General features: G+C 69.3%; 364 protein-coding genes, 3 tRNA genes and 3 pseudogenes (1 of these 370 running past the window's edge). 189 read left to right on the forward strand and 181 right to left on the reverse strand.

Annotated features, from left to right (window positions below):
- The 4 genes from OV208_RS28545 to OV208_RS28560 all read right to left on the reverse strand — a co-directional run.
- Positions 1-6,324, reverse strand: partial view of a non-ribosomal peptide synthetase/type I polyketide synthase gene (locus tag OV208_RS28545; RefSeq protein ID WP_267577073.1) — the 5' portion only. 1,782 nt of this gene lie to the left of the window's left edge; 6,324 of the gene's 8,106 nt are visible here — the first part of the coding sequence; it begins with the start codon at positions 6,322-6,324; its stop codon lies off the left edge, out of view.
- 84 nt (positions 6,325-6,408) lie between these two features.
- On the reverse strand, positions 6,409-7,620 hold the full coding sequence (locus OV208_RS28550) for a GAF domain-containing sensor histidine kinase (RefSeq protein WP_267577074.1): 1,212 nt from the start codon (positions 7,618-7,620) through the stop codon (positions 6,409-6,411).
- Between the two features lie 249 nt (positions 7,621-7,869).
- On the reverse strand, positions 7,870-8,196 hold the full coding sequence (gene trxA / locus OV208_RS28555) for a thioredoxin (RefSeq protein WP_120544894.1): 327 nt from the start codon (positions 8,194-8,196) through the stop codon (positions 7,870-7,872).
- A gap of 126 nt (positions 8,197-8,322) precedes the next feature.
- Positions 8,323-9,234: a LysR family transcriptional regulator gene (locus OV208_RS28560; protein WP_120544895.1), complete on the reverse strand. Its 912-nt coding sequence runs from the start codon at positions 9,232-9,234 to the stop codon at positions 8,323-8,325.
- Positions 9,235-9,431: 197 nt separating this feature from the next.
- On the opposite strand from OV208_RS28560, the gene OV208_RS28565 reads away from it, so the two are divergent.
- From OV208_RS28565 to OV208_RS28575, 3 genes are read left to right on the forward strand one after another with little or no spacing between them, the layout of a single operon-like run.
- Positions 9,432-11,417 carry a LodA/GoxA family CTQ-dependent oxidase gene (locus OV208_RS28565; RefSeq protein ID WP_267577075.1) on the forward strand — a complete coding sequence of 662 codons (1,986 nt, stop codon included), beginning with the start codon at positions 9,432-9,434 and terminating at the stop codon, positions 11,415-11,417.
- Positions 11,414-12,544, forward strand: coding sequence for a tryptophan 7-halogenase (locus OV208_RS28570; protein WP_267577076.1), 1,131 nt, complete (start codon positions 11,414-11,416; stop codon positions 12,542-12,544). The genes OV208_RS28565 and OV208_RS28570 overlap by 4 nt, the downstream gene beginning before the upstream one ends.
- 36 nt (positions 12,545-12,580) lie before the next feature.
- Complete coding sequence (locus OV208_RS28575) at positions 12,581-15,754, forward strand: hypothetical protein (protein ID WP_267577077.1); 3,174 nt, start codon at positions 12,581-12,583, stop codon at positions 15,752-15,754.
- A 170-nt stretch (positions 15,755-15,924) separates the two neighbouring features.
- On the opposite strand, the gene OV208_RS28580 is transcribed toward OV208_RS28575, so the two are convergent.
- On the reverse strand, positions 15,925-16,935 hold the full coding sequence (locus OV208_RS28580; RefSeq protein WP_267577078.1) for a hypothetical protein: 1,011 nt from the start codon (positions 16,933-16,935) through the stop codon (positions 15,925-15,927).
- 226 nt (positions 16,936-17,161) lie between these two features.
- Positions 17,162-17,758 carry a hypothetical protein gene (locus OV208_RS28585; RefSeq protein ID WP_267577079.1) on the reverse strand — a complete coding sequence of 199 codons (597 nt, stop codon included), beginning with the start codon at positions 17,756-17,758 and terminating at the stop codon, positions 17,162-17,164.
- A 294-nt stretch (positions 17,759-18,052) separates the two neighbouring features.
- Here OV208_RS28585 and OV208_RS28590 point away from each other — a divergent pair, with 294 nt between their 5' ends.
- Positions 18,053-19,150, forward strand: a complete 1,098-nt coding sequence (locus tag OV208_RS28590; RefSeq protein WP_267577080.1) for a hypothetical protein — start codon at positions 18,053-18,055, stop codon at positions 19,148-19,150.
- A 201-nt stretch (positions 19,151-19,351) separates the two neighbouring features.
- On the forward strand, positions 19,352-20,662 hold the full coding sequence (cglB, locus tag OV208_RS28595; RefSeq protein ID WP_267577081.1) for an adventurous gliding motility lipoprotein CglB: 1,311 nt from the start codon (positions 19,352-19,354) through the stop codon (positions 20,660-20,662).
- A gap of 206 nt (positions 20,663-20,868) precedes the next feature.
- Here cglB and OV208_RS28600 read toward each other — a convergent pair whose 3' ends face one another.
- Both OV208_RS28600 and OV208_RS28605 read right to left on the reverse strand, forming a co-directional pair.
- Positions 20,869-21,354 (reverse strand): VOC family protein, encoded by a 486-nt coding sequence (locus OV208_RS28600; RefSeq protein ID WP_267577082.1) that lies wholly within the window; start codon positions 21,352-21,354, stop codon positions 20,869-20,871.
- 105 nt (positions 21,355-21,459) lie between these two features.
- Positions 21,460-22,239 (reverse strand): helix-turn-helix domain-containing protein, encoded by a 780-nt coding sequence (locus OV208_RS28605; protein WP_267577083.1) that lies wholly within the window; start codon positions 22,237-22,239, stop codon positions 21,460-21,462.
- A 131-nt stretch (positions 22,240-22,370) separates the two neighbouring features.
- Between OV208_RS28605 and OV208_RS28610 the strand changes: the two genes are divergently transcribed.
- The 3 genes from OV208_RS28610 (at position 22,371) to OV208_RS28620 (ending at position 26,608) form a co-directional block, all read left to right on the forward strand.
- Positions 22,371-23,153 carry an SDR family oxidoreductase gene (locus tag OV208_RS28610; RefSeq protein ID WP_267577084.1) on the forward strand — a complete coding sequence of 261 codons (783 nt, stop codon included), beginning with the start codon at positions 22,371-22,373 and terminating at the stop codon, positions 23,151-23,153.
- A 135-nt stretch (positions 23,154-23,288) separates the two neighbouring features.
- Complete coding sequence (locus tag OV208_RS28615; protein WP_267577085.1) at positions 23,289-24,392, forward strand: PE-PPE domain-containing protein; 1,104 nt, start codon at positions 23,289-23,291, stop codon at positions 24,390-24,392.
- Positions 24,393-24,613: 221 nt separating this feature from the next.
- The gene (locus OV208_RS28620; RefSeq protein WP_267577086.1) at positions 24,614-26,608 is read left to right on the forward strand and encodes a S8 family serine peptidase; all 1,995 of its coding nucleotides are present in this window, start codon (positions 24,614-24,616) and stop codon (positions 26,606-26,608) included.
- A gap of 207 nt (positions 26,609-26,815) precedes the next feature.
- Here the strand turns inward: OV208_RS28620 and OV208_RS28625 are convergent, their stop codons facing one another.
- From OV208_RS28625 to OV208_RS28635, 3 genes are read right to left on the reverse strand one after another with little or no spacing between them, the layout of a single operon-like run.
- On the reverse strand, positions 26,816-27,202 hold the full coding sequence (locus OV208_RS28625; RefSeq protein ID WP_267577087.1) for a DoxX family protein: 387 nt from the start codon (positions 27,200-27,202) through the stop codon (positions 26,816-26,818).
- A gap of 17 nt (positions 27,203-27,219) precedes the next feature.
- Positions 27,220-27,690, reverse strand: coding sequence for an SRPBCC family protein (locus tag OV208_RS28630; protein ID WP_267577088.1), 471 nt, complete (start codon positions 27,688-27,690; stop codon positions 27,220-27,222).
- Complete coding sequence (locus OV208_RS28635) at positions 27,687-28,010, reverse strand: ArsR/SmtB family transcription factor (RefSeq protein WP_267577089.1); 324 nt, start codon at positions 28,008-28,010, stop codon at positions 27,687-27,689. The genes OV208_RS28630 and OV208_RS28635 overlap by 4 nt, the downstream gene beginning before the upstream one ends.
- A 199-nt stretch (positions 28,011-28,209) precedes the next feature.
- On the opposite strand from OV208_RS28635, the gene OV208_RS28640 reads away from it, so the two are divergent.
- Positions 28,210-29,292 (forward strand): SMI1/KNR4 family protein, encoded by a 1,083-nt coding sequence (locus OV208_RS28640; protein ID WP_267577090.1) that lies wholly within the window; start codon positions 28,210-28,212, stop codon positions 29,290-29,292.
- 27 nt (positions 29,293-29,319) lie between these two features.
- Here the strand turns inward: OV208_RS28640 and OV208_RS28645 are convergent, their stop codons facing one another.
- Entirely contained in the window at positions 29,320-29,553 is a 234-nt protein-coding gene (locus OV208_RS28645; protein WP_120540081.1) for a hypothetical protein, read from the reverse strand.
- A gap of 200 nt (positions 29,554-29,753) precedes the next feature.
- Here OV208_RS28645 and OV208_RS28650 point away from each other — a divergent pair, with 200 nt between their 5' ends.
- From OV208_RS28650 to OV208_RS28660, 3 genes are all read left to right on the forward strand, one after another.
- Complete coding sequence (locus OV208_RS28650; protein WP_267577091.1) at positions 29,754-30,878, forward strand: sterol desaturase family protein; 1,125 nt, start codon at positions 29,754-29,756, stop codon at positions 30,876-30,878.
- Positions 30,879-31,173: 295 nt separating this feature from the next.
- The gene (locus tag OV208_RS28655; protein WP_267577092.1) at positions 31,174-32,640 is read left to right on the forward strand and encodes a hypothetical protein; all 1,467 of its coding nucleotides are present in this window, start codon (positions 31,174-31,176) and stop codon (positions 32,638-32,640) included.
- Between the two features lie 106 nt (positions 32,641-32,746).
- Positions 32,747-34,033 (forward strand): amidohydrolase family protein, encoded by a 1,287-nt coding sequence (locus tag OV208_RS28660; protein WP_267577093.1) that lies wholly within the window; start codon positions 32,747-32,749, stop codon positions 34,031-34,033.
- A gap of 42 nt (positions 34,034-34,075) precedes the next feature.
- Here OV208_RS28660 and OV208_RS28665 read toward each other — a convergent pair whose 3' ends face one another.
- The 8 genes and pseudogenes from OV208_RS28665 to OV208_RS28695 form a co-directional block, all read right to left on the reverse strand.
- The gene (locus tag OV208_RS28665) at positions 34,076-34,717 is read right to left on the reverse strand and encodes a hypothetical protein (RefSeq protein WP_267577094.1); all 642 of its coding nucleotides are present in this window, start codon (positions 34,715-34,717) and stop codon (positions 34,076-34,078) included.
- Positions 34,714-35,592: a ribonuclease HII gene (locus tag OV208_RS28670; protein ID WP_267577095.1), complete on the reverse strand. Its 879-nt coding sequence runs from the start codon at positions 35,590-35,592 to the stop codon at positions 34,714-34,716. The genes OV208_RS28665 and OV208_RS28670 overlap by 4 nt, the downstream gene beginning before the upstream one ends.
- 290 nt (positions 35,593-35,882) lie before the next feature.
- On the reverse strand, positions 35,883-36,272 hold the full coding sequence (locus OV208_RS28675; protein WP_267577096.1) for a carboxypeptidase-like regulatory domain-containing protein: 390 nt from the start codon (positions 36,270-36,272) through the stop codon (positions 35,883-35,885).
- Between the two features lie 67 nt (positions 36,273-36,339).
- Entirely contained in the window at positions 36,340-37,665 is a 1,326-nt protein-coding gene (locus tag OV208_RS28680) for a tetratricopeptide repeat protein (RefSeq protein WP_267577097.1), read from the reverse strand.
- A 21-nt stretch (positions 37,666-37,686) separates the two neighbouring features.
- Positions 37,687-37,776, reverse strand: a pseudogene (locus OV208_RS41415) (B-box zinc finger protein); the annotation flags it as partial.
- Between the two features lie 17 nt (positions 37,777-37,793).
- The gene (locus OV208_RS28685; RefSeq protein WP_267577098.1) at positions 37,794-39,566 is read right to left on the reverse strand and encodes a M61 family metallopeptidase; all 1,773 of its coding nucleotides are present in this window, start codon (positions 39,564-39,566) and stop codon (positions 37,794-37,796) included.
- Positions 39,567-39,604: 38 nt separating this feature from the next.
- Positions 39,605-40,969, reverse strand: coding sequence for an RsmB/NOP family class I SAM-dependent RNA methyltransferase (locus tag OV208_RS28690; protein ID WP_267577099.1), 1,365 nt, complete (start codon positions 40,967-40,969; stop codon positions 39,605-39,607).
- 402 nt (positions 40,970-41,371) lie between these two features.
- Complete coding sequence (locus OV208_RS28695; protein WP_267577100.1) at positions 41,372-43,036, reverse strand: metallophosphoesterase; 1,665 nt, start codon at positions 43,034-43,036, stop codon at positions 41,372-41,374.
- A gap of 217 nt (positions 43,037-43,253) precedes the next feature.
- Between OV208_RS28695 and OV208_RS28700 the strand changes: the two genes are divergently transcribed.
- From OV208_RS28700 to OV208_RS28740, 9 genes are all read left to right on the forward strand, one after another.
- Positions 43,254-43,451, forward strand: coding sequence for a hypothetical protein (locus OV208_RS28700; protein WP_267577101.1), 198 nt, complete (start codon positions 43,254-43,256; stop codon positions 43,449-43,451).
- A gap of 113 nt (positions 43,452-43,564) precedes the next feature.
- Positions 43,565-43,915: a hypothetical protein gene (locus OV208_RS28705; protein ID WP_267577102.1), complete on the forward strand. Its 351-nt coding sequence runs from the start codon at positions 43,565-43,567 to the stop codon at positions 43,913-43,915.
- 510 nt (positions 43,916-44,425) lie between these two features.
- Positions 44,426-44,716 (forward strand): hypothetical protein, encoded by a 291-nt coding sequence (locus OV208_RS28710; protein ID WP_267577103.1) that lies wholly within the window; start codon positions 44,426-44,428, stop codon positions 44,714-44,716.
- 27 nt (positions 44,717-44,743) lie between these two features.
- On the forward strand, positions 44,744-45,244 hold the full coding sequence (locus OV208_RS28715; RefSeq protein WP_267577104.1) for a SitI3 family protein: 501 nt from the start codon (positions 44,744-44,746) through the stop codon (positions 45,242-45,244).
- Between the two features lie 12 nt (positions 45,245-45,256).
- Positions 45,257-45,823 (forward strand): hypothetical protein, encoded by a 567-nt coding sequence (locus tag OV208_RS28720; RefSeq protein WP_267577105.1) that lies wholly within the window; start codon positions 45,257-45,259, stop codon positions 45,821-45,823.
- A 2-nt stretch (positions 45,824-45,825) separates the two neighbouring features.
- A complete protein-coding gene (locus tag OV208_RS28725; RefSeq protein ID WP_267577107.1) occupies positions 45,826-46,137 on the forward strand; it encodes a DUF6959 family protein in 312 nt (103 codons plus the stop codon).
- Between the two features lie 66 nt (positions 46,138-46,203).
- A complete protein-coding gene (locus tag OV208_RS28730) occupies positions 46,204-46,611 on the forward strand; it encodes a hypothetical protein (RefSeq protein WP_267577109.1) in 408 nt (135 codons plus the stop codon).
- Positions 46,604-47,116: a hypothetical protein gene (locus OV208_RS28735; RefSeq protein WP_267577110.1), complete on the forward strand. Its 513-nt coding sequence runs from the start codon at positions 46,604-46,606 to the stop codon at positions 47,114-47,116. Before OV208_RS28730 ends, OV208_RS28735 begins: the two co-directional genes overlap by 8 nt.
- 139 nt (positions 47,117-47,255) lie before the next feature.
- A complete protein-coding gene (locus OV208_RS28740; protein WP_267577112.1) occupies positions 47,256-47,792 on the forward strand; it encodes a hypothetical protein in 537 nt (178 codons plus the stop codon).
- 121 nt (positions 47,793-47,913) lie between these two features.
- Here OV208_RS28740 and OV208_RS28745 read toward each other — a convergent pair whose 3' ends face one another.
- From OV208_RS28745 to OV208_RS28770, 6 genes are all read right to left on the reverse strand, one after another.
- Entirely contained in the window at positions 47,914-48,723 is an 810-nt protein-coding gene (locus OV208_RS28745; protein WP_267577114.1) for a hypothetical protein, read from the reverse strand.
- A complete protein-coding gene (locus OV208_RS28750; protein WP_267577116.1) occupies positions 48,720-49,430 on the reverse strand; it encodes a DUF4956 domain-containing protein in 711 nt (236 codons plus the stop codon). The genes OV208_RS28745 and OV208_RS28750 overlap by 4 nt, the downstream gene beginning before the upstream one ends.
- 5 nt (positions 49,431-49,435) lie before the next feature.
- Positions 49,436-51,148 carry a dTMP kinase gene (tmk, locus tag OV208_RS28755; RefSeq protein ID WP_267577118.1) on the reverse strand — a complete coding sequence of 571 codons (1,713 nt, stop codon included), beginning with the start codon at positions 51,146-51,148 and terminating at the stop codon, positions 49,436-49,438.
- Positions 51,149-51,154: 6 nt separating this feature from the next.
- Positions 51,155-51,874 (reverse strand): VTC domain-containing protein, encoded by a 720-nt coding sequence (locus OV208_RS28760; protein ID WP_267577119.1) that lies wholly within the window; start codon positions 51,872-51,874, stop codon positions 51,155-51,157.
- Positions 51,875-51,886: 12 nt separating this feature from the next.
- Positions 51,887-53,113 carry a hypothetical protein gene (locus OV208_RS28765; RefSeq protein WP_324291422.1) on the reverse strand — a complete coding sequence of 409 codons (1,227 nt, stop codon included), beginning with the start codon at positions 53,111-53,113 and terminating at the stop codon, positions 51,887-51,889.
- Between the two features lie 263 nt (positions 53,114-53,376).
- Positions 53,377-54,015 (reverse strand): hypothetical protein, encoded by a 639-nt coding sequence (locus OV208_RS28770; protein ID WP_267577121.1) that lies wholly within the window; start codon positions 54,013-54,015, stop codon positions 53,377-53,379.
- A gap of 72 nt (positions 54,016-54,087) precedes the next feature.
- Between OV208_RS28770 and OV208_RS28775 the strand changes: the two genes are divergently transcribed.
- The gene (locus tag OV208_RS28775) at positions 54,088-56,340 is read left to right on the forward strand and encodes a serine/threonine protein kinase (RefSeq protein ID WP_267577123.1); all 2,253 of its coding nucleotides are present in this window, start codon (positions 54,088-54,090) and stop codon (positions 56,338-56,340) included.
- Positions 56,341-56,344: 4 nt separating this feature from the next.
- On the opposite strand, the gene OV208_RS28780 is transcribed toward OV208_RS28775, so the two are convergent.
- A complete protein-coding gene (locus OV208_RS28780) occupies positions 56,345-56,677 on the reverse strand; it encodes a rhodanese-like domain-containing protein (protein ID WP_267577125.1) in 333 nt (110 codons plus the stop codon).
- Between the two features lie 100 nt (positions 56,678-56,777).
- On the opposite strand from OV208_RS28780, the gene OV208_RS28785 reads away from it, so the two are divergent.
- Positions 56,778-57,161: a HesB/IscA family protein gene (locus OV208_RS28785; RefSeq protein WP_267577126.1), complete on the forward strand. Its 384-nt coding sequence runs from the start codon at positions 56,778-56,780 to the stop codon at positions 57,159-57,161.
- Positions 57,162-57,278: 117 nt separating this feature from the next.
- Here the strand turns inward: OV208_RS28785 and OV208_RS28790 are convergent, their stop codons facing one another.
- From OV208_RS28790 to OV208_RS28800, 3 genes are read right to left on the reverse strand one after another with little or no spacing between them, the layout of a single operon-like run.
- Entirely contained in the window at positions 57,279-57,797 is a 519-nt protein-coding gene (locus tag OV208_RS28790; protein ID WP_120545723.1) for an acyl-CoA thioesterase, read from the reverse strand.
- A gap of 31 nt (positions 57,798-57,828) precedes the next feature.
- Complete coding sequence (locus OV208_RS28795) at positions 57,829-58,584, reverse strand: deoxynucleoside kinase (RefSeq protein WP_267577127.1); 756 nt, start codon at positions 58,582-58,584, stop codon at positions 57,829-57,831.
- A gap of 12 nt (positions 58,585-58,596) precedes the next feature.
- Positions 58,597-59,415 (reverse strand): glycerophosphodiester phosphodiesterase, encoded by an 819-nt coding sequence (locus tag OV208_RS28800; protein WP_267577128.1) that lies wholly within the window; start codon positions 59,413-59,415, stop codon positions 58,597-58,599.
- Positions 59,416-59,575: 160 nt separating this feature from the next.
- On the opposite strand from OV208_RS28800, the gene OV208_RS28805 reads away from it, so the two are divergent.
- The 3 genes from OV208_RS28805 to OV208_RS28815 all read left to right on the forward strand — a co-directional run bounded on the left by OV208_RS28805 (position 59,576) and on the right by OV208_RS28815 (position 64,740).
- Positions 59,576-60,628 carry a hypothetical protein gene (locus OV208_RS28805; RefSeq protein WP_267577129.1) on the forward strand — a complete coding sequence of 351 codons (1,053 nt, stop codon included), beginning with the start codon at positions 59,576-59,578 and terminating at the stop codon, positions 60,626-60,628.
- 243 nt (positions 60,629-60,871) lie between these two features.
- Positions 60,872-63,775, forward strand: a complete 2,904-nt coding sequence (locus OV208_RS28810; RefSeq protein ID WP_267577130.1) for a serine/threonine-protein kinase — start codon at positions 60,872-60,874, stop codon at positions 63,773-63,775.
- Positions 63,776-63,933: 158 nt separating this feature from the next.
- Entirely contained in the window at positions 63,934-64,740 is an 807-nt protein-coding gene (locus OV208_RS28815) for a hypothetical protein (RefSeq protein ID WP_267577131.1), read from the forward strand.
- Between the two features lie 33 nt (positions 64,741-64,773).
- On the opposite strand, the gene OV208_RS28820 is transcribed toward OV208_RS28815, so the two are convergent.
- Together OV208_RS28820 and OV208_RS28825 are read right to left on the reverse strand one after the other, a co-directional pair.
- On the reverse strand, positions 64,774-65,967 hold the full coding sequence (locus OV208_RS28820; protein WP_267577132.1) for a hypothetical protein: 1,194 nt from the start codon (positions 65,965-65,967) through the stop codon (positions 64,774-64,776).
- Between the two features lie 22 nt (positions 65,968-65,989).
- Positions 65,990-67,552, reverse strand: a complete 1,563-nt coding sequence (locus OV208_RS28825) for a hypothetical protein (protein ID WP_267577133.1) — start codon at positions 67,550-67,552, stop codon at positions 65,990-65,992.
- A gap of 177 nt (positions 67,553-67,729) precedes the next feature.
- Here OV208_RS28825 and OV208_RS28830 point away from each other — a divergent pair, with 177 nt between their 5' ends.
- Entirely contained in the window at positions 67,730-68,107 is a 378-nt protein-coding gene (locus tag OV208_RS28830) for a metallothionein (protein WP_267577134.1), read from the forward strand.
- Between the two features lie 47 nt (positions 68,108-68,154).
- On the opposite strand, the gene OV208_RS28835 is transcribed toward OV208_RS28830, so the two are convergent.
- Entirely contained in the window at positions 68,155-68,766 is a 612-nt protein-coding gene (locus tag OV208_RS28835; protein ID WP_267577135.1) for a hypothetical protein, read from the reverse strand.
- Between the two features lie 85 nt (positions 68,767-68,851).
- Entirely contained in the window at positions 68,852-69,784 is a 933-nt protein-coding gene (nadA, locus tag OV208_RS28840) for a quinolinate synthase NadA (protein WP_120542070.1), read from the reverse strand.
- 368 nt (positions 69,785-70,152) lie between these two features.
- Between nadA and OV208_RS28845 the strand changes: the two genes are divergently transcribed.
- The 4 genes from OV208_RS28845 to OV208_RS28860 all read left to right on the forward strand — a co-directional run bounded on the left by OV208_RS28845 (position 70,153) and on the right by OV208_RS28860 (position 77,812).
- A complete protein-coding gene (locus OV208_RS28845; protein ID WP_267577136.1) occupies positions 70,153-72,612 on the forward strand; it encodes a PilZ domain-containing protein in 2,460 nt (819 codons plus the stop codon).
- Positions 72,612-73,397 (forward strand): methyltransferase domain-containing protein, encoded by a 786-nt coding sequence (locus OV208_RS28850; RefSeq protein ID WP_267577137.1) that lies wholly within the window; start codon positions 72,612-72,614, stop codon positions 73,395-73,397. The genes OV208_RS28845 and OV208_RS28850 overlap by 1 nt, the downstream gene beginning before the upstream one ends.
- A complete protein-coding gene (locus tag OV208_RS28855; protein WP_267577138.1) occupies positions 73,394-76,321 on the forward strand; it encodes an ATP-binding protein in 2,928 nt (975 codons plus the stop codon). Before OV208_RS28850 ends, OV208_RS28855 begins: the two co-directional genes overlap by 4 nt.
- Positions 76,322-76,423: 102 nt before the next feature.
- A complete protein-coding gene (locus OV208_RS28860; RefSeq protein WP_267577139.1) occupies positions 76,424-77,812 on the forward strand; it encodes a peptide MFS transporter in 1,389 nt (462 codons plus the stop codon).
- Between the two features lie 92 nt (positions 77,813-77,904).
- Here the strand turns inward: OV208_RS28860 and OV208_RS28865 are convergent, their stop codons facing one another.
- Complete coding sequence (locus tag OV208_RS28865; RefSeq protein ID WP_267577140.1) at positions 77,905-79,164, reverse strand: TolB family protein; 1,260 nt, start codon at positions 79,162-79,164, stop codon at positions 77,905-77,907.
- Between the two features lie 87 nt (positions 79,165-79,251).
- On the opposite strand from OV208_RS28865, the gene OV208_RS28870 reads away from it, so the two are divergent.
- Complete coding sequence (locus OV208_RS28870; protein WP_267577141.1) at positions 79,252-79,626, forward strand: hypothetical protein; 375 nt, start codon at positions 79,252-79,254, stop codon at positions 79,624-79,626.
- A gap of 3 nt (positions 79,627-79,629) precedes the next feature.
- On the opposite strand, the gene OV208_RS28875 is transcribed toward OV208_RS28870, so the two are convergent.
- Positions 79,630-81,075 (reverse strand): POT family MFS transporter, encoded by a 1,446-nt coding sequence (locus OV208_RS28875; RefSeq protein WP_267577142.1) that lies wholly within the window; start codon positions 81,073-81,075, stop codon positions 79,630-79,632.
- A 171-nt stretch (positions 81,076-81,246) separates the two neighbouring features.
- Positions 81,247-81,624, reverse strand: coding sequence for an alpha/beta hydrolase family protein (locus tag OV208_RS28880; RefSeq protein ID WP_267577143.1), 378 nt, complete (start codon positions 81,622-81,624; stop codon positions 81,247-81,249).
- A 3-nt stretch (positions 81,625-81,627) separates the two neighbouring features.
- On the opposite strand from OV208_RS28880, the gene OV208_RS28885 reads away from it, so the two are divergent.
- Complete coding sequence (locus OV208_RS28885) at positions 81,628-81,759, forward strand: hypothetical protein (protein WP_267577144.1); 132 nt, start codon at positions 81,628-81,630, stop codon at positions 81,757-81,759.
- Between the two features lie 99 nt (positions 81,760-81,858).
- Here the strand turns inward: OV208_RS28885 and OV208_RS28890 are convergent, their stop codons facing one another.
- The 3 genes from OV208_RS28890 to OV208_RS28900 form a co-directional block, all read right to left on the reverse strand.
- Entirely contained in the window at positions 81,859-82,644 is a 786-nt protein-coding gene (locus tag OV208_RS28890; protein WP_267577145.1) for a hypothetical protein, read from the reverse strand.
- A 662-nt stretch (positions 82,645-83,306) separates the two neighbouring features.
- A complete protein-coding gene (locus OV208_RS28895) occupies positions 83,307-86,321 on the reverse strand; it encodes a serine/threonine-protein kinase (RefSeq protein WP_267577146.1) in 3,015 nt (1,004 codons plus the stop codon).
- Positions 86,318-87,793, reverse strand: coding sequence for a PLP-dependent aminotransferase family protein (locus tag OV208_RS28900; protein ID WP_267577147.1), 1,476 nt, complete (start codon positions 87,791-87,793; stop codon positions 86,318-86,320). The genes OV208_RS28895 and OV208_RS28900 overlap by 4 nt, the downstream gene beginning before the upstream one ends.
- Positions 87,794-88,208: 415 nt before the next feature.
- Here OV208_RS28900 and OV208_RS28905 point away from each other — a divergent pair, with 415 nt between their 5' ends.
- Positions 88,209-89,999 (forward strand): fibronectin type III domain-containing protein, encoded by a 1,791-nt coding sequence (locus tag OV208_RS28905; RefSeq protein ID WP_267577148.1) that lies wholly within the window; start codon positions 88,209-88,211, stop codon positions 89,997-89,999.
- 28 nt (positions 90,000-90,027) lie between these two features.
- Here the strand turns inward: OV208_RS28905 and OV208_RS28910 are convergent, their stop codons facing one another.
- On the reverse strand, positions 90,028-90,432 hold the full coding sequence (locus OV208_RS28910; RefSeq protein WP_267577149.1) for a hypothetical protein: 405 nt from the start codon (positions 90,430-90,432) through the stop codon (positions 90,028-90,030).
- A gap of 222 nt (positions 90,433-90,654) precedes the next feature.
- Between OV208_RS28910 and OV208_RS28915 the strand changes: the two are divergent.
- A pseudogene (locus OV208_RS28915) lies at positions 90,655-91,113 on the forward strand (transposase); the annotation flags it as partial.
- A 44-nt stretch (positions 91,114-91,157) separates the two neighbouring features.
- Here the strand turns inward: OV208_RS28915 and uvrA are convergent.
- Positions 91,158-94,031: an excinuclease ABC subunit UvrA gene (gene uvrA / locus OV208_RS28920; RefSeq protein ID WP_267577150.1), complete on the reverse strand. Its 2,874-nt coding sequence runs from the start codon at positions 94,029-94,031 to the stop codon at positions 91,158-91,160.
- A 419-nt stretch (positions 94,032-94,450) separates the two neighbouring features.
- Here uvrA and OV208_RS28925 point away from each other — a divergent pair, with 419 nt between their 5' ends.
- Both OV208_RS28925 and OV208_RS28930 read left to right on the forward strand, forming a co-directional pair.
- Positions 94,451-97,399, forward strand: a complete 2,949-nt coding sequence (locus OV208_RS28925; protein WP_267577151.1) for a choice-of-anchor D domain-containing protein — start codon at positions 94,451-94,453, stop codon at positions 97,397-97,399.
- A gap of 98 nt (positions 97,400-97,497) precedes the next feature.
- The gene (locus OV208_RS28930) at positions 97,498-98,430 is read left to right on the forward strand and encodes a metallophosphoesterase family protein (RefSeq protein ID WP_267577152.1); all 933 of its coding nucleotides are present in this window, start codon (positions 97,498-97,500) and stop codon (positions 98,428-98,430) included.
- 157 nt (positions 98,431-98,587) lie between these two features.
- Here OV208_RS28930 and OV208_RS28935 read toward each other — a convergent pair whose 3' ends face one another.
- From OV208_RS28935 to OV208_RS28955, 5 genes are all read right to left on the reverse strand, one after another.
- A complete protein-coding gene (locus OV208_RS28935; RefSeq protein ID WP_267577153.1) occupies positions 98,588-99,343 on the reverse strand; it encodes a DUF5953 family protein in 756 nt (251 codons plus the stop codon).
- Positions 99,340-100,014, reverse strand: a complete 675-nt coding sequence (locus tag OV208_RS28940) for a DUF6310 domain-containing protein (protein ID WP_267577154.1) — start codon at positions 100,012-100,014, stop codon at positions 99,340-99,342. Before OV208_RS28940 ends, OV208_RS28935 begins: the two co-directional genes overlap by 4 nt.
- A gap of 92 nt (positions 100,015-100,106) precedes the next feature.
- Positions 100,107-100,871 (reverse strand): hypothetical protein, encoded by a 765-nt coding sequence (locus tag OV208_RS28945; RefSeq protein ID WP_267577155.1) that lies wholly within the window; start codon positions 100,869-100,871, stop codon positions 100,107-100,109.
- Positions 100,872-101,218: 347 nt separating this feature from the next.
- Positions 101,219-101,554: a hypothetical protein gene (locus tag OV208_RS28950; protein ID WP_267577156.1), complete on the reverse strand. Its 336-nt coding sequence runs from the start codon at positions 101,552-101,554 to the stop codon at positions 101,219-101,221.
- 197 nt (positions 101,555-101,751) lie between these two features.
- Positions 101,752-102,654: a phosphatase PAP2 family protein gene (locus OV208_RS28955; RefSeq protein WP_267577157.1), complete on the reverse strand. Its 903-nt coding sequence runs from the start codon at positions 102,652-102,654 to the stop codon at positions 101,752-101,754.
- Between the two features lie 286 nt (positions 102,655-102,940).
- On the opposite strand from OV208_RS28955, the gene OV208_RS28960 reads away from it, so the two are divergent.
- From OV208_RS28960 to OV208_RS28970, 3 genes are all read left to right on the forward strand, one after another.
- Entirely contained in the window at positions 102,941-103,843 is a 903-nt protein-coding gene (locus OV208_RS28960; RefSeq protein WP_267577158.1) for a DUF2381 family protein, read from the forward strand.
- Positions 103,844-103,854: 11 nt separating this feature from the next.
- Positions 103,855-105,684, forward strand: coding sequence for a serine/threonine protein kinase (locus tag OV208_RS28965; protein ID WP_267577159.1), 1,830 nt, complete (start codon positions 103,855-103,857; stop codon positions 105,682-105,684).
- 176 nt (positions 105,685-105,860) lie between these two features.
- Positions 105,861-107,120, forward strand: a complete 1,260-nt coding sequence (locus OV208_RS28970; protein ID WP_267577160.1) for a serine/threonine protein kinase — start codon at positions 105,861-105,863, stop codon at positions 107,118-107,120.
- Here OV208_RS28970 and istB read toward each other — a convergent pair.
- Together istB and istA are read right to left on the reverse strand one after the other, a co-directional pair.
- A complete protein-coding gene (gene istB, locus OV208_RS28975) occupies positions 107,047-107,814 on the reverse strand; it encodes an IS21-like element helper ATPase IstB (RefSeq protein WP_267577161.1) in 768 nt (255 codons plus the stop codon). The two genes, OV208_RS28970 and istB, sit on opposite strands and share 74 nt — an antisense overlap.
- Complete coding sequence (gene istA, locus OV208_RS28980; protein ID WP_267577162.1) at positions 107,801-109,390, reverse strand: IS21 family transposase; 1,590 nt, start codon at positions 109,388-109,390, stop codon at positions 107,801-107,803. Before istA ends, istB begins: the two co-directional genes overlap by 14 nt.
- A gap of 465 nt (positions 109,391-109,855) precedes the next feature.
- Between istA and OV208_RS28985 the strand changes: the two genes are divergently transcribed.
- From OV208_RS28985 to OV208_RS29020, 8 genes are all read left to right on the forward strand, one after another.
- Entirely contained in the window at positions 109,856-111,178 is a 1,323-nt protein-coding gene (locus OV208_RS28985) for a hypothetical protein (protein WP_267577163.1), read from the forward strand.
- A complete protein-coding gene (locus OV208_RS28990) occupies positions 111,168-112,700 on the forward strand; it encodes a DUF2380 domain-containing protein (protein WP_267577164.1) in 1,533 nt (510 codons plus the stop codon). Before OV208_RS28985 ends, OV208_RS28990 begins: the two co-directional genes overlap by 11 nt.
- A 26-nt stretch (positions 112,701-112,726) precedes the next feature.
- Entirely contained in the window at positions 112,727-113,167 is a 441-nt protein-coding gene (locus OV208_RS28995; protein ID WP_420715056.1) for an NUDIX hydrolase, read from the forward strand.
- Positions 113,168-113,610: 443 nt separating this feature from the next.
- Complete coding sequence (locus OV208_RS29000) at positions 113,611-116,856, forward strand: PD-(D/E)XK nuclease family protein (RefSeq protein WP_267577165.1); 3,246 nt, start codon at positions 113,611-113,613, stop codon at positions 116,854-116,856.
- Positions 116,853-120,614: a UvrD-helicase domain-containing protein gene (locus tag OV208_RS29005; protein WP_267577166.1), complete on the forward strand. Its 3,762-nt coding sequence runs from the start codon at positions 116,853-116,855 to the stop codon at positions 120,612-120,614. The genes OV208_RS29000 and OV208_RS29005 overlap by 4 nt, the downstream gene beginning before the upstream one ends.
- A gap of 12 nt (positions 120,615-120,626) precedes the next feature.
- The gene (locus tag OV208_RS29010) at positions 120,627-121,937 is read left to right on the forward strand and encodes an adenylosuccinate synthase (RefSeq protein ID WP_267577167.1); all 1,311 of its coding nucleotides are present in this window, start codon (positions 120,627-120,629) and stop codon (positions 121,935-121,937) included.
- 503 nt (positions 121,938-122,440) lie between these two features.
- Positions 122,441-123,505, forward strand: a complete 1,065-nt coding sequence (locus OV208_RS29015) for a tetratricopeptide repeat protein (RefSeq protein ID WP_267577168.1) — start codon at positions 122,441-122,443, stop codon at positions 123,503-123,505.
- Between the two features lie 142 nt (positions 123,506-123,647).
- A complete protein-coding gene (locus tag OV208_RS29020; protein WP_267577430.1) occupies positions 123,648-124,010 on the forward strand; it encodes a PH domain-containing protein in 363 nt (120 codons plus the stop codon).
- A gap of 18 nt (positions 124,011-124,028) precedes the next feature.
- Here OV208_RS29020 and OV208_RS29025 read toward each other — a convergent pair whose 3' ends face one another.
- Together OV208_RS29025 and OV208_RS29030 are read right to left on the reverse strand one after the other, a co-directional pair.
- Positions 124,029-124,862 carry an FHA domain-containing protein gene (locus OV208_RS29025; RefSeq protein ID WP_267577169.1) on the reverse strand — a complete coding sequence of 278 codons (834 nt, stop codon included), beginning with the start codon at positions 124,860-124,862 and terminating at the stop codon, positions 124,029-124,031.
- A 127-nt stretch (positions 124,863-124,989) separates the two neighbouring features.
- Positions 124,990-125,625, reverse strand: coding sequence for a hypothetical protein (locus tag OV208_RS29030; protein WP_267577170.1), 636 nt, complete (start codon positions 125,623-125,625; stop codon positions 124,990-124,992).
- A gap of 187 nt (positions 125,626-125,812) precedes the next feature.
- Between OV208_RS29030 and OV208_RS29035 the strand changes: the two genes are divergently transcribed.
- Positions 125,813-127,015, forward strand: coding sequence for a carbohydrate-binding family 9-like protein (locus tag OV208_RS29035; RefSeq protein ID WP_267577171.1), 1,203 nt, complete (start codon positions 125,813-125,815; stop codon positions 127,013-127,015).
- 24 nt (positions 127,016-127,039) lie between these two features.
- Here the strand turns inward: OV208_RS29035 and OV208_RS29040 are convergent, their stop codons facing one another.
- Complete coding sequence (locus OV208_RS29040; RefSeq protein ID WP_267577172.1) at positions 127,040-127,300, reverse strand: hypothetical protein; 261 nt, start codon at positions 127,298-127,300, stop codon at positions 127,040-127,042.
- A complete protein-coding gene (locus tag OV208_RS29045; protein ID WP_267577431.1) occupies positions 127,287-129,758 on the reverse strand; it encodes a DNA internalization-related competence protein ComEC/Rec2 in 2,472 nt (823 codons plus the stop codon). Before OV208_RS29045 ends, OV208_RS29040 begins: the two co-directional genes overlap by 14 nt.
- Positions 129,759-129,949: 191 nt before the next feature.
- On the opposite strand from OV208_RS29045, the gene OV208_RS29050 reads away from it, so the two are divergent.
- Positions 129,950-130,444 (forward strand): CarD family transcriptional regulator, encoded by a 495-nt coding sequence (locus tag OV208_RS29050; RefSeq protein ID WP_120533482.1) that lies wholly within the window; start codon positions 129,950-129,952, stop codon positions 130,442-130,444.
- 118 nt (positions 130,445-130,562) lie between these two features.
- On the opposite strand, the gene OV208_RS29055 is transcribed toward OV208_RS29050, so the two are convergent.
- Complete coding sequence (locus OV208_RS29055; protein ID WP_267577173.1) at positions 130,563-132,179, reverse strand: FHA domain-containing protein; 1,617 nt, start codon at positions 132,177-132,179, stop codon at positions 130,563-130,565.
- A 173-nt stretch (positions 132,180-132,352) separates the two neighbouring features.
- Between OV208_RS29055 and cysS the strand changes: the two genes are divergently transcribed.
- From cysS to OV208_RS29090, 7 genes are all read left to right on the forward strand, one after another.
- The gene (cysS, locus tag OV208_RS29060; protein WP_267577174.1) at positions 132,353-133,822 is read left to right on the forward strand and encodes a cysteine--tRNA ligase; all 1,470 of its coding nucleotides are present in this window, start codon (positions 132,353-132,355) and stop codon (positions 133,820-133,822) included.
- Between the two features lie 45 nt (positions 133,823-133,867).
- A complete protein-coding gene (locus OV208_RS29065) occupies positions 133,868-135,556 on the forward strand; it encodes a M28 family metallopeptidase (RefSeq protein WP_267577175.1) in 1,689 nt (562 codons plus the stop codon).
- A gap of 89 nt (positions 135,557-135,645) precedes the next feature.
- Positions 135,646-137,814, forward strand: coding sequence for an excinuclease ABC subunit UvrB (uvrB, locus tag OV208_RS29070; protein ID WP_267577176.1), 2,169 nt, complete (start codon positions 135,646-135,648; stop codon positions 137,812-137,814).
- Between the two features lie 12 nt (positions 137,815-137,826).
- Entirely contained in the window at positions 137,827-139,782 is a 1,956-nt protein-coding gene (gene uvrC / locus OV208_RS29075) for an excinuclease ABC subunit UvrC (RefSeq protein ID WP_267577177.1), read from the forward strand.
- A gap of 137 nt (positions 139,783-139,919) precedes the next feature.
- On the forward strand, positions 139,920-140,438 hold the full coding sequence (locus OV208_RS29080) for a DUF507 family protein (RefSeq protein ID WP_120542533.1): 519 nt from the start codon (positions 139,920-139,922) through the stop codon (positions 140,436-140,438).
- A gap of 91 nt (positions 140,439-140,529) precedes the next feature.
- Complete coding sequence (locus tag OV208_RS29085; protein ID WP_267577178.1) at positions 140,530-141,915, forward strand: hypothetical protein; 1,386 nt, start codon at positions 140,530-140,532, stop codon at positions 141,913-141,915.
- A 179-nt stretch (positions 141,916-142,094) separates the two neighbouring features.
- Complete coding sequence (locus OV208_RS29090) at positions 142,095-142,445, forward strand: hypothetical protein (RefSeq protein WP_267577179.1); 351 nt, start codon at positions 142,095-142,097, stop codon at positions 142,443-142,445.
- Between the two features lie 14 nt (positions 142,446-142,459).
- Here OV208_RS29090 and OV208_RS29095 read toward each other — a convergent pair whose 3' ends face one another.
- The 6 genes from OV208_RS29095 to OV208_RS29120 form a co-directional block, all read right to left on the reverse strand.
- Positions 142,460-143,791 carry a di-heme oxidoredictase family protein gene (locus OV208_RS29095; RefSeq protein WP_267577180.1) on the reverse strand — a complete coding sequence of 444 codons (1,332 nt, stop codon included), beginning with the start codon at positions 143,789-143,791 and terminating at the stop codon, positions 142,460-142,462.
- Positions 143,792-143,811: 20 nt separating this feature from the next.
- The gene (locus OV208_RS29100) at positions 143,812-144,894 is read right to left on the reverse strand and encodes an imelysin family protein (RefSeq protein ID WP_267577181.1); all 1,083 of its coding nucleotides are present in this window, start codon (positions 144,892-144,894) and stop codon (positions 143,812-143,814) included.
- Between the two features lie 58 nt (positions 144,895-144,952).
- Entirely contained in the window at positions 144,953-146,353 is a 1,401-nt protein-coding gene (locus tag OV208_RS29105; RefSeq protein WP_267577182.1) for a hypothetical protein, read from the reverse strand.
- 119 nt (positions 146,354-146,472) lie between these two features.
- Complete coding sequence (locus OV208_RS29110) at positions 146,473-147,441, reverse strand: DUF3108 domain-containing protein (RefSeq protein ID WP_267577183.1); 969 nt, start codon at positions 147,439-147,441, stop codon at positions 146,473-146,475.
- Between the two features lie 24 nt (positions 147,442-147,465).
- Entirely contained in the window at positions 147,466-149,154 is a 1,689-nt protein-coding gene (locus OV208_RS29115; protein ID WP_267577184.1) for a DUF4091 domain-containing protein, read from the reverse strand.
- Positions 149,155-149,196: 42 nt separating this feature from the next.
- Positions 149,197-149,994, reverse strand: coding sequence for a DUF3108 domain-containing protein (locus OV208_RS29120; RefSeq protein ID WP_267577185.1), 798 nt, complete (start codon positions 149,992-149,994; stop codon positions 149,197-149,199).
- A 328-nt stretch (positions 149,995-150,322) separates the two neighbouring features.
- Between OV208_RS29120 and OV208_RS29125 the strand changes: the two genes are divergently transcribed.
- Positions 150,323-150,544 (forward strand): hypothetical protein, encoded by a 222-nt coding sequence (locus OV208_RS29125; RefSeq protein WP_267577186.1) that lies wholly within the window; start codon positions 150,323-150,325, stop codon positions 150,542-150,544.
- 21 nt (positions 150,545-150,565) lie between these two features.
- Here the strand turns inward: OV208_RS29125 and OV208_RS29130 are convergent, their stop codons facing one another.
- Together OV208_RS29130 and OV208_RS29135 are read right to left on the reverse strand one after the other, a co-directional pair.
- On the reverse strand, positions 150,566-151,237 hold the full coding sequence (locus OV208_RS29130; protein ID WP_267577187.1) for a YggS family pyridoxal phosphate-dependent enzyme: 672 nt from the start codon (positions 151,235-151,237) through the stop codon (positions 150,566-150,568).
- Positions 151,234-151,830: a Maf family protein gene (locus tag OV208_RS29135; RefSeq protein WP_267577188.1), complete on the reverse strand. Its 597-nt coding sequence runs from the start codon at positions 151,828-151,830 to the stop codon at positions 151,234-151,236. The genes OV208_RS29130 and OV208_RS29135 overlap by 4 nt, the downstream gene beginning before the upstream one ends.
- 61 nt (positions 151,831-151,891) lie before the next feature.
- Here OV208_RS29135 and OV208_RS29140 point away from each other — a divergent pair, with 61 nt between their 5' ends.
- Positions 151,892-152,986, forward strand: a complete 1,095-nt coding sequence (locus OV208_RS29140; protein WP_267577189.1) for a GGDEF domain-containing protein — start codon at positions 151,892-151,894, stop codon at positions 152,984-152,986.
- 24 nt (positions 152,987-153,010) lie between these two features.
- Here the strand turns inward: OV208_RS29140 and OV208_RS29145 are convergent, their stop codons facing one another.
- Positions 153,011-154,588, reverse strand: coding sequence for a peptidylprolyl isomerase (locus OV208_RS29145; RefSeq protein ID WP_267577190.1), 1,578 nt, complete (start codon positions 154,586-154,588; stop codon positions 153,011-153,013).
- 227 nt (positions 154,589-154,815) lie between these two features.
- Between OV208_RS29145 and mreC the strand changes: the two genes are divergently transcribed.
- The 5 genes from mreC to OV208_RS29170 are packed head-to-tail and all read left to right on the forward strand — an operon-like array spanning position 154,816 to position 160,025.
- Positions 154,816-155,679 carry a rod shape-determining protein MreC gene (gene mreC, locus OV208_RS29150; RefSeq protein WP_324291423.1) on the forward strand — a complete coding sequence of 288 codons (864 nt, stop codon included), beginning with the start codon at positions 154,816-154,818 and terminating at the stop codon, positions 155,677-155,679.
- Positions 155,676-156,176, forward strand: coding sequence for a hypothetical protein (locus OV208_RS29155; protein WP_267577192.1), 501 nt, complete (start codon positions 155,676-155,678; stop codon positions 156,174-156,176). The genes mreC and OV208_RS29155 overlap by 4 nt, the downstream gene beginning before the upstream one ends.
- Complete coding sequence (gene mrdA / locus OV208_RS29160) at positions 156,173-158,233, forward strand: penicillin-binding protein 2 (RefSeq protein ID WP_267577193.1); 2,061 nt, start codon at positions 156,173-156,175, stop codon at positions 158,231-158,233. Before OV208_RS29155 ends, mrdA begins: the two co-directional genes overlap by 4 nt.
- Positions 158,234-158,240: 7 nt before the next feature.
- Positions 158,241-159,368, forward strand: coding sequence for a rod shape-determining protein RodA (gene rodA / locus OV208_RS29165; protein WP_267577432.1), 1,128 nt, complete (start codon positions 158,241-158,243; stop codon positions 159,366-159,368).
- A 39-nt stretch (positions 159,369-159,407) separates the two neighbouring features.
- Positions 159,408-160,025, forward strand: coding sequence for a PilZ domain-containing protein (locus OV208_RS29170; protein WP_244237934.1), 618 nt, complete (start codon positions 159,408-159,410; stop codon positions 160,023-160,025).
- A gap of 12 nt (positions 160,026-160,037) precedes the next feature.
- Here the strand turns inward: OV208_RS29170 and OV208_RS29175 are convergent, their stop codons facing one another.
- Positions 160,038-160,379, reverse strand: a complete 342-nt coding sequence (locus OV208_RS29175; RefSeq protein WP_267577194.1) for a hypothetical protein — start codon at positions 160,377-160,379, stop codon at positions 160,038-160,040.
- Positions 160,380-160,818: 439 nt separating this feature from the next.
- Positions 160,819-161,148 (reverse strand): thioredoxin, encoded by a 330-nt coding sequence (trxA, locus tag OV208_RS29180; RefSeq protein WP_267577195.1) that lies wholly within the window; start codon positions 161,146-161,148, stop codon positions 160,819-160,821.
- A gap of 176 nt (positions 161,149-161,324) precedes the next feature.
- Here trxA (OV208_RS29180) and OV208_RS29185 point away from each other — a divergent pair, with 176 nt between their 5' ends.
- From OV208_RS29185 to OV208_RS29215, 7 genes are all read left to right on the forward strand, one after another.
- A complete protein-coding gene (locus tag OV208_RS29185; RefSeq protein WP_120539026.1) occupies positions 161,325-161,690 on the forward strand; it encodes a hypothetical protein in 366 nt (121 codons plus the stop codon).
- A gap of 45 nt (positions 161,691-161,735) precedes the next feature.
- Complete coding sequence (locus OV208_RS29190) at positions 161,736-162,548, forward strand: cytochrome C assembly family protein (protein WP_267577196.1); 813 nt, start codon at positions 161,736-161,738, stop codon at positions 162,546-162,548.
- A 2-nt stretch (positions 162,549-162,550) separates the two neighbouring features.
- Positions 162,551-163,870 (forward strand): glutamyl-tRNA reductase, encoded by a 1,320-nt coding sequence (gene hemA, locus OV208_RS29195; RefSeq protein WP_267577197.1) that lies wholly within the window; start codon positions 162,551-162,553, stop codon positions 163,868-163,870.
- On the forward strand, positions 163,867-164,808 hold the full coding sequence (gene hemC, locus OV208_RS29200) for a hydroxymethylbilane synthase (RefSeq protein ID WP_267577198.1): 942 nt from the start codon (positions 163,867-163,869) through the stop codon (positions 164,806-164,808). The genes hemA and hemC overlap by 4 nt, the downstream gene beginning before the upstream one ends.
- Positions 164,809-164,819: 11 nt before the next feature.
- Positions 164,820-165,581 carry a uroporphyrinogen-III synthase gene (locus OV208_RS29205; protein ID WP_267577199.1) on the forward strand — a complete coding sequence of 254 codons (762 nt, stop codon included), beginning with the start codon at positions 164,820-164,822 and terminating at the stop codon, positions 165,579-165,581.
- A 71-nt stretch (positions 165,582-165,652) separates the two neighbouring features.
- Positions 165,653-167,416, forward strand: a complete 1,764-nt coding sequence (locus OV208_RS29210; RefSeq protein ID WP_267577200.1) for an adhesin — start codon at positions 165,653-165,655, stop codon at positions 167,414-167,416.
- 77 nt (positions 167,417-167,493) lie between these two features.
- A complete protein-coding gene (locus tag OV208_RS29215) occupies positions 167,494-169,257 on the forward strand; it encodes a GspE/PulE family protein (protein WP_267577433.1) in 1,764 nt (587 codons plus the stop codon).
- 79 nt (positions 169,258-169,336) lie between these two features.
- Here the strand turns inward: OV208_RS29215 and OV208_RS29220 are convergent, their stop codons facing one another.
- The 3 genes from OV208_RS29220 to OV208_RS29230 form a co-directional block, all read right to left on the reverse strand.
- The gene (locus OV208_RS29220) at positions 169,337-170,866 is read right to left on the reverse strand and encodes a hypothetical protein (protein ID WP_267577201.1); all 1,530 of its coding nucleotides are present in this window, start codon (positions 170,864-170,866) and stop codon (positions 169,337-169,339) included.
- 89 nt (positions 170,867-170,955) lie between these two features.
- Positions 170,956-172,938, reverse strand: coding sequence for a hypothetical protein (locus OV208_RS29225; RefSeq protein WP_267577202.1), 1,983 nt, complete (start codon positions 172,936-172,938; stop codon positions 170,956-170,958).
- The gene (locus OV208_RS29230; RefSeq protein WP_267577203.1) at positions 172,938-175,214 is read right to left on the reverse strand and encodes a bifunctional metallophosphatase/5'-nucleotidase; all 2,277 of its coding nucleotides are present in this window, start codon (positions 175,212-175,214) and stop codon (positions 172,938-172,940) included. The genes OV208_RS29225 and OV208_RS29230 overlap by 1 nt, the downstream gene beginning before the upstream one ends.
- 231 nt (positions 175,215-175,445) lie before the next feature.
- Between OV208_RS29230 and OV208_RS29235 the strand changes: the two genes are divergently transcribed.
- The 7 genes from OV208_RS29235 to OV208_RS29265 all read left to right on the forward strand — a co-directional run bounded on the left by OV208_RS29235 (position 175,446) and on the right by OV208_RS29265 (position 184,154).
- A complete protein-coding gene (locus tag OV208_RS29235; protein ID WP_120539016.1) occupies positions 175,446-176,126 on the forward strand; it encodes an NUDIX hydrolase in 681 nt (226 codons plus the stop codon).
- 107 nt (positions 176,127-176,233) lie between these two features.
- Positions 176,234-177,703, forward strand: a complete 1,470-nt coding sequence (locus OV208_RS29240) for an MFS transporter (protein WP_267577204.1) — start codon at positions 176,234-176,236, stop codon at positions 177,701-177,703.
- Between the two features lie 99 nt (positions 177,704-177,802).
- Positions 177,803-179,374 (forward strand): hypothetical protein, encoded by a 1,572-nt coding sequence (locus tag OV208_RS29245; protein WP_267577205.1) that lies wholly within the window; start codon positions 177,803-177,805, stop codon positions 179,372-179,374.
- Positions 179,375-179,419: 45 nt separating this feature from the next.
- Positions 179,420-180,187: a hypothetical protein gene (locus OV208_RS29250; protein WP_267577206.1), complete on the forward strand. Its 768-nt coding sequence runs from the start codon at positions 179,420-179,422 to the stop codon at positions 180,185-180,187.
- Between the two features lie 128 nt (positions 180,188-180,315).
- Positions 180,316-181,443, forward strand: a complete 1,128-nt coding sequence (gene pdhA / locus OV208_RS29255; protein ID WP_267577207.1) for a pyruvate dehydrogenase (acetyl-transferring) E1 component subunit alpha — start codon at positions 180,316-180,318, stop codon at positions 181,441-181,443.
- 50 nt (positions 181,444-181,493) lie between these two features.
- Positions 181,494-182,480: a pyruvate dehydrogenase complex E1 component subunit beta gene (locus OV208_RS29260; RefSeq protein WP_120531808.1), complete on the forward strand. Its 987-nt coding sequence runs from the start codon at positions 181,494-181,496 to the stop codon at positions 182,478-182,480.
- A 3-nt stretch (positions 182,481-182,483) separates the two neighbouring features.
- A complete protein-coding gene (locus tag OV208_RS29265) occupies positions 182,484-184,154 on the forward strand; it encodes a pyruvate dehydrogenase complex dihydrolipoamide acetyltransferase (protein ID WP_267577208.1) in 1,671 nt (556 codons plus the stop codon).
- 65 nt (positions 184,155-184,219) lie between these two features.
- On the opposite strand, the gene OV208_RS29270 is transcribed toward OV208_RS29265, so the two are convergent.
- Positions 184,220-184,426, reverse strand: a complete 207-nt coding sequence (locus tag OV208_RS29270) for a hypothetical protein (protein ID WP_267577209.1) — start codon at positions 184,424-184,426, stop codon at positions 184,220-184,222.
- Positions 184,427-184,622: 196 nt separating this feature from the next.
- On the opposite strand from OV208_RS29270, the gene OV208_RS29275 reads away from it, so the two are divergent.
- Complete coding sequence (locus OV208_RS29275; RefSeq protein WP_267577210.1) at positions 184,623-184,883, forward strand: DUF2795 domain-containing protein; 261 nt, start codon at positions 184,623-184,625, stop codon at positions 184,881-184,883.
- 148 nt (positions 184,884-185,031) lie between these two features.
- Complete coding sequence (locus OV208_RS29280) at positions 185,032-186,189, forward strand: sensor histidine kinase (protein WP_267577211.1); 1,158 nt, start codon at positions 185,032-185,034, stop codon at positions 186,187-186,189.
- Here the strand turns inward: OV208_RS29280 and OV208_RS29285 are convergent.
- On the reverse strand, positions 186,161-186,739 hold the full coding sequence (locus OV208_RS29285; RefSeq protein WP_267577212.1) for a hypothetical protein: 579 nt from the start codon (positions 186,737-186,739) through the stop codon (positions 186,161-186,163). The two genes, OV208_RS29280 and OV208_RS29285, sit on opposite strands and share 29 nt — an antisense overlap.
- A gap of 72 nt (positions 186,740-186,811) precedes the next feature.
- Here OV208_RS29285 and OV208_RS29290 point away from each other — a divergent pair, with 72 nt between their 5' ends.
- Positions 186,812-187,780, forward strand: a complete 969-nt coding sequence (locus OV208_RS29290) for a response regulator (protein ID WP_267577213.1) — start codon at positions 186,812-186,814, stop codon at positions 187,778-187,780.
- Positions 187,781-187,941: 161 nt separating this feature from the next.
- Here the strand turns inward: OV208_RS29290 and OV208_RS29295 are convergent.
- The 4 genes from OV208_RS29295 to gltX all read right to left on the reverse strand — a co-directional run bounded on the left by OV208_RS29295 (position 187,942) and on the right by gltX (position 190,118).
- Positions 187,942-188,013 (reverse strand) — tRNA-Glu (locus OV208_RS29295).
- A gap of 76 nt (positions 188,014-188,089) precedes the next feature.
- Positions 188,090-188,160: transfer RNA gene (locus tag OV208_RS29300), tRNA-Gln, on the reverse strand.
- 61 nt (positions 188,161-188,221) lie between these two features.
- A complete protein-coding gene (locus OV208_RS29305) occupies positions 188,222-188,629 on the reverse strand; it encodes a hypothetical protein (protein ID WP_120531815.1) in 408 nt (135 codons plus the stop codon).
- A gap of 46 nt (positions 188,630-188,675) precedes the next feature.
- On the reverse strand, positions 188,676-190,118 hold the full coding sequence (gltX, locus tag OV208_RS29310) for a glutamate--tRNA ligase (RefSeq protein ID WP_267577214.1): 1,443 nt from the start codon (positions 190,116-190,118) through the stop codon (positions 188,676-188,678).
- 89 nt (positions 190,119-190,207) lie between these two features.
- Between gltX and OV208_RS29315 the strand changes: the two genes are divergently transcribed.
- From OV208_RS29315 to OV208_RS29330, 4 genes are read left to right on the forward strand one after another with little or no spacing between them, the layout of a single operon-like run.
- Entirely contained in the window at positions 190,208-190,795 is a 588-nt protein-coding gene (locus OV208_RS29315) for a hypothetical protein (RefSeq protein WP_120539007.1), read from the forward strand.
- On the forward strand, positions 190,795-191,685 hold the full coding sequence (locus tag OV208_RS29320) for a myxosortase-dependent metalloprotease, MXAN_2677/MXAN_2678 family (RefSeq protein ID WP_267577215.1): 891 nt from the start codon (positions 190,795-190,797) through the stop codon (positions 191,683-191,685). Before OV208_RS29315 ends, OV208_RS29320 begins: the two co-directional genes overlap by 1 nt.
- Complete coding sequence (locus tag OV208_RS29325) at positions 191,682-192,659, forward strand: myxosortase-dependent metalloprotease, MXAN_2677/MXAN_2678 family (RefSeq protein ID WP_267577216.1); 978 nt, start codon at positions 191,682-191,684, stop codon at positions 192,657-192,659. Before OV208_RS29320 ends, OV208_RS29325 begins: the two co-directional genes overlap by 4 nt.
- A gap of 9 nt (positions 192,660-192,668) precedes the next feature.
- On the forward strand, positions 192,669-193,388 hold the full coding sequence (locus OV208_RS29330; RefSeq protein ID WP_267577217.1) for an HAD family hydrolase: 720 nt from the start codon (positions 192,669-192,671) through the stop codon (positions 193,386-193,388).
- Positions 193,389-193,421: 33 nt separating this feature from the next.
- Here the strand turns inward: OV208_RS29330 and OV208_RS29335 are convergent, their stop codons facing one another.
- Positions 193,422-195,476: a protein kinase domain-containing protein gene (locus tag OV208_RS29335; protein WP_267577218.1), complete on the reverse strand. Its 2,055-nt coding sequence runs from the start codon at positions 195,474-195,476 to the stop codon at positions 193,422-193,424.
- A gap of 245 nt (positions 195,477-195,721) precedes the next feature.
- On the opposite strand from OV208_RS29335, the gene OV208_RS29340 reads away from it, so the two are divergent.
- The 6 genes from OV208_RS29340 to OV208_RS29365 are packed head-to-tail and all read left to right on the forward strand — an operon-like array spanning position 195,722 to position 202,947.
- Positions 195,722-196,285: a chemotaxis protein CheW gene (locus tag OV208_RS29340; protein WP_267577219.1), complete on the forward strand. Its 564-nt coding sequence runs from the start codon at positions 195,722-195,724 to the stop codon at positions 196,283-196,285.
- The gene (locus OV208_RS29345) at positions 196,282-197,751 is read left to right on the forward strand and encodes a CheR family methyltransferase (protein ID WP_267577220.1); all 1,470 of its coding nucleotides are present in this window, start codon (positions 196,282-196,284) and stop codon (positions 197,749-197,751) included. Before OV208_RS29340 ends, OV208_RS29345 begins: the two co-directional genes overlap by 4 nt.
- 32 nt (positions 197,752-197,783) lie before the next feature.
- Complete coding sequence (locus tag OV208_RS29350; RefSeq protein WP_420715057.1) at positions 197,784-199,391, forward strand: methyl-accepting chemotaxis protein; 1,608 nt, start codon at positions 197,784-197,786, stop codon at positions 199,389-199,391.
- Entirely contained in the window at positions 199,388-199,801 is a 414-nt protein-coding gene (locus tag OV208_RS29355; RefSeq protein ID WP_120531825.1) for a response regulator, read from the forward strand. The genes OV208_RS29350 and OV208_RS29355 overlap by 4 nt, the downstream gene beginning before the upstream one ends.
- Positions 199,802-199,805: 4 nt before the next feature.
- Positions 199,806-200,387, forward strand: a complete 582-nt coding sequence (locus OV208_RS29360; RefSeq protein WP_267577221.1) for a chemotaxis protein CheW — start codon at positions 199,806-199,808, stop codon at positions 200,385-200,387.
- Between the two features lie 16 nt (positions 200,388-200,403).
- Positions 200,404-202,947 (forward strand): hybrid sensor histidine kinase/response regulator, encoded by a 2,544-nt coding sequence (locus tag OV208_RS29365; protein WP_267577222.1) that lies wholly within the window; start codon positions 200,404-200,406, stop codon positions 202,945-202,947.
- 109 nt (positions 202,948-203,056) lie between these two features.
- Here OV208_RS29365 and OV208_RS29370 read toward each other — a convergent pair whose 3' ends face one another.
- The 3 genes from OV208_RS29370 to OV208_RS29380 all read right to left on the reverse strand — a co-directional run bounded on the left by OV208_RS29370 (position 203,057) and on the right by OV208_RS29380 (position 205,023).
- A complete protein-coding gene (locus OV208_RS29370; RefSeq protein WP_199741768.1) occupies positions 203,057-203,266 on the reverse strand; it encodes a hypothetical protein in 210 nt (69 codons plus the stop codon).
- On the reverse strand, positions 203,263-203,901 hold the full coding sequence (locus OV208_RS29375) for a hypothetical protein (RefSeq protein ID WP_267577223.1): 639 nt from the start codon (positions 203,899-203,901) through the stop codon (positions 203,263-203,265). The genes OV208_RS29370 and OV208_RS29375 overlap by 4 nt, the downstream gene beginning before the upstream one ends.
- A 126-nt stretch (positions 203,902-204,027) precedes the next feature.
- Positions 204,028-205,023: a histidine kinase dimerization/phospho-acceptor domain-containing protein gene (locus tag OV208_RS29380; protein ID WP_267577224.1), complete on the reverse strand. Its 996-nt coding sequence runs from the start codon at positions 205,021-205,023 to the stop codon at positions 204,028-204,030.
- 244 nt (positions 205,024-205,267) lie between these two features.
- Here OV208_RS29380 and OV208_RS29385 point away from each other — a divergent pair, with 244 nt between their 5' ends.
- From OV208_RS29385 to OV208_RS29395, 3 genes are all read left to right on the forward strand, one after another.
- Entirely contained in the window at positions 205,268-207,343 is a 2,076-nt protein-coding gene (locus tag OV208_RS29385; RefSeq protein ID WP_267577225.1) for an alginate lyase family protein, read from the forward strand.
- 72 nt (positions 207,344-207,415) lie between these two features.
- A complete protein-coding gene (locus OV208_RS29390) occupies positions 207,416-208,735 on the forward strand; it encodes a nucleotide sugar dehydrogenase (RefSeq protein ID WP_324291427.1) in 1,320 nt (439 codons plus the stop codon).
- A gap of 203 nt (positions 208,736-208,938) precedes the next feature.
- On the forward strand, positions 208,939-210,630 hold the full coding sequence (locus OV208_RS29395; RefSeq protein WP_267577436.1) for a TldD/PmbA family protein: 1,692 nt from the start codon (positions 208,939-208,941) through the stop codon (positions 210,628-210,630).
- Here OV208_RS29395 and OV208_RS29400 read toward each other — a convergent pair.
- Genes OV208_RS29400 through OV208_RS29410 form a run of 3 tightly spaced genes read right to left on the reverse strand, consistent with a single transcriptional unit; the run spans position 210,627 to position 215,677 of the window.
- On the reverse strand, positions 210,627-213,722 hold the full coding sequence (locus tag OV208_RS29400) for an alpha amylase C-terminal domain-containing protein (RefSeq protein ID WP_267577226.1): 3,096 nt from the start codon (positions 213,720-213,722) through the stop codon (positions 210,627-210,629). The genes OV208_RS29395 and OV208_RS29400 overlap by 4 nt on opposite strands.
- Before the next feature lie 40 nt (positions 213,723-213,762).
- Positions 213,763-214,695 (reverse strand): hypothetical protein, encoded by a 933-nt coding sequence (locus tag OV208_RS29405; protein WP_267577227.1) that lies wholly within the window; start codon positions 214,693-214,695, stop codon positions 213,763-213,765.
- Positions 214,696-214,714: 19 nt separating this feature from the next.
- Positions 214,715-215,677, reverse strand: coding sequence for a metalloenzyme (locus OV208_RS29410; protein ID WP_267577228.1), 963 nt, complete (start codon positions 215,675-215,677; stop codon positions 214,715-214,717).
- Between the two features lie 32 nt (positions 215,678-215,709).
- Between OV208_RS29410 and OV208_RS29415 the strand changes: the two genes are divergently transcribed.
- Complete coding sequence (locus OV208_RS29415) at positions 215,710-216,795, forward strand: DUF4388 domain-containing protein (RefSeq protein ID WP_267577229.1); 1,086 nt, start codon at positions 215,710-215,712, stop codon at positions 216,793-216,795.
- Positions 216,796-216,805: 10 nt separating this feature from the next.
- Here the strand turns inward: OV208_RS29415 and OV208_RS29420 are convergent, their stop codons facing one another.
- The 10 genes from OV208_RS29420 to ribD all read right to left on the reverse strand — a co-directional run bounded on the left by OV208_RS29420 (position 216,806) and on the right by ribD (position 229,987).
- Positions 216,806-218,962, reverse strand: coding sequence for an ABC transporter ATP-binding protein (locus tag OV208_RS29420; protein WP_267577230.1), 2,157 nt, complete (start codon positions 218,960-218,962; stop codon positions 216,806-216,808).
- Positions 218,959-221,793: an ATP-binding cassette domain-containing protein gene (locus OV208_RS29425; RefSeq protein ID WP_267577231.1), complete on the reverse strand. Its 2,835-nt coding sequence runs from the start codon at positions 221,791-221,793 to the stop codon at positions 218,959-218,961. Before OV208_RS29425 ends, OV208_RS29420 begins: the two co-directional genes overlap by 4 nt.
- Positions 221,790-222,941, reverse strand: coding sequence for an HlyD family secretion protein (locus tag OV208_RS29430; RefSeq protein WP_267577232.1), 1,152 nt, complete (start codon positions 222,939-222,941; stop codon positions 221,790-221,792). The genes OV208_RS29425 and OV208_RS29430 overlap by 4 nt, the downstream gene beginning before the upstream one ends.
- A 12-nt stretch (positions 222,942-222,953) precedes the next feature.
- Positions 222,954-224,696, reverse strand: coding sequence for a WD40 repeat domain-containing protein (locus OV208_RS29435; protein ID WP_267577233.1), 1,743 nt, complete (start codon positions 224,694-224,696; stop codon positions 222,954-222,956).
- Complete coding sequence (locus tag OV208_RS29440) at positions 224,693-226,624, reverse strand: hypothetical protein (RefSeq protein WP_267577234.1); 1,932 nt, start codon at positions 226,622-226,624, stop codon at positions 224,693-224,695. The genes OV208_RS29435 and OV208_RS29440 overlap by 4 nt, the downstream gene beginning before the upstream one ends.
- 44 nt (positions 226,625-226,668) lie before the next feature.
- On the reverse strand, positions 226,669-227,445 hold the full coding sequence (locus OV208_RS29445) for a formylglycine-generating enzyme family protein (protein WP_267577235.1): 777 nt from the start codon (positions 227,443-227,445) through the stop codon (positions 226,669-226,671).
- A gap of 77 nt (positions 227,446-227,522) precedes the next feature.
- On the reverse strand, positions 227,523-227,696 hold the full coding sequence (locus OV208_RS29450; RefSeq protein ID WP_158620451.1) for a hypothetical protein: 174 nt from the start codon (positions 227,694-227,696) through the stop codon (positions 227,523-227,525).
- A gap of 161 nt (positions 227,697-227,857) precedes the next feature.
- Complete coding sequence (locus OV208_RS29455) at positions 227,858-228,487, reverse strand: NADPH-dependent FMN reductase (protein ID WP_267577236.1); 630 nt, start codon at positions 228,485-228,487, stop codon at positions 227,858-227,860.
- A 7-nt stretch (positions 228,488-228,494) separates the two neighbouring features.
- A complete protein-coding gene (ribA, locus tag OV208_RS29460) occupies positions 228,495-229,118 on the reverse strand; it encodes a GTP cyclohydrolase II (protein WP_267577237.1) in 624 nt (207 codons plus the stop codon).
- Positions 229,115-229,987, reverse strand: a complete 873-nt coding sequence (ribD, locus tag OV208_RS29465) for a bifunctional diaminohydroxyphosphoribosylaminopyrimidine deaminase/5-amino-6-(5-phosphoribosylamino)uracil reductase RibD (protein ID WP_324291424.1) — start codon at positions 229,985-229,987, stop codon at positions 229,115-229,117. The genes ribA and ribD overlap by 4 nt, the downstream gene beginning before the upstream one ends.
- Before the next feature lie 236 nt (positions 229,988-230,223).
- Between ribD and OV208_RS29470 the strand changes: the two genes are divergently transcribed.
- A complete protein-coding gene (locus OV208_RS29470) occupies positions 230,224-231,219 on the forward strand; it encodes a multiheme c-type cytochrome (protein ID WP_267577239.1) in 996 nt (331 codons plus the stop codon).
- The gene (locus OV208_RS29475) at positions 231,216-232,745 is read left to right on the forward strand and encodes an NADase-type glycan-binding domain-containing protein (protein ID WP_267577240.1); all 1,530 of its coding nucleotides are present in this window, start codon (positions 231,216-231,218) and stop codon (positions 232,743-232,745) included. The genes OV208_RS29470 and OV208_RS29475 overlap by 4 nt, the downstream gene beginning before the upstream one ends.
- A gap of 46 nt (positions 232,746-232,791) precedes the next feature.
- Here the strand turns inward: OV208_RS29475 and OV208_RS29480 are convergent, their stop codons facing one another.
- From OV208_RS29480 to OV208_RS29510, 7 genes are all read right to left on the reverse strand, one after another.
- Positions 232,792-233,205: an SET domain-containing protein gene (locus OV208_RS29480; RefSeq protein ID WP_267577241.1), complete on the reverse strand. Its 414-nt coding sequence runs from the start codon at positions 233,203-233,205 to the stop codon at positions 232,792-232,794.
- A 72-nt stretch (positions 233,206-233,277) separates the two neighbouring features.
- Entirely contained in the window at positions 233,278-234,423 is a 1,146-nt protein-coding gene (locus tag OV208_RS29485; protein ID WP_267577242.1) for a GTP-binding protein, read from the reverse strand.
- Positions 234,420-235,583 (reverse strand): anhydro-N-acetylmuramic acid kinase, encoded by a 1,164-nt coding sequence (locus OV208_RS29490; RefSeq protein ID WP_267577243.1) that lies wholly within the window; start codon positions 235,581-235,583, stop codon positions 234,420-234,422. The genes OV208_RS29485 and OV208_RS29490 overlap by 4 nt, the downstream gene beginning before the upstream one ends.
- 65 nt (positions 235,584-235,648) lie before the next feature.
- Positions 235,649-236,611, reverse strand: a complete 963-nt coding sequence (gene murQ / locus OV208_RS29495) for an N-acetylmuramic acid 6-phosphate etherase (RefSeq protein WP_267577244.1) — start codon at positions 236,609-236,611, stop codon at positions 235,649-235,651.
- 16 nt (positions 236,612-236,627) lie between these two features.
- Positions 236,628-236,819, reverse strand: a complete 192-nt coding sequence (rpmB, locus tag OV208_RS29500; RefSeq protein WP_120540363.1) for a 50S ribosomal protein L28 — start codon at positions 236,817-236,819, stop codon at positions 236,628-236,630.
- Positions 236,820-236,924: 105 nt separating this feature from the next.
- The gene (locus tag OV208_RS29505) at positions 236,925-238,448 is read right to left on the reverse strand and encodes an NAD(P)-binding protein (protein ID WP_267577245.1); all 1,524 of its coding nucleotides are present in this window, start codon (positions 238,446-238,448) and stop codon (positions 236,925-236,927) included.
- 84 nt (positions 238,449-238,532) lie between these two features.
- Complete coding sequence (locus OV208_RS29510; protein WP_267577246.1) at positions 238,533-239,222, reverse strand: HAD family hydrolase; 690 nt, start codon at positions 239,220-239,222, stop codon at positions 238,533-238,535.
- 85 nt (positions 239,223-239,307) lie between these two features.
- On the opposite strand from OV208_RS29510, the gene OV208_RS29515 reads away from it, so the two are divergent.
- On the forward strand, positions 239,308-240,381 hold the full coding sequence (locus tag OV208_RS29515) for an enoyl-CoA hydratase/isomerase family protein (protein WP_267577247.1): 1,074 nt from the start codon (positions 239,308-239,310) through the stop codon (positions 240,379-240,381).
- A 16-nt stretch (positions 240,382-240,397) separates the two neighbouring features.
- Here OV208_RS29515 and OV208_RS29520 read toward each other — a convergent pair whose 3' ends face one another.
- The 3 genes from OV208_RS29520 to purM form a co-directional block, all read right to left on the reverse strand.
- A complete protein-coding gene (locus OV208_RS29520) occupies positions 240,398-240,835 on the reverse strand; it encodes a DUF523 domain-containing protein (RefSeq protein WP_267577248.1) in 438 nt (145 codons plus the stop codon).
- An 86-nt stretch (positions 240,836-240,921) separates the two neighbouring features.
- Positions 240,922-241,587 (reverse strand): phosphoribosylglycinamide formyltransferase, encoded by a 666-nt coding sequence (gene purN, locus OV208_RS29525; protein ID WP_267577249.1) that lies wholly within the window; start codon positions 241,585-241,587, stop codon positions 240,922-240,924.
- A complete protein-coding gene (purM, locus tag OV208_RS29530; protein WP_267577250.1) occupies positions 241,584-242,621 on the reverse strand; it encodes a phosphoribosylformylglycinamidine cyclo-ligase in 1,038 nt (345 codons plus the stop codon). The genes purN and purM overlap by 4 nt, the downstream gene beginning before the upstream one ends.
- 177 nt (positions 242,622-242,798) lie before the next feature.
- Here purM and OV208_RS29535 point away from each other — a divergent pair, with 177 nt between their 5' ends.
- The 10 genes from OV208_RS29535 (at position 242,799) to OV208_RS29580 (ending at position 254,114) form a co-directional block, all read left to right on the forward strand.
- On the forward strand, positions 242,799-243,449 hold the full coding sequence (locus tag OV208_RS29535) for a Crp/Fnr family transcriptional regulator (protein ID WP_120532054.1): 651 nt from the start codon (positions 242,799-242,801) through the stop codon (positions 243,447-243,449).
- A gap of 1 nt (position 243,450) precedes the next feature.
- Entirely contained in the window at positions 243,451-244,206 is a 756-nt protein-coding gene (locus OV208_RS29540; protein WP_120540357.1) for an MBL fold metallo-hydrolase, read from the forward strand.
- A gap of 69 nt (positions 244,207-244,275) precedes the next feature.
- The gene (gene accD / locus OV208_RS29545) at positions 244,276-245,127 is read left to right on the forward strand and encodes an acetyl-CoA carboxylase, carboxyltransferase subunit beta (protein ID WP_267577251.1); all 852 of its coding nucleotides are present in this window, start codon (positions 244,276-244,278) and stop codon (positions 245,125-245,127) included.
- A 19-nt stretch (positions 245,128-245,146) separates the two neighbouring features.
- Positions 245,147-246,430, forward strand: coding sequence for a bifunctional folylpolyglutamate synthase/dihydrofolate synthase (locus tag OV208_RS29550; protein ID WP_267577252.1), 1,284 nt, complete (start codon positions 245,147-245,149; stop codon positions 246,428-246,430).
- 39 nt (positions 246,431-246,469) lie between these two features.
- A complete protein-coding gene (locus tag OV208_RS29555) occupies positions 246,470-247,741 on the forward strand; it encodes an alpha/beta hydrolase (protein ID WP_120540355.1) in 1,272 nt (423 codons plus the stop codon).
- A gap of 92 nt (positions 247,742-247,833) precedes the next feature.
- Complete coding sequence (locus OV208_RS29560; RefSeq protein ID WP_267577253.1) at positions 247,834-249,306, forward strand: AMIN domain-containing protein; 1,473 nt, start codon at positions 247,834-247,836, stop codon at positions 249,304-249,306.
- A 51-nt stretch (positions 249,307-249,357) separates the two neighbouring features.
- Entirely contained in the window at positions 249,358-252,039 is a 2,682-nt protein-coding gene (locus OV208_RS29565; protein ID WP_267577254.1) for an LPS-assembly protein LptD, read from the forward strand.
- 65 nt (positions 252,040-252,104) lie between these two features.
- On the forward strand, positions 252,105-252,455 hold the full coding sequence (locus tag OV208_RS29570; RefSeq protein ID WP_014398120.1) for a helix-turn-helix domain-containing protein: 351 nt from the start codon (positions 252,105-252,107) through the stop codon (positions 252,453-252,455).
- A 148-nt stretch (positions 252,456-252,603) separates the two neighbouring features.
- Complete coding sequence (locus OV208_RS29575; protein ID WP_267577255.1) at positions 252,604-253,383, forward strand: TetR/AcrR family transcriptional regulator; 780 nt, start codon at positions 252,604-252,606, stop codon at positions 253,381-253,383.
- Positions 253,332-254,114 (forward strand): enoyl-CoA hydratase/isomerase family protein, encoded by a 783-nt coding sequence (locus OV208_RS29580; RefSeq protein WP_267577256.1) that lies wholly within the window; start codon positions 253,332-253,334, stop codon positions 254,112-254,114. Before OV208_RS29575 ends, OV208_RS29580 begins: the two co-directional genes overlap by 52 nt.
- 19 nt (positions 254,115-254,133) lie before the next feature.
- Here OV208_RS29580 and OV208_RS29585 read toward each other — a convergent pair whose 3' ends face one another.
- The gene (locus tag OV208_RS29585; RefSeq protein WP_267577257.1) at positions 254,134-255,219 is read right to left on the reverse strand and encodes a M23 family metallopeptidase; all 1,086 of its coding nucleotides are present in this window, start codon (positions 255,217-255,219) and stop codon (positions 254,134-254,136) included.
- A 314-nt stretch (positions 255,220-255,533) separates the two neighbouring features.
- Here OV208_RS29585 and OV208_RS29590 point away from each other — a divergent pair, with 314 nt between their 5' ends.
- From OV208_RS29590 to OV208_RS29625, 8 genes are all read left to right on the forward strand, one after another.
- Positions 255,534-256,046 carry a hypothetical protein gene (locus OV208_RS29590; protein ID WP_267577258.1) on the forward strand — a complete coding sequence of 171 codons (513 nt, stop codon included), beginning with the start codon at positions 255,534-255,536 and terminating at the stop codon, positions 256,044-256,046.
- A 25-nt stretch (positions 256,047-256,071) separates the two neighbouring features.
- Positions 256,072-256,836: an endonuclease/exonuclease/phosphatase family protein gene (locus OV208_RS29595; RefSeq protein WP_267577259.1), complete on the forward strand. Its 765-nt coding sequence runs from the start codon at positions 256,072-256,074 to the stop codon at positions 256,834-256,836.
- Positions 256,837-257,012: 176 nt separating this feature from the next.
- Positions 257,013-257,486, forward strand: coding sequence for a phage holin family protein (locus tag OV208_RS29600; RefSeq protein ID WP_267577260.1), 474 nt, complete (start codon positions 257,013-257,015; stop codon positions 257,484-257,486).
- Positions 257,476-257,685 carry a DUF3618 domain-containing protein gene (locus OV208_RS29605; RefSeq protein WP_267577261.1) on the forward strand — a complete coding sequence of 70 codons (210 nt, stop codon included), beginning with the start codon at positions 257,476-257,478 and terminating at the stop codon, positions 257,683-257,685. Before OV208_RS29600 ends, OV208_RS29605 begins: the two co-directional genes overlap by 11 nt.
- Before the next feature lie 75 nt (positions 257,686-257,760).
- Positions 257,761-257,958, forward strand: coding sequence for a hypothetical protein (locus tag OV208_RS29610; protein WP_120532066.1), 198 nt, complete (start codon positions 257,761-257,763; stop codon positions 257,956-257,958).
- Positions 257,959-257,995: 37 nt separating this feature from the next.
- Positions 257,996-258,379 (forward strand): hypothetical protein, encoded by a 384-nt coding sequence (locus OV208_RS29615; protein WP_267577262.1) that lies wholly within the window; start codon positions 257,996-257,998, stop codon positions 258,377-258,379.
- A gap of 63 nt (positions 258,380-258,442) precedes the next feature.
- Positions 258,443-258,751, forward strand: a complete 309-nt coding sequence (locus OV208_RS29620; protein ID WP_120540345.1) for a YtxH domain-containing protein — start codon at positions 258,443-258,445, stop codon at positions 258,749-258,751.
- 246 nt (positions 258,752-258,997) lie between these two features.
- Positions 258,998-259,909, forward strand: a complete 912-nt coding sequence (locus OV208_RS29625; RefSeq protein WP_267577437.1) for a hypothetical protein — start codon at positions 258,998-259,000, stop codon at positions 259,907-259,909.
- Between the two features lie 7 nt (positions 259,910-259,916).
- Here OV208_RS29625 and OV208_RS29630 read toward each other — a convergent pair whose 3' ends face one another.
- Positions 259,917-260,783, reverse strand: coding sequence for a hypothetical protein (locus OV208_RS29630; RefSeq protein WP_267577263.1), 867 nt, complete (start codon positions 260,781-260,783; stop codon positions 259,917-259,919).
- A 107-nt stretch (positions 260,784-260,890) separates the two neighbouring features.
- Here OV208_RS29630 and OV208_RS29635 point away from each other — a divergent pair, with 107 nt between their 5' ends.
- Positions 260,891-263,497, forward strand: a complete 2,607-nt coding sequence (locus tag OV208_RS29635) for an adenylate/guanylate cyclase domain-containing protein (RefSeq protein ID WP_267577264.1) — start codon at positions 260,891-260,893, stop codon at positions 263,495-263,497.
- Positions 263,498-263,584: 87 nt separating this feature from the next.
- On the opposite strand, the gene OV208_RS29640 is transcribed toward OV208_RS29635, so the two are convergent.
- From OV208_RS29640 to OV208_RS29675, 8 genes are all read right to left on the reverse strand, one after another.
- Positions 263,585-264,553: an alpha/beta hydrolase family protein gene (locus OV208_RS29640; RefSeq protein WP_267577265.1), complete on the reverse strand. Its 969-nt coding sequence runs from the start codon at positions 264,551-264,553 to the stop codon at positions 263,585-263,587.
- Between the two features lie 137 nt (positions 264,554-264,690).
- Positions 264,691-265,053, reverse strand: a complete 363-nt coding sequence (locus OV208_RS29645; RefSeq protein WP_267577266.1) for a (2Fe-2S) ferredoxin domain-containing protein — start codon at positions 265,051-265,053, stop codon at positions 264,691-264,693.
- A gap of 174 nt (positions 265,054-265,227) precedes the next feature.
- On the reverse strand, positions 265,228-265,998 hold the full coding sequence (locus OV208_RS29650) for a NuoI/complex I 23 kDa subunit family protein (protein ID WP_267577267.1): 771 nt from the start codon (positions 265,996-265,998) through the stop codon (positions 265,228-265,230).
- Between the two features lie 48 nt (positions 265,999-266,046).
- Positions 266,047-267,486, reverse strand: coding sequence for a complex I subunit 1/NuoH family protein (locus OV208_RS29655; RefSeq protein ID WP_267577268.1), 1,440 nt, complete (start codon positions 267,484-267,486; stop codon positions 266,047-266,049).
- Positions 267,487-267,488: 2 nt separating this feature from the next.
- On the reverse strand, positions 267,489-269,381 hold the full coding sequence (locus OV208_RS29660) for a 2Fe-2S iron-sulfur cluster-binding protein (protein ID WP_267577269.1): 1,893 nt from the start codon (positions 269,379-269,381) through the stop codon (positions 267,489-267,491).
- Positions 269,378-270,637: an NADH dehydrogenase (quinone) subunit D gene (gene nuoD / locus OV208_RS29665; RefSeq protein ID WP_267577270.1), complete on the reverse strand. Its 1,260-nt coding sequence runs from the start codon at positions 270,635-270,637 to the stop codon at positions 269,378-269,380. The genes OV208_RS29660 and nuoD overlap by 4 nt, the downstream gene beginning before the upstream one ends.
- A gap of 11 nt (positions 270,638-270,648) precedes the next feature.
- Positions 270,649-271,167, reverse strand: a complete 519-nt coding sequence (locus OV208_RS29670) for an NADH-quinone oxidoreductase subunit C (RefSeq protein WP_120540366.1) — start codon at positions 271,165-271,167, stop codon at positions 270,649-270,651.
- A 169-nt stretch (positions 271,168-271,336) separates the two neighbouring features.
- On the reverse strand, positions 271,337-272,611 hold the full coding sequence (locus tag OV208_RS29675; protein WP_267577271.1) for an adenylate/guanylate cyclase domain-containing protein: 1,275 nt from the start codon (positions 272,609-272,611) through the stop codon (positions 271,337-271,339).
- Positions 272,612-272,763: 152 nt separating this feature from the next.
- Between OV208_RS29675 and OV208_RS29680 the strand changes: the two genes are divergently transcribed.
- A complete protein-coding gene (locus OV208_RS29680; RefSeq protein WP_267577272.1) occupies positions 272,764-274,980 on the forward strand; it encodes a sulfatase-like hydrolase/transferase in 2,217 nt (738 codons plus the stop codon).
- Complete coding sequence (locus tag OV208_RS29685) at positions 274,970-275,338, forward strand: PaaI family thioesterase (RefSeq protein ID WP_267577273.1); 369 nt, start codon at positions 274,970-274,972, stop codon at positions 275,336-275,338. The genes OV208_RS29680 and OV208_RS29685 overlap by 11 nt, the downstream gene beginning before the upstream one ends.
- A gap of 83 nt (positions 275,339-275,421) precedes the next feature.
- Here OV208_RS29685 and OV208_RS29690 read toward each other — a convergent pair whose 3' ends face one another.
- Positions 275,422-275,985, reverse strand: coding sequence for an NADH-quinone oxidoreductase subunit B (locus OV208_RS29690; protein WP_267577274.1), 564 nt, complete (start codon positions 275,983-275,985; stop codon positions 275,422-275,424).
- A 6-nt stretch (positions 275,986-275,991) separates the two neighbouring features.
- Positions 275,992-276,360 carry an NADH-quinone oxidoreductase subunit A gene (locus tag OV208_RS29695; RefSeq protein ID WP_267577275.1) on the reverse strand — a complete coding sequence of 123 codons (369 nt, stop codon included), beginning with the start codon at positions 276,358-276,360 and terminating at the stop codon, positions 275,992-275,994.
- A 242-nt stretch (positions 276,361-276,602) separates the two neighbouring features.
- Here OV208_RS29695 and OV208_RS29700 point away from each other — a divergent pair, with 242 nt between their 5' ends.
- Positions 276,603-278,147, forward strand: coding sequence for a methyl-accepting chemotaxis protein (locus OV208_RS29700; RefSeq protein WP_267577276.1), 1,545 nt, complete (start codon positions 276,603-276,605; stop codon positions 278,145-278,147).
- A gap of 14 nt (positions 278,148-278,161) precedes the next feature.
- Here OV208_RS29700 and OV208_RS29705 read toward each other — a convergent pair whose 3' ends face one another.
- A complete protein-coding gene (locus OV208_RS29705; protein ID WP_267577277.1) occupies positions 278,162-278,989 on the reverse strand; it encodes a PHP domain-containing protein in 828 nt (275 codons plus the stop codon).
- A gap of 198 nt (positions 278,990-279,187) precedes the next feature.
- On the opposite strand from OV208_RS29705, the gene OV208_RS29710 reads away from it, so the two are divergent.
- The 3 genes from OV208_RS29710 to OV208_RS29720 all read left to right on the forward strand — a co-directional run bounded on the left by OV208_RS29710 (position 279,188) and on the right by OV208_RS29720 (position 281,555).
- The gene (locus OV208_RS29710) at positions 279,188-280,411 is read left to right on the forward strand and encodes a deoxyhypusine synthase family protein (protein WP_267577278.1); all 1,224 of its coding nucleotides are present in this window, start codon (positions 279,188-279,190) and stop codon (positions 280,409-280,411) included.
- A 45-nt stretch (positions 280,412-280,456) separates the two neighbouring features.
- Positions 280,457-280,894 (forward strand): OsmC family protein, encoded by a 438-nt coding sequence (locus OV208_RS29715; RefSeq protein WP_267577279.1) that lies wholly within the window; start codon positions 280,457-280,459, stop codon positions 280,892-280,894.
- 133 nt (positions 280,895-281,027) lie between these two features.
- Positions 281,028-281,555, forward strand: a complete 528-nt coding sequence (locus OV208_RS29720) for a hypothetical protein (protein WP_267577280.1) — start codon at positions 281,028-281,030, stop codon at positions 281,553-281,555.
- A gap of 12 nt (positions 281,556-281,567) precedes the next feature.
- On the opposite strand, the gene speA is transcribed toward OV208_RS29720, so the two are convergent.
- Positions 281,568-283,577 carry a biosynthetic arginine decarboxylase gene (speA, locus tag OV208_RS29725; RefSeq protein ID WP_267577281.1) on the reverse strand — a complete coding sequence of 670 codons (2,010 nt, stop codon included), beginning with the start codon at positions 283,575-283,577 and terminating at the stop codon, positions 281,568-281,570.
- A gap of 235 nt (positions 283,578-283,812) precedes the next feature.
- On the opposite strand from speA, the gene clpX reads away from it, so the two are divergent.
- The gene (clpX, locus tag OV208_RS29730) at positions 283,813-284,886 is read left to right on the forward strand and encodes an ATP-dependent Clp protease ATP-binding subunit ClpX (protein ID WP_267577282.1); all 1,074 of its coding nucleotides are present in this window, start codon (positions 283,813-283,815) and stop codon (positions 284,884-284,886) included.
- Here clpX and OV208_RS29735 read toward each other — a convergent pair.
- The 3 genes from OV208_RS29735 to dnaK all read right to left on the reverse strand — a co-directional run bounded on the left by OV208_RS29735 (position 284,876) and on the right by dnaK (position 289,657).
- Complete coding sequence (locus OV208_RS29735; protein WP_120542083.1) at positions 284,876-285,637, reverse strand: CvpA family protein; 762 nt, start codon at positions 285,635-285,637, stop codon at positions 284,876-284,878. The genes clpX and OV208_RS29735 overlap by 11 nt on opposite strands.
- Positions 285,638-285,664: 27 nt before the next feature.
- The gene (locus OV208_RS29740; protein ID WP_267577283.1) at positions 285,665-287,065 is read right to left on the reverse strand and encodes a J domain-containing protein; all 1,401 of its coding nucleotides are present in this window, start codon (positions 287,063-287,065) and stop codon (positions 285,665-285,667) included.
- A gap of 984 nt (positions 287,066-288,049) precedes the next feature.
- Positions 288,050-289,657 carry a molecular chaperone DnaK gene (gene dnaK / locus OV208_RS29745; protein ID WP_267577284.1) on the reverse strand — a complete coding sequence of 536 codons (1,608 nt, stop codon included), beginning with the start codon at positions 289,655-289,657 and terminating at the stop codon, positions 288,050-288,052.
- 215 nt (positions 289,658-289,872) lie between these two features.
- Here dnaK and OV208_RS29750 point away from each other — a divergent pair, with 215 nt between their 5' ends.
- Entirely contained in the window at positions 289,873-290,706 is an 834-nt protein-coding gene (locus OV208_RS29750) for a class II glutamine amidotransferase (RefSeq protein WP_267577285.1), read from the forward strand.
- Positions 290,707-290,732: 26 nt separating this feature from the next.
- Here the strand turns inward: OV208_RS29750 and mrtX are convergent, their stop codons facing one another.
- The 3 genes from mrtX to polX are packed head-to-tail and all read right to left on the reverse strand — an operon-like array spanning position 290,733 to position 293,852.
- A complete protein-coding gene (mrtX, locus tag OV208_RS29755; RefSeq protein WP_267577286.1) occupies positions 290,733-291,458 on the reverse strand; it encodes a myxosortase MrtX in 726 nt (241 codons plus the stop codon).
- Positions 291,455-292,072 (reverse strand): serine protease, encoded by a 618-nt coding sequence (locus OV208_RS29760; RefSeq protein ID WP_267577288.1) that lies wholly within the window; start codon positions 292,070-292,072, stop codon positions 291,455-291,457. The genes mrtX and OV208_RS29760 overlap by 4 nt, the downstream gene beginning before the upstream one ends.
- Before the next feature lie 19 nt (positions 292,073-292,091).
- Positions 292,092-293,852, reverse strand: coding sequence for a DNA polymerase/3'-5' exonuclease PolX (gene polX, locus OV208_RS29765; RefSeq protein WP_267577290.1), 1,761 nt, complete (start codon positions 293,850-293,852; stop codon positions 292,092-292,094).
- An 80-nt stretch (positions 293,853-293,932) separates the two neighbouring features.
- Here polX and OV208_RS29770 point away from each other — a divergent pair, with 80 nt between their 5' ends.
- Complete coding sequence (locus OV208_RS29770) at positions 293,933-294,247, forward strand: Rieske (2Fe-2S) protein (protein WP_120542488.1); 315 nt, start codon at positions 293,933-293,935, stop codon at positions 294,245-294,247.
- Between the two features lie 30 nt (positions 294,248-294,277).
- Here the strand turns inward: OV208_RS29770 and OV208_RS29775 are convergent, their stop codons facing one another.
- On the reverse strand, positions 294,278-294,460 hold the full coding sequence (locus OV208_RS29775; RefSeq protein WP_267577294.1) for a hypothetical protein: 183 nt from the start codon (positions 294,458-294,460) through the stop codon (positions 294,278-294,280).
- A 60-nt stretch (positions 294,461-294,520) separates the two neighbouring features.
- Here OV208_RS29775 and OV208_RS29780 point away from each other — a divergent pair, with 60 nt between their 5' ends.
- The 6 genes from OV208_RS29780 to eutB all read left to right on the forward strand — a co-directional run bounded on the left by OV208_RS29780 (position 294,521) and on the right by eutB (position 303,018).
- On the forward strand, positions 294,521-294,988 hold the full coding sequence (locus OV208_RS29780) for a MogA/MoaB family molybdenum cofactor biosynthesis protein (RefSeq protein WP_267577438.1): 468 nt from the start codon (positions 294,521-294,523) through the stop codon (positions 294,986-294,988).
- Positions 294,989-295,047: 59 nt separating this feature from the next.
- Entirely contained in the window at positions 295,048-295,977 is a 930-nt protein-coding gene (locus tag OV208_RS29785) for a TIGR02757 family protein (protein ID WP_267577296.1), read from the forward strand.
- Positions 295,978-296,115: 138 nt separating this feature from the next.
- Positions 296,116-297,999 carry an ATP-binding protein gene (locus tag OV208_RS29790; protein ID WP_267577439.1) on the forward strand — a complete coding sequence of 628 codons (1,884 nt, stop codon included), beginning with the start codon at positions 296,116-296,118 and terminating at the stop codon, positions 297,997-297,999.
- Positions 297,996-299,150 (forward strand): hypothetical protein, encoded by a 1,155-nt coding sequence (locus tag OV208_RS29795; protein ID WP_267577297.1) that lies wholly within the window; start codon positions 297,996-297,998, stop codon positions 299,148-299,150. The genes OV208_RS29790 and OV208_RS29795 overlap by 4 nt, the downstream gene beginning before the upstream one ends.
- Before the next feature lie 74 nt (positions 299,151-299,224).
- A complete protein-coding gene (locus tag OV208_RS29800; RefSeq protein WP_267577299.1) occupies positions 299,225-300,616 on the forward strand; it encodes a hypothetical protein in 1,392 nt (463 codons plus the stop codon).
- 146 nt (positions 300,617-300,762) lie between these two features.
- Positions 300,763-303,018, forward strand: coding sequence for an ethanolamine ammonia-lyase subunit EutB (eutB, locus tag OV208_RS29805; protein ID WP_267577301.1), 2,256 nt, complete (start codon positions 300,763-300,765; stop codon positions 303,016-303,018).
- 10 nt (positions 303,019-303,028) lie between these two features.
- On the opposite strand, the gene OV208_RS29810 is transcribed toward eutB, so the two are convergent.
- The 4 genes from OV208_RS29810 to OV208_RS29825 all read right to left on the reverse strand — a co-directional run bounded on the left by OV208_RS29810 (position 303,029) and on the right by OV208_RS29825 (position 308,132).
- Positions 303,029-304,516 (reverse strand): phytoene desaturase family protein, encoded by a 1,488-nt coding sequence (locus tag OV208_RS29810; protein ID WP_267577302.1) that lies wholly within the window; start codon positions 304,514-304,516, stop codon positions 303,029-303,031.
- Between the two features lie 186 nt (positions 304,517-304,702).
- A complete protein-coding gene (locus OV208_RS29815; protein ID WP_267577303.1) occupies positions 304,703-305,467 on the reverse strand; it encodes an energy transducer TonB in 765 nt (254 codons plus the stop codon).
- 116 nt (positions 305,468-305,583) lie between these two features.
- The gene (locus OV208_RS29820; RefSeq protein ID WP_267577304.1) at positions 305,584-306,306 is read right to left on the reverse strand and encodes a response regulator transcription factor; all 723 of its coding nucleotides are present in this window, start codon (positions 306,304-306,306) and stop codon (positions 305,584-305,586) included.
- A complete protein-coding gene (locus OV208_RS29825) occupies positions 306,303-308,132 on the reverse strand; it encodes a sensor histidine kinase (protein WP_267577305.1) in 1,830 nt (609 codons plus the stop codon). Before OV208_RS29825 ends, OV208_RS29820 begins: the two co-directional genes overlap by 4 nt.
- A 117-nt stretch (positions 308,133-308,249) precedes the next feature.
- On the opposite strand from OV208_RS29825, the gene OV208_RS29830 reads away from it, so the two are divergent.
- Positions 308,250-309,782 carry a YXWGXW repeat-containing protein gene (locus tag OV208_RS29830; RefSeq protein ID WP_267577306.1) on the forward strand — a complete coding sequence of 511 codons (1,533 nt, stop codon included), beginning with the start codon at positions 308,250-308,252 and terminating at the stop codon, positions 309,780-309,782.
- A 19-nt stretch (positions 309,783-309,801) separates the two neighbouring features.
- Here the strand turns inward: OV208_RS29830 and OV208_RS29835 are convergent, their stop codons facing one another.
- A complete protein-coding gene (locus OV208_RS29835) occupies positions 309,802-310,830 on the reverse strand; it encodes a lipoate--protein ligase (RefSeq protein ID WP_267577307.1) in 1,029 nt (342 codons plus the stop codon).
- 141 nt (positions 310,831-310,971) lie between these two features.
- On the opposite strand from OV208_RS29835, the gene OV208_RS29840 reads away from it, so the two are divergent.
- Positions 310,972-311,745 (forward strand): pyridoxal-phosphate dependent enzyme, encoded by a 774-nt coding sequence (locus OV208_RS29840; RefSeq protein ID WP_267577308.1) that lies wholly within the window; start codon positions 310,972-310,974, stop codon positions 311,743-311,745.
- A gap of 8 nt (positions 311,746-311,753) precedes the next feature.
- On the opposite strand, the gene OV208_RS29845 is transcribed toward OV208_RS29840, so the two are convergent.
- Positions 311,754-312,539 carry a hypothetical protein gene (locus tag OV208_RS29845; protein WP_267577309.1) on the reverse strand — a complete coding sequence of 262 codons (786 nt, stop codon included), beginning with the start codon at positions 312,537-312,539 and terminating at the stop codon, positions 311,754-311,756.
- A 279-nt stretch (positions 312,540-312,818) separates the two neighbouring features.
- On the opposite strand from OV208_RS29845, the gene OV208_RS29850 reads away from it, so the two are divergent.
- Entirely contained in the window at positions 312,819-313,748 is a 930-nt protein-coding gene (locus OV208_RS29850) for an esterase/lipase family protein (protein ID WP_267577310.1), read from the forward strand.
- Positions 313,749-313,765: 17 nt separating this feature from the next.
- Positions 313,766-314,809 (forward strand): lipase secretion chaperone, encoded by a 1,044-nt coding sequence (locus OV208_RS29855; RefSeq protein WP_267577311.1) that lies wholly within the window; start codon positions 313,766-313,768, stop codon positions 314,807-314,809.
- A gap of 10 nt (positions 314,810-314,819) precedes the next feature.
- Here OV208_RS29855 and nadE read toward each other — a convergent pair whose 3' ends face one another.
- The 8 genes from nadE to OV208_RS29895 all read right to left on the reverse strand — a co-directional run bounded on the left by nadE (position 314,820) and on the right by OV208_RS29895 (position 323,393).
- Positions 314,820-315,815, reverse strand: coding sequence for an NAD(+) synthase (gene nadE / locus OV208_RS29860; protein WP_267577312.1), 996 nt, complete (start codon positions 315,813-315,815; stop codon positions 314,820-314,822).
- Positions 315,816-315,817: 2 nt separating this feature from the next.
- Positions 315,818-317,413 carry a class I adenylate-forming enzyme family protein gene (locus OV208_RS29865; RefSeq protein WP_267577313.1) on the reverse strand — a complete coding sequence of 532 codons (1,596 nt, stop codon included), beginning with the start codon at positions 317,411-317,413 and terminating at the stop codon, positions 315,818-315,820.
- Positions 317,410-319,380: an asparagine synthase (glutamine-hydrolyzing) gene (gene asnB, locus OV208_RS29870; protein WP_267577314.1), complete on the reverse strand. Its 1,971-nt coding sequence runs from the start codon at positions 319,378-319,380 to the stop codon at positions 317,410-317,412. Before asnB ends, OV208_RS29865 begins: the two co-directional genes overlap by 4 nt.
- A 7-nt stretch (positions 319,381-319,387) precedes the next feature.
- Entirely contained in the window at positions 319,388-319,636 is a 249-nt protein-coding gene (locus tag OV208_RS29875) for an acyl carrier protein (RefSeq protein WP_120539591.1), read from the reverse strand.
- A gap of 106 nt (positions 319,637-319,742) precedes the next feature.
- Entirely contained in the window at positions 319,743-320,339 is a 597-nt protein-coding gene (locus OV208_RS29880) for an acyltransferase (protein WP_267577315.1), read from the reverse strand.
- Positions 320,336-320,878, reverse strand: a complete 543-nt coding sequence (locus OV208_RS29885; RefSeq protein WP_267577316.1) for an acyltransferase — start codon at positions 320,876-320,878, stop codon at positions 320,336-320,338. The genes OV208_RS29880 and OV208_RS29885 overlap by 4 nt, the downstream gene beginning before the upstream one ends.
- Before the next feature lie 3 nt (positions 320,879-320,881).
- Positions 320,882-321,694, reverse strand: coding sequence for a hypothetical protein (locus tag OV208_RS29890; RefSeq protein WP_267577317.1), 813 nt, complete (start codon positions 321,692-321,694; stop codon positions 320,882-320,884).
- A gap of 208 nt (positions 321,695-321,902) precedes the next feature.
- The gene (locus tag OV208_RS29895; RefSeq protein ID WP_267577318.1) at positions 321,903-323,393 is read right to left on the reverse strand and encodes a mechanosensitive ion channel family protein; all 1,491 of its coding nucleotides are present in this window, start codon (positions 323,391-323,393) and stop codon (positions 321,903-321,905) included.
- Positions 323,394-323,474: 81 nt separating this feature from the next.
- Here OV208_RS29895 and holB point away from each other — a divergent pair, with 81 nt between their 5' ends.
- From holB to OV208_RS29920, 5 genes are all read left to right on the forward strand, one after another.
- A complete protein-coding gene (holB, locus tag OV208_RS29900; protein WP_267577319.1) occupies positions 323,475-324,509 on the forward strand; it encodes a DNA polymerase III subunit delta' in 1,035 nt (344 codons plus the stop codon).
- Positions 324,510-324,517: 8 nt separating this feature from the next.
- Positions 324,518-325,822, forward strand: coding sequence for a DNA polymerase III subunit delta (gene holA, locus OV208_RS29905; RefSeq protein ID WP_420715059.1), 1,305 nt, complete (start codon positions 324,518-324,520; stop codon positions 325,820-325,822).
- 70 nt (positions 325,823-325,892) lie between these two features.
- A complete protein-coding gene (locus tag OV208_RS29910) occupies positions 325,893-326,342 on the forward strand; it encodes a hypothetical protein (RefSeq protein ID WP_267577321.1) in 450 nt (149 codons plus the stop codon).
- A 372-nt stretch (positions 326,343-326,714) separates the two neighbouring features.
- Positions 326,715-328,613 carry a M4 family metallopeptidase gene (locus OV208_RS29915; protein ID WP_267577322.1) on the forward strand — a complete coding sequence of 633 codons (1,899 nt, stop codon included), beginning with the start codon at positions 326,715-326,717 and terminating at the stop codon, positions 328,611-328,613.
- A gap of 326 nt (positions 328,614-328,939) precedes the next feature.
- Positions 328,940-329,836 carry a patatin-like phospholipase family protein gene (locus OV208_RS29920; protein ID WP_267577323.1) on the forward strand — a complete coding sequence of 299 codons (897 nt, stop codon included), beginning with the start codon at positions 328,940-328,942 and terminating at the stop codon, positions 329,834-329,836.
- A 25-nt stretch (positions 329,837-329,861) separates the two neighbouring features.
- On the opposite strand, the gene OV208_RS29925 is transcribed toward OV208_RS29920, so the two are convergent.
- On the reverse strand, positions 329,862-330,656 hold the full coding sequence (locus tag OV208_RS29925; protein WP_267577324.1) for an NRDE family protein: 795 nt from the start codon (positions 330,654-330,656) through the stop codon (positions 329,862-329,864).
- A gap of 110 nt (positions 330,657-330,766) precedes the next feature.
- Here OV208_RS29925 and metG point away from each other — a divergent pair, with 110 nt between their 5' ends.
- From metG to OV208_RS29940, 3 genes are all read left to right on the forward strand, one after another.
- Entirely contained in the window at positions 330,767-332,920 is a 2,154-nt protein-coding gene (gene metG / locus OV208_RS29930; protein WP_267577325.1) for a methionine--tRNA ligase, read from the forward strand.
- Positions 332,921-333,152: 232 nt separating this feature from the next.
- Positions 333,153-334,127, forward strand: coding sequence for a HEAT repeat domain-containing protein (locus OV208_RS29935; protein ID WP_267577326.1), 975 nt, complete (start codon positions 333,153-333,155; stop codon positions 334,125-334,127).
- Positions 334,124-334,900 (forward strand): TatD family hydrolase, encoded by a 777-nt coding sequence (locus OV208_RS29940; protein WP_267577327.1) that lies wholly within the window; start codon positions 334,124-334,126, stop codon positions 334,898-334,900. The genes OV208_RS29935 and OV208_RS29940 overlap by 4 nt, the downstream gene beginning before the upstream one ends.
- On the opposite strand, the gene OV208_RS29945 is transcribed toward OV208_RS29940, so the two are convergent.
- The 5 genes from OV208_RS29945 to OV208_RS29965 form a co-directional block, all read right to left on the reverse strand.
- On the reverse strand, positions 334,887-336,848 hold the full coding sequence (locus tag OV208_RS29945; RefSeq protein WP_267577328.1) for an HD domain-containing phosphohydrolase: 1,962 nt from the start codon (positions 336,846-336,848) through the stop codon (positions 334,887-334,889). The two genes, OV208_RS29940 and OV208_RS29945, sit on opposite strands and share 14 nt — an antisense overlap.
- A gap of 5 nt (positions 336,849-336,853) precedes the next feature.
- Positions 336,854-338,365, reverse strand: coding sequence for a 3'-5' exoribonuclease YhaM family protein (locus OV208_RS29950; protein ID WP_267577329.1), 1,512 nt, complete (start codon positions 338,363-338,365; stop codon positions 336,854-336,856).
- Positions 338,366-338,440: 75 nt separating this feature from the next.
- Positions 338,441-339,580, reverse strand: coding sequence for a class I SAM-dependent rRNA methyltransferase (locus OV208_RS29955; protein ID WP_267577440.1), 1,140 nt, complete (start codon positions 339,578-339,580; stop codon positions 338,441-338,443).
- A gap of 127 nt (positions 339,581-339,707) precedes the next feature.
- Positions 339,708-340,079, reverse strand: coding sequence for a hypothetical protein (locus OV208_RS29960; RefSeq protein WP_267577330.1), 372 nt, complete (start codon positions 340,077-340,079; stop codon positions 339,708-339,710).
- 45 nt (positions 340,080-340,124) lie between these two features.
- Positions 340,125-341,720: an NAD(P)/FAD-dependent oxidoreductase gene (locus OV208_RS29965; protein WP_267577331.1), complete on the reverse strand. Its 1,596-nt coding sequence runs from the start codon at positions 341,718-341,720 to the stop codon at positions 340,125-340,127.
- Positions 341,721-342,052: 332 nt separating this feature from the next.
- Here OV208_RS29965 and OV208_RS29970 point away from each other — a divergent pair, with 332 nt between their 5' ends.
- On the forward strand, positions 342,053-342,256 hold the full coding sequence (locus tag OV208_RS29970; protein WP_267577332.1) for a hypothetical protein: 204 nt from the start codon (positions 342,053-342,055) through the stop codon (positions 342,254-342,256).
- A gap of 196 nt (positions 342,257-342,452) precedes the next feature.
- Here OV208_RS29970 and OV208_RS29975 read toward each other — a convergent pair whose 3' ends face one another.
- On the reverse strand, positions 342,453-343,097 hold the full coding sequence (locus tag OV208_RS29975; protein ID WP_267577333.1) for a diacylglycerol kinase family protein: 645 nt from the start codon (positions 343,095-343,097) through the stop codon (positions 342,453-342,455).
- Between the two features lie 80 nt (positions 343,098-343,177).
- On the opposite strand from OV208_RS29975, the gene OV208_RS29980 reads away from it, so the two are divergent.
- From OV208_RS29980 to OV208_RS30005, 6 genes are all read left to right on the forward strand, one after another.
- A complete protein-coding gene (locus tag OV208_RS29980; RefSeq protein WP_267577334.1) occupies positions 343,178-346,057 on the forward strand; it encodes an N-acetylmuramoyl-L-alanine amidase in 2,880 nt (959 codons plus the stop codon).
- Positions 346,058-346,157: 100 nt separating this feature from the next.
- Entirely contained in the window at positions 346,158-347,168 is a 1,011-nt protein-coding gene (gene gap, locus OV208_RS29985; protein ID WP_120539571.1) for a type I glyceraldehyde-3-phosphate dehydrogenase, read from the forward strand.
- Between the two features lie 67 nt (positions 347,169-347,235).
- Positions 347,236-348,429, forward strand: coding sequence for a phosphoglycerate kinase (locus OV208_RS29990; protein WP_267577335.1), 1,194 nt, complete (start codon positions 347,236-347,238; stop codon positions 348,427-348,429).
- Between the two features lie 49 nt (positions 348,430-348,478).
- Positions 348,479-349,249, forward strand: coding sequence for a triose-phosphate isomerase (gene tpiA / locus OV208_RS29995; RefSeq protein ID WP_120539569.1), 771 nt, complete (start codon positions 348,479-348,481; stop codon positions 349,247-349,249).
- Positions 349,250-349,333: 84 nt separating this feature from the next.
- Positions 349,334-349,762, forward strand: a complete 429-nt coding sequence (secG, locus tag OV208_RS30000; protein ID WP_267577336.1) for a preprotein translocase subunit SecG — start codon at positions 349,334-349,336, stop codon at positions 349,760-349,762.
- An 84-nt stretch (positions 349,763-349,846) separates the two neighbouring features.
- Positions 349,847-349,928, forward strand: a tRNA-Leu gene (locus OV208_RS30005).
- Positions 349,929-349,975: 47 nt separating this feature from the next.
- On the opposite strand, the gene OV208_RS30010 is transcribed toward OV208_RS30005, so the two are convergent.
- From OV208_RS30010 to OV208_RS30035, 6 genes are all read right to left on the reverse strand, one after another.
- The gene (locus OV208_RS30010) at positions 349,976-351,190 is read right to left on the reverse strand and encodes a tyrosine-type recombinase/integrase (RefSeq protein ID WP_267577337.1); all 1,215 of its coding nucleotides are present in this window, start codon (positions 351,188-351,190) and stop codon (positions 349,976-349,978) included.
- Complete coding sequence (locus OV208_RS30015; RefSeq protein WP_267577338.1) at positions 351,187-351,414, reverse strand: helix-turn-helix domain-containing protein; 228 nt, start codon at positions 351,412-351,414, stop codon at positions 351,187-351,189. The genes OV208_RS30010 and OV208_RS30015 overlap by 4 nt, the downstream gene beginning before the upstream one ends.
- 2 nt (positions 351,415-351,416) lie before the next feature.
- Positions 351,417-351,944: a hypothetical protein gene (locus OV208_RS30020; RefSeq protein ID WP_267577339.1), complete on the reverse strand. Its 528-nt coding sequence runs from the start codon at positions 351,942-351,944 to the stop codon at positions 351,417-351,419.
- The gene (locus tag OV208_RS30025) at positions 351,941-353,227 is read right to left on the reverse strand and encodes a site-specific DNA-methyltransferase (protein WP_324291426.1); all 1,287 of its coding nucleotides are present in this window, start codon (positions 353,225-353,227) and stop codon (positions 351,941-351,943) included. The genes OV208_RS30020 and OV208_RS30025 overlap by 4 nt, the downstream gene beginning before the upstream one ends.
- A gap of 33 nt (positions 353,228-353,260) precedes the next feature.
- Entirely contained in the window at positions 353,261-355,276 is a 2,016-nt protein-coding gene (locus tag OV208_RS30030; RefSeq protein ID WP_267577340.1) for a DNA polymerase, read from the reverse strand.
- A gap of 83 nt (positions 355,277-355,359) precedes the next feature.
- Entirely contained in the window at positions 355,360-355,890 is a 531-nt protein-coding gene (locus tag OV208_RS30035; RefSeq protein ID WP_267577341.1) for a hypothetical protein, read from the reverse strand.
- A 135-nt stretch (positions 355,891-356,025) separates the two neighbouring features.
- Between OV208_RS30035 and OV208_RS41420 the strand changes: the two are divergent.
- Both OV208_RS41420 and OV208_RS30040 read left to right on the forward strand, forming a co-directional pair.
- Positions 356,026-356,091: pseudogene (locus OV208_RS41420) on the forward strand (SEC-C metal-binding domain-containing protein); the annotation flags it as partial.
- A 231-nt stretch (positions 356,092-356,322) separates the two neighbouring features.
- Entirely contained in the window at positions 356,323-357,141 is an 819-nt protein-coding gene (locus OV208_RS30040; protein WP_267577342.1) for a hypothetical protein, read from the forward strand.
- Positions 357,142-357,168: 27 nt separating this feature from the next.
- Here OV208_RS30040 and OV208_RS30045 read toward each other — a convergent pair whose 3' ends face one another.
- Together OV208_RS30045 and OV208_RS30050 are read right to left on the reverse strand one after the other, a co-directional pair.
- Entirely contained in the window at positions 357,169-358,950 is a 1,782-nt protein-coding gene (locus OV208_RS30045; RefSeq protein WP_267577343.1) for a DEAD/DEAH box helicase family protein, read from the reverse strand.
- Between the two features lie 69 nt (positions 358,951-359,019).
- Positions 359,020-360,363 carry a RecB family exonuclease gene (locus tag OV208_RS30050; RefSeq protein WP_267577344.1) on the reverse strand — a complete coding sequence of 448 codons (1,344 nt, stop codon included), beginning with the start codon at positions 360,361-360,363 and terminating at the stop codon, positions 359,020-359,022.
- 125 nt (positions 360,364-360,488) lie between these two features.
- On the opposite strand from OV208_RS30050, the gene OV208_RS30055 reads away from it, so the two are divergent.
- The gene (locus OV208_RS30055; protein ID WP_267577345.1) at positions 360,489-361,358 is read left to right on the forward strand and encodes a DUF4238 domain-containing protein; all 870 of its coding nucleotides are present in this window, start codon (positions 360,489-360,491) and stop codon (positions 361,356-361,358) included.
- Between the two features lie 108 nt (positions 361,359-361,466).
- The gene (locus OV208_RS30060) at positions 361,467-362,237 is read left to right on the forward strand and encodes a hypothetical protein (protein ID WP_267577346.1); all 771 of its coding nucleotides are present in this window, start codon (positions 361,467-361,469) and stop codon (positions 362,235-362,237) included.
- On the opposite strand, the gene OV208_RS30065 is transcribed toward OV208_RS30060, so the two are convergent.
- On the reverse strand, positions 362,197-364,512 hold the full coding sequence (locus OV208_RS30065; RefSeq protein ID WP_267577347.1) for a virulence-associated E family protein: 2,316 nt from the start codon (positions 364,510-364,512) through the stop codon (positions 362,197-362,199). The two genes, OV208_RS30060 and OV208_RS30065, sit on opposite strands and share 41 nt — an antisense overlap.
- Before the next feature lie 661 nt (positions 364,513-365,173).
- On the opposite strand from OV208_RS30065, the gene OV208_RS30070 reads away from it, so the two are divergent.
- From OV208_RS30070 to OV208_RS30090, 5 genes are all read left to right on the forward strand, one after another.
- Complete coding sequence (locus OV208_RS30070; protein WP_267577348.1) at positions 365,174-365,923, forward strand: sigma-70 family RNA polymerase sigma factor; 750 nt, start codon at positions 365,174-365,176, stop codon at positions 365,921-365,923.
- Entirely contained in the window at positions 365,923-366,231 is a 309-nt protein-coding gene (locus OV208_RS30075) for a hypothetical protein (protein WP_267577349.1), read from the forward strand. Before OV208_RS30070 ends, OV208_RS30075 begins: the two co-directional genes overlap by 1 nt.
- 372 nt (positions 366,232-366,603) lie before the next feature.
- On the forward strand, positions 366,604-366,855 hold the full coding sequence (locus OV208_RS30080; RefSeq protein ID WP_267577350.1) for a hypothetical protein: 252 nt from the start codon (positions 366,604-366,606) through the stop codon (positions 366,853-366,855).
- Positions 366,845-368,284 (forward strand): terminase large subunit domain-containing protein, encoded by a 1,440-nt coding sequence (locus OV208_RS30085; protein ID WP_267577351.1) that lies wholly within the window; start codon positions 366,845-366,847, stop codon positions 368,282-368,284. The genes OV208_RS30080 and OV208_RS30085 overlap by 11 nt, the downstream gene beginning before the upstream one ends.
- Before the next feature lie 8 nt (positions 368,285-368,292).
- A complete protein-coding gene (locus tag OV208_RS30090; RefSeq protein ID WP_267577352.1) occupies positions 368,293-369,588 on the forward strand; it encodes a phage portal protein in 1,296 nt (431 codons plus the stop codon).
- Positions 369,589-369,602: 14 nt separating this feature from the next.
- Here the strand turns inward: OV208_RS30090 and OV208_RS30095 are convergent, their stop codons facing one another.
- Positions 369,603-371,123, reverse strand: a complete 1,521-nt coding sequence (locus OV208_RS30095; protein WP_267577353.1) for a hypothetical protein — start codon at positions 371,121-371,123, stop codon at positions 369,603-369,605.
- Positions 371,124-371,324: 201 nt separating this feature from the next.
- Here OV208_RS30095 and OV208_RS30100 point away from each other — a divergent pair, with 201 nt between their 5' ends.
- The 6 genes from OV208_RS30100 (at position 371,325) to OV208_RS41425 (ending at position 375,133) form a co-directional block, all read left to right on the forward strand.
- The gene (locus tag OV208_RS30100; protein WP_267577354.1) at positions 371,325-372,008 is read left to right on the forward strand and encodes an HK97 family phage prohead protease; all 684 of its coding nucleotides are present in this window, start codon (positions 371,325-371,327) and stop codon (positions 372,006-372,008) included.
- Positions 372,005-373,228, forward strand: a complete 1,224-nt coding sequence (locus tag OV208_RS30105; protein ID WP_267577355.1) for a phage major capsid protein — start codon at positions 372,005-372,007, stop codon at positions 373,226-373,228. The genes OV208_RS30100 and OV208_RS30105 overlap by 4 nt, the downstream gene beginning before the upstream one ends.
- Positions 373,229-373,259: 31 nt before the next feature.
- A complete protein-coding gene (locus tag OV208_RS30110) occupies positions 373,260-373,694 on the forward strand; it encodes a hypothetical protein (protein WP_267577356.1) in 435 nt (144 codons plus the stop codon).
- A gap of 4 nt (positions 373,695-373,698) precedes the next feature.
- On the forward strand, positions 373,699-374,364 hold the full coding sequence (locus tag OV208_RS30115) for a hypothetical protein (protein ID WP_267577357.1): 666 nt from the start codon (positions 373,699-373,701) through the stop codon (positions 374,362-374,364).
- Positions 374,364-374,687: a hypothetical protein gene (locus OV208_RS30120; RefSeq protein ID WP_267577359.1), complete on the forward strand. Its 324-nt coding sequence runs from the start codon at positions 374,364-374,366 to the stop codon at positions 374,685-374,687. The genes OV208_RS30115 and OV208_RS30120 overlap by 1 nt, the downstream gene beginning before the upstream one ends.
- Before the next feature lie 98 nt (positions 374,688-374,785).
- Positions 374,786-375,133 (forward strand): minor capsid protein, encoded by a 348-nt coding sequence (locus tag OV208_RS41425; protein WP_420715060.1) that lies wholly within the window; start codon positions 374,786-374,788, stop codon positions 375,131-375,133.
- Here OV208_RS41425 and OV208_RS30125 read toward each other — a convergent pair.
- A complete protein-coding gene (locus tag OV208_RS30125; protein ID WP_267577361.1) occupies positions 375,124-375,873 on the reverse strand; it encodes a hypothetical protein in 750 nt (249 codons plus the stop codon). The genes OV208_RS41425 and OV208_RS30125 overlap by 10 nt on opposite strands.
- Before the next feature lie 161 nt (positions 375,874-376,034).
- On the opposite strand from OV208_RS30125, the gene OV208_RS30130 reads away from it, so the two are divergent.
- The 10 genes from OV208_RS30130 to OV208_RS30175 all read left to right on the forward strand — a co-directional run bounded on the left by OV208_RS30130 (position 376,035) and on the right by OV208_RS30175 (position 386,128).
- A complete protein-coding gene (locus OV208_RS30130; protein WP_267577363.1) occupies positions 376,035-376,436 on the forward strand; it encodes a hypothetical protein in 402 nt (133 codons plus the stop codon).
- A gap of 14 nt (positions 376,437-376,450) precedes the next feature.
- Positions 376,451-376,876, forward strand: a complete 426-nt coding sequence (locus OV208_RS30135) for a phage tail tube protein (protein ID WP_267577365.1) — start codon at positions 376,451-376,453, stop codon at positions 376,874-376,876.
- 33 nt (positions 376,877-376,909) lie between these two features.
- Positions 376,910-377,293 (forward strand): phage tail protein, encoded by a 384-nt coding sequence (locus tag OV208_RS30140; RefSeq protein WP_267577367.1) that lies wholly within the window; start codon positions 376,910-376,912, stop codon positions 377,291-377,293.
- A gap of 203 nt (positions 377,294-377,496) precedes the next feature.
- Complete coding sequence (locus OV208_RS30145; protein WP_267577369.1) at positions 377,497-380,175, forward strand: hypothetical protein; 2,679 nt, start codon at positions 377,497-377,499, stop codon at positions 380,173-380,175.
- Between the two features lie 11 nt (positions 380,176-380,186).
- Positions 380,187-380,999: a hypothetical protein gene (locus OV208_RS30150; protein WP_267577371.1), complete on the forward strand. Its 813-nt coding sequence runs from the start codon at positions 380,187-380,189 to the stop codon at positions 380,997-380,999.
- Between the two features lie 3 nt (positions 381,000-381,002).
- A complete protein-coding gene (locus OV208_RS30155) occupies positions 381,003-383,402 on the forward strand; it encodes a fibronectin type III domain-containing protein (protein WP_267577373.1) in 2,400 nt (799 codons plus the stop codon).
- Between the two features lie 42 nt (positions 383,403-383,444).
- Positions 383,445-384,011: a M15 family metallopeptidase gene (locus OV208_RS30160; RefSeq protein WP_267577375.1), complete on the forward strand. Its 567-nt coding sequence runs from the start codon at positions 383,445-383,447 to the stop codon at positions 384,009-384,011.
- 46 nt (positions 384,012-384,057) lie between these two features.
- Entirely contained in the window at positions 384,058-384,561 is a 504-nt protein-coding gene (locus OV208_RS30165) for a hypothetical protein (protein ID WP_267577377.1), read from the forward strand.
- On the forward strand, positions 384,558-384,857 hold the full coding sequence (locus OV208_RS30170; protein WP_267577378.1) for a hypothetical protein: 300 nt from the start codon (positions 384,558-384,560) through the stop codon (positions 384,855-384,857). Before OV208_RS30165 ends, OV208_RS30170 begins: the two co-directional genes overlap by 4 nt.
- A 98-nt stretch (positions 384,858-384,955) precedes the next feature.
- Positions 384,956-386,128, forward strand: a complete 1,173-nt coding sequence (locus OV208_RS30175; protein ID WP_267577379.1) for a serine/threonine protein kinase — start codon at positions 384,956-384,958, stop codon at positions 386,126-386,128.
- Positions 386,129-386,132: 4 nt separating this feature from the next.
- Here OV208_RS30175 and OV208_RS30180 read toward each other — a convergent pair whose 3' ends face one another.
- Together OV208_RS30180 and OV208_RS30185 are read right to left on the reverse strand one after the other, a co-directional pair.
- Positions 386,133-386,486, reverse strand: coding sequence for a helix-turn-helix domain-containing protein (locus tag OV208_RS30180; RefSeq protein WP_267577380.1), 354 nt, complete (start codon positions 386,484-386,486; stop codon positions 386,133-386,135).
- A 43-nt stretch (positions 386,487-386,529) separates the two neighbouring features.
- Positions 386,530-386,904, reverse strand: a complete 375-nt coding sequence (locus OV208_RS30185) for a helix-turn-helix domain-containing protein (protein WP_267577381.1) — start codon at positions 386,902-386,904, stop codon at positions 386,530-386,532.
- A 174-nt stretch (positions 386,905-387,078) separates the two neighbouring features.
- Here OV208_RS30185 and OV208_RS30190 point away from each other — a divergent pair, with 174 nt between their 5' ends.
- Positions 387,079-388,932, forward strand: a complete 1,854-nt coding sequence (locus OV208_RS30190) for a serine/threonine-protein kinase (protein WP_267577382.1) — start codon at positions 387,079-387,081, stop codon at positions 388,930-388,932.
- A 26-nt stretch (positions 388,933-388,958) separates the two neighbouring features.
- The gene (locus OV208_RS30195; protein WP_267577383.1) at positions 388,959-389,867 is read left to right on the forward strand and encodes a DUF2381 family protein; all 909 of its coding nucleotides are present in this window, start codon (positions 388,959-388,961) and stop codon (positions 389,865-389,867) included.
- 443 nt (positions 389,868-390,310) lie between these two features.
- On the opposite strand, the gene dpdD is transcribed toward OV208_RS30195, so the two are convergent.
- From dpdD to OV208_RS30245, 10 genes are all read right to left on the reverse strand, one after another.
- Complete coding sequence (gene dpdD, locus OV208_RS30200) at positions 390,311-392,668, reverse strand: protein DpdD (protein ID WP_267577384.1); 2,358 nt, start codon at positions 392,666-392,668, stop codon at positions 390,311-390,313.
- A complete protein-coding gene (locus OV208_RS30205; RefSeq protein WP_267577385.1) occupies positions 392,665-393,192 on the reverse strand; it encodes a hypothetical protein in 528 nt (175 codons plus the stop codon). Before OV208_RS30205 ends, dpdD begins: the two co-directional genes overlap by 4 nt.
- Positions 393,189-397,772, reverse strand: a complete 4,584-nt coding sequence (gene dpdJ, locus OV208_RS30210) for a protein DpdJ (protein ID WP_267577386.1) — start codon at positions 397,770-397,772, stop codon at positions 393,189-393,191. Before dpdJ ends, OV208_RS30205 begins: the two co-directional genes overlap by 4 nt.
- Before the next feature lie 3 nt (positions 397,773-397,775).
- Positions 397,776-398,474, reverse strand: coding sequence for a hypothetical protein (locus OV208_RS30215; protein WP_267577387.1), 699 nt, complete (start codon positions 398,472-398,474; stop codon positions 397,776-397,778).
- Positions 398,471-401,674, reverse strand: coding sequence for a protein DpdH (dpdH, locus tag OV208_RS30220; RefSeq protein ID WP_267577388.1), 3,204 nt, complete (start codon positions 401,672-401,674; stop codon positions 398,471-398,473). Before dpdH ends, OV208_RS30215 begins: the two co-directional genes overlap by 4 nt.
- Positions 401,674-402,615, reverse strand: coding sequence for a protein DpdG (gene dpdG / locus OV208_RS30225; RefSeq protein ID WP_267577389.1), 942 nt, complete (start codon positions 402,613-402,615; stop codon positions 401,674-401,676). Before dpdG ends, dpdH begins: the two co-directional genes overlap by 1 nt.
- Positions 402,597-405,215, reverse strand: coding sequence for a protein DpdF (gene dpdF / locus OV208_RS30230; RefSeq protein WP_267577390.1), 2,619 nt, complete (start codon positions 405,213-405,215; stop codon positions 402,597-402,599). The genes dpdG and dpdF overlap by 19 nt, the downstream gene beginning before the upstream one ends.
- A gap of 1 nt (position 405,216) precedes the next feature.
- Positions 405,217-408,606 carry a protein DpdE gene (gene dpdE / locus OV208_RS30235; RefSeq protein ID WP_267577391.1) on the reverse strand — a complete coding sequence of 1,130 codons (3,390 nt, stop codon included), beginning with the start codon at positions 408,604-408,606 and terminating at the stop codon, positions 405,217-405,219.
- A gap of 425 nt (positions 408,607-409,031) precedes the next feature.
- Entirely contained in the window at positions 409,032-413,411 is a 4,380-nt protein-coding gene (locus tag OV208_RS30240) for a WD40 repeat domain-containing protein (protein ID WP_267577392.1), read from the reverse strand.
- Positions 413,408-415,327: an SIR2 family protein gene (locus OV208_RS30245; RefSeq protein WP_267577393.1), complete on the reverse strand. Its 1,920-nt coding sequence runs from the start codon at positions 415,325-415,327 to the stop codon at positions 413,408-413,410. Before OV208_RS30245 ends, OV208_RS30240 begins: the two co-directional genes overlap by 4 nt.
- Before the next feature lie 126 nt (positions 415,328-415,453).
- Between OV208_RS30245 and OV208_RS30250 the strand changes: the two genes are divergently transcribed.
- Entirely contained in the window at positions 415,454-416,563 is a 1,110-nt protein-coding gene (locus OV208_RS30250; protein WP_267577394.1) for a mannosyltransferase family protein, read from the forward strand.
- Positions 416,564-416,572: 9 nt separating this feature from the next.
- Here OV208_RS30250 and OV208_RS30255 read toward each other — a convergent pair whose 3' ends face one another.
- Both OV208_RS30255 and OV208_RS30260 read right to left on the reverse strand, forming a co-directional pair.
- Complete coding sequence (locus OV208_RS30255) at positions 416,573-416,923, reverse strand: cytochrome c oxidase assembly factor Coa1 family protein (RefSeq protein ID WP_267577395.1); 351 nt, start codon at positions 416,921-416,923, stop codon at positions 416,573-416,575.
- Positions 416,924-417,000: 77 nt separating this feature from the next.
- Positions 417,001-417,414, reverse strand: a complete 414-nt coding sequence (locus OV208_RS30260; protein ID WP_267577396.1) for a cytochrome c oxidase assembly factor Coa1 family protein — start codon at positions 417,412-417,414, stop codon at positions 417,001-417,003.
- Positions 417,415-417,682: 268 nt separating this feature from the next.
- Between OV208_RS30260 and OV208_RS30265 the strand changes: the two genes are divergently transcribed.
- The 3 genes from OV208_RS30265 to OV208_RS30275 all read left to right on the forward strand — a co-directional run bounded on the left by OV208_RS30265 (position 417,683) and on the right by OV208_RS30275 (position 419,276).
- Positions 417,683-418,225, forward strand: a complete 543-nt coding sequence (locus OV208_RS30265) for a DUF2378 family protein (protein WP_267577397.1) — start codon at positions 417,683-417,685, stop codon at positions 418,223-418,225.
- 104 nt (positions 418,226-418,329) lie between these two features.
- Complete coding sequence (locus OV208_RS30270; RefSeq protein WP_267577398.1) at positions 418,330-418,617, forward strand: hypothetical protein; 288 nt, start codon at positions 418,330-418,332, stop codon at positions 418,615-418,617.
- A complete protein-coding gene (locus OV208_RS30275; RefSeq protein WP_267577399.1) occupies positions 418,581-419,276 on the forward strand; it encodes a hypothetical protein in 696 nt (231 codons plus the stop codon). The genes OV208_RS30270 and OV208_RS30275 overlap by 37 nt, the downstream gene beginning before the upstream one ends.
- 55 nt (positions 419,277-419,331) lie before the next feature.
- Here OV208_RS30275 and OV208_RS30280 read toward each other — a convergent pair whose 3' ends face one another.
- The 3 genes from OV208_RS30280 to OV208_RS30290 all read right to left on the reverse strand — a co-directional run bounded on the left by OV208_RS30280 (position 419,332) and on the right by OV208_RS30290 (position 422,794).
- Positions 419,332-420,087: a hypothetical protein gene (locus OV208_RS30280; protein WP_267577400.1), complete on the reverse strand. Its 756-nt coding sequence runs from the start codon at positions 420,085-420,087 to the stop codon at positions 419,332-419,334.
- Between the two features lie 35 nt (positions 420,088-420,122).
- Positions 420,123-421,934 carry a hypothetical protein gene (locus tag OV208_RS30285; RefSeq protein ID WP_267577401.1) on the reverse strand — a complete coding sequence of 604 codons (1,812 nt, stop codon included), beginning with the start codon at positions 421,932-421,934 and terminating at the stop codon, positions 420,123-420,125.
- A gap of 206 nt (positions 421,935-422,140) precedes the next feature.
- Positions 422,141-422,794, reverse strand: coding sequence for a TetR/AcrR family transcriptional regulator (locus tag OV208_RS30290; RefSeq protein ID WP_267577402.1), 654 nt, complete (start codon positions 422,792-422,794; stop codon positions 422,141-422,143).
- Between the two features lie 59 nt (positions 422,795-422,853).
- Between OV208_RS30290 and OV208_RS30295 the strand changes: the two genes are divergently transcribed.
- The 5 genes from OV208_RS30295 to OV208_RS30315 all read left to right on the forward strand — a co-directional run bounded on the left by OV208_RS30295 (position 422,854) and on the right by OV208_RS30315 (position 430,132).
- The gene (locus OV208_RS30295) at positions 422,854-424,548 is read left to right on the forward strand and encodes an acyclic terpene utilization AtuA family protein (RefSeq protein ID WP_267577403.1); all 1,695 of its coding nucleotides are present in this window, start codon (positions 422,854-422,856) and stop codon (positions 424,546-424,548) included.
- A gap of 32 nt (positions 424,549-424,580) precedes the next feature.
- Entirely contained in the window at positions 424,581-425,459 is an 879-nt protein-coding gene (locus OV208_RS30300) for an SDR family oxidoreductase (RefSeq protein WP_267577404.1), read from the forward strand.
- A 1-nt stretch (position 425,460) separates the two neighbouring features.
- Positions 425,461-427,077 (forward strand): acyl-CoA carboxylase subunit beta, encoded by a 1,617-nt coding sequence (locus tag OV208_RS30305; RefSeq protein WP_267577405.1) that lies wholly within the window; start codon positions 425,461-425,463, stop codon positions 427,075-427,077.
- A gap of 10 nt (positions 427,078-427,087) precedes the next feature.
- Complete coding sequence (locus OV208_RS30310) at positions 427,088-429,103, forward strand: acetyl/propionyl/methylcrotonyl-CoA carboxylase subunit alpha (RefSeq protein WP_267577406.1); 2,016 nt, start codon at positions 427,088-427,090, stop codon at positions 429,101-429,103.
- Between the two features lie 186 nt (positions 429,104-429,289).
- The gene (locus tag OV208_RS30315; RefSeq protein WP_267577407.1) at positions 429,290-430,132 is read left to right on the forward strand and encodes a carboxypeptidase regulatory-like domain-containing protein; all 843 of its coding nucleotides are present in this window, start codon (positions 429,290-429,292) and stop codon (positions 430,130-430,132) included.
- A gap of 163 nt (positions 430,133-430,295) precedes the next feature.
- On the opposite strand, the gene OV208_RS30320 is transcribed toward OV208_RS30315, so the two are convergent.
- From OV208_RS30320 to OV208_RS30330, 3 genes are all read right to left on the reverse strand, one after another.
- Positions 430,296-431,006, reverse strand: a complete 711-nt coding sequence (locus tag OV208_RS30320; protein ID WP_267577408.1) for an iron-containing redox enzyme family protein — start codon at positions 431,004-431,006, stop codon at positions 430,296-430,298.
- 79 nt (positions 431,007-431,085) lie between these two features.
- Complete coding sequence (locus OV208_RS30325; protein WP_267577409.1) at positions 431,086-431,898, reverse strand: GNAT family N-acyltransferase; 813 nt, start codon at positions 431,896-431,898, stop codon at positions 431,086-431,088.
- A gap of 246 nt (positions 431,899-432,144) precedes the next feature.
- Positions 432,145-433,302: a hypothetical protein gene (locus OV208_RS30330; RefSeq protein ID WP_267577410.1), complete on the reverse strand. Its 1,158-nt coding sequence runs from the start codon at positions 433,300-433,302 to the stop codon at positions 432,145-432,147.
- Positions 433,303-433,499: 197 nt separating this feature from the next.
- On the opposite strand from OV208_RS30330, the gene OV208_RS30335 reads away from it, so the two are divergent.
- The gene (locus OV208_RS30335; protein ID WP_267577411.1) at positions 433,500-435,974 is read left to right on the forward strand and encodes a GH25 family lysozyme; all 2,475 of its coding nucleotides are present in this window, start codon (positions 433,500-433,502) and stop codon (positions 435,972-435,974) included.
- A 70-nt stretch (positions 435,975-436,044) separates the two neighbouring features.
- Here the strand turns inward: OV208_RS30335 and OV208_RS30340 are convergent, their stop codons facing one another.
- Positions 436,045-436,740, reverse strand: a complete 696-nt coding sequence (locus OV208_RS30340; RefSeq protein WP_267577412.1) for a pirin family protein — start codon at positions 436,738-436,740, stop codon at positions 436,045-436,047.
- A 108-nt stretch (positions 436,741-436,848) separates the two neighbouring features.
- On the reverse strand, positions 436,849-437,757 hold the full coding sequence (locus OV208_RS30345; protein WP_267577413.1) for a LysR family transcriptional regulator: 909 nt from the start codon (positions 437,755-437,757) through the stop codon (positions 436,849-436,851).
- Positions 437,758-437,889: 132 nt separating this feature from the next.
- Here OV208_RS30345 and OV208_RS30350 point away from each other — a divergent pair, with 132 nt between their 5' ends.
- On the forward strand, positions 437,890-438,441 hold the full coding sequence (locus tag OV208_RS30350) for a YceI family protein (RefSeq protein WP_267577414.1): 552 nt from the start codon (positions 437,890-437,892) through the stop codon (positions 438,439-438,441).
- 18 nt (positions 438,442-438,459) lie between these two features.
- On the opposite strand, the gene OV208_RS30355 is transcribed toward OV208_RS30350, so the two are convergent.
- The 5 genes from OV208_RS30355 to OV208_RS30375 form a co-directional block, all read right to left on the reverse strand.
- Entirely contained in the window at positions 438,460-439,383 is a 924-nt protein-coding gene (locus tag OV208_RS30355) for a DUF4382 domain-containing protein (RefSeq protein WP_267577415.1), read from the reverse strand.
- A gap of 73 nt (positions 439,384-439,456) precedes the next feature.
- A complete protein-coding gene (locus OV208_RS30360; protein WP_267577416.1) occupies positions 439,457-440,377 on the reverse strand; it encodes a carboxypeptidase regulatory-like domain-containing protein in 921 nt (306 codons plus the stop codon).
- Complete coding sequence (locus tag OV208_RS30365; RefSeq protein WP_267577417.1) at positions 440,377-442,023, reverse strand: caspase family protein; 1,647 nt, start codon at positions 442,021-442,023, stop codon at positions 440,377-440,379. Before OV208_RS30365 ends, OV208_RS30360 begins: the two co-directional genes overlap by 1 nt.
- The gene (locus OV208_RS30370; RefSeq protein ID WP_267577418.1) at positions 442,020-442,823 is read right to left on the reverse strand and encodes a hypothetical protein; all 804 of its coding nucleotides are present in this window, start codon (positions 442,821-442,823) and stop codon (positions 442,020-442,022) included. Before OV208_RS30370 ends, OV208_RS30365 begins: the two co-directional genes overlap by 4 nt.
- 3 nt (positions 442,824-442,826) lie before the next feature.
- Positions 442,827-443,049: ECF-type sigma factor (locus OV208_RS30375; protein WP_267577419.1), on the reverse strand; the 223-nt coding region annotated here is incomplete at its 5' end.

Genomic DNA, 443,049 nt, shown 5'->3' on the forward strand with positions numbered 1-443,049 from the left:
CCGTGGAAGGCCGCCGGTGTCCCAGTCCCGCAGCTGGGTGTTCACCCGGAAGGGGCTGTGTTCGAAGTCGATCTCCGGGTTGGGCTGTTCGAAGTTCAGGCTGGGGGGCAGCTTCCGGTGCTCCAGCGCGAGGACCGTCTTGATGAAGCCCGCCACGCCCGCCGCCGCGTCCGTGTGACCGATGTTTGTCTTCACCGAACCAATCCAGCAGAACTGTCGTCGGCGGGTGTCGAACGCCTTCGTCAACGCGGCGAGCTCGATGGGATCTCCCAGCCGCGTGCCGGTGCCGTGGGCCTCGATGGCGGTGATGCTCTCGGACGCCACCCCGGCGACGCGCAACGCGGTCTGGATGACGCTGGCCTGCCCCTCCACGCTCGGCGCGGTGAAGCCAATCTTCCCAGCAGCGTCGTTGTTGATGGCGGAACCCCGGAGGACGGCGCGGATGGTGTCCCCGTCCGCCAGGGCATCCGCGAGCCGCTTGAGCACCACCAGCCCTGCGCCATTGCTGCCCACGGTGCCCTGCGCCTTCGCGTCGAACGCGCGGCAGCGGCCATCCGGAGACAGGGGCCCGCCCTCGCTGTAGTGGCCGAACCGGGGCGGCGCATGCACCGACGCGCCGCCGGCCAGCGCGATGTCACAGTCCCCCGCGAGCAGTGCCTGGCCGGCCAGATGGATGGCGACCAGGGACGTGGAGCAGGCCGTCTGCACAGTGACGGCGGGACCGCGCAGCCCCAGCTTGTAGGCCACCCGGCTGGTGAGGAAGTCCATGCCCGTCGCCAGCCGCAATTGCCAATCACTGGCACCCGCGAGCAGCTCCCGCCGGGCTCGGAGCGCGGACAGGTAGGACGTCTCACTGCCTCCGGCGTACAGCCCGATGGCGCCGGGGTAGCGCGCCGGATCATACCCGGCGTCTTCCAATGCCTCTCGCGCGCACTCCAGGAACACCCGTTGCTGTGGATCCAGCATCAGGGCTTCCTGAGGCGAGCAGCCAAAGGCCGCCGCGTCGAACCTGTCGGCGTCCGCCACCAGCCCGAATGCAGGCACCTCTTCGCCCACGGCGGCCTCCCCGGGCGGCTGCTCGCGGGGGTGTCCATCCGGGCCGAAGAAGGTGATGGATTCGACGCCGCCAGCCAGGTTGGCCCAGAACGCCTCCGCGTTGGCCGCACCGGGGAACCGGCACGCCAGCCCCACCACCGCGATGTGCGCGGAGCGGTCCTCCCACGGCTCCCCGGAGGCACCCGTTCCTGCTCCTCCGGCGTGCTGTCCGGCTCCAGCGGTCTCCGCACGGCCTGTCATGCGCGCGAGTCCGCTCTGTCGCTGTTCCTGGCGCTGCTCACGCGCGGCGGCCGCTGCTCCGCCATCGCCCTGTCCCTGGAGGTGCCCGGCGAGCGCGCGAACAGTGGGGAACTCGAACAGCTTCACCATGGGCACGTCATGGCCCAGGCGGCTCTTCAACAGGTGCTGCACCTGTCCCAGCAGCAGGGAGTGCCCGCCCAGGTCGAAGAAGTTGTCCTCCGCGCCCACCCGCTCCAACCGCAAGGTCTCGCACCAGAGGCCGGCGAGCTGACGCTCCAGCTCATTCGCGAGGGGTACCTGGGACGCTTGCGTCACGGTGGGCGCGGGCAGGGCCCGTTCATCCACCTTGCCGCCGTGGGTGAGCGGCAGCGCTTCCAGCGCCACATAGGCGGAGGGAATCATGTAGGCCGGCAGCTCGCGGGCCAGGTGTTCGCGCAGCCGCGCGGGCGAAGGCACGGCGTGCCCGGCGCGAGGCACGAGGTAGCCAACCAGCCTCGGCTCCGCGCCTGGAGCGCTCCAGGCGCGGACGTGGGCTTCAGCGATTTCTGGACACGTGCGCAGCCGCGCGGAGATCTCCGCTGGCTCCACGCGGAAGCCGCGAAGCTTGAGCTGCGCGTCCATGCGGCCCAGGAACTCAAGCTCACCGTCGGGTCGGATGCGGACGTGGTCTCCCGTGCGGTACAGGCGCGCACCCGGGCGCGATGAGAAGGGGTCGGGGATGAAGCTCGAAGCGGTGAGGTCCGGGCGGTTCAGATAGCCCCGCGCCACCCCGGCGCCGCCAAGGTACAGCGCTCCCCCCGCACCCAGGGGAGCGGGTTGCAGCTCCGCATCCAACACATACGCCGTGGTCCCCGCGATGGGGCGACCGATGGCGGGCAGGGACGCATCCGTGCCCGAGGAAAGCACTTCGCTGGAGGTGGCCGTCACGGTGGTCTCCGTGGGGCCGTACTGGTTGAACAGGCGCCAGGGCATCCCGGGCCTGGGACGCGAGAGGAGCCGGTCTCCGCCCGCGAGCACCGTGCGCAGCTCGCACGCGTCAGGCCAGTCCAGGGCCAGCAGCCGCTCGGCGAGCGCGGTGGGCAGGTCCGTGAAGGTGATGCGTTCGGACAGGAGCCACGCCTGGAGTCGCTCCGGGGACAGGCGCACGTCCTGTCCGGGGACATGCAGCGTCGCGCCCGCCGTCAGCGCCGGCCAGATCTCCGCGGCGGAGGGGTCGAACGCGGGGGAGTAGAGCAGCGTGGCGCGGCTGTTCGCATCCAGGCCGAAGGCGCGCCGGTGCCATCCGACGAGGTGGGCCAGCGAGCCGTGCTCCACCATCACCCCCTTGGGCGTGCCCGTGGAGCCGGAGGTGTACATGACGTAGGCCCGTTGTCCGGGCCACGCATCGGCGGAGGGCTGGCCGCGCGGTGTGCCGGGGGCGTGAAAGTCCCCGACGCACACCCGCTCCAGCGTGGCGGGGAGCCGTTCGCGGAGCGCGCCGGTGGTCACCACCTGGCGGACGCCACCATGGGCGAGGAGGAGCGCGAGCCGCTCGGCGGGGTGCTCCGGATCCAGCGGCAGGTAGGCCGCTCCGGCGAGCAGTACGCCCAACTCGGCCGTCACCAGCTCGGCGCCCCGGGGCGCGCAGACGCCAATGAGCGACGACGCATCCGTGCCCTGTCGGCGCAGGTGTTCGGCCAGCAGCGTCGCGCGGCGGATCAGCTCCGCGTAGGTGAGCGCGCCCGCCTCATCGCGCACCGCCACCGCGGCGGGTGTCCTCCGGGCCTGCTCCAGGACCTGGCGCTGCACCGGGGGCTCGGACGTGGACACCTCTGGGCCGTTGCGCTCCCGCAGGAGGGCATGGCGTTCCGCGTCGGTGAGCATCGGCAGGCGCGACACCGTGGTGTCGGGGCTTCGCACCGCGACCTCGAGCAGCCGCAGGAAGTGGGCGGACATCCGCTCCATCGTCGCGCGGTCGAAGAGGTCGCGGTTGTATTCCCAGATGAGCGAGATGCGGGCATCCCCGCGTGAGGCGTCCCCCAGGTGCCGTCCGGCATGGGGAATGGCGACGACATCCAGGTCCACCTTCGATGAGCCATTGCCCCGCTCGAAGATGGTGCAGGAGGCGCTGCCCAACCTGGGACTGGGCACGGCCGAGTCGTGGAAGCTGAACATGGCCTGGACGAGCGGGTTGCGACTGGGGTCGCGCTTCACGCCCAGGGCTTCGACGAGCTTGAGGAAGGGATACGTCTGGTGCTCCGCCGCCGCCGAGGTGACGTCCTTCACCTGGTGGACCAGCTGTCGAAACGACGGCGCGCCGGAGACATCACATCGCAGGACCACGGCATTGACGAACATGCCAATGAGGTTCTCGATGTTGCGGATGCCAGCCCTGGCGGCGAACGCCGAGCCGATGCACAGGTCCTGCTCCCCGGTGTAGCGGTGAAGCAGCGTGGCGAACGCGGCGAAGAGGGCATGGAAGAGGGTGACGCCCTCGCGTTGGCAGAAGGTGCGCAAGGCGCCCGGCAGGGCCGGTGGCAGCTCCAACCGGAGGAGGTCGCCGTTGGAGCCCTGCACGGGCGGTCGCGGGCGGTCGGTGCGCAGCGGCAGCACCTCCGGGGCTCCCGCCAATCGCTCGCGCCAGTAGGCGAGCTGGGCCTTCATGCCCGGGGCTTCGAGCGCCGCACGCTGCCAGACCGCGAAGTCGCGGTACTGCACCGCCGGCTCCGGCAACGGCGAGTCTTCGCCCCGCAGGTAGGCGTTGTAGAGCGCGTCCAGCTCCCGCATCAGCACGGAGAAGGACACCCCGTCGTGGACGACGTGATGCTCGACGAGCACGAGCTCGTGTTCGTCCGGAGCCAGGCGGAGGGCGCTCCAGCGGGCCAGCGGCAGCGCGAAGAGGGAGAGGGGCCGGCGCAGCTCCTCCCGGATGGCCTCCTCCCGCCGACGCTCCCGGACGCCCTCGGGCAGTGCGCTCAGGTCGAGCAGGGGAAGTCGCACCGGCGTCACCGGCTGGACGCGCTGCCACGGCCGTCCGTCGACCTCTTCATAGGTCGTGCGCAGCAGCTCGTGGCGCCGGGTGAGCTCCGTCAGGGCGCGTTCGAGCACCGCCAGGTCCAGCCCGCCCATCACGCGAAGGGTGGTCTGCGCCTGATAGGAGATGCTGTCGGGCGACAGCTTCTGGAGGAACCAGACCTGCTCCTGTTGCACGGAGAGCGGCGCGCGCGAGGGGTCGGCGGCGCGAACCACGGGCGGCAGCATGGCCTTCGCGGGAGCGGCCCTGCGCGACTCCAGCAGCTCCGCGAGCAGGGCGATGCGGGGGTGGGCGAAGAGCTGCGCAAGTGAAACGCTGACGCCCAGTGTGTCTTCAATCCGGGAGGTGATGCGCGTGGCGAGCAGGGAGTGGCCGCCCAGCTCGAAGAAGTCGTCCTGGAGACCGACCTGCTCCTGCTTCAGCTCCTCCTGCCACACCCGCGCGAGCCCCTGCTCCAGCTCCGTGCGGGGCGCGACATACTCACGGATCCGGGGAGTGTGGAGGGCTGGAACGGGGAGCGCCTGGACGTCCACCTTGCCGTTGGGGCCGAGTGGGAGCGAGTCCACCACCACGAACGTCCGGGGCATCATGGCCTCGGGAAGCCAGGCCCGCAGGTGCTCGCGCAGTTGCTCCGTTCCGGGGACGGCCCGCGCGTCGCGAGGCGTGAACCACGCCACGAAGAAGACGTCTGCGTCAGGCGTCAGGGCTCCGGTGCTTCGCGCCATGACGTGCGCGGCCCCCACGTGCGGATGGGTCTGGAGCGCGGCGGTGATCTCCGCGGGTTCGATGCGGATGCCACGCACCTTCACCTGCGAGTCGACGCGGCCCAGGAACTCCAGCGAGCCATCCGGCGCCCTGCGACCGAGGTCCCCCGTGCGGTACAGGCGCTCGCCGCCGGTGGGGGAGAAGGGATGGGGGATGAAGCGCTCGGCGGTGAGCCCCGGCGCCTCCACGTACCCGCGAGCCAGGCCTGTCCCTCCGATGAAGATCTCCCCTGTCTCTGCCTCGCCCACGGGCCGCAGCGCCGGGTCGAGCAGGTGGATCTCCGCGCCGTCGATGGGACGACCAATGGACGGCAGATGCTCCTCGCGCGACACCCCGGCGGGCGGGACGACATCCGACGTGCAGTAGATGGTGCACTCGGCGGGGCCATAGCCATTCACGAGCTGGAAGGGCATCCCCGGCCTGGGACGCACGTGCAGCCGGTCGCCTCCGGTGAGCAGCAGGCGCAGGGCACAGGTCTCCGGCCAGGGGAGCGCGAGCACGCGTTCGGCGAGCGGGGTGGGCAGAAAGGCGAAGGTGATGTCCCGGGCCAGCAGCCACTGCTGCAACTTCCGGGGTGACAGACGGGTCTCCTCGTCCTCCGGGAGCTCCAGCCGCGCGCCCGAGGCCAGCGAGGGCAGGATGGACATGATCAGCGCGTCGAAGCCCAGCGAGGCCACCACGCCCACGTTATCCGCCGGTGACAGCGCGAACGTGGCGCGGTGGTGGGCGGTGAACGCGGACAGGGCGCGGTGGCTGATCATCACCCCCTTGGGCAGCCCCGTGGAGCCCGAGGTGTGGATGACATAGGCGAGCTGGTCCGGCAGGACGCGGACCTCCGGGTTCACGCCCGGAAACGACGCGAGCTCCTGGTCCGGAAGCAAGAGGACCTGGAGGCCCGTCGCCGCGAGCCGCTCCGCGGCCGGTCCCTCGCCAATGACAGCCATCGCCCCCGCGGACGTCGCCATGTGACGCAGGCGCTCGGGCGGAGAGGACGGGTCCAGCGGCAGCCAGGCCGCTCCCGTCTTGAGCACCGCCAGGAGGGACACGACGAGTCGCGTGCTTCGCGGAAGGCAGATGCCGATGATGCAGTCCGGTCCAGCGCCCCGGGCGCGCAGCGCATGGGCCAGGCGGTTCGCTTGCTGGTCGAGCGCGGCGTAGGTGAGGGACTCGCCCCCCTGGCCTATCGCGACCTGGGAGGGATGTTCGACCGTGTGTTGCTCGACGAGCAGGTGGACGAGGGGGGGCAGCAAGAATCTTCCAGCCGGCGCCATCCCGAAGGCTTTAGCAGCAGCCCTCAGGAAGCCCAAGCCCCCCGGCCCGCCCCTCGCCGCGGCTTACTCGCGCGTGGACGCCGAGACAGCGGACGCCGGTTTGATACGTTCCAGGCTGGAAATGCCCGACAGCGTCTCCGCGAGGGCCCTGGCGTCGAGCGGCAGGGTTATCGTGAAACAGGTCCCCTCCTGGGCCGAGCTCGTCACGGACGCTCGCCCACCATGCGCCTCGGCGAAACCTCTCACCAGGGGCAGCCCGAGTCCCCAGCCTTTTTCCGCGCTCTCCGTCGCGGACCTCGAGCGGTGGAACGGTTCGAAGATGTTTCGCAGATCCTCCCCGAGGATGGGGTCGCCCTGATTCCTCACCTGGAGCGTCACCTGCGAGCCGCTCCGGCCCAGCGCGACTTCAATCGGGGTGCCCGGTGCGCCGTACTTCGCCGCGTTGGAGGCCAGGTTCTCGACGATGCGACGCAGTCCGATGGGATCCGCCATCAACTGGAACGTGCCTTCTGCCTTCAGGACGAAGCGGTCTGTATAGACCGACGTGAGCTCCTCCAGCGTCTGGACGGTGATGGCGTGGAGGTCGCATTCGCTGAGCTTCAGGACCACCTGCTTTCCGGCCTGGATCTGGCTCGCGTCCAGCAGGTTTTGGATCATCCGTTCCGCGCGGTCCAGGCTCTGGCTCACCCGAGCCACCGACGTCTGGATGCTCGGCATGTCCGGATGGCGTCTGCCGAGCAGTTGCAGGCTCAACTTCGACGCCGTCAGGGGCGTGCGCAGATCATGCGTCAGCGCCGCGACGAACGTGTCCCGGAGGTTCTGTTCGGCCTTCAGTTTCGTGATCTGATTCCGGAGGTTGATCTCCGTCATGATGGAGGCCGTCAGCTCCCGCATCACCTTGAGCTCTTGCGCCGTCCATTCGCGCACCTTGGGCTCGATGCAGCAGAAGGTCCCCAGCACGTGCCCGTCCGGGTTGATCAACGGCAGCACGATGATGGCGACGATGCCCCACGGCCCGGTCGAGGGATGGAACCTGAGGAAGGGATCGGCCAGGGCGTTCGAGGAGATGATGGATTCACCCTCGAGCGTGTAGCGACACAGCGAAGCATCAATCGGGAGCTCCCGCGTTTCGCTGAAGGGCGAAGGCAGGCCGAAGTCCGCCTTGAAGAACTGCTTGTCGGCATCCACCAGGGAGATGATCGTCAACGGGACGTGGAGGAGCTCGGCCGCCAGGTGTGCAAGGCGGTCAAAGGCTTCCTCCCGAGGCGTATCCATCAGGCCGGTGTCCCGGATCGCCTGCAGGCGATTGGGATCCGTGAGGCGGCGATTACACCGTTGCGTCCGCCCGAGTGATGCGTCATCCAGTGCGCCCAGGAACTTCATGGGAGCGTTTTTAACCCGGTTCCCGGGGAGTGGGTACCTGGATGCCGAGGGCCCGCTCGTCCGGTCGCTGACCCTTCTTCACGAGGTGTTCAGGGCGGAACGCACGGCCCGTGTCGATGATGGAACGCTTGCCCGGCGCCCTCAGAGGACCTGTCGCACGGCCTCGTCGAGCTTCGCCTTCGCGACCGCGCCGACGATCTGCTTCACGACCTTGCCGTCCTTGAAGAACAGCAGCGTGGGCATGGCCCGGATGCCGTACTGCTCCGGCGTCACCGGGTGGTCGTCGACGTTGAGCTTGGCCATCTTCATCCGGCCCTTGTACTCAGTCGCCAGCGCTTCGATGACCGGCGCGAGGACCCGGCACGGCGGACACCACGTGGCCGTGAAGTCCACCAGCACCGGCTCGGACGACTCCAGCACCTCGCGCTTGAACTCCGCGTCTCCCAGCTCGATGACGTTCGCAGCCATGTTCCATCCTCCGGTGAAGGGCGCGCTCACGCAGGCCGCGCCTCGGATCCACGGCCAGGATGTAATCGCGGGGCAGGGCAGGGGACGAGTGCCCCGGTCGCAACGCATTGTTCCGCCAGGAGCCCTCTAGCCTTCCTCCCACGGCAGCGCCGCGCCGCGCTCGGACAGCAGGTCCAGGAAGGCGCGCACCTTGAACGGGAGCTGCCGGCTGCTCGGGTAGACGGCGAAGATGGGCAGGCCCGGGGGCGTGTCCGCCGCGAGCACGGGGACCAGCAGTCCCGCGCGCACGTCGTCCGCCACGAGCGAGGCCGGCAGTCGCACGATGCCCAACCCCGCGCGCGCCGCCGCCTGGCCCGCGCGCACGCTGGGCACGCGCAGGCGGCCCGTCACCGGCACCGTGCGCGCGCTCCGGCCCTCACCGAAGAACCACACCTCGTCGGTGCCGGGCTCGGCCAGGAGGACGCATTCGTGCGCGCCCAGCGCTTCGGGCGACAGCGGCGTGCCGTGGCGGCTCAGATAGGCGGGGCTCGCATAGCAGCCCGTGCGCACCCGCCCGAGCCTGCGCGCCACCAGCGACGAGTCCGGCAGCGGCCCGGTGCGCAGCGCCAGGTCGTACTCCTCCGCGACGAGGTCCACATGCGTCTGCGCGAGCGACACCTCCACGCGCAGCCGGGGCTGGCGCAGCAGCAGTTCGGCGATGACGGGCGTGAGCAGCTCGCCGAGCAGCGACAGCGTCGCGATGCGCAGGGTCCCCTGGGGCGTCCCACGCGATTCGCTCAGCGCCGCGTTCACCTCGCGGGCCTCGGAGACGAGCCGCGCGCAGTGCGCGTGGTACTCCCGGCCCGCCTCGGTGAGCCGCAGCCGCCGCGTGTTGCGCTCCAGCAGCCGGATGCCCAGGCGCTCCTCCATGGCGGCCAGCCGACGGCTCACCGTCGACTTGCGCAGGCCCAGGCGCTCCGCCGCGGCCGTGATGCCGCCCGTCGTCACCACCTCCGTGAAGAGGAGCATGTCATCCAGCAAGGGGGGACTCGAGGCCACGGGGCAAGCCTATGCCTTGGAAGGGGTGGGTGCGAGTCCAGGACCCCAAGGACTGACACGTCAGCCCCCGGCCTGACACGTCAGGGTGGAAGGACCGCGCCCCCTAAACCCGTGCACTTCCTCAAGTCCAGTCTTCTCCTGGAAGGCCCATCAATTGCAGAACTCCCCGCCAACACCGGAGGAGTGCTGCAATGGGCATGAACTACAAGATCCACCCGGCGGTCGGGGTGGCCCGCGTCGGGGACAGCGAGGACTACTACCTGGGGCCCGAGACGGCCAAGGGGCTGCCGCAGGAGCGGACCGGTGGGGATGTGACCCGCTTCCGCGACGTGCACGGTGGCATCCGCCGGCAGGCGGCCCGGTTCCAGATCCACACGTTCGACCCCGACCACCCCAACGCGCCGGGAAAGCGCGTCCAACCCGGGGCCGACGGCGTGCTGGACATTGAATGGACCGTCCACGTCGCGAACAAGAAGGCGGCCTGGTTCGAGTTCCAGCAGCAGCAGGGCGCGGACGGCGTGTACAACCTTGTCGATACCGCTGACGCGAAGGCGCACCCGCTGCGCAACCCCCGCACGACGGACGCCGCCGGGCGCAAGGCGCTCATCATCGACCCGGGGCCTCGCACCGTGGCGTGCCGGGGCAACAAGAAACTCCCCTTGCGCGCGGAGTTCTCCAAGGACGATCCCCAGGCCCAGGGCTATCCCTGCACCTTCCCCGCGGCGTCGAACCTCCTCCCCGAAAACAATGACATCACCACCCTGGGCAGCGTCATCGCGGATGACCAGGGCTACCTCTACACGGTGGGAGGCCATGGCTTCTCCGGCACGACGGGGGTGTGGAACCTGTCCAACGGGTTGATTGACAACCTCCTGGAGGACGACACGACGCTCACCGACGCGCAGGGCACGCGCCTCGGACAGCTCCGGCCGGTCGCGGACCAGTGCTACCCGACCCAGGAGGCGCTCCGGGCCGCCATGGTGGCGGAGCTGGCGACGCACGGCTCCAACAGTCCGGCGGACATCCAGGAGACCGCCGACTACATGCAGGCCAAGGCCTACATGCAGCCGCGTCTGGACACCTACGCCAACAACAACTTCTGGTGGGACGACACGTCGGATGGCCCCGTCACCGCGACGGTCATCCTGGAGGGGGGCACGCGCGTGGAGGTGGCGTTTCCGGCGTGGATGATGGTGGCCCCGCCGGCCTACGCGCCCCAGCTCCTCAACATGGTCACGCTGTACGACACGCTGCGCGACACCTTCGTCACCCAGGGCAATCTGGAACCTGACGTCTGCAAGGGCGGCACCTTCAACGACAGCTACAGGCCGAACTTCCAGGCGGACATCCTGCCCATCCTCCAGCGTCCGTCCGACTACCGCTGGGTCGCGCGCATCAACGACCAGGGCATCGACGCGCACGCGGGGCTTCCCCGGCCTGAGGCCAGCACCCACAACTTCATGAAGTACGTGCGCGACCCGAAGCAGTTCAATGACTACCCGCTGCGCATGCCCCAGATGGCGGGCGACAATCCCCTCACGCCGGACGTCCCGCGCAACTTCCTCACCCTCACGCGGACGCAGTACTTCTTCCTCACCCAGTTCAGCAATGGCCTCTTCGACAACACGCCCAGCACGGCCATGCCCACCCCGGGCCAACTGCTGGACCGGGGCGTGCTGGAGAACTGCGTGGGCGGGCCCTTCTGCCCGGGCATCGAGATGACCTGGATTGCCCGCGACCCGAACTTCTTCATGGAGCCGTTCCGCTTCAAGCGCCGCACGCCAGGCGCCAGCGGCCTGCGATGGGACACCAACCCCCATGATGGACAGGGATTGGAGCCGGGAGACGCCACCAAGTACATGGCCCTGCCCTGGCAGGCGGACTTCAACGAGTGCTCCAACCAGGTCGTGCAGAACACGTCCCTGTGGTGGTGGCCCTCGCAGCGGCCCTACGAGGTGAACTACCAGGACCGCGACGGGGAGTGGCAGCAGGGCTACTGGACGCGCCCGTCCGACATCAACTTCGACAAGGACGAAGAGATGGTCTTCAAGTGGAAGGGCCTGGGCTTCATCCTGGCCCGGAAGGACGCGCAGCCCGCGGACCAGGGCAGCTCCACGCCGGATGATCCGGCCCCGCTCTACATCGAGGTGGAGCGCCGCTTGCCGGACGGTGGCATGTCGTGAGCGACGCGCACTGTGACGTCGCGGTCCTCGGGGGAGGGCCGGCGGGCGCGGGCGTGGCGCTCGCCCTGCGGGCCCAGACGCAGTGGTCCGTCACGCTGGTGGAGCGCGCTTCCCCTGACGCGCCCCGCGTCGGTGAGACGCTGCCTCCAGATGCACGGCGGCCCCTGGCGAAGCTGGGGGTGTGGGGCGGCTTCCTTCGCGACGGACACCTGGCCTCGCGCGGCACGGCGTCCGCGTGGGGCTCCGCCACGGTGGGCTATCACGACACGCTGATGTCGCCCGGAGGGCCGGCCTGGCACCTGGACCGCGCCCGCTTCGACGCGAGCCTGCGCGCCCAGGTCGCGGAGCGCGGCGGCACCGTGCGGGTCGGCACCGCGCTGAAGGGGTGCGAGGCCCTGGGTGCGGAGGGCTTCCGGCTGCACCTGTCGCATCCGTCGGAAGGCCTCTCCACGCTCCGCGCGCGCTTCGTGGTGGATGCGACGGGCTGGAAGGCGGACTTCGCCACGTCGCAGGGGGCGCGGCGACAGGTGGTGGACCGCTGCTTCGCCCTGTATGGCGACTTCCGCCTGCGGGAGGGCGCGGCGTTCAGCACGCAGGCGCTGGTGGAGGCCCGCCCGGAGGGCTGGTGGTACTCCGCGCTGCTTCCCGGAGGCCGCGTCGTCGTCGCGCTGATGGGGGATGGGGAGTCGCTGCGCGGTGTGCGGCCGAGCACCCCGGAGGCCTGGCTGTCATTGCTGGAGCGCACCACCGCCACCCGTGAGCGGCTGGACGTGTGTGACTTCAACGGGGAGCCGCTGCGAGCGGTGCCCGCCACCGTGGGGCTCCTGGACCGTCTCCATGCCGGACACTGGCTGGCGGTGGGGGACGCGGCGTGTACCTTTGATTCGCTGTCCTCCCAGGGCATCTCCAAGGCGCTCGACTCCGCCCTGCTGGCGGCCGAAGCGCTGGATCAGCACCTGCGGGGCCGCGCGGAGGCCCTGGGCGCCTACGCGGCCCGGGTGCGCCAGGGCTTCGCGGAGCACCTGCGGACGCGGGACCACTATTACCGTGAGGAGCGGCGGTGGCCCGACGCCCCCTTCTGGCGCAACCGGCGCGAGGCATTGGCCTCCGACGCCCTGGCCGCGTGACGGCCGCCTCTTGCTCACCCCAACCGGGATCAATCCATGAAGACAAGTCGTCAGCGATATCTCCTGCTCGCGCTGGGAGGCGCGAGCGCCTTGAGCGTGGCGGTGGCCGTGGTCGGACAGCGGGGAGGGGATTCCACCAAGCCCCCCCCTGTCCGCGAGGACGCGAATGCAGTCAACGTCGTCTCGGTCCCCACCCCGGGCACCGTGTCGACGCCCTATCCCGTCTTTCCCCACGGCAACAAGCTGACCCAGCCGCTGGACGAGGGGGACATCCGGGCCCAGCAGTTCCTCGACTTCTATGCGAAGCAGGGCGGCGTCACCTTCCCCTCGCTGACGAAAGGGGACCTCTCCGCGCTGCCCGCCCGGACCCTGGACATCGCGCACAATGGCTTGAACCTGGGCAGCCAGCGCTTCAACTCCTCGCTGGTGTGTCAGTCCTGCCATGACGCGGACTGGCTGGCCAGCGACGACCTCAAGCTGCCCCCCGACGCCCTGCCCACCTACCAGCCCCTGGCCACGATGGCCTATTGGCGGATGAAGGACGTGGACCAGTTCTGGGATGACAACACGGCGCCGTCCTTCCTGGATCCCACCGCGCCCCTGCCGCTTGTGGCCAACTGGTCTCCGTTCGGAGACTGGAGCGCGTCCGTGAAGGCGCTGGCGGGCCGCGACCCCATCTTCCTCGCGCAGGTGGAGACCACGCGGAAGCTGTCGCCCTACCAGCCCGCCAAGGTGGACACGCTCTGTCTGCGTTGCCATTCCCCGCTGGCCCAGCGCCAGGCGGATGGCGAGGGCCGGGACTTCACGCACGACCTGCTCTACGCGACGCCGGCCAACTCCTCGCAGGATCCGGAGCAGGCGGTGCTGGGCGCGCTGGGGCGCGACGGCGTGTCGTGCAGCGCGTGTCACTCCGTGGCGCCCGCGAGCGGGCAGCCCTGGAACGGCACGGACTACACGGCCTTCTACGGCACCACGAGCGGCACCCTCTTCGGCGACAACGTGTCGGACCGCCTCAAGACGCGGTCGGAGACCGTGCAGCCGCCCGCGTTCCCCTTCACCTCGTCCATGAACCTGCGCCCGGGCACCATCGTGGGTCCGGACACGCACCTGAACAAGCAGCCCATGGCCGCCGCGGGGCTCAGCCTGGAGACGGCCGCCACGGTGGGCGGACACAGCTACCTGCGCGACTCCATGGTGTGCGGCTCGTGCCACGTCGTCATCCTGCCCCGGGTGCCCACGAACTACCGGCCCTCGATGCCCATCGCGGAGGCGGAGGCCCAGGGCGTCTACCAGCGCCCCGTGAGCTGCGCGCAGAACCAGACGACCTTCAGCAGCACCGGCGACTTCCTGACCGACCCCTGCGTGGAATTGGCATACGAGCAGACGACCTACTTCGAGTGGCTCAACAGCGGCTACGCCCAGTCCACGGCCACCTGCATGACGTGCCACATGCAGATCACCAAGCCCGCGCTGCCGTTCGACGGCAACGTGAAGGTGGCGCAGCAGAACGAGGCCCTGGCGGCCTTCTACCGCGACAACCAGACCCTGCCGCCCCGGCAGTACAACCGGCACACGCTCTTGGGCATCAACCTGTTCGTCCATGAGATGTTCCAGCAGTTCCCGGACGTGCTGGGCCTGGACTTCTATGCGCAGCCGGACTCGCGCGTGCCGCCGTACCTCCAGAGCCCGGAGATCCTCGCGCGCACGCCCAACCTCGTCACCAACCCGGGCGCGGAGGACGGTCCCAAGGCGGACCTGACGGCCGACGGCTGGGCGCCGGAGACCGAGGCGACGGTCACGGTGGTGGCCTCCCAGCAGGGGCAGTCCCAGCAAACCATCCTGCCCAGCCATGGCGCGCAGTTCTTCCAGTTGAGCGGCGGCGCGTCGTTGACGGTGGACGTGTCCGCGTACCAGGCCCTCATCGACAAGGCGGCGGGCGCGGCGACCGTGCAGTGGGGCGCCACGGTGTACTGCGATGGCGTCGTGCCCTGCGGCACCCTCACGTTGCAGCAGAAGACAGGGCAGGGGGCCTGGACGAACTCGGCTGGCACCCTCAACGTGCCGGCGAGCCAGCAGCGCTGGATTCCCGTGCAGGCGGCGGAGCCCACCCGCATTCCCGCTGGAACGAGCGCGCTGCGGCTGGCCTTCCAGCCCGGCCGTGCGCTGCGCGTGGACGACGTGTTCCTCGCCCTGAAGTTCCCGGACGGCTCGGTGGCGCCGCTCACGGACGGCAAGCGCGACTACACCTTCGCGAAGAACCTCCTCAACGCCGAGCAGTCCATCCTGGACCTGGCGGTGAACACCGCGCAGGGCGTCTTCGACCCGACACAGCCCGCGGTGCTGCTCTCCGTGGACTCGTTCACCGAAGACAACGGCCTGTTGAAGGTGCCTGTCACCGTCACCAGCAATGTGGGCCACAAGTTCCCCAGTGGCGCGGGCTTCCGCCGGGCCTTCCTCCAGTTCGAGGTGTCGGACGCGGACGGCAAGGTGCTGTGGGCGTCGGGCCAGCCCAACGCGCTGGGCGTCATCTGCTCGGGCGTCTGCAAGCCGGATGACAGCGCGCTGCTCGCGAGCGAATTCACCACCGATGTGTCCAAGCTCCAGCCGAATTACCAGCTCATCACCCGGCAGGACCAGGCGCAGATCTACGAGCTGCGCGCGGTGGATGACCTGAACCGGCTGTCCAGCCTGGAGCTCCAGCAGTTCAAGGCGGTGAAGGACAACCGCCTGCTGCCGGAGGGGTGGACTTCAGCGGAGCAGCGCAAGTCGGACGAGATGCTGCTCGGGCTGAACCTCCAGCAGATGGCGCGCCTCACGGAGCCGTTCAGCGCTGTCCTGGGCGACAATGACATGAGCGTGTCCGGTGACCCGGACTTCAAAACGTCGCCAGCGAAAGGCACGGACCACATCACCTTCCAGGTGCCGCTGGCCCAGGTGAGTGGGTGGAAGAGCATCCGCGTAAGGATGAACTACCAGACCATTCCGCCGGCCTACCTGAACGCGCGCTTCCGGGACTCGCTGCTGGACGCAAAGGGCCAGCCCTCGCAACCGGGGCCCGCGGTGAAGAGGCTCATGTACATGACCAGTCACCTGAACACGCAGACGTCGCTGACGTACACGTCCCAGGGGCAGGGCGCTTCGCGGGTGGACCTGATGAACAACTGGTCCATGGTGCTGAGCGAAGCAAGCGTGACGAAGAACCAGCCCTGACGAAGAGGGCGGGACCGTGGCGGCCATCGGGGGCGGGCTTCACGCCTGCCCCGGGTGGCCGCTTCGTCGTGTCCCGCCGGTGCGCGGGCATGAGAAAAGCGGCCATCGGTGACGGTTGGACCACCCGTCCCGATGACCGCTGGGGTCTGCTTCGTGCGCGAGGCGCGGCTTCAGCGAATGATGGTGGTGTGAGAGCCGAGCGTGATGCCCCGCTGACCGCTCAGCTTCTGCGCGAGCTCGGGCGGCGCGCCCAACTGGTGGGGCGCGAGCATCCGGCTGAAGTTCTTGCTGCCGGGCGCCACGTAGGCCTGGAACGACAGTTGGATCTTGAAGCCCAGGAGGGGCTTGGTGCCGTTGGCCCAGTAGGAATAGGTGATGTTCGTCTCGAAGTTGGGGGGGATGTTGCTGATGACGAAGGTGCCCCAGCTCCGGTTCCCATCCGGGCCGGGCACCGTGTCCGGCACGACGGTCGGCTGCACGACGATGGGCGGATTGGGACCCGCGTCACCCGACGAGAAGGCGACGCTGCCTCCGGCGGGCACATTGGTGCACGTCAGCAAGAAGATGAACTGTCCGCCATCCGGCTTCCCTGGGAATTGAATGGTGTGGTTGAAGTTGGGGCTGTTGGAGTCGACGACGCTGACGTTGCGCCAGCCGAAGCCGGGATTCTCGATGATGAAGTCGGTCAGGTCCGAGTAGGTGCCCACCTGGGGGATGGGGTTCTCATGCTTGTCGGTGACGACCCGTGAGATGAGGCAGTAGTGGTCCCCGCTGATGTCATTCGGCTCCCAGAAGAACGGGCTCTCCGTCACGGCGATGTCCCCCGCGGAGTCTGCCTTCAGGAGCGACCCCGGCTGGTTGTCGCTGGTGAGGATCTGGTTGTCCTGCCACTGGTCCGGGAAGAGCAACAGGCTGGCCTTCGAGTAGTACAGAGAGGCCACCCCCTGCTGCGGTCCCGAGGAGAGGTTCTTGGTGCGCAGGTAGATGTAGTTGGGGCCGTTGCCCACCAGATTCTGCCCCACGTCCTGCCCGTAGTTCGACGTGAAGAGCGTCTTCGGGTCCCCCTGGGGGGAGATGCCGTAGGGGATGATGTCCGGCGACTCGTAGTTGCGGGGGGAGGGAATCTCCCCGGCGTCCGACGTGGTCGTGCGGAAGAACAGGTCGTCATACGTGGTGGTCATGGGCGTGCCTCGTCGAAGGGAGTGAAATCCGCGAGCGGGGAAGGTCCCCGGCGGATGCGCGGACCCCATTGCACCCATCACGCCAATGACTCTCACCTCCGAACCGCGCGGAATTCCAGCCGCGGCCCTCGCTCCACCGCCCCGCTGACGCATCAGGCGCAATCCATGACGCGTCAGCGGGAGGCCCCATGACGCGCTTCTCAGCGGCGCGTGTGCGACGAGGGCTTCAGTACGCGGCGAAGGTGGGCGCGTTGGTGGTGGTGAAGAAGTCGGCGAAGGTGGCGACGTAGTTGCTGCCGCTGCCCGTCTCACCCGCCAGCGGCCCCGTCTTGGTGCCCCCGGCGGTCAGGGTGGTGCCATCGCCGGAGATGGCCAGGTTGCAGGTCTCCACGTTGCCCGCGCCGTACATCACCACCAAATCCGACGTGCGGGTGACGGTCATCCCAGACGGTTCGATGTGCTGGACCCGGCACTGGATGTTGCCGCTCACGCTCGGGCTGGCCCGGTACGCGTAGCCCACCGCCACGCCCAGGTCGTTGGCGGCCAGGGAGATCTTGGGGACGTTGTACGAAACCCCCAGCAGGACGGTGCGCGCCGTACACGTCGCGGACGAATACCGCGACAGATAGACGTTCCACTGCGGCGGGCTGTAGAACGAAAGCGAGAGATAGGAGATGCCGTACTGGCAGCCCTGGGACGTGCCGTTGAGCAGCGTCTGGGATTGCTCCGCCAGGGTGTCCGTGCCCTCCGCCTCCGGGGCCCCGCCACAGGCGGACAGGCAGAGGACGGCGGACAGGAGGGCAGCGCGCGGGATGCAGTGCATGGAGTGACTCCGGGTGTGGGGACGGTGCCGAACTCTAGGGGAGAGTCCGATACAAGACCAATCCACCTCGGACGCTGGGTGCGGGCCGCCCCAGCCGGGTCGCTGAGCAGTCGTCGTTCTTCAGGGGGATGCCGCGCGCCGGGCTGGCCCGGCGCGCGGCATGAGACCTCGTGGGCTTCGCGAGGGTGCGTCGCTCAGAAGCAGGTGCAGGCGGCCTTGACGCACTTGCCCAGCCGGAAGCCCTTGCTCTGGTCTCCCTGGGCGTATGCTGGATGCCTTCATGGAGGCAGGACCTTGATCAGCTCCCTCATCCGGCAGGTCGTCACCACGGTCCAGACGGCGATCACGAAGGCCCCGGCGGCCCCGCCTCCGACGCCGGCGGCTCCGCCTGCGCCCTATTTCAAGGACGCCCTGGACAAGGCCCGGCCGCACCCCGTGAACCTCAGCGGCTACGGGAGCGCGCCTGCGTCCACGGAGACTTTGCGCGTCACGCCGGAGCTGACCCAGGCGGCCAGCGGCGAGACCCACGGTCCGCCGATGCTGCATCTGGGCGATGGGTGGACGCCGCAGGGGCAGGGCTACGACGCCGGGCGGGGCGAAGTGCTCACGACCTATTACAACGACGACCACGACGTGCTGCTCTCCGTGCAGGACAAGGACTCGGGCGGCGAGACGCTCCAGGTCGAACTCGGAGGTTCCAGTTCCACGGGCCCCGCGCCCACGCACGGTGGCGGGGTCTCGACGGACGGCGAGTTCGTCTACGTTTCCGACACGGATCACATCTTCGTCTACACGCGGGAGGAGCTCGAGCGGGCGGCGAAGGCCGGGACCCAGGCCAGCGCCTTCCAGGTGATGGATGTCCCGGAGCGCGACGGCGTGAAGGATCCGGCCACCGGGCTCGACCTCGTGTCCGCTGGCAGCTACATGACCGTGAAGGACGGCTACGCGTACATCGGCGGCTACAGCCCGGACGGCGATGGCAAGGCGGGCGCCGTCTGGCGTTACAAGCTCGACGAGAAGACCGGTGCCCTCATCGAGGACTCGCGCGAAGGGCCCATCCGGGCACCGGACCGCGCCCAGGGCATGACGGTGGTCGACGACGCCCTGTTGTTCACCACGGGCGACCACAAGCTCGTCTACCAGCCCATCGAATCCACCGAGGACTCCTTCGAGGCGGACATCGATGCCCGGGTGGACATCAGCAACGGGCTGATCGACCCCTACGCCCAGGGCGTGAACGTCATCGATGGCGAGCTCTGGGTGACGTACGAGAGCGGCTCGGAAAAGTACCGCGACAAGGTCAAGGAGCCCCGGGAGCACATCCAGCGCATCCCGCTGGAGGACCTGGACCTCGCGGCGGCATGCCTCACGCCGGAGCGACTCGAAGACTGAGCGCCGGAGCGATGGCCGTGACGGAGCCCGTCGCGGCCATCGCTCCTTGTCCAAGAGTCTCGCTTGTTGTTGGAACTTCGCGACTTCACCTGACTGGGACCTGCCAGATGCAAGTCGTTGTAGCCACGGTGGGTGCTCACGCGTTACGGTGAGCGCCTTCGTGGTCTGCGATTCCCCGCTGGAAGGAACTCCCCAAAGCCTATGCGCGCCAAGTCAACCCCCCTGAGCGCACTGCTGGCCGGCATCGTCGGTGGTGCCATGCTGGCTGGCTGTCAAACGTATGACTTCGAACCGGTGGATCCGCTCGCGATCGCCCAGACGACGATAGAAACAGTGATCGCGGCGCGCGGAAGCAAGCCGGACGTCATGCTGCTGGTGGACACCTCCGGTTCGATGACGAAGCCGGTGGAGCCAGAGAAGATCGTGAACGGCGTGAAGGTCTGTCACGGCCAGGATGCGCGGGGGCAGGACTACATCTGCGACGAGGACCTTCCCTGCGATACGTCCGTGTGTCCCACGCGCTGGTCGGAACTCCAGGCCGCCATGGCGCCGTTCCTGGCGGAGAGCGGCAAGCTGGTCCGCTTCGGCCTGACGACGTATCCCGCGCCCATCACGTCGGCCACGCCCACCGTGGCCCAGCTCTGCGCCGCGGCCTCCGCGGGCGAGAGCGTTCGCGTCCAGATCCCGACCACGTTGGACGCGGACGCCGACCTGCTGGCCCACGCGAACAACCTCAACACCATCCTGCAGGCGATTCCCAACGGCGGCGCGAATCGTCCCCGCGGTGGTACGCCGACGAGCGGGAGTCTGGCGTTCACGGGCTCGTTGCTGACGACAGACCCCAAGGAGCGCCCCCAGATCATCATCCTGCTGACCGACGGTCTGCCGAACTGCAACGCGGACAACGAATACAACGGCGGCAAGAATCCCCAGGAGTGCGCTTGCACGGTGGTCCCGACAACCCATTGCCTCGTGGAAGACAGCGCGTACTATCAGCGGGGCTGCCTCGACAAGAACGCCTCGGTCGCGGCGGTGCAGTCCTTGAAGGCTCGTGAGATCTCCACCATCGTCATCGGCTTCGGCGCGGAGACGTCGGCGGGCGCCGGTCCCCAGGTGCTCAACGAGATGGCCCGTGCGGGCGGCTTCGCGCGCGAGTGCCGCGCGGACCTCGACTGCGGCGCGGGTGACACGTGCGACGTGAGCGCCAAGCGCTGCGGTCGCGCCTTCTACCAGGCGGGAAACCAGGTGGAACTGGCGGCCGCGCTGAAGGCGATCAGCGAGAAGATCAAGCGCGAAGAGCCCTGCTACATCCCGCTCGATCCGAGCCAGATGCCGTCCGACCCTTCGCTCATCGTCGTCTACATCAACGGTGAGCGCACGCTCGGGGGGCCGGACTCCTGGTCGGTGGTCGACACGGGCGTGCGGTTCACCGGCAGCACCTGCGCGCGCCTCGAAGCGTCGCGTCCGGAAGCGCCGGTCAGCGTCGAAGTGCGCGCCATCCGCGAACTCTAGCGCGCGGCGGGCGGAGGCGGCTCTGCCCGGGCCCTGGCGGGGGGATGGGCCCTCTCACCGGGCCCATCAGGGTTCGACGTACTCCCGGGGCCGGTCGTTGAGCCGCACGGCCTCCGTCTGCCCATGCAGCAAGGCAGCCTGGTGCTTGCGGCTTTGCCCCGGCGGCTCGTCGCAGGGCGGCCCGCTCTTCCCTGCGGAAGTGGCGGCTACCGCGCCTCCGCCGCCTGCTTCAGCGCGGCGATGTCCAGCTTCACCATCTTCATCATCGCGCGCATGACGCGGTCCCGCTTCGCCTCGTCCGGGTCCTGGAGGAACTCCGGCATCACCGTGGGGACGATCTGCCAGGACAGCCCGAAGCGGTCCTTGAGCCAGCCACACTGCACCGGCTTGCCGCCGTTCGCGATGAGCTTGTCCCACAGGTCATCCACCTCCGCCTGCGTCTCACAGCTCACGCTCAGCGAAATGGCCTCCGTGTAGGGGAACTGCGGCCCGCCATTGAGCGCGAGGAAGCGCTGTCCCGCGAGCTCGAACTCAATGGTCAGCACCGAGCCCTTGGGGCCGGGCCCCGCCTCCGTGTGACGGGCGACCCGCAGGACCTTCGAGTCCTTGAAGATGGACGTGTAGAAACCCACGACCTCCTCCGCGTTGTTGTTGCACCACAGACAGGTGACGATCTTCTGGGGAACGGACATGGGAAGTCCTCCTTGGGACTACGGTGGACGCTGCGCCGGCAGGAGGCCGTAGCACGAAGCCAGACCGCCCTCCGCCCCTCCCTCCGTACGAGCCCCTGCTTGCGTTCAGGAGTCGGCAGCGGCCTGCGCGGCGCCGGTGCCTGGCCAAACGCCCGGACGCTTCAGGAAGGCGCCCGGTGTGAGCCCGACGAACTCCCGGAAGTCGGAGATGAGGTGCGCCTGGTCGTAATAGCCCGCGTCCGCGGCAATGCCTCCCCAGTCCTTCGAGGTCGCCGCCATTCGCACGGCACGCTGCAGGCGAACGGTCCGCGCGAAATCCTTCGGCCCGATGCCGATGTTCTCCGCGAAGGCGCGGCGAAGATGCCGCGACGTGACACCCAACTGCTTCGCCACGCTCTCCACCCGAACCTCGTCGCCTTCGAGCAAGCGAACCGCGCGTCGAGCGAGCCGTGCCGATGTCGGTTCGAAGGTCGCGTGGGCCCGCAGGGCGAGCGCGTGGGAGAGCCGCTCCAGCACCTCCGGCAGTCTTCGCGCCGCGAGGAGCTCGAGGCAGAGGTCGCCGCCCGGACGGCCCCAGAGGTCTTCCAGCGGGACGATCCGGTCCGTCAGCGCGTTCGCCGCCACGCCCAGGAGCGGCGCCGACCAGCCCGGCTTGAACTGAACGATGACCGCCCGCGCGACGCCGGGTGCGTTCTTGAACAGCGCCCGCGTCCGCGGACCCGCGACGCACACATCCCCCTTCCGGCCCTCCTCGAGCACTCGAAAGACAAGCGTCGTTCTTCCGTCGGGCAGCCGTTCGTGACGTGCGTGTCCGGCGGCCGGCACGACCGCGCGAACGTCTTCGACGAAGCGGGAGAGTGAGAACGTCAAGGCGGCGGAGTCCATCGTGCGCGGCACCCTCGCACTCTCACGCGTCCACCGTGGCCGTTCAAGCCGGCACGCAAGGCACGATGAAATGTCCGGTCCTTCCAATCGGAGGGCCGCGGCGGGAGGTACGAAAGGGGTGGAGGTAACGCATGGGCAAACGAGACTTTTCAGACCAGGTCGTGGTTGTCACCGGCGCGAGCGGGGGTGTCGGAGCTGCCACCGCCGAGGAACTCGCGCGACGTGGAGCATCGGTCGTGCTGGCCGCGCGCCGCGCCGGCCCTCTGGGCGAAGTGGCCAGACGCTGTGGGGACCAGGCCCACTGCGTCGTCGCCGACGTGACGAAGCGCGACGACGTGCAGCGCCTCTTCAACGAGGCCGTCGCGAAGTTCGGTCGCGTCGACATCTGGATCAACAACGTGGGGCGAGGCATCGGCCGCCCCCTGCTCGAAATCACCGACGACGACGTCGACGCGATGATCCGCGACAACCTGAAGTCGGTGCTCTACGGCATGCAGGTCGTGACGCCGCACCTCCAGGCCCGCGGAACGGGCGCGATCGTGAACGTGTCGTCGCTGCTCGGCCGCACCCCGCTGCCTCCGCGCGCTGCCTACGCCGCGGCGAAAGCCGCGATGATGTCGCTCTCGGAGGCCTTCCGCATCGAGCTTGCGGGCTCGCACCCTGAGATCCGCGTGGTCGTCGTCTACCCCGGCCGGATCGCGACCGACTTCGGTCATAACGCGCTGGGGCAGCGCATGGGGGACAGCGGGAAGCTGCCCACGGAGGTCCTCGCCGCCATCGGTGGCGCGACGCAGACGGCGGAGGAGGTCGCGCAGGTGCTGTGCGACGCAGCCCTGAACCGCCGTGGGGACGTCTATACGCAGCCGAACGCGTTCGCGAAGGTGCGGGAGTACCTGGAGAGGCAGCCGGGGTGAGGCAGCGGTGTACATCCACGCCAACGTCAATGGTGCCCCACGCCCGGGTCCGCGTCCTTATCCGACCTGACGGGGCAACTCTTTCTCTCAGGCTCCGATAACTCCCTGGAACCCGAGAATCCTGAGGACCTGACCATGGGCATCGACGGAGTAGGAAAAGGCAGCATCCGCCCGGCGACGCCGCGTCCCCTGGACTCCCAGGCCGCGCCCGCCGCCGCGAAGAACCAGGTGGCCCGCCCCCTGGCGCGCGCGGACGTCTTCGAGGCGAAGAGCGCCAGGTCCACGGGTTCCACGCCGGGCAACGCGAACCTGCCCCCCGTCCAGTCCAACACGGGCACGGTGCGGGCTGGCACGGTGGTGCTGACCGACGCGGCGAAGGAGGCGCGCGGGGCGCTGAAGATCGACGAATCCGCCGACCCGACGACCTACGACGGCATGTACCTGGGTTCGGACGGCTACGCGTACCCGCCGGACAAGTTCTCCGTGTCGGAGGTGCCGCCGTTCCGGCCGGATTCGCCCATCGCGAGCCCCACGCCGACGACGTACCACGTCAACGGCATCCAGACCCCGCAGGGCAGCGCCACGAGCGAGGCCCAGAAGATGGCGAACGAGACGGGCACCAACGTGGTGCCCATCTACAACGCCTCGCAGAGCCTTGCCGAGGACGTCGCGCAGACGGGCATGGACCGGCTGGGGTTTGGGAACAACCCGGCGGCGCAGACGCTGGCGGACGCCATCTACAACGACCTGAAGGCGGGCAAGAAGGTCAACGTCACCGGCTACAGCCAGGGTGGCGCCATCGTGTCCAGCGCGCTGCGCGATGTGGACAACCGCCTCAAGGAAGACATGGGCGGCTTCTGGGGCAACCTGCCCATCCTCGGAGATGGCAACCGGGAGAAGCGCGAGGATCTGCTCGGCAACGTGAATGCCACCATGTTCGCGGGCGCGGGCAAGACGTTCCCGGACGGGCCGAACTACACGTTCTACGTCAACAACCAGGACCCCGTGCCGACATGGCTGGGCTCGCACGAGTTCAACCCCGTCACGGACATCGTCACCGGCATCGTGTCCGGCCTGTTCCCGGGCGTGGGCCTCATCAATGGCGGCCCGTCCATGCAGGCCCCCGAGGGCTCGACCATCCACACCTTCGACTCCCCCGGGGCGAGCGGAGAGGTGTTCGGCACCGACGGCAAGCACGGCATCGACACGTATCTGGGGAACATCCAGGACGCGGTCTGACGCGCAGTGGGAGCGGGAGGGCCGTCAGCGCAAGCAGGGTGGACGGCTGTTCACCCGGGCCGCGCCAGACTGAACCTCGCCCGTGACGCGGACGTCGGTCCTCTGTCGTGCGGGAGCCTGCTTTCAGGGGGGGCCGCATTGACGGCTTTTTCAAGAAAAGCTAATTCCACGGGCTGTGCGAGGGCTTCCGATTCGGGGCCCGCACGTTCCCGTGAGGCCGAATGAAACTGAAACTGACCCAGGCGGTGAGTGTCATCTCCCTGCTGGCCGCGGCATGCGGCCCGATGCCCGAGGCACAGGAGTCCGACAGCGAGCAGTTCGGTCACACGGCGCAGATGATCCGCCGGGAGCGGGCCATCCCCGGCGAGTACATCGTCGTCCTGCGCGACTCCACGCAGGAGGTCCGGCAGCAGGGGGCGGCGAACATCGCCCGGGAGATGGTGTCCCTCACCGGTGGCAGGGTGCTGCGGACCTATGAGCACACCCTCCACGGCTTCCTGGCGAACATGAGCGAGGCCGAGGCCCAGCGCCTCCTGTCCGACCCTCGCGTGGCGTATGTGCAGGAGAACGGCCTGCTCCACGTGTCGGCGACGCAGACCAGCGCGACCTGGGGCATTGACCGCATCGACCAGCGTGACCTGCCGCGCAACAGCTCCTACACCTACAACGTCGACGGCACCGGCGTGCATGCGTACGTCATCGACACCGGTATCCGGCTGACCCACACCGAGTTCACCGGTCGCACCGGCAACGGCTACGACTTCATCGACAACGACAGCGACCCCACGGACTGCCATGGCCATGGAACGCACGTGGCGGGTTCGGTGGGCGGCACGACCTGGGGCGTGGCGAAGAAGGTCACCCTCCACGGTGTGCGGGTGCTCGACTGCACGGGCTATGGAAACGACGCGCAGGTCATCGGCGGTATCGACTGGGTGGCGGCCAACCACATCAAGCCCGCGGTCGCGAACATGAGCCTGGGCGATGTGGGCATTCCGGCCATCGATGACGCGACGGAGCGGTTGATCGCCGCGGGCGTCACGACGGTGGTCGCCGCCGGCAACGACAGCGCCAACGCCTGCAACTACTCGCCGGCCCGTGCGCCCAACGCCATCACCGTGGGCTCCACCACCAGCACCGATGCCCGCTCGTCGTTCTCCAATTTCGGGACGTGCGTGGACATCTTCGCGCCGGGCTCGAGCATCACCTCGGCCTCGAACTCCGGCAACTCGTCGAGCACCTCGATGAGCGGCACGTCCATGGCCTCGCCGCACGTGGCCGGCGCCGCGGCGCTCTACCTGAGCGCGAACCCCTCCGCGACGCCCGCGCAGGTGCGTGACGCGCTGGTGAACAACTCCACGCCCAACAAGGTCACCAGCCCGGGGACGGGTTCGCCCAACCGGCTGCTGTACACGCTCTTCATCACCGGTGGCGGGAGCAGTGACACCACTCCGCCCACGACGTCCATCACCTCGCCCGCGGGCGGCGCCACGCTGAGCGGCAGCGCGAGCCTGAGCGCCAACGCCTCCGACAACGTGGGCGTGTCGCGCGTGGAGTTCTACGCGGGCACCGCGCTGCTGGGCACGGCGACGGCAGCGCCGTACAGCATCGCGTGGAACACGACGGCGGTGGCCAACGGCGCCTATGCGCTGACCACGAAGGCGTATGACGCGGCGAACAACGTCGGCACGTCCACCACGGTGTCGGTGACGGTGAACAACGGCACGGGCAGCTGCTCCATCTCCGAGCAGCTCCTGCTCAACGCGGGCTTCGAGAGCGGCAACACGGGCTGGACCACGTCGTCGGGCGTCATCGACGGCACCACGTCCGGCAGCGCGCCGCGCACGGGCACGTTCAAGGCCTATCTGAACGGCTACGGCACCACGCGCACCGAGTTCGCCTACCAGGACATCACCATCCCCTCCACGGCGTGCAGCGCCACGTTCAGCTTCTGGGCGCGCATCACCTCGGCGGAGACGACGACCACGACGGCCTACGACAAGCTGGCCGTCCAGGTCCGCAACAGCGCGGGCACGGTGCTGGCGACGCTGGCCACCTACAGCAACCTGGACAAGGGCACGGCCTACGTGCAGCGGACGTTCGACCTGGCCGCGTACAAGGGCCAGACCGTCCGCATCTACTTCAACGGCACGGAGGACTCGTCGCTGCAGACGAGCTTCTTCCTGGATGACACCGCGCTGAACATCGTCCGGTAGTCCTCCGGCCGGCGCGGACGGTTCCGCGCCGGCACCGGGGACGTCAGGCTGGAGTTCAAGGTTCAGAGGCCCAGCAACCCATCCGGTTGCTGGGCTTTTTCTTTGTCGTGCACGAAGCGGTTTGCCTGAACAGCGTCGCGGCCATTCGGAGGCGGAGGGAATCGAACCTGCCGCCTGGCCCTCCCCGCACAAGGGCCCGAAGACGCGTCACACGGAGACTGACACCACCGGATGGAGGATGTAGCGACCATACGCCACGAAGGCGACCAGCCCCCCCATCACGAGCGCCCAGATCATCGGGTTCTCGGGCGTCAGCTTCGTCGAATGAGTCGCGTACAGCGCGGCGAGCGCGAACGTCTCGAACGTGAGCACTGCGGCCGCGTGCGCGGTGAGACCGGGCATCCACTTCAACGCCGCCGGCACGATCAGCAGCACGCCACCGGCCATCTCGAGGAAGCCGAGTGCTCGCCATCCCACGAGGGGGACCTCGCTGAACTGGCTCGCGAGCTGCTGAAACGAGAACGCCTTGTACGACCCGCCCGCGAGGAACAGCAGCGCGAGGACGGCCTGAAAAATCCAGAAGAGAATGTTCATGGGTGGTGGCTCGGTTGTCAGGCCTTGAGGGCCGGGTTGTCGTTATCGGGAGAAGGCAGAGCGGCGCCGCGCGAGGACTCCTTGAGCGCCTTGGCGAGCTTTCCGTGCATCATCTTCCAGCCGTATTCGGCGCCGTGGAACGCCGAGTCCTCCTTGAAGCCGGAGTGCTCGAAGAGCACGCGCGTCCCATCACCATCGGCTTCGAGGCGGTAGCTGACGCGCGTATCCAGCCAGCCCTCGCCGACGACCCACGTGAACTCGAGATCGGATGGAGGAAGGCACCGGAGCACCTCGCAGTGCACGACGAGGCCATCGAATTTGGCCCGAGGGTCCGGAGGCACGCGGAACGTGAAGCGATGCCCGACGCGCGGCTCGAAGTCGTTCGGGTACATCCAGTCGGCGAGCGCCTCGCGGGTCGCGAGCGCGCGCCACACGGCGGCGGGAGACTGCGTGAACTTCAGCTCCCGTCGGATTGTCTTCGTCATCATCGCTCGTCGCCCTTCTCAAGGTGCCGCCGCAGGCGGGTGAAGTTGTCGTCCCAGAACCGCTCGTAGTGCGCGAGCCAGTCGCGCACCGGCTCCAGTTGCTCCGGCACGAGGCGGTAGCGCCGTTCCCTGCCGTGCCGTTGCTCGGTGACGAGGCCCGCCCCGAGCAGCACGCGCAGGTGCTGAGACACCGCCGGGCGGCTCATCTCGAAGTTCTCGGCGATCTCATTCACCGGGCGGTCGCCGTCGACCAGCAGGTCGAGCATGCGGCGCCGCGCCGGGTGGCTGATCGCTCCGAACACCCCTGGCTCCGTGTTCATCATCGCCCGCTGATAATGCGTAAGAAGATGCTTACCTGTCAAGCGGCTGGATGAAAGCGGAGTGGCGTAGGGCCTGCTGCGCCGCAGCGCGCTGCTCGCCGCCTGAGCCTCCGTTTCACATAAAATGGGGGAGTTCCTCCGGACCCGAGCAAGCTCACCATGCTCCTGGAAATAGGGGATGCGGCAGGTATGGTTCGGCACGATGACGACCGACCTGCGCCCCAAGAGTGTGCCTCCCGAAGCCACCTTCGATGCCGACGCCAACCTCTGGCGGGACGGAGGCCCCAACGACTCGCGCGAACGCCTGTGGATCCATCCGTCGGGCCTCCTGCTGCTCGACGCCACGCGCAAGGACGGCAAGCTCGATGGAGAGATCAAGTGGTCGCTCGGCATTCACCAGATGTCCGAGCACGCGCCGCGCGTGGCCCTGCAGGAGGCGCTCGGCCTGCCGAAGGGGCCGAACACCACGATGATCGCGACGTTCGCGGACGGCGCACTGGTCCAGGTGTGCTTCCGTCCCGGTTTCGACTTCCCGGACACGCTGCGGGTCGAGCTGCGTGACGGCGTGATTGACGGTGCCGTCGAGTGGGTCGTCGGGCCGGTCCAAGGGGCACTGTTCGAGCACGCCGGCACCACGCTCCTGCCCAAGGTCTTCAAGATCCCGAAGCCATGGCCCCATCGCGTGACGGCGGTCTTCGCCAAGGGCAAGCTGAAGAGCACGACGTACTTCAGCAAGGACGGCACGACCCTCGACGTGAGCAAGACCGCGCTCACCGCGTGGGGGGAGGACGCCGAGGCGAGCACCCTGGCCGGCTACATCGAACGCGGCGACTTCGCGGCCGACGCGGCGCGCTTCTTCCCGAAGGCGCCCCGCGTGTCGAAGCCCGGCAGCGAGAAGGTCCGTGCCGTTCCCGCGGGTCGCGCGCTGGACGACGTGGTGCTGGGCGGTGGTGTTCCGTCGATGACCCTCGCCTTCGACTTCGACAGCTACGGCTTCGACTGCAAGAAGGAGGAGCTTTACGGTGCAGCCGACGACAAGTACGTCGGCATCGCGAGCGACGGCTCCGGCGAGATGTTCCTTCTCGACGTCACGACGGGAGCCGTCGTCCGCTACGCGCACGAGGAAGGCACTGTCGCGCCGGCCTTCACCTCGCTCGATCACCTCGCTTTCGCGCTTCTCCGAGTCGAAGCGGCCGCGAAGAAGATGATCCCGAAGGCGAAGCTGTCGGCGCTGTTCAAGAGGCTGGGCCTCACGATGGCCGACGCGCTCCTGAAGGAATACTGAGAGCGCGGTCCTGGATCCTCCGATGCTCTAATAGCCGGCGCCGCCGCAATGATTGTTCATGCCGTCCTCGGTGCCGTACGGGATGCCGTCCTCGCAGACCTTGTGGCTGGGCGCGTAGACGTCCTGCCAGATCATGCCTCCGGGGGAGGGGACCAGGGTGAACGCGGAGCCGCCGAAGTTTGACGTCCAGAAGCCCATCACGTCGGGGCTGCCCTGCACGGTATCGAGCAGCTCGGAGATGTTCTTGCGCGTGTAACGCATGGAGTTGGTTCCTGGCGATGGGGGGAGGCCGCGAAGGTCGAGATCCTAAGGACGCGGCGGGGATGGGAGCAAGCCGGGCCACGGGCCTCGGGAAGGCTCACCCCGCCGCGCGGGGCGCGTCCTTGAAGAAGCACGGGTCCTGGACCTCCACGGAAGTGGCGTAGGCTTGCGCCTGGCTTCTTCCCTCCTGGACGGTTTCCTTGGACATCCTTCTCGCGCCCGCCCGGCGCATCGACCTGGGCAAGCGCGCCGGCGTCACCGGCGGACTGCTCGGCGTGCTGTGCGTGGTCGCCGAGTTCTGCTTCCTCTTTCCCCACGTGCTCGTCTCCAACGACGGCCGCGCCTTCTACGCGGAGCACCTGGAGGTCTTCCGGGGCATCCTCCAGGTCTCCATCATCCTCACCTTCCTGCTGGGCACCTTCAGCGTGATGACGCTGCGCTCCAAGGCGCACGGCGGCATCGCCATGGCGCTCGCGCTGGTGGCGCTGCTCCTGGGGGGCGGCGAGGCGGAGCCCCTCACGCACAATCCCCGGGCGATGAGCGCCGGCCTGGACTTCTTCGCGTTGGACCTGCTGGTGCTGGGGCTGGTGTTCATCCCCATGGAGCGGCTGTGGTCGCTGAACGAGCAGAAGATCTTCCGCACCGGCTGGCAGACGGACCTGAAGCACTTCTTCGTCAGCCACGTGGGCGTGCAGCTCATCTCCTTCGGGGTGCTCATCCCCGTGCAGGTGTTCCTGTCCTGGGCCGTGAAGATGGACTTCCAGGCGCACGTCGCCGCGCAGCCCGTGTGGCTCCAGTTCTTTGAAATCCTGCTGGTCGTGGACCTGGTGAGCTACTGGGTGCACCGCGCCTTCCACACCTTCGGGTGGATGTGGAAGTTCCACGCCATCCACCACTCCACGCTGCAGATGGACTGGCTGGCCAGCTCTCGCAGCCACCTGGTGGATGTGCTGGTCAACCGCTTCGCGGGCTTCGTGCCGGTGTTCCTGCTGGGCTTCCACCCGTCCGCCATCTACGGCTACCTGGTCTTCGTGTCGTTCCACGCGGTGTACATCCACGCCAACGTCAATCACCGCTGGCCGTACCTGCGCTGGGTGTTCGCGACGCCGGAGTTCCACCACTGGCACCACACGTCGGATGACGAGGGCATCGACAAGAACTTCGCCGTCTTCCTGTCGTTCATCGATGTCCTCTTCGGCACCGCCTACCTGCCGAAGCACTGGCCTTCGCGCTACGGAACCACGAAGTTCCAGCCGCCTGAGACGTACCTGGGGCAGCTCGCGTACCCCTTCCAGCGGCACGACGAGAAGACGCCCTACGGCTAGTTCGAGGACGGCCGGACCGAGCCCGGACGCGGCGGTGTGGAACTGCTGGTGGAACACCGGCGTGCGCTGCGTTTCCGGGTTGGAGCCCTGGTGGATGAAATCCGGGTGACGGCTCGCGACCTTCGCGAAGAACGCGGGCTCAACGAAGACATTCGGGAAGTTCGCCAGCGCGCCGCGGACGAAATCCTGCTCCGTGGAGGGGCCCCCATCCGGAGCGACGCTTGGCACGGGTGTCGGGTAGCCAGGCGGGTCCGTTCCGGGCGTAGAATCACTTCCCACTGGAGGTGGATGACAGATGCGCTACACGGCGTCGGGGCTGTTCACGGTCTACCTGTTCCTGACCACCACCGCCTACGCGGCTCCGAAGGCCGCGCTTGGGGTCTATGCGACGCGGTCAGCGCCGCCGGTGAAGAAGCTGAGCGGCACGGGAGCCGAACCGCCCTGGAATTGGCTGGAGCCGAGCCAGTGGGAAGCCGACACGGGATCCCAGCAAGCGGAAGAACTGCTGGGCTGGCTGCTGTCGGGGGAGCGCGCCCAGCGAGCCGAGGCGGGAATCCGGCTCCTTTCCCGTGGGGCGGCGTTGCTGCCGAAGCTGGAGGCCCTGGCCCTGCGCACCCGGGAACCAGAGGCACGGGAGGCACTCCTGGGGTTCCTCCGGGCGCTCACGGCGCAGGACGTTGCTCCCCAGCAGCTGGACCGTTACCCGGCGCTGAGCGCGCTGGCCGCGAAGGACCTGGCCCGGGGCCGGGAACTTGCGTCCAAATGGGAGAAGGCCCCCGCCCGCAACGAACTCATCGAGGAGGTTCCCTACTCCTGGTGCGGGACGCCGCCGCTTCCGCCCACGCGACTGCTCATCGAAGGCTCGCGGCTCCAGGAACTGCGCAATGCGCTGGAAACCCTGAGCGGGTTGGGCCGGCCGGGGCTCGAACAGCTCATGGCGTCGCCCTCCGCTCTCGTCCGCCTCCAGGGGCTCGTGCTCGCGGAGGCGCTGAAGCTTCGTCCCGACCCGGCGACGCTCACGCGGTTGCGGAGCGATGCGGCGGAGGTCGAAATGGATGCAAGACACGCGGTGTCCGAGGACTCGGACGAGGGGGCCAAGCTGCATCGTTCGAAGGTTGTCCTGTCGGAACGTGCGGCCCTGCTGTCAGCGGCAACGGACGAGCGCAGGCGCGAGTCCGAAGCAGGCGATCCGATCGTGTTCCGCATCGAGGAGGATTTGACCTGGTGGCTTGTGGTTGGCAGCCGGTCCACCTCCGATGGCCCCGTCAAGGACGCGGCCTGGTCGTCCAATGATCTCATCAACGGCCTCAGGCAGCATGGGGGCTTCCAGGCCGCCGATGAGCAGGAGTACTGGAACCGCGTCCGCCCCCTCTGGCGCGTGTGGTGGAGCGAGATCGCCTCCTCGAAGGAAGGCTATTCCCGGAGCGACTGGCTGACGCTCGAGAGCAGCCGGCAGGGAATCCAGATCCGTTCCGAACGTGACGGCGAGCAGGGAACGGTGATCCATTTCGAGGGACCCGCTGGGATGCAGGCGGAGGTTCTTTCCGATGGCTCGATCGGCAAGCCACCCACGGTGGTCCAGCGGGGCGTGCTGCCGCTGACCGTGACTTCGAAGGAGCCGTTGAGCAGCGTGGGAATCCGGCTGAGAGCGGGGAAGAAGGAGGACTGGTTGGACTCCGGAGTGCATCTGGCCGCGGCCCGGAGTCGGATGACGGTCTGGCTCCAACCCGAGCTGCTTCAGAGAGACTTGAAGACGCGCTGACAGCCCTCGTGGCACTCGTCAGCTCGTAGCAGCCCGATTCAACAGGCTCTTGGAGTCCTCACGAGGCTCCGCGCTTGAACGCATGATTCGAATCCGAGAGGTGGGGATGATGCAGCGGGTCGTACTTCTTTTCTGGCTGGCCACCGCTGGCTGCGCTTCGAGCCAGCGGCCGGCTGACGCCGAACGCTGGCTCCTGACGGCCGCGCGGCTCTATGTGGCGCCGGATGAGCCTCCGATGGACAACGCCTGGGTGCTCGTGAGCGGCGGAAGGATTGAAGCCATCGGCGCTGGGTCGGTCGCTCCGCCGGCCGGGATCCGGCGGATGGCCGCCTGCAGTGGAGGGGTGATCACGGCCGGGTTCCAGAACAGCCACGTTCACTTCACGGATCCCGTGTTCGCCGGTGCCGCCTCCCGCCCGCCCGACGCGCTCCAGCAACCCCTGAGTCGGATGACCACGCGCTTCGGTTTCACGACGGTCGTTGATACCGGATCCGACCCCGCGAACACCGAGGCCCTTCGCCAGCGCATCGCGCGCGGCGAGCTGCGGGGGCCGGCGATCCTCACCGTCGGAGCCCCGCTGTATCCGGAGAACGGCATTCCCATCTACCTGCGCGACCTGCCGCCCGCGCTGCTGCGACAGCTATCGCAACCCGCGACGGTGGATGAGGCCCGCGCCATCGTGCGCGGGAACTTCGAACACGGCGCGCAGGGGACCAAGCTGTTCGTCGCCACGCCCCAGGGGCAGGGTGAGATCCGGCGCATGTCCTCGGACATCGCTCGCGCCGCGGTGGATGAGACCCGCCGGCTGGGTGGCCTGTCCATGATGCACCCCACCGATCCCGACGGGGTGAGCGCCGCCGTACAGGCCGGCGTGGACATCCTCGTGCACACGACGATTGATCCGCCGAAGTCCACGTGGAGCACCGAGCTCATCCGCCAGATGGTCTCCCGCAACGTCTCCGTGGTCCCGACGCTGCAGCTCTGGGGGTACGAACTCGCCAAGGCAGACGTGCCCCCCCACATCCGCGATGCCATCGTGGCGGATGCCGAACGGCAGCTCGCGGCGTTCTCGAGCGCCGGTGGCCAGGTGTTGTTCGGCACCGACGTCGGGTACATGGCGGACCTGGATCCGACGCAGGAATACGTCCTCATGGCCCACGCGGGGCTGACGCCGATGCAGATCCTCGCGTCGCTGACCACCGCACCCGCGGCGCGCTGGCACGCCGACGAGCGCCGTGGCCGCGTCAAGCCGGGGCTCGACGCCGACTTCGTGGTCCTCGGCGGCGATCCCTCCACGGACGTTCGGCGGTTCACCGACGTCCAGTGCACGATCCGAGCTGGCAGGGAGCTCTTTGCCCGCCCGGCGGAGAGCGACAACCCGTCGGGCCGCTGAAAAAACCGCGCCCCTGCTGCGTCCTTCCCGCCGTGACGCCCTTCAGCGCACGGCGGCGCGCTGAAGGTGGATCATCGCCTCATCCAGCAGCGCGGCCACGCCCCGTTTCACCACGTGCACCACCTTGTGGTGATGCGCGGGCGGCCCGTGCGTGTAATGGCCCGACACCTTGTGGTGCAGCTCCGTGGCGCCCCACACCAGCACCAGGTCCGCCCACTCCAGGTCACTCCGAGCCCGGTCCGACGTGCGCCGCTCCGTGCCGTCCACCATGCGCAGGTCGATGTGGCCGCCCAGCTTCGACTCCAACTCCTCGCGCACCGCGGGCGAGCCGCCCACCACCACCACGCGGTTCACGTTGCGGGCGTTGCACACCTCCAGGAACGCCACCTCCGCGCGCCGGTTGGCCGAACCGCCGCACCGCGCGCAGTGACTCCGGGGCTCCACACGCAGGGGCTCCCGGCCGCTCGCAGTCGCCACCTGGAGGCAGGCGGGATCCGCGCACACCTGGAAGAAGCGCTCGGCCAGGACCTCGGCCGCTCGCATCAGCTTGGGCTCGCTCATGCGCGCCTTGCCCGGCCGCGTGAGCCCCACCTCCTCCAGCACGCCCCTGGCTCGCACCCGAGCGTCCATCAGCGTGACGCCCCGCTCCGCCAGCCAGCCGTCGATGTCCCGGTCCGCGCTCATCGCTTCGCCACCTGATCAGGAGTAGCAGCGAACAGGTCCGCCTGCATCGGGACGGGCCCGGATGGCTGCTCCAGGCCGAGCGCCTCGCGCACCGGTCCGAAGCTCCTTCGGTGGATGGGCAGCACCCCCTTGGCCTGGATCGCCGCCACGTGCTGCGCGGTGGGGTAGCCCTTGTGGGCCGCCAGCCCGTAGCCCGGGTAGCGCGCATCCAGTTCGGCCATGTGCCGGTCGCGCGTCGTCTTCGCCAGCACCGACGCCGCCGCGATGCTCAACGACAGCGAGTCGCCCTTGATGATGCCCCGCTGCGGAGAGGGGCACTGGGGAATCGTGCGCGCGTCCACCAGCACGTAGTCCGGCGTCACCCCCAACCCCTCCACCGCGCGCCGCATGGCCAGCAGGCCCGCATGGTAGATGTTGAGCTGATCAATCTCCTCCACCTCCGCCTGGCCCACCGCCCACGCCACCACGTCGCGCTTGAGGGCCTCCGCCAGCGCCTCGCGCTTGTCCGGGTCGAGAATCTTCTTCGAATCGTCCAGCCCCCGGAGCCGGTAGCCCCGGGGAAGGATGGCCGCGGCGGCGACGACGGGGCCCGCGAGCGGCGCCATGCCCGCCTCATCCACCCCGGCCACCTTCAGCAGGCCCTGCTCCCACAGCTCTGTCTCGAACTTCAGCAGATGCCGCAGCCGCTGGCCTTCCGCCCGGTTCTTCTCCTGGCGGGAGCGCAGCTTGCGCGCGAGCCCCTGCGCGCCCTGTCGGGGATCGGCTTCCAGCGCTTCCAGCAGGCCCTGGGGGATGGACTGAGCCTGGGTGATGAACCGCCCCGTCAGCTCGGTGACCGAGCACTGGAGCAGCACTTCCACACTGTCTGCGGGCATGGGGGACCTTCAGGGGGTGCCACGGAAATGCCTACCCGGCGGGTAGCGCGGTTGCACGGCCTACTGGAGCGGGGGAACACCAGTGCCGCGACAACACGTCCAGGCCGCCGCCTTCAGGCACACCGAGCGGGCGGCCTGGAGAAAGGGGAGCCTGTCCGACGCGAGAGCGCGCATGCGGGTTTGACGCATGGCGTAAGCCGTACCGCACGCGGGCAGGTCAACACAACCGCCGGACGGCCCGGGGCGGTGGATTTCCGCGCGTCCCGGGCCCCTCTGGCGGGTCTTCGACGTCAGTCCTGCAATTCGAGCGTCAGCTCGGCGGGAACGGGCGTGCAGTGGCACGCGTCGCACGTCCACTCCACGCGTTCAGCGGGCGTCACGTGCGAGCCCGCGGTGGCCATCACCCGGATGGGGCTGGGCGCGAGGTTTTCGTTGATGGCCGTGGTGAGGCCCCGGTCATCCGTCACGCCGGTGATGCTGAGATTGCTCTCCAGGTTGGTGGCCGTCACGGTGGCGCCCTGGATGCGCGCGCCGTCCGACGACACCACGTGTACGCGCAGCGACAGTGGCTCCGCGCACGGGTCCTCCTGGCGATTGGCGCTCGGGGCTTCATCACACCCCGTCACCAGCACGCTCGCGAGGAGCCCCAACCACCCATACGTCCGAAACCGCTTCCCCATCCCCACGCCCCCAACCCGTCCCATGCAGGCAATCTGGTACCGGAGGGCGGGTGACGCAACGCGAAGACTACGCAGCGGGCGGCACCCTCGCGTGGGCAAAACGGGCGGCATCCGTTTCCGGATAGCGGTGCAGGATGTACCGGTAGAGTTCCTCCGCGCGCACCGTGTTTCCCATCTTCTCCCCCTGCACGCGCGCCAGCAGCACCAGCGCGCGGGGCGCGGTGGGCTCCTCGGGCGCCGCGTCCGCCGCCGCTTCCAACGCCGCGACCGACAGTGGGAAATCTCCTTCCACCGCCGCGGCCTGTCCAACGAACAGATGGTGCGTGGGCGAAAGCTTCAGACGGGGCAGAACACGCAGGGCCGCGTACAGCGCGAGCGCCTGCGCCACGTCGCGCGCGTCCACCGCCTTCGTGAACGCGGCCAGCCGTAAGGTCACCTCGGCGGCGGACAGGAGCTCCGGCTGGGGCTCGGGTTCGGGGGCTCCGGGCGTGGAGGAGCGCAGCGGCGGGGGCGCGCGCTCTGGCGCGGTGGTGCCCAGCACGGGCTCCAGGAAGTCGCGCGAGGGCAGGTAGCCCAGGGCATCGCCGTACACGAACAGCACCAGTCCCAGCACGTTCGCGGCGGCGAAGGGCGCGAGCAGCGTCATCGCCTCCGCGATCCACCGGGGGAGGAAGAAGATGTGGAACTCCAGCACCTCGTCCGCCTGGAGGTGCATCCCCGCGTGGACGACGGCCAGCAGCGCGAACACGCCCATCACCTGGAGCGCGGCGCGCCCCAGGGCCCGGATGCACGCGAGCGCGCGTCCGGGGTGGAGCGCGCCGAGAATCGACTGTCCCATGGAGGCCAGCAGCCACGCCCACGGCAGCCACAGGAAGCCCAGCAGCAGGAGCCCCCAGGTGAGCGGATCTTCCAGCGCGGCCGGAGACAGCACGGTCGCCAGGGGGGCGCCGACGACGAGGAGAAAGAGGTTCGAGTCGGACGGCGGCGCCAGGGACAGGGCGCGCACGAGCGCGGGCAGGAACACGCCCACGGTGACGCACAGGCCGCGCAGGCCCGGCATCAGGTTGTCCCGGATGACGTCGGTGAAGTCAGGGGCCTCCGGATCCGGATCGCCCCGGGCCGCGCCCTTCACGAGCGCGAAGAAGGTGGCCCAGAAAATGCCCAGCGCGAGCGTCAGGGGCAGCACCTGGAACAGGCGGATGCCCACCCCGAGCGTGCGCAGGACGGCCAGCATCAGGCTGACGGCCGCCAGCGTCTGGAGGCCCGGACCGCGGACGGGGAAGCCCAGGGCGTCCTTCAGGCGCTGCCGGAAGTCGACGTCCGAACGGTGGCGCAGGAGCACGTTCGCCGTGCCACCGCAGTGGCCGCAGGCGAAGTACTCCACCGTGCCCATGCGCCGGGTCTCCACGCAGGAGGGGCACAGGGGCGACTCGCATTGCTCGCATCTCCAGCCAGCGACGGCGGCCGGATGGGACGGGCACGTAGGGGAGGCGGGGGCGGCCATGGTGCCGCGGAAGCCTACTACGCCGGGCCGGGTGTCTCGTCCCAGGGCGCGCCGAGCCAGGCCTGGAACGCGGCCTTCTGCGCGTCGGTGGGGCGCTCCACGCGCTGGAGCCACACGGCATCCGCGGGCTTCTGGCCCAGCACCACGGGCACCTCCAGCAGCCGGTCGCGGCGGAACAGCGTCACCGTCACCGTGTCGCCCGGGCGCTTGTCCTCGCAGCGGGCGATGAGCCCCGCGCCGTCCACGCGCCAGCTGTCCAGCGCCACCACGTCGTCCTCCGGGTAGAGGCCCGCCTCCAGCGCGGGCGTGCCCTCCGGCACGGTGGACAGCGTCGCGGCACCGCGCAGGGTGACGCCCAGCCAGCCCTTGGGCTTGGGCTCCTGCTTGAGGCGCGGCGGCGTGCCGCCCTTGTCATTGGGGGCCTCCCGCACGCGGAAGGACACCTCCAGCCCCACGTGCGCGAAGACGCCGTAGTCCAGGTCCTCGGTGGAGCGCACCGCCCGGTCGAAGAAGGGCGTCAGGTCCACGCCCGCCACCGTGCTGGCCGCCTTCTCGATGCCGTCCTCGGGCACGCCGTCGCCGTCGCCGTGGTGTCGCCACAGCCACCGCATGACGTCATCCAGGCTCTTCGCGTCCCGCGTGGCGCGGCGCACCTCCAGGTCCAGGAGCGAGCAGACGACCTCGCCCTTCAGGTAGTAGGAGACGGCGCTGTTGGGGGAGTGCTCGTCGGGGCGGTAGTGCTTCACCCAACTGACGAGCGACGCCTCGGTGAGCGTCTGCACGCGGCGGCCCGGCGTGGAGTGCAGCAGGCTGAATGTCTCTCCCAGGCGGGCCAGGTAGCGCGCCGCGGACATCAATCCGGCGCGGCGCACGAAGAGGTTGTCGTAGTAGGCGGTGCCGCCCTCGAAGGCCCACAGGAGCGTGGTGTAGTTCTCCTGCGAGTAGTCGAACGGCACCAGCGCGCGCGGCTTCACGCGCTTGATGTTCCACAGGTGGAAGTACTCGTGCGCCACCAGCGTGAGGAAGTCCTCCCAGCCCCTGAAGGAGGAGAGGCCGGTGCGCGGGAAGAGCAGCGCGGTGGAGGCCTGGTGCTCCAGCCCGCCCCGGCCCTTGTCGGTGAGGTAGACGAGGAACAGGTAGCGCTTCAGCGGAAGGCCGTCGTACATGCGCGCCTGCGCTTCGCAGATGCGCTGCATGTCCGAGCACAGCCGGTCCGCGTCCGGCACGCTGTCGCCCCAGACCACCACTTCATGCGGCACGCCCGCGGCGGTGAAGGTGAGCGGGGTGTGCGGGCCCACTTCGAACGGGCTGTCCACCAGCGTGTCGTAGTCGGGCGCGTGGAACGTGCTGCCTTCGGAGTCCAGCGCGCAGAACGTGCGCCAGCCCGGGGGCGCGTCCACGGTGACGTGGTGGGGCCGCTCGCGCGTGGCCTCCGTGTAGAGGAACACGGTGGCGCCGTTGAAGTAGCCGTGGCTGCCATCCAGATGGCTGGTGCGCACGGAGAGCTCGTTCGCGTAGACGCGGTAGCGCAGGGTGACGGCGTGCCCCCGCGCCTCCACGCGCCAGGTGCGCTTGTCCACCCGGCGCACCGGCAGCGGCTGGCCGCCTTCGTCCACGGCGCTGACGTCCTGCACCTGGCGCGCGTATTCGCGCACCAGGTAGCTGCCCGGCGTCCACACCGGCATCACCGCGTCGAGCGTGTCGGGCCCGGCGGGGAAGGTGGCCTCCACCTCGAACAGGTGCGCATGCGGACGGGGCATGGCGACGCGGTAGTGGACGGCTGACGACATGGCCGGGATGCCTTTCTCGCGGGGGACCGCGGGCGGGGTTACTTCGCGCGGACGAGCACGGCGCCGAAGAAGCCGTCGGTGCCATGGATGTGCGGAGCCAGCCGCATGAAGGGGCCGGGGCCCACCTTCTTGCCCAGCTCCGCGCCCAGGATTTCGGCCACGGGGCGGACGGTGAACTCGGGGTGGCGCGACAGGAAGTCCTCCACCACGTTCTCGTTCTCCTCGCGCAGCACGCTGCAGGTGCCGTAGATGAGCCGGCCGCCGGGCTTCACCAGCGTGGAGAAGCGCTCCAGGAGCGCCTTCTGCCGGGCCACGTGCATCTCCAGGGACTCCGGGGTGAGGCGGTAGCGGGCGTCCGGCTTGCGGCGGAAGGTGCCGGTGCCGCTGCACGGCGCGTCCACGAGCACGCGGTCCGCCTGGCCCTTGAGGGGCGCGAGCGCGGCCTCTGCTTCCGGACCTTCGGGCGGGATGATCTGCGTGCGCACGTTGTGCACGCCGGCGCGGCGCGCGCGCTTGCGCAAGTCCTCCATGCGGCCTTCGTCCACGTCGAGCGCGTGCAGGTCGCCGCGGTTCTTCATCTGCGCGGCCAACTGGAGCGTCTTGCCACCGGCGCCCGCGCACGCGTCCACGACGCGGGTGGGCGGCGCGTCCACGAGCATGCCGAGCAACTGGCTGCCCTCGTCCTGGATTTCGAGCCAGCCGTCCTTGAAGTTCTGGAGCGAGAAGATGTTGAGCCGCGTCTCCAGCGTGATGCCCAGGGGGGACAGGGGCGTGGGCTTCGTGGACTCCACGTCCTCGGCGGCCAGGCGCGCCTGGAGCACATCGCGGTCGCCCTTGAGGGCGTTGACGCGGGCGTTGAGCGGGGCGCGCTCGTTCATCGCCTCGGCGGCGCGGCTGGCGTCCTTGCCGAAGACGGCGCGGAACTTCTCCGCGAGGAAGTCCGGCAGCGACGCGGCGATGGGGAAGCGCTTCGCGTCGGGCAGGGCGTCGAGTTCGGCGGCGGCGTCCGGGAGGCGGTCGAGCACGGTGAGGTCCGTGCCGGACAGGCCGCTGGTGCGCGAGACGTAGTTGGGGTCCTCGCCGTGGAGGATGCGGGACGCGGCCAGCCGCATGACGTCCTGGCGGGTGCCGTCCAGGGTCTCGAAGTTGTGCTGGGAGTGCTCCAGCAGGAAGTCCACGGTGCGCTGGCGGCGCAGCAGCGCGTAGACGCGCTCGGCCACGGCGCGGCGTTCGGTGGAGTAGAGGAGCGTCTTCCTGCGCAGGACGAACTCCAGCGCGCGGTCGGACAGCCGGCCCTCGCGGCGCACGCCGCCGTAGGCTTCGAGGCAGGCCTGGAGGACCAGGTCCTCGCGCAGGGGGCGGTTCGGGTTGGGACGGGCGCGCTCGTGCTGGGCGCGGCTCATCTTGGGTTTGTCGGGGCGTCCGCTGGCTTCCTTGCGCTTCGGCGCGCCGGTGCGGGGCGGGTGGAGCCCGCCGCCACCCTTTGGCTTCGAGGCGGCGCCGCGGGAGGGTCCCGGGCCGTCCGGGCGGGACGAGCGGGGGCCGCCGGACTTCGGGGCGGCACTGCGGGAGGGTCCCGGGCCGCCGGGGCGGGACGAGCGGGGCCCGCCGGACTTCGAGGCGGCACCGCGGGAAGGTCCAGGCTTGCGAGTCGTGGCCATGTGGCATGGGCCTTCGCATCCCCCGGGCCGGCTTGACAAGCAGGGAACGCAAAAGACGCCCCCGGTAGGCCCCGGGGGGCCGGCCGGCGGGCGTCCGAGCGCCAGTCAGGAAGGGGTTTTCCGGGGACTGGAGCGGCCCCCGGGTCAGCGGCTGCGGCGTCGGCGGCGGACGAGGCCCGCGACGAGGAGGGCTGCGGCGGGAATCAGGGCGGCCGGCCCGGCGGAGCAGCCTCCGCCGCCTCCTTCCGAGTCGTCCCCGGGCGTGATGCCCGGCGTCGCAGGCGTGGAGGGCAGTCCCGGGCGCGGGTTGCTGGTGCCGGGGTCGGTGCCCGGGTCGCTCCCCGTGCCGGGGTCTTCCCCGGTGCCCGGGTCGGTGGTTCCGCTGGCCGTCACGGTGACGACGGTGGTGGCGCTCACAGGCGTGGCGCCCTGGGCCGTGGTGGTCACGGTGTAGGTGCCCGGCTGGGTATAGACGTGCTCCACCTGGAGGCCCTGGGCGGTGGCGCCGTCGCCGAAGTCCCACGCGACGGTGGCGCCTGTCTGGGAGGCCGTGGCGACGAACGCGGCCGTGTGGGGGGCGGGGCCGCTGGCGTTGCCGACGGTGACGTTGAGCGTGCCCTGCGGGGGCGCGGGAGGGGCGGGCAGCTCCTTGGTGAGGGAGAAGGAGTCGAGCACGCCGCCGTCCGTCTTCACGAGCTTCGCGGTGAGGGTGCCCTCCACGACGTCGACGTCGAGGAAGCCATGGGCCGCGTCATCGCGCAGGACGCTCCAGGACGGGCGGGAGGTGGCGAAGGCGCGCAGCGTGGCACCGCCGCCGCCCACGACGAGGTAGGGGACGCCGCGCTCGCTCTTGCCGGCCTCGGCGTCACCGAGCATGGGCTTGCTGCGTTCGTAGTCGTGGTCGTGCCCGGTGAGGACCAGGTCCACGCCGTACTTCTCGAACAGGGGGCCGAACTGGCGGCGCATGGTGAGCTGCGAGCCGTGCTCGCCGCTGGACCAGGACGGGTGGTGGAAGAAGACGACCTTCCACGGCTGGGTGGTGGCCGCGAGGTCCTTCTCCACGAACGCCTTCTGCGCGGCGAGCGAGCACTTCGAAGCGGACGCGAGCCCGATGGCGCAGTTGGAGTCGATGGAGACGAAGTGCACGTGGCCCCAGTCGAACGAGTAGTAGCGCTCGGAGCCTTCCGCGTTGTTCGTGGGCAGGTAGAGGTTGTCCAGGTAGGGCTGGGCCTCGTTGGTCACGTACTCGTGATTGCCCGGGGTGGCGAACATGGGCACCTGCGCGAGCAGGGCGGCCATGGGGGTGAAGAGGTTCGTCTGGAATTCGGTCTCGGTGCCTGACGCGTAGGCGTTGTCGCCCAGGGCGACGAAGAGCTCTGGCTTGTGGGTGAGCATGGCGGCGGCGACCTTCTTCTGGTCGCTGCCTCCCGTGCCGAAGTCGCCCACGGCGGCGAAGTGCACGCGCCGGGTGCCGGTGACGGGGGCGGTGCCGAACGTCTTGGCGGGGGTCGTCTCACCGCACGCGTCCACCGAATACGTATAGGTGGTGGCGGGGGTAAGGCCGGTGAGGACCACGGCATGGACGCGGGCCGAGTCCGTCGAGCGCGCCAACGTGCTGGTGTTGCCGACGCCATAGCGGACCTGGGCCGAGGAGCAGTTCGAGGCCAGCCGGAACGCCACGGTGGCGGTGTCGGGACCCACGCGCTGCAGGTAGGGATCACGCGGCAGGGCGAGCGCGGTGCCCGAGGCGAAGCCCATCACGAGCAGGGCAGCCAGGGGGGCGAGCGACAGAGACTTCGTCCGGTCCATGCATCCTCCGGCCCGAGACATTCGGGACGCCGGCCCAACCGTTCATCGTCAAACGTTCATCCGAAAAACGTCCCTGAAAGGGGAGACAGGCGAACGGGCGATGCGTGGGGCCGGAGGCTGTGTGAACAGGCATTCGAGGTGATGCGTGACGTGTGGCCAGGGGGCACAGCGGGCAGGCGGGCTTGCGGAGCCCGGATGCTGCATTACCCCTGAGTCCATGACCGGAATCGCAACTGAGACCCGCGAGTACACCCTGCCCGAAGGGTGCCCCGTGTGCGAGGCGGACCTGCCGGTGCGCGTGACGGCCCGAGGCCCGAATGCAGTTTGTACGCACTGCGGCTGGATGGGCCGCCCGCTCATCACGGTGACGCACCAGGGCCTGCGCGTGTCGTACGACGACGGCGCACGGGCCTGAGCGCGCAGGACGGGCGTCCTCGGGGAGGGGCGTCGGTCATTGTCGGGTCCGGTGTGTCAGGATTGCTGGAGGCCCGACGACGGGGCCTGGCCGCATATGGCCGGAGGCAACCCGTGGACCCTGAGACTTCGATCGCGATCTCCATCGCGGACACGGACAACCCCGAGGGGGCGGCGCGGGTGCTGTATCAGGTCGCCCTGGTTCCGGAGCCCGCTGGGCATCCGGATGAGCTCCGGATCCTCCAGTACCTGAGGTCAGGGAGCATCGTGGCGGTGGCACCGGGCATCTGCCGGGATGTCCTGGACCCGCGGCGTCCGTTCCTCGACAGGCCAGTGCTGCTGACCGATGGGGTCCATTCGTGGCTGGGCGAGCTCGCCCACTACGTGGCGCGCTACCACGTCAGGCTGCCCGAGGAATGGGTCGAACACATGCGGCGTCACCACTGGACGGCGCCTGCGTCGTGAGCATCGATGGGCTGGTGGCACATCGTGACTTTCGCCTCTGTGCTCGGGGCGGTGCACCCCGCGGACTGGGTTCAAGTCGAGGAGCCTCATGGGAACGAAGGATGAAGCGGAGCGGATCCAGCGTCAGTTGGCGTCGCCTGGACACGCGTGGAGGGTGCTCGCGCACGACGAGGCAGGCGCGGTGGAACTCCAGAATCAGGGCGTGTTCGATGAACTGGTCGTGGATCACTGGTTCCATATGGAGCAGATGGATGACCGGATCTGGTGGATGAAGGTGGGGACATGCGTGTCCTGGTCAGCCTGTCTCCGGAGGCTGGAGTCGTCGTGGATGTCGAACGGGGCTTCTACGCTCCGGTCAAGGGCACCACGGAACCCGGGAGCAGTTGATTGGGGCGAGCCGGGCACGCAACCTGCGGGAGTGGCTTGCAGCCTCGCGGGATAAGGTCTTCGGCGAAATCTCCATCGGATAGGCCAGGCATGCCTGGAGCGGATGTCATGGAGAGATGCATCATGATGGAGCCAACGGAGGTCTCGCGGCTGACGTCCATGCGCGCCATCTCCCTGGAGTGCTCGGGCGCGGAGGTCCTCCTCATCATCGTACTGGAAGAGGATGGCCCCTACGCGAGGGAGGCGGTTGATGACCTGGGGTTCGAGTTCGAGGCTATGCAGTTACCGGGGACGCAGCCGCGGTTGAAGGTGGATGCGTATCCGGGCCCATTGAAGGAGGCGGCCCTGGAGGGGCGAAGGGTCGATCTCGGGATGGAACCATCAACGCTAGATGCCGAAGTATCGGGACGCTGAGAACCCGTGCCCGGGTCTTCCTGAACCGTGAACCTGCTCCACGCCATGAGCGGCTGGAACGAAGAGGGCTGGACGATGAGGTATTCCCTGTATGTTGAAACGGATTTGAGCTTGCGCAGGGTCTTGGAGATGGTGCTACGGGGGGCCGGGATGGAGGGGGCGGCGGTTATCGAGCGCGACAGGGGATGCGGCGTCGAGATTCCCGAGTTCGACATATGGGTGTCTTCAGCCTCGGATCATGAGCAGAATCAGGGCCGTGAATCATGCGGTATCGAGCCTACGGTGACAGTCGATTTCTGGGTTGGAAATCGATTGGATGGTGTGACGTCATTCTTGAGGATGCTGGGGGGCGCGTTGGCCCTAGTCGATGATTTCGGATGTGACTGTGTGCTGATCGTCAATGACACGGTGAGCTTCTGCGTCGTCGGAGGCGGTGTGGTCCTGAATTCGGAGGCCGGCATCATGGATGAAGGTCGCCTCGCTGGAATCCGGCGCGCATATACCGTGAAGAAGTTCGAGGTTCTGTAGCCCGGTATCGGAATGGAATTCTTCGTCGGGATTGATCAGGTCCAACCGGAGGAGGCGTGCACTCCGGTGAAGCAGTTTGGTCAGCCCTGGCCCGACCATGTTGCCCAGAAGTATGTGTTGCGGCTGCGGTTGGACGAAGTTCTTGAGGTGCTGAGCACGCCGTACGAAGGCCTGATCCGGGAACTCCGGGAGGACGAGATCCATGAGCCCCTGGAAGAGATGGAGGGCGACCCGCGTCGATTCCGAGAGTTGGGCTACCCCTCCATCCAGAAGCTTTGGCGCGCCAATCCCGCAGTCTTGTCGGAGGTGATCAAGGTCTATTTGCACGGCGAGCTGTTTGACGCGGTCCTCACGGCCCGGCCCGAACTGGGAGGAAGGCCTTTCTACGTCGTCAATTCGGTCGACCGAGTCTGGGTCGAACCGAAGCGGCTCTGCTTGATGGGGGATGTCTATCGCAGGGGGCAGGGCTGCGGGTACTGCGCCTGGGCGTTCAATGCGCAGGCCGTTGCTGGAAACGATGCGGAAGCTGGAAGCGAGAAACCATCAACCGATGTACTGGGTGTGAATCCAGGAGGATGACAATGGAGTCCAATGAGGTGGTGCTGCTTTCCAGGCAAGGCAATACAGCCGTCGTGCATCTTCCCGGTCGGCAATATCCGGGAGTGGTCATCCAGGGGGACTCGTTGAGCATTCTCCACGCCCTGGTCCGCGAGGCGCGCGAACTCTGCCCCGCTGCTCCCACGAAGGACGGCGCTGATGACACGGCCAGCCTGCTGGATGACGTGGAAGAACGCCTGCGGGACTATCTGACGATGTACGAGGCGGTCCTCAAGGAGCGTCACATTCCGCTCCCCTATGCGGAGGCGATTTCAGGGGAGGGTGACGGCGAGTAGGTCAGGTTCGGGAGCGGTTTGCGTCCAGGCACTTTTCCCGAGGCTGAGGCCATGACTGCTGTGCGGGTGGGCGAGTCCGTGTGCGGAGATTGCGGTCGCCCCGTCGAGCTGATCGCCGGGCAGTCGGCCTTTGATGGGCTCCGATGGTGGGCCTCGTACACGTGCGCCCACTGCGGCCGCATGATCGAGATGGACGGCTGGGGCATTCCGGAAGCGTCCTTCCGCGAAGCCTTCCTGCGGGCGGATGGAACCTGGGGCTTGAAGGTCCACGCGTCCGGCTCCCAGGCGGTGCTGGCCCTGAAGCTCTTGCGCGCGGAGATGGGGCTCTCTCTCGTGGAATCAGGAAGGCTCCGGGACAGGATGACCGGGGTCGTGACCGAGGGGACCCTGGCCGAGATTCAGCACCTGCAGCAGTTGCTGGGAAGAAGTGGCGTCGAGACTTCAAGGATCCGGTTGGATGCCGAGCATGGCTGACCTGCCGAGAGCACCCATGCTGGACCTCTGGCTGACGCTGTCCCTGGAGCGGGTGACGGGGGCGCAGACCCTGTGGATGGAGGGGATGCCTTTCACAGAGTGCGCCTTCGTGCGCATCGCGATCGACGGGGAAGCACTTCATGACCGCCCGCGGTTCAGCGACGCATGGGTCGTATTCGAGGAGCTGGAGAAGAGTGCTGTGGCCTCCGGGCGCTATCTGATCTTCACGTGCTCCTGTGGAATCGCGGAGGACGGTGGGTGGGAAGGGGTAGAGGTCGAAGTGGGCACCTCGACCATCACCTGGCGCCTGGAGGCGGAAGGTGAACCGTTCCATTTCGTCTTCGAGCGGGGACTCTACGTGTCGGAGATCGAGGCGCTCCGGAAGTGTCTGGCGCAGGAAGCGCTTCCCCTCCAACCCCAGGCCGTCATCTTTCCGGAGCACTTCCAGCGGGACATCCAAACGAACGGACGCGAAGAAGGTCTGCCTGACGATGCGGGAGAGTGAATCCGTCTCCGGAACCGGTGTTGCGTGAATGGTGTTGGATGAGCCCGCTGCGGATTTCCCCGGTGGTCGCTGATGGGTCGTTCTTGACCAAGGGTGGAACGTGATGCTTCTTGAGTGGCTCCGGCAATGGATGCGAGGGATGGCGAAGCGAGATGAAATGGCTCCCATTGCTCGGATGCGGAGGGCCCTGCTCCTTCTCCCCCCGGATGCCTTCAGCCTCGAGGGCATGTTCCATACCCGAGCCGACGTGGAGAAATGGCTGGAGATGAACGAGTTCGAGATCCTGCTCTCGGTTCTCGGTGGGATAGGCGACCAGTACGAGTCTGACCGAGAGCGGCTCCCAGCTTCGTTCTGGAGCGAGTTGCAGCTTGCAGCCGAGGAGGTGGGGCTCACCGAGGTTCTACGTGCTGAACGAACACACCTTGCCCCAGAAACTGTCGACTCCAGTTGTGTTCGGCAGGCAGGCTTTCTTGCTGCCGTCGAAGCTGGGAGGTTCACCGCCATGAAGGAGGCAGGCCAGCCACCGGTCGAGATTGGTGTTGAAGCGATTCGTGCAGGCGCTTCTGATGTGGACGCGGTTCGCCTTCTCCGAGGCCTCTTTGGCTTCGAACTCGAGCGGGCGGTGTCAATTCATCGCGAAGCACAAGGGCTTGTTGGGCAAGAAGGCGGGGCCTGAACGGGCTGCTCTTGAGCGATGTTTCTGGGGCCCTCTTGGATTTGGATCAGGCTGTCGAACTTGAGGCAATGCCCAGGCCGACGCGCTCGTTGCTCCAGCCCAGGCCCAATCCCCGTCAGCCCTACGGCTTCTTCACATCGAACGAAACCAGCTCCTCTGTCCGTTCCCCCTCCTCGCGGACCTTGCCCACGCCGGGAACGAGCCAGTACATCCGCTGCTTCTCCTCCTTCACCTCGCCGTTCTTGTTCAGCTTGTCGCGCTGGACCTTGATGGCATTGGTGAACGTGCCCGCGGGCGTCGTCACCGTCACGTCCTTCTCGAGCACCTTCCAGACGTAGGTCGGATCCTTCCCCTCTGTCCCGCCCGCGTCATACGTGATCAGCTCGCGCACCGCGTCCTGGTGCTCCCAGGGTACGGATGCCGGCGTCGCCGCCAGGGACTTCATCATCGCCGGGGACCAGGTCGTAGCCCTCGTGCGCAGGCCATCCGTGATGTCCTCCTCGCGCAGGCGCACCACCAGCCCGTTCGTCAGCTCCAACTGCCACGAGTTCTCCTCGTACACCGTGCCCGTCGTCGCCGTGCGGTCCTGCCGGCTGTGCACCTTGATGGCCGTCATCTGCGTGTCCGGCACCGTCTCAGGCCCAAGCACCGTCACCGTCTTGTTGAACACCCCGCTCACGGGGTCGTTGATGCGGTAGGTCCACGTCGAGCCCTGCGTCAGCGGCCACAGCTTCGTGTACTCGTCCGGCTTGTTCTCCCCGCCGGTCTGCCCGTTGTCCGGCTGCACCGCGTCTCCCGGCAGGTCCACCGTGCCATCCGGATTCGTCGTGGGCGCGCCCGGATCATTCCCCGTGGGCAGGCTTCCGCCGCCACCACACGCCGCCAGGGAGCCACACGCCGCGAACACCACCGCCCATTTCCTGAACTTCATGTCATCTCCTCCCGCGCGCCCTTGGCGCTCACCGACGTCCACCGCAACCCCCGCAGGGCTGCCCCTTCCGTCTTGCCCAACGCCGCCGCCAGTGTCCCGGGCTCCGGCTCTTCCACTTCCAATTCCAACCGCCTCGCGGAGAAGTCCAACGCGCAGCTCTTCACCATCACGTTGCGCTCCCCCAACGCCTTGCGCAGCGTCGCCTCCGCGCGCACCAAGTCGTCCGACTGCGCCGACAACACCAGCCGCTGCTTCGCGCCCGTCGCCGGCACCTCCTTCTTCTCGAACAAATCCAACACCAGCAGCAGCACCATCACGAACCCCGTGCCCACGCTCGCCAGCACCAGGTTGCCGTGACCGCACGCCATGCCCAGGCCAATCACCAGGAACAGGATGGCCGCGTCGCGCGGGTCCTTCAGCCCCGAGCGGAACCGCACGAACCCGCCCAGCCCCACCAGGCCGAACGCCTTCGCCACGCTGTCCCCAATCACCGCGGTGATCACCGCCGCCGCCGCGCAGAGCAGGATCTGCGCCTGCACCATGTCTGACTTCGGCAGCGGCTTGCCCATCACCAACCGCCAGGGCCGCGACGACAGCAGCGCTCCAATGAGCGCCGCCGCCAACAACCGGGGCAGCATCGACGCCATCGACAACGACTGAAGCTCCCGCTCCACGTCCTGGAACACTGTCGCGAACGGACCTTCCATGGGCGTCATGCTTCCTGCCGTCCCAGTTCCGTCGCGGACGTCTCCACCGTGGGCCGCACCGTGCGTCCCGCCTGCTCCAGGGTCCGCGCCTGCGCCACCACCGCATAGGCGTTGCGCAACACCGGCAGCTTCCCGGCCTGCTCCGAAAGCACCCGCTCCAGCAGCGCCCGCGTCTCCGCCACCAGCGGCAGCCCCCGCATCGAGGACACCACCGTCGCCGGCCACCGCCGCGCCGCCGACGCCCGCAGCTTCCACGCCCGCGGGCTATCCATCCCGTCCACGGAGTCCAGCGCCTCCTTGGTGTGCGGCGCCCCGCGCTCGCGCATCTCCCAGGCCCGGGGAGTATCCACCCCGGTGAGCGAGCGCAGCACCAGCTTCAACGCGCCCTTCTCCAACTGCTCGCGCAGCCCCACCGCCAGCGGCGTCTCCAGCCCCGTGGTGCTCTTGAGCACCGCCAGCCGGTCGTGCTTGAGCAGCACCTCGCGCAGCGCATCCGCGCGCTCCGTGGCGAGCCCTCCCAGGCTGCGCGCCACCTCGGCGTACAGCTTGCGCTGCATGCCCGCCTCGCGCACCACCCAGGACTCCTCGCCATCCACCCCGGCGAGCCCCAGCAGCACCGCGCCCAGGTGGCCGTCCTTCATGCCCCGCTCGCGCAGCGCCCACGCCTGCGGCGAGTCCTGGCGCTTGAGGCCCTCCAGCACCTCTCCCGGCGCCCGCGCGTACAGCCGCTGCCGCAGCGCGTGCGAGCGCGGGGAGGTGACGAGCCCCAAACCCTCCGCCACGTCCACGGGAACGCTCGCCATCAGCACGTCGCGCAGCGTCCACGCCGTGTCGTCGTCCAGGCCCGTCAGGCTGCGGGCCACCAGCCCCGGCAGCCGCTCCGCGTACGTCAGCCGACGCTGGTGCGCGGGCAGGCCCGGGATGCCATTGAGCAGCCACACCGCGAGCTGTGGCTCGCGCGCCTCCAGGCCGTCCAGCGCGTGGAAGAAGCGCTGCTCCACGTCGTCCACTGACGCCACGCCCGGGAGCGGCGGGGCAGGGGCGGGCACCAGCCGCTGCACCGGCTGCTCACGGCCCTCCAGCCGCGCGACGACGGCCTCCACCAGCCGCTGCTCCAGCACGCGCAGGGGCTGGTCGTTGTTCTCCAGGATGATCCACCGCGCCGGATCCTTGCGGGCCTGCTCCAGGAACGCCTCGCGCACGCGCACCGCCAGCCCCGCGCCCACCAGGCCCTTGCGGCTGTCCGTGTCGTTGGCGCGCCCGCTCTGCACCTTGCCCAGCCGCTTGCGCAGCCGCGCCAGCTCCGGATCCACGTCCACCAGGATGACCAGGTCCGGCCACAGGCCCTGCGACGCCAGCTCACAGGCGGGCAGGAGCGCGTTCTCCTTCAGACCCCGGCCCCCCGCCGTCAGCGCGAGCTGTGAATACAGGTAGCGGTCGGTGACGCACACCTCGCCCCGCTTGAGCGAGGGCGCGATGACCTCCTCCAACTGCTGCGCATCTCGCGCCAGGTTCAGGAAGAACTCGGCGCGCGGCCCCATCTCCAACAGCTTGGAGTCCCGCGTCAGTTCGCGGATGCGCCGGGCCGTGGGCGACTGCAATTCGCCGCCTTCTCGCGCATGCGTCACTTTGTAACCCAGCCGCTTGAGCCGCGCGGTGAGCAGGTTGGACAGCGTCGTCTTGCCGCTGCCGTCAATGCCTTCGAAGTCGATGAACACGGTGCCCTATCCCCCTACAACCCCAACCCCGGCCGAAGCGAAGGCATGAACCCTCGCCATACCTTCCGCGAACTTGCTGTAGGCCGACGCGCCCCCCGGATTGAGGGCCGCCAGCCACCCGGGCAGTGCCGCCCCGAGGTGCTTCACCTCCACCACCACCCGCGAGTCCTCCCACATCGGCATTCCCAGTCGTTCCACCGTCAGCGCGGTGGGCGACAACGCCAGCTCCGGCGACACCTGATGGAAGCCGATGTCCCGGTCCACCGTCACCCGCCACGCCTGGGACACCTGATACACGTGCCGCCGGTACGTCACCGCCAGCACCGGCATCAGGCTGCCTCCCGCGATGAGCGGCAACAGGCTCACCCCGCCGCGAAGCGCCCGGCCCAGCTCCGCGCGCGGAACCCAGACACGGCGCTTCTGCGTGAGGCCTCCGCGCTCGCGCTTCACCTCCAGCACCACGCGCTCACGGCCCGCCGTGCCCACGTCCGGCGAGTACTCCTTCGTCCTCACCTTGATGCAGTTGTCCGGCGTGTGGATGGCGCGCTCCGTCAGCGGATACCCCGGCTTGTCGAAGTACACCGACACGATGCGCGTGGGCGGCGGCAGCCCCCCGCCCAACTCCTGCGACAGCCGCGCGCACACCGCCCCGGCCTCGCTGCCTTCCAACACCACCTTGAATTCACGGCGCAACTTGGTGACTTCGCCTTCAGCGAACGAGATCATGGTCGTGTCTCCTCACCGGAAGCGGGTGGCGAGCTGCAATGACAGCTCAAGTGCGGGCTCCAGATCCCCCGGCCGGAGCGCACGCTCAGCCTGGACCTGGGCCTTGAAGGAATCCGCCAGCAACACGTTGAAGCCCCCCGTCAGCGCATGTCCGCGCGCCTGGATACCGCCCTGCAATTGCAAGGCCTCCGCCCCCACCATGGGCTGCACGGCCCAGCCGTCGTGCCCCACCGGCACCGTCCAGTACGCCAGCACCGACTGCGACATGAAGGGCCCCAGCGGCAACTGGCCGCGCGCCACCTCACCCGTCAATGACAGACCCCACAGCGTCACTTCCGCGTCCGCCGCCGTCGCGTACTGCTGCGTCCCGTCAATCACTTGCGTGAGGTACGTGCTCGCGCCCACGGTGAGGAACTTGAAGGGCCGCACGCTCAGGCGCGCCGCGCCGTCCTCGCTCAGCCGCTCCCCACCCGGGCCCTCGCCGCCCTCGAAGAGGCCCGCGGACAGCTTCAGGCCCCAGGCCTCCTTGAGCCGCACCTCGCCCATCAATCCCAGACGCCGGCCACCCAGTTGGTTGGTGTCCGTGAGGTAGTCCTCCACCAGGCCGCGCCCCTGCAGGGGCAGGCTCCACGCCGACTCCAGCGAGCGCTGGAGGAAGGGCGACTTGAAGCGGCCCGCGTACAGGCGCAGCTGCTTGGCGTCGTTCGCCAGCCGCACGAAGGCGTCCTTGAGGATGGTCTTGGAGGCGAGATCCGCGCTGACCTCCGCCTCCAGGTTGGACAGCGACGCGGCCACGCCCACGCGCGCCGACTCGATGCCCAGCTCCCGCTGGTACTTCGCGCGCTCGTCGGCGGTGCCCTGCGCGAACACGCGACCGAACACCCGGATGCGCTGCTGCGGCTTGCCCTTGTCGTCCGCCTTGTCCGCTTCGTCCGGCGCCTCGCCCAGCGTGTCCGCGCCCTTGTTCTTCTTCTTCGGGCCCGGCACCGCCGCGTCGGGCACCGGCGCGCTCGGATCATCCACCTGCTCCGGCGAACCCCTCACCGGCCCCTGTCCAGGGCCGGGCATCGCCTGCGCCACCGCGCCGTCCAGCGCGTCGTCCGACGGCGAAGCCGTGGAAGCCACCGCGCCGTCTTCCTGGTCGACCTCGAGCGGTTGCTCCGCTTCGTCCGTCGCCGCGTCCTCCACCGGTTCGGCTCCCGCCACCGCCGGGAGGCCCAGGAGGACCGCGACGAGCAAGCCCCGCCGCCACCCCTTCTCCTCCAACCCCCGCCCGCCCATGCCTGCTGCCTCCCCGCCCGGAAAACCCGACGCCGTACGTCCCTGCCTGCTCTCCCGTGCAACCCCGGTGCCCAGGGCAATGACGTGCACTGACGGACACTGGGAAGGGGCTGGCGGCCCGGATGCCATGTGACAGGGGCGTGACGAGACCCAGGATGGGAAGGATTTTTCCCTCTCCGGGTCGCACGGGCCCGTAACGCGGGGCTGTAAGAAGGGCGGTGTTACCGATCAGCGCGCTGATCCACCGGAGGGGTGGGAGGCGGCTCCACCTCCGGGACGGACGCAGGCGGCACGGTGGGGCCTTGTTCGGGCGCTTCGCCCGGGGACTCCGCGGGCACCTCGCGCTGCGTCAAGGCGCGCAACACGCCCACGAGCACCAGCATCCCGACGAGCCCCAGGAGGGTGCGCCACACGAGGAGCGGAACTCCAGGCTCGCTCACGGTGAACTTCGCGTGGAGCGCCTTGGGCCTGGACGTGAGGAAGCGGACGTCCAGGTCCCAGGCGCCGGGTTCCGGGGGAACGAACTCCGTGCTCCACCCCACCGCGTCCCGCTTCAGGGCGCGCGTCACCTGACCGGGCACGCCGTCCTGGGAGAACGCGACGGTGACGCCTCCCTCGAAGGGGGGACCCTGGATGTTGCCCACCGACAGCGTCAGGCGCAGGGGCTCGCCGGGGCGGGGTTCGGCGGGGGTGATGACGCCCTGGAGCGTGTCCTCGGCGTCCTGCCAGGACAGCGCGAGCACTTCGTTGCGGCGCTCGACCTTGATCTGATCCGCCGCGGGGGCCGCGACGGCATGCAGGGTCAGCAGGCAGGTCGCGACGACCCACCCCAGGAAGGTGGACCTGCGGCTTTGCCTCATTGGCCGCAGTCCCTTAAGATGCTCTGCCCTGTCACCTTCCACCAAGCCCGCTCCCCCCGGGGAGTCCCCGGGATGAACCCTCAAGCCTTCGGGAAATACCAGCTCCTCAAGAAGCTCGCTACGGGCGGCATGGCCGAGGTCTGGCTTGCGCGTCAGTCCGGAATCGAGGGCTTCCAGAAGGACGTTGTCGTCAAGCGCATCCTCCCGCACCTGGCGGAGGACCGCGAGTTCGTGGAGATGTTCCGGAATGAGGCGCTGATCGCGGCGCGCTTCAACCACCCGAACATCGCGCAGGTGTACGAGTTCGGCGAGGCCAACGGGACCTATTACATCGCCATGGAGTTCATCCACGGCGAGGACCTGGGCCGGGTCATGCGCAAGGCCAGCGGCATGAACCAGTGGATCGCCCGGCCGCTGGCGGTGCGCATCGTCGCCTCCGCGTGCGAAGGCCTCTACTACGCGCACACCCGCTCAGACGACCGGGGCCAGCCGCTCAACGTCGTGCACCGCGACATCTCTCCGCAAAACATCCTGATCAGCTTCGATGGTTCGGTGAAGCTGGTGGACTTCGGCATCGCGAAGGCCGCGGATCAGGCGTCGATGACGAAGTCCGGCGCCATCAAGGGCAAGTTCGCGTACATGGCGCCCGAGCAGGCCAGCGGCAAGCACCTGGACGCCCGCGCGGACATCTTCGCCATTGGCCTGGTGCTGTACGAGATGCTCACCGGGCACCGGCCGCTCAAGAAGGACTCGGAGCTGGCCACGCTGCAGGCGGCCATGGAGTGCGCCATCCCCGCCCCGTCCGAGGTGGCCGACGTGCCCCGGGACATGGACCACGTGGTGATGCGCGCCCTGGCGAAGAGCGCGGATGACCGCTACGACACCGCGCGCGAATTGCAGTCCGCCCTGGAGGAGCTGCTCGTCAATGAGCGCTGGGTGGTGGGCTCGGTGCAGATCTCCGAGCTGATGAAGACGCTCTTCTCGGACCGGCTGGCGGAGGAGCTGAAGCAGGGCCAGTTCGTGCCGGTGGGCGAGGACTCCAGCACGTCGCCGCCCCGGCCGCCCGCGGAGATGAGCTGGGAGGCCCCGCCGGGTGAGTCGTCCTCGCAGCGCGAGCGCGCGCGCGGCAACACCCGCGCCGGTCCCGCGCCCCGCCGCGCGACGGGCATGGCGCCCGCGGTGGTCCCGGAGGATCCGAACGAGTACGACGCGCCGTCGCTCACGGGCGTGGAGTCGCAGCCGCGCCGCCGCTCCAGCGTGTCGGAGCCGGCGGCCCGCCGCGGCAACACGTCCTCCAGCAACCCGGGCGTCACGCAGGTGGCGCGCACCAACTCGCGCTCGGACCTGAGAAGCCAGCCGATGGAGGACGTGCCTACGCCTCCGCCGCCCCGGCGCACGATGTCGCGCGTGGTGCCGGTGTCGGAGCCTCCTCCCTCGCGCTCGCGCTCCGGCGTACAGCAGCGCATGGACGTGGAGGAGGACGACGAGCGCACCCGCCTGCCTCCGCCGGAGGATGATCCGGACACGGTGCCGGCGCCCGTGGTGCGCCGTCGCACGAACACCAGCCAGCAGTCCGCCGTGGAGCCGCCGCGCCGCCGCACCTCCAGCCGGGTGGATGCCCCGCGCCAGCGCCCCGCTCCGGTGGACGACGAGGACCCCGCTCCGCGGCGTCCTTCCCGCAACAGCGCCCTCGCGGTGCGGGATGAGCGGGATGAGCGGGATGTGCCGGCGCGGCCCCGGGGCCAGGGCGTGCGCACGGTGGCCACGGTGGGCTTCATCGTGGGCCTGCTCGCGGTGCTGGTCCTCTTCCGGGAGCCCATCCTCGCGGCGGCGACCTCCAAGGCCGCGGACGCCCAGGGCGTGTGGCTCACGGTGAACACCAACCAGCCGGTGAAGGTGTCGGTGCGGCACACGGAGCGCTGTGGCAGCCAGGAGCCGGTGACGCTGCTGGGCACCGCGCCGCTCACGCGCGCGCAGGGCGCCCACCTGCAGGACACGCTCATCCTGGAGAACGAGGCCCAGGGCATCTTCCTGGAGGACTCGGAGGAGCTCGCGTTCGGTCAGCCCGGCGAGCTGAAGACCTTCGAGCGCACCTTCAAGGAAGGCACGCTGCGGCTAAAGATCACGCCCAAGTCGATGACCGGCCTGACCGTCTACCGGAACAACCAGTCGCTGGGCAGCGCCACCGCCACGCTGAAGCTGATGGAAGGCAAGCAGCGGCTGGAGCTGCGCGGCACCAAGCTGAAGGAGCCTGTCTCCTTCGAAGCCATCATCAAGCCCGGTGAGACGACGGACCAGGTGCTGGACCTGGACTCCGCGCTCTAGCCCCTCAGTAGCGGGGCAGGGACGGATCCACGGTGCGCGAGTACAGGTCGATGCCGCCGTGGAGCGACACAGCATCCAGCCCCAGGTCGCGCAGGTAGGCGGCGCCGTCCAGGCTGCGCACACCGTGGTGGCAGTAGACGACGACGGGGCGACCCCGGAGGGCCTCCAGGGCCTCGGTGTGCTCCTCCAGCTCCGGTAGGGGCATCAGCACCGAGTCCGGCAGGGCCACCCATTCGTGCTCGTGGACGAAGCGCACATCCACCAGGACGGGGCGGGATTCGGGGGGGCCGGCCAGGCGCCGGGCCAGCTCGGCCGGGGAGATTTCAGGGATGGGCATGGGGGTTATCTTGTGTTCTCACCGGAAGGGGCCCGTGGGGTCCCATGGCTTTTCAGGCGCCAGGGCGTTATGAGGCGCCGTTCACGAGGAGTTTAAGCACATGGACACTTCCACCGCCGTCGCCGGCTCCACGCCGGTCTCCCAGCCCGCCGCCAATGTGCCCGTCCAGTTGACGGCCGCCGCCCTCGCCCAGGTGAAGACGGTCATCCAGGCCCAGGGCTTCCAGGAATACTTCTTCTCCATCCGCGTGGTGCCGTCCGGCTGCAGCGGCCTGGGCTACGACCTGAACCTCGTGAAGGAGTCCAAGGCCGGCGACCAGATCTGGGAGCAGGACGGCGTGAAGATCGCCACCGACGCGCTGAGCGCCCAGTACCTGTCGGGCACGCACATCGACTACGTCACCAGCATCACCGGCGCGGGCTTCAAGTTCGAGAACCCGAACGCCAAGTCGTCCTGCGGCTGCGGCACGTCGTTCACGACCTGAGTCGCACTGACAGGTGAAGCAGGGCAGGGCCGGGTTGGGACGCCAGACAGGCGTGCCCCCGGCCCTTTGCTCGTCTTGGGAGCCCATGGAGCTTGTGGGGCTTGGACGCCCCGAGGCTCAGGCGCCGGCCACCGGCTTCATGACCTTCATCCAGGACTGCTCCTCCTTGCCACGGCCCCGGCGCTGGGCCCGGCGGGCCTCGGCTTCCGCGAAGGCGTCGCGCTCCGCGTCCGTCTCCAGGAGCAGCGGGGGCACCGGCACGCCCTTGCCGTCCTTGTCCTGGGTGACGAAGGTGAGCAGCGCGCTGGTGGTGAGGTGGCGCTCGCCCGTCAGCGGGTTCTCCGCGTGCACGGTGACGCCCACCTCCAGCGACGTGCGGAACGTGGCGAGCACGCGCGAGTGGAGCAGGGCAATCCAGCCCACGCGGATGGGGGCGTGGAAGTGCAGGTCGTCCATGGACGCCGTCACCACGACCTGACGGCAGTGGCGCTGGGCGGCCACGGCGCCGCAGATGTCGATCCACTGCATCACCTTCCCGCCGAACGCGGCGTTCAGGTTGTTGGCGTCCGGGGGGAGGATGAGCTGCGTCATCACCACTTCGGAGTCGCGCGGGCTCTTCGGGGTCAGGTCGTGCATGGCCCCGAAGCGTGTAACGGATGGCGCGGCGTCAGGCCAGGAATGCGGAGACGCGGTCGAGGAACTCCTCGCGGCCCGGGCCCCGGCGGATGTCCTGCTTGGACACGTCCACCACCAGGCAGTCCACGCCGTACTTCTCCTGGAGCACCTGCGGGAAGCCCGCGTAGTAGCCGTTGAGGCCCTTCAGGAACTGCTTGCCGATGCCCTTCTCCTCCGCCCGGCCGCGCGTGCGGATGCGCTGCAGGAGGATCTCTTCCGAGGGCACGTCGAAGCAGATGACCTTGTCGGGCCGGACGATGTGGCGCGACAGCCGCTGGAAGTACTCGTAGTACAGGTCCAGCTCCGCGTTCGTCATGTGCCCCAGGCCGTGCAGGTACTTGGCGAAGATTTCCGGGTCCTCGTACAGGGTGCGGTCCTGCACGCAGCTCTTCCTCACGGAGTGGATGAGCTCGTGGTGCTCCACGCGCCGGATGAGGAACTCCAGTTGCAGCGTGAACGACCACCGCGACATGTCGCCGTAGTAGTCGCGCAGGAAGCGGTTGTCGATGACGGGCTCGTCGAACAACTCGAAGCCGAAGCCCTGGCTGATCATCTTCGCGGCCGTCGTCTTGCCCGCGCCGATGTTGCCCGCGAGCGCCACGAAGCGCCGGGCGCGCGGCACCTTCAGCTTGAGTTTGTTGCGGCCAGCGGGCTTGGGCTCTGGCTCGGAGACGGCCGGGGGCGGCGCCTTGGGGGAGGGCGGCTCGGCGCGGGTCGCCGGACGCACGCGTGCGGTGGGGCGGGGCATGGAGCTAAGGGCTTAGCCCGGCTTTCCGGAGGCGTCCATTCGCTGGCGGAGCAGATCCGGCCGGTCCGTCATGATGCCGCCGATGCCCTCCTGGAGCAGCCGGTCCATCTCCGCCGGATCATCCACGGTCCACACGTTGATCCACTTGCCGCGCTCCGCCGCGGCCCTCAGCAGCGCGTCATCCACCAGCCGCACCTCACCGAAGTACAACGGCATGTCGAGCACCGAATAGCGCGCGTCCTCCGGCGGCGCCTCACCCGCCTTGAGCGTCAGGATGAACGCGGCCAGCGCATCACGCGGATAGAAGTGGCACGCGTCGGGCAGCACCCGCACCAGCCGCTCCGCGATGGCGTCCTGCTCGCTGCCCAGGCAGACGCGGCCCAGCGCCGCTTCCTCGGTCAGCAGGCGGGCGAGCACGTCCTCGGCGCCGGCCACGTCCGGCTTGAGCTCCACGTTGAGGCGCAATGCCGGGAACGCGCGCAGGACCTCGCGCAGCGTGGGCAGGCGCACGCCCCGGCCCCGGAAGGGGAAGGTGTGCCCGTTGTCCGGACTGAACCGGAACCCCGCGTCCAGCCGGCGCAGTTCCTCCAGGGTGCGCGCCGCGAGCGGGCCCTCCGCGTCGGTGCAGCGCTCCAGCGTGTCGTCGTGCGCCACGATGACTTCGCCGTCGCGCGTCAGGTGCACGTCGAGCTCCAGCATGTCGGTGCGGTGCTGCTCCACCGCGAGGCGGAAGGCCTCCAGGGTGTTCTCTGGCGCCACCAGCGCTCCGCCGCGGTGCGCGATGTGCAACGTGGGCTTCAGACCCTGCAAAAACGTGTCACGCGGCAGCATTGCTCCACCTATTCCTGAATTCACAACGATGTCACGGGCAGGGTGCCGGTCCGTTCCTTGCCGGCCCTGGTGAGCGGCCGGTATAAGGACCTGAATCCTCAGCCCGACAGGCGTCGGACTTCAAGAAGCGCGGCGCCCTCACCCCCCCGGAGAGATACGAATGGAACTGCGCAAGAAACTGGGCGCCGCGGCGCTCCTGGCTGCGACTGCGATGGCCACGGCGGCCGGCTGTGGTGGCCGCGACAACGATCCCGATCCCGTTCCCGACGCTGGCTGTACGGGTGTCTGCAGCACGGACGCTGGAACGACGGATGCTGGACCGACGGACGCGGGCACGACGGACGCGGGCACGGCGGGGCAGATCGCCGCGGCGCGCAAGCTGCCGTTCAGCACCAAGGTGACGCTGCGCAACGTGGTCGTCACGGATGTGCACTACGAGAAGCTGAGCGAGCTGGGCAACAACTCCTGGCGTTCGTACTTCTGGGTGACGGACCCGGCCGCGCCGTCGCAGGGCATCTTCATCCACAAGTTCTACACCGACACGCCGGACACGTACCGGCCCCAGCCGGGTGACACCCTGGACGTCGAGGGGTACTTCGGGACGGAGCCCAACTACGAGCCGTTCTCCGGTCGCCGTCACCACCTGGCCAACCAGCGCACGCCCGCCGTGGCGCTCGCCCTGACGGTCAAGACGACCGACGCCGGCGTGGGCGCGCGGCCCCCGGCCAACGAGGTGACGGCCGAGCAGCTCGAGGCGTCGCTCGGTGCGGCCCAGTCCACCGCGGCCTTCCTGGGCACGCGCGTGCACCTGGCCGGACCGCTGACGCTCACCAACCCCAAGCCGGAGGCCCTCAAGCGTCTGGACAGCTCCGGCGCGGAGCCCCTCTATTACGGCTTCGAGGTCGGCAACGGCATCCTCGTCTACCAGGACAAGACCCGTGACCGGAACCTGAGCGACGGTGGCGTGGAAGTGCGCTGCGACTTCCAGAAGGCGGCCCTGGATGGCGGGGCGGTGACGTTCCCCAACGGCATCAGCGGCGTCTGGGACACCTACACCTTCGCGCCCTGCAAGGACGGTGGCACGGACATCACCGGCTGCGGCGACAACACCCCCGACAGCGGCGTGCCGGGCTCGACGAAGCCCTACACGTACACGATCATCCCGCAGGACTGCGCGGACCTGCCGGGCGAAGTGGCCCCGGCGGCCCCGTAGTCTTCCCTCGGGACGCTGTCGCCGGTCCGCCGGCACCTCTTCCGCCTCCCTCGGCTCCTGGCCGTGGGGGGCGGTCGTGTTTCAAGGGGGGCGGGCAGGGAGGGCCTGAAAGTTCGCGTGGGGACGCGGGGTTGCCTAGAGTCGGACCCCGGGCGGGTCGGCCGGCTCCCCCCGGGCCTGGAATGCAGGTAGGCTCCGGTAGCAGTTCTTGGTCCCACCCGCAGACGCACACCCTCCACGTCCTTGAGCTCGCCCCAGACGGCCACCCCGTTCGGAAAGTACCTGCTCATCAAGCGCCTCGCGCTGGGCGGGATGGCGGAGCTGTTCCTCGCGCACAAGCCTCCGTCGCAGGAGCTGGTGGTCATCAAGCGGATCCTCCCGTACCTGTCGGAGGAGCCGGAGTTCGTCCAGATGTTCCTGGACGAGGCGCGCATCGCCGCCCAGCTGCACCACCCCAACGTCGTGCAGGTGCACGAGCTGGGGAAGGAGGGCGACAACATCTTCATCTGCATGGAGTACGTGGAGGGCGTCGACCTGCGCCGCGTGCTCGTGGAGGAGGCCAAGTTCGGCTCCTGCCTGCCCTACGGGGTCGCGGCGAGGATCTGCGCGTACATCGCGTCGGGCCTGGATCATGCGCACTTCAGCCGGGGCGTGGATGGCCGGCCGCTGGAGCTGATCCACCGGGACGTCAGTCCCCAGAACGTGATGATCAGCTACGACGGGCGCGTGAAGCTCGTCGACTTTGGCATCGCCAAGGCCGGCGCGTTCATGGAGCGCAGCAAGCCGGGCGTCATCAAGGGGAAGTTCCTCTACCTGTCGCCCGAGCAGATCATGCAGGAGCGGCTGGATCACCGGGCGGACATCTACGCGCTCGGGGTGATGCTGTACGAAATCACCACCGGCAAGCAGCCCTTCTCCCGGCAGACCACGGAGGGCATCCTCTACGCCATCCGCCACGAGGAGGCGACGCCGCCGCACCTGGTGCGCCCGGACTATCCGGAGGAGCTGTCGCGCATCGTGATGCGGTGCCTGGTGAAGGACCGCACCCAGCGCTACCAGCGGGCCTCGGCGGTGAGGGCGGACCTGGACGCGTTCCTCGCCTCCGGCGTGCTCAAGCAGAGCCTGGACATCCCGCACTACATCGCGCGCCTGCTCGGGGAAGCCGACGAGCGCACCGTGCTGCACATTCCGCCGGCGAAGCGCGCGGGCCGGCACGAGGCCACCGTTCCGCTGCCGTCCCTGCGGCAGCCTCCGCCCCCGCCGGTTCCGGATCTGCCGGAGGACACGTCGGCCCGGACGCTCCCGCTGGCGTCGGAGGTGGAGGACACCGCCGCGCGCACGCTGCCGTTGCCGTCCGAGGTGGAGGACACCGCCGCGCGCACGCTGCCCCTGCCGCCCGAGGTGGAGGACACCGCCGCGCGCACGCTGCCCCTGGGGGGCTCGGCATCGGGGATGGGCCGGGCGCCGCCCCGGACGGGCCCTGGCGCGGTGACGCCCGCGGGGCTCGTGGCACGGCCGCCCGCGCGGAGGCCCACGCGGGAAGGCGCGGTGCTGCGCGCCTACGATGAGAAGGACGGCGAGCCCGAGACGCAGATGGCGCGGCCTCGTGAGCTTCCCACTCGCGACTACGACGACGAGGAGGACGAGGACTTCGACGAGTCCACCGCCGTCGGGACGATGCCCGGTGCGTACCCGCCCCGCCGGCACCTGGAGCCGGTGCTGGAGCCGGAGACGCTGCAGGACGAGGAGGACGAAGACGCGGACTCCACCGTGCCGCTGCGCGCGCGCCGCCCCCGGGGCGTCGTGCCCGCGCCGGTGCGCAGGGGTGGGGCCGCCGCGGAACCGCCGCCGCGTTCATCGCCTCCGGTGGAGCGTGGGGAGGCTGATCGCGCTCGCCGGATGTCCTCGCCGGGCGTGGCCATGCCGCGCGGTCCGGTGGATGGCGACCCGTTCTCTCCCACTCCGCGTCGGACGCCTCCGCACGCTTCGGACGAGCGCGCGTCACCGCCTCCGCCTCTGGGCTCGCGCCGGCCGGGCGGTGGTCCTGGCGATGACGGTCGCTCCGAACCGCTGGCTTCGGGCCCCCGACGCATGGGCGTTCCCGCAGGGGACGATGGTCGCTCCGAACCGCTGGCCTCGGGACCTCGGCGCATGGGCGTTCCTGGTGGGGATGACGGGCGCGCGGATTCCTCCCGCCGGCCGTCGGTCGAGGAGGGACGCGGGGGCCCGGGGGCCCGACGTCCGGGGACGCTGTCCAGCGACGCGAACCGCTCCGCCCCGCCCGTGAATCCGGGGGCGCGCAACGTCCGCGCTCCGCCGCGTCCGTCCCCGCAGGACGACGAGCGCTTCAGCACCGACCCGGGCATGTCCGGAGCAAGCAAGACGGATCCAACGCCGGGCCGGTCGTCGGATCCGGATGACGACGAATCCACCATGGGCTTCCAGTCGCAGCGCCGGCCGTCCCGGAAGGGCTTCCGTGCCGCTGCCGTCGAGGCCGAGGACGAAGACGACGCGCGGGAGTTCGACGAGGACGACGGGCCGGACACCTTCGATGCGTCCGAGTCCCCCCGCGGCTCGCGCACCCCCGTGATGCTGGCGGTGGCCGCGGTGCTGGTCGCGCTGCTGGGCCTGGGCGTCGCCTGGATGATGGGCGCCTTCGAGCCGGAGCTTCCGCCCCGAGCCACGCCGATGCAGGCGCCCGCCACGGGGGCGCCGTCGCGTCCCGGGCCCACTGGCACGGCCCCCGTGATGCCCCCCGAGGGTGTTCCCGACACGCCGGTGCCGAAGCCCTCCGAACCCGTCGTCGCGGACTCCACCGCGACGCCGGATGAGGAGCCCTCGAACGCGCTCGCCGTGGCGGCCCCTCCGGACACCGGGACGGAAGCAAAACCCCCGGCCCCCGTCCCACCGCCTCCGGCCCCCGCGACGGTGCAGGTCCGGTTCGATGCGCCCGCCCGCACCGTGCTTGGCCGGCCGGGGGGCGACAAGCTGCCCATCAACCAGGTGCTCGCCGTGGTCCCCGGCCCCCTTCGCGTTCAGTACACGTGTCCGGGAAAACGGATACTTCCACGCATCGAGACCTACAACATCCGACCCGGAACCGTGGAACTCCAGACGCTGCGGGTCCCATGCCGGAGGCGACGCTAATCGGGACGGCCACTTGCCCGTATGCGGCATGCGCACCCTGCGGCGGACACGTAGGACCGGGTAAGCTTGAGTGCCCTTAAGTCGTTGGAATTCCTTGGTTTTCCACCAAGCGGGCGCGTTTACACATGTCAGAGGGGTCCGTAGACTCCGCCCCCTCTATGGCTCGCGCGAAGAAGCAGAAGAACATCATCCGACAGAGGACCTACCCCGCGGGGAGGGTGGCCCGTCAGCTCCCGGTCGCCCCTGAGCCCAACCGCCTCGTGAAGGTGTGGCGGCGCGTGTTGGAGCGGCGCCTGCGCACGCGGTTGAGGGGGAAGGTGGCGGTGGAGATCCACGACAACACGCACACGATGCTGACGTTCCAACGTCAGCGCGCGTTGTGGCGGCTGCGGCTGCACCACATGTTCCTGGCCGCGCCGGACGAGGTGCTCCAGGCGCTCGCCAGCTTCGTGCGCACGGGGGACGCGGAGGCGAGCACGCTCCTGGACAAGTACATCGAGCGCAATCGCGTCTTCATCCGCCGGCTGTCCCCGGCGCAGATGCGCAAGCGGCTGCGGCTGTCGCCCGTGGGGAGCTACCACGACCTGGCGCGCATCTACGAGCGGCTCAACGAGCGCTATTTCCAGAGCCGCATCGACGCGGCCATCACCTTCGGGCCAGCGCCCCGGGTGAAGGGCCCGCGCAAGAGCATCAAGATGGGCTCGTATTCGGCGGACTCGAAGGTCATCCGCATCCACCCGGCGTTGGACCAGCCGCTGGTACCCCGCTACTTCGTGGAGTGGATCGTCTTCCACGAGATGCTGCACCACGTGTACCGCGCCCGCCGGGGCGAGGACGGCCGGCGCTGCATCCACCCGCCGGAGTTGATGGAGCACGAGAAGCGCTTCCACGACTACCAGCGGGCGGTCGCCTGGGAGCGGGAGAACCTGGACCTGCTGCTGTGCGCCCGCACGGATCCGGCCTGACGACGGGCCTCCTCCCCAGGCGCCGCGTGGGCGTCAGGGGAGGATGAGGCCCCCCGGGCCGCGCCGCTCGGGCGTGGCCGGGGCAGGGGGCTCGCCGGACGCCGGGGCCCCCGTTGCCGCCGCTGCCTGGGCCTGCGCGCCCGCGGCGGCCAGGACGACGACCTTGGCGAAGAGCGTCTCCGCGAAACGGGAGAAGGGCTCCTCGACCCCGTGGAAGAGCCGCCGGGCCTCGCCCCGGGCCATGGCCGCCTGCAGGGGCCGGGCGGTGTTCTCGAAGAAGGCCGCCATCCGCCACAGTCGGCGCGCGTAGCGCTGGCGCACCTCCGGGGTGAACCAGGCCCGCGCCGCGTCCAGGACCTTCTGCCGCACCTGCTCCTGGCGCTGTGACGCGCTCAACGCCAGCGGGCTTTCGGCCAGCGCCCCCACCTGCTCCATCAGCCGCTGGACATGCGCGTCGGGGGGCATCCACTCGGCGATCTCCGGCGTCGCGTGGAGCTGGTCGCCCTCCAGGGCATGGCGCGCGTCGTCGGGCTCCGGGGCGGGCAGGGGCGCGGGCTCGTGGATGGGCTGGACGCCATGGTGGCGCAGCGCCGCCTCCAGGTCCGGCGGGAAGGGCGTGCGGGTGCTCAGGTTGAGGGCCGCGGCCTCCGCGAGCAGCGTGGCGCCCTCCTCGCGGGAGACCTCGGAGCCGAAGCGGTTCTGCTGCGCGTGCTTGAGCATGCGGCGCACCTCTCCCCGGCTCACCTCCGTGCGGGTCAGCTCCAGGACGCCCTGCTCATCCGACGCGATGACCTGGAGCAGCTCCACGCCGCCCCTCACCACGCGCGGGAGCAGCAGGCCGTACTGCCCCGTCGACGAGACGACCGTCACCAGCGTCGGCAGCGTCTCCGGGGCCGCCGCGGGCGCCGTCTCCCGGGGGACCTCGGGCGGGGTGACGCCGCGCGAGCGCAGCCGGTACAGCGCCTTCTTCGCGGCCTTGGCCAGGGGCTTCACGGTGGAGGCGGACAGGGCCTCCGGCAGCGCCACGTGTCCCGCCAGCACGGCGGCCTCCAGCACCGCCCCCGCGAGGGGCTCCGGCAGCGCCTCCACGTCCATTGGGGATGCGGAGGCCACGTCTCCCGCGAGACGCCGGGCCTGCTCGACGGCGGTGTCGGCGAAGGCGGGCAGGGCGGTGCCGGCGCGCAGCGCGTCCAGCAGGGGGCGGGGCTCGGTGGGGGCAGGGCTCATGGGCGCGTTCTTACCGCACGCGCTACCGCCGCCGCACCAGCCAGCTCCGTCCGGCCTGTCCCACGATGACCAGTTCCGACTGGAGCCGCCCCCCAAAGACGCGCGACGGGTGTGCCCCGCGCACGAGGTAGTGGTCGTACCAACTGCCCTGCGCCGCGTAGTCCAGCTCCTGCGGACGCCACTCGGAGGGAAAGGTGGGCGGCACCGCGTCCCGGTAGCGCAGTGGCGAGTGCGGCGTGGTGGCGAAGGTGAAGTTGGGCACCCCTCCACGCTCGCGCGCCAGCACCGCCGCGCCATGCAGGAACACGGGGAAGCGCACCACGTGGGAGCCCGCGTCGAACACCAGCCCCATCACCTTCGGCCGGTTTCCGGTGACGTCCGCGAGCGCGTCCCATTCGCGCGCCTCCTCGGCGAAGTCTCGGAAGCCGCGCCCCATCACGAAGGCCACGAGCAGCGCGCTCGCCGCCGCCGCGAGGCACAGGGGCCGCCGCCACTCCACGCGCGTGGCCGGCATGCTCGCCACCAGCAGCGCCGCGGCCAGGTGCGCGTACCGCGTGTTGAGGTAGTAGACGTACCCCCGGATGTCGAAGGGCAGCAGGAAGAACAGCGCCAGCGCCAGCACCCCCAGCCCCAACAGCCGCCAGCGCGCCACTGGCCCCTCGCGGCGGGTCCCCGGCCGCAAAAGTCCCAGCCCCCAGCCCACCAGCGCGACGACGCCCACGGCGTACAGCGGCCAGCGGTCCGAACCGTCGTGGAACGTGTTGGCGAGGACCTGGAAGAACTCCGCGCGGTTCTGCGCGAAGCCCTTCCACGCCAGGTTCTGCGGAGAGAACGTGGGCCCCCACGCCTTCCAGGGCGCCCCGGGCTGGATGTCCGGCGGGTTGCCGAACCGCAGCACCACCCACGAGAGGAACAGCGTCACGCCGGGCACCACGCCCGCGAGCGCCGCCGCACGCGGCCGCAGCCGGGCCAGGAAGCCTCGCGCCGCCGCGTCCTCGGGCACCGGCGTGGTGAAGAGCAGCCACGGCAGCCCGAACGCCAGGAACCCGAACGCCTGCACGTGGAAGAGCAGCACCGCCACCAGGCACGCGCCAAGCCCCACGGCCCAGCGGACGCGGTGGGGCGCGTCCGTCAGCGCCCGCACGAACAGGCCGCAGCACAGCAGCGTCAGCGGCAGCGCCGCCAGGTAGTTGATGAAGCCCCAGCCGAAGCTGTCCCCGTACGCCAGGGGCAGCGTGAGCAGCGCGGGCCAGGAGGGACGGCCCAGGCTGCGCAGCAGGAAGGCCAGCCCCAGCGGCAGCCCCACCACGTACGCGGTGAGGAAGACGCGGTTGGCGACCTCCAGCGGCAACAGCCAGTTGAGCGCGCTGACCAGGTAGTAGTACCCGAGGTACGGCGTCAGTTCGTGCCGCGCGGCGAACAGCGCCGGGTACAGCGTCGTCGGGTCCTCCAGCCGGTGCAGCACGGAGATGAGGTACAGGTGCTGCGGCAGGTCCACCATGGGCAGGACGCGCGACACCCAGAGGGGCAGCGCGCCCAGCACGAGCGCGGCGGCGAAGGCGATGCGGGCTTGTCGGTTCGTCACGGGCAGGAGGGCGCGGACTGTACGCGCGCGCCCCCGCGCCGGGCGAGCGCACCGTGGGCTCCCATGCGCTCTGTCGATGGGTAGGCAAAGGTATGTGCGCATGTCTTGGCAGGGGGAATGCCCTGCGCTATAGGCCGGACTCCAGGGGCCAGCCGTGCCCCTCCCGAGGAGAGCGACATGGCACGCAGCGCGACGTGGATGACCGCCGGATTGGTGTTGGGCGGCCTGTGGCTGGTGCCGGCGCCCGCCCGTGCCTGCGAGGCCCACGCGAAGGCGAAGCCGGCCTCCAAGGCCCAGACGCCCGCGCCTCCCCAGTCCTCCGAGGCGAAGCCGGAGGCGGCCCCGCGACCTCTAGAGGAGTTGGACAGGATGCTGACCGCGAAGTGCTCCTGCGGCAGCAAGGCGGACTGCACCTGCAAGCGCGGCAAGTGCGAGTGCTCCAAGTGCTCGGGCCGCCACGCCCCCGGTCAGGTGATGGACGCGCTGCGCGGCCGTCCCGCGACGCAGGAGTTGCAGGAGGCGCGCTACGACGCCTCCGCCGGCGTCTTCATCTGAGGGGTTGAACTTCCGCGGGCGCCGCCGTCCGGCACGCCCGCGGCGCGTCAGACGGCCGGGGTGGAAGCGCGCGTGCGCGGCGCGGGAGCCCCGCCCTCGGACACAAGCACGGGCCAGCCTCGCGCCATCGCCTCGCGGAAGAACGTGGCCAGTTCGTGCCGGCTGCTGTTCACCGCGCCCTGGAACGGGTCGATGAGGGCTTCCTCGCCCAGGCTCTGCTGGGAGCTCAGCTCCACCGGGGTGCCGCAGCGCTCGCAGCGGATGGACACCTGACGCACCAGCGCCACGGGCACCGCGTAGCGGGCGCTGCACTGCCCGCACTTCCACACCAGGGCGCGCTCGCCGGCTTCGCGTCGCGCCATGTCCTCCAGTTCGTCCGCCAGGCGCAGGAGCGCCGGCAGGTCCTGGGGCGGCTTGGCGAAGACGGCGCTGGGGCCAAAGCCCTTGCCGGGCGAACCGAGGGCTGGAGGCTGGTCTCCCTGGAGCAGGGCACGCATGCGGTCGCGGGCGCGCAGGTCGCGGAACTCAGCGCCGGCGAGGGCGCGCTCCACGGCCTCGTGGACCGGAGGCAGCTCCGGCTCCAGGCGCTCGTCGTCCGGCAGGGTGTTGGGGAAGTCCACGAGCCGGTGGGCGGGGATTGCAAGAAATCGGAAGGCCACGCTTCTTCCATGGCACTTGGGCCCGCCGTCCGCAAGGCACGAGTTTCCAAACCTGGAACGCGGACGACAGTCCCTCTTCAAGACTTCAAGCAGACCACTCCAGCATCCGCTTGAGGGGCGCCAGCGCCGCGCCCTGGAGGTCCGCGGGCAGCACCAGCTCCGGCGTGCGGTCCCTCATGCACCGGTAGAGCTTCTCCAGCGTGTTGAGCCGCATGTACGGGCACTCGTTGCACGCACACCCGTTGTCCGGCGGCGCCGGGATGTACGTCTTGTGCGGCGCGCTCTTCTTCATCTGGTGGAGGATGCCGGCCTCCGTCACCACGATGAACTTCGACTTCGGACTCTTCACCACGTAATCCAGGATGGCCTTCGTGGATCCGATGAAGTCCGCGTGACGCAGCACCTGCTGCTCGCACTCCGGATGGGCCACCACCTCCGCGTCCGGATGCTCGACCTTCAAGCCCACGAGCTTCTTCTCGCTGAAGATCTCATGGACGATGCAGCTGCCCGGCCAGAGCACCATGTCGCGCCCCGTCTCCTTCATCACGTGGCGGCCCAGGTGCTGGTCCGGCGCGAAGAGGATGGGGCGGTCCTTCGGAATCTGGTTGACGATGCGCACCGCGTTGGACGACGTGCAGATGACGTCGCTCATCGCCTTCACCGCGGCGGAGCTGTTCACGTACGACACCACGAAGGCGCCCGGATGCTTCTCCTTGAACGCCTTGAAGGCCGCGGGCGGACACCGGTCCGACAATGAACAGCCGGCCTTCAGGTCCGGCAGGAGCACCTGTCGGGTGGGATTCAAAATCTTCGCGGTCTCCGCCATGAAGTGCACGCCGCAGAAGACGATGACGTCGGCGTCCGTCTTCTCCGCCGCCTGCGCGAGCGCCAGGCTGTCGCCGACGAAGTCGGCCACGTCCTGCACTTCGCTCTCCTGGTAGTAGTGCGCCAGGATGACCGCGTTCATGGAGCGCTTCAGCGCCCGGATCTCGGCCTCGTAGTCCACCGTCACGCCCATCGTGGTTCACCTCGCCAGGGCTTCTGTAACCGCCTGCAGCCTCCGCGGCCAGCACGCTCCACGCCGCCCCGTGCGCGCTTCCTACCCAGCAGGGGGTCTGTGGTGACTTCGCACTTTAACCTATTCCGAAAAGTCTCTTACCCTCGCGTACATCACCTAATCCATAGGAGCAGGTAAAGTACGCAGCGGTTTGCTGGCGGCTCACCGGGAAGGCGTCACAGCGCGGGCTCGCTGGCAGCGGACATCCACCAGGCTCGGACACTCAAGACATGCGACTGGCGGGAACGGGGCTCAATCCAGGCCTCGCGTCTACAGAAATGGCGCCTTGCGCGGGCGCCGGTGTGGCCCTTGCGCGTCGGGAAAAATCCATGAGCGTGCCCACTCACGAAGTCCTCGTCGTCCACCCCAACGAAGCCCGTCGCAGCGCGCTGGTGGCGGCCCTGGGGGCTCACCGGGTGGCGGCGGTGGGCTCGCAGGTGGAGGCCACCCGGAGCATGGAAGCGTCGGTGCCCACGCTGATCATCGCCCCCGCGGACAACGCGCGGCGCTTCCTGCGCCACGTGGACCGGGCCGCTCCGGAGGCCGTCTGCGTGTTCGTCTGCTCCCGGTCGGATCAACTGGGGCTGGAGGAACTGGTGGAGACCGCCGCGGAAGGGCACGTCTTCAGCACCGTGGACGACGCGCTGTCGGAAGGGGAGCTGGGCCTGCGCCTGCGCGACATCCTCCAACTGCGTGCCTCCACGCGCGTGGCGCTGGACGCGGGCATGCGGGTGGACTTCCTGCTGCGCGACCAGCCCTTCGTCGCGGAGTGCCAGGACCTGGGCAACTTCGGCGCGGCCCTGCGCATTCCCATGGATGCGTCGATGGCGGCCTTCCTCCCGGGCACGGTCCTGGACGGGCTGTCCATGGTGCGCGACGGCCGGCCCGTGCTCCACGTGGGCCGCGCCTACGTGCGCCACGCCACGCCCGTGCACCAGGACGGGCGGTCGTTCCTGCGCGTGGGCATCTCCTGGCGGCCCATGCCGGACGAGTCCGGCGCGGCGCCGCCCCGCACGCTGCGCGACCCGGTGACGGTGCTGGCCGCGCTGCGCAAGGCGCTCCGGCGCGAGCTACCCCTATGGCTACATCCGCCGGACAGCCAGGCGGCGCACTTCCGGATGGAGTCCGCCACGGTGGATCCGGTGGACGAGCGCGGCATCCTTCGCGGCGTGGTGGCCCCGGGATTGCCGGCCAGCGTGGGCGAGGTGGTCCACCTCTGCTTCGAGATGGGCGGCCAGCACTATTCGGGCGTCACCAGCATGCTCCACGTCGCGCAGGACAGCGTGTCGCTGGGCCTGCCCCGCTCGCTGTCGGTGGAGAACCGGCGCGGGCAGCAGCGCTTCCGGCCCGCGGTGGACCACCGCTTCCTCGTGCGCTTCACCTCGCCCTTCGGCGGCCAGCGCATCACCCGCGCGGTGCTGGACCTGGGCGGCCACGGGTTCGCCTTCCCCATCGACGCGTCGTGCGAGGTGCTGCCCGCGGGCTCCCACCTGGACGCGGCGCTGCTCTTGCCGGACGGTTCGGAGGTGGCGTGCCGGGTGGAGGTGCGCTCGGTGGATGTCGTCCCGTTCGAGGCCCGGCATGATCAGCGCCTGCGCCCCTACCGCTGCGGGGTGCGCATCCTGGACATGCCGGCCACGGTGCGCGACGCCGTGGTGGACGCGTTCGTGTCCGCCCGTTCGCCCCAGGTGAAGGACGGGACGGTGTTCCGCTTCCCGGACCTCTGGCGGATGATGCAGGACGCCCGCTACACCTTCCACCCGGACCACCCCTTCGGGGAGGAGCCCCGCGTCCTGCCCGCCCTGGAAGATCTGCATGAACGCCTGGGCCGCGCGCGCGACCTGGGGCGCTCGCTCGTCTACACCGACGGGCACCGGCCCCTGGGCCACGTGAACGGGCTGCGGATGCACTCCGGCACGTGGCTGGTGCAGCACCTGGCCGTGCTGCCCGGCTTCCGGCGCAGCGAGCAGGTCTCCAGCGAGCTGACGTCGCTCGCGGTGGAGGTCGGCGAGGCGATGGAGGACGTGGAGTTCATCCGCTACATGTGGCGCACCGACAACCGCTGGCCCCACCGGCTGGGGACGTGGCTGGCCCGTGTGCTGGAGGGCCAGGGGCTGTGCCACCTGCGCCAGTTCCACTACCTGCGCGCGGACCGGGACGCCCCCTCCATCGTCGCGCCGGGAGCGCTGCCCGCCGTGCGTGAGGCGGGCCCCGAGGACCGCAAGTGGCTGGAGATGTACCTGCGGGCCCAGGGCGACATGGTGCGTCTTCTGAGCGAGGACCTGCTGGCGGACCTGGGGGCCGAACAGGAGCTGGGCGAGCGCTTCCGCGCGGTGGGGCTGCACCGGGAGCGGCGGATGTTCGTGGTGGACGGGCCGACGCGGCCGCTCGCGATGGCGCTCCAGGAGGAGGCGACCCCGGGCCTGAGCCTCATCGAGGTCTCCAACAGCTTCAACCTGGTGGTGCCGGACCGGGCGCACCCGGACGCGCGCCAGGCGGTGGCGGCGCTCGCGGCGCGGTGCCGCCAGCACGCGTGTGAGCGCGGCCGGCCCTCGGCGCTGGGCCTGGTGGACGCGGCGGACGTGCCGGTGCTGCTGGAGGCAGGCTTCGTGGACCAGGGCCGCTTCTCCGAATGGACCTTCCACCGCTCCATGGTGCGCCGCTGGTGCGAGGCCTGGCGCTCGCTCTTCGAGCGGCAGGCCCCCACCCGTCGGGCGGCCCGCGAGGCCCGGGCGGAGGCGCGCGCCGCCATGTCCCCGGCCCAGGACCAGGACCAGGAGGCGCGGTGATGTACCTGATGGAATCCGCGGGAGAAGCGCGGCGCCTGCTGGAGCAGGAGCAGTCCCAGGACACGCGCGGCGTGCTGCGCCTCACCGGCCTCAAGGACGGGGACCGGGCGCTGGACGCGGGGTGCGGCCCGGGGGGCATCACGGAGCTGATGGCGGAGCGGGTGGGGGAGCGCGGCCACGTCACCGGCGTGGACGTGCACGAGGGCCGCATCGCCGAGGCCCAGGCGCGCAACCGGCACCGCCCCCAGTTGACCTTCCTCCAGGCGGATGTACGCGCGACCGGCCTGCCGGCGGACACCTTCGACTACGTGTGGAGCCAGTACGTCTTCGAGTACCTTCCGGACCGGCAGGTGGCGCTCGCGGAGCTCATCCGCGTGACGCGGCCGGGGGGACGGGTGGTGGTGTCCGACATTGATGGCCTGGGCTTCCAGAACTGGCCTTTCCCGGAACACCTGCGTCAGGGCACCCAGCGCATCGTGGAGGCGCTGGAGGCGCGCGGCTTCGACCTGTACGTGGGCCGCAAGATGTTCTCCGACTTCCGCCGCGCGGGCCTCGCCGACGTGCGCGTGCACATGGTGCCCTTCTACATGGCCCCGGGCGCGGCGGAGGCCCGGCTTCTGCGAGACTGGGAGACGCGCTTCGAAGCGCTGGCGCCCGTGGCTGTCCCCGCCTTCGGGGGCCCCGCGGCCTACCGGGCGCACTGTGAGGAGTTCCTCACGATGCTGGCGGACCCGGAGGGACTCAAATATGCGGTCACGCTGGTGACCGAAGGAACCAAGACGTGAGTGGTCGGCTGCCGGCGGTGAAGGTGCAGGATGTGTCGCCGGACAACGCCCCGGAGGTGAGCGTCCGCGCCACGTCCACGCTGTTGCTCTACTTCGAGCACCGCTACGGCGCCGAACGCCTGTCGAAGCTGTGGCGTGACAACGGGTTCAGCCTGGGGCTGGACTACATGCGCACGCCGACGAACTACGTCTCGCTGCGCTTCCTGGAGCGCGTGGCGGTGGCGCTGCGCGAAGCCTCCGGCGATTCGAAGTTCATGCGCGAGGCGGGCCTGTTCACCGCATCCCCGCAGGCGCTGGGCTTCGTCTTCTACATGCTGCGCGCGTTCGGCTCTCCGCGCGCCTGCTACAAGCAGACCATCGACTTCTCCCCCAGCTACAACCGGGTGGGCGCGTTCACGGTGGACCTGCTGGAGCACAAGCGGCTCAAGCTGTCGTACCGCAGCAGCATCCCGGAGCAGAACCGCAACATCTGCGAGCTGCGCATGGGCCAGTTCGCGTCCTTTCCCACCATCTGGGGTCTGACGCCCGCGGACGTGAAGGAGACGGAGTGCCAGGTGCTGGGTGGCGAGGCGTGCCGCTACCACCTGACGTGGACGGATCCGCCCACGATGTGGGGCCACTACCTGGGCCTGCTGCTGGGCATGGTGACGGGCCTGCTGGCCACGCACCTGGGCTGGGGCGACGCGCTCTTCTCCGTCACGTCGCTGGGCGTGGGCGGCTTCGCGCTGGGCGGCTGGTTGGACCGGCGGCGGGAGCTGCAGCGCAAGGACGAGCTGCTCTCCGCCCAGGCGCAGGCGAACCTGGGCTCGCTGCGCGAATTGCAGCAGCGCTACGACGAAGTGTTTGGCAGCAACGTGGCGCTGGAGGACCGCGTCGCGGCGCGCACGCGCGAATTGTCGGAGGCCAACGAGAAGCTGGAGGCGGCGCTGATCAAACAGCGCGAGCAGGACCGGCTGAAGACGGAGTTCTTCGACAACGTGAGCCATGAGCTGAGAACGCCGCTCACGCTCATCCTGCTGTCGCTGGACGCGCTCCAGAAGGAACCGGAGTCGCTGCCCACGGTGGTGCGCCAGCACCTGACGACGCTGGACCGCAGCACGCAGCGGCTCCTGCGGCTCATCGACAACCTGCTCAACCTGGCGCAGCTGGAGGCGGGCAAGGTGCGCCTGCGCTACCAGTCGCTGGAGCTGCACACCTTCCTCACGTCGCAGCTTCTGCCCTTCCGCACCGTGGCGGAGAAGCAGGGCCTGATGCTCACGCTGGAGGGCGGGCCGCTGACGCCGGTGTCCGTGGACGTGGAGCGCATCGAAGGCGTGTTCCACAACCTGGTCTCCAACGCGCTCAAGTTCACCCCGGCGGGCGGCAGCATCGCCGTGCGCCTGCGCGAGGACGCCACGGACGTGCACGTGGAGGTGGTGGACACCGGGCAGGGCATGGCGCCCGCGGACCTGGCCGTCATCTTCGACCGCTTCGCCCAGGCGGACACGTCCGGCACGCGGCGCTTCGGGGGCAGCGGCATCGGCCTGGCGCTGGTGAAGGAGACGCTGGAGTTGCACTCGGGCGGCATCGAGGTGTCGAGCACGCCGGGCCAGGGCTCCAGCTTCCGTGTGCGCCTGCCCAAGTCCAACACCGTCGTGCGCGAGGACGTGCGCGAGCGCCGGGTGCTGGAGCCCTCCAACCGCCGTGAGCGGCGCAGCTCCGGGCGCTTCGCCACCGTGCTGGCCGCGACCGTCTCCGGGGCCCAGCGTCCCACGGAGCCGCAGGACCATTCACGCGCGGACGCGAAGGCGCCCCGCATCCTGGTCGTGGAGGACGACGCGGAGATCCGCGCCTTCATCGCGGACATCCTCGCGCCCAGCTACCGGGTGCTGGAGGCAGCCAACGGCGAGGAGGGCGTGCGCCGGGCGATGGAGGACCGTCCGGACCTGGTGGTGTCCGACGTGATGATGCCGGTGCTCTCCGGCCTCAATCTGTTGGTGCAGCTTCGCGCCCATGCGCAGACGGTGGACCTGCCCGTCATCCTGCTCACCGCGCGCCAGGAGGTGTCCGCCAAGGTGGAGGCCCTGGGCGCGGGCGCCAACGACTACCTGGGCAAGCCCTTCAGCCCGCGCGAATTGCTGGCGCGCGTGGAGACGCAGCTGCGGCTGCGCGAGGCGGCGGTGCGCGCGGCGGAGAACGAGCGGCTGGCGGCCATTGGCCTGCTCACGTCCGGCTTCGCGCACGAGGTGCGCAACCCGCTCAACGGGCTGATGAACGCGCTGATGCCGCTCAAGGACGTGCTCCTGGGCAGGGACACGAGCGGCGACCCGGACCTGGGCCCCGCCATGCTGGAGGTGATGGAGGAGTGCGGCCAGCGGATCCGCCACCTGGCCGAATCGCTCCTGTCCTTCGTGCGCACGGCTGACAAGCCCGTGGCGGTGCGGTTGGATCAGGCGCTCGACTCCACGCTCAGCGTGCTGGGCTGGCGCATCCCGCCGGGCGTCGTGGTGGAGCGCGCGTACCACGCCACGGACCCCATCTGGGGCGACCCTGGCACGCTCAACCAGGTGTGGCTCAACCTGCTCGACAACGCCCTGCGCGCGGTGGGCGACACCGGCCGCGTGCGGGTGGCGACGACCCAGGAGAACGACGACGCGGTGGTCACCATCGTCGACAGCGGCGTGGGCATCCGCCCGGAGGACCTGGAGCGCCTCTTCCAGCCCTTCTTCTCCACGCGCGCGGCGGGCGAGGGCACCGGCCTGGGGCTGGCGCTGAGCCGCCGCATCGTGTTGCAGCACGGCGGACGCATCCACATCACGAGCCAGGTGGGGCAGGGCACGCGGGTGGAAGTGCGGCTGCCCATGCGCCCGCTGATGTCGGAGCCCCTCGCGTCCACCCCGACTGGCGGTACGGGTCGGGGGCGGTGGACGCGGCGGCTCGGCTGACCGGAGGGGTTGTTCCCTGAAAGCGTGACTCCCGCGTGACTCTGGTAGAGTCGCGCGTCTTTTCTTTCATCCCCTACCAAGTCAGTACGAGGAACTCACGGCATGCAAAGCACCGTCGCCGCGGGCGAGGCCCGCAAGGGGCATCCCCCGGGCCTCTACCTGTTGTTCGCCACCGAGATGTGGGAGCGCATGTCGTATTACGGCATGCGCGGCCTGTTGGTGCTCTTCCTCACCGACAAGGTGCGGGGTGGCTTCGGCTGGTCCACGGCGGATGCGCTGAGCCTCTACGGCACGTACACGGGCCTCGTGTACCTGACGCCCATCGTGGGCGGCTACATCGCGGACCGCTACATCGGACAGCGCAAGGCGGTGTTGCTGGGCGGTGTGCTGATGATCATCGGGCACCTGTTGCTGGCGCTTCCAGGCGCGGGCATCTTCTACACGGGCCTGGGCTTCCTCATCGTGGGCAACGGCTTCTTCAAGCCGAACATCTCCACCATGGTGGGCGGGCTGTACCCGGCGGGCGACGGCCGGCGCGACGGTGCCTTCACCATCTTCTACATGGGCATCAACCTGGGCGCGGTGCTGGGCAACTTCATCTGCGGCACGCTGGGTGAGCGCGTGGGCTGGCACTGGGGCTTCGGCTCGGCCGGCGTGGGCATGACCCTGGGCGTCATCATCTTCCTGGCCCTCCAGAACCGGATGCTGGGCCAGGTGGGCCTCGCGCCCGCGCCGCGTCCTGCCGCGTCGGTGACGGCGTCGGCGGAGGGCCAGAAGTCCGGCTTCTCCCGCGAGGAGTGGGACCGCATCATCGTCATCTTCATCATCGCGCTGTTCGTGGTGGCCTTCTGGACGGGCTTCGAACAGGCCGGCGGCCTGATGAACCTCTACACGGACCAGAAGGTGGACCGCTCCATGTTCGGCTGGGTGGTGCCCACGACGTGGTTCCAGAACTTCAACTCCGTCTTCATCGTCGCGCTGGCGCCCGTGTTCGCGATGCTGTGGAGCGGGCTGGCGGCGCGCGGCAAGGACCTGAGCATCCCGGTGAAGATGAGCCTGGGCCTCATCTTCCTGTCGGTGGGCTTCGCCTTCATGCTGGGCGCCTCCAAGGAGAGCGCGGCGGACGGTAAGGCGGCGGCGTGGTGGGTCATCATGGCGTACCTCTTCCACACCATGGGCGAGCTGTGCCTGTCCCCGGTGGGCCTGTCCATGGTCAGCAAGGTGGCGCCCATGCGCGTCGTCTCCGCGATGATGGGCGTGTGGTTCCTGGCCAACGCCGCTGCGAACAAGCTGTCCGGCGTGCTGGGCGGCTACTCGGAGAAGATGGGTGAGTTCAGCGTGTTCCTCACCATCGTCGTCGGCGCGGGCCTGGCGGGTGTCATCCTGTTGTTCCTCGCCCCCTCGCTGAAGCGGATGATGCACGGCACGGATGAAGTGACGCCCGTGCCGGCCAGCCCGCAGCAGGGCGGCGCGGCGCAAGCGGCCACCTGATGTGATGCCTTCCGGGCCCCTGGCCTGGATTGCTTGAAGACCGACGCCGGGGCGCTGTCACAGCGCTCCGGCGTTCTTCGTGGCTTCGAGTGCTACCGCACCCAGCCCACGAAGCCCTGAAGCTCTGGACCCATCTTCGATGTCGGCACGTCGATCCGGATGCTGGAAGCGGAGAGCGCGGTCAGGGTGGGGCTGTTCTCCAACTGGGCGCGTTCCATCACCAGGAGCGAATCGAAGGTGTCCGGCCAGCACACCTCGCTTGCCTGGGTGCGCAGCAGGACCGTCGCGGCGAGTACGTGTGCGTCGTCGGGTGAGAACGCGAGGACCATGAGTCCACCCAGTCCCGTTCTCGGCTCGATGCCCGGCCGCGACGCGTCGAAGTTCGCCTGGAAGAGCGCGGGTGCAGGCACACGGTCGAAGGCGCAGGAGCGAGGCTGTCCGGAGTAGGTCGTGAGATAGGCCACGGGTTGGTGCTGCATCCAGGCCACGTGGCGCACGAGTCGGGTGTCGACTTCGGAAGGGGCATCCACCTTCCTTCCATCCAGCAACGCGGTGGGAACCCCGGCTTCCGGCGGCGATGGCAGCAGGAGCGTATGCACCCCGTCGGAGGAAACCGCACCGCGCGCGTGCGTGTCTCGGATGCCTCTTCCTGGCTCGAATTCGAAGAAGCGGCCTTCCTTCCCGTCCTCGGCGGTTGCCTCACAGGAGAACAGCGAGAAGGAGAAGGTTCCCTGTGCGCTCCACCCTCGGGGGGTGAGCATCCCGCGCGCTGGACTCTCGAAGAGCCGCTCCACCTTGCCCGAACCCACCTCCACCGTGTGGATCTCCGCGAGCGGGCAGGGCCGCGGCTCCGGACCGGTTCGCTTGAAGGACTCCAGGGAGAATGCGATCCGGGCGCCGTCCGGAGACCAGAGGATGGGGCCCGCGCGGAACGGACCCGGAGCCAGCGCGTGCTCGCGAAGGTCCAGCAGCATGCGTCGACCCGAGCCATCCGAATTGACGATCCACAGGAGGGCCCATCGGCCCGGGGATTCGTGCTCCTGCGCTTCCGGGCGTTCGACATAGGCCACCTGGCGCCCATCGGGAGAGATGGCGACGCCGCTCCATCCCAGCCCGTTTCCGTAGGGGCGGGTGGCCACCACCCGCCCGGTCCGTGTCAGCGCGTACTCGCTGTCCCCAGCAGGGGTGCGGACCCACAGGTCCTGCTCGCGGACCTGAAGCAGCCAGGGCCCCCCGCCCATGCGCCTGGCGGGTGAGGCCTCCTGTCCGGGGAGGGCATCATGGGTTCGCCCGTCGGTGAGCAGGGATTGGCTTCGACATCCTCCGGCGAGGAGCAGGAAGAACGCGGCCATTCTCGACCCCCTTCGCATCTTCGATTCCAGTCTCACCGACGGCCTCGCTGACTTGGGGGAACAGGAGCCCCGGTGGAGGATGCCGGGATGCACGTCTTCGAGGGGAAGCAGGCCGTGGAGGAGCTGGGGTGGTTGCTGGACTCGACGGTGACGGGCCTCGCCCTTCACGCGGACGCATACGGTGGCTTGGTCCTGGAGGCCACGTGCATCCCGCGCGCGGACAAGCCCGTGCGGGAGCTGCGCATGCGCTTCACGGAGGTGACGCGGTTCGACTTCGTCTGGACGTCGGAGCAGGCGTTCTTCTTCGTCCCCGGCTACAAGGCGCTCCTGCTGGAGTCGGGCTCCGTCTATGTGTCGCTCGACCCCTACGATGACCGGGCCCGGGTGCCTGACACCCGGGATGGTTGTGTCATCGAGGCGCGCAGCGTCCGGACGGAGTCGGTCCTGAAGTCCGACCCCTGAGCGCTACGCCGGCTTCGCCTCCACTCCGGGCGTGCGGCCATCCAGCGGGGCCGTCGCGTCGGTCTGGAAGTAGTCGTGCACGACGAAGCGGCGCGCCACCAGCGCCATGCCCACCGCGGCCACCAGCGCCATGCCCGCGTAGAAGAAGAACTGCCCCGCGCCGGTGAAGACGTTGAGCGCCGCGGCGATGGCCACCGCCACGTTGGCCAGCGTGTTCGTCACCAGCCACACGCTCTGCACGGTGCCCTTCATCTCCCGGGGCGCCTGCGTGTACGCGAACTCCAGGCCCGTGGTGGACACGAGAATCTCTCCCACCGTCAGCACGATGTACGGCAACAACTGCCACGCGATGTTCAGCGTGGCCCCGCCATTCATCACCACCTGGAAGAAGCCGGCGATGACGAACGACACCGCGCCGAACACCAGCCCCATGGGCATGCGCCGAAGCGGCGTCAGCTCCCAACCCATGCGCTGGAAGGCCGGGTAGACGATGGCGGTGAGGAACGGAATCAGCATCATCACCAGCAGCGGGTTGATGAACTGCATCTGGCTGGGCTGGAACACCATGCTGCCCACGTGCGGATCCATCGCGCGCGCCTGCACCACCCAGGTGGACGCCTTCTGGTCGAACAACATCCAGAAGAAGGGGATGAAGGGCAGCATCAGTCCGGCCACCCGGAACACCGCCTTCACACCCTCCACCGCCTCCTTCGGGTGGTCCGCCTTCGCGCGATCCAACCAGTGGCTGCCCTTGGGGCCGGCCGACTTGAACGCGCTGAACACCACCTTGAGGAACGAGTGCGGGTTGGGGCCCGTGGGCGGCACCAGGATGTAGTGCTTGCGGCCGGCCCAGAAGATGACCGTCGCCACGAACATCAGGATGCCCGGAACGCCGAACGCCACCGCCGGCCCGAACTTCGTCATCAGCAGCGGCACGAACAGCGACGCGAAGAACGAACCGAAGTTGATGGTCCAGTAGAAGATGGCGAAGACCTTCTTCACCAGGTGGCTGTTGCTCTGCGTGAACTGGTCACCCACCATCGCGGACACGCACGGCTTGATGCCGCCGCTGCCCACCGCGATGAGCGTCAGGCCCGTGTAGAAGCCCGTGGCGTTGTCCTCGAAGAGCGCCAGACACGCGTGCCCCGCGCAGTACACGAGGCTCAGCGCGAAGATGGTCTGGAACTTCCCGAAGAAGCGATCCGCCAGGTACCCACCGATGAGCGGGAAGAAATACACCCCCGCCATGAACAGGTGGAACAGGCCCTTCGCCTGCGCCTCGCGCGCCCCCGTCTCCGGCACGTGCGTGCGCAGCAGGTAGTCGATGAAGAACACCGTCAGGATGTTCCGCATCCCGTAGAAGCTGAAGCGCTCGCAGGCCTCGTTCCCGATGATGTACGGAATCTGCGGCGGGAAGCGGTTGGACGGCGCGGTCGTGGTTTCGGCCATGAAGCTGCGGGCTCCCGGGAGACGGGGGAAGTGGGGCAAGCGAAGGGCGAACCCTACCCAAGCCTTCAGCGGGACTCCACCGTCAGCCCCCTGGCCTCACGACAGGGCACGCGAGCCCATGTCCCCACGCCAGACAGCATGTGACAGTGGGCGCGGATCCCCGCGCGTGTTTCACCTGGCGGGCTTCGCCACGTGGCGGCCCAGCCAGTCCTCCATCTCCCACAGCGCGTGCAGGATGGCGTCGCGGCTTTGGAGGACGTGGTTCTCGCCCGGCAGGCCCACGAGCTTCGCGGGCACCTGCCTTCGCTCCAGGGCCCGGTACAGCGCTTCGCTCTGGAAGAAAGGCGTCGCCGGGTTCGTGTCCCGCTGGCCGTGGATGAGCAGCAGCGGCGCGCGGATGCGATCCGCCACGAGGAAGGCGGAGGCGTCCTGGTACACGCCGGGGGCTTCCCACAGCGTGCGCCGTTCGCCCTGGAACCCGAAGGGCGTGAGCGTGCGGTTGGGAGTGGCCCGGTTCCGTGGACACCCGAGATGTGATGGAAGGAGCACGGGATGTCCGCGACTGATGAGAAGCAGAGGCAGCCCCGGAGGCCGCGCCGGGAGTTCACGGCGGAGTTCAAGGCCGGGGCGATGGTTCCGTTCTTCCGGAACGATTACGCGGAGGTACGCAAGGCCTGGGCGTGACGAACGCGCCTGCCTTCAATGTGAAGCCCGGGCCCCGCTTCGCGGTGGAGCGGGGTCCTTCCCGTCACGAAGGACCCCACCGGACCTTCCCGCACCCGCTCAGGGGACCATGACCATGACCCACTCGTTGCCGGGGCCGGTGCCCCACGAGGTGACGCCCTGGGCGGTGTCGGGGCGGTGCAGGTAGTCGCCTTTCCACGACTTGAGCTTGAGCTTGCCGTTGGCGAACTCGGGCGACCACGTGTTGCCGACACCGGTGCCCCACGAGGTGACGGCCGGCTGGCCATCGGGGCGGTGCAGGTAGTCGCCCTTCCACGACTTGAGCTGCACCTTGCTGCCCGTGCACTCGACGGTCCACGTGTTGCCGGGGCCGGTGTTCCACGAGGTGACGGCCGGCTGGCCGTCGGGGCGGTGCAGGTAGTCACCCTTCCACGACTTGAGCTGGACCTTCTTGCCGCACGCGGCGAACTCCACGGTCCACTCGTTGCCGGGGCCGGTGCCCCACGAGGTGACGCCCTGGGCGGAGTCCGGGCGGTGCAGGTAGTCCCCCTTCCACGACTTCAGCTTGATCTTCTCTCCCGAGTACTCGACGGTCCACGCGTTGCCGACACCGGTGCCCCACGAGGTGACGGCCGGCTGGCCGTCGGGACGGTGCAGGAAGTCGCCCTTCCACGACTTGAGCTGCACCTTGCCGTCTGTACCGCACTCGACCTTCCACGTGTTGCCGGGGCCGGTGTTCCACGAGGTGACGGCCGGCTGGCCATCGGGGCGGTGCAGGTAGTCGCCTTTCCACGACTTGAGCTGGATGTCCGCGCCGCAATAGGGAAACGCCTGCGGGGCGGGCGTGGTGGCAAGAAGGGCTGAAGCAATGGTCGTGAGAATCATGTGCATCTCCTCACATCAAGGGTTCGTCTGACTGAGCAGCAAGGGGCGGGCCACACCCGTCGAGCCGGAGTTGAGGGGAAGGAGGCGGAGTGGATTCGAGGCCTTGGCGCCGCGGAGGGGGAGTCAGGTTCCTCCGGTGCCGGCTCCAGCGCGTCAGCCGGCGAGCCCGCTGACGCGTCATCCGGATCCGTTGACGCGTCATCCGGATCCGTTGACGCGTGTGCCTACCCAAGATTCGGTCGCTGCGTCATGCGTGCGTCAAGGCCACATTCGGCATTGCGTCAGTGCGAGTGAGCGAGGCGCGCGTGGTCGTCGACTTTCGGTGTAGGCGAGGCAGGGAGAAGCACCAAGGCCCCAGCACAGCTTGGACGTTCCAGCGTCCGCCCTCCCCCCCCACTCCAAGGCCCGCAGATTCGGGGCCATGCCGGAAGCAGCGCCGGGCCGAACTGGGTGCCCCGACATCCCCGACATCATCAACTCGACAGTCCACCCGCTAGACCTGCCGCATCCGTCATGACGCGTGTCTTGATGCTCCGTGAGGTAGGGACGAAATTTTGGGTAGGCACAGCGGGTAGGGCGCGTCGCGAGCGGGAAGGGCAGGGCCCCTGGCATCGGGGCCCCTGCCTGGCGGCCGGGCGCGCGGGGCCACCCCCCGAGACGCGCTAATGCAACCTGGCCTGCAGCGACTTGACCCACGCCAGACGGCCGTTCCGCGTCCGGGCCTGCTCGAGTGCGGCGCGTGCGCCCGCGAGGTCCCCCGACGCGGCGAGCACGTGGCCGCGGAGGGCGAGGAGGCGCGGGTCCTCCGGCGTGAAGGTCAGGGACTTGTCGATGGCGGCGCGCGCCCGGGCGAGGTCGGCCGCCAGCGGCGAGGGCCGCGCGAGCACGACCTCCGTCTCCAGGCGCCAGCCGTCGGGGCTGCTCGCATCCTCGGCCTTCATGAGCTGCGCGTACCGGTCCGCGGCGGTGAGGGCCGGCAGGGGGTCGAGCCCGCGGCCCGCCAGCCACGCCGCGCGGTGCAGCTCGACCTCCGCCATCCGGCCCCGCATCGCCGGGTAGACCCCGGCCTTCACCACCTTCTCGAGCAGCGGCCCGGCCCGGGCGAACTCGGGCCCGGGGTCCCGTCCCGCCAGCACCGCGGCCTGGACCTCGAGCACCTCGAGCTCGGCGAGCTGGGCGGCGGCGATGATGTCGGTGTCGACGCGCGTCCGCAGCGTCGCGGCCCAGGGAGCCACCGCGGCCAGCGCGTCGCCGGGCCCCCGTCCCTCGAGGAGCACGGACTCGGCCCAGAGGACCGCAATCTGCACGCCGAAGCCGGCGAGCGCCGACTGGCCCTCGGCCCTCGAGAAGGCCTCGCCGATGATGTGGGCCGCCTCCGCATAGCGCGCGTCGGTCGCCTCGCCGGCGGACCAGCGCCGGGTGGCGTCCTGGCGTATGGCCTGGGCGAGCATGATGCGCGATACGATGGGGCGGTCTCCAATCTCCGCCACCCGGCGCGCCGCGACGAGCGCCGCCTCGATGTCCCCGGTCGAGTCGCCGCCGCGGATGCCGGTGGTCTCGGCGCGGTCCGCGTACATCTGCGAGAGCAGCGAGGGCGGGACGCTCGACTCGGCAGAGAGCTCGCCCGCGCGCGTCGCCGCCGCGATGCCCTTCTCCCAGGCCCAGCCCACCTCGTAATGGGCATCGCGCAGCTCGCGCGCGTAATTGAGGCAGGCCCAGGCGAGCCGCTCCCATGCGGAGCGGTTCGAAGGCGCGGCCCGCGTCGCGGCGTCGGCGGAGGTGACCGCGGCGAGGAGGCTCGGGCCCGGGTCGGTGCCGAGCATGCGCGCGAGCCGCCCCTTCTCCGCGAAAATCTCGGAGCGCACGACCAGCAGGTCCGGGTCCTTCCGGTCCAGGGCGAGCCCCTCGGCGAGGACCGCGAGCGCCGGATCGAAGCGGTCGGCGCGGACCGGCTCGCGCTGCTGGCGGACCATGCCCTCGTGCATGAGCGCCTGGGCGAGCAGGAGGCGGGGGCGGGGGGCGCTGCGTCCTATCTCCGCCGCGCGCCGGAGCGCCGGGAGGGCCTCGGCGAGGGGCGTGAGCGTCCCGTCATGGTCTCGCGTCTCGTAGACCTCAAGGGAGCGGCGCAGCCAGGCCTCGCCCTCGAGTGTGCTCGCCTCAAGCGGGTCGGCCCCGGCCTCGCGCGCCCCCCGGGCGAGCGCGGCGGCGTCGGCATGGCGCTCCTCCACGAGCGCGATGCGGGCCTCGAGGAGGTCGCGGTCGGCGCCGGTCGCGGCGGGGACGAGCCGCAGGCGCGCCACGGCGGGCTCGCGGAAGCGCGCCCGGAGCGCGGCGATTCGGCCCTCCTTCCGCTTCGGGTCGTCGATGCGCGGGAGCTGAGCGCGCTCGCGCGCGTAGCGCTCGCCGTCCAGCAGGCCGAGCGCGAGCGCCGCCTCGGGGTGATGGAACCCGAGCGTCCACGCCCGCTCGAGCGCCTCGCGGGCCGGGTCGGCGTCATGGAGGAGCTGGAGGCCGCGGCCGATGGCGAAGGCCCGCGCGGCCGCTCCGGCGCTGCCGTCCGCGCGCCGCAGCGCGTCCACGGAGGAGCGGATGGCCGCGTACACCGGCGAGAGGTCGTGCGCGGGCGACAGGTGCGCGATGCGCATCGCGTTCTCCATGCGCTGCGCCTCGGCGCCCAGCCGCGCGGCCTCGAGCGCGTCCAGGCCCGCCCGCCGCTCGGCGAACGCGGCCCACGCCACGCCGAGCACCACCGCCGCCGCCGCCACGGCGGCGGCGCGCGCCGCCACCGGGTTGCGCCGCGCCCACTTCGTGGCGCGGTAGGCGAGCGTCGGCGGCCGCGCCAGCACCGGCTCGCTGCGCTGGAAGCGGCCGAGGTCCTCGGCGAACGCGAGCGCCGAGGGGTAGCGCGCGGCCGGTTCCCTCTGCATCGCCCACGCGGCCACGAGCGCCAGCTCGCGGGGGACCGCGGCGCCGAGGGCCGGCGGCTCATCGGCGAGGATGCGGCGGAGCAGGATCGCCGGCTCGGAGCGCCCCGACGCCTCGGCGAGCCCGTGGAACGGCGGGTGCCCGGCGAGCACCGCGTAGAGGGTGGCGCCGAGCGCATAGACGTCGGCGCGGAAGTCCACCGGGCCCGCGCTGGCGAGCTGCTCGGGCGCCATGTACTCGAGCGTGCCCGCCGGAAAGCCGGAGTGGGTGAGCCCGCCCTCTTCGCCGCGGGCGAGGCCGAAGTCACCGAGCCTCGCCAGCGGCACGCCCGGCCCTTGCTCCACCAGCACGTTGTCGGGCTTCACGTCGCGGTGCACGAGCCCCTGGCGATGGGCGGCGTCGAGCCCGAGGGCCGCCTGGCGCACCAGCTCGACCCGGGTGGCGAGCGTGAGGCCCGCGGCGAGGTCCGCGAGCGTCTTGCCCTCGACGAGCTGGAGCACGAGGCACGCGCGGCCCTCCAGCGAGCCGACCGCGTGCACACGGACCACGTTCTCATGCTCCACTCGCGCCTGCAGCCGCGCCTCGAGGACGAGCCGCTCGGTCTCGCGCGGGTCGTCGCCGCGCAGGAACTTCACCGCCACCGCGCGCTCGAGCGTGGAGTCGAAGGCGCGGTGGACCTGGCCCATCCCGCCCTCCCCGAGCAGTCCCTTGAGCACGACGCGCCCGTCCAGCGGCTGCAGCTCCACCGTCATTGCCCCTCCGGGAGGGCCTCGGCCATCCGCCGCGCGACCTCGACCAGCTCCGCGTCGCCGTAGTTGGAGAACCCGATGCGCAGCCCCGGGACGGCGCCGCCGTCGAAGGCGAACTGCCGGCCGGCCTGGAAGGCGACCCCGCGCTCGAGGCCGCGCCGCGCCCAGGCGTCCACGTCCAGCCCCTCTCGCGTGCGGGCCCACAGGGCGAGGCCGCCCGTGGGCGGGTCGAAGGTGAGCGCGGCGCCGAGGTGCTCCGAGAGCGCGTTCGCGAGCACGTCGCGACGGTGGCGGTAGATGGGGTGCATGCGGTTGAGGTGGCGCTCGATCTCGCCGTCCTCGAGTAGCTCCGCCATCGCCCGCTCGAGCGCGGGGTCACCGTGGCGGTCGAGCGCGTCGCGGGCGGAGCGCAGCTGCGCCACGAGCGGCGCGGGCGCGTGGACGAAGCCGAGGCGGAGCCCGGGGCTGAAGATTTTCGAGAGGGAGCCCACCAGCACCACCACGCCCGCGCGGTCCTCCGCGGCGAGCGGCGGGGGCAGCGCTCCTTCGAACTGGAACTCGGCGTCGTGCTCGGACTCCAGCACGGCGAACCGGTGGCGCGCCGCGAGGGCGAGCAGCCGCGCCCGGCGCTCCGGCGAGAGCGCGACCACCGAGGGGTACTGGCGCACCGGGGTGGTGAGCACCGCGCGCAGCCGCTCCGTCGAGAGGAGCCGCTCGAGGGTGTCCACGTCGAGCCCCTGCGCGTCCACCGGCACCGGCAGGCAGCGCGCGCCGGCGCGGGCGCAGGCCTCCCACGCGTCCCGCGCGCCGAGCGCCTCGACCGCCACCGCGTCGCCCGGCCCGAGCAGGGCGTGGGCAACGAGGGCCAGCGGCAGCTGCCCGCCGCGGGTGACCACCAGGCGCTCCGGCGCGGCGGCGACGCCGCGGGCCGCGCGCAGCGTGCGCGCGAGCGCCTCGCGCAGGGTGGGGTGGCCCTGCGGGTCGTCCACCGCGAGCGTGCCGCGCGGATTCACGGTGAGCGCGCGGCGGTAGGCCCGCGCGAGCGCGGCGCCAGGCAGGAGGCGCGGGTCGGGGTTGCCGGTGGCGACGCGGAGCAGATTGCGGGCGGCGTCGGGCACCGCGGGGTCTGGGGGCCGGCGGAGGTCGAAGCCCATGCCGGCGCCCGTGAGCTCCGCCGCGGGCCCGGGCGGAGTCTCGGAGGTGCCCGGAAGGCGCCGCGGCGGCGTGGGTGCGACGGTGCTCCCCTCGCCCGGCGCCGCCACCAGCCATCCCTCGTCGGAGAGCTCGCGGTACGCGGCCATCACCGTGTTGCGGGACACGCCCAGTCCCTGCGCGAGCGTGCGGTAGCCCGGGAGCGCGTCGCCGGGCCGGAACCGGCCGCGGTGAATCTCGGACATGAGCGCATGCGCAATCTGCAGGTAGACCGGGCGGTTGGAGCGCGGGTCGAGGGTGATGGTGGGGATGCCGGGGGCCACGGCTGCTCCGGTTGCTGGCGGCGTGGCCACACGATACGTCGCGGGCGGCCGCTTCGCTCGCGGTGGAGTGAAGGTGAGCCAGCCTCCTACCCCCGCTCAGGGGTGGCCCAGCCGACTTGTCGCGAGTGCACCTCCCCCGTGCCGCGGGCCAGGGGAATAGTCGGCCTCGGTGTTCCTCTCAACCGGAGTCTCCATGCCTCGCGCCTCGCCCCGCACCTGCCGTGCACTCCTCCTGGTCTCGCTCGTGGCGCTTGCCGCGTGCGGTGGCGGGCCCACCGACGGGGCCGGCGATGGAGAAGCAGACGGCGGCCAGGGAGTCGCCGGGGACGGAGGAGACGGTGGTGGAGCAGGCGGCGGCGACGGGGGTGGACGAGACGGCGGCGGAGGAGACGGCGGCGGAGGAGACGGCGGCGGCGTGGCAGTGCCATCCGCGCCCACGAACCTCGTCGCGCGGGCCACGAGCTCCCAGGGCGTGGAGCTCACCTGGATGCCGCCGTCCGGAGCCTTCACCGGCTTCGAGGTCGAGCGCTCCGTTGCGAGCGGCGGGCCCTTCGCGCTCATCGCGAGCCCGCCTGCCTCGGCCCTGGGCTACGGCGATATGGGCCTCGCCACCGGGAGCACCTACTTCTACCGGGTGCGCGCGGTGAATGGCGCCAGCGCGTCGGCGTTCACCTCCGTCGTGGGTGTGAGCACGGCCGCGGCGGTGCCGCCCAACGCGCCGACCGGCCTCACCGGCGTGCAGGAGGTGGTGGCGTCCGCCAGCGTGGCGCGGCTCTCCTGGACCGACGCCGCGACCGACGAGACCGCCTACGAGGTGCAGCACTCCAGCGAGTTCATCCCCTGGGGCTCGACAGTCACGCTCCCCGCGGGCTCGACCGGCTGGGTACATGAGAGCCCGGTCTTCGCCACCAACAACTACCGCGTGCGGGCCGTGGGTGTCGCGGGCGCCTCCGCCTGGGTGCAGGTCTCCGTCTACAACGGCCCCATCGTCATCGGCACGTTCTGCCCGGCCACGGAGGGCACGTCGGCTTCCGCGCTGTCGCAGACCTCGCTCCGGCTCGGCTGGACCTGGAACATCTGCGGCGGCGTCGCAATCGAGCGCGCGCCGTCCGCCACCGGCCCCTGGGCCGAGGTGGCCCGCTTGGGCAACTTCGTCTTCGGCGGGCCGCCCAACGGTACGTGGGATGACACGGGCCTCGTGCCGGGCACCCCCTACCACTACCGGTTCCGCACGCTCCCCCTCTTCGCCCCCACGCCCTCTGGGCCGCCGTGGTCGCCCTCGGGCTACACGGCGCCAGTCTCGGCGACGACGGTGCCGCCTGTCGTCATCGCCACGCCCACCGGGCTCACCGCGACGGTCATCTCCGCCACGAGCGTGAGCCTCGCCTGGACCGACGTGGCCCAGGACGAGACGGGGTACTCCGTGGAGTACGCCACCGGGGCGGCGGGGCCCTTCACCGAGGCCTTCCGCCTCGGCGCCAACATGACCATGACGAGCGTGAGCGGCCTCACGCCCGCGACGGCCTATTGGATGCGCGTGCGCGCGGTGAAGGGGACGACGAGCTCCGCGCCCTCCAACGGAGTCTCGTTCACCACCGCGACCCGCGCCGTGCTGCGCACCACCGGTGACGCCACCGTGATGGAGAGCACCGCGCTGCTCGCCAACCAGAACGTGACCCTGCCCTCCGGACCGAATGATGTGGGCTGCTTCTTCACCTGGACCCTCGGCCCGGGCGGGCAGGCCCTCTTCCACAACTGTGGTGGCTCGGCGCTCCGGTTCGACACGGCGGCGCTCTCGGGGAGGAGCGTGCTCGTGGCGGCGCTCGTGATGTACCCCTGTACCCTCGCCCCACACCCCGTGTCCGACGCGCGCTACCTGGTCCGGGCGCTTGCCGGGCCCTGGAGCCCGTCCACGGTGACCTTCAACACGCTGCCGCAGGTCTACACGGCAGGCTCGTGGTGGCTGCCGGCGCCGACGGCCGGCGGCGCGCAGGCCTGGGACGTGACGACGGTCGTGAAGAACTGGGCGAGCGGGACCTGGCCCTCGAACGGCCTCTACGTGGGGCAGTCCCCCATCACGGACCGCGTGCCGAGCTGGGGCGGGCAGACCTGGGACAACCAGAACCAGGTCACGAGCTACTGCAGCCTCGAGCAGACGGGCGGCTCCATCGACTACGTCCCGGCCCTGCACGTGGACTACCGGTAGGGGGATGGCCCCCGGCGCCGACTCTTGCTCACGGCGTGGAGTAGTCGACCGTGCCCGTCAGTCCCTCCACGTGCCCGCCGAGGGGCTCGAAATACAGCGTGAACGAGCGGCGCTCGCGGTGGAGGCGCGTCCGCATCTCGAGCGATGCCGGCGACGCCGGAGTCACGACGAGCTGCTTGTCGCCGTCGAGGTCGCGGTAACCGACCCGCAGCGTCCCCTTGGTGACTTGCATGGCGAACTTCACCTGGGCGACGTGGTTCTTCGACGCGGTGTCGAACTCGATCGACGATGCGCGTCCGATTCGCTCACCGCTGAGCGTGCACTCCCACGGCTCGTGCGTGGCCATCATCACGCTCTGACAGGACGACCGCGCGATGTCGTTCGGAGCGCAGGCGGTCAACAGCGTCAATCCCAGCCAGGCGTGACGAGTCATGCGACGGGATTAGCTCCGCGGTGGTGTCGACACCAGTGTTCTTTACAGCCGCCGCCGCCGCGCCCGGCCGAGGGCCGGAAGCCAGCGCTCCTTCCCAGGCTGGAACTCCCCACCGAAGGACACGCAGCTGACACACTCAATCGCCTGTGCCGGCAGCTCGACCGTCTCATGGCCTGGGTGGCGAAACAGTCGAAGTCGTGCGTCGCGGCTCCGCTGACTCGCTACCTCAACAGCACCCTGGCCGAAGACGTGCTGGAGAGCGGCGGCGACGTCGTCTGCCGGCCGTGGCGAGGAGCCAGCGCGAAGCCCGGACTCTTCGGCAAGCGCGACTTCAAAGTGAACATCCGCGACGGCACCCTCACGTGCCCTGCTGGCGAGGTGGAGCCCTTCGAACCCGGCGCCGTCGTGCACTTCGACCCGGAAGCCTGCGGGCCGCGCAAGCTGCGCTCCAGTTGTACCCAGGCCGCGTCCGGCAGGGGTCGCAGCGTCACGATGGGTGACGACGAGCGGCTCCAGAAGCGTCTTCGCTCACGTCTCCAGTCGCGCGCGGGCCGCGCAGGACTCCGCGAGCGTGTCGGCGTCGAGCATTGCCTGGCACATCTCGCCAACCGCCAGGGCCCGAAGGCCCGTTATCGCGGCACGCGCCGCAACCTCTTTGACCTCAGGCGACTCGCGGTCGTCGGAGGCCCCGTCCCCTCCTTGCTTTCCAGTCTCCGGAAGGGCGCCTACGCCGCGTCCACGCGCTTGCCCACCCGGGCCCTGCGCGCCTTGCCCAGCACGTGCTTCAGGTAGCGGCCCGTGTGACTGGCCTCCACCCGGGCGACCTCCTCCGGCGTGCCCACGGCGAGAATCTGTCCGCCGCCCGCGCCGCCCTCCGGCCCCAGGTCGATGAGCCAGTCCGCGCTCTTGATGACATCCAGGTTGTGCTCGATGACCAGCACGGAGTTGCCCGCCTCCACCAGCCGGTTGAGCACGGACAAGAGCTTGCGGATGTCCTCGAAGTGCAGGCCCGTGGTGGGCTCGTCCAGGATGTAGAGCGTGCGGCCTGTCGCCACGCGCGCCAGCTCTCGCGCCAGCTTGATGCGCTGCGCCTCGCCGCCGGACAGGGTGGGGGAGGGCTGGCCCAGCCGCAGGTAGCCCAGGCCCACGTCAGTGAGCGTCTGGAGCACGCGCAGGATGTCCTTGTGCGCGCCGAAGTGCTCCACACCCTCGCGCACGCTCATGTCCAGCGTCTCCGCGATGTTCTTGCCCTTGTAGCGCACGCGCAGCGTCGCTTCGTTGAAGCGCTTGCCGTTGCACACCTCGCACGGCACGTACACGTCCGCCAGGAAGTGCATCTCCACCAGCTTCACGCCGTCGCCCTCGCACGCTTCGCAGCGACCGCCCTTGATGTTGAAGCTGAAGCGGCCCGGGCCGTAGCCGAACGTGCGCGCCTCCGGCGTCATCGCGAACACCTCGCGGATGGCGTCGAACACCTTGGTGTACGTGGCCGGGTTGCTGCGCGGCGTGCGGCCAATGGGCCGCTGGTCGATGTCGATGACCTTGTCCAGGTGCTCCAGGCCCTTGATGGACTTGTGCTTGCCCATCCGCTCGCGGCTCTCGTAGAGGGCCCGCGCCAGCGCCGGATACAGGATTTCGTTGATCAGCGTGGACTTGCCCGCGCCGGACACGCCCGTCACCGCGGTGAAGATGCCCAGCGGGATGTCCGCGTCCACGTTCTTCAGGTTGTTCTCCGTCGCCCCCACGATGGAGATCTGATGCTTGGGATTGGGCGGCCGGCGTGACTCCGGAATCTCAATCTCCTTGCGCCCGGACAGGTACGCGCCGGTGAGGCTGTTCTCGTCCGCCATCACCTGCTTGGGCGTGCCCTGGGACACCACCTGTCCGCCCAGCTCGCCCGCGCCCGGCCCGAAGTCCACCAGGTAGTCGGACTCCTCCATCGTCTCCTCGTCGTGCTCCACGACGATGACCGAGTTGCCCAGGTCGCGCAGCCGCTTGAGCGTGGCCAGCAGCTTGCCGTTGTCGCGCTGGTGCAGGCCGATGGAGGGCTCGTCCAGGATGTAGATGACGCCCGTCAGCTCACTGCCCATCTGCGACGCCAGCCGGATGCGCTGGCTCTCACCGCCGGACAGCGTGGACGCGGTGCGGTCCAACGTCAGGTAGCCCAGGCCCACGTCCACCAGGAACGACAGGCGGCTGCGGATCTCCTTGAGCAGCTCCTGGGCGATCTTCTCCTCCTGGCTGGAGAGATCCAACTTCGTCAGGAACGTGCGCGTGTCGGTGATGGTCAGCTGACTCAGGTTCACCAGCGTGCGCTCGTGCACCTTTACCGCGCGGCTCTCCGGGCGCAGGCGCTCGCCCTTGCAGGACGGGCAGGGCTTGTCGCTGAAGTACTTCTGGAGCTCCGCCTTGCGCGCCTCCGACGTGGTCGTCTTGAAGTTGCGCATCGTGCGCGCGAGCAGGCCTTCCCACTCCATCTGGTACTGGCCGTTGTCGCCCCACTCCACGGTGAAGGACTTGCCCTTGACGCCGTTCATCAGGGTGTCCTTCTCCCGCTTCGTCAGCTTCGCGTACGGCACGTCCAGGTCGATCTTGAACGCCGCCGCCAGGCTCTCCACGAAGTCCGCCGTCCAACCCTCGCCGCGGTTCATGCCGCTGGCCCACGGCTCGATGGCGCCGTCGCGGATGCTGCGCGTCTGGTCCGGCACCAGCAGGTCCGCGTCCATCTCCGGCCGCGTGCCCAGGCCGTTGCAGTCCGTGCACATGCCCAGCGGGTTGTTGAAGGAGAACGACGCGGGCGTCAGGTCTCCGAAGGACAGGCCGCACGCGGGGCACGCGTTCAGTTCGCTCATCACGCGGTCGGACGCGGCCGTGCCCTTCTCATCCGTGATGATGAGCGTGCCCTTGCCCTCGCGCAGCGCCGTCTCCACGGAGTCGGTGAGGCGCGTGCGCAGGTCCGGCTTCAACACCAGCCGGTCGATGACGAGCGAGATGTCGTGCTTGGACTTCTTGTCCAGCTCGATGCGCTCCTCCAACTCCCGCAGCTTCCCGTCCACGCGCGCGCGGGAGAAGCCGCGCTTCTGCGCCTCCGTGAGCAAATCTTTGTGCTCGCCCTTGCGGTTGGTGACGATGGGCGCCAGCACCTGGAGCTTGGTGCCCGTGGGCAGCTTCATGATCTCATCGACAATCTGCTGCGCGCTCTGCTTGCCCACCTTGCGCCCGCACTGGGGGCAGTGCTGCACGCCGATGGAGGCGTAGAGCACGCGCAGGTAGTCGTGCACCTCCGTGACGGTGCCCACCGTGGAGCGCGGGTTGTTGCTGGCCGCCTTCTGCTCGATGGAGATGGTGGGCGACAGGCCGCGCAGCGTGTCGTAGCGGGGCTTCTCCATCTGCCCCAGGAACTGCCGCGCATAGGAGGACAGGCTCTCCACGTAGCGGCGCTGGCCCTCCGCGTAGAGCGTGTCGAACGCGAGCGAGCTCTTGCCGGAACCCGACACGCCGGTGAACACCACGAGCTTCTTCTTCGGGATGTCCAGGGAGACGGTCTTGAGGTTGTGCTCCCTGGCACCACGGATGGAGATGACGTCGGGCTCGGACATGGGGCGCGCTTTATCACTGAAAGGGTGTTCCGGTGAACGCAAAGCCGCCCTACCGGAGGGATTCTGTCTGAACGCCCCGCGCCGCCTCCCGCATCCCCCGGGCCGGCCGGGCGCCCCACAGCCGTCTCCCAGCCATCACCCGCCCCACGAAAAGGCGGACAGCCCCTCGGGGCGAGAGGTCGGTGAGGCACCAACCGTTTTGGAAGCTTTTGCTATCGCTTCCACGAAACGTCGAATTCCAAGTTTTGCTGCTTTGGATGCCTGCCCTTGTCGTGGCGCTGGTTTGCCCTGTCAGCGGTGCGACGGGGGCTCGTGCGGAAGGCAGGCACCCGCATTGCATCTTTCTACGCCAACCGGATCCACGTGCAGGGCAGTTCGGGGGGACACCGGTGCCAGGTGTGGGAAGGACGGGACTCTGTATGGGTGGATCTCGATGGGCGACGGTGGTGGTGGCCTTGGCGACGGTGGTGTGGACGGCCTGTGAGCGGCCGGCGTCACACCAGGCACGCACGGGGTTCGCCGCGAGACCGGAGCTGCTGGAGTTCGGTGCGTCCGCGCTGGGTCGCACCAAGACGATGAAGCTGCGGCTGGCGAACCAGGGCCGCGCGTCCTACCGGGTGGAGGGGGCCCGCTCCACGCTGCCCAACGTCAGCGTTCCGTCCTTCGCCCCCTTCACGCTGTCGGCCGGCGCGGAGCAGGAGATCGAAGTGCGCTTCACGCCCGACGTGGAGGGCGAAATCCAGGGACAACTGGAGGTGCTCACCGACGCGTCGGGGGAGGCGGTGGCGCAGGTGCCCGTCACCGGGCGCGGCGTGAAGGCGCTGGTGGAGGTGACGGAGACGGCGCTCGACTTCGGCAACGTGAACCTGGGGCTGGTGGAGATGCGTGAGGTGACGGTGCGCAATCCCTCCGACGTGGAGAGCCCGCTGGTGCTGTCGGTGGAGGGCACGGACGCGGATCAATTCTCCGCCGGGGCGGGGCTGCCGTCGGTGCTCGCGCCGCATGAGACGCGCAAGGTGCCGGTGGCCTTCAGCCCGGTGCGGCTGGGCACCTCCGAGGCGGCCCTGCACGTCACGGTGTGCGAAGGCTGCGAGCCCGCGGTGGTGACGCTCACCGGCACGGGCGTCGCGAGCATGCTGGAGGTGACGCCGCTGCGCGTGGACTTCGGCCGGGTGGCCGTGGGCGCCACCGCCGAGGCGCGCATCACCGTGCGCAACCAGGGCACGGAAGCGCTCAGCTACAAGGGCGCGGCGCTCCTGGAGAACCCTTCAGGCGTGTTCAAGGTGGTGAGCGCGCCGGTGCTGTCCAACGACATCCTGCCGCCGGGCGCGGTGGTGGAGCTGCGCGTGGCCTTCACGCCCGTGGCCTCCGGCAAGGTGAAGGACGGCCGCGTGGAGGTGGCCGTGCGCAAGACGGACACCACGTCGCCGGGGCCCAAGGTGTCGCTCACGGGCGAGGGGGGCACGTCGTGCGTGGAGGTGACGCCCGCGCGGCTGGACTTCGGCGCGGTGGCCTTCGGCATGACGGCCTCGCGCGATGTCACCGTGCACAACCACTGCCGCGACGAGGCGGCCGTCACCGGGCTTGTACTCACGACGAAGACGGGCGGCTACTTCACCCTGGCGCAGCCGCCAGCGAGCCTGCCCGTGGCGCCCGGGGCCCGCGTGAAGGTGGGGCTGACCTTCAGCCCCCGCGTGGGCGTCACCGGCGTGAGCGACGGGGTCCTCAACGTCACCACGTCGCATGACGGCTCCCTCGCCACGGACGGAGTTTCGCTCTCCGGCGAGGGCAGGGAGTTCCCGCCCTGTGTCTATTCGCTTCCGCGGACGCTGGACTTCGGAAAGGTGCCGGTGGGCTCGCGCGTGGCGCTGGGCGTGACGTTGCGCAACACCGGCACGCAGGCCTGCTACCTGTCGGCCCTACAGCTCGCGTCGGGTTCGGACGGGGCCTTCCAGGCGGAGCCGGTGGGCAACGGCGTGCTCGCGCCCGGCAAGAAGGCGACGCTCATCGTGCGCTTCCAGCCGGACACCGAAGGGCCCTTCCAGGGGCTCGCGGAAGGCTGGGTGAGCCATCCGACGCTGGGCCATCCGATGGTGTCCCTGTCCGGTCAGGGCGTGCGGGGGTGCTTCTCCGTGCAGCCCACCACGGTGGACTTCGGCGTGAGCCGGCTGTCGTGCGGTGCCCGCACGCGCGAATTCATGGCCTACAACGACTGTCCGGCGGCGGTGAAGGTGGCCGGCATGAAGCTGGAGCAGCCGGGCCAGGAGTTCGCGATGTCGGGGGCGCTGCCGGGCACGCTCCAGCCGGGGGCCCGGGTGAAGCTCACCGCGAAGTACACGCCCGTGGAAGCGGGCGACGACGCGGCGACGGTGCGCTTCACGCTGGCGGATGGCTCCGTCTACAACGCGGGCCTGCTGGGACAGGCCATGTCGAAGACGGAGCAGACCGACCGCTTCTTCCAGGAGGCGGAGGCGAAGGTGGACGTGCTCTTCATCGTCGACAACTCGGGCTCCATGATGGAGGAGCAGCAGAGCCTGGGGGAGAACTTCTCCGCCTTCCTCTCCGCCGCCACCGCCGCGCAGGTGGACTACCGCATCGGCGTGACGACCACCGGCCTGGACCCGTCTCCAGGCGGCTGGTCGGAGTGCCCCGGCGGCGCGCTCGGCGGTGAGAACGGACGCCTGTTCCCGGTGGACGGCTCCAGCCCGCGCATCATCACGCCCCAGACGCCCCACGCGGCCAGCGTCTTCGCCTTCAACACGAAGGTGGGCGTGTGCCACTGGAACGAGCAGGGCCTGGACGCGGCGTGGCGCGCGCTGTCGGATCCGCTGCTCTACAACCTGGACGATCCGCGCACGCCGCAGCCGGCGGACGGCAACGGGGGCTTCCTGCGCCAGGACGCGAAGCTGGCCATCATCGCGCTGTCGGACGAGGAGGACTTCAGCTCGCAGCCGGTGGCCTTCTACGAGACGTACTTCCTGGCCCTCAAGGGCAACGACCCCGCGAAGGTGAGCTTCAACGCGGTGGTGGGCCCGGCGGACCTCACCACCTGCCCCACCTCCAGCAGCTCCGGCAGCCGCTACATGGAACTGGCCCTGAAGCTGGGGGGCGTGGTGGACAGCATCTGCACGCCCAACTGGGCCACGTCGCTGGAGAAGCTGTCGGAGAGCGCCTTCGGTCCCAACCGCAACTTCCCCCTGTCGGAGAAGCCCGCGGACACCGGGGCCATCACCGTCCGGGTGGAGGGCACCCCGGTGGTGGGCGGGTGGACGTATGACGGCCGCACCAACGCGGTCATCTTCGACCGCCAGCGCGCCCCTCCGCCGGGTGCCCTGGTGGAGATCACCTATCCGCTGGGCTGCCCGTAGGCTGCCCGTAGGCTCGGTGGACGGCCATTCGTCCTTCACCGGGCAGACGTGGGGGCGGGTGACTCGACAGCGCGGGACGGGAGGCTTTGAGTTGGGTCATGCCGCAGGACTCCCTCCTCGTCGCCGCGCTGGGTGACATCCATGGACGCTTCCACCGGGTGGAGGCATGGCTGGACGCGCTGGAAGAGGCGCGGGGCCGCCGCGTGGACCTGGTGCTGGCGGTGGGGGACGTGGAGGCCTTCCGCCGCGCGGACGACCACAAGCGCAAGGCCGCCAAGCGGGCCATGCCCGCGGAGTTCGCCGAGTACGCGGACGGCCTCCGTCGCGTGAAGCGGCCGCTGTACTTCATTGGCGGCAACAACGAGGACTTCGAAGCGCTGCACGACCTGCCCGACGGCGGCGAGCTGGCCCCGGACGTCCACTACCTGGGCCGCGCCGGCCTGCGGGAGGTGCGCGGCCTGCGCGTGGCGTACCTGTCCGGCATCCACGCGCCCCGCTTCATCGACCAGCCGCTGAAGCGGCCCACGACGCTGGATACGGCGAAGCAGGCGGGCTACTTCCGCGCCGCGGAGGTGGAGCAGGTGGCCGCGCTCCAGGACGTGGACCTGCTGCTCGTGCACGAGTGGCCCCGGGGCATCGTGCAGAAGGCCCGCGAGGAGCGGCTGGCCCCTGAACGGCCGCTGCCCTCGCCGTGGATTGGCAACCCGGTGACACGCAAGCTGGTGGACGTGGTGCATCCGCGCTGGGTGCTCTGCGGCCATTCGCACAAGCCCTTCGCCGTGTCGCTGGAGGCGCAGGGGCGCACGCAGTCGCGCGTGGCGTGCCTGGATCAGGCGGCCAAGCCGGACACCGCCGTCTTCTGGCTGGAGTTCGAGGGCCGCGAGGCCCAGCGCGCCGGCTGGGGCGTCAGCGGCGCCGTCGCGTGGCAGGTGGGGCAGCGCTGGGGGCTGCACACGCTGCCGCCGCTGGTGGACGCCGACAATGGCGACGGGCCGGGCAGCGCGTCGCCGAACGACAACGCTACAGCTTGACGACGTCCACGCCCCGGCGCGGCAGCTCCTACAACGGGCTGCGGCCCGTGCGCTTCTTCAGAGGTCGCGGGATGCCAGGGGCGTCCGAGGAGGGCGGCTTCGAGGAGTTGCTCCTCTTTCCTACAGCCGAAGCGGCGCGCCGGACCCCTGAATCGGGTCAAAGCGCTGCACGTCCACCGATCTCCGGGAACCGCTCATACACCCGCAGGAGCGCGTCCAGGTGGGCGGGGTTGTCCAGGTCGAGCGGCGCATCGGTGAGTTGCACGACCCACCCGCCCGTCGCCGTGCGCCGCGCCCGTGAAAGCAGCTCGGCGTCACGGGTCGGGTCCGGGAACCCGATGGCCCGCGCGGCTGCGGCAGACCAATAGTTGAGCCACCCAAGGTAATAGGGAATCTCGGGCGCGCGGATGTGCTCGAAGAGTTTCAGGGCGGGCAGCCCCCGGCGTGGAGATGGCGGCCCTTTCAGCGTGGGGGCAGTCTGATACGCGATGTCCACTGCGGCGTCGTATGGCGTCGCTCGTCCCCATAGCGCACGCGCTCCTTCCGCCACGCCCTCCAGCATCTCGGCCGCTGACGCGATCACCGGCTCGTCCAGGGGCAGTTTCGCGTGCACCTCGAACTGGGCCTGACCGCCTGCGCTGAAGGGCCCCGGGTTCTCCGCTCCCCAGACCGTCACGGGGTAGCTCTCGTCCCCGTTACACACCATCGGGAAGCCTCCGTCCTCAATCTTTTCCATGAGCCACGCGTCACGCTGCGGCAATGCATCGGGGCGCCCGCTTTTAGAGAGCCGCCATTCCAGCCGCAAACCGGGAAGCGCCTTCTCCATCCCATGGACGCTATCGATTGCGCGGCGGTCTTTGCCCTCAAGCGCAGGCGCGTAGACGATGAAGGTGAGCCTTTTTCGGGCAGTCATCGCCTGCACCCCGTGACGACGACATTCAGGGACTGATTCTCTTGCAACAGCGCGTCTCTGTGCGCCTCGGTACTCACCCCAATGACAAATTCATATCCGCATGCCATCGCAGTTTTTCTCTCCTTGCGTAGCTGCTCGACTTCCCTCTTGATCTCCCACAACTTGCGTACACCGACTTGCAGTGCATCGAAGCGTACACCGCCCACGAGCACGTCCATTCCAGGGTAACGGTTGGGAGGGAACTCGTCGGCGCACTCATCGGGGGAGGCGTGGCGTAGCTCATATGCCTCCAGCTCTTCCTTGATGGCGACGGCGACCACCACCACGCCAAGGACGATCACGGCCCCCACAACGAGCTCAGGAGCCACCAGAACACAGAGCCCGACTCCCATGGCACCAGCGCCAGCGGAGGCGACCGCGCATCTTCCCGCGGTGTCGTGGAACTCGATCTGGTCATGGTCGAGGGCCTGATAACACCTCTCCACCAGGACGGGCCAAGGCTGGGAAGCCTCGCGGACAACGCACTGCCCGCCGTCCGTCCAGGGCAGCGCCGCCGCTCGCTGGAGGTTGGCCATTCTCTGGCTCCGAGCTCCCCGCGCGCTGGGCGTCGGTGTCGACGTAGCGCAGGCGGAGAGAAAAAGCAGGAGTCCGATGCAAGCGCGGGAACGCATGACCACAGCCTTTCCACCGAGGCAAGGAGCAACGGGTCTGAGATGGCTCATGACTGGCGCCGGACCTGTACGGATGGCTCGGGGGCTCGCGTTCACGCGAACGTAACCGTGCTCCTGCGCCAGGTACAAGGATGGGAGCTGGCCTCCACCACGGGCACCGGGCGGTCTTTCGCCCAGCACCTCACGTCACCCAGCACTTCCTGCTTGAGAGCTGCCGTACAGGCAACGATGACGGCGGCGGCGTTGTAGCGCCCAAGGCGCTGGAGAAATCCGTCCCGCTCGTTCATGTCGTAGTACAGCGTCCGCCAGGTGATGTCCCTCAATCGCTGGGCCGGACTGTTCTCGTTGAGGGACTGGCCATGTAACTCGTAGAGCGAGGCTTGGAACTGGACCGGATTGCATATCAACAGCTCATAGCGATCCGGTGGCAACTCGAGTCGCTCGTACTTGTTGAGCAGCGGAAGTATGCAAGCTTCAATCCCCTCGCCGGTGGTTCCCTGCGCAGGCGCAATGGGCGTGAAGGTTTGCGTGTACTCGTACCTGTGCGGCGATTCAAGGAGCAGCACGATTCGCTTGTGCGGTGAAGTGTGCTCGTCTGCCCGCACATCTTGCCATTCATCATTTTTGATGGGATTTGCGCAGCCTTGGCAAGGAGACAAGGGCACCGCAGGCGTGCTGCTGGTCAGGTCGAGTACATATCGCACCACGTCAGGCACACGTTTGCTCTCAAGGTAGAGCCCGGACAAGACATGACGATCGCCGACGAACTTGTAACTGAGCTGAGAAGGCTGCTTGCTCGATTGAAGAAGATGTCTCTGCTTTCTAGCATTGGCCGCTACCTGCAGGTCGAGTTTCATGTTCTCGAGCCTTCTTTGTGAGAATGACTTTCGCCGGCGTCCATCAGTCGCTTTCATTCCTTGCTTCTCAAATGCCAGCTCCAGAGCCAGGTGGTTTCTAAGCAGCACTCCACAGCCAGTTTTTAGGAGTCACCCATGATGAAGAACCTCAGCCTTGATGCGTATATGAGTACTGACGTGAGATTCTGTTGAGGGTGAGGGTTGGAGCCAGGGGGTCGAGGGACCGAGGAGGGTCGCTAATGGGTGCTCCGGGGCTGTGACCCAAGCCGATGAGGAAGCCGTGTAGGCCCCTTTGGGCATATGTCGGCCCAGGCCGCGCTCCCTGCTTGGGTACGGCAGTACCTCGGTCATTCGTCAATATCCCTGATGGTGAGAATGCGAACGCACAGTCTTCTGAACTCTTCAGGAGCCATTTCCCCGAACCATGCATGGATGAGCTTGGACTGCTTTGCCGCATTTGACAGACCCTTCTTGGGGTCGTCTCGGTTCTCCATGTTCTGAACCCTATTCTTGAAGCTGGGCACCTCAAGGGGGGCCCTGGGTTTCTTCGGCCTGCTGTTGAGCCTGTCGACCAGTTCCTCATGGGAGCTTACAGGCAGACCCTCAAAGCCGTTGCGCGAGACGTGCAGAGCGAGGATGTCTTCGTCCCAAAGACCTGTGTATTCGTGCTTCGTGTCTCTCATAGACGCATCTTCCTGATCCGCTTGAACCGGCGGCTGGCTTCCCCGGTCTTGTCGGTGGTGAGCGCTTCGGCGGGCTACAGGAGCATGGGAGCTTGTTGGAGTCATCGGATGATCCACTCCAGGTTGGATCCAGCTTTGAGGCCCGGTACCAGAGCTCGTGGGTCGGATGTCGTTTATCGGCTGACCCGGACACGCTCCTAGAAGGCCCCGGACACGCCCACCATCTGCCGGCCAATCGAGGGGTTGAGCGACAGGGAGGAGGCCCGGCGGGAGGAGGGCGCGGCGTCGTCGGTGCGGCCGTGGAGGAGCAGGGGCACCGCCACGCCGAACGCGGAGCCAATCACGGCGCCGGTGAGCACGTCGGACAGGTAGTGCTTGTCCGCGCCCATGCGCAGAAGGCCCACGGACGCGGCCAGCGGCAGGCCCACGGCCCAGATGAGGCCCTGGTGCTTGTAGCCGCGCAGCGCGGCGACGGTGCCGGCGGACACGGCCAGGGAGAAGGCCAGGTTGGTGTGCCCGCTGTAGAAGGACAGGTTGTTGTCGGAGGGGTGGGCGGTGAGGCCCTTGTCGGCGTCGGACAGCACGTGGACGAAGGGGCGTTCGCGGCCCACGGTGAACTTCACCGCCTGGTTGACGACGGACGCGATGACGGCCGTTTCAACCATGATGGTGGCGTCCTGGGCGAAGTACTCGCCGGACGCGCCGGTGGAGTGGCCCGCGACGTACTGGGCGCCGAGCAGTCCCAGGGGCAGGCCCGCGAACCCGATGATGTTGCTCCAGGTGTCCGCGCGCTTGCGGGACGCTTCGGTGTTGCCCGCGATGCCCCGGCCCCAGCGGTCCAGGCGGTTGAGCGTGTCGGTGCCATCCGGCGCGCGGTCGCACCAGCGGCACTGGGCCGGGGCGAGGTTGTCCTTGAACACGGTCTCGCTGGAGAGCCACAGCGCGCCCGCGCCGCCGGTGATGATGCCGTCCCGGGTCCAGTTGAAGCGCAGGGCGTGGGGCGCGTCGGAGGCCGTGTCCTGGGCGGAGGCTTGCGACAGCGGCGCCAGCGTCAGGAGGAACAGGCAGAGGGTGGCGAGGGTCCGGAGGGAGGCGGGCATATGGGGCGGAGGAGCATAGAGGCGCTCCACCCCTTTCCGGCAATCCCCGGTGTCGTCGGGTTCAGCGGGCGTTGGGCTTGTCCACTCACGGCGAAGGCGTGATCCTGAGCGCATCGCCCGTTGCGGCTCCGCCCGCGCGCGCCCGTCGGGTTTTGGGCCCGCTGGGAAATGAATCGTTGCCGAAACCCCGACTTGCCGAAACGACCGTGTTCGTAGGAGGCGCGAAGACCTGCGACCCCACGTCACCTGTTACCGTCGGCGCCGTCTTCTCGGAGGTTGCCCGCTGGTGCTCCTGGTTTCCCGGCCGTTGTTTCTGCTGTCCCTTCTCCTGCTGGGCACGAACGCAACGGCTCAGGAACACCCACGCGGGCGCGAACTGGTGCAGCGGCGCGTGGCGCTCTCCCAGTCCGCAACCGGCAAGCTGGTGGAACTGCACGTCGCTTCGGGCTCCGTCACCGTGCTGGACTTCGACTCCCCCGTGGACCGCGCGGGCGTGAAGCTGGGTGACGCCAGAGACCGCCTGGAGCTGTTCGTGGTCAATGACCGGCTGGTCATGCTCAGGCCCGCGGCCGATGTGGCAGCGGGTGAGCGCGTCCTGCTGACCGTGCCCTTCGCGGATGGCATGTCCCCAGCGCGGGCCGTGTTCGCGCTCGTCACGAATGCCACGCAGGTGGATGCTCAGGTCCAGGTGTCCCGGTTGCCACGCACGGCCGAGGCGGTGCAGGCCGAACTGGACGAGGTGCGCGCCGCATGCGCGGGCAAGGACGCCGAGTTGGAATCGCTGCGGGCGCGAAGCGCGGCCACGGGGCCCTCGGGCATGATCCTGACCGGGACGATGGACTCTGAAGGTGTCAAGGCGAAGGAGCCCGGATTCCACCCACCGAAGCCCACTGACGGATTGAAGGTAAAGCAGGTCATCGCCTTCCGGGGGACAGGGTGGGTCGCGCTCTCGCTTGAAATCACGAATGAAGGGACGGCGCCCTGGACGCCCACGGAGGCCCGGCTATCCCCAGGCCGTTCCCGTGCCGTCACGGTGACGATGAAGGAACCGCGCATCGCTCCCGGCGGGAAGGCGCGTGTCGTGGTGGAGGTCCGTGGCGAGGATTGGCTCGAAGGCAGCGACCATCGGGTGGAACTGCGCGACAGCAGGGGGGCCCGGCGCCTTCTCATCCCCTCCGTGGTGTTCTAGAAGCGCGGGCCATGGTGCTTTTCATTCCCACCAGTTTGAAGCCTGGGCAGATGGTGGATGGCTGGCGCGTGGTGAAGCCCCTGGGCTCGGGCTCCTTCGGCGCCGTCTACCTCGTGGAGAAGGACGGCCAGAAATTCGCGCTGAAGATGGCCATGCGCCGCGCCAGCAGCGGGGATGCGGAGCAGTCCGATGCGCGCCTGCTGCGAGAAATGGTCTGCCTCGTTCAGGTGAGCGGCCATCCCAACATCGTGCGCACGCACGCCCACGGCCGATGGAACGACGCGACGCGGGGCTGGCTCTACGTCGTCGAGGACTACGTGGAGGGCTACACGCTGGGCGAGTGGCTGGAGAAGATGCACCCCACGGCGCATGAGGTGACGGCCCTCTTCATCAAGCTGGCCTCCGCCCTCGCCCACGTGCATTCGCGAGGCGTCTTCCACCGGGATTTGAAGCTGAGCAACATCCTCGTGCGAGCCTCCGACGGGGAGCCCTTCCTGCTGGACTTCGGGGTGGGCAGCTACGCGCAGGCGCCGGAATTGACGGAGGGCCCCCTGCCGCCCGGCACCCGGCGCTACCGCTCCCCGGAGGCCACGAAGTTCCTGCGCGAGCATGGCGAGGAGTCCGAGGCGCGCTACGCATTCAAGGCCACGGATGACGTCTACGCACTGGGCATCTGCCTCTATGACCTGCTGACGATTGCGCGTCCCTGGAGCGAGGCTCCCGCCATGTTCCTGGGGGGACGGCTGGAGTTGCCCGCGCCGCACTCGCTGAATCCTCGGGTGCCAGCGGCGCTGGGCGCGGCCGTCCTCCATTTCGTTGCTCGGGACCCGGAGAAGCGTGCCCCCACGGCGGAGGTGATGCGGCGCGAGTTGGCGGCACTGCTGCCCGAGGTGGGAGTCGCTTGGAGGGAGCCCTTCCACGTTCCCAAGCCTCCCGTCCAACTCGCCCCCGAAGTGCCGTCCCCCGCGCCATCGCAGGACGTGCCCGCCCCTACTGCCCGGCGTGGACTCGTGACCGCAAGAGGGGCTTTCGTGGTGGCGCTCGCCGTGCTCTTGGGCGGCCTCGTGCTCTGGCGCTTCACGACGCCCTCGGAGTCTCCTCCGGCCGCACAGCGCGCACCGGTAACGCCCTCCTCCGCACGGCAGGTGCCCCAAGAGTCGAAGCAGCCTGTTCCCCGTCCAGCGCCCATCACGATGCCCCCTGAAGTAGCCTCTCCCGTGTCCGCACCCGAGCCGAAGGAAAGTCCTCCCGTGAAGCGCGCTCCCTCGCCCCTCTCGCCGCCCGCCACCTCCACCCGGAAGCCAACGCCCCTGGCCGTCTCCCAGGGGTGGCCCCCGGCGGAGTGGGGGGGCTTCCTCAAGACGTGCGCGGGCCTGACCGCCGCAGCCGCCCTCCAGATGGGGTGCCCGGCAGCCCAGGTGCGTCCCGAGTCCGCGGAATGCCCCGAGGCCGCGCGCAAGGCGATGTTCAATAAGAAGAAGGACGGTGGGCTGGGGTTGCGAAAGGAGGCCTATGTCGCCTTCTACGTGGACGCGCGTCAGAAGGGCGAAGGTGATCTAGGGGTCTACCGCGAGGGGCCCGTGACGGGTGAGGTGCATAACGGCGCCCGGCCCGAGCTCCCCGAGGGCACGCTGCTTTACGGCTACCTGTGGACGGGGAACAAGGACGTGCTGCTGGGCCGCTACACCGAGGCCCGTCTTCCGAATGGCCAGCGAGTGCCGGTCTGCATTGAGATGGGAAATGATTATCAACTCGGATGGCTCACCAGCGACGAGTCCAAGCCGGGGGAGATTGTGGCCCGCCGTAATCAGTCCGGCCTCGCGGTCGAACGTTGGCGTTGAGGCCCCTGCCCAAAGTAACGCCTGTTTACGATTCAGCCTCTGTCCATCTCACTCGGAGTGAGGGGGGACTGCGGGGAACGTTGAACCCGTCGCGTCGTTCCCCCTGAGCGATGCGAGCCCTACCTTGCACATTCCTTCGCGCGAATTCCTCTCGCGCGGGTGCAAGGGGTATCCGCATGGTCCATCCGTCCAACCCACCGCTCTCCAGCGGCGTCGTGCTCTTCACGCAGGGGGACACCTCCTACGAATTCTTCCGGGACCTGGGCGCGGGGCGCCTGGGGGAGCGCGTCCTGCTCGCCTTCGTCCGGACGCCTCAAGGGCTGGGTGACTGCGTGGTGCTCAAGTGCATTCCCCTGCCGCAAGGAGAAGCGCTGTCCGAAGGTTTCCAGCTCACGCGGACGCGCTTGGAGGAAGAGGTGCGGCTCGCGCGCTACCTCCAGCACCCGCGCATCGCGCGCGTCCATGGGCTGGTTGAGATGACGCATGGGCTGTGCGTGGTGATGGAGAATCTGGAGGGCCTGTCCCTCAACACGCTGCTATCGGTGGCCCAGGCGCGCGGGCGCTACTTCTCCGAATCCTTCGTCCTCTACGTGGGCGCGGAGGTCGCGGCGGCGCTGGACTCCGCGCACACGCGCACGGATGAAGCGGGCCTGCCGCTGGGTATCGTCAACCGCGACGTCAACCCGGGCCGCATCCGCCTGGGGCCGCGCGGTGAAGTGCGCATGACGGACTTCGGCGTGGCCCTCTCCCGGTTGACGGGCCGCGTGGCGACGTCCTTCCCCCGGCCCCAAGGTGAAGTCCTCTATGCCGCGCCCGAGGCGCTGATGGGCGATACGGTGGATGCGCGAGCGGACCTCTTCTCCCTGGGACTGACGCTGCTGGAGTTCGCCACGGGGCGGCACCTCTACGACCCGGGCCATCTGCTCGCGGACGGGGTGGAGGCGCGGCTGTCACGGGAGGAACGGGAGAAGGTGCTCGCGGCGTCGGTGGCCTCGCTGGGGCTGACGCTGCCGCCCTTCGCGGAGGACATCATCCGGTGCGCCATGTCCTACCGCTCCGGGGACGTGGAGCGCGCGGCGCAAGGGCTGTCCGTGCCCCTGCGCGACATCCTCCACACGCTGCTGCGGCCCGAACCCTCGGAGCGCTTCGCCACGGCGTCGGAGCTGGAGGGCCTCTTGCGCGCGCGGCTGGCTCGGTTGCCGCCCTATTCGGGAGAAGACGCGGTGAGGGTGTCAACGGCCGGGGTCATGGACCGCAGGAGGGTCGGCCAAGCGGATCGGGGTGACGAGTTCGTCATGCAGCCGCAGCTCGAGTTCGCGGCGTTGGCGAGGTGGGGTCGGCCAAGCGGATCGCATCCGGAGACTACCGAGGCTCCTGGGAGGAGGGCTTCCTGCGCCGCGTTGGGGGCGGATTGCGGAAGCTGTCGCCTTCGATGACGAGGAGGTGGGAGTGGTGGAGGAGCCGGTCCATGGCGGCGCTGGCCATCAGCGGGTCGCCGAAGAGGGGCGGCCACTCCTCGATGGCGCGGTTGGAGGTGATGACGGTGCTCTTACGCTCGTACCGCTGGCGGACCACCTCGTAGAGGTCCGCGGGTTCATCCTGGGTGAGGGCACGCAAGCCGAGGTCATCGATGATGAGCAGCTCGGGCGAGGTGAAGCGCAGGAGGCGCTTCTCGTAGCTGCCGTCGCCCCGGGCGGCGCGCAGCTGCTGGAGAAGCTCGTGGGCACCCAGGTAGAGGGCGCTGTAGCCGGCGCGGCAGGCACGGTGGCCGAGGGCCTGGGCCAGGTGGGACTTGCCGACGCCGGTGGGGCCGACGATGAGGACGTTGTCGTGGCGCTCCAGGAAGCCGCACGTGCCCAGCTCCAGCACCTTGGCCTTGGGGACGCTGGGGTTGAAGTGGAAGTCGAAGTCCTCCAGCGTCCTTGCGTGCTCGAAGCAGGCGCGGCGCACGCGTTGGGAGAGCTGCTTGGAGTCGCGTCGCTCCGCCTCGTCGCCCAAGAGCCGGTAGAGGAATTCGGAGTGGGAGAGGTTGTCGTCCACCGCCTGCTGGGTGCGCAGCTGAAGCGACTGGAGGACACCGGACAGGCGCAGCTTCTTGAGCATGGGGACGAGCGCGTCAGTGGCACTCAATTTCGGACTCCTGGGGCACGACGGAGGGGTGCAGCAGCTCGGCCACGCTGCGTGCGAAGCGCGGCTGAGGAAGCGAGGGTGACGCCGGGGCCGCGAGCGCCAGGGGCAGCGGCTGCAAGTCCAGTCCCTGGCGCAGCAGATTCTTGATGGCCCGGTAGGTGTACGCGCCGTAGTAGTGGGCCCTGCGGGCGGCGGCCTGGGCGCGCTCGGGCGGGAAGCTCTCCAGGTGGGTGACGATGGCCTGCACCGCACGTAGCTGCGACAGCACGTCGTCGGAGTCGAAGACGGCGCGCACGTAGGTGAGGACGTCCTCGCCCAGCCTCGCGGCCCGCCCTTCCCAGTAGCCGCGGCTGCGGTGGCGCAGGTCCGCGCGGTGCTGGGGCAGGTGCGCCTCGTGGGTGCTGTAGAGGCCACTGCCGCGCCGGGCGTGCGTGGCCACGCGCACGTCGTCCGCGTAGGCCTCCAGACTGGCGTCGGTGACGCGCAGCCAGACTTCGCTGCCGACGAGGCGCCAGGGCACCGAGTAGAAGCGCCGCTCGAAGAGGGCGTGGCTGTCCTGGTGGACGCGCGTGGCCTTCCAGAGGACGGGCGTGAAACGCTTCGCGGGCAGGGGCCGCAGGGCAGGCAGCTCCTCCTCGCGGAAGACATCCACCGGGCGCCGGCCCGTCGTCCCGTGCCGGCGCACGTTGGCCACCTCCGCCAGCCAGCGCTTCAAGTCCGCGCGCACGGCGTCGACGTCCTGCCCCTCGCGGCCCTTGAAGAAGTTGGACTGGACGTACTTGACGCCCGCTTCCACCTTGCCCTTCTTCTGGGGCGCGTACGGCGGCGTCGGGTCCACCTTGAAGCCATAGTGCCGGGCCACTTCGCGGTAACTGCGATTGAGGGCGGACGGCTCGTCCGGGGTGAAGGCCGCGCGCAGCACAGCGGCCTTCAAGTTGTCCGGCACCACCGTCTCCACCACGCCGCCCAGCTGCTCGAAGGCCTCCACGTGCAGCCGCAGCCATGTCGGTAGCGACTGCTCGAAGACGACGTCCGCCACCAGGTAGCGGCTGTGCGCCAGCACCAGGACGAAGACCCAGGCCTTCCTCGGCACCCTCTGCTTCGGGCACAGCAGCTTTCCCACGTAGCCAAAGTCCACCTGCGCCACCTCACCCGCCGCGGTGACGACGGGGATGGCGACGTCCTGCGCCCTCACGCCCCGCGCCTTGCGCAGCTGCCGCACCATCCGCTTCACCGCCGAGTCGCTGGCGCTGAAGCCTTCCACCTCCAGCCGCAGCCTGTCGTGGATGGCGCGTGCGCCCAGTCCCTGGGCAAGCCATGACTCCACGCGCGGCTGCCATTCCACCAGCGACGACGTCTGCTGCGCGGGCACCCTCGGCGGCCGGTGCTCCAGCACCCGCAGCTTGAGCGTCTCCAACTCGGGCACCTCCTCCGGGCGCCCCTCCAGCATCCCCGCCCTCGTGAGCGCCGCGCGGTACGCCCGCTCCGTATTCGGGCCCATCCTCAAAAGCCGGGCCACTTCGCGCGCACCCGTCCCCATCCGGTGCAGCCGCACCAGCTCTCTCAACCTGTCCATGTCGACTCTCCGGTAACTCATCCGCGCGCGCCCCTCCGCACACCGCTCCGGCGGTGCTCGGTGGGGCGCGAGGATGCATGGGATGACTGCCCAGGTAGGCACTCAGCCTACCCACTGGCTACGTTTCTTCTAATCGCCTCCGCCGTGGGCGGACCGCCTCCGCCTCTTCTCCGGCGGGCGATCCGCTTGGCCGACCCTGGGCCGATCCGCTTGGCCGACCCTGGGCCGATCCGCTTGGCCGACCCGGCTGCGATCCATTACCCCGGCCCGTTACAGACGACAGTGCCAGGCCCTGGAGCGCGCCCGGCTGGTGGGAGTCGCCCGCCCACGGGCTGAAGCCCTGACTCTCGCCTCCCTCCATGCCCTCGGTGGCATGTGTCTTTCAGGTCCAGTCCGCCTGTCGGACTCGGCGGGTATGACGGGGTTCCGCACGCCACGCCGGAGTGCAGTCAGGAGGCGCGAGCAATGGGCAACCGCTGGTGGGCGGTGCTGTGGCTGGGGCTCCTTTCCCTGCGAGGAGCGGCCACGGCTTCGCCAGACTCCGATGCTTCGGCCCCCAAGGCACCGATCCGTCCCTGGGCTTCACTGGCGCGGCTGGAGGTGGCGACGCTCGCGTTCCTTCCGCGCTCAAGTGGCGGTGAGGCCGAGGGCTTCGTCCAACTGGAACCCACGCTCGTCCTGGATGGTGGTCCCGAGTTCGGCCTCAACCTGGGCGCTCCGGTTCGGTTGCGAGCGTGGGGTGGCACGGGCCTTGTGCGGAGAGAGGACTGGGACAGCCTCTCGGACTGGGGGCAGGTGGTGCGTGGCCTCAAGCTGGGCTCGAACGACGCGCCCGTGGGCGTCTGGTTCGGCGCGCTAGAGTCCTACAGCCTGCTGTCCGCGCATCTCGTGCGGCGCTACTCCAACCGAAGCAATCCCGACTATCACCCAGCGGGAGGCTTCCTCACCGCCACCCTGGGACCCCTCTACACGCAAGCGTTCGTCTCGGACGTGCTGGGCGCGCGCCTCATGGGGGCGGAAGCCGCGCTGGACCTGGAGCACGTCCTCTTCGGCCAGCCTCGCGAGCCGGGCCGCTACACGCTGGCCTTCTCCGCCGTGCATGACTGGGGCAAGGCTGGAGGTCGAGCCTCTTCGGTGACGCTGGCGCACCTGGACGGAACCGCCGTGGCGGTGGTGCGGCCGGGCTTCGAGGTTCACTTGCTTGCCGGCTGGGGCGGACGGCCCGGTGAGGGCGGCGCGTGGGGTGCGGTGGTGGGAGCGGGCGCGGATGCATTGACGCCCACGCTGGACCTGCGGCTGCGCTTGGAGGTGCGTAGGCAGCAGGGTGGCTTCCGACAGGGCTACTTCGGCCCGGACTACGAGTTGGCGCGCTTCAAAGCGGCGGGGCCGGAGGGAGTGCCACTGGCGGAGGCTCTCTTCCCGGACGGGACTTCCGCCTATGGCGAGGCGGAGGTGGGCTGGGACGCGGTCCGCTACGGTGGCCTCTCCAAGCACCTGAAACTGTCACTGGGCGCGGAAGCCTTCTCGTGGGGCCGCTTCGACGTGGATGGGCGTGTGTCGATGCAGCTCTTCGCGCGCAACCTCGACGTGGCGTTGAAGGGACTTGGGGTGGGCATGGGCCAGCCCGGAGCGCGCTACCTGGGCGCGGTGGAAGCGCGCTGGCGAATCGCGGCGGGGAAGCTCTATGCGATGGCCACGGGCGGCACGCTGTTGTTCCCGGAAGGTGACGGGACGCTGCGTCCAGGTGCTTTCGCCTCGGTGGGCCTGGGGGTGGACGATGCGCGCTGACGCCCTGGTGTTGGCCCTGGTGCTGATGGCCACGGGATGCGCCTCCGTGTCGCAGGTGCCTGCGCGTGGCCGAAGCTTGAGCTACGCGCCGCGTGAGGACTCCGCGCCCGCGTGGGTGAAGGCTCCGAACGATGAGCCCCCGCGTGCCTGGGACTCCCTCCCACGCGTCCTCTCCGGGTCCGAGCAACGGCTCCTGCGCCGCCAGCAGCCGCGTGACGACGTGACAGCCGTGGGAGACGTCGGCAGGGAGGCAGCCGCTGGGGGCGGGGCCCGGAGCGCAGCACTGACACGGCAGGCAGTCCTCGACGCGACGAAAGAGGTGAAGGGCTCCCTGCGCAGCGTCGAGGCCGCGTTCACCAAGCTGGCGGCACGTCCTCCAGACCTTTGGGGCTGGAGCCTCACCGGCGTCTTCACGCGCTACCTCGATCAAGGCTCGAAGCAGGTGACGTGGCTTCAGGGCGCGCTCGGGAGCGCCACCGCGTTGACGGAAGTGGCCTCGGAAGTTGGCGACACGGACATGGAGCTGGGCCTGCTGCGCAGGACGGGGCCGAAGCTCCAGGCAGCTCAGTTTGGAACCCTTCTGCTGGCCACCTGGGTGGACTTCCTGCACCTCGCGGACGCCGTGCTTCGCAACTGCCCCATGTGCAGCGCCGAGAAGCTCTTCGTGGACCTTCATCGCGTGCAGGGGTTGATGGAGCCCACGCTGATGGACCTCGCCTCACTGGACCCGGAGCGGGTGGAGGCGGCGACGACCGCGATGCCCGAGCTGATGGGGAAGCTGACGCATGAATTCGACACGCTCCAGCGGGAAACCCGCGAGACCCTGAAGCTTGGCGGGCAGGTCATCTCGGCGATGCAGGCGGTGGAGATGGTCACGATGATTTCCACGATGAAGATGGCCCTGCCACGCGTGCCGCCCTCGGCCCCTGTGATGCTTGGCGTGGGCCTCGTGATGAGTTCGGGCAGAGTCATGGTGGGCTCGCGGCTGGTGGTCTCCGCCGAGTGGGTGGAGATGATGCGAAGGCTCGTGCAGGCGGGCGTCATCTCCGTACCTGCCGTCGGCGCGGCCGTCCTCATTCAGGGCGGGCAGGTCACGATGGCCCAGGCGCACCAGGACTTGCCCAAGGGCGTGCGCGAAGCGCTGGGCGATAGCCCGGAGGTGCGCAGCATGCAGGTGACGGGCAGAGCGGGGGCAGGCATGTCGGACGCTCCGAAACACCATGTGCTGCCGCAGGAGCACCGCGAGTGGTTCGAGCAGCGCGGCTTCAAGGGCGACATGGACATCGACCAGTTCTGCGTCCGGTTGGAGCAGGCCCACCACGAGGCGATCCACGGCGGGGGAAACTGGAAGCTGGGTCGCACATGGCCCGGTGAATGGAACCAGTTTCTTATGCGCGAGTTGCTCAAAGCCGAGACACGAGCCGGCCGCATGTTGACGCGGGATGCCATCCTGAAGCTCGTCGCAAAGCACATGAAGGACTATAAGATCCCAATGAACTTCGCCTCCTGGAGGGGCCCCTGACCGCCCGGCATCCGTGGGAGGGCGACGTGAGAGCCCGCCTGTATGAGCGGGTCCGCGAGCGTGGTTACGACACGCTCACCGCCTTTGCTGAGGCGCGCCCTGCCGTCCCGTTGCATAGACTGGCCGACGAGCTTGGTGAAGACGATGTCGCTGCGGTGCAGGTGTTCAGCGGGTTGCTCGCTGAGGCAGAGCAGAGTAGGCGGGTCACACGTCTTGTGCGCGATGTGCTCGTGCGCGAGCTGTCCGACGACTTCCCCGACGGCTGGCCGGCCGTGATGGACGACGAAGCCCGTATGGACGTTGCCATCGCGCTCGGTCGATGGAGTGGTTACACGCCGGAAACCCATCAGGAGCGCGTTGACCGGGCCGGCGATGTGCTCCTCTCCAATCCGCCGTCCCCTGGCTGGCGTCCGCTCGGGCCTGACGATGAGTTGGTCCGCATGCTCCTACCTGACGAAGAGGCCTGACCACCACCCGTCGCTGGTGAGTTAGCGACGAAGCCGCCATGTGCCCCCAGTGTGCCCCTCCGACGCGGATTGAGGGGGCACACCAGGGAACGGAAGGGGACGCAGAGGGATGAGGAGGACAGGGGGAACGGCGCTTCCTGCCTGGGTTTCCCATCGCTTCATCCCCTCGTATCCTTCCGGAGGCGCCGCCACGATTTCACGCCCCAGTTCGAGCAGCGTGGCGCTCTCCGACGGGTCGGGCCGCTTGTCGCGCAGGGTGACGAACTCCTCCGCCGCGTGGGGTGGTGAACCGCCACTGCGCCGGGTCGGATGGCGTTCCCGCGACGTCGGACTTCCCGGGTTCCGGAGGACAGCAGGCGGGCGGACAACGGGCCAGGGTGTGGGAATGGGACGAAAGGAGCATGAAAAGGGCGCCCCTGGCCGTTCTAGAGTCCTCGCCCCGCATGTCCCGCCCTGGCCGCACACTCCACGTCTTTCCCGATGCCGCGCGCCGTCAGGCGGCCTTGCGGGCGGAGCGGCGTGTGCGGGGCATCTCCCTGGGCTCCCGCCTGCTCACGTGGGACGACTTCGTCCACGCGCTGGGTGGGGCGGGGGAGCTCAACCGGCGCCCCTGTCCGGCGACGGCGGCCCGCGCGGTGGTGGCCGGGCTGGCCAGCGCGCTGGGCACCACGCCGTTCGGGGACTACGTGCGCGAGCCCGCGTTCGCCCGGGCCGCGGCGGACGTGCTGTTGGACTTGAAGGCGGGCCGCCTCTCCGCGCGTGAATTGCAGGACGCCGCGGAGGTGCTGCCCCCGGAGCGCCGCGCGCGCGTGCGCGTCCTGGCCCGGCTGTACCACCTGTACGAGCAGCGGATGGCGGAGCTGGGGCTCGCGGACCGCGAGGACGTGCTCCGGGGCGCGCGTGAAGCGCTGGACCGGGGCGCCTGGCCCTCGGGCTGGGACGGCGTGACGGGGCTGGTGCTCCACGGTGTCTACGACGTGCGGCCGTCGAAGCTGGAGCTGTTGTTGGGGCTCGCGGCGGCGTGCGAGTCGCGGCGGGTGTCGCTGCGCGTGGAGACGCCGGTGGGAGGCTCGCCGGTGGCGGACGCGGCGCTGGCGGCGCTGTTCCGGGCCTTCGAGAACCGGGGCGAGTCGATGCCCCACGTGGACCTCTTCAAGGCGGACGTGACGTTCGAGGGCCGGCCCTTCACGGACCTGGGCCGGCACCTGTTCTCCCCCCGCGCCGCGCGCGACGTGTTGAAGGACGCGGTGGACGGGCTGACGGTGTGGAACGCGACGTCCGCGCGCGAGGAGGCCCGCATCGTGGCCCGCGACGTGCGGAGGCTCATCGCGGCGGGCAGCGCGCCGTCCGACATCGCCATCACGTACCGCGACCTGGGCCCGGAGGCGGGCTGGTTGGCGGAGGCGCTGGGAGAGCTGGGCGTGCCCGTGCGCCTGCCCTGGGGCGAACCGCTGGCGCTCGCGGGGCCGGTGCGCCTGGCGCTGGAGCTGCCGGTGCTGATTGAAGACGGCTTCCCGGCGGAGCGCGTGGCGGAGATCATCGCCAGCCGCTACGTGCCGTCGTTGTCGCGCGGAGGGCCGGATGCGCCCGCGGCGCTCCTGGCGTTGGCGGCCGCGCGGGATGACCGGCTGGGCGCGACGCGAGGCAGGGGCGCCTACGACGTGCGGCTGGAGGACCTCGCGCGCCGGATGCAGGCCCAGGGCGGCCGGCACAAGGAGGACGCGGTCCGGGTGATGGCTGTGCGTGCGCTGCGCGACCGCGTGATGCGGCTCATCAACGAGTGCCGCCACATCCCGAAGGAGGGCACGGCCGCGGAGCTGGTCGCCGCGTGGTGGAAGGTCGTGGAGCGGCTGGGCCTGCTGGACTCCGCGGGCAAGCTGGAGCCGCGCGAAGAAGGCAGCCTGGGCGCGCGCATCGAGGACGCGAGGGCCCGGGACGACGCGGCGCTGGCGGCGTTCCAGCAGCGCATGGAGGCGCTGCTGCGCTCCCTGCACGCGGTGGGCGGCGGTCCGGAGATCACCCGGCGGATGCTGGGGCGGTGGCTGGCGGATGCGCTGCGGGACGTGCACCTGCCCGCGCGCGGACCGACCACGGGCGCGGTGGAGGTGCTGGATTTGAGCGAGGTGCCGGGCCGCACCTTCCGCCACCTCTTCGTCGCGGGTCTCACCGAAGGACGGCTGCCCGGGCGCGACCCGCCGTCGCCGCTGTTGGGGGACGCGGAGCGCGTGGCGCTCAACCAGCACCTGGGCCGGGACGTGTTCCGGCTGACGGGCGGCGAGTTCGATGACCGCGCGCCCTGGAGGCTCACGGAGGACCGGCTGCTGTTCGCCAGCGCGCTCGCGGCGGCGGAGTCGTCGCTGAGCCTGTCGTTCGCGGTGAAGGCGTCGGGCGGACAGGAGCAGGTGCCCTCGGCGTTCCTGGAGGAGGTGCGCCGGCTCACCTCGCATCACTGGCGCACGCGCACGCTGCCGCCGGTGCTGCCGCTGGACGAAGTGCTCACGCGCACGGAGCTGCGGCGCACCGTGGCGCTGGAGGCGCTGGCGGGACAGTCCTATCCCAGCCTCCGCGTCACCGAACCGGATCCCGCGGGCAGGATCCTCAAGGACCGCTTCGGCACGGAGGACTGGTTTCGGGGCGCGCGCGAGCTGGCCCACATGGAGGCCGCGCGCCTGCGCTTCTTCGGCAGCGACGACGAGGCCACGGGCGAGTTCACCGGCGGCGTACAGGGGCCGGAGCTGGAGCAGAAGCTCCGGGAGACGTTCCACTTCGGCCTGGAGCGTCCCTTGTCCGCGAGCGCGCTGGCGCGCTTTGGCAACTGCGGCTTCCAGGGCTTCGTCGCGTACGGGTTGAAGGTGGCGGAGCCGGTGATCCCCGGCGAGGAGTTCGACGCCCGGGGACGCGGCACCTTCTGGCACCGCGTGATGGAGGAGGTGTTCAAGGCGCTCCGGGACGAGAAGCTCCTGGGACAGGCGCCGGAGGACATCCCCAAGGAGGTGCTGGAGAAGGCCGTGAAGAAGGCCAGCAAGCACTTCGAGGAGCTGCACCACGTGGGGCACCGCGAGCTGTGGAAGCTCGCGGGAGAGAAGGCCCATGCGATGGTCCGGCGCATCCTCACGGATCAGGTCCGGGGGCTGCCGTTTGATCCGCTGAAGCCGGAGGGCTTCGAGTTGAAGTTCGGTCCCGCGGCGAAGGATCCGCGCTGGAGCGACGTGAAGCTGCTGGTGGCGAATGACGCCATCATCTTCGAGGGGCAGATCGACCGGTTGGACACGGCCGGCGTGGAAGTGGGCGTCATCGACTACAAGACGGGCCGCCTGGACAAGCGCACGCTGAAGGAGAACCTGCTGCGCTCGGACTTCCAGCTCCCGCTGTACCTCTACGCGGCGCGCGAGAGCGGCCACGTGGGGGCGCGCAACGCGGCGTGGTTCTCGCTGCGCACGGGGGCGAGCATCCATCTGGCGGACGTGATGCCGCCCGCGGAGCTGGAGGACCTGCTGTCCACCGACCCGGAGGTGCGCCAGCGCGTGGCGGAGGCGCAGGGGCTCAACCTGCCCAACGCGGTGGAGACGCTGGTGACGCGCCTTCGCAACGGAGACTTCCCGGCGCGGCCCAATGACTGCGGAAGGTGCGGCTACCGCGCGGTGTGCCGCATCACCGAACGGCGCGTGATGGACGAGGGAGGCGGATGAGCGACACCGCGCCCCACATGCTCGCGCTGGAGAAGAACCTGGCCCTGATGGCCGGCGCCGGCGCGGGCAAGACGTACAGCCTGGTGACGATGACGCTGCACCTGTTCGCGGGAGCGCGCGAGGCGGTCCCCACGCTGCGGGTCGCGGGAGCGCGCGAGGCGGTCCCCGCGCTGCGGCCGTCGCGGCTGGGCATGCTCACGTTCACGGACAAGGCCGCCGCGGAGATGCGCAAGCGGGTCCGCGAGCGGCTGGACGCGCTGGCCCAGGGCGATGTGCCGTTGGACGCGGAGAAGGACCTGCGTGCATCGCTCGCGAGGCTGGAGCGGCCGTTCCCCACGCAGGACGAGTGGCGCAAGGTGCGCGAGGAGCTGGGCGCCGCGACGGTGGGCACCTTCCACTCGCTCTGCGGACAGATCCTGCGTCGAGCGCCGCCCGCGGTGGGCATCGATCCCGCCTTCGAGGTGCTGGACGAGTTGGAGTCGTCGGGCCTGCTGGAGGACGTCACCGAACGCGTGGTGCTGGATGCGCTGGAGGGCGGCGACGCGAAGGTGCGCGAGCTGTGCGCGGAGCTGGGCTTCTCCGGTTCGGGCTTCTCCGACGGACTCGTGGCCGCGCTGATGGACGTCTACCGCAAGATGCGCGAGGAGGGCTTGAAGGCGGCGACGGCCCGTGTAGGCGATGGTGTGGCGGACAAGGCGCAGCTCGAAGGCCTCATCCAGGACTGCCGTCGGCTGTGCAACGAGGCCCGGGCGCAGGACGCTAAAGGCGAGTGGAATTCCCTCCTGTCCAAGTGTGAGCGAGCGCTGGAGGGGATGACGCCAGACACATTCCTCCAGCCGGAGCGCTTCCCTCAGTTGCACTCCGTGCTGCTGCCGGAGGCGCGCAAGCTGGCGAACCTGCGCAAGGGCGCGGGCGCGTGCATGAAGGAGCTGCTCTGGAAGGTGAAGGGTAAGAGCGACGATTCGGTGCGGCGGCTGGAAGATGCCTATGCCGCGTGGCGCACGGCCCCCTTCGAAGAGACCTTCCGCGACCTGCTGGGCCAATTGGAGACGCGGCACGACGCGGAGCTGACTCGGCGCAACGTGTTCGACTTCACGTCGCTGCTGGTGAAGGCGCGCGACCTGCTGCGCGACCACCCGGAGTTCCGCCAGCAGATCCAGGAGCGGCTGGGCGCGCTGCTGGTGGACGAGTTCCAGGACACCAACCGGTTGCAGTTGGAGCTGGTGCTGCTGTTGTCGGAGCGGCGGGAAGGTGGTCCGCGAGAGCTTGCGCCGGGCGCGGACCTCGTGACCGCGCTGCCGCTAGAGCCCGCGTTCCTGTGCGCGGTGGGTGACCGCAAGCAATCCATCTACGAGTTCCGAGGCGCGGACGTGTCCGTGTTCACGGTGCTGGCGGACAAGATTGAAGCGGAGGGCGGGACGCGCGGCTTCCTCCAGCACAACTACCGCTCGCTGCCCGGCGTCCTGTCCTTCTTCAACCGCGCGTTCGCTGGACTGCTCGTGGCGAAAGAGGCGACGCCCCGTCCGTTCGAGGTCGTCTACGACGCAGCGACGGACGACCTGTCCCCCACGCGCCCGGAGCTGGCGGACGGTCCGGTGGTGGAGCGTTTGACGCTGCCGGAGGCTGACACCGCTCCGGAGCTGCGCGAGTACGAAGCGGACTCGGTGGCGCGGAGGCTGCGGGTGATGCTCGCGCCCGGAGCGCCCGCGACGGTGATGGCGGAGGACCGCAAGGGCTTGCGTCCCGCGCGAGGTGGCGACGTGGCCATCCTCTTCCGGACCTTCACGCACCTGGAGGAGTACCGCACCGCGCTGATCCACCACGGCGTGCCGCACCGGGTGCTGCGCGGACGCGGCTTCTACGGAGCGCAGGAGGTGCGCGACCTCGCCTCGTTGCTGGCGCTCCTGTCGGACGCGGACGACGCGCTGGCCTTCGCCGCGGTGCTGCGCTCGCCGCTGGTGGGCCTGTCGGATGCGTCGCTGTTCCGGCTCGCGGGGGACCTGCCGCTGTCGCTCGGTTCGCCGCGATTGGTGGACGCGGACGTGCGCGCCGCGATGTCCGCGCGCGAACAGGCACGGCTCTCGCGCTTCCTGGACCTCATCCCCGTGCTGCGAAGGGAGCGCGACCGCCTGGGCGTGCACGTCCTGCTGCACGCGGCGCTGGAGGCGACCGGCTACCGCGAGGCGCTGGCGGGTTCACCGTACGCGGAGCAGGCGAGCGCCAACGTGGAGAAGCTCCTGTCCCTGGCGGCGCGACGGGACGAGCGGGGAACGGGCGGCTGCGTGGCCTTCGCGCGCGAGCTGCGCCAACTGGCGGACTCCGACCCCAACGAGGCGCAGGCGGATCTGCTGGACGAAGGCGACCCGCGCGCCGTGCAGCTCTTGACCATCCACCGCGCCAAGGGCCTGGAGTGGCCCGTGGTGGTGGTGCCTGGAATGGGAGGCCGCAGGCGCACCACGTCCGCGCGCGCGTACTTCGAGCGCTCGTTCGGGCTGGCGCTGCGGCCCTGGATGCCGGACTCGCTGGACACCTTCACCTCCGAGCGCTTCGAAGCGGTGCGCGCCGAACTGAAGGCCCGCGAGGACGCCGAATACCTGCGCCTGCTCTACGTGGCCCTCACCCGCGCCAAGGACCTGCTGGTGCTGTCGGGCGGAGAGGAGAAGCGCGCGGGCACGGATTCGTGGTGGCACCGCGTGGACCGCCGGCTGGAAGCGGATCCATCGCTGCGCGCGCTCGCGAACGACGTGGATGTGGAGCAGTTGCCGCCGCCCGCGGATCCGGAGCCGCCCACCGCGGAACAGGAGGCCGAGGCCGAGGCCCGTGTCGAGTCCGCCCTGGCCCGCGTGTCCGAGTCCGCATCCGACGACTTCGAGACGGGGTCCTCGGGAGCCTCCGACGCTGGGCCCGACGAAGGGGACGCGGCGTTCGACGAAGCCCCGGCCATCGCCTCCGTGCGCGCGGTGCAGGACTTCCTCTCGTGCCCGCGCCGCCATCACTACCTCCACCGGCTGGGGCTCGCGGTGGGCTCGGAGCCGTGGGAGGCGCCCGCCCGGTCGGCCCCGCTGCTGGTGGATCCGGAGGGATGGTTGCCGGTGGAGCGTCCGGATCAGTTGGTGACGCGGCTCCTGCGGCAGGTGGACCTGTCCCTGGCGGGGCCGGACGCGGAGGCCTCCGAGCGCCGTGCGCACCTGGAACAACTGCTGCGCAGCGTGGGCCGTGATCCAGGCGAAGAGGGCCTGGGAGACGTGCTGGCCACGGCGGAGCGCTTCCTGGGCACGCCCTTCGCGAAGCGGCTCGCGGCCACGCCCGCGTCCAGCGTGCACCGGGGGCTCGACTTCGTGCTGGACCTGGAAGATGGCGCCGACGGCGCCGCGCTGGAGGGGATGATGGATCTGCTCTGGGAATCGCCGGAAGGGGAGGCCGTGGCGGTGCTCCTGCGCCCGGGCGCCCGGCATCCCCTGGGGCCGGCCGCGTGCGCGCACGAACTGGCGGCCCTGTCCCTGGCGGCTTCGCGGATGGTGCGTGACGGGGTGCCGGTGCGGGTGGGGGTGGCCTTCCTGGGTGAGGCGTCCCCGGAGCCGGAGTTCCTGCCGAAGGGGACCGGGGAGGCGGGGGCGGTGCGCCTGCTCGCCCGAGGTGTCCGGGCACTTGTCCAGTCCGAATCCATGGGGACCGGGGTGGGGTGGGACAAGGCGGCCTGCCAGGCCCTTCATTGCGGCTTCGCGGAACACTGTCACCCGGCCCCTCCCGCGTGCTAAGCGGCGGGCACCATGCCGAACGTCGTCGTCATCGGAGCGCAGTGGGGAGATGAAGGGAAGGGCAAGGTCGTCGACCTGCTCACCGAGCATGCCCAGGTGGTCGTCCGTTTCCAGGGCGGCAACAACGCGGGGCATACGCTGGTGGTGGGAGGCCAGAAGACCGTCCTGCACCTGATTCCCTCGGGCATCCTTCACCCGGGCAAGACGTGTGTCATTGGCAACGGGGTGGTGGTGGATCCCGCCGTCCTCGTCGGAGAGATTGACGCGCTCAAGGTGCGCGGCTTCCTCAAGGATGACGCGCAGCTGCTCATCTCCGACAACGCCCACGTCATCTTCCCGTGGCACAAGCTGCTGGACAGCTTCCGGGAGAAGGCCCGTGGCGGCAGCGCCATTGGCACCACCGGTCGCGGCATCGGTCCGGCCTACGAGGACAAGGTGGCGCGCCGGGGCATCCGCGTGCGCGACCTGCTCTTCCCGGAGCGTCTGCGCCGCCGCATCGACGAGCGCCTGCCCTCCGCGCTGGACGAACTCAAGGACCTCTGCGCCCAGGCGGGCGTGGACGTGCCCCGCATGGAGACGCCGCAGATCCTCGCGGAGTTCACCGCGTTGGGCGACCGGCTGCGTCCCTACGTGCACGACGTGTCGCTCTTCCTCTCCGAGCAGGTTCGCCGGGGCGCCCGCATCCTCTTCGAGGGCGCGCAGGGCACGCTCCTGGACGTGGACCACGGCACCTATCCGTTCGTGACCAGCTCCAACTGCGTGGCGGGCAACGCCGCGGTGGGCTCGGGCCTGGGTCCCACGGCCATCGACAAGGTGATGGGCATCAGCAAGGCCTACACCACGCGCGTGGGCGGCGGTCCGTTCCCCACGGAGCTGAGTGACGAGCTGGGCGAGCGGCTGCGCAAGGTGGGCGACGAGTTCGGCGCGACCACGGGCCGTCCCCGCCGCTGCGGCTGGCTGGACGGCGTGGTGCTGCGCTACGCGGTGCGGGTCAACGGCCTGTGGGGCATCGCGCTCACCAAGCTGGATGTGTTGAGCGGCATCAAGACGCTCAGCATCTGCAACGCGTACGACCTGGACGGCGCGCGCGTCACGGAGCTGCCCGGCGACTACGAGGACCTGGCGCGCGTGAAGCCCATCTACGAGTCGCTGCCCGGCTGGGACGAGAAGCTCGCCGGCGTGCGCACCTTCGATGAGCTGCCGGAAGCCGCCAAGCGCTACGTGCGTCGCGTCGAAGAGGTCAGCGGCGTGCCCGTGGTGTGCGTCTCCGTCGGCGCGGACCGCGGCGAGACGGTGCTGCTGCAGAACCCCTTCCGCAGCTAGGAAGGGAAGAGACGCCCGGCGGCGCCGGGGAGGGCCTTGAAGGGCCATCCCCGGAAGTGCAGGCCGGGCGTGTCCGAATCTCCCCATTGCCGTCTTCATGGACGCCGTGCGCACCGCGCGTGGCCCGTGGATGGAAGGGGAATCCCCGGGACGTGGCGGATCGAAAACCGGCTGGATGATCTGGACCGGCTCGACCTGGGCTACGGTGAGGTCACCCCCTGCATGAGGTAGGACCGGGGGCTCATCGCGCCTCATCAATCGCAAGGTCGGCTGACGGACGGTGGGGAGCACGGACCCGTGAGGGACGTGGCTCGCAGGCAGTAGAAATCCTTGCCCGCCGGGGGCGAGGACGGGAGAGGGACATGGTTCGCACGCGCAGGTTCCAACTCGGTGTGTCGGCGGTGGTCTTGCTCGGCACGGCGTCGACGTCAGCCTGGGGGCAGGGGACGACCCCGGCGAAGGGAAGCGTCACCCGCGCGGCGTCACCGGAAGCAGGTGCCCCCGTGACGTCACCGACCGCCGGGACGAAGACGCCCGCCGCCGAGGCGAAGCCAGGGGTTCCCCGGGCCCAGGCCGCAGGTGCCACGACATCCCCTGCCGCCGGTCCCACCCAGGCACAGGCCCTATCGGGCGAGGCCTCGATGGCCCCCGTCGCGCCCCCGCAGGCCGCCCCGTCAGGCGAGGCCGCGATGGCCCCCTTCACGCCTGCGCAGGCCTCGTCAGGCGGATCCACCCCGGTCCCCGCCGCCCGTGCCCAGGGCGCTTCCGTCGAAGCGAAGGAGCCCGCCGCCCGTCCTGCGGCGGTCGCGCCCTCCCGCCCCGTGGAGCCCGCGCTCGCGGAGCCGCAGCCGCAGCGCACCTCGCAGGCCGTGCTGGCCGCCACGCGGATCCGGGATGGGGACGCCCTGATGCGCGAGCGTCGCTACCGCGAGGCGGCCTTCGCCTTCCTCGACGCGGAGCACGCGGCGCCGGAACACGTGGAGGCGCGCTTCAAGCTGGGCAACGCGCTGGCGGTGCTCGGCTACTACGGGCGCGCCATCGACGAATGGGAGCAGGCCTCGCGCCTCACCCAGGACGCCGCGATCCGTCAGAGCGCGCAGGACAACATCACCCGGGCGCGCGCGAAGCAGGCGGAGTCCGGCACGTCCCCGCAGGCCATGGGGCAGCCCCCCGGTTCGGGCCCGGTAGCGGACACGACGCGCGCCCAGGCCCGCCGCGCCTACGAGCAGGGCGTCCAGCACATCAGCCAGCGCGCCTACGCGGCCGCGCTCCAGACGCTGACCCAGGCCGTGCAGCAGGAGCCCCTGCTCACGGTGGCCTACACCGCGCGGGGCAGCGCCAACATCGGCCTGCGCCGGTACGCGGAGGCCGCGGCGGACTACCAGTTCGCGCTGAAGCTGGAGCCGGACTCGGCCTCCCCGCTGTACGGCCTCGCGGAGGCCTACCGGGCCCTGGGGCGCAACCTGGAGGCCCGGGACCTCTACGCGCGCTACGCGAAGTCCAGCGCGGCGGACGTGCGCCCGGAACTCCAGGCGGAGTCCCGGCAGAAGGCCGAGCGCCTGCGCTGATTGCTCGCATGGAGAGCAGCCGGGCATCATTCCAGGGGTTGGCCCCGCCACTATTTTAGGAGTCATGGACGGACTCGAACGGACGGTGGAGGGGAAGCAGTCGCAGCAGGTCTTTCGCCCCCGGCGGGTGCTCGCCGCGACGATGGCGGCGGCGGGCCTGCTGTGGCTCGGGGTGCTCGTCTACCTGTTCAACTTCGACGGGGTGCCGTTGAAGACGTTTTTGTCCGCGGGCTTCTTCGTCGTCTTCTTCGCGGTGTCCGTCACCTACTACGGACGCACCCGCATCGAAGTGGACTCCCGGGGCATCACCTGCCGGGGCATGGTGCGCACCCGGCGCTTCTCCTTCGCGGACATCCGCAAGCTGGACGTGCTCCCTGGCCCGGTGACGGTCTACGCCATCCGGGGCAGCAAGGGCTTCGTCCACTTCACCAGCTTCTTCCGCCACCACCGCTACCTAGCCACGCTCCTGGTGGAGCGCGCGGGCCTCTCGCCGCTGCCCGGCTGAAGCGCGCGAAGCCCGCCTTCACCCTGAAGCCGCCAGCACGTAGGTGAGGAGCAACCCGACCAGCGCCAGCACCGCGCCCACGGCGATGATCCACCCCTCCGAACGCGTGCGCCGCTGCCCGCGCTCGGGAGGCTGAAGCGGCCCGTTCGCCACGTCACCGTCCGGGGTAGGGAGCACGGGCCCGCCGCCGTCCGGAGCCTCGTCGAAAGCCGCCTGGAAGCGCAGCAGGGACCGCCCCAGCTCCACGACGTCGCCATCCGCCAGCGCCCCGGGCGCCTCCAGACGAACGCCGTTGAGGAACACGCCGTTGGGCGTGCCCAGGTCCTCCAGCAGGAAGCCCGGACCTTCGCGGCGGATCCGCGCGTGCAGACGGGACACGGCCCGGTCCCTTAGCCGCAGGGCCACCCCATCCCCCCGGCCGATGTCGGTGTTCGCCTCCGCGAGCGCATGACAGCGGCCCACGTCCAGGCCGGTCAGGCAGGTGACGGTGGCGGCGCGCGATGGACGCGACTCGGAGTCCGTCAGCAGTCCCTTGAGCACCGCGACGGTGCCCACGCCGCGCTCGGGGGCGCTCGGCTCGGCGAGCACTCGCAGGCACATGCCGTCGGGAAGGCCCAGCACCTCCCCGGGCAGCACCAGGCGTGACACGCCGGGCAGCACGCGCACCGAATTCACGGTGAAGCTGCGCACCGCCTCCACCATCAGCCGTTGGGATTCGATGCGCAGGGTCAACAACCCTGGTGGCAGGCCCTCCAGGTGGACGTGGTCCTCGGGGCCACCTCCCAGCAGGTGCTGTCCCTCGGTCAGTTCGAACGGGGTGGGGCTGCCCAGGTGCTCGAATTCGAAGCGCATGCGAATACCCGGCAGCAAGCGTCACGCCTGCCACCGGGCGCTGGATTTTCGCGCGGTTGCCGCGCTCACCCATCCGCCCCGGGCCCTCCGTGTCCGGAGGTCGGGACGGCGGGAGGCCGCGGAGTGTCTAGAAGGTGGCACCCAGGTTGAGCGTGCCGATGTACCGGCCGCCCTTGCTGAAGGTCTCGTCACCGCCCAGGTCCACGTCGGACGCCGGCAGCGACGCGGCGAACCCCTGGTCGAACAGGAAGTTGTAGTTCACGCGCGCGTCCGCGGTGAAGCTGCCCAACTGCAGGCGCAGGCCACCGCCCACCGGCACGTTGCCCACCGTGTCGTCCTGGAAGCCCGGCGCGAAGGCGCGCACGTTGTAGCGGCTGACGCCCACGCCGCCCATGACGTACGGCTGGAGCCGCGTGGCCGTGAGGCCAATCGTCACCGCGCCCTGCACGCCGTTGCGCACGATGTCCGGCCCGTTCGCGTTCGTCGCCAACACGCCGCCGCTGTTGAACTCGCTGATGCTGCCCGTGTAGCCCAGCTCCACGCCCACCACGTTCGTCGGCTTGAGGCCGATCGTCACGCCGTACGCGAGGCCCGGATCAATCTGCGTCCGCAGCGCGTCGGTGTAGCCCTCGACGCCGCCGCCCACCATGAATGAAAGGCCTCGTGTGTTCGTGGACCTGCGCAGCTCCGTCGAAGCCGCCTGCGCGGAACCCGCCGCCAACACCGAGATCACCACCGCACCCGCTATCAGTCCCTTGTTCATCTGGTTACCCCTCCCTGTGATGGACTGAAACATGGGGTGCACTTCCGGGCACGCCAACAGGGACGGGGGGGCCCGACAGCTCGGCCGCCCTCCCTTGCGGACGGGTTGCCCACGACTGGGAACGCACCGTCCCACCCACGGAAGAACGCTTCCCGGAAGACGGGGAAGGGTAGAGTCCGGGCCTTCGATGCGCGTCCATCCCTGCGTCCTGCTCCCGCTGTTGTCTTCCCTCATGCTCGTCGGCGCCTGCCGCGACGAACAGGCGGGCCCCGCCCACCGCACGCCCCGCCTGCCCGCGCCCACGACGATCCGGACGTTGGACGCGGCCCCCGCGGAGCTCACCGTGCGCAGCGGAGCCACCTTCGCGGGCGGCGCCATCGTCTACCTGGGAACGCGCGTGACGCCGGAGAAGGCCCAGCCCGGGCAGCCGGTGAAGCTCGCGCACTACTTCCAGGCGGTCCGCGCGCCCCCGCAGGGCTTCCACTTCTTCGTGCATGTGGTGGAGCCGGAGAGCGGCCAGATGATCAGCAACGCCGACCACGAGTTCCAGGACGGCGCCGCGCCGCTGGAGACGTGGCCGGTGGGCAAGGTGCTGGAGGACGTGCACACCGTCGCCATGCCGGGCAGCCCCGGCCGCGTGGTGCTGGGCTTCTGGCGCGACGACGAGCGCCTGGCGGTGGATGATCCGCGCGTGCAACTGGGCGCCAACCGCGTGCGCGGTCCGCTCCTGGGCGGCGAGCCCCCCGCGCTGCCGGAGTACACCGTCACGCGCGTGAAGAAGGCGCCCGTGCTCGACGGTGTGCTCGATGACGAGGCCTGGAAGGGCGCGAAGCCGGTGACGCTCGTGGGCAGCTTCGACGGACGGCCCCTCCGGCTGCGCACCCAGGCGCGCCTCGTCTACGACGACGCGTACCTGTATGTGGCCTTCGACGTGGAGGACCCGGACGTCTGGGGCACGATGCGCAACCGCGACGACCCCATCTACGAGCAGGAGGTCGTGGAAATCTTCCTCGACGCCAACGCGGACGGGCGCACGTACAACGAGCTGCAGGTGTCACCGCACAACGTCCTCTTCGACGCGTACTTCCCCGCGCGGCGCCAGGGCATGGACCTGTCGTGGGACTCGGGGATGAAGACGGCGGTCAAGGTGCGCGGGACGCTGGACGACGCGTCGGACCGCGACGAGGGCTGGAGCGTGGAGATGGCCATCCCGTTCAAGAATCTCGCGCAGGTGCCCCACATCCCGCCCGAGCCCGGGGAGCGCTGGCGCTTCAACCTCTACCGCCTGGAGCACCACGACCGCAGACAGGTGGAAGGCCAGGCCTTCTCACCGCTCTTCATCGGGGACTTCCACGCCCTGCCGCGCTTCGCGTGGCTCGTCTTCCAGTAGCAGGGCAACGGCGGAGCCCACGCGTCACGCGTGGGGCGAGATGTCCCAGGGCGCATCCGCGACGGAGCGCTCCGCCGGATCTCCAAGGAAGCGCACGAAGCCTCGTGACTCCAGCGTGTCGACGAGCTCCTCGGCCTCCAGCTCGGAGAACTGATTCGCCCGCATGTGGAGCAGCATGTCGCGCATGAGGGACTTGCCGCGCAGGTAGCCCACGGGTTCGCCCGGGCCGAGCTTGGACTTCAGTTCGACGGTCAACTGCTGCAGATCGAGATCATCTGAAATCATCGGCGCTACGGTGGGTCTGCTCCGCACTCGCCGCAACGGGCAGGGGGGCACCTTCGCTTCGCGGCAGGAAGGAGACCAGGCGGACGTCCTGGCCGTCGCTCTCCAGGGTGACGGCGCCATCCGTGTCGGTGCGCCAGCACTCGGTGCCCAGGGCGCGGTAGCGGGCCTCCACCTCCGGATGGGGAAAGCCGTACCGGTTGCGCCGCCCCACGCAGAACACCGCGTGACGCGGCCGCGTGCGGGCCAGCAGCGGCGCGGTGGAGGAGGTGCGCGAGCCATGATGCGGCACCTTCAACACCGTCACCGTCCCCACGGCCTCCTCGAGCGCGGCCTCGCCGTCCTCCTCGACGTCGCCCGCCAGCAGCACGGTGACGTCGCCATGGCGCACGCGCAGCACCACGCTCCGGTCGTTCGCGCCCTCCATCAACTCCCGGTCCACCGGAGGCCCCAGCACCTCCAGCGTCGCCTCGCCCAGGGTGAAGGAGGGATGCCCCACCTGCACCTCTTCCACCACCGCGCCTCGCGCGGCCGCCACGACGCGCCGGGAGAGGGGACCGTCGGTCGTGCCCGCGGACAGCCACAGCCGTTCGGCGGGCACCTGTGCCAGCGTCGACACCAGCCCGAGCGCATGGTCCGGATGCGGATGCGACAGCACCGCGAGGTCCAGACGTGACACGCCTTCGGCTTTGAGGAAGGGCAGCACGAAGCGCTCCCCGGTGTCCGCGCCCTCCGGGACGCCGCCACCGTCCACCAGCGCATGGTGGCCCCGCGAGCGCAGCACCACCGCGTCCCCCTGGCCCACCGACAGGAACGTGATGCGCAGCGCGGGCTCCGGGGCAAGCCCGGGAAGCAGCACGGCGCCCAGGAGGGCCAGCGGCGTGAGCACGCCCACGTAGCGCCAGCGTCCCGAACCGAGCGCCCAGCACGAAAGCCCCACCGCGTAGGCGAGGGCCAGGAGCGACCCCAGGCCGGGCACCTCCACCGCCGCGAAGGGCACCGACGCAAAGCCTCGCGTCAGCGCCAGCAGCAGCTCCGACGCCCACGCGCCCGCCCACAGCACCGGGGTCGCCAGCACCGGGGCCACGACGAAGAGCGCCGCGCCTCCGGCCGCGAGCCCGGTGAGCACGCCACACAGGGGCAGGGCGATGATGTTGGACACGAGCCCCGCCAGGCTCACGCGCCCGAACGCCGCCGCCACCACGGGCAGCCCCACCAGGGTCGCCGCGGCGCTCGCGCACAGAGTCTGCGCCACCGTCTCCTTCGCCTGCGCGGCCCAGCGCTTCAGCCTACGGGGCTCGGAAGGGTCGGGTCGGTCCACCGGCAGGGCCTCGCGCAGCGCGGGCGACAGCAACACCAGTCCCAGCACGGCGAGGAACGACAGCCGGAGCGACAGGTCCACCACGCTGGAAGGCGTCCACGCCACCAGCACGAGCGCCGCGAGCGACAGTCCGTTGAGCCCGTCCGCGCGCCGCCACAGGCCCAGCCCCAGCAACACCGCCGTGGCCATCACCGCCGAGCGCACCGCCGGGGCCTGGTTCCCCGTGAACAGCACATAGGCCCAGACGAAGGGCACCGCCGCCGGGGCCGCCACCCGCCGCGCCTCCAGCCCGCGCCACCGCCCGCCCAACCGCACCAGGCCCCGTCTCAGGAGTGCCAGCGTCATCAGGGCCAGCGCCGCCACATGCAGCCCGCTGACGCTGAGCACATGCGCGAGCCCCGCCCGCGAGAACGCATCCTCCCAGGCGTCATCCAGCTCCGCGCGCTGCCCGGCCGCCAGCGTGAGGAACAGCGCCGTCGCGTCGGGGGACGGCGCCACCCGCCGCACCGCCAGCGCCAGCCGCCCGCGCAGATCCTCCAGCGTCAGTCGCCATGCCGGGGCAGGGGAGAGCACCAGCAGCCGCCCCGGGTTGAAGCCCCCCGTGAAGGCCACGCCCTGCCGCCGCCGCGCCGACGCGAAGTCCCGCTCGCCCGGATTGGATGGAGGCGCATCCGGGAGGAGCCGCGCCTCCACCCGCACCCGTTGTCCGGGCTGAAGGTCCAGGCCCTCACCCCGGCCAGAGAGGCTCGCGCGGAAGCGGGCGGCGACCTCCGGACCCGTGGGCGGGCCTGCCCGGGCCACCGCGAGCCGCAGCCGGGTGGCGCCATCGAAGCGCTCCACGCGCTCCAATTCACCCTCCAGCAGCGCGGGGCCACCCTCCACGAGCGCCGGGGGGACCTCCACCCGGGCTTCAAAACCGGAAAGCCCCGCGCCCGTGAAGGCGAGTGCGACCAGCACCGCGAGATGGGCTCCCGGCAACGGACCGAGCGCCGTTCCCACCAGTCCCAGACAAAGCGCGCAGAGGAGAAATACCCCGGCGGCGCTCCCTGTTCCGGTTGCCCAGAGGGCGCCGAGCGTGAGGCTCAGCGCTGGAAAAAACAAAGGACGTGTGCCCAGGTCGCGCCACGCATAACGAACCAACACCCACCCCCACCTACCACCGTGTTCGTCCTGCGGCGCTCGTACTCTGAGCCCTTCCGCACACAAAACCGGACACGGTAGTGCGGCCCGCTTCGGCGGGTCAAGGCGATTTCGTTGCCCGTGGATGTGGTTTGTGGTAGTAGTGGCCGGCTTGAAGGCCGGGGTCGAAGCTTTCTCCAAGGAGGCAGTTAGTGCAGACCAGCTTCAAGACTGGTGACAAGGCGGTTTATCCGGGCCAGGGCGTCGGCGAGGTGATGGGCATCGAGCACACCGAGGTCGCCGGGCAGCGCCAGTCGTTCTACGTGCTGCGCATCCTGGAGAACGGGATGCGGATCATGATCCCCATCAACAAGGTCGGTTCCGTCGGCCTTCGGGAGATCATCAGCGAGGAGGACGTCAAGCAGGTCTACTCCATCCTTCGCGAGAAGGACATCTCGGTGGATTCGACGACGTGGAACCGTCGCTACCGCGAGTACATGGAGAAGATCAAGACGGGCTCCGTCTTCGAAATCGCGGAGGTGCTGCGCGACCTGTACCTGCTCAAGGGTGACAAGGACCTGTCGTTCGGCGAGCGCAAGATGCTCGACACGGCACGCTCCCTGCTCATCAAGGAGCTGTCGCTGGCCAAGGACTGCACCGAGGAAGAGGTCGAGTCCGACCTGAAGAAGATCTTCAACCTCGCCTGATGTCTTCGAAGTGCGGCGGGCCACGTGGCCGCCGCGCTCGCATCCCGCGCCCCGGGTTCCCTCGTTGGGACTCGGGGCGTCGTGTTTCTGGAGTGCGCCCCGGGCGGAGCGCCGCGCTTCACTGCGCTGACGGGGTGCCCCGCGCCTCGAGCGCCGCCAGTTGGGCGCGGGCCTCGGCGTTGCTGTCGTCGTGCTTGAGGGCCGAGGTGAAGGCCGCGCGCGCGTCGGACCAGCGGCTGGCCCGGACGGCATCCTTGCCGGAGTTCAGGTAGAGGCCGGCGAGCTGGCGGCGGAGCGCGGCCCCGTGGGTGCTCCATCCGTGGGCGATTTCCTGGTCCAGCCGCACGGCGGCGCTGAGCGCGTCAATCGCCCGGGGACCCTCGTTCCGGTCCAGCGCGCTCTGGGCGGTGTCCCGGGCGGCCTGGAAGCGGGTGATGTGCTGCACCAGGGGTGCGAGGTTCGCGCGCCGCGCCAGGGTCAGGGCCCCCGAGACGTCGCCGGACTCGTAGCGGGTGATGATGGCCTCGCGCGCACTCTCGTCCGGGGAGCCTGTCGTCGCGGCGGCCACCGGGTTCTTCCGGGCCGTCGAGGTCGCCTTCCGTGAAGCCTGGGCGTCATCGCGAGCCACGCCCGTTGCGCCGGAGTCCGGCTCCGCGCCCTTCGCTGACGTCGTGCTCGCCTGCTGGCCCCGGGCGATGTCGGTCGCGCCAGGCGTCTCCCCGGCCTTCGCGGGGGCGTGCAGACCCCGGGCGATGTCGGTCGCGCTGGGAGCCTCGCCGGCCTTCGCGGACGCCGTCCCCGCACGCTGTGCCTCCGTGCCGTCCGTAGAACCGGGGAGCGGGGACGCCATGCCAGTAGCAGGCTCTCCAGAAGCAGCGGCAGGCACCACGGATCCGGAAGGGTCCGCGCCTTGTGCCTCCACTCCCGTGTCCGCACTCACGGCCTTCGCCGGACTCTTCGCGGCATGCGTGCCCACGCCCTTCGCGGACGTCCCTTCCGTCGCGGTCCGTGCGGGCGACGCGTCCGTCATGCTCATGGCCACCAGGCTGATCAACGCCGCCACCGCGGAGCCCACGACGGCCGCCGCCAGGGCCACGACGACGACGCCCACCGGCCGCTTCCCACCGCGCGGAAGGAGGGGATCCAACGCGGTCTTGATCTCCATCGGAGGGGCGCCCGAACCGCGCAGGCGCAGCATCGCGTTGCCCAGGCTCAGCTCGTCTCCGGGGCGGATCTCCACCTCGCCCTTGATGCGCGAGCGGTTGACGAACGTGCCGTTCTGGCTGCCCAGGTCACGCACCGCGAACGTATTGCCGCGACGGGTGAGCTGCGCATGGCGCCGGCTGATGGACGCGTGCTGGAGCCGCAGGTCGGACGTGGAGGAACGCCCCAGCGTGATGGAGCCCTGGTGCAGCGGCACCAACTGTCCCGCACCCGGCCCCCGCTCCACGTACAGGAACGCGGGCGCCAGCCCCGGCTCTGAGTACTCCTTCTGCCAGTCGTAGCGGGGCGACAGCTCCCGGTCGGACTTCGACCGCTCGCCCGGCCCCCGCCGCTTCACCTTCCGGGACCCCGCCGGATACTGGGGCACCCGTTGCGGGCGCGGATCATCCGCCTGGAGGGGCGCCACCTCGTCGTCGTCGAACGGCAGCTCCTCCGCCGGGTCGTCCTTGGTCGCCTGCTGCCCCGGCGGGCGGGGAGGGCGTGGGGGACGCTTGGGATTCGGCGGAGCCATGCGGGACATTCTCCCAGGTTGCGGGGCCGCGAACAGGGCCCCTGCCGGCGTTTCCGTGGCTGTCCAACGCTTCCGGCGTCAAAGGCTGGCCTGTGTGGGACGGGGGATCCTAGAGTGTGTACCGCGTCGCGCAAGTGCCGCGCCCGCCCCGCTCCCCAGGAGGACCCTCCACCGTGGCCCCCCCATCCATCCGGCTCTTCAACACGATGTCCATGCAGAAGGAGCCGCTGGAGCCGCTCGTGCCCGGCGAGGTGAAGGTCTACGTCTGTGGGCCTACGGTCTACAGCTACATCCATATCGGGAACGCGCGCACCTTCACGTCCTTTGACGTGGTGGTCCGCTACCTGCGCTACCGGGGCTTCAAGGTGACGTACGTGCGCAACTACACGGACGTCGACGACAAGATCATCAAGGCCGCGCATGAGACGGGGGAGTCCCCCGTGGAGCTCGCGTCGCGCTTCGTGGAGATCTTCCGCGAGGACACCCGCGCCCTGCACCTGCGAGAGCCGGACGTGTCCCCGCGCGTGAGCGAGACGATTCCGGAGATCGTCGCCCTCATCCAGACGCTGGTGGACAAGGGCTTCGCCTACGAGGCGAAGGGCGACGTGTACTTCGCGGTCAGCAAGGACGAGGACTACGCGAAGCTGTCCAAGCGCCACCTGGACGAGCTGTGCCAGGGCGAGCGCGTGCACCCCGGGGAGCTCAAGCGCGAACCCCTGGACTTCGCCCTGTGGAAGGCGGCGAAGCCCGGTGAGCCGTCGTGGGACAGCCCGTGGGGCAAGGGCCGTCCGGGCTGGCACATCGAGTGCTCCGCGATGAGCGAGAAGTTCCTGGGCCGCTCGTTCGACATCCACGGCGGGGCGTTGGACCTCATCTTCCCCCACCACGAGAACGAGATCGCCCAGAGCGAGTCCTCCACCGGCCAGCAGATGGCGAAGTACTGGATGCACTGCGGCTTCCTGGACCTGGAAGGCGCGAAGATGTCCAAGTCGCTGGGCAACGTGGTGCGCCTGCGCGACGCGCTCGCCAAGGTGGACGCGGAAGCGCTGCGCTTCTTCTTCGTCTCCACGCACTACCGCCACCCGCTGAGCTTCGGGGAGAAGGCGCTCCAGGACGCGGAGATGCGCATGGAGTACTTCTACGAAACGCTGCGCAAGGTGGACGAGCGCGTGGCGGGCAAGGACTTCGGCAAGGGCCCGCTGCACGGCGACCCCGCGCGTTTCCTCACGGAGTTCGAGTCCTCCATGGACGACGACTTCAACACCGCCGGAGCGCTGGGTGCGCTGTCGGGTCAGTTCGGGTTGATGAACGAGCTCACCGACAAGCCGCCCGTGAAGGACAAGGCGCTGGTGGGCCGCACCCTCCAGGCCCTGCGCGAGCAGGTGCGTGAAGCCTCCCGCGTGCTGGGCCTCTTCGAGGACGACCCGGCGGACTGGCTCCTGCGCCGTCGTGACCGCGCGGTACGCGAGCGGGGTATCGACGTGGCGGAGGTGGAGCGGTTGCTCGCCGAGCGGACCGCCGCGCGTGCCGCGAAGGACTTCGCCGCGGCCGACCGCGTGCGCACCAGCCTCAAGGAACTCGGCGTGGACATCATGGACACGCCTGGCGGCACCACGTGGAAGGTGGCGGCGCCCGCCTCCTGAAAACCCGCTGGGGGCGCCCTGGCCAGCCATGCTAGGCCAGGGCGCATGAGGCTCCTCCCGGCGCACCTCCTCGTCCTGTTCGTCGCCCTGTCTTCAACGTCCGCCGTCGCGGCGGGCGCTGCCTCCCCCACGTCCCAGGAGAAGGTGGCCCAGCAGGCCATCACCCAGGACGTGCTGCGCGCGCACGTGCGCTTCCTGGCGAGCGACCTGCTGGAGGGACGAGGCCCCGGCACGCGTGGCGACGCGCTGGCGCGGGAGTACATCGCCGCGCAGTTCGAGGAACTGGGCCTGAAGCCGGGCGCTCCGGACGGAAGCTACCTGCAGCGCTTCGACCTGATGGGAATCAACAGCCATCCGGGTGCGATGACGTTCCAGGCGAAGTCAGGCCGGCTGGAGCTCAAGACCCGCGAGGACTTCATCGCCGTGTCCGGCGTGCAGGCCCCGGAGGCGAAGCTGGACGCGTCCGAGCTCGTGTTCGTGGGCTACGGCATCGTCGCGCCGGAGTACCAGTGGGACGACTTCAAGGGCATGGACCTGAAGGGCAAGACGCTGGTCATCCTCAACAACGACCCGGAGGATGATCCGCGCCTGTTCGCGGGCAAGACGCGCCTCTGGTACGGCCGCTGGGACTACAAATACGAGCAGGCGGCGAAGACGGGCGCGGCGGGCGCCATCATCATCCACACCACGCCCAGCGCGGGCTACCCCTGGCAGGTGGTGCGCACGTCGTGGACGGGTGAGCAGTTCGAACTGCCCGCCGGTGACGCGCCCCGCCTTCAGGTGAAGGCGTGGACCACCGAGGACGCCACGAAGCAGGTGATGAAGCTCGCGGGGCACGACCTGGACGCGCTGCGCGCCGCCGCGCAGTCGCGGGACTTCCGCCCGGTGCCGCTGGGCGTGACGCTGTCCTTGCGCATCACCAGCGAGGTGCACCGCCGGCCCACGGCCAACGTCCTGGGCCTGTTGCCGGGCAGCGACCCCGTGCTGTCGAAGGAGGTGGTGCTCTACACCGCGCACCATGATCACCTGGGCAAGAAGGACGACGGCAAGCCCGGCGACGACGTCATCTACAACGGCGCGGTGGACAACGCGTCTGGCGTGGCCGCGATGCTCGCCGTGGCCCGGGCCTTCTCCGTGCTACCCACGGCCCCGCGCCGCTCCATCCTCTTCGCCGCCGTGGCCGCGGAGGAGTACGGCCTGCTGGGCTCCGCGTACCTGGCCGAACACCCGCCGGTGCCCACGGGCCGCATCGCCGCGAACGTCAACGTGGACGGCGCCAACATCCTGGGGCGCACGCGCGACATCACCGTCATCGGCCTGGGCAAGTCCAGCCTGGATGGCTTCGTCACCGCGATGGCGAAGACGCAGGGGCGCACGGTAAAGGCGGATCAGCTCTCCGACCGCGGCTTCTTCTACCGGTCGGATCAATTCAACTTCGCGCGCATGGGCATCCCGGCGGCCTACTTCGGCAGCGGCATGGACTTCATCGGCAAGCCGGAAGGCTGGGGCCGCGCACAGCGGGGGGAGTGGGAGCTGAAGCACTACCACCAGCCCTCCGACGAGCTGCGGCCGGAGTGGGACCTCTCCGGCGCCGTGGAGGACACCCGGCTCTTCTTCCTGGTGGGCTCCCAGGTGGCGCGCGCGAAGGAGATGCCGAAGTGGAACAAGGGGGACGAATTCGAGGCCGCCCGCCTGAAGTCCCTGGAGGCACTGAAGGGGGCGCCCAGGAAGTAGGGCAGCGGCCGCCGCACTGACCGTCTTTTGGCGGACGGGCATGCACGAAGGTTCAGTATGGGAGCAGCCGGGATGTTAGATCGCTGCCCATGCCGGAGTTCCAACTCGTCAGTGACCATTCGCCCCAGGGCGACCAGCCCAGGGCCATCGGTGAGTTGACCGAGGGCCTGCTGCGCGGCGACCGCTACCAGACCCTGCTGGGCGTCACCGGTTCGGGCAAGACGTTCACGATGGCGAACCTCATCGCCAACGTGCAGCGGCCCTCGCTGGTCATCGCGCACAACAAGACGCTGGCCGCGCAGCTCTACGGTGAGTTCAAGGGCCTGTTCCCGAACAACGCCGTCGAATACTTCGTCTCCTACTACGACTACTACCAGCCCGAGGCCTACGTTCCGTCGACGGACACCTTCATCGAGAAGGACTCGTCCATCAACGAGAACATCGAACGGATGCGCCACTCCGCGACGCACAGCCTGCGCACGCGCGACGACGTCATCATCGTGGCCAGCGTGTCCTGCATCTACGGCCTGGGCGCCGCGCGCAGCTACGTGGACCTGGCCATCCGCGCGCAGGTGGGCGAGGACATGGGCCGCGACGGCTTCATGCGCAAGCTCGTGGAGGCCCAGTACGAGCGCAACGACCTGGACTTCCACCGCGGCACCTTCCGCGCCCGGGGCGACACCGTGGAGGTGTTCCCCATCTACGAGGAGGAGCGCGCCGTGCGCGTCAGCTTCTTCGGCGACGAGGTGGAGCGCATCACCGAATTCGACCCGCTGCGCGGCGTGACGCTGGGGCAGTTGGAGAAGATCGTCATCTTCCCCGCCAGCCACTACGTCGCGGGCCCGGATGCGCGCCAGAGCGCCATGCGCACCATCCGCGAGGAGCTGGCCAGCCAACTGCAAATCTTCAAGGCGGAAGGCAAGCTGCTGGAGGCGCAGCGGCTGGAGCAGCGCACCATGTTCGACCTGGAGATGATTGAACAGGTCGGTTACTGCAACGGCATCGAGAACTATTCGCGCCACTTCACCGGGAGAGCGCCGGGCGAGTCGGCCCCGTGCCTCATCGACTACTTCCCGCGCAACATGCTGGTGCTCATCGACGAGAGCCACCAGACGGTGTCCCAGATTGGGGCCATGTACCGAGGCGACCGCGCGCGCAAGGAGACGCTGGTCAACTTCGGCTTCCGCATGCCCAGCGCGCTGGACAACCGGCCGCTGAAGTTCGTGGAGTTCGAGGAGATGGTGCAGCAGGCCGTCTTCGTCTCCGCGACGCCCGCTGAGTACGAGCTCCAGAAGTCCAAGGGCGTGGTGGTGGAGCAGATCATCCGCCCCACCGGCCTCATCGACCCTGAGGTGGAGACGCGCCCCGCCGGCAACCAGGTGGACGACCTGCTGGAAGAGGTCCGCGTGCGCGTGTCGCGCAAGGAGCGCGTGCTGGTGACGACGCTCACCAAGCGCATGGCGGAGGACCTCACCGAGTACTACAACGACGTGGGCGTGAAGGTGCGCTACCTGCACTCGGACATCGACGCCATCCAGCGCATGGCCATCATCCGCGACCTGCGCCGGGGTGAGTTCGACGTGCTCGTGGGCATCAACCTGCTGCGTGAGGGCCTGGACATCCCGGAGGTGTCGCTCGTCGCCATCCTCGACGCGGACAAGGAAGGCTTCCTGCGCAGCCACGTGTCGCTCATCCAGACCATCGGCCGCGCGGCGCGCAACCTGAACGGGCGCGTCATCATGTACGCGGACCAGATGACCGACTCCATGAAGCGGGCCATCGAGGAGACGTCCCGCCGTCGCACCATCCAGACCGCCTACAACACCGAACACGGCATCACGCCGCGTTCGGTGAAGAGCAACATCCAGAACTTCTCCGAGAACATCCCGGACTACGACGCGCAGGCCGGCGCGCTGCCCATGGCGGCGGAAGGCGAGAACGACCTGCTGGAGGCCAAGGAGATCAAACGCCTCATCGCGGAGTTCAACCAGGAGATGCTCAAGGCCGCGGACGACATGCAGTTCGAGAAGGCCGCCGAGTTCCGCGACCGCGTCCAGCTGCTCAAGGACATGGACCTGGGCCTGAAGCCCCCGTCGCGGTCGCTCCTGCGCGCGCCGCCCAAGGCGGTGGACGCGCCGGGCACCACCCCGAAGAAGGGGGGGCGTGGCCGTGGGCGTCCGTCGGGCGGGGGTTCGTCCGGCGGGACTTCAGGCGGTTCCCCGGGCAAGCCGTCCGGCCGCTCGCGGGCGAAGAACTAGGAGCCATTCCGCATGGACATCCGGCTGCAGGAGAAGCTGGACGCGCTGCCCACCGAGCCCGGCGTGTACCTGATGAAGGACAAGCGCGGGCAGATCATCTACGTCGGCAAGGCCATCAACCTTCGCAGCCGGGTGCGCAGCTACTTCAACCGCTCCGGTGACACCCGCGTCTTCGTGTCCATGCTGGACACGATGCTGGGCGACCTGGAGACGGTGCTCGTCCACAACGAGAAGGAAGCCCTCCTCCTCGAAAACGAGCTCATCAAGAAGCACAAGCCGCGCTTCAACGTCCTGCTCAAGGACGACAAGCAGTTCATCTCCCTGCGCCTGGACCGCCACCAGCCGTTCCCCCGGCTGGAGGTGGTGCGCAAGTACGAGAAGGACGGCGCGCGTTACTTCGGCCCGTACTCCAGCGCGGGCGCCATCCGCGAAACGCTGCGCCTCATCAACCGCTTCTTCCAGTTGCGCACCTGCACGGACCACGTGCTGGCCAACCGCAAGCGGCCGTGCCTGCTCCATCAAATCGGGCGGTGCCCGGCCCCGTGCGTCTTCCCGGTGTCCCAGGAGGACTACCGCAAGAGCGTGGACGAGGTGGCCATGTTCCTGGAGGGCAAGGCGGGGGAGCTCACCGAAGGGCTGCGCATGCGCATGAAACGCGCTGCGTCCGAACTGAAGTTCGAGGAGGCCGCGCGGGTGCGCGACCAGCTGCTCGCCATTGAACGCAGCCTGGAGCGCCAGAAGGTGGCGACCAGCGACTTCAAGGACCAGGACGTGTTCGCCTTCTACCGCGAGGGCGACCGCATCCTGTTCTACGTGCTGCACGTGCGGCAGGGCCGGCTCAACGGCGGCCAGGCCTTTCCCTTCGGCAGCCAGGAGTTCCCGGACGACGAGCTGCTCGCCTCGTTCGTGAACCTCTACTACGACCAGGGCGGCTTCGTGCCGGAGGAGGTGCTGCTGCCCCTGGAGCCCGGCGACGGCACCGACGGCCTGGAGGCCCTGCTCACCGAGCGCCGGGGCGACCGCGTGCGCGTGTTCGTCCCCAAGCGCGGGGAGAAGCATGAACTGGTGAACATGGCGGTGAAGAACGCGGAGCAGGCGTTCGTGGAGCGCAAGCGGACGAAGGACGAGACGGACACGGTGCTCTCGCGGCTCCAGTCCAAGCTGGGCCTGCGCAACTTCCCGCGCCGGATGGAGTGCTACGACATCTCCCACTTCCAGAGCTCCTCCATCGTCGCCTCGCAGGTGGCGGTGACGGACGGGGAGACGGACAAGTCGCGCTACCGCAAATACAAGATCAAGACGGTGGACAAGCAGGACGACTTCGCCAGCATGTACGAGGTCATCACCCGCCGGCTCAAGCGGGGCCTGGAGGATGGGGACCTGCCGGACCTGCTCGTCATCGACGGTGGCAAGGGGCAGCTGGCCAGCGCGCACGCGGCCATGAAGGACCTGGGCGTGCAGGGCGTGGACGTGGTGGGCCTGGCCAAGAGCCGCGATCAGGAAGTCTTCGACCGCGACGCGGAGAGCGCGAAGAGCCCCGAGCGCGTCTTCGTCCTGGGCCGCAAGGACCCCATCGTCCTGCCCCAGAACTCAGCGGAAATGTTCATGCTCACGCGCATGCGTGACGAAGCCCACCGCTTCGCCATCACCTTTCAGGGCAAGTCCATGCGAAAGAGCGCCATGCGTTCGGCGCTGGAGGACATCCCCGGCGTGGGCGAAGGCCGGCGGAAGATGTTGCTGCGCCACTTCGGTTCTCTCAAGCGGGTGGGGGACGCCAGCATCGAGGAGCTGGCCGAGGTCGTGGGCCCGGCGATGGCCGAACGCGTCCACGCAGGGCTGCATGGCGACCCGGAGGACGACTCCGAGGACCCCGTGCGCGAAGCCAGCCTGGACGACGCGAGCGAACCCGGGGCCGAAAAAGCAGCGCACGAAAAAGCGGATGGAGGGTCGCCACCGGGTACGGCATGATTAAGTTCCGGTTCGGACGCCGGGGGGGCTGGCCGCTGGAACCCGCGACGTTCCTAGGGTTTTTCATTGCGACCATGCTCGGCGCTGTTTTATAGCGGTTGAAGATCCGAGCACGTTTGAAGAGGACGAGGACCGACATGAGGCTGTATCCGAAGGTGATCCCGATCATCTCGCGCGAGGCCATTCAGCAGCTCATGCAGGACGGGGACATCGAGGTGGAGCCGATGCGCGTGGCTGACGCCGAGATGGACCTCTCCGCCATCATGCGCGAGTACCTCGCCAACGAAGAGCGTGTGAACCAGGCGACGCGAGAGGCCCTGGAGCGTCGGGGATATGACTACTCCAAGTTCAACCAGGTGAAGCGCGAGATGGCGGATGTGCGCGGCTTCAAGATGGGGGACGAGGGCATCGAGTACGTCATCAACCAGATGATCGAATTCCTGCTCATCAGCCGGAACGTGGAGGAGGTCTTCTCCGCCGATAACATCCTGCGTCAGAAGATGTTCCAGGGAATGAAGAAGCACCTGGACGTGGACGACGAGATCGACCGGGAAGCTCGCTCGCGGCTGAAGCACCTGCAGGAAGGCACGAGCGCCTTCGACATCGAGTACAACAAGACCGTCGAGCAGATCCGCCGCGCCCGCGGTCTCATTTAGTTCCGGGGCGTGCCACGGCCCGCTCCGCTGCCTACCTTCAACTTCAAGGGAGGCAGCGTCGATGGCGGGTTCAATCCTCACGAGCATTCTGATGTCCGGTGTCCTGGCGGCGGCGCCAGGGGGCGACGGGTTCACGTTCGAGGGCCGGCAGGCCAGCGCGAGGGCCGACCAGCCGGGCGGGTACTTCATCCAGGGGCCGCTTCCTTTCAGTGACCTGGCCGAGCGCGGCACGGGGCAGGCGTCCCTTTCCGTGGAGGATCGCGTGGGCATGGCCAACGCGACCTTCGGGGACAAGGCGCAGCTCAGCGCGAACCTGCGCATCGGGGGGGCGGACTACCGCGTGGAGCTGACGCAGACGGGGTTTCCGCCCGCCCAGGCGATGGCGCGGGCCCTTGAAGGGCCGCTTCCCCGGCCTCCTCCGCACCTCATCGAAGGCGGCGTGCTGATGGGAACTCCGCTCTATGGCGACAGCGGCCTCGGGTGGCGCGCGACGACGCGGGCGCACGCGGCGATGGCCGTCTGGGGCATTGGCAGCGTGTGGCGCAACGGGACGCTGCTGACGGATTCAGCGCTGGTGCATGCGGCGGCGCTGGACGCGGGCACGTTCGCGGACGACGACACCAAGCGCATCCTGCGCGAGGCGCGTCCGGGTGACGCGGAGCTGGTGGTGGTGGTGTGGAACCTGCCGGCGCAGCAGGAGCCGCGCGGGTTCCTCCAGTTCGTCTTCGACGAGGTCGCCATCAACGTGGATGGCGTGCCGGTGCCGTCCGTGGCGGTGGTGCCGAGCGAAGGGGAACTGCCGGCCTACCTGGCGGGTCTCACGCCGGTGCTGCCCACGGCGTTCCCGGCGGCAGTGGCTCCGATGTCTCCTCCGAACTTCGCTCCGGCCACGCAGGGCACGGGTGGCAGTGGCACGGCGGGGAGGACGTCGGGCACGGGGCCGGTGGGCTCCACCGTGACGACGAGCGTGGCGACGGTGCTGTCGCTGCCGTCGGATTCGTCCCCCACCTACAGCGGTTCGTTCGCGCCGTCCGCGCCGACGAATCCGCCCGCGTTCGTGTCGGGGGGGGCGCCGGGCTCCATGGACACGGTGGGGCAGGGGACGTTCGCCACGCCGCCCACCGTGGGAGGTGGGTCGGTGGGGGGCTTCACCACGCCGCAGGTGTCCGCGCCGGACTTCAACAACTTCGTGGGCACCAGCCAGGTGAGCCCGGGCATCCTCGCCACGGTGCCGCCGCTGTCGCAGTCCTCCAGCACGCCGCTGTCGCCCCTCCTGGGAACGCCCGCGCCGCTGAACACCGGCACTCCCTCGCCGCTCCTGAGTACGCCCACGCCGCTGAACGCCGGCACTCCCACGCCGCTCCTGAGTACGCCCGCGCCGCTGAATTCGTCGCCGAGCATCGCACTGCCTTCCACGTCCGCGCCGGCCAACGCCGCGCCCGCGACAGGCGCTCCGGCGGCCCCGGCCGGGCGCTGACGCGGCTTCGAGCACGCGAGGGCCGGGGCCTCGAAGCCTCCGGCCCTCCTGGTGTCTCGCGGGTGCGCTCCGGGAGCAGCAGGCTGTCGCCGCCCCCTTGCGCTGGCGTGGGCGTTTCGCACCAGAGGGCAGGGGGTGGGAAAATTGACCGGACGCTACGCGCCTGTAGCGTCCTGGACATGCCCTCTCCCGTCGCAGCCCTCGCCACCACCGCGATGTTGCGCCGCACCGACCCCGTCAGCGGGGCGGTGGAGCGTCTGGCCCAGGCGCTGCCCGCGCGCGCGGACGCCACCGTCCTCCTGGACTTCGTGGAGGACGACCTTCGCGAGGGATTGGATGCGCTGGGCGATGTGCAGGCCCACTTCCACGACCTGCTCCAGGCCCTCCAGCGCGACACGCTCACGCCGGGCGCCCTGCTGAACGCGGGCGAGGACCTCCACGTGCTCCAGCGCCTGGAGGACCTGCACGAAGCGGTAACGCACCTGCGCCGCCGGATGTCCCAGGCCGCCGGGATGATTCGCCGCGGGTAGCCGTCGGAGGGCCCCTAAAGCGACTGGAGGAAGCGCACCAGCGCGGCCCGGTCGCTCGCGGACAGGGCGCGGAAGCCCTCGCGGGCCCGCTCCGCTTCGCCGCCGTGCCACAGCACGGCCTCTTCCAGCGTGCGTGCGCGCCCGTCGTGCAGCCAGCCCGAGTACGGAAGAATCGTGTGCGTCAGGCCCAGGCCCCACAGGGGCGCGGTGCGCCACTCGGCTCCGGTCGCATCTCCATCCGGCCGCCCATCCGCGAGCCCCGGCCCCAGGTCATGCAGCAGCAGGTCCGAATAGGGGTGGATGCGCTGGTGGGCCAGCTCCGCCACCGGATGCTCGCCCGTCTCCAGCGTGTCGCGGTGACAGGTGACGCAGCCCAGGTCCCGGAACTTCGCCTCGCCACGCTTCACCGTCGCGTCGGCCAACGCCGTGCGCGCCGGCACCCCCAGGGACTGCGCGTAGAAGACCGCCGCGTCCAGCGTGTCCTGGGGCAGTTCGAAGGTGCCGTCCGCGTCCGGGAAGAGGGGATTCGAAACCCCCATGTCGTTGAAGTACGCCTCCGCTGACTGCTGGTGCAGGTTGGGGCTGTTCGCCTTCCAGCCGAAGCGTCCCGGCGCGAGCGCACGCGCCTGCACGTCCCACACGGTGTTCAGCCGGCCGGACACCCCATCGCCGTTCGCGTCGGCGGGGTCCTCGAGCGCCCGCAGCGTATCCAGCGCCACCGCTTCCAGCAGCCCCAGGCCCACCACCGGCGGCGGCAGGCGCAGCGACATCCGCATGTTCGCGGGAGGTGACGACCCGTCCGGCAGCACGATGGCCACGCGCGGCGAGCGCAGGCCGTACGCCGTGCCGTCCGCGTACGTCCCCGCGCTCTCCACCCACGACAGCGTCACGCTGGCTTCGGGCGCTGCGCCGTACACGGCCTGGTCTTGAATCTGGAAGCCCAGCCCCGGCACCGGCACCGCGCCGTGGGGATGCTCCGGCGTGCCGTCCGGAAGGCTCACGCGCACCAGCAACTGCGTGCGCTGCGGGCCCCCGCCCATCACCGGCATGCCCCGGCCGTTGCGCAGGTGGCAGCCGTTGCACGAGGTGTTGTTGTACGCGGGCCCCAGCCCCGGGTTCACTGGGGCGGGGCCGGACACGAAGACGGCCGCGAAGGCCGCGTCGCCCTCGCGGTGCAGCGCTTCGTGTTCCGCGGTGAGGTTGGGGGCGGCATACGCGAACGCCCGCGACGTGCGGTCGTCGATGGTGGTGGCGCCCCCCGCGCGCGGGGCCTCTGGAGCCTCGGGTTCGCTGTCGCCGCAGCCTGCAAACCACAGCAGCGCCCCAAGTCCCAGTGCCCGTCGCATCGCATTCCCCCGGTCCGACATCAGGGCAGGATGACAGCCTTCACGTCCACCTGGAAGGTGTCGTGCAGCTTGCGGATGGCCTCCTGCGCCCCTTCGATTTCATCCGCGGAAGCCGGGTCCTTGATGGACTTCGGGAACGGCTCCGGCACCTTGCCCAGCGCCGTGATGGCCGCCGCGAGCTCCGCCTTCACGCGCATGTCCAGCGCCGAGTCGCGCGCCTTCACGACGTCCGACATGGACAGGCCCTTGGCGGCGACGCCCGGCATGTGGCCCAGGTAGACGTTCTCCACGCTGTGCATGTTGTTGGTGAAGTCCGACAGCGAGTTGAGCGCGAACTGGCTCTCCACCAGGTTCTCGTCCTTCGCGTCGTACGGGTCGGCGATCTTCCCGTTGGCCACCTCGTCCAGGATGACCAGGATGCCGCCCAGCATCTCCTGCGCGCCGTCCTCCACCGTGGGGTACACGGTGTTGCCCGCCTCACCGGCCTTGGCCAGCGTGTCGCGGTACGGGGCCTTGCCGTCCACGCCCGTCGTCCACGAGGCCGCCAGGTTGCCGGACACCGCCTTCAGCTCCGCGGTGAGCGCGAGCAGGTACTCGAACTGCCGCGCGTTGAAGTCCTCCGGCTTCTTCGTCACGCCCTCGCCGAAGAGCAGGTACTCCGTGGTGTGGTAGCCCTTCTGCGTCTCCTGCAGGTTGCTCACGTACGTCTGGGACAGCGTGTCGGAGTTGCCGAGCACCGCGTCCAGGTCCGTGCGGTTCACCGGCCAGCTGTCCAGCGCGGGATCCCACCCGTAGCTGTCCACCGGTCCGAAGAGGAACGCCTCGCTTTGCTCCCACGGCACGCGCGCGGCGAACCACGCGTCCTGCGCCGCCTTCAACGTCGCCGCGCCAGGCGTGTTCTTCAGCGCCCGCGCCGCCGCGTCCAATTCCACCATGCGCGTGGCGAGCTGGTTGTAGGTGGGCACCACCACCGCGTCCGCGAAGTTGATGACGAGCTGCTGATCCAACGACTCCAGGTCGCCGCCGTCGTCGTCATCGCCGCAGGCGCCCAGCACGAGCGCACCGCCAACCAGCAGGGAGAATTTCAGGGAACGCAAGGACATGGAGGACCCTTTCAGGGACGTGCTTTGCAACCGCGTTTCAATCAACTGGGGAAGGCCGTCAGTAGACGAAGCCCGTCGACATCCGGAGTGAGTTCTCCGGACGGAACGCGGACGAGCCCATTCGGCGCTGTCCGAAGTCGAGCTTGATGACGGCGAGGCCCGCGAGCGTGTAGCTGGTGCCCACGGTGTAGACGGTGCGCTCGAAGCGCGGGTTGTCGAACAGCTCCGCGCGAGGCCTGAACTGCGAATCCATGTAGTCCACGCGGACGTACGGCTCCAACCGGTGGTTGCCGTCCAGGCCCAGCGCGGGGGCGATGTTGTAGCCCAGCTCCCCCCACGCAGTGAGCGCGTTGTCGGACACCGGCGTGCGCAGCACATTGAGCAGGTTGGACAGACGCGCGTTGCGCGCGGACACCGCCGCGGCGTTGCCCAGGTGGCCGTACATCACCATCGCGTGCGCCCGCCAGCCGCCCCGGTTCACCGACAGGTGCGCGTCCGCGACGAACAGCGGCGCGCTCACGTAGCCGCACGGCGCCACCACGTTCGGGTTCGCGTCGTCGCACTGCTTCACCAGGTCCGGCTTGGGCCGGTTGCGCGTGGTGCCGCCGTAGTAGGCGGACACGCCGAAGATGAAGCCGGCAAAGCGCTTCACGTCCGCGCGCAGCACCGCCGCCAGGTCCGACGCGCGCACCAGTTCGAAGCGCTGCTGCAGGCCCGTGGCCACCCACGTGTTGGAGTTGAAGCCGGTGGAGTCCAGGCCGTTCACCACCTGCCCGGTGAGCCGCAGGCCCCAGGGGATGTCCAGCCGCAGCTGCATCCCCATGTCGTTCCACGTGTTGGGGATGATGCGCGTCTCCGCCTCGGAGCGGATGGTGCCCAGGTAGTCCGTGGGCCGGTAGTCCGCGAAGAGCGTGCCCACCGCGACGTAGAAGCGGCCCACCGAAATCTCCAGGTTCCGGCCCAGCTTCTTCGTCAGGTACAGCTCCTCCACCAGCGCTTCGCCCGCCTTCTCCACGTCGGTGTCGAACTCGCCGAACTCCTCGTACTCCAGCTCCAGCGCCGCGCCCGCGCCGCCGTGTTCGAACTCCACCTCGAACTCGGCCTCGATGCCGTACTCCGGCAGCCCCGCCTCCAGCTCCAGCACCAGGCGCGTTGTGTCGAAGACGAGCCGCGAGTCCTTCTGCGACCCGTTCGCCCGGTTCTGGTTCTCCCCGTAGTTGAAGTACGCGAACTGGAGGTCCGCGTAGGCGTTCACGTCCAGGTCCAGCTTCGGCTTGCTGCCCACCGTGATGACTTCGTTCTTCTCCGGCTCCCCGATGCGCGACTCGTCCATGAAGCGCCCCCGGCGCGACCGGCCTTCGTCATGGGCCCGGAAGGACTGCGCACGGGCCGCCAGCGGCAGCAGGAACAGGGGAGCGAACAGCAACGACAGCAGCGGGTTCAGGAGATGGGGGCGCATCGGAAGGCGCGCACCCTACGCCCCGGTTTTTGATTTTGCAAACCATTCTCATTTTGTGGAGCAATCAAAGCCCGCGCTCCCGGGGGAGGCGGGCCTTGGAGGCGGGGTTCAACCCCGCGTCACCACTTGAGATCTTCCTTGCCCTGGGCCGCCATGGGCTTCTCACCGGGGCGGGTGACACCTGAGAGGGTGAGGCGCACGGCGCCCAGGTCGATGGCGCCCACGGCGGCCAGGGGCAAGCGGCGCTCGTCGTCGGTGATCCACACGTGCACGTCGCGCGTCTGGGACGGCCGGTCCAGGCGCACGGCGGTGCCGGACAGGTGCCAGGCCTCGAACTCGCCCAGGGGCAGCGACACGTGTTCGCGCTCCACCACGGTGGCCGTCAGGCGCCACATGCGGCGGATGCCGTACACGTCGAAGCACACCGGCAGGTCCTTCTTCAGTGGCAACTGACGGATGAGGTAGATGGCGCCCGCGACGTCCAGGCCGTCCTTGTCCCAGGTGTAGTTGAACTGGCCCTTGGGCCGGTCCGCGATCTGGTAGTCCACCTTGACGCTGCGGTCCTGCGCGCCAAAGGCCACGTTCACCTTGCGGCGCTGCTCGTTCTCCACCGCGTCCTCGGTGTAGCGCGAAGGGCGCAGCGTGCGCGGGTGCAGGTAGCTGGTCGCGCTGCCGCGCACCCGGCGCACCTTGGAGAACAGGGTGTTCGTCTGGGCTTCCACCAGCACCGGCAGCGAACCGTTGGCCTGCCGCTGCACGCGCATGGTGAGCTTGCCCGCCTTGGCGCCCATGGCGTCCAGGTCGAACTCGAGCAGCTCCCCGGGCTTGAACGCGAGCGGCGTCTTCAGCGCGGGCAGGCCCTGGTCGCACGGCTTCACCGCGACGACGGGCTCGTTGGCGGGTGCGGCCGCGGTCGCGTCACCGGTGTTCACGCCGGGCTCGGCGGCCGGTGCGCCGTCGGTCACCGGCGCGTCCCCTTTCTGCTGGTGCGGGAGGACGGGCATCTTGAAGGGCGGGGCCTCTTGGGCCCAGGCGGTGGCGGCACTGAAGGCGAGACAGGCCGCGACGAGGGTGCGCATGGAGATCATTCTGCTTCCTCCCAGGGGGAGTGACTACGGGGTGCCCCCGGAAGTCCGACGTCCGGAGCGCTTCGCTTGTTCAGACGCCCACTGCTTCACCAGCCGCGCCGTCACTTCCCGACGCACCGCTTCCCATTCTCCCGGGTCCCGGGAGATTTCATACCCCGACTTCGCCAGTCGCTTCGCCGCCGTCCTGGCGAAGGCGCCGTCGCCCAGCTCCGTGAGCAGGCGCAGGTATTCATAGTCCTCCAGGCCGTCACGGATGTGTTTCAGCCGCAGCGACACCACCGGCTGGTGCTCGCTTCCCCCAATCTTCGAGGGCGTGCCCGGGTAGAAGAGGGTGCCGTCTCCGTTGCCGCCGAACTCGAAGAGGTCCGTCCAGACATCCTTCTTCGTGTTGTAGGCGAAGACGGTGTCGAAATAGAGCTCGCCGTCCACGCCGCTGGAATAGGCCAGCACGCCCATGGCGCGGTTGAGCGGGGCGGGGTGGTCCACCATGTACGAGGCCCAGTCGCTGTAGGCGCGGTCCAGCTTCGCGTCCGGGGGCGTGCCGCCGGTGCAGCCGTGTGAGTTGCAGCTCTGGTACCACCACACCTTCGCGCGGGACGGCAGCCGGCTGCGCACGGACGCGGTGTTCGCCACCGTGCGGCACGTCTGCGGGCCTTCGCGCGGATAGAAGCAGTTGAGCGTGGGCGTGAGGATGTCCGCCGAGCCCTGCAGCGCCGCGTCCAGCGGGGTGGTGACGAGCACGGGGATGCCGCCGCCCGCGTCGCGCACACGCTTGGACTGCGCCTTCACCAGCGGCACGTCCTCCGGCTTCGGTTCGTCCTTGGCGTAGAAGAAGAGCTGGGCGGGCCAGCCCTTGTCCTCGAAGTGCTTCTGGAAGGCGCGGTAGTACGCCGTCTTCTCCGCGTCCGTGGAGGCCTTCTTGCTGTCGCGCACGTCGCTCGTGGTGAAGCGCGCGCCGGAGGGCAGCAGGCTGCCGTCCAGGAAGGGCGCCATCTCCGCGTCGTACGCGGTCCAGTCCACCACCGCGCGGCCGTCCTGGAACTTCACGCCCGGCGGATCCATGCCCATGCCGTGCGCGCTCACCCGGTGCTCCAGGAGCGCCTTTCCATACGCGCGCAAGAGCGATTTCGCCTCCGGTGAGTCGGCCGCGATGCCGTGCCCCTTCGCGATGCTGTACAGCGAGATGCCGAAGCTGTTGGGCAGCGAGGACGTGGCCGGCAGTTCGAACGGCTGCACCTCCACGGTGAAGGGGACCTCCGGCAGTTCCTTGCCGTCCGCGGACGCGCTCAGGCTGCCGGCATAGGTGCCCGGGGCCTGCTTCCGGGGCACGCACACCTCCGCGTAGATGACGGTGGGGTGTCTGGGATTGGCGGGCGCCGACAGCGGCACGAGCGCGTCGGGCCACGGCCCGGCCTGGCCCTGGCCGTTGGACGGCGTCTTCACGTCCAGGTACGCCTCGCGCCACGCGTCCACGGTGAGCGGCGCGCCCGGACCCTTGAGGGCCAGGGGCTTCATCGTCACGCGCGTCACGCCCTTGGGGAGCACCACCTGCGTGGCCTCGCACTCACCGCGCGCCGCGCTCAGGCGGGCCTGGACCGCGCCCTTCGGCGTCGCGTCCGCCCGCACCTTCACGAGCGGCGACACCACCTGAGGCCCCACCGGAGCCGCTGAGAGCACCGCCGACACTGCCCACGCCCAACCCACCACGCCCATGCCCCTGCCTTCCGTTGGGGACGACCTTCCCGTCGTCCTTGGTCAGTCGTCCGCGCGGGCCACCGCCACCACGCGGCCCGGCTTGTAATCGGTCATCTCCACCACGATGGAGCCCAGCGCGAACTCCGCCTCCATGCGCAACGGCACGTGGCGGACGTCCGTGGTGAAGTACGCGGTGAGGTCGCGCTTGGACTCCATGTTGCCGCCGAATTCGGTGTGCACGCGCACACGGAATGCGTCGCGCGGGCCCATCAGGGTGGCCAGCGTCTCGCGGCCCTCCACCGTGGCGCTCATCGTGAACACCTTGCTGCCGGTGAACACCGGATACGTGTACGTGCGGCCCACCGTGAGGTCCTGGCCGCGCAGCGCGAACGCCGCGCCCGTCATGTCCAGCGTTCCGTCCGGCAGCTCGTGGTTCGTCTCGCGCGGCGGGTCGCTCTCCTTCTGCTTCACGACCTTCGCGCCCTTGCTGTCCTCGGTGAGCTGGATGCGCTGCCGGCGGCGCTTGCGGTTCTCTTCCGAGTGCAGGTCGCTGCCGGTGATCCGCTGCGCCGCGGCGTTCCAGTACGACACGTAGCGGCTCTTGACGGGGTAGATGCCGACGAGGTCGTCGGACTTCGCCAGCGCCACGATGGGCCACACGCTCTGGCCCCACTGCGTCATGGGCGCGCCCACCGTCACTGTCGCGGTGCCCGCCGTCATCCCCAGGTACTTCACCCGGTACTGGGCCTGCTCACCCGGGCCGAACGCCGCCGGGGCGGGCTCCTGGGCGTGCGCGAGCGCGGACCCCATGAGTCCGACCATCGCCGCCGTGAACCCCCACCTGGACAGACTGCGCATCGGGTGTGCTCCCTTGCTTGCAAGTTAGGTGGCCGGTCCGCCCAAGCCAACCGCGCAACGCAACCGACCCCACCACCGGACATTTCCGGGACGGCCTGCGTGCGCGGACATTCAAAGTCGGATGGCCGCCCCCCGGACGCTCCGGCGAAGGCCGGCTGCTGGACGGCAGGGGGGCCCACAGGGGTACCCGCACACGCCCGGCGCTGACAAATGGCGGACAGTCCTTCACGCCTGCCTGGATGCCCAGCGGTAGGCTTCCCGGTGCGTCGCGCCGCCCGGTGCTGGTAGCCTTCCGGGCCGCCTCGCCCCCACCTGAGGAGCCTCGCCCATGTCCAGCAATGGCCAGTTCGACGACGACGACTTCGCCAAGGAGGCAGGGGCCGCCAGCAGCGGCCGTTCCTTCGACGAGTTCGAATGCCCCGACTGCAGCGCCCACAACGTCGGCATCGACACGTTCTTCGACAAGGAAGAGGTCCGCTGCATGTACTGCGGCAGCGAGTTCGAGGCCCGCGTCAGCTCCGAAGGCAAGCTCAAGCTCAAGTCGGCGTGAGCTTCCGGCGGGCGCGCTCTCTTAAGCGCGCTCGCCGAAGATGGCGGTGCCCACGCGCACGACGGTGGCGCCTTCGAGGATGGCCTGCTCGAAGTCGTGCGTGGTGCCCATGGACAGTGACGTCAGCGCATGGGCGTGGGCCAGCTCGCGCAGCCGGGCGAAGCCCTCGCGCATCCGCGCCACGTCGTCCGTGGGAGGCGGCAGCGCCATCAGGCCCACCGGCTGGAGGTTCGGCAACTCACGCACGCGGGTGAGGAAGTCCCCCAGCGCCTCCGGGGAGAGCCCGTGCTTGGTGTCCTCCTGGCCCAGGTTGAGCTCCACGTAGCAGGGCAGGGGAGGGGCCCCTTCGCGCCGCTTCGACAGTTCGGCCGCGACCTCCCACCGCTCCAGCGCGTGGAAGGCGTGCGCGACGCGGGCCACGTACTTCACCTTGTTCGTCTGCAGCGCGCCAATGGCGTGCCAGCGCAGGCCGTCCAGGTCCTGGAGCTCCGTCGCCTTGTCGCGCAGCTCCTGGGCGTAGTTCTCCCCGAAGTCGCGCTGCCCGGCGGCGTACGCCTCGCGGATGAGCGCCGCGGGCTTGAGCTTGGACACCGCCACCAGCGTCACCGACGACTCTGGTCGCCCCGCGCTGGCGCAGGCCTTCGCCACGCGCTCTTTCACCCGCGCCAGGTTGTCCGCCACGGAGGTGCTCATGCGGGGCCCACCTTCTTCCACGGCAGGGGAAGGCCCGCCTCCTGGAGCAGGGCGAGCGTTTCGCCCAGCGGCAGGCCGATGACGTTGGTGGGACTGCCCTCGATGGAGGCCACCAGGAAGCCGCCCTTGCCCTGGATGGCGTACGCCCCCGCCTTGTCCAGGGGTTCTCCGGTGTCCGCGTACCAGGCGATTTCTTCCTGGGAGAGAGCACGGAAGGTCACCTGGGTGCGGACCACCTGGGACGCGCGGGCGCGGCCCGCGACCGCGATGCCGGTGAAGACCTCGTGCGTCCGGCCGGACAAACGCCCCAGCATGTCGCGCGCCTCGGCCGCGTCCCGGGGTTTTCCCAACAGCTCAGAACCCAGGGCCACGGTGGTGTCCGCGGCCAGCACCCACGCGTCCGGATGCCGGGCAGCCACCGTCCGCGACTTCTCCTCCGCGAGCCGTTGCACATAGTTTCGCGCAATTTCTCCGGCGGTCGGCGTTTCATCGATATCCGCTGCTGTCACGGTGAAGCGCAGACCCAGCTGGGCCAATAAATCCTTGCGCCGGGGCGAAGCGGAGGCGAGAACGAGCAAAGTGGTTGGATCCATGGGCGGGTCGTGTATCGCGACCCGCGGGCCTTAGCAGACCTGCGCTCCGGAGGGCATCCCGATGAACCCCGCGGATCTCCTGTCGGCCATGAAGCGGACAGTGGAACAACTGGCCGCCTACAACGAAATGGCCAAGGCGCTGACCTCCACGTTGGAGTTGCGCGAAGTGCTCACGCTGGTGATGCAGAAGGTCAGCGCGCTGCTGCGGCCGCGCAATTGGTCTCTCATCCTTCAAGACGAGCGCAGCGGAAAGCTCTACTTCGAGATCGCCGTGGGCGAGGGTGCCGAGGCGCTCAAGGGCCTGCAGCTCAACCCGGGGGAAGGCATCGCCGGGGCGGTGTTCGCCTCCGCCACGCCCAGGCTCGTGCACGACGTGGGTGGGGACCCCAGCTTCGCGCCCCGCTTCGATGAGGCCTCCGCCTTCCACACCCGCTCCCTGCTCGCCGTGCCCCTGCTGGCGCGCGAACGGGTGCTGGGCGTGATTGAGCTGGTCAACGGCCCCACCGAACCGGGCTTCACGCCCGAGGACCTCACCACCCTCACGGCCATCGCGGACTACGCGGCCATCGCCATCGAGAACGCGCGCAACTTCCGCCGCGTACAGGAGCTCACCATCACCGACGAGCACACCGGCTGCTTCAACGCGCGGCATTTGCGCGCGCAACTGGAGCAGGAGGTGAAGCGCTCGGCGCGCTTCCGCCACCCGCTGTCGCTCGTGTTCCTGGACCTGGACCACTTCAAGTCCATCAACGACCGGCATGGGCACCTGGTGGGCAGCGCCACGCTCAAGGAGGTGGGCGACCTGCTCATCAGCCTGGGCCGTCACAACCTGGACGCCGTCTTCCGCTACGGCGGAGACGAGTTCGCGGTGATGTTGATTGAGACGGACACCGACGGAGCGCAGGTCATCGCCCAGCGCATCTGCGAGGCCTTCCGAGGCCAGCGCTTCCTGCGCGAGCAGGGGCTGGACGTGGCGCTGACCGCGAGCGTCGGGGTGGCGTCCTTCCCGGATCACGCCACGTCCTCCACCGACCTCATCCGCGCGGCGGACTTCGCCATGTACGCGGCCAAGGGCAAGGGTCGTGACGCCGTCGCGGTCGCTGAACGTGTGACGGGCGAAGAGGTCCCCCGCCTGGAGGTCCCCTTCGCCCGCTGAAACATCCCGCGCTGTCCGGCGGGACTACCCCGCGGCGCCCAGCACCGAGTCGATGGCTTCGGTGTTCATGGTGACGTTGCCGCTCTTGCGCAGCGACTTGAGGAAGGACTCCGTCAGCTCAATCTGCTTGGCCTGACGGGCCTGGGTGCGCAGCTCTTCCTTGCGCTTGTCGAAGCCCGCGGTGTCCGGCTTCTCCCGCTCCACCACCTGCGCGACGACGTTCGCCTCGCCCACGGTGAAGACCTCGTCCAGGGCCTTGGGCGCGGAGGCCTCGAAGGTGGCCTTCACGAGCCCGGGCGCCGGGCCCAGGTGCGGCACGGAATCCCCCGCCGCCGTGAAGCTGTCCGTCTCCACCGCCTCCGGCTTCGTCTCCGTCTCGAAGCGCAGGATGGCCGGCTGCTGGCCCGCCGCGACCGGGAACTGCTCCTTGAGCGACTTGCCGGCCTTCACCGCGGCCAGGGCCTTGTCGGCCTCCGCCTTCGCGAGGCCCTTGGCCTGGTCCTGCTTGTAGAGGGTGGTGGCGATCTCCGCCTTCACGTCCTCCAGCTTCTTGTTCTGCGCGTCCTTCTTCTCCTCCACCTTCACCAGGTGCACGCCCAGCGGCGACTCCACCGGCTGCGTCACCTCACCGGCCTTGAGCGCGAACGCCGCGGTGGCCAGGGTGGGGTCCCACGTGTTGCGCTCCACCCAGCCCAGCTCGCCGCCCTTCGCCCTGGTGGCGTCGTCGTCGCTGCTGGTGCGCGCCAGGGTGGCGAAGTCCTTGCCCGCGTCCAGCTCCTTGCGCAGGCCTTCCGCCTTCGTCTTCGCCTGGGCCTTCTGTTCGGCCGTCGCGTCCGGGGCCACCTTCACCAGGATCTGCCGGGCCCGGATGCGCTCCGGCACGTTGTAGACGAAGCTGTTGGCCGCGTAGTAGTCGGCGATCTCCTTCTCATGCGCCTTCTGGAACTCCGCCAACTGCGCGGGCGTGGGCGCGGCGACCTTGTCCACGAACATGGTGGGCAGGAAGCGGGCGAACACCAGCTTCGCCTGGTTGCCGTCCTTCTCGTAGCGCGCGCGGACCTCGTCGTCCGACACCACCGCGCCCGTGCGCACCACGTCGAGCATCTTCTGCGCGGCCATCTGCCGGCGCAGCTCCTGCTCGTACTCCTGCGGCGTGCGGCGGTAGAAGTCGCGCAACACCTGCTGGTAGCGCGTGAAGTCGAACGCGCCCTCCTTGGAGTGGAAGTCCGTGTTCTGGTGGATGAGCTTGCGCATCTCCTCGTCCGAGGGGTTGATGCCGTGGCTCTCCGCCGCCTGGGCGAGGAGCTCCGCGTTCACCAGGCGGTCGAGCACCTGCTTGTCCATGCCGAACTGGCGGGCCATGGACTCTGGGATGGGGCTGCCCTGCGAGCGCAGGAAGTTCATCTGCCGCGACCAGGCCATGCTGAAGTCGCGCAGGGGGATCTCCTTGCCGTTCACCACCGCGGCGGCGCTGGCGGTCGTCGGCGCGTCGCCGCTCGTGCTGAACCCGTTGCTGCCGGGCCCGAACTGGAGCGTGAACACCACGGCGATGCCGAAGATGAACAGGAGGGAGAAGACCTTCCGGGGATTCAAACCGTCCATTGTCGTCACTTCACGGTCGGAAGCGCCCGCGATTCACCCTTGCGGAAGGTCTCGCGGCGCCGTGTTGTTGGTAGCCCGGCCGGTGGGGGAAGCACCTGCGTATCCCCCTCATCCGGGCCTTGACTGCCTAGGACAACAGACCGGAAAATGCAAGCGATTCAGAGAGTTTAGCCCACCCCTTCACCCCTCTTCGCCGTCCCCCGCCCACCCCGGGAAAGCCCCCGTCCGTGCTGTCTCTTCTCAAGCGGTACCGCCGCTTTCTTCTCGTGGCAGCCCTCCTCCTGTACCCGCTCGGCGCCTTCCTGCTGGGCGGGCGGCGGGGAAGGGATCCGAATTTCATCGACCGGGGCGTCATCGCCCTGACGGCCCCCGTGCAGCAGGGGCTCACCGTCGGCATCGAGGGCGTGGTCGCCACCGTGCGCAACTACCTGGACCTGCGCGGCGTGCGTCAGGATAATGACGCGCTGCGGCTGGAGAACCTCCAGCTGAGGGCCACGGTGCAGGTGCTGGGGGAGACGCGGTCGGAGAACGGGCGGCTGCGCAAGCTCTTGTCCTATTCGGAGGCGGCGCCGGGGCCGGAGATTCCGGCCCGGGTGGTGGGCGTCAACCCGGTGGCGAAGCTGTTGTCGGTGCGGATCAGCAGCGGGGAGAAGGATGGGGTGTTCCGGGGCATGTCGGTGGTGACGCCGGACGGCATCGTCGGGCAGGTCATCCGGTCCACGGGCGGTTACGCGGACGTGGCGCTGGTGACGGACCCGCAAAGCCGGGTGGCGGTGCGGGTGCAGCGCTCGCGGGCGCGCGGCACGGCGGCGGGCGCGGGCAACGGCCCCCTGAACCTGGAGAACATGCTGCGCACGGAGGACGTGGAGAACGGCGACCTCATCATCACCGCCGGCACGGACGGCATCTATCCGCCGGGGCTGGTGGTGGGGCGGGTGACGCAGCTGGAGAAGAAGGAGCACGGCATGTTCCAGGGCGCGGACATCCAGCCGGCGGTGGACACCAGCCGCTTGGAGGAAGTGCTCGTGGTAGGCAGTCCCTACAGTGAGATGGGCCCCCCCGGGGCCTCGGCGGAGGGCGCGCAGAAATGAAGTTCCTGGTGACAGTGGCGCTCGCGCTGGCGTTGCTCACATTGGAGTCGGTGTTCGTCCAGCAGGTGGGGCTGGTGCTGGGCCGCGTGGACGTCACGGTGGTGCTGGTGGCCTTCCTCGCGCTGCGCGCCACGCTCACGGAAGGCGCGTGCTCTGCCTTCGCGGTGGGCTACCTCCTGGACCTGATGAGCGGCCAGCCCACCGGTCTGTTCACGTTCCTGGCGGTGTTCACCTTCCTGGTGGGCCGGCTGGTGGCGTCGTTCGTGGATGTGCGGGGCCCGGTGGCCTTCGCGCTGTTCGCCATGGGCGCGGACCTGGGCCATTCCCTGCTGTCCACGTTCTTCACCTGGCTCACGGTAAAGGAGGGCTCCACGGCGCCACTGCTCGCGGGGATGCCGGTGCAGCTTGCGCTCACGGGACTGGCGGCGCTCTTGCTGTTCCCGCTCTTCAAGCGCTTCGAAGTGGCCCAGGAGCGGCCGGCGGGGTTGCTCCGTTGACGCCTCCGACGATTGGCAACACCACCCCGGGCCGCGACCTGAAGCGCCGCTTCCTGTGGCTGGGCCTGGCGATGTCGCTGGGCATCGTGGCGCTGGCCATCCAGCTCTACCGCCTGCAGCTCATCCGGCATGAGGAGTACGCCGCCAAGAGCGTGGCGAACTTCGTGAAGGAGGTCCGCCTGCGCGCCGACCGCGGCGTCATCAAGGACGCGCGCGGCACCATCCTGGTGGACAGCCGCCCCTCCTTTGACGCCTTCGTGACGCCCGCCTTCTGCACGGACTGCTTCGAGCAGGTGATTCCGCGCCTGGGCCAGCTGCTCGAGTGGGACCCCGAGCAGCGCAAGAAGATTGAAGACCTGGTGCGCTCAAGCCGCCGCAACGCGCCCTTCATGCCGGTGCCGGTGCGGGTGGACCTGACGCGCGACGAGTACGACCGGCTCAACGCCCGGCGCGACATCCTGGACGGCGTGGAAGTGGTGCCCGTGCCGCACCGCAACTACCGCGCGGATACGGTGCTGTCGCACGTGCTGGGCTACATGAACGAAATCACCCAGGAGGAGCTGGATCGCCTCAACGGGGACGGCGCGAAGTACGCGCTGGGGGACTACATCGGGCGGCGCGGCCTGGAGCGCTACTTCGAATCCAAGCTGCGCGGCCAGGACGGCGTGCGCAAGGAAGTGGTGAACGCGCGCGGCCAGACGATTCGGGAACTCAACGAGAAGCTGGGGGAGAACTCGGTGATTCCGCCCACGGCCGGCGGCAACCTGGTGCTCTCCCTGGACATGCGCCTGCAGGAAGCGGCGGAGCGCTCCTTCCCGGGCGTGACGGGCGCGGTGGTGGCCATCGACGTGAACACCGGCTTCATCAAGGCGCTGGTGTCCCGCCCCGGCTTCGACCCCAACCTCCTGACGGGCCGCGTGACGCCGTCGCAGATGGCCACGCTGGCAAGGGACCCGCTCCACCCGATGATCAACCGCGTGGCGGCCGAGCACTACAGCCCAGGCTCCACGTTCAAGGTCGTCACCCAGCTGGCCGCCTTCAAGTCTGGCGTGTTCCGTCCGGAGACGGTGGTGCAGTGCTCCGGCGGCTACCGGCTGGGCGCGCGCGTCTGGCGCTGCCACAAGGACAGCGGCCACGGGCCCCTGGACGGCAAGGGCGCGATGAAGGCGTCGTGCGATTCGTGGTTCTACAAGGTCGCGGACACCATCGGCCTGGACCCCATCGCGGAGATGGGCAAGTCGCTGGGCCTGGGCCGGCCCACCGGCATCGGCGTCGTGGCGGAGGTGCCCGGCATCATGCCGTCCAGCGCGTACCACGACAAAGCGTCCCCTGGCGGCTACACCAAGGGTATGGCGCTCAACAGCGCCATCGGCCAGGGCGACGACAACGTGACGCCGCTGCAACTGGCGCTGGTGTACGCGGCGCTCGCCAACGGCGGGAAGCTCTACAAGCCGCAGATGGTGCAGCGGCTGGAGAACCTGGACGGCCAGGTGATGGAGGAGTTCAAGCCGGAGGTGGTCAGCCGCGTGGACATGAACCCCGCGCACCTGAAGGCCATCGTGGAGGGGCTCGTCGCGGTGGCGCAGGAGCCCGGTGGCACCGCGTACCGCGCGAAGCTCAAGTCGGGCCTGCCGCTGGAGATGTCCATCGCGGCCAAGACGGGCACCGCGCAGGTGACGCGCATCGGCACCATCCGTCTGAAGACGCACCAGATGAGCTACTTCGAGCGCGACCACGCGTGGTTCGCGGGCTTCGCTCCGGCGGACAAGCCGGAGCTGGCCGTGGTGGTGCTCAACGAGCACGGTGGCCACGGCGGCGTGGACGCGGCGCCCACGGCGATGGCCGTGATGAAGAAGTACTTCGACTTGAAGGCGGAGGACGCCACGTCCCCGTTGCCCCGCGCAAACCAGCCCTACACGCCGTCGCTGCCCCCGGCGCCCCGCCTGGACACCGAGACACTCACGCGCGCCGTGGTGCCGCCGCCCCGGGTGAACCTGCCGGGTGAGCCCATGCAGCCGCCCTCGGAAACCGGAGACGACAGTGCAACTGCGGATTGAGCGCCGGATGATGCCCCACGTGCCGTGGGGGCTCGTCATCTGCGTCCTGGGCGTGTGCCTGTTGGGCATCTGGAACCTGGCGTCCGCGTCGCGGCCTCCCATGGCGCCCGTGTGGACGAGCCAGGCGCTCTACCTGGCCGTGGGCCTGGGCGCGGTGCTGATGGTGTGTCTGGTGGACTACCGCTGGATCCAGCGGATGGCCTTTCCCATCTACGTGGCCAACATCCTGGCGCTGCTGGCGCTGCGCGTCGTGGGACACACCGCCAAGGGCGCGGAGAGCTGGTTCGTCATCGGCCCGTTCCGCCTGCAGCCCGCGGAGTTCATGAAGATTGGCGTCGTGCTGATGCTCGCCAAGGTCTACCACGACGACTTCCAGCCCAACCAACCGTCCTACGGCCTGGTGCGTCTGTGGAAGCCGGTGCTGGTGGTGATGGTGCCCTTCGTGCTGGTGCTGGTGCAGCCGGACCTGGGCACCGCGCTGATGATCTTCCTGTCCTCCGGCACCGTCATCCTCTTCGGCAAGGTGCGCTGGTACCTGGCCGGCACGCTGGTGCTGGGCGTGCTGGTGGGCGGCCTCATCATCTGGAACGACTACGTGCGCGAGATGCCCGAACCGCGCTCCACCGTCGTGCGCCACCACCTGAAGAAGCACCAGAGCCAGCGCATCTCCGGGTGGTTGGATCCGGAGGCGGACCTGCGCGGCTCCGGCTATCACGCCGCGCAATCAAAAATCGCCGTGGGCAGCGGCGGGCTCACCGGCAAGGGCTGGCGCGAGGGAACCCAGACAGGTCTGCGTTTCCTGCCGGAACAGCACACGGACTTCATCTTTTCCGTGTGGGCCGAGGAGCACGGTTTCTTCTCATGCTTGCTGCTCTTGCTGCTCTACGGCGGCATCTTCATCCTCGGGCTGGGGGTGGGCTTCAGCGCGAGAGATCGTTTTGGAGCGTTCGTTGCCGTAGGGGTGGTGGCCACACTTTTCTGGCAGGTGTTCGAAAACATCGGCATGGTCATTGGCCTGTTGCCAGTGACGGGTATCACGCTGCCCCTCATGAGCTACGGTGGCTCCTCGATGCTGTCGGTCATGTTGTGCATCGGGCTGCTGGTGAACATCAGCATGCGCCGTCACATGTTCTGACGACGGCCGGAGGCTTCGATGATGCAGAGGAAGGGTGCCGTGAAGTCCAGCCCCGGTGTCCGGGGCCTGGAGGGCGCGGAGGCGCCGCGCGCGTTCGTCCCGCCGGTGGGCGTGGGGGCCTCGCGTGTCGTGCCCACGCCGGGCGTGGTCCCGCGCATCGAAATGAATCAGGGCGAGCCGGAGCACCGGCACTTCCCGCGCGCGAACCTGGCCACCCACTTCGACCTCTGGGTGGATGATGAAGCCGGGGGCCGGCGCTTCTCCGCCAACCTCGTCTCCATCAACGTGAGCGTCAGTGGCGCCTTCCTGGCGAGCACGTTCTTCCTGCCCATGGGCACCGTGGTGCGCGCGCGCTTCGCCCTGGAAGAGGGGGCCGCGCCCGTTGAGACCCGCGCGGAAATCGTCCGGGAGGAGCGGGGTCCGGAGGAAGAGGGCAAGAGTGGCTTCGCCCTGCGCTTCCTGGACTTCTCCGGTCAGACGGAGGTGGCGCTGGCCCGGCTCTTCCTGGGCGCACGCCTGCGAGCCTTCACGGAGGACTATCTCAAATCCGCACGCGCCCGCTCCCTGCCCAATGAGCTGGAGCGGGTCATCGACGTGATGGCGGCCTGGGAGCTGCTCAAGGCCACCACGCCCGGAGACCCCTGGCGCGGTGAGTAGGTCTCCCGACGCTCAGGCGGGCTTGCCGGTGGCGATCTGCCGCCGACGCTCGGCCTGGTAGTGCGCGGAACACAGGCCCTTGGAGCGCTGTTCGCGGGTGCAACCACCCACCGTGCAGCGGCGGTCCATGGGCACCGGCCCACCCGCGACCGTCTTCGGCGGACGGCCCCGGCGGCGGCCGGCCATCACCGCGCCGTTGCCCGGCGACGGCGCCACGCTGCCCATCTGCGGCATCCCCGTGTTCAGCGCGCGCAGCATGCCGCGGCCGATGGCGTCACCCAACGCCTCCGCCCACGACGTCAGGGCAGGGGTCAGCGGCGCTTGCGAGGTCAATTCTTTGCGAAGGCGTGCCATGAAGAACTCCTGTTGAAACTCGCCAATCAAGACAGGCGTGTACTTTTGTCTTCTGTCTGGTGTGGCGAACTCTGTCAACAAGACACGTTGGGGTCTTGTTTGACTCGTAATGCAATTTCAATGTCTGTTGAACAAAACATGACGGGAGGATCGTCCCGCCGTGCTGCCTGGGCATTTGTCTCAACACCAGAGAAACGGCACCCGCGAGGGGCGGTTGGCACCCGGTACGTGAAAGCCCTTACCGTCGCGGTGAGTTGTCTTTCTACAGACATATCGAACGCGCACCGTGTCACAGCCGGGTGTCTTCTGCCGTGTCAGGGTGGGAGGGCCGGACGCGAAACGTCCCCTCGCACCGCGCGCGAACCCGGGTGGATGGACCCGGTGCGACACCAGCGGGAGGGGACGTGGGGGCGGACGGGAGGGCCCGTTCGCCGTCTGGCTAGATGAGGCTCTTCTTGACCGCGTCCTCGATGCGCGACTTGGGAACCGCGCCGACGATCTGCTCCACGACCTTGCCGCCCTTGAAGAGCAGCAGGGTGGGGATGGAGCGGATGTTGTACTTCTGCGGCGTGTCCTGGTTCTCGTCGATGTTCATCTTCGTGAACTGCACCTGACCCTTGTACTGGGTGGACAGCGCCTCCACGGAAGGCGCGATGGCGCGGCAGGGCGCGCACCAGGTGGCCCAGAAGTCCACGAGCACGGGCTCCTGTGAGTCCAGCACCAACTTCTGGAAGTCCGAATCCTTGATGTCCTTCACTTCGCCAGCCATGTCGTCTCCTCGGGGCGGTCCACACCTGCCGACGCGCGCCCTGTTAGTACGCGTCCGGGGGCCCCGCAAGCAGCGGGATCCAGCCCGTGCCCCCCGCTCAACGGATGCGGAGGGCGCCAGGGGGTTGCACCCATTTCGCGGCCCCCTGGGGGGAACGCTGGTGTAGACTGGGCGGCGTGACGAAGCTCTTCCTGTCCCAGGCACAACTCGAGGAGTGGGCGCTGGCGGACAAAGCAGACCTGCGCGAGGGACGCCTGGTGGTGGCCGCCGAGGGAGGAACCGACTGGCCCCTCACCCCCGCCGTCCACGTCGTCCAGCTGGTGTCGGGGGAGGACACCCACCAGCTGGTGTCCAAGGTGAAGACGGAGGAGCAGCTTGGCCGCCTGGGCGCCGAACAGATGGCCGACTCCATCCTGGTGGGGGACTCCGCCTACGAGGTCGTTCCGGGCTATGTCGCGGAGGTGAGCGCACCTTCTCCGGAGCGCAAGCCGAACTCGGAGACCGATCTGCTGGCGGCCTTCATTCTCAATAAAATGGGTTGAGGACGGGCTGAATGCCCCCTCGGCCGGAGTTATGAGCCTGCCGCCATGAGCCACACGCTCGTCTCACTCGCCTGCCATGCCTACGGGCTGGCCGCGCTCGTCTACCTTGCCTACCTGGTGCGCCAGTCGCAGGTGCTCGCCGTGTCCGGGCGGGTGCTCGTGGGGACCGGGCTCCTGATGCATTGCGTTGCCCTCATCGAGCTGCTGGGGGTCCAGGGGTGGCGGCTGGTGGGGCCCGCGCAGGGCCTGTCCACGTTCGCCTTCCTCCTGCTGGCGCTGTTCCTGGCGTTGGATGTGCGCTACCGCAAACCCGTCATCGGCGCGTTCCTCACGCCGCTGGCGGTGGCGGTGCTGCTCATCGGCATGTTGTTGCATGGGGGACCGGCGCCGCTGCCGGCCGCGGTGCGTCAGCCGTTGTTGCCGGTGCATGTCACCATCGCGCTCCTGGGGATGACGGCCTTCGGCGTGGCCGCCGGGGTGGGGGTCATGTACCTGCTGATGGAGCGGCAGGTGAAGACCAAGCACTTCGGGTTGCTCTTCGCGCGGCTGCCTTCGCTGGAGTTCCTGGACACGCTCAACCGGCGGCTGGTGGTGTGGGGCTTCATCGCGCTGTCGCTGACGCTGGCGACCGGGGCGCTGTTCGTCTCCACGGTGCCGGGGCTGGCGTGGAACTTCGACGCCAAGCAGGTCGCGACGTTCGTGGCCTGGGGCGTCTTCGCCGCGCTCGTCAATGCTCGCATCTTCGCCGGCTGGCGCGGTCGCCGCGTGGCCCTCTTGACCATGGCCGGCTTCTGCCTGGTGCTGGTCTCCTTCCTGTCGTCCTACGACCTGTCCGCCGCTGGCCCGGGGATGCCGTAGCCATGGAATTCATCTGTATCGGCGTCTCCCACCGCACCGCCCCACTGGGCATCCGGGAGCGCCTGGCATTGCCCGAAGCCCGGCAGACAGAAGTGTTGCAGCGGCTGGCGCAGGCGCCTGTCGAAGCGCTCTGGGTGTCCACGTGCAACCGCGTGGAGGTGTATCTGGCCGCGCCCAGCGCGGAGCAGGCCCGGGAGCGCGCGCGTGAGGCGTTGCAGTCCTTGGGGGGCGAGGAGGCGCTGGAGCACCTCTACGAACACCAGGGCGAGGCGGCGCTCGTGCACCTGTTCCGCGTGGCCTCCAGCCTGGACTCCATGGTGCTGGGCGAAGCGCAGATATTGGGGCAGGTGAAGGACGCCTTCGAGCGCGGTCAGGGCGCGGGCGCGGTGCGCGGGGAGCTGACGCGCGCGTGCGCGGCGGCGTTCGGCTGCGCCAAGCGCGTGCGCACGGAGACGGCGGTGGGGCGCGCGGCCACGTCCATGGCGTCCGCGGCGGTGCAACTGGCGAGCAAGGTGTTCGACGGGCTCAAGGACAAGACGGTGCTGGTGGTGGGCGCCGGTGAGATGGGCGAGCTGGCGGCGCGGCACCTGATGAACGCGGGCGCCGGGAAGCTCGTGGTGACCAACCGCACGCTGGCGCGCGCCGAAGCGCTGGTGGCGGAGGTGGGCGGCGTCGCCCGGCCCTTCGAGGAACTCTTCACGCTGCTCTTGTCCGCGGACGTGGTGGTGACGAGCACCGCGTCACCGGTGCCGCTGTTCACCCGCGAGAACGTGGGGGCGCTGGGCAAGGCGCGCCGGGGCCGGCCGCTGTTCATGGTGGACCTGGCGGTGCCGCGCGACATCGACCCGGCGGTGGGCACGCTGGACTGGGTGCACGCGTACGACGTGGACGACATCCAGAAGTTCGTCGCGGACAACGCCGCCCAGCGCGCGGAGGAAGCGCACAAGGCGGGCGGACTGGTGGCGCAGGAGGTGGCGCGCTTCGCCCGGGAGCGCGCGCTGCGCGAGGGCATGCCGGTGCTGGCGCGGCTGCGTCAGCGCGCGGAGGGCATCGCGCGGGCGGAGGTGGAGCGCACGCTGTTGGCATTGGGCGATGGGCTCACCGACAAGCAACGCAAGAGCATCGAAGCCATGGGGCGCGCCATCGTGAACAAGCTGTTGCATGAGCCCACCGCGCGGCTTCGCGCCGTGGGGCCGCAGGGTGAAGGCAACCGTCTGGCGGGCGCCGCCGCGGAGCTGTTTGGCCTGACGGAGGCAGAGGCCGCCGCCATCGCGCCGGAGCCGGAGCCCGAATCTGTGGTGGCCACCGGGAGCCGGCGATGAAGGCCGTACGCATCGCGACGCGGCAGAGCCCGCTGGCGCTCTGGCAGGCGCGCCACGTGGCGTCGCTGCTCACCGCGGGCAACCCGGGCCTGGAGGTGTCGCTGGTGGAGATGACCACCGAGGGCGACCGCTTCCTGTCCGCGCCGCTGTCCGCCGTGGGCGGCAAGGGGCTGTTCGTGAAGGAGATCGAGCAGGCCCTGCTCGATGGCCGCGCGGACGTGGCGGTGCACAGCCTCAAGGACATGACGTCGGTGTTCCCAGACGGTCTGATATTGGCGGCGGTGCCGGCGCGCGAGGATCCGCGCGACGCGTTCTGCAGCCCGGATGGACACACGCTGGAATTGCTGCCGCCGGGCGCGAAGGTGGGCACGTCGTCCCTGCGCCGCAGCTGCATCCTGCGCTCGCGCCGTCCGGACCTGGAAATTGTGTCCCTGCGCGGCAACGTGCAGACGCGGCTGCAGAAGACGCGCGAGCTGGGGCTCGCGGGCGCGATGCTCGCCGCGGCGGGCTTGAAGCGCCTGGGGTTGGATCACCACATCACGCAGGTGGTGTCCGTGGCGGACAGCCTGCCGGCGGTGGGGCAGGGCGTGCTGGCCATCCAGTGCCGCGAGGCGGACGCGGACGTGCGCGCGCTGCTCGCGCCCCTGGAGGACCTCATCACGCGCGGCGCGGTGCGGGCCGAGCGCGCCTTCCTGGCGAAGCTGGAGGGCGGCTGCACCGTGCCCCTGGCGGGCCACGCGACGGTGGTGGACGGGCAGGTCCACCTGCGCGGGCTGGTGGGCCGTCCGGATGGCACCCGGGTGGTGCGGGGCGAGGTGAAGGGCCCCGTGCCGGAGGCGGAGCGGCTGGGCGAGGCGCTGGCGGACGAGCTGCTGTCGCAGGGAGCGGGTGACATCCTGCGCGATTTCGGCCGACGCGACGGCGCGTACCCCGCCTAGAGTGCCGGCCCGTGGACCGGCGACTGGAAGGCATCCGAGTTTTGGTGACGCGCCCGCGTGAGCGGGCCGAGGAGCTGTGCTTCCTGCTGGAGGACGAAGGCGCGGAGGTCTTCAGCCTTCCGCTCCTGGAATTGCGCCCCCCGGAGGACCCCCGACCGCTCGCGTCCGCGGCCGAGCACGTGCAGCGCTACCACTGGGTGGTGTTCGCCAGTCCCTCCGCCGTGGAGTCCTTCCTGGAAGCCCTGCGGCTCGCCGGCACGTTGGACCGGCTGTCGCGCGTGAAGCTGGCCGCGGTGGGGCCGCGCACCGCGAGGACGGTGGAAGCCTTTGGCCTGACGGTGTCCGCCGAGCCCACGGAGGGCACGGGCGTGGCGCTGTTCACCGCGCTGAGAGATCTGCTCGGCCCCGACGACGACGTGCTCCTGCCGTCCGCGGAGGAGGGCCGGCGCGAGCTGGAGGACGGCCTGCGAGACCTGGGCGTGCGCGTCACGCGCGTGACGGCCTACCGCTCCACGCCCGCGCCCCTGCCGCCAGAGGCCCTGTCCCACCTGGCCGAGGCGCCGCCGCAGGTGGTGCTCTTCGCCTCGCCGCGCACCGCGGAGGCCTTCCTGGAGGGCGCGGGCCGTGAGCCGCTGGCGTCCGCGAAGGTGGTGGCCATTGGCCCCACCACGGCGACCGCGCTGGGGCAGTTGGGCATCGACGTGGCCACGGTCGCGGAGCGCCCCACGCCCGAGGCGCTCGTGGATGCCACCGTCCGCGCCGTTCACGGTTAGACTGCCCGCCCGGTGACGCTCCGGGTGCCAGTCAGGTGCCCGCGCGTGCGTGACGCGAAGAGGTGCGGGTGATGATGCGTGGCTTGCAGCGGAGTGTCTTCCTGCTCGGACTGCTGGCGCTGGCCGCGACGGCGAGCGCGCAGAACGATCCGATCCCGTCGGACTTCCAGTACCTGGACCACTGGGTCCTCAACAACAGCCAGGACCCGTTCAAGTTCTACGTGGACTCCCGCGTCAGCCGGCCCGGGGGCAACGACCTGGCGCTGGTGAGGGACGTCGTGAAGGCCTCCTTCCAGGCCTGGCAGGACGTGGACTGCGCCTGGCCCGCCTTCACCTATGCGGAGGGCTCCATCCCGGACGTGCGCGACCGCTACGACACGTTCAACGTCGCGGCCATCTGGGTGACGGACCGCTCGGACAGCGCGTACGGCGACGTGCTCAACGGGGAGTTGAGCACCTCCGCCGCCGTCCCCCTGGTGCACAACGGCTACGTCTACCAGTGCGACATCTTCCTCAACGCCGTGGACTTCAAGTTCACCACGGCCGCCACCACGCCCGCGGACTTCCTGGACCTGCGCACGGTGGTGATGCGTGAGATTGGCCACTGCCTCGGATTGGCGGACACCTACAACTCCAGCTTCGAGTCCGTCATGGGCGCCCGGCTTCTTCCCGGGCAGCAGCGGCGCAACATCACCGCCTATGACCGGGGTGCGCTCTGCCTGCGCTATCCGCAGACGGGCGCGGTGGGTTCTCCCTGCGCGTCGAACAATTGCTCGCAGGGCTTCACCTGCGCCGCGACCCAGTCCACCACCAGCGGCGCCACGCTGAACATCTGCACCAAGGCCTGTCAGGATGGCGTGCCGGGCGCGTGCCCCGCGCCCTATGAGTGCCGGGCCTCCAACGTTGTTCCGGGCTCCTCCTTCGCGTGTCTTCCCGCGGTGGCTGGCGCGACGACGCGCGTGGGCGCGGCCTGCACGGCGGACTCGCAGTGCGGCGCCGTGGTGTCGCGCTGCCTCACCACCGCGCAGCAGACGGACGGCTTCCCCGGCTGGCGCGACGGTTACTGCTCCCAGGCCTGCTCGGCGAACACGGACTGCCCCCGGGGCGCCACCTGCGCCACGGTGGGCTCGCTCGGCAAGCGCTGTCTGGATGACTGCCGTCCGGGGACCGCGGACTGTCGCACCGGGTATTCGTGCGCGCCGCTGCCGGAGGGCAACGCCTGCATCGCTGACTGCACCACCAATAGCGACTGTGGCTCCAACTCCGCGTGCCGCACGTGTGATCACGCGTGCATCAAGGAGAAGCAGGGCTCCCGGAACGTGGGCGATCCCTGCACCCAGGACACCGAGTGCGGCACCAACCAACAGTGCCTGAAGCTCAACGGCAACCCGCAGGGTGTCTGCGCGCAGCCGTGCTCGGTGGATGCCTGCACGTGCAGTCCGGGAAGCACCTGCCGTCCGGCGGGGACGGCGGGCGAACGCTTCTGCTACCGCGACTGCGAACAGGGCACCTGCGCTTCTCCGCTGCAGTGCACCCCGTTCGAGCAGGGGGCTGGCTGCATCGCCAGCTGCCGCTTCGACCAGGACTGTCCCAATGGCCTCTACTGCGGCACCAGCGGCCAGTGCTACGACCCGTTCGCCAAGACGGACGGCGGCACCTGCACCCTGTGCAGTGACGGAGGGACTCCGCCTCCGCCGCCCACGGACGGCGGCACGGGCCCGTCCACCAACGGCCCGGACGGCTGTGGCTGCCAGGGCGCGCCCACCTCCGCCGCGGCATTCCTCGCGGGGCTCGGGGTGTTGCTGCTGGCCACCCGCAAAAGGAGGAACGGTTGACCCAGGCATCCCCCCCCGGTGGCAGCGTTCCGTCCCGGAGCAGCACGGACTTCACCATCGCCTTCGTGCTGGAGGCGATGGTGGCCCAGCGGCTGCTCACCCCCCAGCAGGCACAGGAGGTGCTGGTGCGTGAGCCCGCGGCACGGGCCCGCGTGCTCAAGACGCAGGGTGGGGCGGGCAAGGACGCGGCCCGCTACGACGTGTCGCCCGTGGAGATCATCGCGGCCTTCCAGATCCCCGCGCCGGGTGGGCGGGGCGTGCTGGACGAGGACCGCGTCACGGAGGCCGCCGCGCGCGCGGCCGGCCTGGAATACCGCAAGCTGGATCCGCTGAAGATGGACATGGCGCTGGCCACGCGCACCGTGTCCCGGCCCTACGCGCAGAAGCATGTGCTGCTGCCCCTGGAGCGCACGGAGCAGGGGCGGCTGCGCGTGGCGGTGGCCAACCCCTTCGACCGCGAGCTGTTTGAAAGCTTCCACCGGCTCACCGGCGAACCGGTGGAGCCGGTGCTGTCGGCGAAGGCGGACATCCTCAAGTCCATCGCGGACATCTACGGCTTCAAGAAGACGCTGGCGCGCGCGGCGGACGACTTCGGCGGCGCGCAGGCGCAGCAGCAGATGGGCAACTTCGAGCAACTGGTGTCGCTCAGCGGCACCCAGGAGCTGGAAGCGTCCGACAAGCCCGTGGTGCAGGCGGTGGACTACCTCTTGCGCTACGCGTTCGACAACCGCGCGTCGGACATCCACATCGAACCCAAGCGCAACACCAGCGTGGTGCGGCTGCGCATCGACGGTGTGCTGCACCCCGTCTACACGCTGCCCGCGCAGGTGCACCCGCCCATCGTATCGCGCGTGAAGATGCTCTCGCGCATCGACATCTCGGAGAAGCGCCGTCCCCAGGACGGCCGCATCAAGACGGAGCGCGACGGCCGCGAGGTGGAGTTGCGCGTCTCCACGCTGCCCACCGCCTTCGGCGAGAAGGTGGTCATCCGCATCTTCGACCCGGAGACGCTGGTGCAGGACATCGCCCAGTTGGGCTTCGAACCGGACGAGAAGGGCCACTTCGAGTCGTGGATTGATCAACCCCATGGCCTCATCCTGGTGACGGGCCCCACGGGCAGCGGCAAGACGACGACGCTCTACTCCGCGCTCAAGGCGGTGGCGGGCCCGGACGTCAACGTCACCACGATTGAAGACCCCATCGAAATGGTGTGGGACGCCTTCAACCAGGTGCAGGTGCAGCCCAAGGTGGGCCTGGATTTCGCGGGGGCGCTGCGCCACATCCTGCGCCAGGACCCCGACGTCATCATGGTGGGCGAAATCCGCGACGCGGAGACGGCGGAGAACGCGCTCCAGGCCGCGCTCACCGGCCACCTGGTGCTCTCCACGCTGCACACCAACGACGCGCTGGGCGCGGTGGCGCGCATGAAGGATTTGGGCGTGCCGGCCTTCCTCCTGGCGCAGAGCCTGTTGGGAGTCATGGCCCAGCGCCTGCTCCGCCGAGTCTGCGTGTACTGCGCGGAGGACGCGGTGCTCACGTCGGATGAGCTCCAGGCCCTCCAGGCCCCCTTGCCGCTGCTGCCGGGCGGGGTGCGGCTGATGAAGGGCGTGGGGTGCGTGCGCTGCCGGGGCACCGGCTATTCAGGCCGCACCGGCGTCTTCGAAATCGTCTCCACCACGCACGAGGTGCGCGAGCTCATCGCGAACGAAGCCCCGTACGACCAGCTGGTGAAGGCCGCCCGGAAGAACGGCATGCGCACCCTGCGCGAGGCCGCGGTGCGCAAGCTGGCGCAGGGCCTCACCGCCTTCGACGAGGTGGTGCGGATGACGTCCGCCATCTGAAGCGCCGCGCGCTGGAAACACGAAGGGCCCGCCGTGATGCACGGCGGGCCCCGGTGACTGACACAACGCCGAGCAGGGTCTAGAAGCGCGCCTGCAGCAGCGTGTTGAAGCCCAGCGCGTGCGGCTTCTCGAAGTTCGGCTGCGCGATGCCGGTGACGTCGTCCTCGAACGTCGTCCGGTTGGTGTCGTAGGTGTAATAGACCTCACCCACGGCGGCCACGGACTCCGACAGGTCCCACCGGAAGGTGGCCTTCGCGGAGAGGATGGGCTCCGCCTCGCAGACGCCGCTGCCGCAGGTGCTGGGCAGGATGCTCAGCTGGTTGGCGTCGCGCACCACGACGGTGCGCGTGCCGCTGATGCCCAGCGGCGGGTTGCTGCCGCCAATGAGCGGCTGCGGGCTGCGGAAGGACGCCGGCTGCTGCACGCCCAGGATGAAGCCCGGGGTCAGGTGCAGGTTGGGCAGGTGGTAGTCCGCGCCCACCGCGACGAACATCTCCGGCTTGAGCTCCGTGCCCGTGGGGAAGTCCTGGAACGGGGGGAAGCCCGGCACGTCGAACTGGATGAAGGACAGGCTGCGGTAGAGCGCCAGCACGTTGAAGCGCCACAGGTTGAACTTCGCGCGGCCCTGGAGCGCGAGCGCCGTGGCGCCCTGGGGCTTGGTGGCGCCGAACGTGTCGGGGTCCTGCAGCGTCTGCGTCAGGTAGCTGCCCTCCAGCGACACGGAGTAGGACAGGCCACCCGGGTACTGCTCCGGCGCGAAGAAGCGCTGGTAGATTTCCGGGTCGTTCTTGTAGAGCCGGAAGTCGATGCTCGTCCCGACGGGCACACCCACGTGGTAGACGATCTGCCCGGACACGCCCGCGGCGTTGACGTTCGCCTCGATGCCCTGGTTGGCCAGGCCCGGGACGATGCCCTTCTGGAAGAAGCCGCCGCCCGCTTCAACGCGCAGCGTCTCCAGGATGTCCCAGCCGGCGCCGCCCATCACGCCGTAGAGCGTCTCCTGCTCCAGCACGAGGTCGTTGAGGACCAGCGCCGTCTTGCCGCCCAGGTACGCGTACCAGCGGTCGCGGGTGAGCTGGAGCTTGGCGCCCGGCACGCCCGCAGCGGCGGCGCGGTTGGTGAAGATGGGGCTGCCGCCCCAGGAGATGCGGTACGCGTAGCCCAGACGGAAGCGGTCCGCGGACACCGGGAAGCCGGTGAGCGACAGGCCTTCCTTCTCACCCCAGCCGGGCGGCTGGTAGTTCAGGCGCACGTAGCTGGAGTTGTCGAGGATGTCGACACCGCCCGACGGCCGCTCCAGCACCAGCAGCGTGAGGGCCGCCTCGGTGGTGAGGCCCTCGAAGAACGCCGGCATGCGCTTGTAGAGCACGATGTTCGACAGCGACTCGAACCCGGAGAACTTGGTGTTGAAGTTGTCGTAGAACTGCGTGTTCTGGTTACCCGCGCCAAAGCGCGCGTTCGGGCTGTTGGGCGTGGTTTCACCCGCGCCCGCGAGCACGTTGTCGTCCGCGAAGACGAACGACAAACGGGTGTCCACGAAGTCTCCGGCCCATGCGGGCGCGGAAAGAGCTGTCAGGCCCATCAGGGCCAGCGTCTGCAACGTTTTCAATGTCCCTCCAGGAAGCGGTCCGGGGGAGACCGCTCCTCCCTGCGCCCCGGCATCCACCGGGGCGCGATGCGACTTTTAAAAGTGAAAGACTACGGGCACGGCTTGATGGGCTTCGGGCACTCCAGGCCGGGCCCGGGGTAGCAGCACAGGTCGTCCTGGTCACGCGGCAAAACGTTCCACCGGGGCCGCGCGGGACCCACGTGCTTCAGGTGGCCCACGACGTCGAAGGTGGCCGCCCGCATCTGCTTGCACTGGAGGGCCTTCGCCGCGTCGGCGTCGGTCTCGCTGCAGTCCGGGTTCAGGTCCGGCACCGCGTCCTTGAGCTGCAGGCTGATGCGCGAGCGCGAATCCGGCGCGTACTGGCAGGTGGCGTTGGCGGTGGCCGTGGCGTCCCGCACCAGCGCGAGCGCCACCTCGTTGCCCTTGAGGGTGTACTCCAGGGGCGTGTTGGCGGCGACGAGCGTGTCGCCCGCGGCCGCCGTCACGCCGTCCGCGCCGAAGCGCACGCGCACAGGCTGGTCGCAGACGAGGTTGAGCCGCGCGCCCGCGCTCAAGAGCTTGTTGGAGTTGACGGAGGTGGTGCCCACCGTGAGCCGCGTGATGCGGCTGGGCACGGACGCGTCCAGGTTGGCGGAGGCAGGGCCCGTGGCGTTCATCTCCACCACGAACTGACCGAAGTTCGTGTACGTCGTGCGCTCCGCGCAGATGGTGCCGGCGAATTCGCCGATGCCCAGCGTGCAGTCGATGACGCACTTGCGCTCCGGGAGGTCCGGGTCATCCGGCGGCTCCTCGAAGCAGTTGCTCCACGTACGCGACGCGCCGCTGCCGACGGGGCAGAACATGGGCATGTCGTTGTTGCCGTTGGCGTCGCAGTTCTTGAACACGCGGGGGAACTTCACCCGGCGCAGCTTCACGAGCGACGACTCCAGGCTCTCCATCTTGAAGTTGCGGTAGCTGTAGCCGCACAGCAGGTCGTCCAGGTAGGGCGAACCGCTGAAGCCGCACAGCCGGCCGTTGACCTCCACCGGGGGCACCTGGTCCAGGTACTTGTTCCACTCGCTCTGGGGCAGCAGCCGCACGTTCTCCCGCAGGGTCCATGCCGGGAAGCTGATCTGCGTGGTGCTGGTGAACTCCGCCACCGTGCCGGACAGCGTCCAGATGAGGTCGCCGGCGTCCAGGCCTTCCGGGAACTGGTAGTTGTAGACGTAGAGGCTGTTGAAGCGGCCCGGGTTGAAGCCGTCCGGCTCCGGCGTCTGGATGTTCGCGCCGGTGACGCTCTTCTCCAGCACGCGGCAGGCCGTCATGTCCGTGACGTAGAAGCCGCTGGAGTCCGTGCCCGTGATGAGCAGCTTCATCTGCTGGCCGTTGTTCGGATCCGACGGGTCGCAGTTCTGCACCAGCGGTTCGCCGGCCTCCGGGTTGCGCCCGATGCGCAGGAACTGCTTGAGGAAGGCGCTCGTCTCCGTGCCGCCTTCCGGCGTCTGGAGGCTGGCGATGCTGGGCTCCTCGAACCGGATGGCGTTGGACAGGCCCGTGGAGAACGTGCGCGTCGCGGGCTCCGGGGGCACCTGGTTCAGGTCGCCCACGACGCCGCCGTCCGAGTAGTCCAGGTCGAAGGGCTCGTCCTGCACCCAGACGTGCGTCTCGCCGTACAGGTGGGCCACGCGCACGTTGCCGGTGCCCTTGCCGTCGGTCAGCTGCGTCCATCGCTTGCTGTAGTCACCGGTGATGTCCCCCGGGACGACGCGGAAGGAGACCGGCCCGTTGAAGGACGTGAGCTCCCCGCCGTTGCCGTCCAGCGCGGTGATGGTCAGGCCGATGTCGATGTCGCCCCGGGGCAGGCTGTAGAGGCACTCCGGGGTGCCGCGCACCGCGACCGGCACCGCCGCCTGGTCGTTGCCGTACCGGGCCGCGCAGGAGTTCACCACCGGCAGCAGCGCGGCGGACGAATCCCCGGTGGTCACCGTCGTCACCTCCACGCGGAAGGAGGTGAGTCCGGTCGTCCCCTCGTTTTCCTTCGTGTAGCAGCCGGCCGTCAGGGCCAGCGAGGTCAAGAGCAGGAGTCGCTTCATTACTTCACCCTCCGCCCGATGCGGCCATCCTCGATGGCGTTCGCGATGGGCATGGCAGTGGGCTTCTCACAGAACGAGCGCAACTGGCTCGTCACGGTGCCGCAGGTGGGATTGGTACCGGTGAGCAGGTCGCGGCAGGTGCAGCGGCCGGTGTAGGGGCCCTGGGGCACCGCGCACTGGGCCTGGATGGCCTCCGGCGTCAGGTCCGCCACGCCGCAGCGCTGCGCCGCATCCGCCGGCAGCTTGATGAGGTCCAGGCAGGAGCAGCTGCCAATCTTCTTGTTGAGCGCGTCCTCGAAGGTCTGGGACACGCGGCAGGAGTTCAGCGTCTTCTCATCCACCGTCCACGTGCCATTGACGAGCGAGCCGCAGCGCGTGCCGTTGCTGGACGTCGCGTTGCCCGCGAGCAGATCCCTGCAGGAGCAGAAGCCCTGCATGTAGCCGATGAGCGAGTCGCGCAGGCTGATGCCCGTCTCGATGCGCGTGGTGTTGCGCTTGAGCACCGTGAAGCCGGAGCCGCCCTTGGCGATGTAGTCGTTCACCGCGATCTTGTACGTGCCGGTGGTGTCCAGGGGCTTGCCGTTGATCTGGATGTCGGTGCCCGTGTGCGCCCAGCAGCGCGAGCCGCTGGTGTCCTCCAGGCACTGCCAGGGCGCGTGGCCCTCGCGGCCCGTCTGGGGGCAGTCCGTCTTGTAGGTGGCGGGCGTGCAGGGGATGCGCAGGTCGTTGAGCTGCACCTGGGCGCAGTCCATGGTGAAGCGGGCGCCGGAGACCTGCGCCTGGCTCACGCACCCACGCTCGGCGGAGCGGTCGGCGACGAAGTCGAACATCTCCTGCATCTCCACGCCGGACAGGTACATGATGTTGATGGTGTTCTCGAACGGGAACACGTTGAACATCGCCTCCTGCGTCACCACGCCCGCGTAGAGGTTGTCGCGGATGCCCAGGGAGTTGGTCAGCGCCATCTCGGCCTCCACGCGGTTTCTCTTGCGCATGGAGTCCGCGGCGATGTTGCCCAGCGGCGAGTCACCGCCGTTGGAGTTGTTGCGGCGCTGCACGTCGAGCGGCGCGTAGGAGAAGATGGACGTCAGCTGGAGCTTGAAGTCCATGCCGAGCACGTAGGGGATCAGCATGTCGGAGACGGCCGGATCCTCCTGCTTGCGGCACTCCTCGATGGCCTCTCGCACGCCCGGGCGCTGGATGAACTCACCCGGATCCCAGAACTCGTTCTCGTCGAAGCGTAGCTTGCGCATGGCCTCGTTGCACCAGAGCCCGTCCACCGGGAACGCGCGGTAGTCCTGGCTGATGACCTCGCCGCCCTCGTCAGCGCCCTGCTGCGAGGGCATCTTGACGACCAGCTCCAGGCGGCCCACGTACTTGGCGAACGCGCCCGAGTGCGCCAGCACGACCTTGCGGCCGCTGGGGTCGGTGACGAGCTGCGGGGGGTTGAGCACCACGTGCAGGTGGCCGCCCAGGATGACGTCCATGCCGTTGACGCCCGCGATGTGCACGCGCACCACCGACTTGTCGTCGCCCTCCGGACCGAACCACTCCAGCACCTTCCACGCGTCCTTCGCGCGGTTCACGAAGGGCTTCGCGCGGCCGTACTCGTAGAAGGCCTCGTAGCCCTGGATGAGGTCCTGGTCCTCGGTGAGGCCCAGGTGGCTGACGATGACGATGAGGTCCGTCACCGGGCGCAAGAGCTCCACGTAGGAGCGCGCGGCCTCGTTCTGCTCCAGCGGGGTGACCTGCAGGCTGTTGCCACCCTCCACGATGGAGTTGAGCGAGGAGATGTTGGCCATGCCGATGACGCCCACCCGCAGACCCTTCACGGTCTTGATGGAGTAGGGGGCGGTGACGTTGGCGGTGCCGTTGCTGCCGACGGCCTTCGGGTCGTCCCACATATAGTTGGCGGCCAGCAGCGGGAAGTTGGCGAAGTTGCGCGCCTTCTGCGTGAAGTTGAGCGCGCCGGCGTCGAACTCGTGGTTGCCCACCACGGCGCCGTCCAGGCGGACCTCGGAGAGGAAGCGGAACTCCGCCTCGCCCGTGTTCACGTTGAAGATGGGGGCGCCCTGGAAGCAGTCGCCGGAGTCCAGGTGCAGCACGCGGTCGCCGCGCTTGCGCTCGCGCTTGAGGATGGACGCCATGCGCGTCGCACCGCCAAAGGGACCGGCTTCCGGGATGAGCTCCAGGTCCTGGTCCGTCTTCAGGGGTGTGAAGTCGTACGGCACCAGCCGCGAGTGGATGTCAGAGGTATGAAGGAGGGTAAGACGCACCTCTTGACCTTCGAGGTGGTAATCCTGGCCTTCCAGCACAGGCATGCACGAGGCGAGGGCCAGGGCGCAGGCACAGAAGAGGCCGAGCAGTGCGCGACACATTCGTGGCGGATCCGTGATTCAAGAGAGTGACGACTTGAGGACGGCGCAACCTACGGGATCAAGGGTGCACGGGCAAGCAACGCCACCGTGGCACCTCCACCTACCAGGGCAGCAGGAGAGCAGGCAGACATGCGTCCCAGCAGTTCCAATGTGACTGACATCGAGATCATCGAGGATTTCTCCGCCACAGCGCGTTGTGACGAAGGTTTCCTCCGAGTGCGGCGTCTGCGGTGCCGCAACCGGCGCGCGGACGGTTCGTCCTCGTCGGTGTACCGGGTGGATGTGGTGGACCGTCCCCGGTTGGACGCGGTGTCGGTGCTCGTCTACCGCCGCGCGTCAGACGGAAGCGTGGAAGTCCTGACGCGCATGAACCTGCGACCGGCGGCGTACTTCCGACGCGAGCAGACGTCGTCCATGACGGTGCCGGACCCGGTGAGCTACCTGCGCGTGGAGGAGATCGTCGCGGGGCTGCTGGAGCCCTCCGACAAGGGCGAGGAGGGGCTTCGCCGCCGCGCGGCGGAAGAGGTGAAGGAGGAGGCGGGCTACGCGGTGCGGCCAGAGGACATCCAGCTGCTCGGCGGCGCGTTCTTCCTCGCGCCGGGCATCCTGTCGGAGAAGGTCTTCCCGGCGGCGGTGGATGTGACGGGCGTCGCGCAGGGCGAGGTCGAAGGCGATGGCTCTCCTCTAGAGGAGGGCATCCACCTGCAATGGCGGCCGGTGACGGCGGTGCTGGACGCGTGCCGACGCGGCGACATCGCGGACGCGAAGACAGAGGTCTCCCTCACGAGGCTGCTCGCCCGGCTGGGCTGATGCGCCGGGGCAGGTGACGCGCCGGATGCGGCTTGCTGCTTTCCGGGGTGCGGACGGACGGGGTAGGGTGCTCCCCGTCCATTCCCCCTGCAGGCGAGGTTCGTCGCATGTCGTCGTTGCCCCCGTGGCTGACCCAGCTGTTGCCCATCGTCATCCTGCTCGGGGCCATTGGCCTGGTGCTCTCGCGGCTACCCCGTGTCGAGCTGGGGCACACCGACGCGTTCCGTCGCCGCCGCTTCTTCAACTGGTTCCCGCTGGGGCTCACGTACGCGTTCCTCTACATGGGGCGCTACAACCTCAACGTGGCGACCAGCGCCATGGGACAGCAGACGTCCAACGCGGACTTCGCGACCATCTTCTTCTGGGGGACGCTCACCTACGGCGTGGCCTTCCTGATCAACGGCCCGCTGACGGACAAGCTGGGGGGACGCTTCACCATCCTCCTGTCCGCGGCTGGCTCCGCGGCGGCGAACGTGGCCATGGGCGGCGTCGTCTACGCGGTGCTGAAGAACGGCTGGGCGCCGCCGGGCGGCGTCGTCGCGTGGCTTGCGTTCCTCTACAGCGTCAACATGTACTTCCAGAGCTTCGGCGCGGTCTCCATCGTCAAGGTGAACGCGTCCTGGTTCCACGTGCGCGAGCGCGGTCAGTTGGGCGGCGTGTTCGGCATCCTCATCTCGCTGGGCCTGTACTTCGCGTTCGACTGGTGCCGCTTCATCGCGGACGCGGCGCCGGTGTGGTGGGTGTTCTTCGTGCCCGCCGGGATGCTCGTGGCCTTCCTGGTGCTGGACTCGTTCGTCATCCGCGACACGCCCTCCCAGACGGGCCACCCGGACTTCGACACGCAGGATGCGTCCAGCGGTGACACGGGCCCCGCGCCTTCCGTGCCGCAGCTCTTCAAGAAGCTTTTGAGCAACCGCGTCATCCTCATCATCCTGGGCGTGGAGTTCTGCAGCGGCTTCCTGCGCAACGCGGTGATGCAGTGGTACCCCAAGTACGCCAAGGCGGTGGGCGAGGGCGGCGCGTTCGTGGCCTCCAATTGGGGCATGCTGTCGTGCGTCGCCGGCATCCTGGGCGGCATGTTCGCGGGCGTCATCAGCGACCGCATCTTCGACTCGCGCCGCGGGCCCGTCTCCACGGTGCTCTACGCGGGCCTGCTCCTGGGCGCGGTGGGCGCGGTGTTCCTGATTGGCACGCCGGGCGCGGGCTGGGCCGTGGTCTTCATGTCCCTGTGCGTCATCGGCGTGCACGGCATGCTGTCCGGCACGGCGACCATGGACTTCGGCGGCAAGAAGAACGCGGGCGTCGTGGTGGGCATCATCGACGGCGCGGTGTACGCGGGCACGGCCATCCACGCGCTCGTCTACGGGCGCATCCTGCCCACGGGCGACGCGATGAAGGACCCGGCCAACTGGAGCCCCTGGCCCCTGGCCATGCTGCCCCTGGCGGTGGTGGGCCTGGTGCTGGCCTCGCGGGTGTGGAACGCGAAGCCCCAGCCGAAGGCCGCGCCGCTGCCCGTGGGCGACGTCGTCCCGGGGGCCGTGCCGGGCGGATCCTCTCGTACGGGCACCAACGGTTGAGGCACCCAGGGCCTCCGGGGTGTGCCGCCCCGGACGCTCCGTCACCCCATCGGAGGGGGTGGCTCCCGTGTGACAGGCCTGTGACGTAAAGTGCCGCTTGTGTCCCAGGCCCCCGAAGCGCTCCACAGCCGGTTCGACGTCCACGACCGGAAGCAGTTCGAGATCAAGCTCGAGTACCAGCCCACGGGCGCGGACGAGACGCGCTACCTCGTGGAGGCCTATCTCTTCCTTCCGTCGAGTCTGAACATCGACTCGGAGACGTACCCGCGCGCGGACTTCTACGCGGACATCCACAACTACGTGCGCTTCAAGACGCCGGTGATGGGCCTGTCGGAGATCCTTTCTTCGGAAGGCTCGCCGCTCTTGAAGCTGGAGGCGTGGCTGCGCACGGGGCTGGCGCCGGAGGCGGACGTCGTCTACCAGGCGAAGCTCTTGTCGTGCGTCCTGCGGGGCGCGCTGCGCCGGTTCGCCACCACGGTGGAGACGCGCTGCGAGGCCAAGACGGGCGATGCGGCGAGAGCGGACCTGGAGCTGGTGGTGCGCTCCGCGGGCGAGTGCGTGCCGAAGGTGCTGGAGCGCTTCCGCGCGTGGCTGCGTGCGACGGGCGAATCGAAGATGCAGGAGAAGACGCGCGCGTCGCTCCGGCTGGTGGACGAGTACGTCAGCCTGCTGGTGGAGCAGTTCTTCCGCCGCGCGGTGGCGGACATGGACGCGCTGCCGCGCACCGGGCCGTGGCTGCCCCTGCGAAAGGGGCTGATGGAGGCGGTGCTGCGCGAGGAGTCCTACCGCAAGGAGCACCGGCTGCGCAGCGTCCTCAGTCCCACCGGGGACAACGAGGAGTACATGCAGCGGCTGGGCTTCCTGAAGAAGTTCTGCATGAACGTGCTCTTCCTGTCCTCGCGTCGGCGCCAGCGTCGGCAGGGCTGGGAGGAGGTGCTGTTCGCCATCGCGGCGGGCGTGGCCATGGCCTTCGCCACGTCGGTGGCGCTCTGGGCGCAGGTGCGCTTCACGCAGGTGAGCCTCAACTTCTTCCTGGTGGCCGTGGTCGGCTACATGATGAAGGACCGCATCAAGGAAGGCCTGCGGCGCATGTTCAGCCGCTTCGCCGCCACGCACCTGTATGACAGGACCACGGACCTGGTGGACCCCGTCACGGCGCGCGCCATCGGCATCTGCGAGGAGCGGGTGGACTACGGCGCGGCGGTGAAGGTGCCCGCCGGGGTGTCCGCCCTGCGGCTGCACGACGACTTCCTCACCGTGTCCCAGGGGGAGCTGTCCGAAGCGGTCATCCGCTACCAGAAGCGCATCGTGCTGGACGCGCGCCTGCTGCCCCGCTCCGAGCGCGGCCTCACCGGCGTCACCGACATCCTGCGCCTCAACGTGGGCCGGTTCCTGCGCGACATGGACGAGCCGGAGTTCGCGCTGGAATACGTGGACCTGGAGGACTTCTCCGTGGGCCACATCCGGGGCGCCAAGCGCTACCCGGTGGACCTGGTGTTCCGCTTCACGGTGCTGGAGGCGGGCACCCGCAAGGAATCCGCGCAGCTGGTCCGGCTGGTGTTGGATCGCAACGGCATCCAGCGCATGCAGAACTTCCCGCAGCCCGTGGTGGCCCCGGAGGCCGCAGGGACCGTGCCCCTCCAGCCAGCCGCCCTGCGCGCCGGCGCGTGATTTGAGCAACAGCCCCGCGCCGGGGACATGTATCTTCCGGCGTCCATGGCTTTTGAAGACCTCAAGCAACGCGTGCGGCCGGACTGGCGCGACACGCTCACGGGCATCCTGGCGAGGGCCCGCTCGCTCGGCCCCCAGGCCGTGCTCGCGTTCGACCTGGACTCCACGCTCTTCGACAACCGGCCCCGTCAGGCGCGCATCCTTCGCGAGTACGGCGACGCGCGGGCCCTGGGCCTCTTGTCCGCGTGCGAGCCCCACCACTGGGAGACAGGCTGGGACATGCGCGCCGCCATGCGGGCGTGCGGCCTGGGCGACCCGGATGTGGAGACGCTCTTCGCGGACGCACGCGCCTTCTGGCAGGACCGCTTCTTCACCAGCGCCTACTGCGTGTCCGACGAGGCCATCGAAGGGGCCGGGGCCTTCATGCAGGCCGTCGCCGCCACGGGCGCCCAGGTCGTCTACCTGACGGGCCGCCACGAGGCCATGCGCGAGGGCACCATCGCGTGCCTGGCGCGCTGTGGAATGGTGACGCCCCCCGGCGAGGGTGGGCGCGTGCACCTGGTGATGAAGCCCACGCTCAAGGAGGATGACGACGCCTTCAAGCGCGAGGCGCACGCGCGCCTGGGCCGCATGGGCACCGTGGTGGCCGCGTTCGACAACGAGCCCACCCACGCCAATGACTACCGTCGGCGCTTCCCGGAGGCGACGGTCATCCACCTGGCCACGGATCATTCCGGCCGGGCTGTGGAATTGCTGGAGGGCATCGTGTCGGTGCCACATTTTGCCCTGGAGGACGTGACGCACCGCGCCTGAAAGCAGGCGTGGCGGAGGGTGGTTCTGAAAGGCTTTGGAAGTCCCTTTGCCGCGCGCTAAGAGGCGCACGGCGTTGCCGCCCTTCCCCCTCGGGTCCACAGGGGCGGCCCAGACGGAGGCATGCCGCGGTGGCCAGCGCGTACTCGAAGGACCTGTTGTTGACGATGTACCGGAAGATGTACCTCCTCCGTCGCTTCGAAGAGCGCGTGGGCCAGCAGTACACGCTGGGGAAGATCGCCGGTTTCTGTCACCTCTACATCGGGCAGGAAGCCGTGGCGGTCGGCTGCAACGAGGCCATCCGTCCGGATGACTACATGCTGTCCGCCTACCGCGACCACGGGCAGCCGCTCGCCCGCGGCAGCGACGCCGGGATGATCATGGCGGAGCTGTTCGGCCGGGGCTCTGGCTACAGCAAGGGCAAGGGCGGCTCGATGCACATCTTCGACATCGAGCACCACTTCTACGGGGGCTACGGCATCGTCGGCGGGCAGATTCCGCTCGCGGCCGGCATGGCCTTCGCGGCGCGCTACCGCAACGAGGACCGCGTCACGGTGTGCTACTTCGGCGACGCGGCCGCGAACCAGGGCGCGTTCCACGAAACCCTCAACATGGCGCAGAAGTGGAAGCTGCCGGTCATCTACATCTGCGAGAACAACCGCTACGGCATGGGCACGGCCATCGCGCGCACGTCGGCGGTGCCGGAGATCCACAAGCGCGCCTCCGCGTACGGCATGCGGGGCGAGGCCGTGGACGGCATGGACGCCCTCAAGATGTACGAGGCGGTGAAGGACGCGGCGGAGTACTGCCGCGCGGGCAAGGGCCCGGTGCTGATGGAGGCGAACACGTACCGCTTCCGTGGCCACTCGATGGCGGACCCGGCCAGCTACCGCTCCAAGCAGGAGGTGGAGGACGAGCGCCGCAACGACCCCATCCCCAAGCTGCGCGAGTACGCGCTCAAGCAGGGCTTCGGGCTGACGGACGCGGACTTCGAATCCATCGAAGAGGAGGAGAAGCGCACGGTGGACGCGGCGGTGAAGTTCGCCGACGAGTCGCCCGAGCCCAGCGTGGAAGAGCTGTGGCGCGACACCATCGTGGATCCGGGGGAAGAGGACGTGCGCCCGCGCGAGCGCGTGCTGGGCGTGAAGGTCACCAACTGGCCGAAGTACCCGACGGGCCAGGAGCTGAAGGTGACGTGGGACCTGGAGCCTCGCGCAGAGGCCGAGGCGGCTGACAAGAAGGCGGGCCTGAGCCGCTAGCGCTCGGGTCCATCCCCCCAGGCACAACCCTTTCGAGTTCGGAGCCGACGATGCCCGAGTTGATGTATCGCGAAGCGTTGAACCAGGCGCTCGCCGAGGAGATGGAGCGCGACGCCAATGTGTTCCTCATTGGCGAGGAAGTGGGTCGCTACAACGGCGCCTTCAAGGTGTCCCAGGGCCTGCTGGACAAGTTTGGCAGCGCGCGCATCATCGACGCGCCCATCAGCGAGCTGGGCTTCACCGGCCTGAGCGTGGGCGCCGCCGCCGTGGGCCTGCGCCCGGTGGTGGAGATGATGACCTGGAACTTCGCCATCCTGGCGATGGACCAGATCGTCAACAACGCGGCCAAGCTGCGCCACATGAGCGGCGGCCAGTTGCGCTGCCCCATCGTGTTCCGCGGCCCGGGCGGCGCGGGTGGCCGTCTGTCCAGCCAGCACAGCCAGTCGCTGGAGGCCAACTACGCGCACTTCCCCGGCCTGAAGGTCATCGCGCCGGCGACGCCCGCGGATGCCAAGGGCATGCTCAAGAGCGCCATCCGGGACGAGAACCCGGTCATCATGTTCGAGGGCGAGCGGCTCTACGCGCTCAAGGGCGAGGTGCCGGAGGGTGAGCACATCGTCCCGCTGGGTGTCGCGGACGTGAAGCGTGAGGGCACCGACGTCACGCTCATCACCTGGAGCCGGATGTACTACTTCTGCATGGAGGCCGCCGAGGCCCTGGAGAAGGAAGGCATCAGCGTGGAGGTGCTGGACCTGCGCACCCTGCGTCCGCTGGACGAGGAGGCCATCCTCAAGAGCGTGCGCAAGACCAACCGCGCGGTCATCTGCGAGGAGGGCTGGGCGCTGGCCGGCATTGGCGCGTCCGTGGTGGACCTCATCCAGTCCCAGGCGTTCGACGAGCTGGACGCGCCGGTCGTGCGCGTCACCGGGCTCGATGTGAACATGTCGTATGCGGCGAATCTGGAGAACGCGACCCAGCCGGACGCGCCCAAGATCATCGCCGCCATCAAGAAGGTCCTGTACCGCGAGGGAGCCTGAGCGATGGCGACGCCCATCCAGATGCCCAGCCTGTCCCCGACGATGAAGGAGGGGAAGATCATCAAGTGGCTGAAGAAGGTCGGCGACAAGATCGCCTCCGGAGACGCCATCGCCGAGGTGGAGACGGACAAGTCCAACCTCGAGGTGGAGGCGTACGACGACGGCTTCCTGTTGGAGATCTCCGTGCCCGAGGGCGAGGTCGCGACGGTGGGGGCTCCCATCGGCTACCTCGGCGCCAAGGGCGAGAAGGTCTCCGGCGGAGCCGCTGCTCCCGCCGCCGCGCCCCAGAAGACCGAAGCCCCGAAGGCAGCGGCCCCGTCCACGCCCAAGGCGGAAGCTCCCGCCGCGAAGCCTCCGGCGCAGCCCGCTGCCGCCGCGGGTTCCGGTGAGGGCATCGCCATCCTGATGCCGTCGCTCTCCCCCACGATGAAGGAGGGGAAGATCGTCAAGTGGCTGAAGAAGGCCGGCGACAAGGTCTCCTCCGGGGACGCCATCGCCGAGGTGGAGACGGACAAGTCCAACCTCGAGGTGGAGGCGTACGACGACGGCACGCTCGCGCGCATCGTCGTGAACGAGGGCGACATGGCCGCCGTCGGTGCGCCCATCGCGTTCCTCACGCCCAAGGGTGCCAAGGCCGGGGCCTCTGCTCCGGCGGCCGCTCCTTCCGCGCCCAAGGCTCCGGCCCCCCAGCAGGCTCCCGCCACCGCGGCTCCGTCCGCGCCCGCCGGGGCCCAGGTCGTTCCCATCCGCCGTGAGGCCGCTCCGGCCGCGAGCGGTGGTGGTCGGCTTCGCGCCAGCCCCCTGGCGAAGCGCATCGCGCAGGAGCGCGGTCTGGACCTGGCGCAGGTGCGTGGCACGGGGCCGCTCGGGCGCGTGGTGAAGCGCGACGTCGAGCAGGCGCTGGGCCAGGGTCTTGCGAAGGCTCCCGCCCAGGCGGCGGCACCCCAGGCCAAGAAGGCCGGTTCGCAGCCCGAGGTCCGCGCCTTCGGCACGCGTCCGGAGCCGCAGGCCGTGCCCATGTCCTCCATGCGCAAGGTGATTGGCCAGCGCATGGCGGAGGTGAAGCCCGGCGTGCCTCACTTCTATCTCACCGTCGAGGTGGAGATGGAGGCCGCGGTGAAGATCCGCGAGGAGGCCAAGGCGCTGGACGTGAAGGTGTCCGTCAACGACATCATCGTGAAGGCGGCGGCCATCGCGCTGCGCCGCTCCCCGAAGATGAACGTGTCGCTCCAGGGCGACCAGGTGCTGCACTTCGGCACCGTGGACGTGGGCATCGCGGTGGCCATCGAGGACGGTCTCATCACGCCCGTCATCCGCGACGCGGACCTGAAGGGCCTGCAGACCATCTCCGCCGAGTCCCGCGACATGGCGGAGCGCGCCCGCAAGCGCGCCCTGAAGCCCGCCGAGTACACGGGCGGTTCGCTCACGGTGAGCAACCTGGGCATGTACGGCATCGACCAGTTCATCGCCGTCATCAACCCGCCCCAGTCCGCCATCCTCGCGGTGGGCGCGGTGGCGGAGAAGGCCGTGGCGCGCGACGGACAGGTCGTGGTCCGCAAGGTGATGACGGTGACGCTGTCGGGTGACCATCGCGTCATCGACGGGGCCACCGGCGCGGAATACCTGCGCGAACTGAAGGGCCTCCTGGAGCACCCCACGCGGTTGCTGTTCTAGCGGTCGAGCAGCCCTGCCGCCCTTCGCCCCCGTGCTGCACGCACGGGGGCGGGGGAGGGCGCTGGCTACTCCCGCGTCTTCGCGTCCGATTCGGCGTCGTCTTCCAGCTTGCGCTGCTCGTCGGTGATGCTGGACTGCTCCGCGCGCTTCGTGTCGGTGTCCAGCTCCTCTTCGTGGTTCTTGGAGCGGCCCTGGATGCCGGGCCACGGCTCCGGCCGGGTCGCCTGGACGTGCTTCACGGGCTTCGCGTCAGAATGCTTCTTGTCCGCCATGGTGCGTTCCTTCCCCCCGGGAGCCGGGGTGTGAATGGTGCCTGCCGTGGCGGTACGGTGGGATGCCCGCGCTGAAGGAGCTACCCGGGGGCATGTGGGTGGAAAGGGCTCGCTCGCCTGACTCCCTTCGGATGGCGAAAAAAGATCAGCAACCGAGCCGGTTCGCTGCTTAACTTCTCATCCAATGAACGACGACATGACTCGCGAGCGCCTGGGGCTTGGACTGCGGGAGGTGGAGCCTTCGCCGGTTCCATCGGTTCCGACGGTGTCCCTGGCGCATTCACTGCAGCAGGCGCTTCACGGCGCTGTGTTCCCGCTCACTGCCGAACAGTTGACGTGGGTGGCGCGCGAGAACGATGCGCCGCCGCATGTGGTGTCGCTGCTGGGGTCGCTGCCTCGGGGACGTTTCCCCTCGGTGGAGACCGTGGCCCACGCCCTCGAGCACACCGCCGCCTGAGTCGGGCGGTGTCCCCCGGATTGACGCTCGACGCCCGTTTCCGGCCCTGGGTAGAAGGTACCCACAGGCGCGCGGTCGGATGGGCGCGTTATCTTCGGCGCGACCAGCCTGCCTTCCGGATGAGGAAGCCACGGTCTGGAGGAGCTCCATGAACGCCTCGGACCTGCCCGCCGTGCTGTACGTGGACGACGACGCCCTCAACCTGAGGGTGTTCGACGCCAACTTCGGGCAGAAGTTTCGCATCTTCCGGTGCTCGTCCCCCAACGAGGCCCTGGCCCTGCTGGAGCAGCGGCGCGGGGAGATTGGCGTGGTGCTGTCGGACCAGCGCATGCCGGGGATGACGGGCGTGGAGTTGCTGGAGCGCGCCCGCACCATCGCGCCGGACGCCAAGCGCATGCTCGTCACGGCGTACGCGGACATGCAGGCCGTCATCGACGCGGTGAACCGCGGTCAGGTGACGCGCTACTTCGTCAAGCCGTGGGACCGGGCGGAGCTGCTGGCGGCGCTGGAGGACGCGCTCAAGATTGCCCGGCTGGAGCTGCGCATCCGCGAGGTGGAAGGCCGGATGATGAAGTCCGAGCGTCTGGCCACGCTGGGGCAGGTGACCGCGGGCATCGCGCACGAGCTCATGGGCCCGGTGGGCTACCTCACGCAGAACGTGTCCTCGCTCCAGCGCGACATGGAGCCGGTGGTGCAGTACGTGTCTCGCCACCTGGCGACGGATCCAGACGAGGAGGTGTCCTCCACCATCGAGGACCTCCCGTCGCTCATCAAGGACCTGTCCGATGGCGCGGGCCACCTGCGCGAGGTGGCGCTGGGCCTGCGGACGCAGGCGCGCGGCGAGGACCTGGAGACCACCGCGGACGTGGCCGAAGTGGTGTCCTTCGCGGTGAAGCTGGCGCGCGCGGAGGTGCGGGACAGGGCGCGGCTGACGAGCAGCGGCGACCCCGTGCGCATCGTCTTCGGGCCGGTGAAGCTGTGCCAGGTGGTGCTCAACCTCATCGTCAACGCGGCGCAGGCCATGGAGGGCACGGGCCGCACGGGCCGCATCGACGTGCGGTGGGCGGCGACTGATTCCGACGTGGTGCTGTCGGTGGTGGACAACGGGTGCGGTATCCCCGTCGCGTTGCAGGAGCGCGTGTTCCAGCCGCTCTTCACCACCAAGCCGGTGGGCATTGGCACGGGCCTGGGCCTGTCCATCTGCCGCGAGCTGGTGACGCAGTTCGGAGGTCAGCTCCGGCTGACGTCCACGCCGGGTGAGGGCACTGAAATCGAGCTCACCTTCCAGCGAGCCCCGCCCCCTTGAGCCCGAAGGCGTTGTGCAGGAGGCGCCACACCCGGTGAAGGGTTTCACCTTCCTGGGGTCGCACGTCCCGCACCAAGAGTGCGCGTCGTGGCGCTTCCAGGGGGCCGTACTCCACCACCAGTGAATAGCGGCCGCCCGGAGGCTGGACGATGTGCACCGCCCTCACCTCGTCGAAGGGCAGCGTCTCCGTCTTCGCGGCCCCGGGCGCCCACGCGAGCGTCTCCAGCCGCAGCGACTCCGTCTTGAAGTGCAGCACGAAGCGGCGGCGCTTGAGCCGCGCCTCCAGCACGAGCGCCGTGAGGACCAGCGCCCCCGCGAGGGCCAGCGCCAGCGATGCGGTGCCGGGAATGCGGGCCGTGTCCAGCACGAGCAGCCCCGTACCCACGACGGTGCTCACCCCGGCCAGCCCCAGGCACACCGAGGGCAGGACCCGCAGCGTCCAGGGTGGTGGCAGGGACTCTCCCACCAGTCGACCCCCGTCGTAGAACAGCCGCACGTCGCCCAGCAGTGGCGGCACCCGGTTCTCCCGGAGCGCGTCTTCGAAGCTCACTCCGCGAGCATAGACACACCGGCCTCTTCCCACCCTCGAAGTTGGACGTGAGCTGTGCGATCCTCCCAATTCATGGATCTCCCGTTCGAGACCGGTGAAGGTGAAGGGGAAGGGCGGGGGACGCTCGCCTCGAAGGTGCTGCTGGTGGATGACGAGCCGGTGGTGCTCGACATCTGCGTGCGCCTTCTGGGGCGCGAGGCGGACCTCGTCGTGTTCCCGGTAGGCAGTGCGGAAGAGGCGCTCACCTTGCTGAGGGACCAGCGCATCGACGTGCTGGTGACGGACAAGAACCTGCCCGGCATGGGCGGGGTGGAGCTCATCTCGGAGGCTCGCCGGATGCAGCCCGCGCTGGAGGCGGTGATGATCACCGCCTACGCCAGCTCCGAGTCCGTCATCGCCGCGTTCGCCGCCGGGGCCAGCGACTACATCCTCAAGCCCTTCGACGACCTGCGCGTGCTGCGCGCCAAGGTGCGCGCCGCGCTGGAGCGCCGCACCGAACGCGTGCGCACGCGCAACGGCGCGCGGGAGGTCGCCCGGCAGGCCGCGGTGCTGCTCGACGCGGGCCGCGACGCGCCGGAGCCCGCGCATGTGGCGCTGGAGACGGAGCTGCGCAACTACGAGGAGACGGTGCGCCTGGTCCAGCAAGGCAGCGTCGCGGTGGTGGGCAGCAGCGAGGCCGTGAGGGTGCTGCAGGAGGCGCGCTTCGAGGTGGTGGAGCTGCCGCCGTATTCGCCCCAACTGGAGGCCGCGGACGTCGTGGTGGTGGAGACCGGGGATCCGCAGTGGCGCACGCTGGCGGAACGCCTCCAGGGAGGCGCCTCCGACGTGGTGCTCCTGGCCGGCGCGGACGCCGACCTGAGCGACCTCCTGGAGGCCATCACCCTGCGCATGGACCTGGTGGGCTACGGACAGGCCAACGCCACCCGCGTCCTTCCGGAGAAGGTGCGCATGTTGCTGATGCGCCGGGGAATCCAGCGCGCCCAGGAGCGGCTCACCGCGGCGCTGGACGCCTTCCGCCAGAGCATCGCCGTCACGTCCTGAAGCCGGCGCGGCGCCCCCCTCCATCCTTCCGGAAGAGGGGGCGCCAGCAGGGACCCGGCTGGGACTCGAACCCGCTTCCGCCCAGGGCCCGGGCCTGTCCTCGGAGCATGGCCCGCAAAGCGAAACGCCCACCTTCTTTTCAGAAGGTGGGCGTCTCTGTGTGACCCTGCCGGGATTCGAACCCGAGTTTGAGCCGTGAGAGGGCTCCGTCCTAACCGCTAGACGACAGGGCCGGCTTTCCTACAACCGCGCCTTTGATGCCGACGCTTCCTACGTTTTCTGGTTGCTGACGTCAACCAGGAACTTCAGCTGGGGAACTAGGATTCGAACCTAGATAAGCAGAGTCAGAGTCTGCTGTCCTACCGTTAGACGATTCCCCAAAGACCTGCGGGACCTGCTGCTGCGGGCGCTTCTACTACCCAACTCTCTGCTCGACTTCAACTACTTCGTTTTCCTGACCGGCTTCGCATCTTTCTTCGCCGGCTTCGCCGCCCCCTGCAGCGGGACGACGTAGATGCGAACCTCTTCGTTCGCCTCGTAGATGTTCAACCCTTCGAAGTTCTTCCCCGACGGGTTGGTGATGTGCACGGCCTTCACGCCCGGCTGGTTGACGATCGATCGCCTCGGGTAGCTCGAGGACGGATAGACGGTCTTGTAGTAGTCGAGCGTCGCCTCGAAATCGCGCGATGCCCGGTACCGGTTCTCGCCCACCTTCTGGGCACCATCCGGGAGTTGGGCGCCGTTCACGACTTCGGCGCCCGACGCCGCCGCCCAGAGGGCCAGCAGCACCGCCCCGAGCGGGCGCGCCTTATAGAAATGGGGTCGCAGGCTGTCAAGCGGTCGCGTCATCGCCGGCCAAGATAGGGCCCGGCGACGCCCGCGTCCACCGTCAATCTCACCCGCCGCGCGCGAGCGCCGCGTCGATGCGCCGCAGGGCTTCCTCGCGGCCCACGAGCAGCAGCGTCTCGCCGATGCCGGGGCTCGTGGTGTTGCCGGTGATGGCGACGCGCAGGGGCTGGGCCACCTTGCCCATGCCCACGCTGGCCGCCTCGCTCACCGTCTTCACCACGCCGTCCAGCGGCTCCACTGTCCAGGCGGGCAAGGCCTCCAGCTTCTCCCGGGCCTGGCGCAGGAGGCCCAGCGAGTCGCCGCTCAGGTGCTTGGCCGCGGCCTTCTCATCCAGCGTGACGCCGGTGCGGAAGTAGATGGACGCGGTGTTCGCCATCTCGTCCAGCGTCTGCGTGCGCTCGCGCAGCGCGACCACCAGCGGCTCCAGGCGCGCATCGCCCCGGGCCTGGATGCCGCGGGCCTCCAGGAAGGGGATCAGCCGCTCCGCGACGAGCGCGGGAGGCAGCAGCTTGAACCACTGCTGGTTGAACCACTTGAGCTTGACTGGATCCCAGACGCCGGAGGTGCGGCCCACGCCGTCGAAGTCGAACCACTCCACCATCTGCTCGCGGGTCATCACCTCGTCGTCGCCGTGGCTCCAGCCCAGGCGGATGACGAAGTTGAGCAGGGCCTCCGGCAGGATGCCGGTGCGCGCGTGGAGCATCACGTCCGCTTCCGGGTGCTTGCGCTTGGAGAGCTTCTCGCGGTCCGGCCCCAGGATGAGCGGCAGGTGCGCGAAGTCCGGCGGTGTCCAGCCCAGCGCCTTGTAGAGCATCAACTGGGGGAAGGTGGAGTTGACGTGCTCCTGGCCGCGCGACACCAGGGTGATGTCCATCAGGTGGTCGTCGATGACGCAGCCGTAGTTGTAGAGCGGGATGCCGTCCGCGCGCACCATGACCCAGTCATCCAGGTCCGAGTACTTCTTGGTGATGACGCCCAGCACCTTGTCGTCGAACGACACCTCGCCCTCACCCGACGGCATGCGGAAGCGGATGACCGCGTCCTCCTGCTTCTTGCCGGCCGGGGGCCCCTTCAGGTCGTGGCAGGTGCCCTCGTAGCGGTAGTCGCGCTTCTCCTTCGCCGCCAGCTCGCGGCGCGCGGTGAGCTCCTCGCGGGTGCAGTAGCAGCGAAAAGCCTTGCCCTCGGAGAGGAGCTGGTCGGCGTGGGCGCGGTAGGTGTCCAGCCGCTGGGTCTGGAAGTAGGGGCCACAGGCACCTTCCTTGCCAGGGCCTTCATCCCAGTCCAGGCCCAGCCAGTTCAGTCCATCCAGGATGGCCTTCACGGACTCCGGGGTGGAGCGCTCCTGGTCCGTGTCCTCCATGCGCAGGATGAAGGTGCCGCCGTAACGCCGCGCGTAGAGGTAGTTGAAGAGCGCGGTGCGGGCACCGCCGATGTGGAGGTATCCAGTAGGAGACGGAGCGAAGCGGACGCGGGGTTTGGACGGGGCCATAGGACAGGCGCGCGATAGCAGGAGGGATGCATGAGGGTCAACGCAAGCCGCCCTCTTGGAGTTAGGCTTCGAAGCCAAGGAGACTTCACATGTCGATTCGACACGCAGTTCGCACGCTGGTGCTGGCCGCCCTGCTCGGGGGGCTTCCGGCGGGGGCCACGACGATGCTGCGCGCGGACCTTCCCCAGATGGCGCAGGCGTCCGACGCGGTGGTGCAGGGGGTTGTCCGGCGCGTGCAGAGCCGCTGGAGCGGCGACAACCGGCGCATCGTCACCGACGTGGAGATTGAAGTCACCGAGTCGCTCAAGGGCACGTCCGGCGGCACGGTGCTCGTCACCCAGCCGGGAGGCCGGGTGGGCGACATCGGACAGGTGGTGAGCGGCCTGGCGACGTTCTCCGAAGGGGAGGAGGTCGTCGTCTTCTTGGAGAAGAAGGGCGCATCCGCGTTCCAACTGGCGGGCATGGCGCAGGGCAAGTACCAGGTGCAGCGCTCGGATTCCAAGACGGGCGCGATGGCGGTGCCGGCGCCCACCGGGGACGCGGTGCTCATCGATCCCCAGACGCGCCAGGAGACCGAGTCGAACGCGAAGCCGGTGACGCTCGCGCAGCTCAAGTCGACCATTCGCGCGGCGCTCCAGGCGCAGCAGGTCGCGCCCGCGAAGAAGGGAACGAAGTGATGGGCGCGCTCGCGTCGTGGGTAGTGTTGGCGGTGGCGCTGGGACAGAGCTCCGCGCCGTACGTGCGCAGCCGGGTGTCCCCCGGGGATGACGCCACGCAGTGCCTGTACTGGACGCAGGCGCGCGTCGTCTGGCAGCAGAGCACCGTGGGCAACCAGAAGGTGACGGACCACACGGAGTTCCAGGCCATCAGCGACTCGTTCCAGAGCTGGCAGGACATCTTCGCCAACTGCGGCAACCTGACGCTGGCGGAGGGGCCGCGCGTGGACAGCCGGACCGTGGGCTACGCGCGCACCGGCGACAACATCAACCTCATCCTCTTCCGCACCCGGAGCTGTCGGGAGGTCGTGGACTCCAGCGATGCGTGCTTCGCGGCGGACACCTGCGCGAACACGTACGACTGCTGGGACGACAGCGCCGGCACCATCGCCATCACGCTCACGACCTACGATGAGCGCACCGGCATCGTGTACGACTCCGACATCTCCTTCAACGCCGCGACCTTCAACTTCACCACCGGCAATGGCGGGCCGTGCGGCATCGTGGCCACCCCGAACTGCGTGGACACGGACGTGCAGAACACGGCCACGCACGAGGTGGGCCACTTCGTGGGGCTGGACCACACGCTGGCGACGGGCTCCACGATGAACCCGAGCGCTCCGCCGGGTGAGGTGTCCAAGCGCAACATCGACAGCGGTTCACGCTCCTTCGTGTGCGCCGCGTACCCCAAGGGCAGCGCGAGCCAGCCCTGCATCCCGTTGCCGCCGGGCTCCAACGGTGACGGTGACGACGACGATGGTTGCTCCGCGGCATCGGGAGGCCTGGCGGCGCTGCCGCTGCTGGCCGCCGCTTCGCTGCTCGCGCGCCGCCGCCGCCGGGGTGCTCGGTGAGTCGCCGCCTCCTGCTCCTGGTGGGGCTGCTGGGCGCGGGGGCGGCCGAAGCGCAGCAGGACTACAAGCGCACGCTCGTGCCGGGCCGGCCGCTGTGCCTCGTGTGGCCGGGGCGTGACTACGTCTACCACCTGGATGTGAAAGGCAGCACGCGCACGCCCGACGCCACGGAGTTCACCGCCATCGAGGCCGCGTTCGACGCGTGGCGGGCGCTGTCCTCGACGTGCAGCGACTTCCGCTTCATCCGGGGCGAGGACTGGCGGCAGGAGGTGGACGTCGGCTACGACCAGGAACACCCCTTCGACAACTACAACGTCATCACCTTCCGCGAGCGCAACTGCCAGGACGTCGCCCCCGCGGACGACGTGTGCTGGCAGGAAGAGACGTGCGGCAACGTGTACCAGTGCTGGTCGCACGGGGGCGCCACCATCGGGCTCACCACGTCGTCGTTCAGCTTCAAGGACGGGCGCGTGGTGGACTCGGACATCGAGCTCAACGCGGCGGAGTTGGAATGGGGGGGGCCGGCCTTCCTCTTCACCACCGTCAACGGTCCGCCGTGTGGCGGGGGCGAGCCCGCCACCACCTGCGTCGCCACGGACGTGCAGAACACGATGACGCACGAGATTGGCCACGTCGTCGGCCTGGACCACGTCTTCTCCGTGGGCTCCACCATGGAGGCCACAGCCTCGAAGGGCGAGACGTCCAAGCGCGTCATCGACGCGGGCTCCGCCGCCGGCTTCTGTTCAACCTATCCGCGCGGCCTGCCCCCCACCCAGTGCCGCACCCCGGAGGATCCGGGCCTCAAGCTGGTGGCGGAGGGGAAGGGCTCCGGCTGCGGCGCTACGACCGCAGGGCCGGCCGTGGTCGCCTTGCTGCTCTGGAGCGCGGGGCTCCTGCGGCGACGCGGGAGCGGGCGGGCTGGGGGCCTGGCTTCCGGCTCGCTCGAGGCTGTGCCGCAACGGCGGCGCGGTTAGACTGTGGGGGTGGCCGTCGCCTTCTTCGACCTGGATCGCACCCTGCTCGCCGCCAACTCCGCGTCGCTGTGGGTGCGTCGCGAGCTGGCGCTGGGCCACATCTCCCGGTGGCAGGCCTTTCGCGCCAGCGTGCTGCTCGCGCGCTACCACCTGGGCTTCGTGGCCATGGAGGATGTGCTCCTGCGCGCCACCTCCCTGCTCACCGGTTCGGATGCGCGCGAACTGGAGCTGCGCTCCGGGGACTTCTACGGAGAGCTGGTGCGGGGCCGGTACCGGCCGGGCGGTCTGCTCGCGCTGGAGGCCCACCGGCAGGCGGGCGACCAGTTGGTGCTCCTGACGGCCTCCTCCAGCTACCTGTCCGACCTGGTGGGGCGCGAGCTGCGACTGGACGGCGTGCTGTGCAACCGCTTCGAGGTGGACGGGGCGGGGCGCCACACCGGGCGCCCGCTGGGTCCCATCTGCTACGGCGAGGGCAAGCGCTACTACGCGGAGGCCACCGCGAAGGAGGCGGGCGTGCCGCTGTCCGCGTGCTCCTTCTACACGGACTCGTACACGGACCTGCCGGTGCTGGAGGTGGTGGGGCGTCCGGTGGTGGTGAACCCCGACCATCGCCTGCGACGCGAGGCCCGGCGGCGGGGCTGGCCGGTGGTGGATTGGGGCGTGCCTCCTGGAGGCGCCGCCCCGTCCGTCCCACCCTCACCGCCGCTGCTGCCCTCCACCGGTCCCTGAGGCCAGGGACGCGGCGGGAGGCCGGCCGCGGCTTCAGCGCTTCGGGGCGACGAGGCGCATGGTGAACGTGTAGTCCACGTTCACCGGACGGCCCTGGTACTGGATGGGCTTGTAGGTGCGCGACACGAGCGAATCGAGCACCGCGCGCTCCATGTGCTCCACCATCTTGAAGACGCGGCAGTTCTCCACGCGGCCCTTGGTGGTGATGGTGCAGCGCACCGCCACGAGCCCCTCCGACTTGGTGGCGAGGGCTTCGCGCGAGTAGGCCAGGGAGCGGCCCTCCTCCAGCATCACCGGACGCTCCATGGAGTCGTTGAAGGGGACGACGGCGTCGGCCCGGACGGGCGCCAGCGCTCCGGTCGTCAGCGAGGGCACCGCGAGGCTGCCCGCCGCGCTCACCTGCACCGTCGCGGCCGACGCGCCGAGCGCGCCCGCGGACTTGTCGCTCACCGTGGCGGGCACGGCGCCGCCGACGGCGGGATTCGCCTGCATCATCACCGGAGCGGCCAGTCCACCCGGCGTCACCGGCGCCACGTTCTCGAAGTCCTCGGGGGTGGAGGCGTTGGCCAGGTCCACGCGGCTGGGGCGTTCGGAGCCGCCCCGGCGCTTCGTCATCTTCTGCGACAGCACGACCTCACCAGAGCCGCCGGTGATGACCGTCTCCGTCTGGTAGCCCTCCAGCGCGAACGTCAGCTCCGCGGTGATGCTGCCCTCGGCGCCCAGCGGCAGCTCCAGGTTGAGGGGCGTCGTGCCCTGCTCCTTGCCCCGGTAGTAGACGCGCGCGCCGGACGGCTGGCTCATCAGCTTGAAGCGCACCTTGCCCGTCCCGGGGGCCACCAGGGTCTCCGGCACCGGCGCCGGCTGCGTGGGCGTGGTCACCTGCGTCACCGGCTGCGCGGGCGCGTCCTTCTCTCCACCGCGCAGGAAGAACAGGGTCGCGCCGACGAGGCCCGCCACCACCACGCCACCGACGAGGCCGCCCATCAGGAGCGTGCGCTGGCGGGCGCGCTGCACGTCACGCGGCACCTCCACGCTGATGTCCACCGCGAGCCCGTCGTTGCCGTCGTGGTTGCCCACGTTGGCGAAGATGGGGGACGCGTAGGGGCCCGTCGTCGGCGGAGAGGGGTAGGGGCCCGTGGTGCTCGCGCCGCCCATCCGGCGGAACACGCCGCTGTTGCCGCCCGCGGACATGTGCGCTTCGCGCAGGCCCTCCAGCAGCTCGTCCATCGTCTGGAAGCGCCGGGAGGGTTCCTTTTCCAGACAGCGGCGAACCACCATCTCGATTTCGGGCGGCACCGCGAGGTCCGGGCGTACAGCCTGGAACGTGGGAGGCGGCTCCTTGTAGTGGGCGAAGATGAGCTCGATGTGGTCGCGCGCGATGAACGGCGGGCGGCCCATCAGCATCTGGAACAGCATGATGCCCAGCGAGTACACGTCGCTGCGCGCGTCCGCCACGTTGCGCGCCTGCTCGGGCGCCATGTACATCGGCGAGCCCAGGAACGTGCCGTTCTGGGTGATCTCCGGACCGACCGGCCCCTCCTGCGGCGCCACCGACTTCACGAGCCCGAAGTCCAGGACCTTCACGAGCTCCTGATCCGACTCGCTGAGGATCATGATGTTCGCGGGCTTCAGGTCGCGGTGGATGATGCCCAGGCTGTGCGCCTCGCGCAGAGAGCGGCACACCTGCTGCGCGACGGACACCGCGCGCATCCACGGCAGCGGGCCCACCTGCCCGAGCACCTGTGCGAGCGTGCGACCCTCCAGGTACTCCATCGCGATGTAGTAGATGCCGTCGTCCGTCTGCCCGTAATCGATGACGGTGACGGTGTTCGGGTGCCGCAGCTTGGACGTCAGCGACGCTTCCCGCAGGAAGCGCTTCTGGAATCCGGGGTCGCGACTGCTGGGAAAGTTGGGGTTGAGTACCTTGAGCGCGACCATGCGCTCCAGGGGGGCCTGCAGGGCGCGGTACACCTTGCCCATGCCGCCCACGCCCAGGGACTCCAGAATGCTGAAGCGGCCGTTCAACGTCCGGCCGATGAGCGGATCCGTTCCCGGGGCTTCTGGGCTCGGGGAATCGCTCTTGATCATTCGTGTCCCCTGGATGCTTGCAGCATGGTTTCTCCGTCAATCACGACAGGTCCTCATCCAAGCACAGTTCTCCGGTCGGGCGCACCCCAAGGGGGTCCAGAATCCACCACGTCGGGGCAAGCCAGACCCGGCGCTTCGGGGTATGCCGGCATGGGTCAACTTCTGGTTTGCCCGCATTGCGTTGGACGGGCTTCCCGGATTACGGTTTTTCTTCCTGCCCTCCTCGTGGTGGGCGGAGTTCCCTGATGGCCGAAACCCCCAAAACTTCAGTCCCACCCCAGGGCCGCCGCGTCTCCGTGCAGCAGCGGCTGACGGCGTTGGAAGCGGAGCAGGTGCAGCTGCGGCAGGAGCTTGCCTCCCTGCAGGGCGAGCTGCGCCTGCCCGGTCTGTACCTGACCGTGGAGGCAGCCAACACGTCCGCGCTCGTGCCCGCCCGGCAGGTGCGCGAGGTGGTTCGTCTGGTGGCTCTGGATCCGCTCCCCGGCGCGCCCGCGCACATCGCGGGGACGTTCGTGTACCGCGGCAGTCCGGCGGTGGTGGTGGACCTGGCGCGCATGCTGGGCGTGAAGCGCACGCCGGATCTGGATTCGCATCTGGTGGTGGTGGAGGCGGGCCGCACGGTGGCGCTGCTGGTGGACCGCGTGCGCGACCTGGTGGAGACGCCGGTGCTGCTGGACGGCACGCCGGGTGGCGAGGAGGCCCTGCCGTGGGACGGCACCGGGCTGATGGCGGGGCTGTGCCGGACGCCCGAGGGGCTGCGGCCGCTCTTGCGCACGAGCGCCGTGCTGGCCGGGATGGAGGCGCTGTGAGCGAAGGGCTCCTCGACGACGCAACGCTCGCGAAGGTCGAGGAGGTGCTCCAGGGCGCCTGCGGCCTGACGCTCGCGAGCAGCCTGCGTCGTTCGTTGGAGCCCGCGCTGGCGCGTGCGGCCCTGGCGCGCGGTTTTTCGGAAGCGGCCTTCCTGCGCCAGCTGCTCCTGCGCGAGCCGCTGGCGGTGGAGGCGTTCATCGAGCACGCCGTCATCGGCGAGACGTACTTCTTCCGCCACCCCGAGCACCTGCGGGCGCTGGCGGCGCGGGCCCGCCTGCATCCGGGCACCTTCAGTGTGTGGAGCGCGGGCTGCGCGAGCGGCGAGGAGCCCTACAGCATCGCCATGGCGTTGATGGCCGCGGGGCTGGGGGAGGGCGGGCGCTTCCGCGTGCTGGCGACGGACGTGTCCGGCCGGGCGCTGCTGCGCGCGAAGGCCGCCGTGTACAGCCCGTGGTCGCTGCGCCGCCTCGAGCCGGAGCTGGAGCGGCGCTTCCTCACCTCGCATCCCGGATTGCCGGGTCAGGACCCGCAGCACGGGGTCGTGCCGGAGGTGATCCGCGCGGTGGACTTCCGCCGCCACAACCTGGCCACGGACGCGGTGCCGTCCATGGGCTTCCAGGCCATCTTCTGCCGCAACGTCCTCATCTACTTCACGCCGGAGATGGTGCAGGTGGTGCTGGCGCGGCTGGTGTCCGCGCTCGCGCCGGGCGGGCTGCTCTTCGTGTCGCCCGCGGAAGTGCCGCTGACCAACGGCCTGGGGCTGGAGACGCTGGACGCGGACGGCACCCCCGTCCTGCGCGTGCCCCTGGAGTCGTGGCCCGCGCTGGAGGCCGCGACCGCGCACACGCGCCGGGACACGCCGACGTCCTTCGCCGCCGTCTCGGCGCGCCGGGACACGCCGCCGCCGGCCAACGTGCTGCGGATGGAATCCCGCCGCGTCTCCCCGCCGCCCGTGTCCGCGTTCGTGTCGCGACCGGCCCCGACCCCGGAGCCCGTCGCCAGGCAGACCCCGCTGCCCCTGGCGCCCGCTCCGGCGACGCCCGCGCGCGCGGGAGCGCAGAACGGCCTGCTGACGCGGGCGCTGGCGGCGGCGCAGGCGGGCAACTACGAGGAAGCCGAAGCCCTGGCGCGCGAGGCCGCGCGGACGATGTCGCCGGAGGCGTACCTGCTGCTGGCGATGGTGGCCGAGGCGCGGGGCGACCTGCTCGCGGCGGTGGAGGCGGTGCGCAAGGCGCTGTATCTGGAGCCGCAACTGGCGCTGGGCCATGCCACGCTGGTGTCGCTTTACAGCCGCCTGGATCAGCGCGAGGACGCGGAGCGCGCGCGGCAGAACGCGCTGCGCGCGCTGGATGGATTGGATGACGAGCACCCGCTGCGAGGGGTGGAGACGACGATGACCGCGGGGGGGCTCCGACAGGCGCTTGCCCCAAGGCCTTCGCAGGTGGGTTGGCAGGGCGCGCGCTGACGGCGTCCGTCCCGACGTGAGGTGGAGACAACGTGGAAGTGCAAGGGATGAAGGTGGCGCTGCCCGAAGGGTTGGAATCGGCGCGGCTCAGCCTGCGGACGAAGCTCATCATCGGCACGGGCTTGTTCGGCATCGTGCTGGTCGGCATCCTGACCTTCGCGTTCTGGATGCAGATGAGTGACGGCCTGCTGGACGAGCTCACCCGGCGCGCGCGCGCGGTAGGCATCGGCATGGCCGCCAACGTGTCCGCGTCCGTCGCTGGCCAGGACGCGGCGGCGCTGCAACAGGGCACCGACCTGGCGCTCAAGAACATGCCGGACATCGCGTACATCGTGGTGCGCGACGCCTCCGGCAAGGTGCTGGCGCGCTCGTCGGGCGAAAGCTTCGCGAGCGCCACGGCGGTGGATGCGGCGGACGGCGACGCGGTGGTGGACCGCCTCCTGACCGTGGGCAAGCTGCCCGTGGTGGAGACGACGGCCCCCATCCTGGCGAACAGGGCGGGTGCCACGGGCGTGCGCGTGGGCACCGTGCAACTGGCGCTGGACCGCGAAGCGCTGGTGGAGTCGCTGGCCGCGAGCACCTGGCGCACGGCGGGCATCGGCCTGCTGGTGCTGGTGGTGGGCCTGCTGGCCGTGGCCGGCATGGCGGGCCTGTTCATCGTGCCGCTGGAGCGGCTGGCCCGCGCGGCGGTGGGCATCGCGGCGGGGGACCTGCGCCAGCAGATCGACACCGCCGGGACGGACGAGATTGGCGAACTGGCGCGCAGCTTCGCCACCATGGCGGACGCGCTGGCGCACCTGCTGCACGACCTGCGGGGCGCGGCGACGGATCTGGAGTACGAGGCGGCGAACGTGCTGGCCACGTCCACGCAGCAGTCCGCGATGGCGCACCAGCAGGCCTCCGCCATCAGCGAGACCAGCACCACCGTGGCGGAGATCGCCCAGACGTCCAAGCAGGCCACGTCCTACGCGGACGCGGTCATCGCGCAGACGCAGAAGTCGGAGACGCTCAGCGCGGAGGGCCAGAAGGTCGTCACGGAGAGCGTGACGGGCATGGAGAAGCTGGGAGAGCAGGTGAAGGCCATCGCGCTGGCCATCACCGACCTGAACGAGCGCACGCTGCAGATCAGCGACATCATCGGTCAGGTGAAGGACGTGGCGGAGCAGTCCAACCTGCTGGCCCTCAACGCCTCCATCGAGGCGGCGAAGGCCGGGGAACACGGCCGCGGCTTCGCGGTGGTGGCCACGGAGATGCGCACGCTGGCGGAGCAGTCCCGCATGGCGGCGGAGCAGGTGCGCGTGCTGCTGGGCGAGGTGCAGAAGGGCACCCGTCTGGCGGTGACAACGACGGACGAAGGCAGCAGGCGGGCGCAGGCGGCCATGGAGCTGGCGCGCAGCGCGGGCAACACCATCCTGGGACTTTCGGAGGTCATCCGGGAGTCTTCAGGGGCCGCGCGGCAGATCGCCGGCAACACGCGGCAGCAGACCATCGGGGTGGAACAGATCGCCACCGCGATGGGCGAACTGACGTCCGCCATGAGTGATTCGGTGGAGGGCACCCGGCGCATCGAGCAGGTGGCCGGCAACCTCTCCACCTTGTCGAAGCGCTTCTCGGATCTAGTGGGCAGGTACCAGCTATGAACAGCAACGTGACGGGCGGGGCCAAGAAGGCGGCGAAGGTGCTCATCGTGGAGGACACGAAGACCATCACCAACCTCCTCCAGGTGTACCTGATGGGGTGGGGGTTGGACTTCGTGGACGCGCCCAACGGCGCGGTGGGGCTCAAGCGGGCGCGCGAGCAGAAACCGGACCTCATCATCTCCGACGTGCAGATGCCGGAGATGGACGGCTTCGCGCTGTGCGCGGCCATCCGCAGCGACCCGAAGCTGAGCGAGACGCCCTTCCTGCTGCTCACGTCCCTGAAGGACGACGCGAGCCGGCAGAAGGGCAAGCTCGTGGGCGCGAGCGCGTTCCTCAACAAGCCGGTTTCGGTGGATGACCTGCGCTCGAAGGTGCGGGACTTCCTCAAGCTGCCGGCCACCAAGTACTAAAGCGATGCCAGCCGACGACACCAAGTTCCAGCCCATCGACTTCGAGGAGCTGAAGGCTTCGCTCGACGCGGCGCAGATGCTGCTCGAGGGCGGCCAGGTGGTGAGCGCCCACCGGCGGCGCGAGGTGCTCCATCAGCGCGCGGTGGCGCTGGCCAGCTCGCGTCACGAGGAGCGCCAGGAAGTCGTCACGGTGCTCGCCTTCCAGGTGGGTGGCGAGCGCTACGCGGTGCGCATCGAGCTGGTGGACCACGTGCTGGAGGCGCGCGGCATGTGCGCGCTGCCCGGCGCGCCCCGACACGTGCTGGGCGCGCTGCTGAGCCGCTCGCGCATCGTGCCGGTGCTGGACCTGCGGCAGTTGCTGGGGCTGGAGGGCGGCGGCATGTCCGACCTCGGCAAGGTGGTGGTGGTGGAGCTGGAGGACGAGGCGTTCGGACTGGCGGCGGAAGTGGTGGATGGACGCAAGGAGCTGCTTCGCGCGGAGCTGTCCCAGCCGCCGGCGGGCCCCTTCCTGTTCCTGACGCCGGACCGGCTCACGGTGCTGGACCTGACACAGCTGGGCAACCCGGCGGCCGCCCGGCGCGGCTAGAGGGGACTGGGGTTTCATGGATCCGCAGTTGTTGCGCAGCATCTGGCCGGTGTTCGCCGCGGAGACGCGCGAGCAGATTCAAGCCATCGGGTCGAAGGTGCTGGGACTGGAGCAGCCGGCCGCCTCGCGCGATCCGGACCTGCTTCCGTCGCTCAAGCGCGTGGTGCACAGCCTCAAGGGCTCCGCGGCGAGCCTGGGGCTGGACGACATCGAACGCCTCGTCCACGCCATCGAGGACGGGCTGTCGCACGTCAACATGGAGGAGCCCATCTCCCGCACCGCGGTGGAGGCGATGCTGCGGGGGCTGTCCGGCATCGAGAACGCCCTCAACCGCGGCGACGCGGGAGAGGCGCCCGTGGTGGACGGCGTCTCCGCGCTGCTCACGGCGCTGGGCCATGGCGGGGAGGTGTCGTCCTCGTCGGATGACGCCACCGACTCCGGCGCGCTGGGCGGGGAGGGCTTGAAGATCCTTTCGGCGCTGGAGGCCGCGCTGGGCCGGCTGGTGTCCCCCAAGGTGGAGGACCGGGCGGGCGCGGTGCGCGCGGCGGTGGAGCGGGCGCATGCCCTGCGCCAGAGCGCGGAGGCCGCGCAGGCGGAGCAGGTGGCCGCGCTGGCGGAGGCCGCGGCGCTGGGCTTCACGCGCATGGAGGAGGGCGGGGACGCGGCGGGTCAGGCGGCCGCGGAGGTCGCGGGCGCGCTGGTGGACCTGCGCGCGATGCTGGGCATGTCGGAGGACTCCTCCGAGTCCCTGACGTCCACGCCCGCGCCCGTGGCCCCGACGCCGGTGGTGGCGAAGCCCGCGGCCCGCGCGACGACGGCGGCCGAAGGCCGGGCCGGAGCGGTGGACCGCGCGGTGCGCGTGTCGGTGAAGACGCTGGACTCGCTGGCGCTCCAGGTGGAGCACCTGGTCGCGGGACGGGCGCAGGCGGGCCGGCGCACGGAGAGCTTCCGCGCGCTGACGGATCAGGCGCATGAGGTGCTGCTGCACCTGGAGCGCTCCGCGTCGCAGCTCGCCCTGTCGGGGGGTGGCACCGCGCTGGAGCAGTTGCGCGCGGGCGTGAGCCTGATGCGCACCATGCAGAAGCGGCTCTTGGAGCAGGCGAAGGAGGCGCACCGCGACGGCGAGCAGCACGCGCTGGTGGCGCAGGTGGTGCGCGACGACCTGCGAGACCTGCGCATGGTGCCGGCCTCGCAGGTGCTGGAGCCGCTGCGGCGCACCGTGCGGGAGACGGCGTCGCGGCTGGGCAAGGAAGTGGTGCTGGAGCTGGGCGGCACCGACGTACGCCTGGACCGGCGCATCGTGGACGCGCTGAAGGATCCGCTCGTGCACCTGGTGCGCAACGCCATCGACCACGGGCTGGAGATGCCGGAGGGGCGGCGCGCGGCGGGCAAGCCGGATTCCGGCCGGCTGACGGTGCGCGTGGAGGCGCGAGGCACGCGCATCGGCGTCATCGTCGAGGACGACGGCGCGGGCCTGGATCCGGTGCGCGTGCGCGCGACGGCGGTGCGCCGGGGCCTGATGACCCAGGACGCGGCGGACAAGCTGACGGACCCGCAGGCCGCGCGGCTCATCTTCCAGCCGGGCTTCTCCACGCGGGAGGAAGTGACTTCCACGTCGGGCCGTGGCGTGGGCCTGGACGTGGTGCTGGCCACCGCGCAGCGGCTGCAGGGCTCCGCGGACGTGGAGTACACGCCGGGCAAGGGCACGCGCTTCATCGTGGACCTGCCGCTCACGCTGGCCGCGGCGCTGGGCCTGCTGGTGCGCACCGGCAACACCATCACCGCCATTCCCTCCGACACCGTGAAGCGGGTGCTGCGGCTGGACAAGGACGACATCGGCACGGTGGCGGGGCGCGTGGTGGCGCGGCTGGATGGCGAACAGCTCACGTTCCTGACGCTGTCGGAGGCCATCGGGCTGCCGCGCCTGGAGCTCGCGCTGGAGTCCGGACGGCGGCAGACGGCGGTGCTGCTGGCGCTGGGCGAGGAGCGCGTGCTGTACGCCATCGACGAGGTGGTGGGGCAGCAGGAGCTGGTCGTCCGTGCGCTGGGCAAGCACCTGCAGGGCGTCCCGCATCTGGCGGGCGCGGCGGTGCTGGATGACGGCCGCGTGGTGCCGGTGCTCAACGCGCTGGAGCTCTTGCGCGCGGCGAAGCCGGAGATGCGCTCGCCGGTGGGCGAGACGAAGATGCCGCGCATCCTGGTGTGCGACGACTCGCTCACGACGCGCTTCGCGATGAAGTCGCTGCTGGAGATCGCCGGCTACCCGGTGGTGACGGCGGCGGATGGCGAGGAGGCGTGGTCCGTGCTGGACCGCGTCCACTGCCAGCTCGTCGTCAGCGACTGGCAGATGCCCCGGCTGGATGGCGTGGGGCTGGCGCGGCGGATGAAGAGGCACCCCATGTTCCGCCGCACGCCCATCATCCTGGTGACGTCGCTGGACAGCCAGGAGGACCGGATGGAGGGCCTGGAGGCCGGCGCGGACGGCTACCTCGTCAAGCGCGAGGTGGAGCGCGGCAAGCTCCTGGAACTCGTGCGGCAGTTGCTGCCGTCGTCGGGCTGACGCGCGGCGGGCGGATGGAACGACAACGCCCCGTCCCCGCGCGAGCGTCGGGACAGGGCGTCGGGTGCGGCCCGGGACCTTCCGTCAGGGAAGGCCCGGGGAAGACACGTCACTTCTTCGGACGGCTCCACGCCTTGGGCCAGTCGTCGAACTGCGCGACCTCCTGCTCTCCGACGAGCAGCGTGTACATGGACTCCTCGGGGAAGTCGCCGATGCGGATGCGCAGCTCCTGCCCGTCCGCCTTGGTGCGCAGCGGGTGCAGCACGTCCGTCGTCTTCACCCATTCCAGCTTCTGATTCAGGAGTTGCTCAGCGTTCATAGCTTGGCCTGCTGATTGGCGAAGTGGTTGTTCACGGTCTGGTTGGTGCGCTTCGAGCTGTCGACAAGGCTCTGGTAGACGGCGTCCCCAGTCAACCCCTTCGCCTTGGCACCCTTGACCAGCTGGTCGAACGAGGGACCGTCCAGCCGGCCGTACGTGAAGAAGTCGCGCGCCTTCAGCATCATGACTTCGAGCGGGTTGCTCATGAAGCTGCGCGCTTCCAGGCGGGCCTCGTGGCGGGTGTTCACCGCCGCCTTCGCGCGCTCTTCCAGGGACGCGCCCTGAGCCTTCAGCTTCGCGTCCGTCTCCGGGATGCTGGCGACCTTCTGGTTGTACCAGTTGCGGATTTCAGTGTTGGTCGTGGGCTTCTTCGCCGAGGCCGCGTCCGGGCCGTTCACCTTCGCGGCGCCGTCCGGGTTGCGCGGACGGGTGCGCGACGGGCTGCCCGTCACGTCCGTGGGCTGCGGCCGCGTGGGCGCGGGCGTCGAGTTCGAACGGGTGGGCCGCGTCGGGGTAGACGACGTCGGCGTGTTCGTCTTCGGCTTCGAATCCACCGAATTGCTGCGACGCGGAGGGGACGACAGCGCCGAGTCGGACTTCGTGGAGCGGACGCTCGAGTTCCGGGAGAGCTTCATGGGGGGTCGACCTTCGAGGGTAGGAAGGAAAACAGCTTTCCCTTTTATCGCAAGCACAGGTAGGCGAGTTGCGACCTGCGCCTACCTTTCGCGCGAATCCCTGACGTTTCCCGCAATCCCGCCCGTTTAGCGGTGGGCCGGCACCGCGAAGGCGTCATCCCTTGGACAGAGCAGGGTGATTTCGAGCCGGGGCTCCCGGTGGATGGCCAGCGTGCCCCCCAGACGCCCCGCCAGGTGCCGGAGCACGGCCTCGGTGCGCGGGGGCAGGGCGGCGCCAGGGCAGGCCTGGACGCGCAGCAGCCACTGCGTGGCGTCCAGGGACGGGCCCAGGTGGACATCCACGGCCACCGCGTTCGCGGTGCTCCTCGCCACCGTGCGGGCGAGCAGCTCCCAGTCCGCGCGGGTGCCTCGCACGGCCACGGCCGAGGCTTCGGGCAGCGTCAGCGTGGGCGCTCCCCGGCGGCGTCCGGGCGTGGGCGCGAAGGCGCGCTCCAGCACGGGGCGCAGGTCGTCCAGGCCCGGGGCCAGGGGCGACAGGCGCCGGTCGATGAGCTCCTTCTGGTCCGTGCCCGACTTCGCGAGCCGCTCCAGGTAGCGCTGCATCTGCGCGTTGAGCGGGCCCGCGGCGCCCTTGAGCATCATGTCCACGTAGCCTCGGATGACCATCAGGGGCGTGCGCAGGTCATGGGCCGCGCGCGAGCGACGCTTCTCCAGCGCCAGCACGGTGCGCTCCAGGCGCAGCTTCGCTTCCAGGAGCCGCGACTGCCGCTCGCCCTGCGCCGCTTCCCGCGCATGCGCCTTCAGCAGGGCAGGGGCGAACGCACCGAAGCGCGCCACCACGTGCCGCTGCGATGTCGTCAGCGGCGCCGGCCAGACCTGGAGGACGGGGCTTCGCGCTGCCTTGTCGGTGTTTCCGTCGCGATGGGCGGGCACTCGCCCCACCTTCATCACGCACGCACGTCCTTCATAGAGGGCCGCGCCGGTCGCACCGGTCAGCCGCAATGTCGCCTTCAGCAGAGCCTCCAGGCCCGCGCGCGTTCCTTCGCGCAGCGCCTGCTCGGCCACCGCCGTCAGCGTCGTTTCCACCCTGGCATCGAGGTCGTCCTCGATGCGCCGCCCCATCCAAGCCCCAGCCCGCACGTGCCAAGGAATGGGCATGCCCCGGTGGAGGCGCAACGGCTCCCGCGCTGGGCAAATCCTTCACCGGCGATCAGGAATTCTTTACCCACCGTGATCGGCGGCGGGTGGACATTTTTACCGTCGCGGGGGCAGGACACCCTGGCCAAACCCTTGCTTTCGCTGGGAAAAGGTTTTGGCCGAGCACTTGCTATCGCTCCTCCTCGTCAAGCGGTTCGGGAAGGGGCGGATGGGAACTCTCGAGTACTACGCGGCGATCGCTCGGATGGCGCCAGGAGCACTGGCGAAGAGCGCGGTCCGCCGTGTCCAGGGTGTCGCGCGGCAGGCCCTCTACCGCCGCCGTGAGCAGGTCGACGAGGCCCAGCTCCTGGAGTCCTTCGGTGCCACGTCGGCCGGAGAACTGGTGTCGCTGGCGCTCGACCACCGCTCCTCGCGGACCTGGTGCGAGGTGTCCCAGCGCGCGTCCGTTCGCGCCGCCATCGAGAAGCTTCCGGGCGCGAAGCAGCGCACGCAGGCCCGCGCGGCGCAGGCGCTCGCCCAGGCGTGGAATGTCTTTGGCACGCCGGTGTCCTTCGGCGAGGGCCGTCCGGTGGACTGGTCGTTGGATCCGCTCAGTGGCAAGCGTTACCCCGTCGAGCCCGTGGAGAGCCTGCGGCTGCTCGTGAAGGGCATGGATCCGAAGTACCCGTGGGTGATGGGCCGGCTGGACAGCCTGGTGGCGCTGGCGCAGGGCGCCTGGGTGACGAACTCGCCGGTGGGACGCTCGCGGCTGGCGACGGCGTTCGTCGCGCAGACGCTGGACTTCCTCCAGGCGAACCCCGTGGGCATGGGCGTCCACTGGACGTGCCCCATGGAGATCGCCCTGCGCGCGGCCAACCTCGCGCAGGCGCTGGTGATGTTCGCGGACGCGCCGGAAGTGCGCCGTCCGGAGTTCCTGGTGCCCGTGCTGGGCGCGCTCACCGAGCACTCCGCGTGGGTGGAGGCCCACCTGGAGGACCACGGCGCGGTGCCCAACAACCACCTCGTCTCCAATTACGTGGGGCTGGCCGTGGTGGGCCTGCTCTTCCCGGAGCTGCCGGGCGCGCCCAGGCAGGTGGCGCTCGCCGCCAACGGGCTGCGCACGCAGATGGATGCGCAGGTGCATCCGGAAGGCACTTCCTTCGAGGGCTCCATTCCCTACCACCGCCTGTCGGTGGAGCTGTTCACGCTGGCCTGGGTCATCGCGCGGGGCGCGGGCGTGTCCCTGGGGCCCGCGTACGAGTCGCGTCTGCGATTGATGTATGTCGCATCCCGCGCCTGGTCCTCCGAAGAGGGATTGGCGCCGCAGATGGGCGACAATGATTCAGGCCGCGTGTTTCCCTTCCAGGACCGGGATGATCGCGAGCAGGGCTATCTGTCCGGGCTGGGCGCGGCGCTCTTCAACGATTCGGGCCTCCGTGACGGTATGTTTCCGGACGAGGCGGCGTGGCTGTTGGGCACCGCGGGCCTGGAGCGTTTCGCTGCGCTGTCCGTGGCGCCGGAGGCTGTTTCGGTGAGCTTTCCGGAAGGTGGATTTCACACCTTGCGCGGCCCGGGAGTCGTGCTCACTGTGTCGGCCGGTAAGCAAGGGCAACGGGGTGTCGGGGGACACAGTCACAACGACAAACTCTCCTTCGAGCTTCATGTTCATGGCCGCCCCGTCATCGTCGACCCGGGAACCGGTTCGTACACGCGGGATCCGGTGCTGCGCAATGCGATGCGGAGCACCGCGGCGCACAACACGCTCCAGGTGGATGGGGCGGAGCAGGCCCCATTGGATCCGGCGCGACTGTTCGCGCTGCCGGAGGATGCCAGGGCTCGCGTCCTGGCCTTCCAGCCCGGCGCGCGGCACGACCGGCTGGTGGTGCGACACGACGGCTACCGGCACCTGGCGTCGCCGGTAGGCATTGAGAGGACTTTCTTCCTGGACCGGCACGTGCGCGCGCTGGCCGTGGAAGACCGGCTCGTCGGTACGGGCCGTCATGAGGTGGTGGGACGTTTGCATCTGCCCGATGGGCAGGCGCGGTGGTGCGAGCCCGACGCGGCGGTGCTGGCGCGGGCCCAGCGCGTGCAAGAAGGACCTGGGTCCTTTGAAGCGCGGGCTGTCGAGATTGGACCGGCGGAGGCGCCCGTGGGTTGGGTGCTGCTGGGGCGGGGGTTGGAGACCTCGCTCGTGCCGTCGAAGTATTCGCCCGGGTATGGGCGGGTGGTGTCGGCGGTGTCGGTGGAGTTCCGGAGGCAGATGACGCCTCCGGCGAGGCTGGGGTGGGTGTTCGTCTTCAGGTGAACGGTGTGGGTTGGGACAGGCGAGCCGGCGAGGCCACCTGTCAATTTGCTGGGAGCAACGACAATGCGCGTGATGGTTGGCAACCCCTTGCTGGAGCGGATCAGCAATCGGGAAGCGAAGGTGGGCGTGGTGGGTCTCGGTTACGTCGGTCTTCCCCTGGGCATGGCGTTCGCGGACGCCGGCTTCATGGTGACCGGCCTGGACGTGGATCAGCGCAAGATTGACAAGATTACGAAGGGGGAGAGCTACATCAAGCACATCCCCAGCGAGCCGCTGGCGAAGCTCACCCAGGCGGGCAAACTCACGGCGAGCAATGAGTTCGCGAAGTCGCGCGAGCTGGACTGCGTCATCATCTGCGTGCCCACGCCGCTGACCGCGTCGCGTGAGCCGGACATGAGCTTCATCATCGCCACGGGCGAGGCGCTGGCGCCGTACGTGCGTCCCGGCCAGCTCTTCATCCTGGAGTCCACCACCTACCCGGGCACCACCGAGGAGATCCTCAAGCCCCTGCTGGAGAAGGGCGGCCTCAAGGCGGGCGTGGACTTCTTCCTGGCCTTCAGCCCCGAGCGCGAGGACCCGGGCAACAAGGGCTTCAACACCAAGACGATTCCGAAGGTCGTCGGTGGCTACTCGCCCGCGTGCCTTGAAGTCGCGGTCGCCCTGTACGGCAGCGCGCTGAAGGAAGTCGTCCCGGTGTCCTCCACGCGCGTGGCGGAGCTCTCCAAGCTGCTGGAGAACATCTACCGCTGCGTGAACATCGCGATGGTCAACGAGATGAAGATGCTCTGCGACCGCATGAACGTGGATGTCTGGGAAGTCATCCAGGCCGCCAGCACGAAGCCCTTCGGCTTCCAGCCGTTCTACCCGGGCCCCGGCCTGGGCGGGCACTGCATCCCCATTGACCCGTTCTACCTGACGTGGAAGGCGCGCGAGTTCGAGTTCCACACCAAGTTCATCGAGCTGGCCGGCGAAGTGAACTGGCAGATGCCGTACTACGTGGTCCAGCGCACGATGGAGGCGCTCAACGCGGGCAAGAAGGTCCTCAACGGCGCGAAGGTCCTCTGCCTGGGCGCGGCGTACAAGAAGGACATCGACGACTTCCGTGAGTCCCCGTCGCTGCGCGTGATGACGCTCCTGAAGGAGAAGGGCGCGGACATCAGCTACCACGACCCGTTCGTGAAGGAGCTGCACAAGGGCCACGGCTTCAACATGGAGATGACGTCCGTCCCGCTCGACGCTGAGACGCTGGGCCAGTACGACGCGGTCATCATCCTGACCGACCACTCGCACATCGATTACAACGAGCTGGTCCAGCGCTCGAACATCGTCATCGACACGCGCAACGCGACGAAGGCCGTCACGGAGGGCCGCGAGAAGATCGTCAAGGCGTAAGGCTTCCCGAAGGCTTCAAGGTACAGACAGGCGACATGCGCCTGGAGGCCGCAAGGCTTCCAGGCGAGAGGGTCCTCGCTTCACGCGCCGCCGGGAGGGGCTGCGCGTGAGGGGAGGACCCTTGCCCGTTTCTGGCTACAGTGCGCGCCGTGCCCAACGCCTTCCATCCCCTGTTCCCGCTGTTGCTGGCCGCGTCGCTGCTGATGGGCGCGGCGCCCGCGCCAGACCCCCGCTCCCAGCTCCTGGAGGCGATGTCCGCGGAGCTGACGCGCAACCAGCAGCAGCTCAAGGTGAACGGCCATGAGGCGCCGTACTTCATCAGCTACCTGGTGAAGGACTACGAGTCGCGGCTGCTCGTCGCGCGCTACGGGGCGGTGTTCCAGGACGACGACTACCGCGAGCGCAAGCTGGGCGTGGACGTGCGCGTGGGCAGCTACGACTTCGACAGCTCCGTCGCGGACTCGCTCGACTTCGGCTTCAGCACCAGCAAGGGCGCAAGCTTCAGCGCGCGCAAGGAGGGGCCGCTGGATGACTCCCCGCTCGCGCTGCGCACGGCGCTGTGGCTCGTCACGGATGAGAAGTACAAGGCCGCGCTCTTCCAGTTCCTGAAGAAGAAGGGCGAGGACGTCTACGCGGTGGAGGACCCCAAGCGCGCGGCGTCCTTCTCCCGCGAGACGCCCTCCACCTACGTGCAGCCGCCGGTGGCCTTTCCCTTCGACAGGGAGAAGTGGCGCAAGCTGGCCCGGGAGGTCTCCGCGCGCTTCAACGCGCACCCGGAGCTGTTCGATTCGGAGGTGCGCATCACCGCGGACAAGGCGACGCGGCTGTTCGTCTCCTCCGAAGGCACGAAGCTCATCACCGAGGAGACGCTGTACGCGCTGCACGTCTCCGCGGTGACGCGCGCGCCGGACGGGCAGTTGCTGGATGACTCGCGCAGCTTCTACCTGCCCACCGAAGCCGGGATGCCGGACGTGGCGAAGGTGCACGTGGCGGCGCAGAAGGTCATCGATGAACTGCTCGCGCTGCGGCAGGCGCCGGCCATCACCCCGTACGCGGGGCCCGCCATCCTGGCGCCGGAGGCCGCGGGCGTGCTCTTCCACGAGACGCTGGGCCACCGGCTGGAAGCGGACCGGCAGGACGGCGACAGCGATGGCAAGACGTTCAAGGGCCAGGAGGGCAAGCAGATCCTCCCGTCCTTCCTGTCGCTGCGGGATGATCCGTCCAGGCGCGAGGTGAACGGCGAGCCGCTCAACGGCTACTACCTCTATGACGAAGAGGGCGTGAAGGGGCAGCCGGTGTCGCTGGTGGAGAAGGGCGTGCTCAAGGGCTACCTGATGAGCCGCCACCCCGTGGAGGGCTTCGCGAAGTCCAACGGCCACGGGCGCGGCCAGGGCACGCTCCAGCCGGTGGCGCGCATGGGCAACCTCCTGGTGGACAGCGCGAAGCAGGTGAGCGACGCGGAGCTGAAGAAGATGCTCGTCGCGGAGGCGAAGCGGCAGGGCAAGCCGTACGGGCTCATCATCCGCGACATCACCGGGGGCAACACCAACACGTCCAGCTACGGCTACCAGGCCTTCAAGGGCGTGCCGCGCATGGTGTACCGCGTGGACGTGAAGACGGGCGAGGAGACGCTGGTGCGCGGCGTTGAGATTGTCGGCACGCCGCTGTCGTCGGTGAACCGCATCCTCGCCACGGGCCAGCGGCTGGGCGTGTTCAACGGCTTCTGCGGCGCGGAGAGCGGCAACGTGCCGGTGTCCACCGTGGCGCCCGCGGTGCTGCTCCAGGAGCTGGAGCTTCAGCGGGCGATGGAGGGCAAGGACCGGCCGCCCCTGCTTCCCAGCCCGGCGGCCCCGAAGCAGGCGGCGGCCGGACCGGAAGCGAAGGGGACGAACTAACCGACCCGCTTCATCACCACGTAGCCGGCGGCGGGGATGTTCACCTTGGTGTTCCCGCCGTTCAGCGTGGCGCCGAAGTTGCCGAAGTTGCCGCCGCCGTACGCGGAGGCGTCGCTGTTGAGCACTTCCTTCCACTGCCCGGGAGGCAGCGGCAGGGTGTAGCCGTCCAGGTTCTTCTTGTTCAGGCTGCCCACCACGAGGAACTCCTCGTTGCCCGACTTGCGCGTGAAGGCCATCACGCTGTCGTCGTTGTGGGTGTAGACGCGCTTCACTTCCGCCGCCGCGCTGAAGGCCGGGCTGCTGTTTCGCAGGCCGATGGCGTCCTTGTAGAAGCTGAAGCTCTGCCGGCGGGTGACGTCCAGCATCGCGTCCTTGCGCTCGGAGGCGGGCAGGCTGGAGATCTCCTTGAACAGCTTCTTGTCGTCCGCGGAGAAGGCCTTGTACGCGGTGTCCTTCGTCTGCGCGTCCGGGGAGAGCGTGAAGAGGCGCTCGTAGGTGGCCTTCGTCGCGTCGTTGAACGTGACCTTGCCGAAGTCCACGTCCTTGCCCACGTCCTGCCAGCTCCAGTCGCTGTCCCACGTGGAGGGGTTGCCCCAGCGGAAGTCGTTCTGCGCGCCGAACTCGTCACCCTGGAAGAACATCGGGATGCCGGGACCAGCCATGCCCATGCCGCCGGTGAAGCGGGCCGCGCCGCGCGTCCACTGGTCCGGGAAGTCGGTGGCCTTCTCGCCCTCCGCGGTGTTCATGGTGCGCTGGGCGTTACCCACTTCGTCGTGGTTGGAGATGATGGACAACGCCTTCTGCCAGCTGTCCAACCCGCGCGGCGCCGTCATGAGGTTGACGAACGCGTCCATGTCCGTCTTCAGCCCGCGCGCGGCCGCCTGCACCAGGCCCGGCTTGCTGTTGTCGTTGACGAGCCGGTGCTGGAACTCCGTGTACCACTGGGCGTCGAAGCCGCCGCCGGTGCCGTCCGCCTTCGCCGGGCGCGAGATGTCCGGCTCGTAGTCGAACTGCTCCGCCACGGTCCACACGTTGGGGTTCACGAAGTGCACCTGGCGGTTGATCTCCCGGAGCATGTCCCAGCCGTCCTTGCCGCCCACGCCCTTGATGGGCTCCGTGAAGTCGAATCTCAGGCCGTCGAACTTCAGCTCCTGCACCTGCTGCACGGCGTGGTCGATGAAGAGCTGCTTCACCTCCGGCGTGTTGTAGGCGGGCACCGCGCCCCAGGGCGTGTCGCGCTGTTCGAACTTGCCCGGATCCTTGGACCAGTTGAAGTACGGGTTGCTGGGGCCGCCCACGTTCCACAGGCCGTTGTGGTCGCCGAAGACGTGGTTGTAGACGACGTCCGACACCACGTTGAGGCCCTTGCCGTGGGCCGCGTCGATGAAGCGCTTGAGGGCCTCATCCCCCTCCACCCACTGGCCCGTGTCGTCCTCGAAGCCCAGCGAGCTCTCCGCCGCGAGGCTGTTGACGCCCAGGTAGCCCCAGTTGCGGCTGCCTTCCACCTCGTTCGTGGGCAACAGCTCCAGCGTGGTGACGCCCAGCTCCTTGAAGTAATCCAGCTTCTTGAGCAGGTCCTCCATGGTGGAGCGGTTGGAGTTGCCCGCCTGGCCCAGGAAGCTGCCCGCGTGCAGCTGGTACACCGTCCACTTGGACGGGTCCTTCTCACGGGGAACGTTGTCGTTCTTGAACACGAACGCCGTGGGGTCCGTGAAGACGGAGCCGCGGAAGTCCACGCCGCTGCCCACGGTGATGAGGTCGCTCCAGGGGTCGTTCTCCGACGAGGAGATGCGCTCCGTCTGGGACAGCTTCCCGTCGTTGTTCACGTCGTCGCGCAGGTGCAGCTTTCCCTGCGCGTCCTTGTCGAACACCTGGAGCTCGTAGCGCAGGCCCTCGAGCTTCGACGGATCATTGACGAGCGTCGTCCACGCGCCGCCCTGGTTCGTCATCTTGATGCGGCCGTCGTCCGTGACGTTGCGCGACCAGAAGTCGCTGTTCGCCGCGCCGCCCCGGAACTTGTCGATGAGCGTCTCGTCGAACTTGCCCAGGCGCTCCTGGAGCTGCGCCTTGTTGAGCGGGTTGCCGTCGCCGTCCTTGAGGACCAGGTACGCGCTGTCCGCGTCCTCGGCGTCGTCCACGTCGAAGCGCATCAGGGGCGTGGCGCCGGGGAAGTAGCGGTCCACCTCCTTGCCGCGCATGGGGTCCAGGAAGAGGCGGTCCAGGCCGCGCTGCTCGCCCATCATCCGGCGCGCGTACGGGTCCGGCCGGTCGCTGGTCGCGCCCGTGGAGTCCACGACCTCGTAGACGTAGGACTTGCCCTCCAGGTTGCTCCAGGCGCCCTTCGCCTGGGCGGTCCAGTTGCCGCCCTCGTCGCGCGTCAGCGGGATGCGCTGCTGCTGACCCTGCTTGTCGGTGACCTTCACCTGGACGGCGCGTGCATCCGGCGCCCAGAACTTGAAGGACACGTCCTGGCCGGAGCGCTGCGCGCCCATCTGGTGGTACGTCGTGGGCGAATAGGACGCGGTGGGCTTGGAGAGATCCAACTTGAGGTTGCCCTCGCCCATCACCGCCCACTGGTCCTTGCCGGACGGGCCGTCCACGCTGACGCCCCACTCCCAGTTGCGGGCCAGGCCGTCGTCCGCCACCTTCACGGTGGCCTCGTACTTGCCATTGCCCAGGGACTTCATGGGGATGCCGCCCCCGCTCCACTGGGCGCTGAAGCGGCCGTCCGTGTCCCAGCTGCCCTTGAGCTGCGGGTTGGTGAGCTGGTTGTGCGGGCCCGCGTCGTACGTGAACGTGATGGTGCGGGTGACGGGCTTCTCCACCGTGGCACCCGGACGCACCGGGGCGGTGGGAGCAGCGCCCAGCAGGGCCTCCGTGTTGCCCGAACGGGCCAGGGTTCCGGAGCCGGCGACGGGGGCCTTCGCGCCCGCGGCGGGGGTGGATTCAAAGGCGGAGGTGTTCCGGCGGGCGGCGGCGGCCTTGGCGGCGGCGGCCTTCTGCTGGGCGAGCACCTTTTCGGCGTCGACCGTGGGAGACGCCTTGGCGGGGGCCGGGGCGCTGGTCGTGCGGTTGATCTTGGAGTCACTCACGGGGGGGAATCCTCCGACGGCCCACGCATAGCGGGCGTCTTCATCTTTTCGCGCTTGTGCCCTCCAGAGTTGTGTCTGGCGGGCCCGAAGGTGGGGGCAGTGGTTTGGAGATCAATGGAATCCAGGGAAGCCTCCGGTTTTCGCCTCGAAACCGACCCATTTCGGGCTCGGGTGGGTTGATGCGACCCCCCTTGAAGCCGCGCAGGTACACGTAACGGCGGAAGTCGCGCAGGAAGGCGTCCACGGGGATGCCGACGGCCTCCTGGAAGGCGGGGGAGAAGTCCTGGCCCTGGCGCATGGCCTGAAGGGTGCCCCGGACGCGCTCCTCGCCGTAGCGGCTGATGAGGAAGTCGAAGGCGTGGTGGGCGGCACCGTAGACGGTGGCGTTCTCGGACTCGTAGAGCGACTCGGCGCGGGCGAGCGGGTCGGCCTGGGGGTGGTCGTGGAGGAAGCGGGACAGGTCCTCCAGGCTGGGGACGCGGTAGCCCTGGGCAGCGGTGTAGGAGGCCATGCCTTCGCTGAACCACAGGGGGATGCCCTTCTTCGTCCAGGTCATGCGGGTGGCGGACGCCTGGTACATCAGGCTGTGGGTGAGCTCGTGCAGGAGCAGCTCGTCCACCTGCTTCTGGGAGGCCCCGGCGCGCGTCCAGGTGCGGGGGCTCTGGAGCTCCACCTGTTCGAAGCGGGCCCAGGCGCGCAAGAAGTCGTGGTCGGGGCGGCTGGCGGCGCGCTCCAGGGCGGCGTGGTTGGGGTGGATGACCAGGGTGACGGGCTCGTGGAAGGTGCCCCAGCGGGCGAGCCGGGGGGCGGCGTTCTCCACGGCCCGGCGAACCATCTCCGAGGCCTGGGCTTCCCTGGGGGCGTGGGCGAAGCGGAACTGACCGCCGGGCAGGTCCAGCGTGGCGTCGGCGTCCACGGGGGCCTTCCGGGTCGAGGAAGCGCACGCCGACAGCAGGGCGAGCGCCACGAGCATGACGCTCCATCGTCCTGCGCTACCACCCACCCGCATCCCGAGCCTCTCCGTTGGCCCCAAGCCAGCGCATCACGGCGCGACCCACGTCCGCGACGGTGGTGAAGGACGCTACCTCCGGGGCGGAGGGCCCGAAGTAGAGCATGGGCACCGGGTGCACGGTGTGTCCGCGAACCGACAGGTCCTCCACGTTGCCGTGGTCACTGCACACCAGCACGCGCGCGTCGGCGGGGCGGGTGGCGGCGATGGCGCGGGTGAACGCATCGAACGTGTCCAGCGCGGCCCGCGCGGCGGTGAAGTCCTGGGCGTGGCCGGCCTCGTCGGCGAGGTAGTGCTCGAAGAAGGTGAAGTCCGCGCCTTCGGCGATGCGCCAGAAGAGGGCGGCGGCTTCCTCGGGCGTGCGCAGGGGGATGGACAGCCCGTGGGCGCGGGCCTGCGCGCCGGTGATGTCGTGGGTGAGGCCGTCGTCCGCGCGGGCGTCGTCCAGGGTGCGCAGGGGCTCACCGCCCGCGGCGAAGGCGAGCTTGGCCGCCGAGGCGCGCACCTTGCGCGCGGTGCGCGGGGGCAGGATGAACTCCGGCGGGGAGGTGGAGGGGCGCCGGGGGATGCCGAGCGCGTCCAGGTAGGGCGCGGGGTAGGCGTTGGCGAAGGTGGCGGTGCGGCCCTGTGCCTTGAGGCGGCGCACGATGGAGCGCTCCGCCATCAGGTCGCGCAGGGCGGCGTTGGGGTAGCCCAGCACGTGGCCGCCCACGAGGGCGGGGGCGGGGTCCCCGGTGAGGATGGCCGTCTGATTGGAGGCGGACTGGGGGCGGCCGGGGACGCCGAAGGTGGTGTCCACCGGGAGGCCGAAGCCGCCGTGGGGCAGGGTGGGTGCGGGGGCGTCCTGGAACCAGGACAGCAGGTGGTCCCTGCCCGAAAGCGGGTTCACGGCCGGGTCATTCCGCCCGACGCCCACCCCGTCGATGAACAGGACCGCGACGCGCACGGCGGGGAACTGTATCCTCGAATCCGACACGCATGGCCATCCACGGCGACCTCTTCAGCTACCCGCTTCCCGAATTCCTCCAATGGCTGGACAGCTCCCGCAAGACGGGGACGTTGCAGCTGTCGTGGGAAGCGGGCGAGCGCAAGTTGTTCCTCCTGTCCGGCCAGGTGGGCGCCACCGCGAGCGATGGCTTGCGCGGCCGTGTGGCCCGCCTGCTCTCCCTGCCGAAGCTGGCCCAGGGGCAGCGGGTGCTGGCGGCCTTCGACGAGCTGGCGCGCACTCCGGACGTGGACGCGGCCTTCGACGCGCACGGGGTGCAGGCGCGCTGGGTGCGCGACCTGGGCCGCGAGGAGCTGTTCGCGGCGATGACGGACCTGACCATCGCGGGACGGGGCACGTTCCACTGGACGGAGGACGCGGACCGCACCGGTGAGGACTGGGTGCCGTCCGACATGAGCATCCGTGAGCTGCTCTTCGAATCCCTGCGCTGGGTGGATGAGCAGGCGGACGTGGACAAGGCGCTGCCCATCGACGCGATGAGCGTGCGCGCGCTGTCGCCGCCCAGCCCCAGCCAGCCGCTGATGCACCGGATCATCCTGGGCATGACGACGACGCCGCAGAACCTGGGCCGGCTGCGGCTGTCCATGGGCGTGTCGCGCTCGTCGGTGACGCGGCGGGTGCACGAGCTGTTGCGCGCGAAGCTGGTGGAGGTGGACGGCGCGCCGCAGGTGGAAGCGGATCCGGTGGCGGAGATGCTGGAGAAGGGCGCGGTGTTGATGCGCGAGGGCCAGTACGACGCGGCCGGCATCGTGTGTGGTCTGCTCCTGGCCAGCGACCCCGCGGACCGGCGCGTGCGCGAGTTCGCGCGCCTGGTGCAGCGCGAACACGTGGCCGCGCTCTACTCGGAGATGCCGCCGCTCGTGGTGCCGCAACTGGTCCAGGCGCCCCATGCGATGGTGATGCTCAAGCCGGAGGAGCGACAGATCGCCGGGCTCATCAGCGGCACGTGGGACGTGTCCACGCTGGTGCTGGCCAGCCCCGCGCGCGAGCTGGAGACGCTCAAGACGCTGGCGAAGCTGCACCGCATGGGCTTGCTGAACCTCACGCTGCCGCGCTGACGCGCGCGGGTCAGGGATGCGCGATGAGCATCAAGGTCCGGGCCCGCGCGTCCACGCAGGCCATGACCTTGCCGAGCGTGTCCGGATCCAACGCCGCGAAGCTCTCATCCAGGATGATGACGTCCGCGTCCTGGAGCAGGGCCCGCGCGAGGAACACGCGGCTCTTCTCGCCGTGGGACAACTGCCAGCCCGCGTCGCCCACCATCTCATTGAGGCCGCCCGGCATGCGCTCCAGCAACGGGCCCAGGCCCAGCTCCTCGCAGACCGTCCGCGCCTCCGCGAGGTCCGCGGGATCCGCCGGCCAGCGGCGCCCCATCAGCAGGTTGAAGCCGAGGCTCGCGGCGAAGATGTGATTCTCGTGGAACTGGGGCACCAGCACGATGCGCTCGCGGAACTCGCGGTCGCCCAGCGTGGCGCGGTCCACGCCCCGCAGCAGCAGCAGCCCGGAGTCCTGCCGGCGCAGGCCCGCGAGCAGCGCCGCGAGCGTCGTCTTTCCGCCGCCGGACGCGCCCTGCAACAGGATGCGGTCTCCCGCGAGGATCTTGAACGAGCAGCCATCCAGCACCGGCCGCACGCGCGACGGATGGCGGAACACCAGATCCCTCGCCTGCACCACCACCTCGCCCGTGCCGGAGGGCTTGTCCAGGATGATGCCCCCGCGCTCGCCCGTGCTCGTCTGCTCGTTGCGCGCGGCGCGGAACAGCGACGCGATGCTGCGCCACGCGACCACCGCGCTGCCCGCCGTCAGCCCGCCCTGGCCCAGTTGCTGGAGGGTTCCCCAGCCCAGCAGGAGGCCGCCCACGCTCGTCGCGACGAGGCCCGGTGAGGCGCCCGACACGAGCGCCGGTCCCAGCACCGCCAGTGCCAACACGAACCACGCGCGAGCCGCGTACACCAACCACAGGCGCGCCGCGTCCATGGGCCGGGACAGCCGCGCGTAAGCCGCGAGCTGCGCGTCTTCGCCCGCGTGCCAGAGCGAGCGGGGCTGCTGCGCCAGGCGCGTGCGCTGTCCGGACAGCTTCTCCACCAGGTCCTGCGTGAGGGATTGCCGGGCGCGCGTCCACCGCTCGCGGGCGCGCAGGTGCCAGCCGCCCAGGGCCACGATGAACACCGCGAAGCCCAGGAACAGGCTCACCTGCGCCGTGGGCGCGGCCCCGGCCAGGAGCACCAGCGGCACGAGTATCAGGTTGATGATCATCGCGAACGCCTGGAAGCCCGTCTCCAGCGCGAGCATCTCCATGGACTCGCTTTCGAACACCGCCGACAGCAGCGCGCCGCTGCCCTGCTGGCGCACGACGTCCGGGTCCATGCGGAACGCGCCGTGGAGCAGGTGCTGCTTGAACTGCCGCCCCAGCAGCAGTCCCAGCAGGGACTGGAGGAACTCGCCCCGGCTCATCAGCGGCACCTGGAGGAGCACGAGCAGGCCCCACGCCACGTGCCATCCATCCGGCTTGTGCCCGGCGAGCGCGTTGGTCCCCAGGTTCATCCACATCAGCACCGCCACCAGCGCGAGCGCCCCGTGCACCGTCAGCAGGGCGCCGAGCTTCGGCAGGATGCGCTCGCGCTTCAGCAGGGTCTTCAGCGACGTGCGGCCCGGCACCGGCCGCAGCAGCCAGCAGTTGGTCAGCGTCAGGTCGGAGCGAAACTCCGCGCGCAGCCGCACCGCCTCCTGGCTTCCACGCTCCACCCTCGCGGCCAGGGGGCCCAGGTGCTTCGCGAGCCAGGTGTCGGTCTCCTCCTCGAACGCGGCGAAGCGGGCCGCGCGCAGGCTGGGCACCGGCAGGCTCTGCTCGCGTCCGTCAGGCAGCAGCACCGTGAAGTGCTTTGGATCCGTGCGGACGATGACCAGGAAGCGGTACTCGTCCGCGGTGGGCGCCTTCAGGCGGATGATGGCCGGCGCGCACTTGGACGCGAGTCCGTCCACGTCCTCGTAGCGGCTGCTCACCAATTGCATTTCGACCTGGAGCGCGTCCGCCGCGTACTGGAACCAGCGGTGGATGCCCGCGATGTCGTGCGGCGCCATCTGGCGATCCAACGCCAGCGCTTCACGGGGCTCCGCCACGAAGCCCGTGCGGCGGGCCAGCAGCAGGACCGCGTCGGACAGTCGCTCGAACGGCCACGCCGTCGAGAAGGCCTCCGGTAACTCCTGTGCGGTGAGCGTGGTCATTCGACGAGCCTCCCTCCCTCCAGCCGCCAACGTCGCCAGGCCGGAGCGTCATGCAGCAGTCCCTGCGCCACGGCCTCACCCTCCAGCAGCGCGCGGTAGCGCGAGCCGGGCACCGACAGCAGCGCTTCGGGGGTTCCACGCTCCACGACGCGGCCATCCTCGATGACCACCACCGCGTCGAAGCCCTGCGTCTCGCTCACGTCGTGCGTCACGCACAGCAGGGTGGTGTCCTTCCAATGCTCGCGCGCCCGTCCCAACAGCCGGCGGCGCGTGGTGCGGTCCAGGCCGCGAAACGGTTCATCCAGGAGCGCCAGCCGCATCCCCGGACGCAGGAGCGCGCGGGCCAGCCGCAGCCGCTGTCCCTCGCCGCCCGACAGCCGCAGGCCGTTCTCTCCCGTGCGTGTCTGGAGGCCACCCTGCATGTGCTGGAGCGCCGTCTCCAGGTCGGCGGACTCCAGCGCCCGCGCCATGTCGCCGCTGCCTACCTGCTCCTGCCCGTAGGTGAGGTTGGCCGCGATGCTCTGGTTCCACAGTTGCACCGCCGGATCCACCCACGCCGTCCGGGTGCGCAGGTCCTCGATGTCCGACGGCTCCAGCGGCCGACCGTCGAGCCGCACCGTGCCAGACGCCACCGGATACCAGCCGAGCAGCACGCCCAGGAGCGTGGACTTGCCCGCGCCGGAGCTGCCCACGATGGCGACATGCGAGCCGGGGGCGATGTCCACATCGATGTCGTGGAGCAGCCGGTGGCCAGAGACCTCCACGGACACGCCGTGGAGCGAGATGCCCGTGGCCTGGGTCCGCGAGACGTCCGTCAGCGGCGCGGGGGCTGCGGGCCTCGGTGCGACCTCGGGAGCGCCCAGGGGCTCCATGCAGCGCAGGGCGACGTTGCGGGCCGCCGGGTAGCCCTGGATGACGCCCGCGAGCTGCTGCGCGTGGTCCGGCAGGCCCATGATCCAGTAGGCGACCAGCAGCATGCCGCCGGTGACGCCCTGGGAGCCCAGGTGCAGCGTGAGCAGGGTGATGCACAGCGCCGCGCCCACGGTGGCCTGGACGAAGCGCAGGGACACCATGGTGCGCAGCAACTGGAGGCTGCTGCGCATCCAGCCGGTGAGCAGGATTTCGTGCTCCCGTCCCAGTGCCGTCTGCGCCCCGTGCGCGCGCAGCGGCACCGCGCCCACCAGCGAGTCCAGGTAGTAGCGCGACAGGCTGCCCAACTGCGTGCGGGCCCGCATGTCCTGCTCCGTCATCCGCTGGCGGAAGGCGAGCGGCAGCACCACGCTCAGCACGGCGAGGACGATGGTGCCTGACCACAGCCGCGAGTCCATCATGCCGATGGCCACCACCGTCGCGACCAGCCCCACCAGCGCGCGCGCGCCCGTGAAGGCCAGTGCGGGGAGACCCCGGACGACGTGCATCATGTGGCTGCGCTCGGCCATGTCGGAGCTGAGCCGGCTTTGCAGGTACAGGTCCTGGAGCCGGGGAATCTTCTGGATGAACGCGAGGCGCAGGCGCATCTCCAGCACCCGCCCCAGCCGCTGCATGCCCGCGTAGACGCCCGCCTCCAGCGCCCCAAGCAGCGCCAGGAAGCCCACCACGAGCACGCCCGCGCCCACGCGCTGCAGGCCCATGCCCAGGTCCGGCGCCAGGTCGAACAGCCGGCGCAGCAGCACCGTCTGGCAGATCATTCCCAGCGGCGTCACCAGCGCGCCCACCGTGAGCAGCGCCAGTCCCACGCGCGACTCACCCGCGAGCAGTTTCGCCAGCTCCTGTTCGGGCCGTTCGTCGCGGGTCTCCAGCGCCGCCTGGAGTTCCTTCGGCAGCGCCGTGCCTTCCTCCGCCGTGTGTAGGACGCCGGGCGCCCGGACTTCCGTGGCCAGCCGCGCGCGGACGAGCAGCACGCCCGTGGACGCGACCATCTCGCCCTCGGGCGATTCACCTTCGACGGACCAGTAGGGGCGGGGCAGCAGGTCGAAGCGCTCCTCGAAGGAGGCCTGCACCCGCTCCACCATCGCGCGCACCGTCCGCGCCTCGGAGCCTCGGACGATGCCCGCCTGCTGGAGCGATGCGCAGAAGCGCACGGCCGCGTCCAGCGCGCCCAGACCCAGCCAGCCCTTGGAGTCGCGCGCCAGGTCGAGCAGCGCGTCCGCGTCCCGTCGCGACACGCCGAGCGAGCGCAGCCGGGAGTCCAACGGGCTCAGGAACGCGGGGCTCTCCGCCCAGGCCCGCCAGTCCTTCGTGGGCACCGTCGCCCGGTACTTCAGCGTCGAAGGCGCGAACTCCGACCAGCGCACCCAGATGCGTCCGGCCGCCGGATCCATCACCTGCACGTAGGGACCCACGCGGTTCCACAACACGACGAAGTGGTTGCCCAGGTGCGGCCGCTTCACCACCACCAGCGCGGGCAGCGCGCTCGCCGCGGGCAGGGGCACGTGGTCCGTGGGCACCACCGTCTGCCGCGCGTCCAGGCCGAACGCCCCCGCCAGCTCCTCCAGCGTGTCAATGGACGTGCCGTCCACGGACGTGCGGCAGGCCTCGCGCAGGCGCCCGTAGTGCACGGAGATACCGAAGCCGCCGAGCAGCGCCTTGAGCGCCGCGGGACCGCAATCCATCTTCGAGGACTGGATGACCTCCGGGATGAAGAAGCGCCGCGCGGGCGGCTTGCGGGCCGGTGCAATCGGTTCGATGGAAGGAGGCTCCACCGGCGCCGGTGCCCCGGTGCTCCCAGCGAGGTGCGCTTCGTCCGGGACATCGTTCGCCCCGCCGTCCACGGGCGGAAACACCGCCGGAGGCAGGGGAGGTGCCCGTCGCTGGGGATCTCGCACGGTCATGAAGTCGTGCCCAGGGTCTCCGCGAAGCCCCGGAAGAGGAGCGCGAAGGGGGACAGTTGCTCGACTTCAATCTCCACGCTGCCACTGAGGCCGTGCTCCAGCGCCACGTCGCGCAGGGAGTCAGGCGAGGCGCTCAGCTCTACGCGGATGAGTCCCTGCTGGGCCTCCTGGGCCACCTGCGACACCCGAGCCTCCATGGCGCCAAAGCGCGTCCACGGAAAGCCATCCAGCCGCAGCCGTGCCTCCTGGCCAGGACGCACGCGGCCCAGTGCGGTGGGCGCTGGCAGGTACGCGATGATCTGCAAGGCGCGCTCGGGCACGAGCATCGCGAGCTGCTGGCCCGCCGTCAGGTTCATGCCCGGATGCAGCGAAAGCACGCTGCCGATGGTGCCGTCCGTTGGCGCGGTGATGCTCCGCTTGTCCACCTCCGCGCGGAGCCGGGGCAGGGCGGCCTCCACCGCCTGCTGCTCACCGATGAGCCGGCTCAACTGGATCTCCAGCGCCGCGATGCTCGCGAGCCGGTCCTTCTGTCCCACGCGCAGCTCCGCCGAGCGGCGCTCCTGCGAGAAGCGCAGCACCGTGCTGGAGGCCGCGTGCCGGGTCGCCTCGCTCACGGCGGCCTCGTACTCCGCCTCCGAAACGAAGGACGAGCGCAGCAGCCCTTCGGTCCGCGAGGCCTGACGCCGCGCCTGTTCGGCGACGACGGCCGCCTGCTGCTCCTGCGCTGTCGCCTCTCCGAGCGAGGCCTTCGTCAATTGGACGTACCCCTCCAGGCCCTCGCGCTCCGCGTCCCGCTGTTTGCGAAGCGCGGCGGCCTCCGCCTCCAGCGCCGCCTGCCGCGCCAACTGCTCACGCAGCACCGATTCCTGCTCCCCCGACTCCAGGCGGACCAGCACCTCGCCCGCCCGGACCTTCTGTCCCAGGCGCAGCGAGGACTGCGCCACGCGTCCCGCGATGGTCGGCTCCACCGGGAACGCCGCGCCCTCGACTTCCAGCCGCGACGTGGTGCTGCTCACGTACACGGAGACCCGGCCCAGGCCGAGCCACGCACCCCAGGCCACCAGGAACACCAGCACCGTGGCGATGACCGGCGTGCTCCGGCGGCCTTCGTCCAGCGAGGCCAGTGAGTCTCTGAAGTCGTAGGACATGGGGGCTTTCGATTACGCCGCCAGGGCCTGGGGCGGGAACGGCTCCACGCTCGCGCGGAACACGCGGCGAGGGGCCGCGTCGCGGGACACCTCGTAGACGCAGCCGTCGTAGGCGCTCGCCAGGAACTGTCCGGGCCGTCTGCCCCGCGACACGGTGGAGATGCCGAAGTCGGTGAGCCGCTCCGTCTTCAACCACTCGCCGTGCTCGGCGTCGAACAGCGCGAGCGTCCCGTCATATGCCGCCGTGGCCAGCAGCATCGTCTGCGGGCAACTGGCCACGCAGCGCACGGAGCGGCCGTGCGGTGTGGGGTGCACGCTCGGCTTTCCCTTGCTCCAGACGCGCAGCATCAGGTCGCGCCCCACGGAGGCGAAGCGCCCGTCCGGCAGCGCGGCGGCGCCGTTGGTGATGCGCTCGTGCGCGTTCGCCGTGCGCGTCACCTCCAGCGTGGACAGCGAGATGTGCGCCACGGTGCGGTCCGCACAGGTGGCGAACAGCGTGCCACCGTGCACCGCGAGCCCCTTGATGGCGGCGCGGAACACCGACAGCCGCTCGCGCAGGACCATGCGCTCCCCCACCCGCGCCAGCAGCCACGCGTCGCCGGAGTACGTCCCCATCACGACCAGGGCCTCGCCTCCGCGTTGCACCTCCACCGCGCAGTTGATGGGCGAGGGCTGTTCGAACAGCACCTGGCCGGTGAGCGCGTCGAAGAGCGTGCCCGTCTGCCCGCCGGTGAGCAGCTGGCCCTGGAAGGACAGGAGGAAGTTGCACAGGCTGTCGATGCGCCGCACCGCCACTCCGTCGCGGTACAGCACGCCCGCGTCGCCAATGGCCATGATGGCGCCCGCGTGCACGCCCACCGCGTTGAGCCCCGGCGTGTCACCCACGCGGGACAAATCCCAGCGCCGCGAGCCGATGTCGAACGTCGCGTAGCTGGAGCCGAACGTGCCCACGATGACGCGGTCGCGCGAGTCCAGCGCGCACGTGCGCAGCCACACCTCGCGCGGGGGCCGCGTCTCGGCCTCCAGCGTGAGCGCACCATCCGGCGCCGTGCGGAACGTGCGCAGGAAGCCGTCGTAGCCGGTGCTCGCGAGCCGCGACTCGCGCCCGCTGTACGCCAGGCACTTGATGCCCAGCGCGTGCGCCTGGTGCGTGCGCACCTGCCCGTCCTTGAGGATGAGGATCTCCCCCGCGTCGTTGCCCGCGTAGAGGACGCCATTGGGGCCCATCGCGATGGTGTCCAACTGCACGTCGCCGAACGACACCTGCTGGAGCAGCTTGCCCGTCTCCACGTCCCAGCGGCGGATGTCCGCGTCGTCGCTGGTGGACCACAGCTCGCGACCGTCCGGGGAGAACTCCACGAAGACGGCGTCCGCCGCGTGGCCTTCCAGCAGGTGCACGAGTCGGCCCGTCAGGTCGAACACGCGGATGGCGTAGTCGCGCGACGCGGTGGCGAAGCGGTCCCCTCGGGAGGAGAACGCGACGCGTTCGATGTCATCCGAGTGGCGCATGACCGCGAGCAGCCCCAGGTCCGGCACGCTCCAGAGGCGCACCGTGTGGTCGCTGCTGCCCGACAGCAGGTAGCGGCCGTCCGGGCTGAAGGTGCAGTGGTTGGCCAGGTGGTCGTGCCGGGCCCGGGCCACCGCCGTCTGCGTGCGGGCGTCCCAGAGGATGAGCTGGCTGTCGTAGCCGGCCGTCGCGACGTAGCGGTCGTCCAGGCAGGCCACGCCGCTGATGGGGGAGCGATGGTTGATCACGGGACGTACACCCCGGCGTCGTCGTGGATGGCGGCGGACAGCGGCGCGTCCACCTGCCCCATGGCATGCAGCCGTCCGTCATGGGCCCAGTACCGGCGCAGCACCCCGGTGCGCCCGAAGACGAGGAGCTCGTTCGGGTGCGCCCCTTCGGCGCGGTTCGCGGGCATCCACAGCAGGCCCTTGGGGTAGTCCAGGTCGAAGCCCGTCACCGACAGCTCCTGGAACGTCTTGAAGTCGAAGAGGTGGATGCGCCGCGCGTAGGTGCACAGCGCCAGGAACCGTCCCGAATCATCCCAGGCGAAGTCCTCGATGGTGTTGCCCAGGTGGGGGATGACCTGCGCCATGGCGCCGGTGCCCACGTTGAGCTCGTACAGCTCCGCGCCCCGGCCCACGAGCAGTCGGTCCGCGTCGCGCCACTGCATGCGCTTGGGCGCCCAGGTGCCTTCCACGGTGAGAATCGGGTTGAGCGTGGTGGCGTCCAGCAGGCGCAGCAGGCCCTGGCGTTCGCACACGGCCAGCACCTTGCGCGTGGGGTTGTGGGCCAGCGCCCAGATGGGCTCTTCGCCGGTGACGACCTTCGCCTGCACCTGACCGGACTCCAGGTCGATGCGGTAGACGGCGGAGTCCTCCGTGATGGCGAACAGGTCGAAGCCCTCCGGCGACACCGCGATGTCGCGCAGGGGCGCGGCCAGCTTCGTCACCGGGCGGGTGGTGCCGCCGCGGACACTGAGGATGTGGCCGTCGGAGCGGCCCTGCACCAGCGCCTGCGTCGGCGGGTGGAACACCATGCGCTTGGCGTAGGAGCCCCGCGACGCGGCGGTCGTCTCCCAGCGGGTGGAGACCTTCGTCTCCATCGTGGCGGAGTCCGCGCCGTCCACGTGCACGTGGAGCATCTCCGGTCCCTCGCCCGCGAACGCCAGGTCGTGCGTGCCCACCCGGACGCCGGTCCACAGCGCGTTGGGCGTCTCCTTGATGACGGCGGTGGGGCGCTTGCCGGACAGGCTCGCCTTGTAGAAGGCGCCGTTGCGGCACTGCACCAGCACGAGGTCGGGGTCGCGCTCCAGGTGGTGCAGCCAGCGCAGCTTGAACGGCGTCTGGAGCACCACGCCCTTGGACGCGCACGTCTCCGGGTCGATCTCCACGAGGGTGCGGTCGAACCCGCTCGCGAGCACGCGGCCGGACGCGCGGTTGATGGAGATCTGCTCCAGGTGGTCGCGCACCACCGGGGGACCCACGAAGGGCTCCTGCTTGCCGCTGGCGTCGAACCGGATGACCCGGCGCGTGTCGCTGGCCAGCAGGTACATGGAGCCGCCCAGGTGCTCCGCGCAGTGGATGGTGCGCCGGTCATAGCGGTAGCGCAGCACCGGCTCCTTGGGCTGCTTCGGATCCACGACGGCCACGTGGCCGCCAAAGGTGGACGCGAAGATGTTCCCGGAGTCCGGCAGGTAGCGGACGTAGTCGATGTCGTACGCGATGCCGTCCGGATCCTGGAAGTAGCCCGCGGCCCACAGCGGATCGTGGCGCGTGTCGTCGAAGGCAATCTCCGTGAGCGCGCCGTCCGCGTTATGGGTGATGAGCTTGCGCTCCGTGGGATGGAACGCGAGCGGGCACGACAGGGGCAGGGTGGCGACGAACTCGTAGCCCTCCGAGCGGATGTCACGCAGGTAGATGTCCTGGAGCTTGCGCAGCTTGCGCGGGTCGCCGCGGTCCCAGATGGACACCGTGTAGTCGATGCCCAGCGTCGCCAGGTACGGCAGCGTCGGGTGCACCGCGATGGACTCGATGGAGGCGGCGTGCGCGACCAGGTCCGTGTGGATGGCGAAGTCATCCACGCTCACGGACAGGAGGTGGCCACCGATGGTCGCCGCGAACATGAACTGTTCGGATGGGTCCACGGCGAAGGCGGAGGATTTGCGGAGGGAGTTCATGAGGGGTTCTCCAGAAGCCGCGGCTCACGCCGGGCCAGCGGGGCTCACAGCGCGAGTCTGAAGCCAAACAAGTTGAAGGTCGGGTGGGGGCCGTGCCGGCGCGCGCAGCGGGCCAGGTCGCCGCCGCACTCCGCGGAGCCGCCCCGGAGCACCGGATAGACGGGCCCCAGCGCTTCGGTCAGGTTGTCTTCGATGAACGGGCCGCCCGGGTAGGGCGCGTAATCCGTGGCGGTCCACTCCTCCACGTTGCCGGCCATGTCACAGACGCCATACGCGGTCGGATGGGCGGCGTAGCGCGTGACGCTCGTGGTGCCGCCCAGGCCCGCCTCGCGCGTGTTGCACAGGCGCGCATCGAACGTGTCGCCAAACGGGTAGTCCCAGTGCTCGGGGCCGCGAGCCGCGTACTCCCATTCAGCTTCCGTCGGCAGCCGCCAGGCCTGTCCGGTGCGCTGACGGGTCCACTCCAGGTACCGCGCGATGTCCGCCGCGTTCACGCCCCACACGGGGTGGTCGTCCGGCAGGCCCTGGCGCAACGAAGTGGCCGGCGCATGGCCCGTCTCCGCCACGAAGGCGGCGTACTGCTGGTTCGTCACCGGGAAGCGCGCCAACTGGAACGCCGCGACCTCCTGACGGTGCTGGGGCATCTCCTTGCGCAGCCAGGCTCCGAACATGAGGTGGTAGTCCGGTTTGAGCAGCGCGGACTTCCACCGCAGCAACGCCCGTTCGACCTCCTCCTCGGTGGAACCCATCTGGAAGGCTCCGGCGGGGATGGGCATGAGCTCGACGGGTTCGAGCGCGGGACGGGCGAAGGCCAGGGTCATGGGAGGAGAGGCGGTGGGAAGAAGGAAGAACGGCAGTGGGGCGACATACGGTTCGCCCCACCGCCGGGGGACGACGACTAGGCCGGGGCCGCGATGATGATCGGCGGGCGCACGATGATCGGACCCGTGATGATCGGGCCGGGGTTGGTGATGATCGGACCCGTGGGGAAGGTGAAGGCACCGGCCTTCACGCCACTCTTGACCTGCACGGGGAAGGCAGCGGGGGCGCTCATCGAGTTCTGGGTGTTCATGGGTTTGTCTCCTGGGTGTGGGGTTGTCCCCACCACGCACGCGTGGCGGGTCCTCGGCGGAGGGAGTGGAAAGACATCCCTTCACCGAAGCTTGTGTCGCTGACCGGAGCTGTGTGGGTTTGAAGCGGGCCGTCTTCGCGTTTCAGGCGAAGCGGCCTGGGTCACATTCCGTAGCGGAATCTCTTCTCGAACATGCCGGGCCGTGCTCTCAGCGGCTTCATCGCCCGGGCGTACTCAATCAATACGTTCGATGCGTAGAACATTCGCTCGCGCAAATACAAATCTTCATCGCTCCCCGGCGCGGCCCCTTCGTTGAGGACCTGCGCGACATTGCGCACGATGATGTGCTCCGGGATGAAGCACAGATGCGAATTCTTGCTGCTGCTCATGCGCAGCTCAGCCACCGGATAGCTGCCGCCCATGCCCGACGACACGGAGATGACGAGCACGGGCCGGTGCCGCACGCAGCCGTCGCTGCAAAGGACCAGGAAGTTCTTCATCGCGGGCGTGGCCATGCCGCCCCACTCCGGGGTGACCAGCACCAGGCCGTCCGCGTCCGACAGCTCCTGGGACACGGGGCCCCAGGTCGCCTGCCAGGATTCGGCGCCATTCCAGACACCTTCATCCCAGAGCGGCAGGGGCGCCTCGCCCAGGTCCAGGTAGAAGGCCTCCCGGCCCGGCCCGCCCTGGAGGAATTGATCCCGGGCGAAGCGGCCCACCTTGGCGGATTGTGACGGCGTGCGGTGGCTGCCAATGACAAACGCCAGCTTCAGTCGGTCCTGGGAGATCATGGGCGGGCTAGAGCAGGTGGCCGGACTTGACGCGTTTGGTTTCGAGGTACCGGACGTTCTCCGGGCGGGTCGGCCCGAGCAGGGCCACGCGACGGTCCACTTCGATGCCGTGGGCTTCCAGCCCGGCGATCTTCCGGGGGTTGTTCGTGTAGAGCGAAACCCGCTGGATGCGCAGCGCGGCCAGCATGCCCGCGGCGATGTCATACGTGCGCAGGTCGTCGTCGAAGCCCAGGTGCAGGTTGGCCTGGACGGTGTCCAGCCCCCGGTCCTGCGCCTGATACGCCTGGAGCTTGTTGGCGATGCCGATGCCCCGGCCCTCCTGGCGCAGGTAGAGCAGGACGCCGTTGTCTTCCCGGGCCAGCGCCTCCAGGGACTGCTCCAACTGGTCGCGGCAATCACAACGCAAGGAGCCCAGCGCATCGCCGGTGAGGCATTCGGAGTGCAGCCGCGCGGGCACTGGGGTGGTGCCGTCGAGCGGGCCCCGGATGAGCGCGATGTCTTCAATCTGTTCGCCGGAGGCGTGCCGGAAGGAGACGGCGGTGAAGGTGCCGGCGCGCGTGGGCAGCTGGGCCCGGGCGAGGACGAGCAGGGTGGGGCGACGGAGCAGCGGGACGGCGGTCGACGGCATCATGTCCCCACCTTCCGGTCGAGCTGGCGTTCCAGGTGTCCATCCACGAGGCCCTCGTCGCACAGGCCCTGCTCCAGCAAGGGCTCCGCGTCCACGAAGAGCGTCACCACGCCGTGGCGGGGCAGCTCGCGCAGGGCCAGGCGCAGCGGCAACGGCGTGCCGTCCTGATAGGGCAACGGCACCACGGTGATGGCGGCGGCGCCCGTGGCGAGCACGTATTCGGCGTGCCGGGCCTCCGGGCAGAACACCAGCCAGCGGTCGGAGGTGCTCCGGCGCGCCACGCGGCGCAGCAGCTCCGTGCCGGGTGAGGCGACGACGGTCAGCGGCGCGGAAGGCGACAGGGTCGCGTCCATCTCCTCCGTGCCAATCCATAAGGCATCCATCTCCGGCGGAAGGACGCGGGAGCCCGGGCCGGTGGACAGCAGCACGTAGGGCATGCCCGTGGTCTGGACCTTGGCCCAGGGCGCGACGAGTTCCTCGGCGCTGGCGGCCATCACGTGGGGGGTGACCTCCACGCCCGCGGCTCTCAGGCGTTCAATGCCGCCGCCCCGGACGTGGGGATTCGGGTCGACGGCGCCCACGACGACGCGCGTGATGCCCGCCTTGAGGATGGCTTCCGTGCAGGGACCCGTTCGACCGTGGTGGTTGCACGGCTCCAGCGTGACGTAGAGGGTCGTGCCCCGCGTGTCACCTTGAGCGTTGGCAATGGCATTCACTTCCGCGTGCGCCGTGCCGGCCTTCTCGTGGTGGCCACCGGAGATGAACCGGCCGGCTCGAGTCAGCACCGCACCCACGTGCGGGTTCGGTGCGGGACGGCCGCGCCGCCCCAACTCGATCGCACGCAGCATCCAGTCTTCGTCCGATGGTTGCATCCCACGGCCCCGATGAACGGTTCCGCTCCGGGAATCGGAGCGCCCCTGTTGTTCACTTCCGATGGGTATACGGAGGCGTATTTCTTTATTCTTGGCGGTATTTTCGCCCCGGTTTTCGGAGATATCCGGATTCTGAGTGTCTGAGAAAATGTCATCAGGCGCGGCGCGTGTATTGCGCGCGAGCCCGGTGCGCCGTTTCCCACCGTCGGGTCGGACGCCTAGATTGCGGTGTTCTCGTGTTCGCGCTCCTTCTCACCTGCTCTCTGCTGGCGGCGGCTCCCAGCGCTCGTTTCCCACAAGGGACGGCGCGGATGGAGCCGGGGCCCGCGCCTCACGGACTGCCTGACTGGGATGTGCGGCGTTGCGAGGAGTGCCACGCGGAGCAGGTGACGCAGTGGCGCGCCAGCGGGCATGCGACGGCGCGGACCGACGACGTCTTCCAGGTGGCCATCACCGAGGACCGCCCCGCGTGGTGCGTGCAGTGCCACGCGCCGTTCGCGCGCAACCTGAAGCGAGGAGCCCTGCCGCCCGACAGTCCCGCGGAGGAGCGCGGCGTCACCTGTGCTGGCTGTCACGCGCCGCTTGGTGACGCGATGGGCGCCCAGGCGATGCCTTGCGCGGGCTGTCACCAGTTCGGTTTTCCGGTGCTCGATAGCGGAGGCCGTCGGCAGCGGCTGTCCGCCACGCAGTCGCAGCAGGACACGGTGGGCGAGTGGACGCGGTGGCGTGAACAGTCGGGTGACACGCGTCACTGCACCGCCTGCCACATGCCGCGCGGGGACCATGGTCTGGGCGGCACTCGCCGCACGGATTCGCTCAAGGCCGCGCTGAAGGTGGAGCAGGTGCGCGGGGCGCTGCTCTTGTCGCTGCGCGACGTGGGCCATGCGTTCCCAACCGGAGACGTGATGCGCTGGGTGGGCGTGGAGGTGGCGAACGAGCCCCTCTTCGAGTCCCCCCGCACGGTGGCCACCTTCGGACGCAAGCTGGAGTTGCGCTCGTGGCCGGGAGAGGCACTGCCGCACCTGGGCGCCGTGGAGGACACGCGGCTCTTGCCCGGTCAGACGCGCCGCGTGCCCCTCCCTCCCGGGGCCCGCTACGCCCGCATCGTCTACCACCTCGTGTCCCGGCAGCAGGAGGACTCGGGGCTCTATCCCGCTGGGCTGTCGCGGCTGGTGCTGTGGGCCGCGCCGCTGCAATCCCCTCCCACTTCCAAGAAGGACCGCACGCCATGATCCTCCTCTCGCTCCTGCTCGCCGCCGCGCCGCCCGTCCTCCTCGAACCCGATGCGGGCGGTGCGCACCGACTGCATCCACGCCGGGTGACGTCCTCCTCCTTCCTGGAGAACGGCTGGAACAAACACGAGCAGAACTACCTGCCGCTCTACATCGCGGATGAAGACCCGACCACGGCATGGGTGGAGGGCGTGAAGGGGCGCGGCGAAGGCGAGTCGATTGAGTGGTGGGGCCCGTCGCTGACGAAGGCGAAGAACTACCGCCTCTTCGTGCGCAACGGCTTCCAGAAGACGGACAAGCTCTTCCGGGCCAACGCGCGTCCACGCAACGTGAAGCTGGAGCCGCTGGTCCAGGGCGAGACGGGCCCCCAGACGACGGGCACGCCGCTGGAGGTGGAGTTGAAGGACGTGCAGGGCTGGCAGGAGGTGGTGCTGCCCGTGCCCGCGAAGGTGGAGGGCGTGCGGCTCACGCTGGTGACGACGTATCCCGGGAGCGCCTACGAAGACACGTGCCTGAGCGACCTGCGCGTCTACGTGGAAGGCGACGACCCGTACCGGGCGGAGGCGGAAGCCGCGGCGTACGAAGAGGTGCGCAGCTTCGCGTACGAGCGCAAGCAGGCCGCCGCGCGCAATGACACCGGAGCGAAGCTGGCCTGGGCGCCGCGCTACACGGCGGAGACCCTGCTGTCGCAGGAGCGCAAGAAGCCGGACGACAACTACGGCGAGTCCGCGGACCAACGGCTCGCGGCCGTTCCGGACAAGAAGGCGTACCACGATGCGCTCGTGCGGGCCCGGGAGGTGGCCGCCCTGTTCCAGAAGGCCGACCTGGAGCACAGGGGGCTCACGTCGGAGGCCCGCGCGACGTGGACGCGGGTGAAGCCCGCGCAACTCAAGCCGCAGCGGGCCACGGCGCGCGCGGCGCTCTCCGCGATGGAGGACGACGGGATGGTGGGCGTCGCCGGACTGCTCCACCTGGGGGATGCGTCCTTCTTCGAGGCCGACACCACCCAGGCGCAGATGCTCGCGGCGATCGCGAAGACGCGCAAACAGGAGACGGCCGCCCTGAAGGCCTGCGTGAAGCAGTGCGTTCAGCACCGCAAGGATGAACCCCTGCCGGCCGGCAAGGAGCATGACTGCGACTGCGAGGGCGAATGCACCGGCTGCTATGATGCGCCGCTGAGTACCCAAGCCGAGGTGCTCAAGCACCAGTTGAATGGCGGTGAGTTCATCCTGGGCCCCCTGACGAATCCCACGGCCTTCCTGCGCGGCAAGGCGGAGGAATCCGGCAGCCGCGAGTCCTGGCTCACCTTCCGCCAGACGCTGGTGCGTTACGCGGGGGACAAGGCGGACGTCGTGCTCGTGCGCGCGCACGGCAAGGACATGTTGCAGGTGGATGAACCCCTCCGGATCCATGTGCTCGAATGGACGGAGTCCGGAGGCAAGGCGCGCCTCGCGTCCATCACGTCCTTCCTCGTCAACAACGCCTCCCTCCGCGTGGTGCGCTACCGCCCCGCGAGCCGGACGTAGGGCGCCCGAGGCCCCGTCCTTCCGATGGATGGGGCCTCGCGGACCTTCAGTGGATTGTGGAGGGCCGCAGCAGCAGTTCGGAGTCGATGAGGCCGTCGAACGCGGTCCACGGGTCCTCCATGGTGACGTAGTTGTCCGTGAGCTCCTCGCCCGGTTCGATGTCGCGCAGCGCGAGCGTGGCGGTGCGCTCCGGGTTGTTGCCGCAGGTCGCCTCGGGCGAGTGGTTCATGAAGCGCGCATCGTCACCGCACAGCACCAGGGTGTCGTGCTCGCAGTAGGCGTAGCGGGCCAGGAACGCGCGCGCCTCCGGGGCCATGGCTTCGACATCCTCGGGCCAGAAGCGCAGGTCCAGGCCGTTCTCATAGAGCCACACCACGGTGCCCCGGGGGATTCGCTCCTCCGCGAACAGGCCCAACCCGTGGATCCGCGACGGCTTCAACGACGTCTTCACACGCAACATGCAGGGGCACCCTCCGGGACTCCCCGGTGGGAGCCATGCCCCTGAGATGTGGGTGTGACGGCCCGGCCTGAATCACCCGGCGGTCGGAAGCCCCACGGCGTTCAGTCGCACGAAGACCTGCATCAGGACGTAGAGGGAGAAGGCGGCGTCGTCCACGCGCAGGTGCGGCAGGGTGGACAGCCCCTGCAGGCGCAGCAGGTCCGCGCCGTCCACGCGCAGCAGGAAGGCCTGCTGGGCCACGGTGCCCTCACCGGCGAAGGCCATGGCGCGCCGGACGGCGTCGGTGCAGGCGGTGACGCAGGTGGTGTAGTCCCCGGCGCTGAAGGCGGCCTCGGCGGCCCGGGCATGGTCGAAGAGGTCCCCGGGCGCCAGCGCGCTCGTGGGGCCGAGCAGGCGGGGGCCGGCGCTCGCGGCGATGATGGGCGCGGGCTCCACGCGCGGCGGGGCGGGCGTGGTCAGCGTCCGGGGCACGGGTGTGGGGGCGATGGTGGCCGCGGTGGGGCTCTGCGTCGGGGGCACCTGCGGCGGCGCGGACGGCGGCTGCCGGTGGGTCAGGTGCTGCGCGAGCTGCGCCTCCAGGCCGGCGGGCGCGGTGCCGGGCGGCGGCGGGGTGGGGCGGGGCGGCGGGACGATGCGCTTGGCGCGCAGGTCCTTGATGACCAGGCGGGTGATGGTCTTCAGCGTGTCCAGCACGCCGCGGCCGTTGGTGGCGGCCGTCTCGAAGTCGGGCACGCCGCGCGGGTTGAGTTCCCGGCGCAGCTCCTCCACGGACAGGGTCCCCTCCAGGTCGCGCTTGTTCCACTGCATCACCAGCGGGAAGCGCTCCAGGCGGATGCCGTTCTCCAGGAGGTTCTCCTCCAGGTTGGCCAGGGACTCGCGGTTGGCATCCATGGCCTCCGCCTGCGAGTCCGCCACGAACACCACGCCGTCGGCGCCCTGGAGCACCAGCTTGCGGGTGGCGTTGTAGAAGACCTGTCCGGGCACGGTGTAGAGGGCGAGCCGCACGGAGCAGTCGCCCACGCGCTCCACCTTCACCGGCAGGAAGTCGAAGAACAGCGTCCGGTCGCCTTCGGTGGCGATGGACATCATCTCCCCACGGTGCGCCGGGCGGACGGTCTCGTAGACCTTCCGCAGGGTCGTCGTCTTCCCGGACAGGCCCGGGCCGTAGAAGACGATCTTCGCCGCGACTTCGCGGGCCATCAGGTTCACGCTGCTCACGGTGTCAGCTTACCTAGAACGACTCGGCGCCTCGCGCCAGTTGCGGGGCAAACATTCGCGGGCGTTCCAGCCCGGTGCTCGGCCGCGAGCAGGGCGAAGAGGGCCGCTTCCTTCGCCTCTTCGGGGAAGCCCAGCACGTCCAGCCGCTCCAGGGGCACGGGGGCCAGCCGCGCCCGCAGGTCCTCCATCAGCGCCGGATTCCGCGTCCCTCCGCCCGAGGCGTACACCGCTTCCAGGTGGGGGAAGCGGGGGTACACCCAGGTCTCGAACGCTCTCGCGGTGGCCTCCACGGTGAAGGCCCTCGCGGTGGCCATCAGGTCGTGGGGGCGCTCCGGTGCCGCCGCCCAGATGCGCTCCACCAGGGCCTCGCCGAAGCCCTCGCGTCCGGCGCTGCGGGGAGGAGGGCGCGCGAGGAACGGATGGGCGAGCAGTTCCTCCAGGAGCGCGGGCAGCACCCGACCCCGGGACGACAGGCTCCCGTCGCGGTCGCACCCCAGCCGGCCGTCTGTCATCCGGCGCGCCAGGCCGTCCAGCACCATGTTGGCGGGCCCGGTGTCGAACGCGAGGGTGTCCTCCATGCGAGAGCCCACCACGCTCAGGTTTCCGATGCCGCCCAGGTTGAGGAACGCTCGCGTGGCGTCCGGCCGTTCGCGGTTCCGGAACACGGCCCAGTCCAGGTACGGCACGAGCGGCGCGCCCTGGCCGCCCACGGCCATGTCGCGGGTGCGGAAGTCGCTGACGACGGGCAGGCCGGTGCGCTCGGCGATGACGGAGGCCTCGCCCAACTGGAGCGTGGAGGGCGTGGAGGACAGATCCGCCGGCAGGTGGGCCATCGTCTGGCCGTGCGAACCGACGACGTGCACGTCCCCGGGGGCCACGCCCGCGCGAGCGAGGACGGCGAGCACTGCTTCGGCGAACTGTTCGCCCAATTCGAAGTTGAGCGCGCACAGGCTCCGGGCGTCCTGGGGGCCCAGCACCCGCGCGATGAGGTCCGGCGCGAAGGGGCGTGAGACGTGGGCCAGCAGTTGGAGCGTCACGTCCGCGCCCGTGCCCTCCACGCGGCACAGGGCGGCCTCCGCCGCGTCCACGCTGGTGCCGGACAGCACGCCCACGCACAGCCGGGGCGGCAGGGAGGGAGCGGTGGGCGGGATGGGGCGCATGCCCTCAAGTCTAAAGCCCTGCTCCCACGCTCGCCGGACCCCAGCCCCGCGGGTCCCCCCGGTGTTCAGGACCGACGTCGCCGGGGGCTTTTTCCGTTCGCCTTGGACACGGCGGTACGTCCAGGCACAGGAGGAGCGAGCGCCCGCAGGCCCCCGTCCTCCAGCCTGCGCCGCGCCTGGGCGGGCGGGAGCCCGGTGAAGTGCATGGCCAGCGCCAGCTTCACGCTGTCCCCCGCCGCCGCGAGCAGCGCCCGGGCCCGGGCCGCAGGCAGGTCCGTCAGCTCCGCCACCATGCGCGCCGCGCGGGCCTTGAGCTTCGCGTTCGTCGGGCGCACGTCCACCATGCGCCCCCGGTACACCTTGCCCAGCGACACGAAGGCCGCGGTTGTGAGCGCGTTCAGCACCAGCTTCGTCGCCGTGCCCGCCTTGAGGCGCGTGGAGCCCGCCACCACCTCCGGCCCGGTGCGCGCCAGCACCACCGTGTCCGCCCGCATGGCCTTCCCCGGTGGGTTGCAGCACACCAGCACCGTGTGCGCCCCCCGGAGGCGGGCCTCGTCCAGCGCACCCCGGACGTAGGGCGTGGACGCGCTCGCGGAGATGCCGCACACCACGTCGCGCGCCGTCGCCCGGAAGGCGCGCACCGCCCGCGCTCCCGCCTCGACGTCGTCCTCGGCGCCCTCCACGGCACGCGTCAGGGCCCGCTTGCCTCCCGCGATGGCCGCCTGGACGCAGGTGGACGGCACGCCGAAGGTGGGGGGGCACTCGCTGGCATCGAGCACGCCAAGCCGTCCGCTGGTGCCGGCGCCCACGTAGAGCAACCTGCCACCGACGCGCAACGCTTCCGCCACGGTCCGGGCCGCCGCCGAGATGGCCGGCAGGGCCTCGCGCACCGAGCGAAGGGCAATGAGGTCTTCTTGATGCAACCGTCGGACGACCGCCTCGACAGGGAGGAGGTCCAGATCATCCGCGCGGGGGTGGAGCCGTTCGGTGGGCGGAAGCGCTGCTTTTGGGGCGCGCGTCGTGCCCACCGGAAGGACCCGGACTTCAGGCGGCCTTGGTCACCTTGCCCGCTTTGATGCAGCGGGTGCAGGCCAGAACGCGCTCGATGCTGCCACCGACGTTGGCCCGCAGCTTCTGCAGGTTCGGCAGGCTCCGCTTCTTGGTCTTGTTGTTCGCGTGGCTGACGTTGTTACCCACCAGCGGACGCTTCCCACAGAGGTCGCACTTCCACGCCATGACTGCTAACTCCTTGAAAACTGGGGCGTTCTACGGCAGCCCATAAAAGAGCGGCGGAACCTACCAGAAACAGACCGAAAATCCAGCCGGATCCGTGACGGAAACCTATCCCTTGAGGGGATCCTTCTTCTTCAACATGTCCTGCACCAGCTTCGCGGCCCGCATTCCCGCCAGGAGCTCGCCTTCCAGGCCCAGTCCGGGCAGCACCTCGCGGCCCGCCAGGATCACGTTCTTGGCCGGCGTGCGCTGCTTCAACCCCGTGACGCCCAGGAAGGCTTCCGACTCGAAGCTGTAGAGGGGGTGGGGCATGAGGCGGCTGCCGCGCACTCCCCCGGCGTCCAGGTAGGGGGCCGACCGCAGCGCGCGGTGCTGCTTCGTGAAGGGCATGAGGCGGTCCAGGTGCTCGTCGATCTTCGCCGCCAGGCTCTGGAGGTGCTCCTCGCCCAGCTCTCGCGCGGAGGCCGGCACGAAGGCGCCCGCGCACACCACGCGCACGCCCTCCACGTCCCGGCTGTTGCCCCCGGTGGTGGTCCGCGCCGGGTGCTGCTGCACGAGCATGGGACCCAGCTCCGGGTCCTGCGTGTCCACCAGCACCAGCTCGCCCATGCCGCGCGGGAGCGCCGACTCCGGCACCACCCAGTTCACGCTGAAGAGCAGGGACTTGGTGTTGGACTGGTCCAGGTGCTCCAGGAGGCCCCGGTGGTGCTTCTTGTCCGTCACCAGCCGGCGGATGGCCCCGGAGTCCGTGGCCGTCACCAGGCACGACGCCCGGTAGAGCGTGTCCGAGCGCACCAGCTTCACGCCCGCGAACTTGCTGCCGTCGAACGCCAGCTCCTCGACGATGAAGCCCGCCGGGTTGTCGCGGCCCAGCACGTCCCCGCCCAGCTCCGTGAGCCGCCGGGTGAGGACCTCGCGCAGGGCGTCCATGCCGCCGGGGTAGGTGGAGGGCGCGGCGAGCACCTGGGACAGGGCCCGGGTGAGCGCCAGGGGCGCGGAGGGCTTCTCCAGGTGCACCACGAAGGGCAGCAGGCCGCGCACCAGTGACAGCGCGGGGTCCTCGCTCGCGAGCCGGGGCGTGGCCTCCAGGCCCGGGTGGTCCTTCATGAGCCCCTTGAGCTTCCAGCCCTCGAAGAAGCCGTCGGGGGGGAGCTGGGGGCCCGTCTTGAAGAAGGCGTCGGTGGCTTCGTGCTGGGCGGCGCTGCCGGCCAGGGCTCCCTGGATGCCTTCGCCGGCCTCGCCGAACTCGCGCGTCAGCTCCGAGCGGCGGCGCGCGGCGTCCGTGGTCAGGTCCACCCGGTTCTTCGGCAGCACCAGTTGGAGTTCGGGCGCGTGGGGGCGCATCGCGCGGCCGATGACGGTGGACAGCCCCAGCTCGGAGAGGGCTTCCTCCACCGCGGGCATCGCCTTGAGGGGCGGCGCGACGAAGGGGGCGTAGGGGAGCACGAAGCCGTCGTGCTCGTAGCCGGGGCCCATGCCGTCGTGCTCCACCAGCAACACGCGGTGGTTGCGCTTCGCCAGGAGCGCGGCGGCGAGCGCCCCTCCGACCTGGCTGCCCAGCACGATGACGTCGTACACGTGCCGGGACGGGCCCGAGGGGAGCTTGAGTTGTTTGGCGGAGGACGTCGACATGGCCGCCGAACACTACACAACGTCACCGCGTCTGGCGCCCTTTTGGCGCGTTGGTTTCGGACGGGGGCGGGTCCGGACGACCCGTCAGGGACGCGCGGAGAAGAGCCGCGCCAGCAGCTCCGGGGGCAGCGTGTCGAAGTCCGCGGCGGTGTAGTGGGCGCCGGCCTTCTTGAGCAGTTCGGCCGTGGTGGTGGTGGTGATGCCCACGGTGACCATGCCGGCGGCGCGCGCGGACAGCACGCCGTTGATGGCGTCCTCGAAGGCCACGCACGCCTCCGGGGGCACCTTCAGCGCCTGGGCCGCCGCGAGGAAGATGTCCGGCGCGGGCTTGCCCCGCTTCACCTGCTCGGCGCCGACGACGCACGCGAACAGCGGCCGCACGGAGAGCCCATCCAGCACCAGCTCGCGGTTGCCCTGCGGCGCGGCGGTGGCCACGGCCATGGGCAGGCGCGCGTCCCGCAGGCGGTGGAGGAAGCCTTCCGCGCCCCGGTGCAGCGCGAGGTAGGGCCGGTAGATGGCGCGGTAATGGGATTCCTTCTCGTCCGCGAGCGCATCCAGCTCCGCGACGGACAACGTGCGGCCCAGGAGCTCCGGGAAGATCTCCTCGTTCTTCTTGCCCGCGAACTCGTTCTGGAACCGCTCGGCGCTCAGGTCCTCCAGCCCGAGCTTCCGGGCAAGCGTCACCCAGGCCCGGTTGTGGAAGTCCATGTTGTCGACGAGCGTGCCGTCCATGTCGAAGACGGCGGCGCGCAGGGGGGCGGCTGCGGAAGTCATTTGCTTCCCATACCGCTTTCAGCCGGCTTGTCACCCCTGAATCTCCCATGTGTGCTCGGCTGGGCCTGATATCCCCTGGAGGCATATGAGCGAGGACGTGCTGCTGGAGACCCGGGGCGCCGTGGGCCTTGTCACCCTCAACCGGCCGAAGGCGCTCAACGCGCTCTCGCTGGACATGTGCCGGGCGCTGCATCCCCAACTGGACGCCTGGGCCGCGGATGCCTCCGTGAAGGCCGTGGTGATCCGGGGCGCCGGGGGAAAGGCGTTCTGCGCGGGAGGGGACGTGCGCGCGGTGGCCGGGTCGGTTGGCCGCACGGAGGGGGGAGCGTCCCTTTCGAGCGAGTTCTTCCTCGCCGAGTACGCGCTCAACCACCGCATCCACCACTTTCCGAAGCCCTTCATCGCGCTGGTGGACGGCATCTGCATGGGCGGGGGACTGGGGCTGTCGGTGCACGGCGGATTCCGCGTCGTCACGGAGAAGCTGGTGCTCGCGATGCCGGAGACGGGCATCGGCATCTTCCCCGACGTGGGCGGTGGCTGGTTCCTGCCGCGCTTCCCGGGCGAGACGGGCACGTACCTGGGGTTGACGGGCGCGCGGTGTGACGCGGCGGATGCGGTGTGGCTGGGGTACGCGACGCACCGGGTGGAGGCCTCGCGGTTGGAGGAAGTCCTGGGCGCGCTGGTGGCCGCGGATTGGAGTGGCCCTGCGCACCACGTGGTGGCGCATGTGCTCGCGGGCTTCATCGCGGAGCCGGGGACTTCCACGCTGGAGGCGCTCGCGGAGGTCATCCACCGGTGCTTCCAGGGCAACCGGGTGGAGGACATCCTCGCTGCGCTGGAGCGCGAGGGGTCGACGTGGGCGCAGGAGACGCGGGCCACGCTGCTGCGCATGTCGCCCACGAGCCTCAAGGTGACGCTGCGGCAGCTTCGCGAGGGGCGTGGCCAAGACTACGACACGATGGCGCGCGTGGAGTACCGCCTGAGCCAGGCGCTGACCGCGCGGCCGGACTTCCGGGAGGGGATCCGGGCCGTGCTGGTGGACAAGGATCAAAAGCCGCGCTGGAGCCCGGCCACGCTCGCGGAGGTGACGGAGGTGGAGGTGGAGGCGTGCTTCGCGCCGCGACCCGGGGACGAGCTGGTGTTGCCGTCGTTCGGCTGAACGCAGGGGAGGACGGCTACAGGTCCTCGTCGCTCACGACGGTGCGTCCGTCCGCGCGCAGCAGCGCGGTCGTGATGCCTTCTCCGGGACGCAGCACGCCGGTGTCGTAGACGCGCTGGCTGCCGCACGAAGGGCTCTTCTCCTTCAGCAGCGCCACCGGGACCTCGAACCGCCGCGCGGCATCCAGCGCGAGTCGTGCGCCTTCCCTGAACGCCTCGGTGCGGTCCTCGCGGGTCTCCCGCGTGAGGGCCTGTGCACGGCCGGCCCAGACATCCACGCCCGTGCCTCCGGACAGGTCCACGGGAGGGCGGGGGATGCCCATGCCCGCCCCGGCCTCCGGACAGATGGGGACCACGGACTTGCCTTCCAGTGCCGCGAGCACGCGCTCCGAACGCTGCGAGCGCCCGTCATACCGGCACGCCTCACCCAGCAGGCACGCACTCACCAGGACCACGGGCGCATCGCGAAGGGCCTGCCGTCGCGCGTCTCGCGCCGAAGCCTCGGGGGCCGTGGCACCGCTGGATGCGGACTCCGGCGGCTTCACTTCGGAGCCCCCGGACTGCGCAGGGCGCTTCCGTCTCCCGTGACGATCGCGTCCACCCGCGTGCGCATCCCATCCAGCGTCACCGCCCCCATCACCGCCAGCCGCACGGCGAGCGGATACAGCCGGTGCTCCTCCGCGAGGATGCGCGCGCTCAGGCTCGCTTCGTCATCCTGCGGAAGCACCGGCACCGCCGCCTGCGCGATGATGGGCCCGGTGTCCGTGCCCGCGTCCACGAAGTGCACCGTGCACCCAGCCACCTTCACGCCGCGCTCCAGCGCCTGGCGCTGCGCATGCAGCCCCGGGAACGCGGGCAGCAGGGAAGGGTGGATGTTCAGCACGCGTCCCGGGAAGTGCTTCAGGAAGTCCGCGCTCACCAGCCGCATGAAGCCCGCGAGGCACACCCACTCCACGCCCGCGTCGGCCAGCACGCCGTGCAGCGCCGCCTCGAAGTCCGCCTTGGACTTGAAGCCCTTGTGGTCCACCACCTCCGCGCGCACGCCCGCGTTTCGCGCGCGCTCCAACCCGTAGGCGGTGGGCATGTTGGACGCCACGCACGCCACCTCGGCCGGGAAGTCCGCCTGCCCGGCCGCGTCGAGCAGCGCCTGCAGGTTGCTCCCGCCACCGCTGATGAGCACCCCCAGCCGCGCCCGCTGCGCGCTCATGGGTCGATGACCGCCGTGGCCTCGCCCTGGCCCGCTTCCACCCGGCCCACCTCGGACGCTTCCACGCCCCGGCCGCGCAGCACCTCCAGCGCCTTCGCCACGTCCTCCTTCGCCACCACGACGATGAGGCCCAGGCCCATGTTGAACGTGCTGAACATCTCGTCGCGCGCGACGTTCCCCGTCTTCGCGATGAGGTCGAAGATGGCCGGCTTCTTCCACGCCGACTCATTCAGCACCGCGCGCGTCCCCTCCGGCAGGCACCGGGGCAGGTTGCCCGGGATGCCGCTGCCGGTGATGTGCGCCATGCCCTTCACCTTCACCGCCTGGCACAGCGCGAGCGCGTCCTTCACGTAGATGCGCGTGGGCTCCAGCAGCGCGTCACCCAGCGGGCGGTCCAACCCCTGCGGCGTCACGTCCAGCGGCAGCTTCGCGTCGTCCAGCAGCACCTTGCGCGCCAGCGAGTAGCCGTTGCTGTGCAGCCCCGACGACGTCAGCCCGATGAGCGCATCCCCCGGCTTCACCGTCTTGCCGTCGATGATGGCCGAGCGCTCCACCACGCCCACGCAGAAGCCCGCGACGTCGTACTCGCCGCGCGCGTAGAAGCCCGGCATCTCCGCCGTCTCTCCGCCCAGGAGCGCGCACCCGGCCTGCTCGCAGCCCAGGGCGATGCCCTTCACCACCTCCGCCGCCGCGTCCACCTCCAGCTTGCCGGTGGCGAAGTAGTCCAGGAAGAACAGCGGCTCCGCGCCGCAGGTGAGGATGTCGTTCACCGACATGGCCACCAGGTCGATGCCCACCGTGTCATGGCGCCCCGCGAGGAAGGCCACCTTGAGCTTGGTGCCCACGCCGTCGGTGCCCGCCACCAGCACCGGCGCCTGGTACTTGCCGGGCGGCAGGGCGAACAGTCCGCCGAACCCACCCACCCCGGCCAACACCTCGGGGCGCATGGTGCGCGCGGCATGGGGCTTGATTCGTTCGACGAACGCGTCGCCGGCCTCGATGTCTACGCCGCTCTGCTTATAGGTCGTTCCCACGGGCCGGCCTTGTATCCCTCCCGGAGGCCCCTGTCTCGGGCCTCAAGGGCCCGGTGTCGGGTTTGCGGCGACCGTGCGTGCCCCCCGGCATGAAGGGCGGCCTGCCGATGCGCTTCGGGCGATATCGCTCTGGGATATTTGACCAGTGGGATGGGGGCTGATTGACTCGCTGGCCAGATGGGCGCCGAGGAAACCCTCTTTCAAAGATTTGGCAAGGAGTTCCCCAAGGGCACCGAGCTCTTCCGTGAGGGAGAGATCGGCAAGGAGATGTTCGTCATCCAGTCGGGGAAGATCGCCATCTCCAAGCGCGTGCGCGACGTGGAGAAGGTCCTGGCCGTCCTGGGACCGGGCGAATTCTTCGGTGAGATGGCCATCATCTCCAACAAGCCCCGGAACGCCTCCGCCATCGTCCATGACGACGCGAAGCTGCTCGTCATCGATCCGAAAACCTTCGAGGCGATGATCCGCGGCAACGCGGAGATCGCCGTCAGGATGATCAAGAAGCTGGCCGAACGCCTGTCGGAGGCGGACGCCCAGATTGAAAACCTGCTCCACGGGGACCCCGCCAGCCGCGTGGTCCATCAGATCCTCCAGGCCTGCCAGGCGCGGGGCCGGCAGCAGGAGGAGGGCGTGGAGATCGACTTCGCGGTGCGGGAGATGCCCCGGCAGATCGGCGTGGGCGAGCCCGCCGTGCGCAGCATGTTGGACCGGATGGAGCGCGCGGGTCTCATCGAGCGCAGCGGTGACAGACTGACCGTGTATGACACGGCCCGGCTGCATGACTTCCTCAACTACCTCGAGATGAAGTGGAAGTTCGGAGACCTCTAGCGTGAAGCTGCAAGTCCTCGGGTGCCACGGCGGCGAGCTTCCCACGTGCAGGAGCACCTGCTTCCTCGTGGACGACGTGCTCGCGCTCGACGCGGGAGCACTCACCGGGACGCTGTCGCTGGAGCAGCTCTGCAAGGTCGACGACATCCTCGTCGGCCACAGCCACTTCGACCACGTGAAGGACCTGCCGCTGCTCGCCGACCTCGTCATCGGCCGGCGCGACAAGCCCGTCACCATCCATGCCTCCCGCGAGTGCGCCAGGGCGCTGCGCGAGAACATGTTCAACAACGCCCTGTGGCCTGACTTCACCCGCATCCCCACGCGCGCGAAGCCCGTCCTGGCCATCAAGACCTTCCGCGCCGGCAGCACCTTCCAGGTGGGCCCCTACACCGTGAGGAGCGTGCCGGTGAGCCACCCGGTGGAGTCGTGCGCCTTCATCATCTCCGACGGGAAGTCCTCCCTCGCGATGAGCGGCGACACCGGCCCCACCGACAAGCTGTGGAAGGCGCTCAACGCCACGAAGAACCTGAAGGCGCTGCTCTTGGAAGCCAGCTTCCCCAACAGCCTCCAGGCCCTGGCGGACATCTCCGGCCACCTGACGCCGGCCACCGTGGGCTCGGAGCTGCGCAAGTTCGACCGCAACGGCGCCCAGGTGATGCTCTACCACCTGAAGCCCGCCTTCATCCCCCAGCTCAAGAAGGAGCTGGCCCCACTGCCGGTGAACGTCCTGGAGCTGGGGGAGACCTTCCAGTTCTAGGTCGTGCCGCAGCGCGCCGTACGGAGGTATTGACGGCTGTCGGCGGGCGGACTAACCCCTGGCGCCCTCATGGCCTGGTTCTCCAAGAAGCCCCGCATCGCCGTCGACCCCGAGCCTGTCGCCGAGCCCCAGCCCTCCCGCATGCAGGGCCTGTGGGCCAAGTGCGAGAGCTGCGACGAGATCATCTACCGTCAGGAGCTGGAGAAGAACTGGATGGTGTGTCCGCACTGCGAACACCACCACGCCTGGACGGCGCGCTCGCGGCTGGCGGCCACGCTGGATCCGGACTCCTTCGAGGAGTTCGACAGGGAGCTGGAGCCGTTGGACCCGCTCGGCTTCAGCGACACCAAGAAGTACAAGGACCGGCTGAAGTCCACGCGCAAGAACCTGGATGAGAACGACGCGTTCATCTCCGGCGTGGGCCGCATCGAGGGCCACCAGGTCTCCGTGGGCTGCTTCCTCTTCGAGTTCATGGGCGGCTCCATGGGCTCGGTGGTGGGAGAGAAGGTGACGCGCGTGTTCGAGCGCGCCTACGAGCTCAAGTGCCCCGCGCTGGTGTTCTCCGCGTCCGGCGGCGCGCGCATGCAGGAGGGCATCTTCTCCCTGATGCAGATGGCGAAGACGTCCGCGGCCATCGCGCGCTTCCGCAACAGCGGCAAGCCGTACGTGTCGGTGATGCTCAACCCCACCACGGGCGGCGTGGCCGCGTCCTTCTCCTGGCTGGGCGACGTCATCCTCGCGGAGCCGCACGCCCTCATCGGCTTCGCGGGCCCGCGCGTCATCGAGCAGACCATCCGCCAGAAGCTCCCGGAGGGCTTCCAGCGCTCGGAGTTCCTGCTGGACCACGGGATGATCGACGCCATCATCCACCGCAAGGAGCTGCGCGCGAAGCTGGGCCAGCTCTTCGGCCTGCTGGGGTAGGGCGGTTTCTCCGAACGCCATGGACGCGCCCAGCACTCCCGAGGAGGCCCTGCGCTTCTTCCAGGCGCTCAACCCCTCCGGCATCAAGCTGGGCCTGGAGCGGGTGAAGGACGCGCTCGCGGCGCTGGACCATCCGGAGCGCGACTACCCGGCGCTGCACGTCGCCGGCACCAACGGCAAGGGCAGCACCTGCGCCTTCGTGGCGCGCGCGCTCGAAGCCGCCGGCCACCGGGTGGGCCTCTACACGTCGCCGCACCTCGTCCGCGTCAACGAGCGCATCCGCGTGGCGGGCGAGGACATCCCGGACGACGTCTTCGGGCAGCGCATCCTGGAGGTGCTGGAGCGCTACCCCTCCGCGCGGACGGACCCGATGACGTACTTCGAGTTCGGCACCGTGGTCGCCCTCTGGCACTTCTCGCGGGAGCGCGTGGACGTGGCCGTCCTGGAGACGGGCCTGGGCGGACGGCTTGACGCCACCAGCGCCGCGAACCCCGTCGTCACCTGCGTCACCCCGGTGTCCTTCGACCACATGGAGTACCTGGGCCACACGCTCCGGGAGATCGCCGGGGAGAAGGCGGGCATCTTCAAGCCCGGCGTGCCGGTGGTGCTCTCCAGGCAGGACCCGGAGGCGATGGACGCGCTCCTGCGCCGGGCGGAGCAGCTGGGCGTTCCCGTCCAGGTGGAGGGCCGTGACTTCGGGCTGGAGGTCCGCGACGACGGCGGGCTGGCATACCGGGGGCTCGTCTGGTCGCTGGGTGACCTGACGCTCGCCCTGCGCGGGCCCTACCAGCGACAGAACGCGGCGGTGGCCCTGGCCTGTCTGGAAGCCCTCCACGCGCGGGGCGTGGCCGTGACGCCGGAGGCCGCCCGCGTGGGGTTGGCCACGGCGCGCTGGCCCGGGCGCCTGGAGGAGGTGACCACGCATCCGTCCGTGGTGGTGGATGGTGCCCACAACCCGGCGGGGGTGGCGGTGCTGCTGGAGGCCTTGGAGGCCCTCTACGCGGGGCGCCCCCTGCACCTGGTGTTCGGGGTGGTGGCGGACAAGGACCGGGGACCGATGATGCGGGCCCTGTTTCCCCTGGCGACCTCCGTCCACCTCACGCCGCTGGACACGCCGCGCTCGCTCGCACCGGAGCGATACACCGACGAAGCGCGGGTCTTGTGTTCACGGGTCGTCGCCCATGCCTCCCTGGAGGATGCCCTCGCGGGTGCCCGGGTCGATGCTGACGGCAGCCCGGAAGGATGGGTCCTTTGTACAGGTTCATTGTTTCTGGTGGGCGCCGTGAAGCGATTGCTCGCGTGAAACCTTGGCGCAATGCAGCAGCGGCAGTAACTTTGAGACATGCGCCTGCCGGACTGGAGATCGGCCCTACCCGGCCCTCCGATGCCCACCGTCGATGAAGTCGACTTCCGGGCGCTGTACTCAAAGACGAACTACGTGGTGGAGACGGCGGACGGATGGTCGCTCGTCATCACGCGCTACCGGCCGGTGAAACAGGCGTTCGCGCAGCCGCTGTTCGGTGAGCCGCTGCTGCTCGTGCACGGCTTCTCCCAGAACCGGCACACGTGGACCAGCGGCCAGTTCGTCAAGAACCTGCTCTTCTTCGGCGTGGACATCCACATCCTGGAGCTGCGCGGGCACGGCAAGAGCTCCATCGCCTTCCAGAAGGAGCGCGCCGAGCGCTTCAAGCGCCCGCTTCCCACGGACCTGGACTACGGCTGGGACCTGGACAGCTACTTCCTCTACGACCTGCCCGCGGCCGTCTCCGGCGTGAAGCGCATCACCCGCCGCGAGCGCGTCTTCTACTGCGGCCACTCCATGGGCGGCATGCTGGGCTACGGCTACGCCGGCATCCACGACGACTTCGAGGGGCTCATCACCATTGGCGCCCCCGCGGACCTGGGGCGCGGGTTCATGCTGCTGCGCATGCTGGCGCACGGCTCGCCGCTCCTGGCGAGCGCGGTGGACATGGCGCTGGGCGGCGTGAACCTGAATCGCCGCGCGAGTTCGTTCGGACGCTCGCTCCTGTCGAAGGGGGCAGGGGCCTTCAGCCCGGCGCTCCAGAAGCGCCTGGCGCCGGACACGCCGAAGTCGCTCGTGTTCAACGCAGTGCCGGTGGACATCGTGCTGAAGTTCGTGGAACGACAGATTGCGCAGGCGGATGATTCGAAGCTGTATCAGCGTTTCACGCGCAAGCTGAACCGGCTCATCAACACCGAACGCGTCAGCCGCGACGACATCCGGTGGCTCTTGCGCGAGGGCGGCGAGCGCGAGCCGCGCAAGGTGATTGAACAGTTCGCCCGGTGGATCCGCCGGGGCGAGATGGTCTGCTACCGCACGGACTACGACTTCAAGCGCGGCTTCGGGAAGATTGAAATCCCCATGGCCATCATCTTCGGGGACATGGACCCGCTGGCGTCCGTGGAGTCCACCCGCAGCGTGTATCGCGCGGCGAAGAGCGAGTACCTGCTGTGGCGGCCGGTGAAGGGCAACAGCCACGTCGAGCTGACGATGGGGCACGACATCCGGCAGATCTGCTACGACATCAAGAATCTCATTGAATACACACGCACGCACCGCACGCGCTCGCCCACGCTGCCGCGCTTGCGTTGAAGCGCGGACGTTCCCACCGGCCTGAAAAGTTGGAGCCTCCCGGCTGCGTGCTAATTTCGCGCGCCTCTGTCGTACGGCAACGGGAGTGGTCGATGAAGGCCTTGGCGGTGTCGCTGCTCGGATGGATGCTCGTGCCCCTGGTGGCGCTGGCGCAGCAGCCGGCTGCGGACCTCAACACCATCACCAGCATCACCGTGAATGGTGGGACGGTGGAGATCACCGGCAGCAAGAAGCCGGACTTCAACAGCTTCACCATGACGGATCCGCCGCGGCTGGTGCTGGACGTGTCCGGCGCCGTCTTCCAGGGCGTGGACGAAGAGCAGCCGGTGGGCAACGGCACCGTCACCGGCATCCGCACCGCCACGTACGGCACCGAGTCCGCCTCCATCGCGCGCATCCTCATCGGCTACGAGCGCGAGGTGGAGACCGACATCCAGTCCTCCGGCAACAAGCTGGTGGTGAAGGTGTTGGGCGGGGGCGGTGCGGCCGTCGCCGCGAACACGCCCGCGCAGCCGCAGGGCACGGCGGAGGTCGCCTCCGCGACCAACACCCCCACGGGAGCCAATGCCCAGGACGCGGCCCGCGCCGCCGCTTCGGACCGCGACGCGCAGGAGAAAGCCGCGAAGGCCGCCGCCGCCGCCGCCCGGGCGGACCGGGAGGCCCAGGAGAAGGCCGCCGCTGACGCCGCCGCTCGCGCCAAGGCGGACGCGGACGCCGAACGCAAGAAGCAGGAAGAGGCCCGCCTCGCGTCGCAGCGCCAGGACGAGGAGCGCCGCGCCTCCGAGGCCGCCGCCATCGCCGAGCGCAAGCGCCAGGAAGAGGACGCCCGCGTGGCCACGAAGCGCGCGGAGGACGACCGCCGCGCCACCGAGCAGGCCGCCGCCGAGGCCCAGCGCCAGCAGCAGGCCCAGGCCCAGGCCTCCGCGAAGAGCTCGGCGGAAGAGAAGCGCGCCTCCGCGAAGAGCCTGGCCGAGGAGAAGCGCGCCGCCGCGCAGGCCGCCGCCGAGGAGAAGCGTGCCGCTGGCCAGGCCGCCGCCGAGGAGAAGCGCGCCGCCGCCCAGGCCCGCCGCGACGAGCAGCAGCAGGCCATCGCCGCCGCCGCCGAGCAGAAGCGTCAGAGGGCCGAGGAGGCCCGAGCGAGCCGCCAGCAGCGGACGGTGGCGTCCCGCGAGACGCCCTCGCGGCCGGCGAGCCAGGGCAGCGCGGCGCGGGAGAGCGGCGGGGGACAGACGTCGTCGCGCCGCAAGACGATGACGCTGGTGGGCTTCCAGCAGCAGCCGGACAGCTCCCGCGTGTTCGTGCGCACCAACGAGCCGGTCCGCTACACGGTGAGCGAGTCGGGCAACCAGGTGGTGCTGGAGCTGGAGAACACGCGCGTGGTGGAGTCCAACAACACGCTGCCCCTGGACACGCACTTCTTCCCGTCGGCGGTGTCGCGCGTGGAGGCGAACCCGGGGCCGGGCCAGTCCGTGCGCGTCGTCATCCAGCTGAAACAGGGGGTTCGCTACCAGACACGCCAGGACGGCGGGCTCATCACCCTCGACTTCCCGCGTCCGGGCCGCTAGGACGGGGCGGGCGCCGTTGCCGGAACGGCGCCCCTTGCCACCCCCCCCTGAATGACCTTCCTCGTTCCGGTCGCATTGACGCTCCTGGTGTCGGCCCAGATTCCGCTGGCCACCCAGGTGGAACTGCCCACCGGCGAGGTGGTGGAGCTGGCGGCCGACTACGTCGTCTACGAGTCGGACATCCTCACCGCGCGGGGCCACTGCGAGCTGAGAAGCGGCCCCAACGTCCTGCGCGCGGACGAGGTGACCTACAGCGAGGCCACCCAGGTGGCCACCGCCACCGGCAACGTGATGTTCGTCAGCGGCATGATGGCCGCCATCGCGGACGACGTGCGTGTGGACCTGCGCTCCAACGAGGCCAACGTGAAGGGCGGCCTCTTCATGCAGAAGAAGGGCGTCACCCCCGAAGCCCTCCAGGCCGCGAAGACGCCGGACGAGCTGCGCAAGCTGGGGGAGACGCCCGTCCTGTTGAGCGGCACGCGCATCCGCCGCACCGGGGAGGCGTCCTTCTCCGTGGATGGCCTGGCCTTCACCCCGTGCCAGTGCGGCCCGGGGGAGCCCAGTTGGCGCGTGGAGGCCAAGGAGGCCAGCGTCGTCATGGGCGAGCGGGCCATCCTCACCTGGCCCGTGGTGTACGTGCGCTCGGTGCCGGTGTTCGCGCTGCCGTGGCTGTACCTGCCCCTGGCCGAGCGCCGCTCCGGCCTGCTGATTCCCCGCCCGTCCAACTCCGGCCTCAACGGCTTCGCGCTGGAGGTGCCCGTCTTCCTCACGCTGGGGGAGAGCTACGACATGACCTTCACGCCCGGCTATTACACGGGCAGCGGCGACATCGACAATACCGTGGGAGAGGTGACCGTTCGCGAGCCGCGGCCCAACGGCGTGAAGGGGCCGCGATTGCTCACCGAGTTTCGTTACGTCCCCAGCGAGCGGACGCGGGGCCGGGCCACGGTGGGCTTCCTCTACGACCTGCGGCCCCGGTTGGATCCCATCACCGGCACGCTCATCCGGCCCTACGATTACAGCGGGGAGTCGCCGGTCCTCCTGTCCCAGCAGTACGTCGACGAGAAGCGCGGGCTTCGCGGTGAGGCCTCCTGGCAGCACACGCAGGACCTGGGCGATGGCTGGCGCGACCGGGTGGACGCGTACATCGTGTCGGACGGCTTCTACACGCGCGACCTCACCGCCGACCTGCTGGTGCAGAACAACAACTACCTGCGCAGCTCGGCCGTCGTGTACCAGCGCAAGGACGACCGCTACCTGGGCCTGGACGTGTCGCTGCGCCAGGACCTGCGCTACCCGTTCCGCTTCTTCCAGCCGAACACCCTCCCCGCCGTGGCCACCATGGACAACGTCGCCGTGGATCCGCACGGCCCCACGACGTTCCAGCGCCTGCCGGGCCTCACCCTGGCCCTGCCCGAGCGCCCCCTGTTCGGCGGACGCGTGATGGGCGGGGTGCAGGTGGAGTACAGCCGCCTTTCGCCCCTGCGCAGCGCCTTCGCGGACGACGGCCGGGACGCGCTCTTCTCGCCGTATCGCCGCTGGCGCCCGGCCTCCGCGCCGCTGAACATCAACTCCTTCCTCCTCCCCGTGGACGACCTGGAGGGCAACGGCCGCTTCGACGCCACCGAGCGCGAGGGCCGCGACCGCGTGACGTTGCTGCCGCGCCTGTCCACGTCCTACGGGCTGGGGCCCTGGGCGCGGCTGACGCCCGCGCTGTCGGTGCGCCAGGACGTCGCCGTGGGCGAGGTCTCCGGCCGCACCTTCCAGCGCGGCTATCCCATGGCGGACCTGGTGCTGGACTCCCAGCTGGCCCGCACCTTCACGGACAAGGACACGCTCTACCGCCACACGGTCTCCCCGTCGGTGACGCTGCGCTACGTGCCCGGAGGCTGGGGCCACGGCCTCACCGCCGCGCGCGCGGAGGGCTCTGGCACCGTGCCCCTCATCTACGACGAAGTGGACGCCGCGGTGCCGCTCCAGTCCGACGGTCGCGTGCGCGGCTTCCTCCATGCGGTGGTGGCTGTCGAACAGTCGTTGCGCGTGCGCAAGGGCCCCACCACCCGCGAACCCCTGCGCCTGCGCATCGGTCAGGGCTTTGACCTGTCCCGCCACGCTCCCGTCGCCGGACGGGACACGGTGCAGGGCGGCGTGCTGCGAGACACCTTCGCGCGCCTGTCCGCCAGCGCCGGTGTCCTCAACGCGGGCGCGGTCGTGCGCATGGACCCCACGACGGGGAACATCACCCAGTTGGGCGCCGACTTCTCCATCGACAACGGCAAGGGCAACGCGCTCTATGGGCGCTACGACGACCTGCTCGCGGTGAGGCAGTTGTCAATTGACCGTGGGTTGGATCCGCTCGCGCAGGGCCCGGATTTCGTGCGCCGGGGCATCGACATGCTGGTGGGAGACGCACCCCGCCCCCTGCCGTCTCAAACCGACCAGGTCGACCCCTCTCCGACCGAACGGGCACAGGCACTCACTGCCGGTACGCGAATCAAACTCGGATTCGGGCTCGGGTTGCGATACGAAGCACTTGTGCAGCCCCTCTATAAGGATCCGGTTTCCCAGGAAAGTCAGCCCCTTGCTCAGCAGACCTTTGGCGTGTCCTACGGACCCGCCTGTGACTGCTGGCGCATCGAGGGGGTGGTCATCCTGCGGCGCAACCAGTCGCCGGAATTCGCCGGCGTGAATTTCAGCGTCGCTGGATTCGGATCCTTTGGTTCAGGGGGGTAGGAATCACCCGCCGTACGCGAGGGTTGCACCCACCTCGAAACATCCCCCCCCAGGAGAAGTCTTTCGTGTCGGATCTCGGAAAAAGAATTGGCCAGCGCATTCGCGAGCTTCGCACGCAGCGCCCGGAGCGATGGACGCAGGAAGAGCTCGCTGAGCGGGCACAGATCAGCGTGTCCTTCCTGTCGATGATCGAGCGTGGCGAGCGTGTCCCCCATGTCGAAACGCTCGCGGCGCTGTCCAACGCCCTCAGCGTCAGCCTTGGTGAACTCTTCACGGGCACGGAGCAGACGCCCGCCCAAACGGAGGACCTGTTGCGTCCGTTGTCGGACTTCGCCCGCGCCCGGGGCCTCAATGCCCGCGACGTGGACCGCCTCCTGGGCGTGGCCCGGGTGATGTTCAACGGCTCGGCCGCCTGACGCCTTCCAGGCAGGCTGTTGCCTTCCAGCGCCTTCCGCCCGCCTCCCCCTCGGCGTGGCGGAAGGCCCCACGTAACGATTGACCCCGGGGCCCCGCGTCCGTAGCGTGACTGGCTGATTTTCGAATCAACCAGTCATGGGAGGACGCGTGGGCCAGCAGAAGTCGGCACCGGAGGGCGGGACGCGGGAGAGCGAGCGTCGCCGGACCATCCTGCGTGCCGCCATCGACGTGTTCGCCCGCAAGGGCTACCACGGCTGCCGCATCGCGGACGTCGCCAAGGAGGCGGGCGTCGCGTACGGGCTCGTCTACCACTACTTCAAGAACAAGGACGAGCTGCTCGAGACCGTCTTCGAGACGGGCTGGAGCGGCTTCATCTCCCGTGCGCGGCTGGTCGCGGAGAGCGAAGGCCCGCTGGCGGACAAGGTGCGCCGCATCGCGGACGTGGCCTTCGAGGCCTACCGGGTGGATCCGCGCGCGGTGAAGGTCCTCATCCTTGAGATTGCCCGCAGCCCGGCGGGGGCCCGCATCAACCGGCAGACGGCCTTCGTGGACGTCATCCGCCTGAGCGCGCAGATGTTCACCCGCGCGAAGGAGTCCGGGGAGCTGCGCCCGGACGTGGATCCGCTGCTCGCCTCCGCGCTCCTGTTCGGCTCCATCGAGATGGGGCTCACGGCCTTCGTCGTGGGCCTCGCGGACGCGCGCGACACGGTGATGCTGGAGCGGGCCAAGGCGCAGATCGCCGACTCGTTCCTCCACGGTGTCCTCGTCCCCGGCGTGGAGAAGCCCCAGGGCGAGCCTCCCCGGACCGAGCCCTCCCGGAGCGAGCTTTCGAAGGCCGAGGAGCCGAAGCCCGAGGCCCCTCCGGAGGAGTCCACATGGAAGCGGGAGAAGTCCGGTACGAAGTCCAAGGCCCCCAAGCGCACCTGACCATCGACCGGCCGAGGGCGCGCAACGCGCTGTCGCCGAGGGTGATTGACGGCCTGCTCGCCGCGCTCGATCGCGCGGACGCCGACCCTGCCGTGCGCGTGCTTGTCCTCACCGGCGCAGGGGAGAAGGTGTTCTGCGCGGGTGGGGACCTGGGGGCGATGACCGGAGACGGCGGCTTCCTGGCCACCCACGAAGGGCGTCGCTCCTACGGGCGACTGCTCACGCGCTTCCAGGAGGTGCGCAAGCCCACCGTCGCCCGCGTCAACGGCCATGCGCTGGCGGGCGGGCTGGGCCTGGTGCTCGCGTGCGACCTGGCCGTCGCCGTGGAGGGCGCGGACCTGGGCACGCCCGAAATCGACGTGGGGCTCTTCCCCATGATGATGATGGCGCTCCTGCAGCGGCACCTGGGCCGCAAGCGCGCGCTGGAGTTGGTGCTCACCGGGGACCGGCTGCCCGCGCGCGACGCGCTGGCGCTGGGGTTGCTCAACCGCGTGGTGCCGGTCGCGGAGCTGGATGCCACGGTGGCCGCGCTCGCGACGAAGCTCGCGGGCAAGAGTCAGGCGGTGCTCGCCCTGGGACGGCGTGCCTTCTTCACCGCGGAGGACATGACGTTGCCGGCCGCGCTGGAGCTCCTGTCGTCACAGTTGTCGCTGAACGTGCTCGCGGACGACGCGGCGGAGGGCGTGACGGCCTTCCTGGAGAAGCGGCCTCCGCAGTGGAAGGACCGGTAGCGCCCGCGCGCAGGGGGCGCTAGGGATTCGCCAGTTCGGGTGAGCTGACCGCGACGCCCGGCGTCTCCGGCACGCCGAGGAAGTCCAGCTTGAGCAGCGTCTGGCCATCCACCCACCGGTCATCCGCCTTCACACCCCAATGGAGGTGGGGCCCGGTGACGCGGCCGGTGCTGCCCACGAGTCCCAGCCCGTCGCCCTGCTTCACCACCGCGCCGTTCTTCACGTCGATGCGCGACAGGTGGAAGTACGCGGTGAAGAGCCCGGCGCCGTGGTGCACGAGCACGGTGTTGCCGGAGGCGTAGTTGTCGCGCGCCATCACCACCGTGCCGTCGTTGGCGGCGACCACCGGCGCGCCCACGTCGCCGTCCAGGTCCACGCCGAAGTGCTGGCTCTGCAGCTTGCCGTTGAACGAGCGGCGGTCGCCGAAGGGCGCCGTCACCTCGTCCTGGCGCGGCCACGCGAAGTTCTGTCCGAACAGCGGTACCTGGAAGGGCTGCGCGAACGCCTCGGCGAACGCCTTGCGGTCCGCGGCCATGCGCGCCTTCACCGCCTTGGGCGGAGACACGTACTTGTTGGCCACGCGCAGTTCGCGCTCGCGGTAGCTCGGATCCTTCACCTCCAACATGCCGGACAGCGCCACCGGCAGGCCCTTGCCGGGGGCCATCACGTCCAGCGCCTGGGTGCCGGGGGGCAGCTCCACCGGGAGGCTGGTGAGGGCGAGGTAGCCTTCGCGCCACGCGAAGAAGCGCAGCGCCCGGCCCCCGAGCGTCCCGGTGGGAAGCCCGGCCGCGCCGCGCACCGTCACCAGCACCGGGTCGCCCGGCTTCGCGCTGGCCGGCTGGAGCGACAGCAGGGGCCTGTCCAGCACGGGGGCGGTGCCAGACTTCACCAGCAGGGGCGCCAGCTCCCCCTGGACGACGGCGCCCGGCGTGGGCGCGCCCGGAGCGCGGGTGCCCGCGGGGGAGGGCGTGGGCGCGGCGCCCGTCACGGTCCCCGTCACCCCGGCGGGAGAAGAGGCAGGCGACGCGGCGGCGAGCGCCGAAGGCCCGGAGGCGAGCAGGGTGAGGACGAGGAGTCGGGACGCGGAATGATTCCGGGCGGGCATGGGCCGTTCTTTACACCACGCGCGCGCGGAACCTTCCCGGACCGGCGTTGGAGGTGTTGGTTGACTGCCTCGCGGACATGAAGGGCCTGCCTGGAGGTCTGCTGGTCGACGCCCGGCTGGACGCCCCGGAGGCGGGCGAAGAATGCGTGCCATTGTCGGTACTTGCGTGCCCTGGGAGGCGAATCTGTGTTCTCGGCCGGACGAGCGGCAGGCAGCCGTCTCGGATCCGAGGTGTCAAGCCGTTACGGACGACGGTGGGCTCCCTAGCTTCATCCCATCAACGCAGCGCATCGATTTCGAAAGGGAGAGCGCGCATGCCTCGCTCCTACAGCTTCGACCACTTCAAGGTCCCCCAGTCCGTGCCTCCGCAGAAGCGTGGCCTCCGTCAGCAGGACAAGGAGCAGCTGTCCCGCTCCGCTCGCGTGACGGTGGACGACACGCAGGGCATCCATTACGGCAAGAGCCACGCCCAGACGGAGGAGATCCTCATGGCGCGCAAGATGGAGCTCGAGCTGGAGGAACTGGCCCGGCCGGACGCCGACGCCAAGTTCTCCCACGCGCAGCCGGCGCGCTCGGGTGGGAACACCAAGAAGCGCAAGTCGGTCTCCGCGCCCATCATCGGGACGACGGCGCCCATCGGGGCCCTGCCGACCACGAAGGAGCAGCTGCCTTCGCAGGGCCAGCTGACGGACCTCATCGACGAGGCGCGCCGGCAGCTCAAGGCCATCCAGGCCGGCGTGGGCGACGTGGCGTCGGCGGTGCAACGCCTGGCGACGCTGCCTCTGGAAGCGGTGCGACTGGCGGCCCGCCGGATCATCCCGGCCTGAACCGGAAGGGGAGGGTGAGCGACGCGTGGAGCTGACACTCGTCTCGTACAACATCCACAGCGGCATCGGCGTGGATGGGCACTTCGACCTGTCCCGCGTGGGCGCGGTGCTGCGTGAGGTGAACGCGGACATCATCGCGCTTCAGGAGGTGGGGGACTTCCGGGGCAAGACGTCCCGGGAGGACCAGCCCGAACACCTGGCGGAGATGCTGGGCCTGCACATGGCCTTCGGGCCCAACGTGGTCCGCAACGGGCGCCGCTACGGCAACGCCATCCTCAGCCGGCTGCCGGTGCTCAAGTCGAAGAACTACGACCTCAGCGTGACGGGGCGCGAGCCCCGGGGGGCGCTCCGGTGCGACCTGGACCTGGGCGACGGAAAACAGCTCCATGTCTTCTGCCTCCACCTGGGCCTGTCGGTGAGCGAACGGCGGCGGCAGGAAGCGCTGCTCCTGTCCGCGGACCTGCTCCGGGACGCGGCGCGCAAGGACCCGATGGTGGTGTGCGGGGACTTCAATTCGTGGGGCAACGGGCCGGTGTCGTCGCTGGTGCGCGAGGCCATCCATGACGCCGCGTTCGAACTGGGGGCCGCCGCGCGGACGTACCCCACGCGGCTGCCGCTGTTCCGGTTGGATCGCATCTACGTGGATTCAGGGGTGAGGCCGGTGTCGGTGACGCCGCACCGCACGCCGCTCAGCCGGGTGGCGTCCGACCACCTGCCGCTCGTCATGCGCTTCGAGGCGCCCATCGCCGTGCAGCCGCCCACGGCGCCGCCGGTGCAACTCATCGGCTAGGGCCAGCGCCGCCCCGGTGTGATCGGCTAGGCTGACGGGGGTCCGGAGGTTTCTCGCGTTGAGTGGCCGACGCTTGCGAACGCCGGACAGTTTCGCCGGGATGTGGTTGTCGCGGCGGGGAGGGGTGCCTAGGTTGGCGCCCACGCGCACAGGAGTGAGCGTCGGCCGGAGAGCGCATGCACGTGGGCAGTGAACAGACGGAGCGCGGCGTGGCCGCGCTCGTCGGGCGCATGGCGGACGGCTTCAGTCGGCTGGTGACGCAGCACCTGCAGTTGGCGCGGCTGGAGATCGCGGAGGACGCGAAGGCGGTGGGCCTGGACGTGGCGAGCATCGCCGTGTTCGTGCCCTTCCTCCTCGTGGGCTACGCGTTCGTCTGCGGCGCGCTTTCAGCCTTCCTGGCCACCTGGTTGGGGTGGGCGGGAGCGCTGGCGCTGGTGGGCGGCGTGAACCTGGTCGGAGGCTGCTTCGGCATCTTCCGCGCGGTGAACCGCATGAAGTCCCGGCAGATGATGGATGACAGCGCGAGCGAGCTGTCGCGCAGCATGGCGGCGCTCACCACGGCACGTCCGCGGGACGCGGCGACGCCCGGGGTGAACACGCTCAAGGACACGACGGACAAGGTCTTCAAGGAGTCGCGGGATGGCCGCTAGCAATGGACAGCTGCCGCGCACGAGCGCGGCGCTTCGCGAGGAAATCGAGCGCACCCGGGCAGAGCTGGCCACGTCGGTGAGCGCGCTGCGCGAGGAGGTGGCGGTGGCCACCGACTGGCGCCAGTGGGTGCGGCGTCATCCCTACGCGTGCGTGGGGACGGCCTTCCTCGTGGGCTACGTGGTGGGTTCGCGGCGCTAGCGGCAAGCGCGCGCGGGCCGTGATGAACACATTCTTCTGGACGCATCGAGAACGAACGCACAGCAGAGGGCTTTCATGGAAATCAATCCGCAGCAGATGTCGGACCGGGCTCGGCAGCTTCAGGACCAGGTGATGCCCCAGGTGGATGAGGCGCGGCAGAACCTGGTGGACCTGAACCGTCAGGTGGTGGGCTTCATCCGGGCGAACCCCGGCACGTGCCTGCTGGGTGCCATCGCGGTGGGTTTCCTCGTGGGCCGGATCGCCTCGCGCTGATCGTCCTCCGGGACGCACGCAGGAAGGGAGCACGACCATGACGACGTATTCGGGCACGACGGGCAATGGCAGCGCGGCGGAACACGCTGACGACGCGGGCTTCGGCCAGCGCGTGGATCAGCTGGGTTCGGACGCGCAGCAGTTCATCGACAACGCGCGCAGCGCGGTGGCGGACCTGGGGCAGACGCTGGACCTGAAGGGGCGCGTGGAGCGCAACCCCTACGGCACCCTGGCCATCGCCGCGGGCGTGGGCTACGTGCTGGGCGGAGGGCTCTTCACGCCGCTGACGGCGCGCATCCTGAAGCTGGGCGTGCGGCTGGCCGCGCTGCCCTTCGTGAAGGACGAACTGGTCGGGATGGCCGAGTCGGCCTTCCAGGGCTATCAGACGGGCCGAGGCCCGCCGCCGTCGGGCAGCGTCTAGGCTCTCTTCCTCGCGTCACACGCTTTCGCTTTTCCACTGAAGTCTCCTCCCCCGGAGTCGGACATGCTGAGCCTGAAGGACTTGAAGAAGCTGGACCGCGACGACCTGTTGGACCTCGTGGGTCTGGAGACCCGCCGCACCACCGCGGAGACGACGCTGCCCGCGCTGGGCATCTTCGCCGCCGGCCTGCTGGTGGGCGTGGGCGTGGGCCTGCTGCTGGCGGACAAGCCGGGCACGCAGCTGCGCGGCGACCTGCGCACCAAGCTGCAGGGTGGCCAGGACAAGCTCGCGGGCGCCATCAACAGCGCGCGCGGCACGGAGACCCAGCAGGGCGCGGGCTCCACGGTGCCGCCGGGTTCGCGGACGACCTGATTCCCGGTCGGCTGTGAAGTTCAGCGCGAAGCCTCTTCCCGCGAGCGGGGAGGGGCTTTCGTGTTTCAATGGCCTGAGATTCCCGGTCATGTCCTGTCAGGAGCACGCACCGTGAGCGCGGCGAAGAATCGACGGACGAAGCAGGGGCCGCTGTCCGGGACGGAGGACTCCCAGGTCGCGTCAGGCCGTGTGAACCGTCCGCTGCGACATGACACGCCCGTGGATGTTCCCGCCGTGGATCCCGCGATGCTGCCCGCCCGGAACACGGAGACGCCGTGGAGCGGGATGACCTCCGGTCCGGAGTCCGCGCTGGGCCAGCTGCGCGCGCTGGAAACGCTGGAGTCCACGTACGACGCCTGGGCGGAGTTGAAGCGCGACCACGCGGCGGCGGTGGTCCACTTCAAGGAAGAACAGGCGCGGCTCGCGCAGCAGGGCACCTTCCTGCTGGGCGCGGTGCGCGCGGCCGGCATGGACTCCGGTGGCAACGCCGGCCCGGGCCTCCAGCCGCAGGGCGCCGCCAACGACTTCCTGCGCGACGCGGAGTCCAAGCTCGCGAAGGCGCGCGACGCCGTCCTCCAGCGCGAAGCGGAGAGCGAGGCCCGCTACCAGGCCGCCTTCACCGAAGTGCGCGCCACGCTGTTGGACCGGGTCCGCCGCTCGTTGGGGAGCCTCCAGCCCCACCTCACGCTGCTCCTGCGCCGCGTGGGGGCGGAGCGCTCCATCCTCCACGTCGCGCGCGTGCAGCCGGATGAATCCGTCCTGCTCTGTTACCTGCTCACCGAGCGCGCCCCCTCGCGCTACGGCTTCCTCTTCGATGACTCCACCGAGGACCTGGCGCTCGCACCCGCGCCGCTCTACCCGGAGGAGTCCGTCCTTGAGGACGGCGTGCGCCCGGATGCCCGGGGGCTGCTGAGCGTCATCGACGCCAGCACGGAGGTCCTGCCCCTCAAGGGCTTCGTGCCGCTGCGGGTGCCGCGTCCCGGAGGAGGGGAGGACTTCTTCCGCCTCCTCCAGCGCGGCGCCGTGATGGAGGTCGAAATCGCGGACGGCCCGGACTTCCGCAGCATCCTCACCCGCGAGGAGGCGGAGCGTTTCGCGGGCCACCTGCTGCGCCTCAAGCTGGAGGGGCGCATCGGCCTGGACATCGAAGCGGGGTAGCGGCGCTTCAGTTCGTCCGGACGATGCCCACTTCCGCGGTGCCCGCCAGCAGCACGCTGCCGAGGAAGAGGTTGTCGGACTCCGCGCCGCCCATGCGCACGGCCTGGAAGATGACCAGATACGTCTGCTTGGGGTTCGGGAACGCGGTGCCGGGAATCGTCACGCGCGCCTCCCGGAAGGTGGCCGGCACCGCCGCCAACTGGAGGAACTCCACCGGCGACGTGGGCACGTTGGAGTACGTGGCCGTGCCCTTCTCGCCGTTGGCGCTCAACGGCACCACCGTGACGAAGCCCAGCGTGCGGTCCGTGTTCGGCGGGGGCGCCGGGCGGTCGAAGCCGAACGCCGTGTTCGCGTTGAGCCGCACGAAGCCCTCCGCCGGGTGCAGCGCCGTGATGGCCTCCTTCGGGGGCGAGTCCTCCACCTGCCCCACGTACTTCACGTTGTCCTTGGTCGCCGTGAACGCATACGTGGCCCCCGACGCGTACGTCAGCGCGTCGGTGGAATCGCCCGTCACGCCGTAGCTGCCGCCCCCCTGGCTGTTGAGCGTGACGGGCGTCGTCGTGCCCACGGGCTGGAGCACCACGGTGGCCCCGCTGACGCCCTCGGGCTGCGAGTTGGCCCCTGACTTCGTCCCGAAGAACATGAAGGCCGCCGTCTGCGCGGGGAAGGACACCACGTCCACGCCCGCGTCCCCGAAGGTCCCCGCGTCGTAGCCCGCCATCGCCGTGGCGGACACGTCCACCTGCGGCGTGGCCAGCAGCGTGCCCACCATCACGTGGTCCGCGGAGAGCTGGTTGCCCGTCTTCTCCAGATCGCAAGCGAGGGGGGACAGCAGGGACACGGCGGCGGCGGCGGACAGCAGCAGGCGTTTCATGGGCGGCTCTTTCGGACGAGGCTCGGACGAGGACATGCGGCGGCCAACCATACCGCGCGTATGCCCCATAGGCGCTCGGCCCCAACGCGCTATCCTGTGCACCGCCCGTGCAACGCCTCCGCATCCACTCCTCCGGTCGCCGCTTCCTCCACCGACTCGGCTTCTCGCTCGTGCAGGCGGCCGTGTTCGGCTGCCTGCTGGGCCTGCTCGTGTCCCAGCGCGTCTCGCGCCCCGTGCGCCCGGACGACACGCCCGCGCCCCTGCTGTCGCCGTCGGGCATCGTGGACCTGCTGTCCGGGTGGATCGACGGCGGCGAGCGCGTCTTCTTCGACTGGCGCATCCGCCAACTGGGCGAACGCTCCGAGCGCTCCGACCGCGTGGTGCTCGTCTCCATCGACGATGACACCCTGGCCGAGGCCCAGCAGGGTCCTCGCGCCGACATCGCCGCGTACCCATGGCCGCGCCAGGTGATGGGCGGCATGGTGCACCGGCTGGTGGAGGAGGGCGCCTCCGTGGTGATGCTGGACTTCGCCTACCCGGAGCTCAGCCCGCGCGCCTGCGTCACCCCCATGCGCACCGGCCGGGGCGCCCTGTCCCAGGACGACGACGCGCTCCGGGCCCTCCTGGACCAGGACCCCGGCCACTCCGTGCTCGCCTTCCGCTGGGGCGCCGAGGGCACGCGCAGCCTGCCGCCCACCGGCCGCCTGTGGCCCTATCGCGTCCGTCTGGGCAGCTACCCCGGCCCCACCGAGGCCCGGGCGCGTGCCCAAGCCGTGCTCGCGCTCCAGCGTCCCGCCTTCCTCATCCCCGCTGGCAAGGGCCTTGAGGTCTGGGCCGGCGTCGCCGACGAGGGCGAAGGCCGCAGCCTGGGCGAACAACTGGGCTCCGCCTCCGCGTCCATCCAGGAGCGCCGCGCCGCGGACGACGCCTTCCGCGTGGCGTCGTCGGACCTGTTCCTCGCCCTGGCCTCCGTGCAGGTGGCGGGGTTGGATCCGGAGAAGCTCCTGGAGGTGCGCCAGCTCCAGCACCCGGTGACGCCGCTGCTGGGCACCTCCAGCGGCTACGGCGCCACCACGCTGCCCGCGGATCCCGACGGCGTGGTGCGCGGCGTGCCCCACCTCGTCGCGTACAGCCCGCGCGGCGGCGAGCGCTACGTGCTGCCCTCCCTGCCGCTGGCCGCCGCCATGCGCCTCGCGGGCACGCAGAAGCTGCGCTACGCGGACGGGCGCCTCCACATCGGGGACAAGTACTCCGTGCCCATGGACGCGTCCGGCTACAGCCTCCTGCGCTGGGAAGCTCCGTCCGCCACCCGGGGCGCCCGGGGACCGCTGGCCCGCTCCATCCGCGCGTGGAACGTGCTGCTGAACCTCTTCGACACGCAGGCGGAGCGCCCCGCCCGGTTCGACCACGACCTGGACGGCCGCGCCGTCATCCTCACCAACACCAGCAGCTACGCACCGGAGCGGCGGGTGACGCCCATCGGTCCCGGCATCGCCAATGGCGCCATCCTGGGCCAGGCGCTCGCGAACATCCTCGCGTCGGATGGCATCGTCCGCGCGCCATCTCGCGTTGACATGCTGGCCACCATGGGGCTCGCGTTCATTGGCGCCTTCCTGGCGCTGTCGTTCAGTTGGCTGCTGCGCTCGGTGTGGGGGGCCATCCTCTTCGTCAGCGTGGTGCTGGCCGCGGGCGCGGGGTACGTCGGCGCGGCCGGCTGGTTCTTCGTCAACGAGCGGCTGTGGATCGCCGTGGCGGGCCCGCTGGTGTCCATGGGGCTCGCGTTCCTGGTGACGACCGTCTACGCCTTCCGCACCGAACAGGACGTGCGCGACTTCGTGCACAGCGCGCTGGGCCGCTACGTGAGCCCGGACGTGGCGCGGCTCGTCGCGCGCGACGTGAGCCTGATGCGGCCGGAGCGCCGCAAGATGACGGTGTACCTCTGCGACATCGAGGGCTTCACCCGCCTGTCGGAAGTCCTCCCGCCCGAACAACTGGTGCCCCTGCTCAACACCTTCCTCACGGAGATGACCTCCGTGGTGCGCGCCACGGCGGGGCAGGTGGACAAGTACATCGGCGACTCGGTGATGGCCTTCTGGGGCGCGCCCGTGCGCACGGACCGCCACGCGCACCTGGCCTGTGAAGCGGCGCTCAAGCTCCAGGCCGTGCTCGCGCAGCGCCAGCCCATCTGGGAGAAGCAGTTCGGCCACCGGCTGTGGGTGCGCGCCGGCATCGACACGGGCGACCTGCTGGTGGGCGACATGGGCAGCGAGCTCAAGTCCCACTACACCGTCATGGGCGACGCGGTGGGCATGGCCGGCCGGCTGGAGGGCGCCAACAAGCAGTACGGCACCCAGGTGCTGGTGGGAGAAGCCACCGCGCAGCTCGCCAGCGACGCGTACGTTTTCCGCGAGGTGGACCGGGTGCTCGTGCGCAACCGCGAGCAGCCCGTGCGCGTGCACGAGCTGCTGGGACGCAAGGGCGAGTTCTCCCCGGAGAAGCAGGCCGGCATGGCCCTGTACGAGAAGGCCCTCACCGCCTACTACGCGCGCGACTTCCTGGTGGCCCAGGAGCTGTTCCGCCGCTGCTCGGTGGAGCACGGCGACGCGGTGGCCCTCGTCTACGTCCAGCGCTGCCAGGGCTACATCCAAACGCCGCCGCCCACGGACTGGGACGGCGTCATCCGCTGGCGCCGCCGCAGCTCCGACGGCGGCTAGGCCACCCGGGGTAGGTCCTGTCAGGGAGCATCATTGCCCAGGCCGAGAAATCGGGCTCCTGCGCGGCTCCCCCTGAACGGAATTGCTTCACCTGGCGTGGTCGTCGGTGTCCGCCGGGCCGAGCTTCGCGGTGAGGAACTGGAGGATGTGCGCGTGCTCGAACACGACCTCCTCCGGACGCTCCGTGAGGTGGGCGTGCTCGGGGATGATCATCAGCGACGCGTCCTGGCCCCGCGCCTGGAGCGCCCGCACGAAGACGTCCGCGTCCGACAGCGACACCTTCGGGTCGCGAGCGCCCAGCATGAGGGCGATGGGGCCCTGGACCCGGTCCACGTAGGTGATGGGCGAGATGGCGCGCAAGCGGTCCGCGTCCGTCGCAGGATCGCCGTACTCGTCAGCCCGGGCACGGCGCAGCTCCGGAGGCGCCTGGAGGAGGAAGGAGCCCAGGTCCGTCTTGGCGGCCAGCGCGAAGCCCGCGTCGTAGCTGCCCGCGAAGCGCGTCATGCCCATCAAGGCCTGCGCGCCCCCGTAGCTCCAGCCGAGGATGCCCAACCGGGGTGTCACCCCGTCCCGGATGAATCGGGCCCGCAGGCAGCGGCTGCTCGCCTCCAGGTCCGTGGCGGCCGACATGCGGCGCTCGCCGTCGTCCGCGCGGGCCCAGGCCTCCCAGCAGCGCGTGCCTCGCACCGCGGGCTCCGCGTAGATGAAGCCTTCGCGAAGGAAGAACTCCGGCCGCCAGTGGTAGCCCGGCCGGGGACAGGCTGACGAATAGAACACGAGCACGGGGCAGGAGCGCTCAGCGCACGGTGGCGGGATGCGCACCTGGATCCGGAAGCGGACGTCGCCGTTGTCACAGGACAGGTCCTCCACGGGAGCGGCGCTCCAGCGCAGGCGCTGGCCGGAGTCCGTAAGGAGGACCGCCAGTCGGGCCGCCAGGTCCGGGTCCGGCTCCCGCCGGGGGTAGCGTTGCAAGAGGACCTGCCGCGACGCCTCATCCTGGACGAGCGCCGTCCCGACGACGCGAGGGCTGTCCGCATCCGCGTGCGCACCTGGCACCCGCACGGGAGCCGGTGGCGGTGTCTCGGGACGCGAGCATGCGCCCAGCAGCAGGACGGCGCCGAGGCACAGCCAGGGGGCAGGGGACGGCCACGCTCTGAGCAGGATCCACCTCCAGGAGGGATGCAGCGGACAGCTCAGTCGTCGTCGCCGGAGTCCGGCTGGCCGAACAGCTCCTTCACCGGGGCGTCATCCTGGATGTGCTCGCCCACCACGCGGACCATCTTCTGCGCCGTCATGCCGGAGTAGTACACCTCACCGGGCCACCCCATGAGCTGGTAGTCCTCCGGCGACAGCGGGTCGCGCTTGCGGCCCGTGTCCTCGCGCACCACCACGTTGGGCCCCATGTGGCAGAAGCCGTAGCAGCCGCCCCGGTACAGCTCGCAGCGCGTCTGGAGCCCCTTCGCCGACAGCGCCTCGCGCGCCGCCACGTGCACCGCGTCCGAGCCGGCCTCGCGGCAGCTGGATCCCTTGCACACGGACATCCGGTAGCGCTTCATCGGAGGACCTGACGTGCCTGGTCGGCACCACGTGCATTGAAGAGCTTCAGCGTCACCACATGCCCCCTGAAAAGGCGGCGGCCCGCCCTTCCATGTTCAAGAGGAAGGAGGCGGGCCGGGATGCTTGCGAAGGGGCGGAAGAGGACAACCCGCCCCGTAGGGTGCTGCCAGACGCTACTTGAGGAACTTCGTCACCTGGATGGGACCCTGCTGCGTCACCACCGTCTGCCCATGCGAAGGCAGCGCCTTGCCGTGGCCGTGGCCGCTGGCGTGTCCGGCGCCCAGCGAGTGCGGCGTCTTGAGCTCCACCAGACCCTCGCCGATGCGCGTGTGCGCTTCCTTGTGGACGTGGTGCGGCTCCGAGGAGCTGTCGCGCTTGTTCCACGGATCCGACGGGTGCGAGACGGCCGGCCCCTTGAGCAGCTTGGGGATGTCGTAGACGAAGTTCTGCCGGTTGTACTCGGACGGCGTGTGCATGTACGTGTCCATGCGGATGGCGTCCTTCGGGCACGCCTCCACGCACAGGCCACACACGATGCAGCGCAGCTCGTCGATGACGAACTGGGTGGGGTACTTCTCGATGACGACCGACTCCGAGTCGGCGTCCGTCGTCTCGTACTCACCCGCCTCGATGTAGATGCACTGCGCAGGGCAGATGGTCGCGCACATGTAGCAGGCCACGCAGCGCGGCTTGCCGTCGTCGCGCGGAACCAGCCGGTGCAGACCGCGGTAGCCCTCCGGATAGATGGGCTTCTCTTCCGGGTACTCCACCGTCGTCATCAGGTTCATGCCCGTGCGCTCCTGAACCTCGGGGTTCGGATCGCGCGTGCCAAACATGTTGCGGAAGAAGTGACGGGTGGTGATGGCCAGCCCGCGCAGCAGCTCCGGGATGTACATCCGCTCGCGGATGTCCGTGCGCGGGTCCTGGGAAGCATTGAACGCCATGGTGTCTTGTCTCGCTTCCGGCGAAGGCTTCTGCCGGACAGGGCGCCGCTAGTGCGCGCCCGCCGGTGAATGGGAGTGGGGGTCCGCGTGCGCCGGCAGGCCGGGCGCCGCGTCGTGACCGTGGGCGTCGTGCCCGTGGCCGTGCGCCGTGTCGTGCGCGCCCGCCGCCTTGGCGCCCTTGGTCATCGTCAGCGCCACGACGAAGCCGATCTCCAACAGGCCCACGATGCCCAGCATGCGCAGGGACGGATCCCACAGCACCAGCGCGCCGCTGACGAACACGTTGGCGAGGCCCGCGGGCAGGAGGATCTTCCAGCCCAGGTTCTGGATCTGGTCGTAGCGGAAGCGCGGGAAGGTCCAGCGGATGACCAACTGCACCCAGATGAGCAGGACGACCTTGATCCAGAACACGGTGCCCAGGATGGTGCCGTAGAGCCAGCCGTGCTCCTGCATCAGGGGCTGCGCCGCCAGCCACTCGCCGCCGAAGGGCAGGTGGTGGCCGCCGAAGAACAGCGCCGTCGTCACACCGGCCAGCACCACGACCTCCATGAACTCGGAGATCATGAACATGCCGAACTTCATGCCGGAGTACTCAACGAAGTAGCCGATGATCTCCGACTCGCCTTCGGGCGCGTCGAACGGCGCGCGCTTGGTCTCCGCGAAGGAGGCCACGAAGAAGGCGATGAAGCCCAGCGGCTGGATGAAGATGCCCCACGCGGGCAGCCCCAGGTCGAACGCGCCGTCGGAGCGCCACAGGTAGCGCGCCTGCCCGGTGCCAGCGACCAGCGCGTTGCCCACGTCACCCACCAGCGCGGGCATCTGCACGGAGGAGAACGCGAGGAACAGGCCCACGAGCGCCAGGCCCAGCGCGACTTCGTAGGAGATCATCTGCGCGGAGGCGCGCACGCCGCCCAGCAGGGCGAACTTGTTGTTGGAGGACCAGCCGGCCAGCGACGTGCCGTAGACCGCGAGCGACGCGATGGCGAGCACGTACAGCATGCCGAAGTCCGGCGTGGCGACGACCATGTCCACCGTCTTGCCGAACACCGTCACGGAGGGGCCAGCGGGCACCACCGCGAACAGCGCGAACACCGGCGCGAACGCGAGGACGGGGCCCAGGTTGAACAGGAACTTGTTCGCCGTGCCGGGGACGAAGTCCTCCTTGGTCAGCATCTTGAGCACGTCGGTGATGATGTGCGGGATGCCGCCCAGGGAGCGGTTGCCCAGGCCCGGGATGGCCAGGCGCGCGCGGTTGGGACCCACGCGGTCCTGCATGAACGCGCTCCACTTGCGCTCGGCGAGCGTGAGGAGCGTGGCGATGATCATCACGAAGGTGAGCATCAGGAAGAGGATGTTCGTCAGGCGGCTGGCGCCCGTGAACAGGTGCTCTTCCACCAGCCCGCCCACGAGGTACGCCGTGGCCACCCCGCCCGCGAGGGCGAAGATGCAGAAGGCCATGGCGAACAACATTGTGAAGATGCGGTTCATGGTCAGATGCCCCTCACGCGCGGCGCGCCGAATTCACGGTAGCCCGGCGGACGGCCGTCGGCACCCGACGGCAACGGATTGATGCCCGGCTTCTCCCGGTCCGGCGGAGAGGCCTTGTCCCAGTTGAACTCGGCGAACTCGGACACCTGTCCCGAGTGCGCCCGCCACACGTCGCGCGCGGAGGCGTGCGCGGCCTCGCCGCCCAGCTCGCGCGTCAGCTCCGTGGCCCACTTCCAGTGCGGCGAAGCGTCGCCCTTGGAGGGGTACGCCTTGCGGAAGCGCTGGATGATGCCGTCCTGCTGGGTGAACGTGCCCTCGTCCTCGATGTGCGCGCTCGCCGGCAGCAGCACCGTCGCCTGCGCCGTCACGGGGGACTCGTTCTGCGCCTGCGCGACGAACACCTCCAGCTTCGCCGCGACCTCGGCGAAGGCGGCCACGTCCGTGGGGACCTCGGTGCCCACCGCGTACAGCGCCTTGACCTTGCCGGCGTTGATGGCGGAGGTGAGCTCCTCGAAGGACTTCAGCGACAGCCCCAGGCCCTTGGCGACGAGCGCCAGGCCCTGGCGGTTGGGGTTCTTGTCCGCCGTCATCAGGTAGTGGTCGGCCTTGCCCTGCGGCCGGCCGCCCACGAACACCGTCGTCACGCCCAGGCTCGCCTTGGCGAACGTGAGGCTTGCGAGCAGGTCCTCGTTGGACGCGAGCGGCGAGGCCAGCACCGCGAGCTGCGAGGAGCCCACGAGCGGCTTGAGCGCCTTGGCGGCGGCGACGGCGGCATCCTTGCGCGTGAGCGCCGGCTGGACGGTGTCCCGCGCGGCCGTGCGGCGGCCCACCTGGGCGGCCAGCACGCGGCCCGTGTTCAGGTCGCGGTAGGACAGCCGGCCCTGGTCGCACATCCAGCTCTTGTTGATGGCCTCGTTCTCACGCGGGCGGTAGCGGTAGGTGTCCTGGGACATCCAGTCCGCGGAGATGCTGCAGCCGCGCGAGCAGCCTGTGCAGACGGACGGCGTGGCGGACAGGAACCAGGCGCGCGCCTTGAAGCGGAAGTCGCGGCTGAGCAGCGCGCCTACCGGGCACACGTCCACGGTGTTGAGCGAGTAGTTGCTGTCCAACTCGTTGCCCGGGAACACGTCGATGCGCTCGTGGCTGCCACGACCGAAGACGCCCAGCTGCGGCTCCTTCGGAATTTCATTCATGAAGCGGACGCAGCGCGTGCAGATGATGCAGCGCTCCTGATCCAGCACGACGCGGGGGCCCAGCACCTTGCGCTTGTGCTTGAGGGCCTTGGTGCCCTCCAGGCGCGACGGCCGGTAGTCGTACTTCATGTAGTAGTCCTGCAGCTTGCACTCACCGGCCTGGTCGCAGATGGAGCAGTCGACCGGGTGGTTGAGCAGCAGGAACTCCATCACCGAGCGCTGCTGCTCCTTGACCTTGGGGGTCGTGGTCTTGATGACCTGACCCTCGGCCATGGGCGTCTGGCAGGCGGGGACGAGCTTGGGCGCGTTGGACGCCTCGATGAGGCAGATGCGGCAGTTGGCCGCGATGGAGAGGCGCGGGTGGTAGCAGTAGTAGGGGATCTCCGAGCCGACCGACTTGGCCGCCTCGATCATGTTCGTCCCCGGCTTGACCACGACCTCCCTGCCGTCGATGACCGCCGTCACGAAGCCCGGATTCTTGGGCTGCGGCTTGGGCGGAGGGCCACCGGCCGGCGGCGCCGCAGGCTTGGGCGGAGGCGTGCCGGTGGGGCCGCTGGCGGCCGCCGGCGGGTTGTCCATCTTCGGCCCGGCGGGCGGGTTGGACGGCTCCGAGCCAACCTTGGCCGCGGGCGAGTCGGTGGGAGCGCCCTTGGGGGGCGTCTGCGCGTCACCGGTAGGCTTCTTCGTGTCGTTGTCGCTCACTGCTCGACCTCGCCGCCGATCATGTTGATGGTGTCAAAGGTGGGAACGAGGTCCGCCAGCATCTTGCCCTGGATGATGTGCGGCAGCGCCGCGAGCACCGGGAAGCCCGGCGCACGGACGTGGACCTTGTAGGGCCGGCCGCGACCGTCGCTCACCAAGTACCAGCCCAGCTCGCCGTTGGAGGCTTCGGTGGCGTCGTAGACTTCACCGGGGGGCACCTGGATGCCCTCCATCACCAGCTTGAAGTGCGCCATCACGCCTTCGATGGTGCCGTACACCTCCGGCTTGGGCGGCAGCGCGATGCGCCAGTCGTCCACGATGATGGGGCCGGCGGGGATGGTGTCGATGGCCTGGCGCAGGATGCTGATGGACTGACGCATCTCCTCCAGGCGCACGAGGTAGCGGTCGTAGTTGTCGCCGTGCTCGCCGACCACCGACTCGAAGTTGAAGCGCTCGTAGACCCAGTACGGGTGCGTCTTGCGCAGGTCGTGGTCGATGCCGCACGCGCGCAGCGCGGGGCCCGTCCAGCCGTAGTCGATGGCGTCCGCGGCGGAGATGACGCCGGTGCCCTTGGTGCGGTCCACGAAGATGCGGTTGCGCGTGAGCAGCCCGTCCATCTCCTGGAGCAGCTCCTCCGTGCGGTTGAGGGACTTGTGGACCTTCGCGATCCAGCCTTCCGGCAGGTCGCGGTTGATGCCACCCACGCGGCCGAAGCTGGTGGTGAGGCGCGCGCCCGTGAGTTCCGTGACGCGGTCCTGGAGGAGCTCGCGCGCCTCCATGCCGTAGAGGAACGGCGCGAAGCCGCCCATCTCCAGGCCGGTGGCGCCCACGCACGTCAGGTGGTCGGTGAGCCGGTGCAGCTCACTGCCGATGACGCGGATGTACTGGGCGCGCTCGGGGATCTCCAGGCCGATGAGCTTCTCAACGGCGTTGAGGAACCCGAAGTTGTTCATCATCGCGGACAGGTAGTTGAGCCGGTCCGTGTACGGCAGGCACTGCGTCCAGGTGACGTTCTCGCAGCTCTTCTGGAAGCCGCGGTGGAGGAAGCCGATCTCTGGATCGATCTTGACGATCGTCTCTCCCTCCAGCTCCACCTTCAGCCGCACGGTACCGTGCGTGGCCGGGTGGGACGGGCCCATGTTGATGACCATGTGCTTCGACTGGAAATGGGCTTCGAGCTCCGACTCCTCGTGGGCGAACCCATCCGTGTCGGGGTTGAAGGGCTTCGTCGCGTCGGTGTTGTGGCTGTCGGCCATGGGAGGTCTCGTCAGGCGACGCCGCTGGTGCCGGGGCCGCGGAAGATGTCCTTGATGGGGCGCTCGGGGATCAGCGGCTGCCGGTCACGCAGCGCGTAGTCCTTGCGCAGGGGGTGGCCCTGGAACTCGTCGTACAGGAGGATGCGGCGCAGGTCCGGGTGGTCCACGAAGCGGATGCCGTAGAAGTCGAACGCCAGGCGCTCCCACCAGTTGGCGCCGCGGTACACGGCCGCCAGGGAGGGCACTTCGGGCCGGGTCTCGGTGACGCGCACCTTCAGGCGCACGTGCTCCTTCCGGCTGAGCGAGTACAGGAAGTAGACGATCTCGAAGCGCGGATCATTCTCCGCCAGGTGCAGGCGGTCCACGGCGTCCGCGGAGCCGAACATCTTGAAGTCCAGCTCCGGATCCATCTTCAGGAACGTGGCGACCTTCGGCAGCCACTCCGCATGGATGACGGCCCAGGCTCCGCCAGCGCGGTCCACATAGCGTTCCGCGACCGCCTCGGGAAACTGGGCGGCGACCCGGTCCAACGCGAAAATGCTCAAGGGGGGCCTCGAATAACGACAGAGGAAACCGCGGCTTTATAAGGACCGTTCGCGGGACGCGTCAACGTAAACCCTCAACCATGTAGGCCACTTAGGTGGCCCAGTAGCCCGCGTCGCGATCCACCCCCTGCCTGGTCATGGGCAGGCGGCGACCTCAGGCGGCGGCGCCCGCTCCCAGGGCGGGAGCCTCCTCGTCCGTGGAGGGGACGAAGGTCACCACCGGCTGGCTCTTGCCAGGGACGATGGCGACAGGGGCGGGCTCCCAGCGGAAGGCCTCACCCGCCCGTTCCCGGGTCGCCTGGGAGACGAGCACGGACACCCCGAAGCCCTTGGTCAGCCGCTCGATGCGGTTGGCCAGGTTCACCGTGTCGCCAATGGCGGTGTACTCCAGGCGCCGGAAGGGCGAACCGATGTTGCCGAGCACCACGGGCCCGGAGTGCACGCCCACGCCCATGCGCAGGCCCACCTCGCCCCGGGCGGCGCGTTCGGCGTTCACGGCCTCCAGTTCGCGCACCATCTCCAGGGCGCACCGGGTGGCGCTCCGGGCATGGTGGGCGTCCGGCAGGGGGGCGCCGAAGTACACCATGAGTGCGTCCCCGATGAACTTGTCGAGCGTGCCGCCGTGGCGGAACACCACCTCCACCATGCGCCCGTAGTACTCATTGAGGATGGTGACCACCTGCTCGGGGGGCAGCCGTTCGCTCAGCGAGGTGAAGTCGCGCACGTCCGCGAACAGCACGGACACCTCGCGCAGCTCCGGGACGGGGGTGTCCCGGTCCTGGAGGCGCTCGGCGACGGCGGGGGAGAAGTAGCGGCCCAGGCGCGCGCGCTGGAGCTCCTCGTTCGTGACCGCGGCCGACAGCGTGCGGATGCGCTGGAGCAGCCGGGCCGCGCCCGCCGCCGTCATGGCGAGCATCACCGTGCCGGCCACCTGCGCCCCACCGCCGATGGCGGCCTCTCGCTGGAGGGCGACCTCCGCGACGATGGCGATCGCGGTGACAAGCAGCATCACGGGCCGGCGCAGGCTCAGCGCGGACAGCAGCACCAGCGCCGCGAAGATGCCCAGGGTGAAGCCGGCCACGCCTCCGGGTGAAGGTGACACGGGCAGGGCCAGGTGCTGGAGCCAGTACACGGCGGGCACGTCCACGAACGCGACGGAGAGGGAGGCCCAGCGGGCGATGCGCGCGGAGGCCGTCACGGCTACCGCGACGAAGGACGTGCAGACCAGGTACAGCGCGAACGGCCCCAGGTAGACATCCCAGTCGTGCAGGTCGCGCCCCCGGCCCAGATAGACGGCCATCCCGAACAGGACGCTCACCGCGCCCAGGCGGACCCAGGCCAGGTGGCGGCCGTTGGATTGACGCTCCACGTCGAGCGCGCGGCGCACGGACTCCTGGAGGCTGTCGCTGGACGTGTGGGTCGAAGGCAAGCGGTCCCCCCGACCGACGAAAGCGTCGGCCCGGAACAATTCAGGGCCATCTTGCAACGAGTGGGATGCCGACGCACGTCGGGGAGTCCCTGAAAGCCCGGTGGAATACAGACGTGGCCAGGGAATGCCTGGACGGAGTAGACGCAGGGGTCATGTCCGTGCGGTCCGTCGCCTCCTACCTCCGCGCCGGTTCGGGGCGCCTGGCCCTGGGCTCCCTGCTGGGGCTCCTTTTGTTCGCCGCCGAGACGGCCTGGTTGCTCAAGGCCGGGGTCGTCGGCGTGGACATCCCGCTGGATGGCCCGTACGCGGCGCTCGCGGCGGCGGTGCGCCCGCTGTTGCCGGGGGTCGTCCTGCGCGTGGCGACCGTCTATCTGGTGGCAGGAGGGTTGCTGGGCCTTGCCGCGTCGGTGCTGGCGCGGGCCTGGACGCGACGGGGTGGGTGGGTGGCGCTGGGGGTGACGGTCCTGCACTGGGTGGGACTGTTGCTGTTCTGGGCCTGGGACCGGGCGCTTGCGCGGCCCGCGCTCTTCGATGATCTGCCGGCGGTGCGCCCCGTGCTGGCGTGGCTGGTGGATCACGGAGAGCCGTGGCAGGCGCGTTCTGCGGCGGGTGCGTGGGTGGCGGTGCATCTGGTGGGGCTGGGGGCGCGGGCGTGGCTGGCGATGCGCCGGGGTGCGGCTCCAACGGCTTCGGCGCAGGCTCCCGTGACTGCTCCGGGGGCGGCCGTCGGGCGGGGAGGGGGCTTCGGAGGGTGGATGGTGGGCGCGGGCGGGGTGGCCCTCGCGATGGGCGCGGGAGTCGCGGTGCGCCCCACTGTGAAACCGGACCGCAAGCCGCTGGTGGTGGTCATCGGCATCGATGCGTTCCGGCCGGACCGGCTGGGGAGCACGGGGCGCGGGGTGGCTCCGCACGTGGAGCGCTTCCTCCAGGACGCCACGCTCTTCACCCGCGCCTACACGCCCGTGGCCCAGACGGAGCCCGCGTGGCGCTCGCTGCTCACCGCGCGCTGGCCGTACCGCACCGGCGTGCGCTACCCGCTGACGTCCGATGCGCGCGTGGTGCTGGCGCCCACCTTCGCGGCCCGGTTCTCGGAGGCCGGGTGGCGCACGGTGTTCGCCACCGACTGCTCGCGCTTCCACTTCGAGGGCCCGGCCTCCGGCTTCACCCGGCGCTGGCAGCCTCCGCGCGGAGCGCTCAACTTCGCGCTGGAGAAGCTGCGCTACCGGGCGCTGGGCCTCTTCGCCGACAACGCCGTGGGCGCCGCCTGGGTGCCCGAGTTCATCGACAACCGCGCGCTGGCCGGCATCCATGATCCGATGGGCTACGCCGAGCGCCTGTCGCAAGGACTCGTGTCGGAGGCGTCGCAGGGCCCGCTGCTCTTCGCCTTCCACGCGACGGCGGCGCACTTCCCGGGCGACCCGGTGTACCCGTTCTACCGCCGCTACGTGCCTCCCACCGAACCGCTGGACCGCAGGCTGCGCATGCACTTCGCCCCGGTGACTCCGGGCGCGAAGGGCGCCTGGAACCGCGAGGGCTCCGAGGGCCTCTACGACGAGCTGCTCGCGCAGGCGGACGCGCAGGTGGGCACGCTGCTCGACGCGCTTCGAAGCTCCGGTCACTACGACGATGCCCTCATCGTGCTGCTGTCGGATCACGGTGAGAGCTTCCACGCGGACCGGCCGGACCTGGCGGGCGCGACGTCCGTGCACGGGGCCCGCCTGGGCGAAGAGGAGAACCGCATCCTGCTCGCGGTGAAGCCGCCCGGAGGCCGGGGCCTGGCGCCCGCGCAGGTGGATGAGTTGGCGCGGCTGGTGGACGTGGGCCCCACGCTGCTGGAGCTGTCTGGCCTGCCCGCGCTGCCGGAGGCCGACGGGCTGTCGCTCACGCCGTTGCTGCGCGGAGAGGCGCGTCCGTACGCGCCGCTGTACGCGGAGACGGGCTACACGCACGTGAGCCCGGAAGTCTTCGACCCCGGTCACTGGCCTGGTGCGCCGCGCACCTTCGATGCGTACCGCCTGCGCCCGGATGGCGTGGTGGAGATGGGCGAAGCGGCGGACGCCGCGGTGCTGCGCGAGAAGGACGCGGGCGCCTTCGACGGCGAGCGCTGGTGGGTGGACCGTCCGCAAGCGGATGGCACCCTGCGGCGGACGTGTTCGGGCGAGTGTGAAGGGCCGGACGCGGAGGCCCTGGCGGCGTGGCTGGACGACGTGCGCGAGCGCAACGCCGAGTCGGCTTCACGTAGAGTCGCCGGCCATGTCGACGACCGAAACCCCCGGCCTCCAGGAAACGTACGCCCCCCACAACGCCTGCTTCGGGTGTGGCCCGGCCAACCCGAAGGGACTGCGCATCCGCAGCCGCGTGGAGGGTGACCTCGTCGTCGCGGACTGGACGCCGGAGGAGCACCACCAGGCGTTCCCCGGCGTGCTCAGCGGCGGCATCATCGGCGCGCTGCTGGACTGTCACAGCAACTGGACGGCCGCGTACCACCTGATGAAGGCGCAGGGCGCGGACTCCCCGCCGTGCACCGTCACCGCCGACTACGCCATCGTCCTCAAGCGGCCCACGCCCATGGCCGGGCCGGTGCACCTGTCCGCGAAGCCCCTGGAGGTGAAGGGCGACCGCGCCGTCATCGAGGCCACGCTCACCGCGGGCGGCAAGGTGACGGCCACCTGCAAGGGTACCTTCGTCGCCGTGAAGGAAGGCCACCCCGCGTACCACCGCTGGTAGCCCCTGGAACGCCGAGGGCCCCGACACAGCCTCTTGCAGGAGGCGGCGCGGGGCCCGTTCGGACAACCGGGAGAAGCGAGCGACTACTTGCCGCTGGAGAGCATGCGGGCGTGCTCGGCCGCCGTCTGGTTGGGCTGACCGGTGTCGCGCAGGCGGTGCACCTGGTTGCCGATCTTCTCCTGCAGCAGCATCAGACCGTCCAGCACCTGCTCCGGGCGCGGGGGGCAGCCGGGGATGTAGACGTCCACCGGGATGATGCGGTCGATGCCCTGGAGCACCGCGTAGTTGTCGTAGAAGCCGCCCGAGGACGCGCACACGCCGAAGGACACGACCCACTTGGGCTCGGTCATCTGCTCGTAGACGCGCTTGAGGATGGGGGCCTGCTTCAGGTTGATGGTGCCCACCACCATCAGCAGGTCCGCCTGACGCGGCGAGAAGCGCGGGAACTCCGCGCCGAAGCGCGAGATGTCGTGCCGGCTGGCGGCCACGGACATGTACTCCATGCCGCAGCAGGCGGTGGCGTATGGGTACGTGAAGAGGGAGTACTTGCGGGCCCAACCCAGGCCCTTGGACACCAGCTTCTGGAAGAAGCCCGTGGCCTCGTCCCGGCGGGTGGCGATGATCGGAGCAATGTCGGTGTCAGCCATGATGTCTCAGCTCTCCCAGTCCAGGGCGCCCTTCTTCCAGACGTAGATAAGGCCCACGACCAGGGTCGAAGCGAAAACCAGCATCTCCATGTAGCCGAACCAGCCGAGCGCCTGGAAGTTCACCGCCCAGGGGTACAGGAACACCGCTTCCACGTCGAACACGATGAACAACAGCGCGATCACGTAGAACTTCACGGCGAAGCGCTGACGGGCCGGACCGCTCGACTCGGAGCCTGCTTCAAAGGGGGCCGACTTGGTCGTGCTCGGGCGCTTGGGGCCCAGGCGGCTGGTGACCTGCGGGATGATCATCGCGAGGACGCCGGCCATCAGGAGCACCACCAGCAGCGGCAGGTACGGTGCGAGGGGTGTAGTCATCGGGCGCGGAACCTAATGACACCGCTGGCGCCGTGTCAAAGGGAAACGCCCCCACCCCCGAAGCGCCAACCCCTTGAGAAGACGGCCGAAATGCCGCGCCCATCAGGCCCGCTCATCCGCCTGCCGCCCCGGTCCGGACGCGGGCCCCGGCGCTGGGACGCCAGAGTCCGGGCGGCGTTTGACGCTGGGGGAGGCGACGCCTAGCGTCACCGGCTTCCGATCATCGCCTGGGAGCACCCGACATGTGGGGCCGTCTGAGTTTACGGATGCAGGTGGCGATCGCGGTGCTGCTTCCGTGCCTCGCGGTGGTGTTCTTCAGCAGCGTGTACTTCCCGGTCCGGCAGCGCGCCGCCGCCCTGGAGGTGCTGTCCCTGCGGGCCCGGACGGTGGGGACGCTGGTGTCCCGCCATCCGGCGATGGCGCTCCCAGACACCTCCCCGGAGGCCCGCGCGCGGCGCGATGAGGTCTTCTCGCAGGTGGAGTCCGGCGGCTTCACGCTCCGGTTCCAGGAGCTGTCCCGCGAGGACGGCACGGTCATCGAGTCCCGTGGCGTCGTCCCGTCCAGCCAGGCCCTTCCGGTGGCCTCCCCTGGAGGGTGTTCGGTGACGCAGCCTCCCGAGTCCGTGGTGGTGCGCTGCGAGCATGGTGGCCTCGTGTACCGCGCGGGCTTCGGCACCCAGGAGGTGCAGGCCGCGATGTCCGCGACGGAGGGCTATTCACTGCTGGGCTACCTGGGCGCCGCGGTGCTGGGCCTGGGGCTCGCGGTGATCATCAGCCGCGCCATCGCGGATCCCGTGTCGCGCGTCACGCAGGTGGCTCGGGAGGTGGCCCGGGGCGATGTGTCCCGGGGGGAGCTGGACGTGTCCGCCGCTGGCGAGGTGCGGCTGATGGCGACCTCCTTCAACGAGATGCTGGGCACGCTGCGCTCCACGGTGATGGAGCTGGTGTCGCGCACGGAGCAGCTTTCCACCGCGTCGCGCGGACTGATGGGCGCCTCCGCGGATCAGGAGCACGTCATCAGCCAGCAGGCCGCGTACGCGCAGCAGATCGCCGCGACGTTCGAGGAGCTGAGCCGCACCGCCGAGCAGATCTCCTCCTCCACGGAGGTGGTGGAGACGAGCGCCCGGCGCACCCATGACGCGGTGGCGGAGGCGATGGCGGTGGTGGCCCAGGTGGTGGGGGGCATCAACGACATCCGCATCGAGTCCAAGGGCGTGGCGGACGCCATCGTCGGGTTGAACAAGGACCTGCAGCAGGTCTCGAAAATCGCCCAGGTCATCAACCAGGTGGCGGAGAGAAGCGACCTCCTGGCGCTCAACGCGGCGCTGGAGGGCACCAAGGCGGGCGACGTGGGCCGGGGCTTCTCGCTGGTGGCCGCGGAGATGCGGAAGCTGGCGGAGAACGTGTCCGCGTCCGCGCGCGACATCGCCCGCATCGTGGAGAAGGTGCAGGACTCCGGTGAGGAGGCCGCGTCCAAGGCCCGCGTGGGCATGGCGACGAGCGACCGGGGCGTGGAGGTGGCCGAGCAGGCGTCGGCCGTCTTCCTGCGCATCGTGGACCTGGCGCGCGGCACCAGCGAGGCGGCGCGGCAGATCACCATCGCCACGCGCCAGCAGCGTCAGTCCAGCGAGCAGGCCGTGCAGGGGGCCCGCAACGTGGCGGACCTCGTGAAGCAGGGCGTGGACGCCACCGGCCGCACCACCCGCATCGCCCAGGACCTCCAGGCCGTCGCCGAAGGGCTTACGGCCGTGACGAGCCGCTTCAAGACCCAGCCTCCGCGCGCCTGAGCGCGGCGGGTGCGTCAGGCCGAGGCGGACGGCGCGCGGGCGCGCAGCTTCTGGAACAGCTCCGGGGGCATGGCCGCGACGCCCAGGCGGTGGTCCGGAGACACCTCCTCGCCGTGGAAGTCGCTGCCGAAGGTGGGCACCAGGTCGAACTCCGCCGCCAGCGCCAGGTACTTCTGCCGCAGGCCCGGGTTGTGGTCCGCGCTCAGCACCTCCAGGCCGGACAGGCCGGCCTGTGCCAGCGCCTTGATCTCCACGCGCTCCATCTTCGAGGAGCCGGGGTGGGCGAGCGTCGCGGTGCCGCCCGCGTTGCGGATGAGGCGGATGGCCTCCGCGCCCTCCAGCTTGAAGCGCTCCACCCACGCCGCGCGGCCGGTGCCCAGGAAGCGGTCGAAGGCGGCCTTCATATCGATGCACCAACCCTGGTTCACCAGCACCCGCGCCAGGTGTGGTCGCCCCAACTGCGCGTCCCCGGCCACCTTCAGCACCTGCTCCATGCGCACCGGGAAGCCCAGCTCGCGCAGGCGCGCGACCATGGCCTCCATGCGCTGGGTGCGCTCGTCGCGCAGCCGGTCCGCGAAGCGCGCCAGCTCCGCGTCCTCCGGGCGCAGGAAGTGGCCCAGGATGTGCGCTTCCTTGCCATGGACGAAGGCGGACAGTTCGATGCCGGGCACCAGCTCCACGCCATGCTCGCGGGCGGCCTCCCGGGCCTCGGCGAGCCCGGCCACCGTGTCATGGTCGGTCACCGCCAGCACCGTCACCCCGGCGGCGGCGGCGCGCGCCACCAGCGTCGCGGGCGGGTACTGGCCGTCACTGGCGGTGGTGTGCGAATGCAGGTCGATCATGGCGGGTCCCCTCCAGGGGACCGTGCGGGGAGGCAGGCACTCTTATGCCATGTCCATGCGACCGGGGGCCGGAAGAGCAGGCCCTGTGTGAATAAGCACGGCCGGCTGTTTGTTCCTGTCCGCTGCCTGCCTTTCGGGGAGGGGCGGGGTTGAAGCCGGCCCTCCCCTTGTCCGGCTGGCGGTGTTAGGTAGCCGGCCATGGCCAAGACCCCGACCCCGAAGAAGTCCACCCTTCGCGCCGCCTACGCGAACGCGCGCAAGGCCGACCCTCGCCCCATCACCGGCAAGGAGAAGCCGGCGGAGCTGCTCGCGCACGCGTTCAGCGCCTACGTGGGCCGGCAGGAGCGCACCGCGTTCGAACTGATGCAGCAGTCCGTGCAGCAGGACGCGTCCATCTTCCTGACGCTGTCGGGCGCCATGACGCCCGCGGGCCTCCACCAGTCCTGCCTCATCCCGATGGTGGAGAAGGGCATCATCTCCGCCATCACCACCACCGGCGCGAACCTCTACCACGACGCCCACCGCATCATCGGCCACGGCATCCGCGAGGTGAACCCCAACGCGGGCGACCTCCAGTACCGCCTGGCGCGCATCATCCGCATCTACGACCTGGGCTTCTGGGAGGAGGCGCTGCTCGACACCGACCGCCTCTTCTCCGCCATCCTCCGGCAGCCCGAGTTCCAGAAGAAGATGACCACGCCGGAGTTCCACTACCTCCTGGGCAAGGCCATCCACGGCATCGAGAAGGAGCTGGGCGTCAAGCAGCCGTCGCTCCTGTCCACCTGCTACAAGCACGGCGTCCCCATCTGGGTGGGCGCGGTGCAGGACGGCTCCATCTTCCTCAACGTCGTGAAGCTCAAGCGCCTCCTGGGCGACGAGTTCAAGTTCGAGCTCGACATCAACGAGGACGTCTTCTCCATGGCCGCGATGCAGCACTACTGCCGCCACAACGGCAGCGGGAAGCTGGCCATCTGGATTCTGGGCGGCGGCGTGCCCAAGAACTACACGCTCCAGGGCGAGCCCCTGCTGGATCAAATCCTCAACGTCCCCACGTCGGGCTTCGACATCGACGTGCAGTTCTGCGTGGACCCGGTGGACAACGGCGCGCTGTCCAGCTGCCCGGCCGGTGAGGGCCACACCTGGGGCAAGGTGTCCGTGGAGGCCGTGGAGACGGGCTCCATGTACGTGCACTGCGACGTGACGGCGGTGTTCCCGTGGCTCACGCACGCGCTCTTCAGCGAGCCGAAGAACAAGCGCAAGCCCATGCGGCTGATGGACAAGATGGACGCGGCCGTGAAGTTCCTGGACGCGGACGTCAAGAAGCGCAGCAAGTCGCTGATGAAGACCCTGGACTGGAGCGTCGAGGAGGCTGAACCCTCCACGAAGAAGGACGCGAAGGCCCACGCCGCCTACGTCCGTTAGAGAAGGTCCCCTTCCTCGCAGCCTGGAAGTCCCAAGGAGCCGGTGATGAGTCAGCAGACCGCGGTGCCCGCGACGGGCGTGGTGATGACCCTGGTGAGCGCCCCCCAGTTGAAGACCCAGGTGACGCACGGCCCGTCAGGCGCGACGTTGCCCACGGAGGCGCCGAAGGACAACGGCGGCACCGGGGGCAGCTTCTCTCCCACGGACCTCATGGCCACGGCGCTCGTGTCGTGCGTCGTGACGACCATGCACCTGACGGCCAACCGCGAGGGCATCATCCTGGGCGAGGTGCGTGCGTCGGTGGAGAAGCGGATGACCCCGCCGCCGCGCCGCATTGGTGAACTGGTGCTGTCCATCCTCATGCCCGCCGGGCTCACCCCGCCCCAGCGGACCCTGCTGGAGAAGATTGCCCACGAGTGTCCGGTGGCGCGCAGCCTCCACCCGGACACCAAGGTGACGGCTTCGTTCGGCTACCCGGACTGAAGCCGCCTGACGGGGGGCCGCCAGGGGCTTGCAAGCCTGGCTGCCCTCCGGCCCCCGCGTTCGACGTGCGGCCACGGGCCTGAATGCCCACCCTGGGCTGAAGCTTTTCAACGCGCCGGGGAGGAAACGCCGCATGAATCTGAAGCGACTGGGCATCTACCTGAATGACCACCTCATGGGCTCCACGGTGGGGGTGGACCTTGCGCGCAGGGCGGAGCATGAGAACCGCAGCAACCCGGTGGGCGCCTACCTGTCGACGCTCATCCCGCTGCTGGAGCAGGACCGCTCCACGCTGCTGGCGGTGATGTCCACGCTGGAGGTGAAGCCGGATCCGCTGAAGGTGGGCGGCGCGTGGGTGGTGGAGAAGCTGTCGCGGCTGAAGCTCAATGGCTCCTGGCTGCGCTACTCCCCGCTGAGCCGGCTGGTGGAGCTGGAGGGCCTCTGCGTGGGCTCCCATGGCCGGGTGTCCATGTGGAAGAGCCTGGAGAAGGTGGCCGCGAAGGATCCGCGCCTGGCGCGGTTCGACTTCGCCTTCCTGGCCGAGCGCGCGGACGGACAGCTCCTGACGCTCCAGAACCTGCGGCTTCGCGCGACGGAGGCCGCGTTCATGGACACGTCCGTCGAGACCGGCGAGGACATGCCGGTCCCGACGGAGGCCTGAGCCTTCAGGACATCAGGTGCCTGACGGCGACACCGGAGGACGGACCGCGCCGTTCTCCGGCCCGGGCAACAGGCGCAGCTGGCTGGCGGAGGTGAACGTCGCGTCCACCTCCCGCTCCAGGTACGTGTAGCCCGACAGGCCGTCCTCGTAGACGCGCAAGAGGTTGCGCGACTCGTCCAGGGTGATGCGACCCTGGCGCAGCGCCAGCTCCGTGAACTTGCGCAGCTTCGCGACGAGGTCGTCCTTGTTGTAGCTGACGTAGTTGAGCACTTCCGTCACGGTGTCGCCCGCGACGACGTGGTCGATGAGGTAGCCGCCACCCGGCGCCAGCGACACCTGCACCGTGTGCGTGTCCCCGAAGAGGTTGTGCAGGTCGCCCAGGATCTCCTGGTACGCGCCCACCAGGAAGATGCCCAGGTAGTAGTCGTCGCTGTTGAGCGCGTGCAGCTCCAGCGCGTCCTTCACTTCCCGCTTGTCGATGAAGTGTTCAATCTTCCCGTCCGAGTCGCAGGTGATGTCCGCCAGCGTCGCGCGGCGGGTCGGCTTCTCCGCGAGGCGGTGGATGGGCATCATCGGGAAGAGCTGATCAATGGCCCACGAGTCCGGCAGCGACTGGAACACGGAGAAGTTGCAGAAGTACGTGTCCGACAGCTGCTTCTCCAGCGCCTCCAGCTCCTCCGGAATCTCCCCGGACTCTTTCGCCACGCGCATGATCTTGTGGCAGATGGCCCAGTAGAGGTTCTCCGCCGCCACGCGCTGCTCCAGCGACAGGTGGCCCAGGGAGAACAGCTGGAGGCTCTCCTCCTTGGAGTCCTGCGCGTCGTGGAAGGCTTCGATGACGTTCTTGTTCGTCACCTCGCGGAAGGTGGACCAGAGGTTGCGCACCACGGAGGGCGCCTTCTCATCCACCTTGTCCGGCGTCTGGGTCGCGTCGAATTCGCTCGTGCCCAGCACGTCCACCACCAGCACGGCGTGGTGCGCGACGACGGCGCGGCCGGATTCAGAGACGAGCGTGGGGTGCGGCACGCCCGCGCGGTCGCAGGCCTCCATCACGCCGAAGACGACGTCGTTGGCGTACTCCTCCGTCGTGTAGTTCATGGAGGAGGCGAAGTTCGTCTGGGAGCCGTCGTAGTCCACGCCCAGGCCGCCGCCCACGTCCAGGTACTTCAGCGGGGCGCCCTGGCGGGCCACCTCCACGTAGAAGCAGCCCACCTCGCGCAGCGCGTTCTTCACGTTGCGGATGTTGGAGATCTGGCTGCCCAGGTGGAAGTGCAGCAGTTCGAAGGAGGCCAGCAGGCCTGCGTCCTTCATGAAGCTGATGCAGGACATCAGCTCCGACGAGGACAGGCCGAACTTGGAGCGGTCGCCGCCGCTCGCCTCCCACTTGCCGGCGCCGCGCGTGGACAGCTTGACGCGCATGCCCAGGCGGGGCGCGATGCCGGTGCGCTTGGCGACCTCCGCGATGAGGGGCAGCTCGCTGGGCTTCTCCACCACGAGGATGACGTTGCGGCCCAGGCGCGAATAGAAGAGCGCCGTCTCGATGTACTCCTCGTCCTTGTAGCCGTTGCAGATGACGAGCGCGTCCTCGTTGTCCAGCAGCGCCATCACCGCGAGCAGCTCCGGCTTGCTGCCGGCCTCCAGCCCGTAGGTGAACTCCTTGCCCGCCTCGATGATGGTCTCCACCACGTAGCGGTGCTGGTTCACCTTGATGGGATACACGCCCCGGTACAGGCCCTTGTAGCCCTGGTCCGCGATGGCCTTCTTGAACGCGTTGTTCAGGTGGACGACGCGGTGGCGCAGCACGTCCGTGAAGCGCAGCAGCAGCGGCAGGCCGATGCCCCGGCGGCGGACCTCATCCACCAGCTCCTTGAGGTCCATGCTCGGAGCGGTGGGCCCGTCCGGGTGGACGCACACGTGGCCCTTGTCGTTGATGCCGAAGTAGGGCGAGCCCCAGTTGCGGATGCCGTAGAGCTCGTGGGCATCGGCCAGGGTCCAGCGGTGCTGAGGGGCGGTAGCGGGCATCGTTGTTTCGTTGCCTCCGGGTAGGACGTGCGGCGGATGGAAACTCCCATGAACAAGGGAGGGGGGCCGGACTATCGGAAACGTCCCGGGCATTCAATAGCCGCCTGTTCGAGGAGCAGGCAGGCAGGCGGGGGCCCCAGACGGGGTGCTGGCCCTGCTGGGCTGGTGAGCATCCAATTCCTACCCTTCCACCTGGGAAGCCCAGGGAGGCCGAGTGGAGAGAAGGGGAGGGTACATGGAGTCGTCCGCACGCAGGGAAGAAGCACCTTTGACCCCGCGGGAGATCTTCGAGCGGTTGGATCGCTTCGTCATCGGACAGCAGGCCGCGAAGCGTGCGGTGGCCATCGCCGCGCACAACCACCTCAAGCGCGTGCAGGCACGCCGGATGCGCCGTCAGTCCCTCATCAAGAAGTCCAACATCCTGCTCATCGGACCCACGGGCAGCGGCAAGACGCACATCGCTCGCAACCTGGCGGACATCCTCAACGTGCCCTTCACCACCGTGGACGCCACCGAGTACACGGAGGCCGGCTACTACGGGAAGGACGTGGAGGTGATGGTGTCCGACCTGCTCTTCAAGTCGAACCACTCCGTGGAGGACACCCAGCGGGGCATCATCTTCATCGACGAGGTGGATAAAATCGCCCGCCGCACGCAGGGCGCCCGCAACGGCGCCGGCAGCCGCGACATCGGCGGCGAAGGTGTCCAGCAGTCGCTGCTGAAGCTGCTGGAAGGGCGCGAGGTGCACGTGCCCATGAACGTCACCCAGGCGTGGAACAAGAGCGACTTCGTGCAGGTGGACACGCGCGACATCCTCTTCATCTGCGCGGGCACGTTCAGCGACCTGCACGACTTCGGCGACGACGGAGGCCGGGCCATGGGCTTCGGCGCGGATGGGGTGGGCGCGAAGAAGAAGGAGAAGCGCATCTCCACCAAGCAGCTGGTGGACTTCGGGATGATGGCGGAGTTCCTGGGCCGCATGCCGGTGATGGTGCAGTTGGAGCGGCTGGGTGAGCCGGAGCTCTTGCGCGTCCTCACCGAACCGCCCGATGCCATCACTCGGGAGTTCAAGGAGCTGTTGTCGCTGGACGACATCGAGCTGGACTTCCCGGAGGCCGGGTTGCGCGAAGTGGTGCGCTACTCCGTGGCCCGTGGGCTGGGCGCTCGCGGCCTGCGCTCCATCCTGGAGCACGTGATGTCGGACATCATGTTCGAGGCGCCCGAGCGGCGGCACCGTCAGGTGGCGGTGGACGCGGAGTTCGTGAAGGCGCGCCTGTCCAGCCTGGACGACGTCGAGCTCAACGCTTGACGGGAGGCTTGTCCGCGGCCCGAGCGGCGGCGCCCAACCGCGCCGCCGTCTGCGGATCCTGGATGAGCTGGAGGATGGCGTCGTTGCGCAGCAGGGCCTGGGAGTCTCCGCGCTGAAGGGCGCCCTTGAGGTCCTGCTGCTTGAGGGCGGCCTGGAAGCGCGGATCCTTGAGCAGGGCCTTGAAGGCCGGGTCGTCCTGGAGCTTGCGCGCGCGCTCCGGGTCCTGGCTGGCCTGGGCCACGCGCACCAGGTCCTTCAGGGGCGCGAACTGGGTGAGTTCGAAGAGGTTGTAGCGGCGGGCCATCTCGAAGGAGACGGAGCCCATGGGGGACACGCCTACGCGCTTGCCGGCGACGACGACGTGCTGCTCCAGGAACGTGAGCGCGCTCAGGCTGACCCAGAAGATGGCGGCCATCTTCCCACCGCCCAGGATGAAGCCCAGGGTGCGATCCAGGCCGCGCTCGTCCGGGTTGCGTCCGGAGAGAAAGCGCATGAGCAGCGCGCTCAGGGCGTAGCGCACGGTGAGCCACGTCACGACGAAGAGGAGCACCGTTCCGGCCAGGGTTCCCACGAGCAGCGGAGCGCCCATGGCCACGGCGAGCTTGGGGCCCACGATGGGCGCGAGCTTGCGTGAGACGAAGTAGCCCACCGCGAGGCCCGCGGTGTTGGCCACCTGCCGGGACGCGCCGGAGAGGGCGCCCAGGATGCCGAAGAAGAGCACCAGGCCCAGGAGGATGAGGTCGATGGCCATGGACGGAACTCCCGGTGCCGCGCGCGCTCAGCGGATCTTGAACGACGAATCGCCCTTGGACTTCTCCGCGGTCTGCTTCTGCGCTTCCGCGAGGGTTTCCTTGTAACGGGCGTTGGAGGGCTCGTAGGTGAGCGCCATCTTCAGGTTGCGTTCGGCGGCGGAAGGGTTGCCGGCGTCCAGGTCCTTCTGGGCCTGCGCGTAGAACTGGCGGCCCTTGGGGTGGGTGCCGATCTGCTCTTCCTGCTCCTTCTTCACCGCGGCCTTGGTCTCCGCTTCGGAGGCGTCGGTGAAGCGCAGCTTCTGCGCGCGGTCCGGGCCGGAGATGTCCACGAGGTACTTCTTGCGCTTGGTGTCGTCGCGCAGGACGTAATAGGCCTCGGTGATGCGCTTGTAGAGCTCGTGCACCTGCTCCTTGAGCGTCTTGGACTCCAGTTGGAAGAAGCGGTCCGGGTGGTAGACGCGGCTCTCCCGGTAGAAGGCCTTCTTGATGTCGGAGGGCACGGCGGAGCGCTCCAACGCGAGCAGCTCGAAGTAGTCCGTCTGGTCCAGCTTCGCGCAGCGGGACTCCAGCTCCGCGAGCTGCTCCAGGCTGAGCGCCGGGCCTCCTGCCGCGGCGGGCGGAGGCGGCGGGGTGAGGGGCGAGACCGACGGCACGTTGCCGGGCACGGGCGGCGGCGTGGGGGGCGAAGGCGGACGCGCGGAACCGGCGGGCGCGATGGCGGGCAGTGAGACCGTGGGCCGGTTGCCGGGGCGGGGCACCGGAGGGCCGGCCGGGGCGATGGGCGGCACCACCAGCCCGAGCGCGAGCACCGGGGGCGGCGTCGCCATGGGGGCCACGGCGGGCGGGTTGATCCGAGGCGCGACCGGCACGGGCGTCACGGGTCCGACGGTGGGAACGGGGCGCGCGACGGCGGGCACGGCCGGGGCGATGGACGGTACGGCCGGGATCCGGGTGGCGGAGGGCGACGTGGCCGCCACGGTCGGAACAGCGGGGGCCATGGTCGGAACAGCGGGAACCCCTGCGGTCACGGTAGGGGGGCGGGCCACGGAGGGCACCGCGGGGCTCGACGGGGGCGCTCCGGGAGCGCGTGCAGCGGGCGCGGTGGGGGCACGGGTCGCGGGGGCCACGGAGGGCACCGCGGGGCTCGACGGGGGCGCTCCGGGACCGCGCGCGGCGGGCACGGCTGGCGCTACCGAGGGGACACCAGGCGCGATGGGCGGAGGCGTCTGTCCGGAGAACGCGGGCGGCGCTGCCGTCCTGGCGGGCGCGGCGGGGGCCATGCTGGGCGGCATGGCCGGGGGCATCGCGGGCGCGACGATTTCGGTGGGGGTCGCGCTCGCGGTGGGCGGAACGATGGGCGCGACGCGAGGCATCGACGCGGGGGCCAGGGGCGGCGTCACCGCACCCACGGCGGGAATCGCATTCACGGTCGGCCGACTGTTGGCGGGAACGGCCGCGTTCGGGGGCGGAGGGGGGGCTCCGACTGCGGGAATGGAGCTGACGGTCGGCCTGGCGTGGGCGGGGAGCGTCGCGCCCTGGGGCGCGGGCTGTGCACCGACGGCGGCTGTGCTCACCGTGGGGCGGGCGTTCGCGGGAACCGCCGCGCTCTGGACCGGGGGCGGTGCGCCGACGGCGGGAAGGGCGTTGGCGGTGGGGCGTGCTTGCGTCGGCACGGAAGCGGTCGCCACCTGCGGCGGTGTCGCTCCCACGGACGGAATCCCGGGGACGGTGGGCCGCGTCGCGGCCGTGGCTCCCACGGGCGCAACTCCCGGTGGCGGCGAGCCCGGAGCGGAAGTCATCGGCGCGATGCCCGGTGGCGGCGGACGCGGTGGTGCTCCTCCCGCACCCACGGGCGCGAGGCCCGCAGGCGTCGGACGCGGAGGCGCGCCTTCAACTCCTGGAGGCGCGATGCCCGGAGGCGCTGGACGCTGCGGTGCTCCTCCCGCACCCACGGGCGCGATGCCTGGAGGCGTCGGACGCGGAGGCGCGCCTTCAACTCCTAGAGGCGCGATGCCCGGAGGCGTCTGACGCTGCGGTGCTCCTCCCGCACCCACAGGCGCGAGGCCCGCGGGCGTCGCTCGCGGAGGCGTTCCTGCGGTCGGTGCACGCGGCACCGCCGCCACACCACCGGCCGATGAAGGCCGCGCCGTCGCCGGGATACCTCCGGACGAAGGGGACGCAGCCGACGGAGCCACCGGCGGCGGCGTGGCGCGTGTGGCCGCCGGTGCCGCGCGCGGCGGAACCGCTGGGACCGCGCCGCTCGGAGCCCGGGGCGCGGGCGCCACGGACGGGGGCACGGCCGCCGTCAGACGGGGCAGCGCGGGTGTCGCTGGACGTGCGGGGGGCGCGGGCGTGGAAGGCCCTGGCGGTGCGCCGGACGTCGGATCAGAAGGCTCTGACATCAGCGGTGCCTAGTTGGCCATGGCCGGCAGGTCGTTGCTGTTGTGACCCGCGAGCCGCGTGTTGCGGTTGGACTGGATCGACTGCTGGATGTCCGCTTCCGTCATGCCCGACGACAGCGTGATCGACGTGGACGTCTTCTGGCCCGTCTCCACGTCACACGCGGACACATTCACCAGCCCGTCCGTGTTGATCTCGAACGTCACTTCGATCTTCACCTCGCCGCGATACCCGATGCGGAAGCCCGCGAACTCGAACTCGCCTAGCATCTCGCACTCTTCGGCGCGGTTGGACTCGCCCTGGTACACGCGGATCTTCACCTTCTCCTGCCCGTCGCGGCTGGTGGTGAACGTCTTCGAGCGGTCGATGGGCACCGGCGTGTTCTTGTCGATGATCTTCTCGGTGTACCCACCCACCGTGCCAATCCGCAGCGTCAGCGGCGTGACGTCCACCAGGAACGTCTCCGTCTTGCTGTCCAGGAGCGCGTGCGACTGGAGCGCCGCGCCCATGGCCACGACCTGATCCGGGTTGATGCCCTCCAGCGGATCCTTCTGGAAGTAGTGCTTCACCGAGTTGCGGATGATGGGCAGCCGCGTGGGCCCGCCCACCAGGATGACCGCGTCGATGTCCGCCGCCGTCAGGCGCGCGCTCTGGAGCGCTTCGTCGCAGACCTTGAACGTGCGCTGCACCAGGTCCATCACCATCCGGTTGAACTGGTCCTGGTTGAGCGTGTTGCGCAGGTCCATCACGTTGCCGTTGGCGTCCTGGCAGATGCCCTGGCAGACCACTTCCGCCGTGCCGTTCTGGCCCACGTCGATCTTCGCCTTCTCCGCCGCGTCCTTGAGCATCTGCAGGCAGTACTTGTTCTGCCGCAGGTCCAGCCGCGTGCGCGCCAGGAAGTCGTCCGCCATCCACGTCATGATGCGGTCGTCGAAGTCGTCGCCGCCCAGGTACGTGTCGCCCGCCGTCGCGAGCACCTCGAAGACGTCCTTGCCAATCTCCAGGATGGACACGTCGAACGTGCCGCCGCCCAGGTCGTACACGACGACGCGCTGGTTGACGTCCCGGCCAAAGCCATACGCGAGCGCCGCGGCGGTGGGCTCGTTGATGATGCGCAGCACCTCCAGCCCCGCGATGCGGCCCGCGTCCTTCGTCGCCTGACGCTGGTTGTCGTTGAAGTACGCCGGGACCGTGACGACGGCCTTGGTCACCTCGCGGCCCAGGTACGTCTCCGCGACGGCCTTCATCTCCTTGAGCACCAGCGCCGAAATCTCCGGCAGCGAGTAGCTGCGCTCGCGGACCCCGATGCGCACCGAGTTGTTCTCGCCCTCGATGATGCGGTACGGCATCACCGCCTGCGCCTTCTTCACCTCGTCGGAGAAGTAGTAGCGGCCGATGAGCCGCTTGGCCGAGTACACCGTGTTCTCGGGGCTGGTGATGATGTTCTTCTTCGCCGCGTTGCCCACCAGCACGGACCCTTCCTCCAGGAAGGACACGCACGAGGCATGCGTCGTCTCACCCCACTCGTTGGGGATGACCGTGGGCTGGCCTTCGTGGACGACGGCCACGCACGAATACGACGTGCCCAGGTCGATGCCGATTGCGATGTCGTCCGCCATTCCGTCTCCGGTGAAGACCTGCACCCCGGTCCCTCTGGGGGGGAGCTGCCGAGAAGCGGACCGACGTTAGGCCCCACGGTGTGACGTGTCAATTCTTGAGAAAGGCCAAACGCCAGCCATTTCAAGGGCTTAGCGCCAGAGCAGGGGAGCAGGGGGGCGGCGCTGAATCACACCCGTCACGGCCTTATCCCTTGGGAGGAAGGGGGGTACAGCGCATGTCCGCGATTCTCGCCGCGTTGTCGTCGGATCCCAATCTCCTGCGGTGCGAACTGCACCGCCTCACCCATCAGGTCGTCCTGCGCCCGGACGGGCACGCCAATGCCCTGGGCGTGGGCTCCTATGCCCAGGAGGAGGTCCTGCTTCGCCGGCTGGCTCCGGGCACGGACGTCACCCTGGACGATCTGGGACCACCGCACGAGTCGGAAGCGGTGCTCTTCCACGCGGGCCGCCTGCCGCCCGGTCGGTCGCCCGAGGAGAACACCCAGCCCTTCCGGGCCCGCCACTGGCTGTTCGCCCACCAGGAACCGCTGCCGGACTTCGCGCCCCTGCGTGCTCAGCTGCTGGCACGCGTGCCAGAGCACCTCCAGCGGCAGGTGCGAGGCGCCACCGACAGCGAGGTGCTCTTCGCCCTGTTCCTCACGCGCCTGCGCGACTCGGGCCGCACGGATGATCCACGCCTGGAGCCGGCCGTCGCGGGCCGCCTGCTGCGTGACACGGTGCGCGAAGTGGAGGACGCGCTCGTGGAGGCGGGACGGGTGCGCACGCCTCCGCTGAACCTCGTGGCCACCAACGGCGCGGTGCTCCTGGCCACCCGCTGCGGCGAATCGCCGCTGTACTACACGCGCCTGGAGGGCAGCGCGGAGTGCGCGCACTGCGGCGTGGACGCGAACACGCCGGAGACGCAGCCCGCGGTGGGCGCGCACCGGCGCCGTCGCACGGTGGTGGTGGCCAGCCACGTCACCCGCACGCAGGGCTGGGTGGAGCTGTCTCCAGGGACGACGCTGGTGGTGGGGACCGACCTCCAGGTCCAGCACCTGCCACCTGCCTGAACCAGGCCGCCCGCGCCGGGCAGTCCTCAGGGACCGCCGAAGAAGGACACTTCCAGGAAGCGCACGTAGAGGTTGCACGCGGCGTGGAAGAGGGCGCAGCCGACGATGGTGCCGGTGCGCTCGCGCATCCAGCCGAAGAGCAGGGCAGGGAAGAACACCGCCAGCCGCCACGTCTGGAAGATGGCCAGGTGGCCCAGCGCGAAGAGCAGCGCCGTCACCCAGAAGGCCTTGCCCAGCCGGCCGCCCAGCACCACGCGGCCCTGGGGCCACGCGTCGCGCAGCCGGGCCTGCACGTAGCCCCGGTAGAAGAACTCCTCCGGCAGGGCCACGACGAAGAGCTGATCGATGATCCACTCGCCGAAGCGCGGGGGCAGGCGCGGCTGGAAGTGGCCCGCGCCGATGGTGGGCGTCAGGTGTTGCGCCAGCGCGGGCGGCAGGTGCGGCACCACCTGCACGAACCCAGCGAAGCCCACGAAGAACAGCGGCCCCACGATGAGCGACAGGATGATGAACAGCCGCACGTCCTGCTTCCACGCGCGCAGGGTGAGGCCGTAGTCGCGGTAGTCCTCGTCGCGCCAGCGCATGGGGATGAGCGGCAGGTAGAGGAAGCCCACCGTCGCCACCAGCTTGGGCACGCTGGTGCCGCCGGCCAGGAGGAACGCGCCCACGATGCCCAGGAAGCCCAGGGCCCAGAGGCCCACCGCCTCCTGCACCGCGCTCACCCGGAACGGTGGCCCCGGAGGCCGGCTCATGGCGTTTCCGCCAACGCGAGCTCCGCCTTCACCGCGCTCAGGGGCAGCGCCCGGACGCTCCTGCCCCGGCGCTCGACGACGACGGCCACCAGCCGCCCGTCCCCGTCGTACAGGGGGCTGCCCGGCGCGAGCGTCAGGGGCACGTCGAAGAAGGGCGCGGGAGCGGCTTTCGCCTTCGCGGCGCGCGGCGTGTCCCTCCGGGCATTGCCCTTGCCACCGCCTCCGGACGTCACGCCCACGACCCAGTGGCCCGCGAGTCCCTCCGGCACCAGCCGCACCGGCGCGGCGGGCCACGCGCCCTGGGGACCCGCCACCACCGCGACCAGGAGCACGGTGCTGGAGAGCACCACGCGCGCCGTCAGCGCATTGCCCGCGTGCTCCACCTGGGCGGACTGGGGGCCCACGTGCGCCACGGCGGTGAGGACCTGTCCGTCCGTGCCCACGATGATGCCGGGGCCGGCGTGCTGGGGACCGCGCACGCGCACCACGGAGCGGGCATGCAGTTCGAGCACGCGCTGGAGGTCGGCGCGCGACGGACGGGCCTCCGCGCCGGCCCGGGTGGGCGTGACGAGGAGCAGGAGCAGGGCGAGGACGAAGAGGAGCGGGCGGAACATCAGCGCGCCCGCGAGCCTATCAGCGCTCTCGCAGGGCGGCGAGGAAGCTGGCCGCGGGCCGGGTGTTGAGGATGTCCTTCTTCCTGGCCCAGCCCCGGCGCGCGGTGGACACCGCGTAGGACAGGTTCTTCAGGTCCTCCTGCCGGTGCGCGTCGCAGCTCACCACCAGCTTCACTCCGAGCGAAACGGCCCGCCGCACGTATTCAGCCTTCAAATCCAACCGCTGCGGCTTGCCGTTGACCTCCACCGCCACGCCCCGTTCGGCGGCGCGCTCCAGGATCTCCTCCATGCGCAGGGGGTAGGGCTCCCGGCTCTGGATGAGGCGCCCGGTGGGGTGCCCCAGGATGTGCATGTGCGGATTGTCCAGCGCGGCCAGCACCCGGCGCGTCATCTGGTCCTCGTCCATGGAGTGGCGCACGTGGATGGAGGCGATGACGACCTCCAACTGCTCCAGCACGCTGTCCGCGTAGTCGAGCGCGCCCGTCTCCAGGATGTCCACCTCGATGCCCTTGAGCAGCCGCAGGCCGGGCACCGCCGCGTTCACGCGGTCGATCTCCTCCCACTGTCGCTTGAGGTCATCCACCTTGAGGCCGCCCGCGTAGATGGCCGCCTCGCTGTGCTCGGTGATGGTCAGGTACTTGAGGCCCAGGGCCTGCGCCGCCCGCGCCATCTCCTCCAGCGAGTTGCGCCCGTCGGACCAGGTGCTGTGCGCGTGCACCGCGCCCTGCACGTCCTCCAGCGTCACCAGGTCCTCCGGCAGCTTCCCGGCCCGCGCCGCCTCCACCTCGCCCGAGTCCTCGCGCAGCTCCGGCGGCACCTCCTGCATGCCCAGCAGCCGGTACAGCGTCGCCTCGTCGGGGACCGGGACCTTGGTGCCGTCCTCGCGGTGCACGCCCCATTCAGAGATTTTCAGGCCCTGCTCGTGCCCCAGGTTGCGCAGCCGGATGTGGTGGCCCTTGGAGCCGGTGAAGTGGTGCAGCGCGGTGGCGAAGTCCTCGTCCGGCAGCACGCGCAGGTCCACCTGGAGGTCGCCCGCGATCATCCGCACCGAACACTTGCTGTCGCCCTTGCCCAGCACCGTCGCGACGCCCGGCGCGTGGGCGAGGGTGTCCAGCACCGGCCCGGCTTCCGGCGCGGAGGCGATGATGTCCACGTCGGACACCGTCTCCGCGCGGCGGCGCACGCTGCCACCCAGGCTCGCGCGCACCACGCCCGGGGCCGCGCGGATGAGCTCCAGCAACTGCTCCGCGAGGGGCAGCGCGTCGCCCAGCAGCTTGCGCTCGCCCTTCGCGCGCCGGTACACGGCGATGCCGTCCAGGAGCTTCGTTTCGCTCTTCGCGCCAAAGCCCTTGAGCTCGCGCACGCGGCCTTCCTGGCAGGCGCGCTCCAGGTCCTCCACGCTGCCAACCTGGAGTTCCTTCCAGAGGACGGCGACCTTCTTCGGGCCCACGTCCGGCAGCTTCATGAGCTCCAGGAGGCCTGGGGGAAAGCGGGCCTTCAGCTCCTCGAAGGCGCTCATGCGGCCGGTCTTCACCAGCTCGGAGAGCTTCTCGGCGAGCCCGGGCCCGATGCCCTGGAGGTCCTGCAGGCGGCCTTCGCTGACGATGGGGCCCAGCTCCTGCGGCAGGTTCGCGATGCGGTCGGCGGCGATGTCGTAGGCCCGGACGCGGAAGCCCGTCTCCCCCTGGAGTTGAAGCAGCAGGGACATGTCCCGGAGGACCTGGGCGACGGTCGCCTTGTCGGTGAGCACGGCCGCGGAGGGTGTCACGTCGGAAGTCACGGTCGGAAAATTAATGCCGGGGGAAGGTGGATGCAGCCCCGGACGGGTTGTGGGAGAAGGAACGCGGAAAAAGGAACGCAATGACGAAGATAAAGCTGGGGCCAGCGGACTTCGCCGAAAGGGAGATGCGCGGCTACGAAGTCGGCAAGCGCAATGTCTGCATCGCGAAGATTCAAGGCCGGTACAAGGGCCTCGACGACTGGTGCAATCACGCCGGGTGCCTGCTGTCGGGCGGTCGCATCGAGGGCAACACCGTCGTCTGTCCCTGCCACGAGGTCGGCTTCGACATGGACACCGGTCAGAACGCCACCTCGCCCGGGGTGTGTGACGACCAGCCCACGGTGCAGCTCGCGGTCGAGGACGGCACGCTCGTCGTCGACCTGCCCGACGCCTGACCCTTCCAGCACAGCCCCCTTCGCCCTTCTTCAGGAGCGCCCACCATGGGACACGACGGACACGATCACGATCATGACCACGGTCATGGCCATTCCCACACCCACCCGCATGACCATGGCAAGGAGCACGGCCACGGGCATTCGCATGATCATGACCACGGCCATTCGCACGAGCACGGTCATGAGCACGGCCACTCGCACGAGCACGGTCATGACCACGGGCATTCGCACGAGGGTTCGACGGTGGCGGCGGAGCACAAGTCGCGCGCTCCGGTGCACGTCAGCGCGTTCGTGGTGACGTGTTCGGACAGCCGGGACGCGGCGCACGACGGCAGCGGGAAGGACCTGCGCGAGGGCCTGGCCGCGGCGGGGCACACCGTCGCCGGGCACACCGTGGTGAAGGATGATCCGGAGGCCATCCGGGGCGCGCTCGCGCAGGCGCAGGCGGCGGGGGCTCGCGCGGTGCTCTTCACGGGCGGCACGGGCATTGGCCGACGCGACTGCACGGTGGAGACCCTGCGCGCGCTCTTCGAGAAGGAGCTGCCCGGCTTCGGCGAGCTGTTCCGGATGCTGTCGTACCAGCAGATTGGCAGCCCCGCGATGATGTCCCGCGCCACGGCGGGCACCTACCAGGGGATGATCCTCTTCGCGCTCCCCGGCTCCCCGCAGGCGGTGCGGCTGGCGCTGGAGGCCCTCATCCTCCCGGAGCTGGGCCACGCGGTGCGCGAGCTCACCCGTTAAGAAGGAAAGGGCGCGCGGCCCTTCCGCCGCGCGCCGCCGATGACGGAGGAGCGCAACAGATGAAGAAGCGCCGTGGCGCGCACACCGGATTGAGCACCCAGGCCGCCGAAAGGCTGCGCCCCCGCCTGGACGCCTTCCTCGCTTCCACCGACGCCCGGGCCCGCATCGGGTTCGACCCGGTGGAGTTTCCCCATCGCTATCAGGACCCTCGCGACGTGGAGGTCAGCGCGCTGCTCGCGGCGGCGCTGGCGTACGGGCGCGCGGACCTGTTCCGCCCGAAGGTGGACGCGCTGCTCCAGCGGATGGGCAAATCCCCCGCCGGCTTCGTGCGCAAGCTGGACGTGGCCGGGGCGAAGGCGCTGCTGACGGGCTTCGTGTACCGCTTCAACGTGGGCACCGACCTCGCCGTGCTGCTCATGGGCATGGGCCGCGCGCTGCGCGAGCACGGCAGCCTGGAGGCGCTCTTCGTCCAGGGCTGGAAGGCGGCGGGAACGCTGCACGGCGCGCTCGCGGCCTTCACCGCCGCGCTCCGGGACGTGCCCATGGAACCGCTCCGGGACGCGCTGGGCCCTGAGCGGGGCCTGCACCACCTGTTGCCCTCGCCACTGGGGCCGGGCGCCGCCAAGCGCCTCAACCTCTACCTGCGATGGATGGTGCGAGGACCCGACCTGGTGGATTTCGGCATCTGGAAGCAGGTGCCCCCGTCCGTGCTGCTCGTGCCGCTGGACACGCACATTGGCCGCATGGCGCTCCACCTGGGGCTGACGCGCCGAACGGACCTCACCTGGCGCACCGCCGAGGAAGTGACGGCGTCCCTGCGCGCGCTCGATCCCGAGGACCCCGTCCGTTACGACTTTGCTTTGTGCCACTACGGGATGAGCGGGGCCTGTCCGGCGAAGACACTGCCCGTGCACTGCGCCCGCTGCTCGCTGCTGTCCTCATGCAAGGTAGGACCCCGCGTTGTCGCGCGAGCCTCCCTGCAAGTCTGAGTCCCACCAGACCCTGAAAATGTTTGCAAGCGGTCCCCATGGCCCCTCGTTGACGGGTTGGCCCTGGAGGGCTGCAATGCGGGTTGGCGGCGCGGGTGTCACGGACCGCGGGGCGCGAGGAGCAACGCGGTGCAGGCAATGCTGGTGGCGGTCCCAGCCCCGGTGGCCCAGGACGTGGAGCGCGACCTTTGCGCCACGGCGGTGGGACGTGCCTGCCGGGTGCTCCGCGTGGAAACGCTGCCCGAGCCCCTGCCCCGGGGGCTGATCATCCTGTGGGACCAGGGAGGTCCCCTGGAGGCGGTGAAGTCCCACTGCCAGTGGGTGCACGCCCGGCGGATGCCGACGCGGACCTGGCTGGTGGTGCTCACGTCGCGCGACGGCGTGGAGGCGGAGCTCCTCGGTGAAGCGGGCGCGGACGAGTGTGTCGCGCCGCCCGGCACGCTCTGGGGCGCGAGGATTTCGGCGCTGCGGCGACGTTCGGCGGACACAGATGCGCTGGAGCTGCGGCGCACCCGCGACATCTTCCAGGGCGCACTGGACGCGGTGCCGGAGCCGCTCTTCATCAAGGACCGCGAACATCGCTACGTGGCGGTGAACAGCGCCTTCTGCCGGCTGATGGGGCAGTCCGTCGAAGCGCTGCGCGGCAACGCGGCCTCGACGCTCAGTCCCGCCCATGAGGCGGAGCTGTCCTGGCGTCAGGACGAGCGCGCCTTCACCACCGGCCAGACGGTGGAGGACGAGGGCGGCTTCACCGACATGAAGGGCCGCTCTCGCGAAGTGCTCACGCAGCGGGCCGCGTACACGCTGCCCAACGGGGAGCGCTTCGTCGTGGGGCTCGTGCGCGATGTCACCGAGCGCTCCCGCCTGGAGATGCAGCGGCGGCTGGCGGAGCGGATGACCTCCGTGGGGACGCTGGCGGCGGGCGTCGCGCATGAGATCAACAACCCGCTCTCCTACGTCACGTCCAACCTGGCGTACCTCTGGGAGCGGGTGGCGCAGCCGGTGGTGCCGGCGGAGCAGTTGGAGGAGCTGCGGCAGGTGGTGGCCGAAGCACTGGAGGGCGCCGGGCGCGTGCGCTCCATCGTGCGCGACCTGCGGACCTTCTCCCGCGCGGAGGAGGAGAGCCACGGCCCGGTGGACGTGAAGCGGGCGGTGGACGGCGCGCTCAAGCTGATGCGCGACGAGCTCCAGCACCGCGCGCGCCTGACGTGCGAAGTGGAGCCGGTGGCCGCGGTGCTCGGCAACGAGGGGCGCCTGGGACAGGTCGTCACGCACCTGCTGCTCAACGCGCTCCAGGCCTTCGGAGAGCGGCCCGCGGAGGAGAACGAGTTGCGGCTGCGCGTGCGCCCGGGCCGCGAAGGGCACGTGTTGATTGAAGTGGAGGACAACGGACTCGGGATGCCGGCGGATGTGCGCCAGCGCATCTTCGACCCGTTCTTCACCACGCGTGCGCCCAAGGGTGGCACGGGCCTGGGCCTGTCCATCTGCCTCACGCTGGTGCATGCGATGGGCGGCCACATCGAGGTCGCCAGCGAGCAGGGCCAGGGCAGCCTCTTCCGCGTGGAGCTGCCGGCGCTCACGGCGCAGGCGGAAGCGTTGAAGCCCGTGGCGCCCGCGCCCCCGGCGGACGGTCCTCCCCCATCCGCGCGCGCGGCGAGGAACCTGCGGCGCCTGCTGCTCATCGACGATGAGCCAGCGGTGGGCAGCGCGGTGAGCCGGCTTCTGCGCAACCTCTACGAAGTGCACGTCATCCAGGACGCGCGCGAGGCCCTGAAGCGGCTGTCCCACGGGGAGCGGTTCGATGCCATCCTCTGCGACCTGATGATGCCGGGCATGAGTGGCATGGACTTCCTCGTGGAACTGGAGCGGTTGGCGCCGGAGCTGGCGCCGCGCACCGGGCTGATGACGGGCGGGGTGAACCCCCAGGCCCGTGAGTTCCTGGGCCGCCGCGCGAAGGAGCTGCTGGAGAAGCCCTTCGAGCGCGACCAGTTGTGCACCTTCGTCGAAACCCTGATGCAATGAAGCACCGCACCCGTTGGACGCTCGTGGCCGCGCTGGCGGCCCTGCTGCTCGCGCTCGTCCTCCTGCTGCCGCCGGAGCTGCGGGGGGCGGCCTTCATGCTGCGCGCGGCGGGGCTTCGTGGGGCCACGGCCGAAGCGGTGGCCCGCTTCGACACGGTGCCCTTCACGGTGTCGCAGCTCCAGGTGCCCACGCGCCACGGGCCGGTGCGTGCGCGGCTCTACCAGCCGGCGGAGCGCAAGGGCCGGCTCATCGTGCTCACCTCGGGGGTGCACGCGGCGGGCATCGACGAGCCCCGGCTGGTGAAGCTCGCGGGAGACCTGGCCACCGGGGGGCAGCCGGTGCTCACGCCGGAGCCGCCGGACCTGCTGCGCTACGAAATCACCCCGCGCCTGCCGGACGTCATCGAGGACACGGCCCTCTGGGCGCTGTCACAGTCGGCGCTGACGCCCGAGGGGAAGTTGGATCTGTTCGGCATCAGCTTCTCCGGGGGCCTGTCCGTCGTCGCGGCGGGGCGGCCGTCCCTGCGCGACAACGTGGCCGCGGTGCTGTCCTTCGGCGGTCACGGCGAGCTGTCGCGCGTGCTGTCCTTCCTGTGCACGGGTGTCCAGGCGGACGGGGTGCGCCGCAAGCCGCACGACTACGGCGTGGTGGTCATCCTGCTCAGCGCGGCGGACCGGCTGGTGCCCCCCGAGCAGGTGGAGCCGCTGCGCGCCGGGGTCCGCACCTTCCTGCACGCGTCGCACCTGACGCTGGTGGACGGCAAGCAGGCCGAGGCCAGGTTCGCGGAAGCGCGCACGCTGGAAGCGGAGCTGCCGGAGCCCGCCGCCACGCTGCTCCATCAGGTGAACACGCGCGACGTGGCCGCGTTGGGTGCACGGCTGTTGCCCCTCGTGAAGGACTTTTCGGCGGACCCGTCGCTGTCGCCGGAGCGTTCGTCTCCGCCGCGAGCTCCGGTGTACCTGCTGCATGGGATGGATGATTCGGTCATCCCCGCGATTGAGTCCACGCTGCTGGCGCGCGCGCTGGAGCCCTTCACGCGCGTGCACCTTCGCCCCACGCCCCTCATCACCCACGCGGAGATGGACCGGGAGGTCGACGCGCTGGAGGCGATGCGGTTGGTGCGCTTCTGGTCCGGACTGCTCGGGGAGTAGCGCGTCTGCTGGCCCGTGCGTCAGGTGGCGTGCGATGTACGGCGGCTTGACGTCAGGTGGGGAGAGGGGCTGCCATGCGTGGCATGTCCCTGTCCTTCGTGGTGTCGGCCGGGCTTGGCTGGCTGTTGTCGGCTGCGCCCCGCATCGTTCCGTGTGCCCCGGACACGCCCGCATGGGCCCAGGCGCGTGACGGACTGGCCGCGTTCGACCTGCAGGTGGAAGCCCTCGATGACGCGGACACGGCGGCCTCGCTGCGGCCTTCGATGATCGCCCTGCGGAAGCTGCGCTGCTTCGCGCTGGCCGGTGAGGAGGATGTCTGGCTGCCCATCGCCCGACCCGAAGCCGGAGAACAGGAGGTGTCCGCGCTCGCGTTGAAGACGTGGTGGCGCGACGGCGGCAAGGCGTTCTTCGCATCCCACCTGAGGCTGGGACGTCCCGGCCCCTACACGGTGGTGGTCCCTCCGGACCTTCGTGAAGTGCTGACGCGCGAGCATTCCAGAGGGCATCGGCTGGAGGCCCTCGCCTGTCCGGCGAAGAGCGACGCGTGCGGCGTGGAGACCGGGCCCTGGCGTGCGCGGGCGGAGGAGGCCTTCCGTCCGGAGTTCCTGCGCCACGGCCAGCTGCGCACGTCCGCGAAGGACCGCCCGCTCCCTCCGGATTGCGCGGCGCGCGCGACGCGGAAGCCCGCGAAGCACCGCTACAAGGCCTGGCGCGAATGCCTGTCCAGCGCCCTGGGCGCCCGGCCCGTCCAACCGGCGCTACCGCTGGGGCGCATCCGCGCACCGATGGACGGCTGGCTGGTGGTGCGAGGGCGACGAGGGCACCACGCCTTCTGTGATCAGCTGGACGCGTACCACCTGGAGACCGGCACGATCTACGAGGCGCGCAGCTGCTCGGGGCTGATGTTGCAGCCCCTGGGGCAGGTGGACGTGGCCCGGACGGATGCCGCGCGCCGCGCAGAGGTGAAGGTGGGACGCATTGCCCCGGAGAAGCTCCGGGAGCTGACGTGGATGCTGCTGCTGGCTCCGGAGGTCGAATCCCACGTGCAGTTGGAAGCCCTCCGCGCGCCCGTGCCGAAGGACTTCCGCATTGAATGGACCGTGACGAACGAGGTGGGCGGAATGGAGGGAGGGGTCGTCGGCGGCTCCACGGCGCAGACGCGCCTGCGCTGGAGCTGGTTTCCCGAAGGAGGCGCCGAACCCTGGTCGGGCAGCTGGACCTACCCGTGGTCCTGGGCCGTCGGAGATGACCACGTGAACGACCTGCTGGAAGACGCGGAGACCTCCTTCCAGGAAGGCTGCCCGCGTCAGCCGGTTCCCTCCCGGATGATGGCCTTCACGCGCGAGCCCGCCGTCAACGGACGCGACGCACCCAACGGCGTGGCCCATGTGCAGGACACCCTGTTGGAAGACCTGAGCACATGGCGCCCACCTCCAGGCTGCGCGCCGGGCGCGGATGCCGGATGACGTACCCCTCGATGCCGAAGCACCGGAAGCCACCTGACGATTGCAGCAGCAAGCTTCCGCGACAGCAGGCATCCGGGCGTCGCGCAGGCGACAGCGCCCTGGGGGGATGGTGGCGGGAGGGCGCCGCCGGTTAAAGCTGATGCCCCATGAGCGTCAGTCTCCCCGACGTCCTCCCTGAAGAAGACGTGCTGGACTTCGTGCAGCGGCAACACGGTGCCTTCGATGCGCGCCTGTACCAACAGGTGTTGGGCGCGGCGAACGCGTTCAAGGAAGGCGACGAGGCCATCGGAGTCGCGGCGGCGGACGAGGCGTCCCGGCAGCGGGCCCGGACCCTGTTGTCGCGCACGCGGCTGGATGACGTGCACGCGCATCCTCCCTTCGAGGACCGGCTGCATGTGTTCAGCCTGGAGGCGTGGGACGCGGCGCGCTGGCGGCGCGTGGCGGGCTGGACGCTGGGCCAGCTCAAGGACTTCCTGCTCACCGCGGACGAGGCGTCCGTGCACGACGTGCTCGACGGGCTTCCCAGCGACGTCATCGCGTGCGTGGTGAAGCTGATGAGCGACGCGGAGCTGAAGGCCGTGGGTGGGCGCGTGTTCCATCCGCTGCCGGGAAGCCGCGTGGGCGCTCGGGGCTATCTGGGCGCGCGGTTGCAGCCCAACTCGCCCACGGATCATCCGGAGGACATCCGCTGGCAGGTCTTCAACGGGTGGGCATTCGCGGTGGGCGACGTGGTGTTGGGCACGAACCCCGTGTCGTCGGATCCGAAGACGGTGGCGGCGGTGGAGGCGGCGCTGCACGACGTGCTGGTGACGTTCGGGTTGACGGACGTGATGCCCCACTGCGTGCTGGCCCATATCGACGTGCAGGCGCAAGTGGAGGCGCTGCACCCGGGCACCACGGGCATCTGGTTCCAGAGTCTTGGAGGGAACGAAGCGGCCAACCGCACCTTCGACGTGACGCTGGAGAAGATGGTGGCGCACGCGGCGTCCCGCACCGGGCGGTGGGGCCTGTACTTCGAGACGGGGCAGGGCGCGGACGCGACGAACGGGCACCACCACGGCACGGACATGCTCATCCACGAGTCGCGCAAGTACGGCTTCGCGCGGGCCCTCAAGCGCCGGGTCGCCGTGGCGCAGGGCAGCGCGGGCCGGGACGCGGCGCCCTGGGTGCACGTCAACGACGTGGCGGGCTTCATCGGGCCGGAGGTGTTCCGCACGCGCGAGCAACTGGTGCGCTGCTGCCTGGAAGACATCGTGATGGGCAAGCTGCACGGCCTCACGCTGGGCCTGGACGTGTGCTCCACGCTGCACATGGACGTGACGCTGGATGACCTGGGCTGGTGCCAGGAGCAGCTCGCGGAAGCGGGGCCCGCGTACCTGATGGCGTTGCCCACTCGGAATGATCCGATGCTCAGCTACCTCACCACGTCCTTCCAGGACCACGTGCGGCTGCGCGAGCGATACGGCCTGAAGGTGGATGACCGGATGTGGGCCTTCTTCCAGGGCCTGGGCGTCATCGACGCGGAGGGCCGCCCCACGCAGCACTTCGGGGATCCGCGCCACGTCTACGTGCACTACCGCCGTCGCCTGGGGGACACGCGGCCGGAGGTGGAGCTCCGGACGGAGGCGGAAGTGCAGATGGCGAGGGTGCGCGCCCGGGGCGTGCCGCTGGCGGTGGGGCACGGCAAGGAGCCGTGGACGCTGGAGCCCGCGCTGGAGCAGGACCTGCGCCGTTTGTACGAGGACGCCAAGGTGGGGCTGTGGTCGGAGCTGTCCGATGCGACGGTGGAGTCCCTGCCCGGAGCGGTGCGGTTGCGGACGTGCTCCGAGGATCGACGCGACTACATCCTGCATCCGCCATCGGGCGAATCCCTGGACGGAGATTCAGAGGCCGCGGTGCGGAAGCTGCGCGAGCGGCACGGGGGACGGTGGGACGCGCAGCTCGTCGTGTCGGACGGATTGGATCCCCGGTCGTTGATGGACGCGGGGCACCTGTCGCCGTTCCTGGACACGCTGCGCGCGGAGCTGGGGGCGCAGGGCTGGAGCGTGGCCCCCGAGGTGCTGGTGGTGAAGCATGGCCGGGTGCGCGCGGGCTATCAGGTGGGGCGCCTGTTGTTCGGTGACGAAGGCGATGCACGGCCCCGAGCCCTGGTGCACGTGATTGGTGAGCGCCCCGGTTCGGGACATCACGCCTACTCCGCGTACCTCACTGCGCCCGCCGCGAGCACGTGGGCGCGGCAGGGCGCGGTGGACCACGACCGCACGAGGCTCATCGCCGGTATCTCCGATACCAGCGTCCGTCCCGAAGACGCCGCGAGGGAGGCCGTGCGCATCCTGTCGGAGCTGGCGACGACCGCGCGCACGATGCCGCCGAGCGCCGGAGACACCGCGGCGATGGGGTAGGGCCCGTGCCTCAACGCGCGACCGCGATGCTCGCCGCCGTGCGCACGCCGCCCACCGCCGTGGCCAGGGTGCTCTGGCCCGGGAACACCGAATCCCCCACGAGCCACAGGCCCCGCTGGGCCTGGAACGGCCCCAGCAGCCGGTAGTTGTCCAGGCCCGCGCGCCGGGGCACGCCGCCCACCGCGCCGCCGTCTCGCAGCGTGAAGCGCTGGAACGTGCGCGGCGAGCCTGTCATGGCGTGCACCACGTGGCCCATCCACTCTGGGGCCATGGCCTCCAGGCCCTCGCGCATTCGCGCATGGAGTTCGGTGAAGTAGGGCGCCTGTTCTTCCGGCGACAGGGCCGCGAGCTTCTTCAGGGGCACGTGCGTGGACACCGTCACCGTCCGCTGTCCCGGCCGTGCGCGCCCTTCGTCCGCCGCCCCGCTCACCGAGGCGAACAGGTGGTTGCCCTCGATGAAGGCCGAGCCCGGATCCCGCACCAGCTCCAGGTGGCACGCGCTCCCTGAGTCCCCCTCGGGCGCACGCACCACCAGGTACAGCATCGCCGCGCCCCATCCCCCCGCCACGCGTTCGGCGAGCGCATCCACTCGGGGAAGGCGTCCCACGGGCACGCCCAGCAGCGAGCGCAGGTCCTGTGGCAGCACGTTGGCCACCACGTGCCGCGCGAGCAGTTCGCCCCGCCGCGCCGTCACCCGCCAGCCTCCGTCCACGGGCGTCAACGCGCGCACGCGGTTGGCCATCAGCACGTCGCCGCTCCGGGCCTGGATCGCCTTCGCGAGCGCCGTCGCCAACCGGCCAATGCCCCCGCGCACGTGCCCCGTGCCCCGCCAGTAGTAGTCCATCGCCGCGAACGCGAAGGGCGCCTCCGCTTCCTCGGCGGAACACTGCACGGTGATCTGACAGAGCGCGTCCAGGTAGATGCGCAGCGGCGTGAAGTGCTGGAGCCCGTGGTGTTTCAGCACCGCGCCCAGCGGACGCCCCAGCCAGCGCGTCAGCGGCGCGTACGTCCATGCGCGTCCCGCGTGCCGCAGCAGGGACGTCACGCTCAACGGTGGCAACAGGTCCGGGTCATCGAACAGCGGCCACAGCGCGTTGGCCGCCCTCGCCTGGAGTTCGAAGAAGCGCCGCAGGGCCTCCACCGGCGCGCCCGGCATCGAGCAGAACGCATCGATGAGCCGCGCGCGGTCCCGGTGCACTGGCAGCCGCAGCCCGGGGGCTCGCATCTCCACCAGCGGATCCACCCAGTCGACCGTGACATCCAGCGAGTGCTCGCGGATCCACCGGCCGAAGAGCTGATGCGCGTCGAAGCCGGAGAACAGCGTGGCGCCGGATTCGAAGCCGTAGCCTCCTCGGCGGAAGGTGCTCGCACAGCCGCCCGGATAGTTGAGCCCTTCGCAGAGCGCCACGCGCGCGCCCCGGCGACACAACTCCAGCGCGGTGGCCAGTCCACCGAAGCCCGCGCCCACCACCACCGCGTCGTACCAGGTGTCCGGCATCGCTCAGCAAAAAGGGACCGGCACCGGAAGCGGGCCGGGGGAGGCCCGCTCCATCCGGTGCCGGTATCGCGCACATGGCCAGGCGCGACGGGAAGTTCCTAACGGGCGCGCTTTCCCACCGCGAACCTTTTCCCCTGCCCCCAGGGGGCAGGCGTCCAGGCGCTTTCACTGGCGGACACCCGGGGCCTACCGGGGCATCTTGAGGTTGATGTTGAACGTGTACGACACGTTCACCGGGCGGCCCTGGAACATCAGCGGCTGATACTGCCGCGAGGAGAGCGCGGACAGCACGGCGTCATTCATGTGCGGCAGGCCCTTGAGGATGCGGCAGTCGCGCACACGCCCTTCCTCGGTGATGACGCACTTCGCGACGATCGTGCCTTCCACTCCCGCCAACTGCGCCTCTCGCGTGTAGCCGAGCGGCGCCCCGCTCCTCATCACCGGCGGAGACATGCCGCTCCCGAAGACGAGCACCTGCGTGCCGGTGGCTTCCTGGGGCGGGATGTTCGGCACGTAGGGGAGTCCGATGGGACTGGTGCTGTCCGGATCCCCGTCCGGGTGACCCACCGGCTCATCGGAGCCCGGCCCCTCCGTGGGGTCCGTGGTCGTCGCGGTCGCCACCGTCGTCGGCTCCGGATCCGGCTTCGGTTCCGGCAGGGTGGTGGGCATCGGCTTCGCGGTGCGAGGGATGCGGTCGGCGCGCGGCTTGGGCTTCGGGGCCACCGGGGTAACGGCAGCCGGCTTCGGCTGCGTGGCCTGCTGCACGCCCTTGCGGATGGCGGGTGGCCGGAACGTGAGCACCGGCTCGTCCTTGATGGGCTCCTCCGGCTGACGGCCGGAGATGAAGACCACCAGGCCCAGGAGCCCCACGTGCACGCCGATGGACAACCATGCGCCCGTACCGAACCGTTCCGAGCGCAACCCCCGCCGTTCGATGACCGACTCAAACATCTGCCCGCCTCCTGGTTGGGGCGAACGCTCCAGGCGTCCCGTCCCCACAAGAAGCAACCTACGGAGTCGCGCCCCCCGAAGGGCCGCCAGGGCTCCATGTGTTCGTCATGGTTGTGTCATGACGAAGAGGCACCCGGGACCTCCATGCGGTAGCCCACGCCGCGCAGCGTGTGGATGGTGAAGCCAGACACGCTCGTCCACCCGAGCTTCTTCTTCAGGTTGGACACGAAGTTGTCCACCGTGCGCGGATCCACGATGACGTCGCGGCCCCACACCGCGTCCAGGATTTCGCCCCGGGGCAAAGCGCGGTCCCGGTGGCGCAAGAGGAACGCCAGGAGGTCGAACTCCGTGCGCGTCAGGTCCACCTCGCCGCCGTCCGAGCGCAGCACCGCCCTGCGGCCCAGATCCAACGTGAAGGCGCCGAACGTCATCACCTGCGGCGGCGCCGTGCCGGCCCTTCGCACGAGCGCCCGCACGCGCGCGAGCAGCTCCCGGAGCCGGTAGGGCTTGGTGAGGTAGTCCTGCGCGCCCGCCTCGAAGCCGCGCACCAGGTCGTCCTCCAGCGAGCGCGCGGTGAGCATCATCACCATGCTCTTGACGCCTTCGGAGCGAAGCCGGCGGCAGAGGCTGTAGCCGTCCTCGCCCGGCAGCATCACGTCCAGGATGAGCAGGTCGAACGCACGCCCCTGGAGCAGCGGCCCCGCGTCCTTCGCCGACGCGGCGTCCGTCACGTCGTAGCCCTCGTCGCGCAGGTTGTCGCGCAGGCCCAGGCGCAGGTTGGCGTCGTCCTCGACGATGAGGATGGAGGGGCGGGTGGAGGGGGGCTGCGTCGTCGTCATCGGCGCGTCTCGGGAAAGGTCAGCGCGAAGGTGGTGCCTTCCGGGCTGGAGGAGGCGATCTGGATGCTGCCCTGGTGCAGGCCCATGATTCTGCGGCACAGCGCGAGCCCCAGGCCACTGCCGTGCACTTCGGGCCCCGCGGTGGTCAGCCGGTAGAAGTCGTCGAAGACGCGCTCCCACTCCTCCGGCGGGATGCCCAGGCCGTTGTCGCTGAAGAGCACCGTGGCGCCAAAGCCCGGCTGGGGGTACGCGCGCACGGTGAGCACCACCGGGCTGCGCTGGTTGTAGAGACACGCGTTGCGGCCCAGGTTGGCGAACAGCATCCGCACGAGCGACGCATCCACGTCCAGCTCCACGTCGTCCACCTCCGAGCGCAACTCCACCGGCACCTGCACCGCGTCCAGCAAGTCATCGCGCAGCGTGCCCACCGCCTCCTCCAGCCGCACGCGCGAAGGCCGCAGGGCCCATCTCCCCTTGTCGATGCGGTTGAACGACAGGATGTTCTCCACCAGGAAGTGGAGCCCCTCGGCCGCGCGCACGATGCGGGTGGGGTAGTCCCCGGCCTCCGGGCTCTTGCCCAGCCTGCGCTCCAGCGTCTCGCCCAGCAGGCGGATGGACGCCAGCGGCGTGCGCAGCTCGTGGGAGACGGTGGAGACGAAGTCGCTCTTCAGCTCCACGAAGCGGTACTTGCGCTGCTGGGCCACCACCGCCAGCGCCGCGATGGCCGACGCGAGCGCGCCGCACACCGCCACCAGCAGCGTCTTCAGGCCGTAGCGCGCCTCAATGTCCGCCTCCGCCTTCGCCCAGCCGGGCATGGCCACGTCCAGCCCGGGCTCCGACAGCGGCCGCACCACGTCCGCGGGCCGCAGGCGCACCTGGCTGTCCTTCAGGAGCAGGCCGCGCGCGCGCAGGTCCTTCGTCAGGTCCGCGAGCAGCCCGGTCATGTCCACGGCAAGCCCCCGCACCTGTTCGGTCCCCGGCTCCACGTACCACTGCTCGCCGATGAGCGACGGCCCCCGCAGGGAGTCCGGGAACACCAGCGCGCCGGCGCCGGCTTCCCCCACGCGGGCCTGGAACGCGTCGCTGGGCTCCCCCAACTCGCGGCTCAGCGCCACGATGCGCTCCTGGAGGAAGTCGAAGTCGGCCCGGGTGAGCTTGGGGCGCGCGCGCAGGAGGTCCCGTTGCAGGCCCGCGCCCCGGGCCATGCCGCCCAGCTCCTCGGCAAGGCCCTCGCCCACCAGCGCGCGGATGAGCGGCGGGGTCTCCTCCCCGCGTCGCAGGTGCTCCACCGCGAGCAGCATGAAGGGCAGCTCCTGCTCGGTCGGCAGGGGATGCGCCGCGTGGTAGCGCAGCAGCGCCTCCACCGCCGCGCTGATGCGCGCGTCGCTCCGGGTGGCCATCGCGGCATCCACCGCGCGCAGCCGCGCCAGCCGCTCCTGCCAGGGGGCCGGGGCTTCACCGTCCTCCAGGGCCTGCACCAGCTTCTCGTAGGCGTCCTTCGCGGGGGTGGCCATGCCATCCCGGGGCCAGTCCACGCGCGGCAGGAACTGGTGGCCGCGAAACAGCAGGTAGTAGCCCTCGGCGGGCTGGAGCGGATCCCCCATGGCCGCGTTCAGCGCGGGCAGGTGCTCCTTCATCCGTTGATCCAGCGCGGTGCGCAGCGCCTCCGCCGCGAGCAGCTCCAGGGCCGCGCTGCGGGAATTCACCTGGGCGCGGGCGTCCTCGCGCTCCTGGGTGAAGATGCGCTGGAGGGTCACCAGCCCCCATCCGAGGGCCAGCAGTCCACAACCCAGGGCGAGCAATGTGGGGAGGAGTCGGCGCAGCATTCGCGTCCGTCGGGACTGTAGCAGTGTCGCACCGGAATCCAGGCCACGCGTCCAGAAGATGAATAAATAGGGGAAGACCCGCGTCCCCTCCGGGGTCTGGAGATCGGAGACGAAGTCATGAGTTCTCGATGGTTGGTCTGTTTGATTGTCGGCCTGGCCTCCCAGGGGGCGTACGCGCAGACCGCACCGGTCGCCGCGGACGACTGGGGGGATGATGCGTACGTCGAGCAGCCCAACGCGGACGAGTCCGGGCCCATCGCGCCGACCGCTCCCCCTGACATGCCCTCCGAGACGCCGACCGCCCGGCCGTACGCCGGCGCGGTGTGGACGTCCGGCCACTGGTACTGGGATGGCGACCAGTGGCTCTTCAAGTCCGGCGGCTGGGTGGAGCGCATGCCCGGCTACCAGTACGTCAACGGCTACTGGGCCGAGGACGGCGACGTGTGGCGGTGGATCTCCGGCGGTTGGGCCCAGCAGGGGTCCGAGGACGTGGAGATCCCCGTGGAGGTCGCCAGCGAGGACGTGACGGCCACCCAGGCGCCTCCGCCCCTGCGCGTAGAGGTTCAGTCCGCGGCGCCGGCCCCAGACTACACGTGGGCGCCGGGCTACTGGTACTGGGGCGACAACGGCTACGAGTGGGTGGATGGCTCGTGGATGGAGCCGCCGCGTCCGGGCCTCGTGTTCGTGTCACCGTACTGGACCCACCGGGGCTCGTCGTGGGTGTTCAGCGGTGGCGGCTGGGCGTCGCGCGGCTCGGTCCGCGTCATCGTTCCGGTGTACCGCCACGCGCACATCGCCTTCTCCTTCGGTCGTCCCAATCCGTTCCTGCGCACCTGGTACCGCTACCCGGGCGTGTCGTGGCGCTACTACGGCTACGGCTACAACCGGTATCACCATGACCGCTACCGCCCGGGCCACTACGGCCGGCCGAATGGCTACGGGTACGGGCGTCCGGGCTACAACGGCGGCTACCGCTCGCATGATGCGTCGCCGGGTCCGCGCTACAACGGCCGCAATGACGGTCGTCCCGGCAACGGTGGCCGTCACCAGCAGTCCGGTGGCAACTCCGGGGGCGGGCGTCCTTCGAATGGCGGCGGCTGGAACTCCGGTCCCCGTTCGCCTCCGGGCGGCAATGGTTCCGGCGCGCGTCCTCCGTCCAGCAGCGGCTCCAGTGGTTGGGGTGGCGGCTCCGGTGGTGGGCGTCCTTCGAGCAGCGGCAACTCCAGCGGCGTTCATCAGACGAACGGCGGCGGCTCCGGTGGCGGACGTCCTTCGGGCAGCGGTAGCTCCGGAAGCGTGAAGCCGTCCAAGGGTGACTCCGGTGGCGGTTGGGGCGGCGGCTCCGGCGGCGGGCGTCCTTCGAGCAGCGGCAGCTCCGGGAGCGTGAAGCCGTCGAGCGGCGGGTCCGGTGGCGGTTGGGGCGGCGGCTCCAGCAGCGGCCGTCCGTCGGGTGGTGGCGCCAGCCGTCCGTCGGGCGGCAGCTCTTCCAGCAGTTGGAGCGGTGGTGGCTCCGGCGTCCACTCGTCCGGCGGTGCGGCTTCCAGCGGCCGTGGCTCGGGTGGCCGCGGCTCCGGTGGTGGCGGTGGCCGCTCCAGTGGCGGCTCCCACGGGAGCGGCGGTGGCGGCTGGGGCGGTGGCGGTCACCGCTGAGGACGTCCGATGGGCCGGGTCAGACCTCGACCTGGCCCATCAACCACGCTTCCAGTTCGCCCAGCTCCCGCTCCTGCGCAGGGTGGCGGGAGCGGGCCTCGGCCACGGCCTGCCGCATCCCATCGCGGCTGTGCGGCTTGCCGACCAGCGCCGCCTGCAGGTCCTGCACGAGGTCCGGGTAGAGCGCATCCGAGAAGACCTGCGCGCGGGTGACATGTCCGTTCTCCGCGTCGACGTGGACCTCGAAGAAGCCCCAGGACAGGTACTCCACCATCTGGTGGTTGAAGCGGGGCGCGTTGCCGAAGCGCCAATCCCACGACGCGTAGTGGTCGAAGGTGCGCTTGAGCGACGGCTGGCTTTCGAGGAACGACGGCTCCAGCAGCTCTGGTTCCGCCGTCGCCCCGTGGAAGTCGCAGAACGCGCCGATCATCGCCTTCACCAGCGCCTCATGTGAGGCCTCCGGCTGGAGGTCGCGGATGTTCATCACGCGCGAGCGCACCGACGCGCTGCCCTTGGACTCCAGCTTCTTCGGGTGCGGCGTGAGGTAGTTGGACAGCCGCGTGAGGTCCGCGCCGATGAGGAACGTGCCGTGGTGGAAGGCGCGGTCCTTCGTCTCGCGGTACGCGCTGCCGCTGATCTTCCGGGGCCCGTCCTCCAGCGGAATCACCAGGTCGTTGCGTCCGGACGCCTGCGCCTTCACGCCCAGGCGCGACAGCGCGTCCAGGAGGATCGTGATGTTGGCCGTCTTGTTGTAGCCCTCCTTGGCGGACAGGAAGGTGAAGCAGGTGTTGCCCAGGTCGTGGAACACCGCGCCGCCGCCGCTGGTGCGCCGCGCGAGGAAGACCTTGTCCTCCTCCATACGCGTGAGGTTGCACTCGGACCAGGGGTTCTGGTTGCGCCCGATGACGACCGTGTTGTCGTTGCGCCACAGGAAGAGCGTCTGCGCGCTGGGGTCCAGCTCGCGGAAGATCCAGTCCTCGGTCGCGAGGTTGAACCAGGGGTTGTACGTCTCCGACAGGAGGATGCGGACGCGAGGTGCTTGAGACATGGGCGCGAGCATAACCGTGGGCCCGCCGTCCTCCAGGGGACATCCGCCAGGGCCCGAGGGCGATGGCCTCCCGGGACGTGGCCCCGGACAATCGCCTCCAGTCGGGGTGCGCGGGCGGTGTGCGCACCGGGAGGGCCGACCATGCGCGGAGCGTATTCCCTGTCACGTCCCCGGGCGGACGGGCCGGTGGTGCTGTGGGGTGGAGCACTGCCGTCCGGGAGCCTCAAGTACCTCACCTTCTCGCGCTACCTGGCCGCGCTGCCGCCGGGCTCGCGCGGACTGGTGGAGCTGTCCGGTGGGTCGAGCGCGCTGGCGCTGGACGTCCTGGGCCGCGAACGGGGCCTGCCCACGGTGGCGCTGACGGACGCGGCGGGGGAGGCGTACCTCCGGGCCCACGGCTTCCAGGGACAGGTGCGCCACGCGGACTCCATCGCGAAGCTGTGGGAGCACGCGCTGGCGTATGAGCGCGAGGGTTGGTGCTGGCCCCGGCAGCTCACCAACGCCGCGATGGTGGCGTGCGTGGAGTCCTGGGCGTCGGCCCTGAGGGCGCACGTGCGCGAGCGCTTCCCGAAGGTGCGGCGCGTGGTGTGCGGCTTCGGCACGGGCGCGACGCTGGTGGGCCTGACGCGCGTCTTCTCCACCGGAGGCTTCACCGTCACCGGCCTGCAACCCGCGCCGGGCCGGCCCCTGCCGGGCTGGCGCACGTGGGCCCACCAGAACCTGGGCCCGGAGGACCTCTTCTTCGCGCACCACCAGCGCGTCCCGTTGGACACGGCGGCCCCTGCGTCCGACGGCTTCACCGCGCTCATGGACTGGGCCCGGCGGCAGGCCCGGCCCGAAGAGGTGCTCGTCATCGCGCACAACGCCCGTGAGCAGGTGCCCGCGTACGTCGCCGCCACCTCCGCGCAGGCCTGAGCGGTGCGCTATCCGTGCAGGGCGCGCAGCCGGGCCTCCACGGCGGCCACCCCTTCGCGCGGAAAGGCGGGCACGTGGGACAGCTCGCGCGCGGCGAACTGGAGCAGCGCCCGCGCGAGCCCCGGCGAGTCCCCCTCCTGGGCGCGGGCCAGCTCCCGTCCCAGTGACGGGTACACCCGCTCCACGCGCCGCAGTGGATCCAACCCATCCAGCACCGAAGCCTCCGACGCGGGGACATGGCGGGCCAGCAGCAGGCAGAACAGGCGCACCGCCTCATCGAGCCGAGACCGTCCGCTGAGCACCTCGCCCCGCGCGTGGCGCCCCAGGCCCACCAGCACCTGCGTGAGCCATTGCCCGAATAACCACGCATCATCCGGCGCCGTCTGTTGAAGCTCCCGCGCGGTGGCCTGTGCACGCTCTTCCATGCGCGCGGCCACGTCGCCCCGGTCCAACAACACGCGGTAGCGGTTGACGCGGGCCCAGGACAGTTCCTCCAGATCGAACACCGCGAACTCCAGCAGGTGTCCGTCGCGGTAGACGACCTTCACGCCGTGCGCCGTCTCACGGAAGGCGTGTGAAACCTCCTCCGCGCGCGGCAACCATCCACGCTCCTGTCTCAATGTTTCAGCGTGTCCGGGCTGCGCGATGACGAAGAAGTCATGATCGCTGAAGTCATCCGGCAGGTAGTCCCGCGCCGCCATCGAACCCAGCGCCACGAGCCCCCGGAAACGACCGTCCGCGTCAGCCCTGCGCGTCAACTCCGTGGTGAAGCCCTGGTAGGCGTCGGCGTCCATCGTGCGCTCCTCGAGAAGGCCCTCGCATGATGCCAGCTCAACGCAGGGCGTTGGAATGATGATGCGATGCGTTGGATTGAGATGGCGCAATGCGTCTCAAGTCACAATGCGATGCGTCGTAGAGGGAAGGAGGACAACCCCCGGCGTCTGGCCTGACCCAGATCTGACACGCTTTGCGGCTAAATCAGGGGCTGGCTTGCTTTTTATCAGTGTCTCGCTTTATGGGCTGATTCGCGGGTCAATCCCTCTGGTCGGCCCGCCCTCCCACCAGGAGCCTGTATGCGAAACGCTGTCCGGACCCTCGTTCTGACCGTCGCAGTTCTTGCCCTCTGGGCGCAGCCTGCCCGCGCCGCGGATACGTACACGCAGACGAAGTACCCCATCGTGCTCGCGCACGGCATGGCGGGTTTTGACTCGTTGTTTGGCGTGCTCGACTACTTCTACGGCATCGAATCCAACCTGACGTCGGGCGGCGCGAAGGTCTACATCACGCACGTTCCGCAGTTCAACACGAGCGAGGCGCGCGGTGAGGCGCTGCTCGCGCAGGTGCAGAACGTGCTCGCGCGCTCCGGCGCGAAGAAGGTGAACCTCATCGGTCACAGCCACGGCGGTCTCGACGTGCGCTACGTGGCGGCCGTGCGGCCGGACCTGGTCGCGTCGGTGACGACGGTGGGCACGCCGCACAAGGGCGCGGAGCTGGCCACCTACCTGCGCGGGAACCTGAAGGGCGGCTCGTTCACGGAGAGCGTGCTGGCGTACTTCGCGAACAACCTGGGCACGGTGCTGGGCCTGCTGTCCGGCCACACGCAGCCCCAGGACGCGATTGCCGCGCTGGCGGCCCTGTCCTCGTCGGGCGCGGCCACGTACAACGCGAAGTTCCCGGCGGGTCTGCCCACCTCCTCGTGCGGCACCGGCGCGGCGACGGGCACCCAGGGCCAGCGCTACTACTCCTGGTCCGGCACGGATCCCTTCACCAACGTCTTCGACGTGTCCGACTACGCGATGAAGCTGTCGTCGTTCTTCTACAACGAGTCCAACGACGGCCTCGTGGGCCGCTGCAGCTCGCGCTTCGGCACGGTGATCCGTGACAACTACGACATGAACCACCTGGACGAAGTGAACCAGGTGCTCGGCCTCACGGCGTTCTTCACCGACCCGAAGTCCGTCTTCCGCACCCAGGCGAACCGCCTGAAGACCGCGGGCCTGTAGTCCAGGAGCATCCCGCCATGAAGAGCCGCGCCGTCATGCTCGTGGTCGTGCTGTGCGCCCTCTTGGGTGCCGGCGTCTTCTCGTGGTGGAAGGTCCGGGCAGAGGACGCGCCCGGACCCGTGGTACCGCCGTCCTCTGTTTCCGTCGCCCAGGCCTCCGGCCCGCGTGCGACGCCCGCCTCAGCGCCCGCTGCCGCTGTCCCGACGGCGCAGTCCCCCGGGGACACCCTGCCGCCGCTGCCGGGCTCGCTCCATGACACCGAGGAGGATGGCTCCGTCTTCGTGGATGCGTCCGGGCATCTGGTGCCGAACCCGGACCTGCTGCGCTTCTTCAACTACTACCTGTCCGCGACGGGCGAGGAGTCCCCGGCGGTGATCCGCGAGCGCATCCTCGCGTCGTTGCGCGCGAAGAAGCTGCCTCCCGCCGCCATGGACGAAGCGGTGCAGGTGCTGGACGACTACCTGGCCTACCTTGAAGCGGCCCGGTCGCTGGGACGGACACCGTCCGCCGCCACGATGGACACCGCCGAGCGCCTGGAGGCCCTGCGCAAGCTGCGCCGCGAGCACCTGGGCGGCAGCGCCGACGGCATGTTCGGCCAGGAGGAGGCCGTGGACGCGGTGGCCGTGGAGCGGCTGAAGCTCCAGAAGGACGCGTCGCTGACGGCCGAGGAGCGCGAGAAGCGCATCGCCGCGCTGGAGGAGCGCCTTCCTCCGGCGGTGCGCCAGAGCCGCGAGGAGGCCGCGCGTCCGCTGCGACAGATGGCGGTGGAGCAGGAACTGGTCGCCAGTGGCGCGACGCCGGAGGACCTGCGCCAGCACCGGCTGTCCACCGTGGGGCCGGAGGCCACCAACCGGTTGGAGGCATTGGATCAGGAGCGTGCCCAGTGGAAGCAGCGGCTGGCGGACTTCCGCGCGAAGCGCGAGGCGCTGGGCCGCACCCAGACGGATCCGGCCCTGCGTCAGGCCGCCGTGCAGCGGCTGCTCTTCGACTCGTTCACCCCGGAGGAGCGCCTCCGCGTGGAGGCCGCGGACTCCATCGAAGCGGCCTCCGGGGGCGGGTGAAGCTTGGGCTTCAGCCAATCTTGAACGGCTTGAGCTCGGAGACCTCTTCGAGCAGCAGCGGCTGCGCGTGCAGGTACGCGGTGGTGCGGCGCTTCTGGTCGATGTCGTCGAACACGCGCTGGATCTGCTGCGGCGTGAGGCCCATCTCCGGGGAGGCCTCCTCGGGCGTGACGCCGTGGTTCTTCGCCCAGAGGATGAGATCCAACTGGGAGTAGTGCACGGAGAAGTAGAAGTCCTCCTGCGACTGCTCCAGGCTGAACGTGTCCGTGGTGGGCTCGCGGTTGAGGATGCCGTCGATGACGCCCAGGTGCCGCGCCAGCTTGTACGTCTGCGTCTTGTAGAGGCTGGCGATGGGCTTCACGTCCGCGGCGCCGTCGCCCAGCTTCACGAAGAAGCCCTGGTCATACTCCAGGCGGTTGGGCGTGCCGGAGGCGGCGTAGTTCAGCCGGTCCGCGTGGAAGTACTCCATCATCTTGCGCACGCGCTGCTTGAAGTTGGTGGCGGCGACAATCTGGACGTAGGCCTGCGGCGTGAGGCGGAAGCGCTGCTCCTGCCCGTCCACCTGCACCACCACGTAGAAGACATTGAGGGCGTCCGTGTTGAGCCGGTCGCCGTGCATGACGATCTTCCACTTCATGTCCGGCTGGAAGTCGGGGAACACGGAGCGCACCGCCGCGTCGCGCTGCGAGTAGCACCCGGCGGCCTCCAGCACGGGCGCGATGTCATGCAGCGTGTGCTGGATGCCCAGCTTCTCGCAGAGCTCGCGGCCCAGCTTGGAGGACAGCCCGCTGGAGTCGCGCTCCGGCAGCAGGATGCCGAAGACTCGGTCCGGGCCCAGCGCGCGCACGGCGAGCGCCGCGACGCACGCGGAGTCGATGCCGCCGGAGACGGCGACGACGAGCCCGCGCTTGCGCAGCTTCTTGAGCACGGCCTCCTTGAGCCCGGCCGACAGCGACGCGGCCTTGGCCTCCCAGTCCAGTTCCAGCACCTGCTTGGAGAACTTCATCGTCACGACCTCGATTCAGGGGAAGAAAGTGAAGACAGCACGCGCGTGCGCAGGTCGGCCTTGAGCACCTTGCCGGTGGGCCCGCGCGGGAGCGCTTCGGTGAAAAGCACGTGGCGAGGCACCTTGTGGGCGGGCAGGGACTCGCGGCAGAAGCGGCGCAGGTCGTCCTCCTTCGGCGTGGCGCCCGGCTTGAGCACCACCGCCGCGCACGCCGCCTCGCCGCCCAGGTCGTCCGGCACGCCCACCACCGCGACCTCCAGCACCGCCGGGTGGCGCGCGAGCACGTGCTCCATCTCCGCGGGGCTCACCCGGTGGCCGCCGACCTTGAGGATCTCCTTCGCGCGGCCCACGAGGAAGAAGAAGCCGTCCGCGTCGCGCCACGCGAGGTCGCCGGTCCACAGCCAGCCGTCGTGGAGGATGGCGGCGGTGTCCTCGGGAGCGTTGAGGTAGCCGGACGTCACGTTCGCGCCCCTGGCCACGAGCTGGCCCACCTCTCCATCCGCGAGGGGTGTGCCGTCGTCCGCGACCACCGCCAGCGTCACGCCGGGGATGCCCTGGCCGATGGAGCCCGCCTTGTCGGTGGCGCGCGAGGGCGGCAGGTAGCTCAGCCGCGCGGTGGCCTCCGTCTGGCCGTACATCACGAAGAGCTCCGCGGGGTGGAAGGACTCGCGCGTCCATCGCACCGTGTCCGGGGACATGCCTCCGCCGGCCTGGGTGAGGTAGCGCAGAGGGAGCTTCGACAGGGATTCAGGAGCGGCCTGTCGGCGCAGCAGTTCGAAGGTGAGGGGCACGCCCGCGAAGCCGGTGCACGCCTCGGTGGCCATGGCCTCCAGCACGACCTGCGGGTACATGAAGCGCGGATCCAGGAACACGGAGCCGCCCGCGAGCAGGTGCGTCTGGAGCACGCTCTTCCCGTAGCAGTAGTGCAGGGGAAGGATGAGCATGGCGCGGTCGCGCGCCGTCAGGCACAGGTACTCCACGATGGAGCGCGTGTTCGCCGCGATGTTGGCGAACGTCTGGACGACGCCCCGTGGCGTGCCGGTGCTGCCGGACGTGTAGACGATGGACGCGGGCGCCTCCGGAGCCAGGGAGGGCAGGGCGGTCAGGGGGGCGGAGATGACATCTGGATCCACCGCGCCGTCCTCCTGCAACCACGTGGACGTCGCGGGCGTCAGCAGGCCGCGCAGGCGCTCCGGGGGACGGGAGCCGTGCACCACGAAGAAGTGGGTGAGGGAGGCGCGGCCCGTCCAACGACGAGCGTCCTGGCCGAAGATGACCGCGTGCCGCGCACCCGTCTGCGCGAGGATGCCATCCAGCGAGTCGGCGCCCGTCTCACGGTCCAGCTCCACCGCGCACGCGCCCAACGCCTGGACCGCGAGCGCCGCGACCGCCGTCGCGCAACCCAGGGGCAGGGCGATGAGCACGCGCGCCCCGGGTTCAACACCTGCGTCGCGCAGGTGTCCCGCGAGCGTCAGCATGCGTGTTTCGAGCTGTGCGTAGGTGAGCCGGGCCCACGGTGAGTCCACCGCCGGAGCGTCGGGCGTCGCCTGCGCGTGGGTGCGCACCCAGGCGGGTGCGGTGTCCGCGTGGGGACTCACGCGGCCTCCAACCGCACCGCGTCCACATCCGCCTGCGGCACCGCGCGCGGGGTGAGGAAGTGATGCGCGAGCAGCTGCGTGGATGCCACGGCGAACAGGGCCATGGTGTCCGCTTCGCTCTCCGCGGAGTTCGGCGCGCGCAGCTTCGCCACCAGCCGCTCCACCTTGCGCGCATCGAAGACGCCCGTGGTGGCCACCGCTTCCGGTGCGAGCAATTCGCGCGCCCAGGCAGGAGCCTCCGGACCCACCAGCGCGCCCGCGATGGGAGCGCGATAGGGGAACTTGCTGCGCTCCAGGATGGAGGTGGGCACCCTTCCTTTCGAGTAGCGCTTGAGCAGGTGCTTCTCATCCAGGCCCCGCAGGCGCAGTTGCTCCGGCACGCGCGCGGCGAACTCCATCACGCCCGTGTCCAGGAACGGGAAGCGCCCCTCCACCGCGTTGCCCAGCAGCATGCGGTCGCCCTGCGCGGACAGCAGGTAGCCCGACAGCAGCGTGCGCGCCTCCAGGTACTGCGCCCGCGCCAGCGGACGCCACCCGGCCACGGCCTTCGGCACGGACGCGAGCACCGACGCCACCGGATCCTCGTCCGCCACCCGAGCGGCGAACTCTGGCGCGAGGAAGCGCAGGATGCGCCCACTGTTGCCCCACCGCACCAGGTGCGAGAACGCCAGCGCGTCCGGTGTCTCCAGCCCCTGGCCGAAGAACTCACGCAAGAGCTCCACGTTCTGCTGGCTCACAGCCAGCGTGGGGTAGAGCTTGCGCAGGAGCATCGGCCGATACTTCGAGTCCGGCTGGCGCGCCCAGAACTGGCGCACCTTCGTCTCCTTGAACAGGTCGTAGCCGAGGAACATCTCGTCCGACCCTTCACCCGTCAGCACCACCTTGATGCCGTGGTCGCGCACCCAGCCACTCAGCCGCAGGAAGGGCGCGGGCGCGGAGCGCATCATCGCCTGCTCGGCGTGGAAGATGACGCCCGGCACCAGCGCGCCAATGTCCCCGTCGCGCATCTCCACCACGCGGTGCTCGGTGCGCAGTTGCTCCGCGACCGTCGCCTGGTGCGTGCGCTCGTCGAACCGCGCGTGCGCGAAGCCCACGGAGAAGGTGCGCAGCGTGCCGCCCAGTTGCTCCTGCGCCAGCGCGCACAGCAGGCTCGAATCCAGTCCGCCCGACAGGTACGCCGCCACCGGCACGTCCGCGCGCAACCGCAGCCGCACCGCGCGATCCAACACCGCACCCAGCTCCTCCAGAAGGCGGGGCGCGTCCGGCGCATCCGGCGTCACGCCGAAGTCCAGGTCCCAGTAGCGCTGGAGCGTCAGCAGGCCGTCCTGCCACTTCGCGGTGTGCGCGGGCGGCAGCAGCGACACGCCCTCGAACGACGTGCGCGGCGCCACGGGCGCCCAGAGCTGGAAGGTCTGCTTGAGGCCCCGGGCATCCAGCGCGGGGGCGACGAGGCCGCTCGCGAAGAGCGCCTTCGCCTCCGACGCGAAGGCCAACTGGCCCCCGGGCAGCGTCGCGTAGAACAGCGGGCAGATGCCCACCCGGTCGCGCGACATCCACAGCGTGCGGTCGCGTGGATCCCACAGCGCGAAGGCCCATTGGCCCTCGAAGCGGCGCACGCAGTCGATGCCCCACGTGAGGAAGGCCGCGAGGATGACCTCCGTGTCGGAGCGCGTGCGGAAGGCATACGCGCCGGACAGCTGCTCGCGCAGCTCCACGTGGTTGAAGATTTCGCCGTTGAAGACGACGGTGAGGCCCGTGGCCTCGTCGCGCATCGGCTGGTGGCCGGAGGCGAGGTCCACGATGGACAACCGCGCGTGTCCCAGCGCGGCGCCGTCCAGCAGCAGGGCCCGCTGCGCGTCCGGGCCCCGGTGCTTGATGCTGGCGGTCATGCGGCGCAGCCGGTCGGCGTGGAGTGCCGGAGCCGTGTCCCCGCCCGCCGCGAAGGTGAAGCCCGCGATGCCGCACATGGTGGGCTCAGCTCGCCTTCGACAGCGCCTGCTTGCGACCCACGAACGCCACCACGCGCGTGAGCGAGTCCAGGTTCTCCGGCACCAGCTCCTTGTCGTCCAGCTTGATGTGGAACTCCGACTCGATGAAGGCCACCAGCTCCATCATGCCGGTGGAGTCGATGAGGCCCTTGCGCAGGAAGGAGTCGTCGTCGCCGAACTCGTCCACGAAGAAGGTGTCGACGATGAAGGTGCGGAGGGTGTCGCGCGTGCTCATGGAGTGGATCCTGTCTGGCGATGGGGTGTGGAAAGGCGGCTATGGGAACAACGCACCCGGCGCGCTTTGCTTTGAGCACCGGGTGGCGAAGAAGGACGGGGCGCCCTCAGGTGCCGGTGGCTTCGCGGGCCACCAGGTCCAGGGTCATGCTGCGCGCCGGGTTGCCCATGGCGAGCGAGTCCGGGGGCACGTCCTGCGAAACGATGCTGCCGGCGGACACCACCGACCGCGCGCCAATGCGCACGCCCGGCAGCAGGATGGCGCCGTGGGCCACCCACACGTCGTCCTCGATGATGATGGGTGCGATACGCTGGCCGTCCCGGTCGCTCACGCGCACGAACGACGCGAACATGCACCGGGCGCCAATCTGCACCGACTCCCAAGCCTCCAGCGACACGCCGTAGTTGAACTGGGTCTCCGCGCCCACGAGCAGCCGAGCGCCCGAATAGCAGACCACCGACGTGGGCAGCATGCCGCCCAGGAACGTCAGCTTGTCGCCCAGCTCCGCGTGCCCCTCGTTGCGCGCCGTCACCGGCCCGTACGCCGCCACGCCCTGGCCCAGGCGGAAGGCGCGGAAGAGCCACCGGGCCCGCGCGACGCCCACGGCACGCTCCGCGCGGGGCAGCACCTCCGTGCGCACCATCTGGAGGCCCGCGCGCACCACCTGCGCGGCCTCCGCCGTGGAAGGCAGCACGGGCCTCATCGCGCCACCTCGCGCCGCAGCGCCCGCGCAGGGGAGCCGCCCACCGACACGCCCGCGGGAATGCGGCGGGAGATGACCGTCCCCGACGCCACGCTCGCGCCCTTCTGGAGGTGCGTGCCCGGCAGCAGGATGGCGCGGCTGCCCACCGTGACGCCTTCCTCCACCACCAGCGGCGTCGACTTGGGCCGCTCGTGCCGGTTGCCGCGCAGCGGGTGGTACATGTTGTCCAGGAGCTTGCACCACATGCCCAGGTGGCTTCGCGCGCCCACCACCACGTAGGACTGCGCTTCGATGGAGCTGCCTCCTTCGATGGTCACGTCATCTTCAATCACGATGCGAGCCCCCCGCTGCGCATGCAATTCAATGGGCGCCAGCCGCGCGTCGAACACCACGCGGTGGCCTACCTCGACTTCACCCTCGCCGTGAATCCAGACGCGCCCCCAGACGGTGGGAATCGCTCCCACCTTCTTGCAACGGCGCAATTTCAGACGCGCGACGGTCGGCCCCAGGCCGAGCATCATCATCAAGGGAATGCGCATATGTCAGGGATTGGCCTTCGCGGCGGCCGGGGCCTCACGCGAGGCTTCCGGCAGGGCGCCGAGGAAGGTGATGAACGCGGAGGCCACCCGCGCCTGTCCCTGGGCATTGAGATGGCCGCCGTCGTCCGAGTACGCGGGCACCATCGCCGGGTAGGCGCGGCCATTCACCTCGTACGTCTCCCGCGTGCCGTCGGCCTGGGTCGACTCCAGCGCGGCCAGGTCGAACAGCGGCTCCTTGCCGCCGTACGTCTGGCGCATCAGCGCGTTGAAGGCCTCGCGCGACACGTTCTCCCCGACGCCGAAGACGGACCGACCACGCAACTCATTGAACCAGGCCTTGGCCCCGCGCTGCACCGTCGTCAGGGGCGCGGTGACGTGCACGAAGGTGACGCCCGGGTGGCGCGTCTTCAGGCCCGCCAGGGTGGCGCGGTAGTTTTCGAAGAGGGCCTTCGCGTCGGTGCCCGTGCTGAAGTCGATGTAGCAGAACTTCAGCAGCGCCACGTCCACCTGCCTGGCAAGCCCTCCGTCCAGCAGCTGCGCGAAGTGCGCGAGCTTCGTCTCGGGCTGCTCGTTCTGCCCCACCAGCGCGTGCGCGAAGGTGCCGGGCGCGAGCGTCGCCGACGCGTCCTTCACCTCGACGAAGGAGGGCGCTGGCGTGTTCGCGGTGGAGGTCAGGCCGCGCACGCCCTCCAGGATGTTGCCGCCCACGGACTGGTGGCCGAAGAACACGCGGCGGTGGGACAGTTGCTCCAGGCCCGCGCGCGTCGCGTCTGGCTTTACCTGTGCCGTGGCCGCCGCGCTCTGGGGCAGGGCCATGAGCAGCGCGCCTGGCAGGAGCAAGGCACCTAATCGCGCAGGGAAGCCACGGACGGATTGCATATGTGAACGTTTAGACCCTTCCGGCGCCGAGCGTCAAAGGCCCTGGACGCAAGGCTGGATGCATGCCGTCCAGCCCACCACATCGTGCCCTTCCGAAGGGCCCGGCGGGTCGGGATTGCCCCGGAAGCACGCTCGCGGAAAGCCACTATTCGTGCGTCAAACCGAAGAGCTGGCGCAGCCGTCCGAGGATGCGACCTGCCTCGGGGGTGTGGTCCGGTCCGCCGCCGGAAGACAGGGCCACGGCGCGCAACTGGTTGCGGCGCTGGGCCAGTTGCGCGGAGAGCTGGCGGGCCAGCCCCGGGTGGTCGGAGAACAGGCGCGCGAAGGTGGGCCGGTCCAGCTCCAGCAGCACGGAGTCCTGGAGGGCCACCACCGTGGCGGCGCGGCGCTCGCCGGTGAGCAGCGACATCTCCCCGATGTAGTGGCCCGGGCCCAGCCGCGTGATCTCTGATTGGAGCGTGCCGGCCCTCACGCTGACCTCGCCCGAGGCCACGACGTAGAAGGTGCCGCCCTCCTCGCCCTCCTGGATGATGCGCTCGCCCTGGCCGAAGCGGCGCACGACGACTTCACGGTGCAGGCGCTCCAGCTCCTCCGAACCCAGCGGGGCGAACAGGTCCACCTGTCGCAGCAGGTCGCGCACGGTGGTGTCGGCCAGGTCGCGGCGCTTCGTGGTGGCCTCGCGGCGCACGTGCACCGTGCGCTGGGCATGGGGCAGCTCGATGCCCTCGCGACGCAGCCGGTACCACAGCCGGGTGTGCAGCTCCTCCTTCACGCTGTCCGACAGCGCGAAGTCGTTGAGGAAGACGCGCACCATGTACTGCACGTTGGAGTCGGTGAAGGACACCGTGCGCGCCAGAGGCGGCGGCTGGACGAGGACCTGCGGAATCTCCCGGGCCACTTCGAGCAGCGCCTGCTTCACCTGGTTGGGCGGCGCGTCCAGCGACACGCCCAACTGCACCTCGATGCCCACGGGCTCTCGGTGCTGGGTGAAGTTCTTCACGTGCTCCTTGCCCACCATGCTGTTGGGCAGCGTGATGACCTCACGCCGGAAGTTGGTGATGCGGATGGAGCGCCACCCGATGTGCGCCACGCGCCCGGTGTGTTCGCCAATGCGGATGAAGTCGCCCACCTCGAAGGGACGGTCCAGTTGCAGCGACAGGCCCGCGAAGAGGTTGCCCAGCGTCTCCTGGAGCGCCAGACCGATGACCACCGTCAGCACCGCGGACGTGGCCAGGAGGCCCGCCAGGTCCAGGTTGAGCTGGCTCTGGAGGATGGGCACCGTCGCGAGCGCGTACAGCGTGAAGTCGATGACGTCGCGAAGAATCTTCGGCGTCGTCACCGGCGAGCGCATCCGCACGAGCTTCAGCGCGAACGCCACCGCCGCGCGGATGACGCCGTAGGCGAACGTGAGCATCCAGCCCACGCTCACGGCCTTGCGCAGCCCGTCCGACGTGCCCGCCTCCGGCAGGAAGCGCGACACCAGCCGCAGCAGGAGGAACGCGATGAGCATCCGCACCGCGCCCCGCAGGTCGTCGCGCAGGTCGGGGTCTCGGGTGCTGCCGCGGATGCCCAGCAGGAGCACCGTCAGGATGACCCCCGCCAGCAGGGGGAGATGGCCTTCGAGGAAGTTCAGCACGCCCCTGAATCTGACTGCCCGCGTGCGTGGGGGTCAAGGCGGCGGTTGACGGGTGCTCGCCGAGCGGAGATACACGCCCCCATGACGCTTGCCTCGGTGCAGGGACAGCCCCGCGCGATGGACGCGCTCCAATCCGCCTTGCGGACGGGCTCGGTGCACCACGCCTACCTGTTCGCCGGCCCGGAGGGAGTCGGCAAGGAGCTGGCCGCGGTGGGGCTGGCCCAGGCCCTCACGTGCCCGGAAGCCCCGGAGGTCGGCTGCGGCAAGTGCACCAGTTGCGTGCGCATCGCCAAGGGCCTGCACCCGGACGTCACGTACGTGATGCCGGACGACGAGCGCGTGTCGCGGGGCCTGGCCGGCCGCTCGGACTTCACCGGCACGCCCAGCCGCGAGCTGCGCGTGGAGCAGATAAGGCAGCTTCAGGAGCGCCTGGCGCTGCGCGGCCTGGAGTCGAAGCGCAAGGTGGCCATCATCGTCAGCGCCGAGCAGATGAACGTGCAGGCGCAGAACGCGTTCCTCAAGACGCTGGAGGAGCCGCCTTCGGAGACGACCCTCATCCTGGTGGCGAGCGCCATGGACCGGCTGCTGCCCACCATCCGCAGCCGGTGCAGCAAGGTGCACTTCGCCCCGCTGCCGGTGGAGCTGGTCGCCGAGCACGTGCGGCAGGAGCGCAAGCTGGACGCGGACACCGCCACGCTGGCCGCGGTGATGTCCGGCGGCAGCCTGGGCCGGGCGCTCGCGCTGGACGTGAAGGCGCTGGCGCGGCGCAAGGATGTCATCACCGCGTTCGAGGCTCTCCGGGGCAACGACATCCCGGGCCTCCTGCGCTTCGCGGAAGGCCATGGCGGGTCGCGCGAGGACGCGGACGCGACGCTGGAGCTGCTCTTGTTGTGGACGCGCGACGTGGCGCTCGCGAAGGCGGAGGCGGAGGCGGGGATGGCGAACCGGGACCTGAAGGCGCTGGCGGCGGAGGTGGCGGGGCGCACGTCGGAGGCCGCGCTGCACCGGCGCAATGCGCTGCTGGAGTCGGCGCGAGTGGCCATCGGCACTCGCAATGGAGCGCCCCGGTTGCAACTGGAGCGCCTGCTCATCGAGCTGTGCGTGGAGGGCCGTTGAGCGCGGACATGGACGAGGTGCTGGCGGAGGTGAAGGGCGGCAAGGTGTGGCCGCTGTACCTGCTGTGGGGCGAGGAGTTCCTCGTCCGCAAGGGTGCCGACGAGCTGGTGAAGACCCTGGTTCCGGATGCCGCCATGGGGCTGAACCTCGCGGTGCTGGACGCGGCCTCCCCGCGCGAGGTGGCGCAGGAGCTGGCCACGCTGCCGCTGTTCCCCGGACGCAAGGTGGTGCTCGTCCGGGACCCGGAGTTCATCGCGCCCAAGAAGGGCAAGGGCGACGCGCTGGCCAAGGCGCGCGACGCGTGGAAGGCGGGCAAGCGCAAGGAAGGCGCCCGTCGGCTGCTGGCGCTCGCGGGCCGCGCGGGCTGGGGTGTGGATCAACTGGACCCGCGCGTGCCCGGCGCGCCCACGGTGGAGCAGTGGAAGGACGAGCTGAACGTGGACCTGGCGGAGGCGGACCTCGCCTTCCTCCAGGAGGCCGCGACCTTCTGTCGCGAGGAGCGCATCAGCGCGCCCGAGGGCGACGCGTCCGCGCTGCTGGAGCTGCTCCAGAAGGGCGTGCCCCCGGGCCATGCGCTGGTGCTGGCGGCGACGGACGTGGATTCGCGCAGCCCGCTGCTCAAGTTCGCGCAGGACAAGGGCCGCCTCTTCGAGCGCAAGGTGGCCGCGCGGCACAAGGACCTGGACCTCAGTGAGATTGCCCGCGAGTTCCTGGCCCCCCTGAAGAAGAAGCTGGGGCCGGGCGCGCTGGAGGGGCTGAAGGAGCGCATCGGCGGCAACATCCGGCTGCTCCAGTCGGAGCTGGAGAAGCTGGCCGCCTACGCCGAGGGGCCCACCATCGAAGCGGCGCACGTGACGCTGCTGGTGCACCACGCGCGCGAGGAGGAGTTCTTCGAATTGACGGAGGCCCTCCAGAAGCGCGAGCTGAAGGACGCGCTGTCCTACGCCGAGGACGCGATGGGGCAGGGGACGCACGCGTTGCAGCTGTTGGGCGCGGTGGCCTCCATCGTCCGCTCGCTGCTGGAGAACCACGCCTGGCTGGAGCGCTACGGGGGAGGCCAGCCTCCGAAGAACGGCCGCGACGTGGAGACGCGCATCCTTCCGAAGCTGGAGGCGGAGCTGAAGGCCGCCAAGCGCAAGACGCCCAACGCGTGGGCGCTCGCGTTCGGCATGCAGGCCGCCGCGCGCTACGAGCGCCGCGAGCTGCTCAACGCCCTGGTGGCGTGCGCGGACGCGGACCTGGCGCTGAAGTCGTCCGCCAGCGGGAAGCTCGTCATTGAACGGCTCCTCTGGACGGTCTGCACCCGCCCCTGAGGACCGGGCGGGGCGGCGGCCGGCATCCGGTGCGTGCGCGCCGGGCCGGGCCTGAGGTAGAGGAGGGCCCATGGCGGACAAGCGGCGCTTCGACCTTTTCGCGGACCTCCTCGTCACGCGCTTCCCCCAGGCCACCCGCGTCTATGACGTGGCCGGTGGAATGGGGAAGCTGAACGAGGCGCTCACCCAGCGTGGGCGCACCGTCACCACCTTCGACCTGCGCCACAAGCACCTGCCGGTGCAGTACGCGCAGCGGCCCTTCACCCTGGAAGAGCCGTGCGAGGCGGAGCTGGTGGTGGGCATGCACCCCGACGGGGCCACGCGGATCATCATCGAATACGCCGCGCGCCATGGCCTGGGCTTCGCCGTCGTCCCTTGCTGCTCCGACAATGGGATGCCCTACAAACCGTGGATGCGGCACCTGGCTGATGTCGCGCGCGACGCGGGCCTCACGGCGGTGGAAGAAGTCGCGCTGCCCATGGACGGACGCGCCCGCGTGCTGCTCGGTGCTCCGCGCTGACGCACCCGCCCGGCTGGCTGCATCACGTGCGAGCGACCGCGTGCGGCGCGAAACCCGGCGGTGCTTTGCTCACCAAGAAAAAGCTGTCAGCCATGGATTGCCTGAATAGAGGACACACGCTGCGTGCACTGTCACGGTTGAGGACAGCGCGCGGCGACCTCTGAAATCCCCAGTAGAATCAGCCACCTGGCAATGCCTGCGTAACGGTTGCTTGCACATTTCAGAAGATTTACTGGGCGTTCATGTGCCAGCCCGGTTTCGATGCCTTCTCGTGATGCGAGGTATTCCGAGCACTTAAGGCGTTGGCCCGAAGAATGCTCAGTGGAGCGCTGCCACGGCGACACCCCCTTTCGCCTGGCAGGAGGAACCACCTTGGTTCGCACCACTCGTTTCGTTACCGCGCTGCTCGCCACCCTTCCCCTCGCCGCTTGCGGCGTCGGTGAATCCAATCCCTCGAACGATCAGCAGAAGCCGGATGAAGTCGCGGATGTGCAGAGCGCGCTGAGCGTGATTCCTGGCGCCCAGATTGTCGGAACGAACGCGGATGGAACGCCGCACACCATCCAGGGTCGCCTGGGCCAGGCGGATCGCCCCCTGACGGGCTTCGCGGCGGCGGACGTGCACACGGCCATCGCGGGCTCCATGCCGGGCATCGCGTCGCTGTTCCGCCTGAACGCGTCGGACCTCCAGGTCCGCCGGGTGTCAGTGGACGAGCAGGGCGTTTCGCACATCCGCTATGCGCAGACGATGAACGGCCTGCCGGTGGTGGGCGAGGAGCTGGTGGTGCACGTGGATCCGACCGGCGCCATCTTCGGCGCGAACGGTTCGGCCCGGGCCGGTGGCACGCTGTCCGCGCGTCCGCTGGTCGCCGTGGAGGCCGCCCGCACGGCGGCGCTGCGCGACACGCAGGGCACGCTCCTGGCCGTGACGGGCTCGCGTCTGGTGTACGTCCGTTCCCAGGATGACCAGCGCCTGCGCCTCGCGCACGAGGTGACGGTGACGGGCGAGAGCGCCCTGATGCCGCTGCGCAACCGCGTCTATGTGGACGCGCTCAACGGCGCCACGCTGCTGACGGTGCCGGAGATCCACACGGCGCTCAACCGCAAGGTGTACAGCGCGAACAACGGCACCAGCACGCCGGGCACGCTCAAGCGCAGCGAGGGTCAGGCGGCCATCGGTGACTCGCACGTCGACACCAACTACGACATGCTGGGCTACACCTACGACTGCTACAAGGTCCTGTTCAACCGCGACTCGCTCAACAACGCGGGCACGGCGCTCATCAGCACGGTTCACTACGGTAACAAGTACGTCAACGCCTACTGGGACGGCACCCAGATGGTGTACGGCGACGGCGACGGCGTGAACTCCATCGAGCTGGGCAAGGACGCGGACGTCACGGTCCACGAGCTGACCCACGCGGTGACGGAGTACGAGTCCAACCTCACGTACTCCGGCCAGTCCGGCGGTCTCAACGAGGCGATGTCCGACACGTTCGGCGCCGTCTGCGAGAGCCGCGTGAACGGCTGGAGCACCGCGGCGGCCATCTGGATGGTCGGCGAGGACGTCTGGACGCCCGGCACGGCGAACGACGCGCTCCGCTACATGGATGACCCGGCGAAGGACGGCGCGTCCAAGGACTGGGCGGCCAACGTGGTTGCCAGCACGGACGTGCACTACAGCTCTGGCGTGCCCAACCTGGCGTTCGCGCTGCTGTCGAAGGGTGGCACGCACCCGCGCGGCCGCTCCACCATCGTGGTGCCGGCCATCGGCGTCGAGAAGGCCGCCCGCATCTGGTACAAGGCCAACACGGACCTCTACACGGCGGGCACGACGTTCGCCCAGGCGAAGACCTGGACCGTCCAGGCCGCCGTGGCGCTGGGCTACGACGCGGCCACGCAGGCTGCCGTGACGGCGGCGTGGGAAGCGGTGGGCGTGGGCGGCACGGTGACGCCTCCGGCTTGCATCGCGCTGACCAACGGCGTCGCGAAGACGGGCCTGTCGGGCGCTTCCGGCTCCGAGACCTCGTACTGCATCGACCTGCCGGCCGCGAAGGCCTCCACCTACGTGCTGAGCGGTGGCACGGGTGACGCGGACATGTACATCAAGTTCGGCTCCGCGCCGACCACGACGTCCTACGACTGCCGTCCGTACCTCTCCGGCAACGCGGAGTCGTGCAGCGCGGCGGCGAAGACGGCGGCGGGCAAGATGTACATCATGCTCCGCGGCTACACCACCTACAGCGGCACGTCGCTGAAGGCCACGTACTAAGCACCTCCACGCGCCCGGCGTGACACCACGCCGGGCACCGTGAAGGTTCATCTTCCGCCTCCGGGACTCCATGTCTCGGGGGCGGTCGTGTTTTTGCGGGCTGCCGGGTGGCGCGCCGGGAGGCAGGCCGCGTTCTGGATGGATCCGCGTGCCTTCGAAGGAGCGGACCGACCCGTCGAGCTGTGGCGCATCCGGAGACGAGGCCGCGCCCCGGATGGATCCGCGTGCCTCCGAAGGAGGGCGACCGACCCGGCGGGCTGTCCCGGGCCGCGAGGCCGGTCGCGCGGGAACGGGGTAGGGTGCCCGGACTTCCCGCGGGAGGATGCATGGGGCGGCGGTTGGGCGTGGTGTTGCTGGCGCTGATGGTTGGTTTCGGGGCCGTGTCGTGCCGTCACGGCGTGCGTGGAACGCCTTCGCGCACCTGCGTGGTGCTGTCGGTGGGCGGCACCAAGGGGCTCGCGCACGTGGGCGCGCTGGACGCCCTGGTGGCCCGGGGCATCCCCATCGACTGCGTGGTGGGCAACAGCATGGGCGCGGTGGTGGGCGGGCTCTATGCCGCCGAACCCCGAGGTCACCTGCGCGAGCGCTACCGGGCCTTCTTCGCGGACTATGAACAGGAGACGCGCAAGACGACCGCTGCGCGGGGCGCGGTGGGCGCGGCCGTGGGCCTGCTGGCGGTGCTGGTGTCGGGCGGCGCGCTGGCTCCGGCCGTCGCGGCGGGAGCGCTGGGTGCGGCGGGCGGCGCGGCGACGGTGCCCCGGCTGAGCCACGGGCGTTTCACCCAGGTGCTGGAGCGCTTCTACGCGGGGGCCCAGGTGGAGGACCTGCCCGTGCCGTTCGTCACCTTCCATCAGGCGCCCACGGATCAGGGCCTGCGGCTCATCACCGTGACGCACGGGCCGCTGTCGGAGGCCGTCGCCGCGAGCGCCGCCAACCCCCTGCTGTTCGAGGACGCGACGCTGGAGCGTATCGACCCGGGCGCGGACCGCGTATCCGCGACCCCCATCCATGACGCCTGCCAGCAGTTCCCGGGCGCGCGGCTCATCGCCATCAACGTCACCGGCGAGCCGGCCTTCTACCGGGGAGACCTGGACTGCGACGTGCGGGAGATCCGCGTGGACGTGCCCGCGCCCCCCGTGGAGGCCTTCACCGGCCGGGGCCCCGCCTTCGAAGCCGCCTACGACGCGGGCCGGGACGCGGTGATGCGGGCCCGGCTGGACTGAGGCCCGCGACGGCGCCGCGAGGACTTCAGGGCGCGGTGAGCAGGCCCGTCACGTCGCGCCAGCCGCCCTGACAGGGAGCGGTGTCCGTGGCCAGGTAGTGCCCCACGCGGCCGGGCGCCAGCGCGACGATGGCCGCCGAGCGTGTCCCGTACACCTCCGTGTGGATGCAGAGCGCCTGGAGCTGCTGGAGGAAGTCGGCGGGCAGGCCGTCCTCCGACAGGGGCCCCGTCGCCGCGCCCCGAGGGGGAAGGGCATGGTCGGCCAGCGCCGCCTGGAGCCCCGTCACCATCTCCGGCCACGGACGCCCCGCCACGCCCTGCGCGAGCGCATGGGCCCGCGCCACCTTGGGCAGGGCCAGGTTGTCCAGGCTGTCGTTGGGCAGCACATGGACGCCGGGCGGCACGTCCTCGTGGAGCAGGTGCGGATGGCCCGGCCGCGCGTAGGCCACCCGGAGGACGCGCCCGTCGCCGTAGAGGAGGTTGAAGGGCAGGAATTCCGGGGCGGGCAGGGTGCCGAGGTAGCGCTCGATGGCCTCCACCGAACCGGCCTGGAGGGCGCGCAGGACGACCTCGCCCCGGGAGCGGGGGGCCGTGCCCAGGCCGCGGGCGCCCCGCTGGTTCGTCAGGCCGACAAACACCCCTTCGTGGGTTACACCCATCCACGTTCCGCCCCGCTCCACGTCCTGGCCGCCCACCACGCGCGGGGATTCGGAGAGGACCTTCGGCCCGTGGGCCGGACGTGCGTAGAACTCATCCCGGTTGGCGGCGAGGACCAGCGGCCACTCGGGATGGACGTCGCGGAGGATGAGGACGGTGCACATGGTGGGCGGTCGATAACATCCACCATCGAGCCGTGCACCTCCGGGCGCTCATGTTGGTCGATGACCTCGTTTCCCCGAGCGGCTATGGTCCGCCGCCCTCAGGAGAGTCCATGGCGGAGAGAATCCTCGTCACCAGTGCCCTGCCGTACGCGAACGGCGCCATCCACCTCGGCCACGTCGTCGAGTACGTCCAGACGGACATCTACGTCCGCTTCCTCCGCTCGTGCGGCCAGGACGTCGTCTATTTCTGCGCCGACGACACCCACGGCACGCCCATCGAGATCAACGCCGCGAAGCAGGGCATCCCGCCCGAGCAGTTCGTCGCGCGCTTTCACGACGAGCACCAGCGCGACTTCCAGGACTTCGACGTCCGGTTCGACTACTTCCACTCCACCAACTCGCCGGAGAACCGCCAGTACGCGGAGCTCATCTACGGGCGCTTGAAGGACGCGGGTGACATCGACCGCCGCGACATCGAGCAGGCCTACTGCGAGAAGGACAAGCGCTTCCTGCCGGACCGGTTCATCCGCGGCACCTGTCCCAACTGTAAGTCACCGGATCAATACGGCGACGCCTGCGAGAAGTGCGGCAAGACGTACAATCCAACGGACCTCATCGACGCGCGCTGTGCCCTGTGCGGCACGCCGCCGGTGCGCCGCAACTCCGTGCACCTGTTCTTCAAGCTGTCGCGCCATGCGGACTTCCTGCAGGAGGTCCTGAAGCGCCCCGGCTTCATCCACCCGGGACTCGCCACCCAGCTCCAGGGCTTCTTCGAGAAGGGCCTGGCGGACTGGGACATCAGCCGTGACGGGCCCTACTTCGGCTTCGCCATTCCAGGGGAGACGGACAAGTTCTTCTACGTCTGGCTGGACGCGCCCATCGGCTACATCGCGACCACGGAGAAGTGGGCGAAGGAGTCTGGCCGCGCGAAGGACGCGCTGGAGTACTGGGACAAGGGCGCACCCACGCGCATCGTCCACTTCATCGGCAAGGACATCGTCTACTTCCACGCCCTGTTCTGGCCCGCCGTGCTGCAGGTCGCGGGGTTCCACATCCCCAACGAGATCAAGGTGCACGGGCACCTGACCGTGAACGGGGAGAAGATGTCGAAGAGCCGCGGCACCATGGTGCCCGCGCGCGACTACCTGGACCTGCTGGACCCCAGCTACCTGCGCTACTTCTACGCGGCCAACCTGGGCGCGGGCGTGGAGGACCTGGACCTCAGCCTGAAGGACTTCCGCCTGCGGGTGAACGGCGAGCTCGTCAACAACGTGGGCAACCTGGCCAACCGCGCGCTGTCGATGCTGGCGGGCCCGCTGGAGAAGAAGCTCGCGCCGGGCCGTCAGGAAGGGGCAGGGCGCACGCTGGTGGAGCAGGCCCTGGCCCGAGTGCCGGAGGTGCGCGAAGCGTTCGAGAAGCTGGAGTACCGCGCCGCCATCAAGATCATCACGGACATCGCGTCCACCGCGAACGCCTTCCTCCAGACCCAGGCACCCTGGGCGCTGGTGAAGAAGGACGCGGAGGCCGCCCGGGCCGACCTGTCGGACGCGGCGGACGTGGCCTACCTGCTGGGCGCGCTGCTGGCCCCGGTGACACCGCGCGTGTCGGAGCGGCTGTTCGCCCAGTTGAATGCGCCGCCGCTGACGTTCCAGGCGCTGGCCACCGCGAAGTATCCACTGCTGGACCGTTCCCGGCCGCTGGGAACGCCGGAGCCGCTGCTGCCCCGTCTGGAAGAGGACCGGGTCAACGCCATCATCAAGCCCCTCCCGGATGCGCCTGTGGCCGATTCCACCGCCGCCGGGTCTGGGGGTAAGGACAAGAAGAAGGAGAAGAAGCCCGTGGAAGCGAAGTCGCCTGAAGCGCAGCCCGCGGTGCCCACCACGCAGGCGTCTCCGGGCGCCGGTGCGGGCACGGGGACCGCGGAGGCCGGCCCCGCCGCGGACATCGAGTACGCGGACTTCGCGAAGGTGGTGCTGAAGGCGGGACGCATCGTGGCCGCGGAGAAGGTGAAGGGCGCGGACAAGCTGCTCAAGCTGGAGGTGGACCTGGGTGAAGGCACGCCGCGCACCATCGTCTCCGGCATCGCGGAGGCGTACACGGCCGAAGCGGTGGCGGGCCGGCGCGTGGTGGTGGTGGCGAACCTGAAGCCGCGCAAGCTCAAGGGCATTGAGTCGCGCGGCATGCTGCTGACGGCCGGCGCGGGCGGCAAGGACCTGTCCCTGCTGGACCCGGGCGACGTGGCCCCCGGCAGTGATGTGAAGTAGGGCGGCTTCCGTTCGCGGAAGGCGTCTGGGCACGAAACGCCGGGTGGTGCATCACCGCCCGGCGGTGACGTGAAGGGACTCGGAGCCGGTCCATGCGGCCGCCGGGAAACGGAAGTGCAGGGCGATCCATCGTGCCCTGGCGGTATCAAGAAATAGCCAGCGGCCGGACGGGTTGTTCCTGAGACACGACACACCGGGCGGTTCACCGCCCCCGGCAGCGAGGTGGGCAGACGTGGTGGACTGGCGTGCCGAACGGGATCGCGCCCTGCTGACCCTGGAGCGCGAGAAGCGTCCAGCAAGCCGGGCCGATGCGGCGGATCTTCTCTTCCAACTGGCCTCCGAGGAGTCCGCGCACGTCGCGGAGTTCACGGAGGCGCTGGTGCGACTGCTCGCGGATTCGCAGCCGGAGGTGCGCCGCTCCGGGGTGAGCCTCGCGTCGGTGGTGCTGCCGCCGGAGCAGCTTCCGGACACGCTCCTGCCCCGCCTGCGCGACGACGACACCCGGGTGCGGCTGGAGGCCACCGGACGGCTGGCGGACCTGGCCCTGCCGCACACCCGGGGCGCGCTGGCGGGCATGCTGGAGGACCCCACGCCGGAGGTGCGCTTCGAGGCCGCGCGCGGCATCGCCGCCCTCAAGCACCCGGCGGGCCTGGACGTGCTGGTGGCCGCGCTGGACGTGGACACGCTGCGCTTTCGCGCCCTGGGCGCGCTGGCGGAGCTGGAGGACGTGCGGGCCCTGCCGGCGGTGAAGAAGCTGTTCGGCAAGTGGCTCCTGCCCGCGTTCGACAAGACGCAGGCGGCGGGCGTGCTGCTGAAGCTGGGGGACCCGGAAGGCGCGGACTGGCTGATGCAGCGCACGCGCAAGAAGTGGAGCGCGGACCGGGCGCTCGCGGTGGAGCTGTGCGGCGAGCTGAAGGTGCCGGGCGCGCTGGAGCGCTTGAAGGACATCCTCCAGGACGCGAAGGACCCCTGCCGGGGCGCCGCCGCGCGCGGACTGGGCCGGCTGGGAGATGCGCGGGCGCTGCCCTGGCTGCTCTCCGTCCTGGAGGACCGCGCCGCGCCGGAGGATGATCGGCTGGACGCGGCGGATGGCGTGTGGCGCCTGGGCGTGGCGGAGGGTCAGGAGCGCGTGCGCGCGACCGTGGCCACCTTCGTCTCGGAAGAGGCGCGGCTGGAGCTGGAAGAGCTGTTTCGGGAGGGCTCATGAGACTGGTCGATGCGCATTGCCACCTGGAGCCGAAGGACTACGCGGACGTGGCGGTGGTGCTGGAGCGCGCCCGGGCCGCGGGCCTGGTGCACGCGGTGCTGGTGGGGCAGTTCGAGAACCCCGGGGACTGGGGCAACGCGCTGGAGATCGCCGCCCGTCACCCGGACTTCCTGTCGCCCACGCTGGGCATCCACCCGCACGCCGCCGCCCGCGCCACCGAAGCGGACTTCGAGGTGCTGGAGCGCACCTGCGCCCGTCCGGAGTTGCGCGCGGTGGGCGAGGCCGGGCTGGACTACTACTACGACCACTCGCCCCGCGACGTGCAGGCCACCGTCTTCCGGAGGCAGTGCGCGCTGGCGAAGCGCCTGGGCAAGCCGCTGGTGGTGCACGTGCGCGACGCGCATGAGGACTGCGACGCGGCGCTGGCGGCCGAGGACGTCACGAACGGCGTCATCCACTGCTTCACCGGCGACACGGACGCGGCGCGGCGCTACCTGGACCGGGGCTTCTACCTGTCGCTGTCCGGCGTCATCACCTACAAGAAGACGGAGGCACTCCAGGACGCGGTGCGCTTCGCGCCGCTGGAGCGCCTGATGGTGGAGACGGACAGTCCCTACCTCGCGCCCGTGCCGCACCGGGGCCGCAAGAACGAGCCCGCGCACGTGCTGGAGACGGCGAAGAAGATGGCGGAGCTGAAGGGCGTGCCGCTGGAGGAGGTGGCTGCCGTCACCACCGCCAACGCGGCCCGCCTCTTCAACCTCACCCTGCGCTGACCGCGCCGGCCAGCACTTCCAGGTCCTGGTCGAGCTGCGGCATGTCCAGCAGCAGCGCGTCCGGATCGTAGAGGAAGTCCGCCTGCTTCAGCTTCAGCAGCGCCTGCAGCGCGGGTTCGCCCGCGTGTCCGCCGAACGAGGCGTAGACGACGCGGCCCCGCTCCAGGTGCAGGTAGCCCTCCAACGTATGGTGGCGCAGCTGGAGCCTCCCGCTCTTGCGGCCTCCGCCCAGGGTGCGGAGCAGCTCCTTCGGGGGCAATTCGTCGAAGCTGCCACGCACCACCCGGCCCGGGCCGTTGTGCTGCACCCGGTCCTGGAAGAGCGTGTGCACCGTGCGCGCGACCTCCGCCTTGTCGCCCGGCGCGAGCACCGCCGTCGCGCCCGCCATCAGCAGCCGCTCGCGCGCCTGGGCATCCGGCTCGCCCACCACCGCGATGGGCAGGCCCGCGCTCTCCGGCGCGGCGCGCGCGGTCTCCAGCAGGTCCATCACCTCCTGCTGACCCAACCGCAGGCTCACCACCAGCACGTCGCAGTCCTGCCGCGCCAGGCCGTCCAGCGCGCCGTCCAGCGTGGACAGCGCGTGCGCGACCAGCTCCTGCTTGAGCACCGCCTCCAGCAGCTCGCCGCGCGTCGTCTCATCCGGTTCGGCGATGAGCACCTGCCGACCTTCGCTGGCAAGCCGGTGCACCAGCAGCTCTCCGCTCTGGAGCTGGCCGACGATGTCCGCCACCACCGGGTCGTAGAGGATGCCCGCGTGCTTGCGAAGGTGCTCCAGCGCCTGCTGCTTGGTGAAGACGCGGCCGTGCGCGTTGCCCGGGTTCTTGGTCAGCTCCAGGAAGCTGTCCACCGCGGCCAGGATGCGCGCGCCCAGGGTGATGTCCTCGCCCTTGGCGCCCTGGGGCGTGCCGGAGCCGTCCCAGGCCTCGTAGAGCTGCGCGAGGATGGTGTTCACCTGGGTGGGCAGGTGCACCGTTTCGAAGAGCTTCGTCGGCGCGCGGTAGCTCGCCTTCGCCTGGGCCTTCCACTCCGCGTTCGCCGCGTTGCTCGCCAGTGAGAAGTGCCGCTCCGCGGGCTTGCCCAGGTCGTGCAGGTACGCGGCGATGGAGAGCGCCGCCAGCTCCTTGTGGGGCATGCCCATGCGCTGGCCGACGATGCCCGCCTGCCGCGCCAGTTGCGCCGAATGTCCCCGGTGCCGGGGCCGGTCCTGCTCCAGCAGGCCCACCATGAGGCTCAGCGTCTCCACGTAGTCGGAGTCGCTGATCAACCCTCGCGGGCCACCCGGTTCGCGCCGCTGCGTGGCGGCCCGCACCTGGGTGCCGCTGCCCGGCCCGCGCAGCCGCATCCGCGCGTCCGTCTCCAGGCGCATCTGCAGGCTGGTGGCGCTGCGTCCGGGAGAGGTCCCGCTGCGGCCGGAGTCCGAGCTGCCGTTGTTGCTCGCGGGGGCTTCCGGACGCCGGGGCCCGCCGCCGTGCGGACCCTCCAACAGCGCGGTGAACGCGGTGGGGTCACCGTAGTAGTGCTTGCGGATGGCGGCGGAGATGGCGCTGCGCAGGCCGATGTACGCGTAGACCTCCGACATGTTGGTGACGAGCGCGATCTCATCGAGCAGCGACTTGTTCTGCGGCTCGGCGGCCACCACCGACAACAGCTTGCGCTCCGGATCGATGGCCAGCGGAAGCACGTTCTGCGCTTCCGCCAGCCGCACCGGCAGCTTGTCGAGCACCTTCGTGTCGATGCGGACCTTGGCCAGCTTGTCCGCGGTGACGAAGCGGGTCTGGAACTCATTGGCCAGGAGCCGCAGCAGCGCGGCCTCCTGGAGCAGGCCCAGCTCCACCAGACAGTCCCCCAGCTTGTGGCCGGTGATCTTCTGGTGCTCCAGTCCCTGCTCCACGGCCCCTGGCGTTACGAGGCCGGCCTCAATCAACCGCTCTCCCAGCCGCTTCGCCATGGACTTCAGCCCTCCGAGGAGCCCTCTCCTTCACCACCGGACTTCGCGGGCGCGGACGGCGCCAGCGCGCTGAACGGCTTGAAGGTCAACTCGCCGGGCAGGTTCTTGGCGTCGCGCGGAGGACGATCCTCGCGCGGCGGACGGGCCGGACGCTCCTCGCGGGGCGGACGGTCCTCGCGCGGCGGACGCTCGGCGCGCGGCTCGCGAGGCGGCCGGGGCGGACGCTCCGGACGGGCCTCCTTCGCTTCGGTCGCCGGAGCGGGGGTGCCCTCGGCGCCAGCCGGCGCCTGCGGACCCTTGTCGCCCCGGGCCTTGCGCTTCTCCTCGCGGTGCTTGCGACGGCCGCTGCCGCCCTCCACGGGCGCACGGCCGCGACCGGTGGGCACGGAGCCCTTCCAGAGCGCGCGATCGTGGGCGCGCAGGTGCTCCGTCCAGCGCTCGTTCGGGTCGCGCTGCATCGCCTCCACCCACGAGGAGATGCGCGTGTCGAGCGCGCTGAGCGAGTCGACGATCTGCGCCTCCAGCGTCAGCGGCAGCCGGGCCCCGGTGGCGCCGCCCGTGCCCTGCTGGGAGATCGCCAGGTGCGTCAGGTGCTGCTCCAGGAGGGGAGGGAAGCCGGGGATGCCCAGCGTCTTCTCGCGGATCTTCTGCGCCGCCAGCACCGCGTGGCCCACGAGCCGACCCTCGTCGGTGTTCTCGAAGCCCTTGTCGGACGAACCCTCGCCCGCCTTCATCACGTCGTGCAGGAACGCGCCGGCCAGGAGCAGGTCGCGGTCCGCCATGGGGTAGTGGTCCGACACGCGCAGCGTCAGGCGCATCACCGACAGGACGTGCTCGGCCAGGCCACCGCGCCACGCGTGGTGTACACCCTTGGCCGCCGGAGCGACGGGCAGTCCCGCCGCCACCTGCGCGTCGTCCAGGAACGCCACCAGCAACTGCTTCACGTACGGGTCGTTGACGCGCTCGTTGATGAGCTCGCGGATCTGCCCCACCGCGCGCGGGCCGCCGCCGCCCTCGTGCCGGGCCTCCGGCTTGGGCTCACGGGGCTCCTTGGCCGCCTCGGAGGCCTTGGGCTCCTTCGGCTCCTTCACTTCGCGAGGCTCCTTCGCCTCCGCGGCGGGCTTCGCCTCGGCGGGCGGGGCCGGGGGCGGCTCGAACTCCTTGGGGTCGAGCGGCTCCGGATCCAAGCGCTCCACGGCTTCCACCACCACCTGGGTGCGGCCGTGGAAGACGATGACGCTGCCCTGCACGAGGACGTAGTCACCGCTCTGGAAACTGGGCTCGAGCGCGTCCACATTGTCGAAGACGCGGGCGTCGATGGTGCCGCTCTTGTCGGCCAGGGACAGCGAGAGGAACACCTTGCCGCTGCGCGCGTTCACCTTCTCCTTCTTGGTGACGCGGAAGACGGTGTTGACGCGGTCCTTCTCGCGCAGGTCGACCGCGTACACCTTGCGGACGGTCTCGACGGAAGCCTCCGGGGTGGAAGACGCGGCCTGGGTTTCGTTTTCGGTAGTCATCGCGGCGCGGACACTACCACCGGAGGGGCCCCTCCAGGCGAGACAAGTCGCTATAAGGGCCCCTCGGGTGTCCGCTCAGCTCACCTCGAGCGCCACCGCCTCCAGGTACTCGGCGCCCGGGGAGCCGACCGGTGTCGGGTGGTCGGGCGGCAGGCCCATCCGCAACAGCCGGAAGGCGATGCGCGCCTCCAGCTCACAGGCCGTGGCCACGGCCTCCGTGAACGACCCCAGGCCCAACGGTGGGTGATATCCGACCACCAGGATCCTGCCGCCATGGCGCGTTCGCCGCAGGGCCAGGCGCACCTGTTCGGTGAAGTCCTCCTCGGAGGCCACACCCAGCGTGTCCAGCAGCACCAGGTCGAAGGTGTCCTTGAGGGCCCGCAGCACCGCCAGGGGCTCGCCCTGTTCCACCGTCACCCGGCCGAGCAGTCCGTTGGCCTCCGCGTTCTCGCGCGCCAGGTCCGCGGAGTCCGCGTTGCCGTCGAAGGCGAGGATCTGCCTGGCCCCATGGCGCCCCGCGTGGACGAAGAGGCCGCCCACGTTGCAGGCCACATCCAGCACGCGGTCCCCGTTGCCGGTGCGGCTCAGGAAGCGGCGCAGCTCACGGTGATCATACCCGTAGCCCGTGCCCCGGCCGTACGTGAGGTCCACGGTGAAGCGCGCGCCCATCTCCAACAGGCGGCACCAGCGCGGCGGCGTCCCGTACATCACGTGGGGCCGCTGCGCGGGCAGGCCCAGGGCCTGACGCCTCGTCGTGTCGTTGCGCAGCAGCACGGAGGCCGCCCCCGTCACCTCGCCCAGCGTGCGGGTGATCTCCTCCTGTCGCGCGTCCATGGAGCGCGTGAGCGTCTGCACGACGAAGTGCTGGTCATACCGGTCCACGATGAGGCCGGGCAGCCCGTCGCCGTCGTCGTTGACGATGCGGCAGAAGCGCGGGTCGTCCACCAGCCGCCCGCGGCGCTCGAAGGCGTGGCGCACGTGGCGGGGGATGAGGCCCTCCACGGCCTCGTCGGGCAGGCCCAGGCGGCGTACGGCGTAGGACGCCTCCAGGTCCACGTCTCCCAGGCCCAGGACCTGACCGTCCTCGTCCTTGAGCTGCATGGGCGTGCCGGGCTCTGGCTCGCCTTCCATGGAGACGATGTCCTCGCGGCGCAGCCAGGGCGCTCCATGGCGAAGCTTCCGGGCGGCTTCTCGGGACAGGTAGGTGCTGAGCAAGGTGCGGTCCTCCTCCAGCGCGATGGAAGGCACCCTGGAGGGTGCCTTCTCTGGAAGATGGGCCGTGTGGGGCCTGCTGTCGGCGGGGGCCTCGCCGCTGCCCTGGAGGGCAGGGGAGGAAGCGTCGTCAGAGGACGGGAGGCGGTCGCTTGTACGCCTTGAAAGTCACCCGCATGAGCATGGCGCTGACCACCAGGGCCAACGCGATGCCCATCATGCGGATTTCGGGTTCCTTGCCGGTGATCATCAACACCAGCGCGAACACGCCCAGGGCCACCGCGCCCAGGACCGTGAGCGTCTGGGACCGGGACGCCAGGGTGCCCTGCGGCTTCCGGGCCCTGGCCAGCACGGGCAGCGAGGACGCCTTGCGCCACTTCTCCGTGCCGTCCTCGCGCACCTCGTCGTCGGGGTCCACCAGCCCCTGCACGTAGGCGCGCTCGATGTCGCCCAGCGAGGGGAACATCAGCTCTCCGTCAGGGGTGCGCACGCGGTACGCCATGGGTGTGTCCCTCCCCGGTCACCCTGCCCGGAAGGGGAGGGGACCTCAAGTCAGCTCGATGGCAATCTGCTCAGCGATGCGCAGTCCATCAATGGCGGAGGACACGATGCCGCCCGCGTAGCCGCAGCCCTCGCCCGCCGGGTACAGGCCGCGCATGGACACCGACTGCAAGTCGTTGCCCCGGGTGATGCGCACCGGAGAGCTGGTGCGGCTCTCGATGCCGATGAGCTTTCCCTCGTCGCTGATGAAGCCGCGCATCTTCTTGTCGAAGGTGCGCAGCGCCGCCTTGAGCGACTGCGTCAGCCGCTCCGGGAAGAGCTGGTTCAGATCCGTGTGCGCCAGGCCCGGGCGGTAGCTGGTGTCCCCGGGGTCCTTCTTCACGCGGCCGGCCAGGTAGTCCGGGATGGTCTGCGCGGGCGCATAGAAGCGGCCTCCGCCCAGCTTGTAGGCCTTCTCCTCCCAGTGCCGCTGGAACTCCAGGCCCGCGAGCGGACCGCGGAAGCCCTCGCGCTCGAAGTCGGCCACGGACACGGAGACGACGATGCCGGCGTTGGCGAACTTCGCGTTGCGCCGCGAATTGCTCATGCCGTTGGTGCACTGCAACCCGTCCTGCGTGGGCGTGGGCACCACGATGCCGCCGGGGCACATGCAGAAGGAGTAGACGCCTCTCACCTCGCCGTCCACGTCCAGGTTCTCCGCCAGCTTGTAGTCCGCGGGCGGTAGCTTCGAGTGCTTCGCGGCGGCGCCGTACTGGATGCCGTTGATGAGCGACTGCGGATGTTCCGCACGGAAGCCCAGCGCGAAGGGCTTGGCCTCCACGCTCACCTGTCCGTCGGCGGCGAAGCGCTCGTACAGCTCCCGCGCGGAGTTGCCCGGCGCCAGGATGACGCGGTCGCTCTCCAGCGTGCGCCCGTCCGCCATCTTCACGCCCGCGATGTGGCCGTCGCGGTAGAGCAGGTCGTCCACGCGCTGCTCGAAGTGCACCTGGCAGCCGCCGGCGATGAGCTCTTCGCGCAGCTTCGCCACCGCGCCGGGCAGCAGGTCCGAACCGATGTGCGGCTTGCCCTCGATGAGGATGTGGTCCGGCGCGCCGTAGCGGGCGAACGCCTCGATGACCTTGCGCACCATGGGGTGGTTGATGCGCGTGGACAGCTTGCCGTCCGTGTACGCGCCCGCGCCGCCCTCGCCGAAGTTCATGTTGCTCTCCGGATCCAGGGACCCGTCGCGCATGAGCTTCGCCACGTCCTTGCGGCGCGTCACCACCTCTTTGCCGCGCTCCAGCAGGATGCTGCGCACGCCGCGCTCCAAGAGGCCCAGCGCGCAGAACAACCCGGCGGGTCCGGTGCCGATGATCAGCGGCAGCTTCTCCGGCTCCTTCACGCGCGGCAGCAGCTCCGGAGGCGGGGGCGCTTCGCTGACATCCGGCGGCAGCTTCGGCGCCTTCCTGCCCGGCGCCAGCTCCACCTCCAGCGTGTAGATGTAGCGCGGGCTGCCCTTCTTGCGCGCATCCAGCACCGAGCGCACCACGCGCACGGAGGAAAGGTCGCTTCGGGTGACCCCCAGCTTCTCCGCGGCGCGCTGGCCGAGCAGCTCCTCCGGCTCGTCCAGCCACAGCCCGATGTTGTTCACCCGGTACGCCATCTTGGTTTTGCTCCTCGGTGGGGGCGCGTATGTGCTCCAGCCACCCGTGGGAATGCAAGCACTTGAAAAGACGAGCCGCTCGTCCGCAGGCCCCAGGGTGGGTGCGTACCCGTCGATGCACCCGTTTCCCGCCGTGCGGGCGGAAGCAACGTCCGGGTGCGTAACCCCCTTCGCACCTTCCACTTCTTGTGCCGTCCACTTCCGCGCTTCAACCCCTGGTGACTGTTGGAGAATCCGTTTGGAAGAGAACCTCTGGCACGGCGGTTGAACTCAGCAGCCGAGTGATGACGCGGCGCCCGGGGGTTCTGGCGCCGATTCCGGAGGCAATTCCCGTGAGCACCGACCAAAAAGGCACCCGTATCCTGGCGCGCACCTTCTTCAATCAGCTGCGCGCAGCCGGTTACACGCCGCACCAGGTCATCGGTATCGCGACGGAGCTGCTGGAGCTGGTCACCACCGACCTGCGTGAAGGCGACAAGGCAAGTTCCGCCCAGCCAACACCCGAGGCCGGACCCGAGTGGCAGCAGCGCGCGTAGGCCGTTAAGATGCGCGACAGACCCTCGCGGGTGAGCGGGCTCCGGACCGGTTCCGGGGTCCCCGCCCGCAAGGTGGTGGGAGCGAACCGGCGACCGCCGGTTTTTTTGTCTCTACCGCTCGCCCGTCTCCAGACATCCTGGACCTCATGACGCGCCGCGCCTGATGTCTGTCCATGTCGGATGATGTGCCGTGGCTTCAGGGCTGGGGATGGCGCCTGCGCTCGCGGGCCGTTGCCCCGGCGATGAAGAGCAGGGCGGCGGTGAGCGCGGTGAAGACGAGGCTGGCGGAGGTGGGCGCCGTCAGCGCGAGCAGGCCACAGCCGGTGAGGAACGCGAGCACGTCGATGGCCGCGGGCCGGGGCTGGGGCAGCACGAGCACCGTGGCGCACCCGGCCAGGGGCAGGCCCAGCGCGACCTGCCGGAAGATGGCGTCGGTGCTGGTGCGCACCGTCTCCCAGTAGTTGATCAGGATGGCGGCGAAGATGACGACGGTGCCGCCGGCCAGCACGAGCACGCCCGCGGCGGCCGCGTCCTTGGTGAGCCGGGCCTTCTCGTCGAACTGCTGCACGGCCAGGTCGACCAGCTGCTCCAGCGCGCTGTTGAGGATCTCCGCGAAGAAGATGAGCAGCACGCAGAAGATGAGCGTCACCTTCTCCGCGAGCCCCAGGGGGATGCCGCTGCCCACCATTCCGACGAGCACGCCGGAGATGAGGTGGATGCGCATGTTGCGCTGCCAGGCGACGGTGTGGATGAGGCCCGCCCACGCATGTCCGAACGAGGCGAACAGTCCGTTGCTGCGGCGGGAGGGAAACTGGGGGCGGTGTGGTGCAGGAACGGTCATCGGAGGGTGAAGGGTGCGGCAGGCTAGCACCCACCGGTCCGATTGCCGCTCCTGAGTGAACGGGTAAGGTCGGTCGCGTGATGCGAACGTCCTTCCCGTCCTGGTCGCGCTCCGTGGCGCTGGCCCTGCTGTGCACCGGTGCCGTCGCGCGAGCGCAGGCCGCCGCTCCTCCAAGCTTCGAAGGAGATGACCTGGGCCTGGAGCCGCCAGGTGTTCACTATCTGCCAGCCCCGGAGCCCCGGGCGCACGAACAGCGTCGCCTGTCCCCCCAGGAACCGCCGGTGGTGCGGCGGGAAGTGCGCGACGCGAAGGGGAGCGTGAAGACGGCCGGTGTGCCGCAGACGCGCCTGGGCGAGGGCGCGCTGTCCGGCAAGGTCATCTACCTGAGCCCGGGGCACGGCTTCTACCGGGACAACGGGCTGAAGCGTTGGGCGACGCAGCGGGGCAACAGTTGGGGCGTGGTGGAGGACTTCATCTCCGCGGAGGTGGTGTCCCAGGAACTGCTGCCCCTGCTGGTGGGCGCGGGCGCCACGGTGGTGCCGGTGCGCGAGACGGACCTGAACCCGCTGCTCGCCATCGTGGATGATGGACAGACGGGCTACGCGGAAGCCGGCGACGCGGCGCGCTTCCACGCCTCCGAGCAGAAGGGGTGGGGTGCCCCGCCCATGCCCATGGGTAACAGCGTGGAGCCCTTCACGCTGGGCACCACGCGCACCCTGGACACCGCGGCCACCGTCACCGCGAGCGCGACGTGGACGCCGGACGTGCCGGCGGACGCGGCCTACAACGTCTATGTCTCCTTCGGCGCGGACCCCACGCGCGCGCAGGATGCGCACTACGTGGTGAAGCACGCGGGTGGTGAGAGCCACTTCCGCGTGAACCAGCGCCGCCACGGCGGGACGTGGGTGTTGCTGGGCCGCTTCTACTTCAAGGCGGGGCAGCACCCGGAATCGGGCGCGGTGGTGCTCCAGAACGACTCGGCGGCCGGTGCGGGCGCGACGCTGTCGGTGGACGCGGTGCGGCTGGGCGGTGGCCGGGGCCTCATGGGAGACGCGGCGCAGGGGCCGCTTTCGCGTCCGCGCTTCGAGGAGAGCGCGCGCTACCACGTGCAGTACAGCGGCGCGCCCTTCACCGTGTACGCACCGACGGGAGCCAACGCGCTGTCCAACGAGCGCAACGCGGACGTGACGGCCCGGCCGCGCTTCGCCGCGTGGCTGCACGAGGAGGGCGAGGACGCCGTCTATGTGGCGTGGCACACCAACGCTTCCACCACTGGCAACGTGGTGGGCACGGAGGCGTACGTCTACGGGCCGAACCCGGTGGACGGCACCCTCAACTTCACGGGTGTGAAGGACAGCGACGTGATGGCGAAGGCGCTGCTCGCGCAGATTGAAACGGACCTGAAGCGCGAGGTGGATCCGGCCTGGCGGGTGCGCACCCTGCGCTCGGCGAACCTGGGCGAGGTGAACCCCACGCACAACCCGGAGATGCCCAGTGTGCTGCTGGAAATGGCGTACCACGACAACACGGCGGACGCGGCGAAGCTCAAGGAGGCCCGCATCCGCCACGTGGCCGCGCGCGCCATCGTGCAGGGACTCATCAAGTACTTCGCGGCCCGTGACGGCGTGGCGGTGCACCTGCCGCCGGAGGCCCCGGGCGCGGTGGTGGCCCGCAACGCGACGCCGGGCGCGGTGGAGGTGAAGTGGACCGCGCCGCCGCTGGTCGCCTCGGAGCAGGGGCAGGACGCGCCGACGGGCTACCGGCTCTACCAGAGCGCGGACGGTCGGGCGTGGGACGAGGGCACGGCGGTGACGAACACCGAGGCCACCGTCACGCTGGCCGCGGGCACGGTGCGCTACTTCCGCGTCGCCGCGGTGAACGCGGGCGGTGAATCGTTCCCGTCCGCCACGGTGGCGGTGCGCGTGGGCGTGGTGGGAGAACCGCGCGCGCTGCTCGTCAACGCGTACGAGCGGCTGGATGCGACGGTGGCCTGCGGCGAGACGCTGACGCCGTACGACCTGTCCGCCCCGCTGCGCGTCTTCCTGGAGGCGATGAACGACGGCAGCTACCTGCGCCAGCACGGCGCGGCGTTCGCCCAGGCGGCGGTGGCCTTCGACAGCGCGGCGGGCAACGCGGTCGCGGCGGGACTCGTGTCGCCTTCGGGCTATCAACTGGTGGACTGGTCCACCGGGCGCGGCGGCCTGGGGGGTACGGGGCTGACGCGCACCGAACAGGACGCCCTGCGCGCGTTCGTCACCGGGGGCGGACACTTGATGCTGTCGGGCGGCCGCACCGTGTCCACGCTCGCGGCGGGCAGCGCGGAGGATCAACTCTTCCTCGCGGACATCCTGCGGGCGTCCGTCGTCGCGGGAACGCCGGTGCTCCGGTTGGAGGGCTCGGCGGGCGGCTTCCTCTCGGACCTGACCGCCACGCCGCTGGACGACGGGACGCTCGGGGCCTATCCGGTGGGCGTCACCGACGTGCTGGCGCCCACGGGCGGAGGCACGGACGTGCTGCGCTACGCCGGGACGGCGCTGGGCGCGGGGCTGGTGTCCGGCACGACGCCAGCGGTGCTGGTGCTGGGCTTCCCCTTCGAGGGCCTCGCGTCGAACCGGGAGCGGGCGCGGCTGGTGGGGGCGTTCCTGTTCAAGGCGGGACTGATTCCCCAACTGCCGTCCCTGCCGGACGCGGACGTGACGCCGGCGGTGAGCCCCCGGCCGCTGACGTCCTGCGTGGCGGTCCAGGAGCGCAACCCGCATCCTCCCGTGGATCCGCCGGTGAAGCCTCCCCCTCCCGAACCGACGGTCGTTCCGTTGCTGCCAAACGAATATTTCGGCAAGGCGGATACCGGCTGTGGGTGCGGGGCGGCGGAGGCGGGAACGGCCTCCGGGCTCTGGGTGTTGGTCGGGGTGATTGTTCAGCTCCGGCGTGCGCGCGCGAAGGCCCACGCGAAGCGTTGACTCGGCGGGGGCGCCTGCCTACGGTCGCCCGCCTTCTTTACGAGACTCATGACGGGTGGGCCGTGAGGGCCCACTCCTGCTGACCAGGAGAACGGACATCATGGCCACCAAGATCGCCATCAACGGCTTTGGACGTATCGGTCGCTGCATCCTTCGCGCCGCGCTCAGCCGCAAGGAAGACCTCGAGATCGTCGCCATCAACGACCTCGACAAGCCGTCGGCGCTGGCCCACCTGTTCAAGTACGACTCCGTGCACCGCACGTGGCCGGGCGAGGTGAAGGCGACGGACAAGGGCATCGTGGTGGACGGGCGGGAGATCGCCGTCACCGCGGAGAAGGACCCCACGGCGCTGCCCTGGAAGTCGATGGACGTGGACGTGGTGCTGGAGTGCACGGGCCGCTTCACCGGCCGCGAGGGCGCGGAGAAGCACCTCAAGGCGGGCGCGAAGAAGGTCATCATCTCCGCGCCGGCCAAGGGCCCGGACCTGACCATCGCGTACGGCATCAACCACGACCAGTACGACCCGAAGAAGCACCACATCGTGTCCAACGCGTCGTGCACGACCAACTGCCTGGCGCCCATCGCCAAGGTGCTGGTGGACAACTTCGGCATCGAGCAGGGCCTGATGACGACGATCCACAGCTACACCAACGACCAGCGCATCCTGGACCTCACCCACGAGGACATGCGCCGCGCCCGCGCAGCCGCGCTCTCCATGATCCCCACCAGCACTGGCGCCGCGAAGGCCATCGGTGAGGTGCTCCCCGTGCTCAAGGGCAAGATGCACGGCCTGTCGGTGCGCGTTCCCACCCCGAACGTGTCGCTGGTGGACCTGACGGTGAACACCACCAAGAAGGTCACCGCGGAAGAGGTCATCGAAGCGTTCCGCAAGGCGGCGGCCACGCAGCTCAAGGGCGTGCTGGAGTTCAGCGACGCGCAGACGGTGTCGGTGGACTACAACGGCAACCCGCACTCGGCCATCTTCGACGCCACCAACTGCTTCGTGATGGGCGACAACCTGCTCAAGGTCATGGCCTGGTACGACAACGAGTGGGGCTTCTCCAACCGCATGGTCGACACGGCGAAGTTCCTCGTGTCCAAGGGCCTGTAGTCGTCAGGCACGGCTTCGCATTCCGGCACCGTTGGGCTGACCGAAACAGGGCAAGGGGCACCAAAAGATGATCCGCTACATCGATGACCTGCAGTTGACCGGCAAGCGCGTCTTCATCCGCGTGGACTTCAACGTCCCCATGGACGGCCGCCGCGTCACCGACGACACCCGCATCCGTGAAGCGCTTCCGACCATCAAGCGCGCGCTGGAGATGGGCGGCAAGGTCATCCTGGCGTCCCACCTCGGTCGGCCCAAGGGCCCGGACCCGAAGCTGTCGCTGGAGCCGGTCGCCGCGGAGCTCGTGAAGCTCCTGGGCGGAAAGCACGAGGTCATCCTCACGGACGACTGCGTGGGCGACGGCGTGAAGAAGCAGGTGAAGGAGCTGAAGGAAGGGCAGGTCGTCCTCCTGGAGAACCTGCGCTTCCACAAGGAAGAGGAGGCCAACGACGAGGCCTTCTCGCGCGAGCTGGCGGCGCTGGCGGATGTCTACGTCAACGACGCGTTCGGCACGGCGCACCGCGCGCACGCATCCACGGCGGGCATGGTGCCGTTCGTGAAGGAGAAGGCGGCCGGCTTCCTGATGCGCAAGGAGATTGAGTACCTGGGCGACAAGGTGCTCAAGAACCCGGCGAAGCCCTTCGTGGCCATCCTGGGCGGCTCCAAGGTGAGCGACAAGATCAAGGTCATTGAGAGCCTGCTGCCCAAGGTGGACGCGCTGCTCGTGGGCGGCGCGATGGCGTACACCTTCCTCAAGGCGCAGGGCATTGAAGTGGGCAAGAGCCGGGTGGAGGAGGGCGACAAGCTGGCGCTGGCGGCGAAGCTCTTGGACACGGCGAAGCGGCTGAAGACGCCGCTGGTGCTGCCCATCGACCACATCGTCGGCACGGGGCCCACGGCGGACAGCGTGGCCAAGGAGACGCCCGACCAGGTCATCCCGGCGGACATGATGGGCCTGGACATCGGGCCCAAGACGCGCGCGATGTTCACGCAGCGCATCCGTGACGCGAAGACGGTGGTGTGGAACGGGCCCATGGGCGTCTTCGAGGTGGCGAAGTTCGCGGAAGGCACGAAGTCGGTGGCGGTGGCCATGTCCATCAACACGCAGGCCACGACGGTCATCGGCGGTGGCGACAGCGCGGCGGCGGTGGAGCAGATGGGCTACGCGGACAAGATGAGCCACGTGTCCACGGGCGGCGGGGCGTCGCTGGAGTTCCTGGAGGGCAAGGAACTGCCGGGCATCAAGGCGCTGGAGACGAAGTAGGCGACACGCACCCGCAGTTCCTCAAACGCTCGGTACCGGGGGAGACACCATGACGGCCCAGGCTCGTCGGAAGATCGTCGCTGGCAACTGGAAGATGAACAAGACGGTGCCCGAAGCGCTCGCGTTGGTGCGGGAGCTTCGCGGCGCGGTGGCGGCGCTGGGCGACACGGTGGAGGTGGTGATCGCGCCTCCGTTCGTGGCGTTGCAGCCCCTGCACATCGCGCTGGAGGGCGCGCCCATCCAACTGGCGGCGCAGAACTGCCACTGGGAGGCGTCCGGCGCGTTCACGGGGGAGATCTCCGCGGGGATGCTGGTGGAGCTGGGGTGCGCCTACGTCATCGTGGGGCACTCGGAGCGCCGGCAGTTCTTCGGAGAGACGGACGCCACGGTGAACAAGCGGGCCAAGGCCGTGAAGGCCGCGGGCATGACGCCCATCGTCTGCGTGGGTGAGACGCTGGCCGAGCGCGAGGCGAACCAGACGCTTCAGGTGGTGGAGCGTCAGGTGCGCGGGGCGCTGGAGGGCTTCACGGCGGCGGACGTGGCGACGTTCGTGATGGCGTACGAGCCGGTGTGGGCCATTGGAACGGGCCGGACGGCGACGACGGCGCAGGCGCAGGAGGTCCACGCGGCGATCCGGGGCCTGCTGGGCCGGCTGTACGACGAGGGGACGGCCCGCCAGGTGCGAATCCAGTACGGCGGCAGCGTGAAGCCGGACAACGCGGCGGAGCTCCTGGGCCAGCCGGACGTGGACGGGGCGCTGGTGGGGGGAGCGAGCCTCAAGGCGGCCGACTTCGTGGCCATCGTGAAGGCGGCGGGCTAAAGGAAGATTCCCTTTTGGAAGTTGTCACCCGTTGACCACATTGTGTAGGGTGCGCCCTCTTTCCACGGAGCGTCTGGAAGCGCCATGCTGACTTTCTTTACGATCGTGCACGTCCTGCTCTGCGTGTTCATGATCTTCGTCATCTTGCTACAGCCGGGGAAGGACGCCGGCATGGGTTCCGCCCTGGGTGGCGGCGCCGCGACGAGCGCCTTTGGTGGGCGCGGAGCGGTGACCTTCCTGAGCAAGCTGACGGGCATCTGCGCCGGCTTGTTCTTCCTGACGTCGCTGGGCCTGTCGTTCGTGGGCCTGCGCGGTTCCGTGGCAGCGGGGGGCTCAGTCGCGGCTCCTCCGGCGGCCTCGGCACCGGCGACGCCGGGTGCGGCACCCACCACGGGTGCGGCTCCGGCGACGACGCCAGCGCCTGCGGTTCCGGGCAGTGTCGAGCAGGAGCGCACGGCGACCCCGCCGGCCGAGGGCCAGCCGGCTCCCGCGCCGACGACGCCCGCGCCGTAGTCGTCAGTCTGTTTCAAGCTCGCGCGTCGGTGATTTTGTCGTTGCGCGAGTCAGCGGGGTTCGGTACATGAGCCCCGCGAGCAAGCCCAGGTGGTGGAATTGGTAGACACACCATCTTGAGGTGGTGGCGCCGTGAGGCGTGCGGGTTCGAGTCCCGCCCTGGGCACTCCAAGAAGGCCAGCAATCCTGCGGGGTTGCTGGCCTTTTTCTTTTCTAGCTGATGGCCATTGCCCCCCTATTGCCCCTCTCCAGCACGGGGCCGTCCAGGAGCTTCACCGCGTCCTGCTTCACCTGGGGGCTGAGATGCGCGTACCGCATGGTCATCTCGATGGTGGCGTGGCCCATCAGCTCCTGGATGACCTTCAGCGGCACGCCCTTCATGGCGAGGTGGCTCCCGTACGTGTGGCGCAGGTCGTGCCACCCAATGGTGCCCTTCTCGCGCGTAATACCCGCCCGCTTCAACGTGGTGATGAGGAGGTGGTCCATCATCCCCGGAGTGAGGTGCTCGCCGTTCTCCTGGCAGAAGACGTAGGGGCCTCGGAGGTGTCGGTGAGCCTTGAGGGTCTCCACGACGGATTGTGGAAGGTCCACCGTCCGGGCGTTGCCGCCCTTGGGGGTGCCTTCGACTCCGCGCCAGATGGTCCGCTTGATGTGGAGCTTGGCGCGGATGAGGTCGACGTCCGTCCACTGGAGCCCGATGAGTTCGCCCTGACGCATGCCGGTCTTGGGGGCCGTGATCAGCAGGGCCACGTCTTGAGGTGCGGCGGCGGCGATAAGCCGGTCCACCTCTTCGAAGGAGAGGAAGTCGTAGTCCGGCTTCTTCACCTTGAAGAGCTTCACGTCCGGGACGTGTGCGAGGACGCCTTGCTCCTTCGCGAGATGGAGGAGCTTGCTGAGGACGGCCAGCGCGTTGTTGATGGTCTTCAGGCTCAAGGTCTTCTGCTTCTGGACTTTGCGCCTGCGTAGGGCCCTCTTGGACGGGGTGTCCGAGAGCCCGCTCAGCCTCGGGGTCTTCTTCTTCATGGCGGCCTTGAAGTCCTCGATTTCGGCGGAGCCGATGGAGTCGAGTGCCATCTCGCTGAAGTACGGCGTGATGTGGTCATCCAAGATTTGCCGCTTGCTCACGACGCTGGAGTGCTTGTTGTTGTTGTCCGAGTAGGTAAGGAAACGCTGTGTGAACTCTTTCAGCGTTAGCGACTTTGCCACCTCGTTCTTTGTGTCGGTCGCCTGCTCCTTTCCGAAGGTCCCCATCAAGAGGGCCGCGCGGACGTCGCGTTCATACTGCTCCGCACCGCGACGAGTATTGACCGGGCTGTCCTTGCGGATTCGCTCGACCTTCCCGTCAGCGTGCTTGAACTTGATATCCACGAACCACATCTGCTGAGGCTTTCCGTTCTTGTCGTTGTACTTCCTGAGTCTCACGCTCATGACTGCTTCTCCTTGAGCGCAGGACCGCCTTGACCCGGTGGCCACGACAGCATCGTGGCGCGGGAAAGTCGAACGCATCGACCGACCCGGACGACTCCCGGCATCTGGCCCAGGCGAATGGCCTCGTAGAGCGTCTTCCGGTTCACCCGAAGTAGGACTGCGGCCTCGTCCACGGTGAGGAAGTCGGGCGCCGCATTCGGCGCATGCGAAGAGGTCTCGGACATGGCTACCTCGGGAAGACGCGACGGGGCGAGAGCCGACCGAGGGCGTGCAGCCCAATGCCGATGGCATCCCAGACGTTGTGGTGGAGGTCTTGTGCGGATGGCATCTCGACGCGCAGGTGCTCGGCGGCGTCGAGGCGCTGCTTGATGCGCTCGATGAACGCGTCCGGGTCGAGGGTGCCCTTCCAGTCGCGCGGGTAGACGCTGCGACGGCTCTCGATGGGGGCCAGGGCGCCGCCCAGCATGCCGACGACGCCGGCAAGCTGGATGAGGTCGTTCTGGTCGCCCCGCTGGTGTGCGGCTGCGTAGACGCGGGGCAGCTCGATGACGAGCTGGAAAGACTCCTCGGCCACGCGCGGACGTAGCCACTCATCGACCGCGCCGGCCATAGATGCCCACGATGCGAGCGACAGCGCTCCGTGGGCGGGCTCGGGATTCTTCGGTAGACCAGCGCAGAGGAGGGCGGCGGAAGAGATGTCGAAGAGGGCCACGCCGCAGTGGCGGAGGCCCGGGTCAATGGTGAGGAGCTTCATGGCGTCACCTCGCCGCGCACCTGCTTCAAGGCGTGCTCAATCCGCGCCCGCGCGAGCGCCAGGTATTCGGGCTCCCGCTCGATGCCGACGAACTCAAATCCTTCGGCGAGTGCCGCGATGCCTGTAGTTCCGCTGCCCGTGAAGAGGTCGAGCACCGTGCCGCCAGGAGGTGTCACCAGTCGGCACAGCCACCGCATGAGTCCAACGGGCTTCACGGTGGGATGGAAGTTGTGACCGACCCCCGCATGGCGCTCCGCGCGCGAGGGTTTGGCCACGTAGAAGAATCGAGGCACTTCGGCGGACAGGTGCGTCGCGGCCTCTTCGCCAAAAGTGACGTGGGAAGGCCATCGCTCCTTCCCTTCAGTGGAGCTGCGGCATCCGTCGATGTTGAGTGCTCCCGTCCGGTGGACGAGCACGTTCTTTGCGACAGTGCCGACGAGCGGCTTGCGTGCGAGGATCCAGTGCTCGGCGGCCGGCTTGAGAGCTGTGCCCCAGCCTTGCCACTGCCGGGCTGCGTCCGTCGCTGGGATGTCGCGGCGGCTGGATGGCGCGGGCGTGGACCTGAGCCCGTTGTTCGCGAGCCAGCGCTGACCCGCAGCAGCTTCCTTGTGCGTTCCCGTGACAGGGCGGCGGAACCAATCCGGACCGGGCTTGCCTTTGTCGGAGATGAGCCCTTCCGCGAGGCTACGAATCGCTTCGGGCAGCTCGTTGACGCCGAGCAGCTCCAGCAGGGCTGGCCAGTAGTCTTCATGAGGGACATGCGGCTGTGCACCTTGACTCGTCCAGTGCCCCGCCATGCCGTTGAAGCCGAAGAAGGCATCGATTTGCGCGTTGGTGAGGCCCGCGCGGTTTCGCGCCTCCGCAATCCAGCGCGTAACGGCGAGGACTGCCTCTCGGTTGTCCTTCTGCTTGTCGATGGCCTTCGAGACGTCGAGGGACTTCGGAAAGCCCGTCCCGAAGAGGTGCATGACAATGTCGCGCACCTCGAAGCCAGCATCCTCCAGCGCCGTGGCCGTCCAATGGGACGTGCGGGGCAACGCCCAGACAAGGGCATGGCCACCCGGCTTGAGGACGTGGAGCGCCTCGCGCATGACGCCCGCGAGCCAGGCCACCCACTGCTCACGTCCCCCGCGGTCGCCGTCCCATTCCTTGTCCATGAGACCGATGCCCGCAGGAGGGTCGGTGACGATGGCGTCGATGCTGCTGGGGGCGAGGACTTGGGCGACCTGAGCGGCGTCGCCCTGAAACAGTGCAACTCGTTCGGTGAGGAGTTCTGTCTTCACCTCACTGCAATGGGGGCAGGCGCTACGGGTGATTTACGCGGCGGCCCGCTCCGCTGGCTCCCACACTCGAAGGTGCCCTGCAGCGTCGCGGACCGTGGCGGCGTCCTTCGACAGCACGCGCGAGAGGGCGGGCTCGGCCTCGATGGCATCGGCGAGGTCCGGTGTCGTTTCGCGCATCGCCTGCCGCATGAGTTCCGCCATGCGCTCGGCAGCGTCGTGCAGCCGGTTGGGGCAGTCCGCGCGCAGCTCCGCTACCAGCTCGTCGTGCACCATGAGGACGAGCCGCGAGCCCCAGAGAGGGGAGCGCCGGGTCGTGTACATCTCCCTTGAGACGCGCCAGGTGGCCAGCTTCGCACCCACGGCGCCCAGTCCCTGGAAGGGCGTGTTGAGCCACTGCGTGTAGCCGCATCCGCCCCGGAGGATGTTGGCCCCGGGAATCATCACGTCCACGGGGCGGTCGCCGTAGGTGAGACGGCTGGCCTTGGAGAACAGCTCCCGCTGCTCGGGCCATGCGTCCAGCCACCTGTCGCCGTAGCGCTGGGAGACTTCGACGCACGCGGCGCAGACCATCTTCACCTTGCCCTGGACGCGCACGGGCACGCGCTCGACACCGCACGTCTCCGCCACCTTCGCCAGCAGGCAGAAGCGGACGTCGTCCTTCGCCCGCGCGTGGTAGGCCATGGCGCCTGCGCCCATGCCCCCGCCCTTGCCGAAGTTGAAGACCTTGGCCAGGGCGCGGAAGGACGTGGCCGTCGCTTCCTTCGCCTTCACGCGCGGCAGGAGGGCCTCGTAGCTCTCCCCGAGGAAGGTCGCTGCGGCGGACGTGTGGACGTCTTCCTTCGCCAGCAGCGCATCGGCCATGCGCGACCAGCCCACGTCCCAGATGGCTCGCTGGGCCATGGTGCGCAGCTCCAGGCCGGCGTAGTCCACGGAGCAGAAGACGAAGCCGGGGCGGGCCTCATGGCACTCGCGGACGCCGCCACGCTGGGGGAGCTGTTGGTAGTCGCTGGAGACGCGCGTCGTGGAAACCAGCACGTTGACGCGCGGGTTGATGGGCCGCGTAACGCCGGCCTCCAGCTTGCCCAGGTAGGTGGAGCGGTACTTGTCCACCTTGCCGGCCTTGCCCAACTCCTCCAGCAGCGGATCGCCCGAGTCGATGAGCGTGTCCCTGTCGGTGGCCACCTGCCCATCCGGGAAGCGCTCCGTGGGCGAGGTGACGGGCGGCATGCCGTTGTAGGCGGCGGAGACGAGCGCGGAGAGGCGCTTCGAGTCCTTGGTGCCGTCGGGCCGGAAGATGCCCGCGGCGAGGAAGCGGGCTCGGTTGGCGCTCCACTCCAGCTCCACGCGCTGCCGCAGCTCGGCGACGCGCTCCCCATGGGTACGCAGGCCCCAGATGGAAGCGAAGTGCAGCGCCAGGGCGGCGCGGACCTGGTCGCCTTCCGCGTGGAGGTTGCCGCCGTTGGCGACGCTGGCCGCGACGCGCTCCTGGGCGAGGTGGACGTTCAGGGTGAATCGGGCGTCGCGCTTCGGGTAGGCCACGGCGGCGGCGGGCCACTGCTCCAGCGGCACGCCATCGAGTTCCGAGTAGCGCAGGCGCCATGCGTCCGGGGCCTTCTTCTCGGCGGAGATGTCGAGGCCCAGGTGACGCTTCACCAGGAGGGAGAGCGGATAGCGGGCTCCCTCGTCGTCGCCCAACTGGCGGCCTGTCTCCGGATCCACGCCATGCAGTCCACGGGCGATGTCGATGAGGGCTTCGCGAATGGCGACGTCATGCAGGCGCCCGGCGTCGGCTGCCTCAAAAACGGCGTCTACGAGTCGCGCCTCGTCCGCGCACATGACGCCCAGGTCGTAGGCGAGGTTGGCGCCAGTCAGGTGGACGCCGGGGGAGGAGAGCGCGTCTCGGAACCAATCGCGTGCCTGGGCTGCGGAGAGGAGGCGCTCACTATCCGGGGCCGCGTCTGCGATGGATGCGCAGACGAGCGGCGGAGCGAGGAGACCGGGTTGAATCAGGTGTGTCTCGGTGTCGAAGCTGAAGAGGGAGGTGGGCACAACACCAAGAGGCCCGTGTCGTGGGCCAGCCGTGGCGGTGGGGGACGCGCCAGGTGCTCAGCGGTGTTGGGGGAGGGGAATGCTCAGGCCAGGGCGACGGCGAGGGCCGGCAGCTTCGCTTCGGCGCGCTTCGCTTCGATGGCCACCAGTTCGTCGTCGGTGGGGCTGACGGTGCTCCAGCGGTAGCCCTCGATGACCTTCCCGGGCTTGCCATCCCTCTCGGGCAGCATCTTGGGGAAGACCTCGCAGTCGATGAGGAGAAACGTCCCGGCCTGCTTCTCGCCCGTGAACTTGGCGAGCTGCTCCAGGGACAGCTCCTGCTCCTCGGCGCCGGCCAGGGCCATGACGAACGCCTTGAAGCGCCCGCCGCCGTTCTTCTTCGCGTCGGAGAGGTTCTCCACGTAGGAGGCCACCATACCGATGCGGCTGGGCTCGCTGGCGGGCTGTGTCCGCTCGGCGGACACGACCTTCAGCTCCGCGATGGCGGACAGGCCCTTGAAGCCGTCCTTCGTGCGGATGGACTGCACCTCTAGTCGGTAGCGGCCGGCCTTGAGATACTGCGCGCCGAGGGCGGCCTGGGCGCTGACGATGCGTGTGAGGGCTGCGTTGCTCATGTCCCGTTGCTCTCATTGAGTGGGACGTCAGAAGGACGTCCTCAGATGCTTCAATGGGGGCAACTCCTGGGCGTGGACTGGGAAACAAAGCGTATTTAATGGCCTAACGTTGAATAAATAGAGAGGAGTAGCGACATGGAAGCTGTAGGACGAAATGATCCATGCTGGTGCGGTTCGGGGCAGAAGTACAAGAGATGCCATATCTCTCGCGCTAAACAAGAGCCTGTGAAGTATCCGCAGGCTCGAAGTCAGCTTGATAATGTTTTTCGCAGCAGGAAGGAATGTCTGCATCCGCATGCAGGGCGCGGAACTTGTGGTGGGAAAATTATCCGAGCGCATACGGTGCAGCGTTCGGGAGGGCTCTCCAGAATTGCCTCGGACGGTCACGTTTTGACAACAGTAAAGACCCCAAAGGACGGATTTTCGAGTGACATGGAGTTTGAACTTCATGAGGTTGGATATCGCGAGGCGTCGACGTTTACTGGTTTTTGCGCGAAGCATGATGGGATCTTTGCGCCAGTGGAAAACAAACCTTTTGTTGCGAGCAGAGAGCAGGGTTTTCTGCTTGGGTACAGATCGGTTTGTATGGAGCTATTCAAAAAACAGACGGGGTTGGGGGCAGTCGAGATTGTTCGAAATGCCGATCGTGGAAGATCGCCGCACGATCAATTTGCACTCCAGTTTTTCGCGGACGGCATGCAAGAGGGGCTTTCAGCTGCGATTGGGGATTTGAAAACAGATAAATCCGAATACGATAGGATTCTGGTTTCGGGTGATTATGTGGGGTCGAATTCTGTTGTTATTCGCCTCGATCAAACCCCGGATGTAATGTGCAGTGGCTTGATGAGTCCAGAATATGATTTGAGTGGAAATATTTTGCAGGTGATGGATGGGTTGTCAATGAGAGCGCGTAGTCTTGCCTTTTCACTGACTGGGGTCGACGTTGGTGGTGCTGCTGTTTTTCAGTGGGTCGGCGATAACCCGCCTGCGAAGGCGCTGGCGATGGGGTTCGCCGGTATGCCACGGAAATCGCTTCCCGATGCGCTTTATAGGTTTTCGTTTGAATTTATTGAGAACGTATTTGTCTCGCCTGTCTGGTGGCGAGATCTTCCTCTTGATTCTCGGAAGTCGTACATGCGCCGGGCGGGATCGGGAGTAAATCCAATGATCGAACGGCGGAGGGATTGCTTGGGTGATGATGGTGTTCGCGGGGCGAGATTCGGTGTCGCTGATGTTGTTTGCCACTATTGATAGTGGTTGGGTGTGCTGGAGATTCTTCTAGTATGAGTCTGCATTGGACTTGGCGAAGAGCTTTTGCGGTTGCCCGTCCGTTTGTTGGATGAACAGCGCCCGCTCCTTGGCTGTGGCGAAGGCTGCTCCGTAGTCCTGTGTGTGGAGGCACACCTCTACCTTGACGCACGCCGCCTGCTGCCCGGGGCGATGCGTGCGAGCAAGGAGCTGCTCCCATAGGGCGCCGTCCGAAGGCGGCGTCACCACGAGGTTGCGGCAGAACTGCTGGAGGTTCTTTCCTGTCGCGTGGGCCTTGATGCTCGCGACGATGGAGCGGCGCCCGCTCTCCTGGAGGATGGCTTCGGATGCCACCCGTCCGCCACCGTAGAAGGGCACGCCAGCGGTGCGGGCGATGCGCTCGCCCAGCTCCGGGAATTCGACCCAGACGATCCCCACCTGGGTCCGCGCCCACTCCGCTGCGTCCTGCACGAGGAAGTCTGACACCCACACGGCTTGGGGCTCAGGCTGCACCGCGTCGTGAATCTCCGCCCAGTCCGCCCATGTCGAGGCATCCCACACCGGCTTGTCGCCCTCGTAGGGCGGGGACATGTGCGCGCGGATAGCGGCTTTGGTGAGCAGCCCCGGTGAGTCCAGATGCTCGCGGCGCTCGCCCTTCAGCTCCTCCCACACCTCCTTGTTCCAGGCCTTCCGCTTCGCGAACCACTCCTCGATCAGCTCTGGGGGCTCGCCCCGAGGGTAGCGCCAGCGGTGGTAGAAGCCTGCCGACAGCTGGCGCGCGCAGGCGATGGCCTGGAGTTGCTCCTGGAACTGCTCGCCATCGGGACGCTCGCCACCGTGGGCCAGCTCAATGAGCGCCAGCAACTCGGCGGGTACAGGCCCCGGGTAGCGCGGGCGGATGATGAGCGGCTTGTCGAGCGCGCTCTCGTCCGTGGCCACGACGCCGCGCGTGTCGTTGCGACGGCGACAGAAGCCCTCGCGGACGTGCTCCTCGGGCTCGCACAGCCGCTCCAGCGCGCCAGGTGGAGCAATCACCTTGCCCGGGTCCAGCGCCGTGCCCCACTCCTCCACGACGTGGTGTGCCAGCGGCAGGGGCGAGCCCTCGCGCAGCGCCAGCCGTGACAGGTGCGCGTAGTCCTTGATGCTCTTGGACGCGAACGTGCCGGACAGAGCCACGAGCCGCGTCTCCGGGCGCTTCTCGAAGTAGCGAAGGAACCGGCCGGTGCGCGAGGCCTTCGGGTCCTTGAGGTTGTGCGCCTCGTTGAGGATGACGAGGTCCGGGCGGATGCGCTCCAGCAGGTCCGTGGCTTCCTGGCTGGAGAGCTTGTTGTAGGAGATGACGTGTAGCACCGGCAGGCCGGGACGGAACCAACGTCCGCCCGCGAGGTTGGGCAGGCTCCAATGCGCGCCGTAGTAGTCCCACTCCGCGGTGAACTGGGGCAGCAGGTTGGCCGGGATGAAGAGGACCGCCACGCGGCAGGCCGGCATCACCATTGGCATGAGGAAGGTGGTCAGCTCCTTGCCGTGGCCGGTTCCGATAGGCCCCAGCAGCCCGCCCACGCGTGAGGCTTCCAGCAGCGCCAGGGCCTGGATGCGCCGCAGCCGCGTGGGGCACGGGCGGGCAGGGGACATGGCCGCACAGCTACACGGCCCTGCAGGGGCGCGTAGCTGGGCTTCCAGCGCCTCGATGTCCGCTGCCGTGTAGGACGCGGCCAGGTCGCGGCGGGGCAGGGCGAGGATGCGGGAAAGGTCCGAGGACCAGCCCACGGGGGAGCGCCCCGTGCGCGAGTAGTTTTCGGCTGCGGCGGGCATGTCGCCTGGGGGAGGGGATGGTGGCAGGGGCACGCCAAGGCGCTGGAGGAGCTTCACTGGCGGCCCTCGCTACCGGACGCCCCGGACGAAGTGCCCCGTGCCGCACAGCGGCTCCAGGGCCTCCACGGCCACCTGCATCAGCTCGCTGCCCGCCACGCCCAGGGCGGCGTAGGTGCGGGGCTCGGGCGGCTCGGCGCGGATGGTGGCGGCCAGGACGCCCTTCCACTTGCCGTAAGCCAGGGCCGAGTCGTTGGGGGCGACGCGGATGTCCACGACGCCGCACTCCTGCTCAATCTTCGCCACCATGCGGCCGACGTAGCCGGCCAGCGGCTCGGCAGGGCAATTGGGCACGCAGTCCACGTAGAGGGACAGGCTATCCGCGACGGGCCGGGTGGGCTCGTCGGCGCGGGCGGCCTCCATCTCCGCCTTCGTCCGCCGCTTGCGGCGCGGGGGCTCGTCGCCGGCCTGCTCGGGCGCCGGGATGGACGCGAGCGTCGGATCGCTCTTGGGCGCGTCTGGAGGCAGCACCGCGGCCAACTCCAGCTCGGGGGCGGCCTGGGCGGGCGCGGAGGCGACGGGTTGCGTGGGCGGAGTCTGGGGCTTCAGGATGCGGTCCATCAGGGCCATGGGCTTGCTTCCTTGCGACTGCGAGTTGAGGCACTGCGCCTGGAAGGAGCACCCGCCGTACTTCTGGCAGGCGCTCCAGGTGGGTTTGACCTGGCTGGGGAACGTGGCCCGTGCGGCGTCGCGCATGCGGTGCGCCATCGGCTCAACGTGCGTGTGCCACTGGTCGCGAACGTGCTCGACGCTGACGGTGGCGATGACGGAGCGGGAGAGTCGCGCGCCGTGGGTCTGGAAGTAGAGGTGCTCCAGCTCCAGCCGCTTCAGCCCCGGGAAGCGCTCCGCAGCGAGGACGGCCCAGTAGCCGTAGCCCACCATCTGGATGCCGGCGTCATGGGCGGCGGATGCGAGTTGCTCGGGCGTGGCGGCGTAGCTGGCGATGGACTTCGTCGTCTTGTGGTCCGTGACGCGCAGCACGCCCTCGGCGAGTCGTCGCGGATTGACGAGGTCGATGTAGCCGGTGAGCGGAATGCCGTCGGCGAAGAGGGGCGAGGGCCGGCCGAAGTGCTCCTCCACGAGGAGATCCGGACCGGAAGCGGGCAGCAGGTGCTTGCCGGCCGCCGCGAGGGGGCCCAGCACGTCCTGTCCCGTGCGCAGGTAGTGCTCCAACTGGGCATGGACTGCGGTGCCAAGCTCCCGAGCCTTGAGGGGCCGCTCAGGCAGCCGGAGGACCTTGGCGAAAAACCATGCTCGCTCGCAGAGCGCGAACTTCCGCAACTGCGAGACGGACAGGCTGCGGAGGACGCCACACTCGACGCCGTGCTGCTTTGGGCCTGCGGCGGGTAGACTCACCCCAACTCAATGGGGGTAGGTTTCGCACCTCGCAGAAAGTCACTTTCGCAGCTGACTGCCGCCTTTGTCTCGCCGTAAAGTAATTATTACATCTCAACCCGAAATTTGGCCCGAATTGATGCGAAATGAACCAGCACTTTGTTCCTAGGGTTTATCTTCGGCAGTGGCTCAATGGTGACGGCTTCTTTATCCGCTACCGCCGGATGGGTCCTCCTAATTCAATACGGCTCCTCTCAGAGAGAAAAACTCCAGATGGAGTCTACTGGGCGCGAGATCTTTACTCGCTTCCAGAGAAGACCATGGCAAACGGTTTGACCGGGGATGGGGTTGAGCATCTTCTCTCAGCTAATGTGGAACAGCGGATTGCTTCCATTGTTAGTGAGCTAGGGGGGTGCTCCGGTCGTTTAGAGCCGGGTTTGAGCGAACAGGTTAGATGGCTCATTCAGACTTTTGTTGCTCGCGATCCACGCACTATTGCAGCCATTGAAGCGCGGGTCGCCTCCTTTGTGAAGGAAAATGAAGCCGAAGTGCTAAGGCTTCATGCGCGGGCGCAGACGTCCACGATGAGGAGTGAGATCGGCCAGTATCTTGATCCGAGAATGCCTGCTGTTCAAGCAAGAGCCATGATCGCGGGAATCGCAGCGAGTCAGCTTGTTCCCAGGAGTGGTTGGCTTGATGGTGTTGTGCGTGTGATGCATTCATCGAAGATTGCTCGTGAGCTTGGTGTTCTTGGTCTGGATGGCTTTCCCACTTTTGAGCGGCCGGTGGTTGAATGGGGAGATAATGATGTGGGGCTGGTGGCTACGTTTTCGATCGCTCCGGAAATTCTTGCGTTTGTTGTTCAGGGAGAAGGCGAATGTGGTTGGGAGATGGCGCTGCGCCATGTGGCCGGCGCGCTGCGCCATCGGAGGAGTGCAATCTGCCGTCAGAAAGCGGCTGATGACCTGTGGTTGTCTGAGGCTCAGCACCTAATTCCGTGGGCTCAAGGCGAGTAGGAGTATGGTTGATGTGTTGATTTTTCGGTTTTGTTTCGCGCTCTATTGGGCGCAGTTCTGACTGGGGGGCCGATGTCTAGTGAGGGAGTGATTCGGAATCGAGCCGAGGTGGAAGCCAAAGAGGTGCTGGAGCAGGCGCAATTTGTTGTGACGAAGATTCCAGAGAGTAGTCGACGTGTGCCAGACTTCTCTGTGCGAAAGAATGGGGAGGCATTCTTTCTTGAGGTTACGGAAAAGGAGCCTATGGAGGTGTTTAACCAAATGCTTCTCCGTGCGAAGGCGGAGGGGTTTGCTACGCTTGCTCGCGAGGTGGAGGCAAGCAATCGACTTGATGGGTTGGTGAGGGGAAAGGCGGCGCAGTTGGATGTGCCGGAGCGGCCGGGTGATTTTAGGGTTTTGTGGATTGCTGCGCCGCATAGTGATTTTAACCATGTGGCCGAGATAGTTTTTAGAACACTGTATGGGGCGGTGCGTGTTTCTGTCTTCCCGTCGCTGGATGTGGAAGAAGTCGCGAAAGTGGGCATGGGTGTTCATTACTGTTACTATTATGACAGGTTTACTTTTTATCGTGTCCGGCGTCTTGATGGTGTTGTGCTTTATGGTCGGGGAGGTGGCTATTTGTTTGTGAATCCCCTTAGTGAGAGGGTTGTGGATTTTCGTCGATCTGAGATCTGTTTGATGTTCGCTGGGGTGGAGGGGATGAGGGTTGTTGATCCGGAAGTTAAGCATGGTGAGAATGATATGTTTATGGGGTTTGATGTGGATCGCTCGGATGGGCATGCGAGATGGAATTATATTAGGGAAATGTATGGTGTTCATGCCGAGCGCGTTGTTGAGGCTAACGTCTTGGATGTGGCGGCAGATGAGGTTCCTGATTGACGTGGTTTTGGTTGATTGGCGGGCGTGTTTCCTGCTGTACGACCAATAAGTCTTTCGGCGTCTGGTACATGCGCGGGCGACGCCCGTCCACGCGGCGCTGGTGCTTCTCGAATCCGAGCGCGACGAGGCAGGTTCCAATCTCCGTCGAGATGCGATGATCGACGTGAGCGGTGGGCATGCCAAGCGCGTCCGTCGCAACTTGGAGGATCGATACCTCTGTAGGGCGCCTCACCTGGGGCATGTTCAGAAGCCACTGGACGATGGCTTCCTCGCGCCCGTCGCCCGCGCCCTCTGCACGGAGCGCCGCCTGGGCCTCAGCACGCCGCGCCTCCTCGTCGGACAGCCACCAGGGCTCGCCCTGCTTGAACCGCAGCACTGCTTCTGCCCATAGCCGGTCCCGGTCCTGGCGCAACCCCTCGATATCGATGTGCGTGCAGCGCACTGGCCAGAATCGGCGGTGCCCTGTTGGGTCCCGCAGATAGGCGTCGTCGTTCGTCGTGCCGACGAAGATGCATCGCCGCGCCGTCTTCACGTTGGCGCGACCGTAGGGCGGCCGGTACGTGTCCTCGGTGCGGCTGATGAACCCCTTGAGGGCCTGGTTCTCCGCACGCCGTAGCGTGGAGAGTTCCGCCAGCTCGATGAACCAGAACTGGGACGCCAGCATGGCCGAGTCTTTGTTGTGGACGTCGATGGGCGCGTCGCTGAACCAGGGTGCGGCCAGCTCTCGAAACGCCGTGGACTTCCGCAGGCCCTGGGGCCCTTCGAGGATGAGGACGGTGTCCACCTTGCAGCCTGGCTTGAGCGCCCGCGCCACTGCGCCGATTGCGAACTTCGCGCCGATGGTGTGCAGGTGTGCCTCGTCGCCCTGGGCGCCGAAGTAGCGCGCCAGCAAGCTGTCGAGCCGCGGCGTCCCGTCCCACGACAGGGCGTTGAGGTAGTCGGCGACCGGGTCGTAACGGTTGCGCTTCGCCACCGCGAGAATCTGCGGCGCGACGACGGATGCTTTCGGCTGGAGTCCGAGTCGCCCGTACTCGCTTTGCTGGATCCAGTTGGTGATCTCAACGTCCAGCGTCTCCGGATCGATGCCGGGCGGCAACGGACCACCCTCGAATTCCAGGCGCTTGTTCACCTCGTTGAAGCGCAGCACGCCACGCCACTCCGGGGAGGACAGCAGCACGGTGAAGATGTTCGCCTCGCAGTTGCGGATGCGGCTCTCTCCCTTGCTGCTGACGTCCACGACGAGGTTCCGGCCCCAGGCCTCCGGGTCGTCTTCCCCTTCCTCCAGCGGTAGAGCGGGGCCCCTGGCAGCAGGAGGCCGCGTGCCGAGCGCACGCCAGATGGCCTCGTTCTCCGCGACTCGCTTCGCGTCCACGTCCACACGGCGTGCCCGGTGGCGACGCAGCTTGATGCGGGCCTGCTCGTGCAGGTGCTCCGTGCCCTCGCCCCAGTCGGTAGCCGCGAAGCTGTTCCGGAACAGCTCCAGGATGGCCTCCTCGGGCGTCTCCCGGGGCAGGACGAAGGCGCAGCAACTCATCAGCGCGTTGAGAGTGGTGTCCTGCAAGCCGCGCGCGGCCAGTGGCTCACCCGCGAGGGTGCGGCGGATGAGCTCTCGGTGCTCGGGCTTGCGGACGCGGCGGAGGAGGGCGCGCAGGTCGAAGAGGTCCGCTGGGCTCCCCTGTACCTGTGCCACGGGCTGCACCGGAGTGGTTGGCCTGGTCCTGGTTCGTGCCGCGGCGAGTAGCGCGTCCACGTCCACGGGCTTGCCCTCGGTGACGTCGGCACCGGCCTCGAATTCTCCCGAGTGATTGGGCAGCAGGTAGAGGCGCGAGAGGTTGCGCGTGGTGGGGTCCGCCGGCATGGCCAGCAGCCGCTCCGCTTCCTCTCGCACCGTTGGCCACTCGGCGCTGAGGATTGGCCGGCTCACCGGAAGGACGATGCGCAGGCTGGTGTGGCCCGGCCGGTGCCCGTGCGTGGTGTGGGCGATGGTTGCGTAGCTCTCCAGTCGCTTCGCCGCCTCCTCCAACTGCGCGTCCTGTACCGCGTCCACGTCGAAGACGAGGGCTGTGACAGCTCGCACCTCGGTGTCCAGACGACGAGTGCCGATGTCCACGGGCGACCAGCAGCGCTGCTTCCGCTTCGCCTGGCACCCGTGGCCTACGCAGGGGGCGCAGGGCGACACGGTGTGCGTGGTGAGTAGCTGCTCCAGCTCCTCCCAGGTGACGTCCTGGTGCTTGGGCTTCGCGTCGGTGACGTCGTCGAAGTAGGCGATCAGCATGTGGACGCCTCGCGACGGAAGCTGGGTGTGACGGGTGAGGCTGTGACGGCGGCGGGAGTTCTCACGCTGATTCAATGGGGGTGGGTTTTCGTAGCTGGCCATCTCGCGGAGCCCTCGCGCGGCACCGTGAGGGGTGTGCCAGCCGTGACACGGGAGAGACGAGGCGCTGCCGCAGTCACATGGCGCCACCACCACCACTCCATTCCCTAAACCCTTTAGAAAGATGAGGTAGGAATAGGGAAGGAATACACACACGCGCGCGTAGCGAGGTCCTACATGATCGCGCGTAAGGGTTTAGGAAGTCGTTCCAGGGGTGTGCACCGCGCGCCAGTCCGCAGCGCCGCGTGTTTCAGCCGCCACGACGAAAGGCCGCCCCCATTTGCTGGAGTGAATGGGGACGTCCCGCGTGCTGGGGCGCCACCCCATGTCAGAAGGGGATGTTACTCCCCAGGTCCTGGAGGATGGAGGCGACCATGCGGGTCGATCAGGACACAGCCGGGCGGCATGTCGGCTGCCGCGCCCTGTCACACGAGGGCGGGTGTTTCACTCTCGGCGGAGCGCCGTCCTCCGTGGGTGACATGGCAGGCGCATTGCTTGGTGTTGCCCACATTGTCGCATGGGGTGCAGCGGTTTTCTCAAAACACGGAAGGAATGGGGAGTGATGCGACGTCGTGCAGCGAAGGGTGAGGCCCGTGTTTCACGAAATGGGACGGCGCGGTCGAGCCCGGATGAGCTGGTGAGCGAGATTCACGGACGACACGCGGCGGGAGAGGTCTCGCGAGCGCGGCAGTTGACGGACGCGCTGCTGCGCCTGCTGGAGCCCCAGCTTCGTCGGCAGGCGAGGACCTTCGAGAAACTGAGTGGCTCGCTGCTGGAGGATGACCTCGTGCAGGTGGCGCTCATCGAAGCGTTGAAGGCGGTGGGCACGTACAAGCCCGAGAAGCGCGGCGGGCAGACGTTCGCCACGTGGGTGGAGTGGCGGGCCCGGCGCGCCATCATGGACCAGATTCGCATGCACAGCGCGGACGTCCACCCGTCGGACAGCGCGCAGCGCGGGCGCAAGGGCAAGGCGAAGACGCCACGCGTGCCGCTGCTGGTGAGCCGCGATTCGCCCACGGAGTCACTGCCCAACTCCGCCACGCAGCTTCACGACGCGGCCCTGGCGCTGGAGGTGGCTACCGTCGAGGAGCTGTATGCCGTGCAGGAGGAGTGCGCTCGCCTCCGCCGTGAGGTGCTGAAGTTGGATCCGCAACTGCGCGAGCTGGTGTCCCGCGTCCACGGCTTGGGCCAGAAGGCGCATGGCGTGCGTCAGGTGGCCATCGAGTGGAACCAGCCGCGGAGCCAGCTCGACGTGATGCTGGCCCGTGCGCATGAGCAACTGCGCGAGCGGATGGAGGCGAAGGGCCGCTGATGCCCGTCCTCGTCGCCCAGCGTGGCGGCCCCTGTGCCGCGTGCGGCGCGCTCGTGCTGAAGGGCGAGCGCATCGAGTACACGCTGCGCACGGGGCCGCGTCACCTCGCGTGTGCTGACAGGACGCCGGAGCTGCGTCGCAATCGGCACGCCGCGTCGTGCGTCCTGTGCGGCGTCCAGGTGCCGAGGGGCGCCGGAGCCCTGTCCGTCACGGAAACGTGCGAGGGCGGGGCGTATACGCGGCGCTGGGCGGTGTCCTGCGTGGACTTCCTGGCCTGCCACGAGCGCATCGTGGCGGCCCTCTCGTAGAACCCCCCCGGGTCCAGATTTGGGACGGTCGTCCCTTTTCCGCCTTGCTCGGCGGGCCCCCACGCTCGAAAAATCTTGAGAAAAATCAGCCCCGGCCCGCGCCGCCCTGAGTTTTGTCGGGCGTAACGCCGAATTCTTCAGCGAAACCGCCCCCATTTCTCAGGGGAAATGGCTCGCCCGTCCAAGCTGACTCCCGAAGTTCAGGCACTTATCTGCGGCCACCTGGAGCGCGGCCTCTTCCGCAGGGCCGTGGCGGGCCTCGTTGGTATCAACGAACAGACGCTTTCGCGCTGGTTTCATCGTGGTGCGGGGGAGGAGCGCGGCGTTTACCGCGACTTTCACCTCGCGGTGAGCGCTGCGGAAGCGAGGTTCATGCAGTCCGCCACGGACATGCTGATGGCGGCGGCGGCCCACAACCCGAAGCACGTCCAGTGGCTGCTCTCCCGTCGCTTCCCGGAGCTGTACGGCCGGCGCGACAACGTCGAGGAGAAGGCGCCCGAGGACAAGGCCGCCGACGAGGTCGCCCTGCGCGAACTGCTCATGGAGCGGCTGGGCCGCTTCCTGCCGGATGCTCCGGAGCCCAAGGCGGACGCCAGCGGGGCAGGGGGCAACGATGCCTCGTGATGCCCGTTCCTGGGAGGTCGCCCACCGCGAGCGCCTGCGCTTCTCGGGGATGCTGGAGACGCTGGCCCCGGACGAGTCCCCCGCCGAGCACTTGGTGAAGCACGCGGGCACGCGCCAGGGCCTCGCGCGCCTCTTCGGGAAGCTCACCCATCCCGAGGTGGAAACGCTCGTCCACGACCTGGACTTCTGGGCACGCCGCGAGCAGGTGCCCCCGGTTTCCTTCTCCACCTGCTTCATCATGGCGGGCCGGGGCTTTGGGAAGACGTGGAGCGGGGCCAGGTGGGTGATTCAGAAGGCCCGGGAGGCGAAGACGATTGGCGCCCTCATCGGCCCCACAGCGGCCGACGTGCGCGACACGATGATTCGTGGCTCCAGCGGCATCCTGGCCCTGTCACCGCCCTGGTTCCTCCCGGTGTACGAACCCAGCAAGCGACGGGTGACGTGGCCCAATGGCGTCTACGCCATTTGCTACTCGGCGGATAAGCCGGACCGGCTGCGCGGCCCCAACTGCGGATGGGCTTGGGGCGACGAGCCCGCCTCCTGGAAGCACGAGATGGCGGCACTGGACCAGCTCCCCATGGTGCTGCGCATCGGCACCGCGGCGCGTCCGCCCCAACTGCTGCTCACTGGGACGCCCCGTCCGCTGAAGAAGCTGGAGGAGCTGCTCTTCGCGGATGCGGAGTCGAAGTCCCTGCGAGCGGGCGTGGTGCTGCGCACGGGCTCCTCCTTGGCCAACCGCGCCAACCTGGCGCCCAGTGCTGTCGGCACTATGCGCGCCCTCATGCACACGCGCTGGGGCCAGCAGGAGGTGCTGGGCCGGCTGCTCATGGATGTGCCCGGCGCCATCTTCGGCTCGGCGAAGTGGGGCAGGGTGGAGGCGGACGCCCACGAGTACGCGCGGGGACTGGACAGGCGCATCGTGTCCGTGGACCCGGCGCCCACCAGTGAGATGGGTTCGGACGAGACGGGCATCGTCGTCCAGGGCGTGAGAACCAGTCCGCTTGTCGGGACGGACGGGGCTCTCCTGAAGCGCGTGTCGGTGCTCAAGGACGCGAGCCTCCGGGGCTCGCCGCGTGAGTGGGCCGCCGCCGCGATCCGCGAGTACCTGGCCTTCGGCTGCGACGCCCTGGTGGCCGAGGTGAACTCAGGCGGGGAGATGGTGGAGACGACCATCCAGACCGTGGCCTCGGAGATGGGCGTCCAGGTCAACGTGAAGCCGGTGCGCGCCCGAGAGGCGAAGTCGAAGCGCGCAGAGCCGGTGAGCGCCCTGGCGGAGACGGGCCGCATTGAGCTGGTGGGCACCTTCCCGAAGCTGGAGGCCCAGCTCGCCAAGTTCAGCGGTATCAACGGCCGCCGCGATGACCGTGTCGATGCCCTGCTCTGGGGCGTCCATGAGCTTGTCTTTGCCGACTCCTTTTTCTGCCTGTGAGGGACTCGATGGGACTGTGGGATCGGATGAAGTCGGCGGTGGTGCGTCCGCCGCGCCAGGGGACAGGGCTGGAGCTGGCGCGCTGGCAACAAGCACCGCCGCGTCGTGGCACCACGCAGCTCCTCGCGGCGTACCGCGAAATGCCGTGGCTGCGTACGGTGGTGGATACCGTCGCGGACTCCGTAGCCGCGGTGAACTGGCGCGTGTACCGCCGGGTGTCGCGGGACGGGCACCCGGTGAAGGACTACGCCCTGCGCAGCGCCACGCGCGAGGTGCGTGCCCTACGGCTGAAGTCCATGCTCGACGCGGGTGAAGTCCATGAGGTGCCGGACCATCCCATTTTACGGATGCTCGCAGACCCGAATGACTACCTGACGGGCCGCTCTGTGACGAAGCTGGTGCAGGTGTACCTGGACCTCGTCGGCGAGTCCTTCCTGGTGCTGGAGCGCGTGGCGGGCTTCCCCGTAGGCTTCTGGCCGGTGCCGCCCAACGTCGTCACGCGGTTGCCTGCGATGGACGTCCCGCGCGAACAGCGGGCCTTCACCGTCACCGTGGGCGGCGTGTCGCGCCAAGTTCCAGCGGCGGACGTGCTGCACCTGCGCAACCCTGACCCTGAGGATCCGCTCGGGCGCGGCGTGGGACCCGCCTTCGCACTGGGCGACGAACTGGACACGGATGAGTTCGTGGCGCGGTTCCTCCGGGCGTCCTTCTGGAACAACATGCTGCCGCCTGCCATCGCGTCCATCGAGGGGCTGACGGACGCGAACAGTGCGGGAGCGAAGGCCTTCAAGGAGTCGCTGGCGCGCGAGCATCAGGGGCCGGACAAGGCGGGGAAGCTGCTCCTCACCAGCGGCCGGGTGACGTTCGCCCGCCTCGACACGAGCTTCCGCGACATGCAGTTGGTGGAGCTGCGGAAGTTCCTAATGGGCTTCGTGCGGATGACGTACCGCGTGCCCCCCGAGATCGTGGGCGACATCTCCAGTTCGAACAAGGCGACGGCCTTCGCGGCGCGGGAGAACCTCGCCGAGCAGGCGACGTTCCCTCGCATGGAGTTCCTGCGCACCGAGTACCAGATGCGGCTGATTCCGCTATTCGGCGATGCGGAGGCCATCCTCGACTACGACAGCCCCGTGCCAGCAGACCGAGAGCACCAACTCCGCGTCATGAGCACGATGCCGGAGGCCTTCAGCTACACGGAATGGCGACACTTGGCGGGCTTCAAGCCGGACCCGAACCGCCACGGCTACCCACTTCCGATGCCTGGGCAGACAGCAGGTGGACAACGAGCCCAGGCATTGGATTAGCGAAATCGAGACTGCTATGCCGGTGTCCACCCAAATGCGAGGGCGTAATTCTTAAGTTTTGTTAAGGCGTACTGAGCAATGCCTGACCTGTTTCCTGAGCTAAGAAAATCTCCGGAGCGCCAAGCATATTCTATGCAAAAAACTTGCTCGCCGGCCTGGATCGAGTTGTCGGGAATTAGAACAAGAGGGAGGCCCTCAATGGCCTTCTCGTGTTGGGCATTTGAGAAATCGATGCTGGAGGCGGTGAGCATTGATTTAATTGCTTCAAGCATTGCTGAGTTAAGAAGCTTGTCTTTTCCTCCTGTCCAGTGGCCCAGTTTGGCGAGGCTGGAAAAAACTGCTTTGGCCTCTTCGGGAGGGCGTCCTCTCGTTTCGTAGGCCGTCGCGAGTGAGTTTGTCATGTATTTTCCCAGGTCCGTTCGCTTTATGTATTCCGTCACGCGTGACTGATCGGCCCTGGGAAGCTTCGATTTTGAGTTTTTGCTCCGGGATAGCTTTTTGAGGCTCTCTACTACTTCCGCATGACCGAACCTACGCAGGACGATGACGCTTGTTGAGGGGGGGAGATGAAACGCTCGCGCATTGAGCTTCAGGATTGACTGGGTCAGCAGCGCACGGCGATTTGCCCACCAGCGTCCGATTGCGCTATCCTTTGTCGCATTCAGAAGCCCGTTGGCGTCGAGGAGTCCGTATTTGCTTGGCGTTGTGAGGTGCGTCAGGGCGCCGGCATCAATGCTTTCTGTGACGAATGTTATCAGTAGATGCAGTGGGCGCTGCGTTGATCTTCTTAGTTCGGCTGCGCGAGTATCAAAATCAATTGCGACTTTCTTGAGAAATTCTCCGAGCGTTTTGAATTTTTCTGGATCGTAGTCCTTGGGATTGATTCCCAGCTCCTCTAACGATGCGATTTCGTTACATAGGTGGAGGATGTGAAGGGCGACGTCCTGCCACGTCTCACGCGCCGGTCCCTTTGCTTCGAGTGGGATGGGAATGATCGTGGCGCCAGCAATTTGTTGGAAGTTTTTTCCGATTTGCTGTGCGATGGCCGGTGTTGTCTCAGGCCACATGACGATGGTTTTGCTGCCAGTTTTGGGGGAGCGAAGAAATCGCTTAATTTCAGCCAGTTCCCGTTCAGATGGAGGGGCCCCTTCTCTATTGTCGATATTGACTGGGAGGATGCGGTGGTCGTCTATTGAGGTGTTTTCTCGTCCTCGGACGGCTGTCGATTGGAGTGATTCGAAAGTGATTGTTGATGACTCAGGGTGCTCAATTGTCTGGCAGTAGTATTCAGGCAGGAAGACCCCCAGGCTGTTGGCTAGGGTTGTCTTGCCTGTGCCTGTTAGGCCAGCAAGAGGGCAAAAGAATCCTTCGCCGCGAGTGTCGATGCTGTGTGCGACGCTTCTCAGTTCCAAAAGCGTGCTGTCCGGCGGTGGAATGAGGAGTTCGGCTACGCGATTTCCGAGAAGGCTTGAGAGTCGCTCATAGCGATCAGGGAAGTTTAGCTGGCTCAGAATATGTTTTGGGGCTTCAGGCATACAGGTCAGTCACTCGTGGCCCTGATAGGGGATGATTACGGGCGTGAAACTCGCCGAGATGCTCGGGAGAGGTTTTGGTCTCCAAAGAGTCTAGCACTGCAAGGCATGCTTGCTGCCGGGCTTACCCCTTCGAGTTAGTGTTCTTTTGTGCGCCGGTGTGGGCTGAGGTGATCTCGAAGGCTGCCCCCATTGAAGAGGGGAATGCTCAAGCCTCTTCAGAGAGCCCGCCTAGTCGTCCGTAAGGATGCCCTCCCTCCCGTTGAGGGCCATCCGAAGATATTCACCTTCCGAGCCAACGACGCCGATTACGACAGGTACAACGACCGGCTGGCTGTCCAGGGCTGGAAACTGGAGGCCTACGCCGCGAATCCCGTCGTCCTCTACATGCACGACGACGGCTCGGGCGGGCTGTTCGGCGCGGGCCGCACAGACATCCTGCCCATTGGCAAGGGTCGCGCCTTCGTCCAGGGCGACGCACTCCTGGTGGACATCGAGTTCGACCAGGACGATGAGTTTGCTCGGCGCGTCGAGTCCAAGGTGGAGAAGGGCATCCTCAACGCGGTGAGCGTGCGTTACCGCATGCTGCGCTACCACGAGAACGAGCGCGGCGGTTACGACTGTGACGAGCAGGAGCTTCTCGAAATCTCTGTCGTCACGATTCCCGGCAACCAGCGCGCGGTGCGGCTGAAAAAGCACTCCGACGAGCGCGCCGCCCTCATCCGCGACATTACCGACGCCGTGGTGAAGGCCCTGGGCCGCAAGGCGCGGAAGAAGCGCAAGTCCACGCCGCCCGCGACGCCTCCCTCCCTTTCCGAGTCCGACACCCAAGCTCTCGCTGCGCACACTGCGCGCGCCCTGTTGCAGCACCTCCAGGAGAAAGCATGACCCCCGAAGAGATGCAGGAGATGGCGAAGTCGCTGGGGCCGCTGGTGGCCGCGCAGTTGGTGGAGCAGTCCAAGGGACACCGTGACAGCTACGCGTCCCTGCTGGGCGCGAAGGCGGCCGACACGACGCCCGAGGAGCCCCGCCGCGCGCCGATTACCGGCAAGCACATGACGGAGGGCACGGGCCTCAATCTCATCCGCTACGTGAAGGCGAAGGCCGTCGCGCGCATGGACGGGCGCAACGTGGTGGACGTGCTGAAGGGCTGGGGAGACGAGGTGGTGAGCAAGTCCCTCTCCCAGGGCAACTACTCTGGCCTGGGCTCGACGGTGCATCCGCAGTTCGCCGCCGAGTTCATCGAGCTGCTGCGCAACAAGGCCGTGGTGCGGCAGGCCGGCGCGCGCGTGATTCCCATCGGTGCCTCGCTCACCTTCGACCGGCAGTCCAGCACGGGCACCGCCTTCTACGGCGGGGAGACGAGCACCATCCAGGAATCGGAGCCGGGCACGGACTCCGTGAGCCTCTCGGAGAAGAAGCTCACGGCGTTGACGGCGGTGCCAAACGACCTCATCCGCAACGCCTCCATCAACGCCGAGGAGTTCATCCGCAACGACCTGCTCAACGTCATGGCACTCCGGGAGGACGCGGCCTTCCTCCGGGGCAGCGGCACGCAACTGGAGCCCCGCGGCATCCGCAACCAGGTGGACGCGGCCCACGTCTACGCGGAGACGGTGGCCACGGCGGGCTCGCCAACGCTGCTGGAGATGAAGAAGGAGCTGAACAAGGCGAAGCGGAAGCTGAAGAAGGCCAACGTGGCGATGGTGAAGCCCGTGTGGCTCATGGCCCCTGGCGCGGAGACGGCGCTGCTGGACGCGGTGGGCCCGGGCGGCGAGGGCTACAACTCGCTGGAGAAGGAGATGGTGGAGCGCGGCACGCTGCGCAACGTGCCCTTCTTCGTCACCAACCAGATTCCGGAGACGCTCGGCACGGGCAATAGCCGCTCGGAGCTGTACCTCGTGGACATGGCCGAGGTGCTCATCGGCGAGTCCATGGCACTGGAAATCGACGTCTTCCCCAACGGGGCCTTCAACCGTGGTGGCCAGGTGGTGTCCGGCATCTCGACGGACCAGACGGTTCTGCGCGCCATCACCAAGCACGACCTGGCCATGCGCCACCGGCAGAGCGGCGTCGTGGTGACGGGTTTGAGCTGGGGCAGCAACTGACCGGGGCGTGGCCCCAGAAAGGAAGGACACCATGAGCGCACCACACATCAGTCAGATTGGCGCATTCATCGCCGCACGCCTGGGCACTCAGCCGGCCGCGACATCTGCCGGGACTCGTCAGGGAGCGGGCTACGATCGGCTCGTCCTGGGAGAGAGCTGCGTCCTCGTCGCCGCGACGGGGGCGGTAACGGGCGGCCCTACCGCCCAGAGCTACGAGGTGAAGCTCCAGCACTCCAGCGACAACGGGGAGGATGACGCTTGGACGGACTACGTGCCGGCCGGGACGGGCTCGGCAGCCGTGCAGTTGACGGCGGCCAACGCCTTCGCTGAAAAGGACGTAGACCTGGGGGCGGCGAAGCGGTTCGTCCGCGTGTCGGAAGCCACGACGCTGACGGGCGGGACGGCGCCCAGCCTCCAGGCTTGCTCCGTCGTCGTCTTCGGCGGCGCTATGACACTGCCGGTGTGACGCCATGGCGAATCCTGCTGACCTGTGCCTTGCCGCCACCGTGGCGGATGACCTGGGCGTGGCGGTGACGCCGCGCCTGGAGTCTCTCGTCACGGCGGCGAGCCGGGCCGTTGCTGGTTACTGCGGCCGAGTCTTCGAGTACGGCCAGGGCCTCGTGGAGTACCCGGCTGGCTACGGACGCCCGCTGCTGCTCCTGGAGCGCCCTCCTGTCATCCTGGTGGTGGGCGTCTGGGAGGGCGGTGCCTTCGTGCCTGCCGAGGCGTACGAGAGCCAAGGGAAGCTTGCCGATGCCGGCATGCTGTACCGCAAGGGCGGCGTGTGGCGCATGACGGCCCGCTCGGGCGGCCAGGTGGTGGAAATGGTGGATAGCTTCCAGGGCGAGAGCGGGGGGGCAGGCATCCGCGTCGTTTACGACGGGGGCTTCGTGACGCCGGGGCAACGTGCCCTGGACGTCTCGCGTGTGGTGACGTTGCCGGAGGACGTGCAGGAGGCTGCCATCCTCACGGCGGTGCAACTGTACCGCTCGCGTGGCGTCGACTCGATGGTGGCGAGCGAGTCCATCGGCGACTGGTCCGTGAGCTACTTCGCGGCGAAGGCTGAAGGGAAGAGTCCCATCCCCGGCACCGCGCAGGCGCTGCTCGCGCCCTACGTCATCCATCGGGTGAGCTGATGGCCTCGCCCACGGATACATTCCGGCAGTCGATCACCTATGCGGTGCTAACGGGACGGGACGCCTACGGCAAGCCGGCGCTCGGGCTCCAGGCGATGGCGCGGGCTCGTGTGCAGCCGTCCCGGCGTCTCATCCGCGACGCCAACGGTAACGAGCACTTAACTGCGCACGTTGTCTACACGGACGCGGTCATCACGTTGCAGCATCGCGTATGGCTGCCGGGGGAGGACGTGGCAGACTTCAATCGGGCTCGGCGTCCCGTGGCGGTGGACGAGAGCGTTGATGGCTTGGGCGTCGTGCGTTTCCGGAAGGTGTGGTTCTGATGCGCGACATTGCCTCGGAACTTGCGGCTGTGCTGGAAAAGGCGGGACTCGGGCTGGTGCGGCCTCCAACTCCAGGCGCAAACCTCTTCACCGCGCCCATGCCAGAGGTTGATGCCCGCATACCGGATAGGGCGGTAGCCTTGGTGGTGACAGGTGGTGCGGAGCCACAACCCTACATTGGCCAGCGGCCGTCGGCGTACATCATGCCGGGCTGTCAGTTGCGGATCCGCTCCGGACGTGAGGACTTCGAGAGTGGGCAGCAGCTAGCCGACGCTATCTTCTCAGCCCTTAACCAAGTGACTCTCGAACCCCATGCCATGATGCGAGCAGACGAGAGCACTCCAAGGTATTTGGGTGCGGATGGTGCAGATCGGCATCAATGGTTGATTAGTATTCGAATTGGATTCTTGATGGGAATTGCCAGGCGGGGGGCTGGTTATTTTTGAGGCTCTGAGGTTTCTGGGCTTGTTGGCAGGGAGTCTAGGACTTGTTTTGTGGTTATTGGGCCGGGTCCTTTTGTTGTTTTCGTGTAAGTCGTCGCCAAGTCCCTGAGGCTGCGCAATTCTTTGACGATATCTTGGAGCGCGAGTGAGCCTGGGTTTCCCTCTGGGTTGTACTTTAGGCCGAGAAGCGGGAATGCCAATGATATGAAAAATGGGGTTGATAGATTCCAGTGAGTCACTTCTTGGCGGCGAAGTATTACTCCGGGCGCAGCTGCGTCGACAGTTGTTGAGCCAGGACTGTAGTTGCTGATCAGCAATTCAACATCCACCGAATGTTCGGGGTTGAGGAATTCGAATGTGACCGAGCATACGTTTTCGTTGTGAGCTGTCTTTGTGCGCTTCTCGAACTCGCCAGATGTTCGGATTCGGGTGTTTAGTATTTTGCTTTCCGTGTTTGATGTGATTGCGATCGTGGTGTTTTCGATTATGTCGTTGCCGTTGTTTCCGAGCTTGACGTTGACTGTGGTGAGTGATGTCGGATTTTCTTGGCCGACCATGATGGTCACTGGAATGCCTAGCGATTGCGCCATTTCCTTGGGAATAATTTCATTTTCCGAGACTACGGCCCAGGCGAGAATTTTCCTCTTGGCGGTCAGTCGGGGAATGATGATGCCTCCGGATAGGATTCCTAGTAGGAAGCTGGCGATTGGAATGGCTATTGATATGTAGTCTTTGGTTTCCATATGTTCGGTAAGTGAGGGGGCGTTGTGTGGGGTTGGTTGGGAAGCTGTGTTGTTTAAGCACAGGTTAGTATGAATTTGCGGCGGCCGTCGAAGGCTTTTTCGGATGCTCTAAGTGGGGTCTTGCCGCCACTTGGACGGATCGTCCCCATTAAACAGGGTAGATGCCTGTTCGAGTCAAAGTCGATGCGGTGAAGCTGGAGCGCCTGCGCCGCTCGCCCGCCGAAGTGCTGCGCGCGCTGGATGCGCCCTGCCGGGACATCGCCCGCCTCACCATGGACTACTCCCTCTTCCTCGTACCGGTCGGAGAGGGCTACCTGCGCGACAGCGCCTTCCTGAGTGGCCCCCTCCACAACCTGAGCTCGCGCCTTTCCACGACGTGGACAGCGGGCTATGCGCACCCGTCCGCTGGACCCATCCATGAGGGCTGGCACTGGGGCGCGCAGTTCTTCGACCCGCCGCCGCACTTCCTCCGCAAGTCCTTCCGTCGCGCCCGGGGCAGCGCTCGCCGCCGCGTGGCCGCCGTCCTGAAGGACTTCCTGACGCACCGCTTCCCCTCCCACTGACCGGAGCCGCATCCATGCCTGAACCCCGAGAGGCGTTCTTCGACAAGCTCTACATCCGCGCCACCGACACCGCGCCTGTCGAGGCGGACGCGCTGGATGGCGTCCTGGAGGCGCCCATCAACCGTGCCAAGGACACAGTGGATGCCAACTACTTCGGTAGCGACGGATGGAAGCGCTCGAAGGGCACCTGGAAGTCCTTCTCTATCCCGCTGTCCGGCCACGTCTTCAAAGGCAGTTCGCCGCAGCAGGTCCTGCGCGACGCCTTCGAGAGCGACGCCACCGTCTTCTTCACCCTCGTGGAGGACGAGACGGCGCCCGTGGGCACCCAGGGCTTCCGCTACCCGGTGAAAGTGACGTCCTACGAGGAGGGCCGCAGCGCCTCCGACGTCGTCACCTTCTCCGCGACCCTTGCTGGCCAGGGCGCACCCGTCGCGGTGTAGCCGGCCCCTATTCCCACCCACCCGAGGCACAGCATGACTGCACCCACCACGCACCGAAAGCCCCTGGGCTCCCGCCGCACTCTCCACCAGCGCGTCACCCTCGACGGCGCCGACTACGATCTCTGCCGCCCGACGCTCGGCGAGAAGCTCGACGTCCTCTCCGCCGCGAAGGCGGCCCGCGAGTTGGGGCCGGACCGGCAGCCCGTGGATGAGCCCGCGGGGATGATGATGATCGCTCGCATCGCCGTGGCCTGCCTCTACCACCCGGGCACCGCTACACGCGTCTTCACGGAGGACGACGCGGGCCAGGTGAAGAACGAGCCCTGGCTGGAGGAAATCCAGGGTGCGCTCGCCCAGGCCTTCGCGGGGCCGACACTGGAGACCGCCAAGGGAAACTCCGAGACCACCCCGAGCTGAGAGCGTTGCACGGGGTGGTGAAGCTGACAGGCCAGTCGCCCGAAGCGGTGCGTGGCTGGAATTGGGAGGACGTCGTCCACCTCCTGGCGCTCTGCGCACTGGAGGCCGACGAGACGCGCGGCGCCCGGACGCTCGGGCCCGCCGTCGCTGCTGGTCCGCAGACAACGACAACCGTTTTCAGGAAGCGTCCCAAGAGGTGAGGCATGGGCGGAGGACTCCGAGTCGGCGACTTGTATGTGGCTGTGACGGCCTCCGTGGGCGAAGCCCTGTCCAACCTCGGCAAGGTGGTGGAGGCCGTCGAGAAGTCCGCCAAGCAGGTGAAGGAGAAGTCGAAGGGCCTGGGTGAAATCGGCGCGGCGGTGTCGGCGGGAATTGCCGGCGCCGTCGCGGCGGCGGCCACGTCCAACGCGGACATGGCGCGGGAGACGGAGCGGATAACCGCGCTCCTCTACACGCTGGCGGCGGACATCGGCGACGCCTTCCTGCCGGTGGTGCAGCACGTCGCGGACGGTGTTGAGCGCGTGGTGGCGAGCTTCCAGTCCCTCTCCCTCGACGTGAAGGCCGCCGCCTCCAACATGCTGGTGTGGGTGGCTGGAGCGGGCCTCGCCGTCGGGATGCTGGGCAAGGTGGCGGGAGTGGTGGAGGCCGTCGCGGGCGGCGCTGGGCTGCTGGTGAAGATGCTGGGCGCCCTCAACAAGTCCGTGGCCCTGGCTTCCCTTGCGGCCTCCGTGGACAAGGTGACGGCCTCCCTGGGCGGCGTGGTGGCGAGCACGCCGTCCGTCACTGGAAGCCTGGGACGCATGGCCCTGTCCGCTGGAGGCTTGCTGGTGCCGCTCGCGGCGGTGGCCGCCGCCGTGGCCGCCCTGGTGCTGCTGGCGGGCAGCGTCTACGCCGCCTGGGAAGACAGCAGCACGGGCCTGGCTGACTTCTTCCGGAGCATTGGCGAGCAACTGGCGAAGTGGGCGAGCCGCATCGCGGACGGCTTCTCTCGTGCCTTCGTGGCGCTGGGAGACTTCGTGAAGCAGGCCGCCCTGTCCGTCCTGGACGGCGTCGCGTCGCTGGTGCGTGGCGTCTCCCGCCTCCTGGAGCCCGTGGCACGTCAGGCGGGCTTCCCGGAACTGGCGGCTACCTTCCAGCAGGTATCCACCCTCACGGGCCGGGAGCTGCTGGACACGTTGGGGCAGGGCGCCCAGGTGCTTTGGGACGGCGCGCGGCAGACGGCGGCGGCGGTGGGGGACGCTGTAGCCGGGGCAGGGCGCGAACTGGAGGAGAGCGTCGCCTACGGCCTGCGCACCAGCGCGGCAGGCGCGAAGAAGCTGGGGGTGGACCTCGCCCGGGCCCTCAACCTGGAGGGCGTCACGTCGCAGATTCAGGCCCTGCTGGCGAAGCTGATGGGCGGTGGCGGCGCTCAGGGCAAGGCGCGGATCCGCAAGCCCACGGACAAGGCTGCCCTGGAGGCCGCCCAGAAGCAGGAGGCGGCGGAACTCGCCGCCATGACGAAACTCCAGGCCCAGGCCAACGAGGAGTCGCGCCGGGAGTACCTGGCCCGCGTGCGTGCGGACGAAGCCGCTGGGGCCGCTGCCTTCCACGAGATGCGCCTGGAGGCGGAAGGCCTCGCCGCCGCAGCGGAGCAGGCCATGGAGTCCGCGCGCTCGGCGCTGGTGGACAGGTTCCTTGGCGGCCTGGGCCAGTTAGGCGACCTCATCAACGCCGCCGTCCAGGGCATGCAGTCGGGCGGCATCTACGGCGCCATCATCGCCGTGGTGGGCGAGCTGCTCATGCAGTCCGAGGGCTTCAGGGGCGTCATCGAGTCCGTCAACGTCATCATCCAGATGGTGGCCGATTCGCTGGGCACGTTGCTGGAGCCGCTTCAGCCCCTGCTGGCCGCCATCACGGTCATCATCGACGGCTTCCTGTCCGTCCTAACGCCCGTCTTCGAGATGCTTGGTGAGGCCATCGAGCCCCTGGTTCCGCCGCTCATGCTGCTGGGCGACATCGTCAAGGGCCTGGCGCCTCTCTTCGAGATCGTGGCCAAGGTCTTCATGCTGATTATGGCGCCGCTCAGCATGCTGGGCGGGCCCGTCATGAAGGGCCTCTTCACCGTCTTGAAGTTCGTGGGCGCCGTCATCCTCACCGTCGCGAAGGCCATTGGCTCGGTGTGGAATGCCGTCGTCGGCGCGGTGCAGACCGTCATCCGGGCCATCTCCTCCCTCGTCGAGTGGACGGGCTTCGACGGGCTGAAGAGCCTCGCGCGCTCGCTCAACAAGCTGAAGGTGGACACGGACAGCATGGGCGAGTCCCTCCAGGTGCTGGAGGACGCGACGTGGGACTCCGCGAAGGCGCGCGCCGAGGAAACAGCCCAGGTAGACGAGCACACGGAGGCCGTGGCGCGCGCCACGGCGGCCCTTACCAATGTGCCGTCCGCGTGGAAGGTGGCGCTGCGTCGCTTCGAGTCGGAGGACACGCAGGACGGCCCCACCGTGCCGCCCAAGCCGAAGCCCACGCCCGGGAAGCCCGACGCCGGGGCGCCGGATGAGCCGGAGGAGGCGCCCGCCACGGGGGCTGTGCCGGAGTGGCTGCTGGGCATGTTCCCTCCCCATCTCCAGCAACTCATCCAGGGCCAACTGCCCGCGACGCCCGAAGTGCCGGGGTGGCTGGCGAGGTTGCTGCCGCCCGGCCTGGACGGAAGTGGACGGGTGCGTGCGCCGGAGACGGGCAACGTCTCCGCCATGGCCGCGCCCGTCACCTACAACATCACCGGCTACGACATCGACGCCGCCATCGAGGCGACGCGTCGGGACGAGTCGCTGCGCCAGCAACGCGCGGGCGTGCGCACTGTCGGTAGCCGCGTGCGTCTCGCGACTCGCTTCTCCGCTTTCTGAGGCCACCTCCCATGTCTTCTGCCCTGTCCCTTTCTGGCATCCCCTTGCCCGTCTCAGCGGAGCGAGGCCTCACGTACACGCCGACGTTGCTGGGCGAGCACCGCCGCGCCTTCTCCGGGTGGCTTCGCAGCAGCGAGCGGCGCGAAGTCTTCACCCTGGCGGGCAACACGGGCCCGCTCACCCAGGAGGAGGCTCGCGCGTACCGCGGGCTCCTCAAGGGCGAGGGCCAGGTGTGGAACTTCGAGGAGGGGCTTCGCAGCCACGCCTTCCTCTCGCCGAGCGCCACCTCGGGGAACGTGTGGGCGGTGGAATCGGCGGGCCGCTTCGGCGGATGCATGCGCATCGACTCTGGGGCGAGCGTCACGTTCCCCACGGGCCTCGGGGCGAAGTGGACGGTGGCCTACTGGTGGAAGCGCGAAGGGACGAAGGACCGGTGGCGGCACCACATCCACCGCGCGGGCGTGGGGCTCAGCGTCAACGGTATTCCAGGGACAAGCCCCCACGCGGATGGCTTCCTCGTCACGGAGGGGCTGGCGACCCTTCCCCAAGGCGCGGTGACGTTGCGCAACCCTGCTGGGGAGGAGCTGCTGGTGGATGAGCTGGTGGTGCTGCCGTGGGTGGTGCCCGCTGCCTGGGTGTCGCCCTGGTACGTCGCTGGGGAGCCCTTCGGCGCGCCGTACCCGTACCACCGGGCTTCAGGTGCCGCCCTCTACGAGCCGCTGCCCGTGCTGGGGAGGATTGGGACAGGCCGCGCCGTGCAGTGGTGGGAGGGCGGCGTCCTCGTCCTGGGGCAGGAGTTCGACTTCGAGTTGCAGGAGCGCTGACGCATGCGTCCGTTGACATCCTTCCAGGCCGCCCTGCTGGGCAGTCCTTCCGGCTACTCCACCCATCCGCGCGTCTGGGTGCGCGACGGGGCAGGGGCGTGGCGCAACCTGCAAACCCTTCTGGGATTCGACTGGGTGCTGGGCGTGCGCGTCAACGAGAAGCTGGACGCACCCGTCGCGGAAGCCGAGGTGTCCCTGCTGCGCAGCGGATCCGCTGGCCAGCGCCTCTCCCTGTCTCCGCTGGTGGTGCACTCCCTCGTTAACACGTCCGCTGCCGGCAGCTTCGCGCCGTTGCTCGTGGAGGGCACCTACTTCCGTGTGGAGCTGGGCCTGGCGCCGCTGGCCACCGTGCCGAAAGCGGAGGACTACTTCGAGGTCTTCCGAGGCCGCATTGATGAGGCGGACGCCGGGCCCGAGGAGCTGCGAATCGCGGGGCGCGACCTGGGCGGTTTGCTTCAGGACACCACCATCGAAGTCGAGCGCGAGTATGGCAACGACACGGCGGGCGTGGCCGTGCAGTCCATCATCCAGGCGCTACTCAACGACAACGGCATGGCCTCCTTTGGTCTGATGACCCCCGTGGATCCGATGTCCCAGCGCGGTCGGTACGTGCAGCAGGTGGAGCCGGTGCTGGACGCGGCGCGCGCCCTGGCGCAGCAGATTGGATGGGACTGCCGCATGCGCTGGCAGTCCTCCGTGAGCGGCTACGCGCTCACCCTGGCTGCTCCGGACAGACTCCAGGTGGAGGTGGACTGGAGCTATGGCCCGGACGAGTACGGCAGCCTCGATAGCGTGACGCGCCAGTTGGCGGACATCCGCACAGACGTGGAGGTCATCTATAGCGACAGGTACGACCTCGACGCCTCGGGCGTGCCGAAGCGCAAGAAGGTGACGGCCAGCAACCCCACGGCCCGCTCCCAGGTGGGCCGCCGCTGGATGCAGGTGATGGAAGACGCCTCCAGCAACATCAACACTGCGGCGGAGGCGCAACGGCTGGCGGATGCCGCCATCGCGGACCTCTCCGTGTCGCCCCTCACCGTGACGCTGACGGTGGATCCGCACCCGGGTTTGGAACTTGCGGACCTGGTGCTCGTGCAGCCGGATGGCGTCCGCCTGGACATGCCGCAGCGGCTCGCGGTGCAGGAACTGGAGCACCAGTGCGCCACGGACGGCACGGCGCGCATGCAACTGGTGCTGCGCGGCCAGCCCTCCACCTCGGTGCGCGAGTGGTTGGAGAGAGACAGCCGGCCGGGCATCGCCCCCAGCGCCCCGTTTACCGGCCCCGCGGCGCCGCAGCAGGTGAGGGCGACGCCGACCGTCAATGGCTTCGTGGTGACGTGGACGCCCGCCGTCTCCGGCCCCGCGTGGGACGAATACGAGGTGCACGCCTCGCGGACGCCCGGCTTCCTGCCCTCGCAGGAGACCTTCCAGTCGCGAGGGAAGACGACGCGCGTCCCGCTCTCCGAGTTGCGCCCGGGTGCCACGTACTACTGCCGCGTGGTGGGACGCGACGCGAAGGGCAACCTGGGCGCGCCTTCCTCGGAGGTGTCCGTCACCACGGGCTACGTGACGCCCGCCACGCTGCAGCCCGGCGTGGCCTTCGGCGAGTCGCCTCCCAACCCGGACTTCGAGGCGCACTCCTTCGAGGAACTGCCCCCAGACGCATGGACGATGGGGACGGGACTCTGGGGCGCGCATGCCCAGGTGACGGCCGACGCATACACGGGGGCACGCGCGATTCGGCTCGTGGCTAACGGCACGCGCCTCGACTCGCAGGCGATGATTGCGCGGCCGGGCGACAGGTACAGCGTGGACGCGTTGACGAAGGCGACGCAACTGGGCACGGCCCTGTCCGTCCAACTCGTCTGGTACGACGGCGCCTTCAACGTCTTGGGTATGGCCACCACGACGCGCGTGATGGCCGCGAATAGCTGGGAGCGACTCACGGGCTTTCACAACGCGCCCGCTGGCACGCGCTACGTGCAGGTGCGCCTCGTGGCCAACGTCACGCAGGGGGCCCCGTGGGTGTACGTCGATTCGGTGCGGCTGGAGCGCATTGGCGGTCTTGTGGAGCCCTGGACGGCCATCCGCACTGGGCAAATCAGCGACCTGGAGAATGGCTGGACGGCGTGGGACCCAAGCTGGCCCTTGGGCTACTACCGGAACAGCGACAACGAGGTGTCCATGCGGGGCCTCCTGCGGCCCGGCACGGTGGGCTACGTGACGGCCTATCGCTTCCCGAGCGGCTCCCGTCCCAGTAGCGCTCGCATCTTCACGGTGCCGACGAGTCACGGACTGGGTCTGGCCCAGTTGCAGCCGGACGGAGCCCTCCAGGTTTACAGCGTGTCCGCAGGGACAGGCTGGGTGGGCTTCGACACGGTGCGCTTCCGCGCGGAGCAGTAGCACGCACGCCACCCGTCAAAACCCGCCCCCATTCAGTGGGGGATGATTCCCAACCCGGACCTCTTCTCCCGCCTCGACTTGAAGCTCCTCTACCCGCCTTTCCAGGCGGTGATGGGCGAAGTCATCGCCCGCTGCCGCACGCGAGGCGCGGACTACGTCGCCACGCGCGGCTTCGCCACCTTCGCGGAGCAGGGCGCGCTCCACGCGCGCTACCTGCGAGGGCAGGGCGGACGCGCGGCCCCGGAGGGCCTCTCAGCGCACAACTACGGCCTGGCCAATGACTTCTGCCGAGATGCCGACGTGACGCGCCCCGGACTACAACCGCGCTGGGACGGGCCGGCCTACGCCATTCTGGGTGAGGAGACGCGGCGCGCGGGCCTCGTCTGGGGCGGTTCCTTCGGCGACGCGCCGCACTGCCAATGGCCGGGCCTCGTGAGCGGCAGCCAGTTGGAGCCCGTGCGCGGCCTCTACCTCTCGGAGCCAGTGGACAGCACGGATGCGCAGCGGCTCGCCGCCGTGTGGCGCTTCCTCGACACGGTGCGCTCGATGCCCGAGTGGCGCGCCATGCACCCAGCCCTCGCCGCTTCGCTGGCGCGGCTCGGCTTCTGACTTCCCGTGCGGCCTTCGCCGCGCGTCACCCACGAAAGGCATGTCCATGCTGCGACGTCTCGCCGTCCTCTCCCTTTGCCTCGTCTTCCCCTCCATCGCCTTCGCGCAGGTGGCCACGTCGCCCGACCCGGGCAACGTCGAGTCCTTCGCCCGCCTCGTCCTCGATGCGGTGACGGCCCGGAACTGGGCCCTCGTCGCGTCCCTGGCCGTCGTCGGCCTCGTCTACGTCCTGCGGCGCTTCGCGGGCGCGTGGTGGCCGCTGCTGCGCACGGCGCGGGCAGGGGCGGTGCTCGCGGTACTGGTGGCCGTGGCTGGCGCGGTGTCCAACGCGCTGATCGCGGGTGAGGGCTTCACCGTGGCGCTGCTTCTGAAGGCACTCTCCATTGGCCTCGGCGCGGCCGGTGGCTTCACCGTCATGAAGACGCTCGTCTTCGGTGACGCCCAGGTGGAGGCCGCCGAGAAGGCCGGGGAGGCGGCGGCCGGGGAGATTGCCGGCAAGGCGGCGGCGGTGGCCGCGCTGGATGCCCTGCGTCCGGGCGACGGGCGGTGAGGCCCCTGGTGCTGGCGCTGGCCCTGATGATGGCGGGGCCGGCGCGTGCCGAAGGCGAGGTGCTGGACGTGGCCCGCGCCACCGTGACGCTTCAGGACGGGCGCACGGTGGCGGTGTCCGCGGGCTGCTGGCTGTCCACGGAGCGCTGCATCCTCACGGCCCGCGAGTTGCGCCGCCTCCAGGCGGAGAACGAGGTACTACGCCAACAGCCCCGCCCCGTTCCCGTTGTGGCCGTGCTGCTGGCCGTGGCGCTCGGGGCCGGGGTGGGCTTCGCGGCGGCGCGAGTGCTCCGCTGATGACCTTTTAAGTCCCGTCGGTATGGACTTTTAAGGTTCGTTGCGTTCAGACTCCTCGGGTGGCGCCGTCGCGCCGTCCCCCTTGCCCCCGAGGAGTCATGTCCACGTCCACCACCGATGACCTGGTGAGCACCCGGGAGTCGCCGCGCCGGAGGGCAGCCCTCCCGCCCACGCCCGAGCGGCCCTGCTCCCTCTTCACCATCGACGGGGTTCGCTTCGAGGCGATCCGCGAACTGGTGCTGATGCAGACAGGGGAGCTGCTGATGCTCGCCCGGCGCTTCTCGGGGCGGGGCGACGCGCTTCCCGGGCACTGCTTCGTGCGGCGGCTGGTCAATCCCTCCACCTTCATGCGCCGCACGCGACTGGGGGAGGAGATTCAACTGGCCTTCCGCCTCCGCCATCCCGCCATTGCCCAGGTGTTCCACCGCAAGGTGCACCAGGATGCGCTGCACGTCGTCATGGAGTACGTGGACGGCCCCTCACTGGAGACGCTGGTGAGCGCGGGCGTGGCGCGCGGCAAGCCTGTCTCCGAAGCCTTCGCCCTTTACGTCGGCGCGGAGATCGCCGAGGCGCTGCATCACGCGCACACGCTGACGGACGAGGACGGCAAGGGACTGGGCATCATCCACCGTGACGTCAACCCCCGGCATGTGTACGTGGGGACGCATGGCGAGGTGAAGCTGGTGAACTTCGGCGCGGCCTACTCGCTGGTGATTGGGCGAGAGGAGTCGCCCGCGAGCCTCGTCCGGGGCGACGTGGCCTATGCCTCGCCCGAGTACCTGGAGCGGCTGCCGCTCACGCCGCGCTCCGACGTCTTCAGTCTAGGCGTGCTGCTGGTGGAACTCTTCACCGGCAAGCACCCCTTCGACGTGCAGGACATCCCCCAGCAACCCGAGGGGATGAGCACTCTCCACTCGGAATTCCTTCCCTCCTTGCCGCTGACGCAAATGCGGGCGCTGCTCGCGAGCTTCAGCCCAGCGGACGTCGAAGCGGCGGTGGGGAAGCTTTCGCCCGACGTGAAGCAGTTGCTGCACGCGGCCCTTCGCGCCAATCCGGAGGAGCGCTTCGCCACGGCGGCGGACATGCGCGACGTCCTGCGCGTGGCCCTGGCGCGGCGACACCCGGGCTACGGGCGCCAGGAGGCCGCTTCCGAATGGGCCCAGGTGCTTGCCGAAGGCAGCGTCCTTCGAGACACGGTGGAGTTCGGCGAGGGCGGCTTCTTCCAAGAGGGCTTGGAGGAGCACGAGCTGAAGGCGCTGGTGAAGAAGTAGCGCCTCAACGCGCCAGGGCGGAGGCGACGTGGAGGAGGGCGTCCAGGTCCTCCGCCTCCAGCTTGCGTGCGAGGTGAAGGAGGCGACGCAGCTTGGGCTCCTCCTCGTCCTGTGTCCGCTGGCCCTTCTTCCCTCCGGCTGGCGGCCCCAAGCCCAGCAACGTTTCGGGTGACACCCGCAGTTCCCCGCAGAGTCGGTAGAGAGAGGGGACGCTTGGCAGCATCTTTCCGCGCTCCAGCCGGCTGTAGACGGCGTGCACCAACCCGATTCGCTCAGCGACTTCAGCCTGCGTCAGTCCCAGGTGCTCGCGGGCGGCGCGTGCCGCGGTGCCAATGGTGATGCCCAGTTCTTCGTTCATGGAGGGCACCGAGCGTAACCGAGAAGCCTGCGCCCGGGCCTCACTACCGAGGCTCGGGGAGGAGCTGAAGGAGGGCGCGCACCTGAGACTCCTTCAGGTAGCGCACGCGAAGGAGGAGTTGGTGCCGCGCAGGGACGTCGCTGAGGGCAAGGGCGGATCGCCCGTGGCCCATCAGCTCGTCTGGAGAGGCGCCCAGCGCGGCGCACAGCCGCTGGAGGGTGGAGACGCTGGGAAGGATCCGGCCTCGCTCCATGCGGCTGTAGACGGCGGCGGCGAGCCCCACTCGAAGTGCAACTTCGGCCTGGGTGAGGCCCAGCCGGGTGCGAGCGGCCCGCGCCGCGTTTCCGATGGTACTGGCGAGTGGCTGGGAAACGGCGGGCAGCGGGGACGGGGCTGGCATGGCGCGAGGGTAGCGCATGGCATGCCAAGGGTGAATGCTGGAGGTCGGGTGAAAATGAATAGATGCTGGGGGTTCATAGAGGGCCCCGCCCGCGAGGAGGGATTCCCGGGGTTCTCGCGCCTCTGGTAGCGTGCGCACGCCGTAGGGAGGACGTCGCATGCGAGTGGCCAGCAACCCCGAAAGTAGGACGCCATGAGGCCGCCGCCCGCCATCTGGGCGCCTGGGTCTCAGGTGCTGGGCTACACGGTGGAGCGGCAACTGGGGCAGGGCGGCTTCGGCACGGTGTACCTCGCGCGGTGTGAGGGCCAGTCGTGCGCGCTGAAGCTGCTGCACCTGAAGCGGGTGGGGGAGCGAGCGGAGCGCGAAGTCTCCATCCTCACCCGCCTGCGCCATCCCAACGTGGTGGGGATTCTGGGCCATGGCTACTGGCCGGTGGCGGAGCCTCAGTTCGCCGTCATCGCGATGGAGTACGTCGCCGGGCGCCAGTTGGACACGTGGGCCGATGAGGAGAACCCCACCGGGCGGCAGGCGGCGCGCGTGGCGCTGGACGTGGCGCGAGCGCTCGCGGCTGCACATGCGGACGGGGTGGTGCACCGGGACGTGAAGGAGGCCAACGTCATGGTGCGCACCGCCGACGGCCTGGCCAAGCTCGTGGACTTCGGCATCGGCGACTACGAGGGCGCGCGCTCCCTGACACAGGACATCCTGCCGCCAGGGACGCCGGACTACCGCTCTCCGGAGGCGTGGCGCTTCCTGCGCAGTCACCGCGACGTGCCGGATGCCCGCTTCACGGCCGGCCCTTCGGACGACTTGTGGGCGCTGGGCCTCGTCTTCTACCGGCTGCTGACGGCACGCTTCCCCTTCGATGGCCCGGATGCGAACACGTTGACGGAGGCCATTCTCTCCAGCGCGCCCACGCCGCCCCACGAGGTGAATGAGCGCGTACCTTCGGCGCTGAGCGCCGTGTGTATGCGGCTCTTGGAGAAGACGCCCGAGGCGCGGACGTCGAGCGCCCAGGCCGTTTGCGCGTCGCTGGAAGAGGCGCTGCGCGGCGCCGATCCGACCTGGGATGTGCCGCTGTGCGAGGCCTACGACGAAGGCTCCGCGACGACGGAAGGGGATGGAGACAGCTTCGAGAAGTGGCGCCATCGGCCACGGCATCGGCCTCGCCGGGGCAAGCGTGCGGCGCCGGAGAAGAGGCCGGCTCCGCGCGACAATGTAGATCCGGACGCAGTGGCCGAAGCACCGCCTCAAGTGACGACCGTGCGCGTGTTGCCGCGGCTGGCCCGTCCTCCGCGTGCCTGGGCGGTGCTGGCGCTGACCGTGGTGCTCTTTGTCATGGGCGCGGTGCTGGCGCGGTGGACGCCGCGCGTTTCGCGTCCCGAGCCCACCCGTCAGGAAGTAGCGCCCTCTGGCAAGTCGCCTCAAGCTGGTTTGGCCGCAGCTCCCACCGGGCCCGAGGCCATCGCTGCGGCCGTCGCTCTCCCCGCGACGCTCCAGGAGGTTTCAGCCACCGTGACGACGCAGACGATTGACTCCCCGCCCCTTCAACTCCCGTCGAAGCCCACGAAGAAGGGCATGAGCGTCATGGCCCGTGCGGTGAGCACGGCGGCGGCCTGCACTGCCCTCGCATGCCCTGGACCGCAGGTGCGTCCGGTGCCTCCTCCCGAGCCGTGCCCGGTTGGATCCGTCAAGGCCATGGAGAAGTTGGAGATCGACATAGGGGATAAGAACGACGCGGTCTTCGTCGTTGCCCGGCCGAAGGTCATCTCGGTGCGGGAAGGGCCGACGCAATTGATCCTGGCGGGCCCTTGGGGGGACATGCCGAGCAACACGGTACTGTCTGGCCGGCTCCTTGTACGGGAGCGCGTGTATGGGCGCCTGACGTGGGCGACGACGCCGAAGGGCGACAGCTTTCCCGTGTGCATGGAGGTCTTTGCGGAGGAGGGAGAGCGCGGCATGGCCCGAGAGCCTGGAGACGACTCTTCCTCTAGTGCCCGTATCTTCACTACAGCTCGCGTGAAGGCGGTGAGTGAGTTCGAGTAGCAGGATTGTCTGGGAGTCATCGCCGAGTGTCTTCTCCTTCCTTCGTCGTATTCCTAGGGCTCCTCCTTACGAGTGGGGCATCGGTCGCTCAGCCGGAAGCATCCGCACCGGGCGCGCGTCGCATTGAGCTGACTCCTGATGATGTTCTTTCTGCTCCCGAGATTGCGATCAGCGCCGGGCTTTCGACAATACTCGTCTTTGACTCCGACTTGACGCGCGACGCAGTCGAGCTGGAAGGAAGAGACAGGTTCGATCTCGTGGATGTGGGGCAAACCACCCTCCGGTTGGTGCCTTCGTCGCGCGTGACGGCTGGCGAGAAGTTTCAGTTGGTCATGCGTTTCCGGGATGGAGCCGTGCCCGCGAGCACCTCTCTCCTTCTTCGGGTGCATCCAGCCAAGGCGGAACCCCTCATCGAGGTCTATCGCGGAAAGCGGACGATTGAGACGTACCAGCAAGAAGCCAGGGATCTACGTGCGGAGTTGATGCGCTGTCAGGGCGAAATCGCACGACTGGTGGACGATCAGGATACTCCGGGCGGGCTGGCAGGTCTCGTCTCCTCCAGGGCACTGGATGAGCACGGTGTGACTGGGCGAGTCGTGACGAAGGACGTCACCCAAGCGGCTGGGAACGCGCTTGAGGCAATCTCCGTCAAGAGCTACCGCTCCATGAAAGGGGTGGCCGTGGAAATCAATCTGACGGTGAAGGCGGGTGCTCCGGCATGGGTCGCGAAGGGGGCAACGCTTCGAGGCAAGGCCGGGGCGGAGTTGAAGGTGCTCCGTCTGTGGCAGCAGGGGCCCATTCCGATGGGAGAGTTCGGGCGCGTTGTGGTCGAGGCCGATGCCCCGACAGCAGCCGCCCAAGGCGTCTTCTCGCTCAAACTATGGGAAGCAGACGGGCCTCGCGTGATCACGCTGGGCAACGTGACGTTCCCGTAGGGAAAGCTGCGACCATTCAGGGGGTCGGCGGTCGAAGGTGGAGGAGGGTGCTGCGCTCTTCTTATGGGCCGCTCGGAGGCAGTTTCCGTTGCCCCCATATAGCCCCTCCCCGGGGGAATCAGGCGGTATGGCGCGGTACGGGTCGGGATGGCGAAGGGCCAAAATCCCCAGGAAAATCGCGGGTCAAGACGATCCTGCCTCGGAATTGGGTAGTCCCGTTCTGCGGGTTCGAGTCCCGCCCTGGGCACTCCGAAGAGAAGCCTCCGAATCGAAAGATTCGGGGGCTTTTTTCGTTTCTGGGCAGGGCGCCTGTCTGTGTTGCCCGTATGTTCCCTCGCGCACTACCCTTGGAAGACGCTCCGCTTCACCACGCAGCGTTCGTTGGCCATCTCCACGCAGCTCCGGCTCGAGCCGGTTAACCGGTTGTTGACGCTCTGCTTTGGTTAGATGTTCGCCCGAGCTTTCTCGGCATTGTCCCTAACTGCCTTGAGGAGGCTCGCGCTGCCTTGAGCGTGCACAAGGACTGTGACCTTGTTGGCGGGGCGAGTGGACTCGATGTACGTGGTTGCGGCGTGCTTGGCTGCCGCCGTGGCGATCACGAACAGGTCCGCGTTCCGGGCCGCCGCAGTGAGCTGGGACGAGCCTCCTACGGCGTCCGAAAAGCACTGGACCTTTACGTTGTCGCAGGCTTCGAGCAGCGCCTCTCGCGCGCGGTTCAGGGCCGATTGCCGCAGGGAGTAGAGCGCCACTTGCAGGCCAGAGAGGACCTTGCGTAGGTCCACCGTGCGCTCCTCCCCGAGCGCTTCGGCTGGCAACCCCAGTTTTAGATCCGCGAACCCGAGGGCGACACACGTCATCACGAAGGCTCTGCGCACTTCTGGGGCCACTCGGCCATGAAGCGCCGCCAGCAGGCTGTGGACACTGTTCGCGAATGTGCGCAGGCCCTTCCGGCTCGGACCTGGTGTGTCCAAGTGGAACTCCAGCAGATCAAGCGCGGGCTCGACGAGGTGCCGCGCACGGAGGGTCCTCACTCCGTCCACCAAGCAATTCATGGCCTCGTCGTACTCCGCACGCGCCATTCCCATGTCCATCAGCAGCCCGAAGATGCGCGCCATCGCCGTCCACTGGACATGCGAGAGTTCCTGATCGGTCGCCATCTGGAGGAACAGGGCGTGGAACAGCGGGCGCAGCGCGGCCCGTCCCCCCGCAGTGTTCATCGGGACCTCAGCCAGGGCTCCGATGAGGTGGGGAAGAGCGTCGCGGAAGGCCTGTTGCCCCCAGGTGTCCCGGTTCGCCTCGATGAGGGTGGTCGCCTTTTCCACCGTAGGCGGGTCCGCCACCAACCCCATCACGGACCACTCGCGCTCACCCAGTTCTGCGGCCCGAACCGCCCCGGGCCAAGGTTGAGCCGTGCGTAGCCGTTCCATCCATTCGAGCCACCCGTGAGGCAACGACACAGGAGCTGCAGGGGGCGGTGGCTGGGGTTCTGGTGCGAGAGCCACAGCCTCTGTCCGGGGCTCCGCTGACGCTCCGGCCGGGGGCGGCGCCGGGGCCTCCTCGTCTACGGCCGACAGGAGCATCTCGCGCAGGGCTGCCACGGCCCGGGCAGGTGCCTTCTCCGTATGGAAGCGTTCCCGCTCTCCTGAGGGGAGAGCCTCGATCGACTCGAGCGCCACGCGGACGGACTCGAGGACTTCCATTTCGCGTGCACAGCGTACGAGTAGGAGCGTTCGTTGGAACCCCGGGCTGAGTCCGCAGGCACGCTCGAACGCCGTGTCGACGTCACCCGCATCGTAGGCCCGCAGGGCCTCCTCCAGGGACTTCGCCGCAGGCTGTGTCGGGCTCGGGTGAAGGAGCGCCGCGACGGACTCAAGGTAGGTGCGCCGCGTGTCATCGCGCGGGACGAGTTCCAGCAGTGCGTTCACCCGCTCCTGCGAGGCAGGTGTGGAGGTAACTGCGTCCATTAGGAAGATGGCCGCCACCGCGTGGCCACGCAGCCCAGCGCGTGTGCGCAGGATCGGCTCGTACCTGGGCCGGAGGCTGTTGCGGAAATGCTCCGTGGCCTCTGCCGCCTGCGCTCCCGGCTCGAAGCGAGCCAGTTCCTGGGCGTAGACCGCATCCAGCAGTGCCTCAACGACACGTCGTGGCATCCCAGACTGGAGTACCTCGGAGAGGCGTACCGGCTCGAGCGCCGCGTCAAAGTCCCCCACCGCCACCGAGCGGCGAATCTCGAGGAAAGCGAGGTTCTGTGCGCTTAGGCGATGGTTCGCGCGCAGTTCGTCGATGCTTTCTCTCGCCGCATCTCCGTTGCGCTCCTGCAGCGCGAACTCGAAGTCCCGCAGGATGCGCCCCGTCGCCCGGGGAGCCCGCTCGGGCCGTGACGGCCGCTCGAGGAGCAGCCGTACCAACGCCATCAACCGCTCGCGCGCCACATTCTTCTTGTCGGGGGGGATGGCCAGCGCGAACGAGTGGGGGCCGAACTCCGCTTCCACCGCTTGTTCGATGGGATCGGAGGAGTCCAAGGGCAGAGGCCGCTCGCCGAAGCGCGAATGACTGCGGCCAATGAATGCGCGCACCAGATCTTGCGCCATGCGGTGGGCCGCCGGCGTGCGGCAGAGCGCGTAATACAACGTCTCTCCGTTGGGGCGGACGCGAGGGAGGATCGCGAACTCAGCGCGGGACTCAAGGAGCGCGATGAACGGCTCAAGCGCCTTCTGCACGCTGGGGGATGAGGATGAGCCGTCCTGCGCCTTCCAGCGGAGCTGGTTCCCCTCACTGAAGAAACGGTCCAGGAAGCTCACGGACACGCGCCGTACTCCTTTTCGAAATCCATCCGGAGGTCCCGGACGTGGCCAAGCTCCACCGAGAACGTCACCGGCTGGTCCGGCCAGAGGGCACCGTCATCAAGCAGGTTCAAGCCGCCACGCAGGGAGAAGCGGGCGCCCACGAGGCCCCGGGTCGGCATGGGCTCCTGTTCGATGGCACGGATCCGTTGTCCGGCGAGCGGGCCGAGGTGCCCTCCCAGCGCGCTGGCGAGTTGCTTCGCGCCGCCCCCTGGGCTCGTAACCAGCACTAGGTGCGTCCCCCGGCTGGCGAGTTCGCGCAGGAGGCTCGCCAGCGGGATGATCGTCCGGGGGAAGTCCGCGCATAGGGATGCGAACGCGCCGGTTGTGTTGTCCAGCAGCGGGACGTTGCCGAGCCTGGGGAAGACCATCCACAGGCAGTCGCTCGGATCCAACAGCTCCGAGGCGAAGACGAACTCAAGCACCTCTCGTGCCGCGTTGCGGAGGGAGTGCCGCGTCTCATGCATTATCCGCTGGCTCATTGCAGGGCCTCTGGGACTTCTAAGAGCGCACGGAGATCCTCCGCGTCGCGGCTCACACCCTCCAGTCGCGGGTACACATAGAGCCCCGCCAGATCGATGCGCTCGCATGTTAAGTGCGCGAGCGCCGCCGCCAGTTCCCGGGCTTGGTCCGCCCGGGCGACGAGGTGCGCAGCCCCGTTCGTTTCCAGCGCCCGGGCGAGTACTTCCAGCCACTGCGGGTCCGCCAGACTTACATCGGGGACCTGATCCCCGACGGCGGTGCGGACGATTAGACGATCACACTCGGGGGAGCGGGAGAACGGATTGTGTACCCGCAGCGTCTCGGCACGCAGGCGGCCTCCGCGCTCCCAGACCATTCCCCGGACAGTAGCGCTGCGCCACGCGGCACGCGCCCCTGGGGATGCCCCGTCCGGTGTTACCTGAAGCGCCTCCTCCACATCCGTGTCGTGTGAATACAGGAGCGCGACGAGGCGGGAGTCGATGTCGATGCCGAGCCGCTCCTCATCCGCGCGCCACCGTGCGAAGACCCCAGAGAGGAAGGCATCCGTCTCTGGACGGGTGCCCGGTGCCAGCAGGCGCGTGTTCATTGACACCAGCAGGGTGGGGGTTGGGGAGATGCCCCGGTGCGCCAGGGCCGTGCGCAGGGCATGGAGCGCTTCGTTCAGGGCCATGTGGCCTTGGGCGGTGCGCACGTCCGCCACGGCACGAATGAGCGCTTGGTCTCGTTCCCCCGCTCCTGCAAGTCGCTCAAGGATGCGCTCCAACTCCGTGCCCACCCACTCGGCATCCGAGGGCGTGAGTCGGGAGTCGAGCAGGCGAAGGAAGCGGCGGGGATCGGCTGCGAACTTCTCGTGGAATTTCTCGACGAAGCCGCCGCCTCCCAGGAGGGTCTCGGTGAGCCAGAAGATGTCCTCGTCACCAGAGGGCTCCACGTCGGGAGAGGCATTGAGGTCCACCACGAGCGAGTCGGGATCCATGTCCGGGCAGAGGTCTGCGGCCGCCTCGTGGAACGCCGCGCCCAGCGAAGTCTTGAAACGTCGGCGCAGCCAAGAGTCCCACGCCGCATCGGGAGGCTGCGACATGGCCCCGGTCGCGCGGTGGAGCGCCTCTCGTACAGGAGCCATGGCAATCAGCCGATGCAGGTCCGCCAGGCGTTTTGGTATCGCGGTGCCGTCAGGACTGGGCTCCTCATCCTCATCCTCTGTGTCCTCGTCCCGGGAATCCGTCCCCGTCCACAAAAAGAGGCGGTCGAGGATCTCACGCAGGCTGGCGCTGGTGGCCCCTTGGAGGAGTGCATCGCTCGCCTCTGCGAGGGGCACGCCGCGGCGGAGTGCCTCCAGTGTGGTACCCGCCAGCCAAGCCTCGGCGAGTGGGTCCCTCTGGAACGAATTCGCGAGCCCGTCGAGGATGGGCTCCTCGCGGACGGCATCCCTGAATCGGGCCACCCGGAGAGCGCGCAACAAGCGGGCATTCGCCGTGCAACGTGAGACCAAGTCCAGGGGGTAGCGGAAACGGACCGACACGGCATCCACATCCGCAGCGAATCCCAGGGCGGCGGGACGCTCCGCCTCGCCGCTGGCTTCATGCACCGTCAGCCTGACGTGCCGTTCCTCTCGCACCCTGCGCCGCAGGGTGGTGAGCTCGGAGGCCGTGACGAACCGCCGGACTTCCACCTGCCGGCGGATAGCATGGGTGTGGAAGGCGACGCCCTTGAGCCGTTCGCTCCAGGAGGAGGCAGGGGGCAACCCCACTGCTTCCGCGTCCACCGGCACCACAATTTCCGTGCTCCAGACGGGGAATGCATTGGAGCCCGAATCAATGTCCAGCGGGGGGAGGGTGGCGCGCAACGCGTAGGGTCGATAGACCTCTGCGGTTTGGACGCCGGCACCGTCGCGGTAGCGGAAGTGGCCGATGAATTCGCGGTTCGCGGGGGGGCAGAAGATGTCCAGGGACAGGGTGGCGCCCGCGCCCGGGTCGATCCAGAACCGGTCCTCCGCGCTTCGGTCCCCATAGCGGCGGGACACACGCCCCGGCGCGAACTCCCGGAGCGCGTGCGCGATCAGCATGCTCTCGGTCCGGGGTTGGCGCGGCGGCTTGGGTTGGAGGATCAATTCCACCTCCGGCACCAGGAGTTCCCCGAAGAGCGTCTTTTGGACGAAGTCCGGCAGGGGACCCCACTGGGTGTGGAGTTCCAGCCCGGAGCCGTCCACCCGCTTCCAGTCGGTCTCCAGGCGGCGCAACAGGGTTGGGACCGCCTCCAGGAGGACGGCCCTGGGCGGTTCCCACAAGACGGCCTCCGCCTCGACGAGAGGCAGGCGCAGGTGGACCTGGAGGAACGCTTTGAACTCCTCGCGCGCGGCGGGCTCGGTCAGGAGGCGCTGGAGCTGCGCCATGTAGAGTTGCTGGCGCTGGCCCACGGCCTGATGCGTCTTCTCTTTGTCCCCGTCCCCCGCAGGCCGGGCCAGGTCGCGCCACGGCGAGACTGGGCGGGGGCCGGACACCTTGCTGGCCAGCCAATCGAAGAGGGCGTAGGTGGCCTGCATCCGCAGAACTGCGCGGTTGCCCACAGGGAGGAAGCGGGGAGGGAGAACGGGGGAGAAGAGCCGCTCGTAGGCCTGGTAGGCACCGCGGTCCCGCCCGAAGTCGGAGAGTGTTACCACTGTCCAGGGGCGCGTTCCGATGCGGCGCCCCGCACGTCCCTTGCGCTGCAGGAATCCGGCCGCGCTCTTTGGCGCCTTATGCTGCAACACGCCCCCGACGTCCGGGTCGTCGAACCCAACCTCGAGCGATGCGGTGGCGATGACGATGTCGCTCTCCCGGTCGACGCCCGTGTCCTGGGAACTGGTCCGGCTGACTGTCGCCCGGCTGTTGGGCGCGAGCACGTGTCCGATGTCGGTCGCGAGCTTCCAGTTCTGGCCCGCGCGCAGCCGCACGTCCGCGTCCGGGGTGTGCGGTGAGCGGAAGTTGGCGAGCGAGCCGATGGGGCGGTTTGAAAGGGGAGTTCCCGGGCGCCGCCACCCCTCCGCGTCGAGCGTGCTGAAGTACAGCCGGTTCACCACGTCCAGGTTGTCCGCGAAGGCGAAGACGCGCTTGCCCGCATCGGGATCGTCCCGGTTGAGGGCCAGCACGCGCCGTAGGAGCATTACCGCCTGGATGGAGGTTGAGAGCAGACTCGTCCCCGAGGAGGGGTCTCCGCGAAGCGCGAGCATGTACTCGGTACCGATCGGCTCCAGTTCTCCAGGGGAGGGGGACACTTCCACCGTGGTGGACGCCTCCGAGCCGGAGAGTTCCGCCAGAAAGCGCGGTGCATCCGCGAGGGTCGCGGACAGGCCGACGACGTGAGGGCGGGCCTGTGTGGCCGCGCGCCACCGTCGTAGCAGAAGCGCCACGTGCGCACCGGCATGGCCCTCATAGGTGTGCACCTCATCGAGCAGGATGAGGAAGGGTCTGCGGTTCTCGACGAGTCCCACTCCGAGCAGCGTTGAGTAGTCCGCGTCCGCGAGCCGCTGGTTGAGGATCTCGGTGGATGTGAAGAGGATGTCCGGGGGGGCCTCCCGCTGCCGCTCCCGGGTGAGGCGGAGGATGTCCGGTCCGATCTCGATCGAGCAACTGGGCCCCGTACAGACGAGCCGCTCCTCCCCTTTCTTGCGGTGGGTCTCGGGCCAGGCCATCTGCTCGCCGCACTCCGGGCATCTCACGAAGGGGCAGAGGCGCGCGGGCCCGCGCTTCGTTTGCGTGCGCACCCAGTCATCGGTGTAGCGGGCCCGGTCTGGCACGTCCTGATAGAGGGCGCCGAGAGACACCGGGGCCTTACCGGCCTCCCGTAAGGCAGGGGCGGTGCGGAGCGCGTTGCCAAGCGCCGTGCGGAACTGATCCTTGAGCAGCTCGTTCCGGGGGTAGATGGCGATGCTTTTCGTCCAAGCCTCGGCGCCGGCCCGGTCGGCGATGGCCGCGAACGCCGGAAGATAGAACGCCAGGGTCTTCCCACTGCCCGTTCCCGCCGCCACCACGGTTCCACCTGCATTGCGCGTGGCCAGCATGTCGAGGATCCGGGTCGTCGAGCGGACCTGATAGCTGGCCAGTTCCAGGGGCTTTCCGTTCGGCCGGGTGAGCATCGCCGCGCCCACCTTGCGTGCGATGGGCGAGGGCCAGGGGACGCGGGCCAGAACGTCCTCGCGGGGGATGTTGCGCCGCGGGAACTCGCGGGGGCGGACCAGCAGCCGGTAATCCGCCACCAGGGTGGGGGCGTTTTTCCAGTCGGGCCCGTTGCGCTGGGGGAGGATCTGTCGCAGACGGGAAAACAACCGCACCGCCTCGGCCATCCGGGTGCGGTAGCGCCCCTTGTGGAGCGGCACGGACCAGAGCACCTTGCGCTTCAGCAGGGCCTCGATCAGTTCCCACTCCGAGGAGGGCAGGGCCGCGACCGGTGTACTCCCGTGAGACTCCTCCAGGATGGCGCGGGCGTGCGCCTCAAGTTCCTCCGAAGTGAGCGCCCCCTCGACACATCCCCAGGTAAGCAGTCGCATCTCGGCCATTTCCAGCCGGTCGAGCAGTTTCGAGGCCAGGGTGGAGAAGTCCATGCGTCACTCCTTCGCGAGCGAAATCCGGACACGAGAGAGCAGGCCGTTCTTCTCCAGCCAGGCCTTCACCTCATCGGTGAACCGATCAATGGGAGCCCCGCTTCGGCGGGCTGCTTCCAAAAACTTCTCGACCGCCGCTGGAATGTCATCAAAGCGAATCCGCTCCCAGCGGTCGAGGAGGTTCGCCGCGCTCTTCAACAAGAGGGCAAGGTCCTTCACGCCCTTGGTTTCCCATTCGGTACTGACGAGCGAGGACCTTTCGGCCTGGATGGACTGGAACTCTTGCAATCTGCCGAGAGCCTCCGCCAGGGCTGCGACAGACTGGGGCTTCAGGGCGTCCACTGTGTCGAAGCGTTGCTTGATGGCGCCCTTCACCGTGTTGTCGTGCCGGGTGGAGAGCCCCTGAAGCGACTTCACCATGGGCCTCCACAGTGTGTCTTCGATGCGTGACGTCTGGACCAGCGCGGCACGGCATTCCGTCAACCGTTCTGTCAACTCTGCGGAGGCAGTCGGGGTCGGCGCTGTAATGCCATGGGGACGCAGTACCTCGAGTTTCTGGCGGGCCTCATGGATGCGCTGGCGGAGCTCCGCCAGCTGGAGTTGACGGTCCCGGAGGAGCTTCGCCGTGGTCTCCTCTTCCTTGATCCTGGACACTGCGGAGAGGGTGTCCTGAAGATTCTTCGCGCGCTCCAGCAGGTTCACGGTGTCTCCCTTCCGAGCTGTGCGTTCATCTCATCCAGTTCCGTGCGCAGGAGTTCCACTGCGTCCCGTTCGGGATGCTCGCCCACTCGCGCCTGGAAGGCCTCGAGCTTCGACTCCAGCGAGCTGAAGAATTCTTGCATGGTCTTCACGAGCTCATCGCTCACAGTGCGCGCTGGTTCGTACTGTCTTCCGAGTGACCGGAGCCGGGTGCCCTGGTCGCTCGCGGCCGCGAGTTCGGATGCAGCCTGGAAGGCCTCTACGGCCTTCTCGCCCTGGAATCGCTGGAGCAACTCCCGCGACTTGTCGCCCTGGCTCACAGTGAACTCACCAGCGGCCTCGGCACTCTCGATGGCTTTGCGGAGTTCGGCGAGCGTGGCGGTCTTCGACTCGCCGTTCAGTCCGGGAGTGAACGCCTCTTGCATACGCTGGCGCCATGCGCCGACCCGATCCGATTCCTCCTTCAGCGCTACGGGAAGGCGGGTGAGGCCCTTCAAGTGAATGGACAATCCATCCGCAGCCTCCCCAATCGGGCTTGGAGGCTTCACTATGCTCCAGTCCTTCGTCGTGGTTTCGACGAGCGGTTTCAGGCGGGCGACATCCACCGCGACAACGGTTTCACCATTGCCCTGACGCGCCCCTACCCAATCGAGCAGAAGCGTTCGCCAGGAAGAGATCCGTGCGTCCACTTTCGGGTCCGGTTTTGCGTCACTCCGGATGGCGATCAGTGCGCGTTCGGCCTCTGCCCACTCTCCGGCCGCAGGGGACAGTGCCGGCACTTTACTCGCTGGGACGAAGAGCGCCTCGATGAGTTTCTCGAGGTCTTGCGCCCTCGCCCCCTCGAGACCCAGCGCGCGGGCTCCGACAAGCAGTCCTGATACCAGCGTCGGGGTGGGGTCCGTTTCCCCTTCGAAGGGACGCTGGAGCAGATAGGCTCGGGTCCGAGCGACGAGGGGGTCCACCAGAGCCATGCAGTGGGGCAGGTCTTCGTCCGCGCCGTCGTACGTCCAGCCTCCATGCAGATCCCGGCGTACCAGGGCCAGCAGGCCGCGCGCGATGCGGGTCCCCTTGATGGGGTCGGCGCGCTCAGCATCGGTGCAGACCACACACATCGAGCGCTCGGGAGGGCGCATGTCCACGCCGAATGAGCACGGGAGCCATATAGATTCCGCCCAGATCGTCTCTAACTTCCTGCGGAAGCGCACGAGCGACCAACTCCAGTCGATGGCGCCGAAGATCGCGCTCGCGAGCAGCGGGCGCAGCTTGCGGAGCCGGGCCTGGACGAGCATCTCGCCTCGCTGCCAGCGTTCGAGGGTGTCCGCCCACTCGGCCTCGGGCCCGGCTGGCTTGGGGGACGTTGGGGGTACGGACGGACTCGTGGGTGGTAGCGTGACGGGCCCGAGAGGCGCCGTCCCAGTCCCGGTCTTCGTCACCGGCTCGGGCTTAGTCATCTGCCCGCTCTTCGTCTCCTTCCAGGGCGCTTTGAGGCCGAATGCTTCGAAGATGGCGGTCGGTCGGCCCGCGAGCTCCGCTGAGGTCGTCGCGCTCGCGTACCAGTACGCGAGGAGCGTGATGTTGCGCTCGGAATCTTGCAGAGGCTGAGAGTCGAGCCATGCACGGATTTTGGGCGAGGGTAGGGTCTCCTGGGCCCTGAAGCCGGGCGGGGGGAACGTGCCCTGGAGGAAGGCCTCTCGCTGCTGGAGGACCTTCTTGAGGACGTTCTGGAGGATCATTCGGGGGTTGTAGACGAGCGTGCGATTGCGCGTGGACTTCTCCCGCGCGAGCACCCGGATGGCATCCCGGTTGAACGGGAACAGGGGATTGCCTTCTTCGCTCAGGCCGAAGTCCTTCAGGATGCGCCCGTCCGCTCCGCCAGGCTGCTCCGCCCGCGATACCCAGTCCCCGTCTTCAATGCTCTGCCGCGCACCGCCTGCGGCCGCCAGTCCTTCTTCCAGCCCCTTGACCCCGATCCGGGCCGCGTTGAGGTACGCGCCGACGAGCCGTTCGACACGGCCCAGGAGTTCCTCCTCGTCACCGGGGCTGTCGGGGATGATCCACTCCGAGACCGCGCGCGTCCGGAAGGTATCCGGCGGATCGAAATAGCCGGGCGTGTAAGCGAGCGCAGTGCGCAGGGTGCACATGATCTGGCGGCCGTCTCGCACCGCTTCCTGGATGATGGCCTGGAGGATCTGACCCTGGAGGCCCGCCATCATGGCGAAGTCCTCCACGAGGAGCACGAGCTCCTTCTTCTGCACATGGAGTTCCCGGCGTACGTCCTCGAAGATTCCGCCGACCGTCTGCTCAAGCATCAGTAGGCGACCCTTGGCCGTGTCGAGCGCCGCATTGAGGACGCGGGCCGCGCCGGCTCGCGTGCTCTCCCGAGCCATGAGCGCGACAGCACGCTGCACGTCCAGGCCGAGTTGGTTCCTATCCATGGACTCGGAGAAGGAGAGGTCTGCCGCCTCGAAGAGGCGCTTGCGGTCATCCTCTTCATCCGCAGACCGAGCCTGTGACAGTTGCTCGACAAGTTGAGACACCGGGCCCGAATTTCCGTTCGGTGGTTTCTGGATCCAGTGGTGGCCCCGGAGGTACTGGTTGCGCAGGAGGGCGGGGAGTATCCTGCCATCGCCCAGCGCTTCCTGGAACTTCTCCAGTTCGCTCAGCGTGCTGCTAGTAGCCCGACGCCTTTGCGCCTCCTTGGATGCGCTCTCCAGCACCTGGGCGAGCATTTCGCACAGCATGTGCGCCGTGTCTTCCGCTCCGAGCGACTCGTGAGCTCGGCGAAGGCTCTTGCGGTGGTGCTCGAAGGACTCGCCGGCCAATGCGTCGTGACCGAGGAGCAGTTCCAAAACACCCCGGAGGCTGCTGCCTTTGGGGATGCGGATGACTACCCGCCGCTTCGCATCCGGATCGTGCTGGAGATGCGCGTTGAGCCACCGAATGACGTGCGACTTGCCGACACCCGACGTGCCCACGATGGGCACGATGACACGCCCATCGGCGCTGGGCGCGAGCAAGGCGGCGAGCACCTCCCTCTCGGTACACGGGGTCGGAGCACCGCTCGCGCCAAAGTCGCTGCGCTGCATGCGAATGCGCTGGTGCACCGCGAGGAGCACGGCCTCGTTCGCCGCTTCGGCATCGCCCTTGATGCATTCTCGCAGGGCGGCATCGGTCGGCCAGAATTCCTGGAGTCTCTGGCCCATCACCGCGACCCCAGTTCGACATGGGTGAATGTCCGGATGGGACGACCCTCCTGGCCCAGCAGGGTGCGTTGCGGCGCGTCCGATAAGTCGAGTAGACGGAGGGTGCCCGCCGCCTGAAGTTGCCCGAGTGCCAGTGAGAGGCACGGGGATACCTCTCCGGGCGTCAGGCGGCGCCAGGGGCTCCCTAGTAGTTCGAGCATCGCTACGTTGTACACCCCGCCATCGATGACGGGCAGTGCGCGGGCGATGCGTTCCAGGAAGGTGGCCTGGGGCAGACTGTTCTCGTTCAGGAACACCTCGTTCAAGACGCCGTTGATTGCGAACGCCGGGCTGAGGATGAACTCGCCTCCGAAGAAGAATGTCGCCATGCCGAGGAAGGGCGCCCACTCTCCGAAACCGTTCCACCGGGTGTCATTGCGGAGAAGGGCTACTTTCGGGTTCTGCGCATTGCGCAGCCGCTCGAGCGTGTCGCGCTTCATGCTGAAGATGAAAGGATCCTGGAGGAACGCCCAGGCCGTGGCGAGCGTGAAATCGGTGGCAAGAGAAGTGGTGCGTCCACTTTCACCCTCGTCCTCAGTGGCACTCTCCTCGTTGTCGTCAGAGGCCCCGGTGGCGCCCGAGCCCTGCGCTCCGATTCCGGGGTTGTTCTCGGGGCGAAGCACGAGCTTGATCAACTCCCGGCGCAGCCCGTCGAGATCGCCGGGAACGAGGGCTTTAAGCGGCTCCGCGAGCACGGTGTCCTCGCCGCGCTCGACGAAGGCTCCGAGCTGGGTCCAGCGATTTAGCGTCCTTCGTGCCAAGTCTCGTCCACCTCCGAGTGACGGAGGATCGCAAAGCGCGAGGAGTCTATTCCGTGGCATGGGCCCGAAGCTCCGGAGAGCGCCATGGAGTGCGACCAGGGCAGACGGAATCCCGTCGCTGGTCAGGTTGAGGATACCCATGTGTCGAGCCTCATCATGAACTGGCTGATGTCGAGGGAGTGCCGGACCGCACACGCGGTGCGGTCGGGCCGCTCCGGGTCGGGCGTGTGCTGGGGCAGGAGAAGGATGTGTACGGGGTTGCGGGCCTGCAGCACGCGCCGGAGTTCAACCGCGCTGGCCTGAGGAGGTAGCAGCGAAAGGCGCGCCCGGGGCGGTTCGTACAGCGGTCCCCACTCTTGCGGCGGGTCGGCGCGACACACGAAGCGCCAGGGGGAGTGTGCCGCCAGATCCTTCCAGAGCGCCGCATCAGCCATGGACTCCGGCAGGTCGAACTCGGTGACTCCGTGCGTGGCGAGCCGCAGGAGCACATCGCGGAGGAACTGGTTCCACTCCCAGCGCGTCGCGCTATCGCCTGAGGGAGGCGCGTAGGCCACCCACAGGCACCCGCCCTCGCGGGCCTCAGAGAACAATCGTGCGACCTGCGGGCTTGGGCGTGCGCAGGTCTCTTCGAGCGTAAGGAGCGTGGGGTCGTAGAAGGAGGGCGGGTCCGCAGAGTACCCGTGGCCGCGCGTTACCGGGCAGCGGAGGGCGTAGGGAGGCAGCGAGATGTCGGCTTCGGGGATGGCGTACACCTGTCGCAGGAGTTCCGAGAGGGGCCGCCGCAGGTGGCCCAGTTCCCTCACCAGCAGGAATGCCTCCTCGTCCGCCCGAGCAAGCCGGCGTCGTACCTCCTGGAAGAGCACATCCCATGCTTCCTGATCCGAGTGCCTACCATCGTGGATGCGAACCGCGACTTCGCGAGAGGATTTCTCCAGCACCGCACGCAAGCGTGTCTCGAACTGGGTGTCGGACTCCTCCGGGACGCGTTGAATCTCCGGGGGCGGCGCGAGCGCGAAGTCGATGAACCCCGTGCGCGCCATCAAGACCAGCGTCCGGAGATTCCAGGACTCGTTGCGCTGGCTGGAGGCGGTGTATCCTGATGGGATTGCGTCGAGCGGCAAGACGTGGACTCCCGATGTGCGCCCCGACCCTCGCTGGGTGAACATGGAGCGCCAGCGCTCAAGTCCGCGCTCCGGACCGATCCGCAGGTCACTCGAGAGGTTCTCGGCCGTCCGAAAGTCCTCCGCGGTGCATACCAGGAGGGACACGCACGCATTCCCGTCGCGCCCGCCCCGCCCGACCTCCTGGTAATAACGATCAATCGTCTCGGGAACACACGCATGGACGACAGAGCGCACCTCTTCCAGGTCCATTCCCAGGCCGAACGCGGAGGTGGCCACCACGATGTCGAGCCGCCGCTCCTTCCAGTCGCGCAGAAGGTGCTCGTTCTCCGGGTCCGCCAGATCGCCTCCCTTTACGACGACCGTGCGTAGGAACTGCTCCTGGTGGAGGCGAGCGTGCCACGCGTCCGCATGGTCCCGCGTGGTCGTGTAGAGGATGAGGGGGCGGGGGAGCACGCGCAGTGCGTCCAGCACGCGGTGAATGCGAGCCGGTTCATCGGGCGCCTGGTGGAGGAGGTAGACCGCTTCCGGGCGTAGGTACGTCTCCGATACGAGATGGCACCTCTTCCCATCGCCAAAGAGGGCGTTCAGTGTCTCGTAGGCGCTCGGGGTAAGCGTGGCGGTCAGGAGGAGCGTACGGAACCGGGGGTGCCCACTGGCGTCGCAGGCCTGAAACAGGGCGCGGCGAAGCCCCGCCAGCATCTGAAAGTGGGGCCGGAAGCCCTCACCCCACTGGCTCACCATGTGCGCCTCATCGATCGCGAACAGCTTCAGTCGCCCCGAACTCGCTGCATCGAGGAGCAGATGTTTCAGGGAACCGAGCGCGGCTTCGGGCGAAGTGAAGAGGATGGGGAGGGTGCCTTCGCGGATCGCCCGCCGCATGTCGCCGCGTTCCTCATCCGTCAGACCGGAATGAAACGCGAGCCTCGCGGGGATCCGGGGGCGTCCTGGGCTGGTTCGCAGCAGGTCCAGGAATCGCTCTTCCTGGTCGCGCGCAAGGGCCACGGTCGGCACGATGACCACCACCAGTCCGCCCTGGTCCGCGAACCGCAGGGCCGGCGCTTGGAACGCCAGCGTCTTGCCGGCGCCAGTGGGCAGGTTCACGAGCACTGTGTCCCCAGGGGGCAGGAGGAATGCCGCGCGCACGGCTTCGCGCTGACCGGGGGACGTGTAGGATAGGTAGCCCGGGAGCACTTCCGTCAGCACCGGGTCCGCGGCGCGCTGGCGGTCCGCCGGGCGGCGAGACCTCAGAGCGATGGCATCGTCCACATCGCGTGCGGCTTCTGGCGCCTCCTGGCCGAGCCATGACGGAGACCAGGAACGGGCCCGGACAATCAGGTGCATGGCATCCGCCAGCTCCACCGAGCAGTGGAAGTCGCGCCACGTTGCCGCAGTGGGCCAGCCGGGAGAAGCGGGCACGCGCAGCACGGGCTCGCCTCCCTCCAGCAGGGAGGCGCGCCAGAGAGCCTGCCGGATGAGTGCGGCGATGTCCGCAGGGCCGGCGCCTCCCCGTTCTCCGCGCCGCGAGAGCGCGTCGGAGATCCGCCAAAGCAGGGCGTCATCCAGTCCTGGGGCCGGGCGTCCAAGCACCAAGTTCTGCAGGTCGAGGAGATGGGACATCTCAGTCGGTCACTTCGAGGGCCATGCCGCCGAGGTAGATGGCTCCCACGGAATCGAGCCGCACGGCAGGGCGCGCGACACCTTCGGTGAGCGACTGCGCGATGGCTTTTTCGGCTAACGCGGCACGTGTCTCTGCCTCGCGTACGGCTCCAGACAGGCGTGAGAGCCGGCTCTCAAGGATCGCATCCACCTCGAAGGTTTCCTCACGCAAGCGCGTGGTGGCCGCCTCGCAGGCGGACACGAAATCGGGCCCGGACCGGAGCACTTCCTCGGCGCGTTCCCTCACTCGGTGGCATAGGTCATTCCAATCCGGGATAGGAAGCAGGGCGTCGGCGAGCTTCCAGCGTTCCTGTCGGAGATTCACGTCCCGGCCTCCATCCGGGCGGAGCCTGCGCGAGTAGGGCTGTTCGAGCAGTTGCAGCAGGGCGGAGTCCTCGACATGCTGCCCGTTGGCGTCGAACCACAGGATGCGTTGCATCACGGGGAAGAGGGCATTCGCGCGGCGCCGCAGCGCCTCAGGTGAGGCCCAGTCGCTGGGGAGTTGATCCTGGGCGCTGGAGACGTCCGCCTGCACGACGAAGTCGAAACGGAAATAGAGCGATGCCGGTCGGTCCTGCAACGACGGCTCGTAGCGACAGCAGGCGAAGGCCGCGCCGCGATCATCCGCGTGGAGCAGCGCCTCCACGGCCTCCACGAACGGGTGGCCCACCCGGAGCAGGTCTGCGGTGCCCTCCTCGGAGACGTCGCGCTCGAAGGTGAACGGCCCCAAGGGGAACTGGTCGCGCCGTCGGCGCCCGGCAGCCTGCCGGTCCGCATGGTCAAAGAAGCGCTCAAGAACGTCGAGCAGGGGTAGTTTCGTGTCCGGCGTGTGAACGTAGCTGAAGGTGTCATCCCCGGAGTTGTCGCGGCGGAATTGCAGCCGTTGTTCCAGCCATGCGGCGAAGGCATCGGGAGCATCCTCGCCGGATCTCTCGTCCTCCTCGCCCATTGCTTCGATCCGCTGCTCCTCTCCTGGTTTCGCTTCGAGGGCATCCAGTAGATCCTGTTCCAGAATGCGGCGGCGCTCGGCCTCCAGGCCCTCCTGTGGATCGAGGAGCCGTCCCCTCTCAATGGAGATGGCCTCGGCACCGGCGCTGGCGAGGAGGTGCCGCACCCGTTCGACCGACCGGGCCAGGACGTACTGCAGCGGAGCGACGGACTGGCGGAAGAGCCCCACGGCCTCCTCGAGGTACTTGAGCCACTGTTCCTCGAAGGCGCCCACTGGCTCGAAGCCCAAGAACTGCAGCTTGGCAAGTGCCTCCAGTCGGTCCACACGGCCGATGCGCTGCTCGATGCGGGGAGGCGAAAGGGGATGGTCGTAGAACACCACGGACGCGCGAATGCGCTGGAGGTTGAGACCTTCCTCCGATTGGCGGTCGCACACCAGCACGCGGGTGGCGGTGCCCTCCCCGAAGCGGGCGACGGGACCCGGCGGCGGATCCTCGTCGCCGTCCTCCTCCTCGGCTTCCCGCTCCGAATCTGAACCAGCCTGCAGTTCGCCCACCCACGCGACGGCGTTGGGTCCTATCGCGGCTCGCAGTTCCAAGACCACGCGTTCCGCCACCTCTTCGTCGTCGACGAAGACCACACACTTCTTCTTGGTGGTACGGAGCCACTCCACGAGCCGCTGCACCCGAGGCTCGTCGGTCAGCAGTTCGTCCAGGCGCTGCAGCACCTCCGAGACGAGCGCGGCCTCATTGGCGAACAGGGAGGGAACGCCCAGCGGCTCAGGCACCTGCTTCCACATGGTGAGCGCGGCCTGCCGCTGACGGAGGACCCGGGCGAGCACCCAGGGATGCGAGAGCGAGGCCTCCACCAGAGTGGCGAAGAGGGACCGCGCGGATTCAGGGGGCTTTCCGTCAATGTCCAGAGGGAGGGAGCCGTACCAGCGGGCGAGGGCCTTGGCCGCGGCTTCGCGGGCTGGGTCGGTGCATGGTATCCGCTCGAGTCCGGGACGGCGGGCGAGGTGCTCTTTCAGACGCGGATCTTCGCGCCGGGTCCGGATGATGCGCCGGTGGAGCCGGTACGTCTCGACGACGTGGCGCCGGAGCGCCCGGGTGGCCTGCCGGGAGCTCGTGTCTCCTGCCTGTGTGAGTTCCCGCCGGGCCGCTTCGCACAGCGCGGTCAGTCGTGTGTCGTCCTGGAAGAGGCTCGCCAGCCGCTCGACAGCATTTTCGGCGAACATGGCGGGGGTCTCGTCAGCCAGTTCCGCAGCGCACTGCGCCACCTCCGCGCGCTCTGCGACGCGACGCCGGAAGGCCTCGCGCTCCTCGAGCGGATAGGCCGCTGGGTCCAGCAGGTGGAGCATTGCCAGGAAACCGTCCTCCTGATGCAGGACTGGCGTACCGGACAGTAGGAGGATGCGCGGGGTGGTGCGGGCGAAGTGGACAAGGCGCTCGAACAATTCGTGCGTTCGCGCGCCCCTCTCGAATGCGCCGAGCGCGGGCTGGTGAATCTCGTCCACCACCAGCAGGGTGAAGGGTTTGGCCGAGGAGCTGGAGGTCGCGAGCAACTCGGAATAGGTTGCGAAGAAGATGGGATCCGAGCGGCGGATCGAGAACCGGGTGCGCAGTTCCTCCTGCCACTGTTCCTGGAGATGGTCGGGCACCACCACCAGGACGCGTGCCGTATGTGGGAAGTCGATAAGGTGTTGGCGGATGAGGATGCCCGCCTCAATGGTCTTACCCAGCCCCACCTCGTCCGCCAGAAGGTAGCGCTGGACGGGGTCGGAGAGCACCTTCTGCACTGCGGAGATCTGGTGTGGGTAGAACTCGATGCCGGACGCAGCGAGCGCCGTGATGCCTCCGAACGATCCTCGCTGACGTGCGAGGTAGGTGGCGAGAGCTTGGCGCCCCTGAAAGTAGAACGGCGTATCCGTGATGCGTGCTGCGAGGTAGTCGATCGGGTCCGCGATTGGATGGGCCCAGCGGACGTGAACCTCGGATGCTGGGATGCGCCCTTCCAATTGGTTGGGGAATCGGACGTGGTAGTGGTCCTCGCGGGTATTCAGTGCTGCTGCGGCCACCCGTCCTCCATCCACATGGCCGCGTCGCCACGCACCTGCTCCGTCCTGCCAGAACACACTCGTCCAGCGTGGAAGCTCTACCTCTCGTACCTGAGCGCGCCGCGCGACGCGGCGTACCAATTGGGGTCCAACTGGTGAGACGAAGTACTCGATTTCCACGTGGCCGTCTTGGACGTCCACGCTTCGGCCTATCCCATCGGCTCCCTCAACCACGACGACGAATGCCCCGGAGCGGAGCACGGGGATACTCGGTTCATCGTGGGGGAACTGCTTCTTTCGACTCGGAGCACCACTGCGTATCACTCTCTGTTCGCCACGGACTGGCATGGTTCTCCGGGGGCAAAGGCTTTCACCACCATGTGAGGAGTCCCGCGGGCGTCTGCCCGGTAGCGCGCGAGTCAACCACAGTCCCAGGGCGTTCAGGAAATGGGTTGAAGCGAGATTCGGAAACTGGGGCGCATCAGCCCCCCTCGTTCGCGTAGAGCGTGGGGAGGTTGCTGTAGGGGGCGACCACGACCACCACCCAGCGATCCTCGTTCTAGCGTTCTTGAGCCACGCTTCGAAGCCTGCACACTCCCCTGAGAGAATATTGATATTCTAGTTTTGCTGGTATCGGCTGCGCGACTGGAGGATGAGTTTCGCTGCTTCCAACCGAATGCCCGCTGGGCGGCCTGGGGTAGGCCTGCTGTTTGACCTCTACCCAGAGGCGCGGGCGGTGCCGTTAGAACTGATGCGCGCGGAGTCAGTTCGCGTCACGCGGGCTTGGGGACCTCGCTGAGCCCCTGGCTGCGCAGGTCCTTGAGGTCCTCGGTGAGCCCTGTCTCCAGGCTCCGCTCGGATTCGATGTAGCGCTGCATGAGGGGGACGGGGCAGTACAGGCGGCCGTCGCCGTCCGGCACCAGCACGTAGCTCAGCTCGCGGTGGTCCATGGCCTCATCGAAGTCCACCGCGCGGATGTCCGTGCCGTGGGCGAGCAGCGCTTGTCTGACTTCTCCGCGCGTGGGGCGTCCCAGCAGCAGGGCCTGTCGCACCACGGCGCGGTGGAGCGGGTGCTCTCCCCGCCAGCGCCGGCCCTGGTCGCGCAGGTCCTTGTCCTCGCGCAGGACGCGCTCCAGGTGCTCGCGCGTGAGGACGTGGAGGTCGGATGGAATGGATTCGACCAATCCCTTGCAGGCCAGTACCAGCAGGTTGGCCCGGCGCCCGGTCTGCTCCAGCAGGTGCTCGGGGGTGGAGGGGGCATCCCAGTGGAGGCCCAGGGCGACCATGGGTTCGGTGACGAGTGACAACGCCGACCGGGGATCCAGGGGTTCCAACCGGAGGTGCTCACCGAAGTTGCGCAGGGGCTGTTTCTCGTCGAGCACCACCGCGCGGTACAGGTCCCAGAAGCCCGCGAGGATGAAGTACGCGCGGCCTTCCTCGGCCAGTGCGCGCATGGCCTGCAACACCGGGAAGCCTGACTGGGCTTCGCTTCGGATGAAGTCGTCGGCCTCGTCGATGAGCCACACGCGGGGCCGTGAAATCGGTCCGGCGGCGACCTCCTCGAAGGAGGGGAGGGCGGCACCAGCTGAAGGCATGCGCTCGCGTTCCCGGACGAGGCGGCGATGCAGGTCCGGGTCCGCGAGCTCCACGTAGCAGGCGTCCAGGTCCGAGCGCGCCTGGAGCCGCCGGAGTGAGGCGAGCAGGAGGCTGCTCTTTCCCATCTGGCGTTGGCCCACCACGAGGAAGTTGCGCACCGTGCGGTCGGTCATGGCGCGCACCTCGCGCTCGCGACCGAAGAACAGGGGGTCCACCTTCACGCCGCCGGCGACCTGATAGGGCGACAACTCGGAGACGGCGACCTGTTCGGAGATGGTGGCCTCCAAGAGGCGCACGGGTTCATCCGCGAGGAGCAGGTCCCGCAGCCCGTTGGCGGACAGTACGACACAGCGTACACCCGGCACGCCTTCGAGTACCTGACGCGCGTTCTGGGATTCCGTGCGGTCCAACACGAGCACCTGGCTGGGACCCTGGCCCTCCTGGAAGACATCCGCCATGCGGCGCTCGGCTTCGCCAGACTCCAGTCGCGTCCCATCGATGACGACGACGGCGGTGTCCCGCGAGAAGCGCAGCCGGAGGGTGGGCAGGGTGAGCGCCCAGGTGTTGGTGACCAGGCTCGGGCCGAGCCTGCCGCCAATGGCTTCCGCGAAGGCGGTGGCCACGACCTGGGGCTCCCTGGAGCCTCGGAGCGCACGCTCCCATCGGGTCGCGGGGATGCCGGCGGCCGTCACCACGGAGTCGAGCCGCTTCGCGCGCCGCAGGGCCTGATCCGCCGCGGCCATCTGCTCCAGGGGATAGCGCTTGATCGCGGAGGGAGACCGCTGGGTGTCCACCACCAGGGGGTTCCGGTAGACGCGCGCGTAGTACACGCCGGCGAAGAGCAGGAGCGCTCCCAGGGCCAAGGCCACATAGGGTGTGAAGGGGCTGGGAACCTTCACGTCGGGTTCGGAGAAGGTCCACATGCGGGGCCACCGCTGATAGGTCGCGGTGACGTTGAAGGAGAAGCTGTCCCTCTGGATGAAGGCAGGAGGAACGGCGAACTTCAGCGCCTGCTCCTCCCCGGCCTCCAGGCTGAATTCCTGCTGGGGGCCGGCCTGTTTCGTCTCTCCTGTCTGGAAGACGCTGTTGAAGAGGAGCGGCCCGATGGATTGCTTTCCCCTGTTCTGGAGGGTGACGCTCAGGGTCTTGTCCTTGATGGAAGGCGCGCTCACCATCTCCAACTGGGGTGTCTGCAAATCAAGGGCAACCTCGACCGCGGGCTCGCTGCCGAATGCGTGAACAAGTCTGAAGCGGGCTGTCGAAAACAGTGGATAGGGGGCGCCTTCGGGCCTCAAGTAGGAGAGGCCCACCTGGAGCTCCGCGGTCTGGCCCCCGTCCAGGTGCTGCAGCGGCGCCGGAGGCAGGAGCATCAATCCTGGAGGTAGCTCCACGGGCTCGATCCGGAGCCAATAGGCCCGCACGATGCCCGGATCGTTGGTGAGCGTGACGACGAGGCTTCCCGCATCCCCGAAGTCTCCCGGAGCCTTGCGCAGCACCGCGCGCGTGGAGAGCCAGGGGCGTAGCGGGGACTCTGGCGGCAGGATGGGTTCGAGCGCGCCATCCGCCTGTCGTTGGTAGAGGAAGCGACCGTCGTCATGGCGGAAGACCGGTTGTCCTTCGATGTGGCCCAGCCATCCCTTGCCAGCTCCGCGCAACAGCCCTCGCAGGGCTTTTCCTCCCTGGGAGGCCCACAGGCGCACCGCTCCGTCGCCATCCCCTGAAGCCAGGGTGTTTCCATCGGGCGCGAAGGCGATGGCTTGCACATGGCTTGTCAGCGTCAGGGTCCGCGAGTTGTTTCCGGTCGCGATGTTCCAGAACCTGATGGTCTTGTCGACGCTCGCGGAAGCGAGGGTGCGTCCGTCCGGGCTGAATCGGAGGGATGTCAGGAATTGGGTATGGCCTTTCAGGCGCCGGCGCTCGCGCCCGGTGGCGACGTCCCACAGCACGACCTTGTTGTCTCCGCCGAGCCTGTTGTCATCGCCCCCCGAGGCAAGGGTTCGTCCGTCGGGGCTGAACGCCACCGTCCAGACGACGGCCGTGTGCCCCTCCATGCGCCGGCGCTCGCGCCCGGTGGCGACGTCCCACAGCCGGACGGTGCCATCCTCGCCGCCTGAGACAAGCATTCGCCCATCCGGGCTGAATGCGATTGAAAGGACAGGACTGGAGTGTCCTTCCAGCAGGCGTGGCTCCGCGCGGGTGGCCACGTCCCAGAGTCGAATCGTCGCGTCTCCGGTGGTGGCCAGGGTGCGTCCGTCGGGGCTGTAGGCGAGCGACCGGATGGGGGAGGCGCCTCCCCTCGGCGAGGGCAGTTCCCGGCCGCTGGCCACATCCCACAGCCGGACCGCGCCATCCTCGCTGCCCGATGTGAGGGCGCGACCGTCCGGGCTGAAGGCCACGGACAAGACGTCCGTGGAATGGCCTTCCAGATGGTGCAGTTCCCGGCCGCTGGCCACATCCCACAGCCGGACCGTGTGGTCATCGCTGCCCGACGCGAGGGTGCGTCCGTCCTCGCTGAAGGCGATGGAGAAGACCTCGGCGGAGTGTCGCCCGTCCTGCCGTTGGGCTTCCCTGCCGGAGGCCACGTCCCACAGCCGGACCGTGCTGTCATGGCTGCCTGATGCGAGGGTGCGTCCATCCGGGCTGAAGGCCACCGAATAGACCGCGGCGGTGTGTCCCTCCATGCGTCGAAGCTCGCGTCCGGTGGAGACATCCCAGAGGCGGACGGTCTTGTCTTCGCCGCTGGAGGCAAGGGTGTGCCCGTCCGAGCCGAAGACAACCGAGGACACGTTGCCGGAATGTCCCTCCAGGCGCCGCACCGCGCTCCCACTGGCGACGTCCCACTGTTGCACCGTGCCATCCCGGCTGCCGGAGGCGAGGGTGTGTCCATCCGGACTGAACGCCACCGACGAAACCGACGCGGTGGTGCCCGACAAGCGATTGCGCTCACGCCCCGTGGCCACGTTCCACAGACGGAGGGTCTTGTCATCACCTCCGGAGGCGAGTTCGCGCCCATCCGGGCTGAAGGCCACCGAACGAACGAAGCCGAGGTGTCCTTCCATCCGTTGCAGCTCGATGCCGGTGGTCACGTTCCAGAGACGCACCGTGTTGGTCATGCCGCCCGATGCAACGGTCGCTCCATTCGGGCTGAAGGCCACGGAGAGGATGAGCTCCCGGCTCTCCCCCAGACGTCGCAGCTCGCGGCCCGTGGCCACGTCCCACAGCCGGAGGGTCATGTCCAGACCGCTTGAGACAAGGGTGCGCCCGTCCGGGCTGAAAGCGACAGAGGAGATCTGCGCCGTATGGCCCTTGAGGATCCGCAGCTCCCTCCCGGTGGCCACATCCCACAGATGCACCGTCTCGTCGGCGCAGCCCGAAGCCAGGATTCGGCCGTCCGGGCTGACGGCCACGGAGAAGACGATTCCCACGGATGACCATTGCGCCCGACTGAGAATGCTCGCGGGCTCTCCCTCCGGAACGAGCGGAGCGAGTGTCTCCGCCGCCACCCCCGTGGCCATCAACAGCAGGGTGAGGAGGAGCGCACGGCTGTATCGACTCAAGGCCTGACATCCTTGCGGGCGAGCACTTCTCGAGCGACCTGCTCCACCGCCTTGCACCGCGGCACCGTCCTGCCCGCGGCATCGCTTCGCACCAGCCCCGCGAAGTACAGCCGGACCTCCGGGTACTCCACCCGGTGGTCGAGCGGCTCCAGGTCCTCCACGCGCTGTCCGTCCAGCAGCTTCGTGAGCACCGAATGACAGCCGCGCTCCCCGGTGTAGCCGTTGCGCTCGTCCTCGCGCAGGCACTCCAGCACGGCGCCCCGGAGCGACGGACCCCGCACGAGCTTCCCGGTGATGGACGCGGCGTCCAGTGCACCGTCGGTGGTCATCACCTCGCGCAACAGTCCTGGATGTCCGCCGGTGGCCTCGTGGAGTTCCCGCGCCCAGCGCGCTCCTGCGTGCCCTCCGCTGCCCAGGAACTGGCGAACCTCCTCCACCGTGAGGTCCGGCACCTCGCGTCGCGGCGCGTCCTTGAACACCGAGAAGCTCTGCATGTTGTGCAGGAGCCACGCGGAGCGCTCTCCGCCCGCGATCAGGAAGTGGAACTGCACCTTGGACGGCTCGTCCATCATCCGCCGCAGGTGTCGCCCCAATGCCGTCAGGTGGTCGAAGGGTCCCCACTCGTAGCGCAGGATGATCAGGTGCTCCCGACCCAGCCGTGTCGCCTTTGCCCGCAGGTGCTCCACCAACGCGTCAAAGCTCGTCACCGTGTTCGCACCTGCATCGTCACCGGCCAGGGCGCGGCAGTACTCCGCCTCCGTGCAGTCAGGGACGTTGGGCGGCGCAAGCCAGGTGACGCGGTTGCCGTACCGGGCCGCGACCCGACGCGCGAGCGCGCGGGTGCCTCCGTCCTCCGGGGAGAGCAACACCAGCCGGTGTTGTCCCTGAAGGATGCGTGTGTATTCCTGCTCCAGGGCAGGACGCGCCACGATCGGCAGCGCCTCCGGCGTGGGCGCCACGGGCGCGGGCCCCGGGATGGCGGGCGACATGGACTGCGGCGGTGCCGGCGCGATCCCGAAGGACAGCGCCTCCGTCTCCATGCTCAGGCTCACCCGACTGGGACCGAAAGCCGCCTCCCCCAGGCCGCGCAGGAACTCCGCCAGCGGCGCGCCGTGGTCCTCGTACTCCACGAGCTGGATGTTGTACTTCGGCCACAGCGCCCCACGGTCGAGAGTGCCCTTCTTCATCAGCGCGAAGCTGGGCATCTGGCGCCCCCGCGTGATGCCGATGACGTGCTCCAACTGCTTGAGCACGTACGGGTCGCTGAAGCTGAAACCCATGTAGAGGAAGGGCTTGGAGCGGATCCACTCCCGCAGACGCACCAGCGCGTTCGTGTACTGTGAATAACCGGTCGGCTGGGAGCCATCCCCATACAGGCGCTTGTAATCCGCTCCCGCGAGCACCAGCGTGGACAGCCGGTGGACGGTGCCGTGCAGGTACCAGACGCGCGGTGTTCCAGGAGATGCCTCGGCGTCCATCAGGTTGAGCTCGTCGTCCTGATCGTTGGAGACGGCTTCGGCGTCCTCGCGGCCCCAGAGCAGCACGTCATCGTAGTTGGGGGTCATCACCACCGGCGGTTGCAGCTTCCAGAGCGCGTGGATGACGGAGAGGTCCGCGTCGGACGGCTTGCGCACGCGGAACCGCTCGCGCAGGAAGCGGTTGAAGCGGTAGGCCCCCAGGTCCTTGAAGGCCAGCTCCGCCGCGGTCAGGTAGTCCCCCTGCGCGATGCGCTGGTTCACCTCTTGGATGGCCGACTCAGGAAGGGACTCTTCCTGCATCCGCTCGGCGAGTCCCTCCAGCAGGCGGGGCCAGGACGGGAACATCCCCCGCTTCACCCCCATGCTGATGCCGGCGCCCACGAAGGGGACGACCTGGTGCCTGCGGACCGCTTCGACCAGCTCCCTCGGGAAGTTCATGGTGCCCCTCTTGGGCGGAACGATAGCCCGGCCCAGCCACTTCTCCTTTCCGGTTTTGTCCGGGGGGAAGGCTTGTGCCGGGGCAATGCTCCGGCTACACGCTGGCCGCCCGTGGGGTCCCCTCGCATGAGTCCTTCTTCGCAGGCCCCTTCATCGGCGTCAGCCACGCCCGCCTGGGTCCCCTGGGCGCTCACCGCGCTGATGCTGGCCCACCACTTCGGGCTTTGGGCCTGGACGTCCGCCAGCCGTGGCATCCCGCTGGTCCAGATGCTCGATCGCTGGGATTCGAACCACTACAGCCGGATCGTGCTCGAAGGCTACACGTGGCCTCTCTGGGCCTTCCTGCCGCTCTACCCGGGCACGGTGTGGCTGCTGCGTCAGGGGCTGGGGGGGACGCTCCCGCCGCAGTTCCTGGGCTGCCTGCTGTCCTCGCTGTGCCTCGTCGCCTTCGTCGCCTGGAACACGCGCTGGGGCCGCCAGGGACGACTGGGAAGCGCCATGACTCCCGGCACGGGCTGGGGCTGGTTCCTCCTGCTCTACGGGCCCGCGAGCTTCACCCTGCACTCGCACCACACGGAGGGCCTCTTCCTGCTGCTGTCCTTTGGCGCGCTGGCCTTCGCCTCGCGCGGTGCCCTGCTGCCTTCCGCGCTGCTGGTGGCGCTGTGTGTGTGGACGCGCAACCAGGGCGTCTTCGTGGCCATCACCGCCGCGCTGCTGCTCGCAGGGCGCGAACCCTCATGGCGGGGCCGCTGCCTGCGCTTCGCCTCCCTGGGGGCGCTGGCCCTGCTGGCCTTCGGCGGACTCCTGGCCTTCGAGTGGGCGCGGGCCGGAGACCCCTTCATGTTCCTGAAGGCGCAGCGCGAGTGGAACCACGTCGACTCCGTGTGGGGTGCCGTCCGGGGCCTCTGGCTGGGCAATCCCTGGCACCAGGGCTTCAGCAGCTGGTTGCTGCTGCGCCACGTCTTCGGCGCGCTGTGGCTCATCGGCGCGCTGGCGCTGCTCCGACGGGACCGGGCCCTGGGCCTGTATGCCCTGCTGTCACTCGTCGTGATGCTGCCCCAGGGAGACCTCGGCAACGCGTTCCGCTTCGGCGCGGTGCTCTTCCCGGTGATGTTCCTCGCGGGGGACTGGCTGTCCACCCGGCCCGGCTGGGTGCGCTGGACGGTGGCCCTGCTGTGCGTGTGGCTCAACCACAAGGTCACCCACGCGTATGCCATTGGCCGGTGGGCTTATTGAGCGCGGCGGTCAGGGACCTCCGACGAGGTTGATCACCTTGCCGTCCTCCGCCACCACGCGCAGTCGGCTGAAGCCCCAGACCCTGCTGGTCTGCACGGCCTTCACCTCCAGCACGCCATCCTGCTTGCTGCCGGAGAGATCGATCTTCATTTCGGCGACCGCGTCATCGTCTTGATGACGGGTCTCGCCTGAGAAGAAGAAGGCTCCGCTGACGGGGGCGCCCAGGGACTTGATGACCTTCGGATTGTTTGTCACCCGCGCCAACGCCTCTTCGTGGGGGAACATGCTCCGGAACCACATGCCTCCGCAGCCGCAGCACATCAGGGGCAGCCCCACGAGTGCTCCGAGGACCCACTTCATGGTTGGCGACATTTCCTGCTCCTGACCGTGTTTGACGTGACGACTGTGTTTCAGGATTCCGAACGGGACGACTGGGGTCAGTAGCTCCCCACGACGGTGACCACCCTGCCGTCCTTCGCCACCACCCGCAAATTGCTGAAGCCCCAGAGGGTGCCCGTCTTGAACGCCTTCACCTGCAGCACACCGTCCTGCTTGCTTCCGGACAGGTTGATCCGCATCTGGGTGACGTGATGCCCCGAGTGCTGGTCGAAGTAGGAGTGGTTTGAAAAGAAGAAGGCGCCGTGAATGGGCGCTCCCAGGGCCTGGATGACCGACGGATGCTTCGCCACCCGCTCCAGGGCCTCTTCATGGGGGAGGGTGCTCCTCGTCAGCAGGAACCCCACGACGATGACGGTGAGCACCACGAGGAACAACCCCATGGACCTGCCGCGCGACCGCGACAGGCCCTCCCCGTGGTGATCCAGGCCGTCGCTCAGGATACGAAAAGGCATCGGGTGGTCCTTCTGAACTCCAGCGTTTCGAGGAACACCCTATAAGCATGTGTCCGCACCGACGAAAACGGGGAGGCGCACAAGACCCTGGGTCGGTGCATTTGTAACCAGATCCGTTACGTCCTTCCGCCCGCGAGCCCGGTGGGGGAGCCTTGATGGTTCGGATCCTCCGTGGCGTCGGGTCCCCCTTCGGGTTCGCGCCGGGAATGCGCTACGCTGGGGACGGGTACGGCGGAACTGGGACCGCCGCGACGTGGACAGGTGAAACGTGGCTGAAGAGATTGTGTATCGCCATACGATTGAAGGGTTGTTCCGTTCCATTGGCGACCGTCTCACGCCGGACCTGAAAGACAAGCTGAGCGATGCGGGGCTGGATCTGGACGCGAATGCGCCCGGCAACACCTCCCGGACCGTGTTCGCCAAAGCCCTGCGTATCACCGTGCAATACCTGCATCCGGACGTCGCGGAGGAGGAGGGCTACCGGCGCATCGGCAGCGGCATCATCCAGGGAATGTCGCAGACCCAGTTGGGCAAGGCGCTCATCTCCATGTGGCCCATCTTCGGGCCCGAGCGGGTCGTCGTCCGCATCCAGGAGAGCTTCGCCAACGTGAACAACTACCAGAAGAGCGAGCTGCTCACCCAGGGCCCCGCGCATCACCTCATCCGCGTGAGCGAGTGCAACGGCAACCCGGGCTACCTGCGCGGCATCCTCGAAGCGGGACTGGCCCGCGCGGGCGCCCGCAACCTGCGCGTCGAGCCCTTCGACTTCGACGGTCAGGCCTGTTCCTACCGCGTTCGCTGGGACCCCTGATTACTTCCCTGACTAGCATGTTTTATAGGGTATGAAACACGTGGGCTGCTCCAGGCTTCAGGGACACGCCGTTTCTTCACGGCCCTGAAGACGAGGAGCAGCCCTTGAAGCGTTTCAAGACTCGCGGTCGCATGCTGTGTTTCACGGGAGCCGTGCTGCTCTCGCTGTCCTGCGGTCCCCAGGGGGACGGGGACGGGCCTGTCGAAACGGATGGGACGTACGGCAGCCAGGAGGCGGCGCTCACGGCGCCGACGCTGCTGGAGGCGGTGCCGGGCGATGGGCAGGTGACCCTGCGCTGGAGCGCGGGGACGGCGGTGCGCCACATCACCGTCACCGGCGCGGGACGAAGGACGGTTTGTCAGCGCAGAGCGCGGGCACGCTCGCGAACCTGAACACGTTCATCCAGGCGGTGGGTCCGGGCGGGACGGTGTGCATCCACGGGGGCACCTATGGCACCGGCACCACGGTGTCCCAGGGCGGCGCGGTGGGCGCTCCCGTCACCCTCAAGGGCGTGGAGGGGCGGCCCGTCTTCCAGTCCACCTTCGAGGCCTCGACCCGCGCGAAGACGGGGCCGGTGGCCTTCCAGGTGCGCGCCAGCAACCCGGTCTTCCACAACCTGGAGTTCCGGCACATGGGCACGTGCTTCGCGTTCAAGGGCGCGTACCTCGTGTCGAACGTGACGCTGAGCCAGTTCCGCGCGGAGAACCTGGCCACGTGCGTGGACATGGAGCGCTCCAGCACCGCGGCCTTCACGAACCTGACCATCCGCGACGCGATGATCCTCCAGTTCACGCGCGGCGGCATCTTCCTCGCCTCCGGCACGAACCACTCGCTCGTCGAGGATGTCTACGTGGACATGGAGCCGGATCAGATGGGCGGACAGGGCAGCGACTACCCCGTGGGCATCGCCCTCTATGACACCACGAACAACGTGACGCTCCGCCGGGCCACGGTGATGAACGTCGTCGGCATGAAGACGGGCAACACGCTGGTGTACGGGCAGGCCGTCACGATTCCTCCCGTGCCCAACACCACGTCGTTCACGCCGTGAACACGCCGGGCGGCCCTTCTCGCAAGGGCCGCCCGGGCGCTTCACGTGCTTTCGTCTACGGAGGGCAGGGGCCCGGCACCGTGCTCGCGCAGTTGGTGCAGAGGCTGTGCGCGCACTCCAGCGATTCCTTCTCCGAGAAGGCCATCACGGTCACCGACTGGTCGGGCCCGAACCCCGACTCCGAATTGCACGCCTCGAATGCCAGGAGCGTCTGGTTGTCCGCCACGAACTCATGGTTGATCTTCGTGACCTGCTCCTGGAAGCACGCTTTCGCGGCCTCCGCGCTCGTCCCCGAGGCCGTCAGCGTCTCACCACAGTGCGTGTCCTTGTTGCGGATGTTGAAGACGAACACGTCCGGACCCCCATTGCATTCCACGGAGGGCGGCGCGATGCACTGCTGGGTGTCCTTGTCGCAGATCATCCCATTGCCGCACTCATTGCCAGCGCAGCAGGGGTCACCCACGTTGACGCAGGTCGTGGAGCACATGCGCAGGTGGCTGTCCGTGTCGTCCACGCAGCCGGCGTTGCCATTGCACACCCGGTGGTCGCAGCAGACCTGACCAGGCTGTCCGCAGGGAATGCAGGTGTCGGAGATGCAGGTGAACTGCGTCGCGTCGTTGCAACCCACATTGCCAATGAAGTTGTTGCAACTGCCTCCCGGCTCTCCCTGTTCGATGGAAGGGTCGTGGCACGCGCCGGGTTCGGGAAAATCGACATGGGGGTCGCAGGGGGCCTGGCAATTGATGGAACACCCCTGGAAGAAGGTGAACACCAGCGCCATGAGCAGCAGCTTCTTCTGTCGCTTCGTCATGATGAAAGTCCTTGGGAAGGCGTGCGGGGCGCGGTTCAGGGGAGGGTGAGCAGGTAGAGGGAACGGTTGCCGTGGGCGGTCGCGTTCACCAGCACCCGGTCCGCCTCCGTGATGCTGACGGCGTCGGTCACCACCACGCCGGCAGCGGGCTGGATGATGCGGTTGAGATCCACCAGCCCGTCCTCGGGCGTGTAGAGGAAGCCGCTGGAACCTGTCGAGGAGGTGGCGGTGGCCACCACCCATCCCCGGGCATTGATGGACGTGGCGTGGAGGCGATCAAAACCAGACGGAACCGCGAGCACGTGGATCGTGTCGTCGGAGTCGATGAGGGCCGTCGCGAGCACGTCCCCGGTGGCATCCACCGAGTGGGCGACCACCTGTCCCCGGATGTTGACAGCCACCGGGACCGTCGTGGTGGTCCGCGCGAGCTGCGGAAGCGTCCGAAGCGTACCGTCCGTGAAGAGGAAGGCCCTGACGTCGCCGCTCCGCTCGTAGGTGCCCGCGACGTGTCCGGCGTCGCTCACCGCGGTGACCTGGCTGGCGGAGGCCCCGGGGATCGGGAGGTCCTTCAGGGAATTCCCATCATGGTACACGGCGATGTTCCCGGTGCGGGTCGAGCGGTGCCCGAACACCACGCCGTTCGACGCGATCCGCGTGGGGGTGAACGCGCCGAGCAGGACCGGGGCGGAGGGCCCGCCCTCCAGGCTGGCCTTGAACGCGACCGGCGCACTTCCGGTCTGCGGGACCAGCGTGCCGGTGACAAGCCCGCTGTCCGTCATGTCGATGGCGTTCACCGAGGCCACGTCGAACACGCTGGCGAGCGGGCGGAGCTGACTGCCATTGAAATACGAGTCCACGCGCGACACGCGAACGAGGCCCGTGTCACGCATCCCGATGTCGATGAGCTCCGTGCAGTTGATGCAACCCAGGAGCAGGTCCGGGACGTAGGCCTTCACGTTGAGCGGAACAGTCCTCACGCGTCCGCCGCTCGCGCAGTCGGCCTGCGGTGAAATCCTCACCTGCCGGGAGACGACGACTCCGGCCGAAGACGCGGACACACCCACCTGACCGGTGAACCCCGCCTTCACCCGGGCCTTGACGGAGGCGAAGGACTGTCCGGCCTTCACGAAGACATTGGGAGGAACCTTGAGGTACTGGGGATGGGTGCTGGTGAAGTCGACCTTCGTTCCCCCGGCCGGAGCCCACCCGGTGAGGAACGCCGACATCGGGAAGAAGGTGTCGACCGGGCCTGAGCAGATGGGGGCCGTGTCCGGGATGGAGAGTTGGGCAAGGCCGGGCTGGCCCAATCCGCCCAGAGCGCGGAAGCGCGGCACCGTGATGAGGTGCGAGAAGCCGACGCCGAGCGCGCCCTCTCCCTCCACGCGGATCCACGAGTTGGGCGTCTGGCTGAGCAGCACGTTGCGGGGACACGCCAGGTCGTTGCACCGAGGGCTCTGGCGGCCCGCCAGCAGGTTCGCGGTGAAGAAGAGCGTCCCGGAGGCGCGGTGGACCTCTTGGGTCCCACCCAGCTCCAGGGGCGGGTTGAAGGTCTTGTCGAACGTCCAGGAGAGGAGGTTGCCGCTGCGGACGCCGTGCAGCTCAATGGACTGGGAGAAGGGCAGACCCACGTCCGCGCCCGTGATGGTGATGTCCAGCGAATTGGCGACCTTGGGGATCCGGAAGCCGGTGGTCGTGTATTCCTTTCCGGCGACGAGCACCGACGCGCTGTTGATGAAGACATCCTGCGCGCGGATGAAGTCTTCGGCCGCGGCGGCCCTGGCGGACGCGGGGACGAGGCCAAGCGAAGCCAGGACGCCAAGGGCGCCGAGGGAAAGTCGTCGTGACATGGGAAGCGCTCCTGGGGGTGATGGAATGCGATGCCAGGCCACTGCACCGCATGTGCCACCCCGGGCCGCTTCCTTCCCACCCGAGCCGCCAGGGACGGCGGCGAAAAGCACGGCAAGGATTGCCGTTCGCGCTCAAGAATGGCTGGCAGACATTGCCTGCCACTCCCCGGGCTCAGGGCTCATGCCCCGTCCCAGACGTGTGCGGGTCAGGCCGGGTCGAGCTGCGCTTCGAAGATCCGCGCCCAGTGGGCAATCACCTTGCGGCGACGGGCGGTGTCGTCCTGGAGCAGGTTCGCGAGCGCCAGGCCCCGGAGCAGGTCGAGCGTCGCGCGCACGGAGTCGCGGACTCCCGGGTCGCGGTCTTCGAGCCCGAGCAGCTCGACGGTGAGCCGGTGGACCTCGCGGCCCACATGCGCCTGGAGGGGGAGAAGGCGTGCCTTCAGCTCCTCATCGGCCACGGCCGCCACCCACAGGTGTGTCGAGGCGGTGAAGAGCGGCCCCGCGTAGATGTCGTGGAGCAGGTTGAGCAGGGGCTCAACGCGCCTCCGGCTGGGCGGTAGGAGCTTCGCGCGCCGGGAAAGCTCCTCCATCTGCTGGTGGAAGACGTGCTCGACCGCGGCCGCGACCAGGGCCGCCCGCGTCGGGAAGTGGTGCTGGCAGGCGCCTCGCGACACCCCGGCCCGCTCGGCGATGGCGCCCGCCGTCGCTCCGGCCCAGCCCTGCTCGACGAGCACCTCGATGGCGGCCGACATCAGCTTCTGCCGCGTCACCCGGCTGCGTTCCTGCTCCTGCCTCGTCGCTCCGCTCTCCGTACCGCCCATGTCCCGACGCTGGGGCATGGGGTAGAAAAAAGCAATCATGATTGCTTTTTTAAGGAGCGGGGGTGCAGACTCCGAGGCTCACTGGAAGGGGAGGGCAGATGGCGGCTCGCTCGCTGCGCATTGGCAATGCATCCGGCTTCTACGGCGACCGGTTCTCCGCCTTCCGCGAGATGCTGGAGGGCGGTCCGCTCGACGTGCTCACCGGGGACTACCTGGCGGAGCTGACGCTCCTCATCCTGGGCCGTGACCGGCTGAAGAATCCTGCGGGCGGCTACGCGCGGACGTTCCTGCGCCAGTTGGAGGACACGCTCGGCCTCGCGGTGGAGAAGAAGGTCCGCATCGTCGCGAACGCTGGCGGCCTCAACCCGGCGGGGCTCGCGGAGGACCTGCGCGCGCTCACCACGAAGCTGGGCCTGTCCGTGCGCGTCGCACATGTCGAAGGCGACGACCTCGTCGGCCGGGCGGACGAGCTCGGCTTCGACCAGCCCCTCACGGCGAACGCATATCTGGGCGCCTGGGGCATCGCGGCGTGCCTGGATGCGGGCGCGGACATCGTCGTCACGGGGCGCGTGACGGACGCGTCGCTCGTCGTCGGCCCCGCGGCCTCCCACTTCGGCTGGAAGCGCCACGACTGGGACCGCCTCGCGGGCGCCATGGTCGCCGGCCACGTTCTCGAATGCGGAGCCCAGGCGACGGGTGGCAACTTCGCGTTCTTCAACGAACTCGACGTGCGCCGCCCCGGCTTCCCGCTGGCGGAGGTCTTCGAGGACGGCTCCAGCATCATCACGAAGCACCCGGACACCGGTGGGTCCGTCACCGTCGACACGGTGAAGGCCCAGCTCGTCTACGAAATCAGCGGTGCCCGTTACGCGGGCCCCGACGCCACCGCGCGCTTCGACACCATCCAGGTGGAGTCCCAGGGCGCCGACCGGGTGCGCCTGTGGGGCATCCAAGGCGAGCCGCCGCCCCCGGACGTGAAGGTGTGCCTGAACCGGCTCGGCGGGTTCCGCAACGAGGCGGACTTCATGCTCGTTGGCCTCGACATCGAAGCGAAGGCCGCGCTCGTGCGGGCGCAACTGGACGCGGCGCTCCGCCCGAGGCCGTCGGAGGTCGTCTACACGCTCGCGCGCACTGAAGGCCCCGATGCACCGAGCGAGGAGCAGGCCTCCGCGACCCTGCGCGTCGCCGTGAAGGACGCCGACGCGAAGGCCGTGGGACGCCCCTTCAGCAGCGCCGTGGTGGAGCTGGCCCTGGCCAGCTACCCCGGCTTCTTCCTGCCCCGGCTGCCCGGTGACGCCTCGCCCTTCGGCGTCTACACGCCGGCCTTCGTCCCTGCCGGCAAGGTGCCGCACGTCGCGGTGCTCCCGGATGGGGCGCGCGTCGACGTGGCGCCACCGGACGAGACGCTGGGGCTTGAAGGGGTCGCGCCGCCGTCACTGTCGGCCGCGCCGCCCCGGGGGCCCACGAAGCGCGTGCCGCTGGGCCGGGTGGCCCTGGCTCGCAGCGGGGACAAGGGCGGAGACGCCAACGTGGGCGTGTGGGTCCGCACCGAGGAGGCGTGGCACTGGCTGGTGCACACCCTCACGGAGGACCGGCTCCGGGAACTCCTCCCTGAGGCGCGCGAGCTCGCCGTCCACCGGCACGTGTTTCCGAACCTGCGTGCGTTGAACTTCGTCATCGAGCGGCTCCTCGGCGAGGGCGTCTCGTCGTCCACGCGCTTCGACCCGCAGGCCAAGGCGCTGGGCGAATGGCTCCGCTCGCGCCACATCGATGTCCCCGAACAACTTCTTTGAGCCGCGGGCCCCAGGGCACTGAGGGAAATACGATGGGATACCGTTCAGTCTTCGCTCCTGGCTCCTTCGCGGGCCGCACCATCCTGGTCACCGGCGCGGGCAGTGGCATTGGTCGCTGCACGGCGCATGAACTCGCGTCGCTGGGCGCGCATGTCGTCCTCGTTGGCCGCAAGGAGGAGAAGCTCGCGCGGGTCGCCGGGGAGCTGGCGGCTGAAGGGCATGCGTCGACGCAGCACGCGGTGGACATCCGCGACGAGGCCGCGGTGCGCGACATGGTCGCCGCCGTCGTTCAGTCGCATGGCCGCATCCACGGGCTCGTGAACAACGCGGGCGGGCAGTTCCCCTCGCCGCTCGCGCTCATCTCCAAGAAGGGCTTCGACGCGGTCGTCGCGACGAACCTCACCGGAGGCTTCCTGGTCGCGCGGGAGGTGTTCACCCAGTCCATGTGCGACCACGGCGGCGCCATCGTGAACATGCTCGCGGACGCCTGGAACGGCATGCCGGGCATGGGCCACTCGGGCGCGGCGCGCGCCGGCATGTTCAACCTGACGCAGACGGCCGCCGTGGAGTGGTCCTCCTCCGGGGTCCGGGTGAATGCCGTCGCCCCGGGCTGGGTCGCATCCAGCGGGCTCGACACCTACAAGGACCCAGCCGTCCGCGCGCTCATCCCCACGCTGCGTCAGCAGGTGCCGCTGCACAGGCTGGCCACCGAGGCGGAGGTGAGCGGGGCCATCGTGTTCCTGCTCTCCGACGTGGCGGCGTTCATCACCGGCGAGGTCATCCGCATCGACGGCGGGGCGTCCTGCAACACCAAGGCGTTCCCGATGCCGGAGCACTCGAACTCGAAGCCGTACGACGGATTCCACCTCGCAGCGGCGCCGCGGATCCTCGACGATCCGAAGGAGCAGTGACATGCCGACGCTCGTCTCCCAGATTGAATCGGCCTCCACCGCTTTCACCACGCAGCGCCAGGAGCTGCTCGCCCGCGTCGCGGAGCTGCGCGCCATCGAACAGAAGTCGCGCGACACCGAGCAGCTGGCCCGCGAGAAGTTCACGCAGCGCGGGCAGCTCCTGCCGCGCGAGCGACTGGCGCTGCTGCTGGACCGGGGCTCGCCCTTCCTCGAACTCTCCACGCTCTGTGGCTACAAGCACCACGACGACACCGACGGCTCGCTCGCCGGTGGCAACATGGTCATTGGCATCGGCTTCGTGTCGCGGGTCCGCTGCCTGGTGTTCGTGAGCAACTCCGCCGTGAAGGGCGGCACCGCGACGCCCTGGGGCGTCCAGAAGTCGCTCCGCGCGCAGCAGATCGCCCGGGAGAACCGGCTGCCCGTCGTGTCGCTCGTCGAGAGCGGTGGCGCGAACCTGCTCTATCAGCAGGAGATCTTCATCCCGGGTGGGGAGACCTTCTACAACCAGGCCCGGCTGTCCGCGGCCGGCATTCCGCAGATCACCGTGGTCCACGGCTCCAGCACCGCGGGCGGCGCGTACATCCCCGGGCTCTCCGACTACGTCGTCATGGTCCGGGGCAAGGCGAAGGTGTTCCTCGCCGGCCCACCGCTCCTGCGCGCCGCGACCGGAGAGATCGCCACGGACGAAGACCTGGGAGGCGCGGAGATGCATGCCACCGTGGCCGGCACCGCCGACCATCTGGCCGAGGACGACGCGGACGGCATCCGCATCGCGCGGGAGATTGTCGCGTCCCTCGGGTGGAACGACGCGCTGCCGCCGACCGCGCGCGCTGGGTTCGAGCCGCCCCGCTACGCGGTGGAGGAGCTGTGCGGCGTCGTCCCCACCGACCACAAGCGGCCCTACGACTGTCGCGAGGTGATTGCCCGGCTGGTGGATGGTTCGGACTTCACGCCGTTCAAGGACGACTACGACGCGCTCACCGTCTGTGGCTGGGCGCGCATCGAGGGCCGGGCGGTGGGGCTCATCGGCAACAACGGGCCCATCACGGCCAAGGGGGCGACGAAGGCGGGGCAGTTCATCCAGCTCTGCTGCCAGGCGCGGACGCCCATCGTCTACTTGCAGAACACGACGGGCTACATGGTGGGCACCCAGTCGGAGCAGGGGGGCATCGTGAAGCACGGCGCGAAGATGCTCCAGGCGGTCGCCAACGCGACGGTGCCGCAGGTGACGCTCCTGATGGGCGGTGCCTTCGGCGCGGGCAACTACGGCATGTGTGGCCGCGCGTTCCATCCGCGCTTCATCTTCGCCTGGCCCAATGCGCGCACGGCGGTGATGGGCGGCGAGCAGGCCGCGAAGGTGCTGTCCATCGTCCACGGGGAGAAGGCCCGGCGCGCCGGGATGCCGTTCGACGAAGCGGCGATGGCCGAGTTCTCGCGCCCGCTCGTCGAGCAGTTCGAGCGCGAATCGGATGCCTTCAATTGCAGTGCGCGGCTGTTCGACGACGGCGTCATCGACCCGAGGGACTCGCGCAAGGTCCTCGGCTTCATCCTGGCGACGTGCGACGAGTCCGAGCGCCGCACGCTGTCTCCCAATACTTTTGGCGTCGCCCGGCTGTAGCGAGGGAACCATGAAGCGCATTCACAAGGTGCTGGTGGCGAACCGCGGGGAGATCGCCGTGCGCGTGCTGCGCACGTGCCGCGCCCTCGGCGTTCGCACGGTCGCGGTCTTCTCCGATGCGGACCGGGACGCGCCGCACGTGCGGCTCGCCGATGAGGCGGTGCGTCTGGGGCCGGCGCCCGTGAAGGAGTCCTACCTTTCCATCGAGCGGGTGCTCGCGGCGGCGGCGGCGTCCGGCGCCAATGCCATCCATCCGGGGTACGGCTTCCTGTCGGAAAACGCCGAGTTCGCGCGCGCCTGCGCGGCGGCCGGCCTCGTGTTCATCGGTCCTCCGGCGGACGCCATCGAGCTGATGGGGAACAAGCGGCAGGCGAAGCTGCGCATGCAGGCCGCGGACGTCCCGTGCATCCCGGGCTACGAGGCGGCCCGTCCTGGCGAGTCGCTGGAGGACGACGCCCTGGTGCGTGAGGGTGAGCGCATTGGCCTGCCCCTCATGGTGAAGGCGGCGGCGGGCGGCGGCGGGCGCGGCATGCGCCTCGTGCGCGAGCCGGGCGCGCTGCTCGAAGCCATCCGCTCCGCGCGCTCGGAGGCGACGAACGCCTTTGGCAGCGGCGAGCTCATCCTGGAGCGGGCCATCGAAGGCGCGCGCCACGTCGAGGTGCAGGTCTTCGCGGATGCGCATGGGAACGCCGTGCACCTGGGGGAGCGCGACTGCTCCATCCAGCGGCGGCACCAGAAGGTCATCGAGGAGAGCCCGTCCCCGGCCGTCACGCCGGAGCTTCGCGAGCGCATGGGCGCCGTGGCGGTGCAGGCCATCCGCTCCATCGGCTACCGGGGCGCGGGGACCATCGAGTTCCTCCTCTCGCCGGGCGGCGACTTCTTCTTCATGGAGATGAACACGCGCCTGCAGGTCGAACACCCGGTGACGGAGTTCGTGACGGGGCTCGACCTGGTGGAATGGCAGCTGCGGGTCGCGGACGGCGAGCCGCTCCCGTTGAAGCAGGCGGAGATCCGCTTCCGTGGCCATGCCATCGAAGCGCGGCTGTGCGCGGAGGATCCGGCGCGCGGGTTTCTTCCCCAGACAGGCCGGCTCCTCGCGTGGGCTCCGCCGGAAGGGGAAGGCCTCCGCGTCGACCACGGGGTGCGCGAAGGCCAGGACATCACGCCGTTCTACGACTCCATGCAGGCGAAGCTCATCGCGTACGGGCCGGACCGGGAGACGGCGCGCGAGCGGCTGGCCCTCGCGCTGCGGGAGCTGACGGTGTTCGGCGTCACGACGAACGCAACCTTCCTCCAGCACGTCCTCGCGCACTACGCGTTCCGCTCCGGCCGCTACGACACGGGCTTCGTCGCGGAGCACCTGTCCCCGGAGACGCTGGGAACGCTCGGGCAGGCGTCCACCGAGGACCAGGCCCTCCTGGCCGCCTTGCTCTTCCACGACGACTCGGCGGCGCTCTCCCAGCGCGCAGGCTTCGACACGGCGCTCGCGGGCTGGAGCAGCTCCTATGCCCTGCCGGTGCCCATCGTCCTGCACGACGGGGGCACGGAGTTCCGCGCCTCGGTCCGCCCCGTCACACCGGAGGAGTACGAAGTGCGCATCGGCGATGCGCGCGTCGTGCTCTCCCTCCGCTCCCTGGGGGCCGAGCGGGCCGAGGTCGAGATTTCAGGACGGCGCCGCGCGGTCCGCTACCGGCGCGCGGGTGGGACGTTGTGGTGCTCGCTGGACGGTGTCACGCGCCAGCTCCGTGACGTCACCTTCCGCCTTCCCTCGGAGCGCGAGCGCGCCAGCGACGGCCGCGTCCGCGCGCCGATGGACGGCCGCATCATCCGGGTGAGCGCCGAGGTCGGCGCCACCGTGAAGCGCGGCGACGTGCTGGTGGTGCTTGAAGCGATGAAGATGGAATCGTCGCTCGTGGCGCCCACCGACGGGGTCGTCACGGCGGTGAACGTCACCGTCGGAGCGCAGGTGCCGGCGCGCCACGTCGTGGCGGTCGTCGCGCCGGAAGCAAAGGAAGCCGCCGCCTGAGCGCGGGCCCCCGCCCGGACCGCAACCGGCCCGCTGAAGACAGCGGTGTCGGGCTGAGGAGTGCGTGCGTGAATTTCCTGGCCCCTCCTTCGTCGAGGGGGACGGCCGACACGGAGAGGGGCTTTGTTCCCCCTCGTGGAAGGGCCTTGCGCCGGCCCGGGGCGCATTCCTCAGGGAAGAACACACATGCGAACGAATCGATGGGGAGCGCTCGTGGCGCTCATGGTGGCCGTGATCGTCGTCCAGGGCTGCGGAGGCGACGACAAGGACGAGGACACCGCCGGCATCACCGGGACGGTGATGGGCACGGTGACGCTGGACGACGGCACGTCGCCCGAAGGCGTGGAGATCGAATACCTGGATACGGATGCCACGGTCCTCGCGGACGCGCAGGGCCGCTTCACGTTCAAGAGCGTGAGGGCCGGCACCCGGACGCTCCTGGCCGTCCATCCGGGCTACGAGGTCCAGCAGGTGGAGGTGGCGGTGACGGCGGGGCAGACGACGGACGTCGCCATCGCCCTGAAGCGCCTCAAGTACAAGGTGTCCGGCACCATCCAACTGGAAGGGGCGTCCTCGCATGAGGGCATCACCGTGACGCTCGACGACACGGCCTTCAGCACCACGACGGACGCGCAGGGCCGCTTCGCCTTCGAAGGCCTGCCGTCGGACGCGTACTTCCTGGTGGCCACGAAGGAAGGCTTCGAGGAGCGCACCAAGGTGCTGGCGGTGACGGAGGACACGGTGGTGGAGACGTTCATCCTGCCGGCCATCGTGGACCCCAGCCTGGACGGCATCGTCTTCATGTCGGACGAAGCCTCGCCGGTGGGGGTCGCCGTGACGCTTGAAGGCACGGCGTACAGCACCACGGTCGACAACGACTCCGGCTACTTCCGCTTCCTGAACATCCCGGACGGCACCTACACGATGGTCGTCTCCAAGGCGGGCTACGTCACCCAGACCCGCGCGGTGGCGGCGGGAGCAGAGGTGACGACCTTCTCCTTCTTCCTGGAGCTCGCCCCGGCGCCCTGAAGCAGCGGCCCTCCAGGACGATGGCTATCGCGCGGTCCGGCTCATCGAACTGCCCGCGCCCGGGGGCCCCCGGCAATGGGCCCTCCTATGGAACCCATTGGAAGACGCCTCCCGAAGGCCAGGGTTGCGACGGGAGGCGCTCCCATCTTCCGTGCGGCGGTTGCTACCTTGCGACCGGGTGGCCTACGGGGCCCTCCTCACGGAAGATGCCCGGGTAGATGATCCGGGTGGTCCGGGCCGAGAGGAGGATCGCCGCCTGCTCCTCCGGGTCCGTCAGCGGCCCCAGGATCTTCGCCATCTCCGCCACGTGGTCTCCGTCCAGCGCCCCATGGCTGCGCAGGAACGTCACCGACTTGTGGATGTTGGGAATGGAAGCCACCGCTTGCAGCCGCTCCGCCCCCACGCCCGCCCGCGTCTGCGACAGATACTCCAGCACGTACGCGGTCCCCAGCACCGCCGTCGGCACGCCCGAGCGCGACGTGAAGAAGTTCCACCCCGTATAGGCGTCCACCGCCGGGCGCCGTGCCGCCGCCTCCACCTGCTCCTCAGGGCACCCGAGGTTGTTCAGGTCCGACAGCAACCACCGTTCGTGCCCCCGCTCCTCCTCCCCCTTCTGGATCAACAGCTCCGCCAGCTCCGGGTGCCGTCCCAACCGCTTCAGCCGCTGTCCCGCCTCGCCGAGGAGCGCCGTGCTCCAGCGGGCATAGTGATACGTCTGGATGAGGTAGTGGATGTAGCCCGCGGCGTCGATGGTGCCGTCGAAGACGCGTCGGGCGTCAGGGTGCGCATCCACCGCCGCCACCAGCCCTCGCGCCTCCGCATCCAGCACCGCCACCCACTGCGTCCCTGCCTGATGCTCCGTCTGTGTTTGCACGTACGTCTCCCGTCCGGGGCGCGTTGGCTCCCGGCTGCTGCGTGTTGAAGGTGAAAGGGAGGAAGGGACCGCCCCCGGCCTAGCTGGCGGAGCGCATGACGTTGTCCAGCGTGTGGAAGCGCGTCAGGGAGTCCGCCGGAATCTCATCGAGCGCGATGATGAGCGGCAGCGTGAACCACTGGAAGTACGTGTCGTAGAGTGGTTTCGCGATGAAGCGCGCGCCCAGCGTCCTGGCGAAGAGCGACGGCGCCCTGGGCAGCCGCAGCCCGTCCATGGCCCCCTGCTCTGCCTTTGCCCGCTCCTCCGGCGTATAGAAGGGACTGCGGGGATGTGCCGGGGCCTGCCACGGTTCAGGCACGTCCACCTGCCAGCGCGGACTCAGCCATCCCCGGCTCGCCGCCACCCGCCACGACAGCAGCGCGTCCTCGCGTGAGTCCGTCTCCAGGTTCGCGGACGCGATCCAATGCGTCACGCCGCGTCGCCAGCTCTCCACGTACATGCCCGCCTGCAGCCATGTGACGGCCTCCGAGCGCCGCCACGGCTCCAGCACGCAGAAGCGCGAAGGCTCCGCGAACACCCGCTCCGGCCGGACCAGGCCCGAGAGGTCCACCCGCTGCTCCATCTCCAGCCCCACCGTTCCGCCCTGGCTCGCCGCCACCTGCGGGTTGGGCAAGAACAACCGCAAGGCTCCCACCGGCTCGGTGCCGGCATAGACGAGCACGTGCAGCGTGGTGTCGAGTGTGTCGAAGCAGGTCACCTCCCGCTTCGACGGCGCTCCCTGCCCAGCCATCAATCCCAGCTCTCCTCCGAAGACAGCCCAGCGGATGCGAGCCGCGTCATCCATCTCCCGCTGGGTGGTAGCGACACGCCAGCGCCAGTGAATGGATGTCATGGGCCTTCTCCCGGTAGCGAAACGAGGCCGGCGTCCCACCGGCCTTCGCATCTTCTTTCGTAACCGATGACCCGAATTCTATCTAGGTCTCTTCTTTGCTTCGCGGGAGAACAACCGTGCAAGCCATATGTCGCGCGCCGCGACGCAGGCTCGTGTCAGGTTGGAGCCCTTGCATCAGCACCTCACCGCCGCGCTCAAGGCTGCCCGCATGGATGATCGGGATCGAATGTCTGTCATGGACTGACGCTACTTGGGGTTGTTTCGCCAGGTGCCCTTGTGCCATTTCATGACGCCGAGCTGGGGGAGCGTGAAGTTGGCCTTCAGCGTTTCGAAGTCCCGTTCATCGAGCGCGCTGACAGGCCACATCTCAGCCAACAGCAGGTCATACACTTCCTTCCCCTGCTTGCGCCCCTCCAGGACCTCTTTCAGCATTCCCTTCTGTACGGCGAGGGTGATGAGATCTCCGATGACCGCGTCCCGCTTGTTCGTGTCGAGTTTGTCAGGGGCCTTCAGCTTCAGCTCGGTCGCGTACTCCAGATAGGCTTCGAGGCTGGCGCGGGCAATGGCGTTTCCCTGCTTCGCCCATGCCGCCCAGAAGTCCACGCTGGGCGTCATCAGCACCTTCCTGGAGGGGTGGGTTTCCGATGACCATGGATTGGAGCCCACGTAGAAATCACGTCCCATTCCAATTCCGGCGAACTTGATGCCGAGGGTCGCGGACGTGAACTCGTGCATGGGAGTGACGACGCTGGCGGTATCGAAACGCACGCCCTTGTACTTGCTGCGCACCATCTCGCTCATGGGGGCGGTGGTGGTGTCCAGGTAGTGGCCGCCAATCTGATACAAGAGGTAGAGCATCAGCACGTCCTTGACGGCGGAGAACGCGCGTTTGCTGGTCAGCCAGTCAACCACAGGCGCAAGCTGCTCGAATCCGTTGTGCGGCAGGAGCGCGTGATTCATTCCGGCGTCAAGTCCACACACCTTGACCTGGGGGAGGGCCTCCGCGAAGGCTGTCGCGTGTTCAGCCTTGCACCAGAAGTGGATCGCGACGGCCGCCCCGACGTGGGTCGCCATGGCGGTGATGCCTTCAAGCCCGCTCTGTGGAACGGGACCCCACCAGATGTAGTGCAGCCGGGGGGCCCTTTCGGCGGCCTGCTGCTCGGCATGGAGCCGGCGGGAGGTCTCGGCGAGCCGGGTGACGCGGCGGTGCGCCAGCGCGGTCTCCGACTTGTTGTCACGGGCATCGTCGAGGGCGACGATGATGTCGGGAAACAGGACGGTATTGCCCTGCCCCCGGATGTGATTGAAGACCCGGAAGCAGATGTCCTGGTCGCTGTCGGTTCCGGCCGCGGTGAGAAGCACCTGTCGAACGATGAGGTTCAGCGGCTCGCCACGGATTCGCATTCGTGAACGGTAGTTTCCGCCGGGCAGGGATGCCAGGGCGTGACGCGCCCGACCCCTCGACGCCACGCTCCAACCCCTGCAGGTCGCCCACGCCGCGCGCCGTCTGGAGGTCGACCCTCCTCGGTACCTTGGCTCTCATTTTCTGGGAAAATCTGGCTAAGCTCGAATATCCTGTTTCCATTCCCCAGGGGATCCGCATGCCCAGCCGAGCCCGTCCAAGGCGCTTCATCCCAAGCCTCGCTTCGACCACCGTGCCGCTGCTGTTGGGGCTGCTGGTCCTGACCGCCTGCGGAGGCCTGGACACGGAGGGCCCCGGGGGCCCCGACTCCTGGGGTCAGGAGCCGCAGGCCCTCGCGCCGTCCAACGTGCAGGCCTTCTACGGGGAGTCACGGTGGGGGACCCGCTTCGGCGTCACGGGCCCCTACTACGGCCCCGCGGGCCACCGGGGGCTGGACCTCTATGCGAGCGCCGGCCAGGCGATTCCCGCGCTCCGCTCGGGCGTCGTCCGTCGCGTCCAGTACTCCTCCGTCGTGGGACACACCGTCGCGGTGGAGTCCGCGCCGGGCGACTTCACCGGGTACGCCCACGTCATCCGGACGCGCTTCGCGGTGGGCGACACCGTCCAGCAGGGTGACATCCTCGCGTACGTGGCGGGCTCCGGAGACGACCACGGCTCGGCGTGGACCGGCCCCCACCTCCACATGACCCGGGGCAGCACGGACCGCTGCGCGTTTGGCGAGAGCGTCAGCGACCCCGCGCCGCTCATCCGCAACGTGCTCGGCACCAGCGGCGGCGGTGGGACCGGCTCCGGCGGCGGCTCCGGTGGCATCCAGGTCAGTGTCGAGGAGGGGAAGACCCTTCAGCGCGTGGCCCAGCGCGGGGGCTACACGGGCCCGGTGGATGGAGTGCCGGGCAGCCTGACGTGGAAGGGCGTCCAGACGGTCATCGCGGGCAAGGGCTTCTACTCCGGCCCCATCGACGGCCTCCCGGGGGAGAACACCTGGAAGGGAGTACAACGGCTCGCCCAACTCGGCGGGTACACGGGCCCCGTGGATGGCTTCCCGGGGACGTACACCTACGCGGGGCTCAACACCTGGCTGGCCCAGGACCCCGGGACGCCTCCTCCGTCGGGGATGCGCGGTGTGTATGGGATTGATGTCGGGACGACGCAGCGGGACCTGGACTTCACCGCCATCCGGAACGCGGGCTACCAGTTCGCGATTGTCAAAGCCGGCGGCTCCAATGTCTCACCCCTCTACGTCGCGCCCTACTACGCCCAGCAGGTGGCCCGGGCTCGCGCGGCCGGCCTCCTCGTGGGGCACTACTGGATGGCGGGCTCCTACAACCCCGCCGGTGACGCGCAGTACTTCATGGACCACCTGTATGACCATCGCCCGGGCGACCTGCTGGTGCTCGACAACGAAGCCATTGACGATGGCATCTTCTGGAGCGACGCACTGACCGCCAGCTTCATGCAGGCAGTCAAGACGCGCCTGGGGAAGGCGCCGTTCCTGTACACCTATTCGAGCCTGCTCCAGGCCAACACCTGGCCCAAGACGCAGGCCGTGGGCTCGAAGCTCTGGATTGCCCACTACACGGGCACGCCGGGCAACCCGACCGTGGGGACGGCCTATCCCACGTGGGAGATCCACCAGTACACGTCGTCTGGAAACCAGAATGGGATTCCGCTCGACCTCAACGTCGCGAAGCTCTCCGCGTTCGCCGGGCTGGCCCAGCCCCCGGCGGGTGTGACGCCTCCTCCGCCGACCGCCATCCCCGGAGGGAGTTCTGGCGGAGGTGGCCCCGTCATCACCGCCCCGCAGGGACGCATCCTGCAGAGCCTGGCGCGCCGGGGCGGCTATACGGGCCCCATCGACGGTGTCCCGGGCAGCAGTACCTGGAGCGCCGTCCAGAAAGTCCTGCGCGAGCTGGGGTACTACGACGGGCCCTCCGACGGCGTCCCGGGCCTCAACACCTACAAGGGCTTGCAGTTGTTGGCCCAGGACGGGGGCTACACGGGCCCCATCGATGGCATTCCCGGGGCCAATACCTACAATGGCATCCAGGCGTATCTGGATGGATCCTCCGGCCCCGTGCCGCCCGTCACGAATGCCCAGGGGGTGACGCTGCAACGGATTGCATGCGCGGGCGGTTACACCGGCGGGGTGGACGGCGTCCCTGGAGCGAACACGTGGAAGGGCGTCCAGCAGGTGCTGGGGGGCTACGGCTACTCGGGGCCCGTGGATGGCGTCATGGGCACCCAATCCTGGATGGCACTCCAGCGCTTCGCCACGAAGGGTGGCTACACGGGCCCCATCGACGGGGCCATGGGCACCTCCTCCTGGAAGGGCGTGCAGACCGTGCTGCGAGGGTTTGGCTATACGGGACCCGTGGACGGCGTCATGGGCGCCCAGTCGTACGCGGCGCTCCAGCGGGTGGCGCGCCTGGGCGGATACATGGGTCCTCCGGATGGCGTCCTGGGGGTGAATTCGTGGCGGGGGCTCCAGACCTTCCTGAGCGGCGCCGGGTACACGGGCCCCCTGGACGGCGTCCCCGGAACGAACACCTACAAGGTGCTCCAATCCCTGGCGAACCGGGGCGGCTACGTGGGGCCCATGGATGGCATCCCCGGATCCAACACGTACGCGGGACTGGCGAACCTGCTGGACTGACGCGAAAAGCACCGTGCGCCTCGACCCTGCACACGAAGTGCAGGAGTCGAGGCGCATCGGCTGAACCCTCTCACGCCAGGTCGAACAGCAGGGCCTCCATGGGCTCGGAGGCGACGAGCACGAGGCTCGACTCATCCGTCACGGCGACGCCGTCACCAGCCTTGAGGGCCACGCCGTTGAGCGTGCCCGTGCCGCGGGCCACCTGGAGCCAGGCGTGCCGGCCCTTGGGCAGCGTGTACTCCGCCTTCTCCCCCTTGCTCAGCAGCGTGCTGGACAGCAGCACGTCCTGGTGCACGGTGAGGCTGCCGTCGCGGGCGTCGGGGCTCGCCACCACACGCCAGCGGCCCTGACGGTCCTTCTCCGGGAAGAGCTTCTGCTCATATTCAGGCTTCAGGCCCTTCTTGTCGGGGATGATCCAGATCTGCAGGAAGTGGACGTCCTCGTTGGAGCCGTTCATCTCGCTGTGCATCACGCCCGTTCCGGCCGTCATGCGCTGCACCTCACCGGCGCGCAGCAGGCCATCGCCTCCCGTGCTGTCCCGGTGCGCGATGGCGCCGCTGAGCGGGTAGGTGATGATTTCCATGTCCCGGTGCGGATGCGTGTCGAAGCCCTCGCCGGACGTGACGCGGTCCTCGTTGATGACGCGCAGGGCGCGGAACCCCATGTGCTCAGGGTCGAAGTAGCTCGCGAACGAGAAGGTGTGATGGGAATCCAGCCAGCCGTGGTTGGCATGTCCGCGGGCTTCAGAGGGTCGAACGTTGATCATGGTGTGTGCTTCCTTTCGAGAAACACAATGCGCCCCCGGACCCCACCTGGCCAGACTCGAACCCCGGGACACATCGTTCCACCCATGGGACGAAACGCGTTCACCGTCTCAGCGTTTCGCGCGCTTGCCTGACTCCTGACGCAGCGTGGGCCAGTGCTCGCGCAGCACTTCCACGAAGGCCATCACCTTGGGTACGTGGTGCCGCGTGGGCGGGTAGACGGCGTGCACCGGCGCACCGGCGGAGCTCCAGTCTGGCAGCACGCGCTGCAACTTCCCGGAGTCCAGGTCCTCCACGCAGTGCAAGCCGGGCAGGAGCGCGACCCCGGAGCCCGCCAATGTCACCGCGTGCAGCATGTCCGGCTCGTTCACGACGAGCCGCCCGGCGACCTTGACCTCGACGGCCCGCCCGCCTGCGTGCAGCGTCCAGACGTTGTTCTGCAACTCCGTGCCGAAGAGCAGACAGTCATGTTTCGTCAGGTCCGCGGGGGTCCGGGGCACGCCCTTCTTCTGGAGGTATTCCGGGGAGGCGACGACGACGCGCGCGAATTCTCCCAGCCGGCGCGCCATCAGCGAGGAGTCCGGCAGGCGCCCGGCCCGCACCGCCAGGTCGAAGCCTTCCTCCATCAGGTCCACCGCCCGGTCCGTGCACAACAGCTCCAACTGCACGTCCGGGTGGCGCTCCAGGAACGTGGACACCAGCGGCGCGAGGAAGTTGAGGGACAGCGGCGTCGTCACGCGCAAGAGGCCGTGTGGGCCCGCCTGCAGGCGCGTCACCGCCAGCTCCGCGGCTTCGGCTTCCGCGACGATGCGCTCGCAGTGCGCGTAGTACGCCCGGCCCACCTCCGTGAGGTGCAGCTGGCGCGTCGTGCGCTGCAACAGCTGCGCGCCCACGCGTTCCTCCAGTTCGGACACCTTCCGGCTCACGGTGGATTTGGGCATGCGCAGCGCGCGCGCCGCCGCCGTGAAGCTGCCGGCCTGCACCACCCGGGCGAAGACGAGGAGTTCGTTGAGGTCCATGGCGCGTGAGGGACGCGGGCACTGTCCCAGGGGTGGAACAGTCCGTCCTGTTCGTCCCATCTAATCCGGATGCCCCCGGGCCGCTACCTTGCTCCTTGTCGAACACCTCTCCCGACGAAAAGGAACACGACCATGGCTCAGACCCTCTGGAACATCGACACGACGCACACGGGCATCCACTTCAGCGTGCGGCACATGGTGGTCGCGAAGGTGCGCGGCAGCTTCCAGAAGTTCAGCGGCACGCTGACGCTGGATGAGAAGGATCCGACGGCATCCTCGGTGTCCGTGAGCATCGAGACGGCGAGCATCCACTCGGGCGTCGAGCAGCGCGACAACCACCTGCGCTCGCCGGACTTCTTCGACGCGGCGAAGTTCCCGGCCATCACCTTCCAGAGCACGAAGGTGGAGAAGGCGTCCGGCGACGGCCTGCGCGTGACGGGCAACCTCACCCTCCGCGACATCACCCGCGAGGTCGTCCTGGAGGCCGAACAGCTCGGGGTGGCCAAGGATCCCTGGGGCAACACCAAGGCCGCCTTCGAGGCGAAGACGTTCATCAACCGCAGCGACTTCGGCCTGACGTGGAACCAGGCGCTGGAGGCAGGCGGCGTGCTGGTGGGCGAGAAGATTGAAATCGCCCTGGAGGTCCAGGCCGCCAAGGCCCAGGCGACCGAACAGGCCGCCTGAGCCGGATGCGACGACGAACTAGAAGTCGATGGACAGCAGCGTGAAGCGCACGTCGGATTCGACGCCCGAGCTGACGCTGGTGGCGGCCGGGCGCGCGATGTCCGTCGTGAAGCTCACGCCCGTGGGCGCTACCACGTCCACCTGGTAGGTGCCGGGCAGCAGGTACTTGAAGTCCGCCACGGCGACGGTGCCCGTGACGAGCGTGAAGGGCATGGTTTCGCGGCTGCCGTCGGCGTTGATGAGCACCGCGGAGAAGTCGGTCAACTGGGGCGTGCCCGGCTGCGGGAGCGACAGGCCGCCCAGATCGAGGGTGACCTCCACGTTGCCGGAGAACTGCATGTCCGCGCCCTTGATGACGGGGCGCATGACCCACTTGCCGGAGTTGCCGGCCTCCTTGCCGAAGCTCTGCGCGACGTCGAAGTCCACCAGGATGACCTTCTGGTCGTCATCGCTGGTGATGGTGACGTCGGCGTCCTTGTCGAACTTCACCTTGAGGCCGGAGCTGCTGGCGCTCGGCATGTGCAGGTCTCCGTCCACCTGGGCGCCCTCGGGCAGGCCCTCGTAGTTGGCGGACGTCGCGAAGATGCGGCTCTGGCCGTCCTGCTTCACCTGGATGTAGCCGCCCGTGATGACGAAGCGCAGCTCCTTGTAGGTCCCCGCGGGCACCTCCGCGTCCGTCACCAGGTCCGCGGTGTCGTTGGCCAGGGTGAGCAGGTCGGTGGTGACAGGCTCGCTCAGCAGCACGACGTCTCCCTTGCCTTCGCCCTCCACGCTGCCTTTCAGGTAGACCTTGGAGATGGTGACGACCGCCTTCTCGATGGAGTCACCGGGAGCGTCGGTCAGCTTCAGCGTGACGCGGGCCTTGTCGTCGCCGCAGGCGGCCAGGAACAGCAGCCCCGTGGCCAGCAGGAGGGAAGAGGTCAGTTGACGCAAGGAGGGCATGCAGGAGCCTTGGGAGAAGAGGGAGAACGCACCCAAGGACCCGCCCCGGCCTGGAACGGCCACGTCCCACGGCCTATCGCGGGAACTCCGCGCAGGTGGCGAAGCGGGCCGGATCCGGCAGGCAGCGGCCGTCCTGGCACGTCAGCCCTTCCCCGCACGCGGGCACGCCTGCGCCACAGTCCGCCACGCAGGCCATGAGGTCGCCGGGAACGTCCTCGCATTGCGTGGACGGAGCGCACTGCCAGTTGCCCTCGCACAGGGAACAGGCGGCCCCGGGGCCTTCGCAGCGCTGACCCCGGCAGGCGAGCGGCGCGGCGCACTGCGAGTCATCCAGGCACCCAACGCACCGGCCGTTGGGCGCGCAATGGCTGTCATCATCACAGCCGGTCTCCGCGCAGCCCTTCTGGCCCCAGGCATCCTCCGGAACCAGCTCCAGCTTCAAGGGCTTCTGTTCGCCGGGACCCACGCAACCCTGGCCGGCCGCGGTGGTGAAGCCGGGCGCGGAGACGCGCACGTCGTAGCAGCCGTCCGGCAGCGGCCCCACGCTGCGCTTGCTGCCATTGTCGAGCGGCAGCGCTTCGTAGGGCGTGCCCGCGACGGACAGCCGGGCCTCCTTCACCTTGAGGCTGCCCCGCGACTTCACCTTCACCGAGAGGGTGCGGGCCGGTTGGGGCGCGACGTCCGCCACCACCACGGACTGGCCGCCCTGCACGGTGAGGGGCACGCGCGCGGCCTTGGTGGCCGTGGCCACGATGAAGAGCTCCCCCGGGCCCGCGGGCGCGTCCTCCAGCGTGAAGCGGCCGTCCGGCGCCACGGTGGCGCGCAGCTCTGGCGCGCCCACCAGGGACACCAGCGCGACGGCCGGGTCGAACTCCGTGAGCCGGCCGTGCACGGTGCCCACGCGGAAGGGGGTGTTGTCCAGGTTGCCGCAGGCGCCCAGGCCCAACGCGAGCACGGGGCAGGTGAGCTTCAGGAGCAAGAGTGCGCGACGCATCAGAAGCGGTACCCCACGCCGGCGCTTCCGCCGATGAAGCCCACGGCCTGTCCCTGTCCGTCCACCACCACGTACGTCAGCACCCCGTGGCCCTGCGCGGTCAATTCCAGACGTTCGCCCAGGCGATAAGCCAGTCCGCCCACCACACCCGGGCTGACGGTGAAGTAGCGCTGGCCCCCAGAGAAGGCTTCCACTTCAAAGGACCTGCGAAGGTACAGCGCGGCCACACGCGGCCCCGCGAAGAGCGTCAGCCGCTCCCAGCGCCAGAGGTACGGCACCGCCACGCCCAGCGTGAGCGTGGTGTAGCCAAAGGGCACCTCGCTGCCGGGGGCCATCTGGAGCGTTTGCCGGCCCCGGCCCAGGCTTGCGTCCACGAGCAGCCCCAAATCCTGGAGCGGCGCGTCCTCCAACCGGAGCACCACGCCCACCTGGGGCGCGGCGGGCAGCAGCTCGCGGCGGCTCTTGCCGTCGGCGAACGACACCATCCCGCCCACCAGCGACAGCGCGCGGCGCGGCACGGCGTCCGACAGCAGGCGCTCCAAGGGCAGTCGTTCGCCCCGGGCCACGTCCACCTCGCGCCGCACGAGGACCTCCGAGCCCTTGGTGAGCTCCACCGTGCGCTTGCCCGGAATCACCGCGGCGCCTCCGGGCAATTCCAGGCGCGACTCACCGTCCACCTTGAGCGTGAAGCCGTCCAGGCGCGGGTTGTAGGAGAACATCTCCGGCTGGCCCGTCCGGTCGATGCGGCCCGCGAGGATGACCGGATCCGCGCCCACCTCCAGGATCTCCGCCGACGGTCGCTGCCGGCCCTCGGTGAAGGCGAAGGTGCGGCGGCGCGAATAGTCGTGGGCCTCCGTGGCGGTGACAGCGCCATCCGCGTTGCGGTCCGCGGCGCCGCCCAGGCCCTCGATGAGGAAGTACGTGTAGATGTCGTTGCGCAGGCCCGCGTCCTCGCGCGCCGTCTCGCCCCAGTCGCTCGCGGCGAACACCATGGAGGCGCGCGAGGACTCCTCCAGGGGGCGGGCGTAGAAGCCGGACTTGATGCCGGCCAGCTCCACCTCCAACTCGCGGGGCAAGAGCGACTTGCCGCTGCCGCTGTGGCAGGTGGCCAGCACCAGCAGCCGCCTGCGGCTGGGCAGTTGTTCGAACTGCGCCTTCAGCGCGTCCATGGAGAGCGCCGTCTGGGGGATGGCGCGATACGCCGCGTCGCGGGTGACGAGGTAGCGGGTGAGCTCCCCCCTGCCGTCGCGCGCGAGCGTGCCGTGCGCGGACAGGTACACCAGCACCACGTCATCAGGGCGGGTGGCTTCGCGCCGCAACTGGCCCAGCGCCGCGAGGATGGCCTCCTTCGTCGTCTCCTCCGGACGGGTGAGGACGCGCACCTGATCGAAGTGGCCGCGCGTGGGATCCTTCAGCACCCGCGCCAGGTCGGTGGCGTCCTTGGCGGAGAAGCGCAGGGCGCGCCACTGCGGGTCGTCGAACGACGACACGCCCACGAGCAGCGCGAAGCGCCGGGGCGTGTACGCGCGCGACAGGTCCGCCGCGTCGAGCCGCAGCGGCACGAGCCCTCCCTTGTCCCCGGCCGTGGCGGAAGGACCCGCGCAGGCGGTGAGGGTGGCGAACAGCAGGAGGAGGAGGCACCTCACGGTGGGCGCGAAGTCTGTCCTGACTGGACGCGCACGTCGAACCGCGCGACCGTTCCCGAGCGTGAATCCTCCGCCGCGTCCGTTCCCAGGGCCGCGAGCGCGTCCGCTTCCGAAGCGGGCTCCCAGGACGTGAAGGCCACCAGCATGAGGGACAGCGGGCCCTCGTCCGCCTCCAGGCTCACCCCCGCCAGCCCCTCCGGGCCCTCCAGGTCGTGTGTGCCCGCTTGCAGGGGGAAGTGTCCCAGCAGCTCCGGCGGCTGGCCCGGTCGCTGCTGGTAGAGCAGCGCGGTGCCGGACTCCGTGGCGTGGTAGCGCACGAGCAGCACCTCCTGCTTCGTGACGTCGGCGCCGGCATCCAGCCTGCGCAGCCCGCCGTCCAGGCCCCGGGCCACCACCGCCAGCTCCAGGGAGAGGCGACCTGTGCCCTTGAGGCCCTCCTCCTGGAAGGGCGCAGGGCCCTGGACCGGGCCCTTCACGAGGGGCACCAGCACCACCAGCAGCACGGAGGCAGCGAGCGCTCCGGCCATCCACCCCCAGTACCGGCCCGGGGGCGCGGCGAAGCGCCGGGGCGGGGCAGGGCGGCGCAGGGGAACGACCTTCGATGCGTCGGCCTCCACTGCTTCCGCGGGGGCGAGCTGGAGGAGCACGGCATCCACGCGCCCATCGAGCGTGTCCGTGTGGGTGGCGAGGAAGGCCTCGCAGACCTCGCACGGCGAGGCCAGGTGTTCACGAAACCAGGCGACCGCGACCGGGTCCCGGTTCGCGAGGTCGCGCATCACGGCGGCATCCAGGTGTCTCATGTCTCAATCCCACCGTCCGGCGAGCACCCGTTGGAGGAGCTCCCGCTTGATGCGCCCTCGAAACCGCTCCAACCGCATCGTGATGGTGCTCTTGCCCACGCCCAGCTGTTCGGCGATCTCCCGCGCGGACAACTGTCCCTCCAGATAGAAGAGCTGCACGGTCTTCTTCTCCTCGCCCTCGGGCAGCTCGCAGATGAGCTGCCGCACCACCGCGATGTCCCGCTCC

The sequence above is a fragment of the Corallococcus sp. bb12-1 genome (assembly GCF_026626765.1).
In the GTDB taxonomy this organism is placed as follows: Bacteria; Myxococcota; Myxococcia; order Myxococcales; family Myxococcaceae; genus Corallococcus; species Corallococcus terminator.

What these genes read in the sequence shown, in the direction of transcription:
- OV208_RS28550 (WP_267577074.1), bottom strand. Translation starts at nt 7,620, where the DNA reads ATGGATACGCCTCGGGAGGAAGCCTTTGACCGCCTTGCACACCTGGCG.
- trxA (WP_120544894.1), bottom strand. Translation starts at nt 8,196, where the DNA reads ATGGCTGCGAACGTCATCGAGCTGGGAGACGCGGAGTTCAAGCGCGAG.
- OV208_RS28565 (WP_267577075.1), top strand. Translation starts at nt 9,432, where the DNA reads ATGAACTACAAGATCCACCCGGCGGTCGGGGTGGCCCGCGTCGGGGAC.
- OV208_RS28575 (WP_267577077.1), top strand. Translation starts at nt 12,581, where the DNA reads ATGAAGACAAGTCGTCAGCGATATCTCCTGCTCGCGCTGGGAGGCGCG.
- OV208_RS28580 (WP_267577078.1), bottom strand. Translation starts at nt 16,935, where the DNA reads ATGACCACCACGTATGACGACCTGTTCTTCCGCACGACCACGTCGGAC.
- OV208_RS28585 (WP_267577079.1), bottom strand. Translation starts at nt 17,758, where the DNA reads ATGCACTGCATCCCGCGCGCTGCCCTCCTGTCCGCCGTCCTCTGCCTG.
- cglB (WP_267577081.1), top strand. Translation starts at nt 19,352, where the DNA reads ATGCGCGCCAAGTCAACCCCCCTGAGCGCACTGCTGGCCGGCATCGTC.
- OV208_RS28600 (WP_267577082.1), bottom strand. Translation starts at nt 21,354, where the DNA reads ATGTCCGTTCCCCAGAAGATCGTCACCTGTCTGTGGTGCAACAACAAC.
- OV208_RS28605 (WP_267577083.1), bottom strand. Translation starts at nt 22,239, where the DNA reads ATGGACTCCGCCGCCTTGACGTTCTCACTCTCCCGCTTCGTCGAAGAC.
- OV208_RS28610 (WP_267577084.1), top strand. Translation starts at nt 22,371, where the DNA reads ATGGGCAAACGAGACTTTTCAGACCAGGTCGTGGTTGTCACCGGCGCG.
- OV208_RS28615 (WP_267577085.1), top strand. Translation starts at nt 23,289, where the DNA reads ATGGGCATCGACGGAGTAGGAAAAGGCAGCATCCGCCCGGCGACGCCG.
- OV208_RS28620 (WP_267577086.1), top strand. Translation starts at nt 24,614, where the DNA reads ATGAAACTGAAACTGACCCAGGCGGTGAGTGTCATCTCCCTGCTGGCC.
- OV208_RS28625 (WP_267577087.1), bottom strand. Translation starts at nt 27,202, where the DNA reads ATGAACATTCTCTTCTGGATTTTTCAGGCCGTCCTCGCGCTGCTGTTC.
- OV208_RS28630 (WP_267577088.1), bottom strand. Translation starts at nt 27,690, where the DNA reads ATGATGACGAAGACAATCCGACGGGAGCTGAAGTTCACGCAGTCTCCC.
- OV208_RS28635 (WP_267577089.1), bottom strand. Translation starts at nt 28,010, where the DNA reads ATGATGAACACGGAGCCAGGGGTGTTCGGAGCGATCAGCCACCCGGCG.
- OV208_RS28640 (WP_267577090.1), top strand. Translation starts at nt 28,210, where the DNA reads ATGACGACCGACCTGCGCCCCAAGAGTGTGCCTCCCGAAGCCACCTTC.
- OV208_RS28645 (WP_120540081.1), bottom strand. Translation starts at nt 29,553, where the DNA reads ATGCGTTACACGCGCAAGAACATCTCCGAGCTGCTCGATACCGTGCAG.
- OV208_RS28655 (WP_267577092.1), top strand. Translation starts at nt 31,174, where the DNA reads ATGCGCTACACGGCGTCGGGGCTGTTCACGGTCTACCTGTTCCTGACC.
- OV208_RS28660 (WP_267577093.1), top strand. Translation starts at nt 32,747, where the DNA reads ATGATGCAGCGGGTCGTACTTCTTTTCTGGCTGGCCACCGCTGGCTGC.
- OV208_RS28665 (WP_267577094.1), bottom strand. Translation starts at nt 34,717, where the DNA reads ATGAGCGCGGACCGGGACATCGACGGCTGGCTGGCGGAGCGGGGCGTC.
- OV208_RS28670 (WP_267577095.1), bottom strand. Translation starts at nt 35,592, where the DNA reads ATGCCCGCAGACAGTGTGGAAGTGCTGCTCCAGTGCTCGGTCACCGAG.
- OV208_RS28675 (WP_267577096.1), bottom strand. Translation starts at nt 36,272, where the DNA reads ATGGGGAAGCGGTTTCGGACGTATGGGTGGTTGGGGCTCCTCGCGAGC.
- OV208_RS28680 (WP_267577097.1), bottom strand. Translation starts at nt 37,665, where the DNA reads ATGGGCACGGTGGAGTACTTCGCCTGCGGCCACTGCGGTGGCACGGCG.
- OV208_RS28685 (WP_267577098.1), bottom strand. Translation starts at nt 39,566, where the DNA reads ATGTCGTCAGCCGTCCACTACCGCGTCGCCATGCCCCGTCCGCATGCG.
- OV208_RS28690 (WP_267577099.1), bottom strand. Translation starts at nt 40,969, where the DNA reads ATGAGCCGCGCCCAGCACGAGCGCGCCCGTCCCAACCCGAACCGCCCC.
- OV208_RS28695 (WP_267577100.1), bottom strand. Translation starts at nt 43,036, where the DNA reads ATGGACCGGACGAAGTCTCTGTCGCTCGCCCCCCTGGCTGCCCTGCTC.
- OV208_RS28700 (WP_267577101.1), top strand. Translation starts at nt 43,254, where the DNA reads ATGACCGGAATCGCAACTGAGACCCGCGAGTACACCCTGCCCGAAGGG.
- OV208_RS28710 (WP_267577103.1), top strand. Translation starts at nt 44,426, where the DNA reads ATGATGGAGCCAACGGAGGTCTCGCGGCTGACGTCCATGCGCGCCATC.
- OV208_RS28720 (WP_267577105.1), top strand. Translation starts at nt 45,257, where the DNA reads ATGGAATTCTTCGTCGGGATTGATCAGGTCCAACCGGAGGAGGCGTGC.
- OV208_RS28725 (WP_267577107.1), top strand. Translation starts at nt 45,826, where the DNA reads ATGGAGTCCAATGAGGTGGTGCTGCTTTCCAGGCAAGGCAATACAGCC.
- OV208_RS28735 (WP_267577110.1), top strand. Translation starts at nt 46,604, where the DNA reads ATGGCTGACCTGCCGAGAGCACCCATGCTGGACCTCTGGCTGACGCTG.
- OV208_RS28740 (WP_267577112.1), top strand. Translation starts at nt 47,256, where the DNA reads ATGGCGAAGCGAGATGAAATGGCTCCCATTGCTCGGATGCGGAGGGCC.
- OV208_RS28745 (WP_267577114.1), bottom strand. Translation starts at nt 48,723, where the DNA reads ATGAAGTTCAGGAAATGGGCGGTGGTGTTCGCGGCGTGTGGCTCCCTG.
- OV208_RS28750 (WP_267577116.1), bottom strand. Translation starts at nt 49,430, where the DNA reads ATGGAAGGTCCGTTCGCGACAGTGTTCCAGGACGTGGAGCGGGAGCTT.
- OV208_RS28760 (WP_267577119.1), bottom strand. Translation starts at nt 51,874, where the DNA reads ATGATCTCGTTCGCTGAAGGCGAAGTCACCAAGTTGCGCCGTGAATTC.
- OV208_RS28770 (WP_267577121.1), bottom strand. Translation starts at nt 54,015, where the DNA reads ATGAGGCAAAGCCGCAGGTCCACCTTCCTGGGGTGGGTCGTCGCGACC.
- OV208_RS28775 (WP_267577123.1), top strand. Translation starts at nt 54,088, where the DNA reads ATGAACCCTCAAGCCTTCGGGAAATACCAGCTCCTCAAGAAGCTCGCT.
- OV208_RS28780 (WP_267577125.1), bottom strand. Translation starts at nt 56,677, where the DNA reads ATGCCCATCCCTGAAATCTCCCCGGCCGAGCTGGCCCGGCGCCTGGCC.
- OV208_RS28785 (WP_267577126.1), top strand. Translation starts at nt 56,778, where the DNA reads ATGGACACTTCCACCGCCGTCGCCGGCTCCACGCCGGTCTCCCAGCCC.
- OV208_RS28790 (WP_120545723.1), bottom strand. Translation starts at nt 57,797, where the DNA reads ATGCACGACCTGACCCCGAAGAGCCCGCGCGACTCCGAAGTGGTGATG.
- OV208_RS28795 (WP_267577127.1), bottom strand. Translation starts at nt 58,584, where the DNA reads ATGCCCCGCCCCACCGCACGCGTGCGTCCGGCGACCCGCGCCGAGCCG.
- OV208_RS28800 (WP_267577128.1), bottom strand. Translation starts at nt 59,415, where the DNA reads ATGCTGCCGCGTGACACGTTTTTGCAGGGTCTGAAGCCCACGTTGCAC.
- OV208_RS28805 (WP_267577129.1), top strand. Translation starts at nt 59,576, where the DNA reads ATGGAACTGCGCAAGAAACTGGGCGCCGCGGCGCTCCTGGCTGCGACT.
- OV208_RS28815 (WP_267577131.1), top strand. Translation starts at nt 63,934, where the DNA reads ATGGCTCGCGCGAAGAAGCAGAAGAACATCATCCGACAGAGGACCTAC.
- OV208_RS28820 (WP_267577132.1), bottom strand. Translation starts at nt 65,967, where the DNA reads ATGAGCCCTGCCCCCACCGAGCCCCGCCCCCTGCTGGACGCGCTGCGC.
- OV208_RS28830 (WP_267577134.1), top strand. Translation starts at nt 67,730, where the DNA reads ATGGCACGCAGCGCGACGTGGATGACCGCCGGATTGGTGTTGGGCGGC.
- nadA (WP_120542070.1), bottom strand. Translation starts at nt 69,784, where the DNA reads ATGGGCGTGACGGTGGACTACGAGGCCGAGATCCGGGCGCTGAAGCGC.
- OV208_RS28845 (WP_267577136.1), top strand. Translation starts at nt 70,153, where the DNA reads ATGAGCGTGCCCACTCACGAAGTCCTCGTCGTCCACCCCAACGAAGCC.
- OV208_RS28850 (WP_267577137.1), top strand. Translation starts at nt 72,612, where the DNA reads ATGTACCTGATGGAATCCGCGGGAGAAGCGCGGCGCCTGCTGGAGCAG.
- OV208_RS28860 (WP_267577139.1), top strand. Translation starts at nt 76,424, where the DNA reads ATGCAAAGCACCGTCGCCGCGGGCGAGGCCCGCAAGGGGCATCCCCCG.
- OV208_RS28865 (WP_267577140.1), bottom strand. Translation starts at nt 79,164, where the DNA reads ATGGCCGCGTTCTTCCTGCTCCTCGCCGGAGGATGTCGAAGCCAATCC.
- OV208_RS28870 (WP_267577141.1), top strand. Translation starts at nt 79,252, where the DNA reads ATGCACGTCTTCGAGGGGAAGCAGGCCGTGGAGGAGCTGGGGTGGTTG.
- OV208_RS28875 (WP_267577142.1), bottom strand. Translation starts at nt 81,075, where the DNA reads ATGGCCGAAACCACGACCGCGCCGTCCAACCGCTTCCCGCCGCAGATT.
- OV208_RS28885 (WP_267577144.1), top strand. Translation starts at nt 81,628, where the DNA reads ATGTCCGCGACTGATGAGAAGCAGAGGCAGCCCCGGAGGCCGCGCCGG.
- OV208_RS28890 (WP_267577145.1), bottom strand. Translation starts at nt 82,644, where the DNA reads ATGATTCTCACGACCATTGCTTCAGCCCTTCTTGCCACCACGCCCGCC.
- OV208_RS28895 (WP_267577146.1), bottom strand. Translation starts at nt 86,321, where the DNA reads ATGACGGTGGAGCTGCAGCCGCTGGACGGGCGCGTCGTGCTCAAGGGA.
- OV208_RS28910 (WP_267577149.1), bottom strand. Translation starts at nt 90,432, where the DNA reads ATGACTCGTCACGCCTGGCTGGGATTGACGCTGTTGACCGCCTGCGCT.
- uvrA (WP_267577150.1), bottom strand. Translation starts at nt 94,031, where the DNA reads ATGTCCGAGCCCGACGTCATCTCCATCCGTGGTGCCAGGGAGCACAAC.
- OV208_RS28925 (WP_267577151.1), top strand. Translation starts at nt 94,451, where the DNA reads ATGGGTGGATCTCGATGGGCGACGGTGGTGGTGGCCTTGGCGACGGTG.
- OV208_RS28930 (WP_267577152.1), top strand. Translation starts at nt 97,498, where the DNA reads ATGCCGCAGGACTCCCTCCTCGTCGCCGCGCTGGGTGACATCCATGGA.
- OV208_RS28935 (WP_267577153.1), bottom strand. Translation starts at nt 99,343, where the DNA reads ATGACTGCCCGAAAAAGGCTCACCTTCATCGTCTACGCGCCTGCGCTT.
- OV208_RS28940 (WP_267577154.1), bottom strand. Translation starts at nt 100,014, where the DNA reads ATGCGTTCCCGCGCTTGCATCGGACTCCTGCTTTTTCTCTCCGCCTGC.
- OV208_RS28945 (WP_267577155.1), bottom strand. Translation starts at nt 100,871, where the DNA reads ATGAAACTCGACCTGCAGGTAGCGGCCAATGCTAGAAAGCAGAGACAT.
- OV208_RS28950 (WP_267577156.1), bottom strand. Translation starts at nt 101,554, where the DNA reads ATGAGAGACACGAAGCACGAATACACAGGTCTTTGGGACGAAGACATC.
- OV208_RS28955 (WP_267577157.1), bottom strand. Translation starts at nt 102,654, where the DNA reads ATGCCCGCCTCCCTCCGGACCCTCGCCACCCTCTGCCTGTTCCTCCTG.
- OV208_RS28965 (WP_267577159.1), top strand. Translation starts at nt 103,855, where the DNA reads ATGGTGCTTTTCATTCCCACCAGTTTGAAGCCTGGGCAGATGGTGGAT.
- OV208_RS28970 (WP_267577160.1), top strand. Translation starts at nt 105,861, where the DNA reads ATGGTCCATCCGTCCAACCCACCGCTCTCCAGCGGCGTCGTGCTCTTC.
- istA (WP_267577162.1), bottom strand. Translation starts at nt 109,390, where the DNA reads ATGGACAGGTTGAGAGAGCTGGTGCGGCTGCACCGGATGGGGACGGGT.
- OV208_RS28985 (WP_267577163.1), top strand. Translation starts at nt 109,856, where the DNA reads ATGGGCAACCGCTGGTGGGCGGTGCTGTGGCTGGGGCTCCTTTCCCTG.
- OV208_RS28990 (WP_267577164.1), top strand. Translation starts at nt 111,168, where the DNA reads ATGCGCGCTGACGCCCTGGTGTTGGCCCTGGTGCTGATGGCCACGGGA.
- OV208_RS29000 (WP_267577165.1), top strand. Translation starts at nt 113,611, where the DNA reads ATGTCCCGCCCTGGCCGCACACTCCACGTCTTTCCCGATGCCGCGCGC.
- OV208_RS29005 (WP_267577166.1), top strand. Translation starts at nt 116,853, where the DNA reads ATGAGCGACACCGCGCCCCACATGCTCGCGCTGGAGAAGAACCTGGCC.
- OV208_RS29010 (WP_267577167.1), top strand. Translation starts at nt 120,627, where the DNA reads ATGCCGAACGTCGTCGTCATCGGAGCGCAGTGGGGAGATGAAGGGAAG.
- OV208_RS29020 (WP_267577430.1), top strand. Translation starts at nt 123,648, where the DNA reads ATGGCGGCGGCGGGCCTGCTGTGGCTCGGGGTGCTCGTCTACCTGTTC.
- OV208_RS29025 (WP_267577169.1), bottom strand. Translation starts at nt 124,862, where the DNA reads ATGCGCTTCGAATTCGAGCACCTGGGCAGCCCCACCCCGTTCGAACTG.
- OV208_RS29030 (WP_267577170.1), bottom strand. Translation starts at nt 125,625, where the DNA reads ATGAACAAGGGACTGATAGCGGGTGCGGTGGTGATCTCGGTGTTGGCG.
- OV208_RS29035 (WP_267577171.1), top strand. Translation starts at nt 125,813, where the DNA reads ATGCGCGTCCATCCCTGCGTCCTGCTCCCGCTGTTGTCTTCCCTCATG.
- OV208_RS29040 (WP_267577172.1), bottom strand. Translation starts at nt 127,300, where the DNA reads ATGATTTCAGATGATCTCGATCTGCAGCAGTTGACCGTCGAACTGAAG.
- OV208_RS29055 (WP_267577173.1), bottom strand. Translation starts at nt 132,179, where the DNA reads ATGGCTCCGCCGAATCCCAAGCGTCCCCCACGCCCTCCCCGCCCGCCG.
- OV208_RS29065 (WP_267577175.1), top strand. Translation starts at nt 133,868, where the DNA reads ATGAGGCTCCTCCCGGCGCACCTCCTCGTCCTGTTCGTCGCCCTGTCT.
- uvrB (WP_267577176.1), top strand. Translation starts at nt 135,646, where the DNA reads ATGCCGGAGTTCCAACTCGTCAGTGACCATTCGCCCCAGGGCGACCAG.
- uvrC (WP_267577177.1), top strand. Translation starts at nt 137,827, where the DNA reads ATGGACATCCGGCTGCAGGAGAAGCTGGACGCGCTGCCCACCGAGCCC.
- OV208_RS29080 (WP_120542533.1), top strand. Translation starts at nt 139,920, where the DNA reads ATGAGGCTGTATCCGAAGGTGATCCCGATCATCTCGCGCGAGGCCATT.
- OV208_RS29085 (WP_267577178.1), top strand. Translation starts at nt 140,530, where the DNA reads ATGTCCGGTGTCCTGGCGGCGGCGCCAGGGGGCGACGGGTTCACGTTC.
- OV208_RS29090 (WP_267577179.1), top strand. Translation starts at nt 142,095, where the DNA reads ATGCCCTCTCCCGTCGCAGCCCTCGCCACCACCGCGATGTTGCGCCGC.
- OV208_RS29095 (WP_267577180.1), bottom strand. Translation starts at nt 143,791, where the DNA reads ATGCGACGGGCACTGGGACTTGGGGCGCTGCTGTGGTTTGCAGGCTGC.
- OV208_RS29100 (WP_267577181.1), bottom strand. Translation starts at nt 144,894, where the DNA reads ATGTCCTTGCGTTCCCTGAAATTCTCCCTGCTGGTTGGCGGTGCGCTC.
- OV208_RS29105 (WP_267577182.1), bottom strand. Translation starts at nt 146,353, where the DNA reads ATGCGCCCCCATCTCCTGAACCCGCTGCTGTCGTTGCTGTTCGCTCCC.
- OV208_RS29110 (WP_267577183.1), bottom strand. Translation starts at nt 147,441, where the DNA reads ATGATCTCCATGCGCACCCTCGTCGCGGCCTGTCTCGCCTTCAGTGCC.
- OV208_RS29115 (WP_267577184.1), bottom strand. Translation starts at nt 149,154, where the DNA reads ATGGGCGTGGTGGGTTGGGCGTGGGCAGTGTCGGCGGTGCTCTCAGCG.
- OV208_RS29120 (WP_267577185.1), bottom strand. Translation starts at nt 149,994, where the DNA reads ATGCGCAGTCTGTCCAGGTGGGGGTTCACGGCGGCGATGGTCGGACTC.
- OV208_RS29125 (WP_267577186.1), top strand. Translation starts at nt 150,323, where the DNA reads ATGTCCAGCAATGGCCAGTTCGACGACGACGACTTCGCCAAGGAGGCA.
- OV208_RS29130 (WP_267577187.1), bottom strand. Translation starts at nt 151,237, where the DNA reads ATGAGCACCTCCGTGGCGGACAACCTGGCGCGGGTGAAAGAGCGCGTG.
- OV208_RS29135 (WP_267577188.1), bottom strand. Translation starts at nt 151,830, where the DNA reads ATGGATCCAACCACTTTGCTCGTTCTCGCCTCCGCTTCGCCCCGGCGC.
- OV208_RS29140 (WP_267577189.1), top strand. Translation starts at nt 151,892, where the DNA reads ATGAACCCCGCGGATCTCCTGTCGGCCATGAAGCGGACAGTGGAACAA.
- OV208_RS29145 (WP_267577190.1), bottom strand. Translation starts at nt 154,588, where the DNA reads ATGGACGGTTTGAATCCCCGGAAGGTCTTCTCCCTCCTGTTCATCTTC.
- OV208_RS29155 (WP_267577192.1), top strand. Translation starts at nt 155,676, where the DNA reads ATGAAGTTCCTGGTGACAGTGGCGCTCGCGCTGGCGTTGCTCACATTG.
- rodA (WP_267577432.1), top strand. Translation starts at nt 158,241, where the DNA reads ATGATGCCCCACGTGCCGTGGGGGCTCGTCATCTGCGTCCTGGGCGTG.
- OV208_RS29175 (WP_267577194.1), bottom strand. Translation starts at nt 160,379, where the DNA reads ATGGCACGCCTTCGCAAAGAATTGACCTCGCAAGCGCCGCTGACCCCT.
- trxA (WP_267577195.1), bottom strand. Translation starts at nt 161,148, where the DNA reads ATGGCTGGCGAAGTGAAGGACATCAAGGATTCGGACTTCCAGAAGTTG.
- OV208_RS29190 (WP_267577196.1), top strand. Translation starts at nt 161,736, where the DNA reads ATGAGCCACACGCTCGTCTCACTCGCCTGCCATGCCTACGGGCTGGCC.
- hemA (WP_267577197.1), top strand. Translation starts at nt 162,551, where the DNA reads ATGGAATTCATCTGTATCGGCGTCTCCCACCGCACCGCCCCACTGGGC.
- hemC (WP_267577198.1), top strand. Translation starts at nt 163,867, where the DNA reads ATGAAGGCCGTACGCATCGCGACGCGGCAGAGCCCGCTGGCGCTCTGG.
- OV208_RS29210 (WP_267577200.1), top strand. Translation starts at nt 165,653, where the DNA reads ATGATGCGTGGCTTGCAGCGGAGTGTCTTCCTGCTCGGACTGCTGGCG.
- OV208_RS29215 (WP_267577433.1), top strand. Translation starts at nt 167,494, where the DNA reads ATGGTGGCCCAGCGGCTGCTCACCCCCCAGCAGGCACAGGAGGTGCTG.
- OV208_RS29225 (WP_267577202.1), bottom strand. Translation starts at nt 172,938, where the DNA reads ATGAAGCGACTCCTGCTCTTGACCTCGCTGGCCCTGACGGCCGGCTGC.
- OV208_RS29235 (WP_120539016.1), top strand. Translation starts at nt 175,446, where the DNA reads ATGCGTCCCAGCAGTTCCAATGTGACTGACATCGAGATCATCGAGGAT.
- OV208_RS29240 (WP_267577204.1), top strand. Translation starts at nt 176,234, where the DNA reads ATGTCGTCGTTGCCCCCGTGGCTGACCCAGCTGTTGCCCATCGTCATC.
- OV208_RS29250 (WP_267577206.1), top strand. Translation starts at nt 179,420, where the DNA reads ATGGCTTTTGAAGACCTCAAGCAACGCGTGCGGCCGGACTGGCGCGAC.
- OV208_RS29260 (WP_120531808.1), top strand. Translation starts at nt 181,494, where the DNA reads ATGCCCGAGTTGATGTATCGCGAAGCGTTGAACCAGGCGCTCGCCGAG.
- OV208_RS29265 (WP_267577208.1), top strand. Translation starts at nt 182,484, where the DNA reads ATGGCGACGCCCATCCAGATGCCCAGCCTGTCCCCGACGATGAAGGAG.
- OV208_RS29270 (WP_267577209.1), bottom strand. Translation starts at nt 184,426, where the DNA reads ATGGCGGACAAGAAGCATTCTGACGCGAAGCCCGTGAAGCACGTCCAG.
- OV208_RS29275 (WP_267577210.1), top strand. Translation starts at nt 184,623, where the DNA reads ATGACTCGCGAGCGCCTGGGGCTTGGACTGCGGGAGGTGGAGCCTTCG.
- OV208_RS29280 (WP_267577211.1), top strand. Translation starts at nt 185,032, where the DNA reads ATGAACGCCTCGGACCTGCCCGCCGTGCTGTACGTGGACGACGACGCC.
- OV208_RS29290 (WP_267577213.1), top strand. Translation starts at nt 186,812, where the DNA reads ATGGATCTCCCGTTCGAGACCGGTGAAGGTGAAGGGGAAGGGCGGGGG.
- OV208_RS29305 (WP_120531815.1), bottom strand. Translation starts at nt 188,629, where the DNA reads ATGACGCGACCGCTTGACAGCCTGCGACCCCATTTCTATAAGGCGCGC.
- gltX (WP_267577214.1), bottom strand. Translation starts at nt 190,118, where the DNA reads ATGGCCCCGTCCAAACCCCGCGTCCGCTTCGCTCCGTCTCCTACTGGA.
- OV208_RS29315 (WP_120539007.1), top strand. Translation starts at nt 190,208, where the DNA reads ATGTCGATTCGACACGCAGTTCGCACGCTGGTGCTGGCCGCCCTGCTC.
- OV208_RS29320 (WP_267577215.1), top strand. Translation starts at nt 190,795, where the DNA reads ATGGGCGCGCTCGCGTCGTGGGTAGTGTTGGCGGTGGCGCTGGGACAG.
- OV208_RS29335 (WP_267577218.1), bottom strand. Translation starts at nt 195,476, where the DNA reads ATGATCAAGAGCGATTCCCCGAGCCCAGAAGCCCCGGGAACGGATCCG.
- OV208_RS29340 (WP_267577219.1), top strand. Translation starts at nt 195,722, where the DNA reads ATGGCCGAAACCCCCAAAACTTCAGTCCCACCCCAGGGCCGCCGCGTC.
- OV208_RS29355 (WP_120531825.1), top strand. Translation starts at nt 199,388, where the DNA reads ATGAACAGCAACGTGACGGGCGGGGCCAAGAAGGCGGCGAAGGTGCTC.
- OV208_RS29360 (WP_267577221.1), top strand. Translation starts at nt 199,806, where the DNA reads ATGCCAGCCGACGACACCAAGTTCCAGCCCATCGACTTCGAGGAGCTG.
- OV208_RS29365 (WP_267577222.1), top strand. Translation starts at nt 200,404, where the DNA reads ATGGATCCGCAGTTGTTGCGCAGCATCTGGCCGGTGTTCGCCGCGGAG.
- OV208_RS29370 (WP_199741768.1), bottom strand. Translation starts at nt 203,266, where the DNA reads ATGAACGCTGAGCAACTCCTGAATCAGAAGCTGGAATGGGTGAAGACG.
- OV208_RS29375 (WP_267577223.1), bottom strand. Translation starts at nt 203,901, where the DNA reads ATGAAGCTCTCCCGGAACTCGAGCGTCCGCTCCACGAAGTCCGACTCG.
- OV208_RS29380 (WP_267577224.1), bottom strand. Translation starts at nt 205,023, where the DNA reads ATGGGGCGGCGCATCGAGGACGACCTCGATGCCAGGGTGGAAACGACG.
- OV208_RS29385 (WP_267577225.1), top strand. Translation starts at nt 205,268, where the DNA reads ATGGGAACTCTCGAGTACTACGCGGCGATCGCTCGGATGGCGCCAGGA.
- OV208_RS29390 (WP_324291427.1), top strand. Translation starts at nt 207,416, where the DNA reads ATGGTTGGCAACCCCTTGCTGGAGCGGATCAGCAATCGGGAAGCGAAG.
- OV208_RS29395 (WP_267577436.1), top strand. Translation starts at nt 208,939, where the DNA reads ATGGGCGCGGCGCCCGCGCCAGACCCCCGCTCCCAGCTCCTGGAGGCG.
- OV208_RS29405 (WP_267577227.1), bottom strand. Translation starts at nt 214,695, where the DNA reads ATGCTCGTGGCGCTCGCCCTGCTGTCGGCGTGCGCTTCCTCGACCCGG.
- OV208_RS29415 (WP_267577229.1), top strand. Translation starts at nt 215,710, where the DNA reads ATGGCCATCCACGGCGACCTCTTCAGCTACCCGCTTCCCGAATTCCTC.
- OV208_RS29420 (WP_267577230.1), bottom strand. Translation starts at nt 218,962, where the DNA reads ATGACCACGCTCACCGCACAGGAGTTACCGGAGGCCTTCTCGACGGCG.
- OV208_RS29425 (WP_267577231.1), bottom strand. Translation starts at nt 221,793, where the DNA reads ATGACCGTGCGAGATCCCCAGCGACGGGCACCTCCCCTGCCTCCGGCG.
- OV208_RS29430 (WP_267577232.1), bottom strand. Translation starts at nt 222,941, where the DNA reads ATGTCCTACGACTTCAGAGACTCACTGGCCTCGCTGGACGAAGGCCGC.
- OV208_RS29440 (WP_267577234.1), bottom strand. Translation starts at nt 226,624, where the DNA reads ATGAACTCCCTCCGCAAATCCTCCGCCTTCGCCGTGGACCCATCCGAA.
- OV208_RS29445 (WP_267577235.1), bottom strand. Translation starts at nt 227,445, where the DNA reads ATGACCCTGGCCTTCGCCCGTCCCGCGCTCGAACCCGTCGAGCTCATG.
- OV208_RS29450 (WP_158620451.1), bottom strand. Translation starts at nt 227,696, where the DNA reads ATGAACACCCAGAACTCGATGAGCGCCCCCGCTGCCTTCCCCGTGCAG.
- OV208_RS29455 (WP_267577236.1), bottom strand. Translation starts at nt 228,487, where the DNA reads ATGATCTCCCAGGACCGACTGAAGCTGGCGTTTGTCATTGGCAGCCAC.
- ribA (WP_267577237.1), bottom strand. Translation starts at nt 229,118, where the DNA reads ATGATGCCGTCGACCGCCGTCCCGCTGCTCCGTCGCCCCACCCTGCTC.
- ribD (WP_324291424.1), bottom strand. Translation starts at nt 229,987, where the DNA reads ATGCAACCATCGGACGAAGACTGGATGCTGCGTGCGATCGAGTTGGGG.
- OV208_RS29475 (WP_267577240.1), top strand. Translation starts at nt 231,216, where the DNA reads ATGATCCTCCTCTCGCTCCTGCTCGCCGCCGCGCCGCCCGTCCTCCTC.
- OV208_RS29480 (WP_267577241.1), bottom strand. Translation starts at nt 233,205, where the DNA reads ATGTTGCGTGTGAAGACGTCGTTGAAGCCGTCGCGGATCCACGGGTTG.
- OV208_RS29490 (WP_267577243.1), bottom strand. Translation starts at nt 235,583, where the DNA reads ATGCGCCCCATCCCGCCCACCGCTCCCTCCCTGCCGCCCCGGCTGTGC.
- rpmB (WP_120540363.1), bottom strand. Translation starts at nt 236,819, where the DNA reads ATGGCGTGGAAGTGCGACCTCTGTGGGAAGCGTCCGCTGGTGGGTAAC.
- OV208_RS29505 (WP_267577245.1), bottom strand. Translation starts at nt 238,448, where the DNA reads ATGTCGACGTCCTCCGCCAAACAACTCAAGCTCCCCTCGGGCCCGTCC.
- OV208_RS29510 (WP_267577246.1), bottom strand. Translation starts at nt 239,222, where the DNA reads ATGACTTCCGCAGCCGCCCCCCTGCGCGCCGCCGTCTTCGACATGGAC.
- OV208_RS29515 (WP_267577247.1), top strand. Translation starts at nt 239,308, where the DNA reads ATGAGCGAGGACGTGCTGCTGGAGACCCGGGGCGCCGTGGGCCTTGTC.
- purN (WP_267577249.1), bottom strand. Translation starts at nt 241,587, where the DNA reads ATGAGCGCGCAGCGGGCGCGGCTGGGGGTGCTCATCAGCGGTGGCGGG.
- OV208_RS29535 (WP_120532054.1), top strand. Translation starts at nt 242,799, where the DNA reads ATGGGCGCCGAGGAAACCCTCTTTCAAAGATTTGGCAAGGAGTTCCCC.
- accD (WP_267577251.1), top strand. Translation starts at nt 244,276, where the DNA reads ATGGCCTGGTTCTCCAAGAAGCCCCGCATCGCCGTCGACCCCGAGCCT.
- OV208_RS29550 (WP_267577252.1), top strand. Translation starts at nt 245,147, where the DNA reads ATGGACGCGCCCAGCACTCCCGAGGAGGCCCTGCGCTTCTTCCAGGCG.
- OV208_RS29555 (WP_120540355.1), top strand. Translation starts at nt 246,470, where the DNA reads ATGCGCCTGCCGGACTGGAGATCGGCCCTACCCGGCCCTCCGATGCCC.
- OV208_RS29560 (WP_267577253.1), top strand. Translation starts at nt 247,834, where the DNA reads ATGAAGGCCTTGGCGGTGTCGCTGCTCGGATGGATGCTCGTGCCCCTG.
- OV208_RS29565 (WP_267577254.1), top strand. Translation starts at nt 249,358, where the DNA reads ATGACCTTCCTCGTTCCGGTCGCATTGACGCTCCTGGTGTCGGCCCAG.
- OV208_RS29580 (WP_267577256.1), top strand. Translation starts at nt 253,332, where the DNA reads ATGGAAGCGGGAGAAGTCCGGTACGAAGTCCAAGGCCCCCAAGCGCAC.
- OV208_RS29585 (WP_267577257.1), bottom strand. Translation starts at nt 255,219, where the DNA reads ATGCCCGCCCGGAATCATTCCGCGTCCCGACTCCTCGTCCTCACCCTG.
- OV208_RS29590 (WP_267577258.1), top strand. Translation starts at nt 255,534, where the DNA reads ATGCCTCGCTCCTACAGCTTCGACCACTTCAAGGTCCCCCAGTCCGTG.
- OV208_RS29600 (WP_267577260.1), top strand. Translation starts at nt 257,013, where the DNA reads ATGCACGTGGGCAGTGAACAGACGGAGCGCGGCGTGGCCGCGCTCGTC.
- OV208_RS29605 (WP_267577261.1), top strand. Translation starts at nt 257,476, where the DNA reads ATGGCCGCTAGCAATGGACAGCTGCCGCGCACGAGCGCGGCGCTTCGC.
- OV208_RS29610 (WP_120532066.1), top strand. Translation starts at nt 257,761, where the DNA reads ATGGAAATCAATCCGCAGCAGATGTCGGACCGGGCTCGGCAGCTTCAG.
- OV208_RS29615 (WP_267577262.1), top strand. Translation starts at nt 257,996, where the DNA reads ATGACGACGTATTCGGGCACGACGGGCAATGGCAGCGCGGCGGAACAC.
- OV208_RS29620 (WP_120540345.1), top strand. Translation starts at nt 258,443, where the DNA reads ATGCTGAGCCTGAAGGACTTGAAGAAGCTGGACCGCGACGACCTGTTG.
- OV208_RS29625 (WP_267577437.1), top strand. Translation starts at nt 258,998, where the DNA reads ATGCTGCCCGCCCGGAACACGGAGACGCCGTGGAGCGGGATGACCTCC.
- OV208_RS29630 (WP_267577263.1), bottom strand. Translation starts at nt 260,783, where the DNA reads ATGAAACGCCTGCTGCTGTCCGCCGCCGCCGCCGTGTCCCTGCTGTCC.
- OV208_RS29645 (WP_267577266.1), bottom strand. Translation starts at nt 265,053, where the DNA reads ATGAAGCGCTACCGGATGTCCGTGTGCAAGGGATCCAGCTGCCGCGAG.
- OV208_RS29650 (WP_267577267.1), bottom strand. Translation starts at nt 265,998, where the DNA reads ATGGCGTTCAATGCTTCCCAGGACCCGCGCACGGACATCCGCGAGCGG.
- OV208_RS29655 (WP_267577268.1), bottom strand. Translation starts at nt 267,486, where the DNA reads ATGAACCGCATCTTCACAATGTTGTTCGCCATGGCCTTCTGCATCTTC.
- nuoD (WP_267577270.1), bottom strand. Translation starts at nt 270,637, where the DNA reads ATGGCCGACAGCCACAACACCGACGCGACGAAGCCCTTCAACCCCGAC.
- OV208_RS29680 (WP_267577272.1), top strand. Translation starts at nt 272,764, where the DNA reads ATGTCCGTGCGGTCCGTCGCCTCCTACCTCCGCGCCGGTTCGGGGCGC.
- OV208_RS29690 (WP_267577274.1), bottom strand. Translation starts at nt 275,985, where the DNA reads ATGGCTGACACCGACATTGCTCCGATCATCGCCACCCGCCGGGACGAG.
- OV208_RS29695 (WP_267577275.1), bottom strand. Translation starts at nt 276,360, where the DNA reads ATGACTACACCCCTCGCACCGTACCTGCCGCTGCTGGTGGTGCTCCTG.
- OV208_RS29700 (WP_267577276.1), top strand. Translation starts at nt 276,603, where the DNA reads ATGTGGGGCCGTCTGAGTTTACGGATGCAGGTGGCGATCGCGGTGCTG.
- OV208_RS29705 (WP_267577277.1), bottom strand. Translation starts at nt 278,989, where the DNA reads ATGATCGACCTGCATTCGCACACCACCGCCAGTGACGGCCAGTACCCG.
- OV208_RS29710 (WP_267577278.1), top strand. Translation starts at nt 279,188, where the DNA reads ATGGCCAAGACCCCGACCCCGAAGAAGTCCACCCTTCGCGCCGCCTAC.
- OV208_RS29715 (WP_267577279.1), top strand. Translation starts at nt 280,457, where the DNA reads ATGAGTCAGCAGACCGCGGTGCCCGCGACGGGCGTGGTGATGACCCTG.
- OV208_RS29720 (WP_267577280.1), top strand. Translation starts at nt 281,028, where the DNA reads ATGAATCTGAAGCGACTGGGCATCTACCTGAATGACCACCTCATGGGC.
- speA (WP_267577281.1), bottom strand. Translation starts at nt 283,577, where the DNA reads ATGCCCGCTACCGCCCCTCAGCACCGCTGGACCCTGGCCGATGCCCAC.
- clpX (WP_267577282.1), top strand. Translation starts at nt 283,813, where the DNA reads ATGGAGTCGTCCGCACGCAGGGAAGAAGCACCTTTGACCCCGCGGGAG.
- OV208_RS29735 (WP_120542083.1), bottom strand. Translation starts at nt 285,637, where the DNA reads ATGGCCATCGACCTCATCCTCCTGGGCCTGGTGCTCTTCTTCGGCATC.
- dnaK (WP_267577284.1), bottom strand. Translation starts at nt 289,657, where the DNA reads ATGGCGGACGACATCGCAATCGGCATCGACCTGGGCACGTCGTATTCG.
- OV208_RS29750 (WP_267577285.1), top strand. Translation starts at nt 289,873, where the DNA reads ATGTCCGCGATTCTCGCCGCGTTGTCGTCGGATCCCAATCTCCTGCGG.
- mrtX (WP_267577286.1), bottom strand. Translation starts at nt 291,458, where the DNA reads ATGAGCCGGCCTCCGGGGCCACCGTTCCGGGTGAGCGCGGTGCAGGAG.
- OV208_RS29760 (WP_267577288.1), bottom strand. Translation starts at nt 292,072, where the DNA reads ATGTTCCGCCCGCTCCTCTTCGTCCTCGCCCTGCTCCTGCTCCTCGTC.
- OV208_RS29770 (WP_120542488.1), top strand. Translation starts at nt 293,933, where the DNA reads ATGACGAAGATAAAGCTGGGGCCAGCGGACTTCGCCGAAAGGGAGATG.
- OV208_RS29775 (WP_267577294.1), bottom strand. Translation starts at nt 294,460, where the DNA reads ATGACCGTGCTCGTGCGAGTGGCCGTGCTCATGACCGTGCTCGTGCGA.
- OV208_RS29785 (WP_267577296.1), top strand. Translation starts at nt 295,048, where the DNA reads ATGAAGAAGCGCCGTGGCGCGCACACCGGATTGAGCACCCAGGCCGCC.
- OV208_RS29790 (WP_267577439.1), top strand. Translation starts at nt 296,116, where the DNA reads ATGCTGGTGGCGGTCCCAGCCCCGGTGGCCCAGGACGTGGAGCGCGAC.
- OV208_RS29795 (WP_267577297.1), top strand. Translation starts at nt 297,996, where the DNA reads ATGAAGCACCGCACCCGTTGGACGCTCGTGGCCGCGCTGGCGGCCCTG.
- OV208_RS29800 (WP_267577299.1), top strand. Translation starts at nt 299,225, where the DNA reads ATGCGTGGCATGTCCCTGTCCTTCGTGGTGTCGGCCGGGCTTGGCTGG.
- eutB (WP_267577301.1), top strand. Translation starts at nt 300,763, where the DNA reads ATGAGCGTCAGTCTCCCCGACGTCCTCCCTGAAGAAGACGTGCTGGAC.
- OV208_RS29810 (WP_267577302.1), bottom strand. Translation starts at nt 304,516, where the DNA reads ATGCCGGACACCTGGTACGACGCGGTGGTGGTGGGCGCGGGCTTCGGT.
- OV208_RS29815 (WP_267577303.1), bottom strand. Translation starts at nt 305,467, where the DNA reads ATGTTTGAGTCGGTCATCGAACGGCGGGGGTTGCGCTCGGAACGGTTC.
- OV208_RS29820 (WP_267577304.1), bottom strand. Translation starts at nt 306,306, where the DNA reads ATGACGACGACGCAGCCCCCCTCCACCCGCCCCTCCATCCTCATCGTC.
- OV208_RS29825 (WP_267577305.1), bottom strand. Translation starts at nt 308,132, where the DNA reads ATGCTGCGCCGACTCCTCCCCACATTGCTCGCCCTGGGTTGTGGACTG.
- OV208_RS29830 (WP_267577306.1), top strand. Translation starts at nt 308,250, where the DNA reads ATGAGTTCTCGATGGTTGGTCTGTTTGATTGTCGGCCTGGCCTCCCAG.
- OV208_RS29835 (WP_267577307.1), bottom strand. Translation starts at nt 310,830, where the DNA reads ATGTCTCAAGCACCTCGCGTCCGCATCCTCCTGTCGGAGACGTACAAC.
- OV208_RS29840 (WP_267577308.1), top strand. Translation starts at nt 310,972, where the DNA reads ATGCGCGGAGCGTATTCCCTGTCACGTCCCCGGGCGGACGGGCCGGTG.
- OV208_RS29845 (WP_267577309.1), bottom strand. Translation starts at nt 312,539, where the DNA reads ATGGACGCCGACGCCTACCAGGGCTTCACCACGGAGTTGACGCGCAGG.
- OV208_RS29850 (WP_267577310.1), top strand. Translation starts at nt 312,819, where the DNA reads ATGCGAAACGCTGTCCGGACCCTCGTTCTGACCGTCGCAGTTCTTGCC.
- OV208_RS29855 (WP_267577311.1), top strand. Translation starts at nt 313,766, where the DNA reads ATGAAGAGCCGCGCCGTCATGCTCGTGGTCGTGCTGTGCGCCCTCTTG.
- nadE (WP_267577312.1), bottom strand. Translation starts at nt 315,815, where the DNA reads ATGAAGTTCTCCAAGCAGGTGCTGGAACTGGACTGGGAGGCCAAGGCC.
- asnB (WP_267577314.1), bottom strand. Translation starts at nt 319,380, where the DNA reads ATGTGCGGCATCGCGGGCTTCACCTTCGCGGCGGGCGGGGACACGGCT.
- OV208_RS29875 (WP_120539591.1), bottom strand. Translation starts at nt 319,636, where the DNA reads ATGAGCACGCGCGACACCCTCCGCACCTTCATCGTCGACACCTTCTTC.
- OV208_RS29880 (WP_267577315.1), bottom strand. Translation starts at nt 320,339, where the DNA reads ATGAGGCCCGTGCTGCCTTCCACGGCGGAGGCCGCGCAGGTGGTGCGC.
- OV208_RS29885 (WP_267577316.1), bottom strand. Translation starts at nt 320,878, where the DNA reads ATGCGCATTCCCTTGATGATGATGCTCGGCCTGGGGCCGACCGTCGCG.
- OV208_RS29890 (WP_267577317.1), bottom strand. Translation starts at nt 321,694, where the DNA reads ATGGCCCTGCCCCAGAGCGCGGCGGCCACGGCACAGGTAAAGCCAGAC.
- holB (WP_267577319.1), top strand. Translation starts at nt 323,475, where the DNA reads ATGACGCTTGCCTCGGTGCAGGGACAGCCCCGCGCGATGGACGCGCTC.
- holA (WP_420715059.1), top strand. Translation starts at nt 324,518, where the DNA reads ATGGACGAGGTGCTGGCGGAGGTGAAGGGCGGCAAGGTGTGGCCGCTG.
- OV208_RS29910 (WP_267577321.1), top strand. Translation starts at nt 325,893, where the DNA reads ATGGCGGACAAGCGGCGCTTCGACCTTTTCGCGGACCTCCTCGTCACG.
- OV208_RS29920 (WP_267577323.1), top strand. Translation starts at nt 328,940, where the DNA reads ATGGGGCGGCGGTTGGGCGTGGTGTTGCTGGCGCTGATGGTTGGTTTC.
- OV208_RS29925 (WP_267577324.1), bottom strand. Translation starts at nt 330,656, where the DNA reads ATGTGCACCGTCCTCATCCTCCGCGACGTCCATCCCGAGTGGCCGCTG.
- metG (WP_267577325.1), top strand. Translation starts at nt 330,767, where the DNA reads ATGGCGGAGAGAATCCTCGTCACCAGTGCCCTGCCGTACGCGAACGGC.
- OV208_RS29940 (WP_267577327.1), top strand. Translation starts at nt 334,124, where the DNA reads ATGAGACTGGTCGATGCGCATTGCCACCTGGAGCCGAAGGACTACGCG.
- OV208_RS29945 (WP_267577328.1), bottom strand. Translation starts at nt 336,848, where the DNA reads ATGGCGAAGCGGCTGGGAGAGCGGTTGATTGAGGCCGGCCTCGTAACG.
- OV208_RS29950 (WP_267577329.1), bottom strand. Translation starts at nt 338,365, where the DNA reads ATGACTACCGAAAACGAAACCCAGGCCGCGTCTTCCACCCCGGAGGCT.
- OV208_RS29960 (WP_267577330.1), bottom strand. Translation starts at nt 340,079, where the DNA reads ATGGCGTACCGCGTGCGCACCCCTGACGGAGAGCTGATGTTCCCCTCG.
- OV208_RS29965 (WP_267577331.1), bottom strand. Translation starts at nt 341,720, where the DNA reads ATGGCGTACCGGGTGAACAACATCGGGCTGTGGCTGGACGAGCCGGAG.
- OV208_RS29975 (WP_267577333.1), bottom strand. Translation starts at nt 343,097, where the DNA reads ATGACCGTTCCTGCACCACACCGCCCCCAGTTTCCCTCCCGCCGCAGC.
- OV208_RS29980 (WP_267577334.1), top strand. Translation starts at nt 343,178, where the DNA reads ATGCGAACGTCCTTCCCGTCCTGGTCGCGCTCCGTGGCGCTGGCCCTG.
- gap (WP_120539571.1), top strand. Translation starts at nt 346,158, where the DNA reads ATGGCCACCAAGATCGCCATCAACGGCTTTGGACGTATCGGTCGCTGC.
- OV208_RS29990 (WP_267577335.1), top strand. Translation starts at nt 347,236, where the DNA reads ATGATCCGCTACATCGATGACCTGCAGTTGACCGGCAAGCGCGTCTTC.
- tpiA (WP_120539569.1), top strand. Translation starts at nt 348,479, where the DNA reads ATGACGGCCCAGGCTCGTCGGAAGATCGTCGCTGGCAACTGGAAGATG.
- secG (WP_267577336.1), top strand. Translation starts at nt 349,334, where the DNA reads ATGCTGACTTTCTTTACGATCGTGCACGTCCTGCTCTGCGTGTTCATG.
- OV208_RS30010 (WP_267577337.1), bottom strand. Translation starts at nt 351,190, where the DNA reads ATGAGCGTGAGACTCAGGAAGTACAACGACAAGAACGGAAAGCCTCAG.
- OV208_RS30015 (WP_267577338.1), bottom strand. Translation starts at nt 351,414, where the DNA reads ATGTCCGAGACCTCTTCGCATGCGCCGAATGCGGCGCCCGACTTCCTC.
- OV208_RS30020 (WP_267577339.1), bottom strand. Translation starts at nt 351,944, where the DNA reads ATGAAGCTCCTCACCATTGACCCGGGCCTCCGCCACTGCGGCGTGGCC.
- OV208_RS30035 (WP_267577341.1), bottom strand. Translation starts at nt 355,890, where the DNA reads ATGAGCAACGCAGCCCTCACACGCATCGTCAGCGCCCAGGCCGCCCTC.
- OV208_RS30040 (WP_267577342.1), top strand. Translation starts at nt 356,323, where the DNA reads ATGGAGTTTGAACTTCATGAGGTTGGATATCGCGAGGCGTCGACGTTT.
- OV208_RS30045 (WP_267577343.1), bottom strand. Translation starts at nt 358,950, where the DNA reads ATGCCCGCCGCAGCCGAAAACTACTCGCGCACGGGGCGCTCCCCCGTG.
- OV208_RS30055 (WP_267577345.1), top strand. Translation starts at nt 360,489, where the DNA reads ATGAACCAGCACTTTGTTCCTAGGGTTTATCTTCGGCAGTGGCTCAAT.
- OV208_RS30065 (WP_267577347.1), bottom strand. Translation starts at nt 364,512, where the DNA reads ATGCTGATCGCCTACTTCGACGACGTCACCGACGCGAAGCCCAAGCAC.
- OV208_RS30070 (WP_267577348.1), top strand. Translation starts at nt 365,174, where the DNA reads ATGCGACGTCGTGCAGCGAAGGGTGAGGCCCGTGTTTCACGAAATGGG.
- OV208_RS30075 (WP_267577349.1), top strand. Translation starts at nt 365,923, where the DNA reads ATGCCCGTCCTCGTCGCCCAGCGTGGCGGCCCCTGTGCCGCGTGCGGC.
- OV208_RS30080 (WP_267577350.1), top strand. Translation starts at nt 366,604, where the DNA reads ATGCAGTCCGCCACGGACATGCTGATGGCGGCGGCGGCCCACAACCCG.
- OV208_RS30085 (WP_267577351.1), top strand. Translation starts at nt 366,845, where the DNA reads ATGCCTCGTGATGCCCGTTCCTGGGAGGTCGCCCACCGCGAGCGCCTG.
- OV208_RS30090 (WP_267577352.1), top strand. Translation starts at nt 368,293, where the DNA reads ATGGGACTGTGGGATCGGATGAAGTCGGCGGTGGTGCGTCCGCCGCGC.
- OV208_RS30095 (WP_267577353.1), bottom strand. Translation starts at nt 371,123, where the DNA reads ATGCCTGAAGCCCCAAAACATATTCTGAGCCAGCTAAACTTCCCTGAT.
- OV208_RS30100 (WP_267577354.1), top strand. Translation starts at nt 371,325, where the DNA reads ATGCTCAAGCCTCTTCAGAGAGCCCGCCTAGTCGTCCGTAAGGATGCC.
- OV208_RS30105 (WP_267577355.1), top strand. Translation starts at nt 372,005, where the DNA reads ATGACCCCCGAAGAGATGCAGGAGATGGCGAAGTCGCTGGGGCCGCTG.
- OV208_RS30110 (WP_267577356.1), top strand. Translation starts at nt 373,260, where the DNA reads ATGAGCGCACCACACATCAGTCAGATTGGCGCATTCATCGCCGCACGC.
- OV208_RS30115 (WP_267577357.1), top strand. Translation starts at nt 373,699, where the DNA reads ATGGCGAATCCTGCTGACCTGTGCCTTGCCGCCACCGTGGCGGATGAC.
- OV208_RS30120 (WP_267577359.1), top strand. Translation starts at nt 374,364, where the DNA reads ATGGCCTCGCCCACGGATACATTCCGGCAGTCGATCACCTATGCGGTG.
- OV208_RS41425 (WP_420715060.1), top strand. Translation starts at nt 374,786, where the DNA reads ATGCCAGAGGTTGATGCCCGCATACCGGATAGGGCGGTAGCCTTGGTG.
- OV208_RS30125 (WP_267577361.1), bottom strand. Translation starts at nt 375,873, where the DNA reads ATGGAAACCAAAGACTACATATCAATAGCCATTCCAATCGCCAGCTTC.
- OV208_RS30130 (WP_267577363.1), top strand. Translation starts at nt 376,035, where the DNA reads ATGCCTGTTCGAGTCAAAGTCGATGCGGTGAAGCTGGAGCGCCTGCGC.
- OV208_RS30135 (WP_267577365.1), top strand. Translation starts at nt 376,451, where the DNA reads ATGCCTGAACCCCGAGAGGCGTTCTTCGACAAGCTCTACATCCGCGCC.
- OV208_RS30140 (WP_267577367.1), top strand. Translation starts at nt 376,910, where the DNA reads ATGACTGCACCCACCACGCACCGAAAGCCCCTGGGCTCCCGCCGCACT.
- OV208_RS30145 (WP_267577369.1), top strand. Translation starts at nt 377,497, where the DNA reads ATGGGCGGAGGACTCCGAGTCGGCGACTTGTATGTGGCTGTGACGGCC.
- OV208_RS30150 (WP_267577371.1), top strand. Translation starts at nt 380,187, where the DNA reads ATGTCTTCTGCCCTGTCCCTTTCTGGCATCCCCTTGCCCGTCTCAGCG.
- OV208_RS30155 (WP_267577373.1), top strand. Translation starts at nt 381,003, where the DNA reads ATGCGTCCGTTGACATCCTTCCAGGCCGCCCTGCTGGGCAGTCCTTCC.
- OV208_RS30160 (WP_267577375.1), top strand. Translation starts at nt 383,445, where the DNA reads ATGATTCCCAACCCGGACCTCTTCTCCCGCCTCGACTTGAAGCTCCTC.
- OV208_RS30165 (WP_267577377.1), top strand. Translation starts at nt 384,058, where the DNA reads ATGCTGCGACGTCTCGCCGTCCTCTCCCTTTGCCTCGTCTTCCCCTCC.
- OV208_RS30175 (WP_267577379.1), top strand. Translation starts at nt 384,956, where the DNA reads ATGTCCACGTCCACCACCGATGACCTGGTGAGCACCCGGGAGTCGCCG.
- OV208_RS30180 (WP_267577380.1), bottom strand. Translation starts at nt 386,486, where the DNA reads ATGAACGAAGAACTGGGCATCACCATTGGCACCGCGGCACGCGCCGCC.
- OV208_RS30185 (WP_267577381.1), bottom strand. Translation starts at nt 386,904, where the DNA reads ATGCGCTACCCTCGCGCCATGCCAGCCCCGTCCCCGCTGCCCGCCGTT.
- OV208_RS30190 (WP_267577382.1), top strand. Translation starts at nt 387,079, where the DNA reads ATGAGGCCGCCGCCCGCCATCTGGGCGCCTGGGTCTCAGGTGCTGGGC.
- OV208_RS30205 (WP_267577385.1), bottom strand. Translation starts at nt 393,192, where the DNA reads ATGAGCCAGCGGATAATGCATGAGACGCGGCACTCCCTCCGCAACGCG.
- dpdJ (WP_267577386.1), bottom strand. Translation starts at nt 397,772, where the DNA reads ATGGACTTCTCCACCCTGGCCTCGAAACTGCTCGACCGGCTGGAAATG.
- dpdH (WP_267577388.1), bottom strand. Translation starts at nt 401,674, where the DNA reads ATGGGCCAGAGACTCCAGGAATTCTGGCCGACCGATGCCGCCCTGCGA.
- dpdG (WP_267577389.1), bottom strand. Translation starts at nt 402,615, where the DNA reads ATGGGTATCCTCAACCTGACCAGCGACGGGATTCCGTCTGCCCTGGTC.
- dpdF (WP_267577390.1), bottom strand. Translation starts at nt 405,215, where the DNA reads ATGTCCCATCTCCTCGACCTGCAGAACTTGGTGCTTGGACGCCCGGCC.
- dpdE (WP_267577391.1), bottom strand. Translation starts at nt 408,606, where the DNA reads ATGCCAGTCCGTGGCGAACAGAGAGTGATACGCAGTGGTGCTCCGAGT.
- OV208_RS30245 (WP_267577393.1), bottom strand. Translation starts at nt 415,327, where the DNA reads ATGAACTTCCCGAGGGAGCTGGTCGAAGCGGTCCGCAGGCACCAGGTC.
- OV208_RS30250 (WP_267577394.1), top strand. Translation starts at nt 415,454, where the DNA reads ATGAGTCCTTCTTCGCAGGCCCCTTCATCGGCGTCAGCCACGCCCGCC.
- OV208_RS30255 (WP_267577395.1), bottom strand. Translation starts at nt 416,923, where the DNA reads ATGAAGTGGGTCCTCGGAGCACTCGTGGGGCTGCCCCTGATGTGCTGC.
- OV208_RS30260 (WP_267577396.1), bottom strand. Translation starts at nt 417,414, where the DNA reads ATGCCTTTTCGTATCCTGAGCGACGGCCTGGATCACCACGGGGAGGGC.
- OV208_RS30280 (WP_267577400.1), bottom strand. Translation starts at nt 420,087, where the DNA reads ATGACGAAGCGACAGAAGAAGCTGCTGCTCATGGCGCTGGTGTTCACC.
- OV208_RS30285 (WP_267577401.1), bottom strand. Translation starts at nt 421,934, where the DNA reads ATGTCACGACGACTTTCCCTCGGCGCCCTTGGCGTCCTGGCTTCGCTT.
- OV208_RS30290 (WP_267577402.1), bottom strand. Translation starts at nt 422,794, where the DNA reads ATGATTGCTTTTTTCTACCCCATGCCCCAGCGTCGGGACATGGGCGGT.
- OV208_RS30295 (WP_267577403.1), top strand. Translation starts at nt 422,854, where the DNA reads ATGGCGGCTCGCTCGCTGCGCATTGGCAATGCATCCGGCTTCTACGGC.
- OV208_RS30300 (WP_267577404.1), top strand. Translation starts at nt 424,581, where the DNA reads ATGGGATACCGTTCAGTCTTCGCTCCTGGCTCCTTCGCGGGCCGCACC.
- OV208_RS30305 (WP_267577405.1), top strand. Translation starts at nt 425,461, where the DNA reads ATGCCGACGCTCGTCTCCCAGATTGAATCGGCCTCCACCGCTTTCACC.
- OV208_RS30310 (WP_267577406.1), top strand. Translation starts at nt 427,088, where the DNA reads ATGAAGCGCATTCACAAGGTGCTGGTGGCGAACCGCGGGGAGATCGCC.
- OV208_RS30315 (WP_267577407.1), top strand. Translation starts at nt 429,290, where the DNA reads ATGCGAACGAATCGATGGGGAGCGCTCGTGGCGCTCATGGTGGCCGTG.
- OV208_RS30325 (WP_267577409.1), bottom strand. Translation starts at nt 431,898, where the DNA reads ATGACATCCATTCACTGGCGCTGGCGTGTCGCTACCACCCAGCGGGAG.
- OV208_RS30330 (WP_267577410.1), bottom strand. Translation starts at nt 433,302, where the DNA reads ATGCGAATCCGTGGCGAGCCGCTGAACCTCATCGTTCGACAGGTGCTT.
- OV208_RS30335 (WP_267577411.1), top strand. Translation starts at nt 433,500, where the DNA reads ATGCCCAGCCGAGCCCGTCCAAGGCGCTTCATCCCAAGCCTCGCTTCG.
- OV208_RS30340 (WP_267577412.1), bottom strand. Translation starts at nt 436,740, where the DNA reads ATGATCAACGTTCGACCCTCTGAAGCCCGCGGACATGCCAACCACGGC.
- OV208_RS30345 (WP_267577413.1), bottom strand. Translation starts at nt 437,757, where the DNA reads ATGGACCTCAACGAACTCCTCGTCTTCGCCCGGGTGGTGCAGGCCGGC.
- OV208_RS30350 (WP_267577414.1), top strand. Translation starts at nt 437,890, where the DNA reads ATGGCTCAGACCCTCTGGAACATCGACACGACGCACACGGGCATCCAC.
- OV208_RS30355 (WP_267577415.1), bottom strand. Translation starts at nt 439,383, where the DNA reads ATGCCCTCCTTGCGTCAACTGACCTCTTCCCTCCTGCTGGCCACGGGG.
- OV208_RS30360 (WP_267577416.1), bottom strand. Translation starts at nt 440,377, where the DNA reads ATGCGTCGCGCACTCTTGCTCCTGAAGCTCACCTGCCCCGTGCTCGCG.
- OV208_RS30370 (WP_267577418.1), bottom strand. Translation starts at nt 442,823, where the DNA reads ATGAGACACCTGGATGCCGCCGTGATGCGCGACCTCGCGAACCGGGAC.